The organism is Morganella sp. Je.2.23, assembly GCF_051129855.1.
GTDB lineage: Bacteria > Pseudomonadota > Gammaproteobacteria > Enterobacterales > Enterobacteriaceae > Morganella > Morganella sibonii.
The window spans coordinates 862,786-1,324,158 of the sequence record NZ_JBCPSQ010000001.1 but is presented as its reverse complement, the minus strand read 5'-3'; the positions used below and the strand labels follow the sequence as shown (position 1 = coordinate 1,324,158).

Sequence of the window (461,373 nt, the reverse complement as noted above, 5' to 3'; positions counted from 1 at the left end):
ATGCCGGATGCGCAATACCGCAAATGTGTGATTGAACTGGATATCGCTAACGGTAAATTTGTGGCAAAAGCGCGTTTTCTTTCTCAGGCGGGCTGGCGGACCATGCTGGGCGCCAAAGAGCGTGACGAGGAAAACGAAGGAACTCCGCTGCCGGTTCTGACCAAAGGGGACGAGCTCCTGTGCGAGCGCGGTGAAGTGGTTGAACGCCAGACTCAGCCGCCGAGGCCGTTTACGGATGCCACGCTGCTGTCTGCCATGACCGGGATTGCCCGGTTCGTGAAAGATAAATCCCTGAAAAAAGTGCTGCGTGAAACAGATGGCCTGGGAACAGAAGCGACCCGTGCCGGGATTATCGAACTGCTGTTCCGCCGTGAGTTTCTGTACAAAAAAGGGCGGAATATTCACTCATCACCGGCGGGACGGGCGCTGATTCATGTTTTGCCGGAAATGGCGACATTGCCGGATATGACCGCACACTGGGAATCCACGCTGACACAAATCAGCGAAAAACAGTACCGCTATCAGGATTTTATGGTGCCGTTATCCGAAACGCTGACCGGACTGATAAACCAGGCCAGACAGAACCGGAATGTCCGCGCTTTCCGTGATCTGCCGCCGCCGCCACAGGCAAAAAAAGCCGGGGCGAAAGGAAAGGGGAAAACGGCCGCGAAGGGCAAAGGAAAGACAGGCGGGAAAAAAGCGCCGCCACAGGAAGAAGAATAAAAAATGTCCCGCATTGGCGGGACATTTGAGATTGCCGGCAAAGCAGGATAAAACGTGGTTTTTCCTGCTTTGTGTTATCAGCCGAAAATCAATAAATTGATTTTCCTGGTTTATTTTTACAACCTCTGTCGGTCGTCGCCACCCCCTGCGGGTTTGTCAACGGCCTGAAATGTCCCGCATTGGCGGGACATTTTGTATCAGCGGGTCAGATCAAACTCCGCCCAGATTGGCGCGTGATCAGACGGTTTTTCCATACCGCGGATCTCATAATCAATACCTGTGGCGGTACAGCGCGGCGCCAGCCCGGAACTTGCCAGAATCAGGTCAATCCGCAGTCCCCGGTTGTCATCAAAACCGCGGGAACGGTAGTCAAACCATGAGAAACGGTCATCTGCATCAGGATACATGGCGCGGTAGGTGTCAGTCAGCCCCCAGCCGAGCAGGCGATCCATCCACTCCCGCTCTTCCGGCAGGAAAGAACATTTGCCGGTCTTCAGCCAGCGTTTGCGGTTAGCATCACCAATTCCGATATCAATATCCTGCGGGCTGATATTCATATCGCCCATAATAACAATCGGATCCTGATTCGACCGCCCGGACAGGTAGTCCTGTAAATCCTGATAGAATTTGGTTTTCGCCGGGAATTTCAGCGGATGGTCACGGCTTTCTCCCTGGGGGAAATAACCGTTAATCACTGTCAGTACCCCCGCCGGGGTATCAATATCCGCCATAATCAGACGGCGCTGGGCATCTTCATCATCCCCTGCGAAGCCTTTGCGTACGGCAACAGGCTCTGTTTTGGTCAGCAGGGCGACACCGTAATGGGATTTCTGGCCGTGATAAAAAATGTGGTAACCGAGATGTTTCAGGTCATCGAGCGGGAACATGTCGTCATGAACTTTGGTTTCCTGGAGGCCGATAACATCAGGCTGATGCTGTGCAATAATCGCTTCCAGCTGGTGAGGCCGGGCTCTTAACCCGTTAATGTTAAAAGAGACAAACTTCATAGAATTCCAACCGGTTGATGAGTTAACAACAAAAGAGTAACAGATTGCAGAAAAAAAGTAACCCGTCAGAAGAATAATAAAAACCGGCATGCCCGGCAGGAATTAATATGTCTTAATTTTTAATTGACAAAATAAACAGCATTAATAATGATTATTCTTGCTTCAGCAAAGTGAAATGAAAAGAGGGTAATAAAAATCGGAAGGAAGGTTTTTGTATTTATGTATTAATCTTTAAAATGAAATCTAATAAAACAGAATAATAAAAATATAATGTTGTATTATTATTGTTGTATGAGTTTTAACGAAAATCGTATTTTAACTCTTTGTTTAAGAAAAAAAACACCAGAAATAAAGTCGTTACATATCAATAAGTAATTATTTAACTGATTATTTACTACAGCACAGGAATCGACATTATGTTTTTTTCAAGGAAGTTAGAGGCCTTTATGGCTGTTGTTGAATACGGCTCGCTCAGCAAAGCAGCAAAAGTGATGAACAGGACAACACCGCCGGTGGCGAAATCGATCAAGGATTTTGAGATTTCACTGGGTAAGCGTCTATTTAAACGTGAAAAATTCGGTATGAGTCTGACGCGTGAAGGTATGGAGCTGTACAATGACCTTAAAGATCTCTATATGCAGGAAAAAGAGATCACTAAAAAACATATCAGCGGAACGATATGTAATAAGGTGAATATATTTTATGACTGGGGTAAAAGTAAATATATCGGTGCGTTATACAGTGCTGCATTTAAAGCCGGTATACAAATTAATATATTCCGTTTCCATTATGATTGTATTGATGAAATAAATGATTTCGAGGGGAATACACTGATACTTTCCTCAGAGCCGGTTGTCAGTGAACGTTTTGCACTGCTGCGTCATTTACCGCAGGGGCAGATCGGAATTTGCTGCCGCCGTTCGCTGTTTCAGGCCTGCGATAATAATTTACAAACATTACTATCCTGCTGTGTCTGGTTATGTGAGCCGTTGTTATATGAAAGCCCGCTGCTGAAAATAATGCTGCAGCAGCATGATGAGCAAAGTAAACATGAACATGTGCATCTGATTGATAATGTGAACAGTTATCTGCATCTGCTGATTGACGGAGATTATCTCTGCTTTATTGATGAGCAGCCGAAAACACTGCCGTACAGTGACGAACTCATTTTCCTGCCGTTGTCGCAGACTGAAGCGGAAAATCATTGTTATCTGTACAAATCGAAGTCACATGCGAGTGTGCTGAATAAGGTTATGGATTGTATTGAGAATATGAAATAACAGGAGAGAAGAGAGATGGTGGTGGGAGAAGGATTCGAACCTTCGAAGTCTGTGACGGCAGATTTACAGTCTGCTCCCTTTGGCCGCTTGGGTATCCCACCAATAATCAAATTGTCTGTCCGTTCAGCTGTTGCCTTGGGACGGGCTGCATAATAGCAAATATGCGGGCGCTGTAAAGTAAAAAAAGAGAAAAAATGAATGGCCGTTGTTTTTTTGCCCGAAGTGCACGTTATGCGTGCAACTTCAGGCAATTAAGCCGTTATAAAATCACAGTACGGTTACCGTAAACGAATACACGTTGTGTCAGTACACGGCCCAGGGCATGGCTGAGTACGTTTTTTTCGACATCACGGCCGGCCATTACCATGTCATCGGCACTGTAGGTGTGATCGACATTAATCACGCTCTGATGAATGATCGGACCTTCGTCGAGGTTATCATTCACATAGTGTGCCGTAGCACCGATAATCTTCACGCCGCGCTCATAAGCCTGATGATAAGGCCGTGCGCCGATAAAGGCCGGCAGGAAGGAGTGGTGGATGTTGATAATCTGGTTCGGGTAGTGCTGAACAAACGCCGGGGTCAGCACACGCATGTATTTTGCCAGCACCACGTAATCAGGCTGATACTGATCGATCTGCTGAATGATCTGCATATCATGCTGCTCACGGGTTAACCCGTCGTGGCTGATATGATGGAACGGAATACCAAACTGTGTGACCAGGTGAGATAACACATCGTGATTGCCGATAACTGCCGCGATTTCGACATCCAGGCCGCCGTAGGCGCTTTTCATCAGGATATCACCGAGGCAGTGTGCCTCTTTGGTCACCATAATAACAATACGGCGGCGTCCGGCAGTGGTTAACTCGCGGGTGGAGCCTTTCGGCAGAGCATCATCAAGGTCGGCCAGCAGGGTTTCATCGTTAAAAATCCCTTCCAGCTCGGTACGCATAAAAAAGCGCCCGGTGCGGTGATCAACGAATTCATTGTTCTGGACAATATTCAGCTGATGCTTGTAACAAATATTGGTGATCTTGGCGATAAGACCTTTTGCGTCAGGGCAAATGGTTCGCAGAATCTTTCTCTGACTCGTCTGGTGTTGCATGGAAGGTGTGGATCCTTAATAACTGATGTCGGTGATGTTTGTTTACAGGAGGTGCCTGTCCGGTATCAGGCACAACATTTTTTGTATTTTTTTCCGGAGCCGCAGGGGCAGGGATCATTACGGCCGGTCTGAGGTTTAACACCGTCGAGGTACATCCAGCAGCCGTCAGTCAGGCGAAAACGGGACCGTTCGTGAATGAATTGTTTATCTTCGGACTTTTTATCAATAAAGCAAGCACAAAATTCAACGAAAGCCTCGTCCGGTGCGGTGCCGGGCTGAAAATCAATAACATTCAGCCCCAGCCATTCCGTTTCACCGAACCCGGCGATCAGTTCTGCCCGCAACGCTTCCGCCCGCTCCGGCGGATACCATGTCCGGATCAGATGATCGGCATTATGTGTGACAAACGCACTGTAACGTGAACGCATCAGCGCACGCGCATCCGGGGCACTGAGTGCACCGGAAAGATAAGGCTGACAACACTGTGCGAATGTAGCTCCGCTGCCGCACGGACAGGGGGCGCTATCTGTAAAATGAGACATAATTATCAAATAATGTGTTCAGGGTAAATAATCGTAAGGAACAGGGTTCTGATGCTACCGGAAATACAGATCACACGCTATCCTTAATCACAGGAGCAGTGCGGGAGCAACGTTATCACCGGTGTTCCGGGTAATCTGTAGTGTGTGGCCGGGTGAAAAGAGGATGCGATGAAACAAGCACTGGACGGAAAACGATTGTTAGTCATCGATGACGACCCGGTATTCAATATGGCGTTGTCATCTTATTTACGCCTTCTCGGTGCCACAGTACTCTCCGCCGGTGACGGTGCCCGGGCATGGGCATATATAGAAGAGGGCTTTCAGCCGGAGCTGATTTTCTGCGATCTGAATATGCCGGTGATGACCGGTGCGGAATTTATCGCACGTTTACAGTCTGAATTACCGGCGGTTCCGGTGATTGTTATTTCCGCGACACAAAAAATGTCCGATATTGATGAAGTGCTGCGCCTGGGGGCAAAGGATGTTTTGTTAAAGCCGCTGAGCAGGCTGGAAGAAGTAAAAAAATTGTGTCTGTCGCATTTGTACCCGTCATTTTTCTCACCGGGCGTGCTGGAAAACAATGATCTGTCCGGGATCTGGGCTCAGCTGCAACATAATGTGGATGATGTTTTACGTTTATTAAAACAACTGAATCCGCCACCGAGCCAGGTGCTGGCAAATTATCAGATCCGTTACGCGCAATTATCCGATACCTGCCGGGCCGGACTGGTATTTGACGTAGCTGAATTTTCGGATAATGAAGTGGCGTTTTATTGCCTTGATATCAGTCAGAATACCGGCAACGGTCCGCTGATGGCGATGTTAATCCGCGTGATTTTTAACGATCTGCTTAAACGTTATATTCATAATCACCACCGGAAATTACCGAGTATGACCGCTATTCTGAATAAGCTGAACCGTTTATTGCAGGAGGCCGGTATTCCGGGACAACTGCCGCTGCTGCTGGGGTATTATCACACGCGGCGTAAGTCAGTATTATTATCCAGCGCCGGTATCAGTGCGGAATTACGCTCTGACAACCATGTTATCCGTATTAACAGAGGGATTCCGCTGGGCACACTCTCTTCCGTTTATTCCAGTCAGATAAGCGAATTCAGCCGTCATCTGCAATGCCGGATCTGGAACAGCAGCAGCCAGATTAAATTAAGCCTGACGCCCGGACCACATCAGGGATAATTGCCGGGCTTTACCAACCCGTTCAGATATTAAACATCTCTTAACACTAAACCGCATTTACACGGAACAGAGTATTTATCCCTGAAAATTAGCTGGTATACTCAGTCTCATTATTTTTTATAAATCGCGTATTTATTCTGTTTATGCGCATGAGGATGATGTATGTCAGTGCAGAAAAATAAGGTACACAAGGCTGTGATCCCGGTTGCAGGATTAGGAACACGTATGCTTCCGGCCACAAAAGCGATTCCGAAAGAAATGCTGCCGCTGGTGGATAAACCGCTTATCCAGTATGTGGTTAATGAGTGTATCGCGGCGGGGATCACCGAAATTATTTTAGTGACCCACTCATCAAAAAACTCCATTGAAAACCATTTCGATACCAGTTTTGAACTGGAAGCCATCCTGGAAAAACGCGTTAAACGTCAGTTGCTGGAAGAAGTTCAGTCAATCTGTCCGCGTCATGTCACTATCATGCAGACCCGCCAGGGCATCGCCAAAGGGCTCGGCCATGCGGTGTTATGCGCGAAGCCGATGATTGGTGATGAGCCGTTTGCGGTGGTATTACCGGATGTCATCATTGATGAACACAGTACTGACCTGACAAAATTCAACCTCAGAGAAATGATTGCACGTTATGAAGAGCACGGTGCAAGCCAGGTCATGGTCGATCCTGTTCCGCAGGAAATGGTGTCAAATTACGGCGTGGTGGATTGCCACGGTGAAAGCCTGGCTGCCGGCGAAAGCAAACCGATGTTTGCGGTGGTGGAAAAACCGGAACCGGCCAAAGCACCGTCAAATATGTCTATCGTCGGCCGTTATGTGCTGTCTCAGGATATCTGGCCGCTGCTGGGGAAAACCGCACCGGGCGCCGGTGATGAGATCCAGCTGACGGATGCGATCGCGATGCTGATTGAAAAAAATCCGGTGGAAGCATACCGCCTGGTAGGCCGCAGCCATGACTGTGGTGACAAAATGGGTTATATGAAAGCCTTTGTCGAATACAGCATGCGTCATAAGCACCTGGGCCGTGAATTCTCAGACTGGCTGAAAACATTACAGAATTAATAATTGTTGCAATAGGTGAACTATGAAAGTAACCGTATTTGGAATCGGGTATGTCGGCCTGGTGCAGGCGACAGTGCTGGCGGAAGTCGGCCATGATGTGATGTGTGTCGATGTTGATGCAAAAAAAGTGGAAAACCTGAAAAACGGTGTTATCCCGATTTTTGAACCGGGCCTGGCGCCGCTGGTGAAGAAAAACTATGAAGAAGGCCGTTTAAGCTTTACCACCGACGCGGAAAAGGGTGTGGCTCACGGTACACTGCAATTTATTGCGGTCGGCACACCGCCTGACGAAGACGGCTCAGCCGATCTGCAATACGTGACCGCAGTTGCCCGTACCATCGCGCAGCATATGCAGGACTACAAAGTGGTTATCGACAAATCCACTGTACCGGTCGGTACCGCAGACAAAGTCAATGCCACCATCAAAGCCGCGCTGGCTGAACGTGGTGCGGATATTGCCTATGACGTGGTGTCCAATCCGGAATTCCTGAAGGAAGGGGCGGCAGTCGCTGACTGTATGCGTCCTGAGCGTATTGTTATCGGTTGTGATAATGAGCGTGTTGTCGATATTATCCGTGAACTGTATGAGCCGTTTAACCGCAACCATGACCGGATGATCGTCATGGATATCCGCAGTGCGGAGCTGACCAAATACGCGGCAAACTGTATGCTGGCCACGAAAATCAGCTTTATGAATGAAATCTCCAACCTGGCGGAAATGCTGGGTGCGGATATTGAGAATGTGCGCCAGGGGATCGGTTCTGATTCCCGCATCGGCTATCACTTTATTTACCCGGGCTGCGGCTACGGCGGCTCCTGCTTCCCGAAAGATGTACAGGCTCTGATCCGTACAGCAGAGCATATCGGCTTTACGCCGCGCATTCTGCGTGCGGTGGAAGAAGTGAACGAACAGCAGAAATACAAACTGCCGTCCTTTATCAAACGTCATTTCGGTGAAAACCTGAAGGGTAAAACCTTTGCGGTATGGGGGCTTTCCTTTAAACCGAATACAGATGATATGCGTGAGGCATCCAGCCGTATCCTGTTACAGGAATTATGGGCAGCCGGTGCCAAAATTCAGGCATATGACCCGGAAGCCATGCAGGAAGCACAGCGTATTTTCGGGCAGCGTGATGACCTGGCACTGATGGGGACGAAAGAAGCGGCACTGCACAATGCGGATGCACTGGTTATCTGCACGGAGTGGCAGAGTTTCCGCGCGCCGGACTTTGGCGTTATCAAGGCAGGCCTGAAAACGCCGGTTATTTTTGACGGACGCAACCTTTATGACCCGGAACGTTTAGAAAATCGCGGCTTTATCTATTATGGTATAGGTCGTGGTGCTTCCATTAATCCGGTAATTTGAGTCTGAATATGAAAATACTTGTAACCGGTGCGGCCGGTTTTATTGGTTATCATGTCTCGCAGCGCCTGCTTGAGCAGGGGCACGAGGTTGTCGGTGCCGATAACCTGAATGACTATTATGATGTCAATCTCAAGCAGGCCCGCCTTGATCTGTTATTACCGCATCCGCAATTTCAGTTTTTTAAAATGGATTTGTCGGAGAAAACGGCAGTCAGTGAACTGTTTGCCGCGCAAAAATTTGAACGGGTGATCCACCTTGCGGCACAGCCGGGTGTACGTTACTCGATTCAGAATCCGATGGCGTATATTGATGCGAATATTCTGGGGCATATGAATATCCTGGAAGGATGCCGTCATAATAACGTCGGGCATCTGATTTATTCCTCCTCAAGTTCCGTATACGGGCTGAACCGTAAGCAGCCGTTCTCTGTTGAGGATGATGTGGATCATCCGGTTTCGTTGTATGCGGCGACGAAAAAAGCCAATGAACTGATGTCTCACAGTTATTCGCATCTTTATCAGTTACCGACAACCGGTTTGCGCTTCTTTACGGTTTACGGCCCGTGGGGGCGCCCGGATATGGCGTTATTTAAGTTTGTTAAAGCCATGCTGGACGGAAAACCGATCGATGTATATAACCACGGCAATATGGTGCGCGATTTCACCTATGTCGGTGATATTGCTGAAGCGGTGGTGCGTCTGGTGAATGTGATTCCGGCAGCTGACAGCGACTGGACGGTGGAAGAGGGGCTGAAATCAGCCAGTTCTGCGCCGTACAAAGTCTATAATGTCGGTAACGGGCAGCCGACCAGGCTGGGTGATTTTATTCAGGCGATTGAAACCGCACTGGATATTAAAGCCAACAAACATTATATGGATATGCAGGATGGGGATGTGTTATCCACCTGTGCGGATTCCGGCGAGCTGTATAACACAATTGGTTTCTCACCGGATACACCGGTTAATTACGGTGTACAGCAGTTTGTTGACTGGTATATGTCGTTTTATCACGGTAAAAAGTAAATAACAGCAACGGTTATAAGTATAAAAAAGGAGGCGAAAGCCTCCTTTTTTCTGTCCGGCTGACCGGCGGATATAAAAAAAGCCCTTCAGGGAAGGGCTTTTTGTCAGGTGTAATCGCTTACTTGATTAAGAAATCGTTCAGAGATTTGCCTTCGTTATCGATAGCCTGTTTGATCACAGCTGGTGTGCGACCCTGGCCGGTCCAGGTTTTGCTTTCACCGTTTTCATCGATATATTCATATTTGGCCGGGCGCTGAGCACGCTTGGATTTGCGTGTTGCTTTGCCTGTACCCATAGACTGAATTAATTCTTCCGGATTGATATTCTGCTTTTCAAGCAGCTGACGGAACTCTTCTAATTTACGGGTGCGCTCTTCTTCTTTAGCCTGAGCCTGAGATTCTTCCAGACGACGTTCTTCTACAACAGAAGTCAGTTTTTCCAGAATTTCTTCTAAAACTTCTAAGCTGGATTCTCTCGCCTGAGCGCGAAGAGTACGGATATTATTAAATGGCTTCAAAGATTCACTCATAATCCTGGTCTCAAATTAAATGTTGGCTGATGTATAGTTAATAATAGATTGCTATTTAAAAATCTGCAATAGCAAATTTCGGAGTAAGGTTAAAACACATTTTTTTTAAAAGCAATTATTTCTGAGGAATAATAAGGGTGTTTTTGGGTTTTCGTTTAAATTTGATAAGGGGACGGGGTGAAAATGCGTTGATGTTCAGCATCTTCATAAAAATTGTTCATAAATGAGGTAGGGAATACAAATTATATTTAACCTTGTCTTATGTAAAGAAACGTTATTCTTCGGCCCCGGTATAATGAAAAACAGGATAAAGCGAAGGGTTGCTGATAACAACAGTGAATATCCGTCATGTAACCATGCCTTGCGTGAATTTACAGTTGCAATGAATTCAGGATATTGAGCATGCGATCCGGGCATGTGTTAAATACAGATTGCGCTGTTTTTAACACTAATGTGTTAGTATTGTCGCAGATCTTGATTGTGTAAGGGGAGAGAGCCGGTGGCTCAGCTTTATTTTTATTACTCCGCAATGAACGCGGGAAAATCGACTGCATTACTGCAGTCATCCTATAACTATAACGAACGCGGTATGCGCACGCTGATATTTACCGCAGAGATAGACGACCGCTACGAACAGAGCAGAGTCACCTCACGTATCGGCCTGAGCGCGGATGCACGGGTATTTGGTACTGATACTGATATCAGCACAGCTATTATCCGTGAACATCAGCAGGCGCCCGTACACTGCGTATTAATCGATGAATGCCAGTTTCTGACCAAAGCACAGGTGGAACAGCTGTGTTATATCGTCGATGACATTGATATTCCTGTTCTGTGCTACGGATTACGCACTGACTTTAAAGGTGAATTATTCAGCGGAAGCCATTATTTATTGGCGTGGGCGGATAAATTAGTTGAATTAAAAACAATTTGTTATTGCGGGCGGAAAGCCAGCCGGGTTTTACGTTATGACGGACAGGGCAGAGTCATGGCGGACGGCGCACAAATTGACATCGGTGGTAATGAAAAATATGTATCGGTCTGCCGCAAGCATTACAATGAAGCGATACGTGAAGTAAAAGCAGCAGAATATCGGTCATAAAACAGGGAAGTCTCTCTGTTATACAAAAAAGTGCCGGACGTCATTGTCCGGTTTTTTTATATCCGCTGCGGATTACCGGGGATATCAAAAAACAGCAGGAGCAGTTTGTGCAGGAAAGTGATTAGGCGGTATTTGAGTCAGCAGGGATAAAATCGCGGTAAATAGCGGCGGTGGCTGCATCAGTTTCGTGACCGGTATTAAGTGAAATATTAAAGACCGGCGACAGCGGGAAACATGATCAAAAGTGAAGAGCAGTTAATACAGAGACAATTATTTAATTATTATTATGGGATAAATATAAAAAAGCCCTCCGGAGAGGGCTTTGCGGTTATTATTTACCGGATTGATGACTATTTCTTAGCATTTCGTTTGGCAACCGGTTTAGGCGCCGCAACAGGAACGGATTCGTCATAGGTACGGCCGTAATATGTATCCAGCATAATTTGTTTTAATTCAGCAATCAGCGGATAACGCGGGTTCGCACCGGTACACTGGTCATCAAAGGCATCTTCTGACAGTTTATCCAGCTTCGCCAGGAACTCAGCTTCCGGCACCCCGGCTTCACGGATAGATTTCGGAATGCCCAGAGACGCTTTGATTTCATCCAGCCAGACCAGCAGTTTTTCAATCTTCTGCGCAGTACGGTCACCGGCAGCACTCAGTTGCAGGTGATCTGCAATTTCCGCGTAGCGGCGGCGTGCCTGCGGACGGTCATACTGACTGAATGCAGTCTGCTTGGTCGGGTTATCTGTGGCGTTATAACGAATGACGTTACAGATAAGCAGGGCGTTAGCCAGGCCGTGCGGAATATGGAACTCTGAACCCAGTTTATGGGCCATAGAGTGACAGACACCGAGGAAGGCGTTGGCAAACGCGATACCGGCGATAGTTGCGGCATTATGCACACGCTCACGGGCAACCGGGTTCTTCGCACCTTCGTGATAGCTGGCCGGTAAAAACTCTTTCAGTAGTTTCAGCGCCTGCAATGCCTGGCCGTCAGAGAACTCGTTTGCCAGTACCGATACATACGCTTCCAGCGCATGGGTGACCGCATCCAGTCCGCCGAACGCGGTAAGGGATTTCGGCATGTTCATCACCAGGTTGGCATCAACAATAGCCATATCCGGCGTCAGGGCATAGTCTGCCAGCGGGTATTTCTGGCCGGTGGTATCGTCAGTCACGACGGCAAACGGAGTGACTTCCGAACCGGTACCGGAGGTAGTGGTGATCGCGACCATTTTCGCTTTCACACCCATTTTCGGGAATTTATAGATACGTTTACGGATATCCATAAAGCGCAGTGCCAGTTCCTCAAAGTGAGTTTCCGGATGCTCATACATCACCCACATGATTTTGGCCGCATCCATCGGGGAACCGCCGCCGAGGGCAATAATCACGTCCGGTTTGAAGCTGTTCATCTGCTCCGCACCTTTGCGGACGACGGAAAGTGTCGGGTCAGCTTCCACTTCAAAGAATATTTCCACTTCCATGCCGTAGGATTTCAGCACACGGGTGACTTCATCCACATAGCCGTTATTGAACAGATAGCCGTCAGTTACGATAAATGCACGTTTCGCACCGTCACCGGCGATCTCTTCCAGGGCAACCGGCAGAGAACCGCGGCGGAAATAGATAGATTTCGGAAGTTTATGCCACAACATATTTTCAGCTCGTTTTGCCACGGTTTTGGTGTTGATCAGGTGTTTCGGCCCGACGTTTTCGGAAATGGAGTTACCACCCCAGGAACCGCAGCCCAGCGTCAGTGACGGAGACAGTTTGAAGTTATACAGATCACCGATCCCGCCTTGTGACGCAGGGGTATTGATAAGAATACGTGCGGTTTTCATCTTCTCGCCGAAGAATTTAACGCGTTCAGGCTGGTTGTCCTGATCGGTATATAAGCAGGAGGTGTGGCCGATCCCGCCCATTTCCACCAGTTTTTCCGCCTTGACCACTGCATCTTCAAAATCTTTGCCGCGGTACATTGCCAGCAGCGGAGAGAGTTTTTCGTGAGCAAACGGCTCTGATTCATCCACCACGGAGACAGCACCGATCAGAATTTTGGTCCAGGAAGGGACTTCAATACCGGCCATTTCAGCAATTTTCACCGCAGACTGACCGACAATTTTCGCATTCAGCCCGCCGTTGAGCAGAATGATGTCCTGAACGGCTTTCAGTTCTTTGCCTTTCAGAATATAGCCGCCGTGGGTTTCAAAACGTTCTTTGACCTGCTCATAAACATCATCGACAACAATAACGGATTGCTCAGAGGCGCAAATCACGCCGTTATCGAATGTTTTGGACATCAGAATAGAGGCGACCGCACGTTTGATATCAGCCGTTTCATCGATCACAACAGGGGTATTACCCGCACCGACACCGATAGCCGGTTTACCGGAACTGTAGGCAGCTTTCACCATACCCGGCCCGCCGGTGGCGAGGATCAGGTTAGTATCCGGGTGGTGCATTAAGGCATTGGATAATTCAACAGACGGTTCGTCAATCCAGCCGATAATATCTTTCGGGGCACCGGCGGCAACAGCGGCTTTGAGGACAATCTCAGCGGCTCTGTTAGTGGCTTTTTTGGCACGCGGATGCGGGGAGAAAATGATCCCGTTACGGGTTTTCAGGCTGATCAGTGCTTTAAAGATAGCAGTGGAGGTCGGGTTAGTGGTCGGGACGATACCGCAGATAATACCGATAGGCTCTGCGATAGTGATGGTGCCGAAAGTCGGGTCTTCCGATAAGATGCCGCAGGTTTTTTCATCGCGGTAGGCATTATAGATATATTCAGAAGCAAAATGGTTTTTAATCACTTTATCTTCAATAATCCCCATACCGGATTCTTCGACCGCCAGTTTTGCCAGCGGGATACGCGCATCGGCAGCAGCGAGTGCCGCAGCCCGGAAAATGGCATCCACCTGTTCCTGGGAGAAACCGGCAAACTCGCGCTGAGCTTTCTTCACGCGGGCAACTAATTCATTGAGTTCGGTAACGTTCGTTACGGCCATACAGATCACTCCTGATAAATTGTTAAACTTTTTAAGCAAATCAGCGGATTGATACGATTTGATTATAGCGGTGATATCTTCCGGTAACTAAATCGATTTTGCCGGTAACATAATGCAGATATGCCCGCTGATTTGCTTAAAAAGCCCGTCAGGTCTTTCTGTTCGTACTACGGTTGAATCGATTCAACTACAATGAAAGCAGCTTAACATTCGGGGGAAATATTAAAGTGATCCAAATCACAAATATATCAAGCTGACACCATTCAGCATGAGTCAAAACAGGAACAACACGTCGTAACAAGAACGATATCGGGTTTCAATTTTACAGAGGAACTGATGATTGCCTGAAATTCAGGCAAAAATAAGGCGATATAACTGTATCGTATCAGCGGGCGGCGGAAAATATTCTGTGCAAAGCAATTCCTTTTCCTGCACATTCAACGGTATGATGTCTGTGTTAATAATCACATTTATAATTATTACAACCCTTTTGGCGACAGACTGCGGTTAATATCAGCAGGCTGTTACTGTTTTATCATCAGGTTGAGGATCGTTTGTGGGCAACACCTTGCTGGATTTTTCCGGTTATTTAAAATTTTTTGTCGGCTTATTTGCTTTAGTTAACCCGGTGGGTATTTTGCCGGTCTTTATGAGCATGACAAATTATCAGACTGCCGCAGTACGCAATAAAACCAACATGATTGCGAACTTTTCGGTGGCCGTGATTTTGTGTATATCACTTTTGGTCGGCGATAAGATCCTCATTATGTTCGGCATTTCCATCGAATCTTTCCGGATAGCAGGGGGGACACTGATTGTCCTTATTGCGATGTCCATGATCAGCGGTAAGCTGGGGGAAGATAAGCAGAATAAGCAGGAGCAGTCAGAAACGGCAATCCGCGACAATATCGGGGTGGTGCCGCTGGCGCTGCCGCTGATGGCGGGACCGGGTGCGATCAGTTCCTGTGTGGTCTGGAGCGCCCGCTGGCAGGGCTGGCAGAATTTTTTCGGGCTGGCACTGACCAGTATCCTGTTTGCGTTCTGCTGCTGGCTGCTGTTCCGTTCAGCGGGATTGTGGGTGAAGTACCTCGGACAAACCGGTATCAACGTCGTGACCCGTATTATGGGGCTGATGCTGATGTCATTAGGTATTGAGCTGATTATTACCGGCATGAAAATGAGTTTTCCCGGATTATTGTCATAATCATGCAGTTCATTATTATCAGAACGGGGCCAATGGCCCCGTTTTTACATCTCTCAGTTTTCCATTCGGTGATCGCCGCGCAGCAGTGCAGCGCGATCAAATTCCCGTTCAATCTTCCCGTTTGCCATAAACGCTGCACGATCTGACATATGCGCCACCACATCAGCATCATGGCTGACCAGCAAATACGTCATGCCGTGCGCGGTTTTCAGGTGATTAAGCAAATTGAGAATTTCCGCCTGCACGGACATATCGAGTGCGGAAGTCGGCTCATCGAGTAACAGGATCTGCGGGCGTAACATCAGTGCCCGGGCGATGGCGATGCGCTGACGCTGGCCGCCGGATAGCTGATGCGGATAACGCTGTGCGACATCCGGCGGCAGTCCGACAGACGTTATCGCCTCTGTCACACGGCTCTCTATGTTATTTTCCCGGTGAATATACAATGGCTCCGAAAGTGCTTTGTGAATGGTATGGAACGGATGCAGAGACGCATAAGGGTCCTGGAATACCATCTGCACATTGCGGCGCAAAGCACCCTGATAACGTTGTCCGGGGTGGATATGTTGCGACAGCAGCTGAACGCCGCCCAGCCATTCACGCTGTAATCCGGCAATTACCCGCAGAATCGTGGATTTTCCGCAGCCGGACTCGCCGATAAGACTGAATGTCTCTCCGGCGCAGAGGTGAAAACCGGCCTTGCGGACAACCTGTCGCGGACCGAAACTGACAGAAAGATTATTCACCTCAATAATCGGCGCTGCATTATTTTCCGGCATGATGTGTCTCCTGAGTCAGTAACACCTGTAAAGCAGCGCGATCCAATACCGGTAAATCGGTGCCGTAGGTTTGTGCATCCGGGCGGCAGGTCCATAACGTCCGGGTGTAGGGATGCGTTGCCTGCGGCAGTTGTACGGCGGGCAGCTCATCCACCTGCTGACCCTGATACATCACCATAACGCGCTGGCAATGAGCAGCAACCAGCGGTAAATCATGGCTTATCAGCAACAGTCCCATATTGCGTTCCTCACACTGGCTGACAATCAGTTCCAGAATCTGATGCCGCAGCCGGGCATCCAGCGCAGAGGTCGGTTCATCAGCAATTAAAACAGACGGATTGTTAATCAGGGCAATGGCAATCATCGCGCGCTGTCCCATCCCGCCGGAAAGCTGGCCGGGATAGCGGGAAAGCGCCTGCTCAGATAAGCCGGCTGCACGGGCTATCTCATACACCCGGTTGCGTCGGTCAGATTTATTCAGCGTCTGATGCCGCAGCAGTGATTCCTCAATCTGCTGATACAGGCTTCTGACCGGATTCAGCGCATAACGCGGGTCCTGCATGATCATCGCAATATCGTTACCGCGCAGTGCCGCCCACTGCTTTTCCCGCAGGGAAAGCAGAGAGGTCTGACCGAATGTCAGCGTATCCGCACTGACAATCCCGGGTTTGCGCACCAGCCCCATCAGGGCTCTGGCCGTCATGGATTTACCGGAACCGGACTCCCCGACCAGCGCCAGCCGTTCCTGCCCCAGGGTAAATGAAACCTTCTTTACCACCTGTGCGCGGGGATAATCCACACACAGATTGCTGACACAAATAAGCGGCTCAGTCATGTTGCGGCTCCATAATATCCCGTAAACCATCACCCAGAAGATTGAATGCCATACCGGCAATCAGAATCGCCGCACCGGGTACGGCGGCTATCCACCACTGGTCAAAAATAACCTGCATACCATCAGCAATCATCGCACCCCATTCCGCCATCGGCGGTTGTGCACCCAGTCCGAGGAAACCCAGACCGGCGGCAGCCAGAATAATGGTGGCGAGATCCAGCGCCAGCCGGACGATGGCTGACGGCAGACAGAGCGGTAAAATATGTCCCCATAACAGACGCAGACCACGGATCCCCAGCATTTCCGCGCTGGCCAGATAATCGCTGTTGCGCAAATGGCGGATTTCGCTGCGCGCCTGACGGGCATAGGCGGGCCAGGAGGTCAGGGCAAGTGCCAGCGCACCGTTAATCAGACCCGGGCCGAGAATGGCAACAAACGCAAAGGCGAGGATCAGACGCGGCATCGACATCACGATATCAGTAAACCGCATCAGGATGGTTTCGACCCAGCGGCCGTAAAAACCCGCCAGAATACCGATCAATAACCCGGCGGGCAGGGTGATTGCCGCGACCAGCCCGACCAGACCAAACATCGGACGTGTGCCGTAAATCAGGCGGGAGAGCACATCACGTCCGTAGCTGTCCGTACCGAGCCAGTGCTGTGCATCGGGTGCCATCAGGCGCTGTGCCGGGTTTTGCAGTACCGGGTCATAGGGGGCGAGCCACGGCGCAAATAGTGCCACCAGCAGCAGAAACAAAATAATCAGGGTGCCCGTCAGGGCGGACGGGGATCGGCGGATTTTCGGCAGTAATGTCATGATTTCACCCGCGGATCAGTTAAACGCACAATCATATCGGTTACGTTATTGATAAAGATAAAGCAGATACCGATAACCAGTGTCCCGCCCATCACGGCGGTGGTATCTCCGGCAAACAGGGCGGCGGTCAGATAGCGGCCGATGCCGGGCCAGGAAAAGACGGTTTCTGTCAGCACCGCACCTTCCAGCATACCGGTGTAGGCCAGTGCTATCACGGTGATCAGCGTTCCCTGGATATTCGGCAACACATGGCGGAACAATACCTGCATTTCGGTATTGCCCTTGGCACGTGCCAGTGTGACATACTCTTTGTTCATTTCACTCAGGCAGGCGGCACGTGTCAGCCGGGTGATCCCCGCCAGACAAAAATAAGCCAGCAATGATACCGGCAGGATCAGGTGTGCCACCGCATTAGTAAACGCCCCCGGGTCATCTGACAACCAGGTGTCGATCAGCACAAAACCGGTTTTCGCCTCAACAGTATACTGGTAGATATCGTCCAGCCGTCCCGGTCCGGGACTCCATTGCAGCGTGGCGTAGAACAGCAGCAGCATCAGCAGCCCCAGCCAGAAAACCGGCACCGAGTTTCCGAGGAGCGTCAGGGTGCGGATGATAAAATCAAACGGGGTACCTGCATAACGGGCGCACAGCGTACCGCAGAGGATCCCGAGTACAGCACCAATCAGCAGCGCCAGCGTTGCCAGTTCAATGGTAGCGGGCAGCGTGGTCAGCACGCCGTCAAGCACCGGCTGTCCCATCGAGGAGGCAATACCGAGATCGCCGTGCAGCAGGCGTTCCGCGTAGTGCCAGAACTGGATATAGACGGGCTGATCCAGCCCCAGTTCCAGCCGGACCTGTTCATAGGTTTCATGGCTGGCATGGTCGCCGACAATCTGTAACACCCGGTCAACCGGAGAAAGTGCCGACAATGCAAAGGTGATCACCAGTAAGCCGAGCAGTGTCAGAGCCAGCGTAAAAAGACCCTGAAGCGTCACACGCAGGGTATGGCGAAACAGTGTGCCGGCAGGGGAAATATCGGACATACAGCAGTTCCTGAATAAAAACAAAACACACAAACCCCGTCAGCTGTACTGACGGGGTTATAACCGGAAAATCAGCGGATTATTTGGTGACTCTGTCGTAATACACCATATCGGCATTCAGTCCCTGCTGATAGCCTTTCACATTATCCCGCAGCACGACCTGATTTTGTCCCTGTGCCATAAAGACATACGGAGAACTGCGCTGTAACTCTTCCTGCATGGCGGTATACAACTGTGCGCGTTTTGCTTTATCCGGCTCAGCGACGGCTTTCAGAGTGGTTTGTGATAACTGCGGAATATCCCAGCCGTTCAGCCATGCCACGGTGCTGCTCTTACCGTCATTAAAGGCAAAGGCGCTGGCGTTGGAATGGGCATCAAAATAATCCGGGATCCAGAAACGGATGGCCGCCTGATGCTGACGTGCACGTACACGGGAATAGACCTGGCTGCCCGCAGCCGGTAATAATTCCACTTTGATACCGCCCTGAGCAAAGCTGGCCTGAAGAGACTGGGCAATAGTGATATACGGCGGTTTGTTTTCCACATCGAGGGTGAAGTGTGCATCTTTAATGCCGGCTTTTGCCAGAATCTCTTTGGCTTTGGCGGGATCAAATTTATACGGGTTATTTTCCAGTGCGCCCGGTAAACCGACCGGCAGGAAACTCTGATGAATAAAATACTGGCCTTTCAGTAAATCACGGGTAATACCTTCGTAATCCACCAGATAACGGGCAGCTTCCCACAGAGCCGGATTTTTCAGCAGCGGATTCGCACTGTTGCCGGTATTAAAGGCCATATAATCCTGTTCGGCGGACGGAATATTTTCAACCCGTACCCCGGCACTATTTTTCAGTGCGGCGGTCTGGTCAGCACCGAGCTCACGGGCAATATCGGCATCACCCTGCTGAATCAGCAGACGGCGGGAGGCCGGGTCCGGCACATTTTTAATAATAATGGACGGAATTTTTGCTGCACCGGTGGATACATTCGGGTTGGCGGCCATCACAATCGCCTGGTTCGGCTGATACACTTTCAGGGAATAAGCGCCGCTGCCGGCAGAGTGCATTTTCAGCCAGGCATTACCGAAGTCATTATTCTTAATATTCGGTGTCACCAGTTTTTCATCCACCACAGACGCTATCGGGGTGGATAACAGATTCAGTGCCACGTCCGGACTGATATCCGCACTCCATTTTATCTTCAGGGTGCGGTCGCCGGTTTTTTCAAACTGCTGCGCGATATTCTCTTTATTCCAGCCGAGGATATTAAGAATAAACGCCGGTGACTTATTCATGATCACGGCACGCTGGTAAGAGAAAATAATATCTTCCGGACGTACCGGGTTGCCGGAGGCAAATTTTGCATTCTCTTTAATTCTGACCGTCAGGGTTTTATTGGCGGCGTCTGCCTGCCAGTCTTCCAGCAAAATGGCATCAAGCTGTTCAGGATTATCCCGGTTCGGCTGCACCAGACGCTGATATAAGCTGGGAACGGTCTGGATACTGGAAAGTTCATTACTCTCTGCCGGGTCAAGGCTGACAATGTCGTCCAGGCTCTGGACAACAATTAAGGTATTCGGTGGTGTGGCGGCAAATGCGGAGACGGAAAAGAGCAGAGCCAGTGACGCTGCCGGATATATTTTTTTCATATATTTCCCCTGAAAGCGGTGTTATTGATTTTTTTAATACTGACACGTTAAAAAAAACAGTGGTGTTTTGCAAAGTCTGTTAAGTGCTTGTTTATAACTTTTCGTTATAGATAAAGTTAATCATAGTCTGAAATTCCTGTCCGGGAGATTTCACCGGCAAAAAAAGCAAAAAAACAGTTGTAATATAACAACAGGTTATCAGCTCATAAAAAACGGCACTAAAAACAGACAGAATTGGCAAATAGGGTCACCCGTACAATCCTGTTGTAAACGGGTATAACAGATAAAGATGGTTAAATAAACAACAGAAACGATATTTGCAGTCAATGGGTTATTTTCGTTACTCACCAGATTGATATTTCAGCGGATTTTTTTGCTTTACTCTTTTTATTTACAGTTGTTTTTTAATTGGTTGTTAATATTTAATCAGCTAAAACTGTGATAGAGGCAGGGTTTTTATCTGGAAAAATTGCTTTTTGTTAATTAAATGTTTACTTTTTTATCCGGGTCGGACAAAAACAGTCCGGTCATAAGCAGCTATGGGTCAATGTTTTATTTCAGCGGCAGAAAAATGCTGTTTACAGATAAAAACAATCACTGCCCCGGAATATGTACATCAGGCCGGAAAACAGCACAGATAAACAGGCTGAACCCGTCGCTGACGGCACTTATAAATAAAGCATTTGCGATTTTTTAATCACGTTGTTCATTTAACAGGTGTTATTCAGAAGGGACGGAAGATGAAAAAACACACTATTGCTGTTTCTCTCATGCAGGCGCTGCTGCTGAGTGCATTCTCTTATTCCGCAGGGGCGGCGGACGTCCCGCCGGGAACTAAACTGGCGGAAAAACAGGTTATTGTTATCAATAACGGAACTGAACCGGTATCACTCGATCCGCATAAGGTGGAAGGTGTGCCTGAATCCAATATTATTCTCAATCTGCTGGAAGGGCTGGTGTCCTCTGACAGTGATGGTCATATCGTACCCGGGGTGGCAGAAAGCTGGTCATCGCCGGATAATCTTACCTGGACATTCACACTGCGGCCGGATGCAAAGTGGAGCGACGGCTCTCCGGTGACTGCACACGACTTTGTCTACAGCTGGCGGCGGTTAGCTGACCCGAAAACCGCGTCACCTTACGGCAGCTATCTGCATTATGCCTATGTCGAAAATGTCGATGATATTATCAGCGGTAAAAAACCACCGGAAAGCCTCGGTGTCAAAGCGGTTGATGACAGAACGTTTCAGGTTCAGCTGACTCAGCCGGTGCCGTATTTCCCGGATATGCTGACCCATACCGCACTGAAACCGGTGCCGAAAGGGGCGATTGAACAGTTTGGCGATAAATGGACATCTGCCGGGAAATTTACCGGTAACGGCGCATATACACTTTCTGCGTGGAATGTGAATGAACGGCTGGTACTGAAACGCAACCCGCAATACTGGAACGATAAAGAAACCGTTATTGAGCAGGCGACATTCCTGCCGATCCAGTCAGAAACCAGTGATATTAACCGTTACCGTGCCGGTGAAATTGATGTTACCAACAGTGCGGTTCCGCCGGTTTTATTTGCCAAACTGAAAAATGAGATCCCGGCTCAGGTGCGGATTTCCCCGTATTTATGCACATTCTATTATGAAATAAATAATACCGCGGCACCGTTTACTGACCCCAAAGTGCGTGAAGCCGTTAAACTGGGACTGGATCGCGATATTATCACGCATAAAATCATGGGACAGGGGCAAATTCCCGCATTTGGCTTTACGCCGCATTATATTAACGGCGGCCATTTTACCACACCGGACTGGGCATCCCTGACGCAGGAACAGCGCAATGAAAAAGGGCGCAAACTGCTGGAAGAAGCCGGTTACAGCGAAAAAAATCCGCTGACCTTCGAATTGCTCTATAACACGTCTGATCAGAATAAACAGCAGGCGATTGCCGCCGCTTCTATGTGGCAGAAAAATCTCGGTGCCAAAGTGGTGCTGAAAAATCAGGAATGGAAAACGTCTAATCAGAATCGTCATGAAGGGAATTATCAGGTGGCCCGGGCGACCTGGTGCGCGGATTATAATGAGCCGTCTTCATTTCTGAACATTTTCCTGTCAGACAGCAGTAATAACACCAGTTTCTACCGGAATACCGGATTTGACAGCGCAATGCAGCGTGCTTTGCTGGCAACGGATGAAAAAACGCGTCAATCCGCTTATCAGGAGGCAGAAACTCAGTTAGATCAGGACTCTGCACTGATTCCTGTTTACTACCGCGTGAGTGTCCGGCTGATAAAACCATCAGTCGGCGGAATTACCGGCAATGACCCGCTTGATTATATGGATATTAAGCGCTTATATATGGTAGAAACATATTAATAATAAAAATTTGCACTCACTGAGTGCGAAAAAAATGAAGGTGCGGAAGATAAAACGAAAAGCACCGGATAAAAATGCAACAAACGCAAAACACATTCGTCAATGGGGAGTTTATGTAAGATGGTTAATTCAACGAAAAAAACACTGCTGGCACTCAGTGTGGTTGCAGCGATGGGGATGGGTATTGGTACACAGGCGTTTGCTGCGGATGTACCGGCCGGTGTTCAGCTGGCAGAAAAGCAGGATTTCATCCGGAATAACGGCTCTGAGCCGCAGTCCCTTGATCCGCATAAAGTGGAAGGGGTGCCGGAAGCCAATATTATCCGTGACCTGATGGAAGGTATTACCCTGGAAGGGCCAAGTGGTGAAATTCTGCCGGGCTCAGCAATTTCCTGGGAAAATAAAGATTTTAAAGTCTGGACGTTCAAAATCCGCGAGGATGCGAAGTGGTCCAACGGCGATCCGGTCACCGCACAGGATTTCGTCTACAGCTGGCGCCGCCTGGCTGATCCGAATACCGCCTCACCGTATGCCAGTTATCTCCAGTATGCACACGTGGTCAATATTGATGATGTTATTGCCGGGAAGAAAAAACCGGAAGAACTGGGCATCAAAGCGCTGGATGATAAAACCCTTGAGCTGACGCTCTCCGAAGAAGTCCCGTATATTCCGAAACTGCTGGCACATAACTCCATGTCTCCGGTGCATCCGGCCACTGTTGAAAAGTTCGGTGATAAATGGACGCAGCCCGGCAATTATGTCAGTAACGGCGCATACACTCTGAAAGACTGGGTAGTGAACGAAAAAATTGAACTGACCCGTAACCCGAAATACTGGGATAACGAAAAAACGGTTATCAATAATGTCCGTTTCCTGCCGATTTCGTCCGAAGTTACCGATGTTAACCGCTACCGCAGCGGTGAAATCGACATGACCTATAACAACCTGCCGATTGAACTGTTCCAGAAACTGAAAAAAGAAATCCCGGACGAACTGCGTATTTCGCCGTATATGTGTACCTATTACTACGAAATTAATAACGATAAAGCGCCGTTTGATAACCCGAAAGTCCGTGAAGCCCTGAAACTGAGTCTTGACCGCGACATCATGGTGAATAAAGTCAAAGCACAGGGGGATACCCCGGCATTTGGTTTCACACCACCGTTTGCGGATGGCATGTCAGCCAAAGAGCCTGAGTGGTTCGCGAATATGACACAGGATCAGCGTAACGAAAAAGCACGCAAACTGCTGGAAGAAGCCGGGTTTAATAAAGATAATCCGCTGAAATTCAATCTGCTGTATAACACGTCTGATCTGCATAAGAAAATGGCGATCGCCGCATCATCTATCTGGAAGAAAAACCTCGGTGCGGAAGTTCAGCTGGTTAACCAGGAGTGGAAAACGTTCCTCGATACCCGTCATCAGGGAACCTATGATGTTGCCCGTGCCGCATGGTGTGCGGATTATAACGAACCGTCTTCATTCCTGAATATGGTTCTCTCTTACAGCAGCACCAACACACCGCATTATAAGAGTGCGGAGTTTGATAAGCTGATGAAACAATCCCTTCAGGTGAAAACCGATGCGGAACGTGCGCAGATCTACCAGCAGGCGGAAGCTCAGCTGGATAAAGACTCTGCCATCGTGCCTGTCTATTACTATGTCAGTACCCGTTTAGTGAAACCGTACGTGGGTGGCTATACCGGAAAAGATCCGCTGGATCACTTCCACACCAAAAACTTATATATGATTAAAAAATAATACCGACGGTTGGCCGCCCTGCGAAGGGCGGCCTGTGTAGTGTGTACCCCGGGAGCGGGTACTGTATAGGAACGGGCAATGTTTAAGTTTATTCTTCGCCGTATACTCGAGGCGATCCCGACGCTTTTTGTGTTAATTACGATATCTTTCTTTATGATGCGTCTGGCTCCGGGCAGCCCATTTACCGGTGAGCGTAAATTGCCGCCGGAAGTGATGGCGAATATTGAAGCCAAATACCATCTTAATGATCCGATTCATGTTCAGTATTTTGATTATTTAGTTCAGTTATCAAAAGGGGACTTCGGGCCTTCCTTTAAATATAAAGATTACTCGGTTAATGACCTGGTGGCGTCTGCGTTTCCGGTCTCTGCAAAACTCGGGCTGGCAGCCTTTGTGCTGGCACTGATTGTGGGGGTCAGTGCCGGTGTGATAGCCGCACTGAATCAGAATACCAAATGGGACTATACCGTCATGGGCTTTGCCATGACCGGGGTGGTTATCCCCAGCTTTGTGGTGGCGCCGCTGCTGGTCCTTGTCTTTGCCATCCATCTGCACTGGCTGCCGGGCGGCGGCTGGAACGGCGGGCAGCTCAGCAATATTATTCTGCCGATGGTCGCACTGTCACTGGCGTATATTGCCAGTATCTCGCGTATTATGCGCAGCTCAATGATTGAGGTGATGCACTCCAACTTTATCCGCACCGCGCGGGCCAAAGGATTGCCGATGCGTAAGATTGTCTGGCGGCATGCGCTGCGCCCGGCACTGTTACCGGTGGTTTCCTATATGGGACCGGCGTTCGTGGGGATTATCACGGGTTCGATGGTGATTGAGACGATTTTCGGTTTGCCGGGCGTGGGGCAGTTATTTGTCAACGGCGCGCTGAACCGGGATTACTCCCTGGTACTGAGCCTGACCATCCTGGTCGGTGCACTGACCATCGCCTTTAACTGTATCGTTGATGTGCTGTATGCCGTTATCGATCCGAAAATCCGTTATTAGTCCCGGAGCACGCTATGTTACCGAATGAAAAAAACCGCGAAGCTCTGGAAAATTTTACGGAGCAGCTTGATGTCGAAGGACGCAGCCTGTGGGCGGATGCCCGCCGCCGCTTTATGCATAACAAAGCCGCGATCACCAGTCTGTGTCTGTTATTTTTAATTACCCTGTTTGTCATTTTTATGCCTGTGCTGTCAGAGTTCGCCTATGACGATACCGACTGGGGCATGATGTCCGCGGCACCGGATATGGAGAGCGGACACTATTTTGGTACCGATTCCTCCGGCCGTGATCTGCTGGTGCGTGTGGCTATCGGCGGCCGTATCTCGCTGATGGTGGGACTGGCAGCCGCGCTGGTGGCGGTACTGGTGGGAACACTGTACGGCGCGATGTCGGGCTATGTGGGCGGCAAAACCGACTCTGTCATGATGCGCGTGCTGGAAATCCTCAACTCCTTCCCGTTTATGTTCTTTGTTATCCTGCTGGTTACCTTCTTTGGTCAGAATATTTTTCTGATCTTTGTGGCTATCGGTATGGTTTCCTGGCTGGATATGGCGCGTATTGTACGCGGCCAGACCCTGAGCCTGAAGAGTAAAGAATTTATTGAGGCGGCGAAAGTGTGTGGTGTGCCGACACGCAATATCATTCTGCGCCATATTGTCCCGAACGTGCTGGGTGTGGTGGTGGTTTACGCCTCACTGCTGGTGCCGAGTATGATCCTGTTTGAATCCTTCCTCAGCTTCCTCGGGCTGGGTACACAGGAGCCGTTAAGCAGCTGGGGCGCACTGCTCAATGACGGTGCTAACTCAATGGAAGTTTCGCCCTGGTTACTGATGTTCCCGGCAGCATTCCTGGTGGTAACTCTGTTTTGTTTCAACTTTATCGGTGACGGGCTGCGTGATGCCCTTGACCCGAAAGATCGCTGAGGAGGCCGCCAATGACTCAGTTATTACAGGTTAACGACCTGAACGTGACATTCAAAACGCCGGACGGCGATGTCACTGCCGTGAACAAACTAAACTTTTCGCTGTCCGCAGGTGAGACACTCGGGATTGTCGGTGAATCCGGCTCCGGTAAGTCACAGACAGCGTTTGCACTGATGGGACTGCTGGCGCGCAATGGTGTGGTCAGCGGCTCTGCGGTATTTAACGGGCGTGAAATTCTCAATCTGAAAGAAAAAGCACTGAACAAAATGCGGGCCGAAGAGATTTCCATGATCTTCCAGGATCCGATGACGTCGCTCAATCCGTACATGAAAGTCAGCAAACAGCTGACAGAAGTGCTGATGCTGCATAAAGGCCTGAGTGCGCATGATGCCTTTGAGGAATCCGTCCGGATGCTGGACGCGGTGAAAATGCCGGAAGCCCGTAAACGGATGAATATGTATCCGCATGAGTTCTCCGGCGGGATGCGTCAGCGCGTGATGATTGCGATGGCGCTGCTGTGTAAACCGAAACTGCTGATTGCCGATGAACCGACCACTGCGCTGGATGTGACGGTGCAGGCGCAAATCATGACGCTGCTGAATGAGCTGAAGAGCGAATTCAATACCGCAATTATTATGATCACCCATGACCTCGGTGTGGTGGCCGGTATCTGTGACAAGGTACTGGTGATGTATGCCGGGCGCACGATGGAATACGGTACTGCCCGCGATGTGTTTTATCATCCGTCGCATCCGTATTCTATCGGGTTGCTCAGAGCCGTTCCGCGTCTTGACGGACCGGAGGACAGTGAGCTTGCCACTATTCCGGGTAATCCGCCTAACCTGCTGCGTCTCCCTGCCGGGTGTCCGTTCCGTCCGCGCTGTCAGTATGCGACTGATGAATGTGTGCGGAATGAACCGCCGTTACAGGCATTTTCTCAGGGCCGTTTGCGTGCCTGCTTCAGAACTGCGGAGGAGTTGGCGTAATGACACATTCAGAACGTCCGGTTTTGCTGGAAATTGAAGATTTAAAAGTCCATTTTTCCATCAGAGATAATAAACAGTGGTTCTGGCAACCGGCCAAAAGCCTGAAAGCGGTGGATGGTGTGACTGTCCGCCTCTATGAGGGGGAAACGCTCGGGGTGGTCGGGGAATCCGGCTGCGGAAAATCCACCTTTGCGCGTGCCATTATCGGCCTGGTGAAATCCACCGCCGGGCGGGTAACCTGGCTGGGTAAAAACCTCAGCGGGATGAGCGAAAAAGACTGGCACAATGTCCGTAATGATATCCAGATGATTTTCCAGGATCCGCTGGCGTCACTCAATCCGCGTATGACTATCGGTGATATTATTGCGGAGCCGCTGCGGACATACTACCCGTCAATGAGCAAGACGGAAGTGGCAGACAAAGTTAAAGCCATGATGATGAAAGTCGGGCTGCTGCCGAACCTGGTGAACCGCTATCCGCATGAGTTTTCCGGCGGGCAGTGTCAGCGTATCGGGATCGCCCGCGCGCTGATCCTGGAACCGAAACTGGTTATCTGTGATGAACCGGTTTCAGCGCTGGATGTGTCTATCCAGGCTCAGGTGGTGAACCTGCTGAAAGAATTACAGCGGGAGATGGGGTTGTCCCTTATTTTTATCGCTCACGACCTGGCTGTGGTGAAACACATTTCTGACCGTGTGCTGGTGATGTACCTCGGTCATGCGGTGGAACTCGGCACCTATGATGAGGTGTATCACAACCCGCTGCATCCGTACACCAAAGCGCTGATGTCTGCGGTACCGGTTCCTGACCCGGATAAAGAGCAGAATAAAACGATTCAGCTGCTGGAAGGGGAACTGCCGTCGCCGATCAACCCGCCGTCCGGTTGTGTCTTCCGCACCCGCTGCCCGCTGGCGGACAGCGAATGTGCAAGAACCCGTCCGCTTCTGGAAGGTAGTTTCCGCCATGCGGTCTCCTGCCTGAAGGTTGATCCGCTGTAAATGCAGTCAATCTGTTAATCGTATTTTTACGACAAAGCGCCCGGTAAGGGCGCTTTTTTTTCATCATCACATCCTGGTTTTCCATCCCAGCCGCAAAATCTGAAGCAGCCCGTTTCCGGATATTGCAAACCGTCTGCCGGTTCCGTTATTTAAAAGCAGCCCGGTTTTTTCGGTAAAACGATAATACAACGTTGACGTCTGTCAACGCATGAACTACAGTAGGTGCAGGAAATGAAAAAACACCCGGATAAACATATTCAGTCTGCGATTGAATATGCGTTGTTGCAGGGATGGATGTGGATTGCTCCGGGGAATTCCTCTCATGCATTTTGCCGGTTACGGTGCGGGTCACCGTATGATGAACACCGGCAGCATCAGATGAGTGTCTGGTCAACGCCGCGGAATCCGGAAAACCATGCAAAGCAAATCAGACGAAAAGTGGATGCCTGTCAGTGAAAACAGGCAGAAGGAAAGGGGAAAACGATGGCACTGTATAATTTTACACTGACGCTTTCCGGAGTGACGGCGGATACAGAAAATCTGGAAGATGCCTTGTTTGAAAGCGGTTGTGATGATGCCTTACTCTGTTTTTACGGTAAATCAGTCTATCTTGAGTTTGACCGGGAAGCGCCGTCACTGGATTACGCTATCCGTACTGCCGTGGAGGATGCGGAATCAGCCGGTGTGAATGCACGGGTGGAATCAGTGGATTCAGCGGTTGTCGGCCTGAGTGATATTGCAGAACTGACCGGCATGTCACGTCAGGCAATCGCCTTACTTAAGGATGGCGCACGCGGCCCGGGAACCTTCCCGGGACCGGTACAGCGGTTGCGCGGACAATCCCCGTTATGGGACTGGGCGGCGGTTGCTGCCTGGCTGACAGCACAGGGGCGGCTGGATACGTACTCTGAGCTGGCAGAAAATGCAAAAGTGATCAGTAAATGGAATGTGGCATTACGGGCAGGAGCCGCGGAAGATCCTGCCGAAATTGAGGTTATTACACGATCACTGATTGCAAGACGGGAAAAATGCCGCTGCTGACAGACTGACCGGCAGGGAATTTATTCCCGCCAGCGGACTGCGTACTCCGGTGAACCGGTAAAATGACGGGAAATCAGTACTCTGGCAAAAATCTGGTCGATGTCTGCATTCTCATCGGGTGCCAGGCCGATAACCACTTCGGCACATGCCGGATTTTGTGCCAGAAACGGTGCGAATTCTGACCAGTCATTACCGGCCGGAACAATTTCGGCGCCGCCGATCTCTTCAAACTGAAGGTTGAACAGCAGAACGTCTGCCGGATCAAGGTTATCCATTGCCTGCTCCAGAAACAGGTCATAGGCCATTTCAATGGTTTCCTGTTCGCTGAGGAGGCGGGGCTGAGAGGTACTCATAAGTCAGATTATATTCCGGTGATCCCCCGCCGTGTTATACCGGCGGGGATGATAAAGGGAGCAGTTTATCACAGCAGCGGACTGAAGAAATAACATAACCGCTCGAGTATCCGGTTTGTCAGCGGGCGTTTTTCCCATTCGGTATAATCGAGGCGGGTAGCGCGCGAAATATAGTCATTCTGGACAATATTCAGGTCACCGGCAAAACTTTCATCGTCGATAACGGCGGTGATTTCAAAGTTCAGCCACAGGCTGCGCATATCCAGGTTTACGGAGCCGACCATACTGAGCTGGTCATCCACAAGAACACTTTTCGTGTGCAGCAGGCCATCTTCGAACAGATAGATTTCCACACCAGCTTCCAGCAGTTCGGTATAAAACGCGCGGCTTGCCCAGCGGACGAGGAACGAGTCATTGAGACGCGGCATCACAATGGCGACACGTACGCCCCGCATGGCAGCGGTACAGATAGCGTGCATCAGGTCATCACTCGGTACAAAATACGGTGTGGTGAAGGTCAGACGCTCCTGTGCGGCGAAAATGGCCGTCATCAGAGATTGCTGAATTAGTTCTTCGGGGAAACCCGGGCCGGAGGCGACAATATTCACAGTATGGCCGCTGTCTTTTTCAAACGGCATTTCAATATCATCAGGCGGAGGCGGTAACCGGCGTTCGCCGCGTTCCATTTCCCAGTCAAGTGCATAGATAATGCCGAACAGAGTGGTCACAGGGCCTTCCATACGGACAAGAATATCAACCCACTCACCGACACCGGCATCCTGCTTAAAGTAACGCGGATCGACCATATTCATACTGCCGGTGTATGAAATATAGTTATCAATAGTGATAATTTTCCGGTGCTGGCGCAAATCCATCCGGCGCAGAGCAAAACGCAGAACATTCACCGGCAGTGCTTCGACAAACTCGATCCCGGCGTCCCGCATCATTTTCGGATAATCATGGCGGAAGAAGTGCCAGCTGCCGGCGGAATCAACCATAATCCGGCATTTTACGCCCCGTTTTGCGGCGGCGAGCAGGGCATTGGTGACATTGTCCACGTCACCGCCGGGTTTCCAGATGTAAAACACCATATCAATGCTGTGTTTTGCATTATCGATATCTTTTACAATCTGGCGTAATGAATCTTCACAGGTGGTAAACAGCTGAATCTGGTTACCTTTTACCCCCGGTATACCCTGACGATGTTCGATCAGCTGAAACAGCGGGGCAGCCTGAGTACTGTTTTCGGTGGCAAAAATATGTTTTGACCGGCGCAGATTTTCTACCCAGCCGGAAACAGACGGCCACATGCCTTTTGCCTGCTCAACGCGGCGGCGGCCGAGGTGCAGTTCACCAAAGGCGAGATAAGCGATTATCCCGATAAAGGGCAGGATATAAATGATCAGTAACCAGGTCATGGTCGATGTCACCGGGCGGCGTTTATACATCACGCGGACAGAGATACCGGCCACCAGCAGCCAGTAGAAAAGAATACTCAGCCAATATAACAGCGTATAAAAGGTCGACATAGGTATTATCTTTCCCTAAAAATAAGGTTCGCAGACAAGACAGGCACAGAATCTGATTGATACTCCACCGGAAAATGTATCAGAAAGCTTTCTGTAATGCTGCTATATTTGTGATTTAAGTCAGTTTAACCCCTTTTTTCCGGCAATGTTTGCGGATATTGCGGGAAAGCGGTTGGTTATTGTGTCAGGCAGTTTATAATAATCGCCCTTATTATTAGCTTATTTTTTTCACACAGTCTAAAAAGGGTTTAGTTATGAGACACAGCAGACCGGAAGTTGCACGTTGGCGTATGTTACGGCAGGCAACCCGTCGTCGTCGTCGCTGGCTGGAAAGTCAGTCACGGCGGAATATCCGGATTTTCGCCCTGCGTAAGCTGGATATCGCGAGACAGCGCCGTTCGCTGTTGTTTGCTCAGACCGGATTAAGCCACTAAGAGTGACCATCAGCACGATAAGTGACAATGGTTGCATCTTTCTTATTGAAACTGATTGCTATTTGCATTTACACTAGTGACCATTGTCATTATTAGTTGCTTATAAGATTGTATTGATATGTCTATTTTTCGCTGGGTCAGCTGGCCGATTCTCATTTCACTTTGTCTGCACGCTTCTGTGGCTGCGGCGATTTACTACAACATAAATAAGGAAGCTGAGGATGAGCCGAAAGTACTGATGGTGGAGATGGCGGCTTTTGCGCCTGCACCGGCAGCTGCTGTGGCTGAACCTCAGCCGGAACCCGAGCCCGAGCCTGAACCAGAGCCGGAGCCGGAGCCTGAACCGGTAGTGAAGCCGGTTATTGAAAAACCGGTGGAAAAGAAACCGGTTGAGAAAAAACCAAAACCAAAACCGAAAAAAGAGAAAAAAATTGAGAAACCTGCCGTAAAACCGGCAGAAACCAAAGCACCGGTATCCGATAAGCCTCTGTTCAGTGGTACGCCGGATGGTCAGCAGAACGAGAAAAAAGCCCCTGCAGGTCCCGTGGGAAATGTGGCTTCTGCCGGACAAAGTGATATTGGCGGTGGTGATCCGAAAGCGTTAAGCCGTGCTGATCCGGTTTATCCGGCACGGGCACGCAGCCTGGGTAAAGAAGGGAAGGTACGGGTCAGATTTGATGTTGATACCGATGGTCGTATTGAGAATATCGATATTATCGAAGCATCACCGAAAAATATGTTTGAACGTGAAGTCCGTAACGCAATGCGTAAATGGCGTTACGAGAAAAAACCTAAGAAAGGTATGACGACAACCATTATTTTCCGGATCGACGGCAAGACCACCATTCAGTGATCTGATAAAAAAGAAAACCCGGCACCTGAAAGATGCCGGGTTTTTTGTTTCAGCTTTATTTTGCCGGGAAAATATCGCTGCGTAAATTTATCAGGTTATCCGGTACAACATGTATAACCCCTTCACCCGGAATATCAATTTCCGCAATCATAAACAATGCCATGGTTGTCAGCAGCGGCAGGATTAAAATCATAATATTATTGCCGCGTAACCCGCGGATATTATACCCGATCAGCACATTGGCACTGACCGCAAATAAAATCAGTAATACCCAGGCGGCACCCGGAATCTGATAACGCCAGCTGGCCATGGTTTTCTCTTCGGAAACATAGAGATCACTGAAAGCGGTCAGCACAGAGGCAATCACCGGATTTGGTGTGGTGCGGGCTTGAGATGCAGCGAGTTCCCAGAGAGAAGACTGTGCATCGAGGGAGATATCCCGCCATTTTTCATTTTTTGCCTGCGATCCGCCGTTAAAGAAATCGATACGGGCATCAATATACGTGCCAAGCAGGGTATTGGCACGCAGTGTATTTTCCGGAGACAGTAATTGTGCCCGCTGGAATGCATTACCGATGGCAATAGCTTCGTTTTCTTCCATTTGTTCGCGGTTATTATAGCCGCCGATAGAAATCGTCAGTAAAAAGCCGATTAATAAACCCAGCAGAGATAATACGGCGCCGAGAACAATTTTGGTTTCATCATCCGCTAATTCAGTTTTTCCGTGACGTTTTCTGAACAGGTATTTTCCGGCATAAGCCGAACCGACAGATAAAATAAAAATAACAACAAATAAAATAACGGAATCAGAGACTAAAGCATTAAACAGCGCAGCCATACAGAGACCCTTTAACAGAAAAACTCAGCAGAAAGCTGAGATACAGGTGGAATAAAGCCGGCCTGAAAAGGCCGGCCGGATACAAAACCGTTATATCATCCGCTGACGGGAAATGCGGTCCTTTCTGATTATTTCAGCAGTCTGACTCTGACAGCCTTACCTTTGATTTTACCCTGCTGAAGCAGTTTGCGTGCCTGCTGTGCAATACCCTGACGTACCGCGACATAAGCATGCATCGGGTGGATCACGATTTTGCCGATATCTTCGCCGTTCAGCCCCATATCACCGGTCATCGCGCCGAGAATATCCCCCGGACGGATTTTGGCTTTTTTGCCGCCGTCGATACACAATGTTGCCATTGCCGCATCCAGCGGAGTGATCCGCAGACCGGCCGGGATCGGCTGCCAGTTCAGTTTCATATGCAGCATTTCTTCCAGTGCATTCGCACGGACGGCTTCTTCCGGTGCGCACAGACTGATTGCCAGCCCGCTTTCACCGGCACGGGCAGTACGGCCGATGCGGTGGATATGCACTTCCGGGTCCCATGCCAGTTCGTAGTTGATCACCAGCTCCAGCGCTTTGATATCCAGCCCGCGGGAGGCCACATCCGTGGCGACAAGCACACGGCTGCTGCCGTTGGCAAAGCGGATTAAGGTCTGATCGCGTTCGCGCTGCTCCATATCACCGTGCAGCACCAGAACACTCTGTCCGCTGCTTTCAAGGGCTTCAAATACATCCTGACAATCTTTTTTGGTGTTACAGAACACCACGCAGGAGGCCGGCTGTTCACGGCTCAGTAATTTTTGTAACAGCTCAGTTTTGCCGCGGCGCGACACTTCATAAAATTGCTGTTCAACGGCAGGCAGTTCATCCGTGCTGTCGGTTTCAATAGTTTGCGGGTCGCGCTGAAAACGGCGGCTGACAGCGGCGATTTCATCCGGCCAGGTGGCGGAAAACAGCAGTGTCTGACGTTCTTCCGGTGTCCGGGAGAGAATGTCGGCGATATCGTCAGAGAATCCCATATCCAGCATACGATCCGCTTCATCCAGCACCAGTGTGCGGACAGCATCAAGGTGCAGGGTATCTTTGTTCAGATGGTCAATCAGACGGCCGGGAGTAGCCACAATGATGTGCGGCGGGTGGATCAGGGAATCGCGCTGGGCACCGAACGGTACGCCGCCGCATAAAGTCAGAATTTTGACATTCGGCAGATAACGGGCCAGACGGCGTAACTCACCGGCGACCTGGTCCGCGAGTTCGCGGGTCGGACACAGAACCAGTGCCTGAGTCATAAATTGTCCGGCATCGATATGCTGTAACAGCCCCAGACCGAATGCAGCCGTTTTCCCGCTGCCGGTTCTGGCCTGCGCACGGACATCTTTCCCCGCCAGAATAGCCGGTAATGCGGCGGCCTGAACGGGCGTCATGGTCAGATAACCCAGTTCATTCAGGTTGGTAATTTGTTCTGCGGGAAGTGCATTAAGTTCAGCAAATGAGGTCACGATGAAAATTCCGGATTAAATATTAAGAGAGATTTCCGGCAATGATACTATTACCGGGCGCCGGTGTCGCGGGGAACCTGCGCTTTATCCGGCAGACAAAACGGCCACTCAGAAGAGTGGCCGGTATGAAAGGTGTTATTTTAAATCACTGTTACTACTATCTAACTGAAAATAACGTTTTCCGTCAGGCAGCGGGCGGGGACGGTTTTCCGCATCCACCGCAACATAACTGAAGACAGCTTCTGTTGCGCGGTAACGGTCACCGATAGGGTCAGTGGCGACTTTTTTCACCCAGACCTCGACTTTTACCGTCATGGATGAATTACCGGTTTTCAGGCAGCGCGCATAACAGCAGACCACATCACCGACAGCCACAGAGCGCAGGAAGGTAATGCCGTCGACGCGGACTGTCACCACGCGTCCGAGTGCTATCTCTTTGGCCAGAATAGCGCCGCCGATATCCATCTGCGACATCAGCCAGCCGCCGAAGATATCCCCGTTGGCATTGGTGTCTGTCGGCATGGTTAAGGTGCGCAGCACCAGTTCCCCGTTGGGTAAACATTGTTGTTGAGTCATGAGAAACACTTACATCCGTTTAACGAAAAAGGATACCGGCGGAAACAAACCGATATCCGGTTGATTTTATTATTTTTCTTCTTCCCGTGGCAGATGACGGTAAATATATACCACACTGGCAACGGTAAATACCAGTGTTACAGCGGTCAGACCAAAGACTTTGAAGTTCATCCAGGTATCCATCGATAACCAGAAGGCGACATACACATTCACCGCCGCACAGACGATAAAGAAGAGTGCCCAGGCCAGATTCAGACGCTGCCAGACCTGTGGCGGGAGCGTCAGCTCTTTGCCCAGCATCTTCTGAATCAGCGGCTTACCGAAGATAAACTGACCGCCCAGTAAAACGAGGGCAAACAACGCATAAATAATCGTCACTTTCCATTTGATAAACTGCGGATCATGGAACACGATGGTCAGTGTGCCGAAGACAGCCACAATCACAAAGGTGATAACGGCAGATTTCTCCAGATGTTTATACATGAACCAGCGCACAGCCAGCGCCACCGCTGAGGCGGCAATTAAGGCACCGGAGGCGTAATAGATATCCACGGTTTTATATATGGCAAAAAAGATAACCAGCGGGATAAAGTCGAGTAGTTGCTTCATAATTGAGTCTGTCCGAAATTTAAATTTATTTTAAGCACGTGGCATCCAGTCGCTTATTTTTAAAGAAAAAAAATATATTACAATTGATTTTGCAATATTTTACCATAAGACGCGGTCTGACTATCTTCTTTATCCGCGTTCGGTTATAAATCAGTTTAACTATTAGCAGTAAAATTAAATTGTACATCTTAATACGATATTTTTATAAGGGGCGATAATGCAGTCGAGCCGACTTTTGCGCTGGATGCCGGGACTTTCTGTTTTTCTGCACTATGAACGAAAAAATCTGCGCTTTGATATCCGTGCGGGGCTTTCTGTCGCGGCCGTGGCATTACCGGTGGCTATCGCTTACACGGGGCTGATGGGCATTAATGCGATTGTCGGCCTCTATGCCTGTATCCTGCCGATGATGACGTATGCACTGTTCGGCTCTTCCCGGCAACTGATTGTCGGGCCGGATGCGGCGACCTGTGCGGTGATTGCGGCAGCAATTATCCCGCTGGCAAAAGGCGATCCCGACACGCTGTGGCAACTGGCGATCATCATGACGCTGATGACCGGCGTCTGGTGTCTCATTGCCGGGCATTTTAAACTCGCCGCATTTGCGGATTTTTTATCACAGCCGATTTTGCAGGGGCTGCTCAACGGTGTAGCGGTGACGATTATTGTCGGGCAGATAGGAAATGTACTCGGACTGGATGAGCTGCCGTCCCAGCTGATTGAGTGTCTGGTGGCGTTGCCTGACCATATGCACCTTATGCATATGCCGACTCTGATCCTCTCCGGTGCCAGCCTGGCGGCACTGATTTTATTGCGGGCCGTCCGCCGTAACTGGCCGGGACCGCTGATTGTGATGACAATTGCCACACTGATCAGTGCGAAACTGGATTTTGCCTCTATGGGGATTGCGGTAGTCGGTAATCTCGGTAACGGACTGCCGCATATTAAAATGCCGTCGTTTGATCCCGGCCTGCTGCGTGAACTGGTGATCCCGTCTCTGAACCTTGCTGTGATCAGTATTGTCAGCTTTATGATGACGGTACGCAGTTTTGCCGAGAAAAACGGCTATACCATCGATGTGGATCAGGAACTGCGTGCACAGGGCTATATCAACATTGCTTCCGGGCTATCGCAGGGATTTGCGGTCAGTGCCGCAACCAGCCGTACCGCCGTCAACGATGCTACCGGTGGTAAAACACAGATGGTGTCCCTGATCGCTGCCGGATTGATCGCGCTGGTGCTGTTTTTCCTGACCGGGTTCCTCGGACATATCCCGCTGGCAACGCTCGGAGTGGTACTGATTTATTCTTCCTGGTCGATGTTCAGCATCCGTCAGATTTTCTCTTTCCGTAAGCGGAATAAATCAGCATTCACACTGGCACTGTTTACTCTCGTCGCGGTGCTGGTGGTGGGGCTGATCAACGGTATCGGTTTTGCGGTTCTGCTGGGGCTGGTGCAGTTCCTGCGCACGGTTTTCCGTCCGACAGATCAGTTGCTGGGTGTGGATGAGCAGGGGATGATTCATTCTATCAATAACAGTAACGTCGATATCAATCAGGTCGACGGATTATTGATGTACCGTTTTAACTCGCCGCTGACCTATTTCAACGTTGCTTATTTTAAAAAGCGGGTGTTACAGGTGGTGAATACCGCACCAAAACGTCCCGGTTGGATCGCGGTGGATGCAACGGTCAGCTTTATCAATAACGACATGAGTGTGTTCAGTACGCTGAATGAGCTGGTGACAGAGCTGAAAATCAAAGGTGTCACACTGATTCTGGCCGGACGGCGCACCGAACTGACGCGCTGGGTGTCCGAAAACAAAATCAAACGTAATGATGATGATTTGATTATTGTGCCGGATCTTTATTTCGCCATCCGGCTGATTCAGAGTAAGCAGCAGGGCCGCATCAAAGCGATAGAAGAGGCGATGGCGCAGGCTGAGGAGGGAGCGGAAAAACCGCTCACCACCTGATTTCAGCAATAAACCCGCCCTGCGGGCTGCGGCGGAACTGTATGGTCATGTGATGCAGTTCCGCAATTCGTTTCACGATAGATAACCCCAGGCCGCTGCCGGTTTTTTCCTGGCCCGGCGGCCGGTAAAAACGCTCTCCCAGACGGGCCAGTGTCTCATCACTGACACCCGGCCCGTCATCCTCAATCACTAACTGCTTCGCTGTCAGTATCAGCTGAACAGTGCCGCCTGTTTTGCCGTAGCGGACAGCATTATGCAGCAGATTACGCAGCATCACGGTCAGCAGCAGTTGTTCGCCGCGGACGGATAATTCCGGTGGGGAAATATCCGTGATCACACTGACCTGATGTTCCGCAGCCTCTGCCGCAGTCTGAGCAACAGCGTCTCCGATAATAACTGACCAGCGCTGCTCTGTGTTTTCTGCGGGATGTGATTGTGATTCCAGGCGCGAGAGAGTCAGTAATTGATCCACCAGGCGGGTGGCCCGGTCAATGCCGGTGATCAGATTCGCGGTGACGTGTTCCCGTGTGGCAGGGTCATCTCCGGCTATCTGCATCACTTCAGACTGAACTTTGAGTGCGGCCAGCGGGCTGCGCAGTTCATGCGCTGCATCAGAGGTAAAGCGGCTCTCCCGCTCCCGCAGGTCGCGGATACGCAGAAATAATCCGTTAAGTGCATCCAGCATCGGACTGACCTCTTTCGGCAGTACCGGCGGGGTCAGCGGTGTGAGTTCTGCCGGGCTGCGGCGTTGTAACTGTCGCGCCAGCAGGCGCAGCGGGGTCAGTGCGCGGGTCAGCAGCCACAAAAACAGCAGCAGCATCAGCGGCAGTGCCACCAGCCACGGAACGGCCTGCGCGGTAATAATGGTCAGCCCCATATCTTCACGGTATTCCCATTCCTGGCCGACTACAATGATGTAGCGGCCATCAGCAGAGGGCAGCTGTACAAAGCGCCACTGGTCGTTGTCATCTGTCAGTGTCCCGTCACGAAAACCGTTTTTCCTGTCAGAAAACGGAATTTTCCGGCCGTTTTCGCCGTCATCCAGCACCCGTTCGCCCTGCGGGGTAAAAATAGCAAAAGCGAGAGCATCATCATCCTGCTTTCCCCGGTTGCCGGAGAGCATCTTTTTCGTTTTCTGAATAGCGGATGACGGAAATGCCAGTCCGGAAGGCAGGACTGACAGGCGTTTGGCAAAGGCTATTTGTTGTGTATCGAATAATTCATTGATGGATTTTGTAGTCTGCATCCAGGCAAACACACTGGCGATACCCCATGTCAGCAGGGTAAGCAGCAACAGTAGCCCGCCAAGCCGCAGGCGCAGACTATACGTTTTCATCATTTTTCCCCGCGACATACCCGACGCCATGAATGGTTTTGATAAACCCGCGTCCCAGTTTACGGCGCAGATGATGAATATGCACCTCAACGGCATTACTGGAAACATCCTCATCCCAGTTATACAGTTTCTCTTCAATCATTGCGCGGGACAGCACTTTCTGAGGATTACGCAGAAACAATGCCAGCAGCGCCAGTTCTTTGCCTTTCAGTGATACCGGCACACCACCGCGGGTGACAGTCATGGCCACCGGATCCATCTCCACGTCGCCGAGCACCAGTTTTTCAGAAACCTGTCCGTAGCGGCGGCGGATCAGCGCCTGTAACCGCGCAGCAACTTCCGCCAGTGCAAACGGTTTGCACAGATAATCATCCGCACCCTGCTGCAAACCACTGACCCGCTGTTCAAGGGCATCACGGGCGGTCAGGATAAGTACCGGTTCGTCGCGCCCCTCTGCCCGCCACTGCTTCAGTATGTCCAGCCCGTCAATACCGGGCAGGGAGAGATCAAGGATCACCGCATCATAAGGGGCAGAATAGAGTGCCTGCTGACCGGTCTGTCCGTCGGTAAACCAGTCCGGGGTAAAACCAAGCCTGCTCAGGCCGATTTTCAGCCCGTCGCCAATCAGCCGGTCATCTTCAATTAATAAAATTCGCATTATATTTGTCCGTTATGGTACCTCTGTGTATGGCTCCTGTGCTGAAAGCCATTGTTCAGGTATCGGGTTACTATCTGTATCGTAGTATATATCCGGAATGCTGTTGTATACCGTTATTCATTCAAACTGCAGATCTGCCGGTGGTGCTCATCCTGCCGGGCCCCGTCTGCTTAACTCCTGCCGTCTGCCTGTATACTGAGTGAGGTTGGGTATAAATATACCCGGAAGGTGAAGAAACAGAAATGTATATCTGAAATATTAATGAAATTTATATCGTTAAACTATCTTATTTATTTTATAGGATACCAGGGAATAAATTGTTCATATCGGTGCTGATTAGTATCGCCACCTGACTAATATCAGCTTGTTTAAAGTTTTCATATAAACTTCACTCGTTTTTCAGCTCTGTTTATAAACACTTTAAATGACACGTCAATAATAGATGAATTTTTAATATTAAAATCGCCGGTTGCTAATGGCTATACTCATTATAAGATGGTAAAGCATATTCAGGGAGCAAAAACAACCTGTTTTTATATTGATGTCAGTCGGAATGAATCATTGCATTAGGTAAATATACTTATTTAAGATGATGCGATAAATTTATTTATCACATTGATTTTATTGGTTTATTTTAATTGTTCAGTAAATTATCTATATGTTATAAAAAGAATTATTTATTTCTATTAAATGAAAATAGTCTCACAGGTACTACTACATGTGCATTTTATAATGCATTTATGGAGTTATTAACTGGTAATGTGGGGATTTCTGGTTTTTTATTTAAATAAACGTAGGGTTGGTTACTTGATATGTAGTAAATATCACTTTATACTCCACCAAATCAAAAATACTTTAGTAATAAATCATAACGTTAAGATTGTTTGCACCGGGTTGAAATCCCGGGTTTTATGCAATAAAAAATATTCTTATTTTGTTTCGTTAAAAAGTATTTTTAATATTATTTTCGTTGTTTTAAATAATATCTTATTGCTGTACAAAACATCTGCCAGCTATTGAAGGGAAATATTGTTACTCTAAAATTGCGGTGGGTAATCAGAAAGCCTAATGTGGCGACCGTTATATACTTTGGAAAACATATGAAACTGAAAAAATTAGCTATTTTAACCACTGCAAGTCTGTTTGCATTTGTGTCTGCTCAGTCTTTAGCACAGCAAAATGCGACAGTCACTTTTACAGGGGCGATTGCTAATGCTACCTGTGATGTTAGTGCATCTCAAAAAAATATTGACCTTGGTACTCATGCAGCAAAATCAGTAACAGACATTGCTGTACCTCTGGCAACTAAAAACTTTAATTTAACATTGAATAACTGCAGTGATGCATCAACTGATCCGTTAGGTGTTCCGTTAGTTGTTGTAACTGCAGGCAATAGCTTAGCAGGGCACTCAGATTTATTTGCGGATACAAATGCTACCCAGATTGGTGTTAAATTATCTGCAACTGACGGTGATGACCAGAAAGTAGTATTAAAAACGAACGACAGAACCTCTCTTGATAAAATTAAATTCACAGGTAAAGGTGACTACAATCTGCCAGTGGATGCGGCATTATTCGCAACTGTGGCCGGCGTAGCACTGAAGCCTCAGATGCTGAATGTGCCTGTTACATTTAGTGTTGCATATAACTGATTTATAAGTCATTAACAACTATCAGGAGCAGGTAACAAAGGTTTTTTGTTACCTGTTCTTTTAGGGGATTATATGATTTTTTTTAAAAAAATTATAATTGCCGGATTTGTTTTATTTTCATCATCTGCATTTTCAGGTGTCGGGTTAAACCAGACACGAATTATTATTGATGGTAATGAAAACAGTGCATCGGTCGTAGCGAGAAATACTGATGATTCACCTTATTTGGTTGCGAACTATATTACAGAATTAGTGAATGCTAAACCGGTAGGTAATGATTTTTTTATTATCACCCCTCAGGTTTTTAAACTTGATGCCAATTCATTAAATACAATAAAAGTTCAGGCTATACCCGGGATGTTTCCTTCTGATCGTGAATCAATGTATTATTTCCACTCCCGAAATGTTCCGGCAACTAACGGGCAGTCAGGGGTGAAAGTAGGTCTGGAAAATATTATTAAAGTCTTTTACCGGCCGGCTGGTTTAACGATGACCTCGAAAGACGCATATGCCGCACTGGATATAAAATCTGATATTAATGGTATTAAGGTGATCAATGGTTCACCTTACTTTATCAACTTGCAAAAAATAAAAATAAATAATGATGCGATAAAATTAAATTCTGACAGCAGTATTATTGCACCTTATTCTGAAGCAAATTATATGACAGCGAACAAATCAGGTCAGGCAACATGGGTTGTCATTAATGAACTTGGTGGTACAGATGAATACTCAAAGAATTTTTAATATTTTCTTTCTGTTGCTGATTGTTTCTCTGCATCCTGTGGCAGGCTATTCTGCAGGTGGAAGTCATGTTGTATTTAAAACAAGAGTCGTTGTCGGAACCTGTGAATTTGATGAAAGTAATGATTTTAATAAAAATGTTAATCTGACAAAGATAAATTACCTTATGGTCAGCGATGTTGAAAAAACAGAAATCAAAAAACCAATTATTACTGAAACATTTACCTATACGGTAAAATGTAAGAACTTTCCGTCAGGAAGTCTGAAAGACATAAAGATTCAGATGTTACCTGCAAATAATACTGACGCTGAAAATGGTATTTATTTTAGTCATAATGATGAAACGCAGACTGGTTTTATCCTGAAAGCATGTGACAGTAATAATGAAAACTGTCAGAACAGTGATGCTAATAATGGTGTTGCTGTATTTCAAAGCGACTCAGATGATGTAATTGCTATTAACTATCATGTCAGTCTGGTGAAACGAAAATCAGGTGTTTCTCCTGGAATATCAACAGCATCTGTCAGCCTTATTTATCTCCAGGATTAAATCATGAAGATCAGAATAAAACAAAAATTATATGTAATGCTATTGGCTGTTTTATCCTGTGTTTCATCTTCACAGGGAAGCAGTAGTATAACTTATAATTTTTCTGTTTTATTTCTGGCTAAAACCTGTGATGTTTCGGTGGAAAATGAGATTGCAATTGAAAATTTACCGGGGACAGGCATTGTGACTAATAGTTCTATTATAAATGATACTGCAACAGCAGATGTAAAATTAAGTCTGAAAAATTGTACGTCTCCTGATATTACAGGCTCTAAAGTCTATATTTCACAAGGTAATACACTTACCGGAACAATGGATTTTTTCAATGATAATCCGGCAGGTATTATAGGGTTACAATTGACTGATGGTAATTTTGTTTTCAGTAAAACAGCAACCGCACTGCCGGAAGATAAATCTGTTGTCTGGCGGAATATTGCATCTGTCGCAGAAACTAAAACAATAAAAGCCCGCCTGCGGTGTAAGACCGCCGGGTGCAAGCCACAGGAAGGTCATTTTTCAGCATCAGTAACATTTAATTATTATATTGATTAATAAAGGAAATTAAATGAAAGTACATACCGCCTTATTCGCCTGTTTTGCCAGCTTACTTATGGTAAGTCAGGGCGTATTCGCCGGTGTGTCTCTGGACAGAACCCGGATCATTTTCAATGAATCGGATAAAAATCAGACGATCAGTGTAATGAATGACAGTGATAATTTGTATCTTGTTCAGAATACTATTCTTACCGATTATACAGATGAGCACAGTGAATCCGTCCGGCAGTTTGTCACGATCCCCCCATTAGCCCGTCTGGAAAAACAATCGAATAATGCTATCAGGATTTTACCTAAAAATTTAAGTTCACAACCGGCAGACAGGGAATCACTCTTTTTTTTCGTGGTTAATTTTATTCCGGAAGGAAAGCGGGCAGAGTCGGGTGACAAAGAAATTACGATAAATTTTAATATTGCAACAAAGATGATAATTAAAGTTTTTTACCGGCCTGACACTATTTCCGGTGATGTGGATGATTTTGCCGGTGCACTGATATTTCAGATGTCAGGAAAACAATTAGTGATAAAAAATCCGTCAGGATATTATTATACGCTGGAATTTCTCAGTCTGGACGGGCAACGTTACCAGGCAGAACGCGCGCCGATGATTGCGCCTTTTTCATCTCTTGAACTGCCGGTTTCAGCGAATGCGGATAAAGCACAATGGCGGGTAATTAATGATTTCGGAGGTTCCTCTGAACTATTTACTGCTGAAATTAAGAAATAACAATATGAAAAATAACCAGATAAAAAAATCATTTGTTTTTTTTACTCTATTGACATTGCTGATTGCCTTTATTCAGCCGGGCTATGCATCCACAGGGTTTAAGTTTCCTTTAAAACGTTATGTCTATCCTGAAAGTAACAAAAACGGAATCAGCATTACATTGTCGAACAATACAGATATTCCTTATCTGATAGAATCATGGGTATCTTCTGCTGATAGTGAAACATACTTACCGGTTAAGAACATTCCGGATGATAAAGTACCGTTTATTATTTTACCTCCTTTGAAGAAAATTAATGCTCACACTGAATTCAGCTGGAGCATACGTCGTACCGGCGTCATTGTTAACGGGGAACCGTTGCCTGATGATCGTGAGTCATTATTTTGGATTGGTATGAAAGCGATTCCGTCAGAGAGTAAAGACAAAAATAATGGTGTTTTTTTTAAAGTATCACCTGAATTTTATTTCAAATTACTTTACCGACCAAAATCAATTGAGCATGTCAGGCTGCAGGATGTCGAAGATTCATTAGTTATTACGCGCACCGGTAACCAGTTATCTGTTAACAATCCTTCACCATTATTCATAACATTTGATCAACTTCTTGTCGGTACGACCGAACTGAAGAATGGGGATGCACTGATAACAATAAAACCATTCTCAGTACAGATGATTGATTTGCCTGAAAGTGAGAAGAATAAAGTTATTACATGGCGGATTAGCGATGAAAATTTATTTGAGCTTACTACACATACTGTTAAATAAGACAGAATTAACTGGGTGATACAGTTCAGGACATAGCATAATGGAAATAATAAAAATACGTCGAATAAAGACTAACCTATTGTTTTGTTGTGTAGTATCAGTATTCCCTGCACATTCTGCAACTGAAACTTATTTTGATCCAAATCTTCTGATGAATGGTACAGGAATTGACAGTTCACAGATTAATCTGGAGCAATATGAGAAAGGAAACCCTATTTCTCAGGGTACCTATAATATGATGGTTTCTGTCAACAGCCAGACTGTCGGGGAACGTGATGTCAACTTTGCCGCTGACAGCGAACAAAAAATTGTTCCTGAATTTACTGTTGCTGAACTTAATGCGCTGGGTGTTAATACCAGTGCTATTCCTGCATTTAAAAATATTCCGCCGGATCAAAATATCACAAACCTGGCTGAATATATCCCGGATGCTTTTGTTTCTTTTGATTTAAAAAACCTGACAGTCAATGTGTCTGTCCCCCAGATAGCTATGCGGTCCACCAGCTTTGATATATTAGAAACTGATCTGTTAGATGAGGGTATTAACGCACTGACATTAAATTATTTTATGAATTATGGCAAAACAACACAGTCCGGTAATTCAGTGGCAGGCTCAGGCGGTAATGACAGCTTTTTTACAAACGTAAATGCCGGTGTTAATTTCGGCGCCTGGCGGGTCAGAACGAATTATGCCTATAACTACTCACGCGGTGAATCCGGAAACTCATCATCATCAGACTTCTCAGGTACACATATCTATCGCGCCATTTTAAACCTGAAATCAACATTTAAAGCAGGGCAGATAACAACCGGGAGTGAAATATTTGAAAGTATTCCGATGAAAGGGCTTACCCTCGCATCCAATGAGCAGATGGAACCGGGAAACCGGCGTGGATTCGCCCCGGTAGTTACCGGAACAGCTAATACTAATGCAACAGTTACTGTCAGACAAAACGGAATGGTTGTTTACCAGACATTTGTCCCGCCCGGACAGTTCCGCCTTGATGATATTCCTTCCGGCGGTACAGCGGGGGATATGGAAGTTACTATTGAGGAAGATAACGGATCAAAACGGGTATTTACACAGGCATATTCGTCTTTGCCGGTAATGCTGCGTCCCGGTACTTACCGCTATGAGATAAGCGCGGGTGAGTATGATGGTCATCTGACGGAAGGCTCCCGCCGGCAGCGTTTTTTTCTCGGTACACTCAGTTACGGATTACCTGAAAATGTTACCCTGTACGGGGGAACACTGCTGGCACAGGATTATCAGTCTGCGTCTGCCGGTATTGGCCTTTCATTAGGTATGGCAGGAGCATTATCTGTTGATGGTATACATGCAAGAACCACAATTGCAGATAACGATTACAGCGGAGAGTCTTACCGGGTACGCTATTCAAAAAGTATGTTATCAACCGGTACATCGTTTGATTTAACGGCGATGCGTTACAGCACTAAAGACTATTATAGTTTTTCTGATTTTAATAACTCAGGGTATATGCTGAAAAGTGATCTTGCTCCCTGGCTGACAGGCAGAGCACGTTATAGTTTTCAGACATCAATTACCCAATCGTTGAAAGAATACGGAACAATCAGCCTGAGAGCGACCAAAAATACATATTGGAACGAACAGGGCTCTAATACTAATTTATCTGTATCATATAATACCAATATTAAGGGTATTAACTATGACCTGAGTTATAACATAGACCGTATAAAAACAGATAATAATGGCTGGCCGGAAAATCGCTGGGTTGCACTAAATGTTAACATACCGTTTAGTATATTTTCTAACAACGCAACTGTCAGGAATATGTCTGCCAGTTATAGTTTTATGCGGGACAATAATAATAAAACAACGCAACAGCTGGGTGTGACCGACAGCGCTTTTGATAATAAATTATCTTACGGAATATACCAAAATCTGAACAGTGATGGTAATCAGTACAGTGCCGGCACAAATGCTTCTTACAATGGTGATATTGTAAATATAGCAGGAGGGTACAGCTATTCTGAAGATTCTCAGAGCCTGTCCGTTAATATGTCCGGCGGGCTTGTTGCACACAGTGACGGGGTGACCTTATCACGTACTCTCGGGAACACAGTCGCGGTTATCAGTGCGGATGGCGCAGAGTCAGCCCGGCTTAACGGTAATTCATCATTTGACCGGTTTGGTAATACTGTAGTGCCTTATCTTAATGGTTTTAATGCTAATCAGGTAAATGTTAATGTTGATACACTGCCTGAAAATGTCACGTTCAAAGAAACAGCAATGACAATTTATCCGACAGACGGGGCTGTTGTTAAACGTAAATTTAATACTAAAATTGGTTATCAGGTGTTACTGACACTGTCTCCGGCAGGAAAACAGCCGCCATTTGGCGCTATTGCACGGTTAAACAATACGGATGATGATATCAATACCGGAATTGTGGGAAACCATTCTCAGCTATATATGAACGGATTACCGGCTTCAGGCGAAATATTTATCAGATGGGGGACGGGAGAGCAACAATGTACTGTCCGTTTTAACGGAATAGATAAAATCGAAACCTCAGAACAAGTACCAATCAGGATGCTGGATATTCCATGTGTATAAACAGGTGGTATGGTTTATTTTGCTATTTTCATGTTTCCGGGAGAGGAAATGATATTTAAACAATATTTTTATAAGATATTAATAGCAGCCGGGGGAGTTTTGTTATCACTTCCATCCTTTGCTATTAATTATATTCCGTCAGGGGCGTCAGGATACCTTGGGTATTACCCGGTAAATAACGTCATAACATCTCTGAGTACTAAGGGCACTATTGAACCTTATTATGATTCGATGGGGTTCAGCTCTGTTATGGGACGCTGTTCGACATTTTCTAATATTAATTCTGAGCAAGCCGGTGCTATCGAACCTGTACCATATCAGTCTGACGTCTATGGATTTAAACTTTATAACAGCAGTAAACCTGATAGCAGTGGTTATATTTTAGCAGCACCTGATGCTCAGTTTAGAACGCGCTATCTTTCCTGGGCGAATGGCGGGAATACTGTTTCCGGAACTGCTGTTTTCAGAAATTCAAAACTATCAGGTTCGGTTCCGAATAATACCTATCTTTCAGGGGCAATGTGTATAAATACCTATTACCCTGAGCTGCAGGGAGGAAGTTCAATGACTATTACAGGATTGCATCTTTATGCTGTAGGAAATATTGAGCCGGGAAAATATATTATGAAAAAAAGTATATACGGCATTGGACATGGAGCCAAACGCTGGGACCCTGCAGTAGATAGTTCAGAAAAGATAAATTTTTCATCTTCAGATGCGATTGAAGTATTACAGACATGCGATATTACACCAACAACCTCAACAAATATTATATTTTCTAATCAGTTAACGAAAACATACCCGACTGCAACTCTGCTTGAAAGTTCACCGGCAGGAATTATCTTTAATTGTAATCAAAATGGATTAAGCAGTATTTTTCTGCGTCCGAGAAACCCGCTGGTAACAACATCGAATACCGGAATGTCATTGACGCCGGGTAAATCAACGACCACAATTTCACCTTATATCGTGACATCACGGGATACAACAGCGAGAAATAATGCGCTATGTAACGATAATGCAGCCGGAGCATTAAAATACTTCAATAAAAATGATCTTAATGCGGTGACGATGAACACTCAAAACCTGCTGACATATTACTTTAATTTGTGTGCTAAGGGTGAAATTAAGGCAGATGTTTATACCGGCAGTATGGATGTTCAGATAATGGTGCAATAATTTTGATGAGCACACAGACCTGGTGATTATTTTTGGTGATTGCTTCTGGTGATTGTTATCGGTTTTTTATGTAAACCGGAAATTTAATGGAAAATGGACTATCTTTAAGATCCTGTTAAGAATTTAATGGTTAACTATATCCCATGAAGCAACATTGCTTCCTTATACAGGAGATAAATGATGAAAAAATTACCTGCACTCGCATTACTTGCTACTTTACTGGCCGGGTCAGCCGGTTCCGTTTTTGCAGCAAACGGCGGTTTTGAAGGTCCCGGTTCGGCGACGGCGGCAACGACGGTTACAACAGGACAAAACGGCGGCTTCAGCGGCCCTGACGCCCGTAAAATGACCGTTGCGGATGCACTGAAATTATCTGATGATGCGCCGGTTGTACTGCGCGGTACGATTGTCCGCCAGCTGGATAACAAACATTATGAATTTAAAGATAACACCGGCACTATTCGTGCTGAAATTTCCCCGAAACGCTGGAACGGACTGAAAGTCACACCTCAGGATGAAATTGAGATCGAAGGGGAAATCGATAAAGAATGGAATAAAACCGAACTGGATGTGAAAGCCGTGCGCAAAGTACAGTAATGACCACAGCAAACACACCGGATAATCAGGCCATATTATTGGCCTGATTTTTTACCAATCCGGGCGGTTTTATAAATTTTGCGGAGATAATGAACAGACGCGTCGCATTCCCGTGTGTTGATTTCAAACCCGGATGTTTCTGCCGTCACTGTCTGATATTCGCGGAACAGTTCACACATCAGAAATAACGCCCGCCAGTTATTTTCCGGATCTGCATCAGAATAGGTATCGAGAACGGCCTGCATTTCATCTGTGGTCAGGTAACGGGATAAATATTTTCCGTTTTTTCCGGTGGACAGATTAAACCCGCAGGTACAACCAATTTTCCAGTCCAGCATCTGCATAAAAACCGGGCGTATAACATCTTCTGTCATTGCTTTGGCGCAGGTTATTTCATGTCTTGCCAGACCTTTGGCCACATTTGTGGCACACCACCAGAATTCATTGGCGGTTTCGGCAAATAAGCGGGCATCGGGTGGTGTGATAAAATAACTGCTTTCATCTGCCGGGGCTGTGTCAGCAAAAAGGCCGTCTTTATCTGCGAGAGGAATGGTCAGGCTGTCGTGTCTGTAATCTGAGGCGAAATGCGTCAGCGGAAACAGTGTCAGGTCTATCCGGTGACCATCCTCATATATCATCAGCAGGGTATACGCCGCACGGGGCGGCATACCGTCATTGCCCAAAAGCATATCATCCGGGCATTGCTGTAATATCGGAATACCGAAAAAGGATTCCCGCAGGGCGGGAAACTTTGCAGCCTCAATATTGTGTACAAAAAAGACAATATCGAAGTCCTGATATTTATCGGCAGCAACCTGTTTATTTGCCCGTGACCCGTTCAGAATAGCCGCACGGATATTATCATCAGCACGGACATAATCCTGAATTGCCCGGTAAATATCATTATCGGTGCGCATATGCCCGCCTTACTGATAGTCGCTGACAGACTGTGATTGTGTAAATAACTGATAGAACCGGAACAGATAAATAATGACCAGTCCGCTGATGACATTATTAATAAACAGAATAAGGGTCATCAGAATATGTTCATTGGCTATAGGAAGTTTACTAAGAAACACTACGGATGCCTGTTTCAGGGCAAACCAGATTAGAATAGCAGGCAGAAGTACCCTGATATTTTTCAGTGCAATATTCCCGCTGATTTTTATGGCGGTAAATACGCTGTTCTTTTCGGTGAACATAATGATCGGTGCCAGCGCCAGTAACATCGCCAGAATTAATCCCGGCAGATACATGGCGACCAGTCCGAGCGCAATCACCAGTGAACAGATCAGCAGCAGTACCAGCATGCGCGGAATGCGTCCGGCAGATCCGGTGATTGCCTGTAAAGCGGAAACAGATTGTCCCTGTGATGCACTGAAAATCAGGAAAATCATGGCAGTCACGAAGACCGCATTACCCAGCAGGGAGCTGAAGATAGTGCCCAGACCTGTTTTCAGCATCTGCCACTGGTCATCGGAGGTCAGTGTTGCGACTGCCCGCTGAAATCCGCCGGAACCCTCGGTGGCATAGGTGGTTTCCAGGGCGCGGATAAGCGCCAGCCCGTTGGAATTCCAGGTCAGCAGCACGTTGAGCCCGACGGTAACTGCGGCGGTGAGCAGCGAAATAATCAGAACGGACATCAGCTGATTGCGGAAAAAATTAAGGCTGTCACGGGCGAGAACCGGCACCGGCATGGACATGGAACAACTCCTGTAAAGCGTGGAATAAAAATATGGGTGTAATTGTAAAACAGTATGGAGGGAATTGTAACCTGTTCGTCAGGCGGAAATACAGTGGTCAGACGGAATATCAGGAAATATAAAACGCAAAAATTACATATTATTAACAATAATAATACAAATTTTTCTGATGAACACTACGCGATATGTTTTATAAATTGATATAAAACTGAAAAAGACTGATTGCAGTAAAAATGAAAAATGCCGTTTTTGATATATATCAATAAATGAAAGTATCACCATGGAATAATAATTTAGATCTTTGCGTAAAATGTGATTTTTATTTAAATGTTGTGATCTGTCTTAGATCATAATTCGATTTAAGGTTGTATATTTCAAACTGTACTTATTGTGTTTTTTTTCTTTTTTTTAGGATGGGATAGATAATGAAAAAACTTTCTGCAGTGTGTTTAGCACTGGCAACTGTTTTACCGTCAGTTTCAATGGCACACCAGGCCGGTGATTTTATCGTGCGTGGTGGTACTGCGACTGTGCGTCCGAATGTCAGCTCCGATAATGTTCTGGGCTTTGGTTCTTTTGAAGCAAATAATAATACCCAGTTAGGTTTAACGTTCAGTTATATGATCACCGATAATATCGGTGTGGAATTACTGGCTGCGACACCGTTTGAGCATAAAATTTCTGTTCCGGCAGCAGGTGAAATTGCAACAGCCAAACATTTACCGCCAACCTTAATGGCACAGTATTATTTCCGTACCCCGGAAGATAAACTGCGTCCGTATTTAGGTGTGGGTGTTAACTATACCTTCTTCTTTGATGAAGGATTTAACGATACCGGTAAAGGCGCAGGTTTAAGCGACCTGAGTATGAGCAGTTCATGGGGTGTGGCGGCACAGGCTGGTCTGGATTATGAATTAGACCAGAACTGGATGCTGAACGCTTCTCTCTGGTGGATGAACATCAAAACAGATGTTGATTTCAAAGCCGGTGGTGCCAACCAGTCTTATAAAACGAACCTCGATCCATGGGTATTCATGTTCGGTGTCGGTTACAAATTCTGATAATCCCCGTTATCAGTATCATAAAAAATGGCGCAATAATAATTGCGCCATTTTTATATCCGGTAATCTGTTATTCAGAGTCACCGCAACTTCATTGAGTTAATCACAACCTGTACACCCGGCACTTTGCGCGCGGTATTTACTGCCAGGTTGGCTTCTTTCTCTGAAGAGACAAATCCGCTCAGCTGCACTTTACCTTTAAACGTTTCCACGCTGATTTGAGTGGATTTTATACCTTTCTCACCCAGCAGGGCTGTTTTTACTTTGGTGGTGATGACGGAATCATCAAAATAGCCCCCGGTACCTTCACTGGTGGAAGTCGGGGCACAGGCGGACAGGGTGAAAGCCATAAACATGACAACAAAAAATGAGGTAACTAATTTCATGTACTTCATGATGTTCTCCTAATTACCGGCACGGATAGCAGAATAATATGTGCCTGACCCTTTTAGTATTAATGAAAACCAAATGTTTCTCAACAAAAAATAACCCGCTGTTAACAGCGGGCCGGGTGAAAACTTATAATTGCGTTGCGTTTTTCATTTTCTGCGTAAATTCCCGCAGTTTCTGACACATCACAGGGACATTATCCAGATTTGCGGCGATGATTTTTACCACAGCCGAGCCGGAAATTGCCCCAGCGGCACCATTGCGCAATGATTCCTGCACCTGTTCCGGTTCGGAGATCCCGAATCCCTGAACCGGCGGGGCGGCATTCAGTGCGGTCAGTTTTGCGGTCAGGTCGGCCAGGGATTTCTCCGCCCGCTTTTCTGTCCCGGTCACACCGGCACGGGAGAGCAGGTAGGTATACCCTTTCCCGGCGGCAGCCAGTGTCTCCAGTAACTTATCATCCGCATCCGGCGGGCAGATAAAGACCGGTGCGATATTATTGGCCAGTGCGGCATCACGGAACGGCTGAGATTCATGCAGCGGCACATCGGCGATCAGCACGGAATCCACACCGGCATTTGCGGCGGTTTTATAAAACTGTTCAATGCCGTTATGAAACACCAGATTGGCATACATCAGCAGCCCCACCGGCAGTTCAGGATACTTTGCACGGATTTGTGAAATCAGTTCAAAGCAGCGTGCCGGGGTCATGCCGGCGGCAAAGGCGCGCAGGTTAGCATCCTGAATCACCGGGCCGTCTGCCAGCGGGTCAGAAAACGGAATGCCGATTTCCAGAGCATCGGCACCACCGGCCACCAGCGCATCGATAATTTGCAGGGAAACGTCAGCAGACGGATCACCCAGAGTGACAAACGGGATAAACGCACCCTGATTACGGGACTGCAAACGCTGAAAAAGTTGTTCATACCGGCTCATCAGAAATCACCTCTTGCTTTAAAAATGTCATAAACAGTGAAAATATCTTTGTCTCCGCGACCGGAAATATTGACGATAAGAATTTGTTCTTTCTCCGGATTTTCACGGATCATTTTCAGTGCGTGTGCCAGGGCATGGGAGGATTCCAGCGCCGGGATAATGCCTTCCTGACGGCTCAGGGTTTTGAATGCGTCCAGTGCCTCATCATCGGTGGCGGAAACATAATCCGCCCGGCCGACAGCATTCAGATATGCGTGCTGCGGCCCGACAGACGGGAAGTCCAGACCGGCGGAGATAGAGTAAGATTCCTCGATCTGACCGTCTTCTGTCTGCATCATCGGTGATTTCATACCGAAGTAGATACCAATACGGCCATGTTTGAGCGGCGCACCGTGTTCGCCGGTTTCAATGCCGTGTCCTGCCGGTTCGACACCGATCAGGGCAACAGATTCATCCGGAATAAACCCGGCAAACGCACCGATGGCGTTTGAACCGCCGCCGATACAGGCGATCACCGCATCCGGCAGGCGGCCTTCGCGGGTGAGGATCTGCGCGCGGGCTTCATCACCGATCATACGCTGAAATTCGCGGACAATAGTCGGATACGGATGCGGGCCTGCTGCGGTGCCTAATAAATAGTGCGCACGGTCATAGTTGCCGCTCCAGTCGCGCAGCGCCTCATTACAGGCATCTTTCAGGGTGGCGGAGCCGCTGTGTACCGGAATGACTTCCGCGCCCATCAGCCGCATACGGAATACGTTTGGTGACTGACGTTCCACGTCTTTTGCACCCATATACACGCGGCATTTCAGGCCGAGCAGTGCGCTGGCCAGTGCGGCTGCCACACCGTGTTGTCCGGCACCGGTTTCGGCAATAATTTCGGTTTTACCCATCCGTTTTGCCAGCAGCGCCTGGCCGAGAACCTGGTTGGTTTTGTGCGCGCCGCCGTGCAGTAAATCTTCACGCTTCAGATACAGTTTGGTTTTGCTGCCTGCCGTCAGGTTTTTGCACAGCGTCAGGGCAGTCGGCCGGCCGGCATAGTTTTGCAGCAGATCGGTAAATTCACGCTGAAATTCCGGGTCTTCCTGAGCGGCAATAAAGGCATCTTCGAGCTGATCGAGTGCCGGGATTAAAATCTGCGGCACAAACTGCCCGCCGAATTCACCAAAGTAGGGATTTAATTTACTCATTGTTTTCTGATCCTTTTTCTTTTCAGTCGTCAGTCAGGCAACTTGCTGATGTAATTGATTAAATATTTGACGGAGTTTCTCTGCATCTTTAATACCGGGGGCGGACTCCGCACCGGAGTTAAAATCCAGCCCGGCGGCACCGGAGGCGGCTGCGGAGACACAATTTTCCGCATTCAGCCCGCCTGCGAGGGTAAAAGGTACCGGCAGTGAGGGCGGCAGGGTCTGCCAGTCGAACGTCTGCCCGGTACCGCCTTTGCCGTTATCCAGCACCAGCCGCACCACGCCGTCCGGAACGGTGATGTCCGAACCGTGAGACATATCCAGCGCTTTCCAGATCTCACACGCCGCCGGGAGATGTAATCGCAGCAGCGCGATATCATGTTCATCCTCATCACCGTGTAACTGAACAGCGTGCAGTTTCAGGCGGCGTGCAACGGCAGCGATATCTGCCGGGTCGTGGTTGCGGAACACGCCGATATAGGCCAGCGGCGCACCGTGCATCACCTCTGTGGCCTGCGCTTCATCCACATAACGCGGCGATTTGCCGACAAAAATCAGTCCGCCGAAAGCCGCACCGGCATCATAAGCCGCACGGGCATCTTCCGCGCGGGTCAGGCCGCAGACTTTGTGTTCGCCGTAAATCAGGCGGCGGATAGCCAGATCCAAATCCGGCTGCGCCATAATGGCACTGCCGATCAGGAATCCGTCAGCATGCGGGCGTAATTCGCGGATATGCTGATGTGTGGTAATGCCGGATTCACTGATAACAATGCGGTCAGCAGGGATGTGCGGGGCAAAATCCGCAGTCCGGCGGCGGTCAATGGACAGGTCACGCAAATCGCGGTTGTTGATACCGATAACCTGTGCATCAAGGGCAATGGCGCGGTGCAGTTCCTCCTCCGTACTGACTTCCGTCAGCACACCCATATTGAGGGAGTGTGCCAGTGTGGACAATGAGTGATAGTCCGCATCATTCAGTACCGAGAGCATCAGCAGGATCGCATCCGCGCCGTAGTGACGGGCGAGATACACCTGATAAGCATCAATAATAAAGTCTTTGCACAAGACCGGCTGTGTGATCAGCGCGCGTACCTGCCGCAGATAGTCATGTTGTCCCTGAAAATATTTTTCGTCCGTCAGTACTGATACCGCCGTGGCATACGGCGCATAGGCCGCCGCGATTTCACTGAGATTAAAATCCTGACGAATCAGTCCTTTGGACGGAGATGCCTTTTTACACTCCAGAATAAAGGCGGTGTCCGCATCGCGCAGCGCCTGATAAAAATCGCGGTCACTCAGCGGCAGGTTATCCGCAAAGCTCAGTAACGGCTCCTGTTTTTTCCGTGCAATCAGGGAAATACGTTTGTCATTCACGATTTGTTCTAATACGGTGCCTTTCATGGTTTATCCTCTCGCGGCCAGGGCGGTGACGCGCTCAAAGGCGTTACCACTGCGGATCATTGCCAGCGCATGCTGTGCATTATCCTGTAAATCTTCGTTATCATTGAGTTTCATCAGCAGGGCGACATTGGCGGCCACCGCATGACTCTGGGCTGCTGTGCCTTCTCCCTGCAATAACCGGGTCAGCAACTGACGGTTTTCTTCCGGGGTGCCGCCGCGCAGTTCCCGCATGTCATAACCCGGCAGGCCGAAGTCCTCTGTGGTCAGGCGGTATTCACGGATCTCCCCGTGATGCAGCTCGGCCACCTGCGTCGGCGCATGCAGGGAGACTTCATCCATCCCGCCGCTGTGCACCACGGCGGCGCGCTGATAGCCGAGGACTTTCAGGGTTTCCGCGACAGGCCGGATCAGCGCCGGGCTGTACACGCCAATCAGGGCAACCGGTGGCCTGGCCGGGTTGATCAGCGGGCCGAGGACATTAAATAATGTACGGGTTTTCAGCTGCTGACGCACCGGTGCGGCGAAACGGAAGCCGTCGTGATAGTGCGGGGCAAACAGAAAACAGACACCGACATCATCCAGTGCGCTGCGGGACACATCCGCCGGGGTATCCAGTGCGATCCCGAACGCGTTCAGTAAATCGGAAGAACCGGTTTTACTTGATACGCTGCGGCTGCCGTGTTTGGCGACTTTGATCCCGCAGGCCGCCGCCACAAAAGCACTGGCCGTAGAGATATTGATACTGTCAGAGGCATCACCGCCGGTACCGACAATATCACTGAAACGGTAATCCGGGCGCGGGAAGGCACGCGCATTGTTCAGACAGGCCTGTGCGGCCCCGGCGATTTCATCCGGCTGCTCCCCGCGCATTTTCATGCTGATCAGCGCTGCTGCCAGCTGGGTTTCGCTCAGTTCTCCCCGGATGATGGCGGAAAATAATTCCCGGCTTTCTGCCAGTGTCAGTGTTTCGCCCCGGTAAAGTTTTTCAAATAATGTTTGCATCTCTCTGTTCCTTAATCTGTTTTTTTATCTGTTTTTCAGGTTGAGTTATGCCTGTGCCCACGCCAGGGTATTGGCCAGCAGGGCTGCACCGTCCGGTGTCAGAACGGATTCGGGATGAAACTGTAAACCGCAGACTTTGTCCTGTTCATGGCGGACGGCCATCACAATATTGTCGCTGGTGGCGCACACTGTCAGTGTTTCCGGGATGATTTCTGCCGCCAGGGAGTGATAGCGTGCCACTTTCATCGGGTTCGGCAGACCGGAAAACATGGATTGCTCATCGTGGTGCAACTGGCTGGCTTTACCGTGAAGCACCGCACCGGCGTGGCTGACTTTGCCGCCGTAGGCCTCCACAATGGCCTGATGCCCCAGACAAATACCGATCACCGGATAACGGCCTCTGACACGGCTCAGCACGTCCGGCTGACATCCGGCATCCGCCGGTTTTCCCGGTCCCGGAGAGAGCACCAGCACCGGATTTTCCATTGTTTCCAGGGCGGCAAGAATGACATCCGCCGGTACACGGTTACGGTAAATCACCACCTGATGCCCCTGAGCACGGAACTGATCGGCCAGGTTATAAGTAAAGGAATCGACATTATCGAGCAGTAAAATATCAGCCATCAGAATGTCTCCTCTGCATGATGGGCGCGGGTGATGGCGCGGATCACCGCGCGGGCTTTGTTGCGGTTTTCATCGGCTTCCGCCTGCGGGTCGGAATCCAGAACCACGCCGCCGCCGGCCTGCACTGTGGCAATACCGTTTTCGACATAGGCAGAGCGGATGACGATACAGGTATCAAACGTGGTATCGCCGCGAAAATAGCCGACTGCGCCGCCGTAGCTGCCGCGGCGGACTTTTTCCGCCTGTGCAATCAGTTCCATTGCGCGGACTTTTGGTGCGCCGGTGAGTGTCCCCATGTTCATGCAGGCCTGATAGGCATGAAAAATATCAAGATCACCACGTAATTCGCCGGTGACACGGGATACCAGATGCATAACAAAGGCATAGCGATCCACTTTGGTCAGTTCCGCCACACTGCGGCTGCCCGGACGGCAGATACGGGCGAGGTCGTTGCGGGCCAGATCCACCAGCATGAAATGCTCAGCCAGCTCTTTCTGGTCAGTGCGCAGATCCAGCTCCAGACGGCTGTCTTTATCGGCATCGACTGAACCGTCTGCTGACAGACCGCGCGGACGGGTGCCGGCAATCGGGTAGATTTCAATCTGATTGGTCAGCGGGTCATATTTCAGGGCACTTTCCGGCGATGCACCGAACAGGGTGAAATCCGCATCCTGCATAAAGAACAGGTACGGGCTCGGATTACGGGTTTTCAGTTCGCGGTAAGCGGCCATCGGAGACGGACACGGTAACTGAAAGCGGCGTGACGGCACGACCTGGAAAATATCACCCTGAACGATGGACTGTTTTAACTGATTAACGATAGTGCAGAAATCCGCATCTGAATGTGACGTTGTCACGTTGATATCAACCGGTGCGACGGTACCTGATGCGGTTACCGGCTGTGCCAGTGCGGTTAATATCTGCTGATGCTGCTCAGTCAGGCGGGCTTGTTCTGTTGCATCCGCTGTAAAAGTCAGGGAGATGAGCTCGCTGGTCTGCTGCTGGTGATCAATGGTCAGCAGCGTTTCTGCCAGATAAAAGCAGTAATCCGGACAGCGGTTGGTGCGCTCAACCGCCGGCAGTGCTTCAAATGCAGCGACCAGGTCATAACTGAACAGTCCGCCGCAAAACAGGGTGTGTCGCTCATCTGCCTGTGACGGCAGATTCATCAGAGTACGCAGCACATCAAAGACAGAGGCGGCACGCAGACGGGTATCTTCATCCGCATAAGCATCCGGGGCCGTGAAGTGCAGTGTCAGCGTGTTCCCGCTGATTGTTCCGGCGGACAGGCGATCCTGTAATACCGGCAGCAGTGCCGCGCCATTGGCGGTCAGGGCTTCTGCGGTCACGGTGTGTCCGGTACAGCGGATACGCAGCGCGCTGTGCAGAACCAGCATGCTTTTTAAATTTGCTCTGGACGCGATTTCGGCGGATTCTAATAACAGCGTTGCAGGGCGCTGTGCACAAAGTGCAGTAAATACCGCCGCCGGGTCGGGCTGATAAGCCGGATAATCTGTCCGGATATGTTGTCTGAAAATCGTGCTGACCATAATAATTACCTTGCTAAGTGAATTTTTGCCATAAAAAAACCCGCCACGGGGGCGGGTTTTGTGCTTTGGTACAGCCGGTTAACTGACATGCACGCACAACCATTCCGCCCGACGGGAAAGATTGCGCCACCAACGATTGTTCAGTTTGTGCATGTTCATGGGATGTCCTCAGTATAAACAGTGATTACAGATAACTCGTTCTGTGTACTAGTTAACTAGATCGTGATTGGTGTGTCAAGGCTTTTTGTGGAATACTGTGCTGCCCGCAAAAAGGCGGGTGATGAAATGTCATGAGATTACCTCAGACAAAACGTTGTCAGAACAGAAGGGAGACGCGATGGAGCCGGAAAATACAGGTCTCGACCTGTCGTGCTATGATTTACACAGCCATACCACTGCGTCAGACGGCATGCTGACACCGGAGCAGTTACTGGACAGAGCCGCTGAGATGGGCGTGACCGTGCTGGCAATTACCGATCACGACACCACGGATGCACTTCCGGCGGCGCATCATTATCAGCAGGCAAATAATTTGCCGCTAAAAGTGATTAATGGTGTTGAAATATCAACACTTTGGGAACATCATGAGATCCATATTGTCGGACTGAATATTGATATTACCCATCCGGCAATGACAGAATTACTGGCGCAGCAGTCAGCGCGGCGCCGGGCACGCGGCATGCTTATCAGTGAACGGCTGGCAAAGGCCGGGATTGAAGGCACCTGGGAAGAGGCGAATGCGCTGGCTCAGGGCGGAGAAGTCACCCGCGGACATTTCGCCCGGGTATTGATTGCCCGCGGCGTGGAACCGACGATTCCGAAGGTGTTCAAACGTTATCTTGCCCGCAACAAAACCGGCTATGTGCCGCCGCAGTGGTGTGATATTCCTGACGCGGTGAAAGCGGTTCATGCCGCAGGCGGGCAGGCGGTGCTGGCACATCCCGGGCGTTATGGTTTATCTGCAAAGTGGCTTAAACGTCTGTGCGATTTCTTTAAACAGACCGGGGGCGATGCCATGGAAGTGGCGCAGTGTCAGCAGGCCCCGGATGAGCGCCGGACACTGGCGCAGTATGCCGTAACATACGAATTAAAAGCCTCCCAGGGCTCCGATTTTCATCAGCCGTGTTCGTGGATAGAACTGGGCCGTAAATTGTGGTTGCCGGGTGATGTGATACCAATCTGGCAGGATTGGTCATTGAAGGATTAACAGAGGAAACAACATGGGCCAGATGTTTTATATCCATCCGGATAACCCGCAGGCACGCCTGATTAGCCAGAGCGTGGATATTTTTAATAAAGGCGGTGTGGTGATTTACCCGACCGACTCCGGTTATGCCATCGGCTGCCGCCTGGAAGATAAAGATGCGTTACAACGGATCTGCCGCCTGCGTCAGATAGACAGTAACCATAACTTTACCCTGATGTGCCGTGATTTATCGGATATCTCCACGTATGCGCATGTGGATAATACTGTATTCCGTTTAATCAAAAATAATACGCCGGGCAATTACACCTTTATTCTGCGGGCGACAAAAGAAGTACCGCGCCGTCTGATGAGTGAAAAACGTAAAACCATCGGTCTGCGTATTCCGTCGAATCCGATTGCGATGGATTTACTTGCCGCAATGGGACAGCCGCTGATGTCGGCCAGTCTGATTCTGCCGGGTAATGATTTTGCGGAATCTGACCCGGAAGAAATTAATGATACCCTGGGCAAACAGGTTGACCTGGTGATCCACGGTGGTTATATCGGTCAGCAGCCGACCACAGTAATCGATCTGACTGACGACGTACCGGTGGTGGTGCGTGAAGGAACCGGAGATGTCACGCCGTTCCGGTGATTACGGTGAGCGTCAGATGTGTAAAATGCGTTAGCGCCGTGCATTAACCTGTGTATAATGCTGCGGTTGATTTTTATGACGCCTGTGAAGGCGACAGCAGAGGGTGCTCAATGAGCCAGAAAACAGAAAAGTTACAAAAGGTGTTAGCGCATGCAGGGCATGGCTCACGCCGCGAAATTGAAAGTTACATCGAAGCGGGCCGTATCTCCATTGACGGTAAAACCGCCACACTGGGTGACCGTATCGATGTTAATACCAACGCCAAAATCCGCCTTGACGGCCGGGTTTTAGGTATCAAAGATGCACAGAAAAACCCGTGCCGGGTGCTGGCTTATTATAAGCCGGAAGGGGAATTATGTACCCGCCACGATCCGGACGGCCGTCCGACGGTTTTCGATCGTCTGCCGCGCATTCAGGGAGCCCGCTGGATTGCGGTCGGCCGCCTGGATGTGAATACCAGTGGTCTGCTGCTGTTCACGACTGACGGGGAACTGGCAAACCGCCTGATGCACCCGAGCCGTGAAGTGGAGCGTGAATACGCGGTCCGCGTTTTCGGTGAAGTTGATGATGCCAAACGCAACCAGCTGCTCAAGGGTGTTCAGCTGGAAGATGGCCCGGCCTCGTTCCGTTCACTGAAATTCAAGGGTGGGGAAGGTATCAACCAGTGGTTTAACGTCTCGCTGACAGAGGGGCGTAACCGCGAAGTCCGCCGGATGTGGGAAGCGGTCGGTGTGCAGGTCAGCCGCCTGATCCGTGTCCGTTATGGTGATATCGATCTGCCTAAAGCGCTGCCCCGCGGCGGCTGGGTGGAACTGAACCTGGAAAAAACCAACTATCTGCGGGAACTGGTGGGTCTGTCACCGGAAACCACCACGAAGGTTTCAGTGGAAAGTGATAAACGCCGGATCAAAGCGAATCAGATTCGCCGTGCGGTAAAACGTCACTCACAAATAGGCACCACCGCATCAAAACGTATTTCCGGACGTCCGGCATCAAGCCGCCAGGGCACCGGAAATACACAGAAACGCCGTACCGGTAAATAATAATCCGGTGATATAAAACCGGTATTTCTGTTATTTCAGTCTGAATCCGCGTTTATAAACGTCCTGTGTTCAAAACACAGGACGTTTTTTTACAGGGATCATGCAAATACCTGCCGGGTGAGTTAAAATAATCAAAACACTATTTTCCGCCGGTGAATAACCGGAAAACAGCGGTTTCTCTGCGAGGAGATGATTATTGCGATAACCCGATGCGGTCTGTTAACGCTCATCTTTCTGCTTTCCGGATGCGGTGACGGAACACAGCGTGATACGCCAGAGCTGAGCCGGTATTACTACAGTAATATTACCGGGGATGACCTGTTTTTTACGGTAAACGGAAAAAGTTATCATCTTGCACACGATTCGGAGGGAATTACGTATCTGCCCTCCGGTCTGAATAAGCTGGAGACCCCGCAGGGACAGCAGATTTCCTTTCTGGCGTATCCCGGGAACAGCGGCGGAATCCTGAATCCGTCCCGTGCCCGTTATTATTCTTACACCATCCATGACGGTGATACATTGTATTCGCCGCAGTTTAACTCTCTTATTAAGACGTTTAAATTTGACGGCCATTATTATCAGGGGCCATTGCAGACCAGCAATGCAGAAATTATCGATAATAATATGTTTAAATGCCGTTATTTTTCTGATATCCCCGATATTAAGGCCGTTCTGGATAAATTTGTCGCCGGTGAAAAGGGAATGGTAACCGTCTGTATGAATGAGAAAGAGTTTCGCCGCTTTCTGGAATACAACCCGCGCGGTGTCAGTTCATTGCCTGATGACACGGTGATCAGGCCGGAACAGGATGCGGATATCAATAATCATATCCGCCTGCGCGACATTCAGTTTCAGGACCCGGAATTGCGTCAGGCTGCGGCGGAAATAACCGGGATTATGGCGGAGTTTCAGAATCAGACGGATGTGACCAGAAAATATGAAATATACAGCCGTTATCACAGGGTACTGATGCGGATGGCAAACTATTACCGTCAGTTATTACTGCACAGTGATAAAGAGAATAAAACGGATAAAGAAGAGAGCCGGAAATTCAGTGATTTCATACAGGAAACCGGTGAGATATTTGGTGCCGGGGTTTTATTGCTGAAAGCGGATGACGCGTCCCCGGCACACTGACGTTACTGTCTTCTGTTACTCCGCCGGTCCGGCTTTGCGGCCCGGCTGCGCATCATAGCTGATCCCGTTCTTACCTGCGCTGTCGTCACACATCACATATAAATAGGTAGGCATAATATCCGCCGGGGTTTTCAGTTTTTCTGACGCCTCATCCGGGAATGCGCCCGCACGCATGGATGTACGGGTGCCGCCGGGGTTAATGCAGCTGACGCGCAGGCCGGTACCTTCATATTCCTGAGCCAGAACCTGCATCATACCTTCAGTGGCAAATTTGGAGACGGCATACGCACCCCATCCGGCACGGCCTTCGCGGCCGACACTTGATGATGTGAATACCAGCGAGCTTTGCGGGGATTTCAGCAGCAGCGGTAACAGTGCCTGTGTCAGTATAAAGGTGCCATTGACATTCACCTGCATCACATCCTGCCATAACGCGACCGGCTGTTCTGTGAACGGGGCGACCACGCCCAGAATTCCGGCATTGTGCAGCACACCGTCCAGACGCGGAATTTCCTGCGCCAGCATCGCCGCAAACTCACGGCCCTGCGCTTCTGTCAGCGTCAGCAAATCCTGATGAAAGATGCGGGATGTTGTTTTATAACGCTGTGCAATTTCATCGCGGACAGCCTGTAATTTGGATTCTGTCCGGCCGGTCAGAATCAGTTCCGCACCGTAGCGGGCATAGGTCAGGGCGGCTTCACGGCCGATTCCGTCACCGGCACCGGTTATCAGTATGATTTTATTTTTCAGTGCATCAGGGGAGGACGGGGAAAAGCGGGATACATCATTATTATGCATGGTGATAACTCCGGAAAAACGAATGGACGGATATCACATCTCTGAGAGGGTGTGAATCCGTTTTCATCATACCGTCCTCAGGGCGTGATTGCCATCAAGGGTTACAAAACTAGTTGAGCATTTATCAAATTTTTTAGTTAAAATAGCCCCATTCAATTTAACAGCATTAAGGTGTGCCGGTGGAGTTTCTCTCACAATACGGTTTGTTTCTTGCGGAAACCGTAACTATTGTTCTGGCAATCATTGCCATTGTCGTGTTTTTTGTCATGCTCAGTATCCGTAAAGGGCAGTCTTTAGGTAAATTACGTCTGACTGATCTGGGTGAAAATTACCGTGACAGACAGCGTGAAATGCAACATGCGCGCATGAGCGAAGCAGAGCAGAAAGTCTGGAATAAAGCGTTTAAAAAACAACAGAAAAACGAAGATAAAAAAGACAAAAATAACGCCAAAAACGGGCAGACCCGCCTGCGCAAATCCTGCATCTATGTGGTCGATTTTAAAGGCAGCCTGGATGCTCACGAAGTGGAATCGCTGCGCGAGGAAATCACGATTATTCTGTCTGTGGCCGAACCGGGCCTGGATGAAGTCCTGGTGCGTCTGGAAAGTCCGGGCGGACTGGTACATGCCTATGGTCTGGCAGCAGCTCAGCTGACCCGTCTGCGCGAGAAAAATATCCGTATCACCATCGCGGTGGATAAAGTTGCAGCCAGCGGTGGTTATATGATGGCGTGTGTGGCGGATAAAATTGTGGCGGCACCGTTTGCCATCCTGGGATCGATTGGTGTGGTGGCTCAGGTGCCTAACATCCATCGTCTGCTGAAGAAAAATGATATTGATGTGGAAATGCATACTGCTGGTCAATATAAGCGCACGCTGACATTCATCGGACAAAATACCGATGAAGGCCGTGAGAAATTCCGCCAGGAGCTGGATGAAACGCACGTTTTGTTCAAAAACTTTGTCTCTCAGAACCGTCCGTCCCTGGATATTGAAAAAGTGGCGACCGGTGAGCACTGGTACGGTACTCAGGCGAAAGAGCTGGGACTGGTTGATGAACTGGCAGTGAGTGATGATTTAATTGTTGCGGCAATTCCGGATCACGAAGTTATTCAGGTACGTTATTTCCGCCGTAAGCGTCTTATCGATAAAATCACCCAGAGTGTGATGATGAGCGCGGACCGTCTTATTCTCCGCTGGTGGCAGCGCGGGAACGGACCGGTCGGAAAATAACCGGCGCAGTATAAATAACGGCAGCGAAAGCTGCCGTTATTCTTTGCAGATTATTATTCTGCCGGTGATTATTCCGGCGGCCTCCGGTTAATCTGCCAAATGATATTGTTCTGACAGAACGTGAGCGAGATGTTTAAACATATTAAAGACGGCCGCACTTTTGAGTGTCGGCAGGCCCTGGTCGTCTAAAAAGTATTCACCTTTAAAAACCAATACGCCGGATTTCTGTTCAACATCATCAGCCTGCATGCCTTCCAGAAAATCCTCATGTTCCTGTATGATTTTATTGGCTTTTTCTAACAGCTCTGGCTTACTGATGGCGATGGTTTCTTTTTGCATTCTGTGAACTCCTTTGAAAAATAATTTGTTGCGCATCACTATTTATCAGGTAGAGTGTGAACTTTTCAAGAGCCCCGCAAACTGGCGGGAAGACTATTTGCGTAATACACTCCGGTGACGGCGATATTAAAAATACATCATTTCCTGACAGATGTTTTGAGTTGAAACAAAGCATTAGTATAAAAAGAGTTGATCTATTACGAAAGTGCCTCAATATAAAAGGCAGTGTATTTGACGCAAAAATTGGCGTTTTTATAATCGCCCCGAAAATTTAGGTAATGATAATTATGGGTAAAGCTCTTGTCATCGTGGAGTCCCCGGCAAAAGCCAAAACGATTAACAAGTATCTCGGCAAAGACTACGTGGTGAAATCCAGCGTCGGTCATATCCGGGATCTGCCGACGAGTGGTTCAGCGAGCCGTAAACCCGCTGCTGCAGGCGATAAAACGAAAAAAGTTAAAAAAGACGAACGCACAGCGCTGGTCAGCCGGATGGGTGTTGACCCGTACCACGGCTGGGAAGCGAATTATCAGATTCTGCCGGGTAAAGAGAAGGTTGTTTCTGAGTTACAGCACCTGGCCGCCGATGCATCACACATCTATCTCGCAACGGACCTTGACCGCGAAGGGGAAGCCATTGCGTGGCACCTGCGGGAAGTGATAGGTGGTGACTACAGTCGTTTCAGCCGGGTTGTCTTTAACGAAATCACCAAAAATGCGATAAGCCAGGCGTTTGAGCAGCCGGGCGAACTGAATATTGATCGGGTGAATGCCCAGCAGGCGCGCCGCTTTATGGATCGCGTTGTGGGTTATATGGTTTCTCCGCTGCTGTGGAAGAAAATTGCCCGTGGTTTATCTGCCGGTCGTGTGCAGTCCGTCGCAGTGCGTCTGATTGTTGAGCGTGAGCGCGAAATCAAAGCGTTTGTGCCGGAAGAATACTGGCAGATCCACGCACTGCTGTCTGATAAAAACGATCAGCTGCGCATGGAAGTCGCGCAGGAAAACGGAAAAACCTTTAAAGCAGTCAATGAGAAACAGGCACTGGCGGCTGTCAGCAAGTTACAGGCTGCCACCTTCAAAATTATTGACCGTGAAGACCGTCCGACGTCCAGCAAGCCGGGGGCACCGTTTATTACCTCCACACTTCAGCAGGCCGCGAGTACCCGCCTGAGCTTTGGTGTGAAAAAAACCATGATGATGGCACAGCGTCTGTATGAAGCCGGTCACATCACTTATATGCGTACCGATTCCACCAACCTGAGCCAGGATGCCATTACGATGGCGCGTGACTATATCACTGAGAATTTCGGTGATAAATATCTGCCTGCCTCACCGAATCTGTACAGCAACAAAGAGAACTCCCAGGAAGCGCACGAAGCTATCCGTCCGTCTGATATCGCAGTAACGGAAGAGATGCTTAAGGATATGGAGCCGGATGCACGCCGCCTGTATCAGCTTATCTGGCGTCAGTTCGTCGCGTGTCAGATGACACCGGCTAAATACGATTCCACCACACTGACCGCGGAAGCGGGCGATTTCACACTGAAAGCCAAAGGACGCACGCTGCGTTTCGACGGCTGGACCAAAGTGATGCCTGCGCTGCGTAAGAATGATGAAGATAATACCCTGCCTGCGATTGCACCGGGGACAATCATGACGCGTGAAGCGATCGATCCGGTGCAGCACTTCACCAAGCCGCCGGCCCGTTTCAGTGAAGCGTCGCTGGTTAAAGAGCTGGAAAAACGCGGTATCGGACGTCCGTCCACCTATGCGTCAATTATTTCCACCATTCAGGATCGCGGTTATGTGAAAGTGGAAAACCGCCGTTTCTATGCCGAGAAAATGGGTGAGATTGTCACCGATCGTCTCGAAGAAACCTTTGCGGAACTGATGAACTACGATTTTACCGCGCGGATGGAAAATCAGCTCGACCATATCGCCAACAATGAAGCGAAATGGAAATCCGTCCTGGATGAATTCTTTGCCGATTTCAGCAAACAGCTGGATAACGCGGGCAAAGATCCGGAAGAAGGCGGCATGCGGACGAACCCGATGATCATCACCTCGATCATTTGTCCGACCTGTTCCCGTCCGATGGGGATACGTACTGCTTCCACCGGGGTATTCCTTGGTTGTTCCGGTTATGCACTGCCGCCGAAAGAGCGCTGCAAGCAGACTATCAACCTGATCCCGGAACATGAAATCCTCAATATCCTTGAAGGGGATGATGCGGAAACCAATGCACTGCGTGCCCGCCGCCGCTGCCCGAAATGCGGCACCGCGATGGACAGCTACCTGATCGACACCAGCCGTAAACTGCATGTCTGCGGTAATAACCCGGAATGTGAAGGGTACGAAGTCGAAGAGGGTGAATTCCGCATTAAAGGGTATGACGGCCCGGTTGTTGAGTGTGAAAAATGCGGTTCTGAAATGCACCTGAAAATGGGGCGTTTCGGTAAATACATGGGTTGTACCAACGACGAATGTAAAAATACCCGCAAAATTCTGCGTAACGGCGAAGTGGCTCCGCCGAAAGAAGATCCGGTCCCGTTACCGGAACTGCCGTGCGAGAAGTCAGATGCATACTTTGTATTGCGTGATGGTGCAGCCGGTATCTTCCTGGCGGCACATAACTTCCCGAAATCACGGGAAACCCGTGCACCTCAGGTGGCAGAACTGGTTCGCTTTAAAGATCGCCTGTCTGAGAAAATGCGTTACCTGGCTGATGCGCCGGTCGCTGATCCGGACGGCAATCCGACAACGGTCCGCTGGAGCCGTAAAACCAAACAGCAGTATGTGGCATCCGATAAAGACGGCAAAGCGACCGGCTGGTCTGCATTCTATATCGACGGCAAATGGGTTGAGAAAGCCAAATAATCTGTCGTTATAACGTTCTGCTGTCACAATAATAAAAACCGGTCAGGAATTTTCCTGACCGGTTTTTTTATGCCGGAAACAGTGATCTGACGGTGTATTGTACGGCAGACAGTGATTAATAGCTTTTTGTTATAAGCATTGATGAAAACGGCCTAAGAAGAGGGGGCCGCGATTTTCCGTACTTTTCCGCGCGAAGCGCTGTATAAGGGTATTAGCCTGTTATATTTTGACTGGTGTCAGTGCAGTTTTTGTTATATCGTCGAAGAATAGAATAACGTTATAACAATTTGCTCACTTATTCTTTTTAGTAATAATAAAGATGAAAAAGAAGTAAGCAATGTCAAACCTGCACGGAAAGGAATAAGCGGATGAAATTACAGCAGCTGCGCTATATTGTGGAAGTGGTTAATCACAATCTGAATGTCTCCTCGACTGCTGAGGGGCTGTACACATCACAACCCGGTATCAGTAAGCAGATACGGATGCTGGAAGATGAGCTGGGTATGCAGATTTTTGCCCGCAGCGGTAAACATCTGACGCATGTGACACCTGCCGGGGAGTCGGTTATCCGTATCTCCCGCGAGGTGCTGGCAAAAATTGATGCCATCAAAGCGGTTGCCAGCGAACACACTTATCCGGAGCAGGGAACGCTGAGTATCGCCACGACGCATACCCAGGCGCGTTATGCACTGCCGCCGGTGATTAAAGGCTTTATCGAGCGTTACCCGCACGTTTCTCTGCATATGCATCAGGGGACACCGACACAGATCGCAGAGGATGTCTGCAAGGGCAACAGTGATTTTGCTATCGCGACAGAAGCGCTGCATCTGTATAACGATTTGATTATGCTGCCGTGCTACCGGTGGAACCGGGCCGTGGTGGTCCGCCGTGATCACCCGCTGGCGCAGCGGCGTGATCTGACCATCGCTGATATCGCGGAATATGAAATTGTCACCTATACCCACGGTTTCACCGGGCGTTCAGAACTGGACAACACCTTTGAAAAACAGGGACTGAAGCCGAAAGTGGTCTTTACCGCCACGGATGCGGATGTGATTAAAACCTATGTCCGCCTCGGGCTCGGGATCGGGATTATTGCCAGTATGGCGGTTGACCCGGAGACCGATAAAGACCTCGTCAGTATCGATATGCGGGATAAATTCAGTTACAGCACCACAAAAATCGGTTTCCGGCGCGGCAGTTTCCTGAGAACGTATATGTATGATTTTATGTGGCGTTTCGCACCGCATCTGACGCGGGATGTGGTGGATAAAGCGATTGCGCTGCGTAATAATGAAGACATCGAAGCTATGTTTAAAGACATTTCGCTGCCGATCGTCTGAATACACATTATCAGGGGAACCGATGACAAAATTATCCGTACTGACGGGTGTTGTTCTGCTTGCCGCCGGGCTGTTTCCGGCGGCAGTCTCTGCATCCGCAACACCGGCCGCACCCGTCTGCAAAGAAACGGTGCGTGACCCGGAAAGCTATGATTCAACAGATGAATGTTACTACAAAAACAGTAATCTGGTGCAGACTTACGGGATCTACCGCAGCACAACCGGAGAACCGAAAAACCTGACAGAAAAACTGACTCCGGGCACAGATCGCGCTTTCACAGATTATGGTGATACGGTCAGTCTGGAATATAAATGGCAGGGTAACAATCACCTGACGGTGACTCAGTTATTTAACGGTGGCCTGGATACGATCATATTTGAGGATGACGGGCAGGGAACCCGGGTCATCACGGCGTACAGCCCGGATTAATTATCCTGCAAAATTGTTAGTTTTAGTTACATTGAATTAACAATTTGTGTGGCTGACCCCGCAAAGAATACGGGAATATGGTATCTTTATAATGAAAATAATAAGGAAGATACCTGTTTAACCCGTACACTCTGTGTGGAGGCGTTATGTCGTTAACCTTAAAGCAACAGTGTGAAACCCTGCTGACGGCGGGCGGAAAGCACTACCATATCTATGATCTCTCCCGCCTGGCAGAACAGCTCGGCAATATCAGTAAACTCCCCAAATCCCTGAAAGTTCTGGCTGAAAACCTGTTGCGTAATCTTGATGGTGACAGCGTACAGGTGCGTGATTTACAGGCACTGATTGACTGGCAGAAAACCGGCACGGCTGACCATGAAATCGCTTTCCGGCCTGCCCGTGTCCTGATGCAGGATTTTACCGGTGTTCCGGCCGTAGTCGATCTGGCGGCGATGCGCCAGGCTATCCGTGTGCTGGGCGGCAAGGAAAGCAAGGTTAATCCTCTGTCACCGGTCGACCTGGTTATTGACCACTCAGTGATGGTGGATGAGTATGCCAGTGAGCAGGCATTTGCCGATAACGTGGCGATTGAAATGTCACGTAATAACGAACGCTACCGCTTCCTGCGCTGGGGACAGCAGGCATTTGACCGTTTTCGTGTGGTGCCGCCGGGTACCGGGATCTGCCATCAGGTTAACCTCGAGTACCTCGGGAAATCAGTCTGGTATGAAACCCGTGACGGTAAAACCTATGCCTATCCGGATACCCTGGTCGGGACAGATTCCCACACCACGATGATTAACGGCCTCGGGGTACTGGGCTGGGGTGTGGGCGGTATTGAGGCGGAAGCGGCTATGCTCGGACAGCCGGTGTCGATGCTGATCCCGGATGTGGCCGGCTTTAAACTTACCGGCCGTTTGCGTGAGGGGATCACGGCTACCGACCTGGTACTGACAGTGACACAAATGCTGCGCAAACACGGTGTGGTGGGCAAATTTGTTGAGTTCTGGGGGGACGGTCTGGCGCAGTTACCGCTGGCTGACCGTGCCACCATCGCTAATATGTCACCGGAGTATGGCGCGACCTGCGGTTTCTTCCCGGTGGATGATGTCACACTCGGCTACATGCGTCTGACCGGCCGCAGTGATGAAGAAATCGCGCTGGTGGAAGCTTACTGTAAAACACAGGGCTTGTGGCGTCACGAGGGCGATGAGCCGCGCTTTACCTCCGGGCTGGCGCTGGATCTGGCGGAGGTGCAGACCAGCCTCGCCGGACCGAAACGTCCGCAGGACAGAGTCGTGCTGGCGCAGGTGCCGGGCGCGTTTCAGGCTGCGGTTGATCTGGAACTGAATAAAAAATCACCGGCGGCGAAGGTTCCGGTTTCTCTGCACGGTGACGATTTTACCCTTGAAGACGGCGCGGTGGTGATCGCCGCTATCACGTCCTGTACCAACACGTCGAACCCGGGTGTACTGATGACCGCCGGTTTACTGGCAAAAAATGCGGCTGAAAAAGGGCTGACCCGTAAACCGTGGGTGAAAACGTCCCTTGCGCCGGGTTCGAAAGTGGTAACCGATTATCTGAATGCTGCCGGATTCACGCCATATCTGGATCAGCTGGGATTTAATCTTGTCGGTTATGGTTGTACTACCTGTATCGGTAACTCCGGGCCGCTGGATGCGGAAATTGAGACTGCCATCAAAGGTCATGACCTGACGGTCGGTGCGGTGTTATCCGGTAACCGCAACTTTGAGGGGCGTATCCATCCGCTGGTGAAAACCAACTGGCTGGCGTCTCCGCCGCTGGTGGTGGCTTATGCACTGGCCGGTAATCTGCACTGTAATCTCGAAACCGATCCGCTGGGTTATGATAAACAGGGCAAGCCGGTGCTGTTAAAAGATATCTGGCCGGATAATGCCGCGATTGCTGCTGCGGTGGAAAAAGTGAAAACGGAGATGTTCCGCAAAGAATACTCGGCAGTGTTTGACGGGGATGAGCAATGGCAGTCACTGCCGGTGGAAAATACCCCGACTTACCAGTGGCAGCCGGATTCCGCCTATATCCGCCATCCGCCGTATTTTGAGGGCATGCCGGTTGCACCGGCACCGGTGAACGATGTGAAACAGGCGCGTATCCTGGCGATCCTCGGTGACTCTGTGACCACTGACCATATCTCTCCGGCGGGGAATATCAAAGCAGACAGCCCGGCGGGACGTTATTTACAGGCACTCGGTGTGAAACCGGCCGATTTTAACTCCTACGGCTCACGACGTGGTAACCATGAAGTAATGGTGCGCGGGACATTTGCCAATATCCGCATCCGCAATGAAATGGTGCCGGGCACGGAGGGCGGATTTACCCGTCATATACCGACCGGGGAAACACTGGCTATTTTTGATGCCGCAATGCGTTATCAGGCGTCAGGAACGCCGCTGGTGGTGATTGCCGGTAAAGAGTACGGTTCCGGCTCCAGCCGTGACTGGGCGGCGAAAGGAACCAATCTGCTGGGTGTGAGAGTGGTGCTGACGGAATCCTATGAACGCATTCACCGCTCCAACCTGATCGGTATGGGGATTCTGCCGCTGGAGTTTCCGGCAGGAACGGATCGCCGCACACTGGGGCTGACCGGAGATGAACTGATTGATGTCAGCGGCCTGGACAGCGTCACACCGAAACAGATTGTGCCGGTGAAAATCACGTATGCAGACGGGCGGGTGACTGAACTCAACGCGCTGTGCCGTATCGATACACAGACTGAGCTGGAATATTACCGCCACGGCGGCATCCTCTGTTATGTGATCCGCCAGATGCTGGCGTAACGTTAGTCAGGCGGATAAAAAAACAAAGCGCGGTATTTTTGCCGCGCTTTTCTGTTTTTACTTTTTGCAGGTGAATCAGTGATTACAGCCCGGAGACTGGCACAGCATATGTCCCATTTTCTCCGCTTTGGTATCCAGATAATGGGCATTAGCCGGATTACGGCCGACAATCAGCGGCACACGTTCAGTAATGTTGATACCGGCCTGAGTCAGAATCTCGACTTTTTCCGGGTTATTGGTCAGCAGGCGGATGGCGTGCACATCCAGTAATTTGTACATATCAGCACACAGCGTGAAATCACGTTCATCCGGTGCAAATCCCAGCTTCTGGTTTGCTTCAACGGTATCCAGCCCGGTATCCTGTAACGCATAGGCACGGATTTTATTCAGCAGACCAATATTACGGCCTTCCTGACGGTGATACAGCAACACACCACGGCCTTCTTCTGAGATCTGCTTTAACGCGGCTTCCAGCTGGAAACCACAGTCACAGCGCAGGCTGAACAGAGCATCACCGGTTAAACATTCCGAATGGACACGGGATAACACCGGCTCATCACCGCTGATATCACCGAACACCAGCGCCACGTGATCGTGACCGGTGGCGATTTCTTCAAATCCGACCATTAAAAACTCCCCGAACGGGGTAGGTAATTTTGCCTGTGCGACACGTTTTAACTGCAACTCTTTATTCATGATTTATTAACTCATTGATATAAATATCTTTATTTAAACGCACATAATCGTATTGGCGATGTTATTATCTGCGTTGCCCGGGAAGTGAAACTGACATTTCTTTTCCGGGTCAAATAACTGAACATGACCATAGTAGTACATCAGTTTGACAAAATAATATTTATTTTTAACGGAATGATTTAACCCGGATGAAAAACCTGACAAAACCCTTTATCGCCGCTGTTATATTACTGATGCTGGTACCGCTGGTGACACTGCTGACCGGCTGGCGCTGGCAGCCATCGGGTGACGATGACCTGCTGCGCGGTCTGCGGTATCTGACTGACACGGCGGCGTATCCGCTGGGAATCATCGTATCACTCATCTTTTGTTTTCTGTTTGTCCGTTTGTATCGCGGCAGCAAAAAACAGGCACTGCGTGCAGCCGCCGCCATTCTGGTGGTTGTGGCCGCCGGGCAGGGCGTGAAAGTGGCGATGAAAAACACGCTTCAGGAGCCGCGGCCTTATGTGGTCTGGCTGGCACAACAGGGTATTGCATCAGAGAAAGTGTTTTATGACCTTTCCCGGCCGGAGCGGGCGCAGTTGCTGAAAAATACTCTTAAAAATCATTACCGCGTACCGGGCTGGCTGCTGAAACACTGGAAAAGTGAAACCGGTTATGCTTTTCCGTCCGGTCATGCATTGTTTGCAAGTGCCTGGGCGCTGATACTCTTTGTATTTTTCAGTGTTCAGGGACGCCGCGGGCTGGCCGGCGTGATCCTGCTGTGGGGCATTCTGGCAGAGTACAGCCGGCTGGCGCTGGGGATGCACTGGCCGTCCGATATCATTATGTCGGTGATTATTAATGCAATACTGGCAGGGCTGTTTTTCCTCTGGCTCAGTAAACAGGATCAAAATGGCATGCAGCCGCCTCCACTGGCCTGAAATCATGTTATTATGGGCGGTGTGGAACCGGTTGCCGGTAATCTGTGCGGATACCGGCAGAAAAGCGAAAAAAACTCGGGAACACAACAAATTACTTTTATTCTCCCCGGGGTAAATGGTAACTTAAGGGGTTAGTGCGTCTGCAAGGAGCAGGCGTGAAATGCAAGCCTGATAATAGGAACGCCGGTGAAATATTTTCTGATTTTTATCCTTGTACTGGTGGTTTTCATCATTTCGGTGACACTGGGCGCAAATAACGATCAGGTAGTCACATTTAATTATCTGATTGCGCAGGGACAGTATTCTGTATCCACCTTGCTGGCCGTGCTGTTTGGTATCGGTTTCGTGCTGGGCTGGATTGTCTGCGGTCTGTTTTATTTACGTCTGCGGTTATCGCTGGCACGTGCCCGGCACCGGATCAAGCGTCTGGAAGCTGACCAGACGGTGCAGTCTTCCGGTTCGGTTGCGCTGCGGGACACCACTAAGGAATAAGCATTATGCTTGAGCTGTTGTTTCTTCTGTTGCCCATTGCTGCCGCATATGGCTGGTATATGGGGCGGCGCAGCGCGCAGCAGAATCAACAACAACATGCGGATCGCCTGTCACGTGACTATGTGGCAGGCGTAAACTTTTTGCTGTCCGATCAGCAGGATAAAGCAGTTGATCTGTTCCTCGACATGCTGAAAGAGGACAGTTCCGCATTTGAAGCACATCTGACGCTCGGCAATCTGTTCCGCTCGCGCGGTGAAGTGGAACGCGCCATCCGCATCCATCAGTCACTGATGGAAAGCGCCTCTCTCTCTTATGACCAGCGTCTCCTCGCCACGCAGCAGCTGGGTCGCGATTATGTGGCCGCCGGGGTGTATGACCGGGCGGAAGCTCTGTTTTTACAGCTGATTGATGAGGCGGATTTCCGGCAAAGCGCACTTCAGTCGCTGTTATCCATTTATCAGTCCACCAGTGACTGGAGCAAAGCCATCGATATCGGCGAAAAGCTGCTGAAACAGGGAGATACCGGTCAGCGGGAAAATATCGCTAACTTCTACTGTGAACTGGCGTTGCAGGCACTGGGCAGTGATAACACTGACGGGGCATTCGCATATCTGGCCAAAGCGGCCGGGGCGGATAAAAACTGCGCCCGGGTGTCGATTATGCAGGGGCGTATTCATATTGAACGGGCGGAATACAGCAAAGCCGTTACCGTGCTTAAGCGGGTGTTTGAGCAGGACAAAGAAATGGTCAGTGAAACGCTGCCGATGCTGGAAACCTGTTACACCCATCTTGATCAGCCGGCGGAATGGGCGGAATATCTGCTGCTCTGCTCGGATGAAAATATCGGTGCGATTGCCGAACTCTATCTTGCGGATATTATTGAACAGCAGGAAGGGCCGGAAATGGCGATCACCTATGTTAACCGCCAGTTACAGCGCCATCCGACCATGCGCCTGTTCTGCCGTCTGATGGAATATTATCTGTCAGAAGCGGAGGAAGGCCGTGCCAAAGACAGTCTGGCTCTGCTGCGGAACATGGTCGGCGAGCAAATCCGGACCAAACCGGATTACCGCTGCGGTAAATGCGGATTTACATCGCATGCCCTGTACTGGCATTGTCCGTCCTGCCGGTCATGGGATACTATCAAGCCTATCAGAGGGCTGGACGGTCAGTGACAACGTCACGTTTATCCGTAATTTATTTACCCGTTTTTATTTACCCGTATAAATTCACCAACCACAGGTAATCAATTCATGACATCTCTTTCTTCGCATACAGGCCGTGCAGATATCGCATCGCCTGTTATTGTTGCGCTCGATTACGACAACCCGGATGATGCGCTGGCCTTTGCAGACCGTATTGATCCGGCACAGTGCCGTCTGAAAGTCGGTAAAGAGCTGTTTACCTTCTGCGGGCCTGAGTGTGTCCGGGCATTGCAGCAGCGCGGATTTGAGGTCTTTCTTGATCTGAAATTCCATGATATCCCGAATACAGCAGCGCATGCGGTACGGGCGGCGGCTGAACTGGGGGTATGGATGGTTAATGTCCATGCGGCAGGCGGCGAGCGGATGATGACAGCAGCAAAAGAGATCCTGCTGCCGTACGGCAACGATGCGCCTTTGCTGATTGCAGTGACGGTACTGACCAGCATGGAGCAGTCCGACCTGGCCGGAACCGGCATTGATGCCACACCGGCAGAGCACGCGCTGCGCCTCGCAAAATTAACACAAAACTGCGGATTGGATGGTGTGGTGTGCTCCGCTCATGAAGCCAAAATGATGAAAGAAACCCTGGGCCGGGAATTTAAGCTGGTCACGCCGGGGATCCGGCCGCAAGGCAGTGATGCCGGTGATCAGCGCCGCATCATGACACCGCGGCAGGCCGTCAGTGCCGGGGTGGATTATATGGTTATCGGACGGCCGATCACCCGCAGTGATGATCCGCAGGCCGCATTGCAGGCAATTAATGCTTCTGTGGGAGTATTATAAGATGGACAATAATTCACGCCTGGTCTATTCCACAGACAGTGGCCGTATTGATGAGCCGGAAGTTAAAGCGGAGCGCCCGAAAGGCGACGGTATTGTCCGTATTCAGCGGCAGACCAGCGGCCGCAAAGGCAAAGGTGTATGTCTGATCACCGGTATTGATCTGGATGATACGGAGCTGAGTAAACTGGCCGCCGATCTGAAAAAACGCTGCGGCTGCGGCGGTTCGCTGAAGGACGGTATCATTGAAATTCAGGGTGATAAACGCGATTTGCTGAAGCAACTGCTGGAAGTTAAAGGCTTTAAAGTCAAACTGGCAGGTGGCTGATTAGTGAGCAGGGCGTCCGTTGCGGACGCCCTGTGTATTTAGTGACTCCGGTACCGGATTAGAGCGGGCGGGCCAGAATACTGCGGGTTTCCATCTTCACTTCCTCAATTTTCACCGGAATGATGTCATTGAGGCGGTAACGGGCTTCACCTTTGATCAGCACTGAGCCGGTTTCCTGGCTGCACTGGAGTTCATCTTTGACCGGATGGATAAAGGTACCCGGGATAAAGGCGACTGCGCCGTTATCTGTCAGGCGGACACGGACACCGCCGCGGGTGATATCAATGATCTCCGCCGGGAACGCGGTATCTGTACCGGCATACGGTTGCAGGTAGCGGGCATATAACCAGTCACCGACATCACGCTCTGCCATACGGTTGGCGCGGCGGCGTTCTGCCAGATGTTCGGCCAGATCCTCAGCCGGTTTCTCCGCAGACTGACCGGCGATAATGGCTTTCAGCAGGCGGTGGTTAACAATATCACTGTATTTGCGGATAGGGGATGTCCAGGTGGCATAACCATTCAGTCCCAGGCCGAAGTGCGGGCCTTTCTCCATGCGGACTTCTGCAAAGGTCTGGAAGCGGCGGATACGGCTGTCGAGGAATTGCGTCGGCTGGTTATCAAGCTCCCGGCGCAGACGGCAGAAACCATCCAGTGTCAGCAGTTCTTCTTCATTGAAATGAATGCCGTTTTCAGCGAGCAGGGCAACAGCCTGGCTGATTGTCAGCGGATCAAGCCCGGTGTGTACGTTATAGACACCAAAACCAAGTTTCTTATCCAGCACCTCTGCGGCGCAGATATTGGCGGTGATCATCGCCTCTTCCACAATGCGGTTGGCACTGCGGCGCTGTTCAGCCACGATATCCGTCACCACACCGTTTTCATCAAGAATAAAGCGGTAATCAGGGCGATCTTTAAAGACCAGTGCATGGGTTTCACGCCAGTGATGGCGGCGCTGATACATATCCTGCAACAGGGAAATCTGACGGCGGATAGTCTCATCAGGGGTTACCCGGTCAGCCACACCTTCCAGCAGATCAGAGATATCGTCATAAGCCAGCTTGGCTTTGGATTCAACCCAGGCAGCAAAGAACACGGCATCATCTGCCAGAGAACCATCTTCATTTATGGAGACCTGACACACCAGTGCCGGACGGCGCACATGCGGATGCAGCGAACACAGGTCATCAGACAGATTGCGCGGCAGCATCGGGATATTGAAGCCCGGCAGATAGTTGGTGAAGGCGCGTTTACGGGCAATGGCATCCAATTCGCTGCCGGCCGGGATATAGCTGGTCGGGTCGGCAATGGCAATGGTCAGCTGAAGCTGATTGTTATCACTGGTAGTGATATAAAGCGCATCATCCATATCTTCGGTGGATGCACTGTCGATAGTCACAAAATCCAGATGAGTCAGATCAGTACGCGGCAGATTATCATCAGCCATGGCCACGTCAACCGGCTCCGGCTCTTTCAGTGCGTGCTGATGGCGGGTCAGGGTTACCCACCACGGCGCGTAATGGTCATCCGCATCAGTGATAAACCCGGTGATTTCTGCATGGAAGCTGCGATCACCTTTCAGCGGGTGGCGGCGCATTTCCGCAACGGCCCAGTCGCCCTGACGGAATTCATGATCAACCCCTTTTGCCGGACGGCAGGGAATGGAATCTTTTAACAGCGGATGATCGGGAATTATCCAGAGACGGTCATCATTTTCTTTGCGCTGCACGCGGCCGACAAATCTGTCCAGAAACGGGGTGACGAGAGCTTCCGGCTCTGCCACATCTTTATTATTCACGGTGTGAATAGCAGCAGTGATGCGATCGCCGTGCATGACTTTTTTCATCTGCGGCGGCGGAATAAAATAGGATTTTTGTCCGTCAACTTCCAGGAAACCGTAGCCTTTATCGGTACTTTTTACGATCCCTTCGACACGTAATGTTTTATCGTGGAGCTGTTGTTTTAGCTGAGCTAACAGCGGGTTATCTTGAAACATAGGTTCCCGTACTGGTTGGGTGAGCAAATTTATGGTTATTTTTACGCGAATTTACGCTGCCCGCAAGCACAGAGGGCAATTTCTGTTTAAAGTGCAGCAGATTAATCTTCCGGATACACTTTTTCGCTGAATTCACACAGATCTTCAATGATGCATGAACCGCAGCGGGGTTTGCGGGCAATGCAGGTGTAACGCCCGTGCAGTATAAACCAGTGATGGCAGTCGACTTTAAATTCTGCCGGTACAACCCGCAATAATTTTTGTTCCACCTCATCCACGTTCTTGCCGGAGGCAAATTTTGTGCGGTTGCAGACACGAAAAATATGGGTATCAACCGCAATGGTCGGCCAGCCGAATGCGGTATTGAGTACCACATTGGCGGTTTTGCGTCCCACACCCGGCAGGGCTTCCAGCGCTGCTCTGTCTTCCGGAACTTCGCCGTTATGCAGTTCAACCAGCATCCGGCAGGTTTTTATCACATTCTCTGCTTTGGTATTAAATAACCCGATGGTTTTAATGTAGGTCTTCACCCCATCCACACCGAGATCCAGGATGGCCTGCGGCGTATTGGCAACGGCATACAGCGGGCGGGTGGCTTTATTGACGCTGACATCGGTTGCCTGGGCGGATAATAAGACGGAGATCAGTAATTCAAACGGAGAATCAAACAGCAGTTCAGTGGTGGGTTGCGGGTTGTTGTCCCGCAGGCGGGTCAGAATTTCAATACGTTTTTCTTTATTCATAACGACATTGGCTCATTGATGATAAAAGCAAACTCCCGGGAAAGGAGCCTGCTTTATTATACAGTTATTTGACCAAATGGCTTCCGCATCCTTTTTCTGTTTCGTATTGTGCGGCAGCGGGCGCATTTTTGCGCTTTTTCATTTTTTCATCAATAAGATACTTGCCCGCCAGCATTAAGCCAAGTCCGATAAAAGCGCCCGGCGGCAGCATCGCCAGCAGGAACGGGGTATCGAGATGTAACACATCGACACGCAGGACTTTAGCCCAGTCGCCGAGCAGCAGATCCGCACCGTCAAACAGTGTCCCGTTGCCCAGGATCTCACGCATGGCGCCGAGCACAAACAGTGCGGCGGTGGCGCCGAGCCCCATGGCCAGGCCATCAATGGCAGAAGGGTAAACCGCGTTTTTGGCGGCAAAGGCTTCAGCGCGGCCAATGACAATACAGTTGGTCACAATCAGCGGGATAAAGATACCGAGTGACTGATATAAGCCGAAGGCATAAGCGTTGATCAGCAATTGTACCGCCGTTACTACAGAGGCAATCAGCATCACATAGATAGGAATACGGATTTCTGACGGGATCCAGCGGCGCAGTGCGGAGACTGCCACGTTAGTGCAAATCAGCACCAGTGTGGTCGCCAGTCCGAGTCCCAGTGCGTTGGTGACGGTGGAAGAGACCGCCAGCAGCGGACACAATCCCAGCACCTGGACCAGTGCTGAGTTATTTTTCCATAATCCGTCAGCAAATAACCCTTTAATCTGACTCATTATTCAGCTCCGCATTGAGGTAAGGTATTCAGTTGCGGCGGCAGGGTCTGCATATAATCCGCCGTCACGCGGACTGCGTTGACAACCGCCCGCGGGGTAATGGTGGCACCGGTAAACTGATCGATATCACCGCCGTCTTTTTTCACTGCCCAGTGCGGGTCTGTGGCGGATTCAACATGTCTGCCGCTTAGTGTGGTGATCCAGTCTGAAATCCGGGTATCAATTTTATCACCCAGCCCCGGTGTCTCTTTATGTTCCGTTACGCGGGAGCCGAGCACCGTCCGGTTAAAATCAGCCGCAACCAGTAGCTGAATATTCCCGGAATAGCCGTCAGGCGCGGTGGATTCGAGAACAGCGGCAACCGGTGTTCCGTCTTTACGGGCAATATACAGCCGGTGCGGCAGTTCATTGCCCAGTGCAGGGTCGGTGACCAGATAACACTCTGCAATCACATCATTATTATAAACCGATTCCGGCAGGATTTCGGCAAACAGCGCCTTTTGCTGTGCCGCGGCCTGTTTATCAATTTCCGGCTTTGTCAGCGTATAAACAAATCCGCTCAATCCGGTGGTTCCGGCGGCAAACAGGGCGAGGATCAAGCCGTAACGGCGTAATGTGGCAATCATTTATTCCCCCGTTTGTGCCCGTAAACACGCGGTTGTGTGTAGGTATCGATCAGCGGCACGGTGATATTGGCCAGCAGGACGGCAAACGCCACGGCATCCGGATAACCGCCGTAAACGCGGATAATCCACAGCAGAAGGCCGATCAGCATCCCGTATATCAGACGGCCGCGCGGCGTGGTGGAGGCGGTAACCGGGTCGGTGGCAATAAAGAATGCCCCGAGCATGGAAGCGCCGGAAAACAGCTGAATAACCGGAGAGCTGAAGTGTGATGAATCAATCAGATAGCCGATAGCAGACAGGACGGCAAGCGTGCCCAGCATCGATACCGGGATTTGCCATGCAATCACATTGCGGTTGAGCAGAATACAGCCGCCGATCAGATAGCCGATATTCACCCATTGCCAGCCGATACCGGCAACAGAGCCCTGTAAAACAGGTTGTGTCAGAATATCGGACATCTCACGGGTCAGCAGTCCGGTTTTGAAACTGTCGAGCGGCGTCGCCTGACTCATGCCATCCGCGCCGGCACGTAACTGCTCCGGTGTCAGGCCGTTATCAGATAACCCGGTAAAAATCATATGCAGACTGTCACTGACCGAAACCGGTGTGATTTGCAGGCTTTCCGGCGGCAGCCAGCTGGTCATCTGAACCGGGAAGGAGATCAGCAGTACCACATAACCGACCATCGCCGGGTTAAACGGGTTTTGCCCGAGACCGCCATACAGATGTTTGGCAATAATCACGGCAAAAAATGTACCGATAACAATCAACCACCAGGGCGCGAGCGGCGGGATACTGACAGCCAGCAGCATGGCAGTGACCAGCGCGGAGTTATCTTTGAGATACGGCATCACCGGTTGATTGCGCAGGCGGATCGCGATACTTTCGGTTACCAGCGCGGTCGTCACTGCAATCAGAACCTGAATCAGTGTGCCGATCCCGAAGAACCAGAGCTGTGCGGCAATCCCCGGAATCATGGCTATCACCACCCACAGCATGATGGCGGAGGTGTTGTCATGGTTATGAGTAAACGGTGATCCCGCAATTTTCAGACGGTGCGGGGCGTTTGAGGAAACGGGCCTAAATTTCATGCTTATTTCGCTTCATTAATCAGTGGTTTCTTCAGAATGTTGTGCTGCCGCCTGAGCGGCTTTCTTCGCCTTGGCGCGGGCGATAGCGGCAGCTACAGCGGCTTTACGCGGATCAGTTTCTGTTTCCGCTGCCGGTTGTGCGGTGTCTGCCGGTGCATCTGCGGCCTGAGCGGCTTTCTTCGCCTTGGCGCGGGCGATAGCGGCAGCTACAGCGGCTTTACGCGGATCAGTTTCTGTCTCCGCCGCCGGTTGTGCGGTGTCTGCCGGTGCATCTGCGGCCTGCGCTGCTTTCTTCGCTTTGGCGCGGGCAATGGCCGCTGCTACGGCGGCTTTACGCGGATCGGTTTCTGTCTCCGCTGCCGGTTGTGCGGTGTCTGCCGGTGCGTCTGCGGCCTGAGCGGCTTTCTTCGCTTTGGCACGGGCAATAGCCGCCGCGACAGCAGCTTTACGCGGATCGGTTTCTGTCTCCGCAGCCGGTTGTGCGGTGTTCGCCGGTGCTTCCGCAGCCTGAGCGGCTTTTTTCGCTTTGGCGCGGGCAATAGCGGCGGCTACAGCGGCTTTACGCGGATCAGTTTCTGCTTCTGCTGTCGGTTGTGCGGTGTCCGCCGGTGCGTCTGCGGCCTGCGCGGCTTTCTTCGCCTTGGCGCGGGCGATAGCGGCGGCTACAGCGGCTTTACGCGGATCGGTTTCTGTCTCCGCAGCCGGTTGTGTGGTGTCTGCCGGTGCGCCTGCGGCCTGAGCTGCTTTCTTCGCTTTGGCGCGGGCGATAGCGGCGGCTACAGCAGCTTTACGCGGATCGGTTTCTGTCTCCGTCGCCGGTTGTACGGTGTCTGCCGGTGCGTCTGCGGCCTGTGCCGCTTTCTTCGCTTTGGCGCGGGCGAGGGCGGCGGCCACAGCAGCTTTGCGCGGATCAGTTTCCGTTTCCGCAGCCGGTTGTACGGTTTCTGTCTGAGCGGCTTTTTCTGCCTGACGAGCCCGTGCCTGTGCTTTGCGTGCTTCACGGGCGGCAATGGCAGCGCTGTTGTCCGGCAATGCGGAAGGATTGACTGAAATTGTCATTCCCGCACTGCTGTCTTTGGCTTTTACGCGGGCAAGTGCGGCACTGATTGCTGCACTGTCTTTCTCATCCACCTGAACAGCCGCATTTTTGTGGCGGGCTTCACGGGCTTCTTTTTCCCGTGCCATTCGTGCCTGTTTGGCTTCAAAGCGGATTTTGGCATCGGCAGCGCGTTGTGCTTCTTCGCGGATCTCAATAATTTGGGCTTTTTCCTGCCGGTAATATTGTACCAGCGGGATATTACTCGGGCAGACCCAGGCACAGGCTCCGCATTCTATACAATCAAACAGATGATGCTGTTCCGCTTTTTCGTGTTCATTACCCTTACTGAACCAGTAGAGCTGCTGCGGCAGCAATCCTGCCGGACAGGCATCCACACAGTGACTGCAACGGATGCAGGCTTCTTCCGGTGCAGCCGGTTCCATTTCGTTTGTGGTCGGCGCAAGAATACAGTTAGTGATTTTTACCACCGGCACATCAAGATCCGGCAGTGTAAAGCCCATCAGCGGGCCGCCCATCACAACCATCTGTTCATGTTGCGGATGAAAACCGGCCTGTTGCAGCAGGAAACGGATCGGTGTCCCCAGACGGGTCCAGAAATTTCCCGGTGATTCGACGGCTTCTCCGGTTACCGTCACCACGCGCTGAATCAGCGGTTCGCCGTCAGTAATCGCGCGTTTGATGGCAACAACGGTTCCGACGTTCTGCATCAGTACGCCGATATCAGAGGAACGCCCGCCGGACGGCACTTCGCGGCCGGTAAGGATTTTTGTCAGCTGTTTGGCACCGCCGGACGGGTATTTGGTCGGGATCACCCGCACAAAAATCTGTTTCTCCCCGTCAGTGACATCCCGCAGTGCGGCAATCGCCTCCGGTTTGTTATCTTCTATGCCGATAAGCACCTGTTCCGGTTCCAGAAGGTGCATCAGAATACGGATGCCGGTAAGAATTTCACCGGCATGCTCCTGCATCAGACGATCATCAGCCGTAATATAAGGTTCACATTCAGCCGCATTGATAATCAGGGTACGGATAAGATCACCACCGCCTTTCAGTTTATTCGCGGTCGGGAAGCCCGCGCCGCCGAGACCGGCAATTCCGGCCTGATGAATGCGGTCAGTCAGTTCTGTTTTGGTGAGCGATGTGAAATCCGTTGTTTTTTCTGCCGGATACGGGGTATCCAGCCCGTCAGTCCGGATGCGGACACACGGCGCGGTCAGCCCGGACGGATGCGCGGTCACGCAAGGCTCCACGGATGTAACGGTGCCGGAAGATGAGGCATGAACCGGCAGGCTGCGGCCGGTTCCGCGTGTCAGCGGCTGACCTTTCAGAACATGGTCGCCGGGGCTGACCAGCACATCGCCTTCGTTCCCGATATGCTGTTGTAACGGAATAATCAGTTCGTCAGGTACCGGACATACCCGCATCGGTGTCCGGGAGGACTGTAATTTCATTTCCGGCGGATGAATGCCGCCGTCAAAATCCCATACCCGGTCTTTTTTCAGAAAGTTGAGCAAATTGAACATAAAACTTACGACGCCTCAATCTGAACGGGTTTGACAGGTGTACCGGTGGTATCCGCCGGAATATTTCTGACCGGAATCGTGTTTAAATCCCACTTCCAGTTACGCGGGGTGACAGCGACCGGGATCATCTCGATGCAATCTGTCGGGCAGGGTGCGACACATAAGTCACAGCCGGTGCAGAGGTTTTCAACCACGGTATGCATCGCGCGGGTGGCGCCGATAATGGCATCCACCGGACACGCCTGAATACATTTGGTGCAGCCGATGCACTGGTCTTCATGAATAAAGGCCACCTTACGCACCGGATTAAGCACAGCGTCGTCGCCGTCGAGCGGTTGCGGATCCACACCCAGCATATCCGCCAGTTTCAGCATCACCTGTTCGCCGCCGGGAGCACAGCGGTTTATTGCGCCGCCATTGGCAACGGACTCCGCATAAGGACGGCAGCCGGGAAAACCACACTGCCCGCACTGACTCTGCGGCAGAATGTCATCAATTTTATCCACAATGGGATCTTCCTCCACTTTAAAGCGGCGGGAGGCATAACCCAGTATCAGGCCAAATGCCAGACCCAGCAGGCTGAGTACGGCAACGGCAATCCAAATCATTGTCATCAGAATTTCACCAGACCACTAAAGCCCATAAAGGCCAGAGACATCAGACCGGCAGTGACCAGCCCGATAGACGCCCCGCGGAAAGGCGCAGGCACATCAGCCGTTGCCAGACGTTCGCGGATAGCGGCGAACAGCACCATCACCAGAGAGAAACCGGCTGCCGCACCAAAGCCGTAAACGGCGGATTGCAGAAAATTATGGGACAGGTTGATGTTCAGCAGTGCCACACCGAGTACGGCACAGTTGGTGGTGATCAGCGGCAGGAATATCCCGAGCAGGCGGTAGAGCGCCGGGCTGGTTTTACGCACCACCATTTCGGTGAACTGCACCACCACAGCGATCACCAGAATAAAGCTCAGTGTGCGCAGATAGAGAATATCCAGCGGGATGAGGATAAAGGTATCCATCAGCCACGAACAGACAGAGGCGAGCGTCATCACGAACGTGGTCGCAAACCCCATGCCAATCGCGGTTTCCAGTTTTTTGGACACCCCCATAAAGGGGCATAATCCTAAGAATTTGACGAGTACGAAGTTATTAACCAGCACCGTCCCGACAAAAAGTAATAAGTAGTCAGCCATTGCAATGCCCAAAGCGAGTCATTCAAAACATTCAAATAAACAGATAAAAACCCGGGTTCCCCGGTAAGCGGGGTGAATAATAGCAATCCCCGGGCATCCGGGGTTATCGGGATTGTGTGAAAGGGCAGATAACTGTGTGTATCAGAATGAAAAAGCGGCAAAACTGATGAAAACCGGGCGCATTATTTGCGTCACGGAATCAGTTAGTGGTACTTTTCAGGAGGATGACAAATTCTGAAAGCATGTTTTTATCCGTTAACATGACAATCCCCCGGAGGGAGTGATGACGAAAATACTGAAAGTGGGCCTGATCGGATACGGTTTTGCCGGAAAAACATTCCATGCACCGTTTATTGTGAATAATGCCAACATGGAACTGGCTAAAGTCGCGAGCAGTGATGCCGCAAAAGTACATGCGGATTACCCGGATGTGCAGGTTGTCGCCACTCCGGAAGATATTTTTGCTGATCCGGCGATTGATCTCGTCGTGATCCCGACGCCGAACGACACACATTTCCCGCTGGCCCGGATGGCACTGGCGGCCGGTAAGCACGTTGTGGTGGATAAACCGTTTACCCTGACCTCCGAAGAGGCGTTTACCCTGGCAAAACAGGCAGATGATGCCGGTCTGATTTTGTCCGTCTACCATAACCGCCGTTTTGACTCCGGTTATCTGACACTGAAATCCCTGTTTGAAAGTAAAAAACTCGGGGATATCAAATATTTTGAAGTCCATTTTGACCGCTATCGCCCGCAGCCGCAAAAACGCTGGCGTGAAGCGGCTGCGTTGGGCAGTGGTATCTGGTATGACCTGGGGTCACATCTGATTGATCAGGCACTGCAGTTTTTCGGCAAACCGGAAGCGATCACCGCCGATCTGGGCATGATCCGGCCTGGTTCTGAAGCGGTGGATTATTTCCATGCGCAACTGCACTATCCGGATGTGAAAGTGATACTGCATGCCACCACTGTCGCGGCAGCGGAATCTCCGGTGTATATCGTTCACGGTATGAAAGGCAGCTACGTGAAGTACGGGCTTGATCCGCAGGAAAATGCGCTGAAAGCAGGGCAGATGCCGGTTGGTGTGAACTGGGGTCATGACGATCGTGACGGCGAACTGAGCTTATCACCGGATGGCATTGAAGTGATCACGGAAACGTATCCGAACAAAGCCGGGCACTACGGCCGTTATTACGCGGAAGTGGCAGAGGCAATTATCAACAACGGCCCGAACCCGGTTACCGCTCAGGAAGGCGCGGAAATTATCCGTATTATTGAGGCCGGTATGGAATCACATAAGACCGGACGGACTGTGACACTGTAACAAACAATCATTTAACTTTAATGCAGACAAAAGTGAATAACGCATGACAAACTGGTGGCAGAAACTGCGGTTAGATCCGTTCCTGGTCATAATGATCACGGTTGTTATTTTGGCGTCACTCTTTCCGGCTACCGGTAATGTGGCAACCGGATTCCGCTATCTGACCACTGCCGCGATTGCGTTACTGTTCTTCTTCCATGGCGCCAAACTCTCGCGGGAAGCGATTGTGACGGGGATGGGGCACTGGCGTCTGCATCTGATGGTATTTTCCAGTACCTTTATCCTCTTTCCGCTGCTGGGGCTGGGTTTGCAGTTCCTGGTACCGGAGTGGATGTCACCAACCATTTACATGGGTTTCTTATATTTATGTGCTTTACCGGCAACAGTACAATCCGCCATTGCCTTTACGTCTGTTGCGGGTGGTAATGTCGCTGCGGCGATTTGCAGTGCATCCGCCTCCAGTATTCTCGGCGTTTTCTTATCACCGGTGATTATCGGTTTTATGATGGAAACACAAGGCGCGCATGATCTTGATACACTGGGTGCTATCCGTTCTATTCTGCTGCAGCTGATGCTGCCGTTTGTGGTCGGGCATCTCTCCCGTCCGCTGATCGGTAAGTGGGTGGATCGCAACAAAAAAATCATCAATAAAACAGACCGGACCTCTATTCTGCTGGTGGTGTATGTCGCTTTCAGTGAAGCCGTGGCCGAGGGGATCTGGCAGCAGATCGACGCAATGTCTATTTTGCAGATTGCAGTGGTGTCGTGCGGGCTGCTGGCGATTGTGCTGGTGATCAACGTGTACGGTGCACGGGCACTGGGCTTTAATAAGGCCGATGAAATCACCATTGTGTTCTGCGGCTCGAAGAAAAGCCTGGCAAACGGTGTGCCGATGGCAAACGTGATGTTCCCGCCTGCGGTAGTCGGTATTCTGGTACTGCCGCTGATGCTGTTTCATCAGATTCAGCTGATGGTGTGCGCGGTGATGGCGGCGCGCTATGCGCGGCAGGGAAAAGAACATTCACAGGAGTAATTATGAGCAGGGTTATGGCAGGATGCCTTGTACTTCTTTTCATCAGTTTCTTTGCCCGTGCAGATATGCAGCCGCTGCCGGAACTGAAACGGGAACGGGTTATTGACAGCGCCGGTCTTCTGACCCGCCCGCAATTCGCACAGCTTAACCGGCAGCTCACTGAGTACGAACTGAGCCGCAATGACGGCAGTCAGTTCGTGGTGTTTATTGTGCCGTCAACCGGCGGGGAAAGTATTGAGACCTTTGCACACCGTGCATTCAATACCTGGAAAATCGGCCGCACAGGTCAGAATAACGGGCTGTTGCTGGTTGTGGCTGTTAATGATCGCAATCTGCGCTTTGAAATAGGTTACGGCCTGGAGGGTATTCTGCCGGATGTCTCCGCAGGCCGTATTATCCGTCACCGCATCACCCCTGAATTTAAAAATGGTCATTATTTTACGGGGATTGAAGCAGGTGTGACCGATGCCATTGATATTATCAGCGGAAATGAACCGGGATATATCACATCAGAGACATCCGGAACAGAAGCATTAAAACTCAAACGACTGATGATTATTTATATTCTGACCTTTATTACGGTGTATCTCTGGTCATTATTTATTGGTTCTCCCCGCCGTAAGAAAAGGATAGAAAAGCAGGTTCTTAAAGATATTGAATATCTGAGAGAGGAATACGCGAAATCCAAAAGCAAGAAGAAACGTCAGCCCGGGCGGGCAATACACCTTACTCAGAAACGCCTGACAGCATTTTTGCAATATAAATATATTTATCCGGCGCCGCTCGGCCATACAGTGAGCGTGTTATTTTATTCCGTTCTGATTTTTATAATGACACGGATTCTGGCAGACGGAGATCCTGATCCGGATGCATTATTTATCAGTATAATGATCCTCGTTTTTCTTAATGTATTTGGCTCACTGTTTCTGTGTTTTTTGTTATATGCATTCATTCCGGGATACCGTATTCAGGAAGCGGAAATGCGGAAATTAACCGGTGTTATGGCCGGGGCAGGAGGCGGATACTCATCCGGTTCTGACGGTGGCAGTTACAGCAGCAGCGGCGGTGGTGGTGCTTCGGGGAGTTGGTGACGGGAAATACCGGGCGACTCTTTCTGACCGCCCGGTACCAGGAAAACAGCCTTGTTTATCACATTGCCATCCTGGCGGACTTTAACAACAATACAGTCTGTATAAACAATATAATAGCCTGCATAGTGTTAATAAATGACACTCACTTCCAGCGCGGACTCTTGATAAGAGACGACGCTCCGTGTGTGAACATTTTTTTCTGCCCGGCAAAGTAATGATAGAAACCAGCATTTTTTGCAGTATAAGCAAGATAACGGGTTGCTGTCGTAAAGGAGTCTGCATTTCTCACAGCGTCCAGACTTCCCCGGGCACGTCGTTGTTTGATCGTTTCTTCGGGTTCTCCTCTGCCGGCCTGTAGTTTTTCTGGATCAAGAAGGGCGAGCATAGCATTTAAATCATGATATCCCTCATTTTTTGCCACCCCGATATAGGCCATATCTTCCGTGTCCAGGCGGAGGTGAGACATTTCATGAATCAAAATATGCGCTAAATGGTCAACACCCAGTGTTTCATTTTTTTTGACTTTTTCCAGTACATCAGTATATGAATTTATGTAAATTTTCTCCCCCCGCTGAAATGCCTGCATATTGGCTTCAGCTGCCACAGTCCCCGATTTCTCTCCGGATGCGGTTGTCTTCAGCGGTGAATACCGGACATTTCTTTTCGTATCCAGTTTGTTTATTCCCTCTGACACATTTTTTATTTGTGTCTTCCATATACCCAGTTTTTCTTCTCCCATATGCTGCCCGAAAAATGTCTTATAGATATCTAACGCAACGTCATTATTAGATGTGTTATTTAAAAATTTCTCAGCAGCTGATAATTGTTCCGCAGCTAAATATTTAGCTTCTTTGATATAGGTTCTGCCGATCGCCTGCTGAGATTTTTCCTCAGTTGGTGCAAGTCCGTTCGTATCAAAAAATCTCAGAGGATTATTCCGTACCATCCTGAACAGATTCAGCCCGTCCATTGTTCCCGCAGGATCCGCACTCAGCCATCTTCCCGCCCACGGCTGGTAGTACCGGTAACCATAGTAGTACAGTCCGGTGGCGTCCCGCTCTTTGCCTGAGTAACGCACAGTTTTGTACTCTGCTTCTGCCACGCTGCGGGCGGTCCACACTGCAGTGCCGCCGTACGGGTAGTACTCCTCCATACTGATAATATTTCCCTTACCATCCAGCTCCAGACCGCTGCTGCCGATCAGATTGCTGTAGCTCCAGCGCATCTGGTCATCGCCATTCTCCCGGTGTAAAAGGCGTATCTGCCCCGCGTCCCCCGCGATAATCACCTGCAGGCTCTCCGTTTGCGTATCTCCGGCTTTTATCGTGCGCAGCTCCAGACCCGGCAGATATTGCACCCGCTGTGTCTGTGTGCTGCTGCCTGTTTTCTGCCTGCTGACTTTCAGGATGCGCCGGCTGTCCGCATCATAGCGGTAGATTTCGCTGTCATCTGCATCTCCGTTCCGCACGACCGGCGTCACCTTCAGCAGCTTGTTGCGCGGTGTCCAGTCCAGACGCTGTCCCGGCTGCAGCTGTTTCTGCTGGCCACCGTTGGTGAACAGCGCGTCCACGTCTGCCAGATTTTCCGTCAGGGTGCTCAGTACTCCCCGGTTACTTCGGTTACTTATGGTGATTTTGGTTGTGTAACTGTTGTTTGCCGCCGGTGCGCGGTGGCTTATCTGCGTCAGATTACCGGCTGTATCGTAGGTATACCTGCGGGTATAGTTCGTGTATGCGCTGCTGTCTGCGGGAAGGGGAACGGTCAGAGGCGGTAATCCGCTGCCCTGCTGACCGGCATTTGCCATTTCACGTCCGGTGGCGCTGATCAGCTGGTACAGGCTGTCGTAGGCGTATGTGTTTTCCGGTACTACTTTCTGATTGCGCCAGAAACGGGTCTCTTCGGCGTCATTGGTTACTTTCAGAACGTTACCCACAGGGTCATATTCATAGCGCAGATCCTGCAGTATCTTCAGTCCGGCGGCATGTCCGGCCGGGCGTTCCGTTTTGATGCCGTTCAGGCGTTGCGTTTCCGGTTCGTACGAGTATGTGGTTATCACGCCGTTGCCGTGCTCTTCACGCAGTTTCTGTCCGGCGGCCGAGTACGTCAGGGAAGCCACGATAACCTTCTCCGTTCCCCCCTTCAGCGTCAGCCAGCTGCCCGACAGCAGACCTGCCACATCGTACGCCATCCGCTGCATATTGCCCTGTGCATCGGTGGTGGTCAGTATGGAGCCGGTGGTGTCCGCGGTGGTCAGAGTGGTCCGTGCGTCATTGTCCAGCAGGTTGTTCCATACCGGTACATTTTCTCCCTGCCAGTCAGCCATCGTGTCAGAGTTATCCGCATTCTTCAGCAGCCGCCGGGTGACGGAGAGTGGCACGCCGGTCAGAGCAATGCTGTTTGTCTGCTCCAGTCCCGCGGTGTCGTAATGACTGATAAGCTGACCAGCGAGATTCAGAGCTTTCTCTGCATCCGTATTACCGGCATAGACGAAACGCTCCGTGATACAGGCGGCTCCACCGTTGGTCTGCTCTGTAATACTTAACGGGCGTCCGGCCAGGGATGCATCCTCATACTGCCAGGTGCGGGTTACGGCCTGACGCCGGTCATCAGTACCGTTGTCTGCGGTACCGATGTTATTGACCGCAATAAAGGGGCGTCCGGCAACGTCGTTAAGGCTGACGGTGATACCGTTGTCTGCCCCCTGTGTACGCAGGACGCCTCCGCGCAGATCTGTCCGGTAAGTGAAGTTCGCCAGTCCGGCCTCAGCCAGGCGCGGGTCGGCGCTCTGCGTCAGGAAGCCCCGGGCATCGTACTGATGGCGGGTTATGCGCTCCGTGATGATGTCCGGCGACTCAGGGTGGCGGTGGTACGCGATATTGAGAATGGTCTGACCACGGTTGTTGAGAACCGTGACCGCCGGGGTCTTACTGAACAGTGATGTGTTCATGATATTCTCCTGTTTAGATTAGGCAGCCGTTCAGGCTGCAAAGAAAAGTATACAGTAATCAGGAGAAAGTGTGGGGAAACTACGGGTGTGCAGATTTTATTTTCAGTTATTGCGAACCGGGTGGGATAAACACGGGTTCGTTATCACTTAATGTGAGCCGGAAATGGCGCTGATTTGCGGGGGAACGATTGCGGGCTGCTGCATATAGCTGTATTAACCCGAAATCCCCCGGGGTAAATATCCGGTTCCGGGGGATTTATAAGTTGTCTGGCAGGCCGGCGCTTAATGACTGCGTTTAGCCGCCATATCTCTCAGTGCCGCTTTTTCTTCCGCGGATAAAAAGGCAATTTCCAGTCCGTTGATTTGTGCCTGTTCAATCTCAGTACGGGTCAGACCGGCAGCCGGTGCGGCAACATTGTATTCATGGGCAATCTCAATACCTTCAACTGCCGGGTCATCCGTGTTAATGGTGGCGGCAATGCCATGTGCCAGGAATTGTTTCAGCGGATGAGCGGCCAGCGACGGTACTGTACTGGTCTGAATATTGGACGTCAGGCAGGATTCCATACCGATGCGGTGCTCTGCCAGATAATCCATCAGCGCCGGGTCTTCAATCGCCATCACGCCGTGGCCGATACGCTGTGCACCCAGGTCGCGGATCGCCTGCCAGATACTGGCGGCACCGGCCGCTTCCCCGGCGTGTGCGGTGATTGCCCAGTTTACATCGCGGGCTTTGCGGAAGTGATCGGTAAATAAATCGCCGGGATAACCGGATTCGTCACCGGCAATATCCAGTGCCACAATCCGCTCGTGATGAGCGAGCAGGGCATTCAGTTCTTCATGACAGGCATCAGTACCGAATGTCCGGCTCAGAATACCAATCATATTAATCCGCACCGGATTGTTACGGACTTCAGATGCCACCCCATCCAGAACGGCTTCCACCACGCCTTCAACAGGCAGGTTGTGTTTCATTGCCATATAGTAAGGGGAAAAGCGCAATTCAGCATAATCCAGCCCGGCACTGACAGCATCCTGTACGTTTTCTGCGGCTACGCGGCGGCAGGCGTCCAGGTCGGCCAGTACGGAAACGCCCCAGTCCAGTTTACTCAGAAACTGCACCAGGTCAGGTTCATTGCTCATTACCTGCACATGCGGGCGCAGTGCTTCAGTCTCATAAGCGGGTAGCGGCAGATTGTGCTGACGGGCCAGATCCAGAATGGTGGACAGGCGGATATTGCCGTCCAGATGGCGGTGCAGATCGGTCAGGGGGAGTGAACGGTTAATCATTGCGGAATTCCTCAGATGATAAAAAGCCAGTCTGACGACTGGCTTTTGTCTGATCAACAGATAATAACGGTGTGAAATTACTGTGCAGCAGGTGCCGCAGCAGCATCAGCAGCCGGTTCTTCACCGATAGTCACTTCTTCTGTGACATCACCGTTAGGATCTATTTCAATAGCTTCTTCCTCATAACCTTCGTCGTCACCGCTGTTATCGCTAAGTGCGCCGTACTGGTCATATTTTTCCAGGAATTCAGCAACGGTGTATTTCTTACCGTTGAAATCGATATTGTTGTTGCTGTATTTCAGATCCATGGTGATCGCTTTATCAGTGACTTTCACGATTTCCATCATGGCACCCATGCTGGCCATCTGAGCAACACCCTGTTCACCCTGTTCTTTGGCTTCTTTGGCGCCCATGCCCTGAGACTGCATCGCAACACCAACAAAATCAGTCAGCATTGATTTGGACAGATCCATATTGAAACCGAACTCTTTCACCAGAACCGGCAGGGCTTTTTCAAAGCTTGATGCCTTTTCCAGTGCTTTAAAGCTATCGGCATTCAGTGCATTAAAGGTCACGTTCAGATTGACTTTTGACTCACCGCCGCTGTTTTTCCAGCTCAGAGGTGCGATAGCGAAAGACGGGCTGTATTTGAACAGACCCAGCGCATTGGATTTCATTTTCTCATCCAGTGCTGCCATTTTTTCTTCATCGAAATCTTCGGTGTACATCGATTCAGACATCTTGGTGTACTCTTCGAGAGATGCCATCAGCGTATTTGCTGAAGTTGCATCCAGATCTTTCAGAGAACCTTTCAGGCTGATAGCGCCGAGGTCGATATCACGGTAGCTCAGTGAACCGAGGCTGTAATCAACATCTGCAGTCAGTTTGTTATCTTTGCTGCCGGATGTGCCGTTCATTTTCAGGTCTTTCAGAGAAACGGTGTCGCTGTAATTAACAACCGCTAACTCTTTCAGGCTCAGATTCTGGTCACCCAGGTAGAAATAGCTGTCACCGGATTTGGACACATCGCTGTCGAAAGACAGGCCTTTCAGAACCATGCTTTCGCGCTCACCTTTACGGTAAGTCAGTTCATCGCTGCTGCCTTTGCCTTTAACGTTTTTGAATTCTTTATCGAATTTAACGTTCAGATCAGCACCGGAGAATGCGAGCTCTTCACCGTCTTTCTTATAGTTGATTTTGCTGACAGCAAGATCAATGTCGAAACTCTGGTCGTAGCTGACACGGGTATCGGTAACAACAGGGGATTTACCACCGGTGATTTCAAAGGCCGGCTTGGTGACGTCATTGTTTTCCAGCTCAGTATGGATTGCTGCCATATTTGGCGAGAACACCATGCTCTTCAGCTGAGATAACGGGAAAGGACCGTGATCGATAGTATTCAGAAGAACAACTTCTTCACCGGCACCTGAGGTATCACCGCTTTTTTTCGTTTCTTTGAGGACCAGTTTGACATCTGAGCTGAAAATGCCGCGTGAAAAATCTTTGGCGGTCAGCGTAACAGGGATGTCAGGGTACTTATCCTTGATTAATTTATTCGCTTTGGCGATATAAGCATCGAGGTTTGCTTCAATTGTCTTACCGGTCTGCCATGAAGCCACACCCCATGCGGCGCCTAATGCGACAATAACGCCAACAGCAACTAACGACTTTTTCATAGAGAAATCCATCCTTTATATGCGATTTATTTTGCAGGTTTTCGCACAGTATCAAAATTAACGGGCAGATAAATGGCTGACTGCCCGGAGAAAATTAGAGAAGTTACTTACACGGCATTATAAACGCGGGCAATGATTCCTTCACCATCTATTTTAAACTTTCTTTCTATAGCAGAAAGAAAAACAGATTCACCTGAGATAACTCTTAATTTTTGTATTTCGGTAGTGATAACCGCTTGACCTTCCACACAAAAAAGAATATTAGCACTGTTGTTCTCAATATTCATTTCCTGATTACGCATTTTCATGATTGAAAAAGAAAAGTCATCAACAGGGATCGGGAAAATTTCTGTGTTGTTAATATGTTCCGGTTGCATAAATAAACTTTTTGCGTGTTTCGGTACAAAATCAAGATTATTCAGCAATTCACCGACATCAATATGTTTTTGTGTCAGTCCGGCGCGTAACACATTATCCGAGTTAGCCATCACCTCCAGTGCGGTTCCTTCCAGATAAGCATGCGGTGTGCGGGCATACAGGAACATCGCTTCACCGGGCTTCAGCTCAACAACATTGAGCAGCAGGGGGGTGAAAAGACCATTATCGTCAGAATAAAATTCTGTCATCTTACGGATGGTATCCCACGGTTCACCGCGGCGGCTGTTCAGTGCGGATTTCAGTACGCCGATTGCCCGTTCTTTGGTTTCTCCGCTCATAGAGAGCAGGCGGGTAAATAAAGCAGACAGTTGTTCTTCTGACGGCGAGGCAATAAAGCGTTCGATGGCCGGATGTGCCGGGGCGACTTCACTGAGCAGCTTTGCCATTTCCGCCAGCGGACGAAAAGCATTCATCGCACGGAACGGGGTGAGGGCATAAACCAGCTCAGGCTTATGGTTATCATCCTTATAATTGCGGACTGGCGAATCCAGTGCGATTCCGGCCTCGTTTTCACGGGCAAACCCGGCTTCTGCAGCGGCTTTGTCCGGATGAACCTGTACCGACAGCGGCTGAGCGGCACTCAGTACTTTAAACAGAAACGGCAGCCGGTGAAAACGGCGGTTAATTTCGGTTCCCAGTGCTGACTGCGGATCAGCGGCAATAAAATCATATAAAGAGCAGGTGTTGCCGCGGGTGTCAGTCACTACCGAACTGGCTTTCGGATGTGCGCCCATCCACAATTCTGCCATCGGCTGCTTGTCAGGGTTCGGGTAGCCGTACATTTCTGTCATCGCGGTATGGCTTCCCCAGTCATAAAATTGCACCTGATTCTGCATTTTTAACATAGCAACGCTCTCTTTTTAAACAGTTAACAATAAGGTAGTAACAATAAAGCAATAACTCCGCCCGGATCGCATAATCGGAAATGAAAGTGTGGCAAGATATGCCCGTTTTCAGAGTCTATCTGTAACTTTCGGGATTTGAAATCCATTTTATTTTGTGTGCTAAGGAGAGACTAATGGCAGCCACGCGTATTGAAAAAGACTCAATGGGCCCTATCGATGTTCCTGCGGACAAATTGTGGGGCGCTCAGACTCAACGTTCTTTAGAGCATTTCCGTATTTCAGTTGAAAAAATGCCTGCGGATCTGATTGCTGCGCTGGCTATTACAAAAAAAGCAGCGGCAGCTGTCAACTGTGATCTGGGACTGCTGGCGAAAGAGCGGGCGGATGCAATCATTGCCGCCGCGGATGAAGTTCTTGCCGGTAAACACCCGGAAGAGTTTCCGCTGGCTATCTGGCAGACCGGCTCCGGCACACAAAGTAACATGAATATGAATGAGGTGCTGGCAAACCGTGCCAGTGAAATCCTCGGCGGGCAGCGCGGCGGTGAGCGTATCGTCCACCCGAATGATGATGTGAATAAAAGCCAGAGTTCTAACGACGTATTCCCGACAGCGATGCATGTCGCTGCAGTGATTGCGGTCAGCACTCAGCTGATCCCTGAATTGAAATCTCTGCACCGTGTCCTGGCAGAAAAAGCGGAAGCCTACCGCGATATCGTTAAAATCGGCCGTACTCACTTACAGGACGCCACACCGCTGACATTGGGTCAGGAAATTTCCGGCTGGGCGGCAATGCTGCAATATAACCTGAAACATCTGGAAAACAGCCTGCCGCATCTGAGCGAGCTGGCTCTCGGTGGTACAGCGGTCGGTACCGGCCTGAATACTCATCCGGAGTATGCCGTACGTGTGGCGAAGAAAATCGCTGAACTGTCCGGTCAGCCGTTTGTGACTGCACCGAATAAATTTGAGGCACTGGCCACCTGTGATGCGCTGGTTCATGCCCATGGTGCACTGAAAGGGCTGGCAGCCTCACTGATGAAGATCGCCAATGATGTCCGCTGGCTGGCATCCGGTCCGCGCTGCGGCATCGGTGAAATTGCCATTCCGGAAAACGAACCGGGCAGCTCTATCATGCCGGGTAAAGTGAATCCGACACAGTGTGAAGCGATGACGATGCTGTGCGCGCAGGTGATGGGGAATGATGTGGCGGTCAATATCGGCGGGGCATCCGGTAATTTTGAACTGAATGTGTTCCGTCCGATGGTAGTCCACAACTTCCTGCAATCTGTCCGTCTGCTGGCTGACGGTATGCGCAGCTTTAATGAGCACTGTGCGGTGGGTATTGAACCGAACCGTGAGCGGATCAGTCAGTTGCTGAATGAATCACTGATGCTGGTAACGGCGCTGAATACCCATATCGGCTATGACAAAGCAGCCGAAATCGCGAAAAAAGCCCATAAAGAAGGCCTGACGCTGAAAGCATCCGCAATGAAGCTGGGTTATCTGACTGAAGCGGAATTTGATGCGTGGGTTCGTCCGGAAGAGATGGTCGGCAGCATGAAGTAATCCGTCGTTACGTTACGGGTAGTCCTTACATATAGCAGGAACGGAGCCATGACGGCTCCGTTTTTACATCACTTCCATATATAAATACAGTCTCGGTATCACAGAAATTAATTTTTGTGCTTTCGGCCTGTGACGGATCTTAATATTTTCTGCATCATAATCCGGCAAGACGCCGGTGATCGGTTTTTCATCATTCTCATCACAAAATACAATCAGCGGAGATGCACAGGCGTATTGCACCTGCTTTTGTGCTTCGCTGTACCAGACCCGTGCGATAGGCTGCACTTTTACCGGTCGCTTGATTTTCAGTACCGCATCTTCCGGTACCTGTTTTAATGCGGAAATTTCTTTTGCCAGATATGATTGCCGTTCTTCGCGTGTCAGAGACTGAATGGCGCGCGGATTCTGATATTGCTCCTCCAGTTGAGATAGCAATGTGTTGCGATCGACCTTCTGAATAATATGCTTGTTGGCCCAGCCAAACCGGACAGAAGTGGGGGAGGTGACAGACTGGATTTGCCGGTAGGCATTCAGTGTAATTAATCCCTTTATCTGGTTGTGTACGAACTCAAACCGCTGCGTTTTATCTACGCCGGATGTTTCTGTCACGATAGCAGCCAATAGTTTTTTCAGACGGTTCACTTCAGCAAGTTGTTGCTGTACCGCTTTCCGGTGTGAAGGAGAGAGTGTGATCAGCAGTACACCGGGCAAACGAACGGCAGATTTACTGCTGATTGTCTGGTCATTATCAAAAATAAATAAACGCTGATAGTGGGACAGTGCCAGAGAAACGGCATCCTCACCACTGACAGGAATGACAGAAATGGTGTTGACGGTGTTATTCTCTTCGCCTTTCAGGATCTCCGGCAACTGATAAACTTCAGCGGTACGCGCCGAATCCAGCCGGATAGTTTTGCACAAGGTATTCAGAGCTGATTCCAGTTGATTAAAGCAGTCCGTAAGCGACATTCTTGCGTCATATCTCATACATCACCATTTAGTTACAACATACAAATATGTTTATACCAGATTAGTTCAGCATTGTGCTTTATACAAGAGAATTTTGTCTCGCATGGAAGAAGGGAAGAAAAAGGCGTAATGGTCATGTTATTTGGTTTTTATCGAATATATTTAGCCAGCTCACTAAAACCGAAGAGTCTGTAGAAATGTCTGATCCTGAACAGCCGGGATGACGGGCTGCTGTGGTTATTTGCCACCGGGTTTATTATCACCGTTAACCCACATAAACGTGGGTTAATGGTAAAACTCAGTGAGTATTTATATGAACAACCCTGTTTATTTAAACTGTATAATATAAATGAATAAACAATATTTGTTCATAATGGACAATAATATTGCCGCTGTTATCACAGCATGTGGCAATAGGGCTTATCTTTAGGGCATGAATCGTAAGTATACTGAGCCGATTTTGGTTCCCAGATATCCGGTTCTGGCTCATTATTTTTAGGGTTAGGGAAATAACTGTTAATTATTAATGAACTACTTAAAATAAGTGTCAGCATAAAAATTCCTCATTAATTATATAGTAGATTAATTCCACCAGATCACGGAACAATACTCAGGAGCAACGATATCGCAGGATTCAAATGATTCTGCAGAAGAAAGAAATAATGTACCTGTTAATAAAAGTGCAATCATAATACTCTCTGCTCAGTTGTTATGGAGTGTAAAATCAGCCTTTATACTGAAGGTGCGTTTCTTCGTCTCTTGGTTGTGGCGGAGGTGTGAGCTGTTTATAACTGACAAGAGCCTTTTGCGGAGGCGGCGGAGCCATCCATTCGTGAGCAGGGACGGGGATTATCATCAGGGCAGAACTTAATATCATAGTCAGCATGTTAACCTCGTTTTTCTGTTGATGGAAAAGAGAATGTGTGGAGCACGTATAACTGTAGTCGTATGTGTAAGAGAATTAAATTAACCTGATGAGTTATTTTTAATTTAATATAAATGAAAAACTACGGGACTATTTATATAGATAATGAAAAATAAAGCAGCCACTTCTATGAAATAAAAGTGGCTGAAGATTTTAAAAAATAAATTATGACAAGTTATCAATTTCTTTGGAGATACAACGTAATAATGGTGTTGCAGTACTTCTGATCAAGTTTAATTACAAAGTGAAGTATATTTAACCTTAAAACACAAATAGTATATGCTGAAAAATCAGAATATAAAATTAACCTGTTGAGGTATTTTATATGACATAACAATTAATTATCTGACTATATTTTTATGTATCATGAATGTGCATGTTTGTTCAGATACAGCGCAATCAGGACACCCGTTGCCAGCATAGCAGCGATAAACCAGCCGATGCCATTCCAGTGCCAGTAAGACCAAAAAACGCCCCCCAAAGTACCGGCAATACTGGAGCCGCCATAATAGGAAAACAGATAGAGGGAAGATGCCTGAGCCCTGGCACGTCGTGCACGGCGTCCGACCCAGCTGCTGGTGACAGAATGAGCGGCAAAAAATCCGGTGGTCAGCACCAGCATACCGGCAAGAACAGCCGTCAGTGAGCTGCCGAGAGTGATGAGAATGCCGGCCAGCATCAGAGAAACTGCGCCAATCAATACTTTTCCGTAACCGTATTTACGCGTCAGTGTACCGGCTTTAGAGGCACTGTAAGTTCCTGATAAATAGACGATGGATAGCATGCCGACAACGGCCTGGCTGAAATAATACGGCGGTTCCATCAGCCGGTAACCGATATAATTAAACAGGGTAACAAAGCTGCCCATAATAATAAAACCAATGGCAAACAGCCATGGCAGCCCGTCATCCCGGCAGTGCAGAATCAGGTATTTCCACAGACTCTTCGGTTTTAGCGAACTGGCCCGGAAATGACGTGACGGCGGCAGTAACCGCCAGAATAAAAATGCACCTATCAGGGAAAATGTGCCGAGTACCAGAACGGCAATCCGCCAGCTGGCATAATCCGCAATCACTCCGGTGATCAGGCGTCCGCTCATGCCGCCGATAGAGTTTCCGCTGATATATAATCCCATGGAGAGGGCGACATAGCTGGGATGAATTTCCTCACTGAGATAGGTCATAGCCACAGCTGCAACACCGCTGAGTGATAATCCGACAAGTGAACGGACAATCAGAATACCCGCCCAACTGGTGGTGAAGGCGCTGAGCAGTGTAAAAATGGCGGCGCAGGTCAGGGATATCATCATGACGTTTTTACGGCCGACTGCATCCGACAACGGGCCGGTGATCAACAGTCCGACCGCCATAAATCCGGTGGCAAGTGACAACGATAAACTTGCCTGTGCCGGTGATACAGAAAAATCCTCTGACAATAACGGCAGGATCGGCTGTACAAAATAGAGCAGGGCAAATGTTGCCAGACCGACCATAAAAAAGGAAAGTGTGACACGCAGATACAGTTTGTCGTCACGCTGGATATAGTGCTGTTTTGTCTGATTCTCCTGCACCGGTGAACTCACCCGGCTATCAGTTATCAGTTTATTCTCATCTGTCATACACTTATCTCAGCATCTTGTCATAAAACAAAGCATAAAAAGATGCTGGTGTTTTGTCTAATATATTAATACTCTTGATTGATATGTTTTACGACTCAATGAGGGAATAATGATCGAATTCCGCCATCTGCGCTATTTCATCGCTGTCGCTGAAGAGCTGCATTTCGGCCGGGCGGCAGAGCGTCTTAATATCTCTCAGCCTCCGCTCAGTCAGCAGATTCAGGCACTTGAGAATGCGATACCGGCTAAACTGCTGGCGCGGAACAACCGGAATGTCAGTCTGACGCCTGCCGGGGAAATGTTTTTGCGTGAAGTTTATCAGATTCGTACTCAGGTTGAGGCCGCCGTTGAAAAAGCAGCCAGAATGGATCGCGGGGAACTGGGGGAAGTCTCTGTCGGCTTTACCTCCACGACACCTTTTATGCGTCATATCACCGCCACATTTCGTCAGTATCGTGAAATGTACCCTGATGTGGCTATTCATATGCATCAGATGAATACCAAGCAGCAGATTAATCCGCTGCTGAGCGGCAGGATCGATTTCGGTGTGATGCGCAATACCCAACTGCCGGATAACCTGGTTCATGAACTGCTGTTTAAAGAACGGTTTATGCTGGCAGTGTATGATGATCATCCGCTGATGAAATACCTAAAATCAGGTATTTCCCTGGATATGCTGAGTGGCGTACCATTGGTTTTCTTTGAACGGGATGTGGGCACGGCGCTGTATGATGAAATAATCAATTTGCTGAAAGGTGCAGGTGTCACACCGGTGATTGCCCAGGAAGCCGGTGAGGCAATGACAATTCTGGGATTGGTCTCCGCCGGGTTAGGTGTGTCGCTGGTGACGGAATCATTTACCAGAATGAAAGTCGATGGTGTCCGCTATATTCATTTAGCTGAAAATCAGGCATTTTCTGAAGTCTGGCTGGTGTATCATAAACACAATACACTTTCTCCGGCCGGTCAGCGGCTGATTGCCATGCTGAAAAACAATGTGTTCCGCTGAGCGGATCTGATTATCAGGAGTTCGGATGTTCCGGCGATACCGGTTTCTTACTGCGACTGCATTTCTTTTTCTTTTATATACAGGCACAACAGGTGCTGCGGTATCGCTCAGTCATTTTTATCAGCCGGATGGTTCACGTAAGATCACGGCTGAAAATATTACTGCGCTGACCGGACAGTTTCTGGGTGTACCTTACCGCGCGGGTCAGTTGATCGGCTCACCGCAATCACCGGAAATTCTGGTGGCTGACCTGAACGCCCTCGATTGCTTCACTTTTCTGGATTACACCGAAGCACTGAAACGCAGCCCGAAGAAGCAGGATTTCCGTAACAGACTAATGCACATACGTTATAAAAACGGGGAAGTGAGTTATTATCAGCGCCGTCATTTTATGTCGGACTGGGTCAGTGCACCACAGCCTGTTGCACAGGATATTACCCGGCAACTTTCACCGGATTATCGTGTGACACATAAGATACTGAATCAGAAGAAAAATGGCTCCCGTTATATCGACGATCTCCCGGTCACATCGCGGGATGTTGCCTGGCTGCCGGTTACCGCGCTGACACCTGCCGTGTTTTCTCAGTTGCAGACCGGTGATTATATCGGCATTTATTCTGCCAGCCCCGGGCTGGATGTGTCTCATGCCGGGGTTATTATCCGGACACCAGCCGGACTGTTTTTACGCAATGCATCATCAAAACGGAATGAACAACGGGTGATTGATTCCCCGTTACCGGAATATCTTCATAATAAAAAAGGAATTGTGGTTTATCGTTCCGCTTTTACTCCCTGACTGTGAATTAATTCACAATTTTACGTGAAGCCACTTACTAAGTGTGTATTTATTCGGATAATTAAGATCTTAGCATCATAAACTCAGGATTATTATTGGTGAAACCTTCAGCGCAGCCCGGCCATATTGACCATATAAAGCAAACCAATATGGGGGTTGTGTACCGTTATATTGATCGTGAAGGCCCTGTTTCCCGTATTTCTCTCTCAAAAAAAACCGGGCTGGCACCGGCAAGTATCACGAAAATAACCCGTGAACTGATGGATGCACATCTGGTCCGGGAAACGGAGTTTCCGGGATTAGGCTTTCGCGGCCGTCCCGCAGTAGGGCTGAAAACAGATTGTGACGGCTGGCATTTTTTATGTATTCGTATTAACCGGGGCGAACTGGTTTTCGCCCTGCGGGAACTGAGCGGAAAATTGCTGGCCGAGGACATTATTGATTTTCCGGCCGGTGACCGGGATTTTGTCACACTGTTTCTGGCACAGGTCGATGCCTTCTTTTCCCGCAACCATCAGATAACTGAGCGGCTCACGGCAATTGCGATCACCACCGATGCGATTGTTGATCCGGCAAACGGTATTATCCGTCATTCTCCTTATTATCAGCTGACGGATTTACCGGTAGCGGACATTCTTTACCAGCATACCGGGATGCCGGTATTTCTTCAGCACGGTATTTCGGCCTGGTCTCTGGCAGAATATTTTTTTGGTGCGGCCAAAGAGTGTAAAAATATCATCCAGCTGGTCATTGATGAAAATGTCGGTGCCGCGATTATAACGGACGGCGCTCTGCTGCATGCCGGAAGCCATAGCACCGCGGAAATCGGTCACACTCAAATCAATGCTCAGGGTAAACACTGTTATTGCGGTAACCACGGTTGCCTGGAAACGGAAATTGGTCTGCACCATGTACTGGAAACGGCGGCTCAGTTTTTGGATACGCCGGACGGGCAATTGCCGACCGCCGGAATGCTGTGTCGTGCGGCTTTGGATGGTGACACGGCGGCCGGTGCATTGATAGAGCAGGTGGGACAGCATATCGGGGATATCGCGGCAGTGATGGTCAATATCTTTAATCCGGAGATTATTCTGATTGGCTCGCCGTTAAACCCTGCATCGTCTGTGCTGTTTCCTGCTATCCGCGCCCGGATTACGCAGCGGGCTCTGCCGGCATTCAGCCGAGAACTGACAATGACTTCATGTGAATTTACTAATTGCGGGACATTACCCGGCGCAGCGTTAATTAAAGAGGCGTTGTATAACGGCTCACTTCTTATCAAACTGATGGATGGTTAAGTAATTCTGTAGTGTTCATCTTTGACATAAAACAAATAAATGACAGGGATTTGTTTATGAAAACAGGATTTTCGCAAAAAATTGCGCTGGCGCAAGCCTGATATAAACCGGATGTCTTACACTGCTTCCGTTATCAATTTTGATACGCACCTCTTGATATAACGGAAAAACATCTATGTTAAGGCGCTTGTTTATAACCGGCACAGATACGAATATCGGCAAAACTGTTGCGACGCGGGCTTTACTGCAAGCCATCAACCGCCTGGGTAAATCTGTCGTTGGCTATAAACCAATCGCGACAGAATACCACGACACACTTAACGGCAAACGTAACCGTGACGCAATGATCCTGCATGACTCATCATCTGTTGATGTTTCTTATCAGGATATCAACCCGGTAATGCTGGAAAGTAATTATGGTCAGACGACCACTGAAGTTCAGTTTTCTGCGTTATCACAGGGACTGGAAAAATTAAGTCATCTGGCGGATCAGGTTGTGGTGGAAGGGAACGGCGGATGGCGTTATTTACTGAATAACGAGACTTTTTTATCCGATTGGGTGAAAAAAGAAAAATTGCCGGTGATCATGGTCGTCGGGATCCAATCCGGTTGTGTGAACCATGCATTGTTAACTGCTGAAGCCATTAAAAATGATGGTCTGGAGATTATCGGCTGGATTGCAAACCGGATAAACCCGGGGTTGTCACACTATGCACAGGTAATGGATCGCTTACTGACACATTTACCGGCACCACTGCTGGGCGAGATCCCGTATCTGCTGCGTCCGGAAGAACGCGAGTTGTCGCATTACCTCAATGAAGAGCAGATTGAGATGCTCTGGGGTGAAGCATTAGCGGCATCCTGAATCTCCGGTCAAATACAAAAGGGCTGATAAATCAGCCCTTGAGATTGCTGACAAAGCAGGATAAAACGTGGTTTTTCCTGCTTTGTGTTATCAGCCGAAAATCAATAAATTGATTTTCCTGGTTTATTTTTACAACCTCTGTCGGTCGTCGCCAACCCCTGCGGGTTTGTCAACGGCCTGAAGGGCTGATAAATCAGCCCTTTTTCATGGTCAAAACCTGACAGCGAGTTATTATTTACGCAGATAAATAATATTCTGAGTTTCGTTGTCGCAGTTACCCACAACCTGACCTTCTGCCTGTGCCGCTTCTTCAGCCGGAACCACAGTCAGCGTAAAACCGTCAGCAGGAACACCATTGCTGATGATTTTCTGCGAAATTTCCTCAGTCACACTTTCACATGATGCCTGCGCCATAATTGGTGCAACAGCAAAGAGAACAGCACTGAGCGCAATCAGTTTTTTCATCATTTATCCTTAAATGTATTTATTTCCAGCCAGTGGAAACTTCACGCCCTGTATTTGCATCAAGGCATCGCAGCGTATTAGGCTCCCAATACGCGGTAACAACCGAACTTTTTAAACATGCATCTTCAGCATCAATAGCACGGTCAACTTTATCGAACTCTTTTTCAGCACGGCGGTTGACCTTCTGACGCAGAGAGCGGGTATCATCCCATTGCTCTTTTTCCTGACGTGCTCTCTCTTTTTCAAGCGCAGTATCGCCGCCACTGATAACACAGGTACTGCCCGGGCTGCAATTTGTTGTCGCGGCGCCTGCATGTGCTGCAAACATGAAAGGAGCAGCAAAGGCGGTCGCGATAAACCACTTTTTGAGCATGGAGTTAGTCATTGTCGTGTTTTCCTCAAAGTTCAAAACCTGCAAACGTCATTTTGATCGTGTGCATTATAGCAAAGTCTGTTTATGCGCCAATAAAAGACAACGTTTTTCGGTGATAATTTCAGGTAATTTAATAAAATTACCTGATTATACGGATACCGGCTTATTTTTTGTGGTCGTTTCAGCCCTCGCGGTGCACATTCAGCCCGGCAAATGACTGACAGACCGGCATCATTTCCATAGTATTAATATTTACGTGCGGCGGCAACGTTGCGACCCAGAAAACAGCTTCTGCGATATCATCCGGCATCAGCGGATCAGCGTCTTTATAGGTATTTGCCGCTTTTCCCTCATCTCCGCGATAACGAATCCCGGAAAATTCTGTACCGCCGACCATGCCCGGTTCAATATCTGTTACACGGATTTTTTTACCAAACAGATCAGCGCGTAGCGCCAGACTGAACTGGCGGACAAAGGCTTTGGTTCCGCAGTAAACGTTACCGCCGGCATACGGCCATGACCCGGCCGTTGAACCTAAATTAATGATGTGACCCCGGTTTCTTTCCACCATACCCGGCAGAATCGCTCGGGTCATATGAAGCAGCCCCTTGATATTGGTATCCACCACCACATCCCATTCTGCGGGATTGCCTTTATCAACGGTTTCCATGCCCAGAGCCAGACCGGCGTTATTTACCAGAACATCGATTTCACGCAGGGATTCCGGCAGTGAGTTGATCACATTATCGACAGCCGGGCTTTCTGTCATATCCAGAGCCAGCGGGAAAAATTTGTTTCCGAACTCTTTTTGCAGTTTCGCCAGGCGTTCAATGCGGCGGCCGGTGCCGATAACAGTATGGCCGTTCTCAATAAATTTGCGGGCAAATGCCTCACCAAAACCTGCGGTTGCACCTGTAATTAAAACAATCATCACATACTCCGAATCTGTCAGCGGGAAACCCCGGAAAAGTAATAATAACCATGGCGATAGAATACCGGTGGTAATATCGTGATAGTGTATCGTGTCTGCATAACAGAAAGCGGGTCACAGATTCCGTTTTTCAGTTTTCATTACGGAAAAACACTGAAGTTAATCAACAACAACCTGATTATTCACAGGAGACGGAAAATGGTTAAGGGTCAATGTTTGTGCGGTAACGTAACAGTCTCTGTACCTCAGGCGGTGCACGATGTTTCTGTTTGCCATTGCGGTATGTGCAGAAAATGGAATGGTGCGCCTTTTATGTCCGTGGATTGCGGCAGCGATGTCACTCTCAGCGGTGAGGAATATATTACCCGTTATCACTCCTCGGAGTGGGGCGATCGTTGCTTTTGCCGCGAGTGCGGAACACACCTGTTTTATTATCTGAAACCGGCTGATCAGTATTATGTCTCTGCGGCATTACTGGGGGAGACACAGGAATCCCGCCTGGCGATGCAGATTTACACTGACAGCAAACCGGCGTATTACAATTTTGCAGAAAAAACACCGATGCTGACGGAGCAGGATATTCTGGCGATGTTCGGCGCAGAATAAAACAGAAAGCGGATACCGGGGTATCCGCTTCGTTTTTTCTGCGTTGCCGGGCAGAGAAATTAAATAACAAACAGATCCATAAAGTCGCTGACTGACATGGATTCGAGTGTTTTACGGTCACGGGCCGCATTCAGAATGCGCTGCTGCTGTGCTTCCGGGAACATCCGCGCCAGGTTGGTGCGGAATTTCGCCAGCAGCAGCGGAATACCTTCCTCACGACGACGGGCATGCCCGACCGGATATTCCACCACGACCTCATCCAGCACAGTACCGTCTTTCAGCGTTACAGTCAGGGCGTTGGCGATAGAGCGTTTTTCCGGATCATGGTAATCACGGGTAAACGCAGTATCTTCCTCACAGTGAATACGGGCGCGCAGTGCATCAATACGGCTGTCTGATGCAATACCATCCTCATAATCCGCGGCAGTCAGACGGCCGAAGATCAGCGGAACCGCCACCATATACTGGATACAGTGGTCGCGGTCAGCCGGGTTATTCAGCGGGCCGTGTTTGTCGATAATACGGATACAGGCTTCATGCGTACGGATAGTGACGTTCTCAATATCATCTGCCGTTTTACCCAGTGCCGCCAGTTTGTGATGCAGTGTCATCGCCGCTTCAACGGCCGTCTGAGAGTGGAATTCGGCCGGGAATGAAATCTTGAACAGCACGTTTTCCATTACATATGAGCCGTAATCACGCTGGAATTTAAACGGTTTGCCGTCAAACAATACATCATAGAAACCCCAGGTTTTAGCCGTCAGCACCGTCGGATAACCCATTTCGCCTTTCTGAGCGAACAGCGCCAGACGTACCGCACGGGATGTGGCATCACCGGCAGCCCAGGATTTACGTGAACCGGTATTCGGTGCATGACGGTAGGTACGCAGAGACTGACCATCCACCCATGCATGAGAAACCGCGCTTAATAACTGCTCACGATCCAGCCCCAGCATTTCACCGACAACGGCAGTGGAGGCGACTTTCACCAGCACGACGTGGTCAAGACCGGCTTTATTGAATGAGTTTTCCAGTGCCAGACAGCCCTGAATTTCATGGGCTTTGATCATGGCGGTCAGCACGCGTTTCAGCGGCAGCGGCGCTTTGCCTTTGGCAATCGCTTCACGGGACAACCAGTCTGCGACCGCCAGGATACCGCCGAGGTTATCAGAAGGGTGTCCCCATTCCGCAGCCAGCCAGGTGTCGTTGAAATCCAGCCAGCGGATCATCGCACCGATATTGAAAGCGGCCTGCACCGGATCAAGCTGGAATTGTGTCCCGGGGACTTTGGCGCCGTTCGGGACAATGGTTCCCGGCACAACAGGGCCGAGCATTTTTCTGCACGCCGGATATTCCAGGGCTTCCAGACCGCAACCCAGAGTATCCAGGAAGCAGTGATACGCAGTGTCATAAGCGCGCTCACTGCTGATATCCATATTCAGAACGTAATCAGTGATGTCCTGAATGACCTTGTCGTACTCTTGATGCTGCGGGGTAAAAGATGCTGACATACGTTATTTCCTTTTTAATTAATTATTAGCGCGCTTTAAGGGGGACAAAGGTCTGGTTTTCCGGTCCGGTGTAATTGGCGGACGGACGAATGATTTTATTATCCAGACGCTGTTCAATGATGTGTGCAGCCCAGCCTGCGGAACGGGCAATAACAAAAATCGGGGTAAACATCGCTGTTGGTACTCCCATCAGGTGATACGCCACCGCTGAGAACCAGTCGAGGTTCGGGAACATCTTCTTGTGCTGAGACATCACGGATTCAATACGATCCGCGATATCAAACAGACGGAAATCTTTCGCTTCTTCGGATAACTCACGGGAAATCGCTTTGATGACCTGGTGGCGCGGGTCAGCAATGGTATACACCGGATGACCGAACCCCATTACCACTTCACTGCGGGTAAGACGGGCGAGAATATCGGCCTGCGCTTCATCCGGTGAGCTGTAACGTTTCTGAGTCTCCAGTGATACTTCGTTGGCGCCGCCGTGTTTTGGCCCGCGCAATGCGGCAATTGCACCGGTGATGGACGAATAAAAATCGGTTCCGGTTCCGGCGATAACACGGGCAGCAAATGTGGAGGCGTTAAACTCATGTTCTGCATAGAGAATGAACGAGGAGTTCATAAAACGCACCCAGTTTTCAGACGGTTTTTTGCCGTGCAGCAGATGCAGGAAATGGCCGCCGCAGGTGTCGTCATCCGTTTCGGTATCAATGCGGCGATCATTAAATGCATAGTGATACCAGTAAAGCAGCATAGAGGTCAGGGAAGAGAGCAGGCGATCGGCGATATCACGGGCACCGGATAACGGATGGCCTTCTTTCTCCGGCAGAACGCAACCCATAATGGACACACCGGTACGCAGCACGTCCATCGGGTGGGCAGAGGCAGGCAGTGCTTCCAGGGCTTTTTTCACACTGTGCGGCAGGCCGCGTAGTGATTTCAGTTTTGCCTTGTAGGCGGCCAGTTCCGCCGCATTAGGCAGTTTCTCGTGGATCAGAAGATGAGCGACTTCTTCAAAATCACATTGCGTGGCTAAATCCAGAATGTCGTAACCGCGGTAGTGCAGGTCGTTCCCATTAATCCCCACAGTACAGAGTGCAGTATTGCCGGCAGCAACGCCGGACAATGCGACGGATTTTTTGCCTTTCTTCAGTGCAGGTTCAGGTTTGCTAAGTTGTTCATTCATAACGGGTGATCCTTATTATTATAGTGAGTGTACAACCTGCTTCGCGTTATCTTTCAGAGGTTATTTTTTCTGCGAAAACAGTGCGTCGAGCTTATCTTCATAATCGTAGTAGTTAATGCTTTGGTATAATTCATCACGGGTCTGCATCTGTGAAATCAGGCTCTGTTGCGAACCTTCACGGCGCAGGGTGTTATAGACATTCTCAGCCGCTTTATTCATCGCCCGGAAGGCCGTAAGCGGATACAGCGCGATAGCGATATTCACACTGCGCAGCTCATCCAGGGTAAACAGCGGTGTTTTGCCGAATTCAGTGATGTTTGCCAGTACCGGCACGCTGATTTTGTCAGTGAACAGGCGATACATTGCCAGTTCGGTAATAGCTTCCGGGAACAGCATATCGGCACCGGCATCAATGTAAGCCTGTGCGCGCTCGAGGGCAGATTCCAGACCTTCGACCGCCAGTGCATCAGTACGCGCCATGACCACGAAATTCTCGTCAGTCCGTGCATCGACAGCAGCTTTAATGCGATCAACCATTTCCTGTTTCGATACGATTTCTTTGTTCGGGCGGTGACCACAGCGTTTTGCCCCCACCTGGTCTTCAATGTGCATCCCGGCAGCTCCGGCTTTGATCAGAGATTTCACGGTACGCACCACGTTAAAGGCGGACGGGCCGAAACCGATATCCGCATCCACCAGCAGCGGGAGATCACACACATCAGTAATACGGCGGACATCCGTCAGTACATCATCCAGAGTGGAAATACCCAGATCAGGGATACCCAGAGAGCCTGCGGCAACACCGCCGCCGGAGAGATAAATTGCTTTATAACCCGCACGTTTTGCCAGAAGTGCATGGTTGGCATTAATAGCGCCGACCAGCTGTAACGGGGATTCAGACTGTACAGCGTCGCGGAATGCGCGTCCTGCGGAATAAAGTGCCATATATTCACCTTGTTATTAGTTTGATACTCAGATGTTATAAAGCAATCGCTATGCCAATCAGCCGGGTATGGTCACTAAAACGCGAGGTGTATCACATCTTTGGCTTGTTTATCCTGTCATTACGCTACTCACTATAGAATTTGCTGATTCTGTCTGACAAGCATGATGTTAGTGAACTGTGATGGTGATGCTATTTATGTTTCAAAATGGCTGCTATGGTGTTTCATGAAATAAACGTGAAACACATGAAACGCATGAAACATACGAAACAGGGAGAAACTGATGGCTCAGAATAACAAACCGGTGATCTGGACGGTCTCCATCTCACGTCTTTTTACCCTGTTCCGCGATATCAGCCCTGAGTTCAGTGCCCGCGCCAGCATCAGTGCGATTAATCTGGGGTTTGATGCAGCGGTGGAGGCGATCCGCGAACGTCTCAAAACCGAACGCTGTGATGCTATTGTCAGTGCGGGCTCTAACGGTGCGTACCTGAAGCAGCATTTACCCGTGCCGGTGATTGTCGCCGCCCCCGGCGGGTTTGATATCATGCATGCACTGGCCCGGGCACGACAGCTCAGTCAGCGTATCGGCCTCATTTATTACCGCAATACGTTTCCCGCACTGGAATCGCTGGCACAAAGTTTCGGTATGCAGATTGAACAACGCAGTTATGTGACCGCAGAGGATGCGCGGGCAGCCTGTCATGCCCTGAAAGCAGACGGTATTTCTGTGGTGGTGGGAGCCGGGCTGATTACCGATATTGCGGCAGAGTGCGGCATGACCTGCATTTTTATTTATTCCAATGATGCGGTCCGTCGCGCATTCACGGATGCAATAGAACTGACGCGCATCCGCGACCAGCCGCTGAACATACCGCTGCCGGTGGCGGGATCGCTGAATGTCCGCCATACACTGAATGATATTCTCGGCACATCGCCGGTGATGGAACAGGTGCGTGAAACCATTACTTTGTTCGGGCGCTCAAAAGCAACAGTGATGATCCAGGGAGAAAGCGGTACCGGTAAAGAGATGGCCGCGCAGGCTATTCATCATGAATATACCCTGTTTCACAAACATAAGCGGATGAAACGCGCGGCACCATTTGTGGCCGTTAACTGCGGGGCGATCCCGGAAAGTCTGCTGGAGGCGGAACTGTTTGGTTATGAGGAGGGCGCATTTACCGGCTCGCGGCGGGGTGGTCGTGCCGGGTTATTTGAGGCAGCGGATGGCGGCACACTGTTTCTGGATGAAATCGGTGAAATGCCGGTTTCTCTGCAAACCCGGCTGCTGCGGGTGCTGGAAGATCGCGCCATTGTGCGTATCGGCGGCTATAAACCGATAACGGTGGATGTGCGGGTTATCTGTGCGACTCACAATGACCTGGATAACCGGGTGGCAGAGGGTACATTCCGGGCGGATCTGTTTTACCGGCTGGGGGTGTTGCGCCTGCAACTGCCGGCACTGCGCGACCGGGGGGCGGATATTCTGCTGCTGACTGAAAAGCTGCTGAAACTGGCGTTTGCTGAGCTTGATCTGCCGCTGCACCGCGGCCATTTGCAGCAGATCCTGGCGTGCAGTGACTTTTTTTATCACTACCGCTGGCCGGGAAATGCCCGCGAACTGCGTAATCTGATGGAACGGGTCGCGCTGTATTGCAGTGCTTATCCGGATAAAATTATTACCGAATCATTATTACTGAAACTCTCTCCCGAGCGGCGTACAGCGATGTCACCCGTGCCGTTGCCGGATAGCCCGCCGGAGCCGCAAAATACCGCCACTGCAACAGAAGCGGTGGCCCGTTTCCGTGGTGATCGCCGGGCGGCGGCAGACTGGCTGGGTATCAGCCGCACCACGTTATGGCGCCGCCTGAAACAGGAACAGAGCACTTCATCCTGACTGATTCCCGCCTTATACTGAGCCTCAGAATTGAAAAGCAAGAGCCGGAGTGTTTGTCTGTATCCGGCCTGCAATACTGTCATCACCGGAAAGACACAGGAAACAGGACGGAGGCGTTATGTCAGATCTCTTTGCTCACGATGAACCGCTTGCCGTGGCACCCGATGCGTATCTGCTGAAAGGTTTTCTCAGTGACGGGGATAAGATGCTGCTGGCGGAAATCAGCCGTCTGACCGCCATTTCGCCGTTCCGCCATATGCAGACGCCCGGCGGATACCGGATGTCTGCCGCGATGAGCAGCTGCGGTACATACGGCTGGGTTTCTGATGCCAAAGGTTACCGCTATTCTCAGACCGATCCGCTGACCGGCAATCCCTGGCCGCCGCTGCCTGATGCGTTTTTGTCACTGTCACAGCAGGCGGCTGAACGGGCAGGATTCCGGGGATTCTTACCGGACAGTTGTCTGATTAACTGTTACACGCCGGGTACCGGCATGTCTCTGCATCAGGACAGGGACGAGCCGGATCGCCGTCAGCCGATTGTGTCATTTTCACTCGGGCTGCCGGTGCAGTTTCAGTTCGGCGGCAGTGAACGGCATCATCCTCTGAAGACTTTCGCGCTTGAGCACGGTGATGTGCTGGTGTGGGGCGGCCGTTCCCGTCTGAATTACCATGCTGTCCGTCCGGTAAGAGCCGGGGTGCATCCGCTTGCGGGCGCCCGGCGGTTTAATCTGACTTTCCGCTGTGCGCGGTAACGGAGAAACAGGATGACAAAACAGACAAGACTGTCAGACGATGCGTGCTGGGCAGCCCTGGCCGCCAGGGATAAAACCGCGGACCCGTTGTTTGTGTATGCGGTAAAAACCACACAGACATGGGGATTTCCGTCAACGGTTGTGCGCCTGCCGAAACGGGAAAATACCGAATTTTTCGCCACCCCGGCAGAAGCGGAGGCTCACGGTTACCGCGCCGGAAAACGCTGTCAGCGCAGCGGTGATGCCATGACACAGCGCCATGCGGATCAGGTGGTGCTGGCCTGCCGCGAACTGGAAACACGAATCGACAACGGTGATCCTCTGCCGTCACTGCCGGAACTGGCCGCACTGTGCGGTGTGAGTCAGTTTCATTTTCACCGCATTTTCCGGTCACACACCGGACTGACACCGGCGGCGTGGGCAAAAGCGTATCGCGGGGAAAAACTGCGGGAGCAACTGATAAAACAGCCGACAATCACCGGAGCAATCGCCGAATCAGGCTTCAGTTCCGGCAGCCGGTTTTATGAATCATCGGGTACACTGCTCGGCATGACCCCTAAAAGCTGGCGCGCAGGCGGCAAAGGGACACGAATTTTCTTTGCACTTGCCATCTGTGCGCTGGGGGATATCCTGGTGGCACAGAGTGAAAAAGGCATTTGCGCCATTCTGCTGGGGGATGATGCGGAAGCGCTGTTACGGGATTTAGAGGATCAGTTTCCCAACGCGGAACTGGTCGGCGGTGACGCACAGTTTGAACAGGTTGTTTCACGGGTCATCGGATTTGTGGAAGCACCGTCCTCCGGGCTGGATCTGCCGCTGGATATCCGGGGAACCGCATTCCAGCGCCGTGTCTGGCAGGCATTGCAGTCCATTCCGGCCGGAACGACGGTCAGTTACCGGGAGATTGCGGAGCGGATCGGTTCCCCGAAAGCCGTCAGAGCGGTCGCCGGTGCCTGTGCGGCAAACTGTCTGGCCGTGGCGATCCCGTGCCACCGGGTGGTGCGGACCGGCGGGGAACTCGCGGGTTACCGCTGGGGGATCGAACGGAAAAAACATCTGTTGCAGCGCGAGGCATTGCAGCAGGAAATTGGTTAAAAGAAGGAATACGGATGCGTTTTCGCATAACAGCATTACGGAACAGTTTATTTTTTGCCGCCCTGCCGGTGATCGCCGCCGCGGCACCTGCAACGGCTGAAGTCACCGCAGACGAAGACGGAACCGTTGCGGCATCAGCTTCCGGCCCGCTGTTTGACTGTGACCGGGAACTGATAAAGCTGATTGCGGGCAGTAATCACGCGCTTGTCCGTGCGGAAAAGGTCACCGCTGACAGGCTGGGGATTTATGTTGAAAACAGGGATATTAATGAGCTGGCTATTCAGCTCTCTGATACACGGCAAAAACCCTCGCCGGCGTCACCGGGCGCCGGGCAGCTGGGCTGGGTAACTTACAATATTAAAGACAATACCCTGACGGCGACAGGGGCGGATATTGAACATCCTGTCCCGCTGACATTCAGTGCTGTACAGGGAGAGCAGCTGCAATCTTGTCTGAAAAAAGAGAAAACGTGTCAGCAGATCCTCAGTACACTCCGGCTGACACCGTTTATTGCGATGTCGCCGGAATGGCGTGTCACCGGTAAGGGACGGGCATACTTCCATGCTGCACCGGCGCAACAGTGCCGTGATGATAATACGTTTGTGGTGCCGGGGAACGTACTTCAGGTTACCGGCTTGCGGGCAACCGAACCGGTGAAAGGGGAAAAAGAAAGCTGGCTGCTGGTGGCTTACGGTAATACGCAGGGCTGGATTAATGTTAACCGGCTGGAATCACAGGACGATCTGTGCGGTGCGGCCACCGAAAAAGCGGATAAACAGTATCAGGCGGGCCTGAAAAACAATAAGCCTTCCTCATATAAATACAGTGTGACACAAAAACGCCTGCGCTTTTATGATGCACCGGATAAAAAATGCAGCACAAACGCCGCGGATTATGTGGTGAAAGATGATGCGGTCTGGGTCGACCGGCCACAGCCGTATCAGGGGTTTGTTCATGGCCGTTATATTCACCCGGCGACCGGCAAAGTCACGGAAGGCTGGCTGGAAGCGGGCGGGCTGAAAAAATAAATCAAAAAAGGCCGTTACAAAAAACGTAACGGCCTGCGTTTATTATGGCTGTGTTACAGCCCCAGTTCATCCCGCAGTTGCGCAATCTGTTCGCGCCACTGCTGTTGCAGCGCCGGTTTCTGATGTGCAGGTTTACGCTGTAAATCTGCCGCCAGTTTTTCCTCCAGTGAAATCAGCGCCGCCAGTGAATCCTCTTCATCACAGACAGGGACTGACGGCTCAGGAGCTGCCGGTAATGCACTGTTGACGAAATCCGTATTCAGGGCGCGGATAGCATCATAGACCTGATCCAAATCGTGGTATTCCGTCAGCCGGTTACCATCGATATACCAGAAACGGTTACAGCTTTTTTCGATCAGTTCCCGGTCGTGGCTGACCAGAATCAATCCGCCCTCAAACCGGCTGATTTCCTCCGCCAGCGCCAGTTTTCCGTCCATATCCAGGTGGTTGGTCGGTTCATCCAGCATCAGCAGGGAATAATTGGCCAGACTCAGTCCGACAAACAACAGCCGTGCCCGTTCACCGCCGCTCAGTGCTGAAACCGCCTGCTGATGGCGCAGATACGGGAAACCGGCGCTGATCAGCGCCATTTTCCGCTGCTCATCAATCAGTGACGCGAATGGCTTCAGTGCATCCGTCAGCGAATCACTGTCATTCAATTGCGCCAGTTTCTGGTCGTAATACCCCAAATGCACACGGGGATGCAGCACCAGCGGGCTGTCCGGCAGTGTGGCCTCCGGTTTCTGAGACTGTGACCAGATCATCCGCAGCAGTGAGGATTTCCCGGTACCGTTCGCTCCCATGACCGCAATGCGATCACCGGATTTCACCGACACATTGTCTGTCACATACAATGGCGGACAGTTCTCTGCCGGAACGACAGATAACTGATTAAAGGCACACAGCCGGTCGGCCCGTAAAGCATCTCCGGTCAGTTTCAGTTGCCACTGACTGCCGATAGCCAGCTCAACCTGGTCATCCTGCAACCGGTCTATCTGCTTTTCCATCTGTTTGGCTTTGCGGGAAAGCGCTTCGTTATCATACACTTTTCCCCATATCGCCAGTCGTTTGGCACTCACTGCAATGCGGTCGATCTCTTTCTGCTGCGCGTTGTGGCGGTGCTCATCGCTTTCATCCTGTTGCGCCAGAGCTTCCCGCGCCAGTGTGCAGGGCAGACGAAACACCGAAACGTTACCGTCCCGCAGCACCCAGGTGCAGTTGGTGACGTGATCCAGCAGGGCGTTATCGTGAGAAACCAGGATAAAGCTGCCGCGCCAGTTTTTCAGGAACTGCTCCAGCCACAGAATGGTCGGCAGATCCAGATGGTTACTCGGTTCATCCAGCAATAATAAATCAGGCTGGCTGATCAGCGCCCTGGCCAGTAACAGCCGGGTATGCTGGCCGCCGCTCAGCGCGGTGACCGGTAACTGCCACTGTGCGGGATCAAACCCCATCTCTGTCAGCAGCATTTCTGCCCGCCACATTTCGGACAGATGCTGTTCCGCCGGTAATTTCTCCAGCACAGCATCCGCCAGTGACAGGGTATTCAGTGATTCCGGCAGATGCTGCTCGATATAGGCCATAACGACGCGGTTTGCCGGGGTAATCGTCCCTTCATCCGGCGTCAGCTGGCCGGACAACAGTTTCATCAGGGTACTTTTTCCGCAGCCGTTATGACCAATCAGACCGATTTTCTCCCCCTGATTCAGGGCGACAGAAATATCGGTTAACAGCGGAGTGTGACCGGGATGGAATGACAGATTACGGGTTGATAATAATGTGCTCATAGCTTACTCAAATTTCAGGCATAACAATGCCATGGGTCATAAAACGCGATAACCCTGTAAGCTGAGGAAGGATGTTAAATTCAGTAAAGCTTCACTCAGGCAGGATTAACGCACAGCGTTAACAGAAAAGCCTGAGTTCTGACGATTACCAAAGAAATGTGAGAATTTAATCACATAACTTAACACCATAATTAGCCTCCTTATTTATTCTCTGAGTTTACGGATGCATCCATCATACCATTGCGGATGAATGGCAGACAACGGCGGAGCTTAAGCTGCCTTAAGTTCCGCATATTGTTTAAGGTAATGCCGCAAACAACCGGGCATAAATCTGCTGCACGGTGTCGTGTTTTTTCCGGTTATAATCCATTGTGATGCTGACGCCGTCTTTTGCCGCCATTTTGCTTTGTGCATAGTCAGCCCGGTCGTCCGGATGGGTTATCAGCCAGTCGCGGAACAGAATATGGCGCAGATGCTCCGGGCAGCGCGGGGCAAACACATGCAGATTGATTTGCGGATTATCCCGTTTCAGCATCCGGTGCTGATACCATGAAGGCTCACGGACGGTGTGTTCATAGCCGTCTGCAATCAGCGCAGGAAGCCAGTCAGTTTCATCAGCCGGGTCAGCAACAATCAAATCGATATCAATCACCGGTTTGGCCGCCAGTCCGGGAACTGCCGTCGAGCCGACATGTTCAATGTGTAACGCTTTATCACCGAGCACATCCAGAATTCGTTGCTTTTCCTGCGCATAAACAGCGGGCCAGGCGGGATCATATTCACTGACAGTAATCACCACTGTGCGGGGTTTTCCGGTAACCAGCGGATTTTCATCCGGGTCACTGTCCGCAAATATCATGACATCCCGCCGTTCCTGCGCTGACAGCAGCAGTGCCGGGCGGAACATATCACAATGCGGGATACCGTCCTCATAATAAACATCAGAACAGACGGTAAAGCCGCATTTTTTATAGAATGCGGTCAGATGCGCCTGGGCACTGATATTAATTTGCCGTGTCCCGAAATGCCGGTATACCGCCTGAACGGCGGCATCCATCAGCGGATAGCCCAGCTTCTGCCCGCGAAATAACGGATTAATGACCACACGGCCGATAGCTGCCGGTGCCGTACTGTGTTCCGGCGGCAGAATACGGCAGCAGGCCATGATCTCTCCGTCCTGTTCCGCCCAAACGTGCAGTGCCGTGAGGTCGGCACCGTCCGGATCGAGATAACAGCAGGTCTGTTCAACCACAAATACCGCGCTGCGCAGCGCCAGCAGGCGGTAGAGTGTCTGCGGGGAGAGGTCGTGCAGGGCGGCTGTCTGCCAGCTAACTGATGTCATGTGTCCGTCCGTCTGTATTAAAGGAAGTAAAATCCGGCTGCTGCATGGTCACACAGTGGATACCGCCGCCGCCGGACGCAATTGCATCAATGTTCACCTGAACCACAACCCGTCCGGGATAGAGTGCTGCCAGTAATTGTGCAGCCTGCTCATCTGCGGCGCTGTCACCGAACTCCGGCACAATAATACCGCCGTTGCAGGGGTAATAATTGATGTAACCGACAGCAAAATAAGGTGATTTCATCCGGTCAACCCGTGTGGTGAGCGGATTACTGAGGATATGAATCTCATCAATCAGATTAGTATGTTGCTTCACGGCATACAGAGAAGCGGCGTGATCGCGGGTGACTTCATACTCAAATGACTGCGGATTGTTTTCCATCGCGATAACCAGTGATTTTTCACTGACAAACCGGGCATAAAAATCAATATGTGCATCAGTAATATCATGATTACGGATACCATTCAGCCAGATAATGGTTTTCAGTCCGAGATCGTGCGACAACCACTGTTCCGTCTGCTGACGGCTGACACCCGGATTGCGGTTATCATTGAGAATGGCACTGCGGGTAAAAATACCGGTACCGCTTCCGTTAACCTCAATGGCTCCGCCCTCCAGTGTCAGCGGGCTGATATGAAGCGGCAATCCGGTGTATTCCGCCATCACCGCAGCGACCCCGGCATCCCGTTTTACAGGCTGTTTTTTGCCCCAGCCGTTAAAATTAAAACTGACGGCAGCAGGGCGTTTTGTTGCGGTGTCATACACAAAGTTTGCGCCACTGTCGCGCAGCCAGATATCATCGAGCGGGCACTCAATATAAGTGACAGCGTCACCCATCAGTTGTTGTGCTGCTTTTTTATTTTTGCGGGTAACCAGCAGATTCACCGGCTCAAAGCGGGCAATTGTCAGCGCAAGCACCGCCTGATTACGGCAGACTTTTTCCGCTAAAGAGGCAGACCAGATGGACGCGTCTGCACCGAACGCCATCCAGGTCGCGGCGTGCGGTAAGTGTTCAGAAGGCATAATAAACATAATTAACCCATTATATTATCGGTAAGGCCATGTAATACCAGCCGTAAATATCCATATAGCGTTTTGTGGTGTGCGAGGTTTCGTATTTCACGTCCTGAAAACCACGGCGCAGATACAACTCTCTGGCTTTTGTGTTTAAATCAGAAACATACAGTGATAACCGGGTAATGGCCGGATCCGCCCGTAATTGAGTGGTGATCTCATCCAGAATCTGATTGCCGATCCCCGTGCCGCGCAGTGATTCGTCCACACACAGATAAGATAAATAGGCAGTATCCGCTGCCGGAATATGGACAAACATCTGAAAAATCCGGCGGATTTTCAAAAAAGGGATAAAACCGGCTTTGCGCAGAATCGCCAGAGAAGAAACCGGTGCCGGAGCATTTTCGGGCGGATGTTTAACACCGTAAGTCAGCCCGTAGGCAGCAACCAGCTTACCGTTGCGTTTTACCTGAAAATGGCGGTCGTACGGATCACTGAGCCCGCGCTGCCAGAACATCGCCAGCACGGCCTGACGCTGCGCTTCCGGCATGTTGCGGATTGTTTTGAATTTGGACGAAAATGCCTGATAGAACAGAGCGGCAGCAGGCTCCAGCCCGGTTTCATCCAGATATTCAGTCACCAGCCCGGTTTCATCCGGATATTCAGTCACCAGGTCGTTCTGATCCGCATCAGCGGTACTGTTTTTTGTTATGGTTGTCATCATCATGGGTACTGTAAATGTGGTATTATAATAGATAGAGTAATCAGTCTAATTTCTATTATCCGGTTTTTCGGAGACACTTCCTTATGGAAAAATTAACGGAAAAGCAGCAGCGTAAACGCCGTCAGATCCTTGACGCTGCAATGCATTGTTTTATCGCAAAAGGTTTTCATTCCACGTCGACGGCAGAGATTTGTAAAGCCGCCGGAATGAGTCCCGGGAACCTGTTCCATTACTACCCGAATAAATACGCCATTATTGAGGCCATCGCAGAACTGGATGAGGATGACCACAAGGTGATTCTGAACATCGGTGATGAGCAGGGGCATGCGGTCGATATTATTGAAAAAATGATAACGGCATTGATTATGTTGTACAGTGAGCCGGGTTATACCCGCCTCAGCCTGGAAATCATCACCGAGGCGAGCCGTAATCCGGATCTGAATACGGCATTTGTCGCGAATGAACAGCGGCTGCACGCAAAATTCTGTGATGTGCTGCAACGCGGTATCGCCGCCGGTGAAATTGATTCACAACTGAATCCGGCACAAACCGCATCCTGGCTGCTGGTTATGGCGGACGGTACACTGGGGCGGGAACTGATGGAGCCGGAATTCAGCAGGGCGGTATTTCTCAGCGGGCTGCGGGTGTTGCTGAGAAAAGCACTGAAGCCCTGAGTCATTCTTCTCTGACCTGCCGCTGCATAACCGTGACAAGTTCGTCACTGATCACATCATCATACATGGCCTGCCAGCCCATCCGGGCATACATGGCCTGTTTATCCGGCGTATAGAGATTCAGTGCCGCCAGATGGCGCTCTCCGGCGGCGGCAAATACCGCCTGTGTCAGCGCGCTGCCGAGACCTTGTCCGCGGGCGGCGGGCAGGGTGTAAATCTCTCCCGCCCACCAGTCTGCATTGGCCATCCGGCAGGTTTTCAGTTCCCGCCAGATCAGGCTGGCTGTGCCCGACAGCGCGCCGTTTTTATCTGTGGCGGCAAACAGCATTTCGCCGTTATCACCGTTCGCCCGTTTAATCAGACGTGCCAGGATAATCTCCGGTGTCTGCCACTGCGGCAGTTCCTGCCATTCCTGATGTAAAATCTGAGCAATGCTTTCCAGCAGCGGTAAATCACCGGGCAGGCCGGTAACAGGGCGGATATTCATGATGATGATACTCCGGGGTGTCCGATAAGTTCGGTAATTAAGGCCAGTACCGGCTGAAACAGCTCCCGGCTCTGTTCAAACGTATAATCTGTCCGGCGGATTGCCACCGTATGACCATGCAGTGCATCTGCCAGCAGATGCAAAACAGCAGTCTGTCGTGTTTCACTCAGCCCGCAGGGGGCAATAATACGCAGGTAGCGCTGACGGAAACAGCCCGACGGACCATCACTGTTCAGCGACAGCAGAATATCCAGCAGATCACTGTAAATATAGAGCAGATGCAGATAACTTTCTGCCAGCCGCTGAAGCTCCTGCTGTACCGGCGCCTGTCCTGATGGCTGATAAATGTCGTCCACCAGTGCGGTGGCGAGAGATTCCAGCAACTGCTGTTTATTACGGAAGTAATAATAAATCGCCATCGGATCGACCTGTAATTGTGCGGCAAGCGCACGGATCGAAGGTACTTTTCCCTGTTCCTGTAATAATTTTCCGGCTTCAGACAGAATATTTTCTGCGGTCAGTTTGCTGCCCCGGTGAGCGGGTCGTCCGCAGGGTGGTAATCGGGAAGATGTCATGTGTTGCCTCTGTCAGCGGAAACGGTGCCGGTATTTACGGATAAAATCGGTTACGGACATCGGTTTTTTTCCGGTAATGGCTGTAAAATTATCAAAGGTGGTTCCGGTGCCCGGAATCCGGAATTCACTGAAGGCGATATAATGATCATAAATACTTTTCATATAAGCCGGATCAAGCCCCTGTTTCAGTACAAATTCACGAAACACCTCCGGTGATAATGCCTCATACCGGTAATCAATACCGGTGATTTCGCTGATGATCGCGGCAATTTCATGATAGTTTTTGGCATCATAACCCAGTCGGTACACTCGGTTGCGGTGCTCTGCGGGAGCAGATAAACAGGCGGCAGCCACTTCCGCCACATCCTCGCAGGATACCCAGCTCAGCGTGGCATTACCGAAATAATCACTCAGTACACCAGCCGGATGCTGATTATCACCCTGATAACCCAGTAAATTCTGCATATAGGACTCAGGACGCAGATGCGTATAATCAAATCCTGCCCATTCAATATAACGTTCGATCAGCTGATGCCACGCCCAGTGGGCCACACGGGTATTATCATCGCCGCAGGCACCGAGGTGAACAATGTGGCGGACACCGGATTTACGCGCCTCATCGATAAAGATTTTGCTCTGTTCCAGCATGGCGAGGGTATAACCGGTCATCATAAAAACCGTATCCACACCGTGCAGTGCCGGCAACAGTGATGCCGGATCATCATAATCAAAATAACGTACCGGCAGGCCGCTGTCTGCAAGCTTTTGCGGTTCACGGGCAGCCAAAATAATATTCACATTTCCGCGTTCGCGCAGGCACTGTATCAGCAGCGTTCCCACCTGACCGGTTGCCCCGGTGACCAGTACCGTTTGTTTTGCCGCAGCTGTTTGTCCGATCATATCTTCCGCCTGTTTTTAATGATTTTTTAATCGTATTTTGTTTTTGCCGGTTGACGTTAACCATATCAGCCCGCTAAGCTGTGTAAACATATTCTACAGTGTAGAATTAATGCAAAGCACAATAATACACTCTCCTGTTAATCCGCCATTAAGGAATCAGCTATGCGTCATATTATTTATATTGCCACCAGCCTGGACGGCTATATTGCCGATGCACAGGATAAGCTGGACTGGCTGTTTGCCGTGCCGAATCCGGAGCAGGACGATATGGGATTTTCTGCGTTTATGCAGCGGGTTGATGCCGTGGTGATGGGGCGGAAAACGTTTGATACCGTCTGTGCGTTTGATGGTGAGTGGCCATATGATAAACCGGTTTTCGTGCTGTCCCGCACAATGACGGAATTACCGGAAAAACTGGCGGGTAAAGCAGTATATCCGGTACAGGGGGAGATTGATGCTGTGCTGGCCGGTATTCACCGTGCCGGGTATCACAACCTGTATATTGACGGCGGAACTGCGGCCCAGCAGTGCCTGGCTGCGGATCTTATCGATGAAATGGTGATCACCACAGTCCCGGTACTGCTGGGCGGCGGCACGCCGTTATTTGGTTCTCTGCCGTCGCCGCTGCAGTTTGTTCATATCAGTACAGAACAGTATTTTAATTATATGGTGAAAAATACCTGGTACCGCCGGCGGGATCAGGCTGCACAAGCCTGATTACACTGCGGGTGCCCCAGTTCAAACACCATTTCACGGGAATCCGGACTGAACGGGCTGAAACGGTGGTCACCGTAAATATGACGAACCATCAGCCCGCTGAATGTCACGGCTTCTGTAATTTCAGCGGCGGAAGGGAAAGTAATATCCGATTCCGCGCGGTAAATCCGGCCATTCTCACCGATCTGATAAAAAGTCTGATAACGGACAACACCGTTGTGCTCTGACACATCATTCCAGGATATCACGTCACCGAATTTATCACTGCGCTGAACTTCCCGGCTCAGTTCCGGAATCCATTCCCGCCACTCCTCCGTGGCCGGATTGCGGCTGTCAAACAGTACAATACCGTCCCGGCTTAAATGGCGCTGTATATTCTGCAAAGCGGCAATACGCTGTTCACGGGACAAAAAAACCTGGAATGCATGACCGGATAAGATAATCAGATCATAAGTCATGCCGGTATCCAGTGTTTCCGCAGATGCCTGCAACCAGCTGACGTGGTCAGTTTTTTTCTGTGCGATGGCCAGCATGGCAGCCGCCGGGTCAGCCCCGGTCAGGATCTTATGCGGATATTTTTCCGCAATGGCTGCCATCAGTGTGCCGGTACCGCAACCCAGATCCAAAATCCGCCCTGCAGTGGCCGCCCGGGTGAGATACATATCAAAATCGGCCCGCCACTCATTGTCCATATCATAAAATTGCGCCAGTTCAGGATCGCGGTAAAGCGGGTCATCGTATGGTGTGGTCATTAATTATTTGTCCTTGCGCCGGGTTTGCGGGCGCTGAGCAATAAAAACGGCGCATAACGGTTAAATATGTCTGTTTCGGGACGAACGTCCAGCCACTTCTGCGGAATTTTCGGTTCCTGTAAGGCGCGGAGTTCAAACCCTGCATCCAGCAGTGCAGTGACATAGCTTTGCACTGTCCGGTGATATTTCACCACATCGTCCACAAACCAGTGTGTCAGACGGCGGGATTCATCCTGATAATTATCCACCGGCATACAGACAAACCGGCCATGTTCATCTTTTTGATATGAGGAAGCAAAAGCAGTACACATCGGATGCTCCACAGAGAAAACAAAATATCCGCCGGGCTGCAACCGTGTATATATGTCGTTTGCCAGTGCAGTGAAGTCAGCAATGTAATGAATGGCCAGAGAAGAAACAATAATATCAAAATTTTTCAGCGCAGCAGGTAAACAGGTCATTGAACCGTGCAGGTAGCGGATATGCGGATCATTTGTCAGTTTTTGCGCTTCCGTAAACATTTTTTCCGACAACTCTATGCCGGTAACGGATGCCGCACCGCCTTGTCTGGCATAACGGGCAAAATCGCCGAAGCCACTGCCAAGGTCAAGCACCTGTTTATGCTTCAGACAGGGAAGTAACGCGCGCAGCGCAGGTACTTCCAGAATACCATTCAGACCGGTATCGTTCTGACGCAGAAGGCGATAGTTTTCAAAGAAAACAGGATCATCATAAACATTATTTTTTGCATGACGGAATTCAGACATCGTTTCTCCTTAGCATTTTCACTCCGACACTAACCTGAAACACTGAGAAATACCTTAAAAACTTGCCGTTCTGATGAAGTGTGGCCTGTAAGGTTCCCTGATATACGCTGAAAAGATAAACTCAGGTTAATTTATCTGTTATTACCGGGTGTATTTTCTGTTTATGAAAAAAGTCTGTTTTTTTGATCTTCCCTTTGTCCGGCAGGATCACAACGCTAAACCGGAACATAATTACCGCCGTATCCTGGCGGGTGACTACGTGTTTTATACCTGTGCTTCTCAGTTCAGTGACAAAGCCGTGCTGAAAAAATTGCAGGAGGGGGACCGGGTCTTTATCGGCGCCCGTCCGCTGGCAGACGGCAGTTACTGGCTGCACTGGCTGGTATCGCCGGAGCACGGTAATCTGGAACCGGTGACTGAGGGCACCGGTAACTTGCGTAACCTGAAAAAACTGGCACTTTCCCTGGCGATGGTCATTTTATCTGTCTGGCTGTTTTTCACACAACTTTCGGGTGTGATTGCCGCGCTGATACTGATGCTCGTTTTCGGCGCTGGATTATGGATGCTGGCATCGTCAGTTCAGGCACTGCTGGTGACCAACAGCAGAACCATGAAGCATCTGCTCAACGGCCTGACACAGATTAAAGCGGGCAATACCGGTATATGTTCTCAGGCTGAATATCTGCTGCCCGGCACAACGAAAAGCACACGGCACCGGAAGCCGGGGGATGAAAAACGTTTCAACGAACTGGATTCGGTCCGCCCGGAAGATTACCGCCATGCGGAAAACCTGACACTGGCCGGCGTGCAGGGAACCGTTACCGATCTCCGTTCTGTCCGCGATTTTACCGGCAGCGGTAAATCCCGCCGCGACTATATTGAATATTATTTTTTGTGCAGCGGCGTTCCGTTCACACTGCGTAACTATTACAGCTCAATGACAGAAGATATCAATCCGCTGTTTTTCCGCAGCCATCCGTTTTTTATTGCCGCGGATGATCCTGTCAATCTGATTGTCAATCAGCAGAAAGGTGTCATTACCGGTCTTTATAATGAACGTGATCACAGTGCTTACCTTAAACCGGACGGCATGGCGATATCCTCACAGCAGGTGAAACTGATGTATAAGGTGTTTACCGGTATTTTTCTGGTGATGATGCTGCTGATGATGATTTTTATATTCAATGATCTGTGGAGTATTAAAGGCACCCCGGATAAATGGGACTGGCTGCATGCCGCAAAATCACTGGGTGGTATGGCACTGATGTTTATGATGATTATCAGCGGAATTCTGCTGCTGGTTGAAGTGGTGACGCTGCTTGTGCGGAAAAATTCAGCAGGAGCGGCCCGTTTTGTTTTTGTCAGGCAGATGCTGATACAGCTCAGAATCCGGAACGGCAAAAACACAGTTGTACAGGAAATTAACTGATGTTTGCAGACGGACGCACCCGGATTACGCTTCTGGCCATTGTGTTTATAACGTCACTGATGCTGATGTTTTCAGATACGTTTTTTTCAGCACCGGACAGAAAACGCCTCCGCAGCTATCAGCCGGAAAAAGAGACGGTAAAATTATCCTCACGGGTCATCAGCTCTTTTCAGAACGGGGTGATGATAACCGGCGTCAGAGATGCCATGCGGGTTGATTTGGAGAGCTGTGACAGGGAAACCCGCACGTGCCGCCACAGTAAAAATGTGGGTTTTGATCCGGCAAAAGACACGGACATTCCGCTGCTGAACCTGAAAATATCGCCGGATAAAAAAGCGATCAGTGATTATCTGGAAAAACAGACCTATGAACTGAGACGCAGTGAAGTCTACGGCAGCAGACCGCTGGTGCCGGTCACCTATATTATGACGGAGCAGGATGGCGATTTACGGGTCAGTGCCATGTTTATGGGACGGGCAGAAAGCCAGGCCTGTGATAAGCAGGGGCGGTGCCTGATCCTGTTTCAGGATTACGGATCGTACAAAAATTATGTTTTCTATTCCGGGGATGGTGGTCAGAACTGGCGCTGGTTATCGCAGTGGCAGATGCCGGAAGTCGCGGGTGATGCAAAGATTATCGCCGTTACCGCGCCGGGCAGCGGACTTATGGTTCAGAACAACACACTGTATCAGACCCGTGATTACGGACAAAACTGGCGCCTGTTGTTCAGTATGAACCACCGCAAAAAAAGAACCACCGACCGTTACGGGCAACGGTATGTCAGCCTGAAAAGCATTTACTGGCACTATAACGGTAACGGGCAGGTCGCGGCATGGATGGCGGATGAAAGAAACGACCCGGAAAATGTTGCCCTGGTTTGCTTTAATATCCGGACACTGAAAACGGAGTCTGACCTGCTTATCCCGGGGGAGATAGGTGCACTGGACAGCACAACCGGTGGTGAGTTTTATTTCACACTGACAGAAAAAGAGCGCAGGCGTCAGAGTGTGAATCATCTGAATTGTAACGGGGATTATTCGCCGGTTCTGGAAACCGGCGGCAGTTATATTTCCGGTTTGTATGCCGGCACTGATTTACTTATAGCTGAGTTACATTCAGACACCCGGGTATCGGATGATGGCGGGCAGAACTGGAATACCGCAGCGGCACTCACGAAAGCATACGGGGAAACCGCGTTATTTGATAAATGGCACAACCGCCTGTTTTATTTTCCTGACGGTAATTACAGCAGTACCCCGAAAGGAAACCGTGACGGACTGGAGTATGCCACCTCACCTGTGCAGTAAACACATCCGCCGCTGTTTGTAACGACAGCGGCGGAGCAATCGTCAGGCTGTATTTTCCGCCGGGGATTCATTCATACTGCGGCGCAGTAAAAACATCACCACCAGAATCACAATTCCGGTTGCCAGCCCCGCAACATTCACGGAGTACCAGCCCGCATAATAAAAAGCGAATCCTGCCAGTAAACTGCCGAGAGCGCCGAAACTGAAGATAAGAAAATCGGTCGCGCCCTGGATTTTTGCCCGTTCATTACCGGTATAAGTGCGGGGAAGCAGATGCGTGGTGCTGATCAGAATGAAGTTCCAGGCCAGTCCCAGAGATGTCATGGCAATCAGGAAATGGGCATAACTGTTGCCGGTCAGGCTGACTGCATTACTGATTAACAGACAAATCACGCCCAGCCAGACAAAACATTTTACCCCGAGGCGGCTGATTAACTGACCGGTAAAGAAAGAGGGCGCAAACATCCCCAGAATGTGACACTGAAATACAAAGGCGATTGCCGGGAATTCAAATCCCTGTGCTTTCATTGCCAGCGGAAACGCGCCGACCATATACACCACTAATGCATATCCGGCACCACTGACCACCGCGATCAGGATCAGCAGCGGCTGGGAATATAACTGCCGGTACGGCCGGTTTGCCGTGGTATTACCTGCCTGAGCGGGAAGCTGAGCTTTCAGCGGTAAGAATGTCAGCAGCACAAAGGCCATGATATAAATGGCGGTCAGTGCCCCGAAAGTACCGAGAAACGGATAAGCCGCCACCAGTGCCCGGGTGGACATTGCCAGTGACGGGCCGACGAGTACGGCAATAATCCCGCCGCTCATCACCACACCAATCGCTTTTGCCCGCAACGCGGCAGGCGCTTCCTCCAGCGCGGCAAAACGGTATTGCTGGGCAGTGCCGATGGCAATGCCGGTAAAAAAAGTCCCCGCAGAAAACAGCAGCATGTTGTGTGTATAAATACCGGCAATCGCCAGTAATGCACCGGTCAGCCCCCCGGTATTGCCGAGAATAAACCCGGCGCGGCGGCCGAAGCGCATCATAAAGTGAGCCATCGGTACTGAGGCAGAAATCAGTCCGATATATTGCGCCAGCAGCGGGATCGTGGCATGCGCCGGATCGTCTGCCAGCTGTGCCCCGATAAGGACGGCAACGGAGAGCACCAGAGCATTCCCGGTGGTAAACAGCGCTAAGGCGGCTGAGAGCCAATAAACAGAACGTGGCATAATAATTCCTTATTATTCAATATAAAAAATGAATAATGACATCAGACGGAAATCAGTATGCCGGATGATACAACTTCAAGCTGACTTTAAGTCAAGCGGGTTTTTTCACCGTTTTGTTTCTGTTTTTTTTCAGGCTGACACTCAGGATTTTGCGGAACTTCGGACAGGCCAGATGATTTTCCGCCGGGCACTGTTCAATATGCAGCAGCCCCTGTTTCAGATTCTGTAATTCACGGATTTTCTGGTCAATTTCAGTGATTTTTGCCTGGATTGCCGTCCTCTCAATACCTTTTGACGGCAGTTCACTGAGCATCACGGCAATTTCATCCAGTGAAAAATGCCCCTGTCTGGCGAGAATGATCAGCGATAACCGCGTCAGCACTTCTTCATCATAAATACGGGTCAGTCCCTTGCGCCCGGCGGGCGTGATCAGCCCCTTGCTTTCATAATAGCGGATAGTGGCGGTTGTCAGGCCGGTCAGCTCTGCGACGCGGCCGATATCAATCATTTTCATAATGCATCACGCAGTGACGCCAGAGAGCGGATTTGTTTGCCGTCCGGCGTAAAATTATCCGCTGACAGCCACTGTTCCATCGCCCGGTTAACAACCGGCCATTCGCTGTCAATGACGGAGAACCATTCGGTATCACGGGTGCGGCCTTTGACGACTCTGGCCTGGCGGAAACAGCCTTCATACTGAAAACCCAGGCGGAGTGCCGCATGACGGGAAGGGGCGTTGAGGCTGTCACATTTCCACTCATAACGGCGGTAACCGAGGGTATCAAATACATATTTCATCAGCAGCCAGTGGGCTTCTGTGGACATCACCGTACCGCTGAGCAGCGGGGAAAAATGTACATGACCGACTTCGGTAACACCGTTTTTCTCATCTGTCCGCATCAGGGAAAAGACACCAACGGCCTTGCCGGTCTGTTTATCCGTGATGGTGAAAAACAGCGGATCTGAGGATTGTGCATTTTTTTCAATGCGGGCGCGGTACTCCGCTGCATCCTGCGGCGGTTCATCCGGCAGCCAGGTCCAGTGACGTCCGTCCGGTGCGAGTGAAAATGCCCGGTAAAGGTCATCCGCATGTGCAGGACTGAGCGGGTCTATCCGGCAGTGGCGGCCTTCCGCACTGATACGGGCAGGGTAAGGACGGCCGTTCCAGTCCGGGACGATATCACCGACAGTTTGTCCGAATGTGTTTATCTGACTCATTGATTGTTTCTCCGCGCTGTTTTGCTTTCCTGTACTGTAATATGCTGAACGGGATGAGAAAAGAGCCGGTTTTTTTAAATTTAAGAGAACCACTTCAGATACACGTAAACAGATGAATGCGGTTTATGCATTGATGTTACCCGGCAAAATCATGTTGATGCGGTAAAATAGTCTTGTTCAGATAAATAAAAACACCGGAAATACACCCGTGTTCTATTCTGTATTAATCAGATACAGATCATTAAATATGAATATTTACGGATTATTTCACGCAATATACTCTGGGGGAGTACATTATCACGCCGGGTTCTTCGCTATAATCGGATTAATTAATAACAGCAGAGACACAGCGGCAGATTACTGCAATATTTCGTTATCATAATGTAATATTTTAGTAAATGCGTTAACAGTCTCTGACCTGATGAAATACAGGTTAACCATGATGAGTGATATAGCCAGCGCAACAACCGTTCGGCGTAAAGAAAAGCTGAATTTCCGGAATGTGTCACAATTTTTTATCTGCCTGTCTGTATTGCTTGGCGCTATGTTTTTTTCACTGTTCTATGGCAGTGTGAATATGGAATTTCACCAGAAACTGAATACAGTCATCAGCATTATTACCGGCAGTATAAACAGTGATGACCTGCTGCCGTATGAAACCATCATTTATAATATCCGTCTGCCCCGGATTATCCTTGTGGCGATTACCGGTGCATCCCTGTCGCTGGTGGGAATACTGATGCAGACGATAACCCGTAATGAGCTGGCTGACCCGTATATTCTCGGGGTTTCCTCCGGTGCCAGCGCCGGGGCGGTATCAGCCATTGTGCTCGGATTATTTGCCTTTATGTCGCCTTACAATGTGTATATCGGGGCATTTGCAGGCGGATTGATATCTACCGCTATTATTGTCTTATTTAATTTTAAAAAGAGTAACATGACCAATCTTGTACTGATAGGGATTGGTATTTCCAGTTTATTCTCTGCTATTACTACCGCCATTATTTATTTATCCAAAAATGAAAGTCAGGTTAAAAGCGCCATGTTCTGGATGCTGGGCAGTTTTTCCGGTATTAAATGGTCTTATATTCCGCTGCCGCTGGTGGCATTGATTGCAGTATTAATTTTTTGTCTGTTATTCAGTAATGTGCTTGATACGTTATTACTGGGTGCGGATGCATCAGCCCAATTAGGCGTGAATGTGGGTGCTATCAAGCTGGGAGTGATTATTTTATCATCATTTGTGGTGTCTATTATTGTTGCTAATGTTGGCGTCATCGCTTTTATCGGCCTTATTATTCCGCATATTGTCCGTAATACAATCTCTGTAAAGCATTTTAAATTATCACTCTATTCCTGTCTGGTCGGTGGTGCATTTCTGGTGGTTATTGACACCATTTCCCGCAGCTGGTTTAAACCGGAGGAGATCCCGGTCGGCATTCTGACCTCACTGATTGGTGCGCCGCTGTTTGTGTATATCATTATCAAAGCGAACAGGAGCCGGTAACGTGAGCACTGTTGATATTACTGACCTGAGTTATAACGGGATACTGAAAGATATTAATTTATCATTTTCCGGAAAAAGAGTGATTGGTATTGTCGGGCCCAACGGTTCCGGAAAAACAACCTTACTGAGACATATTTACCGGGATATTAAAACACGGGGAACTGTTTTCTTTGATAATACCGATAACGCTCAATTTTCCATCAAATCACTTGCACGCAATATCTCGGTACTGACGCAGTTTAATGATCAGGTGGAAGGCAAACTGACCATTGAAGAAATCGTGGTGATGGGGCGGATGCCGTATAAAAAACATTATGCGGATTACAGCGACCGGGATTTTGTGATTGCAGACAATTATATGACATTGTTTGGTCTGCAAAAAATGAAAAATAAAGAGTATCACGCACTATCCGGCGGTGAAAAACAACGGGTGATGCTGGCGAAATGTTTTTCCCAGGAAACCGATATTATGATTCTGGATGAACCGACCAACCATCTGGATATCCGCTATAAAGTGGAAGTGATGAAAGCACTGGCTGCATCAGAATCCACTGTGATAATGACCATTCACGATATTAATTTGTCTGCAAAATACTGTCAGTATCTGATCCTGATGAATGAAGGTCAGATTTATGCTCAGGGTACACCGGCGGAAGTATTAACCCGGGAGTGCCTTCTCGATGTATTTGGTGTGGAATTTACGGTATTACCGGTCGACGATCGTGTCGCTATATTTTTATAATCCGGATGAGGGAATGATGAAAAAATTATTATTGAGTACCTTAGTTATCTCCGCGCTGTTTTCTGCAACAGCAAACGCTGAAAATAAAACCGATCCGGCTTATGTCCCGGTTGAATTCAGTGCAAAACTGGATGGCAATGAATATCACTTTAAACCTGAGCAATCCCCGCAGCGTATTGTGTCTCTGAGTCAGATCACCACCGAAATGCTGCTGGCGCTGGATTTGGGTGATCGTATGGTCGGCACTGCTTTCCTGGAAGAGCCGATTTATCCGCCGGTAAAAGCAGCGTATGACAAAATTCCTGTTCTGGCGGAAAAATGGCCGTCTTACGAAGTTTTTATGTCCGTTAAACCGGATTTTGCGACCGGCTGGGCAAACTCGTTCTCAAAACTGGCACTGGAAGCTAATAAAATTGTGCCGGAAGGCGTTGCCGTTTATGTACCGGAATCCATGACATCACCGAAAGCAGATGTGAATACCTATTTTAACGATATGCTGAAATTTGGTGAGATCTTTGGTGTGCAAGAGACGGCTGAAAAATACGTGGCGGGAGAGAAAGAAAAACTGAAGACGGTTATCAGTCAGATTCAGCGCTATCCGGAAAAAACCGCCTTTATTTTTGATTCTCAGGACGGTAAACCGTATACCTTCTTTGATGGTTATACGACGGAGATGCTGAAACTGATCTCCGTTAAAAATATTTTTGCCGGTAAAAATACCGGAAAAACCTGGGCGGTCGGTAACTGGGAAGATGTGATCATGTCTGATCCGGAAGTGATCATTATTCCTGTCTATAAAGGCTTCCGTAATGACGATGATTATGACCAGAAAGTATCATTTATCGAATCCATGCCGGAAATGCAGGGCGTAAAAGCCGTGAAAAATAAAAACTATATTAAAGTTAATTTATCTGAATTAGTTCCGGGCCCGCGTTCGATTGATATTTTGCCGGTACTGGCAAAAGAAATTCACGAAAACAGTAAATCACAAAAACAATAATCCACAAAAACAGTAATAATGACGAATGTCCGCACCGGTTTCCGGTGCGGACTGTTAAACCATCAGAACAGATAAATCAGGGTGTAGAAAAATACCAGTGTCAGTACGACAGTCAGCAGAGTATTTTTAATCAGCCGTGCCGCAATAATACAAAACAGCGTACCCCATAAATACGGATTATCACTGATATCGCGGAATTGCTGTTCCTCTAATAATACAATCGGCGCGCAGATAGCCACCAGCAGGCAGGGTGCGGAATAAGTCAGTGCCTGCTGAATAAAAACCGGCAACCGCAGTGGTAATCCCGGGATCAGAAAAATAAAGCGCAGTGAGAATAACATCAGTGTCAGTGCGAATATTAATCCCCAGCTCATTTTACATCCCCCCATTTACGTCCCAGCAGAACGGCCAGCAGCATGGCACTGACCCCGGCAATTACCGCGCTGCCCTGAATACCGGCCCGGGTCAGAATAATCGTGACGACAAAGGAGAAGAGTGCCCCGGCAAGTGCGCTTTTGGATTTGATCAGCGGGACCACAATCGCCAGCAGAGTCGCCACCACCGAAAAGTCGAGCCGGAGCTGGCTCAGGTCACTGATGCTGTGTGCCAGCACAATACCGAGGATACTGACCAGCACCCAGACCAAATAAAAACTGAGCCCGGCACCGAACAGATAGGCAAAACTCAGGCGCTGACGCCCGGCGACACTGACAGCAAACAGTTCATCCGTCAGTAAAAAACCGATACCGGCCCGTTGCAGCGGAGAGAACGGCCGTACATGCGGGCGCAGTGTCAGCCCGTACAGCAGATGTTGCGAGGTGATAAAAAAGACGGAAACGAGAATAGTGATCACGCCTGCACCACTGTTAAGCAGGCCGAGTGTCACCAGCTGGGCGGCACCGGCAAATACCATGGCGGACATCGCCACACTTTGCGCAAAGGTCAGGCCGCTGTCCACCGCCATTGATCCGGCGAGGATCGCCCACGGCACCACAGCCAGGTTGAGCGGGGTCATATGCAGTGCACCGGTGAAAAAGTCTTTCAGCGGCGCGGCGGGTAATGCAGTTGTGGTTGTCATTTTTTATTATCCGTACAGCGTAAAACAGTCCGGATACTCTGCCATGACGCGGCAGCAAAAAGATTGTACAAAATTGTTCAGCAGGCTCAGCGGTGCTGCATAAACTTGCCCGGCGAGACGCCCATCGCCCGTTTAAAATGACGGGTAAAATGGCTTTGATCGGTAAACCCGCACTGCAAAGAGACATCCGCCGGGCGGCCGCCGGTTTGCAGCAGTTGCCGTGCTTTGCGCAGACGTGCCTGAATCAGCCAGGCATGAGGCGGCATGCCGTAACGCCGGCGGAACTGGCGCAAAAAATACCACGGGCTGAGATTGGCCATCGCGGCCAGCTCATCCAGAGAATAATCAGTTTCCGGATGACTGTTCATCATTTCGGCAATATGCTGCAAACGCTGACCCGCCGGGGTGATCTCCGCCGGGCTAAAGCCTCTTTTATTGTGGCGGGTGATAAGCCAGGCCAGTGTTGAGAGCAGCAGAGAGCCTTTCAGCAGCCGGTTATCAGGTTTCATCAGGACATCAAACAGCAGTCGCAGTTGTGCCGCCAGGCCGGGGTCATGCACTACGGCGTGAGAAAACCAGGGTACAAACCCCTGATCGGCAGATTTGAGATCCTGCATCAGCGTATTCAGCATCTCCGGTGTCGGGTAAATCGCGCGGTAGGCCCAGCCGCTTTCCAGCGCGGCAGAACCGGTGTGAATTTCATCGGAATTCACCAGAATGATATCGCCGGTCGGGGCATAATGATTACTGCCGGTGCGGAAAAATTGCTGAACACCTTCTTCAATCACGCCGATACAAAATCCTTCGTGGGTATGACGGCTGAATTTTTGCTGATAGTAACGGGCAGAGATCATCCCCAGACCATAAAAATCGTCCAGATGAAAATAGTCCGCCTGTTCGCGGGAATGTCCGTCACTCTGCATGGTGTGTCCTGCTCTGCTTTTACTGTAACCGGTTATTATCGCGCGGTTTTACGCTCTGTCTTGTACAAAATTGCTCAGTTGCGGTATATCAGCCGATCAGTTTTCGTGCTGCCAGGTCGTTGATAATCAGTGCAGCCACCAGGGAACAGCGGGGCAGATCGCAGCTGTCCAGCCAGTCCAGCTCGGCAATTTCTGCCGCCGGTTGTAATTCGCCGGTAAATTCCGCCTGATAACAGCGGATACGCACCTGTGTACCGTCCTGTTTGCCATCCGCCTGTCCGGTGAATTCTCCGTAAAACGTAATGGTGTCCGGTTTCAGGGTGACCGTCAGCTCCTCATCAATTTCACGGCACAGCGCCTGTTCATCCGTTTCGCCGGCTTCACGTTTGCCGCCCGGCGCGTAGAACAGAGTTTTGTTATGGGAGCGTACCATCGCCACTTTGCCGTCTTTCAGGGTGATTAACGCCAGTTTATCGATCATTTTTGCGGTCATCGCAGTTCCTTTATCACCGGGGTGAATGTGTGCTTTGCAGCCATTATGACACTGTGCGTTCAGGTCAGTGTCAACTTTTTTGCTACTGACAGTTTCCGTGACTGATCTTCCGTGCGGATCGCAGATTTGGCAGGATAAGCACCGGATATATCCGCACTTTTAATTCACATTATTTATATCAGGGACACACATCGTGTCTCCTGCGGGTATCTCTATGAAAAATAACGTTATGCTGATTTTACTTTCTCTGTCACTGGCGGTGTTTGGTGTCATTACCACTGAAGTGGCGGTGATAGGTCTGCTGCCGCAACTGACGGAACAACTACAGATCACGGCACCACAGGTCGGTTTCCTGGTCAGTATCTATGCGGTGGTGGTGGCCATTACCGGGCCTGCCATCACGCTGATGCTGGGACGCTATAACCGCAAAACAGTTTTACTGGTGATTATGGCGATCTTTATTGTTTCCAATATCGCATATGCTATTACGCATCAGTATGATGTAATTCTCTTTTTCCGTATTCTGCCTGCGCTGACACACGCAGTATTTTTTGCCATTGCGCTGGTGGTGGCGGCTAATGTGGTCCCGCCTGCACGATCTGCTCATGCGATTGCAATTGTGTTTTCCGGGGTGGCTGTCGGTATGGTACTGGGGATGCCGCTCAGTGCTTTTATTGCGGAAATTTTTACACTCAGTGCGGCGTTCTGGTTCGGGGCGCTGACCAGTGTGGTCGCTTTTACGGGGATCGCGCTGTTTGTGCCGTCACTGCCGGTGACACAGGCGCTGAAAGTGAAGGAACAGCTGGCGATTCTGCAACGCCGGGACGTGTGGCTGAGTATTGCAGCAGTGACGCTGATCTTTTCTGCGATGTTTGCAGGGTTCAGCTATATCGCCGATTATCTCGTCACAATTACCGGTTTTTCCAATAATATGACCAGCGCGTTACTGGTGGTGTTCGGTATCAGCGGCTATTTCGGTAACTTTATTTTCAGCCGCTATTTGCAGCGTAATGTCATTAAAACCACGTCATTGTATCCGCTGCTGTTTATCCTGATTTACCTGGCCGTCTGGTTGTGCGGTACTTCGCCGCGGCTGATGGTGCCGGTGGTGGTGCTCTGGGGAATACTGCATACATCCGGGCTGATCGTCAGCCAGACCTGGCTGCTGCGTGAGGCCGGAAATACACCGGAATTTGCCAACAGCCTGTATATCGGTTTTTCCAATCTCGGGATCACCCTGGGGGCGATAGCAGGCGGGCGAATGATCCGCAGTTTTGGTGTCGACACTATTATCTGGGCAGGAATTGTATTTGCCGCGGCGGCGTTTATCACGGTACGACTGAAAGTCCGGCAGCAGGCGGCGGCACACACCATCTGCCGCGCCGGTTAATCAAACGCACCCCGGCGGGCAGCAGCCAGCAGGGCATCTGTCACACAGCGGGTTCTGGCCGGTAACTGCGGCATCTGCGGCCGGAGAATATGCACCGGGGTCTGTGCGCCGTCACAGGCGGGAAGTACCCGGCATAGCGACCCGTCAGCCAGATAATCACCGATCATCCATAACGGCAGCTGGGCGATTCCGTGTCCGCCCAGTACCGCAGCCAGCATGGCATCACCATCTGCCAGTTCATAAAACGGCGGCGGGATGATACGTAAAAGCTGCCCGTTATTATGCAGTGACCAGTAAAACGGCTTATCGCGGCGGAATCCGGTAATACAGCGGTGCTGCATCAGTTCACCGGTATCCGCCGGCGTACCTGCCCGCGCCAGATAATCCGGCGCGGCACATAACACCGAGGTCTGAGTAGTCAGCTGCCGGGCAACCAGATGGCTGCTGTCAGGCGGTTCACCGATGCGGATTGCCAGATCAACGCCTTCTTCCGCCAGGTCAATAAACCGTTCACGGAAAGAGACACTCATCATCAGTTGCGGATGCTGAGCCATCAGTTTTTCCAGTACCGGCATCACCCGGCGGCGGCCGAATGCGGCGGGTAAATCAATCCGTAACCGGCCGCTCAGGGTGGTTTGCTGCTCACTGATTTCATCTTCCGCCTCGCCGAGAATGGCAAGTGCCGACAGGCAGCGGGTCAGATATCGTTCTCCTGCCGGGGTCAGGGTAATACGGCGGTTGCCGCGCTGAAATAAACTGACACCAAGCGCGGCCTCCAGCTGGCTTATCCGTTTACCGGCGGCTGATTTTGTGATCCCCAGTTTGTCTGCTGCCGCCGTAAAACTGCCGCTCTGAGCGGCGGCCACAAAGGCGGTAATACCGGAAAAAGAATCTGTTTTCTGCATAATCAGTTTTTACTGTGATTGCTAATCGTTTCATCATAAGCGTTTTCTGTGATAAAAATCATCTTGTCTGCTCTGTTACCATATAAAAAGGATAATAACGTTGAATACCCGCACTTATCAGTTTTACCAGGTTGATGTTTTTTCTGATGTCCCGCTGCTGGGGAATGCCCTCGCGGTGGTGGTTGATGCGGATGATATGACGGATGAAGAAATGCACCGTTTTGCCCGCTGGACAAATCTCAGTGAAACCACGTTTCTGCTGAAACCGCAGGATCCGCAGGCGGATTACCGTGTCCGTATCTTCACGCCGGACGGCGAACTGCCGTTTGCCGGGCATCCGACCCTGGGCACCTGTTATGTCTGGCGCGAAACGCAGCAGTTTACAGAGACACGCGATATCATTCAGGAGTGCGGTGTCGGTCCGGTGACGATCCGTCAGCAGGATAACCGGCTGGCATTTGCCGCACCAGCATTGCTGCGCGGCGGGGATACTGATCCGCAGCAGGTGGCTTATATTGTCAAAGCGCTGGGGCTGCGTGATGAAGATGTGGTGCGCACCGCCTGGGTTGATAACGGCCCCGGATGGATTGGGCTGCAACTGACGTCCGTGGAGAAAGTGCTGGCTGCGAAGCCGGATTATTCTCTGCTGAAGGGGTACGATATCGGTCTTTGCGCGTTGTATGATGACCAGAACGGGCCGGTTGCACTGGAAGTTCGTGCATTATGCTGTTCTTTGTCAGAAGAAGACCCGGTGACCGGCAGTCTTAATGCTTCGCTTGCCCAGTGGCTGATCGGTGAAGGTATTTTACCGGAGCGCTATGTCGCCGGTCAGGGACAGGTTATCAACCGTGACGGCAAAATATTTGTCACTAAGGAAGCGGGACAGGTATGGGTTGCCGGAGATGTGACGTGTGTAATCACCGGACAAGCAACTCTGCGCTGACCAAAGCTGAATCAAAGGATATTAACCGTGAACAGTAAAACCCATCATTTTTATCAGGTTGATGTTTTTTCTGATGTCCCGCTGCTGGGGAATGCTCTGGCCGTTGTGGCGGATGCGGATGATCTGAGCGATGAAGAAATGCACCGTTTTGCCCGCTGGACAAACCTCAGTGAAACCACATTCCTGCTGAAACCTCAGAATCCGCAGGCGGATTACCGTGTCCGTATCTTCACGCCGGACGGCGAACTGCCGTTTGCCGGACATCCGACCCTGGGCAGTTGTCATGTCTGGAAGCAGCATACCGGATTCAGTGAAACGCGGGATATCATTCAGGAATGTGCCGCCGGGCTTATCACACTGCGTCAGTCTGAACAGGGAACCGCCTTTGCCGCACCGCCGATGATTAATGAACGGGATCTGACCGAAGACGAGTGCAATACGGTTGCACTGGCTTACGGCATCCCCCGGAACGCCATTTTGCAGGCAAAATATATTGATAACGGCCCGGCATGGACCGGAGTTGAAGTGGATTCCGTTGCCCGTCTGCTGGCGATCACACCGGATTATGGCCTGCTCAGCCAGTCCGGTAATAAGGCATTGTATAAAATCGGCGTGTGTGCCCGATATCCGGCGGGCAACGAAGCATTACTTGCGGTAAGGGCATTTATTAACCGCAGAGGGGCGGAAGATCCGGTAACCGGCAGCCTGAACGCAGCGCTGGCACAGTGGCTTATCAGCAACGGCACATTACCGGCGCACTATCTGGCGCGTCAGGGCGAGAGTGTGAAACGTGACGGCTGGCTGAGTGTCCGGCAGGATGCGGACGGAATTTGGGTCGGCGGTGCGGTGACCGGTTGTATCCGGGGACAGGTGTCACTGCGCTGAAATAATGTTACTAAACAAAGTCACCGGCCGGGGATTATTCCGCCGGTGATTTCAGTGCCGGTTGCAGTACGCTCTGACCGGCACGTACCATCTCCGCCAGTTGATCCGCGCTTTCACCGGCCCGGGCGCGCAGGGAAATACTGTGCAGAAAAGCCGTCAGTGTTTTTGCCAGCAGCGGGGCGGAATCCGGATCGCGCAGTGCGTTTTTCTCTTCATTCAGGCAATCCAGCACCATCATTTCCTGTGCCGCAATCACTTCCTGAAGGCGTTTGCGGATCGCCGGGTCATTCACTTCGGCAGCTGCTGTCGATAACACCATACATCCGGCCGGGCCATGCTCTCCGGTATACAGCGTGACGGTGGCCTGTAACCAGCGGGTCAGACGGGCAGCCAGCGGCTCTCCGGGAGTGCGCGGTGCCAGCGCAGCGGTGTAATGCGCCTGTGCTGTCTCACCGAATCTGTCCATCGCCAGCTGATAAAGCCGCTCTTTATTACCGAAAGCGGCGTAGAGGCTGGGTTTTTTCATTCCCGTTTCTGCGGCCAGTTCATCAAGAGACGTTGCGGTATAGCCTTTGCGCCAGAACTGCGCCATGATTTTATCCAGTGCGGCGGCACTGTCGTAATTCCGTGGTCTGCCTTTTTGTGCCATTTTATTACCGATCAGTATAAAAACATTTTACATCATTGTACCGCATGTATTATTTTACCGATTAGTAAATAAATGCCATTCACGGAGTATTTTGATGTCTGATCATGATTATGCGGTTGATACGATTTACGGGCTGAGCACGCCCTCCATTCAGGCTCTGGTTGCGGCCGGACGTGCATCACAGCCTGCATTACTGAAAGTCGGGATTTTTGTTTGCCCGGGCTATATGCCTATGGATATCAACGGCGCACAGTCCGTTTTTACGATCGCCGGGGCGGAAATCTGTTTTATCTGGAAACGCCGCGAACTGGTGGAGGGGTATATCGGCTGGCCGACAATGCCGACAATGACGTTTGATGAGTGTCCGGACGATCTGGATGTACTGGTGACCGGGATGGTTCCGCCGGAAGTGATTGAAGACCCGGAAGTCATCCGCTTTTTTGCGCAGGCAGGCAAAAAGGCAAAATACGTTATCGGCACCTGCTACGGTTCATTGATGCTGGGTACAGCCGGGTTACTCGAGGGTAAAAGGGCAACCAGTAACAGCAATGTGGTGCCGATGCTGCCGGATGTCGGCGCTGTTGCGGTCGGCGGCAGTGATGTGGTGATCGACGGGACAATATATACCTCCGGCCCGGCAACCGGCTCTTTTGATGCTTCACTGCTGGTGCTGAAAGCGCTGCGGGGCGAGGAGATGGCTGCGCTGGTTGAACTGGCGATTGAATACGATCCGCGTCCGCCGTTCCGCACCGGGTCACCGGAACTTGCAGGGCCGGAAATGACCGCCATTTCGCAAAGTATGACCGCACCGCTGAACCGGCAATATCACGACGCCGCGAAGCGGGGATATGCCCGCTTTCAGCAGATGATTCAGGACTGACAAGCCGGATAATAGGCTGTTAAATCCGGGGTTTTGTTTTTGATCCAGTCAGTGATCAGAGACAATGCCCCGGGATAATAGGCTTCCCGTCCGGCGTACAGGAACTGCCACTGACGCAGTACCGGCCAGTCGCTGCTGAGCTGATAATTAAATGCCGGGGATTGTAATAAACCATGCCCGGCCTGCGGAAAGACAATAACGTTTGCCTGCGGGTTATTTTTCAGAAGAGACTGATAACGGCAGGCGTTCGGCAGGGCATCCACGTTGAGATCCTCCGCACCCCATACGGCCAGCACCCGGCCGTTCATCTGCGGGATCGCCGGTGAAGCATCACTCAGGTAATTTTTGACCACAAACGCAAAGCGATCCGGTGTCATATCACTGCGCTCTGCCGGGTCTTCTGAGCCGCCGGCACCAAATATCCGGTCATTATCCGCCTGTTCTGCGGCCAGCAGTTGTGTTATTTCTTCCTGCGATTTTCCCTGCTGTGCGTAGCGCAGTCTCTGATAAAACTGCCCCTGGTCCCGCCAGTTCACGGCACCGCCGATAATTACGGAAAAAGCGGGCTGTGATTGTGCCGCTGCCACCGGGATCACCCATCCGGCCTGAGAAAAGCCGAGAAAACCAATCTGCACCGGGGTGTTCTGATAGCGTGTCTGTATCAGTGTCAGTGCGGCCACGGCTTCCTCAGCGCGATCATCCATGGACTGATGCAGCCAGTTTCCCTGACTGTTGCCGGTGCCGGCTTTATCCCAGGAAAATACCGCAACACCGGCATCCAGCAGAGCGTTAAATAACGGGTTATATCCGTTGTCTGAGTACCGGTCCTGCGGACCATCACCATGTATAATCACGGCAACCGCCGCCGGCTGTCCGTTACCGGGCAGCAGCAGGGTACCGGAAAGGGTAATTCCCTGTGAGGTAAAGGTCAGCTCTTCAGTGATGGCATTATCGAAATCAAAATCATCAAGATGACTGGTAAAGAACAATATCAGCCCGGCCGTCAGTAACAGCAGAGCGAGCCCGGTAAGCGTCCGGCGGATATAACGCGCTATCATGTTGTTACTCTTCTTCGTCTTCGCATAAAAGAAAATCCCATTGCGCGAACGGTGTAAATCCGCTCTGTTGCGCGAGGATCAGGGAAGATATGTTATCGGTCTGGCAGCGGTACTGCGGTTTTAAACCCGCCTCAAGAATAACCCGGTTCAGCGCCAGCAATGCCTGACGGGCAAATCCTTGTCTGCGGTAACGGGGATCGGTCAGTACACCGATATCCTGCAATAACGAATCTTCCCACTGACAGGCACTGGCGGCGGCAACCAGCCGGCCTTCCGCAAAAACACCTGTGACCCGCGGATGTGTCAGTTCCACTCCGGCGATATCCGCATCTTCATCATTATTCCGGGCACAAAACTGCGCAAAAATATCCCGGTCTGCTTCTGTCAGCATGCGGACATTACCCGGGATCACAGCACCTTTCTGAGCTGCTTCCGCAGCTTCAGTCAGATAAAAAAACTGATCCGCATACTGCCAGCGAAGCCCGGCCTGTTCCGCAAGAGAAAGAAATTCATCCCGTGATACCGGCTGTTCCGGGGTCAGTGCAAGCTGTTGTGCCAGTTCAGCAGAAATATGAATACGGTTATATCCCGGTTGCCGTAACCACAGCGCATCATAGCCTGTTTCCAAATCAGTTCTGCACATCAGCCGCCATAAGGCGGATTCTGCCAGCACTTCACCACGCCGGTATTCCGCATCCCAGTGGTCAGTGATAACCGCGGGGAATGCCGGGCTGAGAAAAGCCGCTGCGGCTGCCCTGGCTAGTGTTTCGGTATCACACTCTTCACTGTTGGATAAAACAACGATGGTGGTATCCGATTTTGTCAGCCGGATAAAGTACGTGCTGGTCCCCATCCAGCCTCCGGCATGTTCCAGACTCAGTTCACCGAAATGTTGCAGGGTATATAACCCGGCTGCATAAGGTTCATAGTCCGTAACGGGCGTGCCGTTTTCTGTCTGCGGGGAGAGCGTTTCTGTCATCTGCTGTATCAGTGCAGAGCCGCCGACACGGGCGGTGCGGTAGTTTTCACCCCATTTCATCAAATCAGCCGCGCAGGAATGCACCGCACCGTCACCGGTATGTGTCCACGGACTTTCGGAAATCCGCCACTGACCGGCGGTTTTGCCGTAACCGGTTGCAATGATTTGCGGTGCCGGATATTGCTCAACAATAAAGGTCTTATCCATCGCCAGCGGTGCAAAAATCCGCTCACGGGCAAAATCAGCAAACGACTGCCCGCTGACCCGCTCAATAATCTGCGATAACAAAAAATAGCCGGTATTACTGTAATCATGGCGGGTACCGGGCGGAAAATCTGCCTCAGTCTGACTGACCAGGTCAGCCAGGGTTTCCTGCGGTGTCAGCGGATCATAAAAACCCACTTTGCGGGCAAACGCGAGATCCATATAGTCCTTCAGCCCGGAGGTATGGTGCAGGAGATGGCGCAATGTTACCGGACGGGCGTATTCACCCAGTTCAGGCAAAACGGATAAAACGGAATCACTGAGGGAAATCTTACCTTCCTGAACCAGCAACAGCAGCGAAAAAGCAGTGAACTGCTTGGAAACGGAGGCTAAATTAAAAATAGTCTCCGGTACTACCGGCGTGCGGGTTGCCACATCCGCCATACCCCGGCAACTGTGCCACGTTGCACCATTATCAGTATGGACCATGACGATAACACCGGGTTCATCCGGTGAAAAGCCCGCTGTCAGCGCATTCAGTGCCGTTTGCATTGTCGGTTCTCTCTTATTTTTACAGGGCAGATTTATTTTAAGACTAAATGTGCTGAAAAATATTGTCGAGCGGATCCGGTGCCGTATCATCAATGGCTTAAGGTAGTGTTCAGATTAACCGGCCTGCATGAAACTCCGGCTGTGTTGCAGGACAAAATCGATAAAACAGCGCAGACGGGGAGAAAGTGCCTGACTCCGGTAATAAACCGCATTAACCGGCTGTTTATGCTCATAGGTATACGACGTCAGAATCTGACGAAATTCGCCGTTTTCACGCATCTCATGGGTTACAAAATCGGAAATACAGGCAATTCCCGCACCGGAACGCGCCAGGTTACAGATGATCTCTCCGCTGCCTGCCGCCAGTGATGGCGTAATTTTCAGTCCCTTTTTGTTGCCGTTATACAGCGGCCAGATATTCAGATTTTCCGGCGCGATAAATCCCAGCAGGGTGTGCTGTGCCAGATCTTCCGGTGTTTTCGGCTCACCGTATTGCTGAAGATAGCGGGGGCTGGCAAGAACCCGCTGGCGGGTGTATCCCATCAGCGTGGCATGCAGAGACGAATCGGCCAGCGGGCCGAAACGGAATGCAATATCCGTCTGTTTTTCCAGTAAATTGGTAATGCCTTCAAAGTTAGTCAGTTCAAGGCGGATTTGCGGATAACGTTCATGGAATTGTGTGACCAGCGGTGCAATCACATGGAGCTGAACAGGCGTTGAAGCATCGACCCGCAAAGTGCCGGAAGGAATTTCTTTGTGGTTCATCAGCACATCTTCCGCTTCCTGTGCCAGTTGTACCACATCGCGTGCTTTTTGCAGAAACAGCGCGCCTTCCTCAGTCAGTTTCAGCCGCCGCGTGGTGCGGTAAAGCAGGGTGCTGTTCATCTTTTCTTCAAGGCGCAGCAGGGCACGGCTGACCGCTGAAACCGTCAATCCGCTCTGCGCGGCGGCGGCAGTCACTGAGCCGCAGTCAATCACCGCGATAAATGCCCGCATTTCTTCCAGTGTGATTTTCATTATTGCGTTTTACTCAATTGTTTTTTGCAGATTAACGGCTGTTCCCGCGAAAATCAATGTGGCAGAATCGCCGTCCTGACAACACAGTGACGTTGTTTTTTTTATTCTGAGGACATTATGCGAACAAATACTGCTCTGTTATCCCTGTCTGTAGGCGCATTTGCCATCGGGGCAACGGAATTTTCCCCGATGGGAATGCTGCCGGAAATTGCCGGATCACTCGGTGTTTCTATTCCTGCCGCCGGCATGCTGGTGGTGGTATATGCACTGGGTGTGATGCTGGGGGCACCGGTGATGACACTGCTGCTGATCCGCCGTTCGCCGAAAGCCGCGCTGATTTTTCTGATGAGCATTTTTACAGCAGGGAATGTGATGTCAGCACTGGCGCCGGATTATAATACGCTGCTGATCGCCCGCTTTATCACCAGTCTGAATCACGGTGCATTCTTCGGAATTGGTGCCATGGTGGCAACCCGTGTGGTGGCAAAAGGTAAAGAAGCAGGGGCAATAGCAGGTATGTTTATGGGACTGACCATTGCCAATATCGGCGGTGTTCCGGCAATTACTAAATTGTCCCAGATACTGGGCTGGCGGGAATCGTTCTTTGTGGTCAGTCTCCTCGGCCTGCTGACAATGGCGGCGCTGCTGCGATCACTGCCGCGTAATATGCAGGGTCAAGCGCTCAATCTGCGCCGTGAATTGCAGGTACTGACCCGTCCGGCGGTATTACTGGCAATGCTGTGTACGGTACTGGGTGCCAGTGCCATGTTTACGTTTTATACCTATATTGCACCTGCGCTGACCTTTATTTCCGCAGTACCGGAAACACAGATCAGTATGATGCTGATACTGGTCGGGCTGGGCTTTACGCTGGGTAACTATCTGGGCGGTGTATGGGCAAACCGTTCGGTCTCCCGCACGTTATACGGATTATTCGCACTGCTGGCACTGACGATGGTCCTGTTTCCGCTGATGGCTCGTGACAGTGTCACGTCCGGAATTATGCTGGTTATCTGGGGCGCGGCCAGTTTTGGGATCGTCCCGCCGCTTCAGGTAAAAGTCATGCAGGTCGCCTCAGAGGCGCAGGCATTGGCATCTTCCGTTAATATCGGCGCGTTTAACCTCGGTAATGCGGTTGGTGCTGCGCTGGGGGCTTCAGTGCTGGCAAACGGCGGCGATTATGCCGGTGTCAGTTATGCCGGTGCAGCAGTGGCCGCCGCCGGATTAGTGGTGTTGCGGATAACGTTACGCCGGAAAAAACCACAGATTACCGTGTCAGATACGGAGCAATGCACGACGCTCTGAACGCATTAAACACGTCAGATATCAGGGCAGCCTGTGGTGTGATCACCACAGGCTGCTTGTCTTTTATGCAGGTTATTGATTAGGATGGTAAGTTCTGTTGACTGATAACCGGTGGTTTTGCAATGACAACATCTTCTGATACTACACTGCGTACGTTATATCCGGCCATTGAGCCTTATGAAACCGGGTTTCTTGATGTTGGTCATGGTCACCGGATCTATTACGAACGAGCCGGTACACCCGGCGCGAAACCGGCTGTTTTTCTGCACGGCGGACCGGGCGGCGGGATCAGCCCTGAATACCGGCGCTATTTTGATCCTGCCCGTTATGATGTGCTGCTGTTTGACCAGCGCGGTTGCGGGCGTTCAACACCGCATGCTGAAATTGCCCATAACACCACGTGGGATCTGACGGATGATATTGAGCGGCTGAGAAAACATATTGGTGTCAGCAAATGGCTGGTATTCGGCGGCTCCTGGGGGTCATCACTGGCGCTGGCATACAGTGAAACGTATCCGCAGCAGGTGAGTGAAATTATTTTGCGCGGTGTGTATACCGTGACACAGTCAGAGCTGGACTGGTATTACCAATTTGGTGTTTCTCAGATGTTCCCTGAAGAGTGGGAAGCCTTTCTGGCTCCGGTTCCGGTGCAGGAGCGGCACAATATGATCGCTGCCTACCGTAAGCTGCTGACTGATGATGATATTCAGGTTCAGTTAACGGCAGCCAAAGCCTGGACCTTGTGGGAAGGGAAAACCACCACATTGTTACCGGATGCAGGACATCTGGACGAATTTACCGATGACCATTTCGCCATCGCATTTGCCCGGCTGGAAAATCACTATTTTTATCACCGGTGCTGGCTGGAGGAAGGGCAGTTACTGCGCGATATTCACCGGTTACACGGTATTCCGGGCATTATTGTTCACGGTCGTTATGATATGCCGTGCCCGGCAACGTTTGCCTGGCATCTTCACAAAGCCTGGCCGGATTCGGTACTGCACCTGATTGAAGGTGCGGGGCATGCGATGTCTGAACCGGGCATCCGGGATCAGTTACTGCGGGCAACCGACCATTTTGCAGCGGCATGCTGATAATCCCTGTGGCATTACTGCCTGCCGCCGCGTCTGTGCTTTAATCCTCACCGGTTACCGGGGTGTACACCAGTAACCGGTTGGATTTATCAATATCAAATGTCAGTGAGGCATACTCATAAGTTTCCCGTCTGCCGCTGAACTCGATTTCACGGATACCGTTACAGGGCTGATAGATCTCGTGTTTATTCCATAATTTGTCAAAAACAGCGGATTCCTGACATAACGCGGTGATCATCCGCTGAATATTCGGGTCATGTTTGGTTCTGGCATAATCACGGCGGAAACTGGCCAGAAGACGCTGAGCATCCGTTTCCCAGTCCGTAAACCGGATCTGATAGCGGGGATCGGTAAACAGTAAATACAGAAAGTTACACATCCCGGGCTGAGCATCAGAGAAGTGCAGATAACGATCTGCTTTTTCATTATAGGCCAGTACATCCCAGTGCAGATTCAGCACATAGCAGAGATAATTATCCGGAAAATCATCCAGCATCCGGGTGATAACCGGCGGCACCTGATGTTCGGTATCACCGGACGCTTCGGGTGCCCGCTGATGGGCCAGCAGATACAGATGCTGGCGTTCTGCTTCATTCAGGCGCAATGTTCGTGACAGGTTATCCAGAAAGCGGGCGGATACGCCGATTTCACGGCCCTGTTCCAGCCAGGTATACCAGGTCAGACCCACGCCGGCGAGTGCCGCCACTTCTTCACGGCGTAAACCCGGAGTACGGCGGCGTGACGTGTGCGGCAGTCCCACACATCCGGGGGTCAGGCTTTCCCGTTTTGTCCGTAAAAAATCAGCCAGTTCCGGCCGGGTGCGCGGATTGTCACTCATGAGCAGATGCCTTATGTTATGTTGCTTTAGTGCCTGTTATTAATAGTAATAGTATAAACTGTTAAATTGTAACAGGATAACGGCCTGATTATAGTCTCATTCCTGCTTTTAAAAATGGCAAAATGAGAAAAACATGAATCAGCAACAACGTATCGCACTGTTTGTATTAGTCCTCGCCGGATTTGTCACCATTTTTGATCTGTTTGTCGTCAATGTGGCGATTGTCAGTATAGAGCGCGACTTACAGGCCGGTTTCACGGAACTGACACTGATTATTGCCGGTTATGAACTGGCATTCGGTCTTCTGCTGATCACCGGCGGGCGGCTGGGGGATATTTACGGACACCGCCGGTTATATCAGGCCGGAATGGCCTTTTTCACGCTGGCCTCCTTATTGTGTGCCGTCGCACCGACCGCGTTATTACTGGTGACTGCCCGGTTTATTCAGGGACTGGCGGCCGCATTATTGTTCCCGCAGGTGTATGCCGGCATTCGCCTGAATTTTGATGAAACACAGGCCGGAAAAGCCTTCGGCTGGCTGGGCATGACCCTGGGGCTGGCCGCAATTGCCGGTCAGGCGCTGGGAGGCTGGCTCATCACACTGAATCTGGCTGATATGGGCTGGCGGCTGATTTTTCTGGTTAATCTCCCTGTCGGTATACTTGCACTGGTGTTATCCCGCTATTTACAGGAAGGCCGGGCACCGGGGAAATTAACCACAGATTGGCCGGGTGTGCTGTTATCAGCTGCCGGAATCACTGCTTTTCTGTTGCCACTCCTGATGTTACCGGTATGGGGCCTGACACTTTCCGGTGCCGGATTGCTGCTTACGGGTATGGTTCTGTTGTTCTGTTTTGTCCGTTATGAGCAGTATTTATCACGCACCGGACAAACGCCGCTGTTTGATATTGCTGTACTGAGTAACCGGCCGTTTGTTACCGGCACTGCTGTCGTGTTGTGTGTTTATGCCACCTCATCGGCATTTCCGCTGATACTCTCCCTGTTACTGCAAAACGGTCTGGGTGCTTCACCACTGGAAGCCGGGCTGATTTTTGTGCCATCCAGTATCGGTTTTGTCATTGCCTCCTTTATCACACCACGAATGACGATCAGGCTGGGCGAACCGGTGATTTATTACGGTGCATTAGGGTATGCCGCCAGTTACCTGCTATTAATTGCCGGACTGAATATTTTACCGCAAAGCACAACCAGTGCTGTACTCAGCCTGTTTCTGTTTTTGGTCGGGTTCACTCAGGGCATGATTATGACCCCGATGCTGAATATTGTGCTGTCCCGGGTTACGCCCGCACAGGCCGGAATGGCATCCGGACTGACGGCCACATTACAACAAATTGGTGCGGCAGCCGGTGCAACCGCAGTATCGGTTATTTTGCAGTTTTCGCTCAGGCACAGCGGAGATACCGTACTGTTATCTGCTCCTGCCGCGGTTTACAGTGTCAGTCTCGGGTTTAATGTCCTGATGGCACTCTGCGCCGCACTTCTGATTTACCGGCTGACGCGCGTCCGTAAACCAGAAATAATCTCCCGTCAGTAACTCATCATTACGGATGTATTAAAAAAAGAAAATACCCTCAATTGTGTATTTTCAGTCAGTGTGATACCACGTAATGTACGAATAACCGCAAATACAGGGAGTTGTCTGATGATTACTGTTTCACATCTTGACCATCTGGTTCTGACCGTGGCTGATATCGAAAAAACCTGCGATTTTTACCGCCGGGTACTGGGGTTTTCTGTTGTAACATTTCGCGGGGATCGCAAAGCGCTGGTGTTTGGCCGGCAGAAAATTAATTTACATCAGGCAGGACATGAATTTCTGCCGAATGCGGATAAACCCGTCCCCGGTTCCGCCGACCTCTGTTTTCTTACCGGAACCCCGGTTGAACAAACGCTGGCGCATCTGGCAAAAGAGAACGTTGTTACGGAAGAGGGGCCGGTGGAGCGCACAGGTGCAACCGGCCCGATAATATCGGTCTATTTCCGTGACCCGGATTTAAACCTGATTGAGATTGGTCTGCCGCTCACGTCCCGTACGGTATAAGCGGATAACAAAACCGGAAACCAGTATCAGTACCATGGCGGAACAGGCCAGTGCCGCCATGATATTTTCCTGCAGGGAGAATACCGATACCATCATACCGCCGGCGGCGGAACCGGCAGCAATTCCGGTGTTAAAAAAGGCGATATAGAGAGAGCCGGTGATTTCAATCGCCTGCGCGCTGTAGCGGATCATCCAGTTCATCAGAGTGACAGATACGCCGCCATATACCACGCCCCAGAGAGTGAGAATGATGATATGGAATACCGGGATTGCAGGCAGCAGGAGCAGCCCGGCTAAACTTAAAGCAATGCCGCTGGTAATACAGAATATGGCACTGAATAAATGACGTCCGGATAATAATCCCAGTATGAAATTACCGGCAATACCGGCAATACCGTACAGCGCCAGTAACCCGCTGAGTTCATGCGCCTGTAATTGCGGATCCCTTTGCAGAACAGGCCGGATAAAGGTAAATGCCATAAAGTGGGCCGTCACCAGAAGTAACGTGATTAACAGTCCGGTCCGGATAGCCGGGCGGCGGAGTTGCATCAGAAAATCGCGGACAACCGGTGCCTGAACCGGTGGCAGAGACGGCAGGCTCAGCATCAGCAGTAATACCATAAGGGAAAACAAACCCATGATGCCAAACACGCCACGCCAGCCAACCCATTCGCCGAGGATCACACCAAGCGGAATTCCCAGAACAGATGCAGCGGCGACACCGGCAAATATCAGAGAGGTTGCCAGTGATGTATGGCGGGAAGCAACCAGTCTGGCAGCTATCCCTCCGGCGATTGCCCAGATCCCGCCGATACTTATCCCGACTATTATCCGGGCGGCCACCAGAACAGAAAAATGAGAAGCGGTGGCAGCACAGATATTCGCGGCCATCAGGAATGCCATGAGGAGCATCAGCAACCAGCGGCGGTTCAGGCGTCCGGTGAACAAGATAATCAGTGGTGAACAGAGTGCAGCCACCAGAGCCGGAATCGTTAACATCAGACTGACATGAGCCTGCGGCACATGAAACTCAGCCGCGACAGGCGTCAGTAATCCGACCGGCAGCATCTCCGTGGTGACCACGGCAAAGGTTGCCAGTGTCAGCGCAACAACAGAAAACCATCCCCGGCGGGCAGATGGTAATGAAAGAGATAAACAATGACTGTCTGACATACATTCCTCACAGTAATAACTTTACTTGAGAAGAGAGTCTATATGCGCCAGTATGACAGATAAATATCATCTTTGGCGTAACATCCGGGACAAATCGTGGCAGATAAAAACAGTTTATTACTGGATAACTTATTTGATGTACTTGTTTTTGTCCGGGTCAGTGAAACCGGTAATTTTACGGCAGCAGCCGGGAAGTTGCAGATTTCCCGTTCTGCCGCCGGAAAATGTCTTCAGCGCCTGGAAAACCGGGTCAGTACGCGTCTGCTTCACCGGACCACGCGGCGTTTGCGTCTGACTGAGGAGGGAGAGCGCTTTTACCTGCATGCCAAACGAATATTATCCGAAGTGGATGATGCAGAAAATGCGCTGTATGAAGGAAGAAAAACACCCTCCGGAACATTGCGGATCGCTGTTCCTGTGGTCTTTGGCCGTAATTATGTGATGCCGGTGATACATCAGTATGCCGCACAATGGCCGGACGTTGATATTGATGTCAGTTTCTCAGATGATTACTGTGACCTCGTTCAGGAAGGGATTGATGTGGCAGTGCGTATCGGCGGTAATGATGACAGCCGCCTGGTGCGTAAGGTTCTGGCTCCTCACCGGCTGATCACCTGTGCATCGCCGGGTTACCTGGCACAGCATGGCATACCGGAAACACCGGAACAATTGACAGAACATGCGTGTCTGGTTTTCCGCCACCGGGGACGAAATGTTCCCTGGCAGTTTATGCGGGACAGAGAAACGCAGCTATACCCGGTTACCGGCAGGTACAGCCTGGGAGATACCGGTGCGGTACTTGATACGGCTCTGACGGATGGCGGAATTTGCCAGCTGGGTGCTTTTCTGGCGGGGCCTCAGATAGCGAAAGGAACACTACAGCCGGTACTGACCGCATTTACACCCCGGGGTGAACCGGTGTGTGCGGTGTATCCGTCAAAACAATTTCTGGCACCGAAAGTCCGCGAATTTCTCAATACACTGGAAACTCAATGGCAGGGGAAAGCGGTATGGGAATCCCCGGCCATCAACCATAAGGAATAACTGATGACAGATAGTGAATTTCTGACTCAGGCGATAGCGCTGGCACGCCGGAATGCCGAAAAAGGCGGCCGCCCGTTTGGTGCTGTTGTGGTCAGAGACGGGCAAATTGTCGGTGAAGGGGTTAATCAAATGTCTGAACTGCATGATCCGACAGCCCACGCTGAATTGCTGGCACTGCGCCATGCAGGTAAAAATCTTCAGCAGACCCGGCTGGAGGATTGTGTGGTGTATGCCAGCGGGCAACCTTGTCCGATGTGCCTGGCCGCGATGCGGATGGCGGGCGTAACCCGCGCTGTATATGCGTATTCCAATGCAGATGCGGAACCTTACGGTCTGTCAACGGCATCAATCGCGCTGGCGTTGCGAGCTGATCCGCATGAGCAGCCCGGGTTTTCGTTTACGCAACAAAAACCGGAAGATCAACCGTCTCTTTATGAGTTCTGGCAGCAAAAACAAAACTAGTCATTTCCCCCGGACGCCGCCGGGTTTCCGGCGGCGGATATTCCTGATATCATATTCACCGGTGTCTTCTGCCGCTTTGCACTTTCCTTCCTTATCTGCGTCTGTTTTACATCTTCTTATTTATCCCCCGGAATATACTGCTTTTTATCAGCAGTCCGTCCTCCGTCTGCCTGTCATTTCGCCTGATTTATCTTCCCCTGGTCTGTGAATTCAATCCATAACCCGTTTATTTTCATTTTGTTATACAGGATTCTTATGATTTCACCTTATACCTTGCCCGTACTGGCGCTGACAGTATTTTTTACCGGGGTTACCGAATTTATGGTTTCACCAATGCTGACACCACTGGCAGCGGCATTTGATGTCACACCGGCACAAGCGTCGTGGCTGATTGCGGTGTATACCTTATCGTATGCCGTGGCCGCGCCGGTGCTGGGGCGTTTATCGGACCGGGTCAGCCGTGATCGGATGTTACGTACCGCATTGCTGTTGTTTGTGGCGGATGGCATTGCCCTGGCAACAGCACCGTGTTTCAGTGTGGCTGTCGGACTGCGTATTCTGGGCGGACTGGCGTCTGCGGCACTGATTCCGTCAGTGTTTGCGCTGATTGCAGAGCAATTCCCGCCTGACAGGCAGGCTTCCGCGATGGGATTTGTGATGACAGGCATGACCGCCGGAATTATCTCCGGCCCGGCAATTGCCGGATGGCTGACATCCGGTATCGGCTGGTATGCACCTTTTCTGCTGACTGCCGCAGGGAGTTTGATTATGTGGATAGCCTGCTGTTTTTTATTACCCGGCATCAGCAGGGTTTCCGCTCAGCCGGTAGCATCATTACCGAGAAAAGATTATTCACCGGCATTATTGGGGCTGATCACCGCCAAAGGTCTGTGGAACGGGACTGCTGTGGTGTTATTTGTCCTCAGTGGTGAATGGCTGCGGCACCGTTTCGGGCTGAATACAGAAACTATCGGTCTGATCAGCATCATATTCGGCGGCGGATTATTAACCGGAAATATTTTGTTGCCGTTTTTCCGGCGTTTAAGCGCTACAGATACCCGCTTGTTGCTGATCAGCCTGATAGTGATGAGTGTCATGATTGCCGGTTTTATCAGCGGAGCAGGCGGACTGCCCGGGATGATGTTGTGGATGTTATTGCAGGGATGCGCACTGGGGATTGCGGCTCCTGTCAGCACCGCAATCATCGCGGAGCAAGCCGGAACACGCAAAGGAGAGGCACTGGCATTATCAGAAAGTCTGAATAACCTGAGTATCTTTATTCTGTTGCCGGTAACAGCAGCACATCAGAACAGTCAGATGTTATTACCCGCCGTTACTGCATTATTATGTTGCGCAACAGCATTGACGGGGTACATTCTCAGCCCGATATATTGTAAAAAGTAATAATAACGAGAGAAATTATCTCTTCCGGAACTCATTGATACTGATCACGTTTACCTGAAGCGAAAATCAATATCATTTACGTTATATAAAATAATATACAACGATAACAGTAAAACGATAACGGATGGTTCCATGACTAAAAAATATATTTCGCGGGCATTACTGCCTGCGCTGATTTCTGTTGCTCTTTTTCCGGCACAGCAGGCACTGGCAGATACCATTATTGTGACGGATAAACCCTCTCATATCACTCCGCAAACACAGGCCGGTGCCGGTTTTGTGGCGACTGATATTGATATGGGGCCGCTCGGCACCAGGCAGTGGCTGGATATTCCCTACAGCAGCAATACGGTCAGCGAAGCAATGATCCGCAATCAGCAAAGTAAAAGTGTCAGTGAAATGCTGAAATATCTGCCGTCTTCCCAGATGCAGGCACGCGGCGGCATGGATGTGGGCCGTCCGCAGAGCCGGGGAATGCAGGGCAGCGTGGTGGAAAACAGCAGACTGAATGGCCTGAATATTGTTTCAACCACTGCGTTTCCGGTCGAAATGCTGGAACGGCTGGATGCCGTGAACAGCCTGACCGGTGCAATTTACGGCCCGGCCAGTCCTTCCGGTCAGTTTAATTTTATCTCCAAACGGCCTGCACAGGAGCCGCTGCGCCGGGTCACGGTGGGGTATCAGAATCGCAATGCTTACAGTGCTCATCTGGATCTCGGCGGCCAGGTGAATGAAGAAAAAACGTTCGGCTATCGCCTGAATTTGCTGGATGAAGAGGGTGAAGGCTATGTCCGGAACAGTAAGATCCGCCGTCAGCTGGCCGCTGTTGCCTTGGACTGGCAGATCCGGCCGGGAACACAGATACAGCTGGATGCCAGTCACTATCATTTTGTCACCAAAGGATTTCCCGGCAGCTTTGGTTACGGCCCGGATATAGATTTGCCGAATGCGCCTGACAGCAGCAATCCTGATCTTGCACTTAATACCGCCGGTAATGACCTGACGACAGACTCGGTCAGCACCCGGTTTACCCACTATATGAATGATGACTGGTCATTGAGCGGTGGTATCGGCTATCAGCAGGCAGATCGGGCAATGCGTTCCGTTTCATCTCAGATTCTGGACAGCAAAGGGACTATCAGCCGTTCGATCACGGACTCTCCGGCGGCCGGTCGTTTCCGCGTTCTGAGTAACAATCTCGCCCTGAACGGTCAGTTTGATACCGGTACGGTAAATCATGATGTGGCGCTCGCCACCACCGGTTATACCTGGTCAATTTACAGTGCCAAAGAGCGGGGGACAACCTTTCCGCTCGGCAATACCAATATGTATGATCCGTCATCCATGACCGAACCTTCTGATGGCCGCATCAGAACCGGCGGGGAACGCTACAAAGCCAGTGAGAATCAACAGCTGAGTATCATCATTGGTGACACCGTCACATTTAATCCGCAATGGTCTGCCATGGTGTATGTCAGCCAGAGCTGGATTACCACCCGCAACTTCGGTAAACAGGGTCATAAAACTGACCGTGACCAGCAGACCGGCACCAGCCCGAATATGGCGCTGATGTATAAAATTACGCCGGATGTGATGACCTATATCAGTTATGCCGATTCGCTCCAGCCGGGGGATACCGCGCCGGATGATGACAAAGTCAAAAACCGGGGTGAAACACTCAGCCCGTACCGCAGCACCCAATATGAATGGGGTATTAAAGCCAATACCGGTAATATGAACCTGAGTGCCGCCGTTTTCCGCCTCAAACGGCCGTTTGCCTATACCGATAGTGATCAGGTCTTTAAAAAGCAGGGCGAACAGGTCAATGATGGTCTGGAACTGACCGCCACCGGTAATGTCTGGCAGGGGCTGAATATTTACAGCGGTGTTACGTTCCTGAAGGCAGAACTCACGGATACCGGCAATAACAAAACAGAGGATAAACGGGTTGTCGGCGTGCCAAAAGTGCAGGCAAACCTGCTGGCGGAATACAGTCTGCCGTCTGTCCCGCAGTGGGTATACAGTGCCAATATTCATTACACCGGAAAACGGGCGGCCAATGATACCAACACCAGTTGGGCAGACAGCTACACCACGCTGGATCTCGGTGCCCGTTATACCACTCAGATAGAAAATGTACCGGTCACGCTGCGGATCTCTGCGGATAACGTTACCAACGAGCATTATTGGGCGTCTATTTTCCCCGGCAACAGTAACGGTAAAAATGGCGGCGCCAATGCCTTTACAGGTGCAGGCCGTGAGTTCCGTGCCACAGTATCATTTGATTTTTAACGGAGGCAGCGTGATGCGGCATTATTTATCAGCGTTATGTCTGTTATTCGTCAGTACCTGTGTATTCAGTGCCCCTGCGGATATTGCGCCGGAACCGGCACTGCGGATAGCAACACCGTGGCCGGCACAAAATGCGATCATTATGATGCTGGGGTACGGCGGTAATATCACCGGAACCTCACGGATTGCCAAACAGATCCCGCTGTTCCGCCAGATGTTGCCGCAGATTGATAATGTGCCGGTCATCGGTACAACCGGCGGGAATGAGCTGAATATTGAACAAATCCTGAGTCTGCGGACAGATATTTTATTTATCCATGACGGGATACGCGTTCCGCAACAGGAGGTACTGGCTCAGGCCGGTGTCCGCGTGCTGTCTTTTAAAGCCAATAGCATGGATGCACTGCGGGAGCGGGTAATGCTGACCGGTGAAGCGCTCGGCCCGGATGCAGCGGCAAAGGCGGCACACTATGAACGCTACTTCCGTGACAATATCCGCAGGGTACAGGAACGGCTGGAAAACGTTCCTGATTCTGCCCGTCTGCGGGTGTATCACAGCATGGGTAATCCGCTGTACACCTCCGGACGACCGTCGCTCAATCAGGACTGGATGGATTTGGCCGGTGCGGTTAATGTGGCGGAAAACTGGTTTCCCGCACACAGCAGTGCTAACGGCGAAGTGTCATCAGAGCAGATTATTGCGGCTGACCCGCAGGTGATTATTGCGATGAACCGGCGGGATGCTGAGTTTATTCAGTCATCGCCGCAGTGGCAGTCCATTGATGCGGTGCGTAGCGGGCGGGTATATACCAATCCGCGCGGGATGTTCTGGTGGTGCCGCGAAACATCAGAGCAGGCATTGCAGTTTCTCTGGCTGGCCACCGTGCTGTATCCGGATGCGTTTGCAGATATTGATATGAGAAATGAAACAGCCGCCTTTTATCAGACATTTTATGGCATTACGCTGACTCAGCAGCAGATCACTGACATTCTGCAACCGGAGTAATCCGGATATACCGTCACCGGTTTTCCGGTGACGGTAATGTCAGATTTTACACTTTCACAAACTCAACATGCTGCAATAATCCGCCGCCGGAGAGTGAACGATCCTCATGGAATGTCAGCACAATATCACCTTCTTCCAGGTGCAGTTGTGTTTCGCGGTAAATCACCGGGCCGTAATTTGAGCCGGACTTATACGGTGTCAGTACCGTTTTGGTTAAATCGGTCAGATGGGCATCGGTGACGATTTTTCCGGCCTGTTCGATCCGCAGTTGTGTTTCATAATCAAAACTGAGGGAATTGGTCATATAGGCATAATATAGCCGGATATGGTACAGACCGGCACTTCTGACCGGTAATCTGACCGGGTCACCGCTTCTGTCATAGCTGCGGGGTTCGGCGGCAGACAAGTAGTTATAGCTGCCGTCAGCGGAAGAATTACCGTCCGTCAAAAACAGATTGCCGAGATAAACCGTATGATTTTCACCATCAACCGGATTAGCGCTGATATCGCCGCGCTCACGGCAGACACGGGTGGGTTTTTGCTGCGCACCGTAAGTCAGGTGCTCCTGAATATTGGTATAACCGGATGTCCAGTAAATGACGGAGCGTTTGGCCTGACTTTCCGGATCATAAAAATCATCATTTTCGGTGTAATTATTGATCTCTGCCGTCAGCACATCCTTAAACATAATATCGGCCTGTTCTGTCAGAGCCTTACTGTATTTTTCCAGAACATCAGAGGCATATCCCCAGCTTTTGCCGAATACCAGAGTATCGCGCAGTGTGAAAAAATAGAGCAGGCAGGACAGGGCACATACACCGCACAACCGGACAATTCCTCTGCTTTTTGCGGTATTAATGCTGAGAATGCACAGACGGCGCATATCCGCGACAGCAATTTCATTGCGCACCACAATCAGCTGCCGCGCTTCTTCTGTCGGCGAATTTTGCCAGGAACTGATTGCATCCTGTAAACTTTCGGCATCTTTGCGGACAGCCTGGTATTCCGATTCCAGCCATTCCGAGGTATTTTTCATCAGTGTTTCCTGAATAATCCCGATAACATCCACTTCTTTTGGTTCTGTCATTTTTTTATATACCAGCTTCAGCACCATACTGAGGATCGTAGTGGCAATTCCCTGCGGTGAAATCGCGGAAGCGGAAAAAGAAGCAGGGGGGATCATATTTAATGCCTGTAACGTCAGCATATGTAACGGTGGCTGGGTGCTTTCTGCGGCAAGGTGAAGAGCAGAAATCTGAGTCATAATGTTTCTCCGGCAGATAATAAACAGATAAGGGAAAATCAGTTTATGGCTGCTTATCTGCCGGTGACAGACGCATTTTTATCAGATTTATGAGAAACGCTATTACAGTGGTTTTTCCATAATCAGCAGGCGTGAGGATTGCTGTTCTGTCATGAACGGCAGAGAGCCGGTCACGGTCATTCCCTGAGACTGATAAAAATGCCGGGCGCCGGTGTTATTTTCTAAAACCTCCAGCCACAGACATGTCTGAAGGCGGGAACGGGCAATATCCTCAGCCAGCGTGAATGCGCTGCTTCCGTATCCTTTTCCGGTTTCACCCGGTAAAAAATAGAGTTTATTGAGCAGCATTCCGCTGTACGTTTTTCCGGTTACCGGACTGTTTTCGGTCAGTTTGCAAAATCCGGTAATGGTATTGCCGCTACAAATGAAAAACCAGGATACCCCGGTATTTTCCATACTCTGTGCAATAACCTGCGGGTGATATTCACTGTCCAGATAAGCATTCAGCTCTGTTTCTGAATCCCAATAAGCAGAAAAATGATGGCGGTAAGCGGAATATCCGATGTTGCTGAGTGCAGTAATCTCATCCGGTGTCACTGCCCGCAGTGTGAGAGTGGTTGTCATAAAGGGTACCCGTTGGTTTTATGCTTTTAAAACAGTCTGCCGGATAAATTACACCGGAACCTGAAGGATTTATAAAATATTATCCGTCAAATCAATATTTTGACGCCTTTTAACCGAAAATTTAGGAATTTTCCTTATTGTGATTTATTTCTGTAACTAATTGATATTGTTTATATATTATAATTCAACATAAAATAACACGATAGTATTTCGGGCATTGGTATGCTAAAACACGGTGTGCTGAAAATCAGAAAAGCAGTTTAATTGATTTTTTTTAAAAGGAAATTTTCAGATGATGTTTATCGACAGGGTTATTCACCTGGTGCTCAGTGGTATTATTATCGTAGGTGTTTATCAGTTTTATTTCTTTACGCAGCGTCATATGGTCAGGCCGGTTAAAACATTTAACTCTGCACTGGATGAAAAAATTCCTTTCTGGCCCTGGTGGTCCTGGATATACAGCTTTCTTTATTATCCGGCGATTCTCTATCTGAACTGGATCATTCAGGATTCACGTCAGTTTATCATCATCGTATTCAGCTATGTTATTCTGCTGCTGATGCAGATGTTTTTCTTTGTGGTGTATCCGGTTGCCACACCGCCGCACTGGCGTGAAATGAATAAAGGGAAGAAAGCCTCTGAAAAATTCCTGCTGTTTGTGCAGAAATTTGATGATACATCCAACTGTTTCCCGAGCATGCATGTCTCTGTTGCCACATTAACCGCACTGCTGGCGTATGCCACACTCGGACCATGGGTATTCATGTTCCCGCTGTTAATCGCGTTATCCTGCATGTTCACCAAACAGCATTATATTATTGATTTACCGGCAGGTGCGGTACTCGGCTGGCTGGCGTATCAATGTTATGTCGTATTAATATAATTTGTCGGTTAACGAACAATTATAAATACCCTCAATGATTTAATTGCCGCACGCTGTGCGGCATTTTTTTATCCGGATTCCGGACAGAGAAAAACCTGCAAAAAATGCAGGTTTTCCGGTATACAGTGCTGTTTCTTCCGGCAGAATATCAATGCGCCATGCGTGCAAATCCGTCAGCCAGATCCTGCTTCAGATCATTAACATCCTCCAGCCCGATTTGCAGACGCAGTGTCCGCCCGCCGGGGTTCCACTCTGTAACGGTACGGTATTCCGCACAATCAAACGGGGTGATCAGGCTTTCAAAACCGCCCCAGGAGTAGCCCATTCCGAAAATGGAAAGCCCGTCCAGCAACCTGCCGATATCATCCTGCGTATATTTCGGGTCAAGTACCACCGAGAACAGTCCGGAAGAGCCGGTGAAATCGCGTTTCCAGATTTCGTGCCCCGGGCAATCCTCAAAGGCCGGATGCAGCACGCGGATCACTTCCGGGCGGGCTTTCAGCCAGTGTGCGATGTCCAGCGCCCGTGACTGGGCTTCTTTCAGACGGATTGACAGCGTACGCAACCCGCGCAGTGCCAGGAAACAATCTTCCGCACCCGGCAGCATCGCCATCAGATCATAGGTTTCCCGCAGTTTCGGCCACCATTCCGCGTTAGCAGACACAATCCCCATCAGCAGGTCAGAATGACCGCCCAGATATTTGGTTCCGGCTTCAAGGGAGAGATCACAGCCCATATCATGAGCCCGGAAAAACAGCGGCGTTGCCCAGGTATTATCAATAATCGTCGCGATTTTGTATTTTTTCGCCACGGCAGTGATGGCGGGTACATCCTGAACCTCAAAACTCTGGGAGCCGGGGGATTCCAGGAAAATCGTGCTGGTGTTACTTTTGATCAGCGTTTCAATATCACTGCCGATCATCGGGTCGTAATAGGTGATGGTGATCCCCATTTTTTCCAGCAGACCGCGGCAAAAGTTACGGGTCGGGCGGTAGACACTGTCCGGCATCAGCAGGTTATCGCCGCTTTTCAGCGTGGTCAGCAGCGCCAGCACAATGGCACCTAATCCGGACGGTGACAGCACGGTTCCTTCGGCGCCCGCGAGGGCGCTCCAGGATTGCTCGAGGTTTTTGATGGTCGGCGTGCCGGCGGTACCGTAGTTAAATTCAGCCCGGTTATTCAGCAGAGCATCCATCGTCGGGAAAACCACGGTAGATCCCCGGTAAACCGGAGCATTAACAAAACCGGATTGTGACGCCGGGTCACGCCCCAGCTGCGTTATTTGTGTATCAATATGAAAATCTGAAACGGTTTTTTTAGTCATAACATCCTCACGCGTAATACGTCGTTATTCATTTACAGCGTTATTCGAAAAACTTAAAGAACGGGGAGAGACACAACAGCACGCCGAAGAAAATAATAAACCAGACTGTTGCCCCTTTGAATTTATGTAATACCGGCACACGGTAAACCAGATAGCACGGGATCAGGCAGGAAACCACGCCGAATAACGGCCCGCCGAGCTGCATAAAGAACAGAATAGAGAAGCGGGTGGAAACCCAGAACCACAGGGACAGAATCACGCCGATACACACACCGTAATGCAGCACGGTCTGATTAATACGCTCCTGCGGCATAAACCGGGTAAGAATATTCACCACAATCCCTTTGATCGCTTCCTGGAATCCGAGATAAATACCGAGGAACGCGGTCAGAATGGCGAAAATATTCAGCATTGCCGTCATCACTTTAACAACCGCGCCCGGAATGACCTGTGCTGCGATCGCCAGTGCCGAGATATTCTGTTCAAATGCGGAGACAGCCTGGTCATGGCTGATTGAGAACGTAAACGAGAACGCAAAGAACAGAACCGCAACCGCCAGGATGATATACGCCACCCGGTTTGCGCGTACTGCACGGTAAGTCGCGATCCGCTTATCTTTCTCCACTCTGCGGTAAGCAATGTTCATCGGGCTTAAAATCTGTACAAACAGAATGGAGAACAGAGTAAACGGCAGTGTCAGGAACACATCCCGCAGGAACGGCAGAAAGTCCGGAAACGCGCTGATATTGGCAAAGTTCCAGTAAGGTACCATCACAATACCGAGTAACACGATAATCCCGAATTTTACTATGACCATCGGGCCGGATACCTTGAATAACAGGCGTTCCCCCTGAGCGGCAATCGCCACCAGAACCGTCAGGATAATCAGTCCGTACCATACCGAATCGGATAACAATCCTTCCGTTATCCCGAATGTTTTAATATAAGATGCACTGTCAAAGGTTACGGCGAGTGAATAGGAGAACATGCCGTGCAGCAGCATCAGGAAATAGGCAATACCCAGGGCTACCCCCCAGTTTTTCCCCAGATACTGTGTGATAACGCTGGCATAATCCTCACATTCTTCGGATTCGGATAATGTCCGCAGATATAAATTTTGCAGCCAGTAAATTGCCGGATAGGACAATAATGTGGCGGCTATAAAGACCCAGATACCTTTAATACCGATCTGAACCGGCATAAAAACAATCCCTGAACCGATTGCCATCCCGATACATAATACAACCCATCCGGCGTCATATTTGGTAAAGGGGATCTTTTTTAAATCACTATTTGCATTTGCACCTGTCTGAATGCTGTCTTGCATAGTCAATTCCTCAACGTTATAGATTTAATTATTTAAAAAGTCAGGAACAACGTGAATATATTTATGTTGTATGGATACAGTGTTATAAAACCGTTGTTATAGTAAGGGGTAACACGCAGGCTGAACAGGGTACGACTATGCTAATAAATAAAAACACTTTTGCGTTTAAAGCAAAAATTGACAGCTACGCGATTTTTCGCCATCTGGAGCTGTTTATTAAAATTGTGGAGTGCAACAGTTTCAGCGGTGCGGCACGAAAACTCAACGTCACGCCATCTTCTGTCAGCCGCGGCCTGCAGCAACTGGAGGAACAATTAGGCGTGGTATTGTTGAAACGAACCACCCGTAATTTTATTCTGACCGAAGCAGGTCGTTATTTATTGCAGAGGGCGCAACAGTTACTGTCTGATCTCGATGATTCATTAGTAAATACGGCGAGTTTTTATCAGCACGCGCAGGGACAGTTAAAAATAACCTGTTCAATTGCATTCGGTGTCTGCCATTTAATGCGGCTTTACAGTGAATACCGGGAAATAAATCCGCAGGTCAGCTTATCGGTTGATCTGAACGATGCATTAATTAATTTAAATGAAACTGACTTTGATATTGCATTACGGATCACCAGTCATCCGCCGGAAAATTTTGCATTACGAAAACTGTGTAATATAAATTGGGTCTATTGCGGCAGCCGTCATTATTTTGAACAAAACGGAATTCCGCAGTCACCGGCAGATATTGCCCGTCATAATTGTTTAATTAATCCGAATATTCCGGATACCTGGCGGATGAATGATAAGGACGGGGTGGCGTATCCGCTGGCTATTAACAATATGATTGAGGTAAACAGCAGCCTGGGATTACTGGAGGCGGCGCGCTGTCATCAGGGTATTGTCTGTCTGCCGACCTATATGCTGGGAAATTATATTGATAACGGCGAGTTATTGCCGGTATTGCTGGACTATAACCCGAAAACCACGCCGTTCGCGCTGTATGCCCTTTACAACCCGGCACACACGCATGCCCCGAAGATCCGTACGTTTATTGATTTTCTGGCGGATAAGCTTCCGCTCAATCCGCCGTGGGACAGCTGGATGTATCAGGACAGTGCAGGTAGCTCACCGGCATAAACATAATAGGTTTCGGTCACATCATGGCCGCCCCAGTCATAGGCTTGTGCGGCGATACGCTGTAATCCTTTGTGCTCATAAAAACCGAAATCGGAATCACTGTCTGTCCAGAGAAAATAACGGGTAGCCCGCTTATCCTGCAGATAATTCATCGCCAATTGCCAGAGGCGGTTGCCGATACCTTGTCCGCGGAAGCGGGAATCGATCATAAATAAATTCAGTGAGGCATCAAAATTCCCTTCACAGGAAGCCAGCAGCCCGCCGTTGATAATCAGGGTATTCAGATACATATCAAACAGTGTTTCTTCCTGCGGCTCACGGGTGATAATGTTTTTCAGGGCAGAATACTGGCGGGTTTTGGCGCGGACTTTTTCCCGCAGATCGGCGGCGGCCGTGACAGCCATAATACCGGCGATGATGTTATTATCATCACGCACCACAAATATCCGCGTTGAGGTCAGAATGACATCATCCAGTAAAAATTCCGCCATCGGCAGAACTTTCTCTTTCGGAATCCAGCTGCGGTAATCCCAGGTGGTGATAATTAATTCATTAATTTGTGCAATATCTGCATCAGAAATGGTGTGTAACTCGCTGTAACTCAATGCCTGAGTGTCACTCATGCAATCCGCCTTATGGGTGAGATGTCCGTGGCAGATTATATCGTCAGCATTATTATGCCTGCAAATAATGTCACCCGCTTTGCCATTGCCGGAGGCAGATAAAGCGATTACAGTGTTGCGCATACCCGCAATTTTGCTCACATCCGGTGAACTATGACTTCCGAACAGGATACAGTCCGTATTATTGATACCATCACGCTTTCCGATAACTGGTATATCCTCAAAAAATATGTTGTTGATTATCTGCGCCGTGACGGCACCTGTCAGCGCCTGGAGCGGGAAGTTTATGATCGTGGCAACGGCGCGGTGATCCTGCTTTATAACCGTCAGAAAAACAGCGTTATTCTGATCCGCCAGTTCCGCCTGCCGGTATACGTCAACGGCCATGATGGCTTTCTGATTGAGGCCGCCGCCGGTCTGCTGGAAGAGCAGGACCCGGTATCCCGCATTAAAGCAGAAGCGGAAGAGGAAACCGGTTTTCGCATCACCGATGTTGAAAAAGTCTTTGAGGCTTTTATGAGCCCCGGCTCAGTGACCGAAAAGCTTTACTTTTTTATTGCCGAATATCAGGACAACAACCGGCAAAGTGACGGTGGCGGTCTGCCGGAAGAGGGCGAAGATGTGGAAGTGCTGGAAATGCCGTTCCCGGAAGCCCTTGCCGCGATCCGCAATGGTGAAATAATTGACGGCAAAACGATAATGCTGTTACAGCATCTGGCACTGTCGGGGAGAATGGCATGACGGATGACGAAAAAGAGCAAAAAGAAGCACAATTGGTCCGCGATTTTCTGGCGAACGCAACGCCGGAACAGCGGCACTTATTTATCGCCCGTTCCAATTATGACAGTAATTATGATGCACTGAACGAACTCGCGGCGGACCCGCAGCTTGATCGGGCATCCGCACTGCTGATGTACTGGTCTTTGGGGGCCGCCTGGTATGTTCAGTATGGCCATGATGATGACGTACCGGACTATTCACGGCACAGCCTCGCGTTGATCAGGTTAATTGAAACCCGCTATTCTGCGGGATTTTATGCCGATCATGGTATCTGGTTTGACCCGATGCAGTCAGAGGGCGGAAGGCCGGATGATTACCCTGATCTGCCGGTCAGACGGCCTGTACCTGACATCATGTGCATCGCCGCACCCGGTGATGTGTATGTTGATTTGGATGATGAGAATTATGATGAAGGCTTACCATTACCGCTGGCAGAACAGGTGTATGCACTCTATGAATAGCATCTGCTGATGCATTCTTTCCCTGCGGGCGTTATGTGAAGGAAAACAATCATGAAAACAATCATGAAAACCGCAAAATATCTTACGCTGGTATTGTCCCTGCTGTTGCCGTTATCTGCCGGTGCCGGAAAGACATCACCGGCGATATTATCACCGGAAGAGGTGGTGCTCGATTTCTACCGCCTCAACTTGCAGGATCCGCCTTCTGACGGCTATACGCAGAGTGAAGCGCTGTATGTCAGCCCGTCATTACAGGTAAGTATCAATGATTCCCTCAGTTGTAATTTCGACGGTCCTGACACGGATCAGGCGTTTTGTGACCAGCCGCGCCCCTGCAAAGAAACGGCACATAATGTAATGTGTCTGTGGGGGGATTATTGGGTGGAAAACGATGTCAATTATTACACCAAGTCACAGGATTATCCGGACTCATGGATAACAGAGCGGGCGGCTCATACAGAATCACAATCCGCTGATACCGCCACTGTACGCATTACGCTGGGGAAAGCGCCGGAGCCGTTACGGTCATTCCGGGTAAAATTGATTCTGACCGGCGGACAATGGAAAATTGATAATATTGTGATGATGGAATGACACCGGTGTTCTGATACGTTTTGTGCATAAAATAAGTAAACAGATAAATTCACCTTTTTTACGCTTTTTTCTTATTTTATCCGGAATGAAAAAATGAAGCGTGTTTCTCCGCACATTTTATTTTTGAAATTTATTTTTATAATTCAGGGTATTATGGTAATAAAATATTTTATTACATATTTTATTTTCGTGAGAATAAACTGAATTTATATTTAATCTTTATTTACAAAGAGTTATTTTGAATTGTAAGTAATCCCGCCAGTTACCTCCGGATTTGTACGATATTAACACCTGTTTTTGTGGGTAATTCATCCTGCTGTAAGTATAATTTCCTGTTTTTTCATTAAATTCAAACTAAAGATAAATATGCTGTGAGATGCAAAGGCTTTCCTGTACTTTACATATTGTTAAGTGAATTTTATGATTTTACCGTTGTTATCCTGTGTGACGACATTACTCGTCCGGTCACATTATTCCGGCCCGGTCATTATTACTACCGGGCCGTTCTGTTTTGTTTCCGGGGCCGGTTCGCTGCAGCCCTGCGGTAGCTATATTCCGGACCCGGCGATTCTGATTTATGGGGGAGCAGTGACACCATCTATTTCTGATCTGTTACCGGAAAAATCCGGGCTGATTTTTACCTGCAAAATAGGCCGGTTACCGGAGCAGACCTTTCAGGTCACCGAATTTTCCCTCAGCGAATCCCTTTCCTCACTGTTTTCACTGACCATCAGCGCAGTCAGTCTGCTGCCGTCCGTGACGTTTGAGGAGCATTTAGGCTCCGCCGCCTCACTGACGGTCACCCGTGACGGTGTTAAAGTCCGTACCGTACAGGGGCTTTTGGCCTCTGCGGAACAGGGTAATACTGACGGCAACAAAACCTGGTATCACTTTCTGATCCGCCCTGAAATGTGGATTATGACGCTCAATCAGGACAGCCGTATCTTCCGGGAACAATCGGTGCCGGAAGTGCTGGCGACGCTGCTTAAAGAAGCGCATGTCAAAAACGACCTGAAATTCTATCAGGACGAGTTACACCAAAAGCGGGAATACGTTACTCAGAAACGGGAATCTACTTATGATTTCTGGTGTCGTCTGGCCTTTGAGGAGGGCATTAATTTCTGGTTCGAAGAAGGCCCTAAACTGTTTTACAGCGACAACCACCTCGGTATGACTGCCGGTATCAACCTGATCTATAACCCGCAGGCCGATACCGATATCCGTGACAGCACGGCGTTCTCCTGGCGCTACGCCGAACAGCTGTGCAGTGATGTGCATATCCAGAAAGATTACAATCCGGATCGCCCGTCTTATCCGTTTCAGCATGAAGTCACCGGTGAAGTACACAAACAGCATCCGGTATATGAAAGTTATGGCCGCTACCGTGATGATGAAACCGGTAAGCCGTTCACACAACTGCGTTATGAGCAATCGCAGAACCAGCGCCAGACCGGCACGGCGGGCACCAACTGCTTTGCGCTGATGCCGGGTAAAATCTTCGCCCTGCAAAACCATCCGTCGGATGTGATGAATCAGTCGTGGCAGGTGATCACGGTTAACCATCGCGGTGTGCAGCCGCTGGCCGATAACAGCGGCGGCGAAGGCACCACATTCAGTAACACCGTGCAGTTTATCCCCGGTACACAGGAATGGCGGCCGCCGTTCCGTTTCCGCCCGCAGGCTGATGGTAACGAGTTGGCTACCGTGGCCGGCCCGGACGGCGAAGAGATTTACACCAACGAGCACGGCGCCGTAAAAGTGTATTTTCACTGGGATCGCTATGCTAACCCCGATCACAGTGCCTCTTGCTGGGTACGGGTGGCACACGGCTGGAACGGCAACGGTTACGGGTTTATGTCGGTACCGCGTATCGGACAGGAAGTGATCGTTTCATACCTTAACGGTGATATTGATAAACCGATTATTACCGGCTGCACTTATAACGGACGCAATAATCCGCCGCTGAACCTGCCGGAAGAGAAAACCCGGACCACATTCCGCACACAGACCCATAAAGGTGACGGATTTAATGAACTGCGTTTTGAGGATGAGGCCGGGCAGGAAGAAGTGTATATCCACGCGCAGAAAGATATGAATGCGCATGTTGAGAATGATGCCACCTGGCATATACAGCATGATTTAAAGCGGCGGATTGATAACAACAGTCACACCGAACTGACCGGTGATGAGCATGTCATTATCAACGGCTCGCAAAAACACCAGACTACCGGGGATGTCTCGCTGCATATCAAAGGGGAACAGCACATCCGTGCGGATAAAAATCTGGTGACCGAAAGCGGACAGCAGACGCATCATCTCAGCGACGGAAAAATCATTATTGAAGCCGGAACAGAAATCACCCTCAAAGTCGGCGACAGTTTTATCCGCATCACGCCGGGGGCGATTTTCACCTCCGGTAATCTGAACGTCGGTGACAGTGCTCCCGGCAACGGTGTGCCGGTCAGACTGATGCCGCCGGAGGGCGTTCCTCCGGCCCCGGAGCCGTATCCGGTGAAAAAATACTGTGCGGCAGCCGCGCAGCATTCCGGCAGCATGCTGATTAAACCCGCGGAGGAAGAGTGATGTCGATGACCTGGCACGAGTGGATGGCGAATGTCAGACAGGGTGATGTGTATTTTCTGCTCAACAGACTGGCACATCCGGACCCGACCGATCTTTTTTACCGTAATGACTGGATTGATGAGGCCATTCCGCTGTATGCCGGAACGCCGTTATCTCATCTGGGCACCACCGGACCCTGGCTTGTCAGAGCAAAATGGCAGACACTCTCCGGAATGGCTGAACAACTTGATACTATGCCATTTTCAGATAACAGTTGGGGCTGGGCATATCACAGCCTGAACAACTGGGAAGAGCAGGTGGCACACTGGCAAAAATATCAGTTGATATGGTTTGAGGAGGAAGAACGGGTTTTACGCCTGTTTGACCCAAGAGTGGCGGGAGTGCTGATCCCGGCCTGCAAGCCTGCGGACTGGGCATCTCTGCTGATGCCGCTGGCTGATTGCTGTATTCCGTCACCGCAGGGAAACAAGGTCGTTAACCGCCTGCTTTCCGCCGGTAATTCCCCTGTGCCATCACGATTTGAGCCGGGAGTGCATCTGAAGGAAGCATGGAATCAGTCTGCTCAGGCACGCAAAAATGTGGCAGATAATTTTCAGATCACTTTCTGGGAAGCATACCCGGATCTGGCGTTAGCACTTGATGAACCACCGGGGCGTCTTCTTTCTCTGATTAACCGCAGTATGGATGACTATGAGAATGATCTCGTGGATGTCGTCTGGCTGAGAAATGACATGTTTCTCCGGTATCTGAAGCATCATAACCTTATTGAAAACTATCCGGGGACAGCCGATGCAATCTGAAAACGCAGAGTCAGTACAACGTAATGACCCGTACTGCACAAATTGTAATGCCCGTAAGGCGTGGATTGAAATTGTTCTGGTTGATGAACTGAATCGCCCGGTCGCCGGTATCCCTTACACATTAGCTGTTTCAGGCGGAGAAATACGGCCCGGAATATCGGGGCCGGACGGACTGATTCGGGAAGAAAACCTGCCGCTAACCTCTGTGATACTCAAAACAGACGCACAAAAACTGACGGATGAGATGGAAAACAGGCTCCTGCGCGAAGGGCGCGGGGCAGAGCATTCAGAAGTAAAGGCTCTCGCTGCACTCAATAATCACGGTTACCGTTATGCCGTTATCGGCGAGTTATGTGACCGGGCACCGGATATTGAAAACTGGAATAAAGAAGCCTTTGGTTTACCCCGTTATCATTTTAAAAGTGAAACTGATTTTCCGGGGATACGATTTTCCGGGAACGACTTTAACCGCCGCCATATCATTGAAATCTGCCCGTTCAGAGCCTGGTCTCTGATTCTTAACCATACCACGATGTATGATCTGGTGAATGCCCACAACCTGGCGTTTCTGGCGTTGATGGCCTATCAGGATGAAATCATGCTGGACCCGGATGCACCGGAGACCGATATGCGGCCATCGCTCGATATCAAAAATACGGTAACCTCCTTTTTCTATAACACCTGCTTTGATTTGTCTGATATTCCGTCGTTTGAGGACGTTCGCCGGTTTTATGGCATTGCGACAGACGTCCCGTTTCGTGAACGCTATTACCCAGCGGTATTCCTGGACAGCTCACAATCTGAAAACAGGGAATTTTTCGAGCACGACACCCAGATGTTCTTTGTGGAAAACAATACCCAGATTATTGCCGCCTGGCGGGGAACCGCCGGAAAACGGGACCTGGTGACCGATGCCTCTTACCTGCCTGTACCGTATTCGGGAGTGGAAGATTCCAAAGCCCATTACGGATTTTTAAATGCCTACCGGTGTATGGAGAAGTATTTTAAGGAAAAGCTGCAGTCAATTGCTACTGCTGCTCGCGATAAAAAATTATTCATTTGCGCTCATAGCCTGGGGGGAACAGCCGCATTACTGCATGCTGCTGACTTAAAAGCCAACTTACCAGTCGTTTATACTTACGGGATGCCTCGGGTCTTTACCAAAACAGCAGTCACAGAACTCAAGGATATCAACCATTTCCGGCATGTAAATGATGCGGACGCAGTCACGACAGTACCGTCAGATACCAATATGGATAACTGGTTTTTTGAACTCTGGGGGCCATTCGGTGTGATTTTGGGGATGGCCTGGACTATTGCAACGGCACCGACTCTGCCGATACAGAAAAGTCTGCCGGAGTTTGGGGAAGTTTTCTGGCACCACGGCAAAACTGTCTCCTTCTTTCAGGCCAGACAAATTGGTGAGGCATACCTGCCTGCCGGCAAAGGGTCTGCAATGACACGCGCCCGCTGGCGATTTAATTCAGGATATAAATTTTATCTGGTGCCGGATATCCGAAAAGATCTGGACGAAAAATTAAGGCAGCAGCAGGAATACCTGATCAGTACCATTGATAAAAACGTACTGGAAAACATTTTCCCTCAGCATACTAACCCGAATCTTGACAGCGTGATGTTCAGCTTCCTCGACCATTCCATGGTCAGCAACTATATGTCGCTTATCAGTAATCAGGTGCTGAGACAACTCGATGAAAACAACACACCGTATGCAAAAAGAAAGCGCGATGATTTTATTTCAAAAATCGATCACAGTGATGCCTATCCGCCGAATGTGGAACGAAATAATACCTTTATCCACCTGGAAAGTGTCCTCGGCGAGCTGTTCAAACATCAGCACAGTAACGCGGTCAGCCAGACCGCACTGACCCGCTTTACGGAGAAAGCCCATGAGTTTACAAACTAATTTACATCTTACTGCATTATTGCCTGCGGTGATCCTTATCGGTTGTTCTTACAGTACGACCTTATCCCCGCCCGCAGACAGCCGGAATATTCATTTTTCCGCCACCGTACCGGCTGATTTGGAATCGCTGCCGTTATCAGCCATGTATCGCTCAAAAAAGTGTACCCGAACCCGGACAAGCGGCAGTGGTAAATCCTATGAAGTCCCTGGGTTTAACAGTACCAAATACCCGCTGTCCGTCACCGCGAGCGGTGATGTGACTGCGGATATTCCGGTAAATGGCGGCGGATATTGTGACTGGCAACTCAGTAACATTAAATTTGAAGTACAACTAAAAAATCCACAGATGATTGACTCAGAGATTGTGGATAATTTTGGTTTTGAAACTATATTTATTATCGATAATAATGCTCCTCAGGCATTTAATGGAGGTTATATACCACACAGGGGGGATTTCAGTGAAACTCTTTTATTATTTCCATTTATGCGTGAGTTTTTTCTTGATGGGCATAAAAAATCATTTTTAATAGTATCTGATCAAACATCGAAAACATATCGATTATCCGGAGCAAATAATATTCATCTTATCGTGAATTATGAAAGAGATATGATGAGCTATTGGACAGATATTAAGGAAAAAAAAGAAGGAAACAGAACAGTCATTACTTATCCGAATGGTGAAGAAGAGCGAAAATCAAAAAGCTATCCCGACTATAAAAAACTGCTGAAAATCTATGAAGAGCGTAAGAATCATGTTCAGCGCTAATCAGGCATCAGCCGGAAATAAACTCACTGTTACGGTGTTATTGTTGCCGGTAATACTTACCGGCTGTTCTTACAGTACGACCTTATCCCCGCCCACAGACAGCCGGAATATTCATTTTTCTGCCACCGTTCCGGCAGACCTGGAATCACTGCCATTATCCGCTATGTACCGCTCGAAAAAGTGTACCCGAACCCAGACAAGCGGCAGCGGTAAATCCTATGAAGTCCCGGGGTTTAACAGTACCAAATACCCACTAACCATCACCGCAACTGGAGATGTTACCGCGGATATTCCGGTAAATGGCGGTGGATATTGTGACTGGCAGCTTAGTAATATTAAGTTTGAAGTTAAACTAAAAAATCCACAAATAATTGAATCTGGTATTACAGATAATTTCGGATTTGAAACAATATTTATTACCGATAATAATGCTCCCCAAACGTTTAACGGTGGATATATCCCTCACCAGGGTGATTTCAATAAATCGTTACTATTATTTCCTTTTATTAGTGAAAAATTTCTGGGCGGATATAAGAAAATATTTTGGTTAGTAGGTGAAAGTGACACTCTGACCTATCGTTTATCTGGTACAGATAATATTAATATTATGGTGAACTATGAAAAAAGCATGGTGAGCCGGTGGACAGGCGTCAAAGAAAAAAAAGAAGGAAACAGAACAGTCATTACTTATCCGAATGGTGAAGAAGAACGAAAATCAAAAAGCTATCCCGACTATAAAAAACTGCTGAAAATCTATGAAGAGCGTAAGAATCATGTTCAGCGCTAATCAGGTGTCAGCCGGAAATAAACTCATTGTTACGGTGTTATTGTTGCCGGTAATACTCACCGGCTGCACCTACAGCACGACTTTATCCCCGCCCGCAGACAGCCGGAATATTCATTTTTCCGCCACCGTTCCGGCAGACCTGGAATCACTGCCGTTATCGGCCATGTATCGCTCAAAAAAGTGTACCCGCACCCGGACAAGCGGCAGTGGTAAATCGTATGACGTTCCGGGGTTTAACAGTGCCAAATACCCGTTGTCTGTCACAGCAAACGGAGATGTTACCGCAGATATCCCAGTCAGTGGCGGCGGATATTGTGACTGGCAACTTAGTAATATTAAGTTTGAAGTCAGAATGAAAGAACCCAAAATAATTGAATCAGGCATTTCAGATAATTTTGGATTTAAAACCGTATTTATTACTGATAATAATGCTCCGCAGGCATTTAACGGAGGATATACATCTCATAAGGGTGATTTCAATGAATCATTATTATTATTTCCATTTATAAGTGAGTATTTTCTTGGTGGACATAAAAAAACTATTGAAGTCATCGGTGAAAGCGACATGCTGACTTATCGTTTATCTGGTGCAAATAATATTCATCTTATGGTTGTTTATGACAAAAATATGGTGAGTCGCTGGACTGATGTCAAAGAAAAAAAAGAAGGAAACAGAACAGTCATTACTTATCCGAATGGTGAGGAAGAACGAAAGTCAAAAAGCTATCCCGACTATAAAAAACTGCTGAAAATCTATGAAGAGCGTAAGAATCATATTCAGCGCTAATCAGGCGTCAGCAGGAGATAAACGGATGCACGGATTTAATGTTCCGGGTGTTGTTGGCGAAAATAGCGGATATATAAATTAATAACACTCATGTATTTTACAGAAAACAGGTTATGGGAAGCGATGAGAGGCAAAATAAAAAACCGGAAAATTATTCTGAAAAATGATACCACGAATACAAACGGAACCGTATTAACCGGCCGGTCTGCGGCAAAACAACAAAATGAAATTGCCTGCCGGGGCGATTCAGTTTATTGCCCTGCATGTGACTCCACCGGCGTTATTGCGGAAGGGGATGACATGATGAAAATAGAAGGTGTTCCTGTCGCGCTGGAAGGTCACCGGGTGGACTGCGGTTGCTCCGGCGGATGTGTGCTGGTTGCCGCAGAATAATAAATGCGGGTTTGTGTATTGATCTTTTCCCTTCTTTCAAACCGGGTGTAAACTGGCACAAAAGTACGGATTGCATGAGAGCTGGCCGTCAGCGGGCGTCCGGCATATTATTCCGGTTATGATAATATAAAAACAGGAGCCGCACGCGGGGTACAGACGAGTACTGCCGTGAAGTGGTCACAGGATATTATGGCTTTACGGGAAAAAGACAATGCCATCGCCATCACCGGCCTGGTTATTTTAACACTGATCTGGAGTTACAGCTGGATCGCGATGAAGCAGGTCACGCACTATATCGGTGCGTTTGACTTCACGGCGATGCGCTGTGTGTTCAGCGCCATTATGTTATTACTGGTGTTGTATATCCGGGCCCGTGCGACGGGGCGGAAAATCGGCTTAACCCCATTCCGCTATACACTGGGTATTGCCGTTCTCCAGACCTGCGGTATGGTCGGGCTGGCACAGTGGGCGCTGGTCAGCGGCGGTGCGGGAAAGGTGGCGATCCTCAGTTATACCATGCCGTTCTGGGTGGTGATTATGGCGGCCATGCTGCTGGGTGAGCGGATGCGCCGTCTTCAGTATGCCGCAATTTCTGTTGCTGCCGCCGGGCTGCTGTGTGTGATCCAGCCCTGGACCCTCGATTTTGCCTCCATGAAAAGTGCTTTTCTGGCCGTGTCATCCGGGATCAGCTGGGGAGCCAGCGCGATTGTGGCGAAAAAACTCTACAACCGTTATCCGCAGGTGGATTTACTTTCTCTCACCACCTGGCAGATGGTGTATGCCGCGGTTATTATGACAGTCGTGGCATTGCTGGTGCCGCAGCGGGCGATTGACTGGCAGCCGTATGTTTTCTGGGCGCTGAGTTACAGTGCTATCCTGGCGACCGCCGTTGCCTGGAGTTTATGGCTGTTTGTGCTGAGAAAATTACCGGCGGGTATTGCCAGCCTGAGCACACTGGCGGTGCCGGTTTGTGGTGTGCTGTTCTCATGGTGGCTGCTGGGTGAGGAGCCGGGCAGCACAGAAACCGCAGGGATTGTGATGATTGTGCTGGCGCTGGCGGTGATAAGTATCAAACGGACGAAAAAAACTGCCTGACATCTGCATCAGACTCTGCTAAAACAGTTTTACTGAAATGATGAATATTTCAAACAGGTAAACAGCATGAATCCATACAGTACATCCGGCATGATGATTATCTCCGCACCATAGCGGGGGATGTGCTGTATTCAGAACCCGCCGACTGAGCGGGTTTTTTATTGCTCTCTCAGCGGTATAACAGACAGGGAGCAATTATGTCAGAAATACAATCCGGCACCGGACTCCATTTCCTCTGCGGCAAAATCGCCTCAGGGAAATCGACACTGGCGCAACAGTTAGTCCGCGAAACACAGGCTGTCCTGTTGTCTGAGGATACCTGGCTGGCAACACTTTACCCGGGGGAAATTTTACAGCTGACGGATTACATTGAAAAAAGCCGTCTTCTGAAGTCCGCCCTGGAGCCGCATCTGGTGACATTATTACAGAAAGGAATAACTCTGGTGCTGGATTTTCCGGCGAATACCCCCGTGCAGCGCCGGTGGCTGAAAGGGCTGGCAGAGCAGGCCGGGTGCCGCTATTGCTGTCATGTTCTGGATGTCAGTGATGAAGAGTGCAAACGGCGGCTGGCCACACGGAACCTGAGCGGGGAAAACCCGTTTACCACCTCAGCGGAGCAGTTTGATCTGATTACAGCGCACTTCAGCTATCCGTCAGAAGAAGAGGGGTTAGTCATCAGCCGCCGCTGAATCTCTTAAGCTGATCGGCCAGCAGCGTTTTGACCAGCCAGATAGCTTCTTCGCTGATTTTTGTTTTTAATGCAGGATCATTAAACATCATCAGACACAATGATTCGGTTGCGCCGAAAATCATCACCGATGTCCATTCCGGAATCCGGAAATTTTCCGGCAGCCAGCGCTGCAATGCGCGTTGCAGGATCTGACAGAAAAAGTCCTGCACTTCACGGCTGATCCCCGCATATTCCGGGTACGCTTTCAGTGCCGCCACGGTGGCATTGAATGCTTCACCGTCCTCTGCCATCACATCAAAATAAGTTGTGATAAAAACGGAAATGGCCTGATCGAGATCCGCTATCGGCTGCTCCATTCCGGCATTCATCCGTTCGGTCAGCACATCATCACTGTATTTGAACAACGCATGCAGCAGGGACTTGCGGTTACCGAAATGTTTGTAGGTCACCGGCTTGGTTACACCTGCTTTTTCCGCAAGGGTAATCAGTGTCAGTGCATCGGTGCCTTCAGCCAGGATAATGGCATTGGCGACATTAAGCAGTTGTATCTGGCGCTCATCGCGCTGTAAACGTCCGGACAAATCTGCCTCCTCATTGATAATCATGTCGTTTTGCCTGCCGGAAAGTGTACCACAGAGTTCAGGGTTCCGGTGAACGGACAGAAACGATCGAAAAAAGATCAGAAAAGTATTTACAAGTTACTAAAGGTAACATATAACTATACCAAAGGTAACTTATAACGGTTTCACCTGCAACCAAAAATCAGTGAGGATGTACCATGCCGTGGATTTTATTAATTACAGCCGGATTATTTGAAATTGTCTGGGCGTTTACCATGAAGCAATCAGAGGGCTTTACCAAATTAGGGCCGTCAGTAATCACCATTATTGCGATGCTGATAAGCTTCGGACTGCTGGCGATGGCCATGCGGGCACTGCCTCTGGGTACGGCTTACACCATCTGGACCGGGATCGGCGCAATCGGTGCGTTTATTGTCGGGATAGTGGTGCTGGGCGAACCGGCAAACCTGATGAGGATTGTGGCGGGGGTATTAATCATTTCCGGTCTGGTGATGATGAAATTAGCCAGCCCGGCATAACAATATTCAGTACTGTGTTGATTGCCGGCAGATATTGCCGGCTGAGATTTCAGACAAAGCAGGATAAAACGTGGTTTTTCCTGCTTTGTGTTATCAGCCGAAAGTGTTATCAGCCGAAAATCAATAAATTGATTTTCCTGGTTTATTTTTACAACCTCTGACGGTCGTCGCCAACCCCTGCGGGTTTGTCAACGGCCTGAGCCGGCAATATTGCCGGCTTTTTTATTACAGCAGGGGCAGTTCACGCGCCGGGATCACATCTTTCATGACCAGGGTGGATGTCAGGCGCTGCACGCCGGGCATAGCGGCCAGCCGGCTGTCATATAATTTCTGAAATGCATCGATATCTTTGACCACGACCGTCAGCATATAGTCCGGATCACCAAACAACCGTTTGGCTTCAATAATTTGCGGGATGTCCGCTACCGCCGTCTCAAATTTACTCATACTCTCCTGGTTGCCGTCTTTCATCGTGACAAACACCAGTGCGGAGAAATTCAGCCCCAGTACGCGCGGATCAAGCTGTGCCCGGTAATCGCAGATCGCGCCGGATTGTTCCAGCGCCTTCAGCCGCCGGTGGCAGGGCGATAAACTCAGGCCCACGCGATCTGCCAGCTCAGTGACAGTTAATCGCCCGTCGAGTTGTAATTCAGAAAGAATCTTCCTGTCAAAGCTGTCCATTGGTGATTTTCTCCCTCAAATAAGGTAAATCAGGGTCTGATTAGCAAGCACATTCTACCCGAATACAGATATTCTTCCTATTAGTTTCCGGTACAGGACAGAGGTATACGGAGACTGGTTTCTGAAAAATGTCAGATATGCCGGCAACCGCCCCCGCCGGATCTGACGAAAACAAAAAGCCCCGTTTCATGGCTCTGAAACGGGGCTTTTCTTATGGCTGAGCGGGGATCAGTTATTTTCTGATTCGATGCCGCGGCTGCGCAGGTATTCATCGTAACTGCCGGTAAAGTCGGTGACTTTTTCCGGTGTGATTTCGATAATACGGGTCGCCAGCGAGCTGACAAACTCACGGTCATGGGAAACAAACACTAATGTACCCTGATATAACTCCAGAGCCATATTCAGGGATTCAATGGATTCCATGTCGAGGTGGTTAGTCGGTTCATCCATAATCAGGATATTGGGCTTGCTCATCATCAGCTTACCAAACAGCATCCGGCCTTTTTCGCCACCCGATAAAACCTGTACCGATTTTTTGATGTCATCCTGTGAGAACAACAGGCGGCCCAGCACACTGCGGACAGACTGTTCATCATCACCCGGCTGCATCCACAGGCTCATCCAGTCAAAAACGGTCATATCGACTTCAAAATCTGTCGCGTGATCCTGCGCGTAATAACCGATGTTCGCGTTTTCGGACCATTTATAACGGCCGGTATCCGGGGTCAGTTCGCCGACCAGGGTTTTCAGGAAAGTGGATTTACCCACACCGTTCATACCCAGAACCGCGACTTTTTCACCCACTTCCATCATCATATTGATGTTTTTGAACAGCGGGGCGTTGCCGTCATAGCCTTTGGACAGGTTTTCCACTTCCAGCGCATTACGGAACAATTTTTTATCCTGCTCGAAACGGATAAACGGGTTCTGACGGCTGGAGGCTTTAATCTCGGTCAGCTGAATTTTTTCAATCTGTTTGGCGCGGGATGTTGCCTGACGGGACTTAGAGGCATTTGCACTGAACCGGCTGACAAATGACTGTAATTCATTAATCTGGGCTTTCTTCTTCGCGTTATCCGCTAACAGGCGTTCACGGGCCTGGGTGGCGGCAAACATATATTCATCATAGTTACCCGGATGCACATTCAGGCTGCCGTAATCCAGATCGGCCATGTGCGTGCACACCATATTCAGGAAGTGACGGTCATGGGAAATGATGATCATGGTGCTGTTACGCGCATTCAGCGTCTGTTCCAGCCAGCGGATGGTATCGATATCCAGGTTGTTGGTCGGTTCGTCGAGCAGCAGAATATCCGGGTCTGCAAACAGAGCCTGTGCCAGCAGCACACGCAGTTTCCAGCCGGGTGCCACTTCACTCATCGGGCCGTTATGCTGTTCCAGCGGGATACCCACACCCAGCAGTAATTCACCGGCGCGGGATTCCACCGTGTAGCCGTCCATTTCAGCAAACTGCACTTCGAGATCCGCCACGCGCATGCCGTCTTCTTCGCTCATCTCAGGCAGGCTGTAGATGCGGTCACGTTCCTGTTTGACTTCCCACAGTTCAGTGTGACCCATGATAACCGTATCGAGCACAGAAAACTCTTCATAGGCGAACTGATCCTGTTTCAGTTTACCCAGACGTTCGTTAGGGTCGAGAAACACGTTGCCGCTGCTCGGCGCGAGATCACCACCGAGAATTTTCATAAAGGTGGATTTACCGCTGCCGTTTGCGCCGATCAGGCCATAGCGGTTACCGCCGCCGAATTTGACGGATATATTTTCAAACAGTGGCTTGGCGCCGAACTGCATCGTAATATTGTTGCTGATTAACAAGACGAATACTCATAAGTTGAAAGAGAAAAATAAACGGCGGGCATTATGCCACAGATGGGCGGCGAGGCACAGATGTATAAAAAAAGGGCGGTGACACAGAATGCCACCGCAGCAGGTATTATTGTGAATTCGGGTCCATAGCATAGATTTCACCGGACTCATCCTCCGGCAGGCCGTAATTCAGGACATCATAGATACCCAAATCGGTTTTGCAGACCTTTTTATTGATGACTTTATCGCCTTTATAGACCGCCAGACCGGTAAACTCCCAGCCGCGTCCCATGCCGCTGTATACCACATAGTTAAACGGACCGTTTTCAAAACGGATATAGGCAGAGCCGCCGCCGATAAAGGCCGTTTGTCCGACATAAACGCCATTTTTCGCATTGCCTTTCACCGGCAGAGTGATCTCCGGTTTTGCCAGAGTGCCGTAGCGGTATGCCGGTGTTTTTCCTTTCTCAACAACCACACTGACATATTTATTATTTTCCAGCTGGCAGGTAAACTCCTGAGCCAGCGCGGGGGCGGATAGCAACCCTGTTACAACCATCCCGGTAAGATATTTTTTCATTTTTCTGCCTTTACAGGTTATTGTCCGGAGTCCGGCGTATTATTGATTTTTCTGACGGACTATTTATTAACATAAAAATGAATTAATTTCCGGTTTTCCGGAGCAGGATAAGTATATGCCATGGACTTTCTCACATCCGGCAGTCGTCTTTCCGCTGAAACAGTCCCGTTTCGGCCGGTGGCTGAATCTGCCCGCATTGATTACGGGCAGTGTATCACCGGATTTGCTGTATTCCGCCGGGATGTACCGCGCAGCGGATGAGGCGCATCATTTTGCCGGCTGGTTTTATACCGGGCTGCCGGTATGTCTGGCTGTTTTGCTGATTTTTCATTTGTTGTCCGCGCCGCTGAAAATACTGTTACCGTTTCCGGTGACGGATCCGCTGACCCGTTCTCTGCGGGAAAATATGATTATCCTGCTGTCTTTATTTATTGGCGCTGCCACGCACATTATCTGGGATGGCTTTACCCATGAAACCGGTACGATGGTGCGTGCGCTGTCTGTTTTGCAGGTGCCGCTGCTGCATGGTATGACAGACGGGCAGGAGATTGCGGTTTATAAAGTGTTGCAGCATCTGGGATCACTGATTGGTGCGGGTTATCTCTGCCTGAAATTCACTCAGTATCAGCGGGCACTGCCGGATACAGAGAAACGCGGAAACCTTATCAGGCTGATCCGCCTGATTGGCATCGCGGTTCTGGCGGCATTTTGTACGATACCTCTGGCGTACCATCTGGCACAGACAACCGCCGGTTTGCATATGAATCGTTTTGTGTTTTATGAACTATCACTTTCGGTATCGTTTTTTGCCGGTTTTGTTGTCCTGGCGGCACTTTTTTTGGTGATCAGAAAACGTTAATGCATGATGTCGTGTGTTATGATCGCGGATTACATTTTGTTGCAGTACTGAGGAAAATAAACCGTGGCGATTTGGGTGGATGCGGACGCCTGTCCGAAAGTTATCAAAGAGATCCTTTACCGGGCGGCGGATCGCGAAAAAACGGATGTGACCTTTGTGGCCAATCAGCGGCTGGTGGTTCCGCCGTCGCCGTTTTTAAAAACATTGCAGGTCTCTGCCGGGTTTGATGTGGCCGACAATGAAATTGTCCGCCGTGTGCAGGCAGATGACCTTGTTGTTACCGCCGATATTCCGCTTGCGGCTGAAGTGCTGGAGAAGGGCGCGGTGGCTCTGAATCCGCGCGGTGAACGTTACTCCCCGGCGACTATCCGGGAGCGTCTGACTATGCGTGATTTTATGGACACCATGCGGGCTTCCGGTATTCAGACCGGTGGTCCGGCAGCGCTGAATCAGCGGGATCGCCAGCTGTTTGCCAATGAGCTGGATAAGTGGTTTTTACAGCGTAAAAAACGCGCACCCTCTGCCTGATTACCCCCTCATAATTAATATCGTTATAAAACGGCAGATGTCACAGTGACATCTGCCGTTTTATTTTTGTCCGCAATGTAACAACATCTTAAAAAAGCGTACTACTTAGCCTTATCCACCATAATAACAAGGATTTATAATATTTACCGCTGATTTCATCTCAGAAGATCCGGCCTGAATCCTGTCTGTCACCTCGTAAAATCCGACACTTTGTATCGTGTATTCCTGATAAAGCTTATCTTAAGTATCGTTATTATTAACATCGCACTATATTCATTAACATTATAATGATAGTTGTTATAATTAGTGTGCTACTTAATTAAAAAAATGCCACACAAATATTACAGATAATGATGAGGCTTTAGATGAAAATCTCACGCAGAAAGTTAATTTTAGGGGTTGGTGCTGCCGGCGTTCTGGCAGGTAGTGCTTCAGTATTAGTTCCTATGGTTCGCCGTGACGGTAAATTTGTGGAATCGGCTTCACGCGCAAAACATGTCGACGGCACCGAAGGTGCATTACCGAAAGAGTCCGATGCCGTCATTATCGGCGGCGGCATGATGGGGATCATGACAGCGATTAACCTGGCGGAAAGAGGCATGAGCGTCACCGTCCTGGAAAAAGGTGAAATCGCCGGTGAGCAATCCGGACGTGCTTACAGCCAGATCATCAGCTACAAAACATCCAAAGAAATTTTCCCGCTGCACCATTACGGCAAAATCTTATGGCGCGGTATGAACGAAAAAATCGGGGCGGATACCAGCTATCGTACCCAGGGCCGTGTTGAGGTGCCGTCAAGTGCGGAAGATCTCGAAAAATCACAGGCCTGGGTTGAGAATGCCAAAGAGTGGGCCGCTGATTTTGAAGCGCCGCTCAATACCCGCTTTATTCAGGGTGACGAACTGAAAAAACGTCTGGTTGATGCCAAAACAGACTGGCCGGTTGCCGGTTTTGAAGAAGATTCAGGCAGTGTTGATCCGGAAACCGGTGTACCGGTTCTGGCACAGTATGCCAAATCCCTGGGTGTTAAAATCTACACTAACTGCGCGGTCCGTGGTATCGAAACTGCCGGTGGTAAAGTCTCTGATGTGGTCACAGAGAAGGGTGCAATCAAAACCTCTCATGTGGTGCTGACCGGCGGTATCTGGTCACGCCTGTTTATGGGTAATCTGGGAATTGATATCCCGACACTCAACGTTTATCTGTCACAACAGCGTGTTTCCGGCGTTCCGGGTGCACCACGCGGTAACGTGCATCTGCCGAGCGGCATTCACTTCCGCGAGCAGGCTGACGGTACTTATGCCGTGGCACCGCGTATCTTCACCAGCTCAGTGGTAAAAGACAGCTTCCTGCTGGGACCTAAGTTTATGCATCTGCTGGGCGGCGGTGAATTACCGCTGGAATTCTCTGTCGGTGAAGATCTGTTCAACTCCTTCAAAATGGCCACATCCTGGAATCTGGATGAAGCCACGCCGTTCGAGACTTACCGTATCGCGACAGCCACACAGAATACCGAACATCTGGATGCGGTATTTGCCCGCATGAAAGCGGAATTCCCTGTATTTGAACAATCGAAAGTCGTTGAACGCTGGGGCGCGGTCGTCGCACCAACCTACGATGAACTTCCGATTATTTCCGAAGTGAAAGAGTATCCGGGTCTGGTAATCAATACCGCGACCGTCTGGGGTATGACGGAAGGTCCTGCATCCGGTGAAATTACCGCGGACATCGTCACCGGTAAAAAACCGGTTATTGACCCGGCTCCGTTTAGTCTTTCACGTTTTAGTTAATTTTTTGATTACTTACGTTGATACTATTAAGAGGCTTAATATGCGTTATAAAAGTTTACTGTTAGCTCTTCCGCTGGTTTGGGGCGCGGCACACGCGTCAGAAGGTGTTGTTCATCATAAACTGAACGGTATGCCTATTTCTGAATCTGTGGAAATCAGCAGCAGCAAAGATATTATTTTCCTCAGCGGCAAAGTACCGACCAAAATTTCCAAAGACGCACCGGAAGGTGTTCTGGCGTCATACGGTAATACTGAAGCACAGACCATCAATATCATGGAACAGATCAAGGCTCACCTGGCTGAGTTAGGTCTGGAAATGAAAGACGTGGTAAAAATGCAGGTATTCCTGGTCGGCGGTGAAGAGACTAACGGTACTATGGATTTCGCGGGCTTTATGGCCGGTTATTCCAAATACTATAATGACAGAGATTCCGGTAATAAATTACCGGCACGTACCACTGTTCAGGTTTCTAAATTAGCAAACCCGGCATGGCGTGTTGAGATCGAAGTAACAGCTGTTCGTCCGTAATAGTATTAGCAGGTTAACAGCGGGTTTGCATCCGGAAGGGGCAAACCCGTTTTTTATTCACGCGGCCTGATACACCATGAAGTTACCCCCCGGTGATTTCTGATAAACCTGTACTATCATAACTGTTATAACATATTGATTTAACGTCGTTATCCCACTCTGTTTTCTTTGTGTCTGAATTGTCTTTTTGAGACAACGAAACTCTGCCCCGGCTCCGCTTTTCACTATAAAATCGCACCAGGTGGTTTCACATGTCTGCGATTCGATATAAACCCACACCTCTTATAGGGTCTTGATATGAATCAATAAGGTCAGACCATCCGCTTTTATGATGATCTGTAATTAAAGAGCGATGTGAGATCATTATGACAACTAAAACAACAGCAGGTGACTGCGGCGGGCTGCCTGTCAGCCGGCGCAGGTTTATGCAGGCGGGAGCGGCACTGGTTACTCTGCCGTTTATGACAGCCGGGGCCGGTGCAGCAGCAGATGACAGCCTGCCGCAGGTGTCATCAGGTGATACGGGGGCTGATGTTATCGCGACCTGCAGCACGTTTGACTGCGGCGGAAAATGCGATATCCGTGCCCATGTGAAAGAAGGGATCGTCACGCGGATCACCACACGGCCTGATACTGATTTGGATGAAGAGATGCCGGTGATGCGGGCGTGTGTCCGTGGCCGTGGTTACCGGAAATTTGTTTATCATGCCGATCGGCTGAAATACCCGATGAAGCGGATCGGTAAGCGGGGTGAGGGAAAGTTTGAGCGGATCAGCTGGGATGAAGCCACCACACTGATTGCGGACAATATCACCCGTCTGACACAAAAACACGGCGCAGCCAGCCGTTTTCTCACCGTCAACACTGCCGTTACCGGGGGAATTTTCTCCGGTGATACCATGCTGAAAAAACTGTTTAATCTGACCGGCGGGTATCTGCCGTACTATCATTCCGTCAGTCTCGGTAATACCGTTAAAGTCACCCCCTATACATACGGCGTTGCCAAAACCGGCAGTTCAATGGACACGCTGGCACATACGCCGCTGGTGATCCTGTGGGGACATAACCCGAATGAAACTATTTTCGGACACTCCAATCACTATTATCAGAAGATGAAACAGAACGGCACCAAATTTATTGTTGTCGACCCGCGCTATTCTGATACCGCACAGTCACTGGCTGATCAGTGGATTCCGTTGTTACCGACTACCGATAACGCGCTGATGGATGCCATGATGTATGTAATTATCACGGAAAATCTTCAGGATCAGGCGTTTATCGATAAATATGTTATCGGTTTCGATGAACACCATATGCCGGAAGGTGTGCCGCCGGGGGAATCGCTGGTGTTCTATCTGACCGGCAGGAAAGACGGCATTGAGAAAACACCGGAGTGGGCGGAAAAAATCACCCGTGTTCCGGCCAATACCATCCGTCAGCTGGCGCGTGAATATGCTATGACCAAACCGGCAGCGCTGATCCAGGGCTGGGGGCCGCAGCGTCATATCTGCGGCGAGCGCAGTGCACGCGGCTCCACATTGCTGGCGGCGATCACCGGTAATGTCGGAAAAGAGGGCGCGTGGGCAGCGGGTTACGGTGGTATCGGCAACCGTGTTTCTATGCACGGGCCGGATACCGGGGAAAACCCGGTCAAAGCACAGATTTCCATTATGAACTGGATGCAGGCCGTTGAGGATGCAGGCAAAGTACGGCCGGAAGACGGGCTTCTCGGTACGGATAAGCTCGATACCAACATCAAAATGATTTTCTCGCTGGCGGGTAACTATCTGGTAAACCAGAACCCGGATGTAAATGCAGCGGCAAAATTACTGGCTGATGAATCCAAAGCTGAATTTATCGTGGTCAGTGATTTGTATATGTCGCCGTCCGCGAAATATGCCGATTTACTGCTGCCGGAAACCAGCTTTATGGAGCGCTGGAATATCGGTGATACCTGGGGCACCGGCAGTTACTTTATTTTATCTGAAAAACTGATTGAACCGGCCTTTGAACGCCGTTCAGATTATGAATGGATCAGCGAAGTTGCTGAGAAAATGGGGGTTAAAGAGGCACTGACAGAAGGGCGCAGCGAGAAAGAATGGATTGCGTATCTGGTCGGGATGAATAAAGCCCGCTTCCCTGAGCGGCCGGATTTCCCGGATTTTGAGGAATTACAGAAAACCCGGCGTTATCTGTTTAAAGATAAACCGTTTATTGCCTTTGAGGATAATATCCGCGATCCGGACAATAACCCGTTCCCGACCCCATCCGGTAAAATCGAAATTTTCTCCAAACGGTTGTATGACATGCAAAATCCGGATATTCCGGCGCTTTCGCATTATGTCCCGGCTATTGAGGGGCCGCAGGATGCACTGACAGAAAAATATCCGCTCCAGATGCTGACCTGGAAAGGGCGTAACCGCGCCAACTCCACTCAGTTTGCTAATCCGTGGTTACAGGAAGTGCAGGGACAGGCGCTGTGGATTAACCCGGTTGACGCAGAAAAACGCGGTATTAACGCGGGAGATATGGTCAGGATCTATAACGATCGCGGTATTTCTCAGATACCGGCACTGATCACTCAGCGGATTATTCCCGGCGTGGTTGGTATGCAGGCCGGAGCCTGGTGGGACCCGGATGAAAACGGCGTTGACCACGGCGGATGCCCGAATGTGCTGACATCCGCGCGGATGACACCGCTGGCGCACGGGAACTCGCACCTTACTGTTCTGGTGGAGGTAAGCAAAGCATGAGTGATTTTAACGATTATCCGCCGGTCAGTGATGAGCAGCTCGGGTTTTTTATTGATTCTTCCCGCTGCTCCGGTTGTAAGGCCTGTCAGGTGGCGTGCAAAGATAAAAATAATCTGGAAGTCGGCCGTAAGTTCCGCCGGGTGTATGAAATTCAGGGCGGCGGATTTGCGCCGAATGGTCAGGGCGGCTATGAAAACAATGTATTTTCTTACACGCTGACTATTTCCTGTAACCACTGTACAGACCCGGTTTGTGTGAAAAACTGCCCGACCACCGCCATGCATAAGCGTCCCGGAGACGGTATTGTACGGGTCGATACCGGTAAGTGCGTCGGCTGCGGCTATTGTGCCTGGTCCTGTCCTTACGGCGCACCACAGATGAATAAAGAGGCGGGCCAGATGTCAAAATGTGATTTTTGCGTCGATCTGCTGGCAGAAGGGAAAAATCCGATCTGTGTCGATACCTGTCCGCTGAATGCCATAAAATTCGGTAAAATCCGCGAACTCCGCGAAAAATACGGCCATCTCAGTCAGGTTCAGGGACTACCGGATTTCACTGTCACCAACCCGAACCTGGTCATCAAACCGCACAAAGGCGCGCAGAACAAAGGGGAGGCAACATCATGAGTGAATGGCCGTTAGTGGCGTTTACCCTGCTGGTACAAAGCTCTGCGGGGATGGTGATTTTTATTGCTGTGTTTTTCTGTTACCTCGAAAAAGCACTTGGTAATCCACGTGCCGTCCGGGCAATGAAGCCGGTTCTGCTGATCGCCGCCATTCCCGGGTGCTTCGGGTTACTGGCATCAACGCTGCATATGGGGTATCCGTGGAATGCGTTTCACGCGCTGCGTCATATCAGCACCTCGTGGCTGAGCCGTGAAGTGGTGTTTGCCGCACTCTATCTGGGCGCACTGTGCCTGTACACGTTATATGTGCTGATTACAGGGCGGATGAACAGAACAATCACGGCGCTGATTGGTCTGCTGGGATTAATTGATATTTACTGTATGGCATCGCTGTATTACAACACCGCGATGATGACATGGATGCATATCAATACTTATATCCTGTTTTTCTGTTCTGTTTTTGCTGCCGGCGGGTCACTGGCGCTGGGGATGACGGCTGTACGGGTAAAATCCCTGATTGACGGAACAACCGCGGTCAGGATCACCGGTACGGCACTGGCGCTGATTTTTATTGCGGTAGCGGTAAAAATGGCGGCACAGCCATTCTTTACAGAATGGTTATCCGCAGCGGCACAAAACAGTGACGGTGTCACGTTTCCTCACTCACCGCTGGTGGCATACAGCAGTACATACATCCTGCGGATTATCGCCGGTGCACTGTCTGTCAGCGGTATTTTATTCACCGGACTGAGCCTGCTGCGGATGCGCAGTGCCGTTCTGAGTAGTGGTATGCCGCTGATCCTGCTGGGTTGTCTGCTGGTTTTCAGCGGTGAAGTTCTCAGCCGGTTTGCGTTTTTTATTGTCGGATAAGTGATACAGAAAAGGCCTTCGGATGAAGGCCTTAGTCAGTCGTGCTATCCGCTCACGGCTTTCCGGTGGTTGAGCGGCTATCACTTCCTGTAATGTTTTCATTATATGATTCAATATTCCGGTGTATTTAACTGACAGCCCGTAATTTACGGCACACCGGACAGGAAAAAAAGACCGGAACAGGTAACTGTGTCAATACCCCGTCTCCGCCTCAATATCCAGCACTGTACCATCTTGCTTTTCGGTAAAAAGATACCGGTATTCTTCAATGGCCACACGGTGAGTAACCGTAATTTCCAGTTTACCCGGTGACAACCAGTGATATCGGATCTCTGCATCCGCCGTCTGATAGGTCATGTCTTTTGCGGGCAGAGATTTTTTCAGATCATCCGGCTGATAAAAATCGTTCCGGTAACGGGAATAGACTCCGCGGATATTTTGTTTAATAAAGAAACAGCGGTATGTGTTCAGTCCGTCATAGACTTCGCCTTCATTAAGCTGGCGGCATGACGCATACAGATTATCTTGTGTCTTCTCCGCATAACCGGCGAAGGCGGGCAACAATAAAAATAGTGCAAAAACAGAGAACAGCCGGTGTTTTATCATGATATTTCTCTCCCTGAATAACCGGCTGATCGTAACACAGCTTTACCACTCCTTCACATCCCGGTCGGCTTTGTTGACTGAGGTCAGTGTTGCCAGGCGTGGTAATAATGCTTTTTTCAGATCATCGATAAAGGTATAAATCACCGGCACAAACAGCAGGCTGAGAATGGTGGAACTTATCAGCCCGCCGATAACGGCAATTGCCATCGGTGCGCGGAACCCGGCATCGGCACCGGAGGTCAGCACCAGCGGGATCATACCGGCTATCATGGCCAGAGTGGTCATAATTATCGGACGGACGCGCTCACGTCCCGCGTCTTTTATTGCCTGCTCACGGCTGAGTCCGGCACGCTCTTTTTCCAGAATAAACTCCACCAGCAGAATGGAGTTTTTGGTCACAATCCCCATCAGCATCAGAATGCCGATAATGACCGGCAGATCGATCATTGCACCATACAGCACAAGGGCGATGATCGCACCGCCGGCAGAAAACGGCAGGGCCGCAAGGATGGTGACCGGCTGGAGAAAATCTTTAAACAGAACAATCAGAATCGCCAGCACCAGCAGAACACTGAACAGCATGGTGGTACTGAAACGCATGAACATATCATTCATATATTCCATATCACCGTATTCCAGTTGTGACACTGTCACTGGCAGGTTCTGATATTCAGGCAGAGCCATTACGGCATCCAGTGCTTCACCCAATGATAAGCCGGTCAGATTAGCCTCAACCGACATTTTCCGGGCCCGGTTTATCCGGTCGATCTGTGCAGGGCCATCACTGAAATCAATGGTTGCCACGGACTTCAGCGGCACATTTCCCTGAGCCGTACTTCTGACCGGTAAATCATTCAGCACACGGATATCATTACGCTGGTATTCCGGTAAAACCACCTGCAACGCGAGTTGCCTGTCCGGAAGATTGAATTTCGCACTGCGGGAACCTGATTCCCCCATTGTGGCTATCCGCAGCGTATCAGCGATTTCGCTGACATTCACACCGGTTCGCCCCGGGCCGTCAGGCCGCGGAGTGACGATCAGCTCTTTGCGCAGCAAGGGTTTTATCACCTGTACATTACTGAACCCGGGCAGGCGGGCAATACCATTACGCAACTGCTGCATGGCACTCTCCAGCGCTGCCGGATCGGTGCCGGTAAAGACCAGAGAAAACTCTTTACCGCCGTTACTGTTACTGAAGTTATAGCGGGCATCCGGCATTTCACTGAACAACGGAGCAATTGCACGCTCAAATTCTTTCTGTGACAGCTCACGATCACCGGGATCAACCAGTGTCAGAATAATCTCGCCCTTGTGTTGTGCGATACCGTCCGCATCGTCCGCCACACCGGCAATGGTATAGACAGATTTGATCTCCGGCCGGTCTTTCAGGGAGGTGGTCAGTGCCTGCAGGCGTTGTTGTGTCTGTTCAGCCGGTGTGCCGGGCGGTAATTCCACCTCAATCTGTGTCACACTGATATCGCCCTCCGGCATAAAACCGACAGGCAGCAAGGTGACGGATGCCACTGAGCCTGTCAGGAAGATGACTGCCAGTGCCAGCGCGGTTTTCCGGTGTTTCAGGGTCGCTGATAATAATCCGGTGTATTTTTCTATCCAGCGGGGCACGACCGGCTCTGCATGTGATTTTTTGGCCGGCAGCAGGACATATGCGGCCATCAGCGGGGTGATAAGACGTGCTACCAGCAGAGAAGACAGTACCGCTGCAGACACAGTCACGCCGAACGGTACAAAATATTTACCGACAAACCCGCCGATAAAACTGACCGGCAGGAAAACAGCCACAATGGTCAGCGTAATCGCAACAATCGCGAAGCCGATGGCATCTGATGCTTTAAGCGCCGCAAGATACGGGCGTTCGCCGCGCTCGATGTATTTCTGGATATTTTCGATTTCCACAATCGCATCATCCACCAGAATGCCGATTACCAGTGTCAGCGCAAGCAGGGTGATGCTGTTGAGGCTGTAATCAAACAATGCCAGCACAAAAAATGCCGGTAATATGGATAACGGCAGCGCGACAGCCGCAACCAGTGTTGCCCGCCAGCTTTTCAGAAAGAAAAAGACAATCACGATGGTCAGGAACGCGCCCTCCAGCAACGTCTTAATCGTCAGCTGATAACTGGTTTCGGTATAGGTCACGGTGGATGAGATCAGTTCAATGGTCAGTTCAGGATGTTTTGCGGCGATCTCCGTCAGAGCCGCATCCACCTGTTCCGCGACGGCAACATCACTGGCACCTTTGGCACGGAATACAGCAAACCCGGCCACATCCCGGCCGTTAAGCTGCGAAATGCTGCGGGTGGTTTTTTGTCCGTTATAAATCTCTGCAATATCACCCAGCTTTATCCATTGTTCATTATCTGCAGGTAACTGAATGTTTTTAATATCATCAACAGATGCTTTTTCACCCAGAACGCGGATGGTATGGGCAAGGGCGTTGTATTGTGATGAGCCGCCGGCCGCGTTCTGATGCACACCGCGCAGCCATTCATTCACGGTGGTCACTGACAGATTCAGGGCAGAGAGTTTGTCTGCATCCGGTTCGATACGGATCACCCGGTCCGCGCCGCCCTGGCGGCTGACTTTCTGAACCCCGGGTAACATAATCAGCTGTTTACTGATGGTGTCATCGATAAACCAGGAGAGATCCGCCGCCGGAACGGTATCGGATGACACGGCATAACGCAGTATGGCTCCGCCCTCGACATCTATCCGGTTAATCAGCGGTTCATCAATACTTTGCGGTAATTCTCCGCGGATTTGCGAGATCTGCTCACGGACATCATTGGTGGCAATATACGGATCAACATCCAGATTAAATTCTACCGTGGTGGATGAAATTCCCTCAGTCACGGAAGAAGAAATATGACGGATACCGGGGATCCCGGAAACGGCCCGTTCGACCTGTTTGGTCACGGCATTTTCCAGTTCAGATGGTGAAGAGCCATCCTGAGTGACTGTCACTGTCACAACCGGGAAGTTAATCACCGGATTGGCTGTTACCGGCAACTGTGCAAAGGAAAACAGCCCGGCCACGGTCAGCGCCAGAAAAATAACAATAACCGGGATCGGGCGGGTGATCGCCCAGGAAGAGAGTTGTAATTTCATTTTGCAGCCTTCACCGGTGTAACGGTATCATTATCTGTCAGAAATGCCTGCGCATTAACCACCACATCCGCATCCGGCGGAAGCTGGCTGAGAATAGCAATCTGTCCGTTATTAATGGCGCCGGTCTGCACCGGCAACTGCATCACTTTATTTTTTTTCACGATAAACACCGAGCGCTCACCGGTTGTGCCGGTGCGCACCGCACTGTAAGGAAGACTTTGGTATTCACGGGATGCGGCGGTGTATGTCAGCACACCGGTTTGTCCCTGACGCAGAGCAGTGAGTGATTCTCCGTCCGCAACCGTAACGCGCACACGGCCGGATTGTGTTAATGAGGAAAGTACCGGTGAAATAAACCGGACAGTGCCGCTCAGTTGCCGGTTATTCGCCGTTTTCAGTGTGACAGGTACGGTTTCCTGCATTTGCGCCAGTTCATCGGCACCTGCCGTGGCCTCAAATTCTATCTCTCCGTTTTCGATCATCTTAAACAGCAGGCTGTTATCAGACAGCATGCCCTGTACCGCATGGCGTTCACTGATGATACCGGCCGCCGGCGCATAGATTTTTGATTTATCTTCCTGACTTTTTTCCCGTGCCAGTTGCGCTTGTAACTGACGCAGCTCAGCCTGTCCGGCATCAACCTGTGCCCGCAGTGCTTTGGTATCTGATTTGGCTTTCTCAAATTCGCTGGCAGAAATCACACCACTGTGTGCCAGTTTGGTCATCCGGCTCAGATCGCGCTGAGATTGCTCCGCCAGCACGCTTTGCTGCCGGATGTAAGCTGCTGCTTTTTCTGTTTCCGCCTGTAGCTGGCGGACAGATGCACTTTGTAATGGTGATTCCAGCGTTGCCAGCAGTTGATTTTTCTCCACCCGCTGGCCTTCCTCCGCAAATACAGCCGTCACCGCCTGTTGTTGCAGCGGTGAGCCGATGGCGATTTCATTTTTAGCCACAAACCGCCCCGGCAGTGTGATCACCGGGGCAGAGCGTATCAGTTGCGGATGAGTCACACTGATCCGTATTTCATCAGCCCGGCAGGCAAGCGATACAGAAGAGAGCAAGAGTGTGGTGACTATCAGAATACAGTTTTTCATCGTGGTACAATTTCCGTCCCGGAGAGTTGCCCGATAAAATAAACTAAATAGTCTGACTTTCCTTAAACCCGCGTTAAGCCGTTATTTTTCGTTAAGCTGAATTAAGCCTGGTGCTATCCATGCGGTGCGTCCGCCGACCGTGGCACTGCGGTGCAGTGCAGTGTGGCTGAGACAAAATGCACTGATACCGGCAAATTCCTGTGAATACCAGGCACCGCCGCGCATCAGTGCCCGCTCTCCGTAATTACGCAGATAGATTTGATCACTTCGCGGCCTTTCTTCGTAAGGGGCGAGCCCGTTCAGTTGCAACAGATGCGGTACGGGCAGATTATCCGTAGTTTCCATGCTGAAAAACGGACCGTCGAGCAATCCCGGCGGGTAGCTGTTATCTCCGGGATCGCCGTTATAACAGGTAATATTGCCGGACAGCAGTGGTGTGCCGCCGTTACCGGTCAGACAGGCGGACGGCGAATCATATTTTGCTGTTCCGTGCATCCCCGGCTCACAATATTGTCCGCTCTGCATATTTACAGCCTGCCATAACAGCGGCGCATCTGCCGGTAATACGCTGATATCATTATCCCGCACAAGCTGAATTTCGCCTGCCATCAGGCGGATGCCGGTCTGCCATTCCCACAGGTTTCCGCAAAGATCGCTGATCCCGGTCAGTTGCTGATTATGATACCAGTCCGGATGAGGAGAACCGGTCAGTGTATTAGCTTCTCCGCTGAGATCACCGGCGGGTTTACCGTCAATCCGTACCGCACGTTGTTCCGGGTGACGCAGACTGCGGCCATAATCGGTATTACCGTCCGGAATAACATTCTGCTGATCAATACAATGCATCAGTGCTGCCCATTCCGCATTACTGCTGAGATGAAATCCCGGCCCGGTTTGCTGTGCCAGACGGCGGAATTCCGGCAGATTGAGATGGCAGGCCGGTGCTTTTCCGGGCTGACTGATAAGCTCGCCGTCATGCAGGCTGCCCGGGTAGCAGGCGTAGAAAAAGGCATCAATTATCTGTCCGTTCACACAAAATGCCGGATGCGGAGCCGAAAGGTCATCGCGGTAAATCTGATACATAAAATTCGGCTGGCCTTTGGCGGAATAAATGACTGTCCGCCGCCCCTGACTCTCTTTCTCTGTTTTGACCCGCAGTGCATCGGGTGAAAAAATCATTGTCATCAATATTATCCTTATCGTTATGATTCAGGGTGCAGTGATACCCAGTAACCCGGCTGCCACGGCACCGGCAGAAACTGCCGGTAAAAGGCGCGGAATACCGCATCAGCATCAATGTCCGCAAACAATACCGGATGCAGCCAGGTTGCGAATTTCAGTACTGCAATAAAGCCGAAAGGGCTGTCGTAGAAAGCGTGCCAGATGGCATAACATTCCCGCTGTTGTACTGCGTCCAGGGTTTTGAAAGCAGGGCGCTGCATCAGGATCGCAAGCTGTTTTTCCGCCACAGCAAGATCAGCCCCGGGGCCAAGTCCCACCCAGTCACCGCCGGGGTTATAGCTCTGCCATTGTCCGCCGGTGACAATCACCTTTTCCGGCCGGGTGTGAATGATGGTTTCCTGGTTGATCGTCCCGTAGGTACCGTGAATATATTCAGCACCAATATTTTTCCCGCCTGCGCAGGTCAGAAATTCAGCCAGATTGCCGTTGCCGTAGGCATAACAGCATTCCGTGCTGAATCCGGCCGCACGCTCCAGTAAAACCGGTACCGGCCGGTAAGGTGCTGCGGCCAGACGGGAGGTTACGACGGAAAGGTGTGAGTGAATAAAGGCGATTATCTCTGCGGCTCTGTCCGGCACGCCAAGGATCCCGCCCATAATGGCGATACTGCGTGGTGTGTTTTTCAGCGGGCTGATGCTCATATCCAGCACAGCAATCTGTATACCGGCACGTTCCAGGAGTGCCGTGATCCCGCCTGTTTCCATTGCGGAAAATGTGCCGGTAGTGACAAAAATAATGTCAGGATGCAGATCAACAATGGTTTCACTGTTTGCCTGTGCCCCGGCCAGAGGAGAAAGATGCGGCAGGGCAGCAAGTGCCGGAAATGCCCGGCAGTATTGCTGGTAACTCAGTTCGTCCGCATGGCGGAATGCAGCTGGAATGGCCGCCAATTTTTCCGTCAGTTGTTTTCCTGCCAGTGAGGCATAAAGAAACATCAGAGAGGCATCCGCCACATAGATCCGCTGCGGTACAACAGAGCAGTCGATCAGGCGGCCGCGGATATCGGTAATAACCTGTTGTTCTGTTTTTCCCGGCGCGGCGGATAATCCGCCCGGCAGTGCCGCCAGGGCAGAAAATACCAGGCCGTGTTTCAGCAGACATCGTTTCAGCTGATCCATAGTATCTCCGGCCTCAGAAGAAATAATTGAGAGTGGCAACAACCGTGCGGTCATTACCGATACTGCAATAGGTTGAACTGGTGCAGCCCGCCACATAAGACGTATTGGTGATATTGCTGATGGTCACACCCAGCTCCATTCCGCTCAGTTGCGGTGTCAGCGCATCCATCTGGTAGCGCAGGCTGAGATCGCCCAGCCAGACGGCCGGTACGGTAAAGCTGTTGGTGTTATCCCCCTGAGTCGCACCGAGATAGCGGACACCTGCACCGATCAGCGCGCCGTCAAGATAACGGCCGTGAAAACGGTAATCCGCCCAGAGTGAACCGCTGTGACGCGGGACCTGTACAGGGCGTTTGTTCAGCACAGAGCTGTCATCCGATTCGGTGATCACATTATCGGTAAAGGCATAACCGAGCATAACATTAAGTGACGGTGTCACAGCCATGCGGCTTTCGAATTCAAGACCGCGTGAGCGGACTTTGCCGGTCTGATTATAGTAATCCGGGTTTTTCGGGTTATGAGTGGTGACATTTTTTTGGGTCAGCTCATACACCGCGAGACTTGCCATGATATTGCCGTTATCACTGAGGTATTTTATCCCGGCTTCTGTCTGGTCAGATTCTGTCGGCACAAATGCATTGCCGTCCGCATCGGTTCCCAATACCGGGTCAAAGCTGTCGGAGATGCTTATCCAGGGAGAGAAACCACTGTCGAAAGTGTAAGTCAGCCCCGCGCGGTGACTGTAAGCCGAGGTATCACTTTTTTCTGTTGTCCCGCTGAGGCGATTCGTGGTTTTCAGTGAGGAATCATCATAACGGCCGCTTAAAATCAGGCTCCATTGCTGCCAGCGCAGGTGATCCTGCACATAAACGCCGTAGCGCCGGTAAGTTTGTCCGGTGGACGTGGATGATGTCATCTGCGGCGTAAACTGCGGGCGGTAGTCAGCACTGTAAGGATCAAATGTCACCGTTTGAGAGCCTGACCAGTCTTTGTCGAGTTTTCCGGTCTGAAGATCAAAACCGGTCAGAATTTCATGAGATACAGGGCCGGTGACGGCTTTGTAAATCAGCTGATTATCCGCCGCCAGGGTCCGGGCGCGGGACGGGGAATCCTGATACACCGCCGTCAGCAGGCGGTTATCCTGCACAAATCCGCGGGTAAAATCACGGCGGACACGGGATTTCACATCGGCATAACGGAGATTCTGTTTCAGCGTCAGCGAATCTGAAACCTGCCAGTTAACCAGTGACGTGACGGATTGCTGTGTGCGCCCCGATTTTTCATGATCCGGATTACTGTAGTTGCGGTGTCTGTCCAAAGAGCCATACGAATTAGGCTGCAAACCGAGTGCGGCGGCAGGAAGGGTGTTGTAGTAACCGGTATAAGGATCATGCTGATAGACACCGGCCACTGTCCAGTTCAGGTTATTCAGAGGACGCCAGGTGACTGAGGGGGCTATCAGATAGCGGGACTGTTTTGTATTTTCAATCTGTGAACCGGAAGAGGCCGCTGAACCGGTCATCCGGTAAAGCCAGGTTTCTTCCTCATTCAGTGCACCGGTGCTGTCAAACCGCAGTGCATTGTTATCATAATTGCCGCTCTGAAACTGAATCTGATGAGATTCCTCCGCCTGCGGCAACCGGGATTGCATATTGATCACGCCACCGGCACCGCCCTGACCATACAACGCAGATGAGGGGCCGTGAACGGCCTCAACACTTTCGAGCAGCCAGGAATCCACCTGCGCGCCCCAGATCCCGCTGTTACCCGCAACCCGCAGGCCGTCGAGATAATAATCCGCATCAAAGCCGCGCATTTTGGAAAAATCAATGCTGTTACCGAAACCCCCGAATTTTTCACTGGTCACCCCGGCGCTGTAGCGCAGTGCTTTACTGAGGGATTCACCCGGCAGGGTATTAAGCTGATCACGGCGGATCACTGATACAAACTGTGGCGTTTCAGCCAGTGAGGCAGAGCCTTTTGTGGCCGCAGACTGACGGAGAGCACCATAACCGCGCGGTTCATAATGTTCATCATCCGCCGCCGTGACATAGACAACGTCTTCCGCTTCAGCATAAACAACCGGAACAGACAGAAATGAGACAGAGAAAACAGACGTAATAACAGATTGAATAACAACAGGGTAAGAACTCAGTAATCGGCGCATAGAGATTTTCTCAGTTGATCGGAACAGCTGAAGCATATACATCGACCGACCCTCAGTCAATAATGATGGTAATTATTTTCATTTGCATTTAAAAATTCAGGATGGAAGCGGCGGGAAATTTCGCTATAGTGGGGCGGATTCCATCACCCAACGGATCGGGAAATGACAAACAATACATTGAATAACACCGGGCAGCCGGCACAAAGCGGTATCAAAATCTATCTGAGGAACGGACTGTATTTCGTGCTGTTTTTAATCGCCGTACAGTTTCTGACTACCCTGACAGGAGGCGGCTTAACCGCGCTGGGCATTGAACCGCGTACCGTCAACGGGCTGTTCGGTATTTTCTTCGCACCCTTTATTCACAGCAGCTGGGGGCATTTGTTCAGCAATCTGCCGCCGCTGGTTATCCTCAGTGTGTTACTGATGATCCCGTCGGTGAAACATTATATTAAGGCATCTCTGTTTATTATTATCGTCGGCGGGTTGCTGGTCTGGTTATTCGGCCGGACGGCGGTGCATGTGGGTGCGAGCGGCTGGATCTTCGGGTTGTGGGCGCTGCTGATTTATCAGGGAATTTTCCGCCGTAAACCGCTGGATATTATTATCGGCATTGTGGTGCTGATTTATTACGGGGGAATGATCAGCGGACTGTTTCCGGGACAGCAGTTTGTCTCTGTTGAATCCCATCTGAGCGGCGCGGTGGCAGGTATTTTATTCGGCTGGCTGCAATACCGTAAACGGAAACAGACAGCCGCAAGGACATAAATGCGGAGAAACTCCGCATTTATTCACGGGTCATCAGCCGCGCAGGCGGGATGTTAATCCTTTCAGGAAATAACGCAGCAGCTGATCACCGCAGTCGCGGTAATTTTTATGATCCGGATTACGGAACAGGGCGCTGATTTCCGGTTTTGAGACCCGGAAGTCGGCACGCCGGAAAATATCTTCCATATCCGTATCCTTCAGTTCAAATGCGACGCGCATTTTTTTCAGGATAATATTATTGGTCAGGCGGGCATCCACCGCCGGTGCCGGGCGGCTTTCATCTTTGCCGCGGCGGAAAATAATCAGTCCGTTAAGAAAATGGCCGGTCACGTTATCATCACAAATCTGATAATCCGCATCGTCTTCTTTTTTCAGCCAGTCGCTCATCTGCGCTTTGGTGACAGTTAATCCGGCAAATCCGGTGATTTCGGCCATTTTTGCATCACTCAGATCCAGCATATAGCGGACACTGCGCAGAACATAGTTATTCAGCATAAACAGGGGGTATCCATGGAGGGAATTATAAACCCTGCAATACTAGTGATTATCCGCCCGCATTTCAATGAAATCCGCTGGTTGGTAGTGGATTAATGCCGGTGATATAGTAGATCTTTCCGTTCAGCTATGAGGTTACTATGTCACTGTCCCGCACGTTTACCGCCACACTGCTTGCTGCTGCCTGTTCTGCTTATGCCGCCGGCCCGGCCGATTTAATGATAACGGACGGCACTGTGCTGACCATGAATCCGGATAATACGGTTTATGAGCACGGCACCGTGGTGGTCAGTGACGGCAAAATTGTGGCTGTCGGCGGACCGGAACTGACAACGAAGTATCAGGCAAAAAAAGTGCTGGATGTGAACGGCGATATCGTCATGCCGGGGCTGATAAATACCCATACTCACGGTTCCATGACGGTTTTCCGTTCCCTCGGGGATGATGTGCCGGATCGCCTGCACCGCTATATTTTCCCGCTGGAAAACAAGCTGGTGTCCCGTGAGATGGTACGCACCGGTGCCAATCTTGCCAATATCGAAATGATTAAAGGCGGTGTGACTACCTACGCCGATATGTATTATTTCGAGGATGAAGTGGCCAAAACCGTGGATAAAGCGGGTTTACGCGCCGTACTGGGTGAAACAATTATTAATTTCCCTGTCGCGGATGCACAGACACCGGAAGAAGGGATTGCCTATGCCGTGCGCTTTATCAAAGAATATAAAGATCATCCGCGTATCACGCCGGCGTTTGCCCCGCATGCCCCGTATACCAACACCACTGAAAACTTACAGAAAATCGCAGCGCTGTCTGAAGAGCTGAATGTGCCGGTGATGATCCATCTGGCGGAAACTGATCGCGAAAAAGAAGAGATCGCCAAACGCACCGGCGGGAAAAGCCCGGTGCAGTATATGGCAGATATCGGCGTGCTGAATAAGCGCCTGCTGGCAGCGCATGTCATTATGGCGGATGATAATGACCTGAATCTGCTGAAAAAATATGATGTCGGGGTGGCTCACAATATCAGTGCAAATACCAAATCGGCCAAAGGCGTGGCACCGGTCACGCAGATGCTGGAAAAAGGTATCCGTACCGGTCTCGGCACTGACGGACCGATGTCCTCTAATACACTGACGACCATGAATGAACTCAACCTGGTCGGTAAAATTCATAAACTGGAAACGCAAAACCGGGCAGCCATGCCGCCGCTGACCGTGGTTGAAATGGCGACCATGGGATCAGCCCGCGCGCTGCATATGGACGATAAAGTCGGATCACTGGAAACCGGAAAACTGGCGGATATCATCGTGGTCGATACCAAAGCCCCGAATATGGTACCGGTATACAGCCCGTATGCCGCCCTGGTTTACGGCGCAAACGGTGCCAATGTCCGCCATACCATTGTGGATGGCGTGATCCTGATGGAAGACCGGCAGTTACTGACCGTCGATGAAAATGAAATTATTCAGGATGCACAGCGTTTTGCGGAAAAAGTCCGTGAAACTGTGCGCGCTTCAGGGGAAGAGGTGAAATGACAAAAAAACTTAAATGTGCGCTGATTTATGATTTTGACGGCACTCTGGCGGAAGGTGATTGTCCGGAGCACGGTCTGATGCCCGCGCTGGGTATCAGTGATACTCAGGCATTCTGGCGGGAAGTGAAGCGGTTTGCCAAAGCGGATGACGGCGACGAAATTCTGTCCTATATGGGGTTACTGGCTGCGAAAGCCAATATCCGGCAGTCATCTGAATTGAGTGTTGAGAATCTGAAGAAACACGGAAAAACCATTCCGCTGTTTCCCGGCGTCACCGAATGGTTTAACCGTATCAATGCCTGGGCGCATGAACAGGGACTTGACCCGGAACACTACATTTTATCCAGCGGACTGGACGGTATGATCCGCGGCACCGCTATCGGCCATGAATTCCGGGATATTTTTGCCTGTAAATATCACTATTCCGCTGACGGAAAAACCGCGCTATGGCCGGCGCAGGCCATCAATTACACCACCAAAACCCAGTTTTTATTCCGGATAAACAAAGGAATACATAACTCCTGGGATAATGTTGCGGTGAATCAGTTTATCGAGCAGGAAGAGCGGGAAGTACAGTTCCGCCATATGATCTATTTCGGTGACGGTGATACCGATATTCCGGCCATGAAGATGGTGCGTTACCAGGGCGGTTTCTCGCTGGCGGTGTTTGACCAGAAGAAATGGGGCAATCCTGAGACACAACAGAAAGTCGGCAAGCTGATTGCGGAAGAGCGGGCAAACTATGTGGTACCCGCAAACTACGGGGAAGGCAGTCAGCTGGATGTGACCGTAAAAGGGCTGTTACAGCTGTTCCGCCGTAAGCGCTGAGCACAACGTCTGCGGCCCGGTAAATCCGGCGCCGCAGGCAGTCAGCTTATTTAACCAGTTTCAGGCCGATAACCCCGGTCACTGTCAGAGTGATAAAAAACAGCCGCTGCAGAGAAAACGGCTCTTTAAACCAGAGCACACCGGTCACACACAAACCAATAGCCCCGATGGCTGTCCAGAGAATATAGGTCGTACCAAGCGGCAGCGTTTTCAGTGCCTGTGCCAGCAGGAAAATACTGATCAGGGCAGAGGCAACCGCCAGCACGCTGGCCGTCAGTTTTGTCCAGCCATCATTCAGCTTCAGCGAAATGCCCATCACAATCTCAAACAGTGATGCGGCAAGCAGATACACCCACGCCATTACTGATTTCCTGCCGGAGCAACGAACGTGACACTGTCACGTATCATATTCACATTAATCGCTTCTTTCACCGCCGGACGGGCAGATAACACCGTCAGCCACGCCATCACGGCAGGGAAAGCAGACAGATCCAAATCCAGCTCATGCCAGGTACGTAACCAGGAAAATGCCGCCATATCGGCGATAGTGTAAGTATCACCGGCCAGATAAGGCGATATCTGCAATTGTCAGTCCACAACACCGAGCAGACGCAGTGTTTCTTTACGGTAACGTGCCAGTGCTTCTTCATTACGGGTTTTTGACCCGTGCAGGAACCACCACAACTGACCCATCATCGGGCCGATACCGCCAATCTGGAAATGCAGCCACTGCTGAACCTGACATTGTTCTTTCAGGGAATCAGGCTTAAACAGCGGATATTTATCAGATAGCCGGGTAAGAATAGCACCGGATTCAAACAGCGTGATACCCGCCGCGTGATCAACAATGGCGGGGATTTTTCCGTTCGGATTAATCGCCAGAAAGGCAGGCTGATGCTGTTCACCGGCAGATAAATCAACAAAACGCCGCTCAAACGGAATACCTGCTTCGTGCAGGAACAGGGCGACTTTCAGGCCGTTCGGGGTATCAGCGGTGTAAAACGTGATATCCGGTTTTTTTGATACAGTCATGGTGACTCCGTTTCAGATAAATAGATAGTTGCAAATGCAATCGTTGTATTTGCAACTATAATCCTGTTTATCCGACAACACAAGCCGCTGTCATTCTGCTGACTGTGCTTTTCCGGCCACCGCAGTAAACAACGCCGTCATACGGGTAATATCATCTTCACTGAACTGACTGAGGAAATCCGCTTTGATCACCGCCTGATACACCACCCACATTTCTTTTCTCAGCGCTCTGCCTTTTTCTGTAATAGTGGCAAAAGCGGCACGCCGGTCACTGTCAGAGCGGGAGCGGGTAACCAGGTCTTCTTTCTCCAGCCGGTCAATCAGCCGGGTCAGGTTATAACGTTCAATAGCCAGTACATCTGCCAGTTCATTCATCCGCCGCGTGCCGTTTTCACCGCTTTCCAGCCCCCACAGCACATCATACCAGGCATAAACCGGCAGCCCGGCCTGTGACAATGCAGTTTCAATGTTGCGGATCAGCAGCCGGTGAGCACGGACAAACGCAAACCAGGGATCGGGCAGATTCGGGGTCATAAGGGTTTTCCTGTTAAAAGACATGATTGCAAATGCAATTATACAGACGGAATCAATATGCGGAGAATATTTTTACCCGGTCACCGTCCGGAACCTGTTAATTGGTGTACCATAACATCAGATATTATTCAGAATATGAAATCAGAATAAGAAATGTACGGAGAAAGTATGAAATACCAAAATGTGACCGACACGCCCGGTGAGAATTCCTATTTCCTCGTTTTTAATCTGACAGATACCCCGAAAACCCGGGAAAAGGTGGTTACTCTGTGTAATAACCTGTCCGGTATTCTGCGCAGCATCCGTAACCGCTTTCCGAAACTGGAAGTCAGTTGTGTGATGGGCTTCGGGGCGGATGCCTGGCAAAAACTGTTTCCGGATGCGGGCAAACCCCGCGAACTGAATACCTTTGAAGCGATTAAAGGACCGCGTTTTACTGCCGTATCCACCCCCGGTGATATCTTCTTTCATATCCGCGCCCTGAATGTGTCCGCCTGTTACGAGCTGGGTTCCATCATCAGCCGTGCTCTGAGCGGTGCAGTGACCTGTGAGGATGAAGTTCACGGTTTCCGTTATATGGACGGACGCGCGATTATCGGCTTTGTCGACGGGACAGAAAACCCGGAATTTGAGGATGAACGCAAAGAATATGCGGTTATCGGCGACGAAGATCCGGGATTTGCCGGCGGCAGTTATGCGTTTGTTCAGAAATATATTCACGATATGGATGCATGGCAGAACCTGAGCACCGAAGACCAGGAAAAAGTTATCGGTCGTCATAAATTTAATGATGTCGAACTGACGGATGAGCAGAAAATCCCTGGCTCCCATAATGTGGTGACCAATATTCAGGACGAAGAGGGTAATGACCTGAAAATTGTCCGTGCCAATATGCCGTTCTCCAATCCGGCCAAAAATGAGCATGGTACCTATTTTATCGGCTATGCCCGCTATTTCGCCACCACCCGGCGGATGCTGGAAAATATGTTCGCCGGGAAAGAAACCGGTGCGACCGATGAATTACTGAAATTCAGTACTGCCGTGACCGGCACGCTGTTCTTTATTCCGTCTCCGGCCATGCTGGATGATGTTGAATAACTGACCTGATCCGGGGGGATCACTCCCGGATCAGCTTTCCCGCCTGATATTCCCGCGTTTTTTATTGGTATTTCCCCGTTGTCTGCGGTAAAGTTTCCGGCTTTTTTCCGGCATGGCAAACAGCGGAGGCATTATGTTTATTGGTTTTGATTACGGAACATCCAACTGCTCAGTGGCAGTAATGAAAGAGGGCACTCCGGTGTTATTACCACTGGAGGGGGATAATGTCTATATTCCGTCCACCCTGTGTGCACCGACACGCGAATCCGTATCTGAACACCTGTTCCGTCACCGTAATATTGCGCCGTCAGATAATACCGGCGAACAACTATTACGCCGTTCTGTTGCCTTTAACCGTGAGGAAGGGATTGAACTGGTGCCGGAAGATATTCTGTTCGGTCAGTCGGCGCTGGAACTCTATCTCAGTGATCCGCGTGATGTCTATTACGTCAAATCCCCGAAATCCTTTCTCGGTGCCTCCGGATTACATGATGTGCAAATCAGTTTCTTTGAGGATCTGGTCTGCGCCATGATGGCAAATATTAAGTCTCAGGCTGAGCTGTCCACACAGCAAATGATCACAGAAACCGTGATCGGCAGACCGGTTAACTTCCACGGACTGGGTGGTGAAAACGCGAATAAGCAGGCGGAAGCCATTCTTCTGCGGGCCGCAAAACGGGCCGGTTTTCAGGAGGTGACCTTTCAGTTTGAACCGGTGGCTGCCGGGCTGGAATATGAATCGGTGCTGAATCATGATCAGACGGTGCTGGTGGTCGATATCGGCGGCGGTACCACGGACTGTTCACTTATCCGCATGGGGCCGGGTTACCGGGGACAGGCAGATCGCACCGGCAGTCTGCTGGCACACAGCGGACAGCGGGTCGGCGGAAACGACCTTGATATTTACCTGGCCTTTAAACAACTGATGCCGCTGTTCGGCATGAAGAGCCGCGCGGCCTCCGGTATTGAAATGCCGCTGATGCAATTCTGGAACCCGATCGCCATTAATAACGTCGAAGCACAAAAAGAGTTCTATTCGCGTCAGAATCTCACGCTGTTACAGCAGCTGAAACGGGATGCGGCAGAACCGGAAAAACTGCAGCGTTTGCTGGACGTATATAACCAGAGCCTGGGTTACAGTATTGTCCGCCGGGCGGAAGAGGCGAAAATCGCGCTTTCCGCCTCACCGCAATACCGTGCGGCTATCCGCCTGCTCAGTGAAACACTGGAAACGGAGATCAGCGCGGCGGAGATGGAGGAATCCATCGCCTCTCCGAAAGATAAAATGATTTCCCTGGTGAATGATGCGGTACAACAGGGCGGTGCAACACCGGATGCTATTTTTATCACCGGCGGCTCAGGGCGTTCACCGGTATTATGCCGTGCCATTGAAGCTCAGCTGCCGGGAATTCCGGTCGTCAGAGGGAATGACTTCGGCTCGGTAACCGCCGGTCTGGCACGCTGGGGCGAAATTTGTTTTAAATAAACTTGCAACAGACCGGTCGGTCTATTAGAGTATCGCCATGAACAAACATACTGAACACGATACCCGCGAACATCTTCTGGCCACCGGCGAACGCCTGTGTCTTCAGCACGGCTTTACCGGCATGGGACTCAGCGAACTGCTGAAAACAGCCGGAGTGCCAAAGGGATCGTTTTATCATTATTTCCGCTCCAAGGAGTTATTCGGCGTTGTCATGCTGGAACGCTATTATGAAGATTACCTGGAGCGCCTGACCGGGCATTTTGAGCACGGGGCAGGGAATTACCGCGATCGGTTTCTCGCGTATTATGGTGATATTCTGAAAAATGCCTGTCAGCACAGCCATATTCAGGGCTGTCTGACGGTTAAATTATCTGCTGAAGTGTGTGATTTATCGGAAGATATGAATGCAGCCATGGATAAGGGCGTCAGTAAAGTGATCGCGCTGCTGGCGCAGAGCCTGGAAAACGGAAAGAAAGAGAAATCACTGACGTTTGAGCGGGATGCACAGCACACCGCACAGGTACTTTATTCACTGTGGCTGGGGGCAAATCTGCAGGCAAAAATTTCCCGCAGTACCGCGCCGCTGGAAAGTGCGCTGGCCCATGTTGAAACACTGATTACCGCGCCTGAGTGACTATTTTATATACGTCACGACAGGCGTTTTTATTTATCTGAACACTAGTCGACTGGTCTAATCCGGAGATATTATGTCACAACATCCATCGTCACAGAAAAAGCTGTTTACCCCGCTGAAAGTGGGAGCATTTACCGCACCGAACCGTGTATTTATGGCACCGCTGACCCGGCTGCGCAGTATCGAACCCGGTGATATTCCGACTCCGCTGATGGGCGAGTATTACCGCCAGCGTGCCGGTGCCGGGCTGATTATCTCGGAAGCCACCCAGATTTCCGCACAAGCCAAAGGCTATGCCGGTGCTCCGGGGCTGCACAGTCCTGAACAGATTGCGGCCTGGAAAAAAATCACGGCCGGTGTGCATGACGCAGGCGGCCACATTGCTGTTCAGCTGTGGCATACCGGGCGAATTTCCCATAACAGTATCCAGCCGGGACAACAGGCACCGGTAGCACCATCTGCTATCAGCGCCGGTACCCGCACCTCACTGCGTGATGAGAATGGTCACGCTATCCGTGTCGATACTTCCATGCCGCGCGCACTGGAAACCAGTGAGATCCCGGGGATTGTGAATGATTTCCGTCAGGCGGTTGCCAATGCGCGCGAGGCCGGTTTTGACATGGCAGAACTGCATTCCGCTCACGGTTATCTGTTGCATCAGTTCTTATCACCGGATGCCAACCATCGTACCGATCAGTACGGCGGCAGCCGTGAAAACCGCGCCCGTCTGGTGCTGGAAGTCGTGGATGCGGTGTGTGCGGAATGGGGGCCGGAGCATATCGGTATCCGTGTGTCACCGATTGGTTCATTCCAGAATATGAGCAACGGCCCGGATGAAGAAGCAGATGCTCTGTATCTGATTGAAGAGCTGAATAAACGTAATATCGCCTATCTGCATATGTCTGAGCCGGACTGGGCAGGCGGCCAGCCGTACAGCGAAGATTTCCGCCGCAAGGTGCGTTCTCTGTTCCGTGGCGTGATCATCGGTGCCGGTGCTTATACTCAGGAAAAAGCCGAAGATCTGATTGAAAAAGGGTTGATTGATGCAGTGGCATTTGGCCGCGATTATATCGCCAATCCGGATCTGGCGGCACGTCTGGCGAAAAAAGTACCGCTGAACCCGCAGCGCCCGGAATCCTTCTACGGCGGTGGTGCCGAAGGCTATACCGATTACCCGTTTATGGCATAACAGATAATAACCCGGCAGCAAACCGCGCCGGGTTATTTTTATGGCCGGATAATTGTATGTGCATACACCGTACTGAAGCCGTCCATCTCTATTTTGCGGAATTCCACATCAAAGACTTCATTTAATAATGAGGATTCCAGCAGTTCGGCGGATGAACCGAAATAGCGTAATTGTCCCTGTGATAACACAATAACTGATTCAAAATAGCGGAATACCATATCCAGTTCGTGCAGACACACTACCACCAGTTTTTCTTTTCCCTGAGCCGTTAAATCCTCAATCAGCTGCATGCGGTGTTTTATATCCAGTGCAGCCCCCGGTTCATCGGCAAATATCACCGGCGGGTCACACATCAGTGCCATTGCGGTAAGTACCCGGCTTTTTTCCCCTCCCGATAATATATGCCAGTGTTTATCCAGTAACGGCTGTAATTCATATTTCCGGCAGGCGGATGCTTTTGCTGTTTTCGGATCAGATGCCCGCTCTGCGGCCAGCGAAATTAATTCATCTGTCCGCTGATCCCAGCAGGGATTAAAACTCTGCGGGATAAGGCCGATTTTCCGCATCCGCGCAGCGCCTTTATAACGGCTGATATTTTTCCCGTCCAGTATCACGGCACTGAATACCTCCGGGGTCAGCCCGGATAATGCTTTTATCAGCGTGGATTTACCGGAGCCGTTCGGGCCGATAAGCGCAATACTGCCTCTGGCGGGTAAATGCAGGGAATCAATCGTCAGTATTGTTTTATCCTGTTTACGGACATTGAGGTTATTCACTGTGATCATGATTTTCTCACCCGTTTCGCCAGCAGATAAATAAAGAAAGGGCCGCCGATAAAGGCGGTGATCAGCCCGAGCGGTATTTCCCCCGGCGGCAGCAGGCTGCGCGATAATGCATCGGAAAACATCACCAGTGCCGCACCAATTACCGCAGAGGCGGGCAGAACATATTTATGGCGGGCACCGGTCTGCCAGCGGGCAATATGCGGGGCAATCAGTCCGATAAAGCCGACAACACCGCCGAGTGACACGGCAATCGCCACAATGGCGGATCCGGCAATTAAGGCCAGCACGGTAAACCGTTCAACCGATAAGCCGAAACTCATTGCCATTGTTCTGTCCAGTCCCATTAAATCCAGCCCGTCAGATAACAGATAAACAGATAGCAAAACTGACACGAGGGTTAATATCAGGCTGATAATCAAACCGTCACCGGACGGCGTTTGTATTCCGCCCAAAATCCAGCTTAATACCACCTGGAGGCTGGTGCTTTCATCGGATAACGCCATCATCATAAATGAACGGGCGGCATTTAACACCGCACTGACAGCCACCCCGGTTAATAACAGCGTGGCGGTATCCAGTGACCCGGCAATCCGCGAGACGGATAACACAATAAATATCGCCGCCAGTGCGCCGCTGAACGCAAATAACGGCAGTGATACCGCCAGCGGGAATCCGAGCGGGACTAATAATGCAATGGTTCCGCCGATCGCCGCACCGCCGGAAGATCCTAATAACCAGGGTTCTGCCAGCGGATTACGGAATACCCCCTGAAAAATAGCGCCGCTTAACCCCAGTAATGCACCGGTAAACCCGGCGGTAATCACACGCGGTAAACGCCATTCGGTTAATAAGCGGGATGTCAGATCATCACTGTAAAACAGGGCGCTGAGCACTTTCAGCGGACTTTCCCAGGTGTGACCCGCACAGGCTGAAAAAATAAATGCAGCGAAGAGGATGAATAACAGGCTGACGATTTTCACTGTTTCAGACTCCATTTTTCAAATATGTCAGACATATATTCAATACCGTCAATAATCCGGGGGCCGGGAATAAGCACATAGGCACTTTTTACCGGATAAATATCGTTGTTTTTTACCGCTTTCATTTGTGACCAGCCGGGAAGTGCCAGTAAGTCCCGGATTTTATCGCCGGTGATGGTGTACAGAATAATATCAGGATCGGCGGCGATGATGGCTTCCGGTGATACCTGTTTCAGCGCCGGTCCGGCCTGTTTATATTCCTCCAGCGCCAGCGTTCCGCCCGCTTTTAAAACAGAATCAGCGGTATATCCGGGGGTTTTCTTATATGCCTGCGGACGGGCAACCAGTAATAACCCGTTACTGACCTGACCGGTGATCATAATAACCCTTGGTGCCCGGTAACCGGGCGGTTTTTGCTGAACAGTGTGCAGCCGCTGCTCCATTTTTGCCGCCACCTGTTCACCTTTTTCCGTTGTTTTGGTGACCTGCGCCACCAGACGGATATTACGGATAATCTCTTCAATACTGTTTCCCTCCAGCACCAGTACAGGAATACCGAATTTGCGCAGCGGTATTAATAATTGATGTGTCGCCTGGCGGGCAGGAGTCATAATGACCAGATCCGGTTTCTGTTCAATGATCCGTTCCAGGGAAAAACCGAGACGACCGCCGATTAACGGTTTATTTTTGATTTCATCCGGGAAATAGGTATAGGCATCAATACCGGCGATATTGTCAGCCAGTCCGAGGATGGCCACAATTTCGGTATTTGATGAAAAGATAGTCACAATACGCTGCGGTTTTTCGCTCAGTGTGACCGGCGCAGATAATTGCGCCACCATACTGAAAGCAGGCAGAGCATGGCACAGGGCCATGCTCAGTGTGATGATAATAATCAGGACTTTCATTGTTGCCGGTTAAAAACGGTATGTCACACCGGCAATAAATGACCGGCCGGGCATAGAGGTTCCCGGACTGCCGTTGGATTTTGACGGCAGCATAATATACGGGTCTTCATCCAGGGCAAAAAAGACCGGATGCTCGTTTTTATCCAGAATATTGTCTATCCGACCGTACAGCGTCAGCGACTGACTGATATCCACATCAGCCTGAAGATTCCAGACCATAAATGGTGATTTACGCATGACATATGAGGAATAAGGGCGGATCTCCGGAATAATTCCTTCTTCGGTTTTATACCACATCGGCCCGCGCAAAATACCCTGTAACTGAAGGCTCCACGGATAACGGGCATTGGTAAAATAAAGCTCGTTAATAAATGCAGCCTGGTACTGATACATGCGCTGAACTTTATTACTGTTATTGGTTGCGGTTATTTTGGCGCCTTTATCTTCCATATCGAAATTCCAGCTGCCGTTTAAACGCATGACCCAATCCCAGTCTGTCTGCCAGTCAAATACACGGTTAACCGTGGCACGGCTGTTAATTTCCAGTCCGCGCACCACAATATCATCGTCGCTGTTGGCATACTGATAAACATTCGGCGCCAGAACGTTGGTCTGTATTCTGTTCTGAATGGTATTCTGAAACAGGGCAATATCCACCGAATTCAGAGAATCACCGAGTGTCGCGCCCACTTCAAACTGACGGTTGCTTTCCGCTTTCAGGGAACTGTTGCCCAGATATTGCGTACCGGACAGCGTAATATAATCCGCGCCCAGCTGTGTGGCGGTCGGTGCACGGTAACCGGTGGCGACAGAGGATTTCAGGTTCAGCCAGTCATTGACCTGATAGTTGGTACCGAGACTCCAGGTTAACTGATTATAGGAGGCGCTGCCGGTGAACTGATTATCCAGGTTCGGGGTTTTATCGAAATTGGTTTTCCCGTAGGTATAACGCATCCCGCCGCGGATTATCCAGCTGTCATCAAATAAACTCTGCCGGTCATCAAAATAAACGGCATACTGATTTTCAGTCTGATTATTATCGTACGGTGCCGATTGTTTTACCGGGTTGCCGCTGACACTGACCTGATCACGTTCTGAACGCAGACGACTGTATTCATAATCAACGCCTAATAACAGATCGTTCTGCTCATGGAGTTTAATGACCGGCTGGAATTTCACGCCGTAAATATCCAGCTGACGACGGTTATGATCACTGCGGGTTTTCGCTGTCAGCGGTGATGCCCAGCGGAAATTATCCACATCCTGCACAAAATAGGCATGGCTGTTCATTCTGAAAATACTGTCGTCGGTGCCGTTTTTCCAGACCACATCCGCTGAGCGGTTATAACGGGTATCTTTGGCGTAAATATTCCCGGTTGAACCACGGAAACCGCCGTCATAAATACCGTCTGTCCGCAGTGATACATCGAGCAGGTTACTTTCGTTAATCTGCCAGCCTAAATTACCGCTTAAACCAAAACGTTCCCAGTTGGTATTTTCCTGTTTGCTGCCGCCTTTCCCGGAATGGTAGTCATCACGGCGGCCGGCTTCAAACCCGACATAGCCGTAAATATCGCCGTCATCATTCTGAAAACCATAGCCGCCGTAGGTCTGTGCCAGTCCCCATGAGCCGGTTTCCGCTGAAATTTTCCCGCCTTCGTCGGTTAATCCGTTTTTCAGGAAAATATTAATCACGCCGCCCATTGCCTGAGAGCCGTAAATAACCGAAGAGGGCCCGCGGATAACTTCAATCCGGCTGACATCTTTCGGTGATAATTTGGATAAGTTCGCGGTTCCCGCACGGCGGCCGTTAACTAATACCAGCACCTGTCCGGCAAAATCTTTTCCCTGGCCATCTGTTGCGGCGCCGCGGATATTAATGGATGTCTGCCCGGGACTCCATTCACTGAAAAAACCGACGCTGTTTTGTGCCAGTAATTCGGTCAGACTTTCCGCCCGCGAGCGTTCAATCTGGTCACTGTCAATAACCTGCGTGGTGACGGTGGATTTCCGCTGCTGTTCTTCACGGCCTGACGCGGTGACAATTAACGTATCACCGCTTTCTGTATCCTGTTTTACGGTATTTTCCGCCCCGGCGGATAATTGTGAATATGACAGGATCAGAGAAACCAGCGCCAGTTTCCTGCTGTTTATTTTCATTTTTTAAAACTCATTTTTATATAATGCCTGACCAAGACACCGGTTATATCCGGTGTATTCCCTGAAATAATTTTTCTGACACAAATAACATCAAGTGTTAATGAGATCCGTTTTCATCTTAAGAAAACAGGGCAGGCTAAGTCACTAAAAAATATGACTAATCGTCTGAAACGGGAAAGTGGTCAAGATAATTGAAAACAAACCGTTACAATCACGCAGGGAGATAATAAGAAAGGTGAGCAGATGTTGAAAATATGCTGCATTGTTAAAAACCCGGCGGCACCGGAACGATGCCGCCGGATAAGGCTACAATAAGCGGATGCGGTGCCGGAAGCGATCAATAAACTGCTGATTCCAGTCATCGCCGCCGGTGGCATTGCCGCTTTTCCAGATTGGCGGTTCGATGCCTTGCTGTGCCAGCAGATTTACCGTTTCGGTTATCAGGGCATTCAGAAGAAAAGCATTGGCAAAGGTGGACATCGCCGCCACCTGCTGAGTTATCCCCGGGATCTGCATAACCGCATCACCGACCTGAACCTGTGAATCCAGCACCAGGTCGGCGATATCACACAGGTTCTGTCCCGAAGGATGGCGCGCGGGGTGATCTGCCGGTGTTTCCCCGGCGTGGGCAACCGACGTTACTGCTATCACCGTCACCCCGCGCTTTTTCGCTTCAAGGGCAATATCAATGACAGAGGCATTAATACCATACGCATTGATAAGCACCATCACTTCCCCGGCCTGCACCGGGTTGTTATTCATCACAATCCTGCCGAAGCCCGGCAGCCGTTCAACCGCCATTGAGCGCAGTGCGCCGTTTGTCAGCAGCGTACCTTCATCAAGGATCGGATTAATATGCATCAGCCCCCCGGCGCGGAAAAAAACTTCCTGGGGGCCGAGGTTGGAATGTCCGCCGGATGCCGCAACGTGGATCAGGTTATCCCGTGTTATCTGCTCCGCCAGCAGGGCGGCAGCCCGCGGCAACGTATTACGGTTACTGTCCAGCACGGTGTGCAGATGTGCGGTAATTTTGCTGAGATATTCCGCGGATAACGCCAGCGGATCAGTTGTTGTATTTATCATCGTTATGCGCGGTAAACCGCCTCCCCCTGAAGATACGTTTCCAGCACCTGCAATGTGCTGCCCCGGATATCAAGTACCACGATATCCGCCCGTTTTCCGGCCGTGAGTGTGCCTCTGTCTGCCAGTCCGAGGAACGCGGCCGGGTTTTCAGCGGCATAACGCCAGGCGTGTTCTGCGTCACTCAGTCCGCTGCGGATCAGAAAACTGACACAGTCCAGAGCGGATTGCGCCGAGCCTGCCAGCAATTCTTCATTAGCAGCGAGATGCAGACGGCCTTGCTCTGTCAGCACCACATCACCGCCGATATGGGTGTGATAACGGCCCGGTGCCATACCGCCGAATGCCGTGGTATCGCTGGTCAGCAGAATTTTTCCCTGTTTGGCACGCAGGATCACTTTGATCAGTGACGGCGGCAGATGAAACCCGTCAGTAATAATACCGCTCCATAAGCTGTCTTCCGCCAGTTGCGCCCAGATGGGGTTATGGTGGCGGTGCATCTGCAATTCACAGCCATTGCCGAGGTGAGTGGACATTGTCGCGCCCAGTTCTGCGGCGCGGCGGATTTGCTCCGGTGTTGCTGCAGTATGGCCGATGGAGACACGGATATTGTTATCCGTACAAAAGCGGATAGTGTCTGCCAGCCCGTCGTCCTGTTCAGGAGAGAGTGTCAGTATCCGCAGCAATCCCTGTGATAAATCATGCCACTGCCGGACTTTTTCAGCATCGCAGTGCTGCACACAGGCTTTATCGTGAGCACCGCGCGGACCGCTGACCGGTGAGATAAACGGGCCTTCCAGATGAATACCTGCTGTGGAGGCCCGAATCCGGGGATCAGCGGCACAAAAGGCAGCAAAATCAGACATCAGTTGTGAAATCGCACTATCGCTGTTGGTGATAATGGTCGGGCACAGGCTGGTCACCCCTTTCTGATATAATTTTTCGTAACTGTGGCGGACATCATCCCGGTGCAGCGGCAGGGTGTTGTAATCCGTTCCCGCGTAACCGTTGACCTGCAAATCCGTCAGTCCGGCGGCGACATACGGCAGATTTTCCGGGGTGTCAGTATGCAGGGGCTCAATACCGGTGATAACACCGTTATCCGCCGTGACAGTAACCGGCTTGCCGTTCAGGGTTTTAGCGCGGATCAGCATAAGTCTGCTCCTGAATCTTTATCCAGATAAAGGAAAGCACTGTTGTGACGGCGCAAAATGGTTGCCGGCAGCTCTTCACTGACAGGATCATGGATCATCCGCGTAACGGCCTGCCGCTTGGTTGCGGCCGGTACCACACATACCATATGGCGGGCACTGACCAGTGCAGGAATTGTCAGTGTCAGGGCATACATCGGGACATCATCTGTCCGCGCAAAGCAGCCGTCGTTGACCTGCTGCTGACGGCACTGTTCATCCAGTTGCACCCGTTTGACAATGTCGCTGTCACTGAAATCCGCCACCCACGGATCATTAAAGGCAATATGACCGTTTTCGCCGACACCCAGACACACCAGATCCACCGGTGCGGCGGAAAGCAGTTCCGCATAGCGGCGGCATTCGGCTTCACTGTCCGTGGCATGCGCCCGGATAAAATGCGTTGCCGCCGGTTTTACCGCATCAAACAGATGTTCCTGAATATAGTGACTGAACGCCTGCGGTGCTCCCGGCGGCAGACCGATATATTCATCCATATGAAATGCCGTCACTTTTGACCAGTCAATTTCCGGGAATGATTGCAGGTGCTGCAAAAATTCATTCTGCGAGGGCGCAGAGGCAAAAATAATACGGACTTCCGGCTGTGATGCCTGACACTGAACAATAATATCGCGGGCTTTTTCTGCCGCCGCACGTCCCATCGCATCACGGTTTGCATAAACAGCATAGTGCAGCAGGTCTTTCTGACCGGCAGTAACAAGAGAATCAGTCATCATTATTTTCCTCCGACAGGCGGAATAACGCCTCTGTAAAAAGGTGCTCCGCCTGCGGCGCAAACGGGGCATCAAGATAAAAGTAGTATGCGGAATCGTGTGGCTCATAACCGCCTTCGGCAATATGGCGGGCTGACGGCAGGTAACCGGCCATACCGTTGCTGTAGCCGATCCCCAGGAAATATTTCCCTTTGGTGCGTAATAATTGCTGGTAGTGATTAACGACTTCCGCACTGACCGTCAGCAATTTCAGCTGCGGTGAAATATGCAGGCAGGACAGGGTGATGGTTTGTTCTGCATGCAGGGGGATCCCGCGTTCTGTTTGTTTCAATCTGGTCACCGCCCATTCATGTTCAATACTGTCCGGCGCATGAGTATCACGGAACTGAATCAGTTGCTCTGTGTTCATGACAGGCTGTAATGGCAGCGACACCCGGCGGTGGCGGAAAGATGGCGGTGATGTCAGCGGAAGGTGCTGTAAATCCGGTTGTTGCAATGCATCCAGGAAGAGCGCCGCCAGCTGTTTTCCGCAGGTTTCCATCTGCGCGTAATCCCCCCGGTAAAACTGCCCGTCACGGACCAGGGCCGGACGCAGATCCCCGCAGAACCCCTGCAGCAACATACATACAGCGCCCGGGAAGGCGGTTTCAATCTCATCACAGACCACGCCCGGATATTCACCGGACAGTATATTGTCGCCGGTGATGGTCGGGTGACACTGGTTATGCACCAGCACCGCGCAGACCTTTTGATCCGCATTAGTAAATCTCACCAGCGTGGCGATGGTATCTGCGGGTTCATCCGGATTTGGCGCCATGGTGATCTCCCCGCTGACCATCAGCCGCCGGTGCACGGCCAGAGGACAGGGGGATTCGGTAATGTGTGCTGTCACCGGCTGCCCGGCCGCAAGTGCTGTCCGCAGACCGGTAATGACCTGTTGTGTGATAAAGGCATTGTATTGCGGGTCACATTCACCCAGCTGCGGCGAGTGAGTATCAGAGGTCTGCGGTGCACTGTGGCTGTGAGTGGCTGTCAGGATCAGATCCAGCCCGGCCAGTTCAGGTATGTCTGCCAGTGCCGTGCGGATCTGCCGGTTGAGGTTATCACCGGCAAACAGCAGTTCGAGACTGACAACAGCATGCTGCCGGTTCAGGATAAAACAGCGGGCATACAGCGGCATGCCAATCTGCGTACAGGGCTGATGCCGGAACGCAAATCCGCCTAATTTCACCGGCAGTGACGGTGTGATATCCGTTTTACTGACGCCGAGTATCATGATGACGACCCGCACAGTGACACTATCAGTTGCAGATTGCGCATGATATGGAACGGATCTTTTACCGGCAACGCTACCACCTTGTTCAGCGGCGCACCTTTGCGATCGCGGATTTGTGTCCATTCTCCCTGTTCCCGGTTCGGGAAGGTGTTCAGCACATAGTCTGCCGTCTGCTGATAGAGGCTGAAAAATTGCGGATCGTTACTCTGATCAGCCATCAGCAGCAGGGTGTACAGCGCCTCCGAATGTACCCACCAGATTTTACTGCTCCAGGTTTCTGCTATCAGGGTTTCATACGGGTCGCCGCCAAGCAGACGCCCGGCAGGCGGAGAGCCGTCCGCCAGGGTGTAGCGGAACAGCCCGCCATATTTCTCATCCCAGCCCATATGCCACATCAGCGGGGTGATTTTCGCAATGGCAGGCAAATACGTCTCTGTCTCACCAAGCAGTTGCGCGGCATGGAAGCAGAACCACATATTTTCCAGTGTGTGACCCGGTGTTTTATGACGGGCGAGCAGGGTATCGCGGTACTCAGGCGTTACTTTCATCTCCAGCGGGATCAGTGTTTCCGGGTCGTGAAACGCCGTAAAAATACGCTCGAGGCTGCGCCGTGTCAGGGTTGTCAGCCGCGAAAGCGCAGGGTGCTGATAACGGAGAGCATAACGCAGCAACTCCGTCACCGTTCCCAGCATAATCATTTCATAGGCGTACGGTTCAAAACCCGGCGGCGCGGGATACGGTTCACTCCGTACCCGGCCTGATGCCAGCCGCCGGCTGACATTGTCATACAGTACCAGCGCATGCTCAAAATACCGGTTTTCACCGGAAACAAAGGCATATTCACACAGGCCGATCACGACAAAACAATCGGCATAAAACGACGTGTCATACCCCTCGCCCGGTTTCATTTCCAGCTTATTACCACGGCGATCCAGCAAAAAGGCACAATGGCCGTTATCGAGAAAAGCGTGGTTCAGCAGAAAATCCGCCGTTTGTTTTGCATGCGCCAGCAGGGGGGCGGCATCCCCCTGACATAACCCGCTGCGGATCAGCGACGCCTGACGGCTCTCATTCCACAGAAAACGCCCCTGTGACCAGGTAAACTTGTTTTCACTCAGCAGTGTGCTGCCGTCATTACTGAAGCAGGTAAACACGCCGCCGGAATCCGTATCAACCGCCCGCAGCCAGAACGGTAAAATGTTCTGTTCCAGCTCCTGCTGCCATAAAGCGCGGCATTGTGCTTTCTGTTGCGTGGTTAATCCCATATCAGTGACCTCCGTCGCGGCTCAGTTTATGCATCAGAGCATCCACTTCCGGTTTTACCGGATTTTTGCGCGCCACAATGGCTGCAAGGGTAAAGAACACCAGTGAACAGAAGACCGGACCACCGACAGACAATGCCATAGACGGATCAGTCACAAACAGTTTGGTACCGGCAAAGACGGCCAGACCAATCAGCATGGATGTGATGGCGATTTTCGGCCCGCAATGCTTATAAAACGGCAGCAGACCCAGAACCATCGGAATCGAGGCCGGACCGATTAACCCGCCGAACCACACCACGATCAGCCCGATAATGCCGCCGAAGTGCTCCTGATTCAGCGCCAGGATAATCGTGCAGAGGGTAAAGGTGAATGTGACGGTTCGCGCCATCCACAGCGGCGTTTCACCGTTGGCTTTTTTCACTTTTTTCGAGATCAGCGGCAGGATATCCCGCGATAAGACAGAACTGATCGCATTGGCATCAGAAGCCACCATCGACAACGTTGCGGCAAACATAGAGGCAAGGATCACCCCGACAAACCCGGCAGGCAGATATTTCAGTGTCAGCATGGAATAGATTTGTGTCTGCTCACCGTGCGGAACATCCGGGATCAGCAGCGGGGCGGCCCACATCGGCGCAAACAGAATCAGCGGCCAGACAAGATAAAGCGACGCGGACAGGATCATCGCGCGGCGTGCCTGCTTACCGTCCGGTGAGGCAATAAAGCGGGACGCGAGGTTCCAGGTGCCGCCGTTATAACTGAGGAAACAGACAAACGCGAAACTGGCAAAAAACAGCGGGCTGTACTGACCATTAAACCAGTCACTGTGACCGGCCGGCAGCCTGTCCCACATATCCAGATAGTTGGTGCCGATATCACCCAGCTGTGACTGCACAACGAAAAACATGACGATCCCTGCGGCAACTCCGACCAGGAACTGGAAAAAGTCATTCATGGTATCGGCCCATAACCCGCCGACGGTGACGTAGATCATCGCCACCACACCGGAAATCAGCACACCATAAATGATCGGAATACCGGTAAAACCATAGAACAGCACGCCGATCGCCGCATATTTCCCTGCGGTATCCAGCAGTTTCAGCAGTACGCCCAGCCAGGCGATCAGCTGCTGGGTTTTGATATCGTAGCGGACTTTGAGATATTCCGTTGGTGACTGAATCTGTAACGCATCACGTAACCGGGCCCAGCGGGGAACAATCAGCCACGCGCCCAGCAGACAGGCGATAGTCACGTTCAGCGCCCACCAGACATACAGGTTAAATCCGGTCGCATAGGCAAGGGCGGCATAACCGGTAAACACCACGCCGGAATACCCCGACACATGATGAGAAATCCCGGCCAGCCACCAGGGCAGACCACCGCCCGCGACATAAAAATCCTTGGTGCCTTTGACACGACGGTACGCATTTAAGCCGATACCAATCATGATAATGAAGAAAAGTGAGAGTGTTATCCAGTCCGGCGTTTGCATCTTATTGATTCCTTATAATTATTTTGTCATCAACATCTACAGTAAAAACGGGGATTGCGGGTACAGGTATAAAATAAATCATCGGCAGCAGGGTACTGCTTATCCTGACTGTACATTAATAACGCACGCTGTAAATATATTTAATTTCACTGTATGTTATTAATACGATCTGACTCACAATTCAACAACACACGCAGGGCGCATCAACGGCGATTTATCCGGCAGATAATGTGTGATACATATAGGATAATCACATCACCTGCTCTTGACTTATCAGGTAAACAGCTGAAAATCAGTCTGTTCCTCACTCACTGAACCGGAAAACAGCTTATTATGGTGAAACCGTCTCTTTCGTCAGAACGCAAACAGCATCTGTTCCGGCAAATCCTGGACGCATATAAAGCGCAGACGCTGATCACCCGTAAAGGGCTCGCGATCACCAATGCATTGCGTCCGGCTACCGTGACACAGCTGGTCGGCGAAATGATTCAATCCGGTATTATTTCTGAAGATACCGTAAATCACCAATCCGGTCCCGGACGCCCGGAGGTCGGCATTATTCCGGATTTCGGGTTGCTGACCGCTATTTTTATCTGTATTGACGCCAGGAATATCACGGCATCGCTGGTGGATATCCGGGGCGTGGTACTCGCGGGTGCGCATCAGCCGGTTCATGATGACAATGCTGACAGCGAAACACTCCTGAACTGTTTCCGGACACTGATAAACCGTCTGCTGCAAAACTGCCGGGCGGATACCCGTGTGCAGGGGATTATTATTTCGCTGCCCGGCGTCATGGATGCAGAACATGGCCACTGGCTTTACACCAACCGCTGGCCGAAAGCACGCCATATGGATTTATCACAACTGACAACGGAATTTTCCATTCCGGTCAGTCTGGTGAAAAACTTACAGGCGGAACTGAATGCCTTTATCCTCGAAAATGACGAACTGTCGGCCAAACGCGTGCTGTATGTGCACTGGGGGGAAGGGATTGGTGCTGCGAGTTATTCAAAACAGCAGATTAACGCTAATCCGCAGGGACTGTTCGGTGAGCTCGGACAACTGACATTCGGGGATTCACATACCATTGAACAGATGTTTTCCCTGTCGGCACTGCGTGGTGTGCTGAGTCATACGCTGACCGGCGACTTAAGTAATGAACGGGCAGCCGCAAAAACATTACAGCATGCCGATATTATGGCGGTACCGTGTCTGAAAAATGCAGCGGATATCTGGAGCCGGGTGCTGGCAAATATCTATTTCATCCTGTTTCCTGATGTCATTATTTTCTCCGGCCCGTTCACGCACAATGAGGCATTATTCCGTGAAATAACAACCGGGTTCAGTCAGCATGTACCGGAATATTTTGAGCAAAATGTGATATTCACCATCAACCATAAATCGTATATGAATGAAATGAACGGTGCATTATCACCGTTCTTTGATGGGCTGGTGGCGGAATATTGCCGTCAGGGAAGTTAATCAGCGCCGGGTTATAATCTTAACGGAGTTGATTTTTTTACCGTAATTAAGCACATTCCTTTTCCCGCTCGTTTCCGTGTGATATTCACCGGTGAAATTTTTACCTTCATAGAAACGTACCTGCCAGCCGGACGGAATAATTACCGAAGAGAGGGTGCCGTCAAAATCGGAGTGATATAAATCAGGAATATCTTCGCTGATCTCAAGATAGTTTCCCCGCTGCCAATTTTCCGCATAGATAATTACGGTTTTGCGTAACTCTTTCTCTCTGGTAATTAATTTACTTGCCGAGCACTTTGCTTCTGTCTCCCGGCAGAAAATACTGTCGTCACCCTGAACCAACTGACAGCGGTGTGACACACTTTTCCGTGCCAGTGCTTCTGTTACGCCGGCCTCAATATGCATATCAGAAAAGGGTGATAACCGGCAGATAAAAATAGTCTCTGGTTCATAACGATAACCGCCGTGTCCTCCGCTGCGGGCAGACACAACCGCAGAAAATAATATCAATAACAATGTCAGCTTTTTCATGATGTTCCCTGCTGTTTAAAGTCAGAACAGAGTAAGAGAGTGTTCACTGCCGGGACAGCAGATATATCTGATAAGGTTCTGTTCCGGCTACGGGAATACCAAAATTTTGTGATAACACGCCTTAACTTGATTTTGCGCCATAACGGAGAATAATGGGGCGGATAACATTACAGATACACGCAGTTGTTTATTCCCCGGGGTTTCTTCATGGTCAGTGGTTTATTTATCGGCATCCTGTTCGGCGGGTTGCTTCAGTCAGGTCAGTTCTGTTTTGTTTCCGGGTTCCGGAACATTCTTTACCAGCGAAATACCCGGTTCCTCACTGCATTGCTGATTGCCGTCACTATTCAGTCTGTTGGTTTCTTTGCCCTGGAATCCGCCGGGTTATTACACATACCGGAAGGAAATCTGCCGATCACAGCGACACTTGCCGGTGGTTTTATATTCGGTGCGGGGATGGTTCTGGCCGGTTGTTGCGGCAGCGGTGCCTGGTTCCGTTCCGGTGAAGGATTAACCGGGACCTGGATTGCCTTATTTTCGTTTGTTGTCACCATGGCCGCCGCTCAGAAAGGCAGCCTGAAACATTGGTTTGAACCGTTATTACAACATCCCGCGCAACCGGACACGATTTATAAAACCCTGAATATTTCCCCGTGGTTCCTGGTGGCTTTTTTAATTATTCTCACCGCCGGATTACTGATTTATCAGCATTATCATCCCCGTTATACACCACCGTCACAGAACCGGTTTAATTATCTGCCGCTGAACATTACCGGTATTTTAATCGGTATTCTCGGGATTATTGCCTGGATTTTCAGTGCCGAAGCCGGCCGTAATTTCGGCTATGGTGTCGCTGTTCCTTCCGGCAATGTTGTTCAATATCTGGTGACCGGACAACAGCGTTATTTTAACTGGGGAACACTGTTTGTAATCGGTATTTTCACCGGTTCGATGATAAGCGCGATTATCCGCAAAGAATTCAGATTAACACTTCCGCCGGATGGTATCACCGTCGTCAAACGCCTGTTTGGCGGTATTATTATGGGGGCGGGCGCCACACTGGCCGGCGGGTGTACTGTCACGAACTCTCTTGTGGCGACTGCTTATTTTTCCTGGCAGGGATGGATTTCCACCTTCACCATTATGGCCGGTGTCTGGATCACCAGTTATTTCTTCCGTTCAGGGCAATGTCGTTTGTAGGATCATATATGAAAATAAAATCACTCTTTTTTCTGTTACCGTTATTACTGTCCGGTTGTGATCAGACCGTAGTAAAAGAGATCGGCATTGAGGAATTGTCAGAGAACCTGAACAACCCGGAATACCTTATTATTGATACCCGGCCGGACAGTTTATATTTTGGCTTCAAAGATAAAGGCGCTGCCCGCGGCGGTCATATCAAAGGTGCGATGCAGTTTACCACCGGCTGGCTGGATTTTATTGACGAAGATAAATTCGATAATTTTCTGGCAGAAAAGGGGATTTCGAAAGAAAAAACCCTGGTATTTTATGACAGTGACCCGGATTCACTGGAAAGAATTACCGCTGAATTTGCCGCCAAAGGTTTTCAGGTCAGGGCATTTAAATCGTTTATCCAATACAGCAATTCTGATCTGCCGATGGATAAATACCCGAACTATTTTCTGAGTGTTTCGCCCGTCTGGCTTCAGGCCGCTCTTAACGGCGAAAAACCGGAAAGTTATACTCATGATCAGAAGCCGGTAATATTTGAAGTGTCATGGGGCGATGCGGAACAGTCAAAATCTTATTCGACCCATATTAAAGGGGCATTCCATTTTAATACCGACTGGATAGAAAACGGACCGGTCTGGAATTTATCCGAACCGGAGGTTATCAAAAATAACCTGCTGAAAAACGGTATCCGCAAAGATACCCCGGTGGTTGTATATTCTGAAAATCAGATGGCAGCATTGCGGGTATTATGGGCGCTGAAGTGGGCAGGTGTTGAGGATGTCCGTTTCCTGAACGGTGGTTTAAATGTCTGGATGGATGCGGAATTACCAACCGAAACCACGCTGAATATTCCGGTACCGGTTGCGGATTTTGGTGCGGAAATTCCGGTTAATCCGCAGGTCACTATTGCCATGCCGGCGGAAGCCATACAGGCTCAGAAATCCGGTCTTAAACTTATCAGCAACCGGACATGGGATGAATACACCGGCAAAATCTCCGGCTATGACTATATTCCGCGCAAAGGTGAACCGGCGGGCGCAATATGGGGGTTTGGCGGTAAAAATGCGAATGATATGTCCGACTATTATGACCCGGACGGCACATTGCGTAATCCGGAAGAAATTTTTGCCTTATGGAAAACACAGGGTATCGAACCGACCGATCAGGTTGCGTTTTACTGCGGCACCGGCTGGCGGGCAAGTGTTTCCTGGTTTATGACTCAACTGGCGGGCTGGGAAAACAGCCGGATTTATGACGGCGGCTGGAATGCCTGGCAGATGGACCCGGCATTACCGGTATTAAATAATATTCAGAGCCAAAAACCGGCGGCACTGAATGATTATGGTGAAATAATCAAAAAACCGGGACAATCCTGTAAAAGCTGATTTAAACGGAAAACCGGTTTCCGGAGAAATAACGGAAGCCGGCATTTACCGGTTATTTACCATGGGCTATCCGGCCAGATACTGTCTGTTTTGTTATCAGCATCATCCAGAGAATCTAGATATAAATTCTCAACCTCAGTCCGGGCCCAGGGAGTACGGCGGAGAAATTTCAGGCTTGATTTCACACTCGGATCATTTTTAAAACAGTTAATCCGGATTAACTGACTCAGCTTTACCCAGCCATATTTTTCCACCAATGCATTAACCTGCATTTCGAGGGTAACGCCATGCAGCGGGTCTTTGGAAGTGTGGGCTGTCATAAATAAATATCCTGTTATTTGCCTGATCTGGGAAGAATACCGTAAACTCCGGGGTATGACAATTATCCCTCCCGGCAGACTCATTCCGTATTACTTCAGGATCTGCATTCTTCCGTTAGTCACCTTACCTTCACTGACTAATTTTCCGGCAGTATCAAATTGTTTAACTGTACCGGTAAAGGCACCGTTTTCCATTGTACCTTGTATATAGACCCCATTACTGGCGGAGTCGTGATAATACTTAAACGGGCCATATAACCGCCCGTCACGGACAGTTATTTCACTTTTTAAATTACCATTTTGCAGATAATTTTTCACAACGCCGTTAACTTTACAATTTTTCAGCGGCATGGTCATTTGTGGTCTTCCGCCGCCATAATAGGCATAGATATAACGGTCATAGCAGCCATTTTTTACCCGGGATTTAAACCTGATAGTCCCGTCATTATAGTGGCGCAGATATTCACCATCTTTTGTTCCCGCAGGTACAGGCGGAACCTGAAGTTCAGTACCTTCCATCGATTGAAAATTTTTCAGGGAGATTTCAGGGCCGCTGCTCATTGATTCACACGCGGACAGTAATAATACAGAACTTAATATTAAAGGCAGAGTAATACCCATAATAACCCTCGCGACAGCATAAATAAAAGTACGTATATATTTGTAATAACTGAAAAATATCGTTCCGATGTTCAGAATAGAGCGGACAAACGGCGCTGACTATAGGAAAGGGATTACTGGCTGGCTGTTTTATATTGATGCTGATGACTGATAAGATATCTGTCAGAAAAGTTAAACGGATTTAATTACCACAAAAGAGAGAACAGGGCAGATGAATCTAAAAAAGCAGGCAGCGAACCGTCTTATTTTTGTACTCTCATGTCTGTTTATCGCAGGATGCAAACCGGATACGTTGTCAGAGCAGTCTCAAAAAATCCGTCAGTTTGACGGAGTTTATGTATGCAGCATAAGCAAGTCATTTAATCAAATCGCAATTGAGCAGAAAAATAAACACGTTTTTCCGTCTGTCATGGTGAAAACTACGATTACGGTTAAAGACGGAGTTATGACAATTCATGGTATGAAATCAGGTGATTACGTTTCTCACAAAATGTCGGTCACTGAGCCGCCGGTTACCGACGACGACCGCGTACTGCATTCAGAAGTGGAACTTCGTTATAAAGATGGAACTATACAGGAGGACTTCACAAAGAAATATGGTACTGCATCAGTATCTGAAGGTGATCCTTTTGACAAAGGATTTATGCAGCAACTCAGCAGTTGCAGGTTATCGCCGGATGGGGTGATCCCAAGCCAAAGATAACAGGTGATACAGGGGTTAGTCAGATAAGCTCAGATTTATCAAAGCCCTATATCATTTAACATAATATACATTATGCGAACCAAGGTTGTAGAGGCTCAATGCTAATGTCTAGCGCGTGAAAAACTAGAAGAAATACATGGGCTGACTATTGGTAAAGAAACACTTCGTAGGTTGATTAATCATCGCTTTGGCAAGCTCCCTCGCCATGAATATGATGTACATCGACCTCTAGATGTCGATGATAAGAGAGATAACCGGCGCTCACAATCTGTGCCAGCTGGAAATGGGTCGTCACGACGCAAAGAAAAAGCGCCGGGAAAAAAATCCCAGCGCACTATCGACCAAAATGACATGTTAGAAGCACTCGTTAAACTTCAAGGGCGTTCAAAGGAGATCTTTGGTAAAAAATAAATTTCACAACTAGATGAATACACTCAATATGTTTTGATTAATTGCTGGTGAATACATAATTATTTTACAGAGGATTACTTTTTTAGTGAAAGCAATGTATATACTATGAAGAAATATGATATTCCTAATGTTAAACTTGTGTCTATAGCGAGGATAAAATAATCTTGAGAATGCCAATCATTTACAAGACGCATTCCGAGAAAAGAGAATAATAGTACACCTAAAATGAGGACGTAACTCAGGCCTGTAATAAAAGAAGAACATGTGCGATTCTTATTATAGAAATCCCCTTCCCGTGTAAAACTTACGCTGCCAGTCGGTAGATTTAATGCTGATCTTATATCAGTTTCAAGATCACTTAAGTATTTATAATTACGTCTTATAAAACAGGTTTTATGGTAAAGGTTTATTGTAAGATAAAAAACTACTATTATGAATATACTTTGTATAACACCATAGGGAAAGCTTTCTTTGAGTTCCTTAATCCGAACGTCACTCGCAATTCCGCATAATTTCGCAATAATATCAACAAGTAAGGGTTGTGCTTCAGAAACGTTGAAGGTTAATAGTGTTGAAAAACCGACAACAGCTAGCAAAATAAGCAGAGACTGATTTCTACTTTCCCATACTGAAAACGTTAGATCATAAGTTTTATGATAATGCTCAACCAGCAGTTCTTGGTTCTGCATGACAACCTCAATCTTTTTAAGTTATTTAATTTTTATAATCGCTCTGAACAAATTAGCCTGAAATATTGCATCCTTAAGAGCGTTATGATTAGCTGTCATCGGTACATTAAGTACTTTCGTCATATGAGATGATCTACTTTCGGACCATGACGTTGTCAATCGGCCCATGAACAATGCTTTAATATCAAGTGCGCTAAAGCCAAATGGATTTTCTCCAAGGTAAAAGTGAAAATAATAGTTAATAAACGACCAGTCAAAGGGGGCATTTAGGCCAACAAAGATAGGTATATCATCTGGCGACGTCACCTGGTTTATCCACTGTTTAAAAGCCAGCATTGCCTCCTCTGGTGGAAGCCCTCTGTCCTCCAGTTCTTCCAGGGTAAGTCCAGTTATTTCGAGTGCAGCAGGAATAAATTCGGGTGTTGTTGGTTTGAGTTCGCATGAGAAGCTCACATCCGTATCAGATACCAGACATGCTCCAATACTGAGCAAACTATATTTCCCTGGTACCGGGCCAGAGGCTTCTATATCAACAGAGATGAAAATTTCTTTTTTTATTGTCATGGTATTAATGTCTCCATTGAGACTATTGTAGAGCGGGATTTAATTGAATTCCAGTGTGCAAGGAATTCACGCTTTTTGTCTTCAATCATACCTTCATCTTTCCACATGTGGGCTGATACAGTCTGAATATCAAACGGTAACGGAGTCCCTTCCTTGGCTAGTATCATTGTGGTATGCCCTCTTCCTAATGCATATCCCAGTTCAAGGAAGCAGTTCGGTCTTGAACCCGTAAGATCTGCAATCACCACCCGGCTTCTGTGAAGGCGTTCAAAGACTTCTTGGTTAACGTTCGCATGCTCATAACCTTGGCTACCATCAACAATGACCATACGATACCCCAATTCATTCTCCATAACGGGTTTAATCACACAATCAAAGTAGTTCTTCACCGCAGTGTGATCTTCATGTGTCCGATTCATTAAACAAACAAAAAATGCAGTTGGTGGCGTAAGGCTCTTTAGAAGTTGTATGACGGTCTCAGCACGTTCTTGAGAACTTTTACGGTTAGGAAAATCTAGCAAATTAATCCAGTCATGAGACGAGCGATCGTCTTCTGTTTTAAAGAGCCTCGCTGAATGCGAGCTTGCCAGAGCATACTCAAAAATTTTACGGGAGCCTGTGTTATTTGCTCCAATATTGAAATTGAGAGGAATAACTGGTTTACCAGCATCATGATAAAGATTTGATAGAAACAACACTCCCTCACTCCCACCGATGGTAATTAGCACATCACCTGATCGGGACTGTATCTCCATCCTTTTACTGGCCATGTTCCAGTGAGCTGCACTTTCAATCCTGACGTGTGAGGTCCCCCGATATTCATCCCATTGTTCAATGTATTCTTCGGGAATTTGATCCTCATTTTTATGGTGTTTGACAGCTATAATAAGCGGGCCAAGGGCCCCTGAAGGTCGATGATGAAGATTTTTTATAACTTCGCTCCAGACTAACCAGTCAAAACATATAGGTTTGTTGTCACCGGAGCGAAATTTTTCGGCATCAACAGGAATAACGAAATTTGCCCCCTGACGGACTAACTCTCGAACGAGGTGAGCAATAAACGTCCGAGCTTTGTCCACCTCTTCGCTAGATGCAAGCTCTATTTGCTCCGGAATGCTGCCTGTAATATGAATTCGCCTTCCAGACAAAAAGTGACCTGGCATGTTATCGATCCTCCATAACAGGTGATGGTTTTAGTGAGAGGGCTGTCTGAAGGATAATCTCGTACGATAAAGGCTTATCCGGAAAAGCTTTTGCCAGTGCAGCCGGATATAATCGTGTACGAATGTCGGAAAATGTCCATCCGGGTTTTCCTTCATTCGGACCTGTAGCCTTAACTAGAACACCTTTTTGCTGAGGTGATAAACTTAAACCTTGTAAATCCATATCAAATAGCGCCAGTCGCTCCGCATCGCTTGGACGAGAAAACTCTTCCACAACAGCGGCACGGCGGATAAGGGCTGCGTCAAGTACGGATAAGCGGTTAGTACAGAGGAAAACGACTATACGCCCCTGATATTTTCTAAGATCGTCAATACATTGAATAAGGGTGTTCACCGCAACCTTATCTTCATGATGGCTATGCTCTTGTGTTCGTGATGAAGCAAGTGAATCACCTTCATCAATTATCAGTATGCCACGGCGATTTTTCCCCGCAGACTTTATCACTTCTGCAAATGCCTGGTTTATGAGAGTGCCCATCTCACCGACTTTGCCACTTCCCCGAACTCTGTTACTGATTTTAAAGAGAATGGAATCTTCCGCTCTAGAATCTTTGGCAAGCATATTTGCTATACATTCAGCTGTTGCAGTTTTTCCAGTACCCACATCTCCATGAAAGATAACGAGCGGGTATTGGTCTGATACAAGGCTACAGATGGGTAAATTATTCTGATGAAACTTCATACTCCAGGCTTCCAGTTTCCCCAGATTCAGTAATAGACGTAACTGGTTGTGGATTTTTTCATATCGAGTTTCAAAACCGAGCAATGTATTTTGTCTAGAAAGTAGATTATCGTCTGGTAACGGTATCTCGCTATCAAAAATTTTATTATTTTGAGTCATCATGAAAAATCTTTCCTTTCTATGCCATATCCATTACTTTCGTAGTCTCGCCCCTTTGTTGAACTAAGTGAAGAGTGAGATGTATCTGCCGAGGTAGGAGTCCAACCGATCTTAAGTTTAGGTCTTAGCTTCTCCCTCGCTGTTTTATCGTAGGCACTTGTATAAGATATGACGATCCTTAAGAAAGGTGCCGGTACTGTCGGCCAAAGTACCCCTCCGGGTCTGCTAGCCTGTAGCTCCCCAGCTTCTGAATTTACAACATAGCGGGTTGCTCGGATTTCTTTTCCATCACTCAACAGAGTCAAATCGACATGTTTAAGGTATCCGTTGCAGGCTAATAACTCTACATCGTGCGCCCATTTTTTGACTTGCTCAATATCCACTGCTTTTGTACTTTCTGCAATCATAATAAAGTCGGCAGTTACTCGTCGCATCACGTTTTGTACATCCGCTACTGAGTATGATTCGGTAGACGAAAATGACTGACTCATGCTTCATTCCTTACTTTTAAACGAGGTCCAAAGAGTTCTTTCCAAATAGCTAGATCATCCTCAACTGAAGCATGATGAGCAACTTCCCAGGCTTCGGCTGCCGCATTTACAATCTCCACCCTTTCAGCTTCAGTCAGGCGGCTAGCAACATTATTGGTTACGCAAACTGGATCAATAATTACAACGGGATCTGGAAAGTCAGGAATATCATTCCCATTTTCAGGGAAATATATTTTCTCTTTCAAACCTGACTGGGCAATATAAAGGAGAAATTTTCGGAAGCGGCTTTCGATACTTCCTTCCTTGCCATTTTTATCAAGTAAATAGGCCATGATAAGTTCAATAGCAAATGATTTCAGGTGTGTCAGACCAGCATGATTTCGCCATTTTTTTGCCAGTCGGACTAGTGTTCTAAAGTCATTGTCTGTATTTTTTCGATCACGAATAAATTGTATTTGGCATGGAGCACAAGTATGAAGTTTTGTTCCTTCATGAATGTCAAACTGCCACCCATATCCGACTTTATCGGTATCTTCAATCACAGGAACAACATCAACATTCAGTCCTGATTTTATAAAAGTCACAGTAGCTGCTTTACGCTGAAGCTGGAAGTCTTCAACAGATTTATTAGGATAAAGTTTAACTAGAGCATTGAAGATTTTTTCGCTGAGGCTAGAGAGAGTCTCCTGATTAGCATCCTTATCTGAGATATAAAAAACGATATCTACGTCAACGGGATCTTCATGTGTCTTACGTAAAATAGTAAATTTTGCAAAGGAACCAGCCTTTACAACCCGAGTTATTTTTATCTCATTCTGATCTTTGACAGATTTTTTTAGTTCAGTTATCAGGCGATCAACCTGGGCATGGTATTCAGTTCGTTTCTCAGAGGGAAGTCTCAGTATATTACTATCATAATAGCGAAGCTCCGTATTACTTAGCGGCATATTTTATCCTTAGTTGGCGTTAATCAAAATAAAACTGATGACCATGCATTTTAAAAGGTTATAGGCAATATAGTGTCGATTTGTTTGTTTTCAAGGTAAGCAACGCAAAAATTACTGAGAACATAAACTCAGTCACCCGTTCAATGTCCCTATAAAATAAAGCATTCACCTTGAAACTATTGAAATACATACTTTATCATTATTAATGAACAGACCTTATTGTTTCGAAGGAATTTACTGAATTTAGGCACATGGGTAGATATGTGCCATGTCCGCACACAGTGCAAAACAATATTTTCAAAATTGGGTCATTTCTAATGAGCCAGCGACTAGACATTCCTATTGAGTCTTGACAAGGTCTGAACTAACGAAATCCGGCTCTCCGCCCGGCTAATCATGTTGGTTCCTTTATCCCTGATAACGGCTTTTTGTCTCTGCTCATCCGGCAACTGATCACCGCGGGCTTTCTTTATCCGCCCACGTTCCTTTTTTATTGACCCCAAACAAAAATATGACAGCGCATTACTTCTATAATTATCCGCTTATTCACTCATATAGATGTGGTCACATGGTTAACAAACTGAATCTTAACTGGCCTGAATTTTTAGAAAAATACTGGCAGAAAAAACCCGTTGTATTGAAAAATGCATTTCCTGATTTTGCCGACCCTATCACGCCCGATGAACTGGCCGGTCTGGCCATGGAGCCGGAAGTTGACAGTCGCCTGGTCAGTTTCATTGATAACAAATGGGAAGCGAGTCACGGCCCGTTTGAGGACTACAGCGGATTAGGTGAAAAAGGATGGTCACTGCTGGTACAGGCTGTCAACCATTGGCATATGCCTGCCGCTGAATTGGTGAAACCGTTCCGGGTACTGCCTGAGTGGCGTCTTGATGATCTGATGATTTCCTATTCAGTACCAGGCGGTGGTGTCGGGCCGCATATTGATAACTATGATGTTTTCATTATCCAGGGCATGGGCCGCCGCCGCTGGCGTGTGGGTGACGCCCTTCCCATGCGTCAGTTCTGCGCTCACCCGGCATTACTGCATGTCGACCCGTTTGAGCCGATAATAGATGTTGAAATGGCACCGGGCGATATTCTGTATATTCCGCCGGGATTTCCTCACGATGGTTTCACCTTCGAAGATACCATGAACTATTCTGTCGGCTTTCGCGGACCGACCGGTCGTGATCTGCTGAGCAGCTTTGCAGACTACGCACTGGAACAGGATCTGGGTAGCGTCAATTATGGCGATCCTGACCTGACAGTACGTGAAAACTCAGGCTCAATGGAATCTTATGAGGTTGAACGCCTGCGTGCCATGATGATTGAAATGATCAACAAACCCGGTGATTTTGAACAGTGGTTAGGCCGTTTTGCAACTACTCCGCGCCATGAGCTGGATATTGCACCTCCGGAACCACCGTATCAGCCGGAAGACGTGTTGAACGCTCTGAATGCCGGTGAAAAACTGATACGACTGAGCGGGCTGCGTGTTATGCGCATCGGTGAGCGTTTCTTTGTTAATACCGAAGGCTGGATGACCACAGAAATTAAAGGTGCAGATACATTGTGCCGGTTAACTGAAGTCGGACTGAATGAACTCGGTGAAGCACTGAAAAATCCGGGTTTTGTTGCGGAATTAACCGAATTTATCAATCAGGGATATTGGTATTTCGAAGAATAAGTTACATCTGCCTGACAAGATAAAACACCCGCTGACGGGTGTTTTATCTCAACACGCCAAAAAACTCTCGTTCACTACGTTCAGCCATGATAGATTGGCCGGATTGTCCATCCCAAAATATTTCCTTTTTTATGAGATAGTTCAATGAGTAAGAGTGGCAGAAACTATACAAAAGAAAAAATAAGACAGCGCCATATAGCAAATAAAAAAAGACAACACCCTATTCGTCTTTTTATCAGAAGTTGGGATTTTTGGGGTAAATCCTTCCTTGGCCTTTTGGTTTTTGGCATGTTTATTTATTCATTAAATGATAATGTAACCATTCATTTTTTATGGATAATCTATGCCTGCATTTGCTTACCTTTATTTCCGTTTGCTAAAAAATGCAGTGATGATGTCCTTCGTCATTATTTTTCAGAATCAACATTTGAGGATGTTATTAATGGCAGCAGCCCCCGGGGGATTGGCGCATTGTATCTGATACTTATTATTCCGTTTATCATTCCGCTGGCAGCGGGATATTTTGTATATCAGATTATAAATTACAAATGAACTTTGTCGCCATTGAATCATGTCATCCTGAATGCTCTGAAAATAACCGGAACCGCCGGAAATCCACACCATCATAGTTAACAGAGCCATCCGGCTGAAATCCGTAACGTGTTATAAACCGGAAGACGTTTCGGGATAACGGTAATAAAATGGTGATGCTGTTTAAGTGCATTTCATCAAACGCATGGCGGATAATTTCATCACAGATGACCTTTCCCGTTCCCCAGAAATCAGGATGAAGAACCAGCGCAAGATCAGCGTCATCACCTTCTTTCTGAAGCCCTCCCCAGCCTGCAAATACACCGTCGATCACAAATGCCCGGGGGCCGTATCCGTTTATGTCCCACTGTGAGTCTTTTTCTTTTGCCCAGCTGAGACTTTTTTCATCATCAAAATCCGGGGAGCCCAGCGGCATTTGCTGTAAAACTTTCGGGTGATTATTCAGTGCGGTAATATCGGCTGGTTTAATCTGAGCGAGCCGTTTAAATTCTAAGTGCATAGTATTCCTTTTATTTTGATGCCCTGATTGTACCTGTTATTCAGCAAAAATCAGCTGAATAACAGGTATAAAGCATCTTAACTTACAGCCACATTCCGAAACGGCGGATATAAATGCCCTTCATGATTTGCGCCAGACCGCAGTAGCTGATCAGTGTAGCGGCGAGCCACGGGAAATATTCCCACGGTAACGGCGCCAGTCCGATATAACTTCCGATGGGTGAAAACGGCAGCCAGATCCCGATGGCCATAACAAGCCCGGTAACCAATAATACCGGCAGTGTTGCCGTGCTCTGAATAAACGGAATCCGCTGTGTTCTCAGCATATGAACGACCAGCGTTTGTGATAATAATCCCTCAACAAACCAGCCGGAATGGAATAAGACCTGGCTGTCAGGACTGTTTGCCCCGAAAACAAACCATAATAATGCAAATGTGGTGATATCAAATACGGATGATGTCGGGCCAATCCAAATCATAAAGCGCCGGATATTACCTGCATCCCATTTGCGGGGTTTGCGCAGGAATTCTTTATCCATTTTATCCCACGGTAATGCCAGCTGGGACATATCATAAAGCAGATTCTGAATCAGCAGCTGGATGGCCAGCATCGGCAGGAACGGAATAAAGGCACTGGCGATAAGAACAGAAAAAACATTACCGAAGTTTGAACTGGCAGTCATATTCAGATATTTAATAATATTACCGAATGTCTCGCGCCCTTTAATGACGCCCTCCTCCAGAACCATCAGATCTTTTTCCAGCAAAATAATATCCGCTGATTCTTTGGCGATATCCGTTCCGCTGTCCACAGAAATTCCGACGTCTGCATCCCGCAGTGCCGGTGCATCATTGATTCCGTCCCCGAGAAAACCAACAGTATGACCGGCGGATTGTAAAACACGGACCAGTGCTGATTTTTGCAGCGGTGTCAGTTTACAGAAAATAGTGTGTGTTTGTGCCACCTGTTTCAGCTCTTCATCACTGAGATGTGCCAGCTGATCACCACTGATACTCATCGAAGCATCTAATCCGACTTCGCGGCAGATTTTCGCTGTGACAACCGCATTATCCCCGGTCAGCACTTTTACTGTTACTCCGTTATGTTTCAGTGCTTTCAGGGCTTTTGCCGCGCTGTCTTTTGGCGGGTCAAGGAAGGTCAGAATTCCGCATAAAATCATATTCTGTTCATTGTCTGCAGAGAGCGGCAACTCCTGCTCTTTACTGTCCAGAACCCTCTCGGCAAGCAGCAGAACTCTGAATCCGGTCTCATTATAATGATTAACCAATGCCATAACGGCCTGTTTTTTCTCATCATCTGCCGGTGAAATATGATTACCTGTCCGGATCAGAGAGCAGCATGCCAGCATTTCTTCCGCCGCGCCTTTACAGATAAGCAACGCAGTACCATCCGGTTTTCTCACCGAAACAGACAGACGTCTGCGGACAAAATCAAACGGCAGTTCATCAATTTTCTGATAACTGTGCAGAGATTCCGTTTCGGCTTTACCGCGTCCGAAACGGATGATCGCCTGATCCATCAGGTTACGTGTGCCGCTCTGATGAAAACTGTTCAGCCATGCCAGTCCCAGTATGGCTTCATCGGAACGCCCCTCCGTATCGAGGTGATGTTCGAGGATAATATTATCCTGTGTCAGTGTTCCTGTTTTATCCGTGCACAGGATATCCATCGCACCAAAGTTTTGTATTGCATTCAGTCGTTTGACGATAACTTTCCGCCGTGACATCGCAATTGCACCTTTTGCCAGGTTGGAACTGACAATCATCGGCAGCATTTCCGGCGTTAATCCGACCGCGACGGCAAGCGCAAAGAGTGTGGCATCAAACCAGTCGCCTTTGGTAAATCCGTTAATCAGCAGGACAACCGGCACCATCACTAACATAAAGCGGATCAGCAGGATACTGACACTGTTCACACCACGGTCAAATGACGTTTGTGAGCGTGTGCCGGCAATGGATTTCGCCAGTGAGCCAAAATAGGTTTTGTCACCGGTGGCGACCACAATACCCAGCGCCGTGCCGCTGGCCACATTGGTGCCCATCAGACAAATATTGCCCGATTCTGTCAGCAGCTGGTCATTTTCCGTTATCGTTGTTGCATCTTTCTCATGAATATCACCCTGAGTATCATATTTTTCCACCGGAACTGATTCCCCGGTCAGAATAGCCTGGCTGATAAAAAGATCACGGGAACGGAGCAGCCGTAAATCCGCCGGGATCATATCTCCGGCACTCAGAACCACAATATCCCCCAGAACCAGACATTTCACCGGCAGCTCAATCCGGACAGATCGCCCTTTTTTACGCCGGAGTACTGTTGCGGTGGTTTTTACCAGAGATTTAAGGGCTTCTGCGGCTTTATTAGTCCGGTATTCCTGCCAGAAACGCAGTATCACACTCAGAAAAACCATCGTTCCGATAATGACAACGCCCGTAAGGTCGGTTTCTTCACCCTGTTGCAGGGGGACCAGATAATCGGTCATAAAACTGATCACGGCCAGCGCCAATAACACATAAATAAACGGATTATGAAACGCGGAAATGAACTGAATAAACGCGGGAGGTGCTTTGTCATGAGCCACCACGTTTTCCTGATGTTCTATCAGGCGGTCCAGGGCATCAAATTCATCCAGCCCCAGCATATCAGAATGTAGTTCTGTTAACGTTTCATCTGGTGTTTTTGCGGCAAATATTGCCGCCGGGAAAACATTCTTATCGCGCACAGCCGGTGTGACAGTGCGGTTAACTTTGACAGTCATGGTACGATTCCTTTTATTACCTCAGATAAACTGAGTAATTTATTCTCGCCGGACTGTCTGACTTAACAGTTAATTTAAATAACTGTCATAATAACGGACAGTCCGGAGAATGATGTATTCCGGGCCCGGGTGGTGTGTCTATATATTCCTTATCAGCAAAAGATAGCCTATACGCTTATTCATAAATGAATACGTACCGTGGATTTTTTAATAAAAAGCCATGCCCCTTCCGTTCTGAATAAACGGAATAGCAAAACACGGTGCACAAGCACGGCAATTTAAATTGAATTAACCGAAATAACAATCAGTCAGGAGGGAATAACGCCAGCATATAGAGATTCATGATAAATCCGTCCTTTCGGGCTTATCTTATTAAAAGATAAGCTAAATTAAATCAGGAAGTACCATTTACAGAGAGAGGTACTGCCGCAGTATTACTGCCGGCAGTCAGAGGAAAACAGATGTACCGGCAGGATCAATATATTTTGATAAATAATCTATGACTGTCCAATGACGTGTTCTCCGCAAGAAATAATCATCCAAAGTATATTCCGGTGAAATCACAAAGTAAATCGTTTTCTCTGAGGAGAAAACAATATACAGAATAGTATTGTTTAATTAAACAACGTGCTGATTTAACAGATTATCTGTTATGAAACAGTATTCCATTTCATTTTTTATAAATATCCGGTCTGACAACTTGCCGGATATAATTTTCCCGGTTGACCGGGTTGTAGCCCGATACATTATAAATCCATCAGATAGGTAATAGTGTCTCTGATTGTTATCAGAGCATATTCCAGATCATCATACGGCAGTGTGCTGACGGCAACACGGATGGCCTGCGGGGCATCGCGGGTTACGGCATAGGATTCAGCCGGACTGACAGCAATATCAGCTGCTCTCAGGCGGCTGATAACCGCATCACAGCGCACATTTTCCGGTAACGGGAGCCACAAAAAATAACCGGCCGGATGTGCAAGATGCGGTAAATCCGCAAAAATCCGGCTGACAATTTTTTGCCGGGCTTTGGCATCGCGACGCTTTTTCTGCTCCAGTTTTTCAACCTCACCCTGCTCCAGCCACTCACGGACAATACCGGTCATCAGTGCCGGTGTGTTCCAGGTGGTAATGCGGATGATTTTTTCCAGAGCAGCGACATGAGCCGGAGGCGCAATAACCAGCCCGACCCGCAGACCGGTAGCGATATTTTTGGAAAATCCGGTGACATAAAACGTGATATCCGGAGCCAGTTCTGCCAGCGGCGCCGGTGCCGGCTTTTGCAGAAAAGCATAAGAGCCGTCTTCGATCAGAAAGAACCGGTTTTCCCGGGCAAGGTTTATCAGCTTTTTACGTGATGTCAGATCCATTACCCAGCCAAGCGGGTTATGCAGTGTCGGCATGGTGAAATAGCCGCGGATTTTCCGCCGGCGGCACAATTGTGCCAGTGCAGCCAGATCGGGGCCTTCCGGGGTAACCGGCACCGGAACCAATTCGATATGACAGGTTTGTGCCAGTGCTTTAAAACCCGGATAAGTCAGTGCATCTGTTGCAATCACATCACCCGGACTGAACATACCCAGTACAACAGAGGCCAGACCGTGCTGGGCACCGCTGACCATAACAACCGTATCCGGGTCAACGGCAGAAAAACCGCGTAATTTCAGATGATCGACAACAACGTTTCTCTCCTGCCGCCGCCCGGCATGCGGAAGATAATGCAACAGACTTTCGAGGTCACCGCTCATGGATAGCTGGCGCAAGGTGCGGCGCAGTAATGCGGTTTGTCCTGTGATTTCCGGATAGATAAAGTTAAGGTCATACATTGCCGGTGTGACATCACATTCGATACCGGTAACCGGTAATAAACTGATATCTCTGACAAATGTTCCGCGCCCGGTTTCGCCGCTGACCAATCCCTGATTGATCAGCTCCTGATATACACGTGACGCTGTCACTAATGATATCCCTTCCTGAGCAGCAAAAGCACGGTGCGTCGGCAGTTGTGTTCCGGCTGCCAGTTCGCCGCTGCGGATACGGGCAGAAAGGGTATCGACATATTGTTTATAACGCGGCGTTGCCATACCGAATGTATCCATGACAATTTTTTGATTGTCATGATTATCCGCATTACGCTCTGCGATAACAAGATGTAATTGACGGAGTACAAGATGGATAATGCAATGACAACCGTTTCCCGCTCAACACGCGGCTGGATCAACGGATTTATCGGTGTGCTGATTTTCAGCGGCTCCCTGCCCGCCACCAAAGCGGGTATAAGCGGTTTCACACCGGACTTCCTGACAACATCACGTGCGGCGATTGCCGGTATCGCCGCTGTGATCATTTTAGCTGTACTGCGTCAGCGTTTACCTGCCGCGAAATACCTGCTGTCGCTGATCGTTGTGGCCGCGGGTGTTGTTATCGGTTTTCCGTTACTGACGGCTCTTGCTCTTCAGCATGTCAGTTCGGCTCACTCTATTGTGTATCTGGGATTACTACCGCTGGCAACTGCACTGTTTGGTGTACTGCGCAGTAATGAACGCCCGCGCCCTGCGTTCTGGTTTTTTTCTGTCCTTGGCAGTTTGTTTGTCATGGGGTTTGCCTTATTTCAGGGCGGTGAAAGCACCCTGACCGGGGACCTGTATATGATTGCGGCCGTATTGTTGTGCGGGTCAGGTTATGCAGAGGGTGCCCGCCTTTCCCGGCCTCTCGGCAGCTGGCAGGTGATCTGCTGGGCGCTGGTACTTTCTCTGCCGCTGATGCTGATTCTGAGTATTGTTTTTCTGCCGGTGTCATTCAGCGGAATACCGCCGCAAGCCTGGGGCGGACTCATTTACGTTTCTCTGTTCAGCATGCTGATTGGGTTTTTCTTCTGGTACCGGGGACTGGCAGAAGGCGGTATTACCGGCGTCAGTCAGTTACAGCTGTTACAACCGTTTTTTGGTCTGGTACTTTCCGCGTGGTTACTGGATGAAACGGTCAGTTCAGTGATGATTGCCTCAACCTGCGGGGTAATTGCCTGTGTTGCCGGTTCAAAACGGTTTTCCCGGTAATCGCAACGAACGGACTATTTTCTGAAAATTAACAGCAGAACGGTGTATTTATTGAAAGTTATGCATTTTGCCTGCGTTATCCTGAGAGCTGACAGAGTGGGGTAGTGGCCGGGTAGCTGCGATAACTGCCAACTTTTACCCATCAACGATTGGACGTCTTATTGCAAGGTACCGTTTATCCGGAATATAAAATTCATATCGCTGTTAATTCTCTGAATAAGGATGTATAAATGATTGGACCATTATCACAAATAAATTCTCTCGGTGGTTTATCAAAAAATGAGACCAGCTATTTCATCAGTAATGAAGAACTTCAAAATATCATAGTACAGTTGGAAACTGATATGGCGGATGGTTCCTGGTCCCATAAAGATTATTCAAATATGGATATAAAAATCATGCCCGCATTGGTAATGCAGGCAAACAATAAATTCCCTGAAATGAATCTTAATTTTGTTAAATCGCCACAGGACCTTTCTATAGAAATAAAAAACACAATAGAGCATGGAGTTGAATCTTCCCGATTCATAATTAATATGGGGGAGGATGGAATACATTTTAGTGTAATTGATTACAAAAATATAAATGGAAAAACATCTCTGATATTGTTTGAACCAGCAAACTTTAACAGTATGGGGCCAGCGATGCTGGCATTTAGGACAAAAATGGCCATCGAGCGTTATCAATTACCTGATTGCCATTTCTCCATGGTGGAAATGGATATTCAGCGCAGCTCATCTGAATGTGGTATTTTCAGTCTGGCGCTGGCAAAAAAACTTTACACAGAGAGGGGGAGCCTGTTAAAAATACATGAAGATAATATCAAGGGTACATTAAGTGATAGTGAAATGCCTTTACCCCACGATAAACTGGACCTGTATCTCCCGGTAACCTTTTACAAACATACTCAGGGTAAAAGACGCCTTAATGAATATTTAAATACTAACTCTCAGGGAGTTGGTACTGTTATCAACAAAAAAAATGAAACTATCCTTAACAGGTTTGATAATAATCAAACTGTTATAGACGGAAAGAACTTGTCAGTTTCGGCGCATAAAAAGAGAATAACTGAATATAAAACACTTCTCAAATCATAATGTACTTTGGAAATCTTAATCACCAAAGGAGCTAAGTTGAAAAATGAAACGGATCTGGGATATTGATGAACTGACTGAACACTGGAGTCTGAGGTTTGACGAAACCCGACTGCTAAAAACCAAGCCCGCCAGAAACCACCTGCCATTTGCTGTTCAGCTTAAGTTTTATCAGAACACAGGACGTTTTCCTTCGACAATTAATGAGATCCCGGAAACACCACTCCATTATTTAGCCGATCAGCTGGAGGCGGATGTTTCCGAGATTCATGATTATGAGTGGTCAGGGCGAACCGGGGCCCGGCATCGCAGAGAGATCCTTAACTTCCATGGCATCCGTCGGGTATCAGCAATAGGTATTCCGCTAAGAACTCACAGGTAACCTTTTCTTTTTTGTGATGCAAGTATACCGGCAACAAGCAGATACAAAGTAATAACCAGCGGTAAAAACAGTACTGAATCACTGTAAACTGCCGCTGTCATTGCGGCACCGATCGCCAGTGAAATACCGGAGATCCCGTCAAGTACAGCGATTTTCCGGGGGGAATCCGCCGATGTAATCAGGGTATCGATACCCGCCCCGTAAAACATTTCCAGCAGTGTTACGCCAAGCACAATCAGTAACAGACCGGGAAGTTCTGCAATACCGGAGAACCACGGAACAAACAGAAGAATACATAGCCCTGTCGCAATCATCAGGGAGGTAATAATGCCCCGGGTTTCAGTGAAGTAACGGTATACCGGAAGCTGTCCGGCAATAATAACCAGTGTGTTAAACAGCAAAACCGGCCCAATCAGATGCTCATTCCCGGATTGGATCAATTCCAGTGGCACAATCACCTCAAAACTGTAATACAACATAGCAAAAATAATGCTGATCACAGAAATCAGAACGGTATCCCTGCCGGCGAGATCAAAAAAATGAAAGTAATAAAAATGGCTTTCCGGTTTACCGGGGCAAGAGTGCAGCCCGGCAGAGAACACAATACCGCACGTAAAAATCCCGGTCAGGATAAGTAATGCATAAGCAAAAGGCAGTGAAAAAAAGACAAACAGCGTAATAAGAACCGGGGCAATAGCTGCACCGGTATTATTCAGTGTCATTCGCACCGAAAAACTCTCACTGATATTTTGAGAGGTGGCTTTAATATAGTACTTTGCCGCCACAGAAAATACGGAGGTGGCGATGCCATTTGCCAGCATCACCACACCACAGATGTAAAATGTTTGTCCGGTAAAAAGAAATGACAGCGAAAGCAGTTTAAACAACAGTGAAAAGATAATGGTTTTTTTGCTGTCAAACCGGCTGATCAGCGGAATAATAAAAAAATACGCTAATGAGAATGACCAGAATTTTATCGTGCCGAGATACAGAATCTCTTTTTCACTGAGTGTTTTCCCCGCAAAATAGAGTAGCGTCAGCGGCATCAGCAGCCCGGAACCCAGCGCATTAAAGAAAAAGCAGATATTAATCGCCCTGCTTTTCCGTTCAAAAATCGCCCGGTAAATAAGCATCAGCGGAGATTCCAGCGCTGACAGATGGCAGTAAAAATCTGTTTTCCGGTTTCAGTCAGTATGGCATGTTGTCTGACAATGTCCGCGGTATCCCGGAGTTTCTCAAGATTACTGCTCAGTCTGTCATAATATTCCGGTTCCGGGGTATCGTCGCTGTTGCGGATAATTTCAGAAAATACATAGCAGATCCGGGATAAAACGAACAGTGCATGAAAAATACCGATCATCGGACGGTCATCATCACGCAGTGGCGCCGCAAATACCTCATCAACCCGGTTAAGCACCAGAGGATCATCCGCATTGAGGATATTCAGTGCAGTATGGCCGCACTCATGAGCCAGGATATCAATATAATAAGCGACGGAATGTGACGGGTGGACATAAGCAAACATCATCCCCCACATATAAAAATTAGTACCGGAGCGCATAAAGCGGGTGTTGTCCGTACTTTCCTGTGTCAGGTATATCTGGTGAATAAACCGGTTAATTTCATTTGCGGTTTCCGGCGCACAGCGATGAATAACGGACAATGCCTGTGTTATTTTCTCTGTTTCCGCTGTTGCCAGTACCTGGTCATCACAGTACCCGAAGCCAAGCTGTTTATCATCACGGATAATTTTCAGTATCATCTGTTTTGCCGGTGAATTACCGGCAGATGTCAGTGGCGAAATAACCAGCGGCAATGGTGTTTTCGTTCTCAGCAACTGGTTAAGATAATTGACAGCATTCGCATGTTCATCATCCGTGGCATATTTACCGGCAATATAATGAATAGCACAGTTTTGCCACGACAACGGAACATCTTTATTTACCTCAGGTAAATTATAATACGATAACAAATAATTAAGTGACTTATATATTTCATCAGAAAAATATTGATAGGCATCCTGATGAGAATAGTCAGGGAAAGTCAGATTGATCATATAATAGAGTCCGTCAGATGGATAAACCACACCCGGACTGACAGGCATGGTTTATCAATTAGTTAATTGCATTTTTATTTACTGAATGACCATCCTGATAATGGTGATTTTATTTTCAATAATTTGCTTTTATCTAATTTTTTCATTGTTTTCATTCCTTATAAATAACGGGTTATATAAAAATGTACTGTGCACTCAGATTGCCTTTAAACCCTAGAATAAAAATAGGGATTTAAAAACACTTTTTTTAATTAGTGTTATTTTTCTGAATCAATATCACGGAAAAAAGCGAAAATAATTATGGAATAAATAATATCCATTATATGAGATATAAAAAAACCACGCTGTGTTTTCACCGCGTGGTTTTATCAGTACCGAAATTATCCCGCCATTCAGATCAATGACAAGAATGTCTGTTTAAAATCATCAATATCATGCTGTGTGGTTGCCCACGAGGTACACAGACGCAGACAGGATTTTTCCGGCTCCTGCAGTAACGTTTCATGGAAAACAAACTGTTTTTTCAGCTTTTCTGCCAGTACTGACGGCAGAATAACAAAGACCTGGTTGGATTCCGGCGGGGCGAGGAACGTAAAGCCCTGCTCCGTAAAGAATCCGGCCAGTTGGCCTGCCATACTGTTAAGATGTTTGCCCAGTGCGAAATAGAGGTCATCCGTAAACAGCGCCTGAAACTGTGCGCCCAGCAGCCAGCCTTTTGCCTGTAAACCGCCCTTTTGTTTTATACTGAAACGGAAATCCGCTTTCAGCGCCGGATTACGGATCACCAGAGCTTCTGCCGCAATCGCGCCGATTTTGGTACCGCCGATATAGAACGCGTCTGTCAGCGCCGCGATATCTTCAATCGTCAGGTCACTTTGTGCGGACATCAGTCCTGATGCCAGACGTGCACCATCGAGATAGAGCCATAAGCCATGTTCATCACAGAAACGACGTAATGCCTGTATCTCTGCTTTGCGGTATACCGTACCGATTTCGGTGGAATTGGTGATATAAACCAGCTTCGGCTGAACCCAGTGTTCATCATTATGTTCGGCAATGACCGGTTTAAGATGATCGGGTGTCAGTTTTCCGTCCGGAGAAAATACAGTGATGACTTTATGGCCGGTGGCTTCGATTGCACCGGTTTCATGCGTGGCAATATGACCGGTACTGACTGAAATCACTGCCTGATGCGGACGCAGAAAGTGAGAAATGGCCGTCAGGTTGGTAATAGTCCCGCCGTTAAAGAAATGGATATCTGCCTGTGGCTGACCAATCCGCTGCTTAATCAGCGTGGCGGCGGCACCACATAAGTCATCTGTGCCGTAACCATTATGGCGGTGGCCTGCTGTGTCAGTAATGGCTTTTAAAACAGCCGGATGTGCAACTTCATTATAATCATTCTGAAAACGGTACATATGCTCCTCCGATAGTGTGCAGTAATACTATGCTGATACTTACCGGCGCACAATGGCACGAACCGCAGATCAATCCGGATTTACCAGCCCGATCACACCTTCACTGAGAGTAATTTTCCCCTGTGTTTTCAGACGCAGCAAAACTTTATCCGTATGACGCCGGGAGGTGCCGAGAATGCTGGCCAGCATGTCGCGGGGAAGATGGATCTGATGACCGCTGATTTGTGTCAGCATATAGAGCAGATTGTTTTCGATGGAATCAACGGCATTCATCAGCCGTTGCTCACCATTGATAAGACAGCGTTTTGCCAGCTGGCGGTTAAGCAGCAGGGATAACCGGTGATCCTGCGACAGCCAGGTCAGAAATACGGTTGCCGGCATCCGCAGTACACGGCAGTCTGATAACGCTATCACGTCATAACGGTATGCCTGCTGACAAATCGCTTCCATTTCCCCGAGAAATTCGCCACGGTAACAGAATGTCAGCCCGACCTGTTTACCATTTTCCGCCTGCTTATTAACAATAAACTCGCCGTCCAGAATGATATAAACCGCCTGAGCCGGATCACCCTGGCAAATCAGGTTTTGTCCGTTATAAATATGCAATGTGGTTACACTGTTTCTGACAACCTCCGGGGCATCACGGAACAGGCCGTCTGCCTCGGGCAGAAGCTCTTCTTCGCTGAATTTCAGCCATAATTCACGAAACGGGGTAGTATTTTGCATGTACGGGTATTTGTCAGAACGGAATAATCAGTGGATAAACGTTAGCATGGTTAACAACGGGTTTGAACAGATAGTTTAGCACTGGTTTTACGGGCTGCGGCTGACCGGCAGCCCGTAAGCCGGATTACTTCAGTTCGTAACCGTTCAGATATTGCTGCTGTTTTGTGGTCAGATTATCGCGTGAAACGCCCATGTCCTGTAATTTCAATGCGGCGACCTCGCGGTCAATTTCATCACTGACGTCGTACACTTTTGCTTCCAGGTCATGGCTGAGCAGATACTCGGCGCTGAGTGCCTGGAGGGCAAAACTCATATCCATAATTTCTGCCGGATGCCCGTCCGCACAGGCGATATTGACCAGCGCACCACGGCCTAACAGATAGAGTGTGCGGCCATTTTTCAGGGTATAACCTTCGATATTCTCGCGGGCAATTGTGACATTGTCACTTAACTGCTGAAGATCGGTCAGCTTGATTTCGTCCTCAAAGTGTCCGGTATTGCTGATGATGGCACCCTCTTTCATCAGGCTGAAATGCTCTGATGTCAGCACGTCACAGCAGCCGGTTGCAGTGATAAAGATATCACCCAGCGGCGCTGCCGCAGACATGGTCATTACCGCGAAACCGTCCATTTTTGCTTCGAGGGCTTTTATCGGATCCACTTCTGTAACAATCACTTCCGCGCCCAGCCCTTTCGCCCGCATAGCACAGCCTTTGCCGCACCAGCCATAACCGGCGACGACCACGGTTTTCCCGGCAATAACCAGGTTGGTGGTGCGCATAATGCCGTCAAACGTGGATTGTCCGGTACCGTAGCGGTTATCAAACAGGTGTTTGGACTGTGCGCCGTTAATCGATAAAACCGGGAAATTCAGTGCGCCGTTTTTTTCGCGGGCAACCGCACGCAGAACACCGGTGGTGGTCTCTTCACAGGCACCGATCGTGTGTTTTGCATATTCCGGATACAGGCTATGCAGTTCATGCACCAGATCACCACCGTCATCAATAACAATGTGCGGTTCGCAGGCCAGTGTCTGCTTTACAAAGTTGCGGTACGCTTCCGCATCCGCGCCGTGGATGGCAAATGTATGGATTCCGCTGACAACCAGTGCCGCGACAATATCATCTTTGGTCGACATCGGGTTGCTGCCGGTGACAGATACCTCAGCGCCGCCTGCGGCGAGAACGCGTGCCAGATAGGCGGTTTTCGCTTCCAGGTGGATAGAGAGCGCGATACGTTTTCCGGCAAACGGCTGTTCTTTGGTAAAACGCTGTTCCAGTGCGCGTAACAGCGGCATATGAGCGCGAACCCAGGCAATTTTTTGCTCGCCCTGCGGTGCTGATGAGAGATCTTTATAAATACTGGTGACCATGGCAACTCCTGCATACGTCTTTTATAACGGGATAAGCCACAGTAACCGGAGGTTCCGGGGGTCTCCAGGGCATTTGCCCTGAATTCGCAAAAAAAGATCCCCGTATAAATACCGTGATCAGCGGCGTGCCTGCACCATAGCAATCAGTCCGCAGATATCCTGAGGGACATTGTCCGTTTTCAGGATTTCGTCCGGTGTCATCCACTGAAATTCAGGATACGGCGTTGCAGCTTCATCCAGCGGGCGGCACCAGTACACCATATCAATATGCCAGTGCTCCCCGGTTTTTTTATCCGGGATAAATTCTTTCAGAATCGCCATCGGCAGTGGCAGCACACCGGTTTCCGGCAGTGGTGTGATAAATTTCTGCGCCTGAGTATCCCGGCTGATAATCCGGCATTCCAGCCCGGTTTCTTCACGAATTTCACGCAATACGGCGTCCTGCGGTTCTTCATTTTCTTCAATATGCCCGCCGGGCGGCAGCCAGATCCCCAGTTTCGGGTGAAAATGGAGTAAAAAACGTCCGCGGCTGTCACTCACCAGGCCGGAGGCGGTAAAATGTTTGATAACAGAAGGCATAATGTTTCTCAGGTTATTCAGGTGATCATAGTCAGAACCACCGGAAGCGTCAGTACGGCAACCATGGTCTGAAACGTGATAATTCCCGCCATCAGCTGACTGTCACCGCCGAGCTGGCGCGATAAAATATAGGCGGTCGGTGCCGTCGGAATGGCAAAAAAGATCACAAACAGCTGATATTCAAGTTGGGTTAATCCGGTCACTGCGGCCACAGCAATTGCCAGTAACGGCATAATACACAGGCGGACTACGCTGTTCAGGCTGATTTTCAGTGCGGAATAGCGGATAGTGGCAACCTGCAATGCCGCCCCGACGCACAACAGTCCCAGCGGCAGGCTGGCACCGGCCAGCAGTCTGGCAAGCTGCCCTGTGTTATACGGCAGACCAATGCCGCTGACATTCAGCAGCATCCCGATAATACAGGAAATAATCAGCGGGTTTGTCAGAACCGGTAACAGCAGCCGGCGCAGTGATAACTGCTTAAATTCAGATAACGCGACCACTGAAATGATATTACACAGCGGAACCAGCACCGCGAGGATCACCGCCGCCACGGCCATTCCGGGCGGACCATAAAAATCGTTAACGATGGATAACCCGAGATAGGTATTAAAGCGGATCGCGCCCTGAAGCAGAACACCGAATTCTGCCGTTGGTATTCCGCGAAAACGCCTGACGACAGCAAAGGCGGCAGTGGCCAGACCGAGCATAATGACCAGTGCGGCAGCCAGTTTCGGCAGTTGCGGGTTATCCAGCGGCGCAACCGCGAGGCTGTTGATCAGCAGCGCCGGAAATAAAATATAGTAATTCAGCTTTTCCGCGCCGTTCCAGAATCCGGCATCAAAAACCGGCCTCCGCTTCAGAATACAGCCGAGCAGAATCAGCGCAAACAACGGCCATAATGTCATCAGAATTGCGAACATCAGCAGAGATCCGGCAGGAAAGTAATTGTCGCATCATAACAGGAACAACGGGTTACGCGAGCAGCAGTGCCGGATTTGCATTGCTGATCGCGTTTTTACATTTTACCTGCCGCAGCGCATAAAACGCGCTACGTTTTACCGGGGTTATATGTTAATCCCCGGCGGGGGTGATTACCTGATAGGTGCAGTTGAATGCGGCTTTCTGGATACGGTAACTGTCCTGCGGATCATGGCGGGAGCGGAGCAGCACATCACCTTTCATCACCCGCTGTTTTTCGCCCCACGGCGCAATAATCACAAACGGTTCTTCCTGTGTGATGACCAGATAATCCATCGGCTCTCCCTGAGGCCGGAAGCGCTGCCGGTTTTCGTTGTCAGGCAGTGTCAGCGCGCTGCCGTAGCGACGGGTAAATGCCGTTTTTTTCACCAGAATTTCTTCATTACCGGTGGCTTCGCAGATATTCTGCACCACCCAATCCCCGGCTTCAGCCGGTTTTGAGCGGGTTTCTTCACCTTCACCGCGGATAATGGTCACGACAATTTCACCGGGGACCGCAGGCCGGGCAAGCACTTCGCGGGTTTTACGGGCAATGCCGGTACGCTCACCTGCATCTGAAAATAATTGGCTGCGATCCTGAACCGGCAGCAACTGCAAATCGTCCGCCGGTGCAGAAAACGCCGGCAGCGTCAGGAACAGCAGTCCGGAAAGCGTCTTGTGCATGGTCATTATCCGTTAAGCTGAGTAAATCCGGGTGACAGTGTCACGCTGGCAGGTGGTGAATTATCCCCGCCGATCCGCCGCAGAAGGCGGGTTGCGGCACTGCGTCCGACATCCCGCGACGGCTGGGTGATAAAGGCAACGGGGATGTCATACAGGGCTTCACTGCCGATATCATCAAATCCCACGAGGGCGATTTCCTGCGTAAAATAACTTTCGTTATCCCCCTGCCTGACGGTGTTACCGGTACTCAGTGCGGCAAAATATGCCCCGAGCGCCGTACCGGTGTTGTGACAGACTATCGCACTGACTTTGGGGTACTGATACATAAATCCGGAAACACTGCGGATAATATTCTGCTGTTTGTTGTCTGTTTCCACAATCCATTCCGGGCGGAACGGCAACCCGTACTGCACGAGTGTAGAGCAGTAGCCGCCGACCCGCTCGGCGCGGGTGAGTGAATCGCTTTCACCGCCGAAATAGGCAATCTGCCGGTGGCCGTTTTTGATCAGATACTCGGTCGCCATCCTGGCCGCAGAGGCGTTATCCGGGCGGACAACATCGATACCGGAGAATTCACTGGCCCGGGCGGCACATACCATCGGGATCTGATAATGATTTACCCGCTCAACCACCTCATTGGTGAGAAATTTACCGCCGCCGGCAACAACACCATCCACGCCGTAGCGGATCAGGCTGTCCAGCGAACGGGCAAATCCGGCAGCGGAATTGCCGCTCTGGGTCAGAAAGACCTGTTTGCCCTGCGTTTCCGCATATTCGCTGACCCCGGCGGCGACCTCCGCATAAAACGGCTCCGTAATATCTTTAACAATCAAACCAATCACATTGGAGATGTTATCCCGCAATGTGGCGGCCTGCTGGTTGCGGACATACCCCAGTTCTTCAATTGCCGCATTGACTTTATCCGCGGTTTTCCGCGAAATCCGTCCTTTTCCGCTGAGTACCAGTGACACCGTGGTGACGGAGACACCTGCCTGCTGCGCCACATCAACTATCGTGACTTTTCTGAGATTCATAACGCCGGATACTTCCTTACGCTCAGGATACTGCACCGAATTTTACACAAAATCCGATAAAACGTTTTATCTATTTCTGAAATATGGTTGCTGTGTCATGTTTATTTTTTGTGATCGGGCAACTATTATAATTTGGTAAAACGTTTTATCTTATTTTACCTTCACAACACCACACTGACATTTACAGGATACCGTATGAGTAGCCAACCAAAACAAAAAGTCACGCTCTGGGAGTTTTTCCAGGGACTGGGCAAAACCTTTATGCTGCCTGTCGCGCTGCTCTCGTTCTGCGGGATCATCCTCGGCATCGGCAGTTCACTCAGCAGCCGCGATGTACTGACACTGCTGCCGTTTCTCGATCACACCGCTTTCCAGTTACTGTTCACCTGGATGAGCAAAATCGGTTCATTTGCCTTCAGTTTTCTGCCGGTGATGTTTGCTATCGCCATTCCGCTGGGGCTGGCGCGTGAAAACAAAGGTGTGGCCGCTTTCGCCGGATTTGTCGGCTTTGCGGTGTTTAACCTCGCGACTAACTTTTATCTCACTGCCGCTGATATTTTACCAACTACCGATCCGGCGATTCTGAAGGCTCATAACATCCGTGACGTGCTGGGTATTCAGTCTATCGACAGCGGTATTCTCGGTGCGGTTATCGTCGGTATTATTGTTTATATGCTGCATGAACGTTTTAATACCATCCGCCTGCCGGATGCACTGGCGTTCTTTGGCGGGACACGTTTTGTGCCGATTATCACCACCCTGGTGCTTGGTCTGTGCGGCCTGCTGGTTCCGCTGATCTGGCCGTGGTTTGCGATGGGTATTAACGGATTAGGTAAACTGATTCAGAGTGCCGGAGCTTTCGGGCCGATGATTTTCGGCTCCGGTGAACGGTTGTTACTGCCTTTTGGTCTTCACCATATTCTGGTGGCTCTGATCCGCTTTACTGAAGCGGGCGGCACCATGGAAGTGTGCGGTAATACCGTTAACGGCGCGCTGACGATCTTCCAGGCGCAGCTTTCCTGTCCGGATACACAGGGCTTTGCAGCCAGCGCCACTCAGTTCCTGTCTCAGGGTAAAATGCCGGCCTTCCTCGGTGGTCTGCCGGGCGCTGCATTAGCCATGTATCACTGTGCTCATCCTGAAAATCGTCATAAAATTAAGGGATTGCTGATTTCCGGCGTAGTCGCCTGTGTTATCGGCGGCACAACGGAACCGCTGGAATTCCTGTTCCTGTTTGTTGCTCCGTTCCTGTATCTGATCCACGCGATTCTGACCGGTCTGGGCTTTACCGTGATGGCTGTTACCGGCGTCACCATTGGTAATACCGACGGTAACCTGATTGACTTTGTGGTCTTCGGTATCCTCCACGGCATCCAGACCAAATGGTATATGGTGCCGGTTGTGGCCTTTATCTGGTTTGCTTCTTATTATGCGATTTTTCGTTTCGCCATTACCCGCTTTAACATCAAAACACCGGGCCGCGATACGGATACCAAAGAAAGTGCACCGGCAACCGGCAGTTCAGCAGGGAAATCCGGCTACGATGTGCCTGCGATTCTGGCCGCGCTGGGCGGGAAAGAGAATATTATTTCACTGGATAACTGTATCACCCGTCTGCGGATGTCCGTGCAGGATATGAGCAAAGTGGATGACGCGCAGCTCAAAGCATTGCGGGCAATCGGCGTTGTCCATCTTAATGAGCATAATTTGCAGGTTGTTATCGGCCCGCAGGTTCAGTCTGTCAAAGATGAACTGGAAAAGCTGATGAAATCCGCGTCTGATTCCGCTCAGCCGGAACCGCAAAACGCCTGATAACTTACACCGCACTGTCTGACAGTGCGGTTTTTCTTTCCGGAGAAACTATGTCCTCTCACTTTTCTGTTCCGGTTGATCGCCACGGTACTTACTGCACACAATGGGATTTTGTGCAGGATCGTTTCGGTCAGGCCGATTTACTGCCTTTTACCATCTCAGATATGGATTTCGTTACCGCGCCGGTGATCCTGAAAGCAATTTCAGAGCGCACCGCACACGGCGTGTTCGGCTACAGCCGCTGGCAGCACCGGGATTTTCTCAGCGCCGTCGCACACTGGTTTTCATCCCGTTTTCAGGCGCAGATTGATACTCAGGCGCTGGTGTACGGGCCGTCAGTCATCTACATGGTCAGTCAGATGATCCGCCTGTGGTCGCAACCCGGTGACGGAGTGGTGGTACATACGCCCGCCTATGATGCGTTTTATAAGACGATTACCGGCAATCAGCGTACTGTGGTTCCCTGCCCGCTGCAAAAAACGGCGGAGGGCTGGTGGTGTGATATGAATGTGCTGGAATCCCTGCTTGCGAAGCCGGAGACGCGGATTCTGCTGTTATGCAGCCCGCATAACCCGACCGGGAAAGTCTGGACGCGCGATGAGCTGACCACCATGGCTGAATTGTGTGAGCGGCATAATGTGCGGGTGATCAGTGATGAAATTCATATGGATCTGTGCCGTGCACCGCATCAGCACACGCCGTGGTCTGAAACCGGGCGCGGGGAATGGGCGTTATTCACCTCAGCATCCAAATCCTTTAATATTCCGGCACTGACCGGTGCTTACGGACTGATTTCAGATACCGCCTCCCGTGAAGCCTATTTTCATCAGCTGAAAGCCTGTGACGGGCTATCTTCCCCTGCGGTTCTGGCGGTTATCGCGCATATAGCGGCATACCGTGACGGCGCACCGTGGCTTGATGAACTGCGTGATTATCTCTTTGCTAATCTGGACTATATAAAGCAGCGGCTGGATGCGGAACTGCCGGAACTGAACTGGCAGGTGCCGGAATCGACCTATCTGGCGTGGATAGATCTGAACCCGCTGAATATTGATGATGATGCTCTGCAACATACCCTGATTACGCGGGAAAAGGTGGCGATCATGCCGGGATATACCTACGGGGAAGAAGGACGCGGATTTTTGCGTCTGAATGCCGGATGCCCGCGTGATAAACTCACCGCAGGCATGGATAAATTAATTCGCGCGCTGAAATCACGCTGATTTTTTGCACGACCCGGGCGCATTCTCTGCGCCCCGGTTATTCGTGTTTGCCGACCTTGTTGCGCAAGGCGCGGCGTAAATAGGAAAACGGTAAGCTGGGACACGGTTTATCTGCGGGTCTGCCGGTGTTCACCGCTTCCTGTTTTTCATCCTGAACCGGTTTTTCCGGCGGGATCTTTCCGGAGGTGGTGTTTTCCGCCATGTTATTCCCCTTCTTTGCTGAGTGCGTCGTTGACCGCTTCTATTTTCCGTACTGCATCATTAAGAATATCGGCGATCTGACCGAGCTTGGTTTCATCCAATTCACTGGTGACCAGTTTATGGCGCAGCAGTGCCCGTAAATTCCCCAGCGCCTGTTCGATTTCATCGGATAACAGCGAACCGCGGCGGAAAGATTTGGTTTCCTGTAAGCGTTGTGCAATCTGTTCCAGAACATCAGTGTTCTCTTCCAGATGCATTTTACCTTCCGGTGTCAGGCTGTAGCTTTTACGGCCGTTCCCGGTGTTTTCCGCCACAATCAGCTGCTGGTCTTCGAGCAGTGTCAGTGTCGGATAAATCACGCCCGGACTTGGTGTATAGAGGCCGGAAGTCAGCTGGCCGATGGATTTGATTAATTCGTAACCGTGGCTTGGTTTCTGGTTAAGATTCGCCAGCATCATGATGCGCAGATCACCGTGATCAAGCAGACGACGCAGGCCCTTCCCGCGGCCGCGGTGACGACCGTGTTCGCGCTCTTCGCGGCAACCGTGTCCGTGATGCTCATGATGATCACCGTGACAGCCGTGTTCGTGATGTTCGCCGTGTCCATGGTGGTCACCATGACAGCAATGACCGCGATGTTCACCGTGAGCACGACGTTCGTCGTGACCATGATGCTCGCCGCAGCAACGGTGTCCGTCCTGCCCGTGGTGTTCCCCGTGGCGGCCGCCATGGCCCCCGTGACGCTGACGCCCTTCCTGTGAATCACAGGCACGATGGCGTAATGCATGAAGAAACATAGTAAATTCCTTTTGTGATATAGAGTGATAATCAGCAAAATCAGTTTTTAGATATATCTGTTTTGCCTTCAGGAACTACTATAGTCCTCCGGTATGGAAAGATCAAATTAGATATATCTAAAACAGCACGATTTGTATTTTAACGGGAATGATTATCACTATCAGAGTATAGCAGGAAGTAACCTGCACTATCAGCAAATGGTGCGAAACAGGCTGACAGTGCAGATATAAAAGAAAAAATCAGAAGTCCGGATTAATCAGAACAATTTTTCCGGTTAAATCACCGGATTCCATCAGCTGGTGGGCTTTTGCCGCGTCTGCAAGGTTAAACGTATAGTTTACCAGTGGTTTGACTTTTCCCGACCGCAGCAGCGGCCAGACTTTATGGGCAAGATCACGGGCAATGACGGCTTTCTCTTCCGGTGTCCGCGCCCGCAGTGTTGAGCCGGTATGCAGCAGACGTTTTACCATCAGCGGCATCAGATTCAGGTTTTGCGGGTTACCGCGCATCAGGCCGATCTGGATAATTCGTCCGCCTTTGGCCGCAACCTCATAGTTTTTGCTGACATAATCACCACCGATAAGGTCAACAACCATGTTCACGCCCTGTCCGCCGGTCAGTTCCGGAATAACCTGCGCAAAATCGTCTTCGCGGTAATTAATGACGTGATCTGCCCCCAGTTGCCGGGCAAGCTCCGCTTTTTCAGCCGTGCCGACAGTGGTGTATACCGTAGCGCCAAAGGCTTTCGCCAGCATAATCGCCACACTGCCGATACCGGAGGTACCGCCGTGGATAAGCACACTCTCTTCACTTTGCAGTTTGCCGGTCTGGAAGACATTCGCCCATACCGTGAAGAAGTTTTCCGGAATGGCCGCGGCTTCGGTGTAACTCAGGTTTTCCAGCGGCAGTGCGATGCTGTCATGGACCAGACAATATTCTGCATATCCTCCGCCCGCAACCAGCGCACAGACTTTATCGCCGACCTGGCGGCGTTTGCATTCATCCCCGACCGCCACGACTTCACCTGCGATTTCCAGTCCCGGAACCGGCGATGCATCCGGAGGCGGCGGATAACTGCCCTGACGCTGGAACACATCAGGCCGGTTGACACCGGCGGCGGCCACTTTAACCAGCAGGTATTCTCCCTGTACCTTCGGCAACGGCATCTCAATTGCCTGTAATACTTCCGGGCCGCCGGGCCGGGTAATATCAATTGCCATCATCGATTCAGGTAATGCATATGACATCATTACTTTTCCTTAAACAGTCCCGGTTTTGTAATGCCTGTCGTTTTATGACGAATCAGGTTCATTACAGTTTCAGCATAATGCAGCGTATCAAAGATAGCACTGCACGATTATGACGGTGTATTATGTCCGGCACTCTCTTTTTTATATTTTTTATCCGTGCGGAATAATGGTTTTTTCGTTATTTATTTGTGATTGTTTTTAATGTATCACACTATTTTATAACGCAGGAAGAACGCTTTATTCATATTTCACCTGCCTGTTAACATGCAGATGGCAGAAAATTGACCTGCGTTCAGGCTCTCTGTTATTTTAAACCGGATTATTGAGAGTTTAATCAAATAATTCACATTATGACATCACGAAAAAAGCATAATATGTCAATATTATGCCCCTGTTTTTAGCCCGGTATGACGATATTTAAACTCAGACCACTTACCACTTTTGGTAGTCTGTGATAAAATTGATTCAAATCAATATTATTTCAAGAGCAAGCCTATGATCCCGGAAAAACGTGTAGTACGTAGAATTCAATCAGGTGGCTGCGCGATCCACTGCCAGGATTGCAGCATCAGCCAGCTTTGCATCCCGTTCACGCTGAATGAGCATGAGCTGGATCAGCTCGACAATATTATCGAGCGCAAAAAGCCTATCCAGAAAGGTCAGGCGCTGTTTAAAGCCGGAGATGAGCTGAAATCACTGTATGCAATCCGCTCCGGGACCATCAAAAGCTATACTATCACCGAAGAAGGTGATGAGCAGATTACCGGCTTCCATCTTGCCGGCGACCTGGTCGGTTTTGATGCCATTATCAATACCGAGCATCCGAGTTTTGCCCAGGCACTGGAAACATCCATGGTCTGCGAGATTCCGTATGAAACTCTGGATGACCTGTCCGGTAAAATGCCGAACCTGCGTCAGCAGATGATGCGCCTGATGAGCGGCGAGATCAAAGGCGACCAGGAAATGATCCTGCTGCTGTCCAAAAAGAATGCGGAAGAGCGTCTGGCGGCCTTTATTTATAATCTGTCACGCCGTTTTGCCCAGCGCGGTTTCTCCCCGCGTGAATTCCGCCTGACGATGACCCGTGGTGATATCGGTAACTATCTGGGTCTGACCGTTGAAACCATCAGCCGTCTGCTGGGTCGTTTCCAGAAGAGCGGAATGCTGGCAGTAAAAGGCAAATATATCACCATCGAAGATATGGAACAGCTGGCTGCACTGGCCGGTAAAGTGCCTGCACTGCCGCAGGACTAGTAATCTCTCTCCCGGCAACATTTTTGGCTGCCGTAAAACGCATCAGACCGGTTTATTTCGGTCTGGTGCGAATATTTCCTACATTCCTGCTCCTGTTTGGTTTATCTTTATAGATACGTATCCAGCCCCGCGAGGAGAGATGAATGTCTGAATATCAGAACCTCTTAGTTGCAATAGACCCCAATCAGGATGATCAGCCGGCATTACGGCGTGCGGTATATATCGTGCAACGCAATGGCGGACGCATCAAAGCTTTCTTACCTATCTATGATCTGTCATATGATATGACTACCCTGTTGTCCCCCGAAGAACGGGATGCAATGCGTAAAGGGGTAATTGCCCAGCGTTGCGCGTGGATCAAACAGCAGGCGCGTTACTATCTGGAAGCCGGTATCGATATCGAAGTGAAAGTGGTATGGCATAACCGGCCTTATGAGGCGATTATCAGAGAAGTTGTCAGCGGTGGTCATGATTTGCTGCTGAAAATGGCACACCAGAACGATAAGTTTGAATCGCTGATTTTCACCCCGCTGGACTGGCAGCTTCTGCGTAAGTGTCCGTGTCCTGTCTGGATGGTTAAAGATAAAGTCTGGCCGGAACAGGGTTCTGTTGTGGTCGGTGTCAATCTGTCCAATGAAGAATCGTACCATGATGCACTGAATCTCAAACTGGTCTCGCTGACACAGGATCTCGCGAAACGGATTGTAAAAGACCCGGCCATCCATCTGGTCAGTGCTTATCCGGTAGCGCCGATTAATATCGCTATCGAATTACCGGATTTTGACCCGAATACTTACAACAACGCACTGCGCGGCCAGCATCTTATCGCGATGAAAGAGCTGCGCCAGCAATTCTCCGTCGGCGAAGAGTACACTCATGTTTATGAGGGATTACCGGAGAAAGTGATCCCGGAAGTGTGCGGTGAGCTGAATGCCGGGGTGGTGGTATTGGGAATTATCGGCCGGACCGGTATTTCGGCTGCATTCCTCGGTAATACGGCTGAACATGTCATTGACCATCTGAAGTGTGATTTGCTGGCCGTAAAACCGGACGGTTTTGTTTGTCCGATAGATACCAGTGATGATGATTAATCCTGTCTCCCGCAGAGGCCACGGCTTCTGCGGGAATTTTCTGCGCGTTCTGCGATAATCAGAACAGTGGCGCACACATCCCGTCACCGAGCACTTTTTTCACGTTCTTCTTATTCGGTTTAAATTCGCCGACTACTTTATTATCGGAATAAACCTTAAACTCCGTGGCTTTACTGAGCGCTTCTGTCAGATTGGTCCAGGCCGCAGCACCGGCGCGGTTCTTAGTGCTGTCCGGTACAAAATACGCTTCGTCGTCGATCAGAAATTCAATCTGCCCTTCCACTTCATGATCACCGGCGGAAATATCAATACTATGATCGATTGAATTTTCATAATCCTCCGGGTCCGCCCCGACGTTACAGGCAACAACAACGGTCACGCCGGTGTCATTACTGATCCCGTACTCAATAAACCCCTGGCCGAAACCGGATGTCCAGATATTCGGAATGGCTAATGCGGAAGCAGAGAAGAGAAAGAGTGAAACGGCCATCATTTTTTTCATTAATCTGAATCCTCTGAGTGAAAAAAAGGCGGGTAACGCATTTACCCGCCTTGTGCATTTTATGCTTTTTTTACCCGGATTACAGTGCGCGCAGAATGGCGTCACAGCTGGCTTTGGCATCGCCAAACAGCATCTGGGTGTTTTCTTTGAAGAACAGCGGGTTCTGAACCCCGGCATAACCGGTATTCATTGAACGTTTGAAGACAATCACGTTCTGCGCTTTCCACACTTCCAGAACCGGCATCCCGGCAATCGGGCTGTTCGGATCTTCCAGCGCTGCCGGGTTAACGGTGTCGTTCGCGCCAATCACCAGTACCACGTCAGTGTCTTTGAAATCATCGTTGATTTCGTCCATTTCCAGCACGATATCGTAAGGTACTTTTGCTTCAGCCAGCAGGACGTTCATGTGCCCCGGCAGACGGCCGGCAACCGGATGGATACCGAAACGCACTTCAATCCCTTTGTCACGCAGTTTCTGGGTGATGTCGTGAACCGGATACTGAGCCTGGGCTACCGCCATACCATACCCCGGGGTGATGATGACAGAACTTGCGCCTTTCAGCATTTCCGCCACATCTTCCGCGCTAATTTCACGGTGCTCGCCCTGCTCTTCATCACCGGATGAAACAGTACCGTCAGTACCGAAACCACCGGCAATGACGCTGACAAAGGAGCGGTTCATCGCCTTACACATAATGTAAGACAGGATCGCACCGGAAGAACCGACCAGCGCACCGGTAACAATCAGCAGGTCGTTGCTGAGCATAAAGCCCGCCGCCGCCGCTGCCCAGCCGGAATACGAGTTCAGCATAGAAACCACAACCGGCATATCCGCACCGCCGATAGACGCCACGAGGTGCCAGCCGAAAGCCAGTGCAATCACCGTCATCAGGATCAGCGTGAAGACCTGTAAACCGGTGTTGTCAGTTTTGACAAAGGTCCATAACAGCAGGAAAGAAACAACCAGTGCCGCCAGATTCAGTTTGTGGCGGTTAGGCAGCATCAGCGGTTTTGAGGATAATTTTCCGCATAATTTGCCGTAAGCAACAATAGAACCGGTGAAGGTCACCGCACCGATAAAGATGCCGAGGAACACTTCTGTCAGGTGAATGTTATTCATCACCGCAGAGGTCAGTGCCTGGTTGTGATCCATATAGCTGTTGAAACCGACCAGTACCGCCGCCAGACCCACAAAGCTGTGCAGGATAGCAACCAGTTCCGGCATTTCGGTCATTTCGACTTTACGTGCCAGACGAATACCAATCACCGCACCAATCACCATGGCAACAATAATCCAGCCGATATTGGCAGAATACGGCCCGAAGATAGTGGCAACCAGCGCGATAGCCATACCGGTAATACCCAGCAGGTTACCCCGTTGTGAGGTTTCATGGCGGGATAACCCGGCCAGACTGAAAATAAATAAGATTGCGGCAACAATATATGCCGCTGTAACGACTCCGCCTGACATATTCATTACCCCTTACGAAACATTTTAAGCATACGCTGTGTGACGGTGAATCCGCCGAAAATATTGATACTGGCGATCAGTACCGCAATAAAGGAGAAGAATGTCACCCAGCCGCCGCTGCCGATTTGCAGCAGTGCGCCGACAACGATGATCCCCGAAATTGCGTTGGTCACCGCCATCAGCGGGGTATGCAGCGCATGGCTGACATTCCAGACCACGTAATAGCCGACCACACAGGAGAGCGCAAATACGGTAAAGTGGGACAGGAACTCCGGCGGAGCCACATTCGCCAGCCAGGAGAACAGGATAAACGCCAGTGCCATCAGGCCGTATTTCAGCCATGGTGACATCGGTTTTTCCGGTTTTTTCTCTGCTTTGACAGCGGCCGGTTTTGCCTGCGGCTGCGCAGATACCTGAATCGGCGGTGCAGGCCAGGTAATTTCACCGGCTTTGACGACTGTCAGACCACGGATCACCACATCATCAAAATCAATGTTGATCTGCCCGTCTTTCTCTTTACACATCAGCTTCATCAGGTTCACCAGGTTGGTGCCGTAAAGCTGGGATGATTGTGTGGCAAGACGTGCCGCCAGGTCAGTATAACCGATGATTTTGACACCGTTTTCGGTGGTGTGGATTTCTCCCGGCACAGTCAGTTCGCAGTTACCGCCGTTCTGAGCCGCCAGGTCAACAATCACGCTGCCTGATTTCATCGACTCAACCATTTCTCTGGTGATGAGTTTTGGTGCCGGTCTGCCCGGGATCAGTGCGGTGGTGACAATGATATCCACCTCTCTGGCCTGATCCGCGAACAGCGCCATCTCTGCCTTAATAAAGGCCTCAGACATGACTTTCGCATAGCCGTCACCGCTGCCGGCATTTTCTTCGAAATCGAGTTCGAGGAATTCGGCACCCATACTTTTCACCTGCTCTTTAACTTCAGGGCGGGTATCAAAGGCACGGACAACTGCCCCCAGGCTGCCTGCCGCACCGATTGCGGCCAGACCGGCAACACCGGCACCGATGACCAGTACTTTGGCCGGCGGTACTTTACCGGCGGCAGTGATCTGTCCGGTAAAGAAACGGCCGAAAGCATTGGCAGCTTCCACAATCGCACGGTAACCGGCGATGTTGGCCATAGAGCTGAGTGCATCCAGCGACTGGGCGCGGGAAATACGCGGCACCGAATCCATCGCAAAGACGTTAACCCCCTGCGCGGCCAGTTTTTCCATCAGCTGCGGGTTCTGGGCAGGCCAGATAAAGCTGACCAGAGAACTGCCCGCCTTCATCAGCGGAATTTCATCATCCTGAGGGGCGTTCACTTTAAAAATAAGGTCTGATTGCCAGGCTTCCTGTGTGCTGACAATATCAGCACCGGCTTCGCGGTAAGCGTTGTCATCAAAACTGGCAAGATGACCGGCTCCTGTTTCAACAGCCACATCAAATCCGAGTTTTTTCAGTTGTATTACTGTTGCCGGCGTGGCGGCGACCCGGGTTTCACCAGACTGTCGCTCTTTTGGTACACCAATACGCATAATGTTCCCTTATATAAGCTCAAGTGTTTTACGGATGATTGGTCAGACATGTGCGTAAAAAAACAACCATTTGCACAAATTCAGATCAAAAGCACCCTTTTATCCGATATGTCCTAATAAGCTACTGAAAAATGTGATATCGATCCATCTAATTTGTTTGCCGGATGAAATTAAAACGGCATTTATCCGACCGGAAAAATTTTTTGCCGATAAATGACTATGATTGCATAAATTTATGGTAAAAATAGCTGTATGATTAACAGTCGTTAGATTGCACGATAAATTAAAGCGACAACAAGCACAAATACATGTCATAATTGTGCGGCCAGGATATAAAATTTACAGGTTCAGCACGTTATGAATATTAATTGCGCAAGGCGGAAGGATTTTGTATGAAGCTGAAAACAACGGTCATCGCATCTGCGATGTTTTTTTCATTTACCAGTCTGCTCCCCGCTCAGGCGGCACAGGAATTAACACCGGAACAGGCCGCTCAGTACCAGCCTTTCGAGCGGATTGCAGTTACAGGGCGTTTTAATGCTATTTATGAAGCCGCAGCTGCCGTTTCGCGTAAAGCAGACAAAATGGGTGCCGATGCTTTCTATATCCAGAGCCTCGATGATCTGAACAACAACGGTAATATGCGCGTTGTTGCAGATGTTTACCACCGTGATGCACCACCGGCCGAGAAAAAAGGCTACCGTCAGTTCCGTGGTGTCAATGAATTACCTGAAAAAGACGCGGTTGGTCTTCAGCCATTTGATACCGTGACTGTCAGCGGCTTTTTTGCCAACAGCCCTGACCTGAACGACGCTATCGCCAAAGAAGCAGTGAAAAAAGATGCCGCTTCTTTCTTTATCGTCCGTAATATTTTCACCAACGATGGCGGAAACCAGCTGGTCACAGCATATGTCTATAAAGCCGATGCACCAAAACGTGTATTGCAGACAGAAGAAGCGCTGATCCCTGCGGATTCTGATGCCGGTCGTGCAGCACTGGCTGCCGGCGGCGAAGCAGCCAAACAGGTTGAAATTCCGGGCGTGGCCTCTTCCACTGATACTGCCGGTAATAATGTCGGTCGTTTCTTTGAAACCCAGTCTTCCCGCAGCGGCCGTTATACCGTCACTCTGCCGGACGGCACTCAGGTTCAGGAACTGAACAAAGCATCCGCCGCGGTAATGGCACCGTTTGACAGTGTTACCTTCACCGGTTACTACACCACGTCACCGGAAGTCTCCTACCAGGTTGCCAAGCGTGCAGCTGCCAAAGGGGCAAAATATTACCACATCACCCGCCAGTGGCAGTCCAGCGGCGGTAACGTAACTATCAGCGCCGACTTATACAAATAATCACGGCCTGACGGTTCACCGGAAAAAAGCGTATCTCTGATACGCTTTTTTTATAGCTTCAGCCTGAGATATTAACACTTTCACTACATTCCTCTGCCGTCGTTCTGATATACAGCAAATATGCATAATATAATGCAATTAATGCATGATTAAACATTGCATATCCCGCCGACTCTCCGTACAATCAGCGCCAATTTTTGCGTATTCAGTCAGATTGACTGCATGAATAACCTGCTTAACGCATCAGATTTACCGGGAAGGTCTTTTGGATAAAAAACTCAGTTTAACCGCGCTTACCGCTTTAGTGCTCAGTTCTATGGTCGGCGCCGGTGTGTTTAGTCTTCCGCAGAATATGGCCGAAGTTGCCAGTCCGGCTGCACTTATTATCGGCTGGTCAATTACCGGTGTCGGTATCCTCTTTCTTGCTTTTGCTTTGCTGCTGCTCTCCCGGCTGCGTCCGGATCTGGACGGCGGTATTTTTACCTATGCCAAAGATGGTTTCGGTGAACTGATCGGTTTCTGCTCAGCCTGGGGATACTGGCTGTGTGCGGTGATCGCTAACGTCTCTTATCTGGTCATTGTATTTGCAGCGTTCAGCTTTTTTACCGATACCCCGGACAGCATTATTTTCGGTGACGGAAATACCTGGCAGGCGCTGATTGGGGAATCCATTCTGCTGTGGTTTGTCCATTGTCTGGTTCTGCGCGGTGTACAAACTGCTGCCGGTATCAATAAGCTGGCGACATTCGCCAAACTGGTTCCGCTCGGACTGTTTATCGTGCTGGCAGTGATCGCGTTCCGCTGGGATACATTCCATCTTGATTTCACCGGTGTGGATCTTGGTGTTCCGGTGTGGCAGCAGGTGAAAGATACCATGCTGATCACGCTGTGGGTGTTTATCGGGATTGAGGGCGCTGTTGTGGTTTCCGCCCGTGCCCGCCGCCGTAAAGATGTCGGTCTGGCCACGATGATGGCGGTGATTTCCGCACTGACGATTTATATCCTGGTTACCCTGCTGTCAATGGGGGTTGTTGCCCGCCCGGAACTGGCAGAAATGCGCAATCCGTCGATGGCGACACTGATGGTGAGCCTGATTGGCGGCAGCGGGGAGATTATTATTGCAGCGGGTCTGATTATTTCTGTCTGCGGTGCGTACCTGAGCTGGACGATTATGGCCGCGGAAGTCCCGTTTATCGCTGCACTGCATGGCTCTTTCCCGTCACCGTTTAAAAAACAGAATGCGAATAATGCCCCCTCTTCATCTTTGTGGATGACCAACGGTGCTGTACAGCTTGCACTGGTGCTGATCTGGCTCAGCGGCAGTAATTACAATACGCTGCTGACAATTGCTTCTGAAATGATTCTGGTGCCTTATTTCCTGGTCGGTGCATTTCTGGTGAAAACCGCCCTGAAAATGAAGAAACCAGCCCTGCTCGGCGTAGGTATGATCGCCGCACTGTATGGGCTGTGGCTGATTTATGCATCCGGCATTATCAATCTCATGTTGTCTGTTGTGCTCTATGCGCCGGGTATTCTGGTGTTCCTGTATGCGCTGAAAAACCGTGAGATAAAAACCACACTGCATTTTATCGAGTGGAGCATTATTGCTGCCCTGCTGATAGCCGCCGTTCCTGCGCTCTGGTATTTGGTGCGCTGAAACTCTGAAAACAGGAGCCGGTCACTGACCGGCTTTTTTGTCTCCTCCCCCGTATCCCGCCAATGCTTTCTGCAGAACAAAGACAACGCTGATGCTTCCTGCTGAGTATCTGTAATAAAACACCTTGTATGTTGTAACTAAATTAAGGTGGATATACGATAAATAAAAAGAAAACGGGCGATGATATGCCCGTTTATTACTATAACCATCAACACTGGATAAATAAACAGTACACCGTAAAAACGGCACTTTACCCGCTGATTTGTTCCATTGCCTGAATAATCCGCTTATCTGAAACCGGATACGGCGTACCCAGTTGCTGGGCAAACAGACTGATGCGCAGCTCTTCGATCATCCAGCGCACGGCCTCTGCTTCCGGTCTGCGTTTCTCCACCGGCGACAGCTTGCCCTGCCACTGTTTCCACAGATTCTGAACATGCTCAATCTTACTCATGTTCGCCCTGTCACGGTTAACATCAGACACCAGTTTTTCGATACGCCGCTCTATCCCCTGTAAGTAGCGCAGGATATCCGGCAGACGCTGCCAGCCGTGAGCGGTAACAAAGCCTGGGAAGACCAGCCCGTTCATCTGTGCTTTGATATCAGAGAGCGCAAATGCCATCTGCATATCTATCCGCCCTTTCAGGCGTTTATTGATAGCAAACGTCGTGGTCAGGATTTGTTCCACCAGCTTCGCAATACCGGCAACCGTTTCATTCAGCTCTGCCCGGACAAATTCCTGTAACTGAGCGAATTTATCCTCCTGCCAGACCACACCGCCGTATTGCGCTATCAGTTTATCGACACCACAGGCGATACAGTCATCGATCAGATCCAGCACTTTACCGTACGGGTTAAAATACAGCCCCAGTTTGGCTTTGTTCGGTAATTTTTCATGCAGATATTTGATCGGTGACGGAATGTTCAGCAGCAGTAAACGCCGTGTTCCCGCCTGCATCGCCAGTTGCTGTTCAAATTCCGTTTCAAAGACCTTAATGCCGACACTCTGTTTTTCATCCACCAGCGCCGGATAGGCTTTTACCGCATAACCACCGCGCTTTTGTTCGTAACAACCGGGGATATCACCGAAACGCCAGATATGTGCACCGCTTTGTTCGATACCGTCATCCACCACATCAGATAACGTCTGCTGCACCTGTTCTTTCAGGCTCAGTTTCAGTGCCTCAAGATCATAACCTTCCGCCAGTTTTTTCTGTTTATCTCCCGTGATACGGAAGGTCATTTTCAGATGTGACGGAATTTGCTCCAACTGCCAGGATTCGCGATCAACGGTCACACCGGTCATACGGCGCAGTTCCCGCTCCAGCGCATCCAGTAATGCGCCCTGCGGCTCAGGCACGCGTTCCATAAATGCTCCCGCATAGTTCGGTGCAGGCACAAAATTACGGCGTACCGGTTTCGGCAGAGATTTGATGAGTGCGATAACCAACTCTTCACGCAGTCCCGGAATTTGCCAGTCAAATCCTTCCGGACTGACCTGGTTAAGTACCGGCAGCGGGATGTGTACGGTCACGCCATCGGCTTCCGTTCCCGGCTCAAACTGATAGCTCAGACGGAATTTCAGATCCCCCTGATACCAGTAGTTCGGATAATCCTGCGCGGTCACCTGGTTCGCATCAGAGCGGATCAGCATATTTTTCTCATAATTGAGAAAATCCGGTTTCTGTAACCGTTCCCGTTTCCACCAGTTATCAAAGTGCTGTGACGAGATAATATCCGGCGGCAGACGGGTATCGTAGAAACTGAACAGCGTTTCGTCATCCACGAGGATATCGCGGCGCCGGGATTTGTGTTCCAGCTCCTCCACTTCGTTGCGCAGTGTCTGGTTTTCCCGGAAGAAAGCATGGCGGGTCTGCCAGTCACCTTCCACCAGTGCATGGCGGATAAAGAGTTCGCGGCACAGCACCGGGTCAATATTGCCGTAATTGACCGGACGTCCTGCCACCACCGGCAGCCCGTACAGCGTGACTTTTTCCGTCGCCATCACCGCGCCCTGTGATTTCTCCCAGTGCGGTTCGCTGTAGTGGTATTTCACCAGATGCGGCGCCAGCGGCTCTATCCATTCCGGTTCAATTTTGGCGGCAATACGCCCCCATAACCGGCTGGTTTCGACCAGCTCCGCCACCATCACCCATTTCGGCGGTTTCTTAAATAATCCGGAGCCCGGGAAAACAGAGAAACGTGCATTACGCGCCCCGGTGAACTCCTGTTTTTCCGTGTCTTTCTGCCCGATATGAGATAGCAGACCACTCAGAAGTGACAGATGCACGCTGCGGTAATCCGCCGGTTCGCTGTTAACCGGTATTCCCTGCTCTTTTACCACCTGACGCAGCTGGGTATACACATCCTGCCATTCACGGATACGCAGATAGTTAAGAAATTCCTGACGACACTGTTTACGCAACTGAGAGTTAGACAACACCTTCTGCTGCTCTTTCAGGTAGTTCCACAAATTCACAAAAGCAATAAAGTCGGATTCTTTATCCGCAAAGCGGCGGTGTTTCTCATCAGAAGCCTGTTGTTTTTCCATCGGACGCTCACGCGGATCCTGGATAGAGAGCGCCGCGGCGATCACCATGGTTTCACGCACCGCACCATGATTACGGGCTTCCAGTACCATCCGCGCCAGACGCGGGTCAATCGGCAGTTTTGCCAGCTGACGCCCGGTTTGTGTCAGATGATAATGCCCTTCAGCGGAGGTTTTACCGTCGATAGCACCCAGTTCTTCCAGCAGTTTTACACCATCCTGAATATTGCGTTTGTCCGGCGCTTCCACAAACGGGAAAGCGGCGATATCGCCCAGCCCGATCGCCGTCATTTGCAGAATAACGGAGGCCAGGTTGGTACGCAGAATTTCAGGGTCGGTAAATTCCGGCCGTGACAGAAAATCATCCTCAGAATAGAGGCGGATGCAGATCCCGTCAGAAACACGTCCGCAGCGCCCTTTCCGCTGATTTGCCGATGCCTGTGAAATCGGCTCTATCGGCAGACGCTGAACTTTTGTCCGGTAGCTGTAACGGCTGATACGGGCAAAGCCGGTATCAATCACATATTTGATACCGGGAACCGTCAGTGAGGTTTCCGCCACGTTGGTGGCCAGCACGATACGCCGCCCGGTGTGCGGCTGAAAAATCCGGTTCTGTTCACTGTTGGAAAGACGGGCGAACAGCGGCAGTACTTCGGTATGGCGTAAATCAGCTTTATTCAGGGCATCGGCGGTTTCACGGATTTCCCGTTCCCCGCTCATAAAGATAAGGATATCCCCGGCGCTTTCCCGGCCAAGTTCATGTACCGCATCCAGAATGCCCTGTGTCAGATCGCGATCAGTATCGTTCTCTTCCCCCATGACCGGACGATAACGGACTTCCACCGGATAGGTACGGCCGGAGACTTCAATAACCGGCGCATTACCGAAATGACGGGAAAACCGTTCCGGATCAATGGTTGCGGAGGTGATGATCACTTTCAGATCCGGACGTTTCGGCAGCAGCTGACGCAGATACCCCAGGATAAAATCGATATTCAGGCTGCGTTCGTGCGCTTCATCGATGATGATGGTGTCATATTGCAGCAGCAGCTTATCCTGCTGTAATTCAGCCAGCAGAATACCGTCCGTCATCAGCTTAATCAGTGAATTATCACCGACCTGATCACTGAAACGGACTTTATAGCCCACGGCACCGCCAAGGGGAACTTTCAGTTCATCCGCGATACGGGAAGCCACGGTTCTTGCTGCCAGGCGGCGCGGCTGGGTGTGACCGATAAATCCGGTAATACCGCGCCCGAGCTCCAGACAGATTTTCGGGATCTGCGTGGTTTTCCCGGAACCGGTTTCCCCTGCGATGATCACCACCTGATGGTCGCGGATCGCGTTATAAATGGCCTCACGCTTCTGTGAAACCGGCAGATTGTCCGGATACGTAATCTCCGGCCGGTTAGCAATGCGCAGCTCAGTCCGGCTGATACCGCGCAGCATCTCATCCTGTAATCCCGCCAGTACCTTCTGCTGAGATTCCGGGTTGCGGATCTTCGCCACACCCGCCAGCCGTTTACGGAACTGGTGCTGCTCCCGCAGCGATAAATGGGGGATTAATTGTTTTAATTCATTAAGAAGGGAATTCACCTTGCTGTCCTTCTGATAGGTAATAGATTGCCGTCGATACGGTTTGACTTTTTGTGCGGCGGGTTTCCCCTTTATCATTGTTATCCCGTTTTCGGAGTAACACACACCGCCCGTCTTTATTAAACTTGCCGCATCCGGACATTGTCAGATTTTTTGATGCTATGCGCCGAATTTATCTGCTGTTCTTTATACAGCGGTTTTCTTACACTATTCACGTAATAAATCACGTAATAAATAAGCTGAATCACAATAACAAGGTTTACTATGCAAAAAGTTCTCGTTCTGAAATCCAGTATTCTTGCGGACTACTCTCACACCAACAAAATGGCGGATTATTTTATCGGACAATGGCGGAAAAATCATGCAGATGATGCGATCACTGTCCGTGACCTGAGTGCTGAGCCGGTGCCGGTTCTGGATAATGAAATTGTTTCCGGCATGCATGCACCAGCAGGCGGAACCTTAACACAGCGCCAGCTGTCTGCAAATGCGTTACAGACTGAACTGATTGATGAGCTTTTTGCACACGACGTTATCGTATTCACCGCGCCAATGTATAACTTCACCGTACCGACACAAATGAAAACCTATCTGGATTTCATCGCCTCTGCCGGTAAAACGTTCCGTTATACCGAAAACGGTGCCGAAGGTCTGGTGAAAGGTAAGCGCGCGATTGTCCTGACTGCGCGCGGCGGCTTCCACCGCGATCTGACTTCTGATCTGATTGTGCCGTTTATGAAACAGTTCCTGGGTTTTATCGGTATCAGCGATATTGAGTTTATTTATGCCGAGGGTGTCTCGATGGGTGAGGATTTTGCCGAAAAAGCACAGCAGAATGCCCGTCAGTGTGTTGAAGCACTTTCCGCATAACCGGATAACAACATAAAAACAGGCTGTATCATCATTAATCATCCTTGTTCCGCGCCGGGTCATCCGGCGCTTTTTTTTACATCCGTTACTCTTTCTTCAGCCATTTACCGTTGATACCAAGCACATATTCGCCCTGCGGCGCACGGGCCACCAGTTTCTGACCGGCGATTTTTGCCACTTCTTCAGCCTTCATCCGGTTAGTTTGTGCCAGCTCTGTGTATTTTTGTGTCCGTGCCGTATTAATCTCTTTCACCAGACCACTGACATCCTGCCGTGACGACGCCTGCTCCACTGCTGCGATATAACCGCTGAATGTTTCCCCCACCAGCCCCTGCTGTTTGGCTTCATCCAGTGTCAGCGCAAACGCTGAGGTGCTGATCAGTAATGTCAGTGCGGCCAGCCCGCCGTTAATGAATTTACGCATTATTCACCTCAAAATATCGCTGAGTTATTTTTCAGCAAATCTTCAACCTGACGGTCAATTTTAACATTAATTTCATGTTCAATTTTGACGTTCATATTGATATCGATGGGTTTATCCGGTGTCGCAACCTCCACCCGGAGACACCCGTTAAGTGCGATAATCATCAGCGGTAATACCGCACCTGCTATCCATTTTTTCATTCTGACTCCGTCGGATATGACTCCTGATTCTGTGAAATACTCTTTTCCAGCCAGGCTTCCAGATTGCTGCCGAAACGCAGACTGCGCCATAGCTGAAACACATTTTCCTCATGCCGGTAATTCAGGTTTACCGCCCGCCGCGCATCCAGTACCGGATTATACCCGGAAACCACCGATGACATTGTCAGGACCCCCAGGTTGGTCAGATTAACATCCGTCCGCACCCGTTTCATCACCAGATAATCCAGCCAGTTAATGGCGGTGCCTGCTGAAAGATTGTTTTCACTGACCGATTCAACAAACTGATTATCCAGATTGAGGGTTAGCGGTTCGTCGTTTTCCACCCAGCCGTTATGCACAATCCACTGCGGATTATCAATATAAAACGGCAATTCCCCGCTGATACTGCCTTCAAGGGAAAACTGTGTCACCTTCAGGGTATTGATCAGCGGCCCGGTATTCAGTTTATCCAGCTTTATCACCGCTGCGGTTTTCTGCGGAATAGTCAGCGACGGCATAGTGACCTGCCCGCCCAGCACATCCAGACTGACACCGGACAGTTCCAGCGGATAGGCATCATCGTACGGATAATAACCCTGAAGATCCGCTTTAATACCGGTCACTTCAAACAGGTTATTCACCCGCGCAATACGCAGCATCACCGGGGTTTTGCTGCCGAGCTGCCAGCGGCTGTCCGCCAGACGCCACGGCAGTACAAAATCAACACCATCCACTTCGCCGTCTTTCAGCCACATCCCCGCCTGTTTGACCACCCAGTGCCCGCCGGCCACAAAACCCTGCCCCGGTGCGGCGGAATACGCTGCCTGGGCATAGAAAACGCCGTTACGCAGAGTGATCCCCAGATCAGCCGGGATCAGCGTCTGAAATGCCCGCATATCCTGTTCCGGCCAGCGTGCCTCACCGCGCAGACGGACACCGTCCCAGCGGCTCCAATACTGTATCGGCCCGATATTTTTTCCGGCTGACAGTGTTCCTTTAACTGAAAAATCGCGGGGATCACGGCCATCCAGCGCCATATCGAAAGTGGCAGACGGCAGATAACTGCTGTCCACGCGGATTTTACGCGTGGTCAGCTGTACTTTGCCCGACAGTTTCTGTTTCCCCTCTGTCCGGGTCCAGACCAGCGGGGACAACAGTGTCAGCGCCGGCGTATCCATCGACATCATACCGTAGCGGATACCGCTGAATCCCGTATTCAGCTTTCTGATACGGATTTCCTCGTCCAGCCAGGAGCCCGCACCGGAGAATGTCCAGTCCGCATTCAGCGGTTTCATCCGGCCTTTTCCCCAGATTTGCCAGTACCAGCGCCCGCTGTCCGGCAGAAATTCCCGCGCCTGGCCTTTCATCTGAAAACGGTAGCGTCCCAGTTCCGGATTATTTACCGTCACAATAGCATCCAGCGGCCCGGAGATCCCTTTCTGTGACAACGAGGTTCCCGCCAGCGGCAGGCGCAGCTCTTCCACCAGAAAATCCGGGCTGAGCTGCCCGCGCGCCCGTACCAGAGCCCCGGAACGTAACCGGATCACCGGATCGGCGATCGTACCGGTCAGTACTGCCGGAACACGCCCGGCCGCCCACATATCATTATGATTGACCCGCCCGGCCAGTTCGAAAGGAACCGTAAACTCAGCCAGCGGCAGCGGTGTTTCCGGTAATTGCAGTACCATCGTGCCTTTACCGCGTGCACCCTGCGTGGTGACCGCAATCCGGGCACTCAGCCGCATATCTGCCGGTGGCGCCAGCCAGTTTTTCAGCTCCGCGCTGAGCGTTCCCCGCAGCGGTTGTTCCCATTCATCCCAGCGCCACTCTCCGTTTTTAATCAGAAGGCTGTCTGCGGCCGCTTCCCAGGGAATATTCAGCAGCACGGCCTGTGATCCGGCTTCACGCAGCGTCAGCGTACCCTGCCGCCCCTGCCAGTCAAAAGTCACTGCCAGCGGCTGTGGCCGGGCGGTCGTATCAACGGCAGCCTGTAACGTTCCTTTCTCCGGCAGAGAGGCGGTATTCAGCGGCAGTGTCAGCGCGCCGCTGAGCGCAAATTTTTCATCACCGATCACCGCATTTAATTGCGACAGGGTTACATTCAGCTCAGGATCAATCGTCAGTTCTGCCTGAATATTCTCTCCCTGATAACTCAGATGCTGCCCGCGTCCGGGTGTGGTTGTCAGGCTCAGTTTCCCCTGATACGCCTGCCAGGGAGCCGGAATGACTTTACCGGCGGTCAGTGTCACCGGTGGTAATTGCGACAGCAGAGCGCCAATATCAACCGGTGTGCTGTTTGTTTCTTCCGGCACAGAAGGTAATTTCTGAATACAGTCCGCATCACTGGTTACTGAACCGGCATCAATCAGCCAGCGGCCGCCGCGCTGATAATGAAGCGACAGATTTTCTCCGCCGGCCAGCCTGCACGTATTACTGCCGATAGCTGCTTCTTCTATATAGAGACCGCCTGCACGAATTTTTGGCTGAGAAAGTGACAGCGTCACACCGTCCGGTAACGAGGACTTCACCACGGCGGGCAGCCAGCGCGGAATGGTCAGCCAGGCGGCAGAGAGGATAATGACCAGCAGAACAAGCAGTACCACCAGCACTTTCAGTAATTTTTTCATAGACCTCAGAGGTGCAGTTCTCCGGTTACAGTGACATCAACTAAGCGTTATACTGTAGTCAGTAAATTTCAACCCTTTCTGAACACAGGTTCACCCTATTTTGTCAGGGCTATCCGGTTTAGTGTAGCGATTTATTTTAGCAGAGGAACTCCGATGAAAATCGTCAGTTACAGTACCAAGCATTACGACAGCAAACATATGGATTTGATTAATCAGGATCCGCGCTTTCAGTATGATATCGAATATTTCGATTTCCCGCTGACACAACAGACAGCAAAAAACGCCGTGGGCGCTGATGCGGTCTGTATTTTTGTCAATGATGATGCGAACCGGGAAGTATTACAGGAACTGGCAGATCTCAATATCAGAATCCTCGCACTGCGCTGTGCCGGCTTTAATAACGTGGATTTGGCGGCCGCTCAGGAGCTGGGGATACAGGTTGTCCGCGTACCCGCCTATTCTCCGGAAGCCGTGGCAGAGCACGCCGTCGGGATGATGCTGAGTCTGAACCGCCGTATTCACCGTGCATATCAGCGTACCCGTGATGCCAACTTTTCTCTCGAAGGCCTGACCGGCTTTAATATGCATAACCGTACCGCCGGTGTGGTCGGCACCGGAAAAATCGGGCTGGCCGTGCTGCGGATTTTAAAAGGGTTCGGTATGCGTCTGCTGGTGTCTGATCCTTATCCTAACCAGGCTGCACTGGATCTGGGTGCGGAGTATGTCGATCTGAACACGCTGTTTGCACAGTCTGATGTGATTTCTCTTCATTGTCCGCTGACACCGGAAAATCATCATCTGCTGAATGAAACCGCATTCGCCAAAATGAAAGATGGCGTGATGATCATCAATACCAGCCGCGGTGCGTTAATTGATTCCGCTGCCGCCATTAATGCCCTCAAACAGCAGAAAATTGGTGCGCTGGGCATGGATGTTTATGAAAATGAACGGGATTTATTCTTTGAAGACAAATCAAATGATGTCATTCAGGATGATATCTTCCGCCGCCTCTCCTCCTGCCATAATGTCCTTTTTACCGGTCATCAGGCATTTCTGACGGAAGAAGCGCTGTTGAGCATCAGCGAAACCACGCTGGAAAATATCACCAGCCTCTATAAAGGCGAAACATGTTGTAACGTTGTGTTACAAAATTAGCACCAGATACACAGAACATTACAATTTAATTGCCGGAATTTTATCCTGAATTCCGGCAATTTTTTTACAAAAAAACCAAAAAACATAAACTTATATGAAGTCATTAAGTTTATTCTTGATTTTGATCCTCTCAATTTTTGATGCTAACATCCCCCTCCGTTGTTTGATGAGATTTTCTCAACAATCACGGTAACTGACACACCTTTCATATCTGGTCAGATTCAGGAAGGAATATAGTCAGGATAAAAAAAAGCCCCGGAACGGGGCGGACAGGATATAGATATTGAATAATGTATTCTTATTTTAATGCCTGCATTATAAAACACACTTGATAAACAAATCCTAAATAAAATGAACGCAACGAACAGATACCTTATTTATGATGAGTGGCTATTTGTTACAGTTCCGTTTAATTATATTGATGTAATATTTTAAATATAAAGTAAGCCGCAGCGATCATATACTTTAATTAACTATTAACTATCATTCGTGATGTTATCTGCTGATGTATCCCTCATATTATTAATACGGGATATTTTCTGCCGGTATCGAATACAGAGAGTAAAATTATGTCTATATTAAGTCGTTTAGTTTTAGTAGCAGGTATTGCATTATCTTTTGTTGCACACAGCGAGTCATTACAAGGTCAGCAAGGCGGTACAATCACATTCAACGGACTGCTGACTGAAGCTCCGTGCACCTATCAGATATCAGACAATAACGTAAATGCTGAATGTTACCGCTCCGGTGAAATCAGTAAGTTCAGCAGCCGTCTTCAGGCGGGTAATACGCTCAGTAATGACTTAATTCCGGATAATATCGGTGAGGTTAATGTTACCCCTGTTCCGTCTGATTCAGGAAAACATATCGTTACTGTAAGCTATCGCTGATTCGGCAAAGATATACAACACAGCAAATATAAAAATAACGGGATTGCTGATAATTATATCAACCCGTAAAACAAAAATAATAACTATTGATGAAAATTAAAATCAAACATCTCCGGGTGTTTGATTTTTTCATTTATAACAACCCTCGTTATTCATTCCGCCGTCATCCGCAAAACAATCAGATTCAGCCGGTAGTGCGAATCTCAGTTACGTGATAACGTATCATTTAAATCAAGAAATTTTAATGATACCGGTAAAGGAGATAACCTCACTGATGGATAGTCATCTGACCGCTTTATTGCAGCATCTGAAAACTGCCGGGCAATCCGCCGCCACTGAGCCGCAAGTCACTTTTACCCGTGATGAACTGAATATGCTTATCCGTGCACTCACTGCGCATACCGCAGCACCCGCAGCCTCACTGATTATTACTGACTGTGAGTCCGGTGCCGTCAGTCATGCAATTAATTACGGCTGGAGTGAAGAGGAAAAACAACGGACGGAACAACAAGGCGGACAATATATCCCGTTGTTCCGTCATGATATCAGCGACTGATTTATTCCCCGGCCAGCGCGCGCGGGAACAATAAGTTATTTTCCAGGCTGATGTGTTCCATTAAATCATCAATAAAGGTATTGATACCGTTGTACAGTACCCGCCAGGTCGTACAGGCTTCTTCCGGCGGTGTGACATTGCCGGTGATAAACTTAATGACCTCCACAATATCTCCCGCATCATCGTGTTCTGCTTCCATCACCTGTACCGGCCCTGCCGCCTGCGGCCCCATACCGTTGCAGATCATCGGAAACAGAACCTGCTCCTCTTTCATCATATGGGAAGTCAGTTCATCATGCAGTGCGGTCAGTTGCCGGGCCAGTCCCTTCGGTACGCTGGCTTTGGCCGCATGTACCCGCTCCACTTTTTCAGCCTGTAAAATCAGTTCCGGTAACTGAGCCCGGTGGCGATCGTGATAACGGGTAATAATAAAGGCGATAATGTCGTTCAGCGGGGCTTTCCGCCAGTCCTGCGCCGGTGCTTCATCTTTCAGTGCAAGTAAAGCCTGTTCAATTTCATCAATATTCAGGGATTTTTTCTCTGCCGCTTTTTCCAGGGTGCGTTTGCCCCCGCAACAGAAATCCAGATCATAACGGCGGAACAGTGCTGATGCTCCGTTCACAGACAGAGCCAGTTCACCCAGGGTTTTTTCACGTAATGTCATTTTTATTACCTCAGAATTCAGTCAGAAAACGTGATGATCAGTGCTGCGGCAGCTGACGTAACAGCGAAAAAGCGTCACTGAGTTTCTCTTCCGTTACCGCAAACGCATGCAGATTTCCGGCGCTGTCATGGCCTTTGGCGGTCATCCCGCTGCGGCTGATATCAATGCTCCACTGCAGATCCGGATGATGGAAATCCCCGGCAAGCTGTACCGGCAGATCCGGCGTTTTCACCCGGATAAGCATCGGCGGCAGCGTCAGTTTTCCCTGTCCGCCGGTCAGATTCTTCGCCAGACAGACGGCACTGAGCATAATCGGCTGCAGATACTGCATGACTTTACCATCAATTTCCGCACAGTCGCCGAGGGCATAAATGTCCGGGTCAGATGTCTGTAAGGCACTGTCTGTCACAATACCGCGCCGGACAGTCAGCCCGGCCATCTCTGCCAGTGAGGTACCCGGTTTCAGGCCGGTGGCGGCAATCACCACATCCGCACGGGTTATACAATCATGATCAAAGCGGGCTTCGATGCCGTCTTCCGTTTTTATCAGTGACTGCAATTGTGTTCCGGTCAGCACCCGTACCCCGGAGGCAGACAGGGTATGGCGCAGACGACTGCTGAGCTCTGCCGGCATCAGTGATGATAAAATGCTGGCAGCCATATCGGCCAGAATGACGGTTTTACCGGCCCGGCAGAAATCCATCGCCAGTTCAGTACCGATAAGACCGCTGCCGAGGATCAGTACCCGCTGTGCGCTGCGCAGTTGTGTTTCGTGCTGCTGAAAATCTTCGCGGCTGTTCAGTGTCACCATCAGTTCATTACCGGGCACCGGCGGGCGGCACGGCGTTGCCCCTGTCGCCAGCACCAGCTTGTCATAGTGCCATTGCTGCTGATCACTGCCGATAAGATGCTGTTGTGCATCAATACTGCTTATCCGGGTATGCGGGAACAGCGCCACATTATATTGCTGTGCGAATGCATGTGCTGTTTGCTTTGTCAGATCAGCCGCACATTGATTCTGACTGATCACATGGCTTAAATCCGGTTTGTTATACTCATCGATACTGTCTGCCGCAATCACTGTCAGCGGTACCTCTGTATCGGTTTTACGGATATTTTTTACCAGCTGGCGGGCAGCAAAGCCCCCGCCGATAATCACAATACCTGCACTCATGCCGCCTCCGTCGCCAGGATATCAAACACATCTTTGCCGAGAGAGCATTCCGGACACAGGAAATTATCCGGCACGCAAGACCACGGTGTACCCGGTGCCACATCCTGCATCGGCTCACCTTTTTCCGGATCATAAATCCACTGGCATACGCTGCACTGCATGCACGGTCCCATATCCTGTGAAGTTACATCAGTGACACTGTCACATGGTTTTGTTTCTTCTGTTTCAGCTGTAATTGCTGCCGGTGGCGGTGTGACCGCTTTTGGTGCCGGTGCCGCCGGTCTGCTGACAGCCGGTAATATCCCGGTGGCCCACTGGCGCGCCAGGTCGCGTCCGTACTGACGACACTCTTCCAGTGTATTCAGATCAGGCCGCCATTTTGCTTTCAGTGACATGGTGGTTTCAAAACCGGCATCCATCAGCCGGGTCTGCACACGGTCAACCGCGCCGCCATTCCAGCCGTAACTGCCGAAAGCGGCTGCTTTTTTATTGCGGAACCGCAGACCGGTTAATTCTTCCAGCATGGCCGCAATTTTCGGCATCATGACATTATTCATCGTGGATGAACCCACCAGCGCCCCTTTTGAACGGAAAACACTGGTGATAATGTCATTCTTGTCGCTGCGGGCAACGTTAAAGATTTTCACCGCCACATCCGGGTCCGCTTCATTAATACCCTGAGCAATCGCATCCGCCATCATACGGGTGTTGTTGGACATGGTGTCGTAGAAAATGGTGATACGATCTTCCTGATAATCCGCCGCCCATTTCAGATACCACTCCACGATTTGGGTCGGATTATCACGCCAGACCACGCCGTGTGATGTTGCAATCATATCCACCGGCAACCCGAAACCGAGGATTTCAGTAATTTTCGGTGTCACCAGGCGGCTGAACGGTGTCAGAATGTTGGCATAGTAACGCTGGCACTGTTCAAACAACTCGGTCTGATCCACTTCGTCATTAAACAGGCGCTCATCACAATAGTGCTGACCGAACGCATCATTACTGAACAGGATGGCATCACCGGTCAGGTAGGTCATCATGCTGTCCGGCCAGTGCAGCATCGGGGTTTCAACAAAAATCAGTTGCTTGCCGTTGCCGATATCCAGCGTATCCCCCGTTTTCACCACATTAAAATTCCATTCAGGATGATGATGATGACCGTTAATGGAATCAATGGCATTTTCAGTACAGTAGATCGGCGTATCCGGAATCGCCGCCATCAGCTCGGTTAATGCCCCGGCATGATCTTCCTCCGCATGGTTAATCACAATGTAATCAATATCATTCAGGTCGATTTGTGTCTGTAAATGCTGCACAAACTCACGACTGAATTTGTGGTCAACCGTATCAATCAGGACATTTTTTCCTTCGCGGATCAGATAGCTGTTATAACTGCTGCCGAGCAGGGTTTTATATTCTGTTCCGTGGAAGTCGCGTACTTCCCAGTCACGTTGTCCGACCCAATGCACATTATTTTTTACATGAATAGCCATTTGATATTTACCTTCTGTTTTTATGCTTCGTTACAGAGAGATAATCAATTTGCGTGCCAACTTTTACTGTATTGTTTTATAAGGATTTTAAATTTCAGCACAAAAAATAGCTGTCAAAATGACTATGAAAAAAACTGTCAATATGACATTGTATTGTCTTAATGACAGCGGAGGACAGCATGGGATTTTCAGTCGACGTACTCACCGGCATTGCTATTGCCTTACAGCGGGATATCGGCCATCAGGATCGCTTTCAGCGCCTGGTATCCACACTGCGCCGGGTGCTTAATTGTGATGCGGCCGCACTGTTGCGCTATGAATCACATCAGTTTATTCCGCTGGCGATTGACGGGCTGTCGCCGGATGTTCTCGGCCGTCGTTTCCGGCTGGAAGCGCATCCCCGGCTGGAGGCAATTGCCCGCGCCGGAGATATTGTCCGTTTTCCGGCTGACAGCCACCTGCCCGACCCTTATGACGGGCTGATCCCGGATCATGTCCATCTGAAAGTTCATGCCTGCGCCGGTCTGCCGCTGTTTGCCGGACAAAATCTTATCGGCGCCCTGACACTCGACAGCCTCGCACCGGATCAGTTTGATACGTTCAGTGATGAGGAATTGCGGCTGATTGCCGCCCTGACCGCCGGGGCGCTCAATAATGCCCTGCTGATAGGCCAGCTTGAGGCTCAGCAACTGGCTTTCAGTTCCTCCGCCGGGCTGGCGGCCGGTAAAACCGGCGGGCAAACCGATATTATCGGCCTGTCGCCCTGCATGATGCAGTTAAAGAAAGAGATCGCTATTGTGGCCGGTGCTGATATGAATGTGCTGGTCAGCGGCGAAACCGGTACCGGTAAAGAGCTGGTGGTGCAGTCCATTCACGAATTATCCGCCCGCCGTGATCACCCGCTGGTTTATCTTAACTGTGCGGCCCTGCCGGAAACCGTCGCGGAAAGTGAGCTGTTCGGTCATGTCAAAGGCGCATTTACCGGGGCTATCAGCAACCGCAGCGGGAAATTTGAAATGGCGGATAACGGTACGCTGTTTCTGGATGAAATCGGTGAGTTGTCACCGGCTTTGCAGGCCAAACTGCTGCGGGTATTACAGTACGGTGATATCCAGCGGGTTGGCGATGACCGGCCGCTGCGGGTGAATGTCCGCGTGCTGGCGGCCACTAACCGGGATTTGCGGGCAGAAGTCGCAGCCGGTCATTTCCGGGCTGACCTCTTCCACCGGCTCAGTATCTTCCCGTTACAGGTACCGCCGCTGCGGGAGCGCCATGAGGACATTCTGCTGCTGACCGGCTATTTCTGCGAACGCTACCGTCAGACATTCGGTCTGCCGCAGGTGGTGATAAGCCCGGCGCTGCGTCTGGCGCTGCTGCACTACCACTGGCCGGGTAATGTGCGGGAGCTGGAGCATGCCGTGCACCGCGCCATTGTTCTGGCACGGGCCACCGGCAGCAGTGATGAGCTGCTGTTGCAGCCTCATCATTTTTCACCGGAGGAAACCGCTGAACCGGCTGTCAGCCATCAGCTTTCCGCGGAAGAAGCCGATCAGGATCTGCGCAGTGCCACCGATACCTTTCAGGCGGGACTCATCCGCACAGCCCTTGCCCGCAGTGACGGCAGCTGGGCAGCCGCAGCCCGCAGTCTCGGGATTGATGCCGGAAATCTGCACCGGCTGGCAAAACGTCTGGGGCTGAAATAATCCCCGGACGGGACTTTTTGACAAATGTCATAGGGTCAGCCGCATTTTCTGCACTATGTTATGCCCTTAAATGAAAATGATAACCATTCTATTTAAGAGGTCAGGGATAATGCAGAACAGACTCACCCGCCGCAGGCTGACACACTGCCTCGCGCTCTCACTCACTGCCGGTGTCACCGCTGCGGCAGCGGCACCCGCACCGGACACCATTGTTGTCACCGCCGGAAAACAAAGCCGTCTCGCACCGGATGCCGCTCAGGAACGAGAGAAACTGGAAAATGTCGCGGGCGGCACCAACCTGATTATGGTCGAAAAAGATACCCGCCTGGCCACACTGCATGATGCGCTGGATTATCAGCCCGGTGTGCTGGTACAGAATTTCTTCGGCGGTATCGACCAGCCGCGTCTGAATATCCGCGGCTCCGGGGTGCAAAGTGCGCCGCTGGCACGCGGTATTTTACTGATGCAGGACGGATTGCCGGTCACCGATGCTGACGGCAGTTTCCATATCAGCACACTGGAAATGCGGGATGCACGGATGATCAGCGTCCGGCGCGGTGCAAACAGCCTTAATCCGCAGAGTAACAGCCTGGGCGGTGAGCTGGATCTGATCTCCTATACCGGCCGCGACGAAGGCGGACGTTTGCGCTATGAATACGGATCGCATGGCCGTGAGGGCTTACAAACCGCATTCGGCGGCGTATCGGATGACGGTCGTTTCGACGGGCGTATCAATTTCACTTACGACCATTTTGACGGTTATCGTAAACATTCCTCATCACAACGCAAAACGGTACGCGGTAACTTTGGTTATACCGGCGATAATTTTGAAAACCGCACTTCTCTGAACTGGACAGATCTGCGTTTTGATGTCGCAGGCCCGGTTTCCGAAGCGGTGCTCGACAGTGATCCGACTGAAGTTTACCCGATGGTCTGGCTGCGCGATCCGCACCGTAATGTGGAGCAGTTCCGTGCGGCCAACCGTTCTGACTGGCAGATTGATAATCAGCGCATCAGTGCCGGTGTCTGGTATATCCGCACCCATGATAATTTCACCACCCCGGCCTATTACCGTTTCAGTCAGAGCCACAGCGAAGGGATGCAACTGAGCTGGCAGATGGAAACCGAGCCGGTTTCCTGGCGGACAGCACTGGCAGCCGATCATATGAGTCTGGAAACGGATCTGATGCAGAACCGGCGCGGCACACCGATGGATAAAACGCCAATCGGGAAATTTGACGGCAAAGCAGACAATATCTATGCCTCTGCCGGTGCCGGTATTCATCTGACACCGGATCTGACACTGAATCTGGATCTCAAAGCCACACATGCCCGGCGTGATACCGAAAAACGGAACAGTTCCGTTTCACTGGATCAGAGCTGGACATTCTGGACACCGAAAGCCGGTGTTATCTGGCGTCCGGCTGATAATCAGCGCTGGTTTGCCAACGTCAGCGCCAGTCAGGAACCTGCGACGTTCCATGAAATTATTAACTCCTCAGACGGTCGTCTGACAAAACTGAACCCGCAGAAAGGCGTCACTTTCGAAATCGGCGGCGATGGTGATTTTACTGAACAACTGAAATGGAATGTGGCGCTCTACCGCAGTTTCATTAAGGATGAATACATCACAACCTATGATTCAGACGGTAATATCACCGGGGTCTTTAACTATGCCGCCAAAACCCGCCATCAGGGGCTGGAAGCCGGTATTAACGGCGTGATCCCGGCCGGTCCGGGAGATGTGGAATATAAACTGGCCTGGACCTGGAATGATTTCCGCTTTATGGGCGGTGAATATAACGGCAACTATATCGCCGGTATTCCGCGTAATATTGTCTCGGCGGAAGTGCTGTACCGAATCGGCGACTGGCGTTTCGGCCCGAATATTCACTGGGCACCGACCGACATGGCTGTCGATCACGAAAACCACCTTGAGATTCAGAAACGCAAACACTATGCCGTGCTCGGTCTGCGGGGCACTTACCAGCCTGCGGATAACTGGTCACTCTATATGTCGATGGATAACCTGACTAACGAGCACTACGCCACCACGTCAGTGGCGAACCGTTCGGTCACAGCCAAAGACAGTACGCTGTTCCCGGGAATGGGATTCAGTGTCAACGGCGGTATTACGTATAATTTCTGATCACATAATATAAAAAATCCCCGCCCTGCGGGGATTTCAGGCCGTTGACAACCCCGCAAGGGTTGGCGACGACCGACAGAGGTTGTAAAAATAAACCAGGAAAATCAATTTATTGATTTTCGGCTGATAACACAAAGCAGGAAAAACCACGTTTTATCCTGCTTTGCCTGCAATCTCAAATCCCCGCCCGGAAATCCGGACGGGGATTTTTTTATTTCTCAGAACGGGCGCTGCGCCGGGATCGCCAGTTCCGCCAGATAGGATTCATTGGTGATCCGTACCGCGTCTTTATCAATCCCGATAAACGCTTTCTGCCGCCAGCCGGAAAACAGACGGCTGAGTGTTTCATAGCGGACGCCTAATTTTGCGGCCAGTTGCCCGCGCGATAACGGCAGCACCACACAATCCGATTGCTGGCACCGTTTCAGATCCAGCAGATAGGCGGCCAGCCGCTGCTCCGCCGAGCTGGAGGTCAGCCAGTCGATATGGTTGATATTTTCATACAGCTTCAGGCTGAACCGCGACAATAACTGCGCCATAATGGCCGGACAGGCATGACACAGACGTAAAATCGCCTGTTTATCCAGCATCAGCGCGCTGCTGTCCGCTCTCGCCCGCAGGCTCATCGGGAAGCGGTTATGCGGCATAAAGACCGCGGCAATCGCCACCAGCTCACCCGCCGTAAACATACCGAACACTTTTTCCTCACCCGACCAGGTATGGCGGAAAACATCAATCTGCCCGCTGATGATCAGCGGACAGGCTTTTACCGTTTCACCTTCACGGCTGATCAGCTCCCCCGCCGCAAACTGACGATACGTACTGTCTGCCAGAACCAGCGCCAGAGCATCTTCCTCTGCCGCCTGAAATAACGGGCATGACCGGAGGATCGCCATTTGCTGTGCGGGGGCAAGGGTCTTTTTGACAAATGTCATAGGGTTTTCCTCTCAGTGCAGCCAGAATAAATGCAATTATAAATGATAACCAATCGCATTATCAATTTAATCATAAAATAAAAGGCGAATAACCTTATGATTAGTAATAGATTTGCATTACTCCCGGCGCTGATTTTTACCTGCACAACAGCAGCTTATGCCACAAAAGGTGCCGTACATTTCACCGATATGTCACAGCAGAAAATTGAACTGGCCGCCCCGGCAGAACGGATTGTGGTAATTCCCATTCCGGCTGCATCCATGCTGGTCAGTGTTGACGAAAGCAGTAAACGGCTCGCCGGTATGCATCCGTTTGCCGGTGTCGCAGCCCGCGACGGCATGCTCAGTGTGATGTTTCCGGATGTGCTCTCCGTACGCAGTGATATGGTGGGAAATGATTTTGCCCCGAATATTGAAGCGCTGCTCTCCGTTAATCCGGATCTGGTCTGGCAGTGGGGACACCGGGGCGATGACATTATCACGCCGATGCGCAACGCCGGTCTGACGGTCGCCACGCTGGATTACGGCAAAGAAGCCTATACACAGGAATGGTTAACGCTGATGGGGAAAACCCTCGGCAAAGAAACCAAAACAGCTGACCTGATCGCCTGGCGTAAACAGGTGATCAATCAGCTGGAAAACAGCGTTGCTGCCATTCCGGAAGACAAACAGCCGCGTGTGCTCTATCTGTCCCATTTTAAACAAAGCATTCAGACTTTCGGTGCCACCTCTCATAACAATGCCGATTTTGCACTCGCCGGTGGTGTCAGCCTCAACCGTGATCTGACCGGGCCGCGTACCCTGAATATCGAACAGATTCTGGTGTGGGACCCGGACATTATCCTGCTGGGAAATTTTGAAGCCGGACTGGCTCCCGCTGATATCTATAACAACCCGATGCTCAGTGATGTGACTGCGGTAAAAAACAAACGTGTCTATAAACTGCCGATCGGCGGTTTTATCTGGGATGCGCCGAATCAGGAAACACCGCTGTACTGGCAGTGGCTGTCTCAGATTTTCCATCCGGAAACAGCATCGTTTCCGCTGCGGGAAGAGATCCGCAAACGCTATCTGCAACTCTACGGCTACTCCCTCACTGAGGCAGAAACAGACCGTATTCTGCAACTCGGCCTGAACCGGGATGGCCGTGATTACCTGACACTGATGGGACGTCCGTGATGCGAAACGTTCGTTTGCAATGGTGCCTGCTGTCCGCCCTGTTATTGCTGACCATACTGCTTGCTCTGTGCGCCGGGCGTTATGCGGTTTCTGTTACAGCCGTTTTGCAGATCCTGGCGGATACGCTGTCCGGTCGCAGTCCGTCTGCGGAGTACAGCCGCACGGCTGAAAATGTGGTGCTGTATGTCCGTTTACCGCGCATTCTGATTGCCGGACTGGCCGGTGCCGGGCTCGCCGTTGCCGGAGCCGCATTGCAGGGCATCTTCCGCAACCCGCTGGTCGGGCCGCAGATTATCGGCGTTTCATCCGGTGCGGCACTGGGCGGTGCGCTGGCTCTGCTGCTTTTTTCCTCCCTGTTTATCACCATCAGTTTTGCCTTTCTCGGCGGCCTGCTGGCGATTGTACTGGTCTTTCTGCTGGGACTGAACCGGCACGGCAGCAGCCTGCTGATGCTGATCCTCGCGGGCGTTATTATTAATGCTTTTTTTGCCGCACTGATCTCGCTGATCACCTATTTTGCTGATCCGAATAATACCCTGCAAACCATCGTCTTCTGGCTGATGGGAAGTTTTGCCACCGCAACCTATCTGAAAGTCAGTGTATTGCTGCCGGTTGTTATCATTGCAGGCGGGATTATTTTTGCTCTGCGCTTCCGTATCAATGTGCTGTCGCTCGGCGAAGAAAATGCTCAGGCGCTGGGACTGCCGGTCACGGCAACCCGCTGGACTATACTTATCTGTGTGACGCTTATCACCAGTGCCACCGTTGCCGTTTCCGGCACCATCGGCTGGGTCGGGCTGATTATCCCGCATATCGCGCGGTTAATCAGCGGACATGACCATCGCGTCCTTTTGCCCGCCAGTGCCCTGACCGGCGCAATTTACCTGATCGCGGTCGATACCCTGGCGCGCAGTATGACCAGCGCGGAAATTCCGCTGAGTGTCATCACCGCACTGATCGGGGCTCCTGTTTTCGCCCTGCTCATTCACTCCATGAATAAAAAGGTGGCCGACCTGTGATCCATGTTAATCAGCTCAGTTACCACACCGGCAAACGCCCGTTATTTGACGGACTCACGTTCCGTCAGCCAGCGGGAAGCATCGCCGCGGTTCTCGGCCCGAACGGCCGCGGGAAAACAACACTGCTGCGTCTGTTGCTCAATCTTCAGAAAGGGGCAAAGGGTGATGTACAGCTCAATGCTCCGGCCGCTTATGTCCCGCAGCTCAGCGGTGCACTGTTTAATTACTCTGTCCGCACGATGGTCAGCCTCGGCCGCATCCGTCATCTGCCCTGGTATGCATCCCCCTCCCGGCGTGACCATGACATCACAGAGCAGGCGATGGCCGACCTCGGATTAACCCAGTTTGCGGACACCTCATTTAACCTGCTCAGCGGTGGTGAAAAGCAAATGGTGATGATTGCCCGCGCCCTGGCCGGTGAACCGGAAATTCTGATTCTGGATGAACCGACTTCCGCACTGGATCTGGCTAACCAGGACACCGTTCTCTCCGTTCTGAAAATGCTGGCCGCCGAGCGCGGTAAAACCATCTTATTTACCAGTCATTACCCGCAGCATGCCCTGCATATTGCGGATTATTCATTGTTACTGTTTGACGGCACACAGGCGCAGTTTGGCCGGACATCCGCACTGCTGACTGAAGAGAATCTGGGAACGCTGTATCAGCTTCCGGTTTCCGTTGTGCCGGTTAACCACCGGCAGCGGCAGACCTGCGGGGTTATCCCCCTGTTCCGCTGAACCTATTTATTACCTGATTAACCATAAGGATACACATTATGAGCAATAACACGATTACCCCGGCAGAAGCATTAGTGATCGCAGACCTGGTGAACTACACCGAACAGGGTATTTCCAGCCGGGTTCTCGCCAAAAACGGCGGCGGCAATATCACTCTGTTTGCCTTTGATAAAGGCCAGGCACTCTCTGAACACAGCGCCCCGTTTGATGCCATTGTGATGATTGCTGAAGGCTCACTGATCCTGACCATTGCCGGAAAACCGGTAACAGCAAAACCCGGAGATATTGTCCGCATGCCGGCCAATATCCCTCATGCCGTGGATGCGCCGGAGCAGGCAAAAATGCTGCTGGTGATGTTACGTGAACCGGAAAACAAACAGGACTGAATGATGGAAAGCACACACACCGGCCATGAAGCCGGACACAAATTTCTGGCTCGTCTGGGTAAAAAACGTCTGCGTCCGGGAGGCCGTACCGCCACCGAATGGCTGCTGACACACAGCGGATTGCAGGCGGACAGCCGTGTTCTGGAGATCGCCTGTAACATGGGTACCACCGCGATTGAAATCGCACAGCGTTTTCAGTGTCATATTACCGGTATTGATATGGATAAACAGGCACTTGCCAATGCCCGGAAAAATATCCTCGATAACGGTTTATCCCATCTCATTACAGTACAGGAAGCGGATGCCTCAAAGCTGCCGTTCCCGGATAATCACTTTGATGTGGTGATCAATGAAGCCATGCTGACCATGTATGCGGATAAAGCCAAAGCCCGTCTGTTACAGGAATATCTGCGGGTGCTGAAACCCGGCGGACGGCTGCTGACCCACGATATTGCGCTGACAGAACGCCGGGAGGATGAGTGTGTCACACAGGATATGCAGGCTGCCATTCATGTCAAAGCACAGCCGATGCTGAGTGATGACTGGCTGGCACTGTTTCTCAATGCCGGTTTCCGTGATGTGATCCGTTCTGAAGGCGCGATGACACTGATGACCCCCAAAGGCATGCTGCACGATGAGGGTCTTTCCGGCACCCTGAAAATTATCCGTAACGCCCTGAAAAAAGAGAACCGCCCGCAGTTTTTACAGATGTTCCGCCATTTCCGGCAGAACCGCGACAGACTGCGGTATATTGCGGTTGTCAGTACAAAATAATAAGCAGTGAATAATGTCGTGAATATGTCGTAAAAATGAAAACCACCGGATTTGTTGAGTCCGGTGGTTTTGCATAAATTACCTGTTTAAAACATCAACAGCTTGTTTATCACCGTCACCATCAACTTTTTTAATGAAAGAATGTAACCCTAATCGATCGCCTGTGCAGCACTAACCTGTATTTTCATTATTCGACTTCAAGGTCGTAGCTATTTCCGGCCTCATCTTCCGCGACTAAAACACCGTAATCATCCCACTCAACATCCACATCAACCTCTTCACCTTCGGTATTTGTAATCACACCACTTCCGTATTTACCCTGAATATCAATATTTCCTTCAACACTGTTCCCGTTATCGTCCGTTCCGGAGACATCATAATTATAACCATAGGGATCACCGTCATAACGGTAGTTATACAGATACTCATCGGCAAAAGCGCCGCCGGTTACTAACATTAATACAACGCAGAAAACTATCGTTTTCATATAAACCTGTCTGTAATTAAATCAAAAAATCAGTTTGTTGCATAAATACTTAATGAATTAAGCAGGTCCGCATCAATATACACGTTACCGGGTAAATTATTTGCACTTCTGTAACGGGTAATGGCATCGCGTGTTTGTGGTCCCATCACACCGTCGATGTTTCCTGCAAAATAATGGCGTTCAAATAATGCATACTGAACCCGCATAATCAGCCGTTTACGTTGTTCTGTCGTCGTCGTGGTCTGATTAATATTCTGAGAAAAATCCCGTCTGCCTGTATTCCCGGCAGCTCTTTGCGATGAATTTCCTGACGGAGCTGAATACGCTGGTGAGGAATATACCGGGGATGAACGGTAATACCCGCCACCTGAAGATGAACGGTGTGAACTGTGACTGCTGTGACTCCGGTGTGAACTGTGGCTCCGGTGTCCGGCGATATAAAGAGGTGTTTCCGTATTAAGCGGTGAAAACACCAGATCCTCAGGTAAAAGAGAACCGGCACTATCCGGCAACACAACCGGTTCAGCAATCGCCTGCTGACTCAGCATAAAAAAACCGGGAAATAAGGCAGCTAAATTCCATTTTTTCATAAAAAAGCCCTCGGTAACTGATGATATTTTCCGTAAGAAGAGCTGAAATAACCACCACATTCATCCATTTTCCTGCATCCGTTACACGCCGGAGGGTAGTAGTTTTTCCAGTCTGAAATAGATTGTACACTATAAGGCCACAACGTTTCCGGTATATGGCACAAGGGATAATTAAATAATACTATTGGCAATTGGCATCTTTCGGCTGTTTGTACCGCAGCTGACAAATCATCCTTATATCTCTCCGGTTCCTGATACAGTTTTTTCCAGTTTTTCCGTGCCCATCCCTGAGCCTCCAGATTCATTACCGATATCTGATTTATATTAGAAAAAACCCGGCCTGCCATTTCTGTTACAGCATTTAGATCCCGTAAATTCAAACTCACCGGAATAAACCTTAATTCAATATTAATCCCGAAATTTCCGGCATTAATCATTCCGCTGACTGTTTCACGGAAAGAACCGGGACTTCCCGTTATTTCATCATGCCTTTCTGCTGATACTGAATAAAGCGGGATACCAAATGATACTGACATGCCATCCAGTACAGCTGCTATTTTTTTTGTAAAATCAAAATCGCTGAATGCCCTGCCATTCGTGAGAATATGCAGCGGGGTATCCGGACTATACTCTTTGATATGCTGTAAGAACTCAATAAATTGGTTACCATAAAGCAATGGCTCTCCGCCACTGATGCCGATTAATTTTTTTGATTTAAACGCGATTATTGCCTTTGATGCAACATTTAACAGCCAGTCATCATTATCTTTTTTTGGTGGCTGAGAACAAAAAAGACAGAGGTTATTACAACGTTCTGTTACCAGCAGGGTATTATGATTTGCTTTCCCTGACAGAATTATTCGCATCTTTTTATTATTAACAGATACAATGTCGCCATTTTCAATACTATCATACAAAACAGGATCAATAATACAATATACCGCGCCTGTCATATCACAATGTTTATCCGGACTATCAGAAACAATAATATTGTCAAAGTGAAATTCAGGTGAAGATAGCTTATTTTTATAGAGCTGATAGTAACCGGAAGGAATGCTATCCGCTGACTCAAATGTATCCTTTCTTTTTACTTCACACATAAGACCACCCTTTCAGCAATTTTTCTTCATATGAATCCTGACTCATTCCGGATATCAGCAGGTCAAACATTCCTTTATGATAACGGCAAAAACGGGATAAACTTTTATTACCTACCGGCTCACCAAACAAACTGATATTCTGACAAGGATCCACACCACAAAATGGCTGATATGCACAGGTCTCACACCCTGCCTGTACCATATTAAACGAGTTACTTAACAGATGAGGATAGATAGCATTAGCCCGGAATGAGAGCTCATTAATGCTGCCTATTGAAAAATCGATTTCCGGATAAACCTTTTGCAGCATTCTGCTTTCATCACTGCCATACAGTTTACCATCATAGTTAAACAGTAAGCTGTTAAATACTAAACCACCCGGTGACTTCAGATCTGCATAACCGCAAAATAATGGATTATACAAGCGCTTGATATGAATAGCTGCTGAATGCTCGGTAAACCTAACTCCTGATTGATTGCAGTCAACGATAATGTCCAGTAGTTTTCTGTAAAAAATAAGATATTCGTCCATTGAATATTCATCTTTCTTTTCTGCAAATCCATAAGGGCTGACCGGCCGGATGAATAAATCATAAATACCCAGTTCTTTATGTACATCCAGAATAGCTTCCGGCTGAGATATTAATGATTTTGTGACTGTAGTTATTGTCGCAACTTTATCTTTTCCTATACTATCCTGAAGTTTCTTTATATTATTCACAGCAAGCGCGTACGAGTTTCCTGATGGTAATATTCTATTTTTATTATGTACTAATTCATTTCCATCCAATGAAACTGAATAGTAAACTGCTTTATCCGCAGACCAATTAATCATCTCATCATTGAGTAATGACAGGCTTGTTGCGATAATGAGTTCAAAATTACCTTCACCCACCTGAGATAACGCTTCCTGATATATTTTCTCTATTAAATCAAAACGCAGCAGGGGTTCTCCCCCTTGTATTTCAATCTTATAGGGTGCCGGAGATAATTTTTTTATTAATGATATTATTACCGGAATATTCTCTTCTTTCAGATCCATATTTTTTGCACTTAATGATGCCCTGCTGACCTGGCAATATTTACAGGTATGATCACAGCGCAGTGTCGGGACTATCATAAAAATGGGTGCAAACTTCATTTCTGCGGACATTTTTTTTCCCAATGCCGCAGCAAGCACCTTTTCTGCCGTCACAAGGTCATCACTAATAAAAAATTTTTCTTCCAGGCTTCGATTTATATCACTGTTTTTTGTTTTACCATGATCAATAAGCTCATTCAGTGAACTCTCATCAATTACCGATGAAAAACCTGCTAAGTTACTGATAAAAAATTGATTATCATTAATGCGATTAAAATTAAACGGCAAAAGATTCACTTTGATAACCTCGCATCAATACTTACCAGTACCTTATTTATAATTGATTCTCTTATCAGTTTTGTTTTCCGCTCTGCTTTCTCGCGTAATAAATAATCATTAAGCAGTCGCTCAAATGTAAAAACTAACTCATCGTTACTATTTTTTAGTGTAACTTCAAAAAAATCGTCATTCTCTTTAAGATGCCATTCTGACTCTGAAGAAATCCAATATAATGATTGTCTTATGACCGATTCAGAGTATTTTTTCTTATTCAGAATCATTATTTTCATCATAATTATCCATGCAATATTTTTCCTGAATATATCGTATGAAGATGAATTTCTCAAATATTGAAAATAAAACAGAATATAGACTACCGGAAGTTGCTTATATAAAAAACCAGATCTATCGAAAAACGCTCGCGTCAAAAACACAATAACTACATATTATTATTTTATCAAAATAAAAATCTTATTCTTTAATAATACCGGGGTAATCATCTATAATGAGTCTTCACTCTGATGTGGCAGTTAAAATCAGGTCGGTGAATAATGGTGAATAATTTATTTCTGCGTTATATTATTCCGGCGGGGTAGATATCCGGAATAATATTACACAAATCCGTTAAAACCCGCCTTCCGGCTTATTCAGAATAAGGAATATCAAAAAGTTAAAGTGCGATAATGTGATTTAAGAGTACGCAAAATAACAAAACCTTACCGCAAGCCTAATTCCGATGTGTATGCATTCTGAGTTGGTTTGCGGTATTTTTTTGCCCCACCCATGCCCCATTCATCTACTGATAAGATGAAAGTAATGTCTCTTTCGCTTTCAGGTCAATGATACAGAGATTAAGGAGCCTGGTATTCTCATCAGCCCGCTGAGCTTCACGCCCATACTTTTCAAGTGTGCTTCGTAGTTGTCGAGAAAGTTCACCGGCTTTGTCTCTCTCAGTTCTGCAGGTATCGGCGTGCCCGGGATCTGCAGCTTCTGCTTTCTCGGTACTGGTTGGCTGCTGCATGCGGTCAAAATGATTAAGCACCCGATCAAGCAGAGCCTCTGTGCGTATCGTATCACTCTTTTTTCCATCCTGATATTCCCCAATGCTTACCTGCTGCCGGTCGTCTGCCTCCCGGCGCAGTTCGATATTTGTGGCCACATCTTTCTCATCCTGCTGCTGACCGGCGATCTTCCCTTTCATTTGGCGGTTGTCATGCAGGGTACTGCTGACCCACCAGCCAGCTGCGAAAGAGACAGCCAGAGCGATCAGTGCAATGGCTATGTTTTTCATCACAGAAGTACCCAGGCGCGTTCGAACACGTCATCAACGTATGGTTGCTGGCCGTTTTCGACAGCCACAATCGCTTTAGCCATTGCGAGTGACGTGTCTTTGTCATATAGATTTAAACAGTCGTGACGGCCAAAGCCGGTTTCTTTACAGACCCGTTTAATGTAGTTCTCTGTGTGGTTGTTATCACCAGACGGCGCCCACCGCTCAATGATTTCTTCCACCGTGTCGATCTTGCCGCAGCCGATACCGGGCTTTCCCTGATACTTTGAGTACGTTTGCAGGAGCTTCATCAGCGCACGAATACCGAACTCGGCAGAGATAAATGCACAAAATTTACTATCCGGCTGTGTCTCTGCAAGTCCCTGCCACTTTGAATTACTGTGACGGATATTCCCGGGGTTGTTATTCCGGATCCCCCGCGCACCCGTATTAACGAAACCATCCTTAAAGATTTTTTGTTTAACCTGTTCCGGCATAAATCACCCCGCTTTAAAAAATGACATGACATTGCCGCGATACACCAGCACCGCAGCACAGATAAGAAGATTTGAAATCACGCTGGTGATATCAGCGTGATAGACAGGATCAAAGTAGGCCCGCACCGGCACACTCGCGGAATAAGAGAGAATGAGCCAGGCTATCCATGCCCCTTTTGCGCAGTGCTGCCGGCCGTTTCGTCTGAACGAAAACACCCGGACAAAAATCACTGAGCAGATGACGGCATTCAGAATGATCAATGCTTTCTCAAACATCATTGCCTCCTTGCGGACTGTCCGCTTTTCGGTACGCTTTAATGCTCAGCTTCACCGACAGTAATGCAGATACAAAAGCGCCCACGGCGTCGATGCTATCGATGCTGTAGACGTCAGGTGGGATCTCAAATATCTTGGTTACTTTGATGAACATTGCTGCTGCCGGACTGAAAAACAGCAGACCTGAAATGAAGCTGACCAGTGCCAGTATCGACCGGCGCAGCAGTGTATATTCAGTGGCAGCGATGATGAAGTAGATAGCCCCCATCAGGGACCCCATCACCACTTCGGCAGGAAACCCGGCAAAGTAGCTGAAGAACGCAGCAAGGCTGAGCGTGGTTTTTACAGAGAGGTCTTCATGCATTGCGTAGCACCATGATTATTAAATAACCATGATGCTACAGCATAACAAAGATAAACAAAAACCATTATATGGATTATTGCCCTACCCAATCTTAGTCGTTGTCACTGAAAATTCATATTCCACGATGGCATCACCCGCAATACGATTAAACATTCCGACATGACCAGATGTAGCAACCGATGGTATGAATGATGGAGAGTTAACCCGGCCATCATCTGATTGAACAATATATGAATATTTACTATTGGCTAAATTTGAATACACCCACACACTGAATCCTTTGTATTCAAATGTCGGGTTGTTTGTATTAATTTCACCGCCAAGAAGTGACCAGTCTGTTGGCTCCCCCTTGTTCCATGTACCTATTGCCAGTCTTCCGTCAGAAGCGCATCCAACAAGCACACCAGCATTCAGCAGAGGGTCATAATTAAGAGCGGTATAGCAATTTTTTCTCATCCCCTTTCCTGCTCTGAATTTACCAATAAAACTTCCGGGGTTGAGATATGCATCTGCGGTTTTGGAGAATTGAGTCCCTGACATAATATCAGTAATTATTTCATCACTAATATTTTTAGGGCTGCCCATTAGCAATTCAGGTTTTATCATATTTCCGACCACAGATAGGCGCACATTCGGTATTGAAACGCCATCGCTATACACATTGCCAAATTTCAGACTTGGGTAAAACGCCTGCTCAGGGCGGCCGCCATATGTGATTGTTATTTTATTGAGTCCTTTTCTCATCTGTCCGCAATACGTACTGAGCGTTTTTTCCTTACCAAAATATTGCGATGCGGCGTAGCCAAATAACACGCGGGTAAAACTGTTAATTAAATCATTCCTGTCTTTGTGCGCTCCTGATGAAGGCAGCGTTATTCCGACAGGGCTTTCCACCGTGATATGTGTTGCGTCAACCATAGCCCGGGTATGTGAATTCCAGGGCTCAAGAACAGTAAGAGACACCCCGTCATTCTCGCAGTAAACAAGTGTAGTGAATGTGACGTTCTCATTTGGGCTCGTCACGCTCGGGAGGTATTTCATTTTCTCCAGCGCCGGTGTCCCGCCAACAGAAGAATATTTTGGCTTAAGAGACAACCCTGATGGATAAGTGATTGCGCTCCAGTAACGGTCTACAGCCACACTGTTAACAACATCTCCGGGCTGCACATGTCTTACATACTTCTCACCGAGAGTCTGCATAAACATCGCATCGCCCATGCTCATTTGCCCCAGCTCCTGCGGGTGAACATCATCCCATGTTTTATCACCTTTGACGTAGTACAGTTTCTGACTGTACATGTTTATATTACTGTTTTCCGTCAGAGTTTCACCGAGGTCATAGTATTCAATCCCGAGTCTGCCGCACATTTCTTTCTTGGTGGCGCGTTCAAATCCGATCCGGTTAGGGTCATTGTCATTTACGGTGACAATCGCCACAGCGCAGCCATAGCCCCACGCCTTCCGCACAAACATATCTATCTGATCACGGTAAGTATCAATATCAGTAAATGCATCATTCCAGCCCATAGCAAGAAGGCAAAGCTCAGGTGGTTTACTGCCATAGGCTTCATTACCAAAAAATCCGTAATCAAAATTTCGGTAACCCCAGCCGTCAGACAATTTAGCCCCAGACAGCGATGCGTTATACACCTGGAATATCGGAGTCGTGCCGTAACGTGATTGCACCGTATTAAGCAGCATCATCCAGTGCGCAGCCCATGAATGAGACCCGCCATTATCAGAGTGATTGTAATTCACCGGTGATTTAAGATTACGCGCGGCCGTTCCGTCTGTCGCCGGTGAGCTCCAGTCTTGTTTTCCCCACGCCCCATCAGTAATAGAATCACCAACGATGCCGATTGTCGTGAGTGACTGATCGCGAATCCCACGATACAGCGCACCTGAAAATGACTTTTTATTACCATTTGTCGCCTGGCCGATATCAAAAATAATATCATTTCCGTACCACTGATTTTTCACTATCAACTTCCCTTCACCGACAAATTTTCGCACATCGTCAGGAGGAAGAAAGTTAACCCGGATAGTAACCCCGTCAGGAATGTAAATCTTGCCAGGGTATGAAAATGCAACATCACGGTTATCGGTAGTATCATCAAACACGATCCCAGGGACGTAATAAACGGACTCAGCACCCGGGTATTTAAACCGACCGGCAACTATCTCTTTGCGAAGAGCAGCATCACCTACGCTCACCCATGCACCGATTCCGACACCACCAGAATTTTCCGGTGTTGAACCTTCAATAACAATTTTAGGTAAATCACCATCCCAGCGGTAATATTCACCGTTGCTCTCCCACTGCAACGCCTGGTATCTGGATGTTATCTCAGCACCCTTTTCAAAAGAGTCTACAAATATGTAACCCAATGCACCCGTTTCCGCCGGGTCAAATAACGCAGGCATCCCATTCCCATCAAACCCGAGTTGTTTATTTCTCCTGGCCAGAGAATTTGGTATAGGCTGAATCTCTTTATCTGTGACACGCAGAGTGCGGCTATATTTTGTTTCAAGTTTGCTGTTTAGTGTGCCGAGATCAACAGCGTCACCGTCTCTTACCGGCTTTCCGAGGTTGGAAATTTTATTGCCTTTAGCATCGTAGTGGTCGGAAATAAAACTCGGCTTACGCAGGCACAGCGACAGATAACCCAACAACTTCTGGATCAGCATGGTGAGGTAGTCGAAAGCATCCTCATGCACTTCTGCAAAGAATTTCCCCTGGTTGCGCAGGTCAGTTTCCTGAACGGCCGGCAGGTCACGGGCAATACCTATTTTCCAGCCGGTTGCCAGTGGCATTTTTAAAATTACCTTTCCGCCACGGTATGAACCAACACCGCGCAGTATGTAGTCAGTACCGTTAGTAAGGATGCGCTCTGCTCCATCTGGGTCTGCTACGGACACAACGAGGTGCTCTGCTTTAAAAACACGGAAACGGAAGTCGAAATCAGTGGTGACACCGTTACCGGTGTACTCTTCATGGCTAAGTTCGGTCGATACGGTCATGGCTTTTTCTCCTGGTCAATACTGACAGGATAGCCAAAACAAACCATATAAGGAATAATGGTTTTATTTTTATGTAAAATATAAACAAAAACATGAACAAATTACTTTCACATCGATATGATAACAAAGGCAATAATGCACAATAAAGGAATCGGAAATGAAACAGAAATATGTGTATCAATCGCCTGAAGACTATGCAGAAAAAGTAAATAACAATGACGGAATTAAACAGCTTACCATCACATCGATGATCGAGGAGTTACTGAGGGAGATGGGTCAGGATGGTCATGATGTATCAGGGCCGATGACAGAGCTGGTGGCGCTGAAAAACTACGTTACGCATACGGAGAAGCAAAAGGAGACCGTGCGGACTGGGCTGGAATTTGCATTATCTGCACTGAAAAAGTGATCTGGTATTGATAATTAACACCGGTCAATCCGGTGTTTTTGGTGCAACTATTGCAATCTATTCACCAAGCATAGCTATTATTTTTTCTGATATTGTGTTTAATGATTCAGTTAGTCTTATTTTGCATATTGGAGAAAACCCAGCTCTTGACACATAGTCCTTATTAATAGAATGTATATTCTCATCCTTTAAATCCATAGGCACACTTCTTAATTTACCCTCACCTTCAACAACCAAATCAATATACTCTTTCCCTGTTTCTTTTTTATTCGACTCTCTCGTTGATACATATACGCTAGAAAAAACCTCATGTTTTTCAAATTGGCTTTCATCAACAACGCAAACACTAACACCTTTATTAGATAGTTGATCAACTAAAATCCCAGGATAATAGCAACCACTATAGGTGCTTTTGATTATCACAACATCATATCTATCTTTTTCTTTTTCGTTTATATATTCCGGAGTAAGCGTGGATTTATCAAAAATAAGCTCAGACAGTTGTATAAGAGATTCATTAACTACACTTCCAGAATAGAATGTCGTTGGCTGTTCAATTAACCCATAATTCATTAATATACTGTAGTTCATAGAGAAAAACCCAGCTACCTTTTTAACTATGGCGTCCTCAAACGATTCTCTATTTTTATACCCGGATAAGTCATACATTTTTGATATATAGTAATACCTCATAAGCTGAATGGATGAAAGAGTCATCTTATTTAAAATATAGAGATAGCTTTTCTTATCTGAAACTGAATAATCCTTATCACTAATACTTATTATAAAATTGGCATAATAATCGATTTTATCATTTTCCATATCTTTCATGACGAAATTCATTAGCATTTCTGCGTACTCAGGCCCTAAAGCTATGAGCATATTTGGATTATCTTCATGATTTATCCCATAGAAAAACCTCAGAAGACGCTGCATTTCATTATTATCTGAGTATTTATTAAAATCAGAATAAAGCTGAGTAATCTTATCTCCATATGGAATAAGTGATGTTAAATTTCTTGCCGTGCTTTTTACAAATGAAGATAAATTACTTTTGATATTTTTATTTATTTCTTTTTCAATATCAGACTCGTTTGTATTGTTGCTCACGACAATCTCCAACAGTTAATATTTTTTAACATGATAATCCATTCCCACCACAAACCCCACCCTTAAAATCGTTTATCCTCCAATTTCCCCTTCCAAAAACATAACCAAATTGGTATATTTACAACCCCCAAATTATGCGCCATAGTGAATATGCACCAGCAAAATCTGGTGCTGGGATTGACCTCCTGCTAAATACTAATAGGCGCATACACCGCGCGAGCGGTTTTTTTATATGCGAAGCACAACCACATCTTTTCAATGGTGGGCTGTACGGGGGCGTCGAAAGATGCGCCAGTATCCTATTAGGCTGGTAAGGTCAACCCTGTACAGTTCACCACCCAACGATTGACCTCGTAAGTGGTGATATTCCAAACTAATAGGAGTATTCATCATGACTAACGTCAGTATTTCCGTATCTAAACTCCCATCTATTATTCACAATAGCGTCCCTGTGATCACCACAGACCTTCTGGCTGATGTCTATGAGACTGAAAGCAAAAACATACACATGAATTACTCAAGAAATAATCAGAGATTTATTGCTGGTAAGCATTTCTTTAAACTGGAACGTACTGAATTAAAAGAATTTAAAAACAGACCCACTAATTGTGGGTCTGTCGCAAAGCAGGCTCGCAGCTTAATCCTCTGGACCGAACGCGGCGCTGCCCGTCATGCCAAAATGCTGGACACCGATCGCGCCTGGGATGTATTTGAGATTCTGGAAGACAACTACTTCACCAAATACCGCGGCACTGGCCGGATCAATAAATCATTACCGCGCAATGCATCTACCGAGGAACTGCTGGCGCTGGTGGATCAGCTGCAACGTACCATTCATGAAGGTGAGTTCATCCCTGCCGGGCAGGTAGCGCAGGAATACAGCTTCCCGAAAACAAAGAAGTCACGTTCTCAGATCCTCAATGACTTCCTCCGGTCGCCGGAAGACGACACGCTCCACCAGCTTCTGGCCTACCTGAAACGGGACGGCCACAACGTGGAAGAAGCAGAGCGCGTCCTGATGTGGCTCCGCGACTATATGCGCGATATGGGTAAAACCATCAACACCATCATTACCCATGCTCAGTACATCGAACACGCTGTCAGTAAGTTATAATGTGATCGGGCACCGGTTTAGGCCGGTGCCATATATCATTTTATTGTCTCATTAGTACCTGATGTATAAAGAAATTCATTTACCTTTTCTTGATACTCATCAATCTCTCTGATCTCTTTTCCTGATGGAGAAACCAAGGAGTAAACATCATACGACCCGCCACCCTTTTTATATTTATGCTTATTAGCGATAAGATAACCTTGATACTTACCCTGTTGGATTACATAAAATGTATTTCCGCTGGTAATGAATTCAATATCATCTACTTCAACAGGAATGTTATCTAAAACATTAATTATATGATTCCATGATAATTTGTGTATAGCACCAGACACAGCCCATGCATTAGATATAAAGTATATTTCGTTATTTTTTTGTGAAAAAGAAACTGACCTTATTCCGGTAATGCTCTTTTTCAAATCACTATTTGGCATGTCACCTAAAATTTTTATATTGCCCTTCGGTGTTCCAAGCATGAGAAATGAACCAAGCGGAGAGGTTGCAGAAAAAACAACCATTTCTTTATTGATTACACTGAAACTATTAATATCTAATTGCCTAAGTTTAGCTATTCCATCAACATAATCTACATCGTTCAAGCATAGGTTGTTGCCGCTAATGTGAAAGCCTGAGTCCTTAGATAGTGAGCAACTGGCAGATAATGCATACGGAGCACATGCTAGCCCAAGTACCAGCGCTGCTATTGTTATTTTCATTTACTTTACCTATTTCATCTGTTCTTCAACCTGATTCAGCAATGGTGCCAAATAAAACAGGTTCTGGAAAGGCAATAACTTGCGTACAGATCTCACTTCGCGATCATCAAATTCACCATTCAGTACACCAGCAGTGATATTTTTGATATCGCCGCCCAGGTCGAATGTCGGCCCCAGCAATGCGCCGATACCGTTACGGCTCTGGTAACGTGATGCTGGTGGGCCGCCAAACATAGCGCTCATGCCGTAAGTACCACCGCTGAGGTTTTCCAGTACGTTGTTCGGCTCCCCCAGCCAGCCCATCATGCCTGACCAGTCCAGCCCCTCTTTCACCAGGTTGGCAGGATCTGTGTTTATTTCCCGTCCGGCCATCATGGATTTCAGCACGTAGACCAATGACCCCAGCCCGACCTGCAATAACGCGCCGTAATAAAACGAGGCATCACCGGACTGAATACCTGATACCAGTGCGCGGTTATGGGTGGCAAAGAAGAAGGTTTTAAACTGCATCACGATTTTACCCAACTCACTGCTCATCATCAGCGGTGTATCACCGATGCCCGGCGTGATTACCGTGGTGCGGACGTCTTTCAGTATTGCTGATTGGAACGCCTCACGTACAACGCGGTCATCCCACAAATGACTGTGACCTGTCAGCATCCCGCCAAGATCCTCACCATGGCTGCTGTACTGGTCTGCAATGCGGTGCAGCATGGATTCATCAATACCAATATGTGCCAGCTTGGTGATCTCTTTTTTGCTGAGTTTTTTACCACCCGCAACGGCCTTAGCCGCGTTCAGCACTTTGGATTGAGTGATAAGCCCAGACCACATTTTCATGGTATCGGTGTACTGGTTCATCAGCGTAAAGTTGCCAAACTTCTGTGATGACCATTCCAGCCCGCGTTCCAGGAATGACCGTCGGCTGTACGGGTCATTCAGATCGGCTATCACTTTTGATCGGCTGGATAATGCATATTCCAGCCCTATTCCCATCTCCCGCAGGTCGGCCTTAGCGATACGCATCTTACTGATGTCCGTCATCATCTTACCGAGTGGTTTCAGTGCCGAACGTAGGCCATGCTGCATAATCGGACGTGCCATATCCGGCAATGATGAAATAGTCATACCGCCCAGCAGGCGCAGGAAGTTAACGTGACGCGCCACACGACCGGCACGGACAAAGAAACTGGCCGGATCTTTTGGTGCGCCGTAGGTTCCCAGCAGGCGATCGCGCATTGCCCGGATATCCCGTAAATCCGCATCACGGCGTTTTTCCAGCTTCGCCCGCTCTTTTGGTGTGGCGGCCTCTGATATCAGGCGGTTGTAATCTTCCGTAATGGATTTTATCTGGCCGTCCATATCAACACGGCCAAATCGTTTTGTCAGTTCGATTTCCGGGGCCACCTGGCGGATGTAGTTTTCCATCACGTAATTCACATCCGATTCCAGGAAATCTTTTATCCGTTCGTCGGGGATGTTAAGGGTACGGGCTTTTGTGAAACCGGCGTGTTTTGTCAGTCCGTCCGGGATCAGCTCACCAGGAACAATACCTGCCGGTGCGCCGATGATTTTATTGATGATGTCGTCAGCTGCTGCCTCAAGCTCTTCACGGGCCATTGGCTCCATGCGGCGCATAGCTGCCTGACGGCGGCGGTCAAAGCGGGTCAGTGAATTGGCATGGCGCGCGAGTTTGGTGTGTTCATTGCGGAACTGACGCGGTTTATCCAGGATCTCAAGGTGTCTCTGTAGCTTCGGCAATGTCTGCTTTGCGCTGTCAATTGCAGACAACTTTCTTTCCAGTTGCGCCTGGCGCTTTGCCTGTTTCTTTGTCTGCTTCTCCAATCCTCTCAGAGCGCTGAGTTCATCAGTAACCGCCTGCTTTTCACCGATCAGCCGGATATTTTTATCGACCTCTGACAGCAGTTCTGTTTTTTTACCGGACCAGCTTTCCGCTCCGCGGATTTCAGCACCGAGTTTATCGGCTGCCGGCCGGGCATTTTCCGCGCGTTCGATACCGGCAACCGCTTTATCAAGGCTGCCCTGCGCTTTGTTAACAGCAATCTGATTTGTTTCACCTAACCAGTCAGCGATAACCTTTTTAAACTCAGATCGGTCACTGAGTATTTTGTCGAATTTATAAATGCGCGGGAAATAGCTTTCTGCTGTGGTGACTTTTACACCTTCGCGCAGAATACCTAATTCCACCATGTGATTTTTTGTCTGCTCAACGATAGGACGGATTGCGCGCGCAGCTTCCGCTACCTGTGGTATGGCATGCTGATCACCATTACGCATAGCGTCACCCACTGCTTCGCTGAACTCAATATGACTCATACGGGTATCGCCACCGGTACGGGCGGCCTGCTTATACTGTTTGTAATAGTCGCGGGTGGACTCGACCTGTTTATAGATCAGCGCATCAAAGCGGCGTACAGCAGTCTCCACCGCACCGAACGAGGCGATCCCCTCTTCGTTTTTTGCATAGGTGAAATTATTTTCAGCCAGCTGCTGGTTAACCTGCCTGGCGATTTTTGACGGTGACTGTGCAACGCGGCCCACCGGGCTGACATTCATTGTTCTGTTAACAAATGACGGTCCCTTTATCGCTTCCTGCTCCAGCGTGGTATTGAATACCTCAGCGGCACCAATGCTTCTGTCTCCGGGAATATTATTTGGAATATTTTGTGGCTGAGTTTGTTGTTCACCGATCACATCATTACGGAACTTAGCAGCCAGCGCGCCACGGTTTTTAACCAACTGAATTGCAGATCCCATCACGCCGCCCAGGGTGGCATCAAATGCAACGTTAAGCGCACTCTCCGTCAGTGTCCGTGTTTCCTGTGTTGCACTGAGAGCCGTTTCTGACAGCACTCCGGCACCGGCGTTTGATAGCGCCAACGTTCCGGCTGTTCTGGCAACACTACCACCCCGCACCGCCAGCCCACCGGGGATAAAAGTCGCTGCCACGTTTATCGGGTCAATCACCCCCATCGCCACACTGCTGAAAAATCCAGCTGCACCCGATTCATTCCGTAATGTTATATCCTGCATCTGACGATTGATGCGCTGTTTTATAGCGGACGTCTCCTGCGGGGATTGTGAATGAATAAACGCATCGGCGTAATCCTCGTAGCCAACCAAGGTATTTTCATCTTCAAACGGATTATAGCCCTCGACCGCTTCAAACTGGTTAAATGGTATGGTGGCAATCAGGCTGCCGACAGAGTTATCAATCCGGAAGGACGCTTCGCGTAACTGCTTAACTTCGTTTCTGTCATCAAATGGGTTTAATGGCGAGTACCACGATAAATCATCGTGATCACCATACCTTGGTTCAGGTTGCTGTATAGCGTTTACGTCAGCAGGCAGGATGCGTTCCGGTTCCATCTCATAGATCGGCATTATCTTTTACCCCATGAAAAATAGTTACTCAGGTTATTAACGCGTTTGTCGTGAGCGTCTTTATATTGTTCACGAAGCGCATCACGGCGCTCATCGTTGGCTTTATCCGCCTCCGCTTTACGTTCCAGACGCTGGCGCTCTGCTGCCGCATCTTTAATGCTCTGCTCTTTTTCTTTCATGATTTCACGGTACATCGGTGATGTTGCCTGATCCGGCTTAAAGCGAACCAGTTGCCCGTTGTCACCATAGTATGGAAGGTAAATTGGTACATCGTCACTACCAGTTTGTTTAACCATTACGCCATAACTAAGATCACGTGGAGTAACAGCATCCGGTACCAGAACGATTTCTGCATCTTCCGGCAGCCCGCCGAATACTTTTGATGCCAGCTGTTTTTTATCCTCTTCCCATTGACCCTGAATCCAATTACCAGCGCCTGATGACGTAATGCCATAAGCAGCTTCCGGCGCGTATTTCATTATTTCTTCTTTGCCGTTTACCGAAGTAACACCCCAGGTCTTTTTCACCTGAGCATCCGTTATTTTCTGAGCCAGTTTTGCGTCACCACCGGTTTCGGCGAAGTTGGCATCATAAAGCGTCTGGTAATCCCGCAGGTATTCACGGTTATTGATGCCAGGTTTATCCACTCCCGGGGATGAGAACCCGCCAAGCGTATAGAAGTTATTGATATTTGCCTGTGCCGCTTTATCTCGGCCTTTCATGTAATCTTTGTCACGCACCTGTGCTGCGATCATCTGCTTAGTACGGTCATCCTGCTCATAAGTCAGTCGGTACGCTGTTTCTACTGCCTTATCTTCAGGCATCCCGGCGCGGTTAAGTTCGTACACTTTGGTGTAATAAGCCATGGTTGAGGATGGCATATCAGTTGCTGCTGCCGGGTTATTATCAAAAATCTGCCCGTACATTTTAGCAATCGGCAGAACCACTTCCGGATCCTTGGATGTTGCACCGGTATTAAAGATTGTTTTCACCTGAGACGGAATAATACCGGTGCGCGATGAGAGTTCAGCAACAGCATTCAGGCTGTTTTCATCACGCAGACTGAAACCGGATTGCAGGTTTTTTTCGAAGTAATTATCCGCCGCCTCCTGGTTGTTTTTGTCTGTAGGATCCAGCGGAAAGTTATTCTGTATGGAAAGCTCCAGGCGGTTTGCAGAAAAGGTTTTTTCCTGTGCCTTAATGTTGCTGTCAACAAATTTACCGAAACGCTCCCAGCGCTGCATGCTGCTGGCATAATTAGGTTGTGACGGGTCTGGTTTTATCTGCTCCAGCAATGAACGCTGAGCCTGTGACGTCATATCTTTCGCAGCCGAAATAAGCCCGGCATAGCGTTTCGCCTCCTGCATATCAGTCAGCATCCTGGTGCCTTTATCGTAGCCAAAGGCTGCCATGACTTCACCCGCTGACGGTGCGCCTGGTGCATCCAGTCCGTTTTCCCACGCAGCATAGGCATCTGCCATTCTGGTACCGAGTTCTTCCTGTGCTTTTTGCTGACGCTGTTTGTCCATCTGCTCAGCCTGGCGCAGATATTTCGCCTGGTCTGATTGGTCGAGTGCATCGAATGCCGCGGATCCGGTGAGGCGCTTTGGAACCTGTAGCGGCTGGCCACCGGATGCTGGCTGCGCCGTCTGCGATAAATCCACCAGCCCAAGTGCAGCCTGAATGCCGTTCGAGATATCATCACCTGAAATTTTATTAAACTCGCTCTGCCCGTTCTCTTTAATCATGATCGCCATTGAGAGGCGTGTCAGTGTGTTCAGATCCGTTAAATCAAGGCGGGTGTCACGCGGGACATTGAGATATTCAGAGACAAACTTAATATACCCCTCAGTGTCATTATCATCTTCCGGCGGTGCCCAGCGGGTGATTATCTGTTCCGGTGTGACATACCCCTGACGGGCATATGACAGCAGGTTACGCCCGGTTGCCCGGATGCCGTGTGCCGGTGTAGCGAAGGTAACGAACGCACCGTCATTGCCTGTCTGGCCTACCCATACATCTTTTGATTTACGAATATTGCCGGGGTTATTGTTGCGGACGCCGCGGGCGTTGCCGTTGCTGCCACCCTGAACGTATAACTGCTCCTGCTGGTTATGCAGCTGCTCAGCATATGCTGTGGCATCATCCGGGTTATCAAAAATACCTAGGTGTTTGCCGGTTTTTTCATACAGCGCAATGGCTTCATCATCGGTCAGCAATTTACCGTCGTCACTTACTGTCGGCAGCAGCACTTCCCCCTCATCGGTACCGACAGATATCGTTCTTACTGTGCTGACAGATCCGTCTTCGTTCTGCACTTTCGGGCGATTCATCAGATTGATGTTGCCATGCTGCGTCATGCCTTTTACAGATCCGACATCACCACCATAGTATTCCGATGCACGGCTAACACCGCCAAGGCTGGACGGTTCACCGTTCTGCTGCATGAACTGCATATAGTCCGCGCCGATCTGGTTCTCAATGGCTTTGCGGGCAGTACTGGTTTTAAATTCCTGCTTTTTAGCCAGGATCTGCTCATCACTCCAGCCGTGGGACAGTCCGAAGTCTTCTATCTGCTGAAACACCTGCTTATTGGTTGAGACATACGCCTGATTATCACCGTACTGCGTGGCGGCTGTTTCCGCATTCAGCGTCAGCGTAGATTGGAACTGATCGGTTTCGTATGACTGTATCTGCCCCATCTCATGCTTATTGGCCTGACTGCCGAACTGTAAGCGCATTTCATGCGCCTGCTGCATGAAGTGTCCGCGCGCATTATCGTCCGGCAGCGTGGCCGCAATCTCTCCGGCGAAGGAATCAAACTGACTCTGGTACTCTGCCGCTTTACCTATGGCGTTTTTACCCTGCTGCGCCAGCAGGCCGTTCTGCGGATCAGTCATCAGTTCATTGGCTTTCTGGCGCAGCTGTAACGCTGCGTCCTGCGACAACGCCACATTAGCGCGCTGCTTTGCCTCAGCAAAAGCATTGATATACTGATCACTGGCCTGTGCCAGCCCGGCACCAAAGTGCTCAGGTGATGACTGTGCGCTGAATCCGTTGGCTGGCAACGGGCTGCTGCTGACCTGTCTTTCGTTATAGGTTGGTACTGTCGGCATAGCGCCCTCCGTTAAAAGAATCGTCCGTAGTTGCCGGTCTGGCGGGTCACATCAAACAGGTTTGAGCCGGTCCCTGATGCGGCTTTAGTCGCACCGGATCCGAAAATACTGCCGGTACCGCCTGCCACTTTGTACGCACCCCATGCATTCAGCGGCGTGGTCAGTATCGTACCGACCGCACCGATATTGCCCTGACGGCGTGACATCTTCGCATTGAGCCGGTCATTGGCCGCCTGCAACTTATAACCGTATGCCTCACGGGAAGCGTTGTTCATCACGGTGAGTGCATCGAGTTCACCCATGGCCGCAGTGTCGCCGAAGATATCCAGCGCACCGCCGGCACCGAGATCAACACCATTGGCCGACATAGTGGCCGCCTGAGTCCCTGCCAGTTGCCGTGCGCGTGAGCGCTGTTTTGCTGCCTCGGCATTACCCCGGTTAATGGAATCATCCGCCGCCGCCTCATTCAGTTTGGCATTCTGGTTTGCAACGTCAGCGTTAAATTTACCTGACTGATACTGGCTGTATGCCTGCATTGCTCCGGTGCCGATTGCGGCCGCCGCCAGCATGGTTGGTTCGCACATTATTTCGCCCTCATGGTGAAGTGATGGAAAGGCAGTTTCATTAAACCGACCGGTTCCGCCGGTTCCAGTCGGAAACCCAGCCAATGAAGCCAGGCTTTCGCAACGTGGTTACGCGCATCCACATAGTTTTCCAGTACCGGATAGATCGACAGCATGGCTTTCAGTACTGGTTTACAGCGGCGAAGGAATATTTTCTGGTGCGTTTCAAGGTGAGATGAACTCACCAGCCACGGGATCCCCACACCGCTCAGGATAGACCCCGGAGCCACACCAAATATTGTAACGACCTGACCGTCAATCAGACCAGACCACGCCTTTGTCGAACAGGTAACGCCACGGGTAAGAACCTGCTCTGCCGTCTGTCCGGAGAATGCCGCAAACTCATCGTGATCAGCCTGGCGGACATAAGGCAGAAGCTGCTGAATATGCTCAGTAGTTGCCGGGATAATCTGTACGTGTGCCATCGGTTAAAACCCTCCGACATCAAGACGCGGGATAACCGCAAGGATGGACAGCGGCAGCGGATCTTCCTGCCGGATAAAGACACGCCCGTTTTTGCTCCAGTTGGAATCCAGATTGATTTCCACAATGCCGGTCGCATCATCAACAGGGTTGTCGTAATACTCAAACTCACGCTGAGGGTATTCATACAGGTGGTCTTTGTCGGTACCTGCCCACACGCCACGGCTGGAATTAACGATAAGACTGGCGACTTTTACCAGTTTCTTTTTATCCAGCAGCGTTTCCTGCCCGTTAATATGGATGTCCAGCGTTTCCAGTTCGCTGGTTACCGGTAGACCTATATGCACTACTACTGACGGCGTGTCGATTTCCACCCTTTCACCGGAGACAACAACCGACGGCGCTACATTGGCATCTGCCAGCACATTCACGGTTTTTCCTTCCAGGTGCCCGATACCGGTAAAGAATTTACGGGCAAAGCCCCACGCCTCTGTCATCGTGCTGCGTAACGCTGGTGGCACATTACGGTTAGGTGACACCGTAACTTCTTTGCTATTAATGACTTCGACAATGCGGCATTTCAGTATTTTGTTCTCATCATCCTCGGTGTAATCAATATGGATCTCGTTACCGATGTCACTCTCTTTGAACACGTTGTCAGCCAGCACAGACAGGCGGTATTCTTCCTGATACGACCAGTCACCATCACCGCCGGTAATAACGACTGTTTTATCCGAATCTGTATTACGGCCGTCATAACTCAGGCCGGAGTCCACAAAGAACGCATCTTCCGTCCGGGTGAATAACCGGCTCGCCAGGCGCTCTACATAACGGACCGTCTTTTTACCGACTTTGCGCTTCACCACGAAGTACACCGCATCTTCCGCACCCTCACTGATGGTACATACAGATTCAAATTCACCGTCGGTATGCTGCGGCGCCCAGGCAAAAACCTGTTGTTCGCGCAGATAGGTTAACGCCAGCAGTTCGCCATCATCCCGGACACACCAGGCAACGGAGTAAGGAACAGTCGAGAAAGCCCAGTCAACAATCTGGTGCTTCTGGAACAGGTGGTTGGCGAGAATGGTTAAGTCTGTGCCCTGGTACCCGTCCACATCGAATGAATACGCCAGATCACGGACAGCGCTACCTTTTTCCTGCACATACAGTGCAATGTTCGCCACGGCAATCGGTGGAAGATTACTGGTTCCGTTGGCACCCTGTGACGACATTGAGAAACTGGCTGGGGTGAGCACCTTATTCTGATCACCGGTAACCTGATATTCTCCGCCGGAGGTCAGTGCCACCAGCGAACCAACGTCGATAAGGTGACGAATTTCATTTACCTGCCGCCCGGCATAGGTGTAGATAATGCGGTCATCATCCTGAATCGGGTTACTGCGTCCGAAATCTTTATAATCGCCGCTGCGGCTGGCCCATATTGTTTGTGGTTGAGAACGGGACCCGGCAAAGAACAGGCGCTGCTGGTAATAGGTCACGGTACTCGGATAACCCAGCTCTTTATTCCAAGCTGCCCGTGCCCATTTGTGGCTGGCGTTGGACGCTGTGACGGCGTTGGACGGCAGATAAGAAATGACTTTCCCGGTAGCGGTTTTACCGTCACTGCCGACAGATTCAATTTTGACAATACCGAACCCACTGTGCAGGTATTCCCACTGGATACCATTATCACCGCCCCATCCGTCCCAGCTCATGCCCTCGGTGTGAGACGGACGCAGCGTACCGGTTTTACCTCCGGTATTGGCGCGGTAATAGTGACTGCCGGCGCGGCGCTGATCGTTCACTGCGGTTTCTTTATCCGTTTCCCACACCGGCACCTCATCAACCGCGCGCTGTTCCAGGTAAAACTGTTTCCCCACCTGCTCGCTGCCGAAGATATTATGTGTCGCTGTCAGTGTTACTGTGCCGGTACTGGCGCTGGCGTACACCTTGATCGCCTTGTCGGTGTTGATGTCTTCAAACGGGCCGTTCTTTGTCTCCACTTCCGCCAGCCGCCAGTCATCGTGATCGTAACGCTGTAATTCCATCGGCGGGTGATCGGTGTGAACGATGGTCATTACGTCAGCAGACTGCGTGAATTTCAGCTTAAACAGTTCAGATTCTGCATATGGTGTCGCCAGTTCAAACACTTCACCTTTGTGTTCACCATCGGCATACAGCACCTGCCCGCCGTCTTTGAACACACGGATATACCGATCGCCGAACTCCAGCGCATAGGTTTGCACCGTGCTGAACTGAAACGGGATCAGGCGGCATTTCTTGTCACCGTATTTAGCCGCGGCAATGAAACGTGTACCCGGGCGGTTTTCTGCCCCACCGTACTGCCGGACAATGAAATTACGGCACTTGCGCAATGCTGTAGCGTACTTCGCCATGTCGACGCGCCCGTATAAACTCGGGGCGATTTCGCCGCCGGAGAATGACGGCTGGATAATACTGTAGGCCATTACGATAACCTCGCTGCGGTAAACTCATCCATGTAATCGACCGGCTCTGATGATTCCCCCAGGGAGTGAGCAGCCGCACCGGCGATCGTCATCTGGTAAAGTTGCAGAGCCTCATTACCGATACCGGCATTTGATGCCAGAGGCCGGGCCAGTTCAGCAGCCAGACGCCACGCCAGCGCATCTTTAAACAGCGCGTCATACATGTTGACGTCTGTCACCCGGGCGGTGTATTGCAGCCACGCCTCCGGCTGATCGGTATAAATCAGCTTCCCGGTACCTTCTTCATCAGCGCCGACCTGAAAATGAATCGCGGTATCAGGGCGGTGATACTTTTCACCGGGGCGGATAATCGCAATGGCTTTCATACAGTCCGTAGGGTAGCGGTAGGCATATTTCCATTCCGGCGGCGGATTATTGGTATCAGCCAGCGCCACGCGCTTAACAGCAAAATTCCAGGGGAAGTCTGACAGCACCGCATCACGGCACTGCTCATAGTGCAGGCTGCAATGATTGGCCTCTTTGCTGGCCTCGGTCATGCTGTTGATAGATCGGCTGTTACCGATGCGGCTGAGCGCGATATTGCAGATTTCGATTTCTGAGGCCACTGTAATTTCTCCCCGTATCTGTACAGAAAAAGAAAAAGGGGCTTTCGCCCCCTTTGGAATCGGGGGTTAAACCCCAAGCTCTTTACGTTTCGCGTCGATATCCGCGCGGAGTTTTTCGGCACCGGAATTGTGATGTGGCTTCTTACCAAACAACTGCTGGTACTGATCCTGCAATGCGGTCAGTTCATTATCAGAGCCGCCATCGCCACCGGAGGCTCCGATACCACCTTCACCGCCGGCGCCATCACCACTGTGATTATCGTTGCCGGTATTGGCATCTTCATTCGCCGTTCCACGCTCACCGGTTTCAATCAGCAGCAGGTTGCTTCCCGGTACACCATCGAACTCAATTTCCTCACCGGGATAAAGCAGGCGACCATTGATAAAGGATTTTTTCAATACTTTATATCGTGACATGTCACACCTTAATTGCTGACAGCTTCATAGACCGGATGAGCATCCACATTCAGGATAATGCCTGATGTGAACTTACCCGCTGTTAACGGGCCATCACCCACGATGTACTGGAGGCGCAGAAACTTAAGACTGCCCTGCGGCACTTTGGCAGCAATGCGCTTACCGGCATTCAGTGATGCAATCGGCATGGGTTCAGACAGAAAGATAGCCTTAGCATCGGTGAATTCTTTGTCAGATGCCGTTTCCAGTTTGATCTGCACCGTGGCATCGCCGGCGGCTTTGGCCTGTTCTGTCACCTGTGCGAACAGTTCCAGCGGCTCACCAATACCGATATCACGGAAATCATTACGCAGTGGGCCGAGGTCGATAATGCCGGTACCGGCTGCTGATGCAGTAACCGCCTGATCGACGGAGAACATCGTTTCTTTATCTAAAATCATTGTGTTACCCCTGTTAAAAGGTTGCCGGAGGCTGATGCCGTCCGGCATACGCGGTTACTTAACCTGACTTTCGGTAGTCAGAATGGAATCGACGCGGCGCACCGGGATCTCATCGAACGACACCACCTTCTTACCAGCCACTTCCTGCATGGAGATATTGACGTTCTTGGAGTTCTTAATCTGGCGGCGCATCCAGCTGCGGATAGCCTGGTTGCAGTAGATTGCCGGGCGACCCATCGCGAGGTTAGGGATCTTCTCAATCGCCTGAATCAGCAGATCAACCAGGTCGAGCGTGTCAGCCGCTTCCGGGTCTTTCTTCAGTTTGCTCATGTCAATGTTGGCGATGCGCACCACATAACGCCAGTCACGGACGGTCAGGCCGTTTTTCCACTGGAAGTGGGTACGGTAACCTTCATAGCGGCCGCCGTTCTCATCTTCCAGCGTCACCTGGCCTTTGTGCTCCTGCTGTAAGCCAGCTTTAGAGCCTTTCGGGAACAGGCCGTGTACAGTATTCTCACCCCATACCACCAGATAAATGGATGTCAGGTTGCTTCCGGCACCGCCAGCGTCGATAATGTTGGTGCCGCTCTTGGCACTCAGATCATTAAAACGGGCAGCCAGACCGGTGAAGCGCTGCGGATGTACAGAGGTATCACCGTAGATCAGCGTTTCAGCCATCTCCTGGTTCATAGACTCCAGAAACGCCAGGGATTCAGAAAGCAGGAATTCCGAGGTATTACCGTTCAGGTCAGCCAGGTCTTTATCCACTTCGGAATAGGTTTCCAGCATACCGGTGGTGTCGGTGACCTGTGCGGTGGTTGATTTGCTCGGCTGAACACCGTAGTTCAGTAAGCGCCATGTGGCTGACGGAAGACCGGTACGCACTGTGGTACGGTGACCGGTCGGCAGGTTACCCTCAACGAACAGCATATCGTCGAGGATCTCGTTGGTCTGATTCAGCAGTTCGACAATTTTTGCCTGTTTGCTGTCAGGGCCTTGTCGTTTAGCCCAGTCAATAAGCGTAAGAGCTGGCATGGTTTCCCCTTAATTATCCGAATAACACATCAGCGGCACTCTTCGCGCCGCCGCTATTGCCAGTGACAAGACCGTCCTCTGACATGGCTTTGCCGATATTGGCAAAAATACGCACCAGCTCCGGGTGATTTCCGAGGCCGGTTTCGTTCAAATACTGTTTCAGCTCTGGTGAACCGAACTTATCCATGGCTTTTTGCGCTGCGCCAATGGACGCATCGGTACCGAGGTCTTTATCTGCCTTAACCTGTTCAGCCCACTGTTCAATCTGCTGCTGCCACTGCGCCGCCTGCTGCTCAACCAGCTTCGGCATAATCTTGCTGCCGTACACATCCACCAGCTTTTGCGCCTGCTCGTTGCTCAGGTTCAGCTCTTTGGCGATCGGCTCAAAGGCTTTTACCGCTTCGGCATCCAGCTCCTGACCCTCTGCGGCCTTAAATTCATACTTTTCCGGTGCTGCTACAGCGGGTTTACCGGGATCGGCTTTCGGGTCTTTGGCCGGTGGCTCAGTACCTTTATTCTGCTCATTACCCGCAGGAGTACCGCCGTTATTCGCTGGTGGTACCTCTGTACCAGCCGGTGTGCCTGTTGTACCCGGAGCCGCTCCGCCATTATCACCACCCTCCGCGTTCTGCTCTTCACACAAGCGACGCATCATTAAGCGCTGCCATAAGTTCATGATTGTTTCTCCTGTTGTTTCGCGGCTTCATCAGCCATCAGTGCATAGAGTTCAGGGCAGACACGATGAAGCCCTTCAAACATCTGTAAACCAAAATTACGGCAGCCCTCTTTAAAGGCTGTCAGATACGGATCTGCTGAGAAAGATGAGCCAAACACATTGCTTTCACCCAGTAACCGCCACATAAACCGGCGGCCTTCCTCTGTTGCCATCACCGCTTTCAGGTCATCATCAGCGCGTTTCTGTTGCTCGCGCTGTGCAATATCGTGTGCGGCCTGTTCCTGCGGGGTGAGCAGATAGGTTTCCGGTGCGTCTGTCACTGACCACCTCCGGCCAGCGCTGCCAATGCGCTGTTATCATCCATCGGTGTATTACCCAGCGCCTGAGCGCCACCGACAGCGGCCTGCGCCATCTGCATCTGTTGTTCCATGGCCTGCTGCTGCGCACGCTGTTCACGGATCTGCGCCACCTGCTCATTAGTTGCCACCACGGACGGCGGAACCCCGATTGATGCGGCGTAGGCGTCAATAGTTTCGTCCACGTTGATTTTGTCCAGGGCATCCGGGCTGAACTGCCCGATACCACTGGTGAATCCGATGAAGCGTTCAATACTGCTGACGCCTATTGCTTTCTGTGCCTGTGCCATCACTGAGATGTATTCAACTTTCAGTTGCATGCCCTGCATCTCGTCCGGCGGCACCGGCAGCAGGTTGTTCTCTGCCATCACGCTGAACGTACGGTTAATCAACTTATCCAGCAGTTCAGAATCCAGACGCTGCAATACCGGTCCCAGCATCAGCAGCTTTTCTTCCCGCATTTCCGCCACCGCCTCAACCGGCATTGAACGGGTATTCACGGTCTGCATCATGCGGAAGAGGTCAACGAAATAGGCGTGGTCGATAATCTGGCGGGTGTCCTGGATATCTTCCAGCAGGCCATTGGTACCGTTAGCGGGGATCTGGAACAGCGGTTTTATCTGGTTGTTCACGTCCGCCATCGGCAGATAGTTAATCCCGCCGGGAATGGTCGAAATTCGCTGGCTCTTGATTGAGGCCGGAGCCTGTAACGGCGGGTTGGTGATTTTGTCGATCATCTGCGCTTTACGGCGTTGCAGCAGTTGCAGGGCTTTTACGCTGCCGAGTGCCACCATGCCGGGACAGGATGAACCGTAAACGTCCTCGCCGTTCACTTCCCAGCGTGGTGCCATGATCGGGAATTCGTCGTAACCTGATTCGCGCAGTAGTTTGTCGTCAGTGCTGGTGGCTTCGTAATAAACGGATTTGTACGCCTTGTGTTTCGCTTCGAGTTTGCCTGTCTGGCGGTCAAGATTCGGATAGACCGCGTGAACCACATTCACCCACTGCCCGTATTGACCACTGTTCCACTGTGATTTCACGGTATCGCTGACAGCGTCCGTACCGAACTCGGTGATCACCTGACGCACGGTCATGCTGAATTCACGGACAGCAGTATCGACACTCAGATCCGCGCCGTTGGCAATGTAAAAACTGCCGGTCGGAAACGGTACGGTACGGATCACCCGCTGCGGGTCAGCAACAACAGCCATTGCACCGGTGGCGAACGTGCCTAAATCCTCGTACATCAGCGGCAATGACTGGTAGAGATTGGAGCGGTTAAATACTTCGTTCATGCGCTGTTCGACAGTTTCCAGCCAGAGTTTCACCGGACCGTAGTCCATCAAATCACGATCAGGTGTCGCTAGGCGGAACCACGGGCGCGCCGGGCTGGTAATGCCTGACATCATGCCGCTGGATAAGGTACGCGCCGCCATAACGGCAGCAGGGTCAATAATCTTGCTGTTGCGGCGATCACCACGGTTAACTTCCGAGGCGGTAAAGCGGGTGCTACGCGGACGGGTGAAATCAGACAGCTCACGCCAGTGCGGCTCAAAAGAGAGACGCTCGGCTTTCAGCTGAGAGAGTTGCTTATTTAACTGCTGCTTCAGGCTATCTGACATTATCCGCCCCTGTGATTACTGGCCTAACAGCGTTTTACCGCTGGTGGAGGCGGCACCGGTGGCACCCTGCGAACCGGTCAGCATGGTTGACTTACGGCCTGATGCTGCACGACGACGGCGCATTTCTTCATCACGGCTACTGGTGACAGCTTCGTCCTGCTCCTGTGGTGCTGCCTGAACTGGTGGCGGCGTACTGATTTTCGGCTTGCTGAATCCACACATATCCACACCTCGATAAGATAAACATAATTACTTTATATGGATTGTATATCATGTTAATTGACATTTGAAATAAACTTGACTAACATTTTGTTTATCACTCAGCCGTGATTCTCTTTACCCTCCATAACAGGTGTTGCCAGTGCTACAGCTTTTGCCCTCTTCGTGAGGGCATTTTTTTAACAATAGACAGGTGAAATTATGAACAACCCAGATATTGAAACAGAGATTCAGATGAAAGGTAAAACCGCTCCGCGAGTTACTCCGGCGCACATTGAAAGCCTGATTACCAGCGAGCACTATTTCACCGCTGCTGATGGCGTTTCTGGGCTATATTCCGCAAAAGCACAGCGCTACCCTGATGATGCATCGGTACCACCAGCGCTTAATTTACTGACATTTTGTGTTCTTGTTCTGAAAAACGGTTTTACGGTAACCGGGGAATCAGCCTGTGCCAGTCCTGAAAACTTCGATGCAGAGATCGGTCAGAAGATTGCCAGACAGAATGCCGTAAATAAAATCTGGCTGCTAGAAGGTTATCTGCTGAAACAGAAATTAAGTGAATAATGTCGCGGTGACATGTCACAGTAAGCCCGCCGGTGTGCGGGCTTTTTTATGCGTAGGGATCGTAATCGTTGTCGGCCACAACTGAGCCGTGAGAAATTTTCTGTTTGAATTGCGGGTCTTTTTTGGTTACCGGATAAGCAAATGTCAGCGCCAGCGCATCACCTTTACCCGGGGAGCGGCCTATGCGTTTTTTAATATCGTCTTTGGATTCCAGCAGTATTTTTCCGTCCAGGCGGACTTTGTATTCCGCAGCAGATAAATCATCAGCGGTTTCCTGATCATCCAGCGCCCCTCCAATCTTAAGCCACGTTTTAACGCTGTTGTGCATCTCACCGCGCTTGTTCAGCATCTGCGGATCGGTGGAGGCTCCGCCGAACTGCACTAACTGCCAGTCGCGTCCCCAATTCATACCAACGGAGTAAATACCAGTACCGTATCCGAAATCGATATGCACAGCGTCCGCCTGAAGGCTGTCTTCAAAATCCGCGATACGTTTTGCCATCACCACATCATCGGTGGTCTTGTTTCCCGTCCACAGGCATTTACAGTACAGACCCTGTCGCATGTAGATCACCGCGTCATCAGCGCCGGAATAGGCAGGGTCAACGCCAATGATTACCGGCGCATGAGCCACCTCAGCGGCTGTCACCGTCCGTTTCATGGCGGCATCGGTAAGGCCGGTCGGGATGAACTGAGTTTCAGAGGCTGACGGGAAGATACCGCGCACACGGATTTTGAAGAAGTCGCTATCTTCCCCCATATCCTCTTCCCACTTTTTGATTTGCTCTTTGTTGGTGCCCTCCACCGTCCGGCTGTCTATCTGCTTTGTGCGCCAGCGGTGTTTAAACTTGCGGAAGCACTCACGGAAACGCCCGGTGTTACGGGTCGGGTTTCCGAATGCAATCCAGATAATTTCTGTGTTCTCGTCCGTCAGTGCCCCCTCTGCAACTTCCCACACCAGATCTGCAATGTTGGATGCTTCATCGAACACCAGAATGATGCGCTTGCCTTGGTTATGCAGCCCGGCGAATGCCTCAGTGTTATTCTCTGACCACGGTACGGCATCTGCCCTCCAAGCGTTGGTGTGGTTCGGGTCGTTGGAATAGATAGCAGTTTTGGTGCAGGTGAACCAGTCGCGGGTGATAGAAAGACGCTGCCACTTTGCAATCTCCGGCCATGTTTTGGTTCGCAACTGGTTTTCGGTGTTGGCTGTGACCACGACTTTACAGTCTTCGCAGGTGTCCATGCCCCACTTAATCACCATGGAAATGAAGGCTGATTTACCGATACCGTGCCCGGATGCACGGGCCAGCAGCAACGGCTGATGCCTGGTGTCCGGATTGCGCAGGTGCTGACCGATTTCACCCAGCGCTTCTGCCTGCCACTGACGCGGGCCGCTGGCCGTTTCCAGTTCGGTGCCCGCCTCGCCCCACGGAAATGCGTAAAGCGCATAACTGAGCGGGTCATACGTGAACATGGCGATATCGTCAATCAGTTGTTCTTCCGGTGACGTGGTGGCGGCATCTGTCATTACTCAATACCCTCTGCTGCCCGTTTACGTGCCGCAGCCAGTTTATCCGCCAGCGAGATATTGACGTCCACCTGTACGCGCTCCCGGAATGCATTGATATCGACGTGCTTACCAATCAGCTCCAGCACCTTGAGTTTGTCCAGGAGCTTCACTTTTTTCAGTCGGGTGTCACCGTCGATGTCGATGATATCGAATGCGGCTACCGATTTACGCCATACCGGCGACCATTCGCTGATGGGCTTGATATCACCTTTCTCATTGAGTATGTCCGCGATATCCGCGTCCAGCATATCCACCAGCCGCTTAAGTACGGTGTCGGCGCTCATCTTGGTGCGCTTGTTCCGCTGCTGCATAAGCTGGGCGATACGTTCCTGAATGCGGGGATCTGCCATCAGTACCGATGCACGCTTACAGGCACTACCGGGAGCGTACCCGGCAGCAATGGCGGCGTCAGTCTGGTTATCAGGCGCTTTGAGATACTCCTGACAGAAACGCTCCATCTGAGCGTTCAGCGGTGTAGGCTTTCGTGCTGGTGGTTTGCGTGGTCTTTTGATGGTCATAATCATTACCTCTTTGTTTATTATGACCACACAAAAGATAAACTTCAAATCTCAAACTAAATCATCGATAGTTCAACCATTAGCGTATCTATCCTCGTCATTAATGCCTCTGAGTATACTTTTACAGATTCAGCTCTGGTTTTCACAAGGGTGTAATTGTGATTAACGAGGTCATTTATAAGCGCCTCCGTCACATTGTTTACATCATCAATAAGAGTAAAAATGCCAGTTATTGACGTTATTATATCTTGGTTATGCTTGGCTAAAACCAATAAATTAGTATCTATAAACTTATTAACAAAATAAAATTTATAGCTCGTTTTCCATGAATATTCTTTTGTATTATCGTTGTATCCATCCTTGAAGATAATATAGAAAATATCACCTGTTTTTTGCATAAGCACATCCGCATACTTTTTAGATAAAACCATATCAACTATTTTTTGGTTTCCCAATAATGCAGTTTTTATCAATTCACAGTTTACGGTTATTATCTTTTTAATAGCTAATAATTCATTAGCTCTATCACTATTTCTTCTGGCTATATCTTCTTGCCTCTGAATAGTAAAGACCGTAAAGCTAACAACAATTGCGATAGCAGAGGCTACACTTCCAATGATAGAAAATCTCTCGACTAACGTCATACCCCATCCTTTTGTTAAATGCTTTTTATTATTCTACCTTCAATTTCATCTCATGCCACCCTCTGGTGTTCCAGCATTCAGCGTCACCGGACAGACAGCACTCAGCGACCGGCAATACCTCACCACACTTACCACAGCAGCGCTGTGATAACTCCGCAATCTCACGCTTAAGCCGTGCATCGTCGTTGCGTATCAGCATCTGAATATACTCGGCCTCGTCGTATGGCTCACGACCTGGACGGCGCAGTGAACAGTTGCGTTTGATCATCTCATGTTCTTCGACCTCAATCTGCCACTGCGGGATCACCATGCCAGCGCTACGCTGGCGTTTGCGCTGTGCTGCTTTGCGTTCGGCTGGGGTTTTGGCCATATAATCTCCGATGCATTTGTGACATGTCACGACAGACAAATCAGCCATCAAAACTAAATCTGAATAAAAGCGCACCATACTTCGTATGAACAACGAAAATTTCCCATCCTATGGCATACCATACCGGCGGTGCCATCTCGACCCGGTAAATAGCAGCACCATAAGTATATGGCTGAATTAAATCTATGAATCCGACAGCCAGATCATCAAGCTTATCCGCCAAATTTTCAGCATGACCCAACCTGAAGAACCATGACCTGACGGCTTGCTTTAGACTCTCTAAATCTGTTTGTTGCAGAGAAATATGCCAGTACTCAACAGGATATTTATCTTCACCACAAATAATTCCATCCTGCACTGACTCCAGCAGCGTCACCTTCTCATCCAGCAGCAAACATTGATAATCAGCGGCCACATTTGGTGCACAGTTAATCGACTCAACCGCACAGAGGTAGCCGTTTATTTTTTCAACATCCAATAAAATCATGTCGTCTGTAACACGTTTTTTGATCATTTTATTCATGCCTTCATACTTTCATACCGCTTCGGATAACTTCATTGTGCTTAAAACTCATTAAATATCATTAATTTTCGCTGTCATAGTTTCTTTCCGTACTCATTCACCAATAAAATAACCCGCTCACAAACTTAACTGATGGTAATAAGTTCATGAATTGTCGATTTTTCCGGTAACCTTACCGTTATCTTCCCGGACTCACCCCACACCTTGGAAACCGCCACACTCCAGACCTTGCAATCATCATCAAACAAGGCATCCATCAGGGCTTTAAGCAGGTTATCGACATCCGGCTTCTGCTGGTGCGGCTGCCCGACCATGCTGCGCCTTTTCACTCCTGACCAGCTTTTAGGCATTGGCATCTGAAACACGACTTCAGCACCGGATTCCGGCAGTGTGATGCGGCGCAACCGCGCCTCGTCACAGAATGCCCTGTAACGCATCACCGCAGGCCGTTTCTGCCACTTATCCCGCTGCGTCATGCGCGGCTTTGGCACCGGTGTGATATCGAACTCGTTAACCTGCATTGTTCCTGGCCTTTTTCAGTAGTGAATCAAACAGTTTCTGCATCCGTGCCGGTTCGCCGTACTGCTCAATCGGCTGGCGCACTCTCGGCTTTCGCTCTGTTACCCTCGGTTTCGCTGCCGTCTCCTCGCTGCGCTCATGGCTGCGCCTGAGAGCTTTAGCGATATTCTCGCGCCGGGTCTGTGCCTGATTTTCAAGCCCTTCCCGGTGGTCATACCGAAGCCAGTGGACGAAGTTGTATGAGTTTCTTTTGCGCCCTATCACATTCCAGCGGTACAGCTGGTCGAGCGCATACCGCACCGCAGATACTCCGACCTTCCGTTTGTGGTCATTCCTGATGGCAACCACCAGCTGCATGGCAGTGAGATCCGGCTTATCCGCAAGAACCCTCACGATGTAGTCCTGAACCCGCATATAACCCCCATGGTAATTACCTTACAGGTAAATATAACCATATTGTTTATCTTTTCAAGAATAAAAATACCAATACCCCGCATACGATTAAAACGCTCTGTATCGAATTCTGAGCGACTTTTAAAACCACATCATGAAAACGTACTGACCACATAGTTAAAACCTCGCTGCGTTGTACTGGCTTACGATTTTGATGATTCATGCACTCAGACAGATCGTTGTTTCTTTCTTTCGAGCATTTCCATCCACGCCGGAGGCGGACGGGTTTTATCTTCCACGCGAAGAACCGGACGGGGTATCGGCTCACCTTTGGCTACACGGTCAGCCCACTGCCGGATCATCTTTGCCAGGCGCTTTTCAACTTCCGGCTCAGTCAGCCGCAGGTCATGCACCTTGTTTCTCAGTTCCGTGAAGATCCAGTACTGCACCGGGTGCCTGAATGGGTACATCTCAGCACTGCGGTAATAGCCCCGCTTCGCCATGTATTTATTAAAATCACGCAGCATGTCGTCAAACGGGATCCCGAATGCGTTTGAGTCCACCAGCTTATCCGACAGCATCACAATCACGTCAGACAGTTCAGGCGGCCAGGGATTGCCGTTCATGCAGCGATCGAGGCAAAACGTGAATATCATCTCAAACTGGTCGTCACTCAATCCGGCGGTTGCTCGCTTCCACATCGATGACGGTTCCGTCCCGTTCTTGCCCGTCCATTTGTCCCCATACAGCTCGGTCATCTTCAGCCAGAGAGTCGAGATATTCCTGCCCGTATTTTTTCCGGATCCCATGCTCGACGAGTTGTACCGCTCTGGATTTCCCGCTGGATGGGTTAAATTTAAATTCTGTGTCATCGGTGTGACCTCCGCTCTGTTTCGGTTGTTTCATGCGCTGCTGATGAATGCTCTTTGCGAATGCCATTTCCCACTGTGCGTGGTGTTTAGCTTTCCCTTCCGCCTGCCAGTACGTGATGAACTCGGCCAGTTCCTCAGGACGGTACGGCTCATTCAGTATTACGCCCCACTGTGCCGCTTTGCGGCTGAAATCTGGGTCCGGCTGCCAGTGTCCGGTCATCGCGAACTTGCCCGGATAATCTGACCAGTTCCCTGCCGGTGGATCTTCCGCCTCAGGATCAGGAATAAAATTTTCTTCATGCGCGCCAGAGAGAGTTGTTTTTATATTCCTTTCCTTTCCCTTCCCTTCCTTTCCGGGTGGTAGTTCTCCTGTATCACTACCGTAGTCTTCCGGTATTAAATCCATCTCTTTGATTTTACTTATTGTTTTCTTATTAATTACCTGGTGTTTTGTAAAATTAATGATCAGGCCGAAGCGCTTGCCATTTTGTGCAGAAAACAGGCGTATATAACCGCAGTTGGAAAGCTCCTGTAGTAATACCGGAATACTACCGGAGGGTTCACGTAGCGGGAAAACAGCAGCCTTAATCAGTTTCGGATTAGCGTTGAAATACCCCTCATCGTCAGCATAATTTAATAGCCCGATAGCCAGTAAACAGGCAGCTTCTGATACCTCTGCCATGTCCTCATCCGTCCAGAATGTTGGCTTGATGGTTCTTATACGAGCCATATCACCCCCTGAATTCACTCTCATGAATGCGCCCATCTGTTTTATTCAGTTCCTTTGCCAGTTTCAGTAACCGGTTCATTTCCTTTCGGTACTCCGTAGAATGCATGGCCGCACACACTACGCATGCGCCGGTGCTGGTATAGCGTTCAGCGTCGTGGCCGTTTTTACATGGCTTACCCGTATAAAACCGGACGAGCCCGTTAAGAACCGCTGTTTTTCTGTTGATGACTTCCATACGTCCCTCTTAACCAAGTTGTTTAAGAAGTAAGATAGAGAATCTCGAAAAATAAATCAACCCTAAATGAATAATTGTTTATCACGCATAACCAGAAAATATAAAGGCCGCACAAGGCGGCCTCATATGTTCATCACTCGAAGAACCGTATCAGCTCTTCCATTGTCACGGCTGCACCGTGCTCAGTGCATGCCTGGTGTAATCGTCTGATAGTTTTCAGCCCCGGCTGTCTGCGGGCATAACTCAGGTGCGTCCTGATATAACCGACAGTTACCCCGACTTTCTCTGCGAACGCAACACGATCCTCTTTGTTAAGACCATTCCAGAATGCTTGAAAATTGAAATCTTCCATATTTTTCCTGTTCTATCGTTAAACATTCTGAGAATAATAACCAATATGGTCATTTACCAACAAGGTCATGATTCTGTTTAATGGCAGAATCAGATAAACATTTACGAATACATTTTAATCAGGCAACCCATATGAAAAACATCAATGAGATAAGGAGAGATAACCTCATCTTCATTCTGGAGAAGTATTACGACGGCAGACAGAAAGCGCTGGCCGATGCGCTGGGGTTCGCCCCGAACATCATTTCCCGCTATCTTTCCTCATCCGATTTGAAGAGCCACCGTAATATCAGTGACGCGGTTGCCCGGAAGATAGAGCATGTCACGCGGGTACAAAAATACTGGATGGATACCGACCATTACAACCGGCCGGCAGAAAGCACCGACGATATCTATTCACCGACCGAGATCGGCGCAATACTGGCAGATAACATCAGTACCTTCATGCTGACTGACGGCGTGAAGTCACAGACTCAACTGTCTGTTAAAAGCGGGCTGGGGCAGTCAACGATTAACCGTATCGTGAAAAATGAAACCAGTGCCACTGTGGACAGCGTGGACTCTATCGCCAAGGCGCTGGGCCGTAAAGCCTATGAGCTGCTGATCCCGTCCAACGATACCGACGTCATTAAGTATGACCAGAAACGGTATGCCGCACTATCACCGGCAGAGAAAGAACAAATCCAGGACTTTATCGAGTTCATCATAAAGAAAAACCGGTAATAAACTCAGATAGATGCGAAATCGGCCAGCCTCGAGCTGGCTTTTTTTTCGTCGTGATAATGATCACTTTGTTTATCTTTTATTGTTTTTTATTGTTGACAACGTTCAGTTACGGGTTATTATTCATATCAAGTTGACCACATTGGTCATGTTCTTTAACAACCGGGACTGCAACACAACCCCTAATTCTGATGCAGCAGAATGTCCTCGCTAACCCGTAGAACCGGAACGCGGGATCGGAACGTGAAAAATTACATGAACTGGCGATAACCGCCGGTTTTGCTATACGCCAAAACATAAACAAACAGTTTATTTAAATGGTGAGTAACATGACATTTTTTATTCTCAACGGCCTGCACGTTTTTATCGTGTGCGGCAAGCAACAGCAGTTCACATCATTCCGTGCAGGCATTGAGTGGGCTTTCACCACCAAAACCGCCGCACGGACAGATCAACTTATAGGTGAGCACAATGGCAACAACCAATAAAGAACGTATGGATGCTAATTTAGCCGCAGCAATTCTTGCGGCTGATGGCGCAGAAACATTTACACCGGCAGAGCTGAATAACCTGATTGCCCGTATCAACGGCGATAAATCCAACCAGGCACTGGAAAAGTACGACAACATTATTTTCCGTGTCGGCCTCGCAGCCACATCATCAACCTGCTTACAGTCACTGCCGGATGAGCAATGCATTGAAGCGCTGGCACACGTCATCATGAATATGAATAAGTACCCGGCCACCAGCGACAAAAAGCAGTATTTTGAATCGCTGTGCGTGGCTGCTGATCATTCTGCCGCAAAAAATGATAAACAAACCGTTTATCAACAGGATGAGGTGGTGACCGATAATGACTGTCAGGCAGCCACGGAGCCGCCACACTTTGAGCCGGGCCGCTATCCTGATATCCCTAACGAAACGTATCACGCATCGAACGGTATCAGCAGCACCATGCTGAAAGATGCGCGGATCAGCCTGATGTATTACCAGCGCCGCCACATCACGAAAGTGATTCAGCGTGAACGCTCTGAGGCGTTGGATTTCGGTAGCCTGTTTCATACTCTGGTACTGGAACCGAAAAAGCTGGACGCAGAATTCAGCCTGCCGCCGGTTATCCCGGCTGACGCGCTGACCAATACCGAATCCATGAAGAAATGGATTGAGAGTTATAACGCTGATCTGGCGCCGGTGATGAGCAACGACGAACTCAAAGCAGAGATTGAGGCTCATAACGCCACGCTGCCGCAGCCGTTGTCTCTGTCCGGTAATGTTGAAGAAATCGGCTCACTCTATGTTTCACTGCCTGATGCTTTCCGCACCATTCCGGAACATGAAAAGCACACCGCCGCGGCAATGAAAGCCTGCATAAAAACGTTCAATAACACCCTGCCGGTACCGCTGAAAACATCCGGCGGACGTATCGATATGATACGGGAACTGGAAGCGATAAACCCTGAGCTGGTGGAAGCAGAACGCAGTAAGCCGGACCCACTGATCACCTCGGGTAAGAAAGAGGACCTTATCGCCAGAATCAAAGCCGTATCGCCGGGCACTGTTTTCGCTGATGAGTTAATGCAGGCATGGCAGGCGGATGAATCACGTATCCGCATCACAGGCGATCAGTTAAAGCTCGGTAAAGCCATGCAGGAAGCTGTTTACCAGCACCCTGAAATCAGGCCGCTGATTAATCATCCGGGCCGCGCAGTGGAAGTCAGTTATTACGGCATTGATGAAGATACCGGCCTTGAGGTTCGTGTCCGGCCAGACCTTGAAATATCCACCACGGACAGCCGCATCGGTTTCGACCTGAAATCGGTATCACTCGGACGTTTCAAGCAGGATGTCATTGAGACCATGATCCGCCGGGAAATACTCAACCGCGATTATCACGTCAGTGCGGCCATGTACTGCGATATTGCCGAACTCGACCAGTTCTTCTGGATCTTCGTTAACAAAGACGAAAATTACAACTGGGTCGCGGTAGTCGAAGCCCCGCCGGAATTACTGGAACTCGGCCGCCTAGAATACAAAAAGACACTGCGCGATATCCGCCGGGCTATGGACACCGATGTATGGCCGGGCCCGGTCACCACCACGCTCACTATCGGCCTGAGTGATTTCGATATGCGCCGCCTGGAAGCGCTGCAAATGGACGCCGCGTAACACCCACCCTATTTTATGCCCGGCAATGGCCGGGCCGGAGATATCACTATGTCAGAATTAATGACGCAAGAATCAGTACCTTCAATTTTCAGTGCTGACGGCCTGGACAAAATGCTGCGCTTTGCTGAGGTAATGGCGCGAGGAACAGTAACTGTGCCGGCGCACTTAAAAGGCCAGGAGTCTGATTGCCTGGCAATCGCCATGCAGGCGGCGCAGTGGAATATGAACCCGTTCGCCGTAGCTCAGAAAACGCACATTATCAACGGCGTACTCGGCTATGAAGCGCAACTGGTTAATGCCCTGATTTCAAGTTCATCAGCCATTCACGGGCGCTTCCATTATGAGTACGGTGGTGACGGATGGGAAAAATGCACCGTCAGCAAAGAAGTATCGGAAACAAAATCAGGCCGCAACGGCAGCTATGAGGTGACAAAGCGCGTTCGCGGCTGGACGGATGCCGATGAGCACGGTCTGTTTATTCGTGTCGGGGCGATCCTGCGCGGTGATACCGAAATCACCTGGGGTGAGCCGGTTTATCTTTCCAGCGTGGTTATCCGCAACTCCCCGTTGTGGGCCACCAACCCGAAACAGCAGATCGCTTATCTGGCAGTGAAATACTGGGCGAGGCTTTATTGCCCTGAGGTGATCCTCGGTGTCTATACCCCGGATGAGCTGGAAGAACGCCAGGTGAAAGACGTCACCCCGCCGAAAGAGCGCGTAACACTCAGCGAGTTATCCCACCAGCAGACAGAACCACAGCAGCCGGAAGCGGTAAAAGAAGTCACCGGTGAACTGGTCGAAGAATTCGACGCTGAGGCAATCCGCCGGGCTATCGATACCGCCGAAACACTGGACGAAGTGAAAGATATCCGCAGCAGGATTGATGACGGTAAAAAAACAATGGGTATCACCCTGTTTACTGAACTGAAAAACAAAGCGGTTCAGGCATATCACGTTATCGATTCACGCAACCTGCTGGAAGCGGAGATCAATTCACTGCCGGAACCAGGCACACCGGAAGCCGCAGAGGCATTTCAGAAAGTGGAGCAACTGCTGAATGCCCGTAAAACGAAACTCGGCGCTGAGCTGTATGAGCAATTCAGTATGACGCTGAGTGATATGAAGCCTGAGTATCAATAATTTTTGCCGGGGGAGAAATCCCCCGCACGGAGAACACACCATGATCCCATTAAAAAAACCTATCGACTTCAAAGAAGTGAAGCGCATCGTCGGATTATCCCGAACCACCATATACCACCTGGAAAAAGCGGGTGATTTTCCAAAGAGAAGTTACTTCTCTAAACGAGCGGTCCGTTGGGAAGAAAGCGAAGTCCGGCAGTGGGTCGATAACCGCATGCGTAACCGGGTTAAACCGGATAATACCATCGATACAAATCGACTCGCTCGCCATGATCATTAACGCAGAGAGCGCCACATGATTCTTGATATCAACAGTATCGCCCTGTCACTGCACGGGATCGCACTCTGGTGCGCCATCAGCGGCGTTATCTGTGTGATTGATGGTGACACCAACCAGCTGATTATATCCCCTTATGATAACCCCACCGTTTCAGGATGAAGCGTAAGCCAGAGGAAGCAATCATGTGCATACAGGAAATGAATGTACGGGTTTACTTCGCCCCTACCAGAAACCGCCGGTATTTCAGCAAGGATGCTGCGATAAAGGCAGAGGTAAAGGCGCGGATATTCATGAAATACCCGCTTGAAAAGCCCGAATCCGATACTGGATATCCAGGATATTACATATCAGAAGACAGGCCTGAATTTTATCGCAGGGCGGTGAGATATCTGACCTATCTGATTAAAAAGAAAATGGTTTCAGGATGAAGAGTAATGCAGGGATGCTGAGGAAATAACAATGACTGCTTACTATAACGAAAACGATCCGTTCGCTGCTCAGTGGTTACGGAATCTCATTGCTGCCGGCCATATAGCTCCGGGTGTAGTGGACGAAAGGAGTATTGAAGATGTCACACCAGATGATTTACGCGGATTCACACAATGCCACTTCTTCGCCGGTGTCGGAGTGTGGTCACTTGCCCTGCGCCGTGCAGGATGGCCGGATGACAAACCAGTCTGGACAGGAAGTTGCCCGTGCCAGCCTTTCAGCGCGGCAGGCAAAGGAAATGGGTTTGCTGACGAGCGGCACCTTTGGCCTGCATTCTTCCACCTCATCAGCGAGTGCAAACCTGGCATTATCTTTGGTGAACAGGTTGCAAGCAAAGACGGTCTCGTATGGCTCGATCTTGTACAAACTGACCTGGAAGCAAAGGACTACGCCACAGCTGCGGTCGATTTATGCGCTGCGGGCTTCGGTGCGCCGCATATCAGACAGCGATTGTTCTGGGTGGCCGACTCCGACAACGCGGGGCGGAAAAGACTGCGGGGATGTGAGTCAGTCATTCTTCCGGAAAGACGGGAGGATGCGGAACGATACGCTGTACCGCCAGCTATGGCTGCACATGTTTGGGATGGATGGCAGGCCGTCACGGGAGCAGATAAAAACTCTCGAATGCTGCCACCTGACTTTGGCGAGAGAGCTGATGATGCTACCGGTCGGGTGGGAAAACTCCGCGCCTACGGAAATGCCATCGTCGCGCCGGTCGCGGAAGAGTTCATAAGGGCTTATATGCTGATAACAGAGGAATGAATATGGCAATAGTTAAATATTACACTCATGCTGATTTAGTTGATGAAGCTGAATATTCGCAGATAGATGATGACGACAAATACACACTATCAGAACCTGAAATTGAATATAGCCCTGATGACACCGGTTTTGATTTACGGACGTGTGTCCAAGAATGCGCAAGTGACTATCACGATCATCATGACGGTTGGGAAGATGAATGGCCTATTTATTTCATCTTATGGATTAATGGCGCGTGTAAGGGAAAATTCTGTGTAGAGCTCGAACACGAACCCGTATTTACAGCAACTTTGGATAATTAAGCAGATTCAGGGGTGAATATGAAAATCACAGACGAAGATATTCAGGCAGCAATTTTAAGCTCAAGCGAGGACTTTCTATTTCAGGTGTGCGATTCGCTTGTGTTTTCCCATTACGGGTTAGATGAAATGCCAGAGGAAGAACAAGACCGACTTTATGCTGCGCTGTATTCATGGCTTAAGAAAGCGGCCAGTGAATTTAAGCAGATTCAGGAGGGGTGATGGATATATCACAGCAACAGTTTGAGGAATTTATTAAATTCCACGCAGAGCCAGCAGAGTTGGAGCGGAAATTAAAAAAGGCGAATGACGGATTAAATTATGCTGACCGGGATGTCGATTTAATGTGGATTAGCTGGCAGGCATCACGCGATGCAATGAAGCCGGTAGCGTTTACAATACGTGATGATTCAGGGTATTTATACCTGAACAGAATGACAACACAGGAAGGTGGTGAACTTAATCATCAGTTAAATCTATTGCAGAAATATTGCCCTGAAAAACAGTATTCAATTACCCCACTCTATCGCTTAGATAAATAATCATGACGACAATCGGATTTGTATTACTACTGGTGATGCACGGCTCCGCTGTGCCTGTTACCGATGATATTTATACGCTCAAAGAATGTGAGAGCCGCGCAGTGCAGATGATGACTGTGCGGAATGTTGAATTAGTGTGTGCGGAGGTGGTGAGACCATGAAGCTTAAAGTTGGTGATAAGGTAAGGTACACAAATAATATTCATGATTATAGCGGGACATTCAATATTGGCGATGAGCTAACAATTATAAAAATAATAAACCTTAATCCAGATATGTATATGTGCATCAAGGATAACCCTGAGATATACGAAGGGTTCGATAAAGAAGAATTGGAGTTAGTCAATGAACAAATATCGTGACAAATCAGACTTTGAGATTAATAAGGCTGTGGTTATTGCGCTTGGCAAGGTTATAGGCATAAGACCAGACTCCAATATTATATATTTAATTGGCGGCGATGAGCTTATAGAATTCAACCCCTGCAACAACCCGGCGGACGCAATGCCTATTATTAACGAATATGGAATTAGTCTCATATATCAAGAGGGAGAATTTCAGTTTGCAACTAATGACGGGAATATAGAGTGCAGCATTAGCAATCCATTGAAAGCCGCAATGATTATTTTCCTGATGATGAAGGATGCGGAGAATGAAAAAGTATGACCTAATTCTCGCCGACCCACCCTGGCAATACAGTAACAAATCCTCCAATGGCGCAGCAAATAACCACTACAACACCACCGATTTTTATTCCCTCACCCGCTTATCCATCGAAAAAATAGCCTCGGAAAACTCCGTACTCTGCATGTGGTACACGGGTAACTTTGCGCTTGAGGCGATAAAGCTGGCTGAGGCGTGGAATTTCAAAGTTAAAAACATGTTCTGTTTTGCATGGATAAAATTAAATAAAAATGCAGAAGACAGAATAGACAAAAATCCGCCAGAGGATTCTTTCGATTTCATGGAGATATTAAACAGTGAGACGAAAATTAATTGCGGAAATTACACTCGCCAAAATATTGAAATGTGTTTAATTGCGACTCGTGGTAAGGGATTGCCGCGCCGGTCGGCCAGCGTCAGGCAGATAGTGTATTCCTGTCTCGGTGAGCACAGCGAGAAACCGAAGGAAGTACATCACCGGCTGGAAGAGTTATACGGCGATGTCCCGCGCATTGAACTGTTTGCCAGGGAGAAATACGGCGACTGGGATGTGTACGGGGATCAGGTTAACAGTGACATACAACTGAGGTAATTTTATGGCCGATATTATCGATGAAGCCAATGACTTAAACGAACTGCGGCTGACTACCGCGCTTGCCAACCGGCCGCCAAAGCCGAAAAGCCTGACCGGTTTCTGTATCTGGTGCCGTGATGAACCGGTTATGCCAGGCAGCGCGTACTGCTCAAAAGAGTGCGGCGACGATGACGCACAGAATAAGCGCAAAAACGGATAGGAGGCACTGATGCTGATCCTTGCACTCTATCTGTGGATTGCCGGTTATCTCTTCGCGGAGCTGAGCAGAAGCGCAGATACCCGCACCGACATAGCCGCCGTGATGTTTTATTCCACATTCTGGCTGCCTACCGGCGCGTGTTACCTTTCATCCCTGATCGCCAGCAAAGTGTTAGGCGACGAGTAATTACCCCCAACCTACCCTGAATTACCCAATGGTACAGACATGTGCCCTGCACTTCTGTTGCCTGAATCCGGAGTCTTTCATGAATAAATCCATCCTGATCCTGCACCCGAATAAATGGGTGACGGAAGATATTCTGATGCAGCTTACCGGCCTGAGCAGCTCAGCAATAAAAACAGCCCGTAAAAAGTCCTGGTTTGAAGGCCGTGAATATCGTCACTATTCCGCCGACTGTAACCCTAAAGATAACAGCCCGATTATGTATAATCGCCTTGCTGTAGATGAATGGGTGGAGCGGCAGAACATGGCCGTTCCGCGAGGTAACAACGGCTGATAAGGGATCAATATGACAAAATACCCGACTGGTGTGGAGGCTCACGGAGAGAGCCTCAGAATATGGTTTATGTATAACGGGCGCAGGCACAGAGAGAATCTCGGTGTCCCGGACACATTGAAAAACAGAAGAATGGCCGGTGAGCTGAGGGCATCGGTCTGCTTTGCGATAAAAATGGGAACGTTTGATTATGCATTGCAATTCCCGAACTCATCAACCATTAACCATAAACCTGCTCAGGGAAAAGATATAACCATTACTGAACTTGCAGAAAAATGGCTGGATTTAAAATCAACGGAAATAACTAAGAATGCCCTGAACAGATATACATCCTATATTGATGTCTGCGCATTTTTAATTGGTTCGTCACGAAATATATCTTCAGTTTTATATGAGGATATTCTCTCACTGAGGAAATTACTTCTGACAGGAAATCAGATATGCGGTACCCATCAAAAAAACAGGAATAAGAAAAAAGGCCGGTCAGTCAGAACGGTTAATGTTTATCTGAGCTGCTTTAAAGCCATGATGGAATTTGCTGTTAATTGCGGCTATTTGCAGTCATCACCTTTTACCGGAATAAAGCCGCTGAAGCGTGCAAAAACTGAACCTGACCCGCTGACCCGTGAAGAGTTCACCAGGTTTATTGCCTGCTGCTCTAATGCGCAAATCCGCAACCTGTGGACACTTGCAGTCAGCACCGGTATGCGGCACGGCGAGTTGTGTGCACTGAGCTGGGAAGATATAGATACCCGGAACTGGACAATCACGGTGCGCAGAAATCTTCCTATTAAGGATCATTTCACGCCACCAAAAACAACCAGTGGCGTCCGGACTATCGCCCTCACAATACCGGCTATCAATGCATTAAAGTCACAGATGCTTTATACAAAAATGAGTCGCCCGGTTGAGGTGGATGTTCATCTGCGTGAATACGGGAGAGTCAGAAAGGATCTGTGCTCATTTGTTTTCAAGCCACAGCAGAGCAGTAATAACGGTACCGGTGGTGAATGGTATGCCCCGGGGTCATTCGGAACGACCTGGAACAGCACACTCAAAAGAGCCGGTATTCGCCACCGTAAAGCGTATGAATCCCGGCATACATTTGCCTGCTGGGCGCTCAGCGCAGGTGCCAACCCGAATTTTATTGCGGAACAGATGGGACATACATCAGCGCAGATGGTTTATACCGTTTATGGCAAATGGATGGCTGACAATAACAGCAGTCAGATAGACATTTTGAACGCCACTTTCACGCAAAATGCCCCATCCATGCCCCACGCCGTAAATAGTTCACACTGATTCGCTGCAAAAACAATAAGTTACAACCCACCTTCGGGCTTATTCAGAATATGGTCTTCCCAGTTCTGTACCACACTTTCTGTGACGGCTATATGGCGGACGGTAATGCCTTTCTGGTGCATCAGGGATTTGGAGCCGCTGGTTAACGGGTGCCAGGGTAATAACGGTTTGCCTTCCATGACCAGGCGGTAAGCGCAGGTCATCGGCAGCCAGGCGTCAAATGTCGGCAGGTTTTCCCGCGTCAGTTTGATGCAGTCCGGCTCATAACGGAAACGATCTTCATAATGACGGCACTGACAGCTTTTAATATCGAGCTGGTTGCAGGCCACGTCGGTGAAATAGATTTCATCGGTGTCTGCGTCCATCAGTTTCTGCAAACAGCATTGTCCGCAGCCATCACACAGTGATTCCCACTCTTCGTCACTCATTTCATCGAGGGTTTTCACCGTCCAGAATGGTTGAGACATATTCTTTTTTCCTTTAACTTCGTGGCTGACCGTTTCAGATAATCCGCGTGGTCAGCGTATGATCATTTACCGAGATTTTCAGCATATCGCCCGATACCAGTGGTCCGACACCGTCCGGTGTGCCGGTCAGGATAATATCCCCCGGACGCAGCGTGAAATAGCGGGACATATAACTTATCAGTGGTATCACCGGTGTCAGCATTTCGCGGGTATTCCCCTGCTGGCGTAACTCATTATTAATAGTCAGGCTCAGGGTGACATTCTGCGGATCAGGGAATTCATTGACCGGAATAAATCCGGATACCGGCGCAGAGCCGTCAAATGCCTTACTTTTTTCCCACGGCTGCCCTGCTGCTTTTAATTTCATCTGCACATCACGCAGCGTTAAATCCAGCGCAACACCAAACCCGGCAATAGCACGGGCGCAGCGATCTTCATTAGCCTGTTTCAGCGGCGCACCGATCAGAACAGCCAGTTCAGTTTCATGATGCACTTCGCCGAACTCTTTCGGGATGGCGACCGGCTGACGCAGGTCGCACAGTGCCGTTTCAGGTTTAATAAAAAGAAGGGGTTCCGCGGATGCCTGTGATTTCATCTCCGCAACATGCTTTGCATAATTCAGCCCCACACATACCACTTTCCCGACCGGGAAGTCCAGGAGAGCCCCCTGCCAGTCACGATGCTGATACATAGTCTTACCCCTTTAATTTATTATTCTGATGACATCAGCGGATTTCCGCGCCGACATTATCCGCCATCAGCGAAACGCTGAGAGCGAAGAAATATGAGCGGTTCCAGTGCATGATGGTAATAAAGTTTTGCGTGACCAGATACACCCGTTCCTGCTTATCTTCCGGTACGACTAACCACATCGGGGTAGTTTCCGGCAGATTTGCCTGTGCCGGGAGTGTTACCCCCAGTGCTTTCCATTGCGCCAGTGTTTTGCTCTGGTTTTTCTTTGTACCTTCAATGCTGCGGTCAAACCCGGCAGGAACAGACACTTCATATCCCCACGGCAGCCCTTTTATCCAGCCTTCTGCAGCCAGATAATTGGCAGTGGAGGCAAATACATCCGCTTTGTTATTCCAGATATCGACCATACCGTCGCCGTCACCATCCACCGCGTAAGTCAGATAGCTGGACGGCATAAACTGGTTCTGCCCCATAGCGCCGGCCCAGGAGCCTTTCAGCTGCTGATCCGCCGGAATATGCCCCTGGTCGATAATCTGTAATGCCGCGATAAACTGCTTAACAAACATCTCTTCACGGCGGCCTTCAAACGCCAGGGTTGCCAGAGCCGAGATCACATCCTCTTTACCCTGATAACGGCCGAAACCGCTTTCCAGCCCCCACAGAGAAACAATATATTCCTGTGGTACGCCGTAACGCTGACTGATACCGGATAACAGCGCCGCATTGGCATCATGCTGTTTTACTGCGGCACTGACAGCGCCGCGGGTGACACGACGGGACAGATAATCATCCAGCGTGACTTTTTTCTCCGGCTGGTTTTTATCAGACGTTATAACACGTTCGATAAAATGAAAATTCTCAAAAGCACGGGTCAGCGTGGATTCTTTAATACCCTCCTGACGAGCCATCGCTTTCAGCTGTTCAGCATACGCCGGGAATTGTTCTGCTGTCCGTGAGTCAGCCGGAAATTCCCGCTGTAAATCCGCCACGGACAGACGTGCCGCAGTCGCCTGCTGTGCGACAGGCTCTGCGGTGAGTAATTTTGCCGGTGATACCGGGTCCTGAGATGCACTGCATGCCGTCAGCGATGCCGTAATAATCACGGCGCTTAATAATGTCAGGCGCATAGCGATATCCTTTCTGTTTATTCCGCAGGGATTTTTATTAGGATTTATCCTGAATATTCAGTGTGTCCCGGTATTCTGACAGCAGATCTTCCACCGGTGGCGGGAACTGCAGATAATAACCGGCGGCGATCAGTTCCTGCTTCACTTTTTCAATATCCGCATTGGCCAGTTTATCGCGGTTTGCAAGGTTGATCAGCATGCTGAAGGCCGGCTTGCCGAAACTTTTCAGCAACTCTTCCGGTACACGGGAAAAATCATCTTTCTTTTCGATGAACAGATAAGTTTGATCGCGGTTCGGACTTCTGTAAATTGCACACAACATTGGAATTATCCCGTTTAAATCAAATCGTGACTTGCCAGTAAATGGCACTAACTATAACATGCTATTGTTTTTGATAATATCGTTACCCGGCATTGCGTTACTGCAATGCAATTTATATATGGCTGAATACCGGGCCGCTAATTATACTGAGTCGGACAGATGTCGCCAATTGACCTTAAAGGCAGTAACTTCACACTTTCGGTTCTTCATCTGAATAATGAAGATCCTCAGATTATTGAACAGGCTGTGCGCGAAAAAGTCAGCCAGGCGCCGGCTTTTTTCCAAAATGCCCCTGTGGTGCTGAATGTCAGTCAGATTTCATCCGGCACGAACCTGAAAATTATCTGCCGTGCCGTTACCGACGCCGGTTTGCGGATTGTCGGGATCAGCGGTTGTCAGAATGAGAAAATGCGCAAAGCAGCAACCCGCAGCGGGTTCCCCCTGCTCAATGAGGGTAAGAGTGCCCGTGTTGCTGAACCGGAAATACCGGAACCTGAAACCCCGGCAGTGTCATCCCCTGCCGCCGCAGATTCCGCCTGCCGGAAGACCCGGCTGATTAATGTCCCCGTCCGCTCCGGGCAGCGTATTTATGCCCCGAACAGTGATCTTATCGTGACTGCCAATGTCAGTGCGGGCGCAGAACTCATTGCAGACGGTAATATTCATATTTACGGGCTGATGCGCGGACGCGTATTAGCCGGTGCGGCAGGCGATACAGAAAGTCAGGTTTTCTGTACTCACCTGCATGCGGAACTGGTTTCTATCGCCGGACAATATTGGCTGAGTGATCAAATCCCGGGCGAATTTGCCGGGAAAGCGGCCAAACTCAGTCTGGTTAATAATGAACTCACTATCAACAATCTAATATAGACCTTTAACAAGGAATAATTCCATGGCACGCATTTTAGTTGTTACTTCAGGTAAAGGTGGCGTAGGCAAAACCACTTCCAGCGCGGCCATAGCGACCGGCCTTGCCCAGAAAGGAAAGAAAACCGTTGTGATCGATTTCGATATCGGTCTGCGTAACCTTGACTTAATCATGGGGTGTGAGCGTCGCGTCGTGTATGACTTCGTGAACGTTATTCAGGGCGATGCCACACTGAATCAGGCGCTTATCAAAGATAAGCGGACTGATAATTTATTTATCCTGCCTGCGTCGCAGACCCGTGATAAAGATGCACTGACCCGTGAAGGCGTGGAAAAAGTACTGAATGAGTTAGGTGAAATGAATTTTGATTTCATCCTCTGTGACTCACCGGCTGGTATTGAGAGCGGCGCACTGATGGCGCTCTATTTTGCTGATGAGGCAATCATTACCACCAACCCTGAAGTTTCATCTGTCCGCGACTCTGACCGTATTCTCGGGATTCTGTCATCCAAATCCCGTCGTGCGGAACAGGGACAGGAGCCGATTAAAGAGCATCTGCTGCTTACCCGTTATAATCCGGGCCGAGTCAGCCGTGGTGATATGCTGAGTATGGAAGATGTGCTGGAGATCCTGTGCATTCCGCTTATCGGTGTGATTCCGGAAGATCAGTCTGTCCTGCGTTCATCCAACCAGGGTGAGCCGGTTATTCTGGATCAGGAGTCTGACGCCGGTAAGGCGTATGACGATACCGTTGCCCGTATTCTGGGTGAAGATCGTCCTTTCCGTTTCATTGAGGAAGAGAAAAAAGGTTTCTTAAAACGCTTATTCGGGGGGTAAACCATGGCGCTGTTAGACTTCTTCCTGTCGAGAAAAAAACCGACAGCTAATATTGCAAAAGAACGTTTGCAAATCATTGTTGCAGAGCGTCGCCGCGGTGAATCTGAACCGAATTACCTTCCGGATCTGAAACGCGACTTACTGGCAGTTATCTGCAAGTATGTTCAGGTCGATCCGGAGATGCTGTCTGTCCAGTTTGAGCAGAAAGGCGATGATATTTCTGTTCTGGAACTGAACGTCACGTTGCCTGAGGGCGAAGAAGGCACGAAAAAAGACGAGACGGTAAAATAAAGAATCGTTACTGTGACTGATAACACGGCGGATATATTCCGCCGTGTTTTTTTCTGTTTATTCCCCGCAGGCGGCCCCTGCCTCAACGGCGGCAACCACATCTGCCAGCGCGCTTTCCAGCAACGGTTTACGCCAGCCGCTCAGCAGCTCCGGCACTTCGGATGAGGTTCTGAATCCCCACATTTTATTCAGATACTGATTGATCTGACGGCGTGATGCCAGCAGTTCCGGGCTGAATTGTTCCGCATTACTCAGCTCGTTAATACGCGCTTTAATCGCCTTAAAGGTTTTGCGGTATAACGGATGATCGGACACATTTTCCACCGGTGCCGGATAATCTGCTTCATCCAGAACACGGCTCTCTTCCGTTAATGCCAGCAGACGTCTGCCGTGACAGCGGATCTCCTGTCCGGTCAGGCCCAGCCCGTCCAGCTCACCCAGTGATGATGGCATATAGCGCGCCACTTTCCAGAGATGCTCTTCACGCACCACAAAGTTTACCGCCATATCGCGCTGACGCGCCTGTTCCAGCCGCCATTGTGCCAGTTTCTGTAAACAGGCCAGCTGCTGAGGACGCAGTTGCGCGGCACCGCTGAAATCACGGTAGGCTTCCGCCGGGTCAGTCTGTACAATACGGCGCTGTGCCATCATCGCACACTCTTCTTCCGCTGATGCCAGGTAACCGGCTGCACGGACTTTTTCTGTCAGTTTTTCAGCCAGCGGCAGCAGGTAAAAGACATCTGCGGCGGCATATTCACACTGTTTTTCTGTCAGCGGACGCGCCAGCCAGTCAGTCCGGGACTCACTTTTATCCAGGCTGACACCGAGATAGGTTTCCACCAGCGTGGCAAATCCGCAGGAAAGCGGATGACCGGTAAACGCAGCCAGTACCTGGGTATCCACCAGCGGTTGCGGTACACACGCCATACTGTTGAAAAAGACTTCGATATCCTCACTGCCGGCATGGAGATATTTGATCATCTCCGGCGCAGTCAGTAATGTTTTCAGCGGCGACCAGTCCGTGATCCCCAGCGGATCGACCAGCGCGAGATGCTCCCCGTCATAAAGCTGAACCAGACCGAGATGCGGATAATAGGTCCGGATCCGGACAAACTCGGTGTCCAGAGCAAGATAAGGTTTGCCTGTAACCTGCACACAATAGGCAGCCAGGTGTGTATCGCTGGTAATCAACTGATAATTCAAAACGACTTCTCTTAGTCTTTGACGACATGGTTAAGTGATGTGATACAGAATAATTCATCAGATCAGGATAATTCAATCAATAGTCACAACAGGACTGATAATAATAACGCCGGTAAATACCGGCGTTATTATTCTGCGGTCTGATGCCGTGTCATGCAACCGGCTGAACATCCGTTTTGTGCTTTTCCTCATCACGAAGCTCGCGACGCAGAATTTTGCCCACATTGGATTTCGGTAATTCATCACGAAACTCAATGATTTTCGGGACCTTATAGCCGGTCAGATAGCGCCGGCAGTGCAGGCGCAGCTCATCTTCTGTCAGTGATTTATCTTTGCGGACAACAAAAATTTTCACGGCCTCACCGGAGCTTTCACTCTCCACGCCGATAGCGGCACACTCCAGCACAGCCGGATGCAGCATGACCGCATCTTCAACTTCATTCGGGTAGACATTGAAGCCGGAAACCAGAATCATGTCTTTTTTGCGATCAACAATATGCAGAAAACCATTTTCATCAAACTGTGCGATATCCCCGGTAGCAACCCAGCCATCTTTCAGCACTTCGGCGGTGGCATCCGGACGGTTCCAGTACCCTTTCATGACCTGAGGACCCCGGACCCACATTTCCCCCGGCTGCCCTTCGTGCACATCCGTGCCGTCGTCATCCAGAAGACGGATCTCCGTTGACGGCACCGGGAAACCGATACTGCCGCTGTAACTCTTCAGGTTATGCGGATTACCGGCCACCAGCGGAGAGCACTCTGTCAGCCCGTAGCCTTCCAGCAGATGTTTGCCGGTCAGTTTTTCCCAGTTTTCCGCCACTGCTTTCTGCACCGGCATACCGCCGCCGACAGAGAGGTTCAGTGTGGAAAAATCAAGTTTGTGAAATTCCGGATTGTTGACCCAGGCATTAAACAGCGTATTGACCCCGGTGATCGCCGTAAACGGATATTTAGCCAGCTCTTTGATCGTCCCGCTGACATCCCGCGGATTAGTGATAAGCAGGTTACGGCCGCCGATTTCAATAAACAGCAGACAGTTCACGGTCAGTGCAAATACATGATAAAGCGGCAGCGCTGTGACAACCAGTTCTTTGCCGACTTTCAGTTCCGGAATATACGCCGCGCGCGCCTGCTCGAGATTGGCCAGCATATTGCGGTGAGTCAGCATCGCACCTTTGGCCACACCGGTGGTACCGCCGGTGTATTGCAGAAATGCCAGGTCTTCACGGTGGATTTCCGGCTTCACATACTGCATACGGTAGCCCTGATGGATAGCGCGGCGGAATGAGATAGCATCCGGCAGGTTATATTTCGGTACCAGCCGTTTGATATATTTGACCACAAAGTCCACCAGTGTGGCTTTCGGGCGTGAAAGCTGATCCCCCATACGGGTCAGGATCACATGACGGACCGTGGTGTTATAAACAATTTTTTCGAGGGTGTGTGCAAAATTGGAGACAATCACAATCGCGGCACAGCCGCTGTCATTTAACTGGTGTTCTAACTCTCTTGGTGTATAGAGGGGATTGACATTTACCACTACCATCCCTGCCCGCAGAATACCGAACAGCGCTATCGGATATTGCAGTAAGTTCGGCATCATCAGCGCGATGCGATCCCCTTTTTTCAGCCCCAGTCCGTTTTGCAGGTAAGCGGCAAATGCACGGCTTCGCTCTTCCAGTTTCCGGTAGGTCATCACCTCGCCCATATTGATAAAGGCGGGCTGGTCCGCAAAGCGCGATACCGCATTCTCCAGCATCTCTGCCATCGAGGCATAGGTGTCAGGATTGATATCTGCCGGGACATCTTCCGGATAGTGTTTAAGCCAGACTCTTTCCAAGGTTTTACTCCTGATTATTACTGCTCATCTCATAACCCGCTGGTGTTAACAAATTATTTACATAAACAAAGTATTTACATAAAACGGCGTTTTCCGGTAATTTTTCTGTTTCAGGTTGAGAGTCACATCACTAATTTGTTTTATAAAGCCAGATAACAATCGAGGCGGCAAATGCCGCCTCTTAATTTATTAGTTGTAACGCGCTGAAAATAATCGTTCAGGCTTATCGCTACCGGCGGGATTATACACTCAAATCCGCCTTTATGCTGAACTTTAAGGTTACCATACCCGCAAATCTGCGCGATTAAGGGACTAAATAATCCTGCACCACTGCCGGTCCCGGCGGATAGTACCAGCCGCCGCCATAGTAACCACCGCCGTAGTAGCCGTTATGCCAGCGCCACGGATCCGGCCCGTACACCGGCGGCGGCATAATCACCTGCCGGGCCTGGTGCCAGCGCAGGAAACCGGTGACATCAATAACCGGGAATGTGTACGGAACGTCGCCGATTTTACCGGTTTTCGTGCCGTTCATCAGCCCGACCACCGTGACATACTGATCACGGAAGTTATCCGGCTCCATAAAGCTGTTGATCCGGGCATATATCCGCCCGGTGATGGTTGAACCGAGGAATGGCGCACCGGTGCTGTTCAGCGGCATAACCGCGATTTCCAGCTGTGTCATATCCGGCTGATTCTGCACGCTGAGTACACGGCCGCCGAAACGCGCCTCCATTCCTTTATAGGCCTGTGGTGCTTTCTGAACGGCCTGAAAATCGGTCAGCATCGTGGTACCGCTGCCTTTAATAGACTCCGGGACCGTGGCGCAGCCGGTCAGCGCCAGTGATATAATCACAACACCATATTTCAGACTGCTCCGTAAGCGATTCATCATGATGTGAGCTCCTGTGACGGATAGTATCCGTCAATTATGACTGATGATTGCCGGTTCAACAATTAATGCAGGCTATTTTTTGGTGTGGTGACCACAGGATGATCACCATGAATACAATAAGATTTATCACACTCAGAAAGAATAGTTGGCACCAAACGTGTAATTGATGGCGTTATTGTTATTACCTTCATGGTTGTAATTAATTGTTCCGAATACATTCAGGTCATCGGTCAATGCTGCAGTAGCACCTAATTTTACAGAAGTCCGGTTTTTTTCCGGTTTTTTGCCTGTACGGGTAAATGATGTTTCTGTACCGTTAAGCGCTCCGCTGACACTCATCGCGTCATCCTGTAAATGATGGTGATACTTTATTTCAAAATAAGGGTTCACCGGCAGGGAATGAGTACTGATATTCCATCCTCCGCTTACCACATGCCGTTCCTGTTTCTGAGAGCTGAAGTGCATTGCGGTACTGCTGCCTGAGTTTTCACGGAAACCGTCAACTTTGTATTTATCGTATTGATAACCAATAACAGGACCGGTGGTGATATTATCCGTCAGGTTGTAGTTATAACCCGCATTGAGTGACACCCCAAATCCTGTAGCGTTTGTTTTTCCGTTTTCTGTCCGCGTTGCTTTGCCTAACTGTATATCACGTTTGATATTATCCAGACTCAGGCTGCCAAAACGGGCACTCATATTACCCCATAAGCCATTATCCGCAGAGGATTGTATAAACAGCGATGCAACCACACCGCGGGAATCATACCGGTACTGGTCATTAACTTTATAATCGCCGTCTGATGCACTTATCATTCCGCCATAAGCAAATGCCGGTGATTCCTGAACGGAAAGGCCAACGTTAAGATCATTAGTGGTTTCTCTGCCACTCAGATCCATCCTGTTTCCTTGTCCTGATTTAGCGCTTCCGCTGAACCCGCCAAACACATTAAGTTTATTATTTCCGGGGTTATTACGTAAATTTTGTAACTGCCCATCCAGGAACGATTGGTGAGTGGCGTTGAGGTTCTCTAATGATTTCGATAAGGAAGTTGCAAAATAAGGGGCATCGACAATAGAGGCGATGTATTGTGCGATAAGCGCATGACCTTCAGGGCTGGGGTGAAACCAGTCAGAGAATAAATATACCTTATCATCATGATAAGTCTCTGCACCTTCCTTACAATGAAAAGAACGGACACCGATTTGACACACAGGAACCAGAACATCATCAAAACCATATTCTTTTCCTGACAGGATAATTTCATCAAATAGTGTTTCAACATCAGCCCATATAATATTGCCATGTAATTTGGACAACCCTTTTTCCATAGTATGGTTAAATTGTCCGGTAATTCTGTTTTCGACATCGGTTACCAGTTGCTGATACACATTAACAACAGAACGCGGAATTGGTAATCCGTTTTTGTCTAATACGGCTTTAAAGGCATCAACAATATATTCTCTGCGTTGTTTTTCACTGCTGATTTCACCTTTGTTTTTTAGCTCATCATTCATTTGTTTGTAGAATTTTTGAGCGTTGAATTTTTCACCCAAAGCATCCTCAGCAAAGCTGAACAACGAAACAGATGTCCACGGAGATAAACCGGCTTTTGGAATGTTAGGTGCAATAACATACCCTGCCCCCGCATCTAATAATTTTTTGACACTGGCAACAGCAAGATCCGGCGATGGTGAAATTAAATAATCCTCACCCTTATGCAGCAAACCATGAAAATCTAATTTTTTAACGCTGTTAACTATGTTATACGAAATATCATTGGCGCCAATCCATACAACATACAGGCCATTTTTGTCCGCACGTCCGTTGTTTCTGCTCAGATAGAAATCGATCTGCTGTTCACTGGTGCGAATAGATGCCGGAGATAATTTATCTGCTGTGGCACCGCCTTCAGCATAATTATCGCCGCCAAAATTAGAGGGGATGAATGGTTTATTCAGATAATATTCAGACAATATCTCATTGTATAATTTACTGTGAGAGCCAGCCAGGTATCTGCTGTCATTACCTCTGTTCCCTCCGTCACTCATACTGTCACCGATGACGATAAAGGAGTCAAAAGCAAACGCGTTGAAGCCGGATAATAAAAAAACAAGTGTTGCTGAATAAGCTAAATTTCCTTTCATGATAATCCTTGTAGTAAATGATGTGACTTTAAAAATAACGGGCAGTACAGAAAAAGGTAATACTGATATTATTTTGTATATTTGTTTGTAATAAAAGTGTGAATTTTGTTGTTATTTTTATCAGCTTCCTGATGAGTTATTTGTTGCAAAAGACGTATGTAAGCAGATGACATTAATAATATTTAGTAAAGAAACACACCACTAATCTCACAGGAATAATAAAAATCATCAGAATGGTGTATAACTATCTGTTTATTATCATTATGTCGAAATAATGAATATCAGAGATATAGTCTGATAGTTGTTTTCTGCTCAGATGTAATAATAGTGTCACTGATTTTAGATTATCCACATAAGAATAAAATATGAGTTAATATACCTACACAGGGAGTTCGGGTTGAACATGATTTTTTCTTTTGTTTGAAGCTAACGTCCGGGAGGACTGTAAATAACATTACTATTCAATTAATTATAAAATGACACGCAAGTATTCTTGATATATATTTCTGTGATATCTGTTAAAAACACATAGCAGCAAAAAGTAACATGAGTGATAGTAACTCACGTGTAAATATTAATTTAAAACTAAAAATCATAGTTATCAACCAGCTTACCAGGCTAAAACAAGTCACAATGAGTATCCAATGATTGAAAAACCTTACCTTCCGGAAAAAAAGAGTGCCGAAAATGAAATTAAACTTAACTATTTTTTGGCAGAGTATAAATTCAGTGATGATTAAATGCAGATTATTCTCATGCAGCGGACATGATAAAATAAACACAGCAGCAGAACATCCTAAATAATATAAAATCACGACCGACTCTGATATAGAAATTAACGGTATCTTCCGACGAAACAGAACCAGTAATATCACGTATTACAAATGAAAGATAAAATACGCGGTATGAAATTTTCGTATATTAAAAAAATAACCTGAAAATGAAAACACCAGGTCTGAAAAAAGGTTTTCTGAAACCAGTCCGGAAAATCATACCATGAAAGCGTTTTTCGCAAAAATTCGGGCCGGTTCATTGTTGCCCGCTATCCGTATACGATACCAATAACTGATGCAGGTAATTCTCCGCAGGATAGTTTTGCATCAGCCTTTATTCACTGCTCTGTCTGTACCGGCTTCTGATTCAGCCTTATTACGTCAGTTATACAAGGCAAAGCCGAATATTTTTTCTTCCCCTCTCTTCTTTTGTATATATTTTAATCGGCCGGTTATCATGGATTCATCCATTCGGCTGAGCCGTGAACACTATTAATAAAAGCCCTGCCCCTGATATCCCGGTTCCTTTTTTTCGGGATAACTACCTCCGTCTCAATTAACTAAAGTAAAGGTGAAAACTATAGTAATTATTACGTAATAAAATATGAGCACACACACCAATATATACAAATAAAATGTTCACAAATGACAAGGCAAATAACATCACATCCGGAAAAAATATATCTCACATTAAAATAACATTCAGAAATAATAATAGGTACATATACATAGATGCACTAACGATATTCAGTAAACACAAGATAGCACAAGATAATTAGGACGTTTCTCATAAAAAAAATAAACACCTGAAAAGTAACAAGTCATGTTCACCGAACTGATTTGGAATATCAGCTATCCGGTTTGTTTCGGGTCGTATCTCTGGCAATGGCGGGCAAAATACCTGCAATTATATGAGTTATATTTGGTTTTGATTTGTTGCTTATAACGCCATATGGATATATTTAATTTCTTCATTTACAATAATTCACACTTCATAATAATTATTCGCATCAAGTTGATTCCTGCAATAATTATGAATTTTGTGCGTAGTGTTACTAATCCATGATTTGAATATTTTGTCGTTTGTTTATTTTCACTAACAGAGCCGGCGGAACCACATCGCCATACGTTTTTATTGACTCTAAACAACGAATAACTGTACTAGGTAGAAACGATGAATAAAATCGATGTTTTTTCAAAAGCAGGAAAGGAACTGACATACAGCAATGCTAATGTCATCAAAGTTCCGCAGCCCGGCGCAATCGTAAAGGTAAATATACCTACGAATTCAATTTCCGGAGCAGTAAAGTCAGGTAATAACTTAGTCATTCTTCAAAAAAATGGTGAGAAAATCACTCTTGAAGATTTTTTCCCGGCTGGCGGAAATGCTGAGCCGACTAAATTAGTTATTGCTGATGGTGAATACCTGTATCAGGCTAATTATGATTCAGATAATTTCTCCGGACTTGAATTCTCAGCTGTCAGCAGCATGGATGAGGTTATCAGCGGTGAAGGTACCGATCAGGGGGTAAACCCTGCAGTATGGATCGTTCCTTTAGTTGTTGCCGGTGTTGCCGGAATTGCGATTGCAGTCAGTAACAGCGGCGGCGGTGGTGGTGGCGGCGGTGGCAGTACAAAACCTGTAACTCCTGTCAATCCGGATGATAAGAGCCAGGCAAAATTTGACGAGCAAGTCGCTAAAACTAAAGCTGAGTTGACTGTCACTAAACTGGATGCCCTGAAAGCCGCTGTTGAAGCATTGAAAGCTGAACCTACGGCAGAAAATCTTGCAAAAGTTCAGAATGCTAAAGCAGCGTTAGCCGAAGAATTAGCTGCTCTTCAGACGAAAGTCACTGCTTTTGAAGTATTAACCAAAGCAGCAGCAGAAAATAAACTGAATACCACTGAAGCAAAAGCACTGCTGGAAAAAATTGCTTCAGAAATGGGTGATGCGACAACAGTATCAGAGAATGCCGATACTATTGCAAAAGTAGTATCAGATCTGCTGGATTATGTTAGTGGTCTGGATACTGCTTTCACTACCATGAAAGATGTTCTTGCTGCATCTGAAGCCGCTAAAACTCAGCCTTCTGATACAAATGTACAGTCTGTGCGGGAAGCACTGGCTGCATTGCAGAGCAAACTGGCTGAACTTAAAGCAGGACTGGAAATCAGCCTGAAAGCGGCAGCTGAAAAAGGAATTGCAACAGATACGTTAAAAGCACAGGCTGATGCAGCTCTTAATAAGGTTGAAAGTGAAATCGGGACGATCACTTCTAACCTGGAAATTGCAGAAGCTAATCTGGCTGCCGTCAATGACGCATTTGCCAAAGTGACTGCTTATAACGAGAAAGTATTAGCTGCTGAAAACAAAGTTAAAGAAGCTAACCTTGCTGTTGAAGCGGCGAAAAATGCCAAAGAACAGGCGATTAAATCAAACAGCCTTGATAAAGTTGATGAAATCAATGCGCAAATCAAAGCGGCTAACGACGATCTCATCAATGCCAAGCAGGCACTTAATGAGCTGACGACAGCCCGTGAAGATGCAATCAAAGCGATTGAGAAAATCAACCCGGATGTTGCTGCCAGCCATAAACCGAATACTGATAATCTGAAAGACGTTAATGTAACGCCTTCAGAACCGATTGAGAAAGGTATCATTGTTAAAGAAGCAAAAGGTATTTTTGAAGCAATCAAAGATGGCCTGGCTTCACTCAAAGATTTGGCAAACAGTGAATTCAAAGAATTTGTTGATAAAGTTCTTGCATCCAAACCTGTTGAAGTTATCAAAGACATGATTCAGGGTGCAAAAGATGCTATTTCTAATATCGGCAGCACTATCTGGACCGCAATTAAAGCACCAGTTGAAGCCTTTAAAGCAGGTTTTAAAGGTGTAAAAGACTTTATTTCAGAAACCGGCAACATTATCAAATCTGGTATCAAATTTGGTATTGATGCTGTGAAAGAAGCCATTTCCGGCGGATTTAAAATTTTCAAAGATGGCATCTCTGATGTTTATCAGGCAGTGAAGAAAACGGCTCTTGATGCAATCAAAGATATGAAATTTACTGATTGGATTAATCCGATAAAAGTAATTGGTTTAGGTAAAGACATCGTTATCAGCGGTATTAAAGCAGGCATCAAAGCTACCTGGGATGCAGTTAAAGCAATTCCCGGCAAAGGATTCGAATTTGTTGTTCAGAAAATAAAAGACGGCGCAAAACTGATTAGTGATCATGTTTCAACTCAGTTCAGCACTGTGAAAGATTCTGTACAGGAAATTGTCAAAATTTTACACACTGCTTTTATTAAAAATCCGATCGATACCTTCGTTAAGCCTGTCATTGATGCGCTTAACCCGTTCAAGGCTATTCCGAAATGGGGTTCAATTATTATTGAATCCATTAAAGATGGTATTGATATCCTGAAATCGCTTAAAGATATTCCGGGTAAAGGTATTGAAATTATTAAAGATATGATCAGTGATATTCTGGGCTCCTCCAAAGGCGATAAAGTCTCTGAAGGTGACGGAAATGAAATTAAGGCATTCCTGAAAGAAATCACAGATGCTCTGGAAACCCACACTGATGAAGTTGCTAAAGTCAGTGATGGTAAAGCAGCTGATGAAATCAAAGTGACTGATGAAGTTAAAGCTGCTGATGAAGTTAAAGAACCGGCATTCGAATTAAACGAACTGCTGTCTGAAAACAATACCGGTATCAATCTGGATGCAATTGCACCTAAAGAAGAGACCGTAAATGTTTCAGTACCTTCTGAAGCACAGGCAGAAACACAAGTATTTGTGAATCAGCCAATGATTGATGATCAGGCTAACCTCGTGAGTATGGTTGCTTAATGTAATATCAGATAATACCCTGCATAAGGAATATGCAGGGTATTATAAACCCAGCTCAATCTGATGAAACGTATGAAATTTTGTAAAGTCCGCTATCTGTCTGCTTTAGTCACAATAATATTTCATAGTCAGTCTTTTGGTAACAATGATACTTTTTATCCGGTAACATTTGATGCTAACGGAAAAAAGACAGCTCTGGTATTTGGTGTTTTTTCTAAATCCGGCTCCGACTCAGAATCAAATTCAAACTCAGATGAAAATAATAATCTCTCTGTAAATACAAAATCAAACGTGTCTCCCGGCATGTTAAATAGTCTGCGTTATTTGAATCAGAATACAAATTCTGATGAATCTGAACGAAATAGCGAAATTGACGTTGCATCCCTGCCGGGATATCAGCAGATACCCACACTAAAAAATACCGGGCCGGCAGGTAATTACGGGAATGTTGATATTCGCTCAATTGTGGATATGGCCATTTCCTGGCACCCTGCTATTAAACGTTCAGGCCGCGAAGTTGAAAGAGCCAAAGAAGCGATTGAAGAAGCTAATTCAGCTTATTACCCGTCATTAAATATGGGGGTAAAAACCGGCCTGGAACAAAACGATTATGGTAACGGAAATGATCGCTCGAATAAAATCACTGTTGCTGCTGAACAGATGATCTATGATTTCGGAAAAACCAAAACAAAAGTATCATTAAATGAATTAAATACGGTTTACTCAGAATATGAACTGGAAAAAGAAATTAATGATATTGCATACCAGACGGTAAACGCCTATTTGCAGGTAGTAAAGTATAAACAACTTATTGAAATTGCTGATGAGCAATTATCCGGCTTTGCTAAAATTAATGAGATCGCCAAAAAACGAACGGCTCTGGGTGCCAGTGCAGAGTCAGACTACTCACAATCAAAAGTCAGACTGGCATCTTCGGTATCACAGCTGAATGACTATAAATCCCAGTATAACCGCTGGAGTGCCACCCTGAATAACATGGTTAACAAAAGTATTTCAGACAAAATTGTTATCCGCTTTCCTGATGAATTACAATCGTCCTGCACAATGCGTATGGATGAAGCATTTTCATCTCCGATGATTCGCATTGCGGAATCGCAGGTAAGTGTTGCCAGAAAACAAATCGAATTAGCAAAATCTGAACATTACCCGACAATTTCACTGAATCCATTCTATGAATATGAGATAGAAGACAGGAACAGCAATAGTTACTCTAACCGGAATAAAGATAAATTTGGTGTTTATCTTAATGTAAAAGCACCATTATATCAGGGAGGCGCAATATCATCCCGTGTCCGGCAAGCAGAACAGGCATTATATGCTGCCAATAACAATTTAGAAAATGAATATACTAACTCACGGTTAAAAATATCTGAATCATCCAGTCAGGTTGAAAACGCCAAACTGAGTTTACAGGCCAAATTAAACCGGGCAACCGAATCTATACGCACGCGTGATTTATATATGATGCAATATGAACAATTAGGAACCCGCTCTTTTACGGATTTAATCAGTGCGGAATCAGAAATCCATCAAACAAAAATGGACATTATTAACAGTGAATACAACATTGCCAGTTTTTCTGTCGAATGTTTATACCAGACAGGTACATTGGCACAAAATTTCTCTAAATTCTAATGAAGGATTAAACTGTGAGTGTCGATTTTCTTGATGATGTCATTGACAATGAACAAGCTGAAAAACAACATTATTATGAAAGCTGGCGTAAAGCCATTATTCAGATAGCACACTATTACCGCTTAAACATATCAGAACAAAATATCCTGATTACGTCTTTATGGAGTAAAGACATGCAGGAAACAGCGGTAATCCGTATGATGACCAAACAAGCCGGATTATCATATAAATTTAATGCTGTCAAAAAATATAAATTTAACACCTGGCTCTTTCCTCAGGTAATTGAATTTAATGACGGTCAGCTGGCGTTATTAAAAAATATTGATAACAACGGTAACCTGGTTATCTCTTATGTCGAGGATGACGGATTAATATCTGTCCTGTCCCGCAGTGAGCTGGAAGAAAAAGCCTCACGGATAGTGACATTAAGACCGGTGAAAAATGCGGCAGATCCGCGTATTGATGATTATGTAAAACCAACTGAAAAATACTGGGTCTGGAAAATAATTTTTGCGGATATGAAGCCTTATTACTTTGTGATTCTGGGCTCCTTGTTTGTCAATATACTCGGTTTGGCCGGTATTACTTATTCTATGCAGACGTATGACCGGATCATACCCGCACAATCATATCCGACCATGTGGGTTCTGTTTTCGGGTGTTGTACTTGCCTTTATTTTTGATTTTACCTTAAGACTGCTGCGTTACAGCGTTGTCGATATTCTGGGCAAGCGTGCTGATTTAGTGATTTCTGACCGTGTATTCGGTCGTTCATTACGGATTAAAAACGGATTCCGCCCGAAATCGACAGGAACATTTATTTCCCAGTTACGGGAATTAGAACAAGTCCGTGAGATGATGACATCGTCAACCGTTGTTGCCATCGCTGACCTGCCCTTCTTCTTCTTATTTCTGGCTGTCATTTATTCCCTCGGCGGAATAGTTTTCGTCGTTCCGCTGGCCGGCATGATCCTGATGGTATTACCCGGCTTTTTCGCACAGAAAAAACTGGCAGTACTGGCTAACTCCGCAATGCGTGAATCCAGTCTGCGCAACGCGATGCTGGTGGAAACCGTGCAGGGACTGGATGATATTAAATTCTTACAGGCAGAACACCGTTTCCAGCAGCAATGGCTGCATTACACCAAAACAACGGCTGAAAATAGCCTTGAGCTGAAACACCTGACGCACAAACTGACATCATGGTCATATCTGATACAAAATGCCGTGTTTGTCTGCGTGGTTCTGGTAGGCACACCGCTGGTTATGGATGGTGAATTGTCAACGGGGGCACTGGTTGCTTCATCTATCCTGAGTTCACGTATGATGGCGCCTATTTCTCAGATCGCCGGTATTCTGACCCGCTGGCAACAAACAAAAGTCGCGATGTCGGGCCTGGACAGTATTATGCAGTTACCGGTTGATCATCCTGAAAATACAAAGATGGTGCATCGCCCTTCATTAACCGGTCAGTATTCTGTCCGTGATGCTTCCTTTGTTCACAATCAGGAAAGTAAGCGCATTGCGATCAAAGTGACAAAACTGGATATCTCACCGGGTGAAAAAATTGCGCTGCTCGGTCGTAACGGTTCAGGCAAATCATCCTTGCTCAGTGCTCTGGCGGGTATGATGATCCAGCTGGATGGTGAAATTACACTTGATCACCTGAATATCAGTAATATTGACCCTGCCGATTTACGCAGAGACATTGGTTATTTAACACAAAATTCGCGCTTGTTTTACGGTACTATCCGGGAAAATATTACATTAGGCATGCCGGTTGCTGAAGATAGTGAAATTATTGATGCTATCCGCCTGACTGGTGCTATTAACTTTATTAATCAGCTTCCTGATGGCTTGGATTATGTTATTCAGGAAGGCGGCAGCGGATTATCAGGCGGACAACAGCAGACACTTTTATTAACAAGATTAGTATTACGGAATCCTAATATTATTTTACTGGATGAACCAACAGCAGCTTTAGATGAAGTTACTGAAAAAGAGTTCGTTGATAATATGAAATCCTGGCTGAGTGGTAAAACAGTTATTATTGCCACACATCGCAGAAAAATCCTTGAATTAGTTGATCGTGTAATAGTCGTCTCGCAAGGAGAAATCCTTATGGATAAACATAAAAGTGATGTTGCAGCTTCGATTTAACAGGTGACAATATGAAAAAATCATTATTCAAAAACATATCGTCATTTATAAGAGATGTTTTTATGAAAAATAGTACATCTCACAGTTATGACGGTGTTGATGAATTTTCACATGATGAAGGTAAGGATGTTACTGCAAGCCGTGCGGCAACTATATTATTTTCCATTATGGGTTTTTTATCCGTTTTTTTAATCTGGAGTGCCTTATTTAATATAGATGAAGTTTCAAAAGGAAATGGTAAGGTCATTCCGAGCTCAAAAGAGAAAATTATCCAGTCAATGGATGGCGGGATTCTCGAGAATATTCATGTAAAAGAAGGACAAATTGTTGATGCCGGTCAGATTTTAGTTCAGCTTGATATTACACGGACACAATCTACGGTTGCAGAGTCAGAATCAAAATACCGTGCATTGCTGGCCCAGCAATCCCGGCTGTATGCCGAAGTAAATAAAGTTCCGTTAGTATTTCCGTCAGAATTAGATGAATTTACTGAATTAACCGGTGCGGAAAAACGGCTTTATGATTCACGGCGGCAGCAATTTGAAACGTCCATGAAAAATATCAGGGATTCAAAATCATTGCTGAACCGTGAGTTAGCGATCAATTCCAGGCTGGCTAAAGAAGGCGCATCAAGTACTGTGGATGTTATCCGCTTAAAAAAACAGCTTGTTGATTTAAGCATGAAAGAGTCTGAACTCCTTTCTGATTACTATGTCAGATCACGGGAAGAACTGTCCAAAGTTTCCGCTGAGATAGGTTCTTTGTCTCAGATTATACTCGGACGTAAGGATATGTTATCGAAATCAACTATCCGCTCTCCTGTCCGGGGCGTTGTCAAAAATATTGAAATTAATACTATTGGGGGTGTTGTGCCACCAAATGGCGAGTTAATGAATATTGTTCCGCTGGATGATAATCTATTAATAGAAGCCCAGATATCACCACGGGATATTGCATTTATTCATCCCGGACAAGCTGCAAAAGTAAAGATTACTGCATATGATTATTCAATTTATGGAGGACTGGATGGCGAAGTAGTTACTATTTCACCAGACACGATTAAAGATGAACAAAAACCGGATCTTGTTTATTATCGTGTTTATATCAAAACCGATAAGGATTATCTGATAACAGATAGTGCAAAGCAGTATTTTATTACACCCGGAATGGTAGCCAGTGTTGATATCCGAACCGGAAATAAAACTGTTTTGCAATACTTAATTAAACCATTCAATAAAATAAATGAAGCTCTCAGAGAGCGGTAACAGGTAAATATCATGAGTAATAAAAACACTGAGTTCAAAGAAATCACTGTAGCTGAAAAAAAATTCTTCATCATTAAACTTGATCCGTGGAGACGTTTAACGTTTATTGCTGATTTCCAGAAAGACTTTTTGATTCCTGTCATCAACAGTATCGGTGAAGAAAAAATCAGCGGTATGTTAAATAACAGCAATGCTGCAGACTTTGACTTTATGTCAGTTATTACATCATTATCTGGTGTTATCGATGGCAGTACCATTGAAAAATGGACAAAACGTATCTTAAATGAAGGTCTTGTTATCTACTTACGGGATGATGAAAAGAAAGCGAAGCTGGCTTTTGTTGAGCTGAATGATTTTTTCACTAACCCGATAGATATTCTGATGTTAATGAAAGAAGCGATTATGTTTAACCTTGAAGGGGTTACTGACTTATTTAGTAACTTCAAACAATCTCCGACACTGGCTGAAGGCTAAGAACAGACTAAAGCTAAGACAAAACCGTCATAAATAAAAATCCCGGCAGAGAAAACCTCTGCCGGGATTTTATTATTTATCTGCATCTTAAATACTCCCTTCCCTCTGAAAAATGAAGTCCGTTCAAAACAACCAGTTTCGTTATAAGTGATATATTTTTTAGTTTTACTAATGCATGTAATAAAACCAGACCCAATGACATTATCAGCACTTTGAGCTGAATAAAAAACATTTAATAATTATGATGCTCTAATATAGCATATATCATGTATTCAATTACACGACGTTTACTAACGTTAAGCTGTTATCGTATAATTTAATTTGCTGTATCTGTTTCTATTTTTTATCTTATAAAACATATATTTCAAAGGGCCTTTACCATGACCAACATCCTAAGTACAGATGGCTACTCAGCCAATTCGTCTGATGGCGAAAATAAAGTAAACAAAAATAAAAAAGTGGGAGACTATGATGAAAACGGAATAGTGTCGGATAAGAGCACGTATTCATCTATTGATAACATCAGCAATCTTGCCAATAAAATCATTGCTGAAGATGAAAACAAATCCGTACTGACAAACACCCGTTCATCACTGAAAAATGCATTTCCGGCAACCGGAAATACGGATACTGCCAATACAGCACGCTCATCTTCACCAGCTGAAGAAATTAAACCTGCTGGTAAAACAGAGACCGATTCAGCTAAAAATGCCGATATCAGTAGTTTCAGTGAATCAGAATCAGCGGTAACTGAACCGGTATTTATTTATGATTCTGTAAAAAGCAACCATGCAAATATTTCAGCTGATTTCGTCCCGGATGCAACAAGCTCCGTCACGCCTGATAATCTGGCTGGTACCACAATACCGGATATGGCCGCTGTCAATACGAATTCAAACGATCCCGTATCCACGACAGAGGTATTATCCGGATCTGAAGTAAATAACAATACTGCTCAGTCAGGTGCTTCAGATGCAACTGTCACACCAGAAAAAACAGAACCTGCATCGACCTCTCTTTCTGATATCATCAATGGTATTAAAAATTTATTATCCGGCCTTGATGGTTCATTCCTTTCCAATTTAAAAGCCCTGCTATCAAATGCGGTTAATATTATTAAACCGGTTAAGGACTTTATTGGTAACATCAGTGAAAAATTAAAAGGTATTCTTGATGGTGGTATCTTTAAACTGCCTGCAAAGATACTGGAGTTCTTTAAGAGTGATTTTAGTAAAATCCTTGAACTCCCTAAAAATATACTGAAATTTATTTCAGATAAACTCAAGCCGGTTCTGGATGGCAGCATTTTAAAACTACCATCAAAAATCATTGAGTTTGTTAAAAGTAACTTTGATAAACTATTTGAATTACCAAAAAAACTGATTTCATCTGTTACTGAAAAAATAAAATCTATTTTTGATGATGGCATTTTTAAATTACCATCAAAAATTATTGAATTTATTAAGTCTATAACGGGTAAGTTCACTGACTCTTCAGATAAGCCTGTTGCATTCGGTATGGCAAAAGCCGCAGCTGAAGAAAGCAGCCCGCTGAAGCTTCCGGCGAAAATTTTAGAATTTATCAAAACCAATTTTGGTAAGTTATTTGAGCTGCCGAAAAAACTGCTTACATCTGTCACCGAAAAAATCAAATCTGTTTTCGATGGCGGTATCTTCAAGTTACCATCAAAAATTATCGAATTTGCAAAAGAAAATTTTGGTAAGTTATTTGAATTACCGAAAAAACTGATCTCATCTGTTATTGAAAAAATCAAGTCTGTTTTTGATGGCGGTATCTTCAAGTTACCATCAAAAATTATCGAATTTGTAAAAGAAAATTTTGGTAAATTATTTGAATTACCAAAAAAATTGATTTCCTCTGTCATTGATAAAATTAAACCTGCTTCCGAAGGCGGCATTGAAAAATCACCATCAAAAATTATCGAATTTATTAAAACAAATTTCGGTAAGTTATTTGAATTACCAAAAAAACTGCTCACATCGGTTACCGAAAAAATTAAATCCATTTTCGATGGCGGCATCTTCAAGTTACCATCAAAAATCATTGAATTTGCTAAAGAAAACTTCGGTAAATTATTTGAATTACCGAAAAAACTGATTTCATCTGTCACCGAAAAAATCAAATCTGTTTTCGATGGCGGTATCTTAAAATTACCAACAAAAATTATTGATATTGTTAAATCTGCATTTGGTAAAGTACTTGAACTGCCGAAGACAATTGTTAAGTTTATCAGTGATATCCCTAAATCAATTGGTTCAATCAGTGACAAAACCTCAGGTTTAATCAGTAAAGTTATTGGTAATATTGAAAATAACATTAAAACCATTGCTGATTCCATGGCAAATACTGCTCACAATATTACCTCTGCACTTCTGAAAGGCACAGTGGGTAATTTTAACGAGTTCGTATCAACCATTGGTGGTTCAATTGATAATGTCATTAAAAGTCTTTTTGGTAATATCGGTACATTCTTCAGCAGCCTTCATGAAACCGTATTTAATGTCATTAAAGGAATGGGTGAAAGTACATCTTTCATCACGACGGGTATTAAAAACTTCTTTGACAACATGACAGAAAGTGCCACAACAAACGTAGGCAAAATTACCAATCTGATCAGTGATATTGTTACTAAAGTAACAACCGGCATTGACAGTATCGTTAATTCAACAAGTAATGGTTTCAGTAAATTTGTCGAAGGGATTAACAGTGTTGTGAATTCGTTTAGTGACGGATTTGGTAAACTGACCGGCGGTATTGATAGCCTGGTCAATACACTGAGTAATGCCTTTACTAAAATTATCACCGGTACACAAAGCGTTATTGATGTTATCAGTAAAGGTGTGAAGACATTTGATGATGTGATGAAAGTTGTCGCCGGTACCATTGAAACAGTCAAAGATATTCCGATTATCGGTACCTCAATCACCTTAATTGACGATGCAATTAAAGGTCTGTTTAAACTCGCTAACCCGATTGAAGGTATCAAAAAAATCATTGATATGGTCAAAGAGTTATTACCTTTAATCAAACCATTCTTACCGGGCGGAAAATCTTCTGCGCCAATGGAAAAAGCAGCGATCGAAGAGAAGCATCATGATAATGAGATGGTTAAATCTTTCGCAGAAAAAGCAGCCTTTGGTGAAACACATGAAGATACCCTGCTCGGCAAGCTGTTAGCGGATAAAGCTGTTCAGGATAAATCAGCAATGTCTGACTTAACTGAAACGACAGCAGATCATGTATCTTCAGCAGATAATGCAATGCCTGATATGTTGTCAGACAGCGATCTGGTCATTGATAATGGTCATATTTCAACTGAATTGTTAGGGCCGGCGGAGCAGGTTGCATTCAGTTCTGTTTCTGCAGAAACTGATGTCACTGAAGTCAGCCACAGCGATCTTATCAACAACCTCTTTAACCAGGATAATCAGCACTTTGCGTTAGTTGCCTGATAACAGATATTGATCGGGGTCTGATTTCTGTACTGAACTGAAATCAGACCTTTTAATACTGTTTCCTGAATTTAAACAGTCTTATCTAATCCCCCTCAGTGGCAACTATGCTGACACTGAGGGGCACAACAGGCCTGATCCGCCACTGAAGAATATCGCTTTCACTGACACAAACCTGAACACTCCGGCTGCCGCTTTCTGCGGATTCAGGCGGAATTGCAATCAACCTGTTTTTTTACGTTATTCCCGGCCCGGTAATTTCTTCCAGGTCACCTCGTTGCGCAGATATACCGGCTCCGCCGATTCAGGGGCAGATGTTTCCCCGCGGTGCAGTGCGTTCAGTGCCGGCGGCAGCATATCCTGTGCATGCGGCAGGGTAATCTCTGTCATCAGCGTCTTAATGGTCAGTGCTTCCTGCATCTGCGGATACGCGGCCCAGCCGGTACCGGCCAGCCCCCACTCCCCGGAAAGTTCAGCGCAGCGGGTGACAAAATCAGCCGGTTTCAGCACTGCTTCCGCCAGTTCCTGCCGGAAAATACCCTGCTCATCCCGGACATAGGCGGCACAGTAGACTTCATCCATACGGGCATCGATGGCGACCAGTACCCGGGAAAGCCCGGAGGTACGGAAAACACCTTCCGCCATGGTTTCCAGTGATGAGACACCGATCATCGGCAGTTCAGCGCCCAGCGCAAGTCCCTGAGCGATCCCGACACCAATCCGTACACCGGTAAAGCTACCCGGCCCCTGACCAAAAGCCAGCGCATCAAGATCACGGAGAGTGAGATTCTGCGCAGCCAGTACCGCCTGCACCATCGGCAGGATACGCTGTGTATGTTCGCGGGGGGTGACGGCGAAATCGGCGGTGATCTCACCATTGTTGTAAAGCGCAACAGAACAGGCTTCTGTTGCCGTATCTAAGGCTAAAATTCGGCTGGACATGCCATAACTCCGGCAAATAAATAAGGTTTATGGTAACAAAAAAATCACCGTAACAGTGACTTTTATTGCAAAACGGATTCAGTTTTAGTCTGCTGTGCGGCGCTGTGACTGCCGGGCTGCCAGGAATTCCGCCGCTTTGGTCAGTGAGCGTGTCCGCGGCGACGGCGGCAGACTTTTCAGGAATATTTCCCCGTAAGGCCGCATAACTATCCGGTTGTCGCAGATCACAATCACGCCGTAATCCTCCGTATCACGGATAAGCCGCCCGACCCCCTGTTTGAGGCTGATCACCGCATCCGGGATCTGAACATCACGGAACGGGTCACCGCCGCGCACCTGACAATCCTCCATCCTGGCTTTCAGCAGCGGATCATCCGGCGCGGTAAACGGCAGTTTATCGATGATAACGCAGGTCAGCGCATCGCCCCGCACATCCACCCCTTCCCAGAAACTGGCGGTTGCCACCAGCAGTGCATTACCGGAGGAGATAAACTCACTGAGCAGTTGCGTTTTGCTGGTTTCCCCCTGCACCAGAACCGGCAGTGTCAGTGACTGACGGAATTCGGCTGCGAGATCACGCATCATCTGATGTGAGGTACATAAAAAGAAACAGCGGCCGCGGTTATGGTTGATCAGCGGCCGCAACTGTTCCGCCAGCTGCTTTGCCGCGCCGTACTGATTCGGGGACGGCAGAAAACGCGGCACACAGAGCAGTGTCTGTTCCTGATAATTAAACGGGCTCGGCAGGATCAGCATTTCGGCATGATCAAGCCCGAGACGGCGGGTAAAATGGTGCAAATCGTCATTCACCGACAATGTAGCCGAGGTGAATACCCACGCCATCTTCTGACTGCTCATCATTTCACGGAATTTGTCTTCCACGGTCAGCGGTGTCAGCGCCAGCAGGAAATGGCGGCCATAGCTTTCAAACCAGTAGCTGTAACCGGGGATGGAAACATCTTTCAGCCGTTTGAGGCGGTTGCGGTACAGGGTCGCCCGTTCGAATGCGGCATCCAGCATCGCGGAGCGGCCGAGAGAGAGTTTCATTACGTCATAACAGAGTTCCAGTGCATCATCGAGCAGCGTGAGTGCCCGCTGAAACTGCGGCTGTGCCAGCAGTTCGCGCAGATTACCGCGAAAACCGGTATCGCCGAGTGCCAGCCGGAAATCCTGCACACTCATGGTCAGGCGGTCGGCACATTTCTGTAACTGCGCCTGGTCACGCAGTTCACTGCGGTAAGCTAATGTGATATCGCGGGTAAGATCAAATAACTGACGGCTGCTGAGCTGCTGACCGAAATACTGACTGGCAATATCCGGGATCTGATGTGCCTCATCGAAAATGATCACATCCGCTTCGGGGATAAGTTCCCCGAAACCGGTATCTTTTACCACGCGATCGGCCATAAACAGATGATGGTTTACCACCACCACATCCGCGTCCAGCGCCTTGCGCCGGGCTTTCAGTACAAAGCACTCTTTATACTGAGGGCAATCGCTGCCGAGGCAGTTATCGTTGGTACTGGTGATCAGCGGCCAGACCGGACTGTCTTCCGGAATATCATGACAGGTGGTGATATCCCCCAGCTCAGTCACACTTGCCCAGCGCCGCGCGGCCACTATTTGCGTGAGTGTTTCCGGCTCCATATTAATATCGCCGAGGGTCTGCTGCTCCAGCCGCTCCAGACAGAGATAGTTTGAACGCCCTTTAAGCAGCGCCACTTTACCGTCATAGTCCAGTGCCTGAACAATTGTGGGGAGATCGCGGTTATAGAGCTGATCCTGCAACGCCTTGGAACCGGTGGAGATAATCGTTTTCTTTCCGGCACGCAATGCAGGCACCAGATAGGCGAAGGTTTTGCCGGTCCCGGTTCCGGCTTCCGCCACCAGTTGCCCCTGCGTTTCAATTATCCGGCTGATCGCTGCCGACATCGTCACCTGGGCTTCCCTCGGCTGAAAACCGGGAATGACACGGGCTAAGCGGCCGTTTTTTGCAAAATCGTCTGACACGCGCGTTCTCTTCTGACAAAATAGGCGGTAATTATGCCAAGGCTTGAGCAATAGCACCACCTTGCCGTGTAAGAAACTGGATATATTTACAGGAGAGAGAATGACAATTCAGCGAATTGATCCGGAAGACCGCTGGTCTGAAGCGGTAGTACACAACAACACCGTTTATTACACCAGTGTTCCGGAAGATCTGAGCGGCGATATTACTGCCCAGACCACCAGTGCCCTGCACGCAATTGATAAAATTCTGGCCCGCGCCGGTTCGGATAAAAGCAAAATCCTCGATGCGACCATTTTCCTCGCAGATAAAGCGGATTTTGCCGGTATGAATACCGCCTGGGATGCATGGGTCGCGAAAGGCAGTGCACCGGTTCGCTGCACCGTGGAAGCGGCACTGATGCACCCGGATTATAAAGTCGAAATTAAAGTTATAGCGGCAGTCTGAGTGCTGAGAAAGCAGAGACCCCTGTTAATTCAGTGTATCTGCTGATGACGGGCAAAAACGAAAAGTCGCTGTAAACACATCCCTGTGCGCTCAGGCGCGTCATCCATGACGCGCATGCTTTTCGTTTCCTTTGCCCGTCATTGCAGGTTTCCCCGGACATCCGGTATCTCTGCTTTTTACTGATAGGGGGTTATTTCAGCCCCGGAGCCTTCCACATCGATGTCGTCAGGCCGGAATCCACCAGCGTAAGCTGATCCGCATACACCTTCTGCCAGTTCTGTTTGGCTTTATCATAAACCTCACGGTGCGCCGGATTTGGCTGATACTCATGCTGCCACTGCACCAGACGCTCACCTGCCGTCACCATATCATCATATAACCCGACACCCGCTCCGGCGGCGATCGCACATCCCAGTGCTGTGGCTTCTTTCACCACCGGCACCCGCACCGGTACACCGGTAACATCCGCCAGGATCTGACTCCACAATTTGCCTTTCGAACCGCCGCCCGCGAATACCAGTGAATCCGCTTTCACGCCGCTGAATTTGGCAATCAGATCGAGGTTCAGGGAGGAAACGATCGCGGCGTTCTCCTCAAGTGCACGGAACAGCGAAGCCTTATTACTCTTTTCCGCATCAATCGAGAGGTTAATAAAGGAAGGCGCGGCGTGATACCAGGATTTAAAGCGCATCACATCGGAAAAAATCGGCATAATACCGTGTGAACCGGCGGGAACACGGGCCGCCATATCTTCCAGTAAGGAGTAAGTGTCCACACCGAGGCGTTCGGCAATAATTTTTTCTTCCGCGCAGAACGCATCACGGAACCAGCGCATAGTCAGACCGGTAAAGAAACTGATGGATTCTGCCTGCACCATCCCCGGGATAACATGCGGGTTGATACGGGTATTCATATCCGGATCGGTAACCGGTGCGGGCAGGTTTACCACCTGCTGCCAGAACGTGCCGCCGAGTACTGCCGTCTGTCCGGCTCTGACCACGCCCAGCCCGAGGCAGCCCAGCTGAACATCTCCGCCGCCCATCACCACCGGCGTGCCTTCCGCCAGACCGGATTCTCTGGCGGCGTTCGCCGTGATATAGCCCAGCACTGTACCTGTTTCTTTGACCGGTGAAAGAATATCCGCACGCAGTCCGGCCATTTCCAGCAGCCCCGGCCGCCAGTCGCGGGTTTTCAGATCAAGCATCCCGGTTGTGCCGGCATTGGAGGGGTCAACGGCCAGCTCGCCGGTCAGTTTGCAGGCCAGCCAGTCGCTGATCATGGTGAGCGTGCCCGCCTGCCGGTAGATATCCGGCCGGTGATGTGCCAGCCACAGCAAACGCGGCATCGCGCCCAGCGCTAAGGTCTGGCCTGAGCACTGGTAAACATCATATTCAAAAGTGTTATCGTACAGTTCTTTTAATTCACTGACTTCATGGCTTGAGCGCGCATCCACGTTGGCACAGGCCCAGATCGGTTCGCCGTTGCGGTCATACAGCACAATCCCCTCACGCATCGAGCAGGCTGCCACACCGGCGATCGCGGAGGCGGGTAATCCGGCATTTTTCAGTGCCAGCGCAATACAATGGCACGCCAGCTGCCAGTTCACCGGCAGATCAAACTCCATCGAACCCGGCACATCCGGCAGCTCGTTATGCCGCCACTCCGCCTGCCCGACCGCTATCTGGTTACCGTGAAGATCAAAAATAACGGCCCTGATACTGCCTGTTCCCGCATCCAGCGCCATCAGGTATTTTTCTGATGAGCCGCTGCCCGTAATCTGATTCATGTCGCCATCCTCACAAATTAAATTGGACCGATACCGTTACACCATGAAATACAGCGTGATTTTTCGTCTGCGGGGCAGTCAGTGCATAAGGTTAATAATGCATCAGGTTAATAATGTCAGCATTACCCGCGCCGTCTGCTCGTCCGTTACCAGGGAATTGATATACCCCCCCAGCAGTGCCGCCACAATCACCTCGGCTTTTTCCTCACCGCCCGCCACCCCGACCACTGTCGGAATGTTTTTCAGCTCTGCGGGTGTGATACCGATAAGTTCGCGGTGCATCTCAACCTCTTCTGTCAGTTCCCCTTCGCGGCCGATAAAGTAGCCGAGAATATCCCCGACCGCTCCCCGCCGTGCCAGCATCAGCTGTTCACCACTGCTGATATAGCCGGAGCGCATAATGGTGGCATCCTGTTTCTGATTCACCGCACCCAGGCCGACCACCGCGATATCCGCCGCACTGGCCGCCATCAGCACATCCTGCACGCTGCGTTCCTGCCGGAATGTCGCGGCTACCGCGGCATTCGATGCCCGCAGCGGTGCCGGGATAATGCTGACCGGACAATTGGCATCCAGCTGGCCGATGCCGGTCATATACTGTCCGACACCGCCGGAGAGTGTCACCAGACGGATCTGCTGCGAAGAGACAAACCCGCTCAGATGCTGCAATGTCGCCATTGCCGCTTCCCCGAACCCGACAGCCAGCAACTGGCCGGGCGAAAGCTGTGACATCAGCAGATGTGCACCGGCCACGCCGAGACGGGTATGGATCTCCGGGCCGTTCAGCGCCGGAAGAATGCGAATTTGTTTTAACGAAAATCTTTTTTTCAGGATATCTTCAAGTTCAAGGCAGCCTTCAAACCGGGAATTTATCTGTACCCGGATGACGCCGGACTGACGTCCTTTTTCGAGCAAACGCGAAACTTTCAGCCGTGTCAGACCGAGCAGATCCCCGATATCTCCCTGTGTGAGACCATCGTGGTAATAAAACCAGGCAATACGGGCCAATAACTCTTCTTCATTCATACTAAGTCCTGAGGCGTCATAGTCCATCGAAGAAACGGAGCTTACCGGGGCTGCTTTCGTGTTTTTTGAAACTGTTGTCATGTGAACTTTTGTTTTCCGTTTTTACAGATAAGCACCTTTTACAGAAATCTGCCAGAGGTGCGGGCCAAAATTTTGAACAAATTCTAACGCAGATCTGATTTTTTCACAAAATATGGCCGAAATATTGTCTTATTTGATTTTTATGGCTTACATTTATGAACAAATGTGTTTATAAATTATAAATGTTCATTTTTGATGTTTTCTTCATCACATAACATCCGGCAGCAATACCCATAACACCAGAGGTGCCGTTATGTCAGAGAAGCAACACCCGATTCAGCCGCTGCTCACCGCCCGCGGCATAGCCAAACAGTTCTCCGGTGTGGTTGTCCTTAAACACATCGATTTCACACTGTTGCCGGGACAGGTTCACGCATTGCTGGGCGGCAACGGCGCGGGAAAATCCACGCTGATGAAAATTATTGCAGGAATTGAACAGCCTGATGCCGGCACCCTGATGCTGGAAGGTCAGGAGGTATCGCACCTGACACCGGCGAAAGCTCATCAGCTCGGACTGTATCTGGTGCCGCAGGAGCCGCTGCTGTTCCCGAATCTGTCAGTACAGGAAAATATTTTGTTCCGCCTGCCGAAACATCAGGCGGGCAAAGCCAAATTACAGCAGATGCTGACATCACTGCGCTGCAATTTTGATCTCAGTGCCCGGGCGGGCAGCCTGAATGTGGCGGATCAGCAACTGGTGGAGATCATGCGCGGCCTGATGCGTGACTCCCGCATCCTTATTCTCGATGAACCGACTGCGTCCCTGACCCCCGCCGAAACCGAACGCCTGTTTGATCGGGTGCGGGAATTACAGCAACAGGGTGTCGGGATTGTCTTTATCTCTCATAAATTGCCGGAAATCCATGCGATTGCGGATTATCTCAGCGTGATGCGCGACGGTAATATCGCTCTGGCCGGTCCGGCAAAACAATTTTCCACGGATGAAATTATCCAGGCGATCACGCCGGAAGCGAAGAAAAAGCCGCTGTCAGAGACACAGAAGCTCTGGCTGGATCTGTCTGCCACCCGTAATAATCCGCAGGATGATACGCCGGTGCTGGACGTCCGCAATGCCTGCGGCGAAGGATTCCGTCATATCAGTTTTGTTGTCAACCCGGGGGAAGTGGTCGGACTGGCCGGCGTCGTCGGCGCCGGCCGGACCGAACTCGCTGAAACATTATACGGGCTGCGCCCGCTGATCGCCGGTGAGGTTTTCCTCAACGGTGAAAATCTGCGCGGTGTCAGCAGTGAAAAACGCCTCATCCGGGGGCTGGTCTGTTTACCTGAAGACCGTCAGGCCTCCGGACTTTTCCTCGACGCCCCGCTCACCTGGAATATCGGTGCGCTGGTACACAACCACCAGGGACTGCTGGTAAACCGCTCGCGTGATGATGCATTGCTCGAACGTTACCGCCGCGCGCTCAATATTAAATTCAGTGACGGACAACAAATCGTGCGTACGCTGTCCGGCGGTAATCAGCAAAAGATTCTGATTGCCAAATGTCTGGAAGCCAATCCGTCACTGCTGATTATTGATGAACCGACGCGCGGGGTCGATGTCGGCGCCCGTAATGATATTTATCAGCTGATACAAAGCATCGCACAGCAAAATGTGGCGGTTTTACTGATTTCCTCTGACCTCGATGAAGTGGTGGCGCTGGCTGACCGCGTACTGGTCATGCATCAGGGCGAGTTCTCCGGGGAATTGCAGCACGACGAGCTGGATACCGACACCATTATGCATATGGCGTTCGGTGAACACCGCCCGCAAAAAGAAACAGAAAGCAGCCCGTTACAGGAGGCCGCATCATGCTGAAATATATTCAGAATAACCGTGAAGTCACCGCACTGCTGGCTATCCTCTGTCTGTTTGTGCTGCTCGGCGGTATGGAAACCCGCTACTTCAGCCTGCAAACCGTCACCATGATTTTCGGCAGTGCCCAGATCCAGATGCTGCTGGCTATCGGTGCCACACTGGTGATGCTGACCCGTAATATCGACGTATCTGTCGGTTCCACCACCGGGTTATGTGCGGTGATTGTCGGGATCTCACTGAATGCCGGACTGCCCCTCACTGTGGCGATCCTGCTGACCGTTGCCGCCGGGCTGCTGGCCGGGTTGTTCAACGGTATCCTGGTCACCTGGCTGCGGATCCCCGCCATTGTTGCCACCCTTGGTACTCTCGGTCTGTATCGCGGCATTATGCTGCTACTCACCGGCGGTAAATGGATTGAAGGTTTACCCGCAGAACTGAAAGATCTGTCAAAACCGGTCTTCCTCGGGCTGTCACCGATTGGCTGGTTTATTATTCTGCTGATTATTCTGATGACCCTGTTCCTGTCCCGTACCACTGCCGGACGCGGTTTCTATGCCACCGGCGATAACTTGCAGGGTGCACGCCAGTTGGGTGTTCCGGTTGACCGTACCCGCATCATTGCCTTCTCGGTAAACGGTATGATGGCGGCGCTCGCGGGAATTGTGTTCGCCTCACAAATCGGCTTTATTCCGAATCAGACCGGTAACGGCCTGGAAATGAAAGCCATCGCCGCCTGTGTGCTGGGCGGGATCAGCCTGCTCGGCGGAACCGGAACGATTGCGGGTGCCATCCTCGGTGCTTACTTTATGACTCAAATCGACAGCGTGCTGGTGCTGCTTAAACTGCCGGCCTGGTGGAATGACTTTATCGCCGGATTTGTATTACTCGCTGTTCTGGTCTTTGACGGTCGTCTGCGTGTGGCACTGGAGAAAAACCTCCGCGCCCAGCGCTATGCACGGTTCCTTAATCCTTCCGCGCAGCAGGAGGCGAAAAAATGAGTATCACCAAACGTTACGGCTGGGAAATTGCCCTCGCGCTGCTGATAGTTCTGGAAATCCTGTTATTCGGTATGGGTAACCCGCGTCTGCTGGATGTCAATGTACTGCTGTTCAGTACCAGTGACTTTATCTGTATCGGCCTGGTCGCACTGCCGCTGACGCTGGTAATTGTCAGCGGCGGTATGGATATCTCCTTCGGCTCCACCATCGGGCTGACGGCCATTGTGCTCGGCATACTCAATCAGGCGGGTGTGCCGATGATTGCCGCGATCCCGCTGACGCTGCTGACCGGCGCATTGTGCGGTCTGATTAACGCGCTGCTGATCCTGTTTACCGGTGTTAACCCGCTGGTGATTACACTCGGCACCATGTATCTGTTCGGCGGCTGCGCCCTGCTGCTCTCCGGGTTATCCGGCGCGACCGGTTTTGAAGGCATCGGCGGCTTCCCGATGGCCTTTACCGATTTTGCCAACCTCGACTTGTTTGGTATTCCGCTGCCGCTGATTATTTTTGCCCTGTGTGTGCTGGTGTTCTGGTTTTATCTGCACCGCACCCATCCGGGCCGCAATGTCTTTTTAATCGGACAGAACGCCCGTGTCGCCCGTTACAGTGCTTTCCCGGTGACACGCACTATTTGTCTGCTGTATGCGATGGTCGGCGTCTCCGCTGCACTCGCGTCCGTCATTTTAGTGTCCTATTTCGGCTCTGCCCGTGCGGATCTCGGTGCGTCCTTCCTGATGCCTGCGATCACCGCTGTTGTTCTGGGTGGTGCCAATATTTACGGCGGTTCCGGCTCTGTATTAGGCACCGCGCTGGCTGTTTTGCTGATCGGCTTTTTACAGCAGGGATTGCAGATGATCGGCGTACCGAATCAGGTCTCCAGTGCACTTTCGGGTGCGCTGCTTATTGTTGCCGTTGTTGGTCGTTCCGTTTCTTTACACCGACATCACATCCTTGGCTGGTGGGCGCGTAAACGCAACAGGCAATTCGTATCAGAGTAAAACACGTTTGTTATCACAGATTTGACGAAATGGAGAAAACCATGAAACCCATCATGAAAAAACTGGCGCTCGCCACTGCATTAAGTCTCGCATGTGTTTCCTGGGCGAATGCAGCAGAAAAAGTCGCCTTTATTCCTAAACTTGTCGGTGTCGGCTTCTTTACCAGCGGCGGCCAGGGTGCTGTGGAAGCCGGGAAAAAACTCGGTATCGATGTCACCTATGACGGCCCGACCGAGCCGAGTGTGTCCGGTCAGGTACAGCTGATCAACAACTTTGTTAACCGCGGTTATGACGCGATTATTGTCTCCGCTGTCTCGCCGGACGGATTATGCCCGTCCCTGAAGCGAGCTATGCAGCGCGGCGTGAAAGTGCTGACCTGGGATTCCGATACCAACCCGGAGTGCCGTTCCATTTATATTGACCAGGGCACACCAAAACAGCTCGGCAGCATTCTGGTGGATATGGCCGCGGATCAGGTGAAAAAAGAGAAAGCCAAAGTGGCCTTCTTCTATTCCAGCCCGACGGTGACAGACCAGAACCAGTGGGTCAAAGAAGCAAAAGCGAAAATCGAAGCTGAGCATCCGGGCTGGGAAGTGGTTACCACTCAATACGGTTATAACGATGCCACCAAATCCTTACAGACAGCAGAAGGTATTCTCAATGCCTGGAGTGATCTGGATGTGATTATCGCACCGGACGCCAACGCTCTGCCGGCGGCGGCACAGGCCAAAGAGAACCTGAAGCGCAATGATGTGGCGGTTGTCGGGTTCAGTACCCCGAACGTGATGCGTCCGTATGTGGAACGCGGCACAGTTAACCAGTTCGCGTTATGGGATGTGGTCAAACAAGGCGAAATTTCTGTCGCCGTGGCTGATGCACTGATGAAAAAAGGCGAACTGAATGTCGGCGATAAGATCACCGTCGACGGTGTGGGTGAAGTCGAAGTCTCCCCGAACAGTGTTCAGGGTTATGACTACGAAGCAAAAGGTAACGGGATTGTGGTACTGCCTGAGCGCGTTATCTTCACCAAAGAAAATATTAACAACTATGATTTCTGATGTAGTTGCTGATTTAACCAGTGGCGCGGACCCCCTCCGCGCCTGTTTAACCAGGGGAGAATTCCATGGCTGATTTAGATGATATCCGTGACGGCAAAGACTTCGGGCTTAACACGCCGCAAAAAAATACCCTTTATACCCTCAAAGGCTGCGGTTCGCTGGATTGGGGTATGCAGTCGCGTCTGGCCCGTATTTTTAATCCGCAGGACAATAAAACGGTCATGCTGGCCTTTGACCACGGCTATTTCCAGGGGCCGACCACCGGCCTTGAGCGGATTGATATTAATATCGCCCCGCTCTTTGAACACACTGATGTGCTGATGTGTACCCGCGGCATACTGCGTGCGCAGGTGCCGGTCGCAACCAATAAACCGGTTGTTCTGCGGGCATCCGGCGCTAACTCCATCCTGACGGAGCTCTCCAACGAAGCCGTTGCGGTAGCGATGGATGATGCGGTTCGTCTGAATGTGTCCGCGGTTGCGGCTCAGGTGTATATCGGAACAGAGCATGAGCACCAGTCCATCAAAAACATCATCAAAATGGTGGATGCGGGGATGCGTGTCGGTATGCCGGTAATGGCGGTAACCGGGGTGGGTAAAGATATGGCGCGTGACCAGCGTTATTTCTCTCTCGCCAGCCGTATTGCTGCCGAAATGGGTGCCAATATCATCAAAACCTATTTTGTTGAGGAAGGTTTTGAGCGCATCACTGCCGGTTGTCCGGTACCGATTGTCATTGCGGGCGGTAAAAAGCTGCCGGAAAACGAAGCACTCGATATGTGTTTCCGTGCCATTGACCAGGGCGCATCCGGGGTGGATATGGGCCGGAATATCTTCCAGTCCGAAGACCCGGTTGCCATGATGAAAGCGATCCGTGCCGTTGTGCATGGCGGTGAAAGTGCCGCACAGGCTTATCAGCTGTTCCTGAGCGAAAAGAACAAGGGGTAAATTTTGAACGTAACATTAGTGGAAATTAATGTGAAACCCGGCAAAGTGGACGAGTTTATTGCCGTTTTCCGTGAAAACCATCTGGGATCGGTAAAAGAGCCCGGTAACCTGCGTTTTGATGTGTTACAGGACCCGGAAGTGGAAACCCGCTTTTATATCTATGAAGCCTATGCCGATGATGCGGCCGTGGCGGCACATAAGAAAACCCCGCACTATTTACAGTGTGTGGAAAAGCTGGAAGACCTGATGACCGGCCCGCGTAAGAAAACGGTATTTATCGGTCTGATGCCGGAAGTAAAATAAGCGTACCGTCTTTATTCCGTTAAGTGACCGCATAACAGCGGTCACTTTTTTGTATTGATTATTCATTGTTTTATTATTATGGATAGTTACTTATCTTATTTGTTTTATCTTCTCCGGAAATCGGATTAATAAAATATAATAAGCGTACTCACAGTTGTATTCAAAAATAACAAGCATGTATTTTTTAATCTATCTCATATTTCCCTTCTGACATAAAATCTGGCTCAATCCATTTCGGTCCTTTCATATAATGGCCGCCTTTATCTCCTCCGCACATTATTTTTTCTTCATTCAGAAGCCGGTGCGTTTCGCGGAGAATCATAATATTACACGCCTCATATTTATGAGGGCCATTATGAAGATAAAAAAAACCGTCTATCGCAGGGTAAATAAGACCTCTTTCACGCCTGGCAACCAGAAACAGGATAACATCTTCCATCGATTCATTTTTTACCATTTCATTGTAATCAATCACTTTATACCTCAATCATCATATGTTGAAAATAGCGCCTCTGCTGTATACAGTAATGCTTTATCCGAACTCAATTGATAATCTTCCAATGTAGCCGTATGTGTATTATTCCAAACCTCCCCTCCATTCTCAGGTCGTACTCCATCTTTTATGCCCAGATTCCGGTAACGCTCCAGCTCACGGATTTCATGAGTATAAAACCGCTTATCTGTATCAGTCGCCGGAAACGTTCCTGTAAGAATATATTCCAGCCGTTCAAGCATAATGTCATTATCAGCACTAATTCCAAAACGGCTGATATGTAATCTTACCTTGTCTACTCCCTCACGGTCTATTACCGCAATCCGCCAGTCAAGTACTTCAATCGGTCCGCCAGCCCGCTCAGTATGGTAGTTACGTCCGCTGAATTTACCTTTGGCATTGGTTTCACCATAAGGGCTGCTGAGCATAATATATACAGGTTTCAGCCCGCTGCCATCAGGGAATATCAGAATAAAATCCGTAAAGGATATATCATCCGGCAACGGGAAACCGGTATGCATCGGTGTTACCGGTATTTCCGCCGATGTTCCTGTATGGAAAGGAAATATCAGCTCAGGAATAGATATCCCCCCCGGAAATCCGGGCGGTATCGGCGGATTAACCGGGTTAATAAGAATGGTCTCGGAAGATGGCAGAGATGCTTTATATACACCTGTAATACTATCTTTTATTGCATTAATAACCGGGATTTTCCCGCAACGATACCGGCGAACATCAAAAACGACCACCAACTTTTCAGTATTTTTTTCACGAATCCATAGACCGCGATAATCCCTTTCGGCAAAACCATCCGATATTCTTATATTACCGGCAGGAACGACTACTGCCATTTGCCCTGCAATACTGCTCGTCTGTATTATTACGGCGGAATGAGACTCCACAACACCATCTTCTGAATCATTTCTATCCGGTTTTTTGCCTGTCAGATAATCATGGAATAAAGGCTTCTCTTCATTTTGTTGCGGGATAATTCCGCTGCCTTTCACGGAAATCTGAAGTTGCCCGGTTTTATTTCCGTCAATCAGAAAAGTATCCTGGTTTTCAGTCAGTGATATCAGTCTCTTTTCAAAATGACGGATACGGTGCAACCAGTCCGGCCCGGCAACAATCATTGCCAAATGGCGTTCAGCCCTGTTCTTTTGTATCTCTGCCCGTATAAAATTACGTTCTGCGATTTTATGCCGGTTGATAACATCAAAATGTCTGTCAATATCCTGCTGAATTTGCTCTGCATATTTTCTTTCCAAATATCCGGAATGCGAAGCTGCTCTCCGATAATATGCAAGCTTTTTCATATAAGTTCCCAGGTCAATTTCCCGGTAATTTTTGCGATCTGATATAGCTTTTTTTCGTAATTCCGTGGTGTTATTCAGTTCAGTTTCTGCTGATTGATATGCTATCCGTGCCGCTTCAACCGGAAATTGTTCCTGCCAGAGACGGATGGTATTTTCAGATTCAATTTCTTCAAATAATGGTAATTGTGACAGGAACAGATAAACCGGTTCATGCTCACCAAAAAAATCAATAATGGCATGGTGTGTTTTTATATTAGGATTTGCCGGAATATAATGCTCAGCAAGAGGTGCCTGATTAATGCAGTCTGGTTTGGTAATAGTATTTTTGGTATTATTTATTACTGTGATAAGGACAGGAGGCATATCAGGAATTATATTGATACCATACACTCCGGGAATATCCGTTTTTTCTGCCTTAATCACCGGAATCATTTTATCTTTTACCGGTGTAATTACTGTCGTGTGCTTTCCGTCCCGCTCACCGGCGGCCAGAGATATAATAACGTCTGCCGGTACAGACCTTTTCCCTGCGGAAATTTCCGCTGAAGCATCCGTAACAAGTGTCGCCGGTAATGTGGTCAAAATATAAGGATCATCATCGCCTTCCCCATAGCTATTATCATGATAGTATATAACCGGAGGATCTTTTGCGATTGATGACGGCATTAATATTCCGGCAACACCCAGCATTCTGCCGGCAATCGGAAGCACTGTATCCAGTGCCAGTAATAAATGCGTTCTCAATGGAATGACAATAGCAGAGATATTACGGATATCGAGTGTAAACTTCAGAATACTTTGCTGCGGATACATTAATACGGCAAAACCAGCGAGTGCCGTATTCAAATAAGGCTCGTTTGTACCCGGTTCATCCACGCCCATTAATTCTGCATCCGGTAGATCTGAACTTACTGTTATTTCACCTAAATCAACAGCATTTCCCGGATACTGATAAATATCCGGAGGATACGATATCGGAGGAACATCAGAGAATGGGTCACTTCCGGTTCTTCTGCCACCGAACCGGCCGGGGTCATAATGATAAATATCACCATATGGTGTATGACTGATCCCCCAATCATGTTCAAATTCAGAAAATTTCAGGTAATCCTGTTTTTCGTAGTAAGTGTGACTTATTTTATCAATGCCTCGTTTTTTTCTCATCATTCCGTTTTCCTTTTATAATTCCCTTATGTTCCTTCTGAACATGTCGGTTTTGATGAGTTTACGAAGTGATTTATCCGCTGTAATTCTGTTAAAAAAACAGGGATCTGTTAATTCTGATGAACGTTATTTTTCCTGAATTTCAGGAGAATGGTTTTATAATAAATAACACCGATTATCTTATTGTCTGGTTGCCTGAACGGAATAAGTCCCTTACCATCGATGATAAATCAATCAGGATTCAGGGCTTTCCGGAGATATCATGAAAAAACTCACTGTAACCAGTTCAGTTCTGCCTTTGGCGCTATTTTCCGCTGTTTTCGCCCTGCCGTCTTATGCGGCAGAGACGGACTGTAAACCGATGTCTGAACAGACCCGGCTTAATCATATGAGAATGATGGGGCTTTCTTATCTGAACGGCCCGGTAAAATCGACCTCTATGATGACAACAGCCGGGCAGCAGGACAGCGGTACTCAGATTTTTTCTGCCAGCAATATTACACTGTCACCCTGCGGGCAGATCACGCACTATGATTTCACCCGCAGAAGTATGCAATACGATATGATCTTTGATTTACGGGTGACCGGGGCGGAAACTGCTGATGAGATCAGTATGGAATACCGCTTTTCTGCCGATTATGTCGGTAAGAAAAAAACGCGCCCGACTATCAGCCGGATTTTTCTGTCCAAAGATGCACAACAGGTTATCACCGGCTACCGGACAGAAAATTTTATCGAGGGTAACAGTACCATCATGACCGAGAAAGGCACCGTGGAATACCGCGATGGCAATATACATTCGGTTCTGATAAACAGTGAAATTCTCGCCAAATCCTACAATCTGAATTTTGATTATGATAAAGCAGACCGGCTGACCCGTATTTACACCACACCAATTCCTCTCAGTGACTTTAATTTCACCTACAATGAGAAAGGTGGCCTGGATAAAGGGACAGAAAGAACGGAATCCACCGGAATCGTAACCGGTAATGATATTCAGTGTACTGAATGGGATACGTACCAGAACTGTACCGCCGGTCTCTGGCTCCGGCATATTAACGGCGAACCTGCCGGTGAAGTCCCTTTCCGTACCACTTATGAGTATTACAGTAATAAATAACAGCAGAATACAATTAACATAATCGCATTACCCGATTTTATCGGGTAATGCCTGTTCTTTACTTCGCTGCTGCCGGCGGTGACAGTACGCCAGAATAACCAGTACCAGGTAAATGGCCGGTTCCGGTGTATCAGTCTTCGCTGCCAGAATATAGTGCGTAATCACAATGAACAGCAATGGATACAGCAGATTATGGATCCGTTTCCACCACCGGCCTGATAACCTGCGTATCCGGTCAGATGATGTCACCGCCATCAGACACAGAATGAACCAGCCCGCCGCACCGAGATTAAGATAAAAGCGGGACACTATCTCACTGAAAAAGAGTGCCGTATTTTCTGCGCCTATTTCAAGAAAAAAATAACTGGCCAGATGCAGCGTTGCCCAGAAAAAACACCATAATCCGAGTAATTTTCTCACCTGATATAAACTGTTCATCTTAAAATAAAAAGCGATCGCCGGTATCACTGCGATAATCATCACTAAACGAAGTGCCGTAATACCGGTGAAATGCTGAATATCTTTTGCCGGATCCGCCCCCAGCGCCCCGTAATTAACAGCATAAATAAGCCATACCAGCGGCAATCCTGCCGTCAGATGAAAAAAGAGATTAACCACCGGGTAACGGAATAATTTCATCATCAGAAATATCTCCGCAGATCCATCCCTTTATATAATTCCGCCACGTCTTCTGCATAACCGTTAAACAGTAATGTCGGTTGCCGTGTTGTCCGGCCTAACCCTCCGGAGCCGATAAAACGTTCTGTGGCCTGCGACCAGCGCGGATGATCAACCTGCGGGTTTACATTGGCATAAAAACCATATTCGCGGGGTGCTGAAAGATTCCATGTGGTCGGCGGCACAGATTCTGTCAGGCGGATTTTAACAATGGATTTTATGCCTTTAAAACCATATTTCCACGGCACCACCAGCCGGACAGGCGCACCATTTTGTTTCGGCAGTTCTTTTCCGTAAACACCTGTTGCCATCAGCGTCAGAGGATGAAGCGCTTCATCCAGGCGTAACCCTTCAATATACGGATACTGAAGCCCGCCCCCGGTAAAGCGGCTCTTTTGGCCGGGCATTTGTTCCGGGGCATACACCGTCTCAAAAGCAACATATTTCGCTTTGCTGTTCGGTTCCGCTGATAATAATAAATCTCTCAGAGGAAAACCGATCCACGGAATAACCATTGACCATGCTTCCACACAGCGCATCCGGTAAATACGCTCTTCGGCCTGAAATTTATGGCGGATCTCATCGGCATTTAATACCAGAGGCCGGTTAACTTCCCCTTCAATCGTCAGTGTCCATTCATCCGTTTTCAGGGTATGTGCGTTTTCAGCCGGGTCCGATTTATTCAGGCCGAATTCATAAAAATTATTATAACCGGTCACTTTATCTTCCGGCGTTAATACCAGGCCGGACTGATACTGTTCAGGTTTTGTATAACTGAGGTCTTTTAAGATTGTCTCCGGTACGCCGGGCTTATCATCACCGGAAAACCACGATAACAGACCGGCGCTGACTGACGGGCTGGCCAGTAATCCGGCAGTACCGGCACCTAATAACTTAAGCAGATTCCTGCGCTTCATCATAAATACAGATTCCGGTGTAATCTCAGATGATCGTATTATTTTTTTCATGATGAGTCCTTGTATTCAACAATCACAGTAATAACATTCCGTAACTGTTATACCGCATAATCTGAATTTAAAGCTGACAGGACGATGACAAATTTGTCATGAAAGGGACTGAACATCCGGGAAAATTAAGGTTACCGTATTATATAAGCCGGTACGTTCAAATCTGACCTCACCTGAATGCAGTTCTGTTATTGCCTGAACAATCGATAAGCCCAACCCGCTTCCTTCTGACGTTCTCGCATTATCTCCGCGCCAGAAACGGGTAAAGACCTGTTCACTGTTTTCAATAACATCACCTTCATTCATCACTGAAATGACGGTGCTGCCATGATTTTTTTCCGCAAGAGCAATAACCTCTGTATTGTTATATGAGTATTTAATCGCGTTTGACACCACATTAATCATAATCTGCATCAGCAAGACCCTGTCGGCTGATACCGTCACATCCGGTATTTTATTAATTAACCGGATATTTTTCTCATCCGCATAAAATGCCAGTAATTCATAAATATCCTCAACCAGCTCAGAAACAACGACAGGCTCCCGCTTCAGAATAATATTTTTATTCTCTGCCCTGGCGATAAACAGAATGTTTTGTATTATTTTTGCCAGTTTATCCAGTTCTTCTGTATTACTGGCGATAATCGCTTCATACTCATCCTCAGTGCGTGTTTTTTGCAATGTGATTTCATTCTGAATTTTAATGGCATTAATGGGTGTTCTTAATTCATGCGCTAAATCATCCGCAAGTTGTGTCAGCCGGGCAAAATCATTTTTCAGCCGTGAGCGCATGATATTCAGTGAATCGCCCAGGCTTTTCAGTTCATCCGGTAACCGGCTGATATCCACTGTCTGTCCCAGAGAGTGCAGATCTGTTTTTGCAGTGATCCGGCTGAGATGTGTAATATCCTGCAATCCCCGGCGGATAAGCCATATACTGAAGACGACCATCAGGAGGATAGCGATAACGGAAACAATCAGACTTTGCTGTAAATATCCGCGTAAAACACTGCTGCGATCAACAGAACGCTTTGCCAGCGTGACATATAACTTACCTTCGGGGACCTCAGTCTCAAAATTAATCACGGAAACCGGCATGTTATCATCGGTATTTTGGTATGAGATTGAAGGCGTTTCCTGATTATCCGGATAATTAAGTTTGTCCCGGGTATTCAGGGTGATCTCCGGGTTGGTATCCACAGTCACACGATTATCAGCATCCGTTATCTTAATAACGTCCTGCCGCATATCCATCATCCGCCGGAAATAAACAGGCAACGATTTAATATCAATACCACTGACAATCAGTTTAGCCAGTTGATCGGCCCGGTTAATCAGGATGTCATCATCTTTTGAGGCAAGTTCATTTTTCAGAGAGTGATAAAGGATCAGTGTGACAAACCCGGCGTTTGCCACCATCAGCAATATAAATAATGAGACAATTTTAAATCTCAGTGAGCGTATTTTCATCATTCAGATCCGTTCAGGCGGTATCCCATACCACGGACAGTTTCAATTAATTTACGATCATGACCGTCATCTATTTTTTTTCTGAGCCGCCGGACAGCCACATCGACAATATTGGTATCACTCTCAAAATCCATTCCCCACACCTCACCGGCAATCAGTGTTCTGGGCAGGATCTCCCCGGAATGCTGCGCAAAAAAGAGTAACAGAGAATATTCCTGACGTGTCAGCGGTATTTTCAGTCCAGCCCGCTGTACGTCATGACGGGTAAGATCAATGCTGAGATCGGCGATTTCAATCATCCTGGAATCAGGCTGACAGGTACGCAGCTGATTCCGGACTCTTGCCAGTAATTCGGAGAATGAAAACGGTTTAACCAGATAATCATTCGCTCCCAGTTCCAGTCCTTTTACCCGGTCAGCAACCGCATCCCTGGCCGTCAGACAAATAACCGGTACCATTTTGGAGGTTCTCAATATTCTCAGCACTTCCCAGCCATCCATACCGGGCAACATAATATCAAGAATAACCAGCCGGTAATTATTTTCCAGAGCGAGATACAATCCATCCCTGCCATCCGCAGTGATATCAACAATAAACCCGGCTTCCTCTAATCCCTTTTTAACCCAGCTGCCGGTCTTTTCATGATCTTCAATCAGTAATATTTTCATTTTTATAATCCGGAATTTTGTCTGGCACATCCTGCATCAGTGTATTTTAATTCCGGACATAAAAAAACAGCAGACCAATGCCACGCCCGAACGTGGCACCTCAGACCCGTTATCTTAATTTATAATGTCAGAATCCGCTCCGCTATCAGCGACATCAGCACATCTGCCTGCACATCAGTGATGATCGTGGTATTAATATGAGGCTCATCGATACGGCACTGCTTTTCAGCACCGCTCTGCACATCCGGCACAATTGCATGGCTGAAGCCAAAGAGCCTGCGTGACTCATATTCAATATCAACATGCCCGCTGACCCCTGAAAAAATATCCGGGCGGATTAAATATGCAATCACACAGGGATCATGCAGAAAAGGATCAAATTCCGCATATCCGCGCGCCATTTTTGCTGCGATTCCGGCAATAGCGCCACCCTGCTCTAATTCCCGGCATAACCCCGCCCGGATATCCGCTTTGTGGGTCACATCCAGCCCCAGCATGGTAATATGCTCTGCGCTGTCAAAAACGATATGTGCCGCATGCGGGTCGACATAGAAATTAAATTCCGCGGCAGGCGTGATATTTCCGCGGCGAAATGCTGCGCCTCCCATCAGAACGATATCTTTCACATTATCTCTGAGCCCCGGCTCTTTCAGCATTGCCATTGCAATATTGGTCAGCGGAGCTGTCGGGCACAGTGTGACTTCACCGGGATTGGACATCACGGTATCAATAATAAAATCCACCGCGTGTTTTTCTGAATAACGGTAAGGGGATTCAGGTAATGTTACGCCCGCCAGACCGTCGCTGCCGTGTACGGCTGTTTTGTTTCCCCGCCGTGCCAGCAGAGGACGCCCGCAGCCTTTGGCCAGTGGTATATCCGGACGCGACACAAGTGCGAGTATCCTGCGGGCGTTTTCATAAACCTTATCCGGCTCAACGTTACCGGCCACTGTTGTGATCCCCAGAACCTCAATTTCAGGAGAAGCCAGTGCAAGCAGAATCGCAATAGCATCATCCACACCCGGATCACAATCCATAATAATTTTCGTCATATAACCTCTCCTCTGATCACTCATATGATGTACTTAATGACAATACAGTCTTAACTCTGTCCTGCAAAAATACCGGCCATTGTCGCTGACAGGCAACTGACCAGTGTTGAGCCGATAATCAGCCGGAACGTATTTGCCGCTATTATTTTTCCGTGTTTTTTGCTAATCGCGGAAACGCAGCCGATAATCATTCCCACCGAGCCGAAATTCGCAAATGAAATCAGAAAAACAGACATAATAGTTTCTGTTCTCAGGCTGAGATCGTCTATTTTTATATAGTCAATCATTGCCACAAATTCATTGGCCAGCACCTTTGTGGCAATAATCTGCCCGAGCCGGATGCTGTCCTCCCACGGCACTCCCAGCACAAAAGCAAGCGGTGAAAAAATATAACCGAGGATACCCTGAAAACTTATCCCTGCAATGTGTAAAAACACATCATTTAATAAACTGATTAACGCAATAAACCCCAGAATAATAGGAACTATCGCCAGGATAAGTTTAAAACCATCCTGCATATGTTCGGTTATCACCTCAAAAAAGCTGTGCCGTTCATCGTTCACACCGGAAAAATTCTCCGGAATATCGACCGGGTCGCCGGGATTAATAACAGAAACGATAACAAATGTACTGAAAAAATTCAGGCACACACCGATAATAACAAACTGCGGTGATATCATTTGTGTATAAGCACCCAATATTGCGATATCGACTGTTGATAAAGAACACGCCGCAATGGTATACATCTGCGGTTTTGTCAGATTGGGTATATATTCTTTTATCGATACATAAACTGCCATCATACCTACCGCAACAGCACTGACAGCGGAAAAGGACTCAAGCTTGCCGACTTTCGCTATTTTATTAATAAGATAGCCGATAGTGATAATAATTAATCTGAGAATACCAAAATATTTTAAGATCCCGATAACAGCACAAATAAATACCAGCGGCATCAGTGCGGCAATAACAAATATTATGGGTTTTTTAGCCGTAATATCACCGAATACAAAATCTATCCCCTTGTTAGCATGATAAATCAAATACTCAATACCACCCGATGCAGTATGAAGTATTGCCAGTCCGGCAGAGGTATGCAGAAGTGCATAAGCCACCGCGCCTTCCAGTAATAACAATACTATTATCGGAACACATTTTCGTTTGATATCTCCGGCCTTAAAACTGACAGAAGCCGCTGCAATAAAAATTACGATAAGGCTGATAATGAAAATTAAATACTTCATAAAAACCCCGGTTATCTTTTATATTAGTTGTATGGATTATTTATGTGATATTCCTTTACATACATTCCTTTTTCAGTCTGACTTCAACACTGCTCCCGGACGGCATAGACGACGCACCTTTTTTTTCAACCGCCAGCGATGCGTACGCGACTGCAAATTTCACCGCCTCATCCATATTCCGGCCTTCGACCAGTCTGGCTGCCAGCGCCCCCGTGAAAGCATCACCGGCGCCGCTGGTATCAACCACAGACGCATTTATCGCGTTGTAATGTTTCATCACCGAACCGTTGAAATACAGCGCACCGTTATCACCAAGCGTCATAATGATCTCTTTCACGCCCAGAGCATGTATCACTCTTATAGCCTGTTCTGCAGAATACAGATTACTGATTTTAATACCTGATATAAGTTCCGCTTCTGTCCCGTTAGGTATTAATAAATCTACCGAGGATAAATACGGAATAATATCCTGTGAATATGGCGCCGGATTAATAATGACATAGCAACCACACATTTTTGCCATCTCAACAGCAAAAAGAGTAATATCCATATTATTCTCAAGCTGAGTAAGAAATATTTTTGCAGACTTCAGGTTGTTAATATCTGATAATATTTCTGATTTCGTTATCGTGGCATTGGCCCCCTGATCAATAATAATGCTGTTATTACCGGTAAGGCTTTCAACCATCACCAATGCGCTGCCGGTTTTTGTTTTAATATCCTTAATTAAGGTATATGACCCTATCTTAGTGGAACTGAAGTATTTTTCCGCATCCGTACCGAATGCATCATCGCCCACTTTAACAAAAAGATGTACATGACTGTTTAGTTCCGATGCTGCAATAGCCTGATTAGTCCCTTTACCTCCCGGATAAAAACGGGTTGATATTGCCCTGACTGTCTCGCCGACAGACGGAAATCGTTCAACTTCAGTAACCACATCTAAATTAAAAGACCCGAGGATATATAACAGGCATTTATTTTCATTTATCTTCCTCTTATCCTGACTTACAGATTCAACATTAAAAACCCTGGCTTCATTAACTGTTCTGTTTATAACCTCTTCCGGATTGTTTTTCTGTAATTTAACACCACCATGAAACTTGGTTGCCACACCTGATAATTGTAATTCACCGATATAGCGCCTTACTGTTCTTTCTGAAACATGCAGCAGTGCACTGAGTTCTTTTACATAAACAACATTATCTTTAATTAATTTATTCCGGATAAAGGCAAGACTGTTTTTTTTCTTCATACAGTTCCTCATTTTTTTAGATTAGTGTTTTCTCCCGATAATTCTGTCTGCACTGTCACGTTTATTGTCCGGATTCGGACAATTTGCTGTCCGTTTTTATCAGAGCCTGACAATTTAACCGTAAAATAAATAGTGAAATGAAAATTAATCTGTATATCTGGTTATGAGGATATGGATACGTGATTATACGTATCTGACAGTATGACTGAAGATGTCTGAAAAGGTGTAATTTTTTACTGACATAAAAAATCCGGAAATACAGATGTATTTCCGGATTCAGATAACAACAGGATCGCCGTGCGGATCCTTAATTGCCGGTGACAATCAGGCAAACTTAATCATCACCATTCCCAGCAGAAGCAGAATAATCCCGCCCCAGCCTTTGTAATTCAGGCGCTGGTTAAACAAAATCCAGCCTGCGGCCACGGTTGCCACAATACCGAATGCCCCCCACAGCGCATACGCAACAGAAAGTTCGATACCGCGGACAGCCAGTGCCAGACAACTGAACGCGCCTAATACCGCCAGCAGCGATAAAATACCCAGCCACGGACGTTTAAAGCCGTTTGACATTTTGAGCAGGATATTCGCCAGAATTTCCAGTACCACGGCCAGCAGCAAAAATGCCCCGTGCCACCATTCAAATGTCGGTAACATATTACGCCCCTTTCAGCATCTCATTCAGCGGCGTACGAACCGGTTTGGCTGCAGGCTGTTTTTTCTGTACTTTTTTGGTGCCGTATTTAATCAGCGTGATCCCGGCAATTAACAGCGTCAGACCACCCAGTTTCAGTGGTGACAGTGATTCATGGAACCACATTACACTGAAAGCGGTAATGAAGAGGATACCAATCCCTTCCCACAGCGCATAAGCCACTCCGAGAGCAACTTTTTTCACCGCCATGGAGAGCAGAATATAAGAGGAGGCAATCATGATATACATCACAATCATTCCCGCGCTGCCGCCGGAAACACTCGCGTATTTCATCGACAAGGTACCGATCACCTCGGTAATAATGGCTAAGCCTAAAAACATCCAGTAAATCATAGTTATTTCTCCTGATGGACAACGCATACAGGTCATCAGCACAAAACAGAAAGTTTGCGTGACTGAGTGCGTTTATCGCGAAACGAAAACGTTAAATGTAACGATGTGACCAAAAACGCAGGTGCGCTTGGTTCGTCAGACGAAAAGAGAAATAGCTATAACTCGCCGTACCAGTAGTGTTCGCTTGATACGATAGCGGAAAGGAAAAGTACATGGGTAGAACGTCGGATTTTAATCCTGCTACTACTGTCGCTTTGCATGATGTCTTATTCTTTTGTCTGTCCCCGGACAGGGTGACAACAATGAAAGAATCCTCCGGTTATTAATATTCATATTATTTTTAGCACAAGTAACCGTTTTCAGCAATGGTGCCGTGCGGTATTTTTAAGTAAATAATTTTATTTTTTAGACAGTTATAAAAAATGACCACCTTCTTATTCAGAAGATGGTCATAATTACGCAAATATTGAACCGGTTAACTACCTTTATTGATACCGCAGATGGATAATTATTCCACTTCGTTCCAGGCGTGACCGTCACGGGCCATCATAGCGATAGATGCGATTGGCCCCCAGCTGCCTGCCTGATACGGTTTCGGTGGTTCATTATCCAGCGCCCATGCGTGCATAATAGAATCCACCCATTTCCAGGCTTCCTCTACCTCATCACGACGGACAAACAGCGCCTGAATACCGCGCATGGCTTCCAGCAGCAGACGCTCATAAGCATCCGCAATATGCGTCTGGTTAAACGTCTCCGAGAAACTCAGATCCAGTTTGGTGGTTTGCAGGCGGTGTTTGTGATCCAGTCCCGGGGCTTTGTTCAGCACTTCGATATCAATACCCTCATCCGGCTGCAGACGGATAGTCAGCTTATTCGGCGGCAGATGCTGATAGGTTTCGTTGAAAATATTCAGGGACGGCTGTTTGAAATAAACCACCACTTCCGAACATTTCGACGGCATCCGCTTTCCGGTACGCAGATAGAACGGCACGCCTGACCAGCGCCAGTCGTCTATATCAGCACGGATAGCAACGAAGGTTTCTGTCTGGCTGACGGTATTTGCGCCCTCTTCATCCAGATAACCCGGCACTTTTTCACCGTGAACAAACCCGCCGGTATACTGCCCGCGCACTGTTTTTTCGCGGACATTCGTAATATCAATCGTCCGCAGCGAGCGCAGCACTTTGACTTTCTCATCGCGGATACGGTCGCTGGTCAGATCATCCGGCGGTGACATGGCAATCATGGTCAGAATTTGCAGCAGATGGCTCTGCACCATATCCCGCATCTGCCCCGCTTTATCAAAGTAACCCCAGCGCCCCTCAATCCCCACTTCCTCCGCCACGGTGATCTGGACGTGGTCGATGGTGCGGTTATCCCAGTTATTCACAAACAGGGAGTTGGCAAAGCGCAGCGCCAGCAGGTTCAGGACGGTTTCTTTACCGAGATAATGGTCGATACGGTAAATCTGGCTCTCTTTAAAATATTTCGCCACTTCGGTATTGATCGCCTGCGATGAAGCCAGATCATTACCCAGAGGTTTCTCCATCACCACGCGGCTCGGCTCTTTGTTCAGATGCGCTTCGCCCAGCCCTTTGCACATGGCGCTGAACGTTCCCGGCGGCATGGCGAAATAATAGACAGCGGTATTTTTGTTTTCCGCAATAATATTGGCGAGGCTTTTGAAATGAGATGTCTCATTCACATCGAGATTACAGAACAGCAGACGTGCACTGAATCGATCCCATAACTCCGGATCTAATTCTTCGTTGAGGAAGGTATTGAAAGCATCTTCAACAAATTTCTGATACTCCTCACGGGACCAGTCCGCCCGGCCTGCACCGATAATCCGGGTGTCCGGATGAATATTACCTGCTTTTTCAAGCTGATATAAAGACGGGAGTAACTTGCGGCGTGCGAGGTCGCCTTTGGTACCGAAAATGACCAAATCACAAGCGGGAGCCGTTGCTGTCAGCGCCATAGAAAACCTCTCCTCGTGGCTGTGGGATTGTAATTTTGTTACAGAGATAACGAATAATGTACTCGTTTGCGCCCGGCCAGTAAACATAAATGCGGGCCACCGCACATTCTGACAGGCTTGTGCGGCAGCGCTTTCCGGGTGCAATTTTGTAATTTAATTACTTTTTTGATGCAAACTTACTGAAATGAAAATCAGACACCGGTCAAACTTTCAAAAAAAAGCCGCTTTCAGGGGGATTTCCCCTCTGTATCACCGTGACTTACGTAGTATATTTTCAAAAAATGAAGGTGGCCGGTGTGTCACACAGATCAATATAAAAGGCACGATGGCATGAATATTTTAGACCGGCTCCGTAACAGTCTGGATTACCTGAGTAAATCGGAAAAAAAAGTTGCAGAGACGATCCTCGGCGCACCGCAGATAGCTATTCATTCCAGCATAGCCACACTGGCCAAAATGGCGGATGTCAGCGAACCGACCGTTAACCGGTTCTGCCGCCGCCTGGATACCAAAGGCTTTCCTGATTTTAAACTGCTGCTGGCGCAAAGCCTGGCAAACGGCACGCCGTATGTCAGCCGCAATGTGGACGAAAATGATTCGGTTGAGGCATACACCGGTAAAATCTTTGAATCCGCCATGGCCGGCCTGGATGCGGTCAGAAGCACCCTCGATATGCTGACCATCAACCGCGCCGTGGATTGCCTGACTCAGGCACGGAAAATCGCTTTTTTCGGCCTGGGTGCCTCTGCCGCAGTAGCGCATGACGCAATGAATAAGTTTTTCCGTTTCAATATCCCGGTAATTTATTCTGACGACGTGGTGATGCAGCGCATGAGCTGTATCAACAGTACCGAGGGAGATGTAGTGGTATTGATTTCTCATACCGGCCGGACCAAAAACCTGGTTGAGATAGCCCGTATCGCCCGCGAAAACGATGCCACCGTGATCGCCATCACCTCCGAGAACTCTCCGCTCGCTGCGGAAGCCTCACTGACCATCATTCTCAATGTGCCGGAAGACACGGATATTTATATGCCGATGATCTCCCGCCTGGCGCAGCTGACCATTATTGATGTGCTTGCCACCGGTTTTACCCTGCGCCGCGGCCCTAAATTCCGCGATAACCTGCGCCGGGTCAAAGAAGCCCTGAAAGACTCCCGCATCGACAAACTCCGTTGATTTTTAACCATTTGTGTCAATTTGACACATTTACTGCTGCCGGGTGTAATGACCATCACGAATTAGTAACATAACGGATGGTAGGATAACGTCTGACTCACTGTTTTGCGTTTGCTGACTCGATTTTTATTTTAAATACGCGATAATCAGACAGGAGTGAATCGATTTTACACTTTCCTGCCGGGACGGATTTTCCCGGCGGGGAGTTTTTTATCAACACCATTTCACCTTATTCAGGTCAACGGAGTAATTTATGTCAATACGCCTCAGAAGAACGAAAATCGTAACGACCCTGGGTCCCGCCACCGATCGCGATAACAACCTTGAAAAAATCATCCGTGCCGGTGCCAATGTGGTTCGTATGAACTTTTCTCACGGCAGCCCGGAAGATCACGTTGAACGTGCGAATAAAGTCCGTGAAATCGCTGCCCGCCTCGGCGTTCAGGTCGCTATCCTTGGTGATCTCCAGGGACCGAAAATCCGTGTGTCCACCTTTAAAGATAATAAAGTCCTGCTGAATGTCGGTGATAAATTTGTTCTGGATGCGGAACTGGGCAAAGGCGAAGGCACCAGTGAACACGTCGGGATCGACTATAAAAAGCTGCCGGAAGATGTGGTGGCAGATGACATCCTGTTACTCGATGATGGCCGCGTGCAGCTGAAAGTCCTGGATGTTAAAGGCACCAAAATCATGACAGAAGTCACCGTCGGTGGTTTGCTGTCCAATAATAAAGGTATCAACAAACTCGGCGGCGGATTGTCTGCCGACGCGCTGACAGAAAAAGATAAAGAAGATATCAAAACAGCCGCCCGTATTAATGTTGATTACCTTGCAGTTTCCTTCCCGCGCAGCGCGGAAGATCTGCACTACGCCCGCCGTCTCGCCCGCGATGCCGGTTGTGAGGCAATGATTGTCTCCAAAGTGGAACGCGCAGAAGCCGTCGCCACTGACCAGGTTATGGATGAAATCATTCTCGCATCTGATGTGGTGATGGTTGCACGTGGTGACCTCGGTGTGGAAATCGGTGATCCGGAGCTGGTCGGCGTCCAGAAAAAGCTGATTCGTCGTAGTCGTCAACTGAATCGTGTCGTGATCACAGCAACCCAGATGATGGAATCTATGATCACTAATCCGATGCCGACCCGTGCGGAAGTCATGGACGTGGCAAACGCCGTGCTCGACGGTACCGATGCGGTGATGCTCTCTGCAGAAACCGCTGCCGGTCAGTATCCTGCTGAAACCGTGGAAGCGATGGCGCGGGTTTGTCTGGGTGCGGAGAAAATGCCGAATGTGAATATCTCCAAACACCGCCTGGATATGACCTTCGACAATCCGGAAGAAGCAATCGCGATGTCCACCATGTACGCGGCAAACCACCTCAACGGCGTGAAAGCGATTATTGCCATGACCGAATCCGGCCGTACCGCGCGTATGATGTCCCGCATCAGCTCCGGCCTGCCGATTTTTGCGATGTCCCGCCACGAAAAAACCCTGAACCAGTGCTCACTGTACCGAGGTGTCACCCCGGTATTCTGCAGCACCCACACCGATGGCCTGGCTGCGGTCACTGAAGCTATCAGCCGCCTGAAAGAAAAAGGCTATCTGTGCACCGGCGACCTGGTTATGGTCACCCAGGGCGACCAGATGGGCCTGGTCGGCAGCACCAATACCAGCCGTATTCTTGAAGTGAAGTAATTTTCTTCAGACAAAACTGAAACCGCCTGTCTGGTGACAGGCGGTTTTTTTTGTTTTAATGCCTTGTATCCATGAGACTTTAAATTTAAGTGAAGAGTCATGCTCTGCATTTAACTTTAGCAACCTTGCCACACCTCCATAATAAAGATTTCAATAATCGATAATAATAAACTGTCTGCAAAAAACCATTACCAAATACCGTCTGATTAAATCAGGTCTTTCTTAAAGTTACTTATATTTCATGAGTACCAAATATATTAGTGCATGTTTTTTCTTTAATATTCCATATTTCTGCTCTGGTCTTATCTTTAGAAAAATCAATATTAATATCAATAAATTTATCCAAATAATCATTTTTGGGTGAATCAGGTAATTCAACAACAGTACCAGAACCAGAACCAACATAATAATTTTTATTAGGTCTCGGTATAAATGCGCTAGACGTAATATGAGTTCTATTATAATTATACGTCATTGATTTTGCAGCATAAAATAAATTGGGCTCAATGGTGAATTTAATAATTCCACCAGTACGATGAGAACCCATACCAACCGTCGTTAGTTGTTTTTCCTTAAATATTTCAAAACACTGTTTTTTTTCATTGAATTGATAGAATGAAAGAGATATTTAAGTTTTTGTAGCAATATCATGCAGATAAATAGTTGATACATCTGTACCTGTATAATTTTCAAGGTTGCTCCTGAATGTTCCTCTGCTAAAGCATCCTGTAACTAACATGGAAATAGAAGATAATATAATAAGCTTTACCACCCCATCTATGATTAATTTCTTACTGGTCATTTTTATTCCCCATGCTTTTTCCCGATGTCTGTACGACCCAATTTTTCAGGGATAATTTTCTATTTTTTGGATCTGATCCAGACTATTGACGTTTCATTCACCACTCCGGAACAAATACCGTCAATGCATTCAGCTATTTCGCCGCAGGTGTTTGACTCGTTTTTATCTTTAGTCCGTTAAAAGACGGATACGGGATCTGACTGAAAGTGTCCACACAGTGACCACATTTGATATTTTTATGTAATCCAATCCCTCTTCTCAGGAGTTTTATTTTCCAAGCAAACGCCATTGGGGCAAGTAAGGGCTTATAAACGCCACTTGGCTTTGACTGCACAGCTATGGCAGGTCTAAACCTAATCTGACAGGCAGAGCTGTGCCAAGAGCGAACGTTTATAAATGTAACTAAGGTATTTCTTTCTCAAAAGTCTCTTAGTTTTTAAGTGCTGAAATTGTACGGCTAAGCCGTCTCAAGAGGTCATCGTAGGTAATGATGTCCATCATCTTGGTATACTTTCGCTTGATAATTTCGAAATCGAGTTTTTGATTTTCTGTCATATTTCCATTGCCAATCTGGTCACGTCCAACAATGATGATAGCTTTGGGGTTAGAAATATGAATACTCATCCCTGGGGGTAGCCTATTCCCATATTTTTTTGTAAGGTTATCTTCACCTTTTATTCCCCATTTTGATAAATGGAAGAGATATTTTTCAGCTTGCATGATACTACCACTTAGTACTGACGTTGGTATGCTATTTCCTCTATACTCTGTCCTGCGTAAAATCTCATCGTCAAATGGCCTTTTAATTTCAATAATATCTAAATTACCGCTAGAATCAATCAAACCTATATCTATGTATCGATTTGTTTTCTGACCCAGATTGCTATAGTAATCATGGATTGTAATATTTTCAATAACAAGAATATACTTTGGAAATAAAAGAAGAAGGAATTGCACCATCAGTTTTTGCCAATCTTTTTCGGAGCAATCCTTTTTCGAACTTAAAGCATTCTCAATAACATCTCTAATTAAAGCATATTTTTTTATTTCTAGTTCATTGATAGTTTTTAAATCTAGACTACTTGCTGTCGTTGATGCTATTTTATTGAGATACGCTTCGTAGAGCCCTCTGGCATCTTTCATGCCGTCCAAATATTGCTCAAGAATTATATGTACTCTAGCATCAGCATATCTATCCACTTCATATGAGTTGGGGAATTTACTTAATAGTTCACTGAAAACATTAAAAGGGATTGCCTCTGTAGCATCTCCACCAATAAAAATTGGATTACTATGATTCAATATACGTGAAAGTCGACCAAAAATAGAAACATTACGCTCAGCAGCAAAAAATTTTCGACTAAGATTGATATTTTTACTTATATACAAATCATTTTTAATATTTAAAACACAACCTGGGATAACAATATAATCACCATTAAAAGTCCCAAATTGAAACTCATAAATATAATTACCCCAGTCTTGATCAGGGGACGGATGATCGAGTAAATCGCTAATATCAAAATAAAAAACTTTAGAAATTTTTACAGTTGAATGGGTTTCTAATTCATGCCAAACCCAAGATCTAATTGTTGATTCTGGATCGTATTTAAATACAATCCCTGTATTAGTAGTTATGAAATCAATCATTTCTCTCTCCAGAGCTAAAATAGACCATAAACCAAATTTATTATAAATATCCCGCTCAGACTCATAGAACCATTTTTGATAATTTTTATCTTTGTGTAAAGATTTATTCCACTTCTCGCTCAACGTAGAATGCTAGATTTAATGGTGTACTGCCAGTGAAAACCGTAGTATCCCCTTTAATTAAGAGGCTTTTTTAGCGGAAGTAAAACTTTGGCTTTCGCAACAAGTATCTCAATAATCGATAACGGCAAGTTATCCGCAAAAATACTGATAGAAAATTCATGAGTCACATCTGAATAAAATATCTCTGCCAATTGCTTTACAGGAGATATATCCGGTAACCTCAGTTCAAGGTACATTCCGTCTCTGACAACATCACTCCCCGTGATAATTTCATATCGTGTTCCATTTTCTTCAATAAACATAATTCTGATTCCCTGTTATATGCTTCCTGAGAACATATCCAACTGATTTTCGCCGTAATGGCTTTTCGGAAACGCATTATACGGCAGGACAGGCAACCCATGTTCTGAGACATTCTTTCGCAACGCACTTCATGATGAACGGAGGGAGCATTATCACATTGCAGCGGTTACTTGGTCATTCAAGCCTCAGCCAGACGATGACCTATGCGCACTTTGCGCCTTACTTTTTGCAGGATGCGGTTATGTTCAATCCGTTGAAAGGAGGATGCGGGATCTGACAGAAAGTGTCCACACAGTGACCACGCTATAGCTAATTACGGCACTGTGTGGCTCTCAAAAGAGTACTGATAACATTATGATTTTATTACAAACCCCGATGTAATCAGGCCAAAAAATTGCCCCGTCTCAGGGCAATTCTTTGTGTTTATAGATTTTATACGGCTCTTCTTCGCCGTCTTTGCGGGTTTTCAGCAGTTTCAGAATCCAGGTGTATTGTTCTATATTCGGACGTACCAACGCTTCCACTTCTTCGTTCATGCGGCGGGCGATATACGGGTCGTCCTGTCCGTCAATATCATCCATCGGCGGGCGGACGTGGATATGGAACTGGTGATTTTTATGATCGTACACCGGAAACAGCGGGACAATTGCCGCTTTACAGACTTTCATCAGCCGGCCGATAGCAGGCAGTGTGGCTTTATAGGTGCTGAAGAACGGGACAAACTCACTGTGCTCTTCACCGTGATCCTGATCCGGCAGATAGTAGCCGCTGTAACCATTACGTACGCTGGCGATAAACGGTTTGATACCCGCTTCACGTGAATGCAGACGACCGCCGAAGTGAACCCGCGCTTTATTCCACAGGTAATCCGCCACCGGGTTTTTCTGGTGGTGGAACATGCCCGCCACTTTATTTCCCTGCGCGGCAAACAGCATCGCCGGTAAATCAATCGCCCAGCCGTGCGGCACCATAAAGATGATATTGCGCCCTTCTGCCTGTAACCCGTCAATAATGTCCTGCCCGTGAACCTGCGTGCGGGAAATCACCCGCTGCGGATTGCGCAGACACAATTCCGCCAGCATCACAAAAGCGTGCGGTGCACTGGCAAACATCTCATCCGTGATCCTTTCCCGCTCCGCTTTCGGCATATCCGGGAAACAGTAATACAGATTGATCAGTGCCCGGCGGCGTCCGCCTTTGGCAAAACGTCCGGCAATCCGGCCCACACCGGCCAGCATCGGGTCACGTAATTTAACCGGCAGGTAGCTCAGACCGGCCAGTGCGCCTGCCGCAACCCACATACCCCAGTATTTCGGGTGCAGGTAGTGGCGGTGAAATGTCGGGATATAGCCCGCTTTGCTGTCTGTATCATTTTCTTTATACACAGAGGGATACCAGTATTAAATTAAGCTTATTTATCATGATATTATAGATATTGTGATCTATTATTATTGATTATCTGAACTCAGAAGTACATTAAAATTCTGCATTCTGAAAATGCGCCGGACGGGTTTCTTCATACCCGTCCGGCGAAATGAGAGGATTAATCAAGTGTCAGCTGAGGACGGTATTGTTTGACCAGCGCCAGATAACCGGTGCGATCTTTGCCGGTCAGACCGCCTGAACGCGGCAGTTTTGCGGTCAGCGGGTTCACCGCCTGCTGTCCGTTCCAGACTTCAAAGTGCAGATGCGGTCCGGTTGAGCGGCCGGTGTTACCGGATAACCCGACTTTATCACCGCGTTTCACTTTCTGACCCGGTTTGACCAGCAGTTTGCGCATGTGCATATAGCGGGTGGTAAACTGGCGTCCGTGACGGATAGCCACGAAATTTCCCGCAGCCCCGCTGTATTTCGCCACAACCACTTCGCCGTCACCGACAGCCAGTACCGGTGTGCCGACCGGCATCGCGAAATCGACCCCTTTATGCGGCGCAACACGCCCGGTAACCGGGTTTACACGACGCGGATTAAAGTGTGAGGAAACACGAAATTGTCTTGTTGTCGGGAAACGCAGGAACCCGCGCTCCAGGCCATCACCTTTGGCATCATAAAAACGGCCGTCTTCTGCACGGAATGCATAATAATCTCGTCCGTTAGTATGCAGGCGTACCGCCAGCATCTGGCTCTGTTCCTGTTTACCGTCGAGCATTTCACGGGACGTCAGCACCGTGAAACGATCACCATTTTTCACTTTACGGACATCAACCTGCCACTGTAACGCCTTGGAAATATCACGGACTTCACTGCGGGTCAGTCCCGCTTTTGACGCACTGGCATTCAGGCTGCCGCTGACTTTGCCGGTCAGGCGTTTAGTCTGCCATTCCCCTTCGCGCATCTCTTTGGTTTCTTTGAAGCCGTTGCCGCTGCGGGCATAAGTGCGGGTTTCACGGCGGTTCACCGCCCAGCTCAGGGATTTCAGTTCACCGTCTTCATTCAGTTCCCAGGCAAGGGTCTGCCCGATTTGCAGGTTACGTAACCCTTTATACTGATTGGATAATAATGCCACATCAGAAGCGTCTATCCCGTATTGGGTCAAGATAGCAGACAGGCTGTCGCCACTGGCAACCGTGTATTCAAGTGAGGTCGGGATAACGGTATCGGTCGGGGAGGATTCATCGATATCATCAGATTCTTTGGCAAGACCTTCATCCGGCAGCTGATCACTGCTGTCGGTGATAATATCGTCGGTATCAGTGTCCGTGCCGGTTTCTGTCTGCGTGACAGCAGCATCCGCCGGCGGCGCATAATCGAGTTCTATATATTGTTCAGTATCAGCAGTCCGCTCATGGTATACAGCAAACGGGTGCCAGACAGCGACACCCAGTGTTGCGGCAGTTAACATCCCCAGCATCATCCGATGTGCTTTGGGTAACTGGTTGTATACCAGAACGGCGGATTTTGCCAGTTGCTGCAATTGCACGCGTTCTGTTCCTTATTTATTACTCCAGGCAGGATGCGTACTGTGCTGATAACCGTGACAGGAAATTAGTATAACCGTCACGATCCACTGCAATTCCGCTGCCCAGCGGGTCAAGGACGCCCATTTTCGCGTTCGTCCCTTTGGCCACCGCTTTTATGACTGCCGGCCTGAACTGCGGCTCAGCAAACACACACAAGGCGTTTTGCTCAGCCAGCTTTAATCTGATGTTATTGAGTGTCTGCGCACCCGGCTGAATTTCAGGGTTGACCGTAAAGTGCCCGGAAGGCGAAAGATCAAAACGTTTTTCAAAATAACCATAGGCGTCATGAAAAACAAAATACCCGTGTGTTTTCACCGGTGCCAGCTGCTGAGCAATATTCTTCTCAGTTTCAGTAAGTTGTCCATTGAATTTACGCAGGTTTACGTCCAGCACAGATTTTTTATCCGGATAACTCACCAGGAGTTTATTATACACTGCCTGGGCGGTCTGCCGGGCAATATCCGGCGACATCCACAGGTGCATATTGTACTCTCCGTGGTGGTGATGACCGTCCTCATCGTGAGCATCATCTTCATCGTTTTTCAGCAATAATGGTCTGACCGACTCAAGTTCACTGATAACAACCTGTTTTTGCTCCGGAACAGCTGAAAGCGGCTTTTGCAGGAAGGTTTCCAGCTCCGGCCCGACCCAGACAACCAAATCCGCTGACCGGATTTTTTTCAGATCAGAGGGTTTGAGTGCATAATCATGCGGAGATGCGCCATCCGGCAGTAAAATCTGTGTGTCCGTGACACCGTCTGCAATTGCAGCGGTAATTAACCCGACAGGACGTACTGATGTTAACACATCTGCGCTGGCGGTTTGTGCGGCCAGACTCAAAAAAGTAGCAATAAACGCTGTTTTTATTCCGTGCCGTGATGGGTGCGACATAATGGAAACTCCGTGACATGATGGTGAGAATGTTATATTATAACGTTTCATTCATTCTGCAAGATAATAATTTGTTATGTCAACACTTATCGCGGTAAATGATGTTTCTGTCGCTTTCGGTACGAATACGGTACTGGAGGACATTTCATTTACACTATCCCCGGGCAAAATTATCACCCTTCTCGGGCCGAACGGCGCGGGAAAATCCACCATTGTCCGCGTGGTTCTCGGTCTTACCGAACCGACTTCCGGCACCGTTACCCGCGCGCCGGGGCTGACGGTCGGTTATGTGCCGCAAAAACTCTATCTTGACCCGACAATGCCGCTGACGGTCATCCGTTTTCTGCAGCTGAAACGCGGTGCCGGCAAAGATGAGTGTCTGGCGGCACTTGAGCGGGTCAATGCCGCACATCTGACCGCAAAACCGATGCAGCGTCTGTCCGGCGGTGAAATGCAGCGCGTACTGCTGGCCCGCGCCCTGCTCGTCCGGCCGCAGTTGCTGGTGCTGGATGAGCCGACTCAGGGCGTGGATGTCAACGGTCAGGTGGCACTGTATGATTTGATCACCCGCCTGCGCGATGAGCTTAACTGCGCGGTACTGATGGTTTCCCATGATCTGCATCTGGTGATGGCAAAAACAGATACCGTGCTGTGTATCAACCGCCATATCTGCTGCTCCGGTGAGCCGGATATCGTGGCTGCTCATCCGGAATTCACGGCCATGTTCGGCACCCGTGCCGCGACACAGATCGGCGTGTATCGTCATCATCACAATCACAGCCATGAAAACGGCAGTGCGGTATTGTCGCCGTCTGCCCCCTGCTGCGGGAATCATGCCCCGGCAGATACCTCTGTAAAACCCGCCCCGGAGTGCCGCCATGATTGAATTACTGTTACCGGGCTGGCTTGCCGGGATACTGCTGGCGATAGCAGCCGGTCCGCTCGGCTCTTTTGTGGTCTGGCGGCGGATGTCCTATTTCGGGGATACCCTGGCACACGCCTCGCTGCTCGGGGTCGCGTTTGGTCTGCTGCTGAATGTCAGTCCGTTTTATGCGGTAATTGTAGTGACGCTGATACTGGCGATGCTGCTGGTCTGGCTGGAACGCCGTCCGCAGTTGGCGGTGGATACATTGCTGGGTATTATGGCGCATAGTGCGCTGTCTCTCGGCCTGGTGGTGGTCAGCCTGATGTCGAATGTGCGGGTTGATCTGATGGCGTATCTGTTCGGTGATCTGCTCTCGGTAACTTACGAAGATCTGCTGCCGATTGCAGTGGGTGTCACGATTGTTACCGGGTTGCTGATGTGGCAGTGGCGTAATCTGCTCTCGCTGACAATCAGCCCGGAGCTGGCGTTTGTCGACGGTATCAATCCCGGCAGACTGCGGATGATGCTGATGCTGGTTACCGCGCTGACTATCGGCCTTGCCATGAAGTTTGTCGGTGCGCTGATTATCACCTCTCTGCTGATTATTCCTGCCGCCGCCGCCCGCCGCTTTGCACGGACACCGGAACAGATGGCTGCGGGTGCGGTTATCACCGGGATGGTTTCCATCACCGGCGGATTAACCTTCTCCGCCTTTTATGACACCCCGGCAGGACCGTCCGTGGTGCTGTGTGCCGCCTGCTGCTTTATTCTCAGCCTGCTGGTGAAACCACATAATTAATTGTATATACAGCGTTAATTGCATATACACAAAAAGCCCTGATTTTCAGGGCTTTTTACTTTTTGTCATGCCGTGTTATTACACTATTTCTGATGTTACCGGACTTTCGGTTTCACCGGATTCACACTCAGTACCAGCTTATCGAGAAACGTGATGAGTTTTTCATTCATTTCACTGTAGCTGTGACGGCGGATTGCACTTGGTGTATCGACAAAACGGAATCCGGAGGCAGATTTCAGATCATCTTCCCCGTTAAGGATAAGGTATTCGGCCACATCACGGGTCAGTTCCATATGGCACTGGAAGCCGTAAACGCGTTTGGTATATTCAATAATCTGACGCGGACAACCGGCGCTGAAAGCCATAATCTGCGCATCGCCAGTTAACCCCGGCATATCGTAATGCCAGTGCCCCACACCCAGAAAATCGCCGAAATGAGAAAACAGCTGGCTGCGTTTTCCTGCATTGGTCATATGAATAGTGAACTTGCCGAATTCTTTCTCCGGGCTCTGTGTATACGGCGCGCCTAATGCCTCACCGATAAGCTGAGCCCCGAGGCAGACCCCGATAACCACTTTATTTGAATTGATAGCATTGGCGATAAATGCCTGCTCTTTTTTGGAATCAAAATAAGGACATTCCGCAGTGGTGGTTTCCGGATTTTGCGGGCCGCCCATTACAATCAGAAAATCAATTCCGCCGATACTGTCCGGTAATTTATCACCTTCATACAGACGGGTGAATGTGACGTCGTAATTGTTCTTCCTTGCCCAATATTCATAGGCGCCCGGTGCTTCAAAATAGTCATGAATAATAAAATGAACGCGCATAGTCGGTTCCTTTTCCCTTTAACGAAATCATCCTTGTACATTACAGGGTTAAGGCAATGCATACCAATTTTTAAATGTCGAAAAACAACCAATTACAGGGAAATCATCCCGGATTATTCCCCAAAAAAGCCATTTAATTATCACTTGGCAAAATGATAAGCATATTATGTTTACCGGAGAAAATTACGGCCGGAATAAACCGGCCGGATTATTAATCATTTCCGTTATGTTCAATGCCGAAATGACGATAAGCATGTACGGTGGCAAGCCGTCCGCGCGGTGTTCGCTGAATAAAGCCCTGCTGGATTAAGAAAGGCTCGATCACATCTTCAATCGTTTCCCGCTCTTCACCAATAGCCGCAGCCAGATTATCCAGTCCGACCGGGCCACCCATAAATTTATCGATAATAGTGACCAGTAATTTGCGATCCAGATAATCAAATCCGGCTGAATCCACATTCAGCATATCCAGCGCCTGACCGGCAATCAGCCCGTCAATACCGCCGTCACCTTTCACCTGAGCAAAATCACGCACCCGGCGCAGCAGACGGTTGGTGATACGCGGTGTGCCGCGGGAACGCATGGCAATCTGGCGGGCACCGTCATCCGAGATATCCAGCCCCATATAGCGGGCACTGCGGCTGACAATATGCTGCAAATCATCGGGGTTATAAAACTCCAGACGCTGCACAATACCGAAACGGTCACGCAGCGGTGATGTCAGTGAACCGGCGCGGGTGGTTGCACCTATCAGGGTAAACGGCGGCAGATCGATTTTAATGGAGCGGGCGGCAGGCCCTTCTCCGATCATAATATCCAGCTGGTAATCTTCCATCGCAGGATAAAGAATTTCCTCCACCACCGGGGACAGGCGGTGGATTTCATCGATAAATAAGACATCATGGGGTTCGAGGTTGGTCAGCATCGCCGCCAGATCACCGGCTTTTTCCAGTACCGGCCCGGAGGTGGTACGCAGATTGACGCCCATTTCATTGGCGACAATATTCGCCAGCGTGGTCTTTCCGAGCCCCGGCGGGCCGAAAATCAGCAGATGATCGAGTGCATCCCCGCGCTGCCGGGCGGCCTCGATAAAAATTTCCATCTGTGAACAGACCTGCGGCTGACCCACATATTCCGCCAGTAATTTTGGCCGGATAGCGCGATCCACCACCTCATCATCCGGCAGTGTTTCCGCCGTAATCAGTCTGTCAGCTTCAATCATGACCTGTCACCCCGTTGTGTCATCATCGTATGTATCGTTACAGTGCGGCGCGCAGTGCTTCGCGGATCAGCGTTTCGCTGTCTGAACCGGCTTTCGACACCTTCGCAATCATCCGGCTGGCTTCCGGCGGTTTGTACCCCAGAGAAATCAGTGCCTCGATGGCCTCAGACTCGGCATCCGCCTGACTGTTACCTGCCTGCTGACTGGCCGGGAGCGACATTTCCGCATCACGGAACAGGTCACCGTTAAGCCCTTTGAAGCGGTCTTTCATTTCCACGACCAGACGCTCGGCCGTTTTCTTACCGACGCCCGGCAGTTTAATTAACTGCGCCACTGCGCCCTGCTCGATCGCCGCCACAAACTGCTGTGCTGACATACCGGAGAGAATGGCCAGTGCCAGTTTCGGGCCGACGCCGTTTACTTTGATTAATTCACGGAACAGGGCGCGTTCCTGCTTATCATTAAAGCCGTACAGCAGTTGTGCATCTTCCCGCACAATAAACTGTGTGAATAAAATGGCTTCCTGACCGGCATCCGGCAGTTCATAGAAACAGGTCATCGGCATATGGACTTCATAACCCACGCCGTTGGTTTCCAGTAATACGACAGGCGGCTGTTTTTCCAGCACAATACCTCTTAAACGACCGATCACGCGCGTCTCCTTTATGATTCCGGCAGAGCCTGTTTATAGCATAAAAAAAGCTGGACGTATATCCAGCCATCAGAAAATCACGGGTATCTGCGACAGCGGTTACTCTTTGAGCCGTCCGCGCGCCATGACCAGACGGGGTTGTCCCATCTGCACCAGGTTTTGGTTGAAATGACAGTGTGTGATAGCAATCGCCAGCGCATCTGCTGCGTCCGCCTGCGGTGCCGCTGACAGTTTCAGTATCGAGCGCACCATATGCTGCACCTGTGCTTTTTCCGCCGCACCGGTGCCGGTGACGGTTTGTTTCACCTGGCGCGCCGCGTACTCGAATACCGGCAGATTATTATTCACCGCCGCAAGGATAGCCACACCGCGGGCCTGTCCCAGTTTCAGGGCGGAATCGGCATTTTTGGCCATAAAGACCTGCTCGATGGCAAAACAATCCGGCTGATACTGTGTGATTATTTCACTGACACCGGCATATATTTTGCCCAGCCGGGACGGGAGATCATCCACCTGTGTGCGGATACAACCGCTGCCGATATAAATCAGACGGCGTCCCTGCTGGCGGATAACACCATAACCGGTTACCCGCGATCCGGGGTCAATACCGAGAATAATTGCCATAGGAGGACCGTATTGTCACAACAGGAAAAAATAAAGAAAACAGAGGGATGCGCACAACGGCGCATCCTCTGCGGAGTGAGTGACGGAAATTACAGCAGCGCTGCAACTTCGTCTGAGATATCGCCGTTGTGGTAGACTTCCTGCACATCGTCAGAGTCTTCCAGCATATCGATAAGGCGCATCAGTTTTGGTGCGGTTTCCGCATCCAGATCCGCTTTGGTGGACGGGATCATCGATACTTCGGCAGATTCCGCTTTGAAACCGGCTGCGTCCATCGCGTCTTTCACATCACCCAGAATTTCCCAGGCAGTGTAAACATCGATAGCGCCGTCATCAAAGGTTTCAACGTCATCAGCACCGGCTTCCAGCGCCGCATCCATTACCGCATCTTCATCCAGACCCGGTGCATAGGAAATAATACCTTTGCGGGTAAACAGATAAGCCACAGAACCGTCTGTTCCCAGGTTCCCGCCGGTTTTGGTGAACGCGTGGCGGACATCAGAAACCGTACGTTTACGGTTATCGGTCAGGCATTCCACCATGACAGCAGTACCGCCCGGGCCGTAACCTTCGTATACGATGGATTCCATGTTATCGTTTTCATCATTACCCGCCCCGCGTGCAATCGCACGGTTCAGGGTATCGCGGGTCATGTTATTTGCTAACGCTTTATCCACTGCCGCACGCAGACGTGGGTTAGATGCAGGATCAGGACCACCAATGCGCGACGCCGTGACTAATTCACGAATGATTTTCGTGAAAATTTTACCGCGCTTCGCATCTTGCGCGGCCTTGCGGTGTTTGGTGTTGGCCCATTTACTATGACCTGCCATTCTCTAATCTCCAGATTAAGTCTTACGACGTTCATTCATTTAAATCCGCTGTCACTGCGGAAGAACACACTGACGAACGAATTCTTCAATTGCTTCCCCGTTACTGGGCGAGATGGTTTTACCGGCGGCATCCGCTGCCGGTAACCATTCATACGCCAGATGCTCCGTTAAGGGAACCGCTCTCGGCGCGGGTAAGCATAACACAAACCAGTGTTCCGTATTGTGCGTCACGTCCGGTGCATACCGGTGACGGAAATGCGGAAAAATGGTATAGCGGACGGTACGCTGACAATCCGTCAGCCGCAGCCCTTCCGCAAGAATATCAATACCGGTTTCTTCTTTTACTTCCCGCAGTGCCGCATCGCGGGGAGTCTCTTCCGGTTCCAGACTGCCGGTGACGGACTGCCAGAAAGCAGGATCGTCACGGCGCTGTAACATCAGAACACACCCCGTTTCCTGCTCACAGATAACCACCAGCACAGATTCAGGGCGCTTAAAAGCCATCAGATTCAGTCACTCTCTTTCTGAGTCACTGCAATCGCCAGTTCTTTCAGGGCATCGTCATTCGCGAAGCTCGGTGCATCTGTCATCAGACAGGCAGCAGCCGTGGTTTTCGGGAACGCGATAACATCACGGATGTTTTCGGTACCGGTCAGCAGCATCACCAGACGGTCAAGACCAAAGGCCAGACCCGCGTGCGGTGGTGTGCCGTATTGTAAGGCATCGAGCAGGAAGCCGAATTTGCGGCGCTGTTCTTCCGGGGTGATCCCCAGAATACCGAAGACCGTCTGCTGCATTTCGTTACGGTGGATACGGACAGAGCCGCCGCCCACTTCATAACCGTTGATAACCATATCATAGGCGTTAGCGATCGCCTCTTCCGGTGCATTTTTCAGCTCTTCCGGTGACATGTCACGCGGTGAGGTGAACGGATGGTGCATCGCGGTCAGACCGCCTTCACCGTCATCCTCAAACATCGGGAAGTCTATCACCCACAGCGGACGCCAGCTGTTCAGGTCGGTCAGGTTCAGATCACGGCCGGTTTTCAGACGCAGTGCGCCCATTGCATCGGTTACGGTGCCTTTCGCGCCTGCGCCGAAGAAAATGATGTCGCCGGTCTGTGCGTCTGTGCGCTCCAGAATGGCTTCAACGGTCTCTGCAGTCAGGAATTTGGCGACCGGAGACTGAACACCCTCAATACCGGCAGAGCGATCGTTCACTTTCATCCACGCCAAACCTTTCGCGCCGTAGATACCGACAAATTTACCGTATTCATCAATCTGTTTGCGGGTCATTTCCGCGCCGCCGGTGACACACAGTGCCGCAACACGGCCTTTCGGATCATTTGCCGCGTCAGCAAATACCGAGAATTCAGAATTTTTCACCAGGTCGGCGATATCAGTCAGTTCCAGCGGGTTACGTAAATCCGGCTTATCAGAACCAAAGCGGCGCATCGCTTCCGCGAATGTCATCACCGGGAAATCGCCCAGTTCAACATTGATGATTTCATTCCACAGTAAGCGGATCATGCGTTCCATCGTTGCACGAACCTGATCAGCGGTCATGAAAGAGGTTTCCACATCGATCTGAGTGAATTCCGGCTGACGGTCAGCACGTAAATCTTCATCACGGAAACATTTTACGATCTGATAATAACGGTCAAAACCGGACATCATCAGAAGCTGTTTGAACAGTTGCGGAGACTGCGGCAGCGCGTAGAATTTGCCTTTGTGCACACGGCTCGGTACCAGGTAGTCACGGGCACCTTCCGGCGTGGCTTTGGTCAGCATCGGGGTTTCGATATCGAGGAACCCTTCGCTGTCCATGAAGCGGCGGACAAAACCGGTGATGCGTGCACGGGTTTTCAGGCGGTTCGCCATTTCGCTGCGGCGCAGGTCGAGATAGCGGTACTTCAGACGCATCTCTTCGGTATTTTCATGGTTGCTGTCGAGCGGTAACGGCTCAGAGCGGTTAAAAATAGTCAGGCCATCTGCATGCACTTCCACACTGCCGGTCGCCATCTCTTTATTAATTTGATTTTCAGGTCGCGCGCGGACAATTCCGGTAATCTGAATACAGAATTCATTCCGTAATTCAGACGCTTTGGCAAATGCTTCTTTTTGATCGGGATCGAAGAAAACCTGAACGATGCCTTCACGGTCACGCATATCGATAAAAATCAAACCCCCGAGATCACGACGACGGTTTACCCAACCACTAAGGGTTACTTTTTGATCGATGTGAGCACTGTTGAGCTGCCCACAATAATTAGTACGCATACGATATCCTTTTGTCCGCTATTGTGCGTTTCTGCAAAATTTTGGCATGGTTCTTTATGAAGAAATGTCAAAAAGGCGATCATTATAGTGGAAAATTCCTGATGAGATAAGAGCAAACCGCACATCTGCCACAGAGAATTTAGACACTAATTGATAATTTTCAAATAATTCAGTATGCATTAATATTAAAGATTGTGTTACCCGCTGCTTTGAGGTTTATCATTATTTTGCTGTTTCAATTGGCCATGGAGTAAAAAATGGTTAGTTCCCTTTATATTGTACTGGGTGCGCTGTTAATCATTAAACTATCACTCGATGTGATTAAACTGCGGACACTTTACCGCGTTGCCTATGGTGACGGCGGATTTTACGAATTACAGACGGCTATCCGTGTGCAGGGCAATGCGGTTGAGTATATCCCCGTTGCACTCCTGCTCTTACTGGTAATGGAGCAGAACGGCGCCCTGGTGTGGATGGTGCATATCTGCGGGATCATTCTGATTGCCGGCCGTCTTTTTCACTCTTACGGATTAAAACACCGCGAGAACCGCTGGCGGCGGACCGGAATGGCGGCAACCTTTATATCCATGATCCTGATGGTGATAGCGAATATCTGGTATCTGCCGTGGCAGCAGATTTTTTCGCCGTACATGTAACCACACACGCGGGACATAACACTTTCTGCGCCGGGTCACCTCTGTTAGAATGCGCGCATCTTTTTGTATTGCAGATCTGTGTTATGTCCAAAGAAATTCCGAATCCGCAGCAGGATACTCTGTTTGCGGCACCCATTGCCCGCCTTGGTGACTGGACGTTTGATGAGAAAGTCGCGGATGTTTTTCCCGATATGATCAAACGCTCAATTCCGGGCTATTCCAATATCATTGCCATGATTGGCATGCTGGCCGGTCGTTTTGTCACGCCGGGCAGTCAGGTTTATGACCTCGGCTGTTCCCGTGCCGCCGCCACGCTTTCTATCCGTCCGAATATTGCGGATAAACCCGGCTGCCGGATTATCGCCGTGGATAATTCCGCACCGATGGTGGAACACGCGCGCCGTCATGTGGAAAGTTATAAATCCCCTGTCCCTGTGGAAGTCACTGAGGGTGATATCCGCCATATTGCGATTGAGAATGCCTCAATGGTGGTACTTAATTTTACCCTGCAATTTCTGGCGCCGGATGACCGCACTGCTCTGCTGAAAAAAATCTATCAGGGATTGCTGCCGGGCGGCGTACTGGTGTTATCGGAAAAATTCAGTTTTGAAGATGCGCAGATCGGTGATTTGCTGTTCAGCATGCACCACGATTTCAAACGCGCCAACGGTTACAGCGAACTGGAAATCAGCCAGAAGCGCACCATGCTGGAAGATGTGATGCTGACTGACAGTGTGGAAACCCACAAAGCACGGCTGAAATCCGCCGGTTTTGAGCATTGCGAAGTTTGGTTCCAGTGCTTTAACTTCGGGTCGCTGCTGGCGGTAAAAGAGAATAATCATGATTGATTTCGGCAATTTTTATCAGTTAATTGCAAAAAATGAGCGTCTGAGTCACTGGCTGGAAACGCTGCCCGCGCAGATAGCAAAATGGAATAAAGAGTCCCTGCACGGCTATTATCCGGGCTGGGTAAAAACCATTGAAAATCTGCCGGACATGACGCCGGATACTCTGGATCTGAAAACCGGTGTCACCGCTCAGCGCACGCAGCCGCTGACTGACGGGGAAACCCGCCGTATCACCAATATTCTGCGCAACCTGATGCCGTGGCGCAAAGGTCCGTTCTCACTTTACGGCGTGGAGATTGATACCGAATGGCGTTCGGATCTGAAGTGGGATCGCGTTCTGCCGCATTTGTCCCCGCTGGCCGGACGTACTATTCTCGATGTCGGTTGCGGCAGTGGTTATCACATGTGGCGCATGGCCGGTGAAGGCGCGGAACTGGTGGTCGGTATAGACCCGACTCAGCTTTTCCTCTGCCAGTTTGAGGCGGTGCGCAAGCTGCTCGGCAATGATCAGCGCGTCCATCTGCTGCCGCTGGGGATTCAGGAACTGCCGGCACTTCAGGCCTTTGATACCGTGTTCTCCATGGGGGTGCTTTATCACCGCCGCTCCCCGCTCGACCACCTCTGGCAGCTGAAAGATCAGCTGGTTTCCGGCGGTGAACTGGTGCTGGAAAGTATCGTTGTTGAAGGTGATGAACATCAGTGTCTGATCCCGGGCGAGCGCTACGCGCAGATGAGTAACGTCTACTTTATCCCGTCCGCAAAAATGCTGGCAGTCTGGCTGGAAAAATGCGGTTTCACCAATATCCGAATCGTGGATGAGTCTGTCACCACTACTGATGAACAGCGCCGCACAGAGTGGATGATCAACGAATCGCTCGCGGATTTCCTCAATCCGGACGACCCGTCACTGACCGTTGAAGGCTATCCGGCACCGCGGCGTGCGGTTCTGATTGCCGAAAAACCATAACCCTGCATACAGATACATCCGTATCAGTTTTGATACGGATGTACTGACCATCATATCAGTGCACCACCATACTGTGCAGATCCAATACGCCTTTCATTGCCTCAACCGTTTCCCCGTCCACACAGGTGTGGGTAAATTCATCGGCTTCACTGTCACTGCCCATCGCCACCCCGACTTTGCGGTAGCGCATCGTCGACTGTTTGGTTTTTGAGGCCGAGCTGTGTACTTCCTGAATACCGATATCAAGGAACTTCTGGACATTTGCCAGCCGCACACCGGCACCGGCCATAATCACCGGCCTCTGACTGGCCTCCTGTAACTCTTTGAGCAGTGTCAGCCCCAGTTCCGCACTCAGTTGCTGGCCGGATGTCAGAATACGGCTCACACCCAGATCGGTCAGTTGCTGCAATGCCAGCATAGGGTTGGCACACATATCAAAGGCTCTGTGGAAAGTGACCGCCATATCGCCTGACAGTTTGCACAGCATCTTCATCCGCGGCAGATCAACATGCCCGTCCTCATCCAGAATACCGGTGACCACCCCGGGAAATCCCAGGTCGCGGATCTTGGCGATATCATTTTTCATCACCGCAAATTCGGAGGCCGTATAGCAAAAATCACCACTGCGCGGACGGAGGATCGGGTGAACCGGTATCCGCAGCCGGTCGATAGTCTGTTTCAGCATGCCCCAGCTGGGGGTCAGCCCGCCCTCTGACGGCGCGGCACACAATTCAATCCGGTCAGCGCCGGCTTTTTCCGCAGTGAGGGCACATTCCACGCTGTAACAACAAATTTCCAGTTTCGCCATTGATTAGCCTCATCACTTAATTTCGCAGGTAAATATATCTCGTAAACGATTCAGTCATCCTGAGATACACTATTACATGTAATTTAGATTAATGAATTGTTAAATATCACAAGATGCAAAATATCCGGATGATTAGTACAGAGAAATGTCAGAATTGCAGGTTACCGCTCACTTTCAACAATTTCCTGTAACGTAAACGGGTGGAATTTAATTGTTACAGTGTCACGACTGACCGCCAGTGTCGGATTCGGCAGCCTTTCATACTCTCCCCGCGGATGGCTGGCCTTTGTGGTTACCCCCGCCGGTAACGGCGACGGCAGGAGTGCGGCAGCGCGCTCTGTCAGTGTCTGCGGGTCGCCCGGCAGCACCAGTTCGATATGTTCCCATCCCTGATGTGCGTACTGTTTGCCTTTCGGGAACGGCAGTTCCACCACCGGAATTTGCCAGTGCAGCAGTGTCAGCGGCTCATGCAGCAAAAACAGGTAGATCGGACGACCGTTAATCTGATTATCAGATAACACCGTACCGCATTCGCGGAACCCGGCCAGCCATTGCTCTGCCAGTGCCGTATCATGAGCCCGCAGCGAGATATGGTCGGCCTGATACTGCGTGAGGTCAAGCTGCAAATCATCCGCAAACTGCTGTATCTTTCCGGCAAACACCGGCAGTTCTGCTGTCAGACCGGCAAGGGATGCTGTCTGTATTCTGTTTTTCATTATGATCCCCTGTGAGAATTCATCCGCAAAGGCGCTGATAGTAGCATGAGACCCTGTTTTTGTGGTATAAAACCAGCCAAATTTCACGACAACACCCCGCCCGGATGAGCCCGCTCCTCCGCTGCTGTTTCCGGGGTGTCATTTTGTTCTTTAAATTAAGGTAACCCGGTGAATATTCAGGCAATTCTTTCAGATAAGATCCAGCAGGCTCTTATCAGCGCAGGTGCACCACTTGATTGTGATGCTATCGTTAAGCAGTCCGCCAAAGCACAGTTTGGTGACTACCAGGCCAATGGTGTGATGGCTGCTGCGAAAAAAATGGGCATGCCGCCCCGACAGCTCGCTGAGAAAGTAATTGAACTGCTTGATCTCGACGGAATTGCAGACAAAACCGAAATTGCCGGTCCCGGATTTATCAATATTTTTCTGTCTCCGGCCTGGCTGACCGCTCAGCTGGAAACCGCACTGGCTGACGATAAACTGGGTCTTACCCCGGTTAAACCAATGACGATTGCCATTGACTACTCTGCCCCGAACGTAGCCAAACAGATGCACGTCGGCCACCTGCGCTCCACCATCATCGGTGATGCGGCAGCACGTACCCAGGAATATCTGGGTCATAAAGTGATCCGCTGTAACCATGTCGGTGACTGGGGCACACAGTTCGGCATGCTTATCGCATACCTCGAAAAAATGCAGAATGAAGATGCCGGCGATATGGCACTGGCTGACCTGGAAGCATTTTACCGCGAAGCGAAAAAGCATTACGACGAAGACGAAGTGTTTGCTGAGCGTGCACGCGGTTATGTCGTCAAATTGCAGGGCGGTGATGAATACTGCCGTACCATGTGGCGTAAGCTGGTGGATATCACCATGCAGCAGAACCAGGAAACCTATAACCGCCTGAATGTCACCCTGACTGAAGACGACGTCATGGGTGAAAGCCTGTATAACGACATGCTGCCGGGCATCGTCAGTGACCTGATGAACCGCGGTATCGCTGAAGAGAGTGAAGGCGCGATTGTCGTTTATCTCGACGAATTCAAAAATAAAGAAGGTGAACCGATGGGGGTGATTATCCGCAAGAAAGATGGCGGATATCTCTACACCACCACTGATATTGCCTGTGCGAAATACCGCCATGATGTACTGCATGCCGACCGCGTTCTCTATTACATTGACTCCCGCCAGCACCAGCATCTGATGCAGGCGTGGACCATCGTCCGCAAAGCCGGTTATATCCCTGAGAGCATGACACTGGAACACCACATGTTCGGTATGATGCTCGGCAAAGACGGCAAACCGTTTAAAACACGCGCCGGCGGTACTATCCGCCTGTCTGATCTGCTGGATGAAGCTGTTGAGCGCGCAGAAAAACTGATCCGCGGGAAAAACAGTGACATGCCGGAAGATGAGCTGAAACAGCTGGCGGAAGTGGTCGGTATCGGCGCGGTAAAATACGCTGATCTGTCAAAAAGCCGTACCACCGACTATATCTTCGACTGGGACAACATGCTGGCCTTTGAAGGTAACACCGCACCGTATATGCAGTATGCGTATACCCGTGTGGCATCCGTCTTCAAACGCGCGGATATTGATGCAGACAGTCTGACACAGCCAATCATCCTGACTGACGACCGTGAGCGCCAGCTGGCGGCACGTCTGTTACAGTTTGAGGAAACTATTACTGCCGTTGCCCGTGAAGGCCTGCCGCATATGATGTGCAGCTACCTGTATGATCTGGCAGGTCTGTTCTCCGGTTTCTACGAGCACTGCCCGATTCTGGCGGCAGAAAGCGAAGAGCTGCGTCAGAGCCGCCTGAAACTGGCGCTGCTGACACAGAAAACCCTGAAAGCCGGTCTGGATACTCTGGGTATCGGTACTGTCGAAAAAATGTAATTCCGGCATTCCCTGTTATTATTTCTGCAAAAAAGGAACCATCCGGTTCCTTTTTTATTGTCTTCTGAATCTGTTACAACAAGACCCGGCACCCTGCCGCCTGTAATTTTTCTGCCACCGGCGGAACAGCTGAAAAACAATTCCAGCGCAGATCCAGTTTACGCAGCTGTGTAAGTTCTGCCAGGCTGTCCGGTAATGCACTCAGCTGATTAGCCCGCAGATCCAGATATAACAGGGATGATAATTCCCCGGTATTTTCCGGTAGTTTTTTCAGTGCATTAAAACGCAGGTTCAGCGTAGTCAGTTGCTGTAACCGGCTTATTTCCGGTGAAATACATGTCACCCGGTTATTATTCAGATCAAGAATTTCCAGCGCTGTCACAGCAGCGATTTCATCCGGAATTTCGGTTATCTGATTATTCATCAGGTGCATTTCACGGGTGTTTTTCAGTCCGCTGACCGCCGCAGATAATGCCGTGATCTGATTATTATAGAGCCGGATTTCTTCCATTTTCTCCATGTCAGAAAACCATTCCGGTATTGCCGTCAGATGATTATCCGTTGCATTAAAATAACGCAGATTTTTCAGTCCGGAAAATGATGACGGCAATCTGCTGTACCCGTTTTCACTGAGATAGAGATATTGCAGCTGATGCAGTTCACCGATTTCCGGCGGAACATTCGCGATACAATTATGTCCCAGATCCAGCATTTCACAGGCGGACAGTTGTGCAATATCCGCCGGAATGACAGCCAGCTGATTACAGGAGAGGTTCAGTACCTGCAATGAAATACAGTGGCGCAGCGCTGCCGGATATTCCGTAAGCTGATTGTTATACGCACTGATAACCTTCCGGGCATACGGCGGTGTGATAAACATATCAATTGAAGTATAACCGCCGTTATCCAGGTTAAGTTCAGCATCAGAAACAGTGTGTTGGTGCAGCATAATAAAACTCCGGCGTCAGCAGTAACAATCAGTATTTTTGTCATAATAACACTGTTGTCAGTCACTCTGTCTTATATTCTTTCCGGCAGGTACGGTTATGCCATTTTGATATCCCTGCTGTGAAATAGAGAATGCTATGCTCCCCTGATAAATAACAGGAGGGATTATGGCAGATAATAAAATCTGTTTTTCTGATGTGAAAATGGCCGGGAATGCCGGGAATACAGAAATAATTACCGCAGCGGGTAAAACTGTATATGGTTTTACAGGTGATAATGATTCAGATAACTACGGGCTGTTAACCGCACTGTTCCAGCTGCGTTACTTCGCCAGCAGCGTTATTTACCGGCAGCAGACCGATGATATTCACCTGATATTCAGGAATTGCACAGAATACACCCCGGTTGTACGGGAACTGAGGACGGATAACTATATTATTCCCGCCGGTGATATTGCTGAACGTTTCCGGCCGTTTGTTCATGACCATCCGGTCGTGTTTCTCGACCCGCCGGTTGATGATGTTGCTGCTGCCATAGCAGATAAAGGGTTAAATACTGCCGCTCAGGGACTTTTCTCGATGGTGGTATTAATCCGGCGTATTATCAGCAGTTACAGCAAATTCAGTAAAAGTGAAAAACCGGAAGAAATTAACGGTCTCGTATTTATCGCTATGCCGGAACGTCATCTGAATATTCTGTGGCATGAGCACTGCATCCCATTACTGCAGGCGACATTTCCGCAAACTGTATTTTACCTGACAACACAGTCTCCGGTGATATTATCACAACTTAACGACGGTGAAGCATACCGGTTATTCCGTGACAGCGGAGAGATTATCCGCACACAGAAATACAGCTGATTTCCGGACATAAAAAAGCCTGATGATTTATCATCAGGCTCCGTACACTATATTATCAGTTTGTTACTTTGTGATTATACTGTTTTTCTGCAATTTCTTTGCTTTTGCTGATTGCAGTTGCATAGCAATAAACAGCAGTACCACAAGCACCACAGACAATATCAGTAACAACCCGTAGAATCCGTTCCACTGATACCCCTCAATCACTTTGGACAGCGGATAACCGGCAGCAGATGCCCCGATATAGGCAAATAAGCTGACAAATCCGGTTGATGCGCCGGACGCATATTTGTGTGAGTTTTCTGCGGCAGCCATCGCAATCAGGAACTGCGGCCCGAAAATAAAGAAACCGGTCATGAAGAACAACGCGGAGAACACATATTTACTGTCGATCGGAACAGCCCATAAACATACTGCTGAGATGATAATACCCAGGGTATAAATCACGTTCATCTGTGAACGGTTACCCTTAAATAATAAATCCGATCCCCAGCCGGCGACAATCGCACCAAAGAAACCGCCGATTTCAAACATCATTACCGTGGCATTTGCGGTCAGCAAATCATAATGATGCGTTTCAATCAGGTATAAGTTACCCCAGTCATTAATCCCGGTACGGATGACATAAATTACCGCATATGAAAGCGCCAGTACCCAGATGATCTTATTTTTAAAAATATATTCTTTGAGGATAGTCCAGCGTGATAAACCAAGTCCCTGCTCTTCATGGGCAATTTCCACCCGGTCGTTACGCCATTCACCGACAGTCGGCAGTCCCATTGAGCGCGGACGGTCACGCAATAAGAAGCAAAGCAGCAGGCCGACAACAATCGCGATCACCCCCGGAATAATCATTCCGTAACGCCAGCCCAGCCACAGCGCCACACTTCCGGATAAAATCGGAATAATAGCACCACCGATATTATGGGATGTATTCCAGATTGACCACCAGAAACCCCGTTCATTACGGGAATACCAGGTATTCAGTATTTTAGAACATGGCGGCCAGCCCCAGCCCTGAAAGAACGCATTCACCATCCATAAGGCAATAAATACCGGAATAGAGGATGTTAAGCCAAATAAAATATTCACCACACCGGTCATGATAAGACCTAATCCCATAAACCAGCGCGGATTTGAACGGTCACCGATAATACCGGAAAGAAATTTGGATGCCCCGTAAGTTAAATAGAAGGCCGTTCCCACCATCCCGATATCTGCTTTGGTTATTCCCAGATCAGACAGCATTTCCGGCATGACAAAGTTAAAACTCTTTCTGGTGAAATAAAAAACCGCATAACCGATATAACTGACGATCATCAGATGCAAACGCCAGTAACGGTATGTTTTGTCGATTTCATTTTTACTCATGGTAACCGGTTTATCCGGCGATTCAGAAAATATAGCCATTACGTTCTCCGTACTGCAATTATCAGTAGTGATTAGTTTTTATATGTCATTATCATGAGTTGTTATCAGTAAATAACTCACTGTTTCTCAACAGAGCGTACTGTTTTATTACAGGCGGGAAGCGAAAGACGTGACGATATTCAAGTTATACGGTAAACACGGTAATCAGCCTTAATTATGATTCTGTACAGTGAAATATGATTTCCTGTTATTTTGTGTCACTTATGACACATATCAGATAATGATATTATTATTTCATTATTGATATTATTTTTATCTGCCGCTGTTACATCTGATGATGCATTAACTGATATTTTACGGGACACAATCTGATTTTTGAGCTGAATCGATAAAGCCATGAAACTAAATATATTTTTTGCAATGATAATCAGCAAGATACAAAAGCATAATCTAAAATCAGAAGATTAATAACATTAATATGTTAATTATTCAGGCGGGAAATACAAAAACGGGGCTGTTATCAGCCCCGTCGGAATGAGATAAAAACGGCTTATAAGCTGCGCTGTGCAAAGTCCCGCAAGCGGAAACCCAGCGCGTATAGTGCTGCAAAATACGCACCGGCACCAGCTATCACCACGCCCATCAGGCGCAGCATCCGCATCAGCATATTGCCTTGTGACCATTCCGGCATCAGATACATCATACCGACCAGTACCGCAGCCATAAACAGCATCGCAATCACCAGTTTGAGGAAGAATTTTCCCCAGCCCGGTAACGGAGTGAAAATGTTTTGCTTACGCAGCTGCCAGTAAAGCAGCGAGGCGTTGAAACAGGCCGCAATACCAATCGACAGTGCCAGACCGGCGTGTTTAAACGGTCCGATAAACGCCAGGTTCATCAGCTGTGTCAGGATCAGCGTGGCAATCGCGATTTTAACCGGCGTCTTGATGTTCTGGCGGGAGTAGAACCCCGGTGCCAGCACTTTAATCACAATCATCCCCATCAGGCCGACGCAGTAAGCCATCAGCGCCTGCTGTGTCATCAGGGCATCAAATGCGGTGAAATTTTTGTACTGGAACAGACTGACAGTCAGCGCTTCCGCCAGAATGGCCAGCGCCACCGCACACGGCAGAGCGAGCAGAAAGCAGAGACGCAACCCCCAGTCCATCAGTTTGCGGTATTCGGTGGTGTCGCCTTTGGAGAAGCTTTTCGCCAGTGACGGCAGCAGGATCGTACCCAGTGCCACCCCGAGCACACCGGACGGCAGTTCCATCAGACGGTCGGCGTAATACATCCAGGAAACTGAACCGGACACCAGAAATGAGGCAAAAATCGTGTTGATAATCAGTGAAATCTGACTGACCGAGACGCCGAGGATCGCCGGCCCCATCAGTTTCATCACCCGCCAGACCCCGCTGTTACGGAAAGAAACTCTCGGCAGCACCAGCATACCGATTTTTTTCAGGTGCGGAAGCTGGTAGGCAATCTGCAATACCCCGCCGGCCAGTACCGCCCACGCCAGCGCCATAATCGGCGGATTAAAGTACGGCGCGGCAAACAGCGCGAACCCGATCATACTGACGTTCAGCAGCGTCGGGGCAAACGCCGGTACCGAAAAACGGTTCCAGGTATTGAGTACGCCCCCCGCCAGTGAGGCAATGGAGATCAGAAAGATATACGGGAAAGTGACTTTCAGCAGATTGGTGGTCAGCGTGAATTTATCCTGATCACCGGTAAACCCGGGGGCGGTAACATAGATAATCCACGGCGCGGCGAGTATCCCGAGTACCGTGACCACGGCCAGGAACAGTGTCAGCATCCCGGAGACATAGGCAATAAAGGTACGGGTGGCTTCATCACCCTGCTGGGTTTTATATTCGGATAAAATCGGCACGAAAGCCTGGGAGAATGCCCCTTCGGCAAAAATCCGCCGCAGCAGATTCGGCAGTTTAAAGGCGACAAAGAAGGCATCGGCGGCCATCGATGCCCCGAAAATCCGGGCGATAATGGCATCGCGGATAAAGCCGAGTACGCGCGAAAACATCGTCATTGAGCTGACGGCGGCGAGAGATTTCAATAAATTCATGCTGAATGTGCTGGTCAGATAACAAAGGCGGAAATAGTATCACGATAACGCGGGCGGAACAGAAAAACCCGCCGTTATCGTGGCTTAACCCAGTCAGGAGTGGTCAGAGCGGTCAGAACATGGTCGCGCCACCGGCCGTTAATCATCAGATACTCCTTTGCATAGCCCTCTTTTTCAAACCCGAGCCGGGCGAGGAGCTGCCCGCTGCGCTGATTATGGGGCATATAGTTTGCCATAATCCGGTGCATGCCCTGCTGGCGCTGCATATAGCGGAGGGTCGGTTCCAGCGCTTCCTGCATATAATGCTGTCCCTGCCATTTTTCCCCCAGCGAATAGCCGAGAAAACAGGCATGAAATACGCCGCGGATAACATTACTGTAGTTCGCCACGCCCATGACCTCATTTTCCGCTTTATCCAGCAGCAGAAAATGAAATGCAGTACCCTGCCGGTGCATATCTGTCATCAGCTGTAAGCGTGACGACCAGCCGGAAGGATGATAATGGCTGCGGTCGCGCAGAGGCTCCCATGGCTTCAGAAATTCTTCATTATCACAGTAATATTCACTGATGCGGTACGCGTCCCGCTCATGAGCCAGACGAACCACCATTCTGTCCGTGTTAAAACGAAGCTGCGGCGTATTCGCGCGATAGCCGAACAACATAATTCCTCTCTCAGAAGGCCGTAATCAAGGTGTGCTTAACCACGTTCCGTCGATAAAAAAATATCATCCTGAATTCTCTGTCATCACGGGCGGAATAAGCAGAGAATAGAAAGTGTAATCATCTCCCTTTTTTCTATTCCTTTCAATATTTAATGTGGTGCTGAATGTCACTTGTCAGACAAGCCCGGACACTGGGTAAGTACTGGTTGCTGGTGGATAACCTGCTGGTTGTTCTCGGCTTCTTTGTGGTCTTCCCGCTGATCTCCATCCGCTTTGTTGAGCAACTCGGCTGGGCGGGGATTGTGGTCGGGTTTGCACTGGGGCTGCGTCAGTTTGTCCAGCAGGGGCTGGGAATTTTCGGCGGTGCCATTGCTGACCGTTTCGGTGCCAAACCGATGATCGTCATCGGTATGTTTCTCCGTGCCGGCGGCTTCGCGCTGATGGCCATGGCCGATGAGCCGTGGATACTCTGGCTGTCCTGTGTCCTTTCCGCCATCGGCGGTACACTGTTTGACCCGCCGCGCACCGCGCTGGTGATCAAACTGACCCGTCCGTATGAACGCGGACGGTTTTACTCCCTGCTGCTGATGCAGGACAGTGCCGGTGCGGTGATCGGGGCTCTGCTCGGCAGCTGGCTGCTTATCTATGATTTTCATCTGGTCTGCTGGGTGGGCGCGGCAATTTTTATCATTACCGCACTGTGTAACGCCTGGTTACTGCCCGCTTACCGCATCTCCACCACCCGCACGCCGGTCAGAGAGGGTCTGACCCGTGTACTGCGCGATAAACGCTTCTCCCGCTATGTGCTGACACTGACCGGCTACTTTATTCTCTCCGTGCAGGTGATGCTGATGTTCCCGATTATTGTCAACGAACTGGCGGGCACCCCGGCAGCGGTGAAATGGATGTATGCCATTGAGGCCGCCTTATCACTGACGCTCCTCTATCCGCTGGCACGCTGGAGTGAAAAACGTTTCCGGCTGGAAACCCGTCTGATGGCCGGGTTATTCCTGATGAGCCTGAGCATGTTCCCGGTCGCACTGACACATTCACTGCATGTATTGTTTGCGATTATCTGTTTGTTCTATTTAGGATCGGTGATCGCCGAACCGGCACGGGAGACACTCAGTGCTTCACTGGCTGATCCGCGTGCACGCGGCAGTTACATGGGCTTCAGCCGTCTCGGGCTGGCATTCGGCGGTGCCATCGGCTATACCGGCGGCGGCTGGCTGTATGACTTGGGTAAAGAAATGCAATTACCTGAACTTCCCTGGTTTTTACTCGGTACAATCGGTCTGATTACACTGACTGCACTCTACCGCCAGTTTAACCCGAAGAAGATAAGCCCGGCCGTATTAAATTGATCCGGATATTTTGGATTTGCCGCAGCACAGGTTAGTATCGGGTGGTATACAACAGGAGATACTGATGAGATTATTCCTTTTTACCGCGGCACTGGTCGCAGCAACCGTTTTAACGGGCTGCGATAAGTTAACTGAAATCAGTGTCAGTGAAGAGACGATAAACAGTGCAGTGGCTGAAAATATCCGGCTGAACAAACAGATTGGTATGGACGGTGTGGCAGATGCGGATTTTACCCTGGAAAAACTGCTCACCGAGATTGGCCGGGAAGAGCCGGGTAAAGTCAAACTGACCGCAATCGGCTCGCTGAAGCTGGTGTCACTGTTCGGTTCGCGTGATTTTACCATTTCAATGACCCTCAGTGCCGCACCGTATTTTGATGCCGCCGGGGGGGCAATTTATATGCGTGATATTGAAATCACCAATTACACACTGGACCCGGATAAATGGGATACCCTGATTTCCGCGCTGATCCCCTACCTCAATCATACACTGAGCACCTTTTTCAATATTACCCCCGTCTATGTGCTGAACGCAGATAATACTGCCGAAGCGGCGGCGAAAAAGTTTGCCAAAGGCATTGAAATCCGTCCGGGCCGGATAGTTATCCCGTTAACGGAATAACCTTTGATAAAAATTTTTAATTGTGCCCGTAAATTATTAATTCACTAAATTATGATACCGTTCCTTAACTATCCCGCCGGGAACGGTATTATTTTCCTGTTCTGCAAAAGAATGTGACGAAAATTCAAAGCATACGAAAAAATACCGGGTCATCTGATTCTGACACTTCCGCAATACTCTCCCCGAAAATAAGAATGAAATGCTGTTTTATCTGCTGTCGCAGATAAAATTAATTTGTGATTGACCGCTTTTTTCTGAATCTGCCACCTCCTTTTTTGATGATATATTTCACAATTCATAAACATTTTTAACATCATGCTTCTTCATTTCAGTAACATCAGAAAATAATCATTTCCGGATAAGGATCATCTGATGCTGACACTGATTGGACTGCTGATCATCGTAACGATTGTTATTTTGCTGATGACAGGAAAAACCAGCCCTGTTATTGCCATGTCTGTTATTCCCCTGTTTGGTGCCCTGCTGGCGGGCTATTCCCTGACTGACATTACCGCATTTTTTGATTACGGCATCAAAAAAGTCGCGAATGTCGCGGTAATGTTTCTGTTTGCCATTCTGTTTTTCAGCATTATGAAAGATCTGCATATTTTCAATCCGTTTATCCGCCTGATGATCGGGCTGACACGGGGAAGTGTGGTCATTGTGGCTATGGTGACGGCCCTGGTGGCGGCCGTTGTTCATCTTGACGGCTCCGGCGCGGCTACTTTTCTGATTATCATTCCGGCATTTTTGCCCATCTACCGGCGGCTGGGTATGAGCCCGTATCTGATGCTGTTACTGATGTGTATGAGTATGGGGGTCATGAATATGGTGCCGTGGGGCGGACCGCTCGGCCGGGCATCAGCCGTGACCGGTATTTCCGCCTCTGCTCTGTGGCAGCCGCTGATCCCGGTGCAAATCATCGGTATTACCGCATCGGTGCTGGTTGCCGCCCTGTTCGGCCTGCGGGAAAAACACCGTATCGCCCGTGCAGCACAATACGGCACCACGCCGTATGAACAGGATTCTCTTCTTGAACTGTATGATGAGGCTGATAACGAACAGGGTACTGAAAAACCACAACGGTTCCTTATCAATATGTTGCTGATCCTGCTGGCGATCCTCAGTCTGGCACTGGGGTGGCTGGCCGCTCCCTATATTTTTATGCTGGCGCTTTCTGCCGCTCTTATCATCAATTACCCGAAACCAAAGGACCAGGTTGCGGCGATTAACCATCATGCCCCGCAGGCATTATCTATGGCGGCAATTATTCTTTCTGCCGGGGTATTTCTGGGAATTATGGATAAAGGCGGTATGCTGGAATCTGTCGCCAAAGACCTGCTGCTGATTATTCCGGAACATCTGGCTTCTGAATTTCATATCATTATCGGGATGATTGGCGTGCCGCTGGATATATTTACCAGTACCGACGCCTATTATTTTGCGCTGCTGCCGATTGTCCGTGATGTGGTGGCTTCCGCAGGTATCCCGCCGGCGGATGTGGTGTATGCCATGGCCATCGGTAATAACGCCGGTACGTTTGTCAGCCCGTTTTCACCTGCGGTCTGGCTGGCAGTGGGGATCGCCGGTGTGGATATGGGACGCCATCTGCGTTACTCCTTCTTCTGGATCTGGCTGTTCAGCTTTGTCACGCTGGCAGCAGGCTGGTTTCTGGGGTTGTTCTGAGCCTGATACAAAAAGCCCGGTCATCTGACCGGGCCGGGAATAACACGTGACAACGTCACATATCAGTCATTATTTTCTTCGTCTTCTTCGTCTTCAGTCAATTCTTCATACAATGCTGACAATGCTTCGCGGGTCAGGATCGCCAGCGTGCGGTAAAACCCGTGTTGTGCATGAGATTCAACTTTCCCGAGGAATGCATCACTCCACGGCAGCAGATAATCCGCAAACAACGCTGTCTGGGCGCTGACTTCATCTTCCTGTGCCTGATCTTCCAGCCAGGACGCCGCCAGCAGCAGAGAACCGAAACTGTCTGTTACGGCGTCTGTCAGCGGCATACCGCGTTCACTGAGAAACTGACGCACCTCACTCTCCGGTTCACCGGTATACTCTGACCGGTGCTGAGCCACCGCCCCGTCAGTAAATAACTGCTGATAATCCGCCGTCAGTTCAGCAGTATCACAATGCTCAGCCAGTCTGGTCAGCAGTGCATCCTGTTCCAGCGGCCAGTGAGCTTTCAACTGCCCTTGTTTAATCATCGTCAGAACCGGTGCCAGCACAGGATCAGCCGGCACGCGGTTAAACAGGGTTCCGAGCAGGCGGCAGACCAGCGAAAATTCATTCATACTTCAAATCCTTATTAACTGAGTTGCCGCTATTGTCCGGATTGTCCTTATCGCTGTAAAGAATTAATACCCCAGCTCCATATTTACCACACCGTGCGGTGCTTCGCCCCGCTCAATCCGCTCAATATTGGTGACAATGGCTTTCATTGCCTCTGACGGAATAGTGAATGCGGCAATATGCGGTGTGACATCCACTCTCGGATGTGTCCAGAACGGGTGCATTTCCGGCAGCGGCTCGGTGGCGAAGACGTCCAGGCTGGCACCGGCAATCTGCCCGTCATCAATCGCTTCGAGCAGATCGTTATCCACCAGATGGGAACCGCGCGCCAGGTTAATCAGGTAAGAACTCTGCGGCAGCTTACTGAACAGTGACTGATTGAGGATACCGCGCGTCTGCGGTGTATCCGGCAGCAGGTTGATCAGCAGACGGCTGTGACTTAAGAATTCATCCAGCTGATCGTTGCCGTGGAAACCGGTTACGCCCGGGAGCTGTTTCGGTGTCCGGCTCCAGCCATGGACTTTAAATCCGAACTCCGCGAGTTTTTCCGCTACTGAACGGCCGAGAACGCCGGTTCCCAGCACTCCGATTTCAAACTCATCAAACGTAAACGCCGGTTGCGCTTTCCAGATACGCTGCTCCTGCTGACGTTTATAAATATCCATTTTGCGGAAATACCACAGCGCTTTGGCAACTGCGTACTCCTGCATCTGCGCCCCCATCCCGGTATCTTCAAGGCGGATCACCGGCACCCCGGCAGGCAGTGTGCCTGGGTTCGCCTGCTCCTGCTTCAGAATGGCATCCACGCCGGCACCCAGTGCAAAGACACCTTTCATCGTCGTCCGCCCCGCCAGGCACTCACGCGGTGGTAACCACACCAGCGCATAATCCGCCGGTAGGTTATCACCCGGCACCCATTTACGGATATCGGCCTGCGGCAGGTGTTTTTTCATGCCGTTGATCCACAGCTCTGAGTCAAAAAAAGGATGGTAGAAAATAATATTCATGCGGCGCTCCTCTGTTTTTTTACCAGCCTGATAGGATTACGGAAAGAATTCAAGCCCCGGAGAGATTTTCACCTCGTTAAAATGTTGTTATTGTTAACTGACCTGCATAATTTTCCGGCAGATGATTTACTGCTGAAAAAAATTTGCCGGTCGCTTTTTATACGGCCCGTACTGTATTTTTACTGAAACCGCTATGTTAATCACCAATATGCTGTTTTTTTAATTAAACGAACGAAAAAACACATTTTTTTTCACAGAGTGTATTGACGGGTTACACCGCTTCCCCTATAGTAGCGCCCCGTTGCAGCGAGATATCAACGCAACGAACAGTACCCCGGTGAGATGTCCGAGTGGCTGAAGGAGCACGCCTGGAAAGTGTGTATGCGCGAAAGTGCATCGAGGGTTCGAATCCCTCTCTCACCGCCATATTAAGAGAAGAGCCTGCTGAGCAATCAGCAGGCTTTTTTCGTTTCTGCCTTTTCTTTTTTTATACTGCATTCCCTGTCAATGACAGAATATCCTGTTTTATTACACCTTAACTTCTTCATATTTTTGATTTTATTTTAATATCCGCTATTGTATACAACGTCATTTGATGTATCTCAGCTAAATCTCTCTCTGTTTTGCGTACACTAATGCGCTTTGGCGTCTCCCTATTTTTTTCATATGACTCAGAGGTGACAGTTGTCCGGAAATGAAAATTTCAACATTTAAAGGATTATCTCTTTTTTCTGCATTAATTGACTCATGCTGGAAACAGCCTTACTCCGTTTCCCGTCTGATAAAAGATACCATTGCCGGTATCACCGTCGGGATTATTGCTATCCCGCTGGCCATGGCACTGGCTATCGGCAGTGGTGTGGCACCGCAATATGGTCTGTATACCGCCGCTATCGCCGGTATTGTCATTGCGGTAACCGGTGGCTCCCGTTTCAGTGTTTCAGGACCAACCGCAGCATTTGTGGTGATCCTCTACCCCGTTTCCCAGCAGTTCGGACTGGGCGGCTTACTGATAGCCACGCTGATGTCCGGGATTATCCTGCTGGCGATGGGCCTCGCGCGTTTCGGTAAACTCATTGAATATATTCCGATTTCCGTGGTGCTCGGTTTCACCTCGGGGATTGCGATCACTATCGCCACCATGCAGGTGAAAGATTTTTTCGGCCTGACCATGGCGTATGTGCCGGAAAACTATGTGGATAAGGTGATCGCCCTCGTTAAAGCGATGCCGACCATTAATCTGTCCGATACCCTGATCGGTGTGACCACCCTGCTGGTGCTGATCTACTGGCCGAAACTGAAACTGCGCCTGCCCGGCCACCTGCCCGCCGTGATTGCCGGGATGCTGGTCATGCTGCTGCTGTCAATGTTCGGTATGGACGCCGCCACCATCGGTTCCCGCTTCAGTTATACCCTGGCGGACGGCACGCAGAGCGCGGGTATCCCGCCGATTCTGCCGCAATTTATCCTGCCGTGGAATTTACCGACCCCGGACGGCAAAGAATTTGTATTCAGCTGGGCCACGATTACAGCACTGATGCCTGCGGCGTTTTCGATGGCAATGCTCGGCGCGATTGAATCGCTGCTTTGTGCCGTCGTGCTCGACGGGATGACCGGTAAGAAGCATAACTCTAACGGGGAATTGCTGGGTCAGGGGCTGGGTAATATCGCCGCTCCGTTCTTCGGCGGTATCACCGCCACTGCCGCGATTGCCCGCTCTGCCGCTAACGTGCGCGCCGGAGCCACATCGCCTGTCTCTGCCATTATCCACTCCCTGCTGGTTCTGCTGACCCTGCTGGTTCTGGCACCACTGCTCTCTTATCTGCCGCTGGCGGCGATGTCAGCCCTGCTGCTGATGGTGGCCTGGAATATGAGTGAAGCAGCAAAAGTGATTGAGCTTATCCGCCGCGCACCGAAAGACGATATTATCGTGCTGCTGCTGTGCCTGAGCCTCACCGTGCTGTTTGATATGGTGATCGCCATCAGTGTCGGGATTGTGCTGGCTTCACTGCTGTTTATGCGCCGTATCGCTAATATGACGCGCCTGAGTGAATCCTCTTATACTGATCACGATAAAGGTCTGCTGGTTGTCCGTATTAACGGCCCGCTGTTCTTTGCTGCTGCGGAACGGATTTTTGATGATCTGAAAGTCAAAAGTACCGGCTATCACACGATTGTGATGCAATGGGATGCGGTGCCGGTACTGGATGCGGGCGGATTAAAAGCGTTTCGCCGTTTTATTGATGAAGCCGGTGTGGACACACATATTGTCGTTACTGATATTCCGTTTCAGCCGCTGAAAACCCTGGCGCGGGCACGTATCGTACCGGTTGAGAATAAAATCAGTTTTTATCCGTCAGTCAGTAAGGCTCTGATTGAACTGGGGCTGATGAGCGGTGTGACATCTGAGGCATGATAATGTCAGCAGTCAGGTTATACTGAATACAGCGGCGGGCGAAAAGTCCGCCGTTTCTTTATCCGGCACCGGAGAAAAATCATGACTGTATTTCGTCTTCCGTTTCTTAACTGGCTGATTATCAATGGCATTGCTGCCGCCTGGCTGTATGCCAAAGATGCACTGGTTATTCAGTTCAGCGGATGGAGCGGTATTTCAGCCATACTGATCGGGCTGGAAAGCCTCGGCTGGATTGGTGCATCACTGGTGTACTTCCGCCGCCATAACACCACACCGAACCCGCTCGGCGAAGCCACGCATCTGATCACCGGCGGGCCGTTCCGGCTGTCCCGCAATCCGGTCTATCTCGCACTGACCACGGCCTGTGCCGGGTTTGCGCTGCTGACCCATTCATATTATTTTCTTATCAGCGGACTGATTTTCTGGCTGATCACCGATCTGTTCAGCATTCCTCAGGAAGAGAAATTCCTTGCCGGAAAATTTAAACAGGAATGGACGGCATATTGTCAGCAGACACGACGCTGGCTGTGATTGCGAATATTGCAAATCAGATATTGTAAATCAGATATTGTAAATCAGAGAGCGCTGCCCTGACCGCCGTTTGCCAGCAGATACTGCCACAGGCCGTTCATACCGAGCCAGCGGTTGCTGCACCAGTCCGGTGCCAGTAAGGTCGGACGCCGTGCACTGGCGCAGATACGGTGATAAATCACATCAGGTGGCGTGTGGCGGATCATCTCTCCGGCAGTGGCAACATATTCTTCCAGCGAAATCACGGGTAAGCGCCCCGCCCGCCAGGCTTTTGCCATCGTGCTGCCGTCCACAATATGCAGCGGATGCAGTTTGATGCCCTCAACCCCGGTATCCAGCACACGCTCAAGTGTAATGAGATTATCAGCGGCGGTTTCTCCCGGCAGACCGCTGATCAGGTGACAGCACACTTTCAGTCCGCGTTCGCGGGCCGCCCGGGTCGTTGCCTGATAACAGGCAAAATCATGACCGCGGTTGATGCGTTTCAGGGTTTTATCATGTGCGGTCTGCAATCCCAGCTCCAGCCACACTTCATAGCCCTGCTGCTGATAATGCTGAAGCAGATCCAGCACCGCCTCCGGCACACAATCAGGCCGGGTGCCGACACATAATCCGACCACATCCGCCTGTGTCAGTGCGGACTCATACATTTTTCGCAGCAGTTCCACTTCCGCATACGTACTGGTATACGCCTGAAAATACGCGAGATAACGTTTGGCGCGGGTGATTTTGACGGACTGCTGACTCAGCTGATCCTCAATAGAATCATACTGTGCATTTTCATCCGCAAAAGAGGCCACATTACAAAAGGTACAACCGCCGCGCCCGAGAGTGCCGTCACGGTTGGGGCAGCTGAAGCCGCCATGGAGGGTGATTTTATGAATTTTTTCGCCATAACGGCGCTGAAGATCAGCGCCGAACATGTTAACGACTGTGTGAAGCTGCATCGGAAATTATTCGGTATCCAGCTCAGGGAAGCTTTTCACCAGATCGTCAATCGCTTTAACCTGCTGCAGGAACGGTTCCAGTTTTGCCAGCGGCAGTGCGGAAGGACCATCACAACGGGCATTATCCGGGTCCGGATGCGCTTCCAGGAACAGACCGGCCAGGCCAACCGCCATCCCGGCACGGGCCAGTTCAGCCACCTGACCACGGCGACCGCCGGATGCGGCACCAAACGGGTCACGGCATTGCAGGGAGTGCGTGACATCGAAAATCACCGGGCAACCGCCGGAAGCTTTTTCCATCACTTTAAAGCCCAGCATATCCACAACCAGGTTGTCATAACCAAAGTTTGCGCCGCGATCACATAAAATGATCTGATCATTACCGCCTTCACGGAATTTATCCGCGATATTACCAACCTGCCCCGGGCTGATAAACTGCGGTTTTTTGATGTTAATGACTGCGCCGGTTTTTGCCATCGCTTCCACCAGATCAGTCTGACGCGCCAGGAAAGCCGGTAACTGAATCACATCCACCACATCCGCCACCGGCTGTGCCTGCCAGGATTCGTGAACATCAGTAATAATTTTAACGCCGAAGGTTTTTTTCAGCTCTTCAAAAATCTTCATCCCTTCCTCAAGACCCGGACCACGGTAAGAGTTGATGGAAGAGCGGTTTGCTTTGTCAAAAGAGGCTTTGAAGACATACGGAATATTCAGCTTCTGCGTGACAGTCACGTAATGTTCGCAGATTTTCATCGCCAGATCGCGGGATTCAAGTACATTCATGCCGCCGAACAGAACAAACGGCAGCGCATTGCCGACACGAATATCCCCGATAGATACGACTTTCTGTTGCATGGTATAACCTTTTGGCAGAGGCAATTAAATTGCGTTTATGGAAATCACTAAACCGGTATCAGTTTATTAATGCAGAACGATATGCTGCTGTTCGTATGTGTGGATCTGCATTTTTATCATTTCCGATACCGGGTCCTGCGGACATTGCTCAATAAAATAGTTCAGATCGGAAATCGCGATATGACTGCAATCCAGCTGAGCATAGATCAGCCCGCGGTCACGGATTTCATACGGATCATCCGGGTCAAATAATAAAATGGTTTCGCTGACTTTCAGTGCCTGCTCCATTTTTTTCTCTTCCATCAGCGCGACTTTAATACTGTCGAGGTATTTGCGCACCACATGGCTGTTTTCGGCCTCTTCAAGGTCATCCCCGGTGAGATGATGCGCCGGGCTGACCGTGCCTTTAATCCAGACATCCAGCGTGTGCTGATCCAGAATATCGCCGTTAATCGGATTGATAAACAGCGTATCGTCATCAAGATCCGCCCGCAGAATAAGCTGGGTCGGGAAAACCACCGGCACAACCGGCAGACCGATGGCCTGTGCAATATGCAGGAACAGGATGCCGAGTGAAACCGGTGAACCGCGCTGTGTGCGCAGCACATTGTCCAGCCACAGCGTGTCAGACAGTGAATAAACACCGCTGGCACCACCGAACTGCCATTTATGATAAAAGAGGGTAATCAGTGTCTGTAAACAGGTCTGTTCGTCGGACTGCGGCGGGAGGCGCTTACGGGTCTGGCGGATAAGTTCATTGATGTGTGTTTCTGCCTTTTCCCGGTCAAAATCAGGGCGGACAGTTTTCAGCACTAACATAATGCCGTTCAGTAACGGCGCACCATTGAATTCAAAATCGGCAATGCTTTTCATTTCTCTTCCCGTTGACCTAAAGTAACCCGATCATTTCCGCCATAATCGCGGCGGGTTTCCACCCGGCAAAATCCGTTTTCCCGGAACAGTTCACGGACAGCCTCTCCCTGCCGCCAGCCATGTTCCACAATCAGCCACCCGCCGGGTGTCAGATAATGTACGGACTGCACAGCAATTTCCGCCAGATCGGCCAGACCGTTCTGCGGGGCGACCAGCGCACTGCGCGGCTCGAAACGGACATCCCCCTGCACCAGATGCTCATCATTTTCATCAATGTATGGGGGATTACTCACTATCATAGCAAATTGATGAATCGGCAGTGAAGCAAACCAGCGACTTTCTTTAAACGCCGTATTTGTCAGTCCCAGGCGGGCGGCATTACGCTGCGCCAGTGCCACCGCATCCGGCTGAATATCCGCCCCGGTCACATGACAATCCGGCCGTTCAGAGGCCAGTGCCAGTGCGATGGCACCGGTGCCGGTACCGAGATCCAGAATATCGCAGGATGACGGCGGTAACAATTCCAGCGCGGCCTCCACCAGACATTCGGTATCCGGCCGCGGGATCAGCGTGGCGGGAGAAACTTCCAGCGGCAGTGACCAGAACTCACGCACACCGGTGATATACGCCACCGGTTCGCCCTGCTCCCGGCGGACGAGCAGCGCCTCAAGGCGCTGCTGTTCATCCCCGCTGAGCGCGGTTTCATCAAACGCAATAATGTAACTGCGGGTACGGCCGGTGACAAACGTCAGCAGAATCTCCGCATCCCGTTTCGGGCTGTCGCTGTGACTTAAACGGCTGACAGCCTCCGCCAGCCATGTCCGGAACGTCATCACTCCTGCTCAGACAGCGCCGCGAGCTGATCTGCCTGATATTCATTCACCAGCGGCTGGATCAGTGCATCCAGCTTGCCTTCCATCACTTCATCCAGACGGTACAGCGTCAGGTTGATGCGGTGATCGGTCACACGCCCCTGCGGGAAGTTATACGTGCGGATACGATCCGAACGGTCGCCGGAACCCAGCAGATTACGACGCTCAGAGGCTTCAGCCTCATGACGGCGGGATTCTTCTGCTGCCTTGATACGTGCAGCCAGCACTGAGAGAGCTTTGGCTTTGTTTTTGTGCTGTGAACGTTCGTCCTGGCACTCCACCACAATCCCGGTCGGAATATGGGTGATACGGATAGCGGAGTCCGTGGTGTTAACGTGCTGACCACCGGCACCGGATGAACGGAAGGTATCAATACGCAGATCCGCCGGGCTGATATCCGGCAGTTCCGCTTCCGGTACTTCCGCCAGTACCGCAACAGTACAGGCAGAGGTGTGGATACGTCCCTGGGATTCGGTTTCCGGCACACGCTGCACGCGGTGACCGCCGGATTCAAACTTCAGATTACCGTATGCGTTTTCACCGGTGACTCTGAAGATGATTTCTTTATAACCACCGTGCTCGCCGTCATTGCTGTTCATAATCTCAATCCGCCAGCGGCGTGATTCCGCATAACGGCTGTACATCCGGAACAGATCACCGGCAAACAGCGCGGCTTCATCACCGCCGGTGCCCGCACGGACTTCCAGGAAGCAGTTGCGTTCATCATCCGGATCTTTCGGCAGTAATAAGACCTGTAATTCCTGCTCTAAGGTTTCATTCCGCAGTTTTGCGTCTTTCAGCTCTTCCTGTGCCATCTCCTTCATTTCAGGATCATCAAGAAGCATTTGCGCGGTTTCGATATCATCCTGAATGGTCTGCCAGGCTTCAAAACATTTCGCAACGTCAGTCAGCTGCGCATATTCTTTCGACAGAGCACGGAATTTATTCTGATCAGCGATAACATCGGCGTCCGCAAGGTGCGCCTGAATTTCTTCATAACGTTCTTTCAATGCTTCCAGTTTTGCGACAATAGAAGGCTTCATTCGTAGTCTGCTACCTTAAAAAATAATATAGAGGAAGTTAATGATGCTCCAGCCCGAGGCTGTCGCGTAACAGAGTCAGGCGGCCGGTATCACCATCGCCGGCGGCCTGCTGAAGTGATTTGGTCGGTGCGTGGATCAGGCGGTTGGTCAGCTGCTGCGACATCTGGTTGATGACCTCTTCCGGGTCATGCCCCTGCTGAATCAGTGCCACCGCTCTGGCGGCCATCGCGGCGCGGATCTCTTCGGCCTGTTCGCGGTATTCACGGATCGTGTTTACCGCGCTCTGGGCGCGCAGCCATTCCATAAAATGTCCGCTTTCCTGCACCACAATGGATTCTGCCTGTTGTGCCGCCACCTGGCGTTGTGCCAGATTGTGCTCAATAATCGCCTCAAGATCATCCACAGTGTAGAGATAGACGTTACTGAGTTTTTCGACATCGGCTTCAATATCACGGGGAACCGCAATATCCACCAGCAGCATAGGCTGATTACGCCGGGCTTTAAGTGCGCGTTCCACCATACCTTTACCGATAATCGGCAACGGGCTGGCCGTGGAGCTGATAACAATATCCGCTTCCGCCAGCCGGCTGTCGATTTCCGGCAGTGTGATCACCTCTGCATTGACTTCCTGCGCCAGCACGCGGGCCCGTTCACGGGTACGGTTGGCGATCATCATATGTTTTACGCCGTGCTCATTCAGATGACGGGCAACCAGTTCGATGGTTTCCCCCGCCCCGACCAGCAGGATATTCAGTTTGGATAAGGATTCGAAAATCTGACGCGCCAGTGTACAGGCCGCAAACGCCACCGATACCGCATTGGCACCGATATCAGTTTCAGTACGCACCCGTTTGGCAACAGAAAAGGATTTCTGGAACAGGCGCTCCAGTTCACGGGAGAGTGAACGGCATGTCTGCGATTGTGCAAAGGCTTTTTTGACCTGCCCCAGGATCTGAGGCTCGCCGAGCACCAGAGAGTCCAGCCCGCTGGCCACGCGCATCAGATGACTGACGGCGTCATTATCCTGATGCCAGTAAAGACTGGACATCAGTTCCTGCGGGTTGATGTTGTGATAGCGGCACAGCCAGTCAATCAGCTGATCGCGCTGATCGTTCTGTTCATCCACACTGAGATAGATTTCTGTCCGGTTGCAGGTAGACAGCACAACGCCGCCGCTCACGGACGGTTGTTCGAGCAGATTGGTTAATGCCGCTTCCATGCTGTCCGGTGAGAAAGTCACTTTCTCACGCAGGGCCACAGGGGCGGTTTTATGATTAATACCGAGTGCTAATAAAGTCATATCCTGCAATACAGACCGGGGTAAGTGTGTAAAATACCGGTTAAGTATACCGGAAATCAACACCCTTACTAAGGATAACTGCATGCATTTTAGCAGCCGGTTCCGTGCAATTAAAGCGTTAAACAGGAAACAGTGATAATAAGCACATAATATGATGCGCAACAGGAGGCATTCACGGCACGGATAATTGCGTAAATCAGCGTAAGAGAGGTAGGAAACAGCCACTGAAACAGGCACAATACTGTTATTGCTTTTATAAGTTGTTAAAGGAAATTACAACGTGGCCTCTATTCAATTCCCGCGCTTTATCCGGTTACTGCCTCTGTGCAGCCTGATACTTGCCGCCTGTACCCTGCCCGACAATACAGAGAAAGGCGATGTTTCCGCCACTTCTGCCGGCTGGAAAGCACAGACACAACACATTAATCAGTTACAGCGTTACCAGACACGCGGGTCGTTTGCCTACATCGGCGCAACGCAAAAAACCTATGCCCGTTTTTTCTGGCAGCAGTACTCTCCTGACAGCTACAAACTGCTGCTCACCAACCCGGTCGGCAGTACCGAACTCGAACTGATTGTCAAAGACGGACAGACACAGCTTACTGATAACAAAGGTCAGAAATATTACAGTGATGACCCGGACAGTATGATTTACCAGCTGACCGGCATGGCCATCCCGATGGAAAACCTGCGTCAGTGGATTGTCGGCCTGCCGGGCGATGCGCAGTCTTATGCCATCAGTAATCAGTATCACCTGAAAGCACTGAACTGGTCGCAGGGCATGGAAAAGTGGAAAGTCACTTATCAGTCTTATGATGAAAAAGTGTCCCCGCAACTGCCGAACCGCCTGGATATCGAACAGGGTGATAACCGTATTAAGCTGAAAATGGATTCATGGACACTCAACTGACATCTCTGACCTGGCCATCCCCCGCCAAACTGAACCTGTTTCTGTATATCACAGGCCGCCGTGCGGACGGTTATCACACTCTGCAAACCCTTTTTCAGTTTCTGGATCATGGTGACAGTGTCACAATCACACCGCGCACTGATGGTGTGATCCGTCTGCTGACTCCGCTTGCCGGCGTACCGGATGAGCAGAACCTGGTGATCCGCGCAGCCCGTCTGTTACAACACTATGCCAGGGAGCATCAGCTGACCGCCGGTTTGCCCGGTGCGGATATTGCCGTTGAAAAAGTGCTGCCGATGGGCGGCGGTATCGGCGGCGGTTCCTCCAATGCGGCCACAGTGCTTATCGCACTCAACTATCACTGGCAGTTACAGTTACCTGACGACACGCTTGCAGAACTCGGAGTCACACTCGGTGCCGATGTCCCGGTCTTTGTCCGGGGTCATGCGGCCATTGCTGAAGGAATAGGCGAAATTCTGCACCCGGCATCTCCGCCGGAGCGCTGGTATCTGGTCGCACACCCCGGAATTTCGGTTCCGACACCGCTTATCTTCACAGATCCGCAATTAATTCGCGATACGCCAATCCGCTCTCTGCCCGCATTATTACAGGCTCCGTACGCAAATGACTGTGAACCGATTGCAAGAAAACGTTTTCGTGAGGTTGATGATCTTCTTTCCTGGCTGCTACAATATACCCCGTCACGCCTGACCGGTACGGGTGCATGTGTGTTCGGAGAGTTCGAAAACCAGGCAGCCGCCCGACAGGTGTTAATTAACGCGCCGGCGTGGGTGAAGGGCTTTGTGGCACGTGGTGTCAACATTTCGCCGCTTCATCAGTTCCGCGCTGGTCTACTGTAATTGCCCCTGATTCCGTCCCCGGACGCTTTCAGGTTCACAATTCAATCTCTCTGGACGCATGCCTGAGGTTTTTCTCGTGCCTGATATGAAGCTTTTTGCTGGTAACGCCATCCCGGAACTAGCACAACGTGTTGCCAACCGCCTGTACACTAACCTCGGAGACGCTGCAATCGGTCGTTTCAGCGACGGTGAAGTCAGTGTTCAAATCAATGAAAACGTGCGTGGTGGTGATGTATTCATCATCCAGTCTACCTGTGCACCAACCAACGATAACCTGATGGAACTGGTTGTTATGGTTGACGCGCTGCGCCGTGCTTCTGCGGGTCGTATCACTGCTGTTATCCCGTATTTCGGCTATGCCCGTCAGGATCGCCGCGTCCGCTCCACGCGTGTGCCAATCACCGCGAAAGTGGTCGCTGACTTCCTCTCAAGTGTGGGTGTTGACCGTGTGCTGACAGTAGATCTTCACGCTGAGCAGATTCAGGGCTTCTTCGATGTCCCGGTTGATAACGTATTCGGCAGCCCTATCCTGCTGGAAGATATGTTACAGAAAAATCTGGATAACCCGATTGTGGTTTCTCCGGATATCGGTGGTGTGGTCCGCGCCCGTGCGATCGCCAAACTGCTGAACGACACTGATATGGCTATCATTGATAAACGCCGCCCGCGTGCGAACGTTTCTCAGGTGATGCATATCATCGGTGATGTTGCCGGTCGTGACTGTGTACTGGTTGACGATATGATCGATACCGGGGGCACGCTGTGCAAAGCTGCGGAAGCACTGAAAGAACGTGGTGCGAAACGTGTGTTTGCATACGCAACTCACCCTATCTTCTCCGGCAACGCGGTCAACAATATCCGAGATTCTGTGATTGATGAAGTGATTGTCTGTGACACCATTCCGTTATCAGCGGAAATTAAAGCACTGAATAAAGTCCGTTCACTGACTTTATCCGGAATGCTGGCAGAAGCCATCCGCCGTATCAGCAATGAAGAGTCTATCTCCGCGATGTTCGAGCACTGATTTAACCATCAGCGTACACATTGCGTGTCTGAACCCGTTGTGAACACAACGGGTTTTTTGTTGGCAGGTATTTAACCGCAGAGGGTAATAACCGTTCCCGGTTATTTTATGACACCCGTGTTACGGCATCCGGCGGCGATAGCGGCTGTGGAAATGACGCAGCCAGTAATATTTATCCGCGATGGATTCACGACGCCCGCTCAGACCGGCTCCGCCCAGCCATACCAGAGCACCGATAAAGATCCCCATCAGAGAGGCTTCGGAATAAATATCCGGTAACGGGAGTGCGAAAATAAGGACACTGACAGTAAAGGCCATGCTGCCGACCATCAGTAACATACCGACAACCATCAGCAGGTTACCGAGTAATAAGGATAATTTACGTTTCATAGGGACCTCCGCCACTCTTTTGTCTTTTAACAACTCAAAGTACGAAAGCAGGAATTCCTTCTTGACACTAAGTATAGCCTGAATTTGCCGTAATATGTTGCGGTTCAGATCACACAGACCAAAAATAAAACATTTTATTTGGCTTATTGTGCCAAAAAGCGAAATTTAATAATTCATCACTAAATTATTGCACAAATAGTCACACCCGTCCCGGAAGGACGTTTCTTTTGTACTCCGCGCGGGTGACGGGTAGAATAACCCTCTTTGCAGTCAAACCTGCCTGAACAACAAGTGATACAAGTGTGAGTCAGATAAAATTAATTGTGGGGCTGGCCAACCCCGGTGCGGAATACGCCCAAACCCGCCACAATGCCGGTGCCTGGTATGTGGATGAACTGGCCCGCCGTTATAACCAGTCATTAAAATCAGAAAGTAAGTTTTACGGTTATACCGCGCGCCTGAATATTCAGGGAAATGATGTCCGTCTGCTGGTACCGGCTACCTTTATGAACCTGAGCGGAAAAGCGGTCAGCGCCCTCGCCGGTTTCTATCAGATTGCCCCGGATGAAATTCTGGTGGCACATGATGAGCTGGATCTCCCGCCCGGCGTGGCAAAAATGAAACTCGGCGGCGGCAACGGCGGCCATAACGGCCTGAAAGATATCCAGAGCAAGCTGGGCAACAACCCGGACTTTCATCGCCTGCGTATCGGCATCGGCCATCCGGGTGATAAAAGTAAAGTGGTCGGTTTTGTGCTGGGCAAGCCCCCGGCTTCTGAACAGCAACTGATAGATGAAACCATCGATGAAGCGGTACGCTGCACCGATGTGCTGATGAAAGACGGCATGGCAAAAGCCATTTCACGTCTGCATACATTTAAAGCCGGTCAGTGAGCCGCAGGTATCGTCTGTTTATCCGTAACCGTGTATAATCGGCGGCAATTATTTAACGTGCTTGCAGGCCGTTTTGGTCTGCTGTCATTTTTAAGGTGAAGAATTTATGGGTTTCAAATGTGGTATCGTCGGTCTGCCGAACGTCGGGAAATCAACGCTGTTTAACGCGCTGACCAAAGCAGGAATTGAAGCGGCGAACTTTCCGTTCTGTACAATTGAGCCGAACACCGGCGTAGTGCCGATGCCGGATGCCCGTCTGGATGCACTGGCGGAAATCGTAAAACCACAGCGTATTCTGCCGACCACCATGGAATTCGTCGATATCGCCGGTCTGGTGAAAGGCGCATCCAAAGGTGAAGGTCTGGGTAACCAGTTCCTGACCAACATCCGCGAAACAGAAGCTATCGGTCACGTTGTCCGCTGCTTTGACGATGATAACATTGTTCACGTTTCCGGCCGTGTTAACCCGGCAGAAGATATTGATACCATCAATACCGAACTGGCGCTGGCTGACCTCGACACCTGCGAACGCGCTATTCACCGTGTGCAGAAACGTGCCAAAGGCGGCGATAAAGACGCGAAACTGGAACTGGAAGTACTGGAAAAATGCCTGCCGCTGCTGGAAAACGCACAGATGCTGCGCACGCTGAACCTGAACAAAGAAGAAATGGGGGCGATCCGCTACCTGAGCTTCCTGACACTGAAACCAACTATGTACATTGCCAATGTCCATGAAGATGGCTTTGAGAACAACCCGTATCTGGATCAGGTGCGTGAAATCGCAGAGAAAGAAGGTTCAGTGGTTGTGCCGGTATGCGCGGCAATTGAATCTGATATCGCTGAGCTGGAAGATGGCGACCGCGAAGAGTTTATGGCTGACCTCGGTATCGAAGAACCGGGTCTGAACCGCGTGATCCGCGCCGGTTACGCCCTGCTCAACCTGCAAACCTACTTCACCGCCGGTGTAAAAGAAGTCCGTGCATGGACTATCCCTGTCGGCGCAACCGCGCCGCAGGCAGCCGGTAAAATCCACACCGACTTTGAAAAAGGCTTTATCCGCGCCCAGACCATCGCATTTGAGGATTTCATCCAGTACAAAGGCGAACAAGGTGCAAAAGAAGCCGGTAAAATGCGTGCAGAAGGCAAAGATTATATTGTGAAAGACGGCGACGTGCTGAATTTCCTGTTTAATGTGTAACTAAAGTCTATTGCCTCATGAGGTTTCATTAAATCTCACTAGCATCAGAAAAACCATAAAATCCACGCTATTGCGTGGATTTTTATTAGGATACTTACAACCCCTCTCAGCTTCGCCGGATAATAATCGAAAAAATGCTCCGCAGCACTGAACCCGTTTCTCAGGCAATTGCCAGCTTAATCATTTCGAAGACTTTTTTAGCACCGGCGTTGGATTGAGTCAGTGTGATTTTCTGTTTTTTTCCCTCTTTCAGCCAGAGAGTAATTTGCTTATTCAGCGCACCGGAAAAAGTGACCTTCCCGATATTACTGAACCGTGTGAAGAATTTCTCTTCATCCTCAAACATGCCCGGTAAACAATAGATAGCCTCATCGGTTAACACTACGCCACGATCACCTTTACCCATCAGTGTTTCATCAAAGTAAACAAGGACATCCTCTTTTTTAAGAGGCGGTAATGTTCCGGCTCCGGCAACAGCCTGAATAAAGTTACCGATTTTTTTATCATTCAGCCCATCATAACGATAAAAGTGATGATCTTTGTTCGTCGCGCAGCACTGTTTTTTTTCATCATTCAATCGTTTGGCAGACGGTTCATCCGCAGCTGCGCTTAATTCAGCCAGTGAACCGGTTAACGATGCCCCCACGGCGCCGGCGCCGGGAACAATCACGGTGGAGACTACTGTCTGAGTAACATTGCGCGTGTAGCCGGCAACAACCGTTCCCCGGGCTGTAGTGTATCCGCTCACCGACTGAGGAAGTTTCGTGGTTGTTTTTACCAGGCTCGTCCGGAATGCAGCACGCAGCGAGGCGACAATTGACACAATCAGCAGCACAATCATCGGTACAGAGAGCAGCATAACTGAAAAGAGAAACAGGCTGTGTTTTGTCGTATCCGAACGCTCGCTGATACGCACAACACATCCCGCTGCTGCGATAAGGTAGACAACTCCGCATCCTATCGTCAGTAATAAATTACTGCTGCCGTAATAATTAAACTGACAGATGACAGGAATTAAGAGACTGCCATATAGTGCCGCGCTCAACAGGGCATCCGGCAGCAAATTCTGAATGCTCTCAAATGCCCTCACGATGTTGTAAAATATCCAGCATACCAGGAGTATCCAGCCAATAACGGGGATTGCCGCAGCGATTGCCATCAAAATGAAGCTTACAATGACTCCGCCCAAAATAGCTGCAAGGTGCCCTTCCGATGCCAGGTAGTAAATAAAAAACAGAAGTGCAAAACCAATCATCCCGGGTACAACAATAAAAATAGTGTCCGGTATGAAAAACACGACAACCCAGGCCGCCAGCAATAATAAAAAGCAGAGGCCGGGTCCGGCATTCTGTGCTTTTACCGTTACATCCGTATAATTGGTCATACCGTCGTTCATCCTCTTATTTACTCACATTTCTATGTTGTAACCGGAGAACACATTGTGTGTTTCTCCCGGGTGTTTATATGAAAAACCAGCATCCGGGGGAAATACTCCCCGGTATATTAAATAATTATTTTCCGCATAACATTGTCTTTACAAAAAGTAAGGAGCACTCCTGTGACAACATTAACTTTTTTTATCATCATTCATATACCCGCTGTCACTCAGATTTCCGTTAAAATAAACAGCGTAACACCCTAAATTAATAAACATACTCATAATTAATTTCCGCATGATGCTTATAGACACCGTCCTTTTCACCATTCTCACTTTCAATTAACACCGTTATATCCTGTTCTGCACGCGTGCATCTGCCGAATTTATTCCAGTCTTTGCATGTTGTCACGGTTGTTTCGGTTGTGGAAAATGTCTGAACCATTGTACTGCCTGATTGTTTACCATCCGCCGTATAGGTATATTCTTCCGTTGTGGTATCTGACCGGGTTCGTGTTAAGCGGTCTTTGTCATCATAAAAATAGCGTGTATTTGAGCTGTCATTTGGTTGTGTACTGACTCTGTCCAATTTTGACAACCGTCCTTTCTTATCACTTAAAAAGCGGGTCTCCGCTTTGAATTTCATACGTTCATCACCGAGCGTGGCATAAGACGTATCTTCCGATTTTGTTATTTTCCCGTTGCGGTCAGTCAGGAATTTTCCGTGCTGTCTTTGAACCATAAATGTGTTATCAGCACCATACTGGTCAATATCAGACAGTTTAAATGTCATATTATAGCGCCAGTTTTCATCCTGCTTATTTATCCTGATGTTAAAGACATTGACGATAACATGCTCTTTTATCCGGGATTTAACGACCTTATTGTTTTCCAGCATCAGTAATCCACCACAACCATCAAATTTCACATACGCATTGTTATCGATATAGTCATCACTGCTTTTTATATGCATTTTCATTTCTTTCACAGAGTCGTTAAAAGGCCGCTCCTGAATAAAAATAAAATTATTAAATGCGTTAACGGCAGCCGTTTCTGCTGAACAGTTATTTTCACCGGCATACATATTATAAGAAAATCCACACATCAGACTTAACAGCAATAACCTTTTCAACGTACGAACTCCCGGCAATGTAATAAACAGTTAATATTGAACGATTATAAATTGATAGTCACTGGCTGCAAGGTGTATTTCTGTTCTTCATCGGATATTTTACTCACAGGTTCATTGCGTTCAAAATCTTTGACCCGGTTAAAAGATATTATTTTTTACTGCGGTACATTGACCCTGTACTTAATAGGTCCTATTAGTCAGGAGATAACATCTCCATAACGGAGTCATATAATGTCCGCAACAAAAATAATTATCATCATTTCCGGTATTATTATAGGGATCAGCGCTGTACTCCTTGGTATATACGGAAACCCGCCAAATATGGGTGTTTGTGTCGCTTGTTTTATCCGGGATAGTGCAGGCAGTATGGGATTGCATAATACCGAAACCGTCCAGTATCTTCGTCCTGAAATTTTTGGTTTTATTCTCGGCTCATTCGGGGCCGCGGTTATTTTTAAGGAATTTCAGTCCAAAGCCGGTTCTGCGCCGGTTATCCGCTTTACACTCGGTTTTCTGATGATGGCCGGTTGTCTGGTCTTTTTAGGGTGCCCGCTGCGGATGATCCTGCGGATCGGTGCCGGTGATTTAAATGCGGTTGTCGGGTTATTCGGCCTGGTCGCCGGTATTGGCACCGGCAGTTTGTTTATTAAAAAAGGGTTTTCATTACCACGTAATTATCAGCAGTCAGCGGCTGAAGGTTTAATATTACCGGCCGTGTGTCTGGTGTTATTTGTGCTGTTTATTATCGACAGTTCCATTTTCAAATCCAGTGTCAAAGGGCCGGGGGCCGCTCATGCTCCGGTCTGGATGGCAATAACCGCCGGGCTTATTATCGGTGTGATTATTCAGCGCACCCGCTTCTGTTTTATCGGGATGGCGAAAAATATCTTCCTGTCACGCAATTACACGATGGCAATCGGCGTTCTCGCTCTGCTGCTGGTTGTTATTGCCGGTAATATGCTCACCGGAAAAATCAATATCGGCTTTGATAACCAGCCGATTGCGCATAATGACGGGCTGTGGAATTTCCTCTCCATGTCGCTGGTAGGGTTATGCGGTGTCTTTATTACCGGCTGCCCGCTGCGGCAGTTAGCTAACGCCGGACAGGGTAATACCGATGCGGCGGTCAGCGTGCTGGGAATGCTGACCGGTGCGGCCTTTGCACATAATTTTTCCTATGCCTCAAGCCCTGCCGGTGTGACTGAAAACGGTAAACTGGTTGTTATTATTGGTCTGGTACTGACTATCGCCGTCGGCCTGATTTACACCCGGCTTGCCAATAAAAGATCCGGAGCTGAGAATGTTTCATAACTATCTGTTTCATAATTATCTGTTTCTGTTCCATGTGCAGCACGGATTAAAAAAACTGAAAATCCGTTTGCAGGAAGATTCCGTGACATCATTTGTTATCGATGCACCACGAAAAATAACCACGGAGTGTGAAACGGCACTGGCGGTACAGTTTTCCGCTGAACATGATTATCTCAATTATACCGGTGAAAATATCCGTGAGGTCTGGCAGGTGAACGGGACCGATTATCAGCGGGTATGGGCAGACAAAACCGTGTAAAATCGTCTTTGCTGTATCGTGATATAGATGGCAAGGCGGCAGCCGGATCTGCCGCCTTTTTTGTTCCTGCTGCTCTGTTCAGCTGAAAACAATTTACAATCAGCGGCAATCAGTTCACTATCAACTATTTCGTATTATCTGCTGTTTATTTTAGAAAATCCGGTGGTAATCCTGTGATATCAACCCGTTCCCGAGTCATTATCCATCTGAGCAGTTTTTTGATAGTGATTTACAGCCTGACGCTGTTGTTACCGATGCTGGTTGCGCTTATTGCGCAGGAACAGAGTTTTTTTGCGTTTGCCGGCAGCTTCCTGATTTTTTTTCCCGCAGGATTAATCTGCTGGTACCGCAGTAAAACAAGCGGACTGCAATTACAGACGCGGGATGGCTTTTTGGTTATTGCTGTCTTCTGGCTGTTATTTTCCATCATCAGCGCGATGCCGTTCTGGCTGGATGATCACCTGAACATGGCATTTGAAGATGCCTTATTTGAGGGCGTTTCCGGGATTACCACTACCGGGGCTTCAGTCTTCCATAATGTGACGGATTTGCCCCGTTCCGTTTTATATTACCGTGCCCAGCTCAATTTTATCGGCGGCCTCGGTGTTATTGTTCTGGCAGTGGCGATATTCCCGTTGCTGGGTATCGGCGGAATGCGTTTATATCAGTCAGAAATGCCCGGTCCGTTTAAGGATGAAAAATTAACCCCGCGCCTGGCCAGTTCAGCCCGTAATTTGTGGTTTACCTATTTGTTGCTGGGATTTCTCTGTACGGTTGCGTTTAAACTGGCCGGAATGTCATGGTTTGACGCGTTATGTCACGGACTTTCAACGGTGTCACTCGGCGGGTTTTCCACTTACAGTGAAAGTATCGGTTATTTTAACAGTTCTGCGATTGAGCTGGTGGCAGGTGCGTTTTCATTATTATCCGCCGTCAACTTTACCCTCTATTTCGTCGCGCTGGCAAAACGCAGCCTGAAACCCTTATTCAGTAATACGGAATTACGGTTTTATTTTGCAGTGGCCGCCTTTATTATCGCCCTGGTCTTTTTTGAGGTCTGGCGGGCAAATATGTATTCTTCCGCGGAAGAGTCTTTTGTACATGCCTTTTTTCTGACCAGTTCCATGCTGACGGATAACGGACTGGCCACCGGTGATTATGCACAATGGCCGTCTCATATTATTGTTCTCCTGCTGTTTGCCAGCTTTTTCGGCGGTTGTGTCGGTTCCACCTGCGGCGGGATAAAAGCGATCCGTTTTTTAATTCTCTCCAAACAAAGCTGGCGGGAAGTCTATTCTCTTATCCATCCGCGGGCACAAACACTGATAAAGGTTGGTGATACGGTTGTTCAGCACCGGTTGATTAACTCCGTGCTGAGTTTTTTCTTCCTTTATATTATCAGTACCTGCTTTTTTATCTGGTGTCTTAACCTGATGGGGTACGATTTAATGACCTCGTTTGCCAGTGTGGCGGCCTGTATTAATAATATGGGGCTGGGATTCGGATTAACGGCGCCCGGGTTCGGGGAGATCTCCCCGGCGGCAAAATATCTGCTCTGCTTCGCCATGTTATTAGGCCGTCTGGAGATATATACCCTGCTGGTGCTGTTATCGGTCAGTTTCTGGCGTAACTGGCCGTAGCCCCGTCACATTCTCAGCGCAAACGCATTGGTTTTCCCTGTGTTTTTGATTACCGTGATCGGTAGTCAAAATAAGAAACAGGGAAAGCCGTATGTCTTCATCTGATAGTATCCTCCGTAAAATCACCACCCTTCTCGATAACCACCACGCCCGTTATGAAATAATGAGTCACGATGCTCTCGGGTTTACCTCTGATGAGGTCGCTCAGGTACGCGGTGTTGAACTGGGACAATGTTCCAAAGCCGTGGTACTGAAGGTGAAAGGTAATGGTGTGAAGAAAAATGTGCTGGCGGTATTACCCGGAGATGAAAAAATTAACAGCGAAAAACTGGCTGGTTTTTTCGGTGGTAAAAAGATCTCTTTTGCCACCGCTGAACAGGTAAAGACATTAACTGACTGCGTTCCGGGTGCACTCGCACCGTTTACCTTTAATCCGGATCTGGAACTGGTGATTGACCCGGTACTGTTTGAGCGTTACAGCGATATCGCCTTTAATGCCGGTACACTGACAGAAACCATTGTTCTGAATGCGGATGATTACCGGACGATTGTGAAACCACAGGAATTCAGCTTTATTCTGTGATACGGTTTTATTCATAAATAAAAAATAGTTTATAAATCAAATGATAAACAAAAAAACGTCTTATTTTTGTTTTTTTATTTCACAAATAAAAGGGGTTATCACTTTTATTATGTGATACCTGTCACATTAAAATGAAACAAATACTTTTGTTACATTGAAAACAATCGGTTCAGCCCGATTTTATCGAAAGTCATTAGTGATTTAACAAATGTCAATAAGAATGATTTTATAGCGGTAAGAATAAAACACAATTATTGTTACTAATTGTGGCTTATTTTGTTAATTTAATGTTATTTTGATACGATGATACGTAATTAAATTACATAAAAATATTAATTAAACAATTTATTATTAATTATGTAACATTATGATATCAATAATGGGCACAGATCACATTTTTAGCGCCCGCTCCCCCTTTTTATTATCCCGGCTCCTATAGTCAGGCTTCTATTTGGTCTCCCTGCAACACTCTCTGTATCCATATAAAAAGGGTTATTACCGATGAAGAAATCATTTTTTAAAGTCGCTGCATTATCTGTTGCGCTTTTCTCTGCCAGCGTCATGGCAAAAGAATACGAAATCGTCAACGTCGTCAAAGTCTCCGGGATTCCATGGTTTAACCAGATGGATAAAGGGGTTCAGCAGGCGGCAAAAGATCTGGGCGTCAATGCGTATCAGGTCGGCCCTTCCACGCCGGACCCGGCTCAGCAGGTAAAAATTATTGAAGACCTGATTGCCAAGAAAGTCGATGCGATTACCGTTGTTCCGAACGACGTGACTGTTCTTGAGCCGGTCTTTAAGAAAGCCCGTGAACAAGGCATTGTGGTGCTGACTCACGAAGCGCCGGACGGTCATAATGCTGACTGGGATATCGAAACTATCGATAACGATGCTTATGCCAAAGCCACAATGGATGAGCTGGCGAAAAACATGGGCGGCAAAGGCGGCTATGTGATTTATGTCGGTTCCCTGACGGTGCCTCTGCACAATAACTGGGCGAATCTGGCGGTTGAGTATCAGAAGAAAACCTATCCGGAAATGTTTGAAGTGACCAGCCGTATGCCGGTTGCCGAAAGCATTGATGCCTCTTTCGCGGCAACCAATGATCTGATGAAAGCCCATCCTGAAATGAAAGGGATTGTCTCTTACGGTTCGCTGGGTCTGATTGGTGCCGGTGAGGCCATCAAGAAAAAACGTGCGAAAAATAAAATCAGCACCGCAGGTATCCTGATGCCGGCCCAGGCTGCACCATACCTGAAAGGCGGCGAAATCAAGAAAGGTTACCTGTGGAACCCGGCTGATGCGGGTTACGCACTGGTGTCTGTCTCCAAAGATATACTGGACGGCAAGAAAGTCGCCGATGGAGTGGAAGTCAAAGATCTGGGTAAAGCCGAAATCGATACTCAGAAACAGGTGATTAAATTCAATAAAATCCTGGAAGTTGACGGCAATAACGCCACCTCGCTCGGTTTCTGATCCTTCTCTATTTTTTGTTAAAAAGGGTAGCATGCGTGCTGCCCTGTTATGGGCTGGTATATGTCAAAAGACGCACTGATTACCTTAAAACAGGTTTCCAAACACTTCGGCTCCGTCATTGCACTCGATAATATAAATCTGACGTTTAACCGGGGTGAGGTTCATTGTCTCGCCGGCAAGAATGGCTGCGGCAAAAGTACCTTATTCAAGGTGATCTCCGGTGTTCATCCGCCGGAAAAGGGCGCAGAGATTATTATTAACGGGCAGAGCTACAGCAGGTTAAACCCGCAGCAATCTATTGAGCAGGGTATTCAGGTGATTTACCAGGATCTCTCGCTCTTTCCTAACCTGACCGTTGCTGAAAATATTGTGATTCAGGAACATGTCAGGTGGTACAAAGGGCTGGCCAACCGCCGCCGCCAGATGAAACAGGCGCAGGAAATTATCAGCCGTATTGGCTTGTCCCTGCCCCTGCATAAACGTGTTGAACAACTTTCCATTGCTGAATGTCAGCTGGTCGCTATCTGCCGCGCGATGGCAAATGATGCCCGGCTGGTGATTATGGATGAACCGACAGCCTCACTGACGCGCAGTGAAGTCAATCAGCTGATCCGCGTGGTCGCTGATTTGAAAGCAAACGGCGTCACGGTGGTGTTTGTCAGCCATAAGCTCGATGAAGTGATGGAAATTTCCGACCGGATCTCCGTGATCCGTGACGGAAAACTGATCGGAACCTATGACGCGGATAAGATGAACAGTGATGAGCTGGCCTATCTTATGACGGGTCAGCGTTTCGAGTTCACACCACTTTCTGCGTACAACACCGGGGGACTCTTACGTCTCAGCGCAGAGAAACTGACAAAGCAACATCAATTTTATGATATTGACCTGAAGCTGCATGCCGGCGAAGTGGTCAGCATTACCGGGCTGCTCGGTTCCGGACGCACAGAGTTGTGTCTGTCACTGTTCGGCATGACGAAACCGGACAGCGGCACCCTGCTGATCAACGGTTCACCGGTTCAGCTGCACTCCAACCGGGATGCGATTAATCACGGCATCGGCTATGTATCGGAAGACCGCATGAGCACCGGGCTGGTGATGGCGCAGTCCATTCACGACAACACCACCTCGGTGGTACTGCCGCGTCTGACCCGCAAAGGCGGACTGCTCGACCATACCAGGGCGCATGACCTGGTCAGTAAGCTGATTGAGGCACTGCAGATAAAAGTGTCCGATCCGGCGCTGCCGGTTACCAGTCTGTCCGGCGGGAACGCCCAGCGTATCGCTATCGCCAAATGGATAGCGGCGAAACCGGACATTTTGATCCTCGATTCCCCGACGGTCGGCGTTGATGTCGCCAATAAAGAGAGTATTTATCAGATCATCAGAATGCTGGCCGCCGAAGGCATGGCAATTCTGATGATCAGTGATGAAATTCCTGAAGTATTCTATAACAGTCACCGGGTCATTGTGATGAAAGAAGGTCGTTTTACCCATGAGTTCAATCCGTTAACAACAACGGAGCAGGCAATTACGGAGGCGGTTAATGCTTAAGTCATGTCGTCATCTGTTTGCACATCATGAGTTCTGGCTGGCGGTATTAATTGTGCTGCTCAGTGTGTTTCTCAGTGTCACCAATGAAGATTTTATGACACTGGGTAATGTGTTTGATATGACCACCAGCACCGCTATCCTGGCGATTATGGCCTGTGGTCTGTTTGTGGTGCTGGTCTCCGGCGGGATTGATATCTCCTTCCCGGCCACGGCGGCAACCGCACAGTATGTGATGGCAACGTATGTGCTGTCACAGGGCGGTAATTTCTTTATCGCCTTTGCTATCGCGGCTGTTGTGGGTTTACTGCTGGGGCTGATCAACGCCCTGCTGATTTACCGTCTGAAAGTACCGTCTATTATTATCACCATCTCCACCCTGAACGTCTTTTTCGGTCTGCTGATCTATTTCACCAACGGTGAATGGCTGTACGGCTTCCCGGAGTGGTTTATGGATGGCGTTGAGGTGATGTCATTTACCGGCAGCGACGGTTATGACTACGGCCTTTCCCTGCCGATCCTGACACTGATTGCGGTGGTTATTTTCACCGGTTTTCTGATGAGCAAAACCCGTGTCGGCCGTCAGATTTATGCGGTCGGCGGTAATGCGGATGCCGCGAAGCGCGTGGGTATCAGTATTCTGGGCGTGATGCTGTTTGTTTACGGCTATATGGGTGCCCTGGCGGGGATCGCCTCTGTGGTACAGACACAAATCACCCAGTCTGTGGCACCGAATGCCCTGATGGGATTTGAACTGACCGTGCTGGCAGCCGTGGTATTAGGCGGTGTCAGCATGACCGGCGGCAAAGGTACGCTTACCGGGGTTATCCTCGGGGTTGCCCTGCTGGCGATTGTCAAAAACGGCCTGACCCTGGCCGGTGTACCGTCTTACTGGCACACCGTGCTGACCGGGCTAATCATTGTTATCAGTATCAGTTTCACCGCGTATAACGAAAAACGCCGTGCTGCTGCCGGAGGTCATCTGTCATGATGTCAATGCTGAATCTGCGGAGTGACCGCAACATTATTTACCTGCTGGTGATTATGGCCGCTATCCTGCTGTTGCAGGGGATGTTTAATGCAGGTGCGTTTTTCTCTGTCTCCAACTTCCAGTCGATGACCTCTCAGATGCCGCTGCTCGGTATGCTGGCGCTGGCGATGTCAGTCTGTATGCTGACCGGCGGGATCAACCTGTCCATTATCGCCACGACGAATGCCTGCGGACTGGTGATGGCGAGTGTGATGGCGATGAGCCCGGGCGACGGTGCCATGTTACTGCCTGCCCTGCTGGCCGGTCTGGTCACAGCTGTGATTATCGGGCTGATTAACGGTTTCCTGATTGCGTTTGTCGGGGTGTCTCCGATCCTCGCCACGCTCGGGATGATGACCTTAATCAACGGTCTGAATGTGCTGATTTCCGGCGGTACGGTGATCTCCGGTTTCCCGCCGTCATTACTGTGGCTGGGCAACGGTACGCTGCTCGGTATTCCGATGCCGCTGATCCTGTTCCTGCTGTTTGCGTTCCTGCTGTGGGGACTGCTGGAGTACACGCCGCTCGGCCGTACCGTTTATCTGATGGGTTCCAATGAGAAAGCAACGCGCTTTTCCGGCCTGAACACACAGAAAGCGACGATGGCCGTGTATGTGATTTCGTCTGTCCTGTGCTGGGTGGCCGCGATTATTATGATGGCCAAGTTTAACTCCGCCAAAGCGGGATACGGGGAATCTTATCTGCTGATCGCCATTCTGGCTTCCGTGCTCGGCGGCGTGAACCCTGACGGTGGTTTCGGGCGCATTATCGGTATTGTGCTTGCTCTGTTTGTCTTACAGATGCTGGAAAGCGGCCTGAACCTGCTGGGTGTCAGCAGTTACCTCATCATGGCGTTGTGGGGCGGTATTCTTATCTTATTTATTGCATTGCAGAAAGCCCGGTCATAAGGGAGCGGATTATGAGTGTCTATTTTATTGGTGTGGATGTCGGGAGCGGCAGCGCCCGGGCCGGGGTTTTTGATGCAGCCGGACGCAAAAAAGGCGAAGCAAAGCGGGATATCCGTCAGTTTAAGCCGCAGGCGGATTATGTGGAGCAATCCTCCGATGATATCTGGCGCAGTGTGTGTCTCGCGGTAAAAGATGCCGTGGCACAGGCGCGTATCGATCCGATTCAGGTCAAAGGCCTTGGTTTTGATGCCACCTGCTCCCTGGTGGTACTGGATAAACAGGGTCAGCCGCTGACCGTCAGTCCGACCGGACGCAGCGAGCAGAACATTATTATGTGGATGGATCACCGTGCTATCAGTCAGGCACAGCGGATTAATGATACCAAACACCCGGTGCTGGCGTATGTCGGCAACCGCATCTCACCGGAGATGGAAACACCGAAACTGTTATGGCTTAAGCAGAACATGCCGACCACCTGGGCGAAAGCCGGTTATTTCTTTGATCTGCCTGATTTTCTGACCTGGAAAGCCACTTATACCAACAGCCGGTCGCTCTGCTCCACTGTGTGCAAATGGACTTACCTCGGCCATGAAGATCGCTGGGATACCCATTTCTTCCGCCAGATTGGTCTGGATGATTTGCTGGAAAACGATGCGCAGATTATCGGCCGTGAGATCCGCCCGATGGGTGAACCGGTCGGTAACGGCCTGACACCGAATGCAGCCGCCGATTTGGGGCTGATCCCGGGAACACCGGTTGCCACCTCGATTATTGATGCCCATGCCGGCGGGATCGGTGTGCTGGGTGCTGCTGATGCCACCGGCGCACAACCGGATTTCAATACCCGGCTGGCGCTGATTGGCGGCACCTCATCCTGCCATATGGCGGTATCCAAAAATGCCCGCTTTATCGACGGTATCTGGGGTGCTTATTACAGTGCCATGATTCCGGGCTACTGGCTTAATGAGGGCGGACAGTCCGCAACCGGTGCGCTGATCGACCATATGATCACGTCACACCCGCAATACAGTGATGCGAAAAAACTGGCGGAACAGAATCAGCAGACTGTTTATCAGCTTCTCAACGACCGTCTGCTGGCACTGGCGGGGTCAAAAGAAGATATCGCCCTGCTGACACGGCATATCCATGTGCTGCCGTATTTCCACGGCAACCGCTCACCGCGGGCGAACCCGAATCTGCGCGGCGTGGTGACCGGTCTGCGTATGACACAAACCCTCGATGACCTCGCACTGATTTATCTGGCGACCATCCAGGCGATTGCGCTGGGCACCCGTCATATCATTGAAGAGATGAATAAGGCCGGATACGCCATTGATACCATCATGGGATGCGGCGGCGGCACCAAAAACCCGATCTTTATTCAGGAACACGCTAACGCCACCGGCTGCGCCATGCTGCTGCCGGAAGAGAGCGAAGCGGTTCTGCTGGGTTCAGCCATGCTCGGCTCGGTAGCGGCGGGCTTCTATGCCTCTATCCCGGAAGCGATGCAGGCAATGAGCCGGATCAGCAAAACGGTGACACCGCAAACGGAGAGTATCAAACAGTTTTATGATGCCAAATACCGCGTATTCCATCAGCTGTATCATGATGATCAGCGTTACCGGCAACTGATGTCAGAAGTCTGATAATAAACAGGTTCCGGCGGATTTTGTCACCGGAACCTGTTATTATTGATGCCCTTATCCATTAAAACCGCAGGTTCTCCGGCAGCATTATGAATGGAGCCGGGTATAACCGTTATTTTTCCAGCGTCACCGAAAATACACCGGTTGCGGGGATCGGCATAAACATCTCATATAATTCTTTGCGGGTCTCTTCAGGATCCAAATCAGAAAACAGCTCCGGATGCAGCCATTTCGCAAGTGCCTGAAGTGCAATAATATTCTCCGGCGAATCATAGAAAATATGCCATAAACCATGAACTCTGCCTTTTTCAACGGCGGATAATTCACCGATCGGGCTACGCTGAGATATTACTTTCAGACTGGTTTGTGCCGCCTGCGGTGTTGCAAAATACCCCAGTGTCACGCCGCGGCTGCCTTCGGGAAAGACACCAGTGGCAACATAAACATCCGGATGACGGCTTAAAATGTATTCCGGATTTAATTTACCAATAGCGCCCGGAATAATGGTTTCACCAATCGCCGTGCCGCCGGCAAGATTAATCATATCCGTCAGACTGCCTTTGCCGGGTGAACCGCAGCACTCTTGTAACCCTGGTAAATAGTCCACAAAAATCACCGGTTTCTTGTCTGCCGGAATATTCGCCGGGATACGGGCAATAACATCATCCATTTTTTGCTGATAATAGTGATTAAACCGTTCCGCCTCAGCTGTTTTTCCGATAGCCTGCCCGAGAATATGCATACTTAATTGTGTGTTCTTTACCGGATGCTGGCTGAAATCCACATGAATAACCGCAATACCGGCTGATGTTAATAACCTGGCCGCTTCACTGCCGGCACCCGGTCCGTGTCCGCCTGTCATCGGTAAAATAACCAAATCAGGCTGCAATGCTAATGCCTTTTCAACACTGAAGGTATCTTCTGAGCCGCCCCCCACCACAGGAACGGCATCGGCCTGCGGAAAGACCGCTTTAAAAGCGGCATAACCCTGAACATCCAGATCACGAAAATCACCCTGCCAGCCGGCAATCCGTTCAAATGGCGCGTCTTTTTCCAGTATGGCGAGCGGATAAATCATTCTTCCCTCACCCAGTAAAATCCGCTTTACATTATCCGGTACATCAACCTGACGTCCGGTAATATCGGTGACCATAACCGCCTGAGAATATAACGAGGACATTAACAGCCCCGCAGATAAAGCTGTTTTTAGTATTGTTGATACTGTCATTTTGTATTCCCGTTGACAGAAGAAGTATAATTATGCCGATGTTTTCTTTTTTTCCACCAGATAACAATGCCGCTGATATACAGCAGCGGCAGTAATATTCCTGAAATAAATGCGATAATAAGGCCCGGCATTCCGATACCTATATTGTGGTGTAACTGAGTAATCAGTAATTTATATTCAGGTATGACTGACAAAATATCAGGCCGTGCCAGAAAAATACCGGTAACCGCGATCAATAACAGAGGCAGTGAAAAATAGACTGCAAAAAAGTAATGCCACTGCCGCCACTTTGCCGCGCCCTGTAATCCCGGGCGGAATAAAAACAGCGCAGATATAAACTGACGCCACCCTCTGCGCGGCCACCACAAAATAATCCCGCTGATAACAGAGAGGGCCAGAATAATGCCGCATAGTGATACCAGCCAACCGCCGGAAACCGGCGGCAATAAAAGAGTCCGGTGCAGAGACACAATCCGAGAAAAAATCAGGTCATCAAAAATAATAAACCCTTTCGGTATGCCGGTTACCGGATCAATAAAGGCGATCCCCAGTTTGTCCGAATCAGAAACGGAACCAAAAACCATTGCGTTCGTTGCCGGAATAAAGCCACTTTCGGGCGCCGCTTCCCCCATCACACGGGTGAGTTCAGGGTAAGCCATCTGCGCATTCTGCCGCCAGACTTCCGGCGGCAAAAAAACAGCGGTTCCGGTTACCGGCGGCGCATAAAGCACCGCCTTACCTATTTCCCATTCCAGAACCGGTTTTTTCATTAATAACACCGCACCAGATATTCCGAGCAGTGAAATAAAGAACCCGGCAATAACTCCCGGCCAGAAATGTAACCTGAGCCAGTTTTTACGTGTTATGTACTGAGTCATTGCGGTTACCAGTTATAGCGCAATGACGCAATAATTGTTCTGTCAAAACCGACAGAACATCCCCCGGCTGAGCAACTGGTATAATACTTTTTATCAGTGACGTTATTGATATTAATACCAGCACGCCAGTTTTTAAAATCAGTATTGATTCCGCCCAGATCATAATGTGCTGCCATATCAAATAAGGTATTTGACGGGTTGGAAATAGTGCCGTCGTTATTAACCGGTGAAGACCCGGTATAACGGGCACCCGCAGCAAAACCTAATCCCTGTAAGTACCCTTTCTGAATAGTATAATCAGCCCATACTGATGCCGTATGTTCCGGTAAACCGACAGGACGCTGTCCTTTCTCTTCCGGATCGGTCGTTTTGGTATTTTTCAGTTTATTAAAGGTATAAGCTGCCGTCAGATTCAGCCCTTCCGCCGGCATATAGGTTCCCTGAATTTCAACACCCCGGGAGCGGACTTCTGCCGTCTGAATACTGTTTAAATTATTATCAGGATCTGTCGTCAGCATATTTTGCTGTGTCAGTTCAAAGACCGTCAGTGTGGCATTAATATCACCGCTTTCCGGCTGATATTTAAGACCGGCTTCCGTTTGTTTCGCTGTTACGGGTTTATAGGTTTCTCCGTAAAAATTAACACCCAACTGCGGATTAAATGAGGTTGAATAACTGACATACGGCGCTAACCCGAAATCTGTCTGATACATTGCTGCTGTACGATAGGTAAATTTGCTGTCACGCTGATCGCTGCTGCTGTTTGTTTTCCGGTTTTTTGTTTTGCTGTCAGACCAGTCTTCTCTTCCGCTTAAAACCAGTATGATGCCGTTATCAAACTTTGCCTGCTGCTGTAAATAAATACCCGCCTGATCACTGGTCTGAAGGGTATTTGCCATCATATTATTCACCGGCCCGTACTGACCGCCGTATACCGGATTGAAAATATCAATCGGTGCCGCTTTCCCGGACATCAGTAAATAATCTTCCCGTGTATGGCGGTAATCAACACCGGCCAGCGATGTCATTTCCGTATCTTTCAGCCACCAGTCTGCTTTTATATTATTATCCAGGCTGAACACATCGCCTTTAATACGAAAATGATAAGCTGCACGGTTAAGCGTACGCATATCCGGTGACAGATATAACCCCTGAGCAATATTGGTATTTAAGTCAGTATGACTGAACCGTGCACCTGAGTGTCCGGAAAAAGTATCATTAAAGGTATGATCTAACTGATATCCCAGTGACGCCTGTGTACGGTTGTTTTTTAATCCCGGTTCATCGAGGAAAACATTCGGATTCACTTTACCGTCAGGATTGGGTAACAGAGTTCCTGCCAGAGGTAAAAACGGGCGTGGTGCACCAAATTTATCATGCGAGTAATCGGCCAAAACAGTCAGAGTTGTATCGTCATCCAGCCAGGTCAGTGCGGGAGCGATATAGACTTTGTCATCTTTAACATGATCAATTTGCGTATCACTGTTACGGACAAGCCCGGTCAGCCGGTAAAAATAATGGTCACTGTCGCCCACGGGACCACTTAAATCGCCCCGGATCTGTTTGCGGTTATAATTACCGCCCTGTACCTCAATTTCATGAAAGGGTTTATATAACGGGCGCTTTGTTACCTGATTAATAATACCGCCGGGTGAGTTCTGACCGTATAATACAGATGCAGGCCCGCGGATCACATCAATACGTTCGAGCCCGTATTGTTCCGCTTTCGGCTATGCCTGTGCCGTTGTGCTGCGCAGCCCGTCTCTCAGCATCCCGGTGCTGGTAATATTAAAGCCGCGGATACTTAAATTATCAAAACGGGAAGATGCGGCATCGTTTGTCTGCAAAACACCGGCGGTATAACGCAATGCTTCACTGACAGACTGTGCATTATGCGCGGTCATTTCATCGCGGGTTAATACCGTGACCGACTGTGGCGTTTCAATAAGCGGTGTATCTGTTTTTGTTGCACTGACACTGCGGGTGGCAATATAACCGTCTATTTTACCGGCGGGTGATTGTGCCGGTTTGGCAGTAACGATTATTTCATCATTATTTTCGCCGGACTGAGTTTCAGACGCAGCAACTGAGGAAAACAACAGCGGCAGGAGAGCAATACATACCGGAGAAAATGCACGACCTGAGATAACCGGATAATAAAGAACAGATTTTTTCATTGAAATACGAACCCGCAGAGAGAATGAATACAGTAATGATAATGTATCTCATTTACCGTTTTATCTTCTGCGGGAGACTTTCGCTGTTATGACTATTTGTTTATCACAAATACTATCTGTTTGATTGTACTAACATAAATCTTTAGGTGAAAAACCGAACCGTCTGCGGAAAGCCGTTGAAAATGCAGCCGGTGAATAACCGACCTGCCAGGCAACAGCAGACACCCGTCTGTCACCGGCACACAGCAGGCGATGCGCTGATTGTAAGCGCTCTTCCTGAATAAATGACGCGACAGACAAACCGAACAGCTGCTTAAAGCCAAAACTGAGTTTACGCATATTCAGACCGGATTGGCGGCTGAGCTGATATACCCCCGGCGGATTGGCCAAATCGGCTAAAATACAGTCTCTGATATCATACAAACGCCGTATATCATTTGCCGTCAGTTTAGGATGATGGGGCGTGCGGGTATTTTGCTGAATGTACTCAAATGATATTGCGCATAATTCAAGAATTTTGCCTGTCAGATACATCTCACCCGGCGCGCCGCCAAGCGGATTATTCAGAATCTGATTTCCCAGTGCAGTTAAGACATTTCCCGCTTTTCCGGACAGTAATTGTGGTCCGGCCGATACCGCTGCTGTTAATAAAGGCGGTGGTGCGATTTTAAATGCATCCATCAGACTGTCTGATAAACAGACTGACACAAAGCGGATGTCTTCCTGCTGTAAAAAGCGCTGACGGCTTTCCTGTTCATCAAGGTTATTGGTAATAACACATAAGGAAGCCCCGGAAAGTGAAATACTGTTTTTATTATCCGGCTGACATTCCAGTTCACCATTCATCATCAGAACCAGTTTCAGCCCTTTCCATAACGGCTCGCTGACCCATTGTCCGGCATCCGGTGTCATTTTTCCGCAATAAAAAAAGGAATCCGCGCCGGGCAGCAATGTATTCATTTTACCACCGTGCATGATATTTCACCTTTTGCACCTGAATAAAAGCGAATAGTAACCATTATCACATTTAATTTCCACCCCGGTCATCTCATACCATTAGTCTATTATCCTTCATTTATTTATAAATACAGTCAATTTGACTATCAGGAATAATGTCTGTTGCGTACCGGTAGTAAGATCATCATCACAAAATAGCAGCGCAATCCTGTTGCTTATAACCTGCCTGAGTGCACAATTCTGTTGCGTTTCGTGATAGCCCTCACATTTTACAGGGGTAACGCGTGTGTCACCTTCAGGGTTTCCATCGGTACTTCTGTCTTAACACTTTGAATACTGGGTATTTGTGTCAGGTGATCAGCATGAAAGCGCCGGTAAGAGGTCAGGTCTTTGGTCACAATGCGGATCATGGCGTCACATTCACCGGCCATCAGATGACACTCGACAATCTCCGGCATTTCATTAATGGCGGCGACAAAATCATTGATCGTCTGAGCATCCTGCCCTTTAAACCAGATACGGGCATAGAGCATCAGCCCCGCACCTATCTTGCTGCCGTCCAGAATCGCCGCATAGCGCCTGATAACGCCGGTTTCCTCCAGACGCCGCACCCGTCTCAGACACGGTGACGGCGAGAGCCCGACTTCGCGTGCCAGCTCCACATTTTGTATTCTGCCGTTACGTTGCAGCTGATCCAGTATCCGCCGATCCATCTTGTCCAGTTCAATTGACATTTAAATCATCCTCTGACGACTTCTGCGCAATAATATTGCTAAGAATAGTTTTTTCGGGTCAATTTAACAACCTAATTTCCTGCAAAGCTCCGTATAATTCACATAACAAATCAGGACGTCACAAAATTGAATTAAATTCTTAATATTCAACAAATTGTGAATTATTAATATATTTTTGAACTTGGGGTGTCGTATGGTCATAAATACATTGATGGTGTTTGGCGCAACCGTGTTACCCATTGTATTTGCTCCCGGACCCGATATTTTATTCGTTTCGTCGCAAGGTCTTGCCAGCGGTTCCCGTGCGGCGCTGAAAGCCAATATGGGCGTGCTGCTGGGCTACGGGATGCATTCGGTTCTGGCGGCATTCGGACTGGCAGCCGTTGTTGTGGCATCCCCGCTTCTGTTTAACGGCATGCGCTGGTTCGGTGTGGCCTATATTGCTTATCTGGCTGTCCGCATGGTGATGTCCGCCATGCACAGGAGCGAAATGCCGCCGATGCAACCGGCGGCCAAATCTGTCATTACCAAAGGTTTTTTCACCAGTTTCCTGAATCCGAAAGGCTTGCTGGTCTACTTTGCTATCCTGCCGAACTTTATTTCCGGCAGTGAAAGTGTCGCGATGCAGTCCCTGCTGTTATCTGGTGTCTATATCGCCAGCTGTGCAATAGTTTACAGTGGCGTGGCTCTGATTTTCGGCCAGATGAGCAAAGGGGAATACAACGACAAGCGCCGCCGTCTCGGTGAAGGTGTTGCCGGAGGATTACTGGCCACCGCCGCAGTTAGTCTGGCATTTAGTTAATCCGCATCTGTTTTCGGCAAAACGGGCACTTTCAGTGCCCGTTTTTTTATGTTTGTCTCTCTGTATGCCGCAGTAATCCGCTTTATCTTATCCCTGTGTTTTCTTCAGTACATGGCACAACTGCCCCAGCACTTTCATCGCGTTATCCAGCCGGTCATTCCATTCAAATGAACAGTTCAGGCGGAAAGCGTGGTTAAACTGGTCGCTGGTGGAAAACATGGAGCCGGGTGCTATGCTGATCTGCTCATTAAGTGCCATCCGGTACAGTTTGACCGCATCAAACGGCGGTTCAAATTCCAGCCAGAGAAAATAACCGCCCTGCGGACAGTTCACTTTCACATCTTCCGGGAAATATTCACTGATGGCATACAGCATCCGGTGCTGGCGCTGCTCCAGCTGCTGGCGCAGTTTTTTCAGATGCGCGTCATAACCGCCCTGACCGAGGTATTCCGCAATGGCCTGCTGTGTCGGCATACTGGCGGATACGGTACTCATCATCTGTAACTGCTGGACTTTTCGCGCATGCTTTCCGGCCGCCACCCAGCCGACACGGAAGCCCGGTGCCAGACATTTGGAAAAAGAGGAACAGTGGAAGAAATTGTTGTCTTTATCCAGGCTTTTCGCCGGCTGCGGTGCTTCATTACCAAACCAGAGCTCGCTGTAGACGTCATCCTCAATCAGCGCAATATCATGCCGTGTCAGGATCTCCACCAGCCGCCGTTTATTTTCCGGCGGCATTGTGCCGCCGAGCGGGTTCTGGAAGTGGGTCATCAGCCAGCAGGCTTTGATATCATAGCGCCCGGCCACGTCTTCCAGTGCATCAGGATCCATGCCGGTCTGCGGGTCAGTTTTGATCGCCACCGCTTTCAGCCGCAGACGTTCAATCGCCTGTAATGCCCCGTAAAATGCCGGGGATTCAATTACCACCCAGTCACCCGGTTTGGTGACCGCCTGTAAACTCAGTGACAGAGATTCCATTGCCCCGGCAGTGATAACAATATCATCCGGTGAAACATGGATACCCTGCGCAGCATAGCGACGGGAGATATTACGCCGCAGTTTTTCATTCCCCGGCGGCATATTGACAACCGCACTTTGCGGAGCGATACGGCGGGCTACGGCGCCCAGCGCTTTGGAGAGCTTCGGCTGAACCAGCAGCGAGGGGTCAGGGAATGCAGAGCCGAACGGGATGATAGCAGGATCTTTGCAGGCCTGAAGCACATCAAACAGTGATGCGTTAATCTCCACATTTTCACTCAGATGCATACCCAGGCCGCCTTTGGCCGGAGCAAACGCCGGTGCCCGTTTGGCGACAAAGTAACCGGACTGCGGACGCGCCACCACCCAGCCCTGACTTTCCAGTAACTGATACGACTGTACGACAGTCATCAGACTCAGCCCCGACTGTCTGGCACTTTCACGCAGGGACGGAAGTCTGTCCCCGACCTGCCAGATATCATCTTCTATCTGTTGTTTTATCTGTTCTGCTAGCTGTTCATAGCGTGTCATGACGCAATCCCCGGATAACTGTTATATACATATTATGATTAATTGTCACTATTATAGTCTAGCAACACATGGTGTACTGTGCCACACATTTCATCTGCGTAGTATTTGCATAGCTATAACAACGAGAGGTCACTATGTTTGGGTTAAGTGCCCTTGAGCTTGCGCGAATTCAGTTCGCCTTCACTGTGTCGTTTCATATCATTTTCCCTGCGATCACCATCGGTCTGGCGTCATTTCTGGCGGTGCTTGAGGGAATGTGGCTGAAAACCCGCAATGAGGATTACAAAAAGCTCTTTCATTTCTGGTCAGCCATCTTTGCCGTGAATTTCGGTATGGGTGTGGTCTCCGGTCTGGTGATGGCCTATCAGTTCGGTACCAACTGGAGTTTCTTTTCTGAGTTTGCAGGATCAATCACCGGTCCGCTGCTCACCTATGAAGTTCTGACCGCGTTCTTCCTGGAAGCCGGTTTTCTCGGCGTGATGCTGTTCGGCTGGAACCGTGTCGGTGAAAAGCTGCACTATTTCGCCACCTGTATGGTTGCACTCGGCACACTGATGTCCACTTTCTGGATTCTGGCGTCCAACAGCTGGATGCAGACCCCGCAGGGGCATGAGGTAATCAACGGTGTTGTCGTGCCGGTGGACTGGTTTGCCGTGATTTTCAACCCGTCGTTCCCGTACCGCCTGCTGCATATGACAACCGCTGCATTTCTTGCCTCCGCCTTTTTTATTGCCGCCTCTGCGGCCTGGCATCTGCTGCGCGGCAATAAATCCGGAGCCATGAAAAAGATGTTTTCCATGTCATTGTGGCTGATTGTGGTACTCGCACCGCTCCAGGCACTGATTGGTGATGCGCACGGGCTCAATACCCTTAAATATCAGCCGGTTAAGGTGGCGGCGATGGAGGGTCACTGGGAGAATAAACCCGGTGAAGCCACACCGCTGATCCTGTTCGGGATTCCGGATAATGAACAGGAAAAAACCCGTTATGCCGTGGAGATCCCGGGGCTGGCCAGTCTGATCCTGACACACAGTCTTGATAAACAGGTACCTGCACTGACTGAATTTCCGCCGGAAGACAGACCGGATAACGTGTTTGCGGTGTTCTGGTCATTCCGCGTGATGGTCGGCCTCGGCATGCTGATGCTCCTTGCTGCCGCCCTGAGTCTGTGGCTGCGTTACCGCGGGCGTTTGTATGATTCGCGTCCTTTCCAGCGCTTTATGTTATGGATGGCGCCGTCCGGGCTGATTGCCATTCTGGCGGGCTGGTTTGTGACTGAAATCGGCCGTCAGCCGTGGGTGGTTTACGGATTGCAGCGCACGACTGATGCTGTCTCAGCACATGGTGATATGCATATGAGTATCAGCCTGCTGATCTTCTTTGCTGTTTATGGTTCTGTGTTTGGCATTGGCTATATCTATATGATGAAGCTGATCCGCAAAGGTATCGCGCCGGAGGTGTCTCATGGGCATTGATTTACCCCTGATTTGGTTCGTCATTATTATATTCAGCACACTGATGTATATCGTGATGGACGGATTTGACCTCGGCATCGGCATTCTCTATCCCTTTGTGAAAAGCAACGCTGACCGGGATCTGATGATGAACAGTGTCGCACCGGTCTGGGACGGTAACGAAACCTGGCTGGTGCTGGGGGGAGCCGCGCTGTTCGGCGCTTTCCCGCTCGCCTATGCCGTGATTCTGGATGCGCTCGCCATTCCGCTGACACTGATGCTGGTGGCGTTAATCTTCCGTGGCGTGGCCTTTGAGTTCCGCTTTAAAGCAGATGAACATCACCGTTATTTCTGGGATCGCGCGTTTCTGATCAGCTCAGTCATCGCCACCTTTGTTCAGGGTGTGGTCGTTGGCAGCGTGATTGAAGGTTTTCCGGTCGCAAACCGCACTTTTACCGGCGGTGCCTTTGACTGGCTGGCGCCGTTCCCGCTGTTCTGCGGTTTCGGTCTGGTGATCGCCTATGCCCTGCTCGGCTGCGGCTGGCTGGTGATGAAAACAGAAGGCCATTTACAACAGCAGATGTATAAGGTGCTGAAGCCGCTGACGCTGGTAATGCTGGCGGTTCTGGCTGTGATCAGCCTGTGGACGCCGCTGGCGCATGACGCCATTGCGGCACGCTGGTTCAGTTTCCCGAATATTCTGTTCTTCCTGCCGGTGCCGCTGCTGGTGCTTATCTGTGTCGTTGCGCTGTTCCGCAGTGTCAGCCGCCATCTGCACTACACGCCGTTTTTTGCGGCACTCGGTCTGGTTTTCCTGGGTTTCACCGGACTCGGTATCAGTATCTGGCCGATGATTATTCCGCCGGTGATTGATTACAAAACGGCCGCCGCCCCCGGTGAAAGCCTGAGCTTTATGCTGGTTGGTGCTTTATTCATCATACCTGTGATCCTGGTATATACCTGGTGGAGTTACTATGTCTTCAGAGGAAAAATCACCCATGACCAGGGCTACCACTGATCCTGCCGCACCGGCACCCTGGTGGAAAAAAACCGCCTGGATGCTGGCTATCTGGGCAGGCAGTGTGCTGGCACTGTTTGCAGTCTCATCACTTTTCCGCTTATTAATGACGGCGGCGGGAATGAAAGTAAAATAGTCGTCATATCTCATCAGTAAGTACCTCATCAGTACTTCATGCACTGTTTATACAGCTGCATTGCCCGGCACACCGCACCCCCATGCGGTGTGCTTTTTTTTAATAATTTTATTGATAATGATTACCATTCTTCCAAATTCCTGATACACTCCGCGAAATAGATATAACGAAACTAACAACAATAAAACGGAGAATTGCGCATGAGCCGGGAAAAAAATATCTACCGCCCTGCACCACCGCGTCTTATTCAGGTGAAATCCTTTACCGATGTTACCCCCAATCTGCGCCGAATTACCTTTACGGCAGATTCTCTGGACACCTATCCGGCGGATTGTGAAGGCGGACACCTCAAGCTGTTTATTGCCAAAGACGCGCCGAACCCGCCTGCACTGCCGGTGCTGTCAGATAAAGGACCTGTCTGGCCGGAAGACAAACCGCGTCCGGTTGCCCGTACCTATACGGTGCGAGCAATCCGTCCTGAACTGAAAGAAATCGATATTGAATTCGCCATGCACGATGATGCCGGCCCGGCAGTGGATTTCGCGAGAAACGCCAAACCGGGTGATTATCTCGGGATTACCAATCCCGGCGGGCCCGATCCGCTGTTACCGGCAGCAAAACACTATTATATGGCGGCTGATTTAACCGCACTGCCTGCGGTTGCCGCACTGCTGGAAAAAATGCCCGCTGAGGCGCAGGGAAATGTGGTTATCCGTATCGATCATGCTGAGGATCAGCAGGAGCTGAACAAACCGGCCGGTATCACCCTGCACTGGGTAACCGGCGGTACGGAGAAAACTGCGGAGATCACCGCACTGTTTAAAAGCTGGCCGGTCGCCGATGTTACAGAGTGTACGTTCTGGATTGCCGGCGAAGATGCGATGGTCAGGGAGCTGCGCCGCTATGTGCGCCGGGAACTGAACGGGGAACACAGCCAGATGTATGCGATCCCTTACTGGCGCTTCGGTTATGATGAAGAGGGTTATCACCGCCAGCGCCATGATGTGATGGATGCTGACGACTGATGATAAACAGGCTGCGGCAGGTTCTCTGCCGCAGCCGCTGTGATCAGTTATACGCCTGTAATGCCCGCAGACAAAGCGATGAACGCACGCAGTCATCCTGAGTGAAAGATACCACTGATACCATTTCGTCATCCCGGAAACGGCGCAGCGCATCTGCCAGCCCGGACGGAACATTGCCCGGTAAATCACACTGGCTGACATCGCCATTGACAATAACTGTCACATTTTCCCCCATCCTGGTCAGAAACATTTTCATTTGTGTGACAGTCACGTTTTGCGCCTCATCGAGGATCACCACCGCATTCTCAAAGGTTCGCCCGCGCATATAGGCAAACGGCGCAATTTCCACCTTACCTATCTCCGGACGCAGACAATACTGCAAAAATGAGGCACCCATCCGTTTCACCAGAACGTCATATACCGGCCGGAAATACGGGGCGAATTTTTCACTGATATCCCCGGGCAGAAAGCCCAGATCTTCTTCCGCCTGTAATACCGGACGGGTGACAATAATCCGCTCTATTTCCTTATTAATCAGTGCATCTGCCGCCAGTGCGGTACTGATAAAGGTTTTACCGCACCCCGCCTCGCCGTTGGCAATAATCAGCTGTTTATGGGCTATCGCCCGGATGTATTTATCCTGCGCATCATTTCGCGGCAAAACAGTACTGTTATCGCGTTTTTCCCGCGCCATACCGATGGCTTCCACCCCGCCTGCCGGGATAAATACCGCCACATTATCATCATTAAAACGTGCCCTGCGCGACTCTTTCCGGCTCATTCGTTTTGCCTCTTTGCGTGCTCTGACTACCGCTTTTTGTCTGCCCATAATCTTAATCCTGTTGATTTATGATGACGGAATAACTGAAACAGTGAGTTAGCAACCGGCGGCTCCCCTCAAGCCATGAGTGAACATTCAGATAAAAAAAAGCCGGTGATAAATCCGCCCTGTTGTTCAGGGTATTTATCACCGGCCGGTACTGTCGTTCGTCTGTATGTCGCATTCGTTATCCTCAGATGACAAACTAAAGCGAACACTAAACTGACTTTGTGACAGTATAATGACAATACTTTCTTTTCAGCAATTAAAATCTGCGGACATTTAACATCTTTGCCACATTTCTGTTATCCGCTGCACATCAGCGTGCTTTGCAGTTTTTCGCCATGCTGTAACCTGCTGCCTGCGCGGATACCGCATCCGGGAACATTTCAATATTTTTACTGCTGATCCGGTTATAGCCGGGGCAATCCGGAAAGTGGTAAATCCTGCTGTTGCGATTACCGCGGATACGCTGATCTACTGCTTTTTTTTCTGCTTTCGGCGGTACTTTCACCGGTGTTACCGGCGCAGACGGCAAACGGGTAAAAATACCGTCAGCACTGTTGATATGCCCCTGTTCCCAGCGTCGTTCACCGGTCACAAACGGGTTTGACTGCCCGGTCACCGCGCTGATACGGCGATCCCGTTCCCGCTCGGCGGCCGACGGCGGAAATTCGCTGTCCCAGACCATCAGTAATTTCTGCTGCTGTTCTGACATTGCCAGGTCGTAGCGGTCATGCATATAAAACCAGACCCGCGCCACCTCACCTTTGACTTCATCGCGCGGCTCGAAAACACGCTGTTTAAAATCCACCCGGCTGGTGCACTGCCCATAACTCTGTGAACCGGCACCGCGGGCGATGCCGTACCGGAAGTTACTGCGATCACCGTTAACTTCACCGACCGACGGGGCGAGATTGTGAAGATCGGCCTCCATGGCGCGGAATACCGGGTCTTCACTGATACAGTTTTTGCGTCCGCCGTTCTGCCAGCACTGACGCTGATGCCCGAAAACCCAGGCCGGAACGATATGCTCCCACTCAATCCGCTCTGCACGGGTCACCTGTGCCCGCACACGATAGCCGCAACTGCTGAGATCCACCCGGCCGCCGGATTTTCCGGCCCAGTCCCACTGACAGCCGCAATAGAGCGTACCCTCTCCCTGCGGATTACGGTTCTGGTCGTGATAGACCTTCTCACGGGCAACTATTTTTGCCTCGTCGAACCGTTCCGGTGCTGCAGCACCGGCGGCAAACGTAATAACACAAAATAAAAATAATAAAATACGAAATGATTGAAAAATATGCATATAAATCATAAGCCAACAGAATACCGGGGAGGGCAATTATGCCACGCTGCGCAGGAATTATCGCCTCAGATCTTTTATTTATCCGCCAATCCGCCGGATAAGGCCTTTTTAGGGCGTTTTTTTACAGAATGGTTTTAATCCGAAACTTTATACTCTGCTGACATCAATAATAATTTTGGAGAATAATCATGCATCCGCTGGTTGATGAAATGATCGATGAGATAGTCGGCACTGCCTGTGCCCATAATGAGGAAGAAGTTGATGTCCGTGTGCAGGAGAGCAATAACCGGGTGCAGATTCAGATTAGTGTGACCGATAAACCGGTGATGGACATTATTCTGAATCTGACCCGTATCAGTTAAACACGCGGACGCTTGCGGTAAAGCCATAAACCGGGGACTGACAGCCCGATGG

The 461,373-nt window shown here is 49.3% G+C and carries 438 protein-coding genes, 2 tRNA genes and 4 pseudogenes (2 of these 444 cut by a window edge); 206 read left to right on the top strand and 238 right to left on the bottom strand.

From position 1 onward, the window contains the following. A protein-coding gene (locus AAZR23_RS06360) for a DNA topoisomerase III (RefSeq protein ID WP_434691355.1) crosses the window boundary here: on the top strand, window positions 1-723 show its 3' portion. Its footprint begins 1,242 nt before the window's first position; the window shows 723 of its 1,965 coding nt (coding positions 1,243-1,965); its start codon lies off the left edge, out of view; the stop codon is at window positions 721-723. A gap of 197 nt (window positions 724-920) precedes the next feature. On the opposite strand, the gene xthA is transcribed toward AAZR23_RS06360, so the two are convergent. Further along, window positions 921-1,730, bottom strand: coding sequence for an exodeoxyribonuclease III (gene xthA / locus AAZR23_RS06355; protein WP_371004539.1), 810 nt, complete (start codon window positions 1,728-1,730; stop codon window positions 921-923). Between the two features lie 416 nt (window positions 1,731-2,146). On the opposite strand from xthA, the gene AAZR23_RS06350 reads away from it, so the two are divergent. Continuing rightward, a complete protein-coding gene (locus tag AAZR23_RS06350; RefSeq protein ID WP_166707953.1) occupies window positions 2,147-3,010 on the top strand; it encodes a helix-turn-helix domain-containing protein in 864 nt (287 codons plus the stop codon). Window positions 3,011-3,026: 16 nt separating this feature from the next. Here AAZR23_RS06350 and AAZR23_RS06345 read toward each other — a convergent pair. From AAZR23_RS06345 to AAZR23_RS06335, 3 genes are all read right to left on the bottom strand, one after another. Next, a tRNA-Tyr gene (locus tag AAZR23_RS06345) sits at window positions 3,027-3,111 on the bottom strand. A gap of 158 nt (window positions 3,112-3,269) precedes the next feature. Further along, window positions 3,270-4,118, bottom strand: a complete 849-nt coding sequence (gene purU / locus AAZR23_RS06340) for a formyltetrahydrofolate deformylase (RefSeq protein ID WP_046893474.1) — start codon at window positions 4,116-4,118, stop codon at window positions 3,270-3,272. Between the two features lie 65 nt (window positions 4,119-4,183). Next, the gene (locus tag AAZR23_RS06335; RefSeq protein WP_434691351.1) at window positions 4,184-4,660 is read right to left on the bottom strand and encodes a YchJ family metal-binding protein; all 477 of its coding nucleotides are present in this window, start codon (window positions 4,658-4,660) and stop codon (window positions 4,184-4,186) included. Window positions 4,661-4,828: 168 nt separating this feature from the next. On the opposite strand from AAZR23_RS06335, the gene rssB reads away from it, so the two are divergent. From rssB to AAZR23_RS06315, 4 genes are all read left to right on the top strand, one after another. Beyond that, on the top strand, window positions 4,829-5,857 hold the full coding sequence (rssB, locus tag AAZR23_RS06330) for a two-component system response regulator RssB (RefSeq protein WP_218426161.1): 1,029 nt from the start codon (window positions 4,829-4,831) through the stop codon (window positions 5,855-5,857). A 162-nt stretch (window positions 5,858-6,019) separates the two neighbouring features. Further along, a complete protein-coding gene (gene galU, locus AAZR23_RS06325; RefSeq protein WP_107680248.1) occupies window positions 6,020-6,925 on the top strand; it encodes a UTP--glucose-1-phosphate uridylyltransferase GalU in 906 nt (301 codons plus the stop codon). 22 nt (window positions 6,926-6,947) lie between these two features. Beyond that, a complete protein-coding gene (locus tag AAZR23_RS06320) occupies window positions 6,948-8,291 on the top strand; it encodes a UDP-glucose dehydrogenase family protein (protein WP_434691349.1) in 1,344 nt (447 codons plus the stop codon). An 8-nt stretch (window positions 8,292-8,299) separates the two neighbouring features. Beyond that, window positions 8,300-9,313, top strand: coding sequence for an NAD-dependent epimerase (locus AAZR23_RS06315; RefSeq protein ID WP_434691348.1), 1,014 nt, complete (start codon window positions 8,300-8,302; stop codon window positions 9,311-9,313). Between the two features lie 118 nt (window positions 9,314-9,431). On the opposite strand, the gene AAZR23_RS06310 is transcribed toward AAZR23_RS06315, so the two are convergent. Further along, a complete protein-coding gene (locus AAZR23_RS06310) occupies window positions 9,432-9,842 on the bottom strand; it encodes an H-NS family histone-like protein (RefSeq protein ID WP_046893468.1) in 411 nt (136 codons plus the stop codon). A 499-nt stretch (window positions 9,843-10,341) separates the two neighbouring features. On the opposite strand from AAZR23_RS06310, the gene AAZR23_RS06305 reads away from it, so the two are divergent. After that, window positions 10,342-10,944 carry a thymidine kinase gene (locus AAZR23_RS06305; RefSeq protein ID WP_434691346.1) on the top strand — a complete coding sequence of 201 codons (603 nt, stop codon included), beginning with the start codon at window positions 10,342-10,344 and terminating at the stop codon, window positions 10,942-10,944. A 350-nt stretch (window positions 10,945-11,294) separates the two neighbouring features. Here the strand turns inward: AAZR23_RS06305 and adhE are convergent, their stop codons facing one another. Further along, on the bottom strand, window positions 11,295-13,955 hold the full coding sequence (adhE, locus tag AAZR23_RS06300) for a bifunctional acetaldehyde-CoA/alcohol dehydrogenase (protein ID WP_349416602.1): 2,661 nt from the start codon (window positions 13,953-13,955) through the stop codon (window positions 11,295-11,297). A gap of 556 nt (window positions 13,956-14,511) precedes the next feature. Here adhE and AAZR23_RS06295 point away from each other — a divergent pair. Then, on the top strand, window positions 14,512-15,159 hold the full coding sequence (locus AAZR23_RS06295; RefSeq protein ID WP_046893465.1) for a YchE family NAAT transporter: 648 nt from the start codon (window positions 14,512-14,514) through the stop codon (window positions 15,157-15,159). Window positions 15,160-15,212: 53 nt separating this feature from the next. Here the strand turns inward: AAZR23_RS06295 and AAZR23_RS06290 are convergent, their stop codons facing one another. From AAZR23_RS06290 to AAZR23_RS06270, 5 genes are all read right to left on the bottom strand, one after another. Beyond that, window positions 15,213-15,938, bottom strand: coding sequence for an ABC transporter ATP-binding protein (locus AAZR23_RS06290; RefSeq protein WP_434691345.1), 726 nt, complete (start codon window positions 15,936-15,938; stop codon window positions 15,213-15,215). After that, window positions 15,925-16,773, bottom strand: a complete 849-nt coding sequence (locus tag AAZR23_RS06285) for an ABC transporter ATP-binding protein (protein ID WP_434691344.1) — start codon at window positions 16,771-16,773, stop codon at window positions 15,925-15,927. Before AAZR23_RS06285 ends, AAZR23_RS06290 begins: the two co-directional genes overlap by 14 nt. Next, on the bottom strand, window positions 16,766-17,590 hold the full coding sequence (locus AAZR23_RS06280; protein WP_046893462.1) for an ABC transporter permease: 825 nt from the start codon (window positions 17,588-17,590) through the stop codon (window positions 16,766-16,768). The genes AAZR23_RS06285 and AAZR23_RS06280 overlap by 8 nt, the downstream gene beginning before the upstream one ends. Beyond that, window positions 17,587-18,633, bottom strand: a complete 1,047-nt coding sequence (locus AAZR23_RS06275) for an ABC transporter permease (protein ID WP_434691341.1) — start codon at window positions 18,631-18,633, stop codon at window positions 17,587-17,589. Before AAZR23_RS06275 ends, AAZR23_RS06280 begins: the two co-directional genes overlap by 4 nt. A gap of 79 nt (window positions 18,634-18,712) precedes the next feature. Continuing rightward, window positions 18,713-20,281 carry an ABC transporter substrate-binding protein gene (locus AAZR23_RS06270; protein WP_434691339.1) on the bottom strand — a complete coding sequence of 523 codons (1,569 nt, stop codon included), beginning with the start codon at window positions 20,279-20,281 and terminating at the stop codon, window positions 18,713-18,715. Between the two features lie 740 nt (window positions 20,282-21,021). Here AAZR23_RS06270 and AAZR23_RS06265 point away from each other — a divergent pair. The 8 genes from AAZR23_RS06265 (at window position 21,022) to AAZR23_RS06230 (ending at window position 29,361) form a co-directional block, all read left to right on the top strand. Beyond that, complete coding sequence (locus tag AAZR23_RS06265; RefSeq protein ID WP_434691337.1) at window positions 21,022-22,653, top strand: ABC transporter substrate-binding protein; 1,632 nt, start codon at window positions 21,022-21,024, stop codon at window positions 22,651-22,653. Window positions 22,654-22,773: 120 nt separating this feature from the next. Continuing rightward, complete coding sequence (oppA, locus tag AAZR23_RS06260; protein WP_046893612.1) at window positions 22,774-24,414, top strand: oligopeptide ABC transporter substrate-binding protein OppA; 1,641 nt, start codon at window positions 22,774-22,776, stop codon at window positions 24,412-24,414. 78 nt (window positions 24,415-24,492) lie between these two features. Then, entirely contained in the window at window positions 24,493-25,413 is a 921-nt protein-coding gene (oppB, locus tag AAZR23_RS06255) for an oligopeptide ABC transporter permease OppB (protein ID WP_107680240.1), read from the top strand. Window positions 25,414-25,427: 14 nt separating this feature from the next. Beyond that, window positions 25,428-26,336, top strand: a complete 909-nt coding sequence (oppC, locus tag AAZR23_RS06250) for an oligopeptide ABC transporter permease OppC (protein WP_046893457.1) — start codon at window positions 25,428-25,430, stop codon at window positions 26,334-26,336. Window positions 26,337-26,347: 11 nt separating this feature from the next. After that, window positions 26,348-27,322 carry an ABC transporter ATP-binding protein gene (locus AAZR23_RS06245; RefSeq protein ID WP_112549576.1) on the top strand — a complete coding sequence of 325 codons (975 nt, stop codon included), beginning with the start codon at window positions 26,348-26,350 and terminating at the stop codon, window positions 27,320-27,322. Further along, a complete protein-coding gene (gene oppF, locus AAZR23_RS06240; protein WP_046893455.1) occupies window positions 27,322-28,320 on the top strand; it encodes a murein tripeptide/oligopeptide ABC transporter ATP binding protein OppF in 999 nt (332 codons plus the stop codon). The genes AAZR23_RS06245 and oppF overlap by 1 nt, the downstream gene beginning before the upstream one ends. Before the next feature lie 231 nt (window positions 28,321-28,551). Then, window positions 28,552-28,776: a hypothetical protein gene (locus AAZR23_RS06235; protein WP_046893454.1), complete on the top strand. Its 225-nt coding sequence runs from the start codon at window positions 28,552-28,554 to the stop codon at window positions 28,774-28,776. 27 nt (window positions 28,777-28,803) lie between these two features. Next, window positions 28,804-29,361: a helix-turn-helix transcriptional regulator gene (locus tag AAZR23_RS06230; RefSeq protein WP_434691335.1), complete on the top strand. Its 558-nt coding sequence runs from the start codon at window positions 28,804-28,806 to the stop codon at window positions 29,359-29,361. A gap of 20 nt (window positions 29,362-29,381) precedes the next feature. Here the strand turns inward: AAZR23_RS06230 and AAZR23_RS06225 are convergent, their stop codons facing one another. Both AAZR23_RS06225 and cls read right to left on the bottom strand, forming a co-directional pair. After that, the gene (locus AAZR23_RS06225; RefSeq protein ID WP_046893452.1) at window positions 29,382-29,714 is read right to left on the bottom strand and encodes an HI1450 family dsDNA-mimic protein; all 333 of its coding nucleotides are present in this window, start codon (window positions 29,712-29,714) and stop codon (window positions 29,382-29,384) included. A 68-nt stretch (window positions 29,715-29,782) separates the two neighbouring features. Next, window positions 29,783-31,243 (bottom strand): cardiolipin synthase, encoded by a 1,461-nt coding sequence (gene cls, locus AAZR23_RS06220; protein ID WP_046893451.1) that lies wholly within the window; start codon window positions 31,241-31,243, stop codon window positions 29,783-29,785. A gap of 254 nt (window positions 31,244-31,497) precedes the next feature. Here cls and AAZR23_RS06215 point away from each other — a divergent pair, with 254 nt between their 5' ends. Together AAZR23_RS06215 and AAZR23_RS06210 are read left to right on the top strand one after the other, a co-directional pair. Beyond that, window positions 31,498-31,677 (top strand): YciY family protein, encoded by a 180-nt coding sequence (locus tag AAZR23_RS06215; RefSeq protein WP_046893450.1) that lies wholly within the window; start codon window positions 31,498-31,500, stop codon window positions 31,675-31,677. Window positions 31,678-31,795: 118 nt separating this feature from the next. Further along, window positions 31,796-32,530, top strand: coding sequence for a TonB family protein (locus tag AAZR23_RS06210; RefSeq protein ID WP_166707940.1), 735 nt, complete (start codon window positions 31,796-31,798; stop codon window positions 32,528-32,530). A 55-nt stretch (window positions 32,531-32,585) separates the two neighbouring features. Here AAZR23_RS06210 and AAZR23_RS06205 read toward each other — a convergent pair whose 3' ends face one another. From AAZR23_RS06205 to AAZR23_RS06190, 4 genes are all read right to left on the bottom strand, one after another. After that, complete coding sequence (locus AAZR23_RS06205; RefSeq protein ID WP_166707939.1) at window positions 32,586-33,368, bottom strand: hypothetical protein; 783 nt, start codon at window positions 33,366-33,368, stop codon at window positions 32,586-32,588. Window positions 33,369-33,496: 128 nt separating this feature from the next. Beyond that, window positions 33,497-34,870 carry an ATP-dependent RNA helicase DbpA gene (gene dbpA / locus AAZR23_RS06200; protein WP_046893447.1) on the bottom strand — a complete coding sequence of 458 codons (1,374 nt, stop codon included), beginning with the start codon at window positions 34,868-34,870 and terminating at the stop codon, window positions 33,497-33,499. 135 nt (window positions 34,871-35,005) lie between these two features. Continuing rightward, the gene (gene yciA, locus AAZR23_RS06195) at window positions 35,006-35,446 is read right to left on the bottom strand and encodes an acyl-CoA thioester hydrolase YciA (protein WP_434691330.1); all 441 of its coding nucleotides are present in this window, start codon (window positions 35,444-35,446) and stop codon (window positions 35,006-35,008) included. A 69-nt stretch (window positions 35,447-35,515) separates the two neighbouring features. Then, window positions 35,516-36,055 (bottom strand): septation protein A, encoded by a 540-nt coding sequence (locus AAZR23_RS06190; protein ID WP_046893445.1) that lies wholly within the window; start codon window positions 36,053-36,055, stop codon window positions 35,516-35,518. 217 nt (window positions 36,056-36,272) lie between these two features. Here AAZR23_RS06190 and AAZR23_RS06185 point away from each other — a divergent pair, with 217 nt between their 5' ends. Then, a complete protein-coding gene (locus AAZR23_RS06185; protein ID WP_434691328.1) occupies window positions 36,273-38,030 on the top strand; it encodes a SulP family inorganic anion transporter in 1,758 nt (585 codons plus the stop codon). On the opposite strand, the gene qseC is transcribed toward AAZR23_RS06185, so the two are convergent. Next, window positions 38,020-39,366: a quorum sensing histidine kinase QseC gene (gene qseC, locus AAZR23_RS06180; RefSeq protein WP_218428403.1), complete on the bottom strand. Its 1,347-nt coding sequence runs from the start codon at window positions 39,364-39,366 to the stop codon at window positions 38,020-38,022. The two genes, AAZR23_RS06185 and qseC, sit on opposite strands and share 11 nt — an antisense overlap. After that, window positions 39,353-40,024 (bottom strand): quorum sensing response regulator transcription factor QseB, encoded by a 672-nt coding sequence (gene qseB / locus AAZR23_RS06175; protein ID WP_434691326.1) that lies wholly within the window; start codon window positions 40,022-40,024, stop codon window positions 39,353-39,355. Before qseB ends, qseC begins: the two co-directional genes overlap by 14 nt. Window positions 40,025-41,124: 1,100 nt before the next feature. Here qseB and AAZR23_RS06170 point away from each other — a divergent pair. The 9 genes from AAZR23_RS06170 (at window position 41,125) to AAZR23_RS06130 (ending at window position 49,393) form a co-directional block, all read left to right on the top strand. Beyond that, the gene (locus AAZR23_RS06170) at window positions 41,125-41,676 is read left to right on the top strand and encodes a fimbrial protein (protein WP_182105475.1); all 552 of its coding nucleotides are present in this window, start codon (window positions 41,125-41,127) and stop codon (window positions 41,674-41,676) included. A 72-nt stretch (window positions 41,677-41,748) separates the two neighbouring features. Next, window positions 41,749-42,423: a fimbrial biogenesis chaperone gene (locus AAZR23_RS06165; RefSeq protein ID WP_434691322.1), complete on the top strand. Its 675-nt coding sequence runs from the start codon at window positions 41,749-41,751 to the stop codon at window positions 42,421-42,423. Beyond that, window positions 42,401-42,970, top strand: a complete 570-nt coding sequence (locus AAZR23_RS06160) for a hypothetical protein (RefSeq protein WP_434691320.1) — start codon at window positions 42,401-42,403, stop codon at window positions 42,968-42,970. The genes AAZR23_RS06165 and AAZR23_RS06160 overlap by 23 nt, the downstream gene beginning before the upstream one ends. 3 nt (window positions 42,971-42,973) lie before the next feature. After that, the gene (locus AAZR23_RS06155; protein ID WP_434691318.1) at window positions 42,974-43,522 is read left to right on the top strand and encodes a fimbrial protein; all 549 of its coding nucleotides are present in this window, start codon (window positions 42,974-42,976) and stop codon (window positions 43,520-43,522) included. 13 nt (window positions 43,523-43,535) lie between these two features. Continuing rightward, on the top strand, window positions 43,536-44,252 hold the full coding sequence (locus AAZR23_RS06150) for a fimbrial biogenesis chaperone (protein ID WP_434691316.1): 717 nt from the start codon (window positions 43,536-43,538) through the stop codon (window positions 44,250-44,252). Between the two features lie 4 nt (window positions 44,253-44,256). Continuing rightward, on the top strand, window positions 44,257-45,018 hold the full coding sequence (locus AAZR23_RS06145; RefSeq protein ID WP_434691313.1) for a fimbrial biogenesis chaperone: 762 nt from the start codon (window positions 44,257-44,259) through the stop codon (window positions 45,016-45,018). A gap of 40 nt (window positions 45,019-45,058) precedes the next feature. Beyond that, a complete protein-coding gene (locus tag AAZR23_RS06140; protein ID WP_434691311.1) occupies window positions 45,059-47,617 on the top strand; it encodes a fimbria/pilus outer membrane usher protein in 2,559 nt (852 codons plus the stop codon). A 9-nt stretch (window positions 47,618-47,626) separates the two neighbouring features. Then, the gene (locus AAZR23_RS06135; protein ID WP_434691309.1) at window positions 47,627-48,796 is read left to right on the top strand and encodes a hypothetical protein; all 1,170 of its coding nucleotides are present in this window, start codon (window positions 47,627-47,629) and stop codon (window positions 48,794-48,796) included. A 180-nt stretch (window positions 48,797-48,976) separates the two neighbouring features. Beyond that, window positions 48,977-49,393, top strand: coding sequence for a YgiW/YdeI family stress tolerance OB fold protein (locus AAZR23_RS06130; protein ID WP_166708983.1), 417 nt, complete (start codon window positions 48,977-48,979; stop codon window positions 49,391-49,393). A gap of 35 nt (window positions 49,394-49,428) precedes the next feature. Here AAZR23_RS06130 and AAZR23_RS06125 read toward each other — a convergent pair whose 3' ends face one another. Then, complete coding sequence (locus AAZR23_RS06125; RefSeq protein ID WP_434691307.1) at window positions 49,429-50,310, bottom strand: aminoglycoside 6-adenylyltransferase; 882 nt, start codon at window positions 50,308-50,310, stop codon at window positions 49,429-49,431. Between the two features lie 9 nt (window positions 50,311-50,319). Continuing rightward, window positions 50,320-51,096 (bottom strand): YciC family protein, encoded by a 777-nt coding sequence (locus AAZR23_RS06120; protein ID WP_166707928.1) that lies wholly within the window; start codon window positions 51,094-51,096, stop codon window positions 50,320-50,322. 425 nt (window positions 51,097-51,521) lie between these two features. Here AAZR23_RS06120 and ompW point away from each other — a divergent pair, with 425 nt between their 5' ends. Next, complete coding sequence (ompW, locus tag AAZR23_RS06115) at window positions 51,522-52,157, top strand: outer membrane protein OmpW (RefSeq protein ID WP_046893438.1); 636 nt, start codon at window positions 51,522-51,524, stop codon at window positions 52,155-52,157. Between the two features lie 80 nt (window positions 52,158-52,237). Here the strand turns inward: ompW and AAZR23_RS06110 are convergent, their stop codons facing one another. From AAZR23_RS06110 to AAZR23_RS06085, 6 genes and pseudogenes are all read right to left on the bottom strand, one after another. Next, on the bottom strand, window positions 52,238-52,552 hold the full coding sequence (locus tag AAZR23_RS06110) for a BON domain-containing protein (RefSeq protein ID WP_107680228.1): 315 nt from the start codon (window positions 52,550-52,552) through the stop codon (window positions 52,238-52,240). Between the two features lie 124 nt (window positions 52,553-52,676). After that, on the bottom strand, window positions 52,677-53,483 hold the full coding sequence (gene trpA / locus AAZR23_RS06105; protein ID WP_314044438.1) for a tryptophan synthase subunit alpha: 807 nt from the start codon (window positions 53,481-53,483) through the stop codon (window positions 52,677-52,679). Next, window positions 53,483-54,673, bottom strand: a complete 1,191-nt coding sequence (trpB, locus tag AAZR23_RS06100) for a tryptophan synthase subunit beta (protein WP_434691302.1) — start codon at window positions 54,671-54,673, stop codon at window positions 53,483-53,485. Before trpB ends, trpA begins: the two co-directional genes overlap by 1 nt. Window positions 54,674-54,706: 33 nt before the next feature. Beyond that, window positions 54,707-56,074, bottom strand: a complete 1,368-nt coding sequence (gene trpCF, locus AAZR23_RS06095) for a bifunctional indole-3-glycerol-phosphate synthase TrpC/phosphoribosylanthranilate isomerase TrpF (protein ID WP_434691300.1) — start codon at window positions 56,072-56,074, stop codon at window positions 54,707-54,709. Between the two features lie 3 nt (window positions 56,075-56,077). Next, a pseudogene (trpD, locus tag AAZR23_RS06090) lies at window positions 56,078-57,700 on the bottom strand (bifunctional anthranilate synthase glutamate amidotransferase component TrpG/anthranilate phosphoribosyltransferase TrpD). After that, window positions 57,700-59,250: an anthranilate synthase component 1 gene (locus AAZR23_RS06085; protein WP_166707924.1), complete on the bottom strand. Its 1,551-nt coding sequence runs from the start codon at window positions 59,248-59,250 to the stop codon at window positions 57,700-57,702. Before AAZR23_RS06085 ends, trpD begins: the two are co-directional and overlap by 1 nt. A 337-nt stretch (window positions 59,251-59,587) precedes the next feature. Here AAZR23_RS06085 and rnm point away from each other — a divergent pair, with 337 nt between their 5' ends. The 4 genes from rnm (at window position 59,588) to AAZR23_RS06065 (ending at window position 63,271) form a co-directional block, all read left to right on the top strand. Next, window positions 59,588-60,457, top strand: coding sequence for an RNase RNM (gene rnm, locus AAZR23_RS06080; RefSeq protein WP_434692409.1), 870 nt, complete (start codon window positions 59,588-59,590; stop codon window positions 60,455-60,457). A 13-nt stretch (window positions 60,458-60,470) separates the two neighbouring features. Continuing rightward, entirely contained in the window at window positions 60,471-61,091 is a 621-nt protein-coding gene (locus AAZR23_RS06075) for an L-threonylcarbamoyladenylate synthase (protein WP_054423742.1), read from the top strand. Window positions 61,092-61,201: 110 nt separating this feature from the next. Next, window positions 61,202-62,134: a 23S rRNA pseudouridine(2605) synthase RluB gene (gene rluB / locus AAZR23_RS06070; RefSeq protein WP_434691295.1), complete on the top strand. Its 933-nt coding sequence runs from the start codon at window positions 61,202-61,204 to the stop codon at window positions 62,132-62,134. Window positions 62,135-62,323: 189 nt separating this feature from the next. Next, window positions 62,324-63,271, top strand: coding sequence for a hypothetical protein (locus AAZR23_RS06065; RefSeq protein ID WP_218426140.1), 948 nt, complete (start codon window positions 62,324-62,326; stop codon window positions 63,269-63,271). A 15-nt stretch (window positions 63,272-63,286) separates the two neighbouring features. On the opposite strand, the gene AAZR23_RS06060 is transcribed toward AAZR23_RS06065, so the two are convergent. Beyond that, entirely contained in the window at window positions 63,287-64,069 is a 783-nt protein-coding gene (locus AAZR23_RS06060) for a YciK family oxidoreductase (protein WP_434691292.1), read from the bottom strand. A gap of 179 nt (window positions 64,070-64,248) precedes the next feature. Here AAZR23_RS06060 and sohB point away from each other — a divergent pair, with 179 nt between their 5' ends. Then, window positions 64,249-65,301, top strand: a complete 1,053-nt coding sequence (gene sohB, locus AAZR23_RS06055) for a protease SohB (protein ID WP_046893611.1) — start codon at window positions 64,249-64,251, stop codon at window positions 65,299-65,301. 87 nt (window positions 65,302-65,388) lie between these two features. On the opposite strand, the gene AAZR23_RS06050 is transcribed toward sohB, so the two are convergent. Next, entirely contained in the window at window positions 65,389-65,640 is a 252-nt protein-coding gene (locus AAZR23_RS06050) for a YciN family protein (RefSeq protein WP_046893426.1), read from the bottom strand. A gap of 287 nt (window positions 65,641-65,927) precedes the next feature. Here AAZR23_RS06050 and topA point away from each other — a divergent pair, with 287 nt between their 5' ends. The 4 genes from topA to acnA all read left to right on the top strand — a co-directional run bounded on the left by topA (window position 65,928) and on the right by acnA (window position 73,108). Continuing rightward, window positions 65,928-68,516 (top strand): type I DNA topoisomerase, encoded by a 2,589-nt coding sequence (gene topA, locus AAZR23_RS06045; RefSeq protein WP_434691288.1) that lies wholly within the window; start codon window positions 65,928-65,930, stop codon window positions 68,514-68,516. A 368-nt stretch (window positions 68,517-68,884) separates the two neighbouring features. Then, window positions 68,885-69,859 carry an HTH-type transcriptional regulator CysB gene (cysB, locus tag AAZR23_RS06040; protein WP_046893425.1) on the top strand — a complete coding sequence of 325 codons (975 nt, stop codon included), beginning with the start codon at window positions 68,885-68,887 and terminating at the stop codon, window positions 69,857-69,859. Between the two features lie 22 nt (window positions 69,860-69,881). Further along, window positions 69,882-70,289: a hypothetical protein gene (locus AAZR23_RS06035; RefSeq protein WP_434691285.1), complete on the top strand. Its 408-nt coding sequence runs from the start codon at window positions 69,882-69,884 to the stop codon at window positions 70,287-70,289. Between the two features lie 146 nt (window positions 70,290-70,435). Continuing rightward, window positions 70,436-73,108 (top strand): aconitate hydratase AcnA, encoded by a 2,673-nt coding sequence (acnA, locus tag AAZR23_RS06030; RefSeq protein ID WP_434691282.1) that lies wholly within the window; start codon window positions 70,436-70,438, stop codon window positions 73,106-73,108. A 75-nt stretch (window positions 73,109-73,183) separates the two neighbouring features. Here the strand turns inward: acnA and ribA are convergent, their stop codons facing one another. Continuing rightward, window positions 73,184-73,792, bottom strand: coding sequence for a GTP cyclohydrolase II (gene ribA, locus AAZR23_RS06025; protein WP_024473150.1), 609 nt, complete (start codon window positions 73,790-73,792; stop codon window positions 73,184-73,186). Between the two features lie 200 nt (window positions 73,793-73,992). Here ribA and AAZR23_RS06020 point away from each other — a divergent pair, with 200 nt between their 5' ends. The 5 genes from AAZR23_RS06020 (at window position 73,993) to yciH (ending at window position 77,532) form a co-directional block, all read left to right on the top strand. Next, complete coding sequence (locus AAZR23_RS06020) at window positions 73,993-74,727, top strand: phosphatase PAP2 family protein (protein ID WP_434691279.1); 735 nt, start codon at window positions 73,993-73,995, stop codon at window positions 74,725-74,727. A gap of 186 nt (window positions 74,728-74,913) precedes the next feature. Continuing rightward, complete coding sequence (locus AAZR23_RS06015; RefSeq protein ID WP_015422730.1) at window positions 74,914-75,219, top strand: LapA family protein; 306 nt, start codon at window positions 74,914-74,916, stop codon at window positions 75,217-75,219. Between the two features lie 5 nt (window positions 75,220-75,224). Further along, window positions 75,225-76,394: a lipopolysaccharide assembly protein LapB gene (gene lapB / locus AAZR23_RS06010; protein ID WP_434691275.1), complete on the top strand. Its 1,170-nt coding sequence runs from the start codon at window positions 75,225-75,227 to the stop codon at window positions 76,392-76,394. 78 nt (window positions 76,395-76,472) lie between these two features. Then, the gene (gene pyrF / locus AAZR23_RS06005) at window positions 76,473-77,207 is read left to right on the top strand and encodes an orotidine-5'-phosphate decarboxylase (protein WP_218426135.1); all 735 of its coding nucleotides are present in this window, start codon (window positions 76,473-76,475) and stop codon (window positions 77,205-77,207) included. A gap of 1 nt (window position 77,208) precedes the next feature. After that, a complete protein-coding gene (yciH, locus tag AAZR23_RS06000) occupies window positions 77,209-77,532 on the top strand; it encodes a stress response translation initiation inhibitor YciH (RefSeq protein ID WP_434691273.1) in 324 nt (107 codons plus the stop codon). Window positions 77,533-77,590: 58 nt separating this feature from the next. Here the strand turns inward: yciH and AAZR23_RS05995 are convergent, their stop codons facing one another. The 8 genes from AAZR23_RS05995 to rsxA all read right to left on the bottom strand — a co-directional run bounded on the left by AAZR23_RS05995 (window position 77,591) and on the right by rsxA (window position 86,535). Beyond that, on the bottom strand, window positions 77,591-79,528 hold the full coding sequence (locus AAZR23_RS05995; RefSeq protein ID WP_434691270.1) for an exoribonuclease II: 1,938 nt from the start codon (window positions 79,526-79,528) through the stop codon (window positions 77,591-77,593). Between the two features lie 101 nt (window positions 79,529-79,629). Then, window positions 79,630-80,271, bottom strand: a complete 642-nt coding sequence (gene nth / locus AAZR23_RS05990) for an endonuclease III (protein ID WP_434691268.1) — start codon at window positions 80,269-80,271, stop codon at window positions 79,630-79,632. 64 nt (window positions 80,272-80,335) lie between these two features. Beyond that, window positions 80,336-81,040 carry an electron transport complex subunit E gene (locus tag AAZR23_RS05985; protein ID WP_046893416.1) on the bottom strand — a complete coding sequence of 235 codons (705 nt, stop codon included), beginning with the start codon at window positions 81,038-81,040 and terminating at the stop codon, window positions 80,336-80,338. Continuing rightward, window positions 81,040-81,666: an electron transport complex subunit RsxG gene (gene rsxG / locus AAZR23_RS05980; RefSeq protein WP_434691265.1), complete on the bottom strand. Its 627-nt coding sequence runs from the start codon at window positions 81,664-81,666 to the stop codon at window positions 81,040-81,042. The genes AAZR23_RS05985 and rsxG overlap by 1 nt, the downstream gene beginning before the upstream one ends. Beyond that, entirely contained in the window at window positions 81,663-82,757 is a 1,095-nt protein-coding gene (gene rsxD, locus AAZR23_RS05975; protein WP_434691263.1) for an electron transport complex subunit RsxD, read from the bottom strand. The genes rsxG and rsxD overlap by 4 nt, the downstream gene beginning before the upstream one ends. Before the next feature lie 15 nt (window positions 82,758-82,772). Next, the gene (gene rsxC / locus AAZR23_RS05970) at window positions 82,773-85,340 is read right to left on the bottom strand and encodes an electron transport complex subunit RsxC (protein ID WP_434691262.1); all 2,568 of its coding nucleotides are present in this window, start codon (window positions 85,338-85,340) and stop codon (window positions 82,773-82,775) included. Between the two features lie 5 nt (window positions 85,341-85,345). Next, entirely contained in the window at window positions 85,346-85,954 is a 609-nt protein-coding gene (rsxB, locus tag AAZR23_RS05965) for an electron transport complex subunit RsxB (protein WP_046893412.1), read from the bottom strand. Continuing rightward, window positions 85,954-86,535, bottom strand: a complete 582-nt coding sequence (gene rsxA / locus AAZR23_RS05960) for an electron transport complex subunit RsxA (protein WP_046893411.1) — start codon at window positions 86,533-86,535, stop codon at window positions 85,954-85,956. The genes rsxB and rsxA overlap by 1 nt, the downstream gene beginning before the upstream one ends. Before the next feature lie 283 nt (window positions 86,536-86,818). On the opposite strand from rsxA, the gene AAZR23_RS05955 reads away from it, so the two are divergent. From AAZR23_RS05955 to AAZR23_RS05945, 3 genes are read left to right on the top strand one after another with little or no spacing between them, the layout of a single operon-like run. Beyond that, window positions 86,819-87,859, top strand: a complete 1,041-nt coding sequence (locus AAZR23_RS05955) for an oxidoreductase (protein WP_434691258.1) — start codon at window positions 86,819-86,821, stop codon at window positions 87,857-87,859. A 43-nt stretch (window positions 87,860-87,902) separates the two neighbouring features. Next, on the top strand, window positions 87,903-88,892 hold the full coding sequence (locus AAZR23_RS05950) for a bile acid:sodium symporter family protein (protein ID WP_046893409.1): 990 nt from the start codon (window positions 87,903-87,905) through the stop codon (window positions 88,890-88,892). A gap of 2 nt (window positions 88,893-88,894) precedes the next feature. Continuing rightward, a complete protein-coding gene (locus AAZR23_RS05945; RefSeq protein ID WP_434691255.1) occupies window positions 88,895-89,983 on the top strand; it encodes a TPM domain-containing protein in 1,089 nt (362 codons plus the stop codon). A gap of 142 nt (window positions 89,984-90,125) precedes the next feature. On the opposite strand, the gene AAZR23_RS05940 is transcribed toward AAZR23_RS05945, so the two are convergent. The 4 genes from AAZR23_RS05940 to manA form a co-directional block, all read right to left on the bottom strand. Then, window positions 90,126-92,930: an RHS repeat protein gene (locus tag AAZR23_RS05940; RefSeq protein WP_434691252.1), complete on the bottom strand. Its 2,805-nt coding sequence runs from the start codon at window positions 92,928-92,930 to the stop codon at window positions 90,126-90,128. A gap of 282 nt (window positions 92,931-93,212) precedes the next feature. After that, on the bottom strand, window positions 93,213-94,220 hold the full coding sequence (gene add, locus AAZR23_RS05935) for an adenosine deaminase (RefSeq protein WP_046893408.1): 1,008 nt from the start codon (window positions 94,218-94,220) through the stop codon (window positions 93,213-93,215). 77 nt (window positions 94,221-94,297) lie between these two features. Next, window positions 94,298-95,896: a YdgA family protein gene (locus tag AAZR23_RS05930; RefSeq protein WP_166707864.1), complete on the bottom strand. Its 1,599-nt coding sequence runs from the start codon at window positions 95,894-95,896 to the stop codon at window positions 94,298-94,300. A 107-nt stretch (window positions 95,897-96,003) separates the two neighbouring features. Beyond that, window positions 96,004-97,179 carry a mannose-6-phosphate isomerase gene (manA, locus tag AAZR23_RS05925; protein ID WP_434691248.1) on the bottom strand — a complete coding sequence of 392 codons (1,176 nt, stop codon included), beginning with the start codon at window positions 97,177-97,179 and terminating at the stop codon, window positions 96,004-96,006. Window positions 97,180-97,352: 173 nt separating this feature from the next. On the opposite strand from manA, the gene fumC reads away from it, so the two are divergent. Continuing rightward, entirely contained in the window at window positions 97,353-98,747 is a 1,395-nt protein-coding gene (gene fumC, locus AAZR23_RS05920) for a class II fumarate hydratase (RefSeq protein WP_434691246.1), read from the top strand. A gap of 63 nt (window positions 98,748-98,810) precedes the next feature. On the opposite strand, the gene tus is transcribed toward fumC, so the two are convergent. Both tus and AAZR23_RS05910 read right to left on the bottom strand, forming a co-directional pair. After that, window positions 98,811-99,734, bottom strand: a complete 924-nt coding sequence (gene tus / locus AAZR23_RS05915; RefSeq protein ID WP_434691243.1) for a DNA replication terminus site-binding protein — start codon at window positions 99,732-99,734, stop codon at window positions 98,811-98,813. Window positions 99,735-101,005: 1,271 nt separating this feature from the next. After that, complete coding sequence (locus tag AAZR23_RS05910) at window positions 101,006-102,259, bottom strand: MFS transporter (RefSeq protein ID WP_434691241.1); 1,254 nt, start codon at window positions 102,257-102,259, stop codon at window positions 101,006-101,008. A 106-nt stretch (window positions 102,260-102,365) separates the two neighbouring features. Between AAZR23_RS05910 and AAZR23_RS05905 the strand changes: the two genes are divergently transcribed. The 4 genes from AAZR23_RS05905 to bioD all read left to right on the top strand — a co-directional run bounded on the left by AAZR23_RS05905 (window position 102,366) and on the right by bioD (window position 106,227). After that, on the top strand, window positions 102,366-103,268 hold the full coding sequence (locus tag AAZR23_RS05905) for a LysR family transcriptional regulator (RefSeq protein WP_434692405.1): 903 nt from the start codon (window positions 102,366-102,368) through the stop codon (window positions 103,266-103,268). Window positions 103,269-103,293: 25 nt separating this feature from the next. After that, window positions 103,294-104,064 carry an N-acetylmuramoyl-L-alanine amidase-like domain-containing protein gene (locus tag AAZR23_RS05900; RefSeq protein WP_434691238.1) on the top strand — a complete coding sequence of 257 codons (771 nt, stop codon included), beginning with the start codon at window positions 103,294-103,296 and terminating at the stop codon, window positions 104,062-104,064. Window positions 104,065-104,162: 98 nt separating this feature from the next. Beyond that, window positions 104,163-105,362: a sugar metabolism global transcriptional regulator Mlc gene (gene mlc / locus AAZR23_RS05895; RefSeq protein ID WP_434691235.1), complete on the top strand. Its 1,200-nt coding sequence runs from the start codon at window positions 104,163-104,165 to the stop codon at window positions 105,360-105,362. 175 nt (window positions 105,363-105,537) lie between these two features. After that, complete coding sequence (bioD, locus tag AAZR23_RS05890; protein ID WP_107680273.1) at window positions 105,538-106,227, top strand: dethiobiotin synthase; 690 nt, start codon at window positions 105,538-105,540, stop codon at window positions 106,225-106,227. A 231-nt stretch (window positions 106,228-106,458) separates the two neighbouring features. On the opposite strand, the gene AAZR23_RS05885 is transcribed toward bioD, so the two are convergent. From AAZR23_RS05885 to ydfG, 3 genes are all read right to left on the bottom strand, one after another. After that, window positions 106,459-106,692 carry a DUF1161 domain-containing protein gene (locus AAZR23_RS05885; protein ID WP_434692402.1) on the bottom strand — a complete coding sequence of 78 codons (234 nt, stop codon included), beginning with the start codon at window positions 106,690-106,692 and terminating at the stop codon, window positions 106,459-106,461. A gap of 19 nt (window positions 106,693-106,711) precedes the next feature. Further along, window positions 106,712-107,077 (bottom strand): DUF1283 family protein, encoded by a 366-nt coding sequence (locus AAZR23_RS05880; protein WP_046893397.1) that lies wholly within the window; start codon window positions 107,075-107,077, stop codon window positions 106,712-106,714. Window positions 107,078-107,246: 169 nt separating this feature from the next. Further along, window positions 107,247-107,996: a bifunctional NADP-dependent 3-hydroxy acid dehydrogenase/3-hydroxypropionate dehydrogenase YdfG gene (gene ydfG, locus AAZR23_RS05875; RefSeq protein ID WP_434691230.1), complete on the bottom strand. Its 750-nt coding sequence runs from the start codon at window positions 107,994-107,996 to the stop codon at window positions 107,247-107,249. A 99-nt stretch (window positions 107,997-108,095) separates the two neighbouring features. Between ydfG and AAZR23_RS05870 the strand changes: the two genes are divergently transcribed. Beyond that, complete coding sequence (locus AAZR23_RS05870; protein ID WP_080989322.1) at window positions 108,096-108,602, top strand: GFA family protein; 507 nt, start codon at window positions 108,096-108,098, stop codon at window positions 108,600-108,602. Window positions 108,603-108,661: 59 nt separating this feature from the next. Here AAZR23_RS05870 and AAZR23_RS05865 read toward each other — a convergent pair whose 3' ends face one another. From AAZR23_RS05865 to prpB, 3 genes are read right to left on the bottom strand one after another with little or no spacing between them, the layout of a single operon-like run. After that, entirely contained in the window at window positions 108,662-110,113 is a 1,452-nt protein-coding gene (locus AAZR23_RS05865) for a bifunctional 2-methylcitrate dehydratase/aconitate hydratase (RefSeq protein WP_434691227.1), read from the bottom strand. A gap of 25 nt (window positions 110,114-110,138) precedes the next feature. Then, on the bottom strand, window positions 110,139-111,302 hold the full coding sequence (prpC, locus tag AAZR23_RS05860; RefSeq protein WP_166707857.1) for a bifunctional 2-methylcitrate synthase/citrate synthase: 1,164 nt from the start codon (window positions 111,300-111,302) through the stop codon (window positions 110,139-110,141). Window positions 111,303-111,362: 60 nt separating this feature from the next. Beyond that, window positions 111,363-112,247, bottom strand: a complete 885-nt coding sequence (gene prpB, locus AAZR23_RS05855; protein ID WP_046893394.1) for a methylisocitrate lyase — start codon at window positions 112,245-112,247, stop codon at window positions 111,363-111,365. Between the two features lie 282 nt (window positions 112,248-112,529). Between prpB and prpR the strand changes: the two genes are divergently transcribed. From prpR to AAZR23_RS05835, 4 genes are all read left to right on the top strand, one after another. After that, window positions 112,530-114,143, top strand: a complete 1,614-nt coding sequence (gene prpR / locus AAZR23_RS05850; RefSeq protein ID WP_434691225.1) for a propionate catabolism operon regulatory protein PrpR — start codon at window positions 112,530-112,532, stop codon at window positions 114,141-114,143. Window positions 114,144-114,261: 118 nt separating this feature from the next. Then, window positions 114,262-114,897, top strand: a complete 636-nt coding sequence (gene alkB, locus AAZR23_RS05845) for a DNA oxidative demethylase AlkB (RefSeq protein ID WP_434691222.1) — start codon at window positions 114,262-114,264, stop codon at window positions 114,895-114,897. 12 nt (window positions 114,898-114,909) lie between these two features. Further along, window positions 114,910-115,992 (top strand): bifunctional DNA-binding transcriptional regulator/O6-methylguanine-DNA methyltransferase Ada, encoded by a 1,083-nt coding sequence (ada, locus tag AAZR23_RS05840; protein WP_434691219.1) that lies wholly within the window; start codon window positions 114,910-114,912, stop codon window positions 115,990-115,992. Between the two features lie 14 nt (window positions 115,993-116,006). Next, window positions 116,007-117,020 (top strand): hypothetical protein, encoded by a 1,014-nt coding sequence (locus AAZR23_RS05835; RefSeq protein WP_434691216.1) that lies wholly within the window; start codon window positions 116,007-116,009, stop codon window positions 117,018-117,020. Between the two features lie 53 nt (window positions 117,021-117,073). Here the strand turns inward: AAZR23_RS05835 and AAZR23_RS05830 are convergent, their stop codons facing one another. The 4 genes from AAZR23_RS05830 to AAZR23_RS05815 all read right to left on the bottom strand — a co-directional run bounded on the left by AAZR23_RS05830 (window position 117,074) and on the right by AAZR23_RS05815 (window position 121,891). Then, window positions 117,074-118,807 carry an ABC-F family ATP-binding cassette domain-containing protein gene (locus AAZR23_RS05830; RefSeq protein ID WP_434691214.1) on the bottom strand — a complete coding sequence of 578 codons (1,734 nt, stop codon included), beginning with the start codon at window positions 118,805-118,807 and terminating at the stop codon, window positions 117,074-117,076. Between the two features lie 298 nt (window positions 118,808-119,105). After that, complete coding sequence (locus tag AAZR23_RS05825) at window positions 119,106-120,149, bottom strand: GNAT family N-acetyltransferase (RefSeq protein WP_434691211.1); 1,044 nt, start codon at window positions 120,147-120,149, stop codon at window positions 119,106-119,108. After that, on the bottom strand, window positions 120,136-121,182 hold the full coding sequence (locus AAZR23_RS05820; protein ID WP_434691208.1) for an agmatine deiminase family protein: 1,047 nt from the start codon (window positions 121,180-121,182) through the stop codon (window positions 120,136-120,138). The genes AAZR23_RS05825 and AAZR23_RS05820 overlap by 14 nt, the downstream gene beginning before the upstream one ends. Before the next feature lie 10 nt (window positions 121,183-121,192). Beyond that, window positions 121,193-121,891 carry a GNAT family N-acetyltransferase gene (locus AAZR23_RS05815; protein ID WP_434691205.1) on the bottom strand — a complete coding sequence of 233 codons (699 nt, stop codon included), beginning with the start codon at window positions 121,889-121,891 and terminating at the stop codon, window positions 121,193-121,195. 80 nt (window positions 121,892-121,971) lie between these two features. On the opposite strand from AAZR23_RS05815, the gene AAZR23_RS05810 reads away from it, so the two are divergent. Continuing rightward, on the top strand, window positions 121,972-122,562 hold the full coding sequence (locus AAZR23_RS05810; protein ID WP_434691202.1) for a TetR/AcrR family transcriptional regulator: 591 nt from the start codon (window positions 121,972-121,974) through the stop codon (window positions 122,560-122,562). 1 nt (window position 122,563) lies between these two features. Here the strand turns inward: AAZR23_RS05810 and AAZR23_RS05805 are convergent, their stop codons facing one another. Genes AAZR23_RS05805 through AAZR23_RS05795 form a run of 3 tightly spaced genes read right to left on the bottom strand, consistent with a single transcriptional unit; the run spans window position 122,564 to window position 124,524 of the window. Beyond that, window positions 122,564-123,049 (bottom strand): GNAT family N-acetyltransferase, encoded by a 486-nt coding sequence (locus AAZR23_RS05805; RefSeq protein ID WP_166707848.1) that lies wholly within the window; start codon window positions 123,047-123,049, stop codon window positions 122,564-122,566. Beyond that, window positions 123,046-123,624 carry a TetR/AcrR family transcriptional regulator gene (locus AAZR23_RS05800; RefSeq protein ID WP_218426115.1) on the bottom strand — a complete coding sequence of 193 codons (579 nt, stop codon included), beginning with the start codon at window positions 123,622-123,624 and terminating at the stop codon, window positions 123,046-123,048. The genes AAZR23_RS05805 and AAZR23_RS05800 overlap by 4 nt, the downstream gene beginning before the upstream one ends. A 12-nt stretch (window positions 123,625-123,636) precedes the next feature. After that, window positions 123,637-124,524: an SDR family oxidoreductase gene (locus tag AAZR23_RS05795; RefSeq protein ID WP_434691198.1), complete on the bottom strand. Its 888-nt coding sequence runs from the start codon at window positions 124,522-124,524 to the stop codon at window positions 123,637-123,639. Between the two features lie 162 nt (window positions 124,525-124,686). Here AAZR23_RS05795 and AAZR23_RS05790 point away from each other — a divergent pair, with 162 nt between their 5' ends. Next, window positions 124,687-125,241, top strand: coding sequence for a dihydrofolate reductase family protein (locus tag AAZR23_RS05790; protein WP_434691195.1), 555 nt, complete (start codon window positions 124,687-124,689; stop codon window positions 125,239-125,241). On the opposite strand, the gene AAZR23_RS05785 is transcribed toward AAZR23_RS05790, so the two are convergent. Both AAZR23_RS05785 and AAZR23_RS05780 read right to left on the bottom strand, forming a co-directional pair. After that, window positions 125,223-125,993: a class I SAM-dependent methyltransferase gene (locus tag AAZR23_RS05785; protein ID WP_349416559.1), complete on the bottom strand. Its 771-nt coding sequence runs from the start codon at window positions 125,991-125,993 to the stop codon at window positions 125,223-125,225. The two genes, AAZR23_RS05790 and AAZR23_RS05785, sit on opposite strands and share 19 nt — an antisense overlap. Then, the gene (locus AAZR23_RS05780; RefSeq protein WP_054425751.1) at window positions 125,993-126,760 is read right to left on the bottom strand and encodes a class I SAM-dependent methyltransferase; all 768 of its coding nucleotides are present in this window, start codon (window positions 126,758-126,760) and stop codon (window positions 125,993-125,995) included. The genes AAZR23_RS05785 and AAZR23_RS05780 overlap by 1 nt, the downstream gene beginning before the upstream one ends. Before the next feature lie 163 nt (window positions 126,761-126,923). On the opposite strand from AAZR23_RS05780, the gene AAZR23_RS05775 reads away from it, so the two are divergent. Continuing rightward, window positions 126,924-128,189, top strand: coding sequence for a hypothetical protein (locus AAZR23_RS05775; protein WP_434691192.1), 1,266 nt, complete (start codon window positions 126,924-126,926; stop codon window positions 128,187-128,189). Further along, window positions 128,189-129,496 (top strand): hypothetical protein, encoded by a 1,308-nt coding sequence (locus tag AAZR23_RS05770; protein ID WP_434691190.1) that lies wholly within the window; start codon window positions 128,189-128,191, stop codon window positions 129,494-129,496. Before AAZR23_RS05775 ends, AAZR23_RS05770 begins: the two co-directional genes overlap by 1 nt. 42 nt (window positions 129,497-129,538) lie before the next feature. On the opposite strand, the gene AAZR23_RS05765 is transcribed toward AAZR23_RS05770, so the two are convergent. From AAZR23_RS05765 to AAZR23_RS05755, 3 genes are all read right to left on the bottom strand, one after another. Then, a complete protein-coding gene (locus tag AAZR23_RS05765) occupies window positions 129,539-130,726 on the bottom strand; it encodes an MFS transporter (protein WP_434691187.1) in 1,188 nt (395 codons plus the stop codon). Between the two features lie 91 nt (window positions 130,727-130,817). After that, a complete protein-coding gene (locus tag AAZR23_RS05760; protein ID WP_054425746.1) occupies window positions 130,818-131,240 on the bottom strand; it encodes a MerR family transcriptional regulator in 423 nt (140 codons plus the stop codon). Continuing rightward, on the bottom strand, window positions 131,237-131,944 hold the full coding sequence (locus AAZR23_RS05755; RefSeq protein ID WP_107680293.1) for a GNAT family N-acetyltransferase: 708 nt from the start codon (window positions 131,942-131,944) through the stop codon (window positions 131,237-131,239). Before AAZR23_RS05755 ends, AAZR23_RS05760 begins: the two co-directional genes overlap by 4 nt. Before the next feature lie 439 nt (window positions 131,945-132,383). On the opposite strand from AAZR23_RS05755, the gene AAZR23_RS05750 reads away from it, so the two are divergent. From AAZR23_RS05750 to AAZR23_RS05740, 3 genes are read left to right on the top strand one after another with little or no spacing between them, the layout of a single operon-like run. Then, entirely contained in the window at window positions 132,384-133,451 is a 1,068-nt protein-coding gene (locus AAZR23_RS05750) for a FecCD family ABC transporter permease (RefSeq protein ID WP_230061260.1), read from the top strand. 1 nt (window position 133,452) lies between these two features. Continuing rightward, window positions 133,453-134,193, top strand: coding sequence for an ABC transporter ATP-binding protein (locus AAZR23_RS05745; protein ID WP_434691183.1), 741 nt, complete (start codon window positions 133,453-133,455; stop codon window positions 134,191-134,193). Window positions 134,194-134,206: 13 nt separating this feature from the next. Then, window positions 134,207-135,193: an ABC transporter substrate-binding protein gene (locus AAZR23_RS05740; RefSeq protein WP_166707837.1), complete on the top strand. Its 987-nt coding sequence runs from the start codon at window positions 134,207-134,209 to the stop codon at window positions 135,191-135,193. Window positions 135,194-135,255: 62 nt separating this feature from the next. On the opposite strand, the gene AAZR23_RS05735 is transcribed toward AAZR23_RS05740, so the two are convergent. The 4 genes from AAZR23_RS05735 to AAZR23_RS05720 form a co-directional block, all read right to left on the bottom strand. After that, window positions 135,256-135,567 carry an AzlD domain-containing protein gene (locus AAZR23_RS05735; protein WP_049245779.1) on the bottom strand — a complete coding sequence of 104 codons (312 nt, stop codon included), beginning with the start codon at window positions 135,565-135,567 and terminating at the stop codon, window positions 135,256-135,258. Then, window positions 135,564-136,271, bottom strand: coding sequence for an AzlC family ABC transporter permease (locus AAZR23_RS05730; protein ID WP_052927627.1), 708 nt, complete (start codon window positions 136,269-136,271; stop codon window positions 135,564-135,566). Before AAZR23_RS05730 ends, AAZR23_RS05735 begins: the two co-directional genes overlap by 4 nt. A gap of 86 nt (window positions 136,272-136,357) precedes the next feature. Then, a complete protein-coding gene (locus tag AAZR23_RS05725; RefSeq protein WP_434691179.1) occupies window positions 136,358-137,194 on the bottom strand; it encodes an AraC family ligand binding domain-containing protein in 837 nt (278 codons plus the stop codon). An 88-nt stretch (window positions 137,195-137,282) separates the two neighbouring features. Then, window positions 137,283-137,687, bottom strand: coding sequence for an NUDIX hydrolase (locus AAZR23_RS05720; protein ID WP_166707835.1), 405 nt, complete (start codon window positions 137,685-137,687; stop codon window positions 137,283-137,285). A gap of 214 nt (window positions 137,688-137,901) precedes the next feature. Here AAZR23_RS05720 and AAZR23_RS05715 point away from each other — a divergent pair, with 214 nt between their 5' ends. After that, window positions 137,902-139,077 (top strand): MFS transporter, encoded by a 1,176-nt coding sequence (locus AAZR23_RS05715; protein WP_166707834.1) that lies wholly within the window; start codon window positions 137,902-137,904, stop codon window positions 139,075-139,077. On the opposite strand, the gene AAZR23_RS05710 is transcribed toward AAZR23_RS05715, so the two are convergent. Beyond that, entirely contained in the window at window positions 139,074-139,982 is a 909-nt protein-coding gene (locus tag AAZR23_RS05710; RefSeq protein WP_166707833.1) for a LysR family transcriptional regulator, read from the bottom strand. The two genes, AAZR23_RS05715 and AAZR23_RS05710, sit on opposite strands and share 4 nt — an antisense overlap. A 100-nt stretch (window positions 139,983-140,082) precedes the next feature. On the opposite strand from AAZR23_RS05710, the gene AAZR23_RS05705 reads away from it, so the two are divergent. Together AAZR23_RS05705 and AAZR23_RS05700 are read left to right on the top strand one after the other, a co-directional pair. Then, window positions 140,083-140,925, top strand: coding sequence for a PhzF family phenazine biosynthesis protein (locus AAZR23_RS05705; RefSeq protein ID WP_046893371.1), 843 nt, complete (start codon window positions 140,083-140,085; stop codon window positions 140,923-140,925). A gap of 27 nt (window positions 140,926-140,952) precedes the next feature. Beyond that, window positions 140,953-141,810, top strand: coding sequence for a PhzF family phenazine biosynthesis protein (locus AAZR23_RS05700; RefSeq protein ID WP_434691173.1), 858 nt, complete (start codon window positions 140,953-140,955; stop codon window positions 141,808-141,810). A 34-nt stretch (window positions 141,811-141,844) separates the two neighbouring features. Here the strand turns inward: AAZR23_RS05700 and AAZR23_RS05695 are convergent, their stop codons facing one another. After that, complete coding sequence (locus tag AAZR23_RS05695) at window positions 141,845-142,459, bottom strand: TetR/AcrR family transcriptional regulator (RefSeq protein ID WP_166707831.1); 615 nt, start codon at window positions 142,457-142,459, stop codon at window positions 141,845-141,847. Between the two features lie 94 nt (window positions 142,460-142,553). Here AAZR23_RS05695 and AAZR23_RS05690 point away from each other — a divergent pair, with 94 nt between their 5' ends. Then, the gene (locus tag AAZR23_RS05690) at window positions 142,554-143,339 is read left to right on the top strand and encodes a DJ-1/PfpI family protein (RefSeq protein ID WP_218426103.1); all 786 of its coding nucleotides are present in this window, start codon (window positions 142,554-142,556) and stop codon (window positions 143,337-143,339) included. On the opposite strand, the gene AAZR23_RS05685 is transcribed toward AAZR23_RS05690, so the two are convergent. The 3 genes from AAZR23_RS05685 to AAZR23_RS05675 all read right to left on the bottom strand — a co-directional run bounded on the left by AAZR23_RS05685 (window position 143,330) and on the right by AAZR23_RS05675 (window position 147,149). Then, on the bottom strand, window positions 143,330-144,397 hold the full coding sequence (locus tag AAZR23_RS05685) for an alpha/beta hydrolase family protein (protein WP_434691170.1): 1,068 nt from the start codon (window positions 144,395-144,397) through the stop codon (window positions 143,330-143,332). The two genes, AAZR23_RS05690 and AAZR23_RS05685, sit on opposite strands and share 10 nt — an antisense overlap. A 4-nt stretch (window positions 144,398-144,401) precedes the next feature. Further along, window positions 144,402-146,132: a GNAT family N-acetyltransferase gene (locus AAZR23_RS05680; protein ID WP_434691168.1), complete on the bottom strand. Its 1,731-nt coding sequence runs from the start codon at window positions 146,130-146,132 to the stop codon at window positions 144,402-144,404. A 114-nt stretch (window positions 146,133-146,246) separates the two neighbouring features. Beyond that, window positions 146,247-147,149, bottom strand: a complete 903-nt coding sequence (locus AAZR23_RS05675; RefSeq protein ID WP_046893366.1) for a LysR substrate-binding domain-containing protein — start codon at window positions 147,147-147,149, stop codon at window positions 146,247-146,249. Between the two features lie 117 nt (window positions 147,150-147,266). On the opposite strand from AAZR23_RS05675, the gene AAZR23_RS05670 reads away from it, so the two are divergent. Then, a complete protein-coding gene (locus AAZR23_RS05670; RefSeq protein WP_166707827.1) occupies window positions 147,267-148,454 on the top strand; it encodes an MFS transporter in 1,188 nt (395 codons plus the stop codon). Between the two features lie 122 nt (window positions 148,455-148,576). After that, window positions 148,577-149,548 carry a prolyl aminopeptidase gene (gene pip, locus AAZR23_RS05665; RefSeq protein WP_434691163.1) on the top strand — a complete coding sequence of 324 codons (972 nt, stop codon included), beginning with the start codon at window positions 148,577-148,579 and terminating at the stop codon, window positions 149,546-149,548. 40 nt (window positions 149,549-149,588) lie between these two features. Here pip and AAZR23_RS05660 read toward each other — a convergent pair whose 3' ends face one another. Continuing rightward, window positions 149,589-150,386, bottom strand: coding sequence for a helix-turn-helix transcriptional regulator (locus AAZR23_RS05660; RefSeq protein ID WP_046893363.1), 798 nt, complete (start codon window positions 150,384-150,386; stop codon window positions 149,589-149,591). A gap of 133 nt (window positions 150,387-150,519) precedes the next feature. On the opposite strand from AAZR23_RS05660, the gene AAZR23_RS05655 reads away from it, so the two are divergent. Both AAZR23_RS05655 and AAZR23_RS05650 read left to right on the top strand, forming a co-directional pair. Continuing rightward, the gene (locus AAZR23_RS05655; protein ID WP_434691159.1) at window positions 150,520-151,941 is read left to right on the top strand and encodes an MFS transporter; all 1,422 of its coding nucleotides are present in this window, start codon (window positions 150,520-150,522) and stop codon (window positions 151,939-151,941) included. Window positions 151,942-152,049: 108 nt separating this feature from the next. After that, complete coding sequence (locus AAZR23_RS05650; protein ID WP_434691156.1) at window positions 152,050-152,448, top strand: VOC family protein; 399 nt, start codon at window positions 152,050-152,052, stop codon at window positions 152,446-152,448. Here the strand turns inward: AAZR23_RS05650 and AAZR23_RS05645 are convergent. Next, on the bottom strand, window positions 152,401-153,621 hold the full coding sequence (locus tag AAZR23_RS05645) for an MFS transporter (RefSeq protein WP_218426096.1): 1,221 nt from the start codon (window positions 153,619-153,621) through the stop codon (window positions 152,401-152,403). The two genes, AAZR23_RS05650 and AAZR23_RS05645, sit on opposite strands and share 48 nt — an antisense overlap. A 96-nt stretch (window positions 153,622-153,717) precedes the next feature. On the opposite strand from AAZR23_RS05645, the gene AAZR23_RS05640 reads away from it, so the two are divergent. From AAZR23_RS05640 to AAZR23_RS05620, 5 genes are all read left to right on the top strand, one after another. Continuing rightward, a complete protein-coding gene (locus AAZR23_RS05640) occupies window positions 153,718-154,665 on the top strand; it encodes a LysR family transcriptional regulator (protein WP_046893360.1) in 948 nt (315 codons plus the stop codon). Between the two features lie 3 nt (window positions 154,666-154,668). Next, window positions 154,669-155,127, top strand: a complete 459-nt coding sequence (locus AAZR23_RS05635) for a nucleoside deaminase (RefSeq protein WP_166707822.1) — start codon at window positions 154,669-154,671, stop codon at window positions 155,125-155,127. 255 nt (window positions 155,128-155,382) lie between these two features. Then, complete coding sequence (locus tag AAZR23_RS05630) at window positions 155,383-156,531, top strand: MFS transporter (RefSeq protein ID WP_434691151.1); 1,149 nt, start codon at window positions 155,383-155,385, stop codon at window positions 156,529-156,531. A gap of 132 nt (window positions 156,532-156,663) precedes the next feature. Continuing rightward, on the top strand, window positions 156,664-158,823 hold the full coding sequence (locus tag AAZR23_RS05625) for a TonB-dependent receptor (RefSeq protein ID WP_434691148.1): 2,160 nt from the start codon (window positions 156,664-156,666) through the stop codon (window positions 158,821-158,823). Between the two features lie 13 nt (window positions 158,824-158,836). Then, a complete protein-coding gene (locus tag AAZR23_RS05620) occupies window positions 158,837-159,829 on the top strand; it encodes an ABC transporter substrate-binding protein (protein WP_434691145.1) in 993 nt (330 codons plus the stop codon). 46 nt (window positions 159,830-159,875) lie between these two features. Here AAZR23_RS05620 and AAZR23_RS05615 read toward each other — a convergent pair whose 3' ends face one another. Together AAZR23_RS05615 and AAZR23_RS05610 are read right to left on the bottom strand one after the other, a co-directional pair. Beyond that, a complete protein-coding gene (locus AAZR23_RS05615; RefSeq protein ID WP_218426092.1) occupies window positions 159,876-161,093 on the bottom strand; it encodes a hypothetical protein in 1,218 nt (405 codons plus the stop codon). Window positions 161,094-161,195: 102 nt separating this feature from the next. Then, window positions 161,196-161,717: a GNAT family N-acetyltransferase gene (locus tag AAZR23_RS05610; RefSeq protein ID WP_434691143.1), complete on the bottom strand. Its 522-nt coding sequence runs from the start codon at window positions 161,715-161,717 to the stop codon at window positions 161,196-161,198. Between the two features lie 292 nt (window positions 161,718-162,009). On the opposite strand from AAZR23_RS05610, the gene AAZR23_RS05605 reads away from it, so the two are divergent. Beyond that, window positions 162,010-162,600 (top strand): phosphatase PAP2 family protein, encoded by a 591-nt coding sequence (locus AAZR23_RS05605; protein ID WP_052927640.1) that lies wholly within the window; start codon window positions 162,010-162,012, stop codon window positions 162,598-162,600. A gap of 148 nt (window positions 162,601-162,748) precedes the next feature. Here AAZR23_RS05605 and metC read toward each other — a convergent pair whose 3' ends face one another. Both metC and AAZR23_RS05595 read right to left on the bottom strand, forming a co-directional pair. After that, window positions 162,749-163,924 (bottom strand): cystathionine beta-lyase, encoded by a 1,176-nt coding sequence (gene metC / locus AAZR23_RS05600; protein ID WP_046893353.1) that lies wholly within the window; start codon window positions 163,922-163,924, stop codon window positions 162,749-162,751. 40 nt (window positions 163,925-163,964) lie between these two features. Then, a complete protein-coding gene (locus tag AAZR23_RS05595; protein ID WP_247716614.1) occupies window positions 163,965-165,251 on the bottom strand; it encodes an amino acid permease in 1,287 nt (428 codons plus the stop codon). 137 nt (window positions 165,252-165,388) lie between these two features. Between AAZR23_RS05595 and AAZR23_RS05590 the strand changes: the two genes are divergently transcribed. Then, complete coding sequence (locus tag AAZR23_RS05590; protein WP_052927643.1) at window positions 165,389-166,378, top strand: LysR family transcriptional regulator; 990 nt, start codon at window positions 165,389-165,391, stop codon at window positions 166,376-166,378. Here the strand turns inward: AAZR23_RS05590 and AAZR23_RS05585 are convergent. Then, entirely contained in the window at window positions 166,348-167,001 is a 654-nt protein-coding gene (locus tag AAZR23_RS05585; RefSeq protein WP_218426090.1) for a GNAT family N-acetyltransferase, read from the bottom strand. The two genes, AAZR23_RS05590 and AAZR23_RS05585, sit on opposite strands and share 31 nt — an antisense overlap. A 153-nt stretch (window positions 167,002-167,154) precedes the next feature. Here AAZR23_RS05585 and AAZR23_RS05580 point away from each other — a divergent pair, with 153 nt between their 5' ends. The 12 genes from AAZR23_RS05580 to AAZR23_RS05525 all read left to right on the top strand — a co-directional run bounded on the left by AAZR23_RS05580 (window position 167,155) and on the right by AAZR23_RS05525 (window position 178,660). Next, window positions 167,155-167,742, top strand: coding sequence for an NUDIX domain-containing protein (locus AAZR23_RS05580; protein WP_052927645.1), 588 nt, complete (start codon window positions 167,155-167,157; stop codon window positions 167,740-167,742). Next, the gene (locus tag AAZR23_RS05575; protein ID WP_218426088.1) at window positions 167,739-168,242 is read left to right on the top strand and encodes a DUF4274 domain-containing protein; all 504 of its coding nucleotides are present in this window, start codon (window positions 167,739-167,741) and stop codon (window positions 168,240-168,242) included. The genes AAZR23_RS05580 and AAZR23_RS05575 overlap by 4 nt, the downstream gene beginning before the upstream one ends. 51 nt (window positions 168,243-168,293) lie before the next feature. Next, entirely contained in the window at window positions 168,294-168,836 is a 543-nt protein-coding gene (locus AAZR23_RS05570) for a DUF3828 domain-containing protein (RefSeq protein WP_243846801.1), read from the top strand. 588 nt (window positions 168,837-169,424) lie between these two features. Next, entirely contained in the window at window positions 169,425-171,419 is a 1,995-nt protein-coding gene (locus AAZR23_RS05565; protein ID WP_434692398.1) for a type VI secretion system Vgr family protein, read from the top strand. Further along, window positions 171,419-172,219, top strand: coding sequence for a DUF4123 domain-containing protein (locus AAZR23_RS05560; RefSeq protein ID WP_434691135.1), 801 nt, complete (start codon window positions 171,419-171,421; stop codon window positions 172,217-172,219). Before AAZR23_RS05565 ends, AAZR23_RS05560 begins: the two co-directional genes overlap by 1 nt. After that, a complete protein-coding gene (locus AAZR23_RS05555; RefSeq protein WP_218426085.1) occupies window positions 172,209-174,143 on the top strand; it encodes a lipase family protein in 1,935 nt (644 codons plus the stop codon). Before AAZR23_RS05560 ends, AAZR23_RS05555 begins: the two co-directional genes overlap by 11 nt. Then, window positions 174,127-174,909 (top strand): hypothetical protein, encoded by a 783-nt coding sequence (locus tag AAZR23_RS05550; RefSeq protein WP_218426084.1) that lies wholly within the window; start codon window positions 174,127-174,129, stop codon window positions 174,907-174,909. Before AAZR23_RS05555 ends, AAZR23_RS05550 begins: the two co-directional genes overlap by 17 nt. Next, a complete protein-coding gene (locus tag AAZR23_RS05545; RefSeq protein WP_434691133.1) occupies window positions 174,896-175,696 on the top strand; it encodes a hypothetical protein in 801 nt (266 codons plus the stop codon). The genes AAZR23_RS05550 and AAZR23_RS05545 overlap by 14 nt, the downstream gene beginning before the upstream one ends. After that, on the top strand, window positions 175,683-176,483 hold the full coding sequence (locus AAZR23_RS05540) for a hypothetical protein (RefSeq protein WP_434691130.1): 801 nt from the start codon (window positions 175,683-175,685) through the stop codon (window positions 176,481-176,483). The genes AAZR23_RS05545 and AAZR23_RS05540 overlap by 14 nt, the downstream gene beginning before the upstream one ends. A gap of 123 nt (window positions 176,484-176,606) precedes the next feature. After that, entirely contained in the window at window positions 176,607-176,876 is a 270-nt protein-coding gene (locus AAZR23_RS05535; protein WP_046895283.1) for a PAAR domain-containing protein, read from the top strand. A gap of 189 nt (window positions 176,877-177,065) precedes the next feature. Next, window positions 177,066-177,971: a DMT family transporter gene (locus AAZR23_RS05530; protein ID WP_166707807.1), complete on the top strand. Its 906-nt coding sequence runs from the start codon at window positions 177,066-177,068 to the stop codon at window positions 177,969-177,971. Window positions 177,972-178,168: 197 nt separating this feature from the next. Then, window positions 178,169-178,660 (top strand): AAA family ATPase, encoded by a 492-nt coding sequence (locus tag AAZR23_RS05525; RefSeq protein WP_218426081.1) that lies wholly within the window; start codon window positions 178,169-178,171, stop codon window positions 178,658-178,660. On the opposite strand, the gene AAZR23_RS05520 is transcribed toward AAZR23_RS05525, so the two are convergent. Continuing rightward, entirely contained in the window at window positions 178,647-179,267 is a 621-nt protein-coding gene (locus AAZR23_RS05520; RefSeq protein WP_247709655.1) for a TetR/AcrR family transcriptional regulator, read from the bottom strand. The two genes, AAZR23_RS05525 and AAZR23_RS05520, sit on opposite strands and share 14 nt — an antisense overlap. Before the next feature lie 173 nt (window positions 179,268-179,440). Between AAZR23_RS05520 and sugE the strand changes: the two genes are divergently transcribed. Then, window positions 179,441-179,761: a quaternary ammonium compound efflux SMR transporter SugE gene (gene sugE / locus AAZR23_RS05515; RefSeq protein ID WP_107679160.1), complete on the top strand. Its 321-nt coding sequence runs from the start codon at window positions 179,441-179,443 to the stop codon at window positions 179,759-179,761. A gap of 225 nt (window positions 179,762-179,986) precedes the next feature. On the opposite strand, the gene AAZR23_RS05510 is transcribed toward sugE, so the two are convergent. The 3 genes from AAZR23_RS05510 to AAZR23_RS05500 form a co-directional block, all read right to left on the bottom strand. After that, window positions 179,987-180,442, bottom strand: a complete 456-nt coding sequence (locus AAZR23_RS05510) for an Lrp/AsnC family transcriptional regulator (protein WP_004237600.1) — start codon at window positions 180,440-180,442, stop codon at window positions 179,987-179,989. A gap of 228 nt (window positions 180,443-180,670) precedes the next feature. Next, window positions 180,671-182,278 (bottom strand): ABC-F family ATPase, encoded by a 1,608-nt coding sequence (locus tag AAZR23_RS05505; protein WP_107679159.1) that lies wholly within the window; start codon window positions 182,276-182,278, stop codon window positions 180,671-180,673. Window positions 182,279-182,396: 118 nt separating this feature from the next. Further along, window positions 182,397-182,849, bottom strand: coding sequence for a hypothetical protein (locus tag AAZR23_RS05500; RefSeq protein ID WP_046892095.1), 453 nt, complete (start codon window positions 182,847-182,849; stop codon window positions 182,397-182,399). 115 nt (window positions 182,850-182,964) lie between these two features. Between AAZR23_RS05500 and AAZR23_RS05495 the strand changes: the two genes are divergently transcribed. From AAZR23_RS05495 to AAZR23_RS05465, 7 genes are all read left to right on the top strand, one after another. After that, entirely contained in the window at window positions 182,965-183,708 is a 744-nt protein-coding gene (locus tag AAZR23_RS05495; RefSeq protein ID WP_434691125.1) for a DUF4184 family protein, read from the top strand. A gap of 63 nt (window positions 183,709-183,771) precedes the next feature. After that, complete coding sequence (locus AAZR23_RS05490; protein WP_218426078.1) at window positions 183,772-184,236, top strand: YaiI/YqxD family protein; 465 nt, start codon at window positions 183,772-183,774, stop codon at window positions 184,234-184,236. 365 nt (window positions 184,237-184,601) lie between these two features. Then, window positions 184,602-186,026: an NAD(P)/FAD-dependent oxidoreductase gene (locus tag AAZR23_RS05485; protein ID WP_434691123.1), complete on the top strand. Its 1,425-nt coding sequence runs from the start codon at window positions 184,602-184,604 to the stop codon at window positions 186,024-186,026. A 40-nt stretch (window positions 186,027-186,066) separates the two neighbouring features. Then, window positions 186,067-186,555: a RidA family protein gene (locus AAZR23_RS05480; RefSeq protein ID WP_434691120.1), complete on the top strand. Its 489-nt coding sequence runs from the start codon at window positions 186,067-186,069 to the stop codon at window positions 186,553-186,555. Between the two features lie 365 nt (window positions 186,556-186,920). Continuing rightward, entirely contained in the window at window positions 186,921-189,308 is a 2,388-nt protein-coding gene (locus AAZR23_RS05475) for a DMSO/selenate family reductase complex A subunit (RefSeq protein ID WP_434691118.1), read from the top strand. Next, window positions 189,305-189,934, top strand: coding sequence for a DMSO/selenate family reductase complex B subunit (locus AAZR23_RS05470; RefSeq protein ID WP_371004615.1), 630 nt, complete (start codon window positions 189,305-189,307; stop codon window positions 189,932-189,934). Before AAZR23_RS05475 ends, AAZR23_RS05470 begins: the two co-directional genes overlap by 4 nt. Further along, window positions 189,931-190,803 carry a dimethyl sulfoxide reductase anchor subunit family protein gene (locus AAZR23_RS05465; RefSeq protein WP_434691116.1) on the top strand — a complete coding sequence of 291 codons (873 nt, stop codon included), beginning with the start codon at window positions 189,931-189,933 and terminating at the stop codon, window positions 190,801-190,803. Before AAZR23_RS05470 ends, AAZR23_RS05465 begins: the two co-directional genes overlap by 4 nt. Window positions 190,804-190,995: 192 nt before the next feature. On the opposite strand, the gene AAZR23_RS05460 is transcribed toward AAZR23_RS05465, so the two are convergent. From AAZR23_RS05460 to AAZR23_RS05435, 6 genes are all read right to left on the bottom strand, one after another. Beyond that, window positions 190,996-191,409 carry a hypothetical protein gene (locus tag AAZR23_RS05460; protein WP_218426069.1) on the bottom strand — a complete coding sequence of 138 codons (414 nt, stop codon included), beginning with the start codon at window positions 191,407-191,409 and terminating at the stop codon, window positions 190,996-190,998. Window positions 191,410-191,451: 42 nt separating this feature from the next. Then, window positions 191,452-194,538 (bottom strand): efflux RND transporter permease subunit, encoded by a 3,087-nt coding sequence (locus AAZR23_RS05455; protein ID WP_434691113.1) that lies wholly within the window; start codon window positions 194,536-194,538, stop codon window positions 191,452-191,454. Continuing rightward, window positions 194,535-195,632, bottom strand: a complete 1,098-nt coding sequence (locus AAZR23_RS05450; protein ID WP_434691110.1) for an efflux RND transporter periplasmic adaptor subunit — start codon at window positions 195,630-195,632, stop codon at window positions 194,535-194,537. Before AAZR23_RS05450 ends, AAZR23_RS05455 begins: the two co-directional genes overlap by 4 nt. An 81-nt stretch (window positions 195,633-195,713) precedes the next feature. Beyond that, window positions 195,714-196,817 carry a hypothetical protein gene (locus tag AAZR23_RS05445; protein WP_434691107.1) on the bottom strand — a complete coding sequence of 368 codons (1,104 nt, stop codon included), beginning with the start codon at window positions 196,815-196,817 and terminating at the stop codon, window positions 195,714-195,716. Window positions 196,818-196,834: 17 nt separating this feature from the next. Then, entirely contained in the window at window positions 196,835-197,992 is a 1,158-nt protein-coding gene (locus AAZR23_RS05440; protein ID WP_434691104.1) for an ABC transporter substrate-binding protein, read from the bottom strand. A 13-nt stretch (window positions 197,993-198,005) separates the two neighbouring features. Next, entirely contained in the window at window positions 198,006-200,159 is a 2,154-nt protein-coding gene (locus tag AAZR23_RS05435; protein ID WP_434691101.1) for a TonB-dependent siderophore receptor, read from the bottom strand. A gap of 162 nt (window positions 200,160-200,321) precedes the next feature. Between AAZR23_RS05435 and AAZR23_RS05430 the strand changes: the two genes are divergently transcribed. After that, complete coding sequence (locus AAZR23_RS05430) at window positions 200,322-200,927, top strand: rhomboid family intramembrane serine protease (RefSeq protein ID WP_434691098.1); 606 nt, start codon at window positions 200,322-200,324, stop codon at window positions 200,925-200,927. A gap of 33 nt (window positions 200,928-200,960) precedes the next feature. Here AAZR23_RS05430 and AAZR23_RS05425 read toward each other — a convergent pair whose 3' ends face one another. Further along, window positions 200,961-201,422 (bottom strand): DUF1456 family protein, encoded by a 462-nt coding sequence (locus tag AAZR23_RS05425; RefSeq protein ID WP_434691095.1) that lies wholly within the window; start codon window positions 201,420-201,422, stop codon window positions 200,961-200,963. Between the two features lie 140 nt (window positions 201,423-201,562). Here AAZR23_RS05425 and AAZR23_RS05420 point away from each other — a divergent pair, with 140 nt between their 5' ends. Both AAZR23_RS05420 and AAZR23_RS05415 read left to right on the top strand, forming a co-directional pair. Beyond that, entirely contained in the window at window positions 201,563-202,960 is a 1,398-nt protein-coding gene (locus tag AAZR23_RS05420) for an amidohydrolase (protein WP_434691092.1), read from the top strand. Next, complete coding sequence (locus AAZR23_RS05415) at window positions 202,957-203,787, top strand: haloacid dehalogenase-like hydrolase (protein WP_434691089.1); 831 nt, start codon at window positions 202,957-202,959, stop codon at window positions 203,785-203,787. The genes AAZR23_RS05420 and AAZR23_RS05415 overlap by 4 nt, the downstream gene beginning before the upstream one ends. Before the next feature lie 46 nt (window positions 203,788-203,833). Here the strand turns inward: AAZR23_RS05415 and AAZR23_RS05410 are convergent, their stop codons facing one another. From AAZR23_RS05410 to AAZR23_RS05395, 4 genes are all read right to left on the bottom strand, one after another. Continuing rightward, complete coding sequence (locus tag AAZR23_RS05410; RefSeq protein WP_107679140.1) at window positions 203,834-204,148, bottom strand: DMT family transporter; 315 nt, start codon at window positions 204,146-204,148, stop codon at window positions 203,834-203,836. Beyond that, window positions 204,148-204,372 carry a glutathione binding-like protein gene (locus AAZR23_RS05405; protein ID WP_434691086.1) on the bottom strand — a complete coding sequence of 75 codons (225 nt, stop codon included), beginning with the start codon at window positions 204,370-204,372 and terminating at the stop codon, window positions 204,148-204,150. Before AAZR23_RS05405 ends, AAZR23_RS05410 begins: the two co-directional genes overlap by 1 nt. A 3-nt stretch (window positions 204,373-204,375) precedes the next feature. Next, window positions 204,376-204,819 (bottom strand): glutathione S-transferase family protein, encoded by a 444-nt coding sequence (locus AAZR23_RS05400; RefSeq protein WP_434691084.1) that lies wholly within the window; start codon window positions 204,817-204,819, stop codon window positions 204,376-204,378. Between the two features lie 90 nt (window positions 204,820-204,909). Further along, window positions 204,910-205,353: a MarR family winged helix-turn-helix transcriptional regulator gene (locus AAZR23_RS05395; protein WP_218454024.1), complete on the bottom strand. Its 444-nt coding sequence runs from the start codon at window positions 205,351-205,353 to the stop codon at window positions 204,910-204,912. 168 nt (window positions 205,354-205,521) lie between these two features. Here AAZR23_RS05395 and AAZR23_RS05390 point away from each other — a divergent pair, with 168 nt between their 5' ends. From AAZR23_RS05390 to AAZR23_RS05375, 4 genes are all read left to right on the top strand, one after another. After that, window positions 205,522-206,451, top strand: coding sequence for a Dyp-type peroxidase (locus tag AAZR23_RS05390; RefSeq protein WP_434691080.1), 930 nt, complete (start codon window positions 205,522-205,524; stop codon window positions 206,449-206,451). Window positions 206,452-206,584: 133 nt separating this feature from the next. After that, window positions 206,585-207,937, top strand: a complete 1,353-nt coding sequence (yegD, locus tag AAZR23_RS05385; RefSeq protein ID WP_166707786.1) for a molecular chaperone — start codon at window positions 206,585-206,587, stop codon at window positions 207,935-207,937. Between the two features lie 37 nt (window positions 207,938-207,974). Further along, on the top strand, window positions 207,975-208,571 hold the full coding sequence (locus AAZR23_RS05380; protein ID WP_046892117.1) for a TetR/AcrR family transcriptional regulator: 597 nt from the start codon (window positions 207,975-207,977) through the stop codon (window positions 208,569-208,571). Between the two features lie 73 nt (window positions 208,572-208,644). Next, window positions 208,645-209,760, top strand: a complete 1,116-nt coding sequence (locus tag AAZR23_RS05375) for an alkene reductase (protein WP_434691077.1) — start codon at window positions 208,645-208,647, stop codon at window positions 209,758-209,760. A gap of 38 nt (window positions 209,761-209,798) precedes the next feature. Here the strand turns inward: AAZR23_RS05375 and AAZR23_RS05370 are convergent, their stop codons facing one another. From AAZR23_RS05370 to AAZR23_RS05325, 10 genes are all read right to left on the bottom strand, one after another. Further along, window positions 209,799-210,545, bottom strand: coding sequence for an ABC transporter ATP-binding protein (locus AAZR23_RS05370; protein WP_218428307.1), 747 nt, complete (start codon window positions 210,543-210,545; stop codon window positions 209,799-209,801). After that, on the bottom strand, window positions 210,542-211,525 hold the full coding sequence (locus tag AAZR23_RS05365; RefSeq protein ID WP_434691073.1) for a FecCD family ABC transporter permease: 984 nt from the start codon (window positions 211,523-211,525) through the stop codon (window positions 210,542-210,544). The genes AAZR23_RS05370 and AAZR23_RS05365 overlap by 4 nt, the downstream gene beginning before the upstream one ends. Further along, on the bottom strand, window positions 211,522-212,433 hold the full coding sequence (locus AAZR23_RS05360; protein WP_434691070.1) for an ABC transporter substrate-binding protein: 912 nt from the start codon (window positions 212,431-212,433) through the stop codon (window positions 211,522-211,524). Before AAZR23_RS05360 ends, AAZR23_RS05365 begins: the two co-directional genes overlap by 4 nt. A 9-nt stretch (window positions 212,434-212,442) precedes the next feature. Further along, the gene (locus AAZR23_RS05355) at window positions 212,443-214,593 is read right to left on the bottom strand and encodes a TonB-dependent receptor plug domain-containing protein (protein ID WP_434691068.1); all 2,151 of its coding nucleotides are present in this window, start codon (window positions 214,591-214,593) and stop codon (window positions 212,443-212,445) included. A 306-nt stretch (window positions 214,594-214,899) separates the two neighbouring features. Beyond that, window positions 214,900-215,676 carry a sugar isomerase domain-containing protein gene (locus AAZR23_RS05350; protein ID WP_434691065.1) on the bottom strand — a complete coding sequence of 259 codons (777 nt, stop codon included), beginning with the start codon at window positions 215,674-215,676 and terminating at the stop codon, window positions 214,900-214,902. A gap of 2 nt (window positions 215,677-215,678) precedes the next feature. Then, entirely contained in the window at window positions 215,679-216,827 is a 1,149-nt protein-coding gene (locus AAZR23_RS05345; RefSeq protein ID WP_434691062.1) for an N-acetylglucosamine-6-phosphate deacetylase, read from the bottom strand. Next, the gene (locus tag AAZR23_RS05340) at window positions 216,821-217,600 is read right to left on the bottom strand and encodes a glucosamine-6-phosphate deaminase (protein ID WP_434691060.1); all 780 of its coding nucleotides are present in this window, start codon (window positions 217,598-217,600) and stop codon (window positions 216,821-216,823) included. Before AAZR23_RS05340 ends, AAZR23_RS05345 begins: the two co-directional genes overlap by 7 nt. After that, window positions 217,590-218,873, bottom strand: a complete 1,284-nt coding sequence (locus AAZR23_RS05335) for a hypothetical protein (RefSeq protein WP_434691058.1) — start codon at window positions 218,871-218,873, stop codon at window positions 217,590-217,592. The genes AAZR23_RS05340 and AAZR23_RS05335 overlap by 11 nt, the downstream gene beginning before the upstream one ends. Then, window positions 218,870-220,138: an AGE family epimerase/isomerase gene (locus AAZR23_RS05330; protein ID WP_434691056.1), complete on the bottom strand. Its 1,269-nt coding sequence runs from the start codon at window positions 220,136-220,138 to the stop codon at window positions 218,870-218,872. Before AAZR23_RS05330 ends, AAZR23_RS05335 begins: the two co-directional genes overlap by 4 nt. 1 nt (window position 220,139) lies before the next feature. After that, window positions 220,140-221,630 (bottom strand): sodium:solute symporter family protein, encoded by a 1,491-nt coding sequence (locus AAZR23_RS05325; RefSeq protein ID WP_046892127.1) that lies wholly within the window; start codon window positions 221,628-221,630, stop codon window positions 220,140-220,142. A 333-nt stretch (window positions 221,631-221,963) separates the two neighbouring features. On the opposite strand from AAZR23_RS05325, the gene AAZR23_RS05320 reads away from it, so the two are divergent. Continuing rightward, on the top strand, window positions 221,964-223,115 hold the full coding sequence (locus AAZR23_RS05320) for an ROK family protein (protein WP_434691053.1): 1,152 nt from the start codon (window positions 221,964-221,966) through the stop codon (window positions 223,113-223,115). On the opposite strand, the gene AAZR23_RS05315 is transcribed toward AAZR23_RS05320, so the two are convergent. Then, on the bottom strand, window positions 223,116-223,646 hold the full coding sequence (locus AAZR23_RS05315; protein WP_434691051.1) for a beta/gamma crystallin-related protein: 531 nt from the start codon (window positions 223,644-223,646) through the stop codon (window positions 223,116-223,118). 207 nt (window positions 223,647-223,853) lie between these two features. Between AAZR23_RS05315 and AAZR23_RS05310 the strand changes: the two genes are divergently transcribed. Together AAZR23_RS05310 and AAZR23_RS05305 are read left to right on the top strand one after the other, a co-directional pair. After that, window positions 223,854-224,846, top strand: coding sequence for a YeeE/YedE family protein (locus tag AAZR23_RS05310; RefSeq protein WP_218428291.1), 993 nt, complete (start codon window positions 223,854-223,856; stop codon window positions 224,844-224,846). A gap of 8 nt (window positions 224,847-224,854) precedes the next feature. Further along, window positions 224,855-226,225, top strand: a complete 1,371-nt coding sequence (locus tag AAZR23_RS05305; protein WP_434691049.1) for a rhodanese-like domain-containing protein — start codon at window positions 224,855-224,857, stop codon at window positions 226,223-226,225. 56 nt (window positions 226,226-226,281) lie between these two features. Here AAZR23_RS05305 and AAZR23_RS05300 read toward each other — a convergent pair whose 3' ends face one another. Both AAZR23_RS05300 and AAZR23_RS05295 read right to left on the bottom strand, forming a co-directional pair. Further along, window positions 226,282-226,545 carry a VF530 family DNA-binding protein gene (locus AAZR23_RS05300; RefSeq protein WP_107679124.1) on the bottom strand — a complete coding sequence of 88 codons (264 nt, stop codon included), beginning with the start codon at window positions 226,543-226,545 and terminating at the stop codon, window positions 226,282-226,284. Between the two features lie 90 nt (window positions 226,546-226,635). After that, window positions 226,636-227,106: a toxin-antitoxin system YwqK family antitoxin gene (locus tag AAZR23_RS05295; RefSeq protein WP_166707771.1), complete on the bottom strand. Its 471-nt coding sequence runs from the start codon at window positions 227,104-227,106 to the stop codon at window positions 226,636-226,638. 271 nt (window positions 227,107-227,377) lie between these two features. Here AAZR23_RS05295 and AAZR23_RS05290 point away from each other — a divergent pair, with 271 nt between their 5' ends. Together AAZR23_RS05290 and AAZR23_RS05285 are read left to right on the top strand one after the other, a co-directional pair. Continuing rightward, entirely contained in the window at window positions 227,378-227,869 is a 492-nt protein-coding gene (locus tag AAZR23_RS05290) for a hypothetical protein (protein WP_434691046.1), read from the top strand. 234 nt (window positions 227,870-228,103) lie between these two features. Further along, window positions 228,104-228,280, top strand: a pseudogene (locus AAZR23_RS05285) (ISNCY family transposase); the annotation flags it as partial. A 74-nt stretch (window positions 228,281-228,354) separates the two neighbouring features. Here the strand turns inward: AAZR23_RS05285 and AAZR23_RS05280 are convergent. Genes AAZR23_RS05280 through AAZR23_RS05255 form a run of 6 tightly spaced genes read right to left on the bottom strand, consistent with a single transcriptional unit; the run spans window position 228,355 to window position 233,035 of the window. Beyond that, a complete protein-coding gene (locus AAZR23_RS05280) occupies window positions 228,355-228,969 on the bottom strand; it encodes a hypothetical protein (RefSeq protein ID WP_432692956.1) in 615 nt (204 codons plus the stop codon). A 21-nt stretch (window positions 228,970-228,990) separates the two neighbouring features. Beyond that, the gene (locus AAZR23_RS05275; RefSeq protein WP_432692957.1) at window positions 228,991-229,533 is read right to left on the bottom strand and encodes a 3'-5' exonuclease; all 543 of its coding nucleotides are present in this window, start codon (window positions 229,531-229,533) and stop codon (window positions 228,991-228,993) included. Continuing rightward, window positions 229,530-230,696 (bottom strand): hypothetical protein, encoded by a 1,167-nt coding sequence (locus tag AAZR23_RS05270; protein WP_432692958.1) that lies wholly within the window; start codon window positions 230,694-230,696, stop codon window positions 229,530-229,532. Before AAZR23_RS05270 ends, AAZR23_RS05275 begins: the two co-directional genes overlap by 4 nt. 1 nt (window position 230,697) lies before the next feature. Beyond that, the gene (locus AAZR23_RS05265) at window positions 230,698-231,600 is read right to left on the bottom strand and encodes an AAA family ATPase (RefSeq protein ID WP_432692959.1); all 903 of its coding nucleotides are present in this window, start codon (window positions 231,598-231,600) and stop codon (window positions 230,698-230,700) included. Continuing rightward, window positions 231,597-232,088 (bottom strand): hypothetical protein, encoded by a 492-nt coding sequence (locus tag AAZR23_RS05260; RefSeq protein WP_166267378.1) that lies wholly within the window; start codon window positions 232,086-232,088, stop codon window positions 231,597-231,599. The genes AAZR23_RS05265 and AAZR23_RS05260 overlap by 4 nt, the downstream gene beginning before the upstream one ends. Continuing rightward, entirely contained in the window at window positions 232,085-233,035 is a 951-nt protein-coding gene (locus tag AAZR23_RS05255) for a CBASS oligonucleotide cyclase (RefSeq protein WP_432692960.1), read from the bottom strand. The genes AAZR23_RS05260 and AAZR23_RS05255 overlap by 4 nt, the downstream gene beginning before the upstream one ends. A 568-nt stretch (window positions 233,036-233,603) precedes the next feature. Between AAZR23_RS05255 and AAZR23_RS05250 the strand changes: the two genes are divergently transcribed. Both AAZR23_RS05250 and AAZR23_RS05245 read left to right on the top strand, forming a co-directional pair. Continuing rightward, window positions 233,604-234,725 (top strand): JmjC domain-containing protein, encoded by a 1,122-nt coding sequence (locus tag AAZR23_RS05250; protein ID WP_434691042.1) that lies wholly within the window; start codon window positions 233,604-233,606, stop codon window positions 234,723-234,725. Between the two features lie 144 nt (window positions 234,726-234,869). Then, entirely contained in the window at window positions 234,870-235,277 is a 408-nt protein-coding gene (locus AAZR23_RS05245; protein ID WP_247717350.1) for a hypothetical protein, read from the top strand. Between the two features lie 22 nt (window positions 235,278-235,299). Here the strand turns inward: AAZR23_RS05245 and AAZR23_RS05240 are convergent, their stop codons facing one another. The 3 genes from AAZR23_RS05240 to AAZR23_RS05230 form a co-directional block, all read right to left on the bottom strand. Continuing rightward, entirely contained in the window at window positions 235,300-235,776 is a 477-nt protein-coding gene (locus tag AAZR23_RS05240) for a GNAT family N-acetyltransferase (RefSeq protein WP_434691039.1), read from the bottom strand. 82 nt (window positions 235,777-235,858) lie between these two features. Beyond that, entirely contained in the window at window positions 235,859-238,555 is a 2,697-nt protein-coding gene (gene mgtA / locus AAZR23_RS05235; protein ID WP_434691036.1) for a magnesium-translocating P-type ATPase, read from the bottom strand. A gap of 746 nt (window positions 238,556-239,301) precedes the next feature. Beyond that, a complete protein-coding gene (locus tag AAZR23_RS05230; RefSeq protein ID WP_434692395.1) occupies window positions 239,302-240,639 on the bottom strand; it encodes a PLP-dependent aminotransferase family protein in 1,338 nt (445 codons plus the stop codon). An 87-nt stretch (window positions 240,640-240,726) separates the two neighbouring features. Here AAZR23_RS05230 and AAZR23_RS05225 point away from each other — a divergent pair, with 87 nt between their 5' ends. From AAZR23_RS05225 to AAZR23_RS05215, 3 genes are all read left to right on the top strand, one after another. After that, the gene (locus AAZR23_RS05225) at window positions 240,727-241,611 is read left to right on the top strand and encodes a DMT family transporter (RefSeq protein ID WP_434691033.1); all 885 of its coding nucleotides are present in this window, start codon (window positions 240,727-240,729) and stop codon (window positions 241,609-241,611) included. Window positions 241,612-241,841: 230 nt separating this feature from the next. Beyond that, complete coding sequence (locus tag AAZR23_RS05220) at window positions 241,842-242,708, top strand: YopJ/AvrA family T3SS effector serine/threonine acetyltransferase (protein ID WP_434691032.1); 867 nt, start codon at window positions 241,842-241,844, stop codon at window positions 242,706-242,708. Between the two features lie 43 nt (window positions 242,709-242,751). Beyond that, complete coding sequence (locus AAZR23_RS05215) at window positions 242,752-243,087, top strand: DUF4158 domain-containing protein (protein ID WP_434691030.1); 336 nt, start codon at window positions 242,752-242,754, stop codon at window positions 243,085-243,087. On the opposite strand, the gene AAZR23_RS05210 is transcribed toward AAZR23_RS05215, so the two are convergent. From AAZR23_RS05210 to malI, 9 genes are all read right to left on the bottom strand, one after another. Next, window positions 243,078-244,220 carry an MFS transporter gene (locus AAZR23_RS05210; protein WP_434691027.1) on the bottom strand — a complete coding sequence of 381 codons (1,143 nt, stop codon included), beginning with the start codon at window positions 244,218-244,220 and terminating at the stop codon, window positions 243,078-243,080. The genes AAZR23_RS05215 and AAZR23_RS05210 overlap by 10 nt on opposite strands. Further along, window positions 244,220-245,014: an aKG-HExxH-type peptide beta-hydroxylase gene (locus AAZR23_RS05205; protein ID WP_434691024.1), complete on the bottom strand. Its 795-nt coding sequence runs from the start codon at window positions 245,012-245,014 to the stop codon at window positions 244,220-244,222. Before AAZR23_RS05205 ends, AAZR23_RS05210 begins: the two co-directional genes overlap by 1 nt. 521 nt (window positions 245,015-245,535) lie before the next feature. Continuing rightward, on the bottom strand, window positions 245,536-246,561 hold the full coding sequence (locus tag AAZR23_RS05200) for a threonine aldolase family protein (RefSeq protein ID WP_434691022.1): 1,026 nt from the start codon (window positions 246,559-246,561) through the stop codon (window positions 245,536-245,538). A gap of 69 nt (window positions 246,562-246,630) precedes the next feature. Beyond that, window positions 246,631-247,287 carry a Crp/Fnr family transcriptional regulator gene (locus AAZR23_RS05195; protein WP_046892142.1) on the bottom strand — a complete coding sequence of 219 codons (657 nt, stop codon included), beginning with the start codon at window positions 247,285-247,287 and terminating at the stop codon, window positions 246,631-246,633. 124 nt (window positions 247,288-247,411) lie between these two features. After that, a complete protein-coding gene (locus AAZR23_RS05190) occupies window positions 247,412-248,659 on the bottom strand; it encodes an adenosylhomocysteinase (protein ID WP_434691019.1) in 1,248 nt (415 codons plus the stop codon). A gap of 117 nt (window positions 248,660-248,776) precedes the next feature. Beyond that, window positions 248,777-249,238, bottom strand: coding sequence for an NUDIX hydrolase (locus AAZR23_RS05185; protein ID WP_434691016.1), 462 nt, complete (start codon window positions 249,236-249,238; stop codon window positions 248,777-248,779). 17 nt (window positions 249,239-249,255) lie between these two features. Next, a complete protein-coding gene (locus tag AAZR23_RS05180) occupies window positions 249,256-250,161 on the bottom strand; it encodes an AEC family transporter (RefSeq protein WP_434691013.1) in 906 nt (301 codons plus the stop codon). A 151-nt stretch (window positions 250,162-250,312) separates the two neighbouring features. Next, window positions 250,313-250,882, bottom strand: a complete 570-nt coding sequence (locus tag AAZR23_RS05175) for a hypothetical protein (protein WP_434691010.1) — start codon at window positions 250,880-250,882, stop codon at window positions 250,313-250,315. 5 nt (window positions 250,883-250,887) lie between these two features. Beyond that, complete coding sequence (malI, locus tag AAZR23_RS05170; protein WP_166707756.1) at window positions 250,888-251,916, bottom strand: Mal regulon transcriptional regulator MalI; 1,029 nt, start codon at window positions 251,914-251,916, stop codon at window positions 250,888-250,890. A gap of 195 nt (window positions 251,917-252,111) precedes the next feature. Between malI and malX the strand changes: the two genes are divergently transcribed. Both malX and AAZR23_RS05160 read left to right on the top strand, forming a co-directional pair. Next, window positions 252,112-253,728 carry a maltose/glucose-specific PTS transporter subunit IIBC gene (gene malX, locus AAZR23_RS05165; protein ID WP_046892147.1) on the top strand — a complete coding sequence of 539 codons (1,617 nt, stop codon included), beginning with the start codon at window positions 252,112-252,114 and terminating at the stop codon, window positions 253,726-253,728. Window positions 253,729-253,778: 50 nt separating this feature from the next. Next, window positions 253,779-254,951 carry a MalY/PatB family protein gene (locus tag AAZR23_RS05160; protein WP_107679106.1) on the top strand — a complete coding sequence of 391 codons (1,173 nt, stop codon included), beginning with the start codon at window positions 253,779-253,781 and terminating at the stop codon, window positions 254,949-254,951. Window positions 254,952-254,988: 37 nt separating this feature from the next. On the opposite strand, the gene AAZR23_RS05155 is transcribed toward AAZR23_RS05160, so the two are convergent. From AAZR23_RS05155 to AAZR23_RS05145, 3 genes are all read right to left on the bottom strand, one after another. Then, a complete protein-coding gene (locus tag AAZR23_RS05155) occupies window positions 254,989-255,153 on the bottom strand; it encodes a hypothetical protein (protein WP_166707754.1) in 165 nt (54 codons plus the stop codon). Window position 255,154: 1 nt separating this feature from the next. Next, window positions 255,155-255,949, bottom strand: coding sequence for a PadR family transcriptional regulator (locus AAZR23_RS05150; protein WP_166707753.1), 795 nt, complete (start codon window positions 255,947-255,949; stop codon window positions 255,155-255,157). A gap of 240 nt (window positions 255,950-256,189) precedes the next feature. Then, complete coding sequence (locus tag AAZR23_RS05145) at window positions 256,190-257,200, bottom strand: NAD(P)H-quinone oxidoreductase (RefSeq protein WP_046892150.1); 1,011 nt, start codon at window positions 257,198-257,200, stop codon at window positions 256,190-256,192. A gap of 495 nt (window positions 257,201-257,695) precedes the next feature. Here AAZR23_RS05145 and AAZR23_RS05140 point away from each other — a divergent pair, with 495 nt between their 5' ends. Beyond that, on the top strand, window positions 257,696-258,454 hold the full coding sequence (locus AAZR23_RS05140) for an FNR family transcription factor (protein ID WP_004237544.1): 759 nt from the start codon (window positions 257,696-257,698) through the stop codon (window positions 258,452-258,454). Between the two features lie 143 nt (window positions 258,455-258,597). After that, window positions 258,598-259,545: a universal stress protein UspE gene (gene uspE / locus AAZR23_RS05135; protein WP_046892151.1), complete on the top strand. Its 948-nt coding sequence runs from the start codon at window positions 258,598-258,600 to the stop codon at window positions 259,543-259,545. Window positions 259,546-259,603: 58 nt separating this feature from the next. On the opposite strand, the gene AAZR23_RS05130 is transcribed toward uspE, so the two are convergent. From AAZR23_RS05130 to pntA, 3 genes are all read right to left on the bottom strand, one after another. After that, window positions 259,604-260,047: a hypothetical protein gene (locus AAZR23_RS05130; RefSeq protein WP_025153253.1), complete on the bottom strand. Its 444-nt coding sequence runs from the start codon at window positions 260,045-260,047 to the stop codon at window positions 259,604-259,606. Window positions 260,048-260,126: 79 nt separating this feature from the next. Beyond that, the gene (gene pntB, locus AAZR23_RS05125) at window positions 260,127-261,518 is read right to left on the bottom strand and encodes a Re/Si-specific NAD(P)(+) transhydrogenase subunit beta (protein WP_107679175.1); all 1,392 of its coding nucleotides are present in this window, start codon (window positions 261,516-261,518) and stop codon (window positions 260,127-260,129) included. A gap of 5 nt (window positions 261,519-261,523) precedes the next feature. Next, window positions 261,524-263,053 (bottom strand): Re/Si-specific NAD(P)(+) transhydrogenase subunit alpha, encoded by a 1,530-nt coding sequence (gene pntA, locus AAZR23_RS05120; protein WP_218428269.1) that lies wholly within the window; start codon window positions 263,051-263,053, stop codon window positions 261,524-261,526. A gap of 392 nt (window positions 263,054-263,445) precedes the next feature. On the opposite strand from pntA, the gene ydgH reads away from it, so the two are divergent. Together ydgH and AAZR23_RS05110 are read left to right on the top strand one after the other, a co-directional pair. Continuing rightward, complete coding sequence (gene ydgH / locus AAZR23_RS05115; RefSeq protein WP_182107067.1) at window positions 263,446-264,402, top strand: DUF1471 family protein YdgH; 957 nt, start codon at window positions 263,446-263,448, stop codon at window positions 264,400-264,402. A gap of 265 nt (window positions 264,403-264,667) precedes the next feature. Further along, on the top strand, window positions 264,668-266,059 hold the full coding sequence (locus AAZR23_RS05110; RefSeq protein ID WP_046892154.1) for an amino acid permease: 1,392 nt from the start codon (window positions 264,668-264,670) through the stop codon (window positions 266,057-266,059). 250 nt (window positions 266,060-266,309) lie between these two features. Here AAZR23_RS05110 and hrpA read toward each other — a convergent pair whose 3' ends face one another. Next, the gene (gene hrpA, locus AAZR23_RS05105; protein ID WP_434691000.1) at window positions 266,310-270,281 is read right to left on the bottom strand and encodes an ATP-dependent RNA helicase HrpA; all 3,972 of its coding nucleotides are present in this window, start codon (window positions 270,279-270,281) and stop codon (window positions 266,310-266,312) included. 186 nt (window positions 270,282-270,467) lie between these two features. Here hrpA and AAZR23_RS05100 point away from each other — a divergent pair, with 186 nt between their 5' ends. Beyond that, entirely contained in the window at window positions 270,468-271,073 is a 606-nt protein-coding gene (locus tag AAZR23_RS05100) for an FMN-dependent NADH-azoreductase (RefSeq protein ID WP_046892156.1), read from the top strand. 85 nt (window positions 271,074-271,158) lie between these two features. On the opposite strand, the gene AAZR23_RS05095 is transcribed toward AAZR23_RS05100, so the two are convergent. The 3 genes from AAZR23_RS05095 to AAZR23_RS05085 are packed head-to-tail and all read right to left on the bottom strand — an operon-like array spanning window position 271,159 to window position 274,324. Continuing rightward, complete coding sequence (locus AAZR23_RS05095) at window positions 271,159-271,497, bottom strand: YdbL family protein (RefSeq protein ID WP_046892157.1); 339 nt, start codon at window positions 271,495-271,497, stop codon at window positions 271,159-271,161. Window positions 271,498-271,505: 8 nt separating this feature from the next. Continuing rightward, on the bottom strand, window positions 271,506-271,697 hold the full coding sequence (locus tag AAZR23_RS05090) for a YnbE family lipoprotein (RefSeq protein ID WP_004237534.1): 192 nt from the start codon (window positions 271,695-271,697) through the stop codon (window positions 271,506-271,508). Then, window positions 271,694-274,324, bottom strand: coding sequence for a YdbH family protein (locus tag AAZR23_RS05085; protein ID WP_434690995.1), 2,631 nt, complete (start codon window positions 274,322-274,324; stop codon window positions 271,694-271,696). The genes AAZR23_RS05090 and AAZR23_RS05085 overlap by 4 nt, the downstream gene beginning before the upstream one ends. Window positions 274,325-274,477: 153 nt before the next feature. Here AAZR23_RS05085 and AAZR23_RS05080 point away from each other — a divergent pair, with 153 nt between their 5' ends. The 3 genes from AAZR23_RS05080 (at window position 274,478) to AAZR23_RS05070 (ending at window position 276,925) form a co-directional block, all read left to right on the top strand. Next, window positions 274,478-275,479 carry a 2-hydroxyacid dehydrogenase gene (locus AAZR23_RS05080; RefSeq protein WP_046892159.1) on the top strand — a complete coding sequence of 334 codons (1,002 nt, stop codon included), beginning with the start codon at window positions 274,478-274,480 and terminating at the stop codon, window positions 275,477-275,479. 569 nt (window positions 275,480-276,048) lie between these two features. Beyond that, complete coding sequence (locus tag AAZR23_RS05075; RefSeq protein ID WP_208323159.1) at window positions 276,049-276,369, top strand: hypothetical protein; 321 nt, start codon at window positions 276,049-276,051, stop codon at window positions 276,367-276,369. Between the two features lie 274 nt (window positions 276,370-276,643). Continuing rightward, window positions 276,644-276,925, top strand: coding sequence for a hypothetical protein (locus tag AAZR23_RS05070; protein ID WP_434690992.1), 282 nt, complete (start codon window positions 276,644-276,646; stop codon window positions 276,923-276,925). Window position 276,926: 1 nt separating this feature from the next. On the opposite strand, the gene ytfE is transcribed toward AAZR23_RS05070, so the two are convergent. From ytfE to norV, 3 genes are read right to left on the bottom strand one after another with little or no spacing between them, the layout of a single operon-like run. Then, window positions 276,927-277,589 carry an iron-sulfur cluster repair protein YtfE gene (ytfE, locus tag AAZR23_RS05065; RefSeq protein ID WP_046892160.1) on the bottom strand — a complete coding sequence of 221 codons (663 nt, stop codon included), beginning with the start codon at window positions 277,587-277,589 and terminating at the stop codon, window positions 276,927-276,929. Window positions 277,590-277,626: 37 nt separating this feature from the next. After that, the gene (gene norW / locus AAZR23_RS05060) at window positions 277,627-278,763 is read right to left on the bottom strand and encodes an NADH:flavorubredoxin reductase NorW (RefSeq protein ID WP_434690989.1); all 1,137 of its coding nucleotides are present in this window, start codon (window positions 278,761-278,763) and stop codon (window positions 277,627-277,629) included. Beyond that, entirely contained in the window at window positions 278,760-280,262 is a 1,503-nt protein-coding gene (norV, locus tag AAZR23_RS05055; RefSeq protein WP_434690986.1) for an anaerobic nitric oxide reductase flavorubredoxin, read from the bottom strand. Before norV ends, norW begins: the two co-directional genes overlap by 4 nt. Window positions 280,263-280,441: 179 nt before the next feature. Here norV and norR point away from each other — a divergent pair, with 179 nt between their 5' ends. After that, complete coding sequence (gene norR / locus AAZR23_RS05050; RefSeq protein ID WP_166707745.1) at window positions 280,442-281,965, top strand: nitric oxide reductase transcriptional regulator NorR; 1,524 nt, start codon at window positions 280,442-280,444, stop codon at window positions 281,963-281,965. Window positions 281,966-282,074: 109 nt separating this feature from the next. Beyond that, window positions 282,075-284,114, top strand: coding sequence for a TonB-dependent receptor family protein (locus AAZR23_RS05045; RefSeq protein ID WP_434690983.1), 2,040 nt, complete (start codon window positions 282,075-282,077; stop codon window positions 284,112-284,114). Between the two features lie 218 nt (window positions 284,115-284,332). On the opposite strand, the gene AAZR23_RS05040 is transcribed toward AAZR23_RS05045, so the two are convergent. Then, on the bottom strand, window positions 284,333-285,049 hold the full coding sequence (locus AAZR23_RS05040) for a Crp/Fnr family transcriptional regulator (RefSeq protein WP_046892165.1): 717 nt from the start codon (window positions 285,047-285,049) through the stop codon (window positions 284,333-284,335). 96 nt (window positions 285,050-285,145) lie between these two features. On the opposite strand from AAZR23_RS05040, the gene AAZR23_RS05035 reads away from it, so the two are divergent. Genes AAZR23_RS05035 through AAZR23_RS05015 form a run of 5 tightly spaced genes read left to right on the top strand, consistent with a single transcriptional unit; the run spans window position 285,146 to window position 289,144 of the window. Beyond that, window positions 285,146-286,228: an ABC transporter substrate-binding protein gene (locus tag AAZR23_RS05035; RefSeq protein WP_314048486.1), complete on the top strand. Its 1,083-nt coding sequence runs from the start codon at window positions 285,146-285,148 to the stop codon at window positions 286,226-286,228. Beyond that, entirely contained in the window at window positions 286,228-287,247 is a 1,020-nt protein-coding gene (locus AAZR23_RS05030; RefSeq protein ID WP_046892653.1) for a FecCD family ABC transporter permease, read from the top strand. Before AAZR23_RS05035 ends, AAZR23_RS05030 begins: the two co-directional genes overlap by 1 nt. After that, window positions 287,244-287,984, top strand: coding sequence for an ABC transporter ATP-binding protein (locus tag AAZR23_RS05025; protein WP_434690978.1), 741 nt, complete (start codon window positions 287,244-287,246; stop codon window positions 287,982-287,984). The genes AAZR23_RS05030 and AAZR23_RS05025 overlap by 4 nt, the downstream gene beginning before the upstream one ends. 38 nt (window positions 287,985-288,022) lie before the next feature. Beyond that, window positions 288,023-288,370, top strand: coding sequence for a cupin domain-containing protein (locus AAZR23_RS05020; RefSeq protein WP_054426332.1), 348 nt, complete (start codon window positions 288,023-288,025; stop codon window positions 288,368-288,370). 3 nt (window positions 288,371-288,373) lie between these two features. Continuing rightward, a complete protein-coding gene (locus tag AAZR23_RS05015; RefSeq protein ID WP_080947966.1) occupies window positions 288,374-289,144 on the top strand; it encodes a class I SAM-dependent methyltransferase in 771 nt (256 codons plus the stop codon). 187 nt (window positions 289,145-289,331) lie between these two features. Here the strand turns inward: AAZR23_RS05015 and AAZR23_RS05010 are convergent, their stop codons facing one another. The 10 genes from AAZR23_RS05010 to AAZR23_RS04965 form a co-directional block, all read right to left on the bottom strand. Next, a complete protein-coding gene (locus AAZR23_RS05010; RefSeq protein ID WP_166707741.1) occupies window positions 289,332-289,631 on the bottom strand; it encodes a hypothetical protein in 300 nt (99 codons plus the stop codon). Window positions 289,632-289,660: 29 nt separating this feature from the next. Further along, window positions 289,661-290,221 carry a His-Xaa-Ser repeat protein HxsA gene (gene hxsA, locus AAZR23_RS05005; protein ID WP_107679092.1) on the bottom strand — a complete coding sequence of 187 codons (561 nt, stop codon included), beginning with the start codon at window positions 290,219-290,221 and terminating at the stop codon, window positions 289,661-289,663. Continuing rightward, window positions 290,218-291,321: a His-Xaa-Ser system radical SAM maturase HxsC gene (gene hxsC / locus AAZR23_RS05000; protein WP_434690973.1), complete on the bottom strand. Its 1,104-nt coding sequence runs from the start codon at window positions 291,319-291,321 to the stop codon at window positions 290,218-290,220. The genes hxsA and hxsC overlap by 4 nt, the downstream gene beginning before the upstream one ends. Then, window positions 291,314-292,699 carry a His-Xaa-Ser system radical SAM maturase HxsB gene (gene hxsB, locus AAZR23_RS04995; protein ID WP_434690970.1) on the bottom strand — a complete coding sequence of 462 codons (1,386 nt, stop codon included), beginning with the start codon at window positions 292,697-292,699 and terminating at the stop codon, window positions 291,314-291,316. The genes hxsC and hxsB overlap by 8 nt, the downstream gene beginning before the upstream one ends. Next, window positions 292,696-292,974 (bottom strand): His-Xaa-Ser system protein HxsD, encoded by a 279-nt coding sequence (gene hxsD / locus AAZR23_RS04990; protein WP_243846785.1) that lies wholly within the window; start codon window positions 292,972-292,974, stop codon window positions 292,696-292,698. Before hxsD ends, hxsB begins: the two co-directional genes overlap by 4 nt. Before the next feature lie 503 nt (window positions 292,975-293,477). Beyond that, complete coding sequence (locus AAZR23_RS04985) at window positions 293,478-293,972, bottom strand: hypothetical protein (protein WP_434690967.1); 495 nt, start codon at window positions 293,970-293,972, stop codon at window positions 293,478-293,480. Further along, window positions 293,972-294,448, bottom strand: a complete 477-nt coding sequence (locus tag AAZR23_RS04980; protein ID WP_434690965.1) for a structural protein — start codon at window positions 294,446-294,448, stop codon at window positions 293,972-293,974. The genes AAZR23_RS04985 and AAZR23_RS04980 overlap by 1 nt, the downstream gene beginning before the upstream one ends. Before the next feature lie 3 nt (window positions 294,449-294,451). Further along, window positions 294,452-294,727 carry a phage holin family protein gene (locus AAZR23_RS04975; RefSeq protein ID WP_434690962.1) on the bottom strand — a complete coding sequence of 92 codons (276 nt, stop codon included), beginning with the start codon at window positions 294,725-294,727 and terminating at the stop codon, window positions 294,452-294,454. Next, window positions 294,717-295,088 (bottom strand): putative holin, encoded by a 372-nt coding sequence (locus AAZR23_RS04970; protein WP_434690961.1) that lies wholly within the window; start codon window positions 295,086-295,088, stop codon window positions 294,717-294,719. The genes AAZR23_RS04975 and AAZR23_RS04970 overlap by 11 nt, the downstream gene beginning before the upstream one ends. Before the next feature lie 81 nt (window positions 295,089-295,169). Beyond that, window positions 295,170-298,109, bottom strand: a complete 2,940-nt coding sequence (locus tag AAZR23_RS04965) for a hypothetical protein (RefSeq protein ID WP_434690958.1) — start codon at window positions 298,107-298,109, stop codon at window positions 295,170-295,172. Between the two features lie 157 nt (window positions 298,110-298,266). On the opposite strand from AAZR23_RS04965, the gene AAZR23_RS04960 reads away from it, so the two are divergent. Further along, window positions 298,267-298,518, top strand: coding sequence for a hypothetical protein (locus AAZR23_RS04960; protein ID WP_434690956.1), 252 nt, complete (start codon window positions 298,267-298,269; stop codon window positions 298,516-298,518). A 57-nt stretch (window positions 298,519-298,575) separates the two neighbouring features. On the opposite strand, the gene AAZR23_RS04955 is transcribed toward AAZR23_RS04960, so the two are convergent. Then, the gene (locus AAZR23_RS04955; RefSeq protein ID WP_434690953.1) at window positions 298,576-299,628 is read right to left on the bottom strand and encodes a hypothetical protein; all 1,053 of its coding nucleotides are present in this window, start codon (window positions 299,626-299,628) and stop codon (window positions 298,576-298,578) included. Window positions 299,629-300,019: 391 nt separating this feature from the next. On the opposite strand from AAZR23_RS04955, the pseudogene AAZR23_RS04950 reads away from it, so the two are divergent. Further along, a pseudogene (locus AAZR23_RS04950) lies at window positions 300,020-300,370 on the top strand (ORF6N domain-containing protein); the annotation flags it as partial. Between the two features lie 407 nt (window positions 300,371-300,777). Here the strand turns inward: AAZR23_RS04950 and AAZR23_RS04945 are convergent. From AAZR23_RS04945 to AAZR23_RS04880, 14 genes are all read right to left on the bottom strand, one after another. Continuing rightward, window positions 300,778-301,458 (bottom strand): hypothetical protein, encoded by a 681-nt coding sequence (locus AAZR23_RS04945; RefSeq protein WP_434690951.1) that lies wholly within the window; start codon window positions 301,456-301,458, stop codon window positions 300,778-300,780. 9 nt (window positions 301,459-301,467) lie between these two features. Further along, on the bottom strand, window positions 301,468-304,863 hold the full coding sequence (locus AAZR23_RS04940) for a hypothetical protein (protein ID WP_434690949.1): 3,396 nt from the start codon (window positions 304,861-304,863) through the stop codon (window positions 301,468-301,470). Next, window positions 304,863-307,979 (bottom strand): hypothetical protein, encoded by a 3,117-nt coding sequence (locus AAZR23_RS04935; protein ID WP_434690947.1) that lies wholly within the window; start codon window positions 307,977-307,979, stop codon window positions 304,863-304,865. The genes AAZR23_RS04940 and AAZR23_RS04935 overlap by 1 nt, the downstream gene beginning before the upstream one ends. 11 nt (window positions 307,980-307,990) lie before the next feature. Next, window positions 307,991-308,563, bottom strand: coding sequence for a hypothetical protein (locus tag AAZR23_RS04930; protein ID WP_214192888.1), 573 nt, complete (start codon window positions 308,561-308,563; stop codon window positions 307,991-307,993). Then, complete coding sequence (locus AAZR23_RS04925) at window positions 308,563-309,027, bottom strand: hypothetical protein (RefSeq protein ID WP_434690943.1); 465 nt, start codon at window positions 309,025-309,027, stop codon at window positions 308,563-308,565. The genes AAZR23_RS04930 and AAZR23_RS04925 overlap by 1 nt, the downstream gene beginning before the upstream one ends. 3 nt (window positions 309,028-309,030) lie before the next feature. Beyond that, on the bottom strand, window positions 309,031-311,493 hold the full coding sequence (locus tag AAZR23_RS04920; RefSeq protein ID WP_434690940.1) for a hypothetical protein: 2,463 nt from the start codon (window positions 311,491-311,493) through the stop codon (window positions 309,031-309,033). Then, complete coding sequence (locus tag AAZR23_RS04915; RefSeq protein WP_434690938.1) at window positions 311,493-312,098, bottom strand: hypothetical protein; 606 nt, start codon at window positions 312,096-312,098, stop codon at window positions 311,493-311,495. Before AAZR23_RS04915 ends, AAZR23_RS04920 begins: the two co-directional genes overlap by 1 nt. A 66-nt stretch (window positions 312,099-312,164) precedes the next feature. Continuing rightward, window positions 312,165-312,515, bottom strand: coding sequence for a hypothetical protein (locus AAZR23_RS04910; protein ID WP_434690936.1), 351 nt, complete (start codon window positions 312,513-312,515; stop codon window positions 312,165-312,167). A gap of 8 nt (window positions 312,516-312,523) precedes the next feature. Further along, a complete protein-coding gene (locus tag AAZR23_RS04905; protein ID WP_434690934.1) occupies window positions 312,524-312,955 on the bottom strand; it encodes a Bbp16 family capsid cement protein in 432 nt (143 codons plus the stop codon). Window positions 312,956-313,009: 54 nt separating this feature from the next. Further along, window positions 313,010-313,990 (bottom strand): major capsid protein, encoded by a 981-nt coding sequence (locus AAZR23_RS04900; RefSeq protein ID WP_434690932.1) that lies wholly within the window; start codon window positions 313,988-313,990, stop codon window positions 313,010-313,012. Window positions 313,991-314,003: 13 nt separating this feature from the next. After that, on the bottom strand, window positions 314,004-314,666 hold the full coding sequence (locus tag AAZR23_RS04895; protein ID WP_434690929.1) for a peptidase: 663 nt from the start codon (window positions 314,664-314,666) through the stop codon (window positions 314,004-314,006). Beyond that, on the bottom strand, window positions 314,663-314,986 hold the full coding sequence (locus AAZR23_RS04890; RefSeq protein WP_434690927.1) for a hypothetical protein: 324 nt from the start codon (window positions 314,984-314,986) through the stop codon (window positions 314,663-314,665). Before AAZR23_RS04890 ends, AAZR23_RS04895 begins: the two co-directional genes overlap by 4 nt. Next, a complete protein-coding gene (locus AAZR23_RS04885) occupies window positions 314,983-316,644 on the bottom strand; it encodes a portal protein (protein WP_434690924.1) in 1,662 nt (553 codons plus the stop codon). Before AAZR23_RS04885 ends, AAZR23_RS04890 begins: the two co-directional genes overlap by 4 nt. A 15-nt stretch (window positions 316,645-316,659) precedes the next feature. Then, window positions 316,660-316,866 (bottom strand): hypothetical protein, encoded by a 207-nt coding sequence (locus AAZR23_RS04880; RefSeq protein ID WP_004239577.1) that lies wholly within the window; start codon window positions 316,864-316,866, stop codon window positions 316,660-316,662. Window positions 316,867-317,064: 198 nt separating this feature from the next. Here AAZR23_RS04880 and AAZR23_RS04875 point away from each other — a divergent pair, with 198 nt between their 5' ends. After that, complete coding sequence (locus AAZR23_RS04875) at window positions 317,065-317,430, top strand: Gp49 family protein (RefSeq protein ID WP_108657226.1); 366 nt, start codon at window positions 317,065-317,067, stop codon at window positions 317,428-317,430. A 46-nt stretch (window positions 317,431-317,476) separates the two neighbouring features. Here AAZR23_RS04875 and AAZR23_RS04870 read toward each other — a convergent pair whose 3' ends face one another. The 11 genes from AAZR23_RS04870 to AAZR23_RS04820 form a co-directional block, all read right to left on the bottom strand. Further along, window positions 317,477-318,961 carry a terminase gene (locus AAZR23_RS04870; protein WP_434690921.1) on the bottom strand — a complete coding sequence of 495 codons (1,485 nt, stop codon included), beginning with the start codon at window positions 318,959-318,961 and terminating at the stop codon, window positions 317,477-317,479. After that, window positions 318,961-319,527, bottom strand: a complete 567-nt coding sequence (locus AAZR23_RS04865) for a terminase small subunit (protein WP_434690918.1) — start codon at window positions 319,525-319,527, stop codon at window positions 318,961-318,963. Before AAZR23_RS04865 ends, AAZR23_RS04870 begins: the two co-directional genes overlap by 1 nt. Window positions 319,528-319,577: 50 nt before the next feature. Beyond that, the gene (locus tag AAZR23_RS04860; protein WP_434690916.1) at window positions 319,578-320,165 is read right to left on the bottom strand and encodes a hypothetical protein; all 588 of its coding nucleotides are present in this window, start codon (window positions 320,163-320,165) and stop codon (window positions 319,578-319,580) included. A 28-nt stretch (window positions 320,166-320,193) separates the two neighbouring features. Then, on the bottom strand, window positions 320,194-320,535 hold the full coding sequence (locus tag AAZR23_RS04855; protein WP_434690914.1) for a hypothetical protein: 342 nt from the start codon (window positions 320,533-320,535) through the stop codon (window positions 320,194-320,196). A gap of 40 nt (window positions 320,536-320,575) precedes the next feature. Next, entirely contained in the window at window positions 320,576-321,049 is a 474-nt protein-coding gene (locus AAZR23_RS04850; RefSeq protein WP_434690912.1) for a hypothetical protein, read from the bottom strand. A gap of 134 nt (window positions 321,050-321,183) precedes the next feature. After that, window positions 321,184-321,579: a RusA family crossover junction endodeoxyribonuclease gene (locus AAZR23_RS04845; protein WP_434690910.1), complete on the bottom strand. Its 396-nt coding sequence runs from the start codon at window positions 321,577-321,579 to the stop codon at window positions 321,184-321,186. Next, window positions 321,569-321,970, bottom strand: coding sequence for a hypothetical protein (locus AAZR23_RS04840; RefSeq protein ID WP_434690907.1), 402 nt, complete (start codon window positions 321,968-321,970; stop codon window positions 321,569-321,571). Before AAZR23_RS04840 ends, AAZR23_RS04845 begins: the two co-directional genes overlap by 11 nt. A gap of 227 nt (window positions 321,971-322,197) precedes the next feature. Beyond that, entirely contained in the window at window positions 322,198-322,671 is a 474-nt protein-coding gene (locus AAZR23_RS04835; RefSeq protein WP_434690904.1) for a replication protein P, read from the bottom strand. Further along, complete coding sequence (locus AAZR23_RS04830) at window positions 322,640-323,572, bottom strand: DnaT-like ssDNA-binding domain-containing protein (protein ID WP_434690901.1); 933 nt, start codon at window positions 323,570-323,572, stop codon at window positions 322,640-322,642. Before AAZR23_RS04830 ends, AAZR23_RS04835 begins: the two co-directional genes overlap by 32 nt. Window position 323,573: 1 nt before the next feature. Then, window positions 323,574-323,807 carry a hypothetical protein gene (locus AAZR23_RS04825; RefSeq protein WP_051997324.1) on the bottom strand — a complete coding sequence of 78 codons (234 nt, stop codon included), beginning with the start codon at window positions 323,805-323,807 and terminating at the stop codon, window positions 323,574-323,576. 133 nt (window positions 323,808-323,940) lie between these two features. Next, on the bottom strand, window positions 323,941-324,159 hold the full coding sequence (locus AAZR23_RS04820; protein WP_434690897.1) for a hypothetical protein: 219 nt from the start codon (window positions 324,157-324,159) through the stop codon (window positions 323,941-323,943). A gap of 131 nt (window positions 324,160-324,290) precedes the next feature. Between AAZR23_RS04820 and AAZR23_RS04815 the strand changes: the two genes are divergently transcribed. The 18 genes from AAZR23_RS04815 to AAZR23_RS04730 all read left to right on the top strand — a co-directional run bounded on the left by AAZR23_RS04815 (window position 324,291) and on the right by AAZR23_RS04730 (window position 333,834). After that, window positions 324,291-324,881, top strand: coding sequence for a helix-turn-helix domain-containing protein (locus tag AAZR23_RS04815; protein WP_036407682.1), 591 nt, complete (start codon window positions 324,291-324,293; stop codon window positions 324,879-324,881). Between the two features lie 329 nt (window positions 324,882-325,210). Continuing rightward, the gene (locus AAZR23_RS04810) at window positions 325,211-325,369 is read left to right on the top strand and encodes a hypothetical protein (protein ID WP_214180938.1); all 159 of its coding nucleotides are present in this window, start codon (window positions 325,211-325,213) and stop codon (window positions 325,367-325,369) included. Next, window positions 325,353-327,047, top strand: coding sequence for a PD-(D/E)XK nuclease-like domain-containing protein (locus AAZR23_RS04805; RefSeq protein ID WP_434690893.1), 1,695 nt, complete (start codon window positions 325,353-325,355; stop codon window positions 327,045-327,047). The genes AAZR23_RS04810 and AAZR23_RS04805 overlap by 17 nt, the downstream gene beginning before the upstream one ends. A 48-nt stretch (window positions 327,048-327,095) precedes the next feature. Continuing rightward, the gene (locus AAZR23_RS04800) at window positions 327,096-328,187 is read left to right on the top strand and encodes a recombinase RecT (protein WP_434690890.1); all 1,092 of its coding nucleotides are present in this window, start codon (window positions 327,096-327,098) and stop codon (window positions 328,185-328,187) included. A gap of 40 nt (window positions 328,188-328,227) precedes the next feature. After that, a complete protein-coding gene (locus AAZR23_RS04795; RefSeq protein ID WP_052116615.1) occupies window positions 328,228-328,467 on the top strand; it encodes a helix-turn-helix transcriptional regulator in 240 nt (79 codons plus the stop codon). Between the two features lie 15 nt (window positions 328,468-328,482). Beyond that, on the top strand, window positions 328,483-328,626 hold the full coding sequence (locus AAZR23_RS04790) for a hypothetical protein (RefSeq protein WP_434690887.1): 144 nt from the start codon (window positions 328,483-328,485) through the stop codon (window positions 328,624-328,626). 23 nt (window positions 328,627-328,649) lie between these two features. After that, window positions 328,650-328,895, top strand: coding sequence for a hypothetical protein (locus tag AAZR23_RS04785; RefSeq protein WP_434690884.1), 246 nt, complete (start codon window positions 328,650-328,652; stop codon window positions 328,893-328,895). A gap of 31 nt (window positions 328,896-328,926) precedes the next feature. Further along, complete coding sequence (locus AAZR23_RS04780) at window positions 328,927-329,718, top strand: DNA cytosine methyltransferase (RefSeq protein ID WP_434690881.1); 792 nt, start codon at window positions 328,927-328,929, stop codon at window positions 329,716-329,718. Window positions 329,719-329,720: 2 nt separating this feature from the next. Further along, window positions 329,721-330,020 (top strand): hypothetical protein, encoded by a 300-nt coding sequence (locus AAZR23_RS04775; RefSeq protein WP_434690878.1) that lies wholly within the window; start codon window positions 329,721-329,723, stop codon window positions 330,018-330,020. Between the two features lie 18 nt (window positions 330,021-330,038). Beyond that, a complete protein-coding gene (locus AAZR23_RS04770; protein WP_434690876.1) occupies window positions 330,039-330,239 on the top strand; it encodes a hypothetical protein in 201 nt (66 codons plus the stop codon). Then, window positions 330,239-330,559, top strand: a complete 321-nt coding sequence (locus AAZR23_RS04765; RefSeq protein ID WP_434690873.1) for a hypothetical protein — start codon at window positions 330,239-330,241, stop codon at window positions 330,557-330,559. The genes AAZR23_RS04770 and AAZR23_RS04765 overlap by 1 nt, the downstream gene beginning before the upstream one ends. A 157-nt stretch (window positions 330,560-330,716) precedes the next feature. Then, window positions 330,717-330,920 carry a hypothetical protein gene (locus tag AAZR23_RS04760; RefSeq protein WP_434690871.1) on the top strand — a complete coding sequence of 68 codons (204 nt, stop codon included), beginning with the start codon at window positions 330,717-330,719 and terminating at the stop codon, window positions 330,918-330,920. Continuing rightward, on the top strand, window positions 330,904-331,224 hold the full coding sequence (locus AAZR23_RS04755; RefSeq protein ID WP_434690868.1) for a phage protein NinX family protein: 321 nt from the start codon (window positions 330,904-330,906) through the stop codon (window positions 331,222-331,224). The genes AAZR23_RS04760 and AAZR23_RS04755 overlap by 17 nt, the downstream gene beginning before the upstream one ends. Beyond that, window positions 331,211-331,813 carry an MT-A70 family methyltransferase gene (locus AAZR23_RS04750; protein ID WP_434690865.1) on the top strand — a complete coding sequence of 201 codons (603 nt, stop codon included), beginning with the start codon at window positions 331,211-331,213 and terminating at the stop codon, window positions 331,811-331,813. The genes AAZR23_RS04755 and AAZR23_RS04750 overlap by 14 nt, the downstream gene beginning before the upstream one ends. Window positions 331,814-331,817: 4 nt before the next feature. Then, the gene (locus AAZR23_RS04745; RefSeq protein WP_087696893.1) at window positions 331,818-332,015 is read left to right on the top strand and encodes a hypothetical protein; all 198 of its coding nucleotides are present in this window, start codon (window positions 331,818-331,820) and stop codon (window positions 332,013-332,015) included. 9 nt (window positions 332,016-332,024) lie between these two features. Further along, a complete protein-coding gene (locus tag AAZR23_RS04740) occupies window positions 332,025-332,201 on the top strand; it encodes a hypothetical protein (RefSeq protein ID WP_434690862.1) in 177 nt (58 codons plus the stop codon). A gap of 79 nt (window positions 332,202-332,280) precedes the next feature. Further along, on the top strand, window positions 332,281-332,532 hold the full coding sequence (locus AAZR23_RS04735) for an excisionase family protein (protein WP_369444230.1): 252 nt from the start codon (window positions 332,281-332,283) through the stop codon (window positions 332,530-332,532). Window positions 332,533-332,544: 12 nt separating this feature from the next. Next, window positions 332,545-333,834 (top strand): Arm DNA-binding domain-containing protein, encoded by a 1,290-nt coding sequence (locus AAZR23_RS04730; RefSeq protein WP_434690858.1) that lies wholly within the window; start codon window positions 332,545-332,547, stop codon window positions 333,832-333,834. Between the two features lie 20 nt (window positions 333,835-333,854). Here the strand turns inward: AAZR23_RS04730 and AAZR23_RS04725 are convergent, their stop codons facing one another. The 4 genes from AAZR23_RS04725 to AAZR23_RS04710 are packed head-to-tail and all read right to left on the bottom strand — an operon-like array spanning window position 333,855 to window position 336,443. Continuing rightward, the gene (locus AAZR23_RS04725; protein ID WP_434690855.1) at window positions 333,855-334,301 is read right to left on the bottom strand and encodes a YcgN family cysteine cluster protein; all 447 of its coding nucleotides are present in this window, start codon (window positions 334,299-334,301) and stop codon (window positions 333,855-333,857) included. A gap of 34 nt (window positions 334,302-334,335) precedes the next feature. Next, a complete protein-coding gene (locus AAZR23_RS04720) occupies window positions 334,336-334,992 on the bottom strand; it encodes a fumarylacetoacetate hydrolase family protein (RefSeq protein ID WP_046892172.1) in 657 nt (218 codons plus the stop codon). 34 nt (window positions 334,993-335,026) lie between these two features. Further along, window positions 335,027-336,121 carry a lytic murein transglycosylase gene (locus AAZR23_RS04715; protein ID WP_434690852.1) on the bottom strand — a complete coding sequence of 365 codons (1,095 nt, stop codon included), beginning with the start codon at window positions 336,119-336,121 and terminating at the stop codon, window positions 335,027-335,029. A 37-nt stretch (window positions 336,122-336,158) separates the two neighbouring features. Beyond that, the gene (locus tag AAZR23_RS04710; protein ID WP_046892174.1) at window positions 336,159-336,443 is read right to left on the bottom strand and encodes a YcgL domain-containing protein; all 285 of its coding nucleotides are present in this window, start codon (window positions 336,441-336,443) and stop codon (window positions 336,159-336,161) included. A gap of 159 nt (window positions 336,444-336,602) precedes the next feature. Between AAZR23_RS04710 and minC the strand changes: the two genes are divergently transcribed. The 3 genes from minC to minE are packed head-to-tail and all read left to right on the top strand — an operon-like array spanning window position 336,603 to window position 338,439. After that, window positions 336,603-337,313 carry a septum site-determining protein MinC gene (gene minC / locus AAZR23_RS04705; protein ID WP_046892175.1) on the top strand — a complete coding sequence of 237 codons (711 nt, stop codon included), beginning with the start codon at window positions 336,603-336,605 and terminating at the stop codon, window positions 337,311-337,313. A 22-nt stretch (window positions 337,314-337,335) separates the two neighbouring features. Further along, complete coding sequence (gene minD, locus AAZR23_RS04700; protein ID WP_166707736.1) at window positions 337,336-338,148, top strand: septum site-determining protein MinD; 813 nt, start codon at window positions 337,336-337,338, stop codon at window positions 338,146-338,148. 3 nt (window positions 338,149-338,151) lie between these two features. Then, window positions 338,152-338,439, top strand: coding sequence for a cell division topological specificity factor MinE (gene minE, locus AAZR23_RS04695; protein WP_046892177.1), 288 nt, complete (start codon window positions 338,152-338,154; stop codon window positions 338,437-338,439). Between the two features lie 57 nt (window positions 338,440-338,496). On the opposite strand, the gene rnd is transcribed toward minE, so the two are convergent. From rnd to AAZR23_RS04675, 4 genes are all read right to left on the bottom strand, one after another. Next, window positions 338,497-339,642, bottom strand: coding sequence for a ribonuclease D (gene rnd / locus AAZR23_RS04690; RefSeq protein ID WP_434690847.1), 1,146 nt, complete (start codon window positions 339,640-339,642; stop codon window positions 338,497-338,499). A gap of 151 nt (window positions 339,643-339,793) precedes the next feature. After that, on the bottom strand, window positions 339,794-341,485 hold the full coding sequence (gene fadD / locus AAZR23_RS04685) for a long-chain-fatty-acid--CoA ligase FadD (protein WP_166707734.1): 1,692 nt from the start codon (window positions 341,483-341,485) through the stop codon (window positions 339,794-339,796). 304 nt (window positions 341,486-341,789) lie between these two features. Next, on the bottom strand, window positions 341,790-342,380 hold the full coding sequence (locus AAZR23_RS04680) for a Slp family lipoprotein (protein WP_434690844.1): 591 nt from the start codon (window positions 342,378-342,380) through the stop codon (window positions 341,790-341,792). Between the two features lie 132 nt (window positions 342,381-342,512). Next, window positions 342,513-344,528 carry an autotransporter domain-containing protein gene (locus tag AAZR23_RS04675; protein WP_434690841.1) on the bottom strand — a complete coding sequence of 672 codons (2,016 nt, stop codon included), beginning with the start codon at window positions 344,526-344,528 and terminating at the stop codon, window positions 342,513-342,515. 1,947 nt (window positions 344,529-346,475) lie between these two features. Between AAZR23_RS04675 and AAZR23_RS04670 the strand changes: the two genes are divergently transcribed. From AAZR23_RS04670 to AAZR23_RS04645, 6 genes are all read left to right on the top strand, one after another. After that, the gene (locus AAZR23_RS04670) at window positions 346,476-349,157 is read left to right on the top strand and encodes a BapA/Bap/LapF family prefix-like domain-containing protein (RefSeq protein WP_434690838.1); all 2,682 of its coding nucleotides are present in this window, start codon (window positions 346,476-346,478) and stop codon (window positions 349,155-349,157) included. A gap of 63 nt (window positions 349,158-349,220) precedes the next feature. Then, window positions 349,221-350,813, top strand: a complete 1,593-nt coding sequence (locus AAZR23_RS04665; protein ID WP_434690836.1) for a TolC family outer membrane protein — start codon at window positions 349,221-349,223, stop codon at window positions 350,811-350,813. A gap of 14 nt (window positions 350,814-350,827) precedes the next feature. Beyond that, entirely contained in the window at window positions 350,828-352,972 is a 2,145-nt protein-coding gene (locus AAZR23_RS04660; RefSeq protein WP_046892184.1) for a type I secretion system permease/ATPase, read from the top strand. A gap of 11 nt (window positions 352,973-352,983) precedes the next feature. Continuing rightward, a complete protein-coding gene (locus tag AAZR23_RS04655) occupies window positions 352,984-354,237 on the top strand; it encodes an HlyD family type I secretion periplasmic adaptor subunit (protein WP_107679084.1) in 1,254 nt (417 codons plus the stop codon). A 12-nt stretch (window positions 354,238-354,249) separates the two neighbouring features. Further along, a complete protein-coding gene (locus AAZR23_RS04650) occupies window positions 354,250-354,711 on the top strand; it encodes a phage tail assembly chaperone (protein WP_166707729.1) in 462 nt (153 codons plus the stop codon). Window positions 354,712-355,091: 380 nt separating this feature from the next. After that, window positions 355,092-358,184, top strand: a complete 3,093-nt coding sequence (locus AAZR23_RS04645; protein WP_434690831.1) for a phage tail protein — start codon at window positions 355,092-355,094, stop codon at window positions 358,182-358,184. 240 nt (window positions 358,185-358,424) lie between these two features. Here the strand turns inward: AAZR23_RS04645 and tsaB are convergent, their stop codons facing one another. Together tsaB and AAZR23_RS04635 are read right to left on the bottom strand one after the other, a co-directional pair. Continuing rightward, the gene (gene tsaB / locus AAZR23_RS04640) at window positions 358,425-359,126 is read right to left on the bottom strand and encodes a tRNA (adenosine(37)-N6)-threonylcarbamoyltransferase complex dimerization subunit type 1 TsaB (RefSeq protein ID WP_218428239.1); all 702 of its coding nucleotides are present in this window, start codon (window positions 359,124-359,126) and stop codon (window positions 358,425-358,427) included. Window positions 359,127-359,210: 84 nt separating this feature from the next. Then, window positions 359,211-361,136: an ATP-dependent DNA helicase gene (locus AAZR23_RS04635; protein WP_112549695.1), complete on the bottom strand. Its 1,926-nt coding sequence runs from the start codon at window positions 361,134-361,136 to the stop codon at window positions 359,211-359,213. A gap of 100 nt (window positions 361,137-361,236) precedes the next feature. Here AAZR23_RS04635 and AAZR23_RS04630 point away from each other — a divergent pair, with 100 nt between their 5' ends. Beyond that, on the top strand, window positions 361,237-361,581 hold the full coding sequence (locus AAZR23_RS04630; RefSeq protein WP_004237501.1) for a RidA family protein: 345 nt from the start codon (window positions 361,237-361,239) through the stop codon (window positions 361,579-361,581). Between the two features lie 190 nt (window positions 361,582-361,771). Here the strand turns inward: AAZR23_RS04630 and lsrK are convergent, their stop codons facing one another. After that, window positions 361,772-363,367 carry an autoinducer-2 kinase gene (gene lsrK / locus AAZR23_RS04625; RefSeq protein ID WP_182107907.1) on the bottom strand — a complete coding sequence of 532 codons (1,596 nt, stop codon included), beginning with the start codon at window positions 363,365-363,367 and terminating at the stop codon, window positions 361,772-361,774. A gap of 102 nt (window positions 363,368-363,469) precedes the next feature. Further along, window positions 363,470-364,420: a transcriptional regulator LsrR gene (gene lsrR / locus AAZR23_RS04620; RefSeq protein ID WP_046892655.1), complete on the bottom strand. Its 951-nt coding sequence runs from the start codon at window positions 364,418-364,420 to the stop codon at window positions 363,470-363,472. Between the two features lie 307 nt (window positions 364,421-364,727). Between lsrR and lsrA the strand changes: the two genes are divergently transcribed. The 6 genes from lsrA to lsrG all read left to right on the top strand — a co-directional run bounded on the left by lsrA (window position 364,728) and on the right by lsrG (window position 370,597). Further along, entirely contained in the window at window positions 364,728-366,290 is a 1,563-nt protein-coding gene (gene lsrA, locus AAZR23_RS04615) for an autoinducer 2 ABC transporter ATP-binding protein LsrA (RefSeq protein ID WP_434690825.1), read from the top strand. Continuing rightward, entirely contained in the window at window positions 366,284-367,288 is a 1,005-nt protein-coding gene (gene lsrC / locus AAZR23_RS04610) for an autoinducer 2 ABC transporter permease LsrC (RefSeq protein ID WP_046892191.1), read from the top strand. Before lsrA ends, lsrC begins: the two co-directional genes overlap by 7 nt. Beyond that, window positions 367,285-368,289, top strand: a complete 1,005-nt coding sequence (gene lsrD / locus AAZR23_RS04605; protein WP_046892192.1) for an autoinducer 2 ABC transporter permease LsrD — start codon at window positions 367,285-367,287, stop codon at window positions 368,287-368,289. Before lsrC ends, lsrD begins: the two co-directional genes overlap by 4 nt. A 41-nt stretch (window positions 368,290-368,330) precedes the next feature. Then, window positions 368,331-369,347, top strand: coding sequence for an autoinducer 2 ABC transporter substrate-binding protein LsrB (gene lsrB / locus AAZR23_RS04600; RefSeq protein ID WP_107679167.1), 1,017 nt, complete (start codon window positions 368,331-368,333; stop codon window positions 369,345-369,347). Between the two features lie 65 nt (window positions 369,348-369,412). Further along, a complete protein-coding gene (gene lsrF / locus AAZR23_RS04595; protein WP_046892194.1) occupies window positions 369,413-370,294 on the top strand; it encodes a 3-hydroxy-5-phosphonooxypentane-2,4-dione thiolase in 882 nt (293 codons plus the stop codon). A 3-nt stretch (window positions 370,295-370,297) separates the two neighbouring features. Then, window positions 370,298-370,597, top strand: a complete 300-nt coding sequence (gene lsrG / locus AAZR23_RS04590) for a (4S)-4-hydroxy-5-phosphonooxypentane-2,3-dione isomerase (protein WP_004239424.1) — start codon at window positions 370,298-370,300, stop codon at window positions 370,595-370,597. 184 nt (window positions 370,598-370,781) lie between these two features. Here the strand turns inward: lsrG and AAZR23_RS04585 are convergent, their stop codons facing one another. Continuing rightward, window positions 370,782-371,072 (bottom strand): hypothetical protein, encoded by a 291-nt coding sequence (locus tag AAZR23_RS04585; RefSeq protein ID WP_434690818.1) that lies wholly within the window; start codon window positions 371,070-371,072, stop codon window positions 370,782-370,784. 8 nt (window positions 371,073-371,080) lie between these two features. Further along, window positions 371,081-373,573: a colicin-like bacteriocin tRNase domain-containing protein gene (locus AAZR23_RS04580; protein ID WP_434690815.1), complete on the bottom strand. Its 2,493-nt coding sequence runs from the start codon at window positions 373,571-373,573 to the stop codon at window positions 371,081-371,083. Window positions 373,574-373,832: 259 nt separating this feature from the next. On the opposite strand from AAZR23_RS04580, the gene AAZR23_RS04575 reads away from it, so the two are divergent. Then, window positions 373,833-374,690 (top strand): hypothetical protein, encoded by an 858-nt coding sequence (locus tag AAZR23_RS04575; RefSeq protein WP_434690812.1) that lies wholly within the window; start codon window positions 373,833-373,835, stop codon window positions 374,688-374,690. A 27-nt stretch (window positions 374,691-374,717) separates the two neighbouring features. On the opposite strand, the gene AAZR23_RS04570 is transcribed toward AAZR23_RS04575, so the two are convergent. The 10 genes from AAZR23_RS04570 to zwf all read right to left on the bottom strand — a co-directional run bounded on the left by AAZR23_RS04570 (window position 374,718) and on the right by zwf (window position 385,057). After that, entirely contained in the window at window positions 374,718-375,332 is a 615-nt protein-coding gene (locus tag AAZR23_RS04570; RefSeq protein ID WP_434690809.1) for a sulfite oxidase heme-binding subunit YedZ, read from the bottom strand. Beyond that, window positions 375,332-376,336, bottom strand: a complete 1,005-nt coding sequence (msrP, locus tag AAZR23_RS04565) for a protein-methionine-sulfoxide reductase catalytic subunit MsrP (protein WP_434690806.1) — start codon at window positions 376,334-376,336, stop codon at window positions 375,332-375,334. Before msrP ends, AAZR23_RS04570 begins: the two co-directional genes overlap by 1 nt. A 96-nt stretch (window positions 376,337-376,432) precedes the next feature. Beyond that, window positions 376,433-377,809 (bottom strand): ATP-binding protein, encoded by a 1,377-nt coding sequence (locus tag AAZR23_RS04560; RefSeq protein ID WP_434690803.1) that lies wholly within the window; start codon window positions 377,807-377,809, stop codon window positions 376,433-376,435. Beyond that, window positions 377,806-378,474, bottom strand: a complete 669-nt coding sequence (locus tag AAZR23_RS04555) for a heavy metal response regulator transcription factor (RefSeq protein ID WP_046892199.1) — start codon at window positions 378,472-378,474, stop codon at window positions 377,806-377,808. The genes AAZR23_RS04560 and AAZR23_RS04555 overlap by 4 nt, the downstream gene beginning before the upstream one ends. A gap of 119 nt (window positions 378,475-378,593) precedes the next feature. Next, the gene (locus AAZR23_RS04550) at window positions 378,594-379,526 is read right to left on the bottom strand and encodes a nucleoside hydrolase (protein ID WP_052927905.1); all 933 of its coding nucleotides are present in this window, start codon (window positions 379,524-379,526) and stop codon (window positions 378,594-378,596) included. Between the two features lie 50 nt (window positions 379,527-379,576). Beyond that, complete coding sequence (locus tag AAZR23_RS04545; protein ID WP_107679069.1) at window positions 379,577-380,770, bottom strand: NupC/NupG family nucleoside CNT transporter; 1,194 nt, start codon at window positions 380,768-380,770, stop codon at window positions 379,577-379,579. Between the two features lie 55 nt (window positions 380,771-380,825). Continuing rightward, a complete protein-coding gene (locus AAZR23_RS04540; protein WP_434690798.1) occupies window positions 380,826-382,025 on the bottom strand; it encodes a PfkB family carbohydrate kinase in 1,200 nt (399 codons plus the stop codon). Between the two features lie 324 nt (window positions 382,026-382,349). Continuing rightward, window positions 382,350-382,682, bottom strand: a complete 333-nt coding sequence (gene mdtI / locus AAZR23_RS04535) for a multidrug/spermidine efflux SMR transporter subunit MdtI (RefSeq protein ID WP_166707718.1) — start codon at window positions 382,680-382,682, stop codon at window positions 382,350-382,352. A gap of 1 nt (window position 382,683) precedes the next feature. After that, on the bottom strand, window positions 382,684-383,073 hold the full coding sequence (gene mdtJ, locus AAZR23_RS04530) for a multidrug/spermidine efflux SMR transporter subunit MdtJ (protein ID WP_166707717.1): 390 nt from the start codon (window positions 383,071-383,073) through the stop codon (window positions 382,684-382,686). 508 nt (window positions 383,074-383,581) lie between these two features. Next, entirely contained in the window at window positions 383,582-385,057 is a 1,476-nt protein-coding gene (gene zwf / locus AAZR23_RS04525) for a glucose-6-phosphate dehydrogenase (protein WP_046892204.1), read from the bottom strand. A gap of 330 nt (window positions 385,058-385,387) precedes the next feature. Here zwf and AAZR23_RS04520 point away from each other — a divergent pair, with 330 nt between their 5' ends. Together AAZR23_RS04520 and pyk are read left to right on the top strand one after the other, a co-directional pair. Continuing rightward, complete coding sequence (locus AAZR23_RS04520) at window positions 385,388-386,236, top strand: MurR/RpiR family transcriptional regulator (RefSeq protein WP_046892205.1); 849 nt, start codon at window positions 385,388-385,390, stop codon at window positions 386,234-386,236. A 253-nt stretch (window positions 386,237-386,489) separates the two neighbouring features. After that, window positions 386,490-387,932: a pyruvate kinase gene (gene pyk, locus AAZR23_RS04515; RefSeq protein ID WP_166707715.1), complete on the top strand. Its 1,443-nt coding sequence runs from the start codon at window positions 386,490-386,492 to the stop codon at window positions 387,930-387,932. Between the two features lie 232 nt (window positions 387,933-388,164). Here the strand turns inward: pyk and AAZR23_RS04510 are convergent, their stop codons facing one another. The 3 genes from AAZR23_RS04510 to AAZR23_RS04500 form a co-directional block, all read right to left on the bottom strand. Further along, window positions 388,165-388,479, bottom strand: coding sequence for a hypothetical protein (locus AAZR23_RS04510; protein WP_434690791.1), 315 nt, complete (start codon window positions 388,477-388,479; stop codon window positions 388,165-388,167). Window positions 388,480-389,163: 684 nt separating this feature from the next. Next, window positions 389,164-390,507, bottom strand: a complete 1,344-nt coding sequence (locus tag AAZR23_RS04505) for a Shedu immune nuclease family protein (protein WP_434690789.1) — start codon at window positions 390,505-390,507, stop codon at window positions 389,164-389,166. A gap of 53 nt (window positions 390,508-390,560) precedes the next feature. After that, window positions 390,561-390,809 (bottom strand): hypothetical protein, encoded by a 249-nt coding sequence (locus AAZR23_RS04500; RefSeq protein ID WP_434690786.1) that lies wholly within the window; start codon window positions 390,807-390,809, stop codon window positions 390,561-390,563. 86 nt (window positions 390,810-390,895) lie between these two features. Between AAZR23_RS04500 and AAZR23_RS04495 the strand changes: the two are divergent. Then, window positions 390,896-391,119: pseudogene (locus AAZR23_RS04495) on the top strand (tyrosine-type recombinase/integrase); the annotation flags it as partial. Window positions 391,120-391,214: 95 nt separating this feature from the next. On the opposite strand, the gene lpxM reads toward AAZR23_RS04495, so the two are convergent. From lpxM to znuA, 3 genes are all read right to left on the bottom strand, one after another. Next, window positions 391,215-392,195: a lauroyl-Kdo(2)-lipid IV(A) myristoyltransferase gene (gene lpxM, locus AAZR23_RS04490; protein ID WP_166707712.1), complete on the bottom strand. Its 981-nt coding sequence runs from the start codon at window positions 392,193-392,195 to the stop codon at window positions 391,215-391,217. A 158-nt stretch (window positions 392,196-392,353) separates the two neighbouring features. Continuing rightward, window positions 392,354-393,724 (bottom strand): murein DD-endopeptidase MepM, encoded by a 1,371-nt coding sequence (mepM, locus tag AAZR23_RS04485; RefSeq protein WP_218428385.1) that lies wholly within the window; start codon window positions 393,722-393,724, stop codon window positions 392,354-392,356. Between the two features lie 25 nt (window positions 393,725-393,749). Next, window positions 393,750-394,661, bottom strand: a complete 912-nt coding sequence (gene znuA, locus AAZR23_RS04480; protein ID WP_046892209.1) for a zinc ABC transporter substrate-binding protein ZnuA — start codon at window positions 394,659-394,661, stop codon at window positions 393,750-393,752. A 76-nt stretch (window positions 394,662-394,737) separates the two neighbouring features. Here znuA and znuC point away from each other — a divergent pair, with 76 nt between their 5' ends. Both znuC and znuB read left to right on the top strand, forming a co-directional pair. Then, the gene (gene znuC, locus AAZR23_RS04475) at window positions 394,738-395,547 is read left to right on the top strand and encodes a zinc ABC transporter ATP-binding protein ZnuC (protein ID WP_434690782.1); all 810 of its coding nucleotides are present in this window, start codon (window positions 394,738-394,740) and stop codon (window positions 395,545-395,547) included. Continuing rightward, on the top strand, window positions 395,540-396,325 hold the full coding sequence (znuB, locus tag AAZR23_RS04470; RefSeq protein WP_434690779.1) for a zinc ABC transporter permease subunit ZnuB: 786 nt from the start codon (window positions 395,540-395,542) through the stop codon (window positions 396,323-396,325). Before znuC ends, znuB begins: the two co-directional genes overlap by 8 nt. A gap of 95 nt (window positions 396,326-396,420) precedes the next feature. On the opposite strand, the gene AAZR23_RS04465 is transcribed toward znuB, so the two are convergent. From AAZR23_RS04465 to aspS, 7 genes are all read right to left on the bottom strand, one after another. Continuing rightward, window positions 396,421-397,155: a glutamine amidotransferase-related protein gene (locus AAZR23_RS04465; RefSeq protein ID WP_434690776.1), complete on the bottom strand. Its 735-nt coding sequence runs from the start codon at window positions 397,153-397,155 to the stop codon at window positions 396,421-396,423. 211 nt (window positions 397,156-397,366) lie between these two features. Beyond that, window positions 397,367-398,377, bottom strand: a complete 1,011-nt coding sequence (gene ruvB / locus AAZR23_RS04460; RefSeq protein ID WP_434690773.1) for a Holliday junction branch migration DNA helicase RuvB — start codon at window positions 398,375-398,377, stop codon at window positions 397,367-397,369. A 37-nt stretch (window positions 398,378-398,414) separates the two neighbouring features. Beyond that, entirely contained in the window at window positions 398,415-399,029 is a 615-nt protein-coding gene (gene ruvA, locus AAZR23_RS04455; RefSeq protein ID WP_046892214.1) for a Holliday junction branch migration protein RuvA, read from the bottom strand. A gap of 99 nt (window positions 399,030-399,128) precedes the next feature. Then, window positions 399,129-399,653, bottom strand: coding sequence for a crossover junction endodeoxyribonuclease RuvC (gene ruvC, locus AAZR23_RS04450; protein ID WP_434690770.1), 525 nt, complete (start codon window positions 399,651-399,653; stop codon window positions 399,129-399,131). An 89-nt stretch (window positions 399,654-399,742) separates the two neighbouring features. After that, a complete protein-coding gene (locus AAZR23_RS04445; protein ID WP_046892215.1) occupies window positions 399,743-400,486 on the bottom strand; it encodes a YebC/PmpR family DNA-binding transcriptional regulator in 744 nt (247 codons plus the stop codon). A gap of 51 nt (window positions 400,487-400,537) precedes the next feature. Beyond that, complete coding sequence (gene nudB, locus AAZR23_RS04440; RefSeq protein ID WP_434690766.1) at window positions 400,538-400,990, bottom strand: dihydroneopterin triphosphate diphosphatase; 453 nt, start codon at window positions 400,988-400,990, stop codon at window positions 400,538-400,540. Window positions 400,991-400,995: 5 nt separating this feature from the next. Beyond that, entirely contained in the window at window positions 400,996-402,765 is a 1,770-nt protein-coding gene (gene aspS / locus AAZR23_RS04435) for an aspartate--tRNA ligase (RefSeq protein ID WP_166707707.1), read from the bottom strand. Between the two features lie 257 nt (window positions 402,766-403,022). Here aspS and AAZR23_RS04430 point away from each other — a divergent pair, with 257 nt between their 5' ends. From AAZR23_RS04430 to cmoB, 3 genes are all read left to right on the top strand, one after another. Continuing rightward, window positions 403,023-403,421 carry an MAPEG family protein gene (locus AAZR23_RS04430; protein ID WP_046892218.1) on the top strand — a complete coding sequence of 133 codons (399 nt, stop codon included), beginning with the start codon at window positions 403,023-403,025 and terminating at the stop codon, window positions 403,419-403,421. Between the two features lie 83 nt (window positions 403,422-403,504). After that, entirely contained in the window at window positions 403,505-404,269 is a 765-nt protein-coding gene (cmoA, locus tag AAZR23_RS04425) for a carboxy-S-adenosyl-L-methionine synthase CmoA (RefSeq protein ID WP_052927496.1), read from the top strand. Further along, entirely contained in the window at window positions 404,262-405,236 is a 975-nt protein-coding gene (gene cmoB / locus AAZR23_RS04420) for a tRNA 5-methoxyuridine(34)/uridine 5-oxyacetic acid(34) synthase CmoB (RefSeq protein ID WP_264997444.1), read from the top strand. Before cmoA ends, cmoB begins: the two co-directional genes overlap by 8 nt. A 55-nt stretch (window positions 405,237-405,291) precedes the next feature. Here the strand turns inward: cmoB and cutC are convergent, their stop codons facing one another. Together cutC and AAZR23_RS04410 are read right to left on the bottom strand one after the other, a co-directional pair. Further along, entirely contained in the window at window positions 405,292-406,044 is a 753-nt protein-coding gene (cutC, locus tag AAZR23_RS04415) for a copper homeostasis protein CutC (protein WP_434690761.1), read from the bottom strand. Window positions 406,045-406,205: 161 nt separating this feature from the next. Next, the gene (locus tag AAZR23_RS04410) at window positions 406,206-406,760 is read right to left on the bottom strand and encodes a VOC family protein (protein WP_434690758.1); all 555 of its coding nucleotides are present in this window, start codon (window positions 406,758-406,760) and stop codon (window positions 406,206-406,208) included. A 168-nt stretch (window positions 406,761-406,928) separates the two neighbouring features. On the opposite strand from AAZR23_RS04410, the gene argS reads away from it, so the two are divergent. Continuing rightward, the gene (gene argS, locus AAZR23_RS04405; RefSeq protein ID WP_317418881.1) at window positions 406,929-408,659 is read left to right on the top strand and encodes an arginine--tRNA ligase; all 1,731 of its coding nucleotides are present in this window, start codon (window positions 406,929-406,931) and stop codon (window positions 408,657-408,659) included. A gap of 73 nt (window positions 408,660-408,732) precedes the next feature. Here argS and AAZR23_RS04400 read toward each other — a convergent pair whose 3' ends face one another. Next, entirely contained in the window at window positions 408,733-409,608 is an 876-nt protein-coding gene (locus AAZR23_RS04400; protein ID WP_434690755.1) for a leucine-rich repeat domain-containing protein, read from the bottom strand. Between the two features lie 166 nt (window positions 409,609-409,774). Here AAZR23_RS04400 and AAZR23_RS04395 point away from each other — a divergent pair, with 166 nt between their 5' ends. Continuing rightward, complete coding sequence (locus tag AAZR23_RS04395; protein WP_434690752.1) at window positions 409,775-410,467, top strand: hypothetical protein; 693 nt, start codon at window positions 409,775-409,777, stop codon at window positions 410,465-410,467. Window positions 410,468-410,530: 63 nt separating this feature from the next. Here the strand turns inward: AAZR23_RS04395 and uhpC are convergent, their stop codons facing one another. From uhpC to rimJ, 3 genes are all read right to left on the bottom strand, one after another. After that, complete coding sequence (uhpC, locus tag AAZR23_RS04390; RefSeq protein WP_166707700.1) at window positions 410,531-411,877, bottom strand: MFS transporter family glucose-6-phosphate receptor UhpC; 1,347 nt, start codon at window positions 411,875-411,877, stop codon at window positions 410,531-410,533. A 511-nt stretch (window positions 411,878-412,388) separates the two neighbouring features. Then, the gene (gene murJ, locus AAZR23_RS04385) at window positions 412,389-413,924 is read right to left on the bottom strand and encodes a murein biosynthesis integral membrane protein MurJ (protein ID WP_218428204.1); all 1,536 of its coding nucleotides are present in this window, start codon (window positions 413,922-413,924) and stop codon (window positions 412,389-412,391) included. A 74-nt stretch (window positions 413,925-413,998) separates the two neighbouring features. After that, window positions 413,999-414,583, bottom strand: a complete 585-nt coding sequence (gene rimJ, locus AAZR23_RS04380; RefSeq protein WP_046892661.1) for a ribosomal protein S5-alanine N-acetyltransferase — start codon at window positions 414,581-414,583, stop codon at window positions 413,999-414,001. A 167-nt stretch (window positions 414,584-414,750) separates the two neighbouring features. Here rimJ and mdtH point away from each other — a divergent pair, with 167 nt between their 5' ends. The 3 genes from mdtH to AAZR23_RS04365 all read left to right on the top strand — a co-directional run bounded on the left by mdtH (window position 414,751) and on the right by AAZR23_RS04365 (window position 418,258). After that, on the top strand, window positions 414,751-415,950 hold the full coding sequence (gene mdtH, locus AAZR23_RS04375; RefSeq protein WP_052927473.1) for a multidrug efflux MFS transporter MdtH: 1,200 nt from the start codon (window positions 414,751-414,753) through the stop codon (window positions 415,948-415,950). Between the two features lie 64 nt (window positions 415,951-416,014). Beyond that, entirely contained in the window at window positions 416,015-416,572 is a 558-nt protein-coding gene (locus AAZR23_RS04370) for a lipoprotein (RefSeq protein WP_046892226.1), read from the top strand. A 372-nt stretch (window positions 416,573-416,944) separates the two neighbouring features. Further along, window positions 416,945-418,258 (top strand): CitMHS family transporter, encoded by a 1,314-nt coding sequence (locus AAZR23_RS04365; RefSeq protein WP_166707697.1) that lies wholly within the window; start codon window positions 416,945-416,947, stop codon window positions 418,256-418,258. A gap of 62 nt (window positions 418,259-418,320) precedes the next feature. Here the strand turns inward: AAZR23_RS04365 and AAZR23_RS04360 are convergent, their stop codons facing one another. Beyond that, complete coding sequence (locus AAZR23_RS04360; RefSeq protein WP_166707696.1) at window positions 418,321-418,881, bottom strand: TorD/DmsD family molecular chaperone; 561 nt, start codon at window positions 418,879-418,881, stop codon at window positions 418,321-418,323. Between the two features lie 63 nt (window positions 418,882-418,944). Continuing rightward, entirely contained in the window at window positions 418,945-419,886 is a 942-nt protein-coding gene (gene ghrA, locus AAZR23_RS04355) for a glyoxylate/hydroxypyruvate reductase GhrA (protein ID WP_434690745.1), read from the bottom strand. Window positions 419,887-420,222: 336 nt separating this feature from the next. On the opposite strand from ghrA, the gene AAZR23_RS04350 reads away from it, so the two are divergent. From AAZR23_RS04350 to AAZR23_RS04340, 3 genes are all read left to right on the top strand, one after another. Next, a tRNA-Ser gene (locus tag AAZR23_RS04350) sits at window positions 420,223-420,312 on the top strand. A 268-nt stretch (window positions 420,313-420,580) separates the two neighbouring features. Beyond that, window positions 420,581-422,302: a C4-dicarboxylic acid transporter DauA gene (gene dauA / locus AAZR23_RS04345; RefSeq protein ID WP_434690743.1), complete on the top strand. Its 1,722-nt coding sequence runs from the start codon at window positions 420,581-420,583 to the stop codon at window positions 422,300-422,302. A gap of 81 nt (window positions 422,303-422,383) precedes the next feature. Further along, window positions 422,384-422,833, top strand: coding sequence for a methyltransferase family protein (locus AAZR23_RS04340; protein WP_434690740.1), 450 nt, complete (start codon window positions 422,384-422,386; stop codon window positions 422,831-422,833). 44 nt (window positions 422,834-422,877) lie between these two features. On the opposite strand, the gene AAZR23_RS04335 is transcribed toward AAZR23_RS04340, so the two are convergent. The 6 genes from AAZR23_RS04335 to hemA form a co-directional block, all read right to left on the bottom strand. Next, window positions 422,878-423,780, bottom strand: a complete 903-nt coding sequence (locus AAZR23_RS04335; protein WP_052927469.1) for a TIGR01212 family radical SAM protein — start codon at window positions 423,778-423,780, stop codon at window positions 422,878-422,880. Between the two features lie 6 nt (window positions 423,781-423,786). After that, a complete protein-coding gene (gene kdsA / locus AAZR23_RS04330; RefSeq protein ID WP_127376746.1) occupies window positions 423,787-424,638 on the bottom strand; it encodes a 3-deoxy-8-phosphooctulonate synthase in 852 nt (283 codons plus the stop codon). 66 nt (window positions 424,639-424,704) lie between these two features. Beyond that, window positions 424,705-425,511: an invasion regulator SirB1 gene (sirB1, locus tag AAZR23_RS04325; protein WP_046892234.1), complete on the bottom strand. Its 807-nt coding sequence runs from the start codon at window positions 425,509-425,511 to the stop codon at window positions 424,705-424,707. Beyond that, the gene (prmC, locus tag AAZR23_RS04320; protein WP_112549715.1) at window positions 425,508-426,344 is read right to left on the bottom strand and encodes a peptide chain release factor N(5)-glutamine methyltransferase; all 837 of its coding nucleotides are present in this window, start codon (window positions 426,342-426,344) and stop codon (window positions 425,508-425,510) included. Before prmC ends, sirB1 begins: the two co-directional genes overlap by 4 nt. Next, complete coding sequence (prfA, locus tag AAZR23_RS04315) at window positions 426,344-427,426, bottom strand: peptide chain release factor 1 (RefSeq protein ID WP_046892236.1); 1,083 nt, start codon at window positions 427,424-427,426, stop codon at window positions 426,344-426,346. The genes prmC and prfA overlap by 1 nt, the downstream gene beginning before the upstream one ends. 37 nt (window positions 427,427-427,463) lie before the next feature. Further along, window positions 427,464-428,726 (bottom strand): glutamyl-tRNA reductase, encoded by a 1,263-nt coding sequence (gene hemA / locus AAZR23_RS04310; protein WP_046892237.1) that lies wholly within the window; start codon window positions 428,724-428,726, stop codon window positions 427,464-427,466. A gap of 280 nt (window positions 428,727-429,006) precedes the next feature. On the opposite strand from hemA, the gene lolB reads away from it, so the two are divergent. From lolB to prs, 3 genes are all read left to right on the top strand, one after another. Further along, the gene (gene lolB, locus AAZR23_RS04305; RefSeq protein ID WP_107679841.1) at window positions 429,007-429,636 is read left to right on the top strand and encodes a lipoprotein insertase outer membrane protein LolB; all 630 of its coding nucleotides are present in this window, start codon (window positions 429,007-429,009) and stop codon (window positions 429,634-429,636) included. Further along, entirely contained in the window at window positions 429,621-430,496 is an 876-nt protein-coding gene (gene ispE / locus AAZR23_RS04300; RefSeq protein WP_107679840.1) for a 4-(cytidine 5'-diphospho)-2-C-methyl-D-erythritol kinase, read from the top strand. Before lolB ends, ispE begins: the two co-directional genes overlap by 16 nt. A 76-nt stretch (window positions 430,497-430,572) precedes the next feature. Then, a complete protein-coding gene (gene prs / locus AAZR23_RS04295; protein WP_107679870.1) occupies window positions 430,573-431,520 on the top strand; it encodes a ribose-phosphate diphosphokinase in 948 nt (315 codons plus the stop codon). A gap of 120 nt (window positions 431,521-431,640) precedes the next feature. Here the strand turns inward: prs and AAZR23_RS04290 are convergent, their stop codons facing one another. Beyond that, window positions 431,641-431,910: a stress-induced protein YchH gene (locus AAZR23_RS04290; protein ID WP_046892240.1), complete on the bottom strand. Its 270-nt coding sequence runs from the start codon at window positions 431,908-431,910 to the stop codon at window positions 431,641-431,643. Window positions 431,911-432,212: 302 nt separating this feature from the next. On the opposite strand from AAZR23_RS04290, the gene pth reads away from it, so the two are divergent. Further along, window positions 432,213-432,803, top strand: coding sequence for an aminoacyl-tRNA hydrolase (gene pth, locus AAZR23_RS04285; protein WP_166707690.1), 591 nt, complete (start codon window positions 432,213-432,215; stop codon window positions 432,801-432,803). 106 nt (window positions 432,804-432,909) lie between these two features. Beyond that, window positions 432,910-434,001 carry a redox-regulated ATPase YchF gene (gene ychF, locus AAZR23_RS04280; RefSeq protein ID WP_046892242.1) on the top strand — a complete coding sequence of 364 codons (1,092 nt, stop codon included), beginning with the start codon at window positions 432,910-432,912 and terminating at the stop codon, window positions 433,999-434,001. Window positions 434,002-434,161: 160 nt separating this feature from the next. On the opposite strand, the gene AAZR23_RS04275 is transcribed toward ychF, so the two are convergent. Both AAZR23_RS04275 and AAZR23_RS04270 read right to left on the bottom strand, forming a co-directional pair. Continuing rightward, window positions 434,162-435,385 (bottom strand): hypothetical protein, encoded by a 1,224-nt coding sequence (locus AAZR23_RS04275; RefSeq protein ID WP_434690732.1) that lies wholly within the window; start codon window positions 435,383-435,385, stop codon window positions 434,162-434,164. Window positions 435,386-435,644: 259 nt separating this feature from the next. Further along, entirely contained in the window at window positions 435,645-436,349 is a 705-nt protein-coding gene (locus AAZR23_RS04270; RefSeq protein ID WP_434690729.1) for a hypothetical protein, read from the bottom strand. Between the two features lie 390 nt (window positions 436,350-436,739). Between AAZR23_RS04270 and yedE the strand changes: the two genes are divergently transcribed. The 9 genes from yedE (at window position 436,740) to AAZR23_RS04225 (ending at window position 446,912) form a co-directional block, all read left to right on the top strand. Beyond that, window positions 436,740-437,819 (top strand): YedE family putative selenium transporter, encoded by a 1,080-nt coding sequence (gene yedE, locus AAZR23_RS04265; protein ID WP_230058825.1) that lies wholly within the window; start codon window positions 436,740-436,742, stop codon window positions 437,817-437,819. Next, window positions 437,809-438,078: a hypothetical protein gene (locus AAZR23_RS04260; RefSeq protein ID WP_434690726.1), complete on the top strand. Its 270-nt coding sequence runs from the start codon at window positions 437,809-437,811 to the stop codon at window positions 438,076-438,078. The genes yedE and AAZR23_RS04260 overlap by 11 nt, the downstream gene beginning before the upstream one ends. Window positions 438,079-438,251: 173 nt before the next feature. Further along, complete coding sequence (locus AAZR23_RS04255) at window positions 438,252-439,718, top strand: TrkH family potassium uptake protein (protein ID WP_052927463.1); 1,467 nt, start codon at window positions 438,252-438,254, stop codon at window positions 439,716-439,718. A gap of 91 nt (window positions 439,719-439,809) precedes the next feature. After that, on the top strand, window positions 439,810-440,301 hold the full coding sequence (locus AAZR23_RS04250) for a YbaK/EbsC family protein (protein ID WP_434690723.1): 492 nt from the start codon (window positions 439,810-439,812) through the stop codon (window positions 440,299-440,301). 501 nt (window positions 440,302-440,802) lie between these two features. Then, window positions 440,803-441,777 carry a substrate-binding domain-containing protein gene (locus AAZR23_RS04245; protein WP_046892247.1) on the top strand — a complete coding sequence of 325 codons (975 nt, stop codon included), beginning with the start codon at window positions 440,803-440,805 and terminating at the stop codon, window positions 441,775-441,777. A 60-nt stretch (window positions 441,778-441,837) separates the two neighbouring features. Next, the gene (locus tag AAZR23_RS04240; protein ID WP_243846774.1) at window positions 441,838-443,331 is read left to right on the top strand and encodes a sugar ABC transporter ATP-binding protein; all 1,494 of its coding nucleotides are present in this window, start codon (window positions 441,838-441,840) and stop codon (window positions 443,329-443,331) included. Next, window positions 443,324-444,319, top strand: a complete 996-nt coding sequence (locus tag AAZR23_RS04235; protein ID WP_182107821.1) for an ABC transporter permease — start codon at window positions 443,324-443,326, stop codon at window positions 444,317-444,319. The genes AAZR23_RS04240 and AAZR23_RS04235 overlap by 8 nt, the downstream gene beginning before the upstream one ends. Next, window positions 444,319-445,266, top strand: a complete 948-nt coding sequence (locus tag AAZR23_RS04230; protein ID WP_197565216.1) for an ABC transporter permease — start codon at window positions 444,319-444,321, stop codon at window positions 445,264-445,266. The genes AAZR23_RS04235 and AAZR23_RS04230 overlap by 1 nt, the downstream gene beginning before the upstream one ends. Before the next feature lie 11 nt (window positions 445,267-445,277). Then, window positions 445,278-446,912, top strand: a complete 1,635-nt coding sequence (locus AAZR23_RS04225; protein WP_046892250.1) for an FGGY-family carbohydrate kinase — start codon at window positions 445,278-445,280, stop codon at window positions 446,910-446,912. Between the two features lie 112 nt (window positions 446,913-447,024). On the opposite strand, the gene AAZR23_RS04220 is transcribed toward AAZR23_RS04225, so the two are convergent. The 6 genes from AAZR23_RS04220 to AAZR23_RS04195 all read right to left on the bottom strand — a co-directional run bounded on the left by AAZR23_RS04220 (window position 447,025) and on the right by AAZR23_RS04195 (window position 452,886). Further along, a complete protein-coding gene (locus tag AAZR23_RS04220; protein WP_434690717.1) occupies window positions 447,025-448,092 on the bottom strand; it encodes an ABC transporter substrate-binding protein in 1,068 nt (355 codons plus the stop codon). A 44-nt stretch (window positions 448,093-448,136) separates the two neighbouring features. Continuing rightward, complete coding sequence (locus AAZR23_RS04215) at window positions 448,137-449,018, bottom strand: PepSY-associated TM helix domain-containing protein (RefSeq protein ID WP_434690715.1); 882 nt, start codon at window positions 449,016-449,018, stop codon at window positions 448,137-448,139. 5 nt (window positions 449,019-449,023) lie between these two features. After that, window positions 449,024-450,718, bottom strand: coding sequence for a TonB-dependent siderophore receptor (locus tag AAZR23_RS04210; RefSeq protein WP_434692390.1), 1,695 nt, complete (start codon window positions 450,716-450,718; stop codon window positions 449,024-449,026). A 30-nt stretch (window positions 450,719-450,748) separates the two neighbouring features. Beyond that, on the bottom strand, window positions 450,749-451,195 hold the full coding sequence (locus AAZR23_RS04205) for a TonB-dependent receptor plug domain-containing protein (RefSeq protein WP_434690712.1): 447 nt from the start codon (window positions 451,193-451,195) through the stop codon (window positions 450,749-450,751). Between the two features lie 129 nt (window positions 451,196-451,324). Next, on the bottom strand, window positions 451,325-452,170 hold the full coding sequence (locus tag AAZR23_RS04200) for a helix-turn-helix domain-containing protein (RefSeq protein WP_434690709.1): 846 nt from the start codon (window positions 452,168-452,170) through the stop codon (window positions 451,325-451,327). 251 nt (window positions 452,171-452,421) lie between these two features. After that, entirely contained in the window at window positions 452,422-452,886 is a 465-nt protein-coding gene (locus AAZR23_RS04195) for an Lrp/AsnC family transcriptional regulator (RefSeq protein ID WP_046892251.1), read from the bottom strand. Window positions 452,887-453,079: 193 nt separating this feature from the next. Here AAZR23_RS04195 and AAZR23_RS04190 point away from each other — a divergent pair, with 193 nt between their 5' ends. Then, the gene (locus AAZR23_RS04190) at window positions 453,080-453,688 is read left to right on the top strand and encodes a LysE family translocator (RefSeq protein WP_434690705.1); all 609 of its coding nucleotides are present in this window, start codon (window positions 453,080-453,082) and stop codon (window positions 453,686-453,688) included. Window positions 453,689-453,775: 87 nt separating this feature from the next. On the opposite strand, the gene AAZR23_RS04185 is transcribed toward AAZR23_RS04190, so the two are convergent. Continuing rightward, a complete protein-coding gene (locus AAZR23_RS04185) occupies window positions 453,776-455,197 on the bottom strand; it encodes a PLP-dependent aminotransferase family protein (RefSeq protein ID WP_052927460.1) in 1,422 nt (473 codons plus the stop codon). Window positions 455,198-455,331: 134 nt separating this feature from the next. Here AAZR23_RS04185 and AAZR23_RS04180 point away from each other — a divergent pair, with 134 nt between their 5' ends. The 4 genes from AAZR23_RS04180 to AAZR23_RS04165 all read left to right on the top strand — a co-directional run bounded on the left by AAZR23_RS04180 (window position 455,332) and on the right by AAZR23_RS04165 (window position 458,830). Then, window positions 455,332-456,672 carry a cytochrome ubiquinol oxidase subunit I gene (locus AAZR23_RS04180; RefSeq protein ID WP_054423600.1) on the top strand — a complete coding sequence of 447 codons (1,341 nt, stop codon included), beginning with the start codon at window positions 455,332-455,334 and terminating at the stop codon, window positions 456,670-456,672. Further along, the gene (gene cydB, locus AAZR23_RS04175) at window positions 456,662-457,669 is read left to right on the top strand and encodes a cytochrome d ubiquinol oxidase subunit II (RefSeq protein WP_434690701.1); all 1,008 of its coding nucleotides are present in this window, start codon (window positions 456,662-456,664) and stop codon (window positions 457,667-457,669) included. The genes AAZR23_RS04180 and cydB overlap by 11 nt, the downstream gene beginning before the upstream one ends. Then, complete coding sequence (locus tag AAZR23_RS04170; RefSeq protein WP_072056843.1) at window positions 457,650-457,805, top strand: DUF2474 domain-containing protein; 156 nt, start codon at window positions 457,650-457,652, stop codon at window positions 457,803-457,805. Before cydB ends, AAZR23_RS04170 begins: the two co-directional genes overlap by 20 nt. Before the next feature lie 200 nt (window positions 457,806-458,005). Continuing rightward, window positions 458,006-458,830: a siderophore-interacting protein gene (locus tag AAZR23_RS04165; protein WP_166707677.1), complete on the top strand. Its 825-nt coding sequence runs from the start codon at window positions 458,006-458,008 to the stop codon at window positions 458,828-458,830. A 43-nt stretch (window positions 458,831-458,873) separates the two neighbouring features. Here AAZR23_RS04165 and phoH read toward each other — a convergent pair whose 3' ends face one another. Both phoH and AAZR23_RS04155 read right to left on the bottom strand, forming a co-directional pair. Continuing rightward, entirely contained in the window at window positions 458,874-459,659 is a 786-nt protein-coding gene (gene phoH / locus AAZR23_RS04160; protein ID WP_107679824.1) for a phosphate starvation-inducible protein PhoH, read from the bottom strand. A gap of 310 nt (window positions 459,660-459,969) precedes the next feature. Further along, window positions 459,970-460,968 carry an endonuclease gene (locus AAZR23_RS04155; protein WP_434690697.1) on the bottom strand — a complete coding sequence of 333 codons (999 nt, stop codon included), beginning with the start codon at window positions 460,966-460,968 and terminating at the stop codon, window positions 459,970-459,972. Between the two features lie 179 nt (window positions 460,969-461,147). Here AAZR23_RS04155 and AAZR23_RS04150 point away from each other — a divergent pair, with 179 nt between their 5' ends. Further along, window positions 461,148-461,321 carry a hypothetical protein gene (locus AAZR23_RS04150; protein WP_166707674.1) on the top strand — a complete coding sequence of 58 codons (174 nt, stop codon included), beginning with the start codon at window positions 461,148-461,150 and terminating at the stop codon, window positions 461,319-461,321. On the opposite strand, the gene AAZR23_RS04145 is transcribed toward AAZR23_RS04150, so the two are convergent. Next, window positions 461,318-461,373, bottom strand: partial view of a threonine/serine exporter gene (locus AAZR23_RS04145; RefSeq protein WP_247716798.1) — the final stretch only. Its footprint extends 418 nt past the window's final position; 56 of the gene's 474 nt are visible here — the last part of the coding sequence; its start codon lies off the right edge, out of view; its stop codon occupies window positions 461,318-461,320. The genes AAZR23_RS04150 and AAZR23_RS04145 overlap by 4 nt on opposite strands.

Bases quoted from the DNA above. Each gene is read 5' to 3' on its own strand.
- xthA (WP_371004539.1), bottom strand. From the start codon at position 1,730: ATGAAGTTTGTCTCTTTTAACATTAACGGGTTAAGAGCCCGGCCTCAC.
- AAZR23_RS06350 (WP_166707953.1), top strand. From the start codon at position 2,147: ATGTTTTTTTCAAGGAAGTTAGAGGCCTTTATGGCTGTTGTTGAATAC.
- purU (WP_046893474.1), bottom strand. From the start codon at position 4,118: ATGCAACACCAGACGAGTCAGAGAAAGATTCTGCGAACCATTTGCCCT.
- AAZR23_RS06335 (WP_434691351.1), bottom strand. From the start codon at position 4,660: ATGTCTCATTTTACAGATAGCGCCCCCTGTCCGTGCGGCAGCGGAGCT.
- rssB (WP_218426161.1), top strand. From the start codon at position 4,829: ATGAAACAAGCACTGGACGGAAAACGATTGTTAGTCATCGATGACGAC.
- galU (WP_107680248.1), top strand. From the start codon at position 6,020: ATGTCAGTGCAGAAAAATAAGGTACACAAGGCTGTGATCCCGGTTGCA.
- AAZR23_RS06320 (WP_434691349.1), top strand. From the start codon at position 6,948: ATGAAAGTAACCGTATTTGGAATCGGGTATGTCGGCCTGGTGCAGGCG.
- AAZR23_RS06315 (WP_434691348.1), top strand. From the start codon at position 8,300: ATGAAAATACTTGTAACCGGTGCGGCCGGTTTTATTGGTTATCATGTC.
- AAZR23_RS06310 (WP_046893468.1), bottom strand. From the start codon at position 9,842: ATGAGTGAATCTTTGAAGCCATTTAATAATATCCGTACTCTTCGCGCT.
- adhE (WP_349416602.1), bottom strand. From the start codon at position 13,955: ATGGCCGTAACGAACGTTACCGAACTCAATGAATTAGTTGCCCGCGTG.
- AAZR23_RS06290 (WP_434691345.1), bottom strand. From the start codon at position 15,938: ATGCCGGAAAATAATGCAGCGCCGATTATTGAGGTGAATAATCTTTCT.
- AAZR23_RS06285 (WP_434691344.1), bottom strand. From the start codon at position 16,773: ATGACTGAGCCGCTTATTTGTGTCAGCAATCTGTGTGTGGATTATCCC.
- AAZR23_RS06280 (WP_046893462.1), bottom strand. From the start codon at position 17,590: ATGACATTACTGCCGAAAATCCGCCGATCCCCGTCCGCCCTGACGGGC.
- AAZR23_RS06275 (WP_434691341.1), bottom strand. From the start codon at position 18,633: ATGTCCGATATTTCCCCTGCCGGCACACTGTTTCGCCATACCCTGCGT.
- AAZR23_RS06270 (WP_434691339.1), bottom strand. From the start codon at position 20,281: ATGAAAAAAATATATCCGGCAGCGTCACTGGCTCTGCTCTTTTCCGTC.
- AAZR23_RS06265 (WP_434691337.1), top strand. From the start codon at position 21,022: ATGAAAAAACACACTATTGCTGTTTCTCTCATGCAGGCGCTGCTGCTG.
- oppA (WP_046893612.1), top strand. From the start codon at position 22,774: ATGGTTAATTCAACGAAAAAAACACTGCTGGCACTCAGTGTGGTTGCA.
- oppB (WP_107680240.1), top strand. From the start codon at position 24,493: ATGTTTAAGTTTATTCTTCGCCGTATACTCGAGGCGATCCCGACGCTT.
- oppC (WP_046893457.1), top strand. From the start codon at position 25,428: ATGTTACCGAATGAAAAAAACCGCGAAGCTCTGGAAAATTTTACGGAG.
- AAZR23_RS06245 (WP_112549576.1), top strand. From the start codon at position 26,348: ATGACTCAGTTATTACAGGTTAACGACCTGAACGTGACATTCAAAACG.
- oppF (WP_046893455.1), top strand. From the start codon at position 27,322: ATGACACATTCAGAACGTCCGGTTTTGCTGGAAATTGAAGATTTAAAA.
- AAZR23_RS06235 (WP_046893454.1), top strand. From the start codon at position 28,552: ATGAAAAAACACCCGGATAAACATATTCAGTCTGCGATTGAATATGCG.
- AAZR23_RS06230 (WP_434691335.1), top strand. From the start codon at position 28,804: ATGGCACTGTATAATTTTACACTGACGCTTTCCGGAGTGACGGCGGAT.
- AAZR23_RS06225 (WP_046893452.1), bottom strand. From the start codon at position 29,714: ATGAGTACCTCTCAGCCCCGCCTCCTCAGCGAACAGGAAACCATTGAA.
- cls (WP_046893451.1), bottom strand. From the start codon at position 31,243: ATGTCGACCTTTTATACGCTGTTATATTGGCTGAGTATTCTTTTCTAC.
- AAZR23_RS06215 (WP_046893450.1), top strand. From the start codon at position 31,498: ATGAGACACAGCAGACCGGAAGTTGCACGTTGGCGTATGTTACGGCAG.
- AAZR23_RS06210 (WP_166707940.1), top strand. From the start codon at position 31,796: ATGTCTATTTTTCGCTGGGTCAGCTGGCCGATTCTCATTTCACTTTGT.
- AAZR23_RS06205 (WP_166707939.1), bottom strand. From the start codon at position 33,368: ATGGCTGCGCTGTTTAATGCTTTAGTCTCTGATTCCGTTATTTTATTT.
- yciA (WP_434691330.1), bottom strand. From the start codon at position 35,446: ATGACTCAACAACAATGTTTACCCAACGGGGAACTGGTGCTGCGCACC.
- AAZR23_RS06190 (WP_046893445.1), bottom strand. From the start codon at position 36,055: ATGAAGCAACTACTCGACTTTATCCCGCTGGTTATCTTTTTTGCCATA.
- AAZR23_RS06185 (WP_434691328.1), top strand. From the start codon at position 36,273: ATGCAGTCGAGCCGACTTTTGCGCTGGATGCCGGGACTTTCTGTTTTT.
- qseC (WP_218428403.1), bottom strand. From the start codon at position 39,366: ATGAAAACGTATAGTCTGCGCCTGCGGCTTGGCGGGCTACTGTTGCTG.
- qseB (WP_434691326.1), bottom strand. From the start codon at position 40,024: ATGCGAATTTTATTAATTGAAGATGACCGGCTGATTGGCGACGGGCTG.
- AAZR23_RS06170 (WP_182105475.1), top strand. From the start codon at position 41,125: ATGAAACTGAAAAAATTAGCTATTTTAACCACTGCAAGTCTGTTTGCA.
- AAZR23_RS06165 (WP_434691322.1), top strand. From the start codon at position 41,749: ATGATTTTTTTTAAAAAAATTATAATTGCCGGATTTGTTTTATTTTCA.
- AAZR23_RS06160 (WP_434691320.1), top strand. From the start codon at position 42,401: ATGAATACTCAAAGAATTTTTAATATTTTCTTTCTGTTGCTGATTGTT.
- AAZR23_RS06155 (WP_434691318.1), top strand. From the start codon at position 42,974: ATGAAGATCAGAATAAAACAAAAATTATATGTAATGCTATTGGCTGTT.
- AAZR23_RS06150 (WP_434691316.1), top strand. From the start codon at position 43,536: ATGAAAGTACATACCGCCTTATTCGCCTGTTTTGCCAGCTTACTTATG.
- AAZR23_RS06145 (WP_434691313.1), top strand. From the start codon at position 44,257: ATGAAAAATAACCAGATAAAAAAATCATTTGTTTTTTTTACTCTATTG.
- AAZR23_RS06140 (WP_434691311.1), top strand. From the start codon at position 45,059: ATGGAAATAATAAAAATACGTCGAATAAAGACTAACCTATTGTTTTGT.
- AAZR23_RS06135 (WP_434691309.1), top strand. From the start codon at position 47,627: ATGGTTTATTTTGCTATTTTCATGTTTCCGGGAGAGGAAATGATATTT.
- AAZR23_RS06130 (WP_166708983.1), top strand. From the start codon at position 48,977: ATGAAAAAATTACCTGCACTCGCATTACTTGCTACTTTACTGGCCGGG.
- AAZR23_RS06125 (WP_434691307.1), bottom strand. From the start codon at position 50,310: ATGCGCACCGATAATGATATTTACCGGGCAATTCAGGATTATGTCCGT.
- AAZR23_RS06120 (WP_166707928.1), bottom strand. From the start codon at position 51,096: ATGTCCATGCCGGTGCCGGTTCTCGCCCGTGACAGCCTTAATTTTTTC.
- ompW (WP_046893438.1), top strand. From the start codon at position 51,522: ATGAAAAAACTTTCTGCAGTGTGTTTAGCACTGGCAACTGTTTTACCG.
- AAZR23_RS06110 (WP_107680228.1), bottom strand. From the start codon at position 52,552: ATGAAGTACATGAAATTAGTTACCTCATTTTTTGTTGTCATGTTTATG.
- trpA (WP_314044438.1), bottom strand. From the start codon at position 53,483: ATGAGCCGGTATGAACAACTTTTTCAGCGTTTGCAGTCCCGTAATCAG.
- trpB (WP_434691302.1), bottom strand. From the start codon at position 54,673: ATGAGTAAATTAAATCCCTACTTTGGTGAATTCGGCGGGCAGTTTGTG.
- trpCF (WP_434691300.1), bottom strand. From the start codon at position 56,074: ATGAAAGGCACCGTATTAGAACAAATCGTGAATGACAAACGTATTTCC.
- AAZR23_RS06085 (WP_166707924.1), bottom strand. From the start codon at position 59,250: ATGGTCAGCACGATTTTCAGACAACATATCCGGACAGATTATCCGGCT.
- rnm (WP_434692409.1), top strand. From the start codon at position 59,588: ATGGAGCCGGAAAATACAGGTCTCGACCTGTCGTGCTATGATTTACAC.
- AAZR23_RS06075 (WP_054423742.1), top strand. From the start codon at position 60,471: ATGGGCCAGATGTTTTATATCCATCCGGATAACCCGCAGGCACGCCTG.
- rluB (WP_434691295.1), top strand. From the start codon at position 61,202: ATGAGCCAGAAAACAGAAAAGTTACAAAAGGTGTTAGCGCATGCAGGG.
- AAZR23_RS06065 (WP_218426140.1), top strand. From the start codon at position 62,324: ATGATTATTGCGATAACCCGATGCGGTCTGTTAACGCTCATCTTTCTG.
- AAZR23_RS06060 (WP_434691292.1), bottom strand. From the start codon at position 64,069: ATGCATAATAATGATGTATCCCGCTTTTCCCCGTCCTCCCCTGATGCA.
- AAZR23_RS06050 (WP_046893426.1), bottom strand. From the start codon at position 65,640: ATGCAAAAAGAAACCATCGCCATCAGTAAGCCAGAGCTGTTAGAAAAA.
- topA (WP_434691288.1), top strand. From the start codon at position 65,928: ATGGGTAAAGCTCTTGTCATCGTGGAGTCCCCGGCAAAAGCCAAAACG.
- cysB (WP_046893425.1), top strand. From the start codon at position 68,885: ATGAAATTACAGCAGCTGCGCTATATTGTGGAAGTGGTTAATCACAAT.
- AAZR23_RS06035 (WP_434691285.1), top strand. From the start codon at position 69,882: ATGACAAAATTATCCGTACTGACGGGTGTTGTTCTGCTTGCCGCCGGG.
- acnA (WP_434691282.1), top strand. From the start codon at position 70,436: ATGTCGTTAACCTTAAAGCAACAGTGTGAAACCCTGCTGACGGCGGGC.
- AAZR23_RS06020 (WP_434691279.1), top strand. From the start codon at position 73,993: ATGAAAAACCTGACAAAACCCTTTATCGCCGCTGTTATATTACTGATG.
- lapB (WP_434691275.1), top strand. From the start codon at position 75,225: ATGCTTGAGCTGTTGTTTCTTCTGTTGCCCATTGCTGCCGCATATGGC.
- pyrF (WP_218426135.1), top strand. From the start codon at position 76,473: ATGACATCTCTTTCTTCGCATACAGGCCGTGCAGATATCGCATCGCCT.
- yciH (WP_434691273.1), top strand. From the start codon at position 77,209: ATGGACAATAATTCACGCCTGGTCTATTCCACAGACAGTGGCCGTATT.
- AAZR23_RS05995 (WP_434691270.1), bottom strand. From the start codon at position 79,528: ATGTTTCAAGATAACCCGCTGTTAGCTCAGCTAAAACAACAGCTCCAC.
- nth (WP_434691268.1), bottom strand. From the start codon at position 80,271: ATGAATAAAGAAAAACGTATTGAAATTCTGACCCGCCTGCGGGACAAC.
- AAZR23_RS05985 (WP_046893416.1), bottom strand. From the start codon at position 81,040: ATGAGTCAGATTAAAGGGTTATTTGCTGACGGATTATGGAAAAATAAC.
- rsxG (WP_434691265.1), bottom strand. From the start codon at position 81,666: ATGATTGCCACATTACGCCGTTACGGCTTGATCCTCGCCCTGTTTGCC.
- rsxD (WP_434691263.1), bottom strand. From the start codon at position 82,757: ATGAAATTTAGGCCCGTTTCCTCAAACGCCCCGCACCGTCTGAAAATT.
- rsxC (WP_434691262.1), bottom strand. From the start codon at position 85,340: ATGTTCAATTTGCTCAACTTTCTGAAAAAAGACCGGGTATGGGATTTT.
- rsxB (WP_046893412.1), bottom strand. From the start codon at position 85,954: ATGACAATGATTTGGATTGCCGTTGCCGTACTCAGCCTGCTGGGTCTG.
- rsxA (WP_046893411.1), bottom strand. From the start codon at position 86,535: ATGGCTGACTACTTATTACTTTTTGTCGGGACGGTGCTGGTTAATAAC.
- AAZR23_RS05955 (WP_434691258.1), top strand. From the start codon at position 86,819: ATGACGAAAATACTGAAAGTGGGCCTGATCGGATACGGTTTTGCCGGA.
- AAZR23_RS05950 (WP_046893409.1), top strand. From the start codon at position 87,903: ATGACAAACTGGTGGCAGAAACTGCGGTTAGATCCGTTCCTGGTCATA.
- AAZR23_RS05945 (WP_434691255.1), top strand. From the start codon at position 88,895: ATGAGCAGGGTTATGGCAGGATGCCTTGTACTTCTTTTCATCAGTTTC.
- AAZR23_RS05940 (WP_434691252.1), bottom strand. From the start codon at position 92,930: ATGAACACATCACTGTTCAGTAAGACCCCGGCGGTCACGGTTCTCAAC.
- add (WP_046893408.1), bottom strand. From the start codon at position 94,220: ATGATTAACCGTTCACTCCCCCTGACCGATCTGCACCGCCATCTGGAC.
- AAZR23_RS05930 (WP_166707864.1), bottom strand. From the start codon at position 95,896: ATGAAAAAGTCGTTAGTTGCTGTTGGCGTTATTGTCGCATTAGGCGCC.
- manA (WP_434691248.1), bottom strand. From the start codon at position 97,179: ATGTTAAAAATGCAGAATCAGGTGCAATTTTATGACTGGGGAAGCCAT.
- fumC (WP_434691246.1), top strand. From the start codon at position 97,353: ATGGCAGCCACGCGTATTGAAAAAGACTCAATGGGCCCTATCGATGTT.
- tus (WP_434691243.1), bottom strand. From the start codon at position 99,734: ATGAGATATGACGCAAGAATGTCGCTTACGGACTGCTTTAATCAACTG.
- AAZR23_RS05910 (WP_434691241.1), bottom strand. From the start codon at position 102,259: ATGACAGATGAGAATAAACTGATAACTGATAGCCGGGTGAGTTCACCG.
- AAZR23_RS05900 (WP_434691238.1), top strand. From the start codon at position 103,294: ATGTTCCGGCGATACCGGTTTCTTACTGCGACTGCATTTCTTTTTCTT.
- bioD (WP_107680273.1), top strand. From the start codon at position 105,538: ATGTTAAGGCGCTTGTTTATAACCGGCACAGATACGAATATCGGCAAA.
- AAZR23_RS05885 (WP_434692402.1), bottom strand. From the start codon at position 106,692: ATGAAAAAACTGATTGCGCTCAGTGCTGTTCTCTTTGCTGTTGCACCA.
- AAZR23_RS05880 (WP_046893397.1), bottom strand. From the start codon at position 107,077: ATGACTAACTCCATGCTCAAAAAGTGGTTTATCGCGACCGCCTTTGCT.
- ydfG (WP_434691230.1), bottom strand. From the start codon at position 107,996: ATGATTGTTTTAATTACAGGTGCAACCGCAGGTTTTGGTGAGGCATTT.
- AAZR23_RS05865 (WP_434691227.1), bottom strand. From the start codon at position 110,113: ATGTCAGCATCTTTTACCCCGCAGCATCAAGAGTACGACAAGGTCATT.
- prpC (WP_166707857.1), bottom strand. From the start codon at position 111,302: ATGAATGAACAACTTAGCAAACCTGAACCTGCACTGAAGAAAGGCAAA.
- prpB (WP_046893394.1), bottom strand. From the start codon at position 112,247: ATGGCACTTTATTCCGCAGGACGCGCATTCCGCGACGCTGTACAGTCT.
- prpR (WP_434691225.1), top strand. From the start codon at position 112,530: ATGGCTCAGAATAACAAACCGGTGATCTGGACGGTCTCCATCTCACGT.
- alkB (WP_434691222.1), top strand. From the start codon at position 114,262: ATGTCAGATCTCTTTGCTCACGATGAACCGCTTGCCGTGGCACCCGAT.
- ada (WP_434691219.1), top strand. From the start codon at position 114,910: ATGACAAAACAGACAAGACTGTCAGACGATGCGTGCTGGGCAGCCCTG.
- AAZR23_RS05835 (WP_434691216.1), top strand. From the start codon at position 116,007: ATGCGTTTTCGCATAACAGCATTACGGAACAGTTTATTTTTTGCCGCC.
- AAZR23_RS05830 (WP_434691214.1), bottom strand. From the start codon at position 118,807: ATGAGCACATTATTATCAACCCGTAATCTGTCATTCCATCCCGGTCAC.
- AAZR23_RS05825 (WP_434691211.1), bottom strand. From the start codon at position 120,149: ATGACATCAGTTAGCTGGCAGACAGCCGCCCTGCACGACCTCTCCCCG.
- AAZR23_RS05820 (WP_434691208.1), bottom strand. From the start codon at position 121,182: ATGTTTATTATGCCTTCTGAACACTTACCGCACGCCGCGACCTGGATG.
- AAZR23_RS05815 (WP_434691205.1), bottom strand. From the start codon at position 121,891: ATGATGATGACAACCATAACAAAAAACAGTACCGCTGATGCGGATCAG.
- AAZR23_RS05810 (WP_434691202.1), top strand. From the start codon at position 121,972: ATGGAAAAATTAACGGAAAAGCAGCAGCGTAAACGCCGTCAGATCCTT.
- AAZR23_RS05805 (WP_166707848.1), bottom strand. From the start codon at position 123,049: ATGAATATCCGCCCTGTTACCGGCCTGCCCGGTGATTTACCGCTGCTG.
- AAZR23_RS05800 (WP_218426115.1), bottom strand. From the start codon at position 123,624: ATGACATCTTCCCGATTACCACCCTGCGGACGACCCGCTCACCGGGGC.
- AAZR23_RS05795 (WP_434691198.1), bottom strand. From the start codon at position 124,524: ATGATCGGACAAACAGCTGCGGCAAAACAAACGGTACTGGTCACCGGG.
- AAZR23_RS05790 (WP_434691195.1), top strand. From the start codon at position 124,687: ATGCGTCATATTATTTATATTGCCACCAGCCTGGACGGCTATATTGCC.
- AAZR23_RS05785 (WP_349416559.1), bottom strand. From the start codon at position 125,993: ATGACCACACCATACGATGACCCGCTTTACCGCGATCCTGAACTGGCG.
- AAZR23_RS05780 (WP_054425751.1), bottom strand. From the start codon at position 126,760: ATGTCTGAATTCCGTCATGCAAAAAATAATGTTTATGATGATCCTGTT.
- AAZR23_RS05775 (WP_434691192.1), top strand. From the start codon at position 126,924: ATGAAAAAAGTCTGTTTTTTTGATCTTCCCTTTGTCCGGCAGGATCAC.
- AAZR23_RS05770 (WP_434691190.1), top strand. From the start codon at position 128,189: ATGTTTGCAGACGGACGCACCCGGATTACGCTTCTGGCCATTGTGTTT.
- AAZR23_RS05765 (WP_434691187.1), bottom strand. From the start codon at position 130,726: ATGCCACGTTCTGTTTATTGGCTCTCAGCCGCCTTAGCGCTGTTTACC.
- AAZR23_RS05760 (WP_054425746.1), bottom strand. From the start codon at position 131,240: ATGAAAATGATTGATATCGGCCGCGTCGCAGAGCTGACCGGCCTGACA.
- AAZR23_RS05755 (WP_107680293.1), bottom strand. From the start codon at position 131,944: ATGAGTCAGATAAACACATTCGGACAAACTGTCGGTGATATCGTCCCG.
- AAZR23_RS05750 (WP_230061260.1), top strand. From the start codon at position 132,384: ATGATGAGTGATATAGCCAGCGCAACAACCGTTCGGCGTAAAGAAAAG.
- AAZR23_RS05740 (WP_166707837.1), top strand. From the start codon at position 134,207: ATGATGAAAAAATTATTATTGAGTACCTTAGTTATCTCCGCGCTGTTT.
- AAZR23_RS05735 (WP_049245779.1), bottom strand. From the start codon at position 135,567: ATGAGCTGGGGATTAATATTCGCACTGACACTGATGTTATTCTCACTG.
- AAZR23_RS05730 (WP_052927627.1), bottom strand. From the start codon at position 136,271: ATGACAACCACAACTGCATTACCCGCCGCGCCGCTGAAAGACTTTTTC.
- AAZR23_RS05725 (WP_434691179.1), bottom strand. From the start codon at position 137,194: ATGCAGAGTGACGGACATTCCCGCGAACAGGCGGACTATTTTCATCTG.
- AAZR23_RS05720 (WP_166707835.1), bottom strand. From the start codon at position 137,687: ATGACCGCAAAAATGATCGATAAACTGGCGTTAATCACCCTGAAAGAC.
- AAZR23_RS05715 (WP_166707834.1), top strand. From the start codon at position 137,902: ATGAAAAATAACGTTATGCTGATTTTACTTTCTCTGTCACTGGCGGTG.
- AAZR23_RS05710 (WP_166707833.1), bottom strand. From the start codon at position 139,982: ATGCAGAAAACAGATTCTTTTTCCGGTATTACCGCCTTTGTGGCCGCC.
- AAZR23_RS05695 (WP_166707831.1), bottom strand. From the start codon at position 142,459: ATGGCACAAAAAGGCAGACCACGGAATTACGACAGTGCCGCCGCACTG.
- AAZR23_RS05690 (WP_218426103.1), top strand. From the start codon at position 142,554: ATGTCTGATCATGATTATGCGGTTGATACGATTTACGGGCTGAGCACG.
- AAZR23_RS05685 (WP_434691170.1), bottom strand. From the start codon at position 144,397: ATGATAGCGCGTTATATCCGCCGGACGCTTACCGGGCTCGCTCTGCTG.
- AAZR23_RS05680 (WP_434691168.1), bottom strand. From the start codon at position 146,132: ATGCAAACGGCACTGAATGCGCTGACAGCGGGCTTTTCACCGGATGAA.
- AAZR23_RS05675 (WP_046893366.1), bottom strand. From the start codon at position 147,149: ATGAAAATCACACTGGAAGAAATGCGGGCATTTATCGCGGTGATTGAC.
- AAZR23_RS05670 (WP_166707827.1), top strand. From the start codon at position 147,267: ATGCGAACAAATACTGCTCTGTTATCCCTGTCTGTAGGCGCATTTGCC.
- pip (WP_434691163.1), top strand. From the start codon at position 148,577: ATGACAACATCTTCTGATACTACACTGCGTACGTTATATCCGGCCATT.
- AAZR23_RS05660 (WP_046893363.1), bottom strand. From the start codon at position 150,386: ATGAGTGACAATCCGCGCACCCGGCCGGAACTGGCTGATTTTTTACGG.
- AAZR23_RS05655 (WP_434691159.1), top strand. From the start codon at position 150,520: ATGAATCAGCAACAACGTATCGCACTGTTTGTATTAGTCCTCGCCGGA.
- AAZR23_RS05650 (WP_434691156.1), top strand. From the start codon at position 152,050: ATGATTACTGTTTCACATCTTGACCATCTGGTTCTGACCGTGGCTGAT.
- AAZR23_RS05645 (WP_218426096.1), bottom strand. From the start codon at position 153,621: ATGTCAGACAGTCATTGTTTATCTCTTTCATTACCATCTGCCCGCCGG.
- AAZR23_RS05635 (WP_166707822.1), top strand. From the start codon at position 154,669: ATGACAGATAGTGAATTTCTGACTCAGGCGATAGCGCTGGCACGCCGG.
- AAZR23_RS05630 (WP_434691151.1), top strand. From the start codon at position 155,383: ATGATTTCACCTTATACCTTGCCCGTACTGGCGCTGACAGTATTTTTT.
- AAZR23_RS05625 (WP_434691148.1), top strand. From the start codon at position 156,664: ATGACTAAAAAATATATTTCGCGGGCATTACTGCCTGCGCTGATTTCT.
- AAZR23_RS05620 (WP_434691145.1), top strand. From the start codon at position 158,837: ATGCGGCATTATTTATCAGCGTTATGTCTGTTATTCGTCAGTACCTGT.
- AAZR23_RS05615 (WP_218426092.1), bottom strand. From the start codon at position 161,093: ATGACTCAGATTTCTGCTCTTCACCTTGCCGCAGAAAGCACCCAGCCA.
- AAZR23_RS05610 (WP_434691143.1), bottom strand. From the start codon at position 161,717: ATGACAACCACTCTCACACTGCGGGCAGTGACACCGGATGAGATTACT.
- AAZR23_RS05605 (WP_052927640.1), top strand. From the start codon at position 162,010: ATGATGTTTATCGACAGGGTTATTCACCTGGTGCTCAGTGGTATTATT.
- metC (WP_046893353.1), bottom strand. From the start codon at position 163,924: ATGACTAAAAAAACCGTTTCAGATTTTCATATTGATACACAAATAACG.
- AAZR23_RS05595 (WP_247716614.1), bottom strand. From the start codon at position 165,251: ATGCAAGACAGCATTCAGACAGGTGCAAATGCAAATAGTGATTTAAAA.
- AAZR23_RS05590 (WP_052927643.1), top strand. From the start codon at position 165,389: ATGCTAATAAATAAAAACACTTTTGCGTTTAAAGCAAAAATTGACAGC.
- AAZR23_RS05585 (WP_218426090.1), bottom strand. From the start codon at position 167,001: ATGAGTGACACTCAGGCATTGAGTTACAGCGAGTTACACACCATTTCT.
- AAZR23_RS05580 (WP_052927645.1), top strand. From the start codon at position 167,155: ATGACTTCCGAACAGGATACAGTCCGTATTATTGATACCATCACGCTT.
- AAZR23_RS05575 (WP_218426088.1), top strand. From the start codon at position 167,739: ATGACGGATGACGAAAAAGAGCAAAAAGAAGCACAATTGGTCCGCGAT.
- AAZR23_RS05570 (WP_243846801.1), top strand. From the start codon at position 168,294: ATGAAAACAATCATGAAAACCGCAAAATATCTTACGCTGGTATTGTCC.
- AAZR23_RS05560 (WP_434691135.1), top strand. From the start codon at position 171,419: ATGTCGATGACCTGGCACGAGTGGATGGCGAATGTCAGACAGGGTGAT.
- AAZR23_RS05555 (WP_218426085.1), top strand. From the start codon at position 172,209: ATGCAATCTGAAAACGCAGAGTCAGTACAACGTAATGACCCGTACTGC.
- AAZR23_RS05550 (WP_218426084.1), top strand. From the start codon at position 174,127: ATGAGTTTACAAACTAATTTACATCTTACTGCATTATTGCCTGCGGTG.
- AAZR23_RS05545 (WP_434691133.1), top strand. From the start codon at position 174,896: ATGTTCAGCGCTAATCAGGCATCAGCCGGAAATAAACTCACTGTTACG.
- AAZR23_RS05540 (WP_434691130.1), top strand. From the start codon at position 175,683: ATGTTCAGCGCTAATCAGGTGTCAGCCGGAAATAAACTCATTGTTACG.
- AAZR23_RS05535 (WP_046895283.1), top strand. From the start codon at position 176,607: ATGAGAGGCAAAATAAAAAACCGGAAAATTATTCTGAAAAATGATACC.
- AAZR23_RS05530 (WP_166707807.1), top strand. From the start codon at position 177,066: ATGGCTTTACGGGAAAAAGACAATGCCATCGCCATCACCGGCCTGGTT.
- AAZR23_RS05525 (WP_218426081.1), top strand. From the start codon at position 178,169: ATGTCAGAAATACAATCCGGCACCGGACTCCATTTCCTCTGCGGCAAA.
- AAZR23_RS05520 (WP_247709655.1), bottom strand. From the start codon at position 179,267: ATGATTATCAATGAGGAGGCAGATTTGTCCGGACGTTTACAGCGCGAT.
- sugE (WP_107679160.1), top strand. From the start codon at position 179,441: ATGCCGTGGATTTTATTAATTACAGCCGGATTATTTGAAATTGTCTGG.
- AAZR23_RS05510 (WP_004237600.1), bottom strand. From the start codon at position 180,442: ATGGACAGCTTTGACAGGAAGATTCTTTCTGAATTACAACTCGACGGG.
- AAZR23_RS05500 (WP_046892095.1), bottom strand. From the start codon at position 182,849: ATGAAAAAATATCTTACCGGGATGGTTGTAACAGGGTTGCTATCCGCC.
- AAZR23_RS05495 (WP_434691125.1), top strand. From the start codon at position 182,965: ATGCCATGGACTTTCTCACATCCGGCAGTCGTCTTTCCGCTGAAACAG.
- AAZR23_RS05485 (WP_434691123.1), top strand. From the start codon at position 184,602: ATGAAAATCTCACGCAGAAAGTTAATTTTAGGGGTTGGTGCTGCCGGC.
- AAZR23_RS05480 (WP_434691120.1), top strand. From the start codon at position 186,067: ATGCGTTATAAAAGTTTACTGTTAGCTCTTCCGCTGGTTTGGGGCGCG.
- AAZR23_RS05475 (WP_434691118.1), top strand. From the start codon at position 186,921: ATGACAACTAAAACAACAGCAGGTGACTGCGGCGGGCTGCCTGTCAGC.
- AAZR23_RS05470 (WP_371004615.1), top strand. From the start codon at position 189,305: ATGAGTGATTTTAACGATTATCCGCCGGTCAGTGATGAGCAGCTCGGG.
- AAZR23_RS05465 (WP_434691116.1), top strand. From the start codon at position 189,931: ATGAGTGAATGGCCGTTAGTGGCGTTTACCCTGCTGGTACAAAGCTCT.
- AAZR23_RS05460 (WP_218426069.1), bottom strand. From the start codon at position 191,409: ATGATAAAACACCGGCTGTTCTCTGTTTTTGCACTATTTTTATTGTTG.
- AAZR23_RS05455 (WP_434691113.1), bottom strand. From the start codon at position 194,538: ATGAAATTACAACTCTCTTCCTGGGCGATCACCCGCCCGATCCCGGTT.
- AAZR23_RS05450 (WP_434691110.1), bottom strand. From the start codon at position 195,632: ATGAAAAACTGTATTCTGATAGTCACCACACTCTTGCTCTCTTCTGTA.
- AAZR23_RS05445 (WP_434691107.1), bottom strand. From the start codon at position 196,817: ATGACAATGATTTTTTCACCCGATGCACTGCGGGTCAAAACAGAGAAA.
- AAZR23_RS05440 (WP_434691104.1), bottom strand. From the start codon at position 197,992: ATGGATCAGCTGAAACGATGTCTGCTGAAACACGGCCTGGTATTTTCT.
- AAZR23_RS05435 (WP_434691101.1), bottom strand. From the start codon at position 200,159: ATGCGCCGATTACTGAGTTCTTACCCTGTTGTTATTCAATCTGTTATT.
- AAZR23_RS05430 (WP_434691098.1), top strand. From the start codon at position 200,322: ATGACAAACAATACATTGAATAACACCGGGCAGCCGGCACAAAGCGGT.
- AAZR23_RS05425 (WP_434691095.1), bottom strand. From the start codon at position 201,422: ATGCTGAATAACTATGTTCTGCGCAGTGTCCGCTATATGCTGGATCTG.
- AAZR23_RS05420 (WP_434691092.1), top strand. From the start codon at position 201,563: ATGTCACTGTCCCGCACGTTTACCGCCACACTGCTTGCTGCTGCCTGT.
- AAZR23_RS05415 (WP_434691089.1), top strand. From the start codon at position 202,957: ATGACAAAAAAACTTAAATGTGCGCTGATTTATGATTTTGACGGCACT.
- AAZR23_RS05410 (WP_107679140.1), bottom strand. From the start codon at position 204,148: ATGGCGTGGGTGTATCTGCTTGCCGCATCACTGTTTGAGATTGTGATG.
- AAZR23_RS05400 (WP_434691084.1), bottom strand. From the start codon at position 204,819: ATGACTGTATCAAAAAAACCGGATATCACGTTTTACACCGCTGATACC.
- AAZR23_RS05395 (WP_218454024.1), bottom strand. From the start codon at position 205,353: ATGACCCCGAATCTGCCCGATCCCTGGTTTGCGTTTGTCCGTGCTCAC.
- AAZR23_RS05390 (WP_434691080.1), top strand. From the start codon at position 205,522: ATGAAATACCAAAATGTGACCGACACGCCCGGTGAGAATTCCTATTTC.
- yegD (WP_166707786.1), top strand. From the start codon at position 206,585: ATGTTTATTGGTTTTGATTACGGAACATCCAACTGCTCAGTGGCAGTA.
- AAZR23_RS05380 (WP_046892117.1), top strand. From the start codon at position 207,975: ATGAACAAACATACTGAACACGATACCCGCGAACATCTTCTGGCCACC.
- AAZR23_RS05375 (WP_434691077.1), top strand. From the start codon at position 208,645: ATGTCACAACATCCATCGTCACAGAAAAAGCTGTTTACCCCGCTGAAA.
- AAZR23_RS05370 (WP_218428307.1), bottom strand. From the start codon at position 210,545: ATGATCACAGTGAATAACCTCAATGTCCGTAAACAGGATAAAACAATA.
- AAZR23_RS05360 (WP_434691070.1), bottom strand. From the start codon at position 212,433: ATGAAAGTCCTGATTATTATCATCACACTGAGCATGGCCCTGTGCCAT.
- AAZR23_RS05355 (WP_434691068.1), bottom strand. From the start codon at position 214,593: ATGAAAATAAACAGCAGGAAACTGGCGCTGGTTTCTCTGATCCTGTCA.
- AAZR23_RS05350 (WP_434691065.1), bottom strand. From the start codon at position 215,676: ATGATAAATACAACAACTGATCCGCTGGCGTTATCCGCGGAATATCTC.
- AAZR23_RS05345 (WP_434691062.1), bottom strand. From the start codon at position 216,827: ATGCTGATCCGCGCTAAAACCCTGAACGGCAAGCCGGTTACTGTCACG.
- AAZR23_RS05340 (WP_434691060.1), bottom strand. From the start codon at position 217,600: ATGATGACTGATTCTCTTGTTACTGCCGGTCAGAAAGACCTGCTGCAC.
- AAZR23_RS05335 (WP_434691058.1), bottom strand. From the start codon at position 218,873: ATGATACTCGGCGTCAGTAAAACGGATATCACACCGTCACTGCCGGTG.
- AAZR23_RS05330 (WP_434691056.1), bottom strand. From the start codon at position 220,138: ATGGGATTAACCACGCAACAGAAAGCACAATGCCGCGCTTTATGGCAG.
- AAZR23_RS05325 (WP_046892127.1), bottom strand. From the start codon at position 221,630: ATGCAAACGCCGGACTGGATAACACTCTCACTTTTCTTCATTATCATG.
- AAZR23_RS05320 (WP_434691053.1), top strand. From the start codon at position 221,964: ATGGTGAAACCGTCTCTTTCGTCAGAACGCAAACAGCATCTGTTCCGG.
- AAZR23_RS05315 (WP_434691051.1), bottom strand. From the start codon at position 223,646: ATGAAAAAGCTGACATTGTTATTGATATTATTTTCTGCGGTTGTGTCT.
- AAZR23_RS05310 (WP_218428291.1), top strand. From the start codon at position 223,854: ATGGTCAGTGGTTTATTTATCGGCATCCTGTTCGGCGGGTTGCTTCAG.
- AAZR23_RS05305 (WP_434691049.1), top strand. From the start codon at position 224,855: ATGAAAATAAAATCACTCTTTTTTCTGTTACCGTTATTACTGTCCGGT.
- AAZR23_RS05300 (WP_107679124.1), bottom strand. From the start codon at position 226,545: ATGACAGCCCACACTTCCAAAGACCCGCTGCATGGCGTTACCCTCGAA.
- AAZR23_RS05295 (WP_166707771.1), bottom strand. From the start codon at position 227,106: ATGAGCAGCGGCCCTGAAATCTCCCTGAAAAATTTTCAATCGATGGAA.
- AAZR23_RS05290 (WP_434691046.1), top strand. From the start codon at position 227,378: ATGAATCTAAAAAAGCAGGCAGCGAACCGTCTTATTTTTGTACTCTCA.
- AAZR23_RS05280 (WP_432692956.1), bottom strand. From the start codon at position 228,969: ATGCAGAACCAAGAACTGCTGGTTGAGCATTATCATAAAACTTATGAT.
- AAZR23_RS05275 (WP_432692957.1), bottom strand. From the start codon at position 229,533: ATGACAATAAAAAAAGAAATTTTCATCTCTGTTGATATAGAAGCCTCT.
- AAZR23_RS05270 (WP_432692958.1), bottom strand. From the start codon at position 230,696: ATGCCAGGTCACTTTTTGTCTGGAAGGCGAATTCATATTACAGGCAGC.
- AAZR23_RS05265 (WP_432692959.1), bottom strand. From the start codon at position 231,600: ATGATGACTCAAAATAATAAAATTTTTGATAGCGAGATACCGTTACCA.
- AAZR23_RS05260 (WP_166267378.1), bottom strand. From the start codon at position 232,088: ATGAGTCAGTCATTTTCGTCTACCGAATCATACTCAGTAGCGGATGTA.
- AAZR23_RS05255 (WP_432692960.1), bottom strand. From the start codon at position 233,035: ATGCCGCTAAGTAATACGGAGCTTCGCTATTATGATAGTAATATACTG.
- AAZR23_RS05250 (WP_434691042.1), top strand. From the start codon at position 233,604: ATGGTTAACAAACTGAATCTTAACTGGCCTGAATTTTTAGAAAAATAC.
- AAZR23_RS05245 (WP_247717350.1), top strand. From the start codon at position 234,870: ATGAGTAAGAGTGGCAGAAACTATACAAAAGAAAAAATAAGACAGCGC.
- AAZR23_RS05240 (WP_434691039.1), bottom strand. From the start codon at position 235,776: ATGCACTTAGAATTTAAACGGCTCGCTCAGATTAAACCAGCCGATATT.
- mgtA (WP_434691036.1), bottom strand. From the start codon at position 238,555: ATGACTGTCAAAGTTAACCGCACTGTCACACCGGCTGTGCGCGATAAG.
- AAZR23_RS05230 (WP_434692395.1), bottom strand. From the start codon at position 240,639: ATGGCAACGCCGCGTTATAAACAATATGTCGATACCCTTTCTGCCCGT.
- AAZR23_RS05225 (WP_434691033.1), top strand. From the start codon at position 240,727: ATGGATAATGCAATGACAACCGTTTCCCGCTCAACACGCGGCTGGATC.
- AAZR23_RS05220 (WP_434691032.1), top strand. From the start codon at position 241,842: ATGATTGGACCATTATCACAAATAAATTCTCTCGGTGGTTTATCAAAA.
- AAZR23_RS05215 (WP_434691030.1), top strand. From the start codon at position 242,752: ATGAAACGGATCTGGGATATTGATGAACTGACTGAACACTGGAGTCTG.
- AAZR23_RS05210 (WP_434691027.1), bottom strand. From the start codon at position 244,220: ATGCTTATTTACCGGGCGATTTTTGAACGGAAAAGCAGGGCGATTAAT.
- AAZR23_RS05200 (WP_434691022.1), bottom strand. From the start codon at position 246,561: ATGTACCGTTTTCAGAATGATTATAATGAAGTTGCACATCCGGCTGTT.
- AAZR23_RS05195 (WP_046892142.1), bottom strand. From the start codon at position 247,287: ATGCAAAATACTACCCCGTTTCGTGAATTATGGCTGAAATTCAGCGAA.
- AAZR23_RS05190 (WP_434691019.1), bottom strand. From the start codon at position 248,659: ATGGTCACCAGTATTTATAAAGATCTCTCATCAGCACCGCAGGGCGAG.
- AAZR23_RS05185 (WP_434691016.1), bottom strand. From the start codon at position 249,238: ATGCCTTCTGTTATCAAACATTTTACCGCCTCCGGCCTGGTGAGTGAC.
- AAZR23_RS05180 (WP_434691013.1), bottom strand. From the start codon at position 250,161: ATGTTCGCAATTCTGATGACATTATGGCCGTTGTTTGCGCTGATTCTG.
- AAZR23_RS05175 (WP_434691010.1), bottom strand. From the start codon at position 250,882: ATGCACAAGACGCTTTCCGGACTGCTGTTCCTGACGCTGCCGGCGTTT.
- malI (WP_166707756.1), bottom strand. From the start codon at position 251,916: ATGAATCTCAGAAAAGTCACGATAGTTGATGTGGCGCAGCAGGCAGGT.
- malX (WP_046892147.1), top strand. From the start codon at position 252,112: ATGAGTAGCCAACCAAAACAAAAAGTCACGCTCTGGGAGTTTTTCCAG.
- AAZR23_RS05160 (WP_107679106.1), top strand. From the start codon at position 253,779: ATGTCCTCTCACTTTTCTGTTCCGGTTGATCGCCACGGTACTTACTGC.
- AAZR23_RS05155 (WP_166707754.1), bottom strand. From the start codon at position 255,153: ATGGCGGAAAACACCACCTCCGGAAAGATCCCGCCGGAAAAACCGGTT.
- AAZR23_RS05150 (WP_166707753.1), bottom strand. From the start codon at position 255,949: ATGTTTCTTCATGCATTACGCCATCGTGCCTGTGATTCACAGGAAGGG.
- AAZR23_RS05145 (WP_046892150.1), bottom strand. From the start codon at position 257,200: ATGATGTCATATGCATTACCTGAATCGATGATGGCAATTGATATTACC.
- AAZR23_RS05140 (WP_004237544.1), top strand. From the start codon at position 257,696: ATGATCCCGGAAAAACGTGTAGTACGTAGAATTCAATCAGGTGGCTGC.
- uspE (WP_046892151.1), top strand. From the start codon at position 258,598: ATGTCTGAATATCAGAACCTCTTAGTTGCAATAGACCCCAATCAGGAT.
- AAZR23_RS05130 (WP_025153253.1), bottom strand. From the start codon at position 260,047: ATGAAAAAAATGATGGCCGTTTCACTCTTTCTCTTCTCTGCTTCCGCA.
- pntB (WP_107679175.1), bottom strand. From the start codon at position 261,518: ATGTCAGGCGGAGTCGTTACAGCGGCATATATTGTTGCCGCAATCTTA.
- pntA (WP_218428269.1), bottom strand. From the start codon at position 263,053: ATGCGTATTGGTGTACCAAAAGAGCGACAGTCTGGTGAAACCCGGGTC.
- ydgH (WP_182107067.1), top strand. From the start codon at position 263,446: ATGAAGCTGAAAACAACGGTCATCGCATCTGCGATGTTTTTTTCATTT.
- hrpA (WP_434691000.1), bottom strand. From the start codon at position 270,281: ATGATAAAGGGGAAACCCGCCGCACAAAAAGTCAAACCGTATCGACGG.
- AAZR23_RS05100 (WP_046892156.1), top strand. From the start codon at position 270,468: ATGCAAAAAGTTCTCGTTCTGAAATCCAGTATTCTTGCGGACTACTCT.
- AAZR23_RS05095 (WP_046892157.1), bottom strand. From the start codon at position 271,497: ATGCGTAAATTCATTAACGGCGGGCTGGCCGCACTGACATTACTGATC.
- AAZR23_RS05090 (WP_004237534.1), bottom strand. From the start codon at position 271,697: ATGAAAAAATGGATAGCAGGTGCGGTATTACCGCTGATGATTATCGCA.
- AAZR23_RS05085 (WP_434690995.1), bottom strand. From the start codon at position 274,324: ATGAAAAAATTACTGAAAGTGCTGGTGGTACTGCTTGTTCTGCTGGTC.
- AAZR23_RS05080 (WP_046892159.1), top strand. From the start codon at position 274,478: ATGAAAATCGTCAGTTACAGTACCAAGCATTACGACAGCAAACATATG.
- AAZR23_RS05075 (WP_208323159.1), top strand. From the start codon at position 276,049: ATGTCTATATTAAGTCGTTTAGTTTTAGTAGCAGGTATTGCATTATCT.
- AAZR23_RS05070 (WP_434690992.1), top strand. From the start codon at position 276,644: ATGGATAGTCATCTGACCGCTTTATTGCAGCATCTGAAAACTGCCGGG.
- ytfE (WP_046892160.1), bottom strand. From the start codon at position 277,589: ATGACATTACGTGAAAAAACCCTGGGTGAACTGGCTCTGTCTGTGAAC.
- norW (WP_434690989.1), bottom strand. From the start codon at position 278,763: ATGAGTGCAGGTATTGTGATTATCGGCGGGGGCTTTGCTGCCCGCCAG.
- norV (WP_434690986.1), bottom strand. From the start codon at position 280,262: ATGGCTATTCATGTAAAAAATAATGTGCATTGGGTCGGACAACGTGAC.
- norR (WP_166707745.1), top strand. From the start codon at position 280,442: ATGGGATTTTCAGTCGACGTACTCACCGGCATTGCTATTGCCTTACAG.
- AAZR23_RS05045 (WP_434690983.1), top strand. From the start codon at position 282,075: ATGCAGAACAGACTCACCCGCCGCAGGCTGACACACTGCCTCGCGCTC.
- AAZR23_RS05040 (WP_046892165.1), bottom strand. From the start codon at position 285,049: ATGACATTTGTCAAAAAGACCCTTGCCCCCGCACAGCAAATGGCGATC.
- AAZR23_RS05035 (WP_314048486.1), top strand. From the start codon at position 285,146: ATGATTAGTAATAGATTTGCATTACTCCCGGCGCTGATTTTTACCTGC.
- AAZR23_RS05030 (WP_046892653.1), top strand. From the start codon at position 286,228: ATGCGAAACGTTCGTTTGCAATGGTGCCTGCTGTCCGCCCTGTTATTG.
- AAZR23_RS05020 (WP_054426332.1), top strand. From the start codon at position 288,023: ATGAGCAATAACACGATTACCCCGGCAGAAGCATTAGTGATCGCAGAC.
- AAZR23_RS05015 (WP_080947966.1), top strand. From the start codon at position 288,374: ATGGAAAGCACACACACCGGCCATGAAGCCGGACACAAATTTCTGGCT.
- AAZR23_RS05010 (WP_166707741.1), bottom strand. From the start codon at position 289,631: ATGAAAACGATAGTTTTCTGCGTTGTATTAATGTTAGTAACCGGCGGC.
- hxsA (WP_107679092.1), bottom strand. From the start codon at position 290,221: ATGAAAAAATGGAATTTAGCTGCCTTATTTCCCGGTTTTTTTATGCTG.
- hxsC (WP_434690973.1), bottom strand. From the start codon at position 291,321: ATGTGTGAAGTAAAAAGAAAGGATACATTTGAGTCAGCGGATAGCATT.
- hxsD (WP_243846785.1), bottom strand. From the start codon at position 292,974: ATGATGAAAATAATGATTCTGAATAAGAAAAAATACTCTGAATCGGTC.
- AAZR23_RS04985 (WP_434690967.1), bottom strand. From the start codon at position 293,972: ATGAAAAACATAGCCATTGCACTGATCGCTCTGGCTGTCTCTTTCGCA.
- AAZR23_RS04980 (WP_434690965.1), bottom strand. From the start codon at position 294,448: ATGCCGGAACAGGTTAAACAAAAAATCTTTAAGGATGGTTTCGTTAAT.
- AAZR23_RS04975 (WP_434690962.1), bottom strand. From the start codon at position 294,727: ATGATGTTTGAGAAAGCATTGATCATTCTGAATGCCGTCATCTGCTCA.
- AAZR23_RS04970 (WP_434690961.1), bottom strand. From the start codon at position 295,088: ATGCATGAAGACCTCTCTGTAAAAACCACGCTCAGCCTTGCTGCGTTC.
- AAZR23_RS04965 (WP_434690958.1), bottom strand. From the start codon at position 298,109: ATGACCGTATCGACCGAACTTAGCCATGAAGAGTACACCGGTAACGGT.
- AAZR23_RS04960 (WP_434690956.1), top strand. From the start codon at position 298,267: ATGAAACAGAAATATGTGTATCAATCGCCTGAAGACTATGCAGAAAAA.
- AAZR23_RS04945 (WP_434690951.1), bottom strand. From the start codon at position 301,458: ATGAAAATAACAATAGCAGCGCTGGTACTTGGGCTAGCATGTGCTCCG.
- AAZR23_RS04940 (WP_434690949.1), bottom strand. From the start codon at position 304,863: ATGCCGATCTATGAGATGGAACCGGAACGCATCCTGCCTGCTGACGTA.
- AAZR23_RS04935 (WP_434690947.1), bottom strand. From the start codon at position 307,979: ATGCCGACAGTACCAACCTATAACGAAAGACAGGTCAGCAGCAGCCCG.
- AAZR23_RS04930 (WP_214192888.1), bottom strand. From the start codon at position 308,563: ATGTGCGAACCAACCATGCTGGCGGCGGCCGCAATCGGCACCGGAGCA.
- AAZR23_RS04925 (WP_434690943.1), bottom strand. From the start codon at position 309,027: ATGGCACACGTACAGATTATCCCGGCAACTACTGAGCATATTCAGCAG.
- AAZR23_RS04920 (WP_434690940.1), bottom strand. From the start codon at position 311,493: ATGGCCTACAGTATTATCCAGCCGTCATTCTCCGGCGGCGAAATCGCC.
- AAZR23_RS04910 (WP_434690936.1), bottom strand. From the start codon at position 312,515: ATGTCACGATATAAAGTATTGAAAAAATCCTTTATCAATGGTCGCCTG.
- AAZR23_RS04905 (WP_434690934.1), bottom strand. From the start codon at position 312,955: ATGATTTTAGATAAAGAAACGATGTTCTCCGTCGATCAGGCGGTTACT.
- AAZR23_RS04900 (WP_434690932.1), bottom strand. From the start codon at position 313,990: ATGCCAGCTCTTACGCTTATTGACTGGGCTAAACGACAAGGCCCTGAC.
- AAZR23_RS04895 (WP_434690929.1), bottom strand. From the start codon at position 314,666: ATGAACTTATGGCAGCGCTTAATGATGCGTCGCTTGTGTGAAGAGCAG.
- AAZR23_RS04885 (WP_434690924.1), bottom strand. From the start codon at position 316,644: ATGTCAGATAGCCTGAAGCAGCAGTTAAATAAGCAACTCTCTCAGCTG.
- AAZR23_RS04880 (WP_004239577.1), bottom strand. From the start codon at position 316,866: ATGTGTGGATTCAGCAAGCCGAAAATCAGTACGCCGCCACCAGTTCAG.
- AAZR23_RS04875 (WP_108657226.1), top strand. From the start codon at position 317,065: ATGAACAACCCAGATATTGAAACAGAGATTCAGATGAAAGGTAAAACC.
- AAZR23_RS04870 (WP_434690921.1), bottom strand. From the start codon at position 318,961: ATGACAGATGCCGCCACCACGTCACCGGAAGAACAACTGATTGACGAT.
- AAZR23_RS04865 (WP_434690918.1), bottom strand. From the start codon at position 319,527: ATGATTATGACCATCAAAAGACCACGCAAACCACCAGCACGAAAGCCT.
- AAZR23_RS04860 (WP_434690916.1), bottom strand. From the start codon at position 320,165: ATGACGTTAGTCGAGAGATTTTCTATCATTGGAAGTGTAGCCTCTGCT.
- AAZR23_RS04855 (WP_434690914.1), bottom strand. From the start codon at position 320,535: ATGGCCAAAACCCCAGCCGAACGCAAAGCAGCACAGCGCAAACGCCAG.
- AAZR23_RS04850 (WP_434690912.1), bottom strand. From the start codon at position 321,049: ATGATCAAAAAACGTGTTACAGACGACATGATTTTATTGGATGTTGAA.
- AAZR23_RS04845 (WP_434690910.1), bottom strand. From the start codon at position 321,579: ATGCAGGTTAACGAGTTCGATATCACACCGGTGCCAAAGCCGCGCATG.
- AAZR23_RS04835 (WP_434690904.1), bottom strand. From the start codon at position 322,671: ATGTGGAAGCGAGCAACCGCCGGATTGAGTGACGACCAGTTTGAGATG.
- AAZR23_RS04830 (WP_434690901.1), bottom strand. From the start codon at position 323,572: ATGGCTCGTATAAGAACCATCAAGCCAACATTCTGGACGGATGAGGAC.
- AAZR23_RS04825 (WP_051997324.1), bottom strand. From the start codon at position 323,807: ATGGAAGTCATCAACAGAAAAACAGCGGTTCTTAACGGGCTCGTCCGG.
- AAZR23_RS04820 (WP_434690897.1), bottom strand. From the start codon at position 324,159: ATGGAAGATTTCAATTTTCAAGCATTCTGGAATGGTCTTAACAAAGAG.
- AAZR23_RS04815 (WP_036407682.1), top strand. From the start codon at position 324,291: ATGAAAAACATCAATGAGATAAGGAGAGATAACCTCATCTTCATTCTG.
- AAZR23_RS04810 (WP_214180938.1), top strand. From the start codon at position 325,211: ATGACATTTTTTATTCTCAACGGCCTGCACGTTTTTATCGTGTGCGGC.
- AAZR23_RS04805 (WP_434690893.1), top strand. From the start codon at position 325,353: ATGGCAACAACCAATAAAGAACGTATGGATGCTAATTTAGCCGCAGCA.
- AAZR23_RS04800 (WP_434690890.1), top strand. From the start codon at position 327,096: ATGTCAGAATTAATGACGCAAGAATCAGTACCTTCAATTTTCAGTGCT.
- AAZR23_RS04795 (WP_052116615.1), top strand. From the start codon at position 328,228: ATGATCCCATTAAAAAAACCTATCGACTTCAAAGAAGTGAAGCGCATC.
- AAZR23_RS04790 (WP_434690887.1), top strand. From the start codon at position 328,483: ATGATTCTTGATATCAACAGTATCGCCCTGTCACTGCACGGGATCGCA.
- AAZR23_RS04785 (WP_434690884.1), top strand. From the start codon at position 328,650: ATGTGCATACAGGAAATGAATGTACGGGTTTACTTCGCCCCTACCAGA.
- AAZR23_RS04780 (WP_434690881.1), top strand. From the start codon at position 328,927: ATGACTGCTTACTATAACGAAAACGATCCGTTCGCTGCTCAGTGGTTA.
- AAZR23_RS04775 (WP_434690878.1), top strand. From the start codon at position 329,721: ATGGCAATAGTTAAATATTACACTCATGCTGATTTAGTTGATGAAGCT.
- AAZR23_RS04770 (WP_434690876.1), top strand. From the start codon at position 330,039: ATGAAAATCACAGACGAAGATATTCAGGCAGCAATTTTAAGCTCAAGC.
- AAZR23_RS04765 (WP_434690873.1), top strand. From the start codon at position 330,239: ATGGATATATCACAGCAACAGTTTGAGGAATTTATTAAATTCCACGCA.
- AAZR23_RS04760 (WP_434690871.1), top strand. From the start codon at position 330,717: ATGAAGCTTAAAGTTGGTGATAAGGTAAGGTACACAAATAATATTCAT.
- AAZR23_RS04755 (WP_434690868.1), top strand. From the start codon at position 330,904: ATGAACAAATATCGTGACAAATCAGACTTTGAGATTAATAAGGCTGTG.
- AAZR23_RS04750 (WP_434690865.1), top strand. From the start codon at position 331,211: ATGAAAAAGTATGACCTAATTCTCGCCGACCCACCCTGGCAATACAGT.
- AAZR23_RS04745 (WP_087696893.1), top strand. From the start codon at position 331,818: ATGGCCGATATTATCGATGAAGCCAATGACTTAAACGAACTGCGGCTG.
- AAZR23_RS04740 (WP_434690862.1), top strand. From the start codon at position 332,025: ATGCTGATCCTTGCACTCTATCTGTGGATTGCCGGTTATCTCTTCGCG.
- AAZR23_RS04735 (WP_369444230.1), top strand. From the start codon at position 332,281: ATGAATAAATCCATCCTGATCCTGCACCCGAATAAATGGGTGACGGAA.
- AAZR23_RS04730 (WP_434690858.1), top strand. From the start codon at position 332,545: ATGACAAAATACCCGACTGGTGTGGAGGCTCACGGAGAGAGCCTCAGA.
- AAZR23_RS04725 (WP_434690855.1), bottom strand. From the start codon at position 334,301: ATGTCTCAACCATTCTGGACGGTGAAAACCCTCGATGAAATGAGTGAC.
- AAZR23_RS04720 (WP_046892172.1), bottom strand. From the start codon at position 334,992: ATGTATCAGCATCGTGACTGGCAGGGGGCTCTCCTGGACTTCCCGGTC.
- AAZR23_RS04715 (WP_434690852.1), bottom strand. From the start codon at position 336,121: ATGCGCCTGACATTATTAAGCGCCGTGATTATTACGGCATCGCTGACG.
- AAZR23_RS04710 (WP_046892174.1), bottom strand. From the start codon at position 336,443: ATGTTGTGTGCAATTTACAGAAGTCCGAACCGCGATCAAACTTATCTG.
- minC (WP_046892175.1), top strand. From the start codon at position 336,603: ATGTCGCCAATTGACCTTAAAGGCAGTAACTTCACACTTTCGGTTCTT.
- minD (WP_166707736.1), top strand. From the start codon at position 337,336: ATGGCACGCATTTTAGTTGTTACTTCAGGTAAAGGTGGCGTAGGCAAA.
- minE (WP_046892177.1), top strand. From the start codon at position 338,152: ATGGCGCTGTTAGACTTCTTCCTGTCGAGAAAAAAACCGACAGCTAAT.
- AAZR23_RS04680 (WP_434690844.1), bottom strand. From the start codon at position 342,380: ATGATGAATCGCTTACGGAGCAGTCTGAAATATGGTGTTGTGATTATA.
- AAZR23_RS04675 (WP_434690841.1), bottom strand. From the start codon at position 344,528: ATGAAAGGAAATTTAGCTTATTCAGCAACACTTGTTTTTTTATTATCC.
- AAZR23_RS04670 (WP_434690838.1), top strand. From the start codon at position 346,476: ATGAATAAAATCGATGTTTTTTCAAAAGCAGGAAAGGAACTGACATAC.
- AAZR23_RS04665 (WP_434690836.1), top strand. From the start codon at position 349,221: ATGAAACGTATGAAATTTTGTAAAGTCCGCTATCTGTCTGCTTTAGTC.
- AAZR23_RS04655 (WP_107679084.1), top strand. From the start codon at position 352,984: ATGAAAAAATCATTATTCAAAAACATATCGTCATTTATAAGAGATGTT.
- AAZR23_RS04650 (WP_166707729.1), top strand. From the start codon at position 354,250: ATGAGTAATAAAAACACTGAGTTCAAAGAAATCACTGTAGCTGAAAAA.
- AAZR23_RS04645 (WP_434690831.1), top strand. From the start codon at position 355,092: ATGACCAACATCCTAAGTACAGATGGCTACTCAGCCAATTCGTCTGAT.
- tsaB (WP_218428239.1), bottom strand. From the start codon at position 359,126: ATGTCCAGCCGAATTTTAGCCTTAGATACGGCAACAGAAGCCTGTTCT.
- AAZR23_RS04630 (WP_004237501.1), top strand. From the start codon at position 361,237: ATGACAATTCAGCGAATTGATCCGGAAGACCGCTGGTCTGAAGCGGTA.
- lsrK (WP_182107907.1), bottom strand. From the start codon at position 363,367: ATGAATCAGATTACGGGCAGCGGCTCATCAGAAAAATACCTGATGGCG.
- lsrR (WP_046892655.1), bottom strand. From the start codon at position 364,420: ATGGACTATGACGCCTCAGGACTTAGTATGAATGAAGAAGAGTTATTG.
- lsrA (WP_434690825.1), top strand. From the start codon at position 364,728: ATGTCAGAGAAGCAACACCCGATTCAGCCGCTGCTCACCGCCCGCGGC.
- lsrC (WP_046892191.1), top strand. From the start codon at position 366,284: ATGCTGAAATATATTCAGAATAACCGTGAAGTCACCGCACTGCTGGCT.
- lsrD (WP_046892192.1), top strand. From the start codon at position 367,285: ATGAGTATCACCAAACGTTACGGCTGGGAAATTGCCCTCGCGCTGCTG.
- lsrB (WP_107679167.1), top strand. From the start codon at position 368,331: ATGAAACCCATCATGAAAAAACTGGCGCTCGCCACTGCATTAAGTCTC.
- lsrF (WP_046892194.1), top strand. From the start codon at position 369,413: ATGGCTGATTTAGATGATATCCGTGACGGCAAAGACTTCGGGCTTAAC.
- AAZR23_RS04580 (WP_434690815.1), bottom strand. From the start codon at position 373,573: ATGATGAGAAAAAAACGAGGCATTGATAAAATAAGTCACACTTACTAC.
- AAZR23_RS04575 (WP_434690812.1), top strand. From the start codon at position 373,833: ATGAAAAAACTCACTGTAACCAGTTCAGTTCTGCCTTTGGCGCTATTT.
- AAZR23_RS04570 (WP_434690809.1), bottom strand. From the start codon at position 375,332: ATGATGAAATTATTCCGTTACCCGGTGGTTAATCTCTTTTTTCATCTG.
- msrP (WP_434690806.1), bottom strand. From the start codon at position 376,336: ATGAAAAAAATAATACGATCATCTGAGATTACACCGGAATCTGTATTT.
- AAZR23_RS04560 (WP_434690803.1), bottom strand. From the start codon at position 377,809: ATGATGAAAATACGCTCACTGAGATTTAAAATTGTCTCATTATTTATA.
- AAZR23_RS04555 (WP_046892199.1), bottom strand. From the start codon at position 378,474: ATGAAAATATTACTGATTGAAGATCATGAAAAGACCGGCAGCTGGGTT.
- AAZR23_RS04550 (WP_052927905.1), bottom strand. From the start codon at position 379,526: ATGACGAAAATTATTATGGATTGTGATCCGGGTGTGGATGATGCTATT.
- AAZR23_RS04545 (WP_107679069.1), bottom strand. From the start codon at position 380,770: ATGAAGTATTTAATTTTCATTATCAGCCTTATCGTAATTTTTATTGCA.
- AAZR23_RS04540 (WP_434690798.1), bottom strand. From the start codon at position 382,025: ATGAAGAAAAAAAACAGTCTTGCCTTTATCCGGAATAAATTAATTAAA.
- mdtI (WP_166707718.1), bottom strand. From the start codon at position 382,682: ATGTTACCGACATTTGAATGGTGGCACGGGGCATTTTTGCTGCTGGCC.
- mdtJ (WP_166707717.1), bottom strand. From the start codon at position 383,073: ATGATTTACTGGATGTTTTTAGGCTTAGCCATTATTACCGAGGTGATC.
- zwf (WP_046892204.1), bottom strand. From the start codon at position 385,057: ATGGCGCTGACAGCAACGGCTCCCGCTTGTGATTTGGTCATTTTCGGT.
- AAZR23_RS04520 (WP_046892205.1), top strand. From the start codon at position 385,388: ATGAATATTTTAGACCGGCTCCGTAACAGTCTGGATTACCTGAGTAAA.
- pyk (WP_166707715.1), top strand. From the start codon at position 386,490: ATGTCAATACGCCTCAGAAGAACGAAAATCGTAACGACCCTGGGTCCC.
- AAZR23_RS04510 (WP_434690791.1), bottom strand. From the start codon at position 388,479: ATGGGTTCTCATCGTACTGGTGGAATTATTAAATTCACCATTGAGCCC.
- AAZR23_RS04500 (WP_434690786.1), bottom strand. From the start codon at position 390,809: ATGTTTATTGAAGAAAATGGAACACGATATGAAATTATCACGGGGAGT.
- znuA (WP_046892209.1), bottom strand. From the start codon at position 394,661: ATGTCGCACCCATCACGGCACGGAATAAAAACAGCGTTTATTGCTACT.
- znuC (WP_434690782.1), top strand. From the start codon at position 394,738: ATGTCAACACTTATCGCGGTAAATGATGTTTCTGTCGCTTTCGGTACG.
- znuB (WP_434690779.1), top strand. From the start codon at position 395,540: ATGATTGAATTACTGTTACCGGGCTGGCTTGCCGGGATACTGCTGGCG.
- AAZR23_RS04465 (WP_434690776.1), bottom strand. From the start codon at position 397,155: ATGCGCGTTCATTTTATTATTCATGACTATTTTGAAGCACCGGGCGCC.
- ruvB (WP_434690773.1), bottom strand. From the start codon at position 398,377: ATGATTGAAGCTGACAGACTGATTACGGCGGAAACACTGCCGGATGAT.
- ruvC (WP_434690770.1), bottom strand. From the start codon at position 399,653: ATGGCAATTATTCTCGGTATTGACCCCGGATCGCGGGTAACCGGTTAT.
- AAZR23_RS04445 (WP_046892215.1), bottom strand. From the start codon at position 400,486: ATGGCAGGTCATAGTAAATGGGCCAACACCAAACACCGCAAGGCCGCG.
- nudB (WP_434690766.1), bottom strand. From the start codon at position 400,990: ATGGCTTTTAAGCGCCCTGAATCTGTGCTGGTGGTTATCTGTGAGCAG.
- aspS (WP_166707707.1), bottom strand. From the start codon at position 402,765: ATGCGTACTAATTATTGTGGGCAGCTCAACAGTGCTCACATCGATCAA.
- AAZR23_RS04430 (WP_046892218.1), top strand. From the start codon at position 403,023: ATGGTTAGTTCCCTTTATATTGTACTGGGTGCGCTGTTAATCATTAAA.
- cmoA (WP_052927496.1), top strand. From the start codon at position 403,505: ATGTCCAAAGAAATTCCGAATCCGCAGCAGGATACTCTGTTTGCGGCA.
- cmoB (WP_264997444.1), top strand. From the start codon at position 404,262: ATGATTGATTTCGGCAATTTTTATCAGTTAATTGCAAAAAATGAGCGT.
- cutC (WP_434690761.1), bottom strand. From the start codon at position 406,044: ATGGCGAAACTGGAAATTTGTTGTTACAGCGTGGAATGTGCCCTCACT.
- AAZR23_RS04410 (WP_434690758.1), bottom strand. From the start codon at position 406,760: ATGAAAAACAGAATACAGACAGCATCCCTTGCCGGTCTGACAGCAGAA.
- AAZR23_RS04400 (WP_434690755.1), bottom strand. From the start codon at position 409,608: ATGCTGCACCAACACACTGTTTCTGATGCTGAACTTAACCTGGATAAC.
- AAZR23_RS04395 (WP_434690752.1), top strand. From the start codon at position 409,775: ATGGCAGATAATAAAATCTGTTTTTCTGATGTGAAAATGGCCGGGAAT.
- uhpC (WP_166707700.1), bottom strand. From the start codon at position 411,877: ATGGCTATATTTTCTGAATCGCCGGATAAACCGGTTACCATGAGTAAA.
- murJ (WP_218428204.1), bottom strand. From the start codon at position 413,924: ATGAATTTATTGAAATCTCTCGCCGCCGTCAGCTCAATGACGATGTTT.
- mdtH (WP_052927473.1), top strand. From the start codon at position 414,751: ATGTCACTTGTCAGACAAGCCCGGACACTGGGTAAGTACTGGTTGCTG.
- AAZR23_RS04370 (WP_046892226.1), top strand. From the start codon at position 416,015: ATGAGATTATTCCTTTTTACCGCGGCACTGGTCGCAGCAACCGTTTTA.
- AAZR23_RS04365 (WP_166707697.1), top strand. From the start codon at position 416,945: ATGCTGACACTGATTGGACTGCTGATCATCGTAACGATTGTTATTTTG.
- AAZR23_RS04360 (WP_166707696.1), bottom strand. From the start codon at position 418,881: ATGAATGAATTTTCGCTGGTCTGCCGCCTGCTCGGAACCCTGTTTAAC.
- ghrA (WP_434690745.1), bottom strand. From the start codon at position 419,886: ATGAATATTATTTTCTACCATCCTTTTTTTGACTCAGAGCTGTGGATC.
- dauA (WP_434690743.1), top strand. From the start codon at position 420,581: ATGAAAATTTCAACATTTAAAGGATTATCTCTTTTTTCTGCATTAATT.
- AAZR23_RS04340 (WP_434690740.1), top strand. From the start codon at position 422,384: ATGACTGTATTTCGTCTTCCGTTTCTTAACTGGCTGATTATCAATGGC.
- AAZR23_RS04335 (WP_052927469.1), bottom strand. From the start codon at position 423,780: ATGCAGCTTCACACAGTCGTTAACATGTTCGGCGCTGATCTTCAGCGC.
- kdsA (WP_127376746.1), bottom strand. From the start codon at position 424,638: ATGCAACAGAAAGTCGTATCTATCGGGGATATTCGTGTCGGCAATGCG.
- sirB1 (WP_046892234.1), bottom strand. From the start codon at position 425,511: ATGAAAAGCATTGCCGATTTTGAATTCAATGGTGCGCCGTTACTGAAC.
- prmC (WP_112549715.1), bottom strand. From the start codon at position 426,344: ATGACGTTCCGGACATGGCTGGCGGAGGCTGTCAGCCGTTTAAGTCAC.
- prfA (WP_046892236.1), bottom strand. From the start codon at position 427,426: ATGAAGCCTTCTATTGTCGCAAAACTGGAAGCATTGAAAGAACGTTAT.
- hemA (WP_046892237.1), bottom strand. From the start codon at position 428,726: ATGACTTTATTAGCACTCGGTATTAATCATAAAACCGCCCCTGTGGCC.
- ispE (WP_107679840.1), top strand. From the start codon at position 429,621: ATGGACACTCAACTGACATCTCTGACCTGGCCATCCCCCGCCAAACTG.
- AAZR23_RS04290 (WP_046892240.1), bottom strand. From the start codon at position 431,910: ATGAAACGTAAATTATCCTTATTACTCGGTAACCTGCTGATGGTTGTC.
- ychF (WP_046892242.1), top strand. From the start codon at position 432,910: ATGGGTTTCAAATGTGGTATCGTCGGTCTGCCGAACGTCGGGAAATCA.
- AAZR23_RS04275 (WP_434690732.1), bottom strand. From the start codon at position 435,385: ATGACCAATTATACGGATGTAACGGTAAAAGCACAGAATGCCGGACCC.
- AAZR23_RS04270 (WP_434690729.1), bottom strand. From the start codon at position 436,349: ATGCATATAAAAAGCAGTGATGACTATATCGATAACAATGCGTATGTG.
- yedE (WP_230058825.1), top strand. From the start codon at position 436,740: ATGTCCGCAACAAAAATAATTATCATCATTTCCGGTATTATTATAGGG.
- AAZR23_RS04260 (WP_434690726.1), top strand. From the start codon at position 437,809: ATGTTTCATAACTATCTGTTTCATAATTATCTGTTTCTGTTCCATGTG.
- AAZR23_RS04250 (WP_434690723.1), top strand. From the start codon at position 439,810: ATGTCTTCATCTGATAGTATCCTCCGTAAAATCACCACCCTTCTCGAT.
- AAZR23_RS04245 (WP_046892247.1), top strand. From the start codon at position 440,803: ATGAAGAAATCATTTTTTAAAGTCGCTGCATTATCTGTTGCGCTTTTC.
- AAZR23_RS04240 (WP_243846774.1), top strand. From the start codon at position 441,838: ATGTCAAAAGACGCACTGATTACCTTAAAACAGGTTTCCAAACACTTC.
- AAZR23_RS04235 (WP_182107821.1), top strand. From the start codon at position 443,324: ATGCTTAAGTCATGTCGTCATCTGTTTGCACATCATGAGTTCTGGCTG.
- AAZR23_RS04230 (WP_197565216.1), top strand. From the start codon at position 444,319: ATGTCAATGCTGAATCTGCGGAGTGACCGCAACATTATTTACCTGCTG.
- AAZR23_RS04225 (WP_046892250.1), top strand. From the start codon at position 445,278: ATGAGTGTCTATTTTATTGGTGTGGATGTCGGGAGCGGCAGCGCCCGG.
- AAZR23_RS04220 (WP_434690717.1), bottom strand. From the start codon at position 448,092: ATGTCCTCGTTATATTCTCAGGCGGTTATGGTCACCGATATTACCGGA.
- AAZR23_RS04215 (WP_434690715.1), bottom strand. From the start codon at position 449,018: ATGACTCAGTACATAACACGTAAAAACTGGCTCAGGTTACATTTCTGG.
- AAZR23_RS04205 (WP_434690712.1), bottom strand. From the start codon at position 451,195: ATGAAAAAATCTGTTCTTTATTATCCGGTTATCTCAGGTCGTGCATTT.
- AAZR23_RS04200 (WP_434690709.1), bottom strand. From the start codon at position 452,170: ATGCACGGTGGTAAAATGAATACATTGCTGCCCGGCGCGGATTCCTTT.
- AAZR23_RS04195 (WP_046892251.1), bottom strand. From the start codon at position 452,886: ATGTCAATTGAACTGGACAAGATGGATCGGCGGATACTGGATCAGCTG.
- AAZR23_RS04190 (WP_434690705.1), top strand. From the start codon at position 453,080: ATGGTCATAAATACATTGATGGTGTTTGGCGCAACCGTGTTACCCATT.
- AAZR23_RS04185 (WP_052927460.1), bottom strand. From the start codon at position 455,197: ATGACACGCTATGAACAGCTAGCAGAACAGATAAAACAACAGATAGAA.
- AAZR23_RS04180 (WP_054423600.1), top strand. From the start codon at position 455,332: ATGTTTGGGTTAAGTGCCCTTGAGCTTGCGCGAATTCAGTTCGCCTTC.
- cydB (WP_434690701.1), top strand. From the start codon at position 456,662: ATGGGCATTGATTTACCCCTGATTTGGTTCGTCATTATTATATTCAGC.
- AAZR23_RS04170 (WP_072056843.1), top strand. From the start codon at position 457,650: ATGACCAGGGCTACCACTGATCCTGCCGCACCGGCACCCTGGTGGAAA.
- AAZR23_RS04165 (WP_166707677.1), top strand. From the start codon at position 458,006: ATGAGCCGGGAAAAAAATATCTACCGCCCTGCACCACCGCGTCTTATT.
- phoH (WP_107679824.1), bottom strand. From the start codon at position 459,659: ATGGGCAGACAAAAAGCGGTAGTCAGAGCACGCAAAGAGGCAAAACGA.
- AAZR23_RS04155 (WP_434690697.1), bottom strand. From the start codon at position 460,968: ATGATTTATATGCATATTTTTCAATCATTTCGTATTTTATTATTTTTA.
- AAZR23_RS04150 (WP_166707674.1), top strand. From the start codon at position 461,148: ATGCATCCGCTGGTTGATGAAATGATCGATGAGATAGTCGGCACTGCC.